Origin of the sequence: Rudaea sp. 3F27F6 (genome assembly GCF_005503555.1) — a bacterium.
In the GTDB taxonomy this organism is placed as follows: Bacteria; Pseudomonadota; Gammaproteobacteria; order Xanthomonadales; family Rhodanobacteraceae; genus Rudaea.
In genome coordinates this window covers 288,358-676,048 of sequence record NZ_SCNG01000003.1, presented here as the reverse complement: position 1 = coordinate 676,048, position 387,691 = coordinate 288,358, and the positions used below count along the sequence as shown (strand labels likewise).

Sequence of the window (387,691 nt, the reverse complement as noted above, 5' to 3'; positions counted from 1 at the left end):
GCCCAACCGCTCGTCAACGTCGGCGTCGCGCTGCTGTCGGTCACCGTGGTCGTGGTCGGCGCATTGCAGGTCGCGCCGGTGACGAGGCCGTTGCCGCAGGTGCCGGCCACCACGGTGCCCGCGCCGTTCGTGCCGGTCGAGCCCTGCATGATCTGGTTCGCCGACGAGTCGACGTTGAACGACATCACGTCGGTGCCGCTGCGTCCGCGGTGGCTGAGCTGCCAGCCGACCTTTTCACCCTGGACGACGCAGACGTTCTGGTAGAGACGTCCCGCGTACACCGCGTTGAGTTCGGCAAACTGCCTGCCTTCGCGCGCGACCACGCCCAAAAACCGCGTCGTCCACATTTCGACCAGATTGCCGGTCGTGCCCAACGGCGGCGGCGGCGTGCAGTTGCCGCTGGCGAGGCCCGTACTCGATGGCGTGGTCGCCGCCGAGGACCAACCCGGCAACTGCGAATCGTCCACTTGCATGTAACAGCCGCTCGCGGGTGTCGGCGCGGTCAGCACCGGTTGCTCGAAGCCAAGGTCGAGGAAGCTGCGCTGCACCTGTGCGAACGCGGCCGGCATCGCCAACAGCGATGCAATGACCAAGATGGCGGCTCTGTACGGCGCGGGCATGCGGACTGAGGGCGAACCTCGTTCCGGCCTGCGCAAACGGCGCGACGCAGCTTCGCTGCTCGCTTTCACTGTAGCGATCTGTGCCATGCGACAACCCCCTGAAAGCCGAAGCTAAGGCTGGATAAGTTTTTGCCCGGCGAAATTTGTCCGGGTGTGAGGACTCCGACGTCAGGCCGGCTTTCTCGACACGGATACGATAGCCGGGAAACGGCTCCGCACCTCATATCGAACAACCATTCCGTGAGTCAAAGCTCAATAATTAAGTGCTAATCAGTTCTCATTTTCTCCCGCGCAGCGGCGAAGGGTCAAGCGCGGACTGCGCGCACCTGCGCAACCGGGCGATTTGCCCGGAATCGATTCGTTCATGGTCTTGGCCGCGGCTCGCCGAAAGCAGCCGCGGAGGGCTCAGCTCAGCAAGCCGAGCGCCTTGACGCGCTGCAGCTCGTCGCGCACGCGCGCGGCTTCCTCGAACTGCAGATCCTGCGCGAGCTTATACATCTGTGCTTCGAGCTTCTTCAGCTTGGCCGCAAGCTGGTCGGGCGTCAGCACACTGTAATCGACGGATTCCTCGGCAATTGCGAGTCCGCTGGCCGTGCGCGCGCGCTTGCCGCCGGCACGTTCGCTCTCCGCATCGGCACGCGCGCCTTCCATGATGTCGGCGATCTTCTTCACCACCGACTTCGGCGTGATGCCATGCTCGATGTTGTAGTCGATCTGTTTCTGCCGGCGCCGGTCGGTTTCGTCGAGCGCGCGCTTGATCGAATCGGTGATGCGGTCGGCGTAGAGAATCGCCTTGCCGCGCAGGTTGCGCGCGGCGCGGCCGATCGTCTGGATCAGCGAGCGCGTCGAACGCAGATAACCTTCCTTGTCCGCGTCGAGGATGGCGACGAGCGACACCTCGGGCATGTCCAGACCTTCGCGCAGCAGGTTGATGCCGACCAGCACGTCGAACTTGCCGAGGCGCAGATCGCGGAGAATTTCGACGCGTTCCACCGTCTCGATGTCCGAGTGCAGATAGCGCACGCGCACGCCGTGCTCTTCGAGGTAATCGGTGAGGTTCTCGGACATGCGCTTGGTCAGCGTGGTCACGAGCACGCGGTCGCCCTGCTTGACGCGCAGGTTGATCTCGCCGAGCAGATCGTCGACCTGGGTGCGCACCGGGCGTATTTCGACCTCGGGATCGATCAGGCCGGTCGGCCGTACCACGAGCTCGACGACATTGCCCTGCGAGTGATTGACTTCGTAGTCGCCCGGCGTCGCCGAAACGTAGATCGTGCGCGGCTCGCGCTCGACGAACTCGTCGAACTTGAGCGGCCGGTTGTCGAGCGCCGACGGCAGGCGAAAACCGTACTCGACCAGATTCTCCTTGCGCGAGCGGTCGCCCTTGTACATCGCGCCGAGCTGCGGCACGGTGACGTGCGACTCGTCGATCACCAGCAACGAATCCGGCGGCAGATAGTCGAACAGCGTCGGCGGCGGCTCGCCGGCCTTGCGTCCGGTGAAGTGGCGCGAATAGTTCTCGATGCCCTGGCAGTAGCCGATCTCGGCCATCATTTCGAGGTCGAACTGAGTCCGTTGCTGCAGGCGCTGCGCCTCGACGAGCTTGTTCGCCTTGTAGAACTGCTCCAGCCGTTCCTTGAGTTCGGGCTTGATCGTCTCGATCGCGTCGAGCACGCGCTTGCGCGTGGTCACGTAATGCGTGGCCGGATAAATCACGCAGCGCTGCGTCTTGCGCAGCACAGCGCCGGTCAGCGGATCGAACACCGAGACATTCTCGACCATGCCGTCGAACAACTCGATGCGTATCGCATCGGTTTCGCTCTCGGCCGGGAACACGTCGACCACGTCGCCGCGCACGCGGAAACTGCCGCGATGCAGTTCGTAGTCGCCGCGCTCGTACTGCAGCTCGGTCAGGTGGCGGATCAGCTCGCGCTGATCGACGCGCTCGCCGCGCGCGAGGATCAGGCGCATCGACAGATAATCTTCCGGATCGCCGAGACCGTATATCGCCGAGACGGTCGCGACGATCAGCGCATCGGGACGCGACAGCAACGCCTTGGTCGCCGACAGGCGCATCTGCTCGATGTGCTCGTTGATGCTCGAATCTTTCTCGATGTAGGTGTCGCTGGCGACGACATAGGCTTCGGGCTGGTAGTAGTCGTAATAACTGACGAAGTACTCGACAGCGTTGTGCGGGAAGAACTCCTTGAACTCGCCGTAGAGCTGCGCGGCCAAGGTCTTGTTCGGCGCGAGCACGATGGTCGGCTTCTGGATCTGCTGGACGACGTTGGCAATCGTGAAAGTCTTGCCCGATCCGGTCACGCCGAGCAGGGTCTGATGCGCCAACCCGTCGTTGAACCCGGCGACGAGCTTGCGGATCGCGTCGGGCTGGTCGCCGGACGGCGCGAACGGGGAAACGAGCTGGAAACGGTCTGCGGACATGGCAAGAATGTGCGGGCGACTCGGCAATGCGCAAGTCTAATGCAGCGCACCAGTGCGGCGGCGTCTTCGGCGCAAGCCTGCTGACAACCCTCGTCAGCTGTCGATGCGCGGCGCTGTCCCTGTTCTGCAACAACGCGCGGGCGAACGCCCGGCGCGGTGGCCGCCGGCCGGGTCCCGCGCCATACTCGCCGGCGTACCTCGACTCCCGGACCGCCGCCATGAAAGCACGCACCTCCTTCGGCCAGCACACTCTCGGTCGCGAGTACTTCGTCTCCGACGAAATCTGGCGCGCCGAACACGAGAAAATTTTCTTCCGCTCGTGGATGCTCGCCGGGCACGTCTCCCAGCTCGAACAGCCGGGCAGCTATTTCCTGTTCGAGCTCGAACGCGAAAGCGTCATCGTGCTGCGCGACCACGACGGCGAACTGCGTGCCTTCCACAATCATTGCCGCCATCGCGGCAGCAAACTGTGCCGCGAAGCGCAGGGCACGCTCGGCAAGGCGATCCAGTGCCCGTACCACGCCTGGACCTTCGGCCTCGACGGCGCCCTGCGCGGCGTGCCGACGATGAGCGAAGTGCCCGGCTTCGACCCAGCGAACTACCCGCTGCACAGCGCCGCGCTGAACAACTGGGAAGGCTTTCTCTTCGTCAACCTCTCGCCCAATCCGCCGCCGTTCGCGGAAGCGCTGCCCGGCCTCGCCGGCCGCTTCGAGCAGTGGCGCTCGGCCGAACTGCGCCCGGCCGGGCGCAGGGTCTACGAGGTCGAGGCGAACTGGAAACTGATCTTCCACAACTTCAGCGAGTGCTATCACTGCCCGCTCGCGCATCCGCACCTGAACAAGCTCACGCCGTTCCGCAATTCCGAGAACGATCTCGAAGAAGGCCCCGTGCTCGGTGGCCCGATGTGGATGAGCAACCGCGACGGCAGCATGAGCATGGGCGGCGAGCGCTGCGCCCCGGCTCTGCCCGGCATCACCGAGGCGCAGCGCGGAAAAGTATACTATTACAGCCTGTTCCCGAGCGGCTTCCTCTCGTTCCATCCGGACTACGTGATGATGCATCGCGCGCAACCGCTGTCAAAAGACACGACGCGGGTGACCTGCGAATGGCTGTTCCATCCCGATGCGATCGCGGCGCCCGGCTTCGATCCGCAGCCCGCGATCGAGTTCTGGGATCTGACCAACCGCCAGGATTGGGATCTCTGCTCGAACGCGCACCGCGGTGTCACCTCGCAGGCCTGGGAGCCGGGTCCGTACTCCGAACTCGAAAGCCAGCTCGCCGCATTCGACCGCCAGTACCGGCGTTCGCTCGGCGAAGAGGTCGTCCTGGCGCGACGCGCGGTCTGACTCAGGCGCACGGACGAAACGAATGCTTTGTCCGTCATTTCCGGCTCTCGACAACCGAAGAGCCTATCGGGCGTGAATCGCGTTTCTGCTTTTGTTGCGTGACGATAAAAACGCGAACTCGAAACGGCGTTCCCCTTTCCGAGTATCGCCAGCCGCCGCTGCCGCCCTGCGCGAATTAAGATAGGCCTCTTTTCGCTTCCCTGGGGAGAGGGACCATGAAACTGCACGCCAAGCTCACTCTGCTCACTGTTTTATTCGCGGCTCCCGCCCTCTTTGCCGCCGATGCGCCCATGGCAACGTCGTCGAATGCCACGACCGACATTGCCCTCGACCGCTTCGCCTGGCTCGCCGGCCGCTGGACATTCGACGAGAACGGCGCGATCACCGAAGAGATCTGGTCGACGCCCTCGGCCAACTTGATGGTCGGCATGAGCCGCACGCTCAAGGGCGGCAAGACGGTGAGTTTCGAATTCATGCGCCTGCAGAAACGCGAGGATGGCGTCTACTTCACCGCGCAACCGGGCGGCAAGCCGCCGGTCGATTTCCGTCTCGCGAGCATCGATGCGGCCGAAGCGGTCTTCGTCAATCCCGGCCATGCCGATCATCTGCAGCGCATCGTCTATCGCCGCAACGCCGACGGCTCGCTGACCGCGCGCATCGAAGGCAACGACAACGGCAAAACGTTCTCGAAGGACTTTCCCTATCGCCGGGCGCTGGCACAGCCGTAGAATCGGCGCTGCATGTCATCGCAGCCCGATCACCCCACTCCGCCGCTGGCGTCCGCACGCAACCTGACTGCGCACGCATTCGAGCGCGCGACCGGCGCCGAATTGAGCGCGGGCAACGACGTCGAACTGCTGATCGACGCGCAGGCGAACTTCGACCACTGGCTCGCGGCGATCCGCGCCGCGCGGCAGACGATCCTGCTCGAAAACTACATCGTCGCCGACGACAGCGTCGGCCGCGAATTCCGTGCCGCACTCGCCGAGCGCGCCGCGGCCGGCGTGCGCGTCGCCGTGATCCGCGACTGGCTCGGCTGTCTCGGCAATTCCAAGGCCGCGTTCTGGCAGCCGCTGCTCGACGCCGGCGGCGAAGTGCGCGCCTATAATCCGCCGCGCTTCGACAGTCCGCTCGGCTGGCTCGGCCGCGACCATCGCAAGCTGCTCGTGGTCGACGGCGCAATCGCCTTCGTCTCCGGCATCTGCGTCGCGCAGAAATGGCTCGGCGATCCGCCGCGCGGTATCGCGCCGTGGCGCGACACCGGCGTCGCCATCCGCGGGCCGGCCTGCGCCGACGTCGCGCGCGCCTTCGTCGACAACTGGGCGCAGATCGGCGCGCCGCTCGCGCTCGATATCGTCGAGCCCGCGCGCGCCGGCGACGTCGATCTGCGCGTCATCGCGACCACGCCGAATCGCGCCAGCCTCTACCGCACCGATCTCTTCGTCGCCTCGATGGCGCGCCGCACCCTGTGGTTGACCGATGCTTACTTCGTCGGCTTCGCCCCGTACGTGCAGGCGCTTTGCGCCGCCGCGCGCGACGGCGTCGACGTGCGCCTGCTCGTGCCCGGCACGAGCAATCTGAAACTCGTCGCGCGGCTTTCGCACGCGGGCTATCGGCCGCTGCTCGAAGCCGGGGTGAAGGTTTACGAATGGAACGGCTCGATGATCCACGCCAAGACCGCGGTCGCCGACGGGCGCTGGGCGCGGGTCGGATCGAGCAATCTCAACGTCGCGAGCTGGCTGACCAACTGCGAGATCGACGTCGCTGTCGAAAACGAAGGCTTCGCGCAGAAAATGGCCGCACAGTACGAGCAAGATCTGCTCAATGCGACCGAAGTCGTGCTCGACGAGCGCGCGCGTCCCTCGCGCACACGCCCGGCCGCACGCCGCACGCGCGGCGGCAGCGGCAGTTCGAGCCGCGCCGCGGCGGGCACGCTGCGCCTGGTCAACACCGTCGGCGCCGCGATCGGCGATCGGCGCGTGCTCGGCAGCGGCGAAGCGGCGTTGCTGCCGCCGATCGCCTTTGTCCTTATCGCGCTCGCCGTGATCGCGTCGATCTGGCCGCGCCTCGTTGCCTGGCCGCTCGCCGTGATCGCGCTCTGGGTCGGCGCGAGTCTGCTGTGGCGCTGGCGCAAATTGCGACGCAAACGCAGAGAGCGCTGAAGCGCACGAACTCCTAACTTCCGAAGTACTATTCTTCTCGCACCGGGAGAAGGCGCCGGCAGGCTGATGAGGGAAAATCCTCAGACGGTTGCCGTGCGGTGTCGAGTCGCTGCGCTCTCCCCTCATCCGCCCCTTCGGGGCACCTTCTTCCGCTGGGAGAAGGGAAGCCAAAGCCATCACTGTATGCCTGAGTTCACCGCCGATACCGCCGCGGAACGCGAAATCTTCTCCCCGAGCCAGCTCGTGCGCCTCGCGCGCGATCTGCTCGAAGACACGTTCCCGTTGATCTGGATCGAAGGCGAGATTTCCAATTTCTCGCGTCCGGCCTCGGGGCATCTGTATTTCAGCCTCAAGGACGCGCAGGCGCAGATCCGCTGCGCCATGTTCAAGAACCGCGCGATGCTGCTGCGCTTCCGCCCGGCCGACGGCACGCGCGTACTGGCGCGCGTACGCGTGAGCCTGTACGAAGCGCGCGGCGAATTCCAGCTGATCGTCGAGCATCTCGAAGAGGCCGGCGAAGGCGCCCTGCTGCGCGCGTTCGAGCAGCTCAAGGCGCGGCTTGCCGCAGAAGGCCTGTTCGATGCGGCGAAGAAACGTCCGCTGCCGAAACTGCCGCGCCGCATCGGCGTCGTCACCTCGGCCACCGGCGCGGCGATACGCGATGTCTTGAGCGTCCTTGCGCGCCGCTTTCCGCTCGCCGAAGTCGACGTGATACCGGTGCCGGTGCAGGGCAAGGAAGCACCGCCGGCGATCGTCAAGGCGCTGCAGGCCGCGTCGGCTGGGCAGCGCCACGACGTGCTCCTGCTCACGCGCGGCGGCGGCTCGCTCGAAGACCTGTGGGCGTTCAATGACGAGGCGGTCGCGCGCGCGATCCGCGCCAGCGCGATCCCCGTGGTCAGCGCGATCGGCCACGAAGTCGATTTCACCATCGCCGATTTCGCCGCCGACCTGCGTGCGCCGACACCGTCCGCCGCCGCGGAAATTCTCGTGCCGGACGGCGGCGCGATCCGCCGTACCCTGCAGCGCGAGGAGGCGCGGCTCGAAGCGCTGATCCTGCGCCGCCTGCAGAATGCCGCGCAACGTATCGACCATGCCTGGGCGCGGCTGCGCGCGCAGCATCCGCGCGCGCGACTGCAGCGCGGCGGCGAGCGGCTTGCGCATCTGCATGCACGCCTGCAGGCACAACATCCGCTGATCCGGCTGGCGCAGCGCAGCGAGCGCCTCGCCGCGCTGCAGCGCCGTCTTGCCGTGGCGCTCGAACGCAGACTCGATTCGCGCAAGCAGCATCTCGCCGAACTCGCGCGCGCGCTCAACGCGGTCAGCCCGCTCGCGACCTTGCAGCGCGGCTACGCCATCCTGCTCGACCGCGACGACGGCCACGTGCTGCGCTCGGCCGCGCAAGTGCACGCGGCGCCGCATCTGATCGCGCGCCTCGCCGACGGCGACGTGCCACTACGCCGCGAAGCCGCGCCGCGCAAACGCAAAACGGATGCGAGCAGCGGCTGAGTGTGCTGACGAATATCTCACTCGTACGGTGCCGAGATACATCGCGCCCAATAGATTGAGACGATATGAGCGGGCAACGGAGATTGCCCAGCGCGGCATGCGAACACCATGTGCCGTCGCCGACATCGCGGAACTTGGCCGCTTAGTACGTCGCTGTCATCGGCCGGTTCGCCACCGCAACGCGAACGAAGCCCAACCGAGCCACACGAGAATCAGCGCGATGACAGCCTTCTGCGCCAGCCCGCGCGGCAGCGAGTGCACCAGCGAATAAATCCACAAGGCCGCGAACGCCGCGGCGGCGAGCGCGAAGGCAAACGCGAAACTGCCGCGCCAGCGCGGATCGAAGCGCAGCCAGAACGACTGCAGCAGCATCGCCACGGTCACGCAGAGAAAGGTCGTCATCGCGGAGAGGCGATGCACGACTTCCCACACGTCTGCGTCGCCGTACAGTTTTGCCGGCTCGCTCAACGCGGTCAGCGCGAGTCCGAGACCGGCGACGACGAACAGCAGCATCGGCACGATGCTGCGCGCAGGCATGGCGAGCGCAAAACGGAAACCCAGGCCGAGCGCGATCAGGCCCGCGGACAAGGCGAGATAGGCCGCGATCACCGCCGTGCCGAACGGGCCGCTCAAGTAGTAGCTCAGCGGCGCAGCGATCCAATCCAGATCGCTGCGCAGGAACTGCGCCGCGCCGCAGACGAGGACAAAAACCGCCACGCTACAGCCGGCTAACAAGGCGCAACCGCGGGCATGTCGTTCTGGGCGCGAGATATTCATCGGCGCAACGATACCCGGTGCGTCGCCGCAGGACAAAGCTCCGCGTTTATTGCACACTCGGCCGGGTCCGCATCCGTTCCCGGTGAACCTATGATCCGCCGCTGCCTGTCCGTCGTTCCGGCTCTTGCCGCCCTGTTTTTCTGCCTGTCTGCGCATGCCGATACGTGGCCTGCGCCGGTCGAAGGCGACTATGTGATCAAGGACTTTCGTTTCGCCAGCGGCGAAACCCTGCCCGAGCTGCGCCTGCACTACCGCACGCTCGGCAATATCCACAAGGACAAAAGTGGCAAAGTGGACAATGCGGTGTTGATCATGCACGGCACCGGCGGCGCCGGCACGCAGTTCGTCAACGAACGCTTCGCCGGCCAGTTGTTCGGCCCCGGCCAGCCGCTCGATGCGGCGAAATACTTCATCGTGCTGCCCGACGGCATCGGCCACGGCAAGTCGAGCAAACCGAGCGACGGCCTGCGTATGAAGTTTCCACGCTACGACTACGACGACATGGTGAAGGCTGACTATCGGCTGTTGACCGAGAAGCTCAAGGTCAATCATCTGCGCCTGGTCATGGGCACGTCGATGGGCGGCATGCACACCTGGGTTTGGGGCGAGACTTATCCCGATTTTATGGACGCGCTGATGCCGCTCGCTTCGCTGCCCGTCGAGATCGCCGGGCGCAACCGCATGTTCCGGCGCATGTTCATGGACGCGATCCGCAACGATCCGGAATGGAACAACGGCGACTACACGAAGCAGCCGCGCGGCCTGGCCGACGCGCTGCACATCCTGATGATCATGGGCTCGGTGCCGCTGCAATGGCAGAAGGAGTATCCGACTCGCGACGCGGCCGACAAATACCTCGAAGACCGCATCGCCGCCTTGATGAAGGAAGACGACGCCAACGACTGCCTCTATCAGGTGGATTCCTCGCGCAACTACAACCCGCAGCCGCGGCTGGCCGCGATCAAGGTGCCGCTGCTCGCGGTCAACTCTGCCGACGACCAGATCAATCCACCCGAACTCGGCATCCTCGAACGCGAAATCAAGAACGTGGCAAACGGCAGCGCCGTCGTCCTGCCGATTAGCGATGCCACGCGCGGGCACAGTTCGCATACCTGGGCCGTGCTGTGGAAAAACTATCTAGTCGACTTGCTGCAAAAGAGCGAAGGCGCCGCACAACGTTCGCGCTCAAATAGCAAATAGCAAAAAAGTTGCTTTCACATCACTTCCCCTCGGGTAACCATCTACCGTTCGCCCTTCGATACCTCAAGGCGAACGGTTTTTATCTTCTCGTATCGCTACAATTCTTTTGTTGCGCTTTCTTCGTTGCGCAACGCGCGGTTAGAGCAGCTTCTGCAAATCAACACCAATGCGCAGCAGCAGACTCTCTCCTGCGAGCACTGCAAGCAGACTCAAGCCGAACATCGGCAACGCCAGGCCGATCACCGCGATCACAGCGAACAATACCCACGACAGTTTCGCCGCATGCGGCAACGACTGCGGCGCACCGAGCCTGCCCGGCGGGCGGCGGCGCCACCAGAGCACCAGCGCACTCGATGAAATCAGAATCAAACCGAGCGCGGTGAACACGCCGAGCGCCTGGTTGAACCAGCCGAACAACTGGCCTTCGTGTGCGCTGATGCCGACGCCGATCACGCGGTCGAAGAGAGCGCCGTCAGCCCAGCCGCGCCGGCGCAGCACCTCGCCGCTGGCCGGGTCGAGTTCGACGCGGACGCGCTCGGTGCGGTTCTGCGATTCCGAGCGCGCGGTCCATGCCGGTGCAGAGCGCGACGGCGGCGCAATCAACACCGGCGGTGCGAGCGCCAAGGCGGCGACCGGTTCGACGAGGCGATCGAGCGCCGCATAGTCTGGTGCCGGCATCTCCTCGCTCTGCGCCATCGCTGCGTGGCCGTGATGCGCGGGTGGCGCGGCATTTTCGGCACGCCGCTGCACGAGCGCATCGCTGCTGCCGGTGGTCCAATCCTGCGGTGCGTTCAGTGCGCTGATCGCATTATGGGCGCTACGCAACAGGCTGCCCCAGGATTTCGTCCACGGCAGGCCCGAGAACAGCAGGAACAGGGCGAAGAACGAGATCCAGAAGCCTGTGACGCCGTGCAGATCGCGCCAGAACACGCGGCCACCGCGATGCAGGCGCGGGTAGAGCACGCCCGCCGCGCCCGCTGCATTGCGCGGCCACCAAAGATAGAGGCCGGTCAGCAACATCACGATCGCCCACGAGGCGGCCAGTTCGACCAGATTCGAGCCGCGGTCGCCGAGCATCAGCTCGCCATGCAGACGCGAAATGAGCGGCATCAGGCGCGCGTCCTCGTCGATCACCTGCAGCACGGCGCAGGTCTGCGGATGCACGTAGACTCGCGTCAGCACGGCGCCGCGACCGACAAGAATGCGCACCGCGGCGCCCGGCGCGGGCGGCAGTTGATAGGCGTTGAGCCGACCGCCCGGCACGGCGGCCAGCGCAGCGGTAACCTGGACTTGCGGCGCAGCGAGCGGGCCGTCGATCTGCAGATGATCGTAAAGCCGGTCCAGCCACGCCTCGACCTGCGGTTTGAACAAGTAGATCGCGCCGGTGCAAGCGAGCCAAAGCACGAACGGGATGCAGAACAGGCCCGCATAAAAATGCCAGCGCCAGACGGTGCGATAGTCGGGCCAGCCGAGCAAGAACCGACGCGCCGTCGCCGTGTTCACGATATGCCGCTCGAGATCGAGAGGGTTCGCATCCTAGAACTTCAGCTTGACGTCCGCGACGTAGGTCCGCTGCGGGAACGGATGGAACAGGAAATATTTTTCGTTGTTGAGATTGTCCACACCGAGCGCGAGGCTCAGGTGATCGTCCACGCGATAAAGCACGCGCGCGTCGAAGACGAGGAATTTGTCGAACGCGCCGTAGACGTTCGCCGTGTTGTCGGTGTTGTCGAGAGTCGAATACTGCTTGCCGCTGTAGCGCCCGGCGAGGGTGAAGTTCCAATGCGTGTCGGGACGGTAAGTGGCGACCGCGCTCGCGCGCCAGCGCGGCACGTTCGGCGCGTGCTTGCCGACCGAGGTCGTGCCGGCCGTGCTGACGAAACCGGGATTGGAGAGGATCGTCGAGTCGACGAAGGTCAGGCTGCCGGAAAGATCGAGTCCTTCGATCAGCGCGTCGCGGCGCTCGGCGACAACTTCGACGCCGCGGTTGCGTACCTTGTCGACGTTCTGTACGAAGCTGACCGGCACGGCGACGCCGGGCAGGGTCGCGGTCTGCGCGATCAGCGCGCTGTGCGCGTCTTCCTGGAACAGCGACACGCGCAGACTGCCCGTGTCGAAGACGCGTTCGGCGGCAAGCTCGCCGCTGAGCACGCGCTCGGGGCGCAGGTTCGGGTTCGGATTGACGAAGGTCGTGCCGGTCGAGACGATCTGGTACAGCTCGGCGACGGTCGGGAAACGCACTGCTTTGGCCAGCGATGCGGTCAGGCGCCAGCGCTCGGATACGCGCCAGTTCAGGCTCGCTTTCGGCGACCAGGCCGAAGCCGAACTCGTCGGCTGCTGCACGCCGACGCCGCCGCTGAAATTGAAACCGTCGCTCGCACGCCAGTGCTCATAGCGCAGGCCGAGCGTGGCCAGCCAGTCGCTTGCGAACTTCCAGTCGTCCTGCAGCCACAGCGCCTGCGTGCGCGTCTTGCCGTTGCCCGCGCTGAACAGGCTCGTCGCGCTGCCGGCGTTCTGCCACTGGCTCGTGTTCCAGGTCGGATTCTTCAGCGTGTATTCGTCGGCGTGCACGCCGAAAGCGATTTCCTGCTCGGCGCCGCGCGGCCGCCAGATCGCCTTCGCGTCAGCCGTCGCCCAGTTCGTGCCGCCGAGATCGGCAAGCCGTCCGTTCGCGCTGAACTGCGTGCCGGCGCCGACGCCGGCCGGCGAGCGCTGCCGGTCGCGCAGATAATCGTAGTAGGTGACCGCGGCGTCGAAGTCCCAAACGCCGCCGCTGTCGCTCGCGAGGGACAGCGCCTGCATCAGATGTTCTTCGGCGAGCTGATAGTTGCCGCTCGCGAAGCCCGCTGTTTTTGCATAGGTCGGGGCGCCGCTCGCGTCGCTCAGATAGCTCTGCACGCGCGAGGTCGTCGCGTTGTTGAAATAGCCGAGGAGATAAGTCGCGTGCAGATGTTCGGCAAAGTCGTAGCCGAGCTTGACGCTCGCGTTCTGCATCAAGGTGTGCAACACGCCGCTCGCGCCGAGCACGTTCGCCGGCTGGCCGAGCTTGTTGTTCGCCGGGATCGTGCCGCTGGTGCCGGTGGGCACACCGGTGGAGGTGACGAAGGAAAGCGGCTGGCTGAAACTGTTCTGCACGTTCGCGCCGACGAACCAGGAGAACGCGCCGCTACGGCCGCCGAACGTTGCGCCGGTCTGGCTGGTCGGATAATCCGCGTGAGTGCCGTAGAGGTCGAACGACTGCGAAGCGAAGGTCTGCTCGAACGTCGTCTCGGGCTTGTCCGGCGTGCGCGTGCGGATCGTCAACACGCCGCCGATCGCATTGCCGGAATACGCCGCCGAGTACGGGCCGTACAACATCGTCACGCTGCCGATCTGCTCGGGCGAGATCACGCCCCAGCGCGGCGCGCCGAGCGTGTTGTTGTTCGCGATCAGGGCCGAGATCGGAATGTCGTCGATGTAGACCAGCGAACGCGCGCTCGAACCGACGCCCCAGTTGCGCGTCGCGAGCACGGGCTGGGTGTCGCCGTAGTTGCGCTTGCGCACGAACAGACTCGGCAGATACTTGACCGCATCCTCGACGTCGACCGCGTTGATCTTCGTTTCGATGTCTTCGGCTTCGATCGTGGCCGCCGTCGCCGGAAACGCCGGCTTAGACTGTTTCTCGCTGTGCGCGCTGACGTTGACGCTCGGCAGCGTCTCCTTGACCGTATCGTCGTCCGCGTCCGCGCGCGCAGCAAAGCCCGCGGCGAAACACGCAGCACCCCACAGCGCCGCAGCGCGACTTAGGCTCATCCGAACTCCCGTACCGTATCCCGTACGGCGAGCGGCACCGTCGCGGTTTTGCGACTCGGGCCGTGGCCGTCCATCTTGATTCCGGGATTATGCGGAAAGGTTCTGCGCGGCGCGCGCGGCGAGATGTCGCGGCCGAGCCAAAATGTGCGCGAATGCGCCTTTCAGGCCTTATTCGGCATGCTTCGGCCCGGTTTGCGCGGTCATTCCGGCCGCGTTATTCGTCCACGGCCGGATCGAGACCGGGGAACAACACCTCGGTATAGCCGAACTTGGAAAAGTCGGTGATGCGCGATGGATACAGGCGCCCAATCAGGTGATCGCACTCATGCTGCACGACGCGCGCATGGAAGCCTTCCGCTTCGCGGTCGATCTTCTCACCGTTCGGGGCGAAGCCGGTATAGCGGATCAGGGAGAACCGCTCGACTGCGCCGCGCAGGCCGGGCACCGACAGGCAGCCTTCCCAACCTTCCTCTTTGTCCTGCGACAGCGGCGTGATCTCGGGATTGAGCAGGATCGTGCGCGGCACCGGTGGCGCGTCGGGATAGCGCTCGCTGCGCTCGAAACCGAAGATGACGAGTTGCAGGTCGACGCCGATCTGTGGTGCGGCGAGGCCGACGCCGCCGGCATGCGCCATCGTCTCGAACATGTCGGCGATCAGCGCGTGCAGCTCGGGCGTGTCGAACGTTTCGACCGGCTTGGCGATGCGCAGCAGGCGCGGATCGCCCATCTTGAGAATGTCGTGGATCATGGCTTCATTCCATGTTCGCGTGTCCCGCTGCCGTTTGCCGGCGGGACGGATGCTGCGATCCTAACCCCGGCCGCATTCATTTCGCGTTACAGCAGTCATGGCCGCCGCCGCATTCCATCTACAAAGCCGGCACGACGCGCCCGCCGCGTCTGCCGCCAGCGCACGATTTCGCGTACCCTGCGCGGCGATGGGGACCGAGAAGACCGACGAGGAATTGATGCTCGCCTACGCGCACGGCGACACGCCCGCGTTCGACGAACTCTATCGGCGCGCGCGCGGCATGCTCTATCGCTTTATCTTGCGCAGCGTGCCCGAGCGCGCGGTTGCCGACGAGTTGTTCCAGGAAACCTGGAGCCGCGCGATCCACGCGCGCACGCGCTACCGCATCGAAGCGAAGTTCAGCACCTGGCTGCTGCAAATCGCACACAACCTGGTCATCGACCATTTCCGCCGCACGCGCCCGCAGGCCGACGCACAGGAAACCGAGCACGTGCTCGGCCTGCTCGATGTGCCGGATCACGAGCGGCCGGAAGAAGTCCTCAGCGAATTCGAGCGGCGCCGGCGCCTGCAGCTTGCGCTCGCAGAACTGCCCGACGATCAGCGCGTCGCCTTCCTGCTGCGCATGGAATCGGGCCTCGGTCTCGAAGAAATCGCCCGCGTCACCGGCGCAGGCCACGAGACGGTCAAGTCGCGCCTGCGCTACGCCTTCGCCAAAATACGCGAGAGGTTGGCCGAATGAGCGATCCGAAAAAATCCGCGGAAGAAAATTTCGAGCGCGAGTTCGACGCATTCCTGCGCGAAGAAAACTCGCGCTTGGCCGAACTCTATCGCAAGCTGCCGCATCCCGAGCCGGACGCGGCGCTCGACACGCGCGTGCGCGACGCGGCACGGCGCGCGCTGCGCGAGGAAGAAACGGCGACACCGACACGCGTCCCTTCACGCAAGCCGCGCTGGCTGCCCGCGCTCGGCATCGCCGCCACGCTTGTCGTTGCCGCGGGCATCGGCTGGCGGCTAGCGCCGCACGACTCGCAGTCGCGCACCGCGACGACGGCGGCAGACGTCGCATCACCGGCCACAGCGCCGGAACGCAACGTCAAAACCGCAGCGAATCCGGCGTCCGCACCGGCTGCGGACTCGATCTCCGCATCGCCACCCGCACCTGAGTTTGCAAAGCAATCGGCCCCGGCGCCGGGAAGCAATAGCGCCGATGCCCTACGCCCTCAGCCCGAGCAGGCGCGCGCGGACAAACCGGCGCAGCCGGCGCCGGCAAAGGCCGAGACTCGTGTCGCCGCGAAGGCCGCTGCGCCGCAAACGCCGCCCGCACTGGCCGCACAGGCCGCAAAAGAGCCGGCCGCGTTTCCGCGCCGCGCCACCGGGCTCGAGGCGGAAAAGATGATTGCCGCCAAGCCGTCCCCGCCCGCCGTGGCTGCGTATGCGGCGCCCGCGCAGACCGAGCAAGAATCGGCGCGCACCGCGGCGAACGATATGCCATTGGCCGCTCCTGCACCGCCGCCTCCTCCACCGCCGCCGCCGGCTTCTCCGGCCGCGCCCGCAGCCGCCGTGACCGAACAGAACGCTGAGGCCAGGCAAGGATTTTCCGTTGCCGGCACAGCCCAGAGTGCGTCGTCCGCGATCAGCCCCGATCCCGCCAATCCCACGCGTTACCACTGGGATGCTACGGGCTACGTTCCGTCGTCCGCACCGGCGCGCAGCGGCGTCTACCCGCCCGATCGGCCGCCGCTGGCGACCTGGATCGAAATCGTCCGCGCGATGCTGCGCGACGGCCACCGCGACGCGGCGAAGCAGGCACTTGCCGACTTGCGCCGGCAGCACCCCGACTACCGCATTCCCGCGGACTTGCGCGGCCTCGAATGAGCGCTGCGCTCTTCGTCCTTGCCGCACCGGCGACGCTGCGGCAGGACATCCGAAAAAGTATATTTGTAGCGAATGCCGCAGAAGTCACTTCTGTCGACGCGGCCCTGGCCTTCGTCGCCTCGGTTTCCGACCGCACCGCGACGCATAACTGTTGGGCCTACCGTGTCGGCCAGCAGTATCGTTTCAGCGACGACGGCGAGCCCGGCGGCACCGCCGGCAAGCCGATCCTGCAGGCGATCGACGGGCAGCGCATGGACTGCACCGCCGTCGTCGTCACGCGCTGGTACGGCGGCATCAAGCTCGGCGCCGGCGGCCTTGCGCGCGCCTACGGCGGCTGCGCGGCGGAGTGCCTGCGCCTCGCCGCGAAGAACGAGCGGATCGCGCTGTGCGCCGTCGAATTCTTTCTGCCGTTTGCCGCCCTGCCGCTGCTGCGCGCGCGGCTTGCCGAATTTTCCGCGGCGATCGCCGACGAGCGCTTCGACGCCGACGGCGCCGCGCTACGCCTCGATCTGCCCGCCGCGCGCGTCGACGCCCTGCGCATCTGGGTCACCGATGCGACACGCGGCCGCAGCACGCTCAAACGCCTGGATTGAATTCGCGCTTCGGGGCACCATCCCAACAAGGCCCTCCCGATCCAAGGCTCCATCGCTTGCCAACCGCCGCCGAATCCGAATCCACGCCGCGCAACCGCTTTTCCGCACTGCCGCTGCTGTGGCCCTATCTCGCGCGCTATCGCGGCCTGCTGATCAGCTGGCTGGCTTTCCTTGCGCTGTCCTCGATCGCGACACTGGCGCTGCCGGTCGCGGTGCGCATCATGATCGATCACGGCTTCGCCCACGCGAACGCGGCGATGATCGATTCGAGCTTTCTCGGCCTGCTCGGTGTGGCCGTCGTGCTCGCGCTCGCCACGGCCGCGCGCTACTTCTGCATCACCCTGCTCGGCGAACGCACAGTCGCCGATCTGCGCAAGCGGCTGTATGCGCATCTGCTCACGCTCGACCAGCCGTTTTTCGAGCGCACGCGCGTCGGCGAGCTGACCTCGCGCCTGTCCGCCGATACCGAGCTCGTGCAGACCGTCGTGACCTCCTCGGTTTCGGTGGCCTTGCGCAGCATGGTCACGGCGCTCGGCGGTACGGCGATGCTGGTCGCGACGAGCCCGCGCCTCGCCGGCTATGCCGCGCTGGTCATTCCGCTCGTGATCGCACCGATCGTGCTGATGGGACGACGCCAGCAGAAACTGGCACGCGCCAATCAGGACCGCATTGCCGACGCCTCGGCAATCGCCAACGAAACGCTCAACGCGACCTACGCCGTGCAGGCTTACGCGCGCGAGCCGTACGAGATCGCGCGCTACGACGAGGCGATCGCACGCGCGATCGCGACGGCGAAGAAGCGCATCGGCCAGCGCGCGCTGCTGACCGCGCTCGTGATCCTGCTGATCTTCGGTGCGATCACCCTCGTGCTCTGGAGCGGCGCGCGCAGCGTGATGGACGGCCGTCTCGACGTCGGCGTGCTGAGCCAGTTCGTGTTCTACGCGGTGATCGCGGCCGGTTCGATCGGCGGCCTGACCGAAGTATGGAGCGAGATCGCCCGCGCTTCGGGCGCGATGGAGCGCATCGGCGAACTGCTTGCCGCCGAGCCGTCGATCCGCACAGCGGACGCGCCGACCGCACTCGCCAAACCCCTGCGTGGCGAGATCCGCTTCGAGCAGGTCGAGTTTCGCTACCCTTCGCGCCCTGAAGCGCCGACCCTGCACGACTTCACCCTCACGGTGAAACCGGGCGAGACAGTCGCCCTGGTCGGTCCGTCTGGCGCGGGTAAGAGCACGGTGTTCCATCTGCTGCTGCGCTTCTACGACGCGCAGCGCGGCACGATCCGCATCGACGGCGTCGATCTCAAGCAGCTTGCGCTGCCGGAGCTGCGCGGGGCGATCGCGCTCGTGCCGCAGGACACGGTGATCTTCGGTGCAAGCGCACGCGACAACATCCGCTTCGGTCATGTCGATGCGAGTGAGGACGCAGTGATCGCCGCAGCCAGAACGGCCGAAGCGCACGACTTCATCGCCGCGCAGCCCGAAGGCTACGACACCTACCTCGGCGAACGCGGCGTGCGTCTTTCGGGCGGCCAGCAGCAGCGCATCGCGATCGCCCGTGCGTTGCTCAAGGACGCGCCGATTCTGCTGCTCGACGAGGCCACGAGCAATCTCGATGCGCAGTCGGAGAACCAGATCCAGCAGGGCTTCGAGCGCCTTATGCACGGCCGCACGACCTTGATCATCGCGCACCGCCTCGCCACCGTGCTCAAAGCCGACCGCATCGTCGTCATGGACGCCGGCCGCATCGTTGCGCAGGGCACGCACGCGGAACTGCTGCGCGCCGGCGGCCTCTACGGCGAACTCGCGCGGCTGCAATTCGCCGCCTGATCTGCGCGCGGCTTCGGCACGATCGCCGCGCCGCGCTCTGCCTCAGCGCGCGCCGCCGTTCAACTCGGCCTGGTGTTTCTCGACCCAGCGGTCGAGCGAAGTCAGCGTCCTGCTGAGCGAACGGCCGAGCGGCGTCAGACCGTACTCGACCCACGGCGGCACGGTCTTGTGATCGATGCGCAGCACGAGGCCGGCGCGCTCCAGGTCGCGCAAGGTCTGCGTGAGCATTTTCTGCGAGACGCCGCCGATGCGACGCATCAGCTCGTTGTTGCGCATGCGCTTCTTCTCCGCGAGCGCCGGCAGGATCAGCAAGGTCCACTTGCTCGCGATCAGTTCGAGCGCAACCCGCGACGGGCAGGCGGCGACGTACACATCGGCGGAAGTTTTCATAGTTACCAAAAGGTGCGTACTTGTTGAGAGGAAAGCGTATCGCTATGTTCGTTGCAACTCAAACAAGGAGTCGCAACATGGCCTGGTTGTTATTGCTCGCCGCCGGCGCGGTCGAGATCGTGATGGCGATCGCGTTGAAGTACGCGGAAGGATGGACGCGCCCGGTGCCCAGCGTCATCGGCGTCGGCGCGGCGCTGCTCAGTATTTTCCTGCTCACCCACGCAGTGCGCTATCTGCCGGCCGGCACGGCCTACGTGATCTGGACCGGCATCGGCGCAATCGGCACGGCGCTGGCCGGCGTCGTGCTGTTCGGCGAGAGCGCATCGCCGCTACGCCTCGTCTGCATCGGCGTGATCGTCGCCGGCGTGATGGGCCTCAAGTTCGCCGACGCCTGAGGAGACCGCATCATGAGCCGCCTGCTTTACATCGAAGCCTCGCCGAACAAAGCCGCGTCGAACTCGATCGCGGTCGCCCGCGCCTTCCTCGAACGCTATCGGCAAACACATCCTCAGGACGAGATCGACACCATCGATGTCTGGAACATCGATCTGCCGCCGTTCGACGCTGACATGATCGGCGCGAAATTCGCCGTGCTGCGCACGACCGAGGCGACGGACGCGCAACGCGCGCGCTGGGCCGAGGCGACGGCGGTCGCGCGCCGCTTCAATGCCGCAGACAAATACCTGATCGCTACGCCGATGTGGAACTACAGCCTGCCGTACCGCCTGAAGCACTACATCGACGTGGCCACGCTGGCCGGAGAGAACTGGTTCTGGACGCGTGCGGAAGGCTACGTCGGCCTGCTCAAGAACAGAAAAGCGGCGCTGATCTGCACGAGCGCAAACGAACATGCCGCACCGGCGCCCGGCACCGACGGCGACGACTACCAGAAAGGCCTGCTGCGCCGCTGGCTGCGCCTGATCGGCATCGACGACGTGGCCGAGATCACGTTGGCGCCGACGCTGACCGATGCCGACAGCCTCGCCGCGTCGCGCCAGCGCGCGCAGGACCAAGCGCGCGAACTCGCTGCAATCTTTTGAATCTTTGCTTGCCCACCTGGAGAACGAACATGTCATGCCGCGCCCGTTCGATCGTGCTTTCGCTATCGCTGTGGAGTGCGCTGCTGTCGATGCCGCCGATTGCAGCGCTCGCGGCGGCACCATCATCGACGGTTTCAGCCACTGCAGCGAAGCGCAACGAGCAGATCGGCCGTCGCTATTTCGGGGAAGTATGGAATCGCGGCAACGTCGACGCGCTCGAAGAACTACTGACAGCGGATTACATCAATCACACGCCGAGCACACCGAATCCGCCGCCGGGACCGGCTGGACTCAAGCCGATTGTCATCGCGATACGCCAGGCGTTTCCCGACCTGCACTTCGTCATCGAAGATGTCGTCGCGACGAATGATGCAGTCGTCATGCGCGTGACGATGACCGGCACGCAGAAAGGCGACTTCTTCGGCATCGCGCCGACCGGCCGGCGTGTGTCGGTGAATCAGATCAATATCGAACGCATCCGCGACGGACGCATTGCCGAACACTGGCGCGTCACCGACGAGCTGGCGCTGATGCGCCAGCTCGGAGTCGTGTCGCCGTAGTTCCTCAGGCGAACGGATCGCGCAGGACGATGGTGTCCTCGCGGTCCGCGCCGGTCGCGACGAGGGCGAGATGGCAGCCCGACAATTCCTCGACCGCGCGCAGATAGGCACGCGCCGCGGCGGGCAGCTTGTTCCAATCGCGCACGCCGCTAGTCGGCTCGTCCCAGCCGGGGAATTCGAGATACACGGGCTTGCACTCGTCCCAGCCGTCGGCATCGAGCGGCGCCAGCTCGCGGCGCTTGCCGCGGTATTCGTAGGCGATGCAGACCTTGACGCTCGGCAGGCCGTCGAGCACGTCGAGCTTGGTGATCGCGAGGCCGTTGATCGCATTGATCTGGGTTGCACGCTTGAGCGCGACGAGGTCGATCCAGCCGCAGCGGCGTGGACGCCCGGTGCTCGCGCCGAACTCGTTGCCGACCTTGCGCAGACGCTCGCCCATCTCGTCGTTGAGCTCGGTCGGGAAAGGGCCGCCGCCGACGCGCGTCGCGTAGGCCTTGCAGATGCCGAGCACGTAGTCGATGTCGCACGCGCCGACGCCGGTGCCGGCGAGCGCGCCGCCGACCGTCGTATTCGACGAGGTCACGTACGGATAAGTGCCGTGATCGATGTCGAGCAGCGCACCCTGCGCGCCTTCGTACATGATGTGCTCGCCGCGGCGGCGCGCATCGTAGAGCAGGGTCGCAACGTCGTCGATCATCGGCTTGAGGTACTCGCCGAACGCCAGCGCGTCGTCAAGTACCTTCTGGTAATCGACTGCTTCGGCCTTGAGCCACTGAGTCAAAATGAAGTTGTGATATTCGACCGCGGCGCGCAGCTTTTCCGGCAGCTCCGATGGATACATCAGGTCGGCAACGCGCACGCTGCGGCGCGCGACCTTGTCCTCGTAGGCCGGGCCGATGCCGCGACCGGTCGTGCCGATCGCCGACTTGCCGGCCGCCTTCTCGCGCGCCTGATCGACGGCGATGTGGTACGGCATGATCAGCGGCGTGGCCGGGCTGATCTTCAGGCGCGAACGCACCTCGACGCCGTTCGCCTCGAGCTCGTCGATCTCGGTCTTCAGCGCCTGCGGCGACAGTACGACGCCGTTGCCGATCAGGCACAGCGTGCCTTCGCGCAGGATGCCCGACGGAATCAGGTGCAGCACCGTCTTCTTGCCCTTGATCACGAGCGTATGGCCGGCGTTATGGCCGCCCTGGAAGCGCGCGACCGCGCTGACGCGCTCGGTCAGCAGATCGACGATCTTGCCTTTGCCTTCGTCGCCCCATTGTGCGCCGAGAATTACGACAGACTTGCCCATTTGCAGTTCCTATTTGGATTTTTGATTCGTTAGAGGCGACGTCGGTGACTAGGTTCGCGATCCATCGCTCACCAAGTCACCCGGCCTACGGCATCCTGCCTCCGGCGTTCGCCGGCGCGGAATGCGCTTCAACGCATTCCGCGAAATCCCGGCTCACCCCCATTGCGCACCGAGAATTACGACTGACTTGCCCATTTGCAGTTCCTATTTGGATTTTTGATTCAACCAACGCGACATCGGTGACTAGTTCGCAATCCCACATGCTTGCCGTCGGCGGTGATGAACGGATCGGCGTCGTTGTACTGACCGGAGGCGAACGAGGCGAGCTTGGGTTCGGTCCAGTGCCCGTCGCGCCAGGTCGATACGAAGATCGTCCAGAAATCGAAGCCGGGCGCGTTCTTCACGAAATAGGCTTCTTTGCCGTCCGGCGTGAATGCGATGTGCGACTCGTGATCGCCGGCGGAGATGACGCCGGCGCCGAAGATCGTCGGCTCGCGCAGCGGACCCGGCGCGGCATAGGGCGGCGCCGGGGTTGCAGCGTACCCACCGCTCAGGCACGCGGCCAGCAGAATCGCAGCAAGCGATGGGTATGTGGTGCGCATCAAGACCCCGCGGTAAGCAGACCGGTGCTTACTTGCCCTCGCCCTTCGACTCGCCGAAGTACTTCATGAACTCGGACTTCGGATCGAGCACGATCACGTCGCCCCCGCCGAACGCACTCCGGTAGGCATCGAGCGAACGATACAGCGCATAGAAGTCGGGATTCTTACCGTAGGCGCCGGCGTAGACTTCGGTTGCCTTGGCGTCGCCTTCGCCGCGCTTGGACTGCGCGTCGCGCTCGGCTTCGGCCTTGATGATCTGCACCTGGCGGTCGGCATCGGCCTTGATCTTCGCCGCCTGCTCGTCGCCGGTAAAACGCAGATCGTTGGCCAGGCGCGTGCGCTCCGAACTCATGCGCTTGTACACCGAGGCGAGCACTTCGTCGGGGAATTCGATGCGCTTGATGCGCACGTCGACGACGTGGATGCCGAGGCCCACCGCGGCCTTGTTCGCCTGGTCGCGCACGCGTTCGGTAATGTCCGAGCGCGCGCTCGCGATCAGGTCCGACAGCGTGTGCGAGTTGAACTCGAAGCGCAGCGGGTCCTTGATGATCGGGGTCAACCGGCTGTTCGCCTGGCTCTGGTACGAGTCAGGGCCGAACGAGCGGTAGTACAGCGCCGGATTCTCGATCTCCCATTTCACGTAGAAATCCACGTTGACCGGGTTCTTGCCCGAATCGAAGTAGCGCTCGGGCTTGGCTTCGAGATTGAGCATGCGCCGGTCGAAGCGCACGACGTTCTGGATCAGCGGAATTTTGAAATGCAGGCCGGGACCGTAGTCCGGGCTGCCGGTCTTGCCGCCGTCGCCCTGGATGCGGCCGAACTGGGTGACGAGCGCGCTCTCGCCTTCCTTGACCACGAAAGCGGAACTGGTCCCGAGCGCGACGAGAATCAGGGCGAAAATCGGAGCGAAGAATTTCATTGCGCACCTCCGGTCGCGACGGCCGCAGCCGCAGCGGCATCCGCCTTCATCTTGTCGAGCGGCAGATAAAGAATGCTCTTGCCGTTGCTCGAATCGATCACTTTCTGACTACGTCCGAGCACTTGCTGCATCGTCTCCAGGTACAGGCGCTTGCGCGTCACTTCGGGCGCGGCGCGATACTGTCCCTCGATCAGGCTGAAGCGCTGTGCGTCACCCGTGGCCTTGGCGATTTGCGCGCTCTTGTAGCCTTCCGCCTCGGCGAGAATCTTGGCTGCGTCGCCGCGCGCGACCGGCACGACCTTGGCCGCGTAGGCCTGGGCGTCGTTGATCGCCTGCTTCTGGTTGTTGCTCGCGTTGTTGACGTCGTCGAACGCTTCCTTCACTTCGTGCGGAGGCAGCAAGTTCTGGAAGTTGATTTCGTTGACGTTGAGGCCGACCGCGTACGCGTCGAGCGTCGCCTGCAGCACCTTCTTCGTTTCGCCGACGATGTCGGAACCGTGGCTCGACAGGATCGTATCCATGTCACTCGAACCGATCACCTGGCGCACCGCGCTCTCCGCGGCCTGCTTGAGCGTCTCGTCGGGCGAGGTCGCGGCGAACAGGTATTTCTGCGCGTCGGTGACCTGGTACTGCACAGTGAAATTGATCTCGACGATGTTCTCGTCCTTGGTCAGCATGCGCACGGTGTCGGCGGTCTGCCGGCTTGTGGTCTCGACCTTGACGACCTGTTCGATCGGCGCCGGCCACTTGAGGTTGAGGCCGTTGCGCATGATGCGGTCGAACTTGCCGAAGCGCAGGACGACGCCGACGCGCTGCGCGTCGATCGAAATCCAGCTGTCGAAAACGGACCAGACCAGGGCCAGGGCGACGATGCCGAGCAGGATGCGGCCGATCGGCGGGGAGGACGAAGAGCCGCTGCCGCCGCCCTTGCCGCCGCCGAAGATACCGCCGAATCCATCGCGCAGCTTGCGCAGGAACGCCTCGACGTCGGGTGAATCTTTCTTGCCTTTCCAGGGGTCGCGGTTACCGCTGCCGGGTTCGTTCCAGGCCATCGTTGTCTCCATCTCTATTCGATCGGGACGCCGTGGCAAACTCGCGTCCGTCTACCGATATGCAACCGGATCGGCAGAATTCAAAGCGCGGTTGCCGCGGAATTGTACGGGAGAACGGGCTGAGGGCCTAGGGCCGAGGCCGCAGGGGGCATTGCAGCAGGCGTTTTTCCTCTGCGAAGCGAGAGCGCCAGCGCATGCGGGCCGGCGTTCCGGCGCTCAATTTTCGGCTCTCGGTCCTATGCTTTGGCGCAGCCACTCGCCTTCGCCGTCGGGCAGGCCGAACAGCGGTTCGATCAACGCACGCGGTGCGTCGATCTGCACTTCCCAGCCACGCTCGGCCGGACGCTCGGCGCTGACGAAGCCGCCGGCGATAAGGCGCGCGCGCAGGCGGCCGGCGCTGTCGGGCAGTTGCAGCCATTCGTGCACGCGGTCGCGCTGCAGCGCCGTGGTCAGCGCCTCGCGCAGCAGATCGATCCCGGCGCCGGTCACCGCCGACACCCAGACGCGGGCGGTGCGTCCGCCGTCGATGCGTTCCAGGCGCGGAGAAAATGCCGGGGCGTCGCCGGCGATGTCGGCTTTTTGATCCTCGCCGTCGCGGGCAGCGGTCAATTTGTCTATCTTGTTGTAGATGAAGATCTGCGGCACGTCCTCGGCGCCGATTTCTTCGAGTACGCGCTGCACTTCTTCGATGCGCAGAGCATGTTCAGGGTCGGCGGCATCGACAACGTGCAGCAACAGGTCCGCATCGCGCGTTTCCGACAGCGTCGATTTGAACGCGGCGACGAGGTCGTGCGGCAGATCGCGGATGAAACCCACCGTGTCGGCGAGCAGCACCGGGCCGCAGGCGAGGCCGTCGAGGCGGCGCAGAGTCGGATCGAGGGTCGCGAACAACTGGTCGGCCGCGTAGACACCCGCGCCGGTAATTTTGTTGAACAGCGTCGACTTGCCCGCGTTGGTGTAGCCGACCAGGGCCGCGACCGGCAGCGAATTCCGCTGCCGCGCGCGCCGTGCGGTATTGCGCTGGGTCTCGACTTTTTCGAGGCGCTGCTCGAGCTGCTTCACGCGCCCGGCAAGCAGGCGGCGATCGAGTTCGAGCTGGGTTTCGCCGGGACCGCGCAAGCCGATCGCACCGCCGCGCTGGCGCTCAAGGTGGGTCCAGCCGCGCACGAGGCGCGTCGACATGTGCTTCAACTGGGCCAGCTCGACCTGCAGCTTGCCTTCGTGCGAGCGGGCGCGCTGAGCGAAGATGTCGAGGATGAGTCCGGTGCGGTCGACGACGCGGCACTCGGTATATCTTTCCAGATTGCGCTCCTGCACCGGGGAGAGCGCGTGGTTGACCAGGATCAGGTCGGCATCGAGCGCGGCGCGCTGCGCCTTGAGTTCCTCGGCCTTGCCGCTGCCGACGAAGAACTTCGGGTTCGGCTTTTCGATGCGCGCATTCAGCGAACCGACCACGGTTGCCCCCGCCGAGCGCGCGAGTTCGCCGAACTCGTCGGCCTCTTCGCTGCCACGACTTTGCGCGGAATCGCCTACCCAGCGCGGCTGCAGGAGCAGCGCGCGTTCACCTTTGCGCGAACGTTCGAACAGGGGAATTTACCCTTCCGCGGTTTCCGCTTCGGCCGCGGCGCCGGCGTGGCCGCCCTCGGTGCCGATGCGCACGTTGCGGCTCGGCACGATCGTCGAGATGGCGTGTTTGTAGACCATCTGGCTCACGGTATTGCGCAGAAGCACGACAAACTGGTCGAACGATTCAACCGTTCCCTGCAGCTTGATGCCATTGACCAGATAGATCGAGACCGGAACGCGCTCACGGCGCAAGGCATTCAGAAACGGATCTTGCAACGACTGACCTTTGGACATTCTTTTTCTCCTTGCCTTCTTACCAACTTGTGCGAACCGATAAAAGGAGCGTCCAAAGAAATAGTGGTCGCGGCGCCTCGGCTCAAGATGCGCAAATTGTATCGTTTTTTAACAATTCCGGATAGGACTTTCCGTCTCTTCCGTCGCAAAAAGCGAAGAAATTTGCAAGCCGACCGGCCGCAGTTAAAAAAGCAGAAAATCTGCGGCGGCGCGCTCGGCCTGGGCAATGTAGCGCTGTTCGAACGGATCGATCGCCAGCGCGTCGCGGTCGGCGCGGAACCAGGTGATCTGCCGTTTGGCGAGCTGGCGCGTGGCATGGATCGCGCGTTCGCGGCATTCGACGAGATCGAACTCGCCGTCGAGGTGCTGCCAGACCTGGCGATAGCCGACCGCGCGCATCGAGGCCAGATCCGCATGCAGATCGCCGCGGGCGCGAAGGCCGCGCACCTCGTCGACGAAGCCCTCGGCAAACATCAGATCGAGCCGTTCCGCGATCCGCGCATGCAGCAAGGCGCGGTCTGCGGGCATCAGGGTCAGCTTGAGCACGCGCCACGGAAAACGCTCACGTGCCCCGCCCTGTTGTTCCGACAGCGGCCTGCCGGTCAACGCGATCACTTCGAGCGCGCGCTGAATGCGCTGCGTGTCACCCGTCCGGATGCGTTGCGCGGCCGCGGGATCGAGTTCGGCAAGGCGCGCATGCAGGGCCGTCCAACCGAGCGTCCGCGCTTCGGCGCTCAGGCGCTCGCGCAGTTCGGTGTTCGCCTCGGGCAGATCCGACAAACCGTACTGCAGCGAACGAAAGTACAAGCCGGTGCCGCCGACCAACAGCGGCACGTTTCCCGACGCCGAGATTGCCGCCATCTCGTGCAGCGCATCGGCACGGAATTCCGCGGCCGAGTAGGCGTCGCGCGGATCGCGGATGTCGACGAGACGGTGCGGATAACGCGCGAGCGTCGCCGTATCGGGCTTGGCCGTGCCGATATCCATGCCGCGATAGACCAGGGCCGAATCGACGCTGATCAACTCGACGCGAAACCGCTCGGCCAGACGCAGGGCCAGCGCCGTCTTGCCCGAAGCGGTCGGCCCCATCAGAAAAATCGCCAACGGGCGCTGGTCGGTCGCGGATGTCAAAGGCAGCACGAATCAGAGGGGCGGACGGAAAGCAGAAGCCGTTCACGGCTCGCGGCTATAATTGCATATCTCCACAAGGACAACCTCCATGTCGCAAGCGATGATGAAAGCGCTGGTCAAGCGCGAAGCGGGCAAAGGCATCTGGATGGAACAGGTGCCGCTGCCCGAGATCGGGCCGAACGAAGTGCTGATCAAACTGGAAAAGACTGCGATCTGCGGCACCGATCTGCACATCTACAAATGGGACGAATGGTCGCAGCGCACGATTAAGCCGGGCCTCGTCATCGGCCACGAATTCGTCGGCCGCATTGTCGACATGGGCCCCGGCGTGCGCGGCTATACGGTCGGCCAGCGCGTCTCCGCCGAAGGCCACATCGTCTGCGGCGTCTGCCGCAACTGCCGCGCGGGCAAGCAGCATCTGTGTCCGCACACGATCGGCATCGGGGTGAACCGCAACGGCGCGTTCGCCGAATACATCGCGATGCCGTCGTCGAACCTCTGGCCCGTGCCCGACCAGATTCCGTCCGAGCTCGCCGCGTTCTTCGATCCCTACGGCAACGCCGCGCATTGCGCGCTCGAATTCGACCTGATCGGCGAAGACGTGCTCATCACCGGCGCCGGGCCGATCGGCATCATCGCCGCCGGCATTGCCAAGCACATCGGCGCGCGCAACGTCGTCGTCACCGACGTCAACGACTACCGCCTCAAGCTCGCAGCCGACATGGGCGCGACGCGCGTGGTCAACGTCTCCAAGCAATCGCTCAAAGACGTCATGGCCGACCTGCACATGGAAGGCTTCGACGTCGGCATGGAAATGTCGGGCAATCCGAAGGCGTTCGGCGACATGCTCGACTGCATGTACCACGGCGGCAAGATCGCCATGCTCGGCATCATGCCGAACGGCGCCGGCATCAACTGGGACAAGGTCATCTTCAAGGGTCTGGTCCTGCACGGCATCTACGGCCGGCGCATGTACGAGACCTGGTACAAGATGACGCAGATGCTGCTGACCGGATTCCCGCTGCAGAAAGTGCTCACCCACCAGATCCACATCGACGACTTCCAGCGCGGCTTCGATCTGATGGACGCGGGCCAGTGCGGCAAGGTCGTCTGTTCGTGGAATTGAACGCGGCGCACGTGCCGCGATCTTTTCGAGCATGAGTCGACGTTCCGGCCGCGGCCGGAACGTCTGCGGGCCGGGCGCATGGCGGGAATTTATCTCGCGCCCCGCCTCATTGCCGATCTCGTGAAAATCGTTCCCTGCTTGTTCGCTGTCTTCGCGCTGCTGGCGCGTCCCGCCATTGCGCGCGACGCGCCGGCCTGCGTGCGCGAATGCGGTTATGAAGCGGAGCCCGCGCTCGACGCCGCCGCGATCGCCGAGCCCGCGCTGCTGAGCGGACCGAATTTCCGCGTCGATCCGAAAGCCCAGATCGGCGGCTATATGGCACGCTTCTCCATCACGACGCCGTACGGCCCGCTGTACGCCGACAGCGCGCAGATGCTTGCGATCCGCGTCGGCGAGATTCCGGCGATCGAAGCGCTCGAACGCGCTACGCGCAGCGGCGCGTTCGCGCACGCGCTCGCCGAACGCGGACGCAAGACCGGCGCCACCGTGCTCAAGGTCATTCGCCATCCGGTCGATTCGATCGTCGGCCTGCCGATGGGTGTCGTGCGCTACTTCAAGAAGCAGATCGATCTGTGGGCGAATCGCGCGCAGACGGTCAGCGACCGCTCGGCGCGCATCTTCGAGAACAAGGGCGATCCGTTCCGCGCTCCGGACGGTCCGATGACCGCGGGGCGCGACGTGCCAGCCGACGCCGCGGCGCGCGCAAATGCCGCCGCCACGGCGCCGGCTGACGATGCCGTCTATGTCGGCGTCGATGCGCCCGTCCTTGATGCCGACGAGAGGCAAGGCATTCCCGCCGCGCCGGAGGAACCGCCGCAAAAGGAAAGCAAGGCCTGGTATGCGCGCGCGGGACGCGACGCGGGACGAGAGGTCAAGCGCTATCTCAAATACAGCTCGGCGCGGAACGAGATCGCCAAGCATCTCGGCTTCGATCCGAACACGTCGAATCCGTACATCGTCGAGCGCCTGAACTCGCTGGCCTGGGCCGCCGTCTGGGGCAATTTTTCCGCCGGCCAGGCGCTCGGCGAAATCGACGGCACGGCCGGCGACATCATCGCCGACTCCGGCCTCATCAACGAGTTCGTGCTGAGCCATACGCCCGAACAAGTCCGCGAGCGCAACGAAAAGCAACTCGGCTCGGTGTGCAGCGACGAGTTCGGCATCCGCCAGTTTCTCAAACGCGGCGGCTTCAGCGACACCACGCGTACGCAGTTTGCCGATTCTCTCGTCGCGCTCTCGCCGACCGCCGGCTGCAACGAGCTGCTCGAACTCGGCACGGCGACACGCAGCGAGATCGAAGGACGCTATCTCGTCGACGCGCTGTCGCAAATCCGCAAGCACTGGCCGACCGCGCGCGGAGGCAAGCTGGTGATCGCGGGCGCGGCGCTCGTCTATGTCGCGCGCGACGGCAAATTGCTGCTGCCGCTGCCGGTCGACTATCTGAGTTGGACCGCCGACATCGACGAATTCTTCACGCGCCCGGAGTTCAAAGCTGCCGACAAGACCGTGCTGATCGGTGGCGAGGCCTCGCTGCTCGCGCAACGCAGGCTCAGCGAACGCGGCTGGCATCTCGTATTGCGCGCCGCGTACGAAGGTGCGCCGAAATATCCCGCGGGACAGTTCGCACAAACCGTACCGTAGCGAACGGGCTCGATTCAGCAGCGGGAGACGCTGCGCATAGTTCCGAACGAATTTCCTTGTGCGCCCGAATCGCGGACAATGGCGTTTTCCGCAGGACGCCGCCATGACCTACGCCGCGCAGAACCGCCTGAATCAAGAACTCGAATCGATCCGCGAAGCGGGTCTGTACAAAACCGAACGCGTGATCGCCACGCCGCAGTCCGCATCGATCAAAACCACCGACGGGCGCGAAGTGTTGAATTTCTGCGCGAACAACTATCTCGGCCTCGCCGACAACGCCGAGATCATCCAGGCCGCGAAGGATGCGCTCGATACGCACGGATTCGGCCTCGCGAGCGTGCGCTTCATCTGCGGCACGCAGGATCTTCACAAGCAACTCGAAGCGACGATCGCGAAGTTCTTCGGTACGGAAGACACGATTTTGTATACCTCGTGCTTCGATGCGAACGGCGGCTTGTTCGAGACGATTCTCGGCGAAGAGGACGCGGTGATTTCCGATGCGCTCAACCACGCCTCGATCATCGACGGTATCCGCCTGTGCAAGGCCGAGCGTCGCCGCTATGCGAACGGCGACATGGCCGAGCTCGAAAAGCATCTCGCCGAAACGCAAGGCAAGCGCACGCGCCTGATCGCAACCGACGGCGTGTTCTCGATGGACGGTTACATCGCCAAGCTCGACGAGATCGTGCGCCTCAAGGAGAAATACAACGCGTTGCTCATGGTCGACGATTCGCATGCGACCGGCTTCGTCGGCCCGACCGGGCGCGGCTCGGCCGAATTGCACGGCGTCATGGACAAGGTCGACGTGTTCACCTCGACGCTCGGCAAGGCGCTCGGCGGCGGCTCGGGCGGATTCACCACCGGCAGGAAGGAAATCATCGATCTGCTGCGCCAGCGCTCGCGCCCGTACTTGTTCTCGAACACGCTGCCGCCGCCGCTCGTGGCTGCATCGATCAAGGTGTTCGAAATGCTCTCGTCGAGCACCGCGCTGCGCGACAAGGTCAACGACAACGCGCTGTATTTCCGCAAGCGCATGGGCGAAGCGGGTTTCGATATTCGCCCCGGCACGCACCCGATCGCGCCGGTCATGCTCGGCGACGCCAAGCTCGCGCAGGAATTCGCGAAGCAACTGCTCGACGAAGGCATCTACGTGATCGGATTTTTCTATCCCGTGGTGCCGCAGGGCCAAGCGCGCATCCGCACCCAGATGAGCGCGGCGCATACGCACGAGCAGATCGATCGCGTGGTCGCGGCGTTCATCAAGGTCGGCAAGCAACTGGGCGTGATCTAAGGTTTCGCGAGAATCAGAAGCGTCGAACGCCGACTTACACGGATGAAGAGCCAAGAACACGGATCAAAGCGGATGGAGCAAATCGGGGATTGCTGCATCCGCTCTGGCACTACTTTAATTCGTGCAAACCCGAGTCCGGCGCTTTCGTTCTTTCAAACATTCGCGTGACTTGGGTCAGCTCGTGCTGCGTCAGCGATCGCGCTTCACCTTTGCCAAGATCACCGAGCACGATCGGGCCGATCGCGACGCGTACTAGGCGCAGTACGTCTATGTCGAATGCCGCGAGCACGCGACGAATCTGGCGATTGCGCCCTTCGTCGAGCACGATTTCGAGCCAGGAATTCTTTTCGCCGCGGCGCAGTTCGCGCACCGATTTCAACGCAAGCGTTTCGCCGGCATCGACGACGCCCTCATGCAGCCGCGCCAGCAAGACCGTGTCGGCGAGCGTGTCGATCTGCACGTGATAGGTCTTGTCGAGATGCGAGGCCGGATCGGTCAGGCGCGCGGCCCAGGCGCTGTCGTTGGTGAACAGCAGCAGGCCCTCGCTGGCCTTGTCGAGCCGGCCGACCGGCGCCAGCCACGCAGAATTCGCTCGCGGCTCGTTCTTCAATAACTCGTATACCGTCTGCCGGCCGCGCTCGTCGCTCGCCGTAGTCACATAGCCGCGCGGCTTGTTCAATGCGAGATAGATCTTCTCGCTCGCGGAGATCTCCGCTCCATCGACCGCGATGCTGTCGCCGGTAAGCCGAGCAGGCGCTTCCGGATCGCGCACGACGCGCCCGCTCACGCTCACGCGCCCTGCGCGCACGAGTGCCTCGGCTTGGCTGCGCGAGCAGAAACCGAGCTTGCTCAGAACGCGGGCAACGCCGTATCGAGGTTGCAGGGATTTCATTGATGCATGCGAATCTGGATGGCCGCCGCTGAATTTCAGGCTATGGATTGTTGCTGGGAACGCCAAAGAAAAAGCCCGGCTTGCGCCGGGCTTTCTCGTGCTGCTTGAACTAACTCAGTTACTGACTGAGTTCCACGCGACGGTTGCGCTGACGACCTTCCGCGGTGTCGTTGGTATCGATCGGACGATCCTTACCAAAGCCCTTGTAGCCATTGATCTGGCTTTCCGAGACGCCGTGCGAGATCAGGTAGTCGTACACACCCTTAGCGCGACGCTCCGACAGCTTCTGGTTGTAAGTCTCGGTACCGACGCCATCGGTGTGACCGTCAACTTCGACCCTCACTTCCGGATTGCGCTTCAGCGTGTCCACGGCTTCGTCGAGAATCTGAACCGAAGCGGCAGTCGGCGCCTTCAGCGCAGGAACGAGCTTCTCACCCGGACGCGGATGGTCGAACTTGAACTCTACACCCTTCAGGTCGATCTTCGGCGGCGGAGCAGCCGGTGGCGGCGGCGGCGGCGGCGGAGCAACCGGCGGCGGCGGCGGCGGCGGCGGAGCAGCCGGGGCGCCACCGAAGCTGTAGGTCAGGCCGACCGTGACGAGACCGTCAACGAAACCGCTCTTCTTCTTGAACGGAGTGTTGTTGTTCCAGATACCCGGGGTCTGCGCGAGCGTGTTGTTGAGCGAGTTGTTGTCGTGGTCGTAACGAGCCGCGACTTCGCCGCGGAACGCGAGGCGATCAGACAGGCTGTACTGGATACCGACGCCCAACAGAGCCATCGGATCCCAACCACCGGCGTCCGACATGCCCTGAGCCTGCAGCAGCGCGCCCGAGAAGGCTTTGTGACGCATCGCGCCAACGGCGCCGACCACGTACGGACGCCAGCCGGCACCGATGTCGCCGAAGAACCAGCGAGCGGCGACGTCAAGCTGCACGCTTTCCCACTGGTGGGTCGCGCGCGGCGAGCTGTTCTTGAAATCGGCATTGTTGATGCCGTATTCGAAATCGACCGCGAAGTTCGGATTCACCCAAACGCCGACGCCGATACCACCGAAGCCCGACACCTTCGTGGTGCGCTCGCTGTCCGGAACGACTGCGCCGAGACGCGGGGCGATGTACCAGGTACCGAAGTCCTGGGCTTGCGCCGTGCCGACTGCGCCGACACCGCCCAGGGCAAGGGCGAGTGCAGCAAACAAGGTATTACGTTTCATTCGGAGTCTCCTTTGCATGGTTTTTCTTGGGCGTCCGCCAAACCCCGTGTGCGGCACGCATGTGTAACATCACTCCACACCAAATTCTGATGCGTGCTTCGCGTTAATAAAACGTTAGTCAGCGGCAACGCGAGCGCCGGCATAGTAGCAAATTCAAGCGTCTGACTCTAGCCCAAACCTTAACCATTCAGAATCGAGTCAGACACAAGTGGGTTTTGGATCGTCTCAAGATTTGCTAACTAGCTGACCAATAAATGCTTTTCTAACAAATTTTCAATCGCAAAATTGAATCCCCGCAAGACCCGATCTCAGCAGTCCTCAGGCACCTGCGCGGACATCTGCGTAAAAACACTGCTGCAACGCAACGAAGCGGATTCACGTTGACACATTACGCCGATTTTTTCACTGTTGCGAGCGCACGCTGGTGCGATAGAGCAGCCAAGCGACGATTGCGAGCACGATCAGGCCGACGATTTGACCGAACTGCAGGCTGGCCGGCAGGGCCAGCACGTCGGCACGGCCGGAGACCACGATCGGAATCGCAATGATGATACCGGTCAACGCCTCTCCGGTGATCAGGCCGGCCGAGAACAGCGTGCCCGGGCGATGCACGCGGTCGCGCTCCTCCTCGTTGTGCGGATTCACGCCGTGCCTGCGCTCGACGAAGTGCGACAAAAGACCGCCGAGGAAAATCGGCAGCATCAATTCCAACGGTAGATAGATGCCGATCGCAGCGCCGAGACACGGCACGCGGAAATGCGAGCCGCGGTTCTTCAGCCACTGGTCGAGCACGATCGTCAGCGCGCCGACGACGGCGCCGATCGCGATGAAATTCCACGGCAGTTCGCCGCCGAACATACCTTTGGCCACCGATGCCATCAGGGTCGCCTGCGGTGCCGCGAGCGAGTTCGGATGCTCCGGCGTCGGCGCGCCGATGCCATAGGCCGCGGCGAGCAAGTTGAGCACGGGTGCCATCACGAGCGCGCAGCAGAACGCGCCGATGCCGATCATGAGCTGCTGCTTCCACGGCGTCGCGCCGACGATGTAGCCGGCCTTCAAGTCCTGCATATTGTCGCCGCCGACGGCGGCCGCGCAGCAGACCACCGCGCCGATCATGATCGCAGCGACGGCGCCGATCGGCGAATCGCGACCGAGCAGCAGGATCAGCACGAGGGAAGCGAACAGGATCGTCGATATGGTGATGCCCGACACCGGATTGTTGGACGAGCCGACGAGGCCGGCGAGATACGCCGACACCGACACGAACAGGAAGCCCGCGACGATCATGATGATCGTCATCGGCACGCTGACGAACCAGTTGCCGACGATCGCCTGATACAAGCCGGCCAGCGGCAGCACGAACAGAACCAGGGCGATGAGCATCCATTTCATCGGCAGGTCGCGATCGGTCTCGACGACCACTTCGCCGCTGCCCTTGCGCGCCGCGGCGAGGCCACTGCGGATACCCGACAGCAGCGACTTGCGCAGCGAAAACAGCGTCCACACGCCGCCGATCAGCATGGCGCCGACGCCGAGATAGCGAATCTTCGCCGACCAGATCATGAAGCCGACGTCGGCTGCACTCTGTCCGGCCACGCGCGCCGCCAATGCCGGGTCGCTGTCGATGAAAAAGGCGTTGTAGATCGGAATGGCGATATGCCAAGAAAGAATGCTGCCCGAGAGCACGACGATGCCGACGTTGAGGCCGACGATGTAGCCGACGCCGAGCAGCGCCGGCGACAGATTGGTACCAACATAAGCGAGAAATTTGCCGAAGAACCCGGCCGCCGCGGCCGAGTCGGGGATCAGGCGCAGACCGCTCGCCGCGGCGAGTTTTACGACCGCGCCGAGGACACCGGAGAACGCAAGAATCTTCACGCCGGGGCCCGGATTTTCGCCGGCCTTGAGCACTTCCGCGGCTGCTTTGCCCTCAGGGAAAACGAGCGGGTCTTCGACGATCATCGAGCGCCGCAGGGGCACCGAGAACAAGACGCCGAGCAGGCCACCGAGACCGGCGATCGCCATGACCCAGGAATATTTGAAGTCATGCCAGTAACCGAGGATCACGAGCGCTGGGATCGTGAACACGACGCCGGCCGCGATCGACGTCGCCGCCGAGGCGCCGGTCTGCACGATGTTGTTCTCGAGGATCGTGCCGCCGCCGAGCACGCGCAGGACCGCCATCGACATGACCGCGGCCGGAATCGCCGTCGCGATCGTCAGGCCCGCGAACAGACCGAGGTAGGCGTTCGCCGCCGCGAGGATCGCGGCGAGAATCACACTCAACACCACCGCGCGTACGGTCAACTGGCGCGGCGCGGCGGTGGCCGCCGGCTGCGAATTCGTCGAATCGTTGCTCATTTTGAATCTCACCTCCCGAGACGATGACCACGAATCATCTCCGGGATTGGGCTTTCGCGCCAGCCTTTACTCGCTTCCCCGATCGTGCAGAGGCGCGGCCGAAGGCCCGAATTCCCCGGTCCGTCCTGAATCGGGCCAAGGTTCGGCCAGCGAAAACCCGCCCGCGTCCGCCGGCATGTCATTGCGAGATTTTCCGTGCTGCAGCTGCGAATTCCATTGATCCGGCCGGCTTCTGCCACCATGAATGAGTCTGCGCGCAAGCCGGCGCATAATCTCCCCATGGCGCTCAAGAATTTCCATCCCGCCGTCGCCGCGTGGTTTGCCGCGGCGTTTCCCGCGCCGACGCCCGCGCAGACGCGCGCGTGGCCGGCGATCCAGTCGGGGCGGCATACCCTGATCGCAGCGCCGACCGGCTCGGGCAAGACGCTTGCCGCCTTCCTCGCCGCGATCGACGAACTCGTGCGTCTCGGCGTCGACGGCGCGCTCGCCGACGAAACGCGCATCATCTACGTATCCCCGCTCAAGGCTCTCTCGAACGACGTGCAGATCAACCTGCAGGCGCCGATCGAGGGCATCCGCGCGGAACTCGCGGCGCAGGGTTTCCCCGACGTTGAAATTCGCGCGGTCGTGCGCACCGGCGACACGCCGCAGGCGGAACGCGCAGCGATGAAGCGGCGTGCGCCGCATATCGTCGTGACCACACCCGAATCGCTCTATATCCTGCTCGGCTCCGACTCCGGCCGTGCCATGCTGGCGACCACGCACAGCGTGATCGTCGACGAAATCCATGCGCTCGCCCCGTCCAAGCGCGGCGCGCATCTGGCGCTCTCACTCGAACGTCTCGACGCGTTGTGCGGGCGCAAGCTCACGCGCATCGGCCTGTCAGCGACGCAAAAGCCGATATCCGAAGTTGCGAAATTCCTCGTCGGCTCTTCGCCTCCCTTCTCCCTCTGGGAGAAGGTGCCGAAGGCGGATAAGGGAGAAGCCTTGCAATCCGAGTATGCGGTAAAGAACGGCAACGCTCTCCCCTCACCAGAGATGTTCCGCACGTCGACCGCAGCCGGAGAAGCCGCTGAAGATATGTGCGAAATCATCGACGTCGGCTACGTGCGCGAACGCGATCTCGCCCTCGAACTGCCGCCCGCGCCGCTGAGCGCGGTGATGTCGGGCGATGTCTGGATGACGCTTTACCAGCGCCTCGCCGAGCTGATCCAGGCGCACAAGACCACGCTGATCTTCGTCAACACGCGGCGCATGGCCGAACGCCTCGCCAAACACCTGTCCGATCTGCTCGGCAAAGAAGCGGTGACTTCGCACCACGGCAGCCTCGCGCGCGAACAGCGCCTCGCTGCGGAGCAGCGGCTCAAGCGCGGCGAATTGCGCGCGCTCGTCGCCACCGCGTCGCTCGAACTCGGCATCGATATCGGCGACGTCGACCTGGTCTGCCAGATCGCTTCGCCGCGCTCGATCTCGACCTTTCTCCAGCGCGTCGGCCGCGCCAATCACTCCGTCGACGGCACGCCGAAGGCGCGCCTGTTCCCGCTGTCGCGCGACGATCTGATCGAATGCACGGCCCTGCTCGACACCGTGCGCCGCAGTGAGCTCGACACCCTGCACGTCGAGCGCGATGCGCGCGACGTGCTCGCCCAGCAGATCGTCGCCGAAGTCGCCTGCCGCGAATGGAGCGAGCAGGAACTGTTCGACACAATCCGCAACGCCTACCCGTTCGCCGATCTGACCCTCGATGCGTACCGCGACATTCTGCGCATGCTTGCCGAGGGCTACACGACGCGCCGCGGCCCGCGCTCGGCCTATCTGCATCGCGATGCGGTCAACGGCGTGCTGCGCGCACGACGCGGCGCACGGCTGACCGCGCTGACCTCGGGCGGCGCGATTCCCGACACCGCCGACTACGAAGTCGTGCTCGAACCGCAGGGCTCGCGCATCGGCACGGTGCACGAGGATTTCGCGGTCGAGAGTATGGCCGGCGACATCTTCCAGCTCGGCAACACCTCGTATCGCGTCTTGCGCGTCGAGCGCGGCCGCATGCGCGTCGAAGACGCCAAAGGCGCGCCGCCGACGCTGCCGTTCTGGCTCGGCGAAGCGCCGGGACGTAGCGACGAGCTTTCGTTTGCCGTGTCGCGGCTGCGCGAAGAAGTCTCCGCTCAGCTCGAATTCGGCGCCGACACCGCTGAGCGCTGGCTGCGCGAGCAGATCGGCCTGAACGAATCCGCCGCGCGCCAGATCGTGGACTACCTCGGCGCGACGCAAGCCGCGCTCGGCCTGCTGCCGACGCAGACCCAACTCGCCATGGAACGTTTCTTCGACGAATCCGGCGGCACCCAACTCGTGATCCACTCGCCGTTCGGCAGCCGCATGAACCGCGCTTGGGGCCTCGCCCTGCGCAAACGCTTCTGCCGCACCTTCAACTTCGAGCTGCAGGCGGCCGCGACCGAAGACGCAATCGTGTTGTCACTGTCGACCAGCCACAGTTTTCCGCTTATCGAAGTGTCGCGCTACCTGCACTCGAACACGGCTGAGCATATTTTGGTCCAGGCCCTGCTCGACGCGCCGATGTTCGGCCTGCGCTGGCGCTGGAATGCGGTCACTGCGCTCGCCCTGCCGCGCTTCGCTGGCGGCACCAAGGTCGCGCCGCAATTGCAGCGCATGAAGTCCGAAGACCTGCTCGCGACGGTGTTCCCCGATCAGGTCGCGTGCCTCGAGAACATCGTCGGCGAACGCCAGATTCCCGATCACCCGCTCGTCGCGCAGACCCTGCACGACTGCCTGCACGAAGCGATGGACGTCGATGCGCTGCTGCGTCTGCTGAAAATGCTCGAAAGCGGCGAAATCCACATCGTCGCGAGAGACCTGACCGCGCCTTCACCGCTTGCCGCGGAAATCCTCACCGCGCGGCCGTACGCTTTTCTCGACGACGCGCCGCTCGAAGAACGCCGCACCCAGGCCGTGCAGAACCGGCGCTGGGGCGATATCGAGACGACCGACGATTTCGCCCGTCTCGATGCTGCGGCGATTGCATCCGTGCGCGAGGAAGCATGGCCGGAAGCGCGCAATCCCGACGAATTGCACGAGGCCCTGATGGGACTCGGCTTTGTCACCGTCGCAGAGATGCGCAATAACGCATCATGGCGTGAAATGTTCGATCAGTTGATTGCACAACAAAGAGCAACGACCGTCGTATCAGACACTCTTGCTCATCATCCCGACGAAAGCTGGGACTCAGCACCTTTGAAGAGGAAAGAAGAGACTCTGGATTCCGGCTTTCGCCGGAATGACGAGCAAACGCAAAACATCTGCATTCCCACCGAACGCCTGCCGCAGTTCGCCGCGATTTTCCCCGAACTGCGCTGTGAGCCCGCACTCGTCGTGCCCGAAGAATATGCGGCGGTCGAGTGGGCGCGTGAAGAGGCTCTGGTTGAAATCGTGCGCTCGCGCCTGACCGGGCTCGGCCCCGTGCGCGCCGGCGACCTCGCCGGATCCCTCGGCGTGGCGCAGGCCGACATCGACCTCGCCCTGCTTACGCTCGAACGCCAGGGCTTCGTCATGCAAGGCCACTTCACTTCCGATGCCTATGTGAAAAGCCCCGCCGGCGATGGTGAGGCTGTTGCGGATGGATTGGCAACCGGTACCGAATGGTGCGAGCGCCATCTGCTCGCGCGCATTCACCGCTACACCGTCAACCGCCTGCGCCGCGAGATCGAGCCGGTCGAACCGCGCGACTACATGCGCTTCCTGTTCGAATGGCAGCGTGCGGCACCGGGCACGCAAGTGAGCGGTCCCGATGCGCTCGCCGGCATACTCGCGCAGCTCGAAGGCTTCGAGGCGCCGGCAGCGGCCTGGGAAAACGAGATTCTTCCGGCGCGCATCGGCGGCTACGAAATTTCCTGGCTCGACGATCTGTGCCTGTCCGGCCGCATCGTCTGGACGCGGCTGAGAAATAGCGGCCGAAGGCCGTCTGCCGATGCCCCTCTCCCGCCAAACGGGAGAGGGGGGGACCACTCGCGGAGCGAGTGGTGGGGTGAAGGAGACCGCCGCGCTTCGGTCACCTCCGCCGCCTCGGGAAATTCCGCGGCGGTCGCGCGCACGGACAACGGCTCTTCTTCGCGACCACGCACGGCCTCCGGTCCGGTGCGCGCAACGCCGATCGTGTTGCTGCAACGACGCAACCTAGCGCTCTGGAATGCGCTCGGCGCCTCCACACAAAGCGCGCAGCCTGGCTTGTCCTCACGTGCGCAAGCCGTGGCCGACTCGTTGCGCGAACATGGCGCTTCGTTCTTCGACGAACTCGCGACGGCGACGCGATTGCTGCACAGCGAACTCGAAGACGCACTCGCCGAACTGGTCGCCGCGGGCCTGATCAATTCCGACAGCTTCGCCGGCCTACGTGCGCTGCTCGTGCCGACATCGAAGCGGCCGTCGCCGTCGCGCCGCCGCGGACGCCGCACGGCCCTGCTCGGCATCGCCGACGCGGGACGCTGGTCGCTGCTGCGCAAAGCTGGGATTCGAGATTCGGGATTCGGGATTCGGGAAGATGTTTCCGGTGTTGGATTGGCAGCGGACGGCTCCGTCGCCAAAGCCGCGAAGCCATCCGGTGCGCAGAAGCAGGATGCGGAAAGCGTCGAACAGATCGTGCGCACTCTGCTCAAACGCTATGGCCTGATCTGCTGGCGCCTAGTCGCGCGTGAGGCGTCGTGGCTGCCGCCCTGGCGCGAGATGCTGCGCGTCTGCCATCGTCTCGAAGCGCGCGGCGAAATCCGCGGCGGCCGTTTCATCGCCGGACTGACCGGCGAACAGTTCGCCCTGCCCGAAGCGATCGCGCCGCTGCGCGCGATCCGCAATAAGCCGCGCGACGGAAGCCTTGTCAGTGTCTGTGGCGCCGACCCGCTCAACCAGGTCGGGCATTTGATCGCCGGCACGCGCGTGCCGAATCTGGCCGGCGCTCGCGTCCTCTATCGCGACGGTGCGCCGATCGCCGCGCTCGTCGCCGGCGAATTCAATGCGCTCGAAGCGATGGACGAAGCGGCACAGTGGGCGGCGAAGAAGCGGTTGCTGCAAGGCGCGCCGGAGCCGGTGCATGCGCAGTCCGCCGAAGCGGAAACGATTGCCGCACACGATGCGCTTTCCAATTCCTCGCTGCCATTTCCGTCTGCACAGAAATAAACGCGCGACGACCGCGTATCAGTTCCGCTCCGTGCGATCCGCGGTTTCGCTTTCGACCAGGCTGCGCAGCCGGACCAGAGCCTCGCTCTGAATCTGCCGCACGCGCTCGCGCGTCAAGCCGAGTTCCGCCGCGATCTCGGCCAGCGACTGGGTGGCGTGATCGTTGAGACCGTAGCGCCGCTGCAGCACGAGGCGCTGGCGCTCGGGCAACTGTTCGAGGCAATGCTCGATGCGCGAGCTGCGTTGGTCGCCAGCGGCGCGCGTCATCAGCGTGTCCGCGTCGTCGACGACGAGCTGTTCGATCAATGCGCGGTCGTCGCTCGCCGACAGCGGTGCGTCGAGCGAGGAAATACGGTCGGTCAGGGTGAACAGGCCGGCCACGTCGCCGCCCGGTTTGCCGAGACTGCGCGCGAGTTCGTCGATGCTCGGCATGCGGCCGAGTTCGTGGGTGAGCTGGCGGCGCGCGCGCAGCACCTGGGCAAATTCGCGCAACACGTGCACCGGCAGGCGCACGGTGCGGCCCTGGCTCATGAGCGCACGCTGCACGCCGTCGCGGATCCACCACGTCGCGTAGGTCGAAAAGCGCAGGCGGCGCGAAGCGTCGAACTTCTCCACCGCACGAATGAGACCGAGATTGCCTTCGGCGATCAGATCGAGCAGCGGCACGCCGCGGCCGACGTAACCGCGCGCGACCGAAACGACGAGGCGCAGATTCGCCTCGATCATGCGCCGCCGCGCATCGGCATCGCCTTCGGCCACGCGCACGGCGAGACGCTGTTCGTCGTTGGCGTCGAGCAGCGGAATCAAACCGATTTCGTTGAGATAGGCACTGGTCGAATCGCGCGCCTCGTCATCCTGCTGCGGTTCGATCGCGTGGATCAGTTCGAGCAGTTCCTCCGATTCGATATCGTCGGCACGTTGATCCGCATTCATTGGTCTAGCATAGAACCTGAAAGATAAAGAGCCAAAGATTTTTTAGACACGGATCAGCACGGATGTGCACGGACAGAGCAACAATCGACGGAGCATTTCACCTTATCGGCTCTTATCCGTGTCGATAGGTGTCAATCCGTGTCAAACACTTTGCTTTATCGTGATGGCAGATAGTCGAGCGGATTCACCGGCTTGCCGTTCTTGCGGATTTCGAAATGCAGTTCGTCGCGCGAACTCGCGCTCGAACCCATCTCGGCGATCTGCTGACCGGCGCGCACTTTGTCGCCTTCGACGACGAGGCGCTTGCGATTGTGGCCGTACGCCGAGAGAAAGTTCGTGTTGTGCTTGACGATGATCAGCTCGCCGTAGCCGAGCAGGCCGTTGCCGCTGTAGACGACTTCGCCGTCCGCCGATGCGATCACCGGATCGCCGGCCGCGCCGGCGATGTCGACGCCCTGCTTGGTCTGGTCGCCGGCCACAAACGTGCCGATCACCTTGCCGCCGTTCGGCCAGCGCCAGGTGATACCGCCGGAACTGGCCGTGGCGGAATCGCTGATCGGCTTCGTCGGCGGCGGCACCGGCTCGGGCGAAGGCTTTGCCGCTGCCGCCGGTGCAACGGCTGGCGGCACTGGCACGGCCGGGGGTGTGGATGCCGCAGGCGCTGACGGCGGTGGCGTCGCCGGCGGTGCAGCCACAGCGACCTGGGCGGAATGCGCAGCAGGCGCAGGCTCGTTCGGAACGTCCTCGAACATGCCGGTGTTCTTCGGCGCTGCCGGCGGCGGCGCGGAAGCCGGCGCCGGTGCGGATGCGGCGGCGACGGGTGCGGCGGACGCAACGACGGGACGCGCGGCCACGGCAGCGGGCTGTGCTCCGGGCGGGCTGAAGCGGATTTCCTGGCCGACGAGAATCTTGTACTCCGGCGCAGAGATGCCGTTCCATGCCGCCACGTCGCGGTAGTCGAGCCCACGCTTGAATGCGATCGAGTACAAGGTGTCGCCCTTGACCACGCGGTAGCTGCCGCCGGGCGGCAACGGCTTCGGGCGCGGCTGCGGCGGCGACTGCAGCGATGGCGATTCGCCGATCGAGCGATCCTCGACGTCGGCCGGATCGGAGGCGCAGCCCGCCAGCCACACGGCGCAGACCACCAGCGCCGCCATCGAACTCGAAGAACGGAATTTGCCGAAGATCGACTTCATCGTTTGCGTCGCGGCCGGGCGCGTGCGCTTGCGGCCATCAGTTGTGCAGAAACTTGAAATACACCACAGCAAGGACGGCCAAGGCAACCAGTCCCCAGCCGATCCATTCGATCCAGTTGTGCAATGCCTGCTCAGCCTTCTCGCCGCCGAGGCGGATCATTCCGCAAAGCAGATAGACGCGCTTGCCGCGACCGACCACCATCGCGGCGAGAAACGCCGGCAGCGGCACGCCGACGATGCCTGACGTCCAGGCGATGATCTTCATCGGTATCGGCAGGAAGCCGCCGCCGACGAGCAGCCAGAACAGCTCCCACGAGCCGAGCCCGCGCATCTTGTCCATATACGTCTGCATCGTTGGCAGCCAGCCGAGCTTGTCGAGCAGCGGGCGCGCAAGCTCGAAGCCGTAGTGCCCCATCAGATAGCCGATGATCGAACCGAGCGTGGAGAAAATCAGGCTCACGGTCGCGTAGCGCGCCCACTTCTGCGGCTGCGCCAGCGTCATCGGCGCGAGCATGATCTCGGGCATCGTCGGCACGATGAAGGCTTCGACGAAGCTCACCGCGGCCAGATAGCGCTCGGCGAGAGGATGCAGGGCCCACTTCAGGGTTTTCTCGTAGATCGGCTTGAACAGTTTCAAAGTATTTCAGGGATTCGGGATTCGAGATTCGGGACTCGGGGAAAATCCAGCCATCGGCTTTCCCGAATCACGAATCTCCAATCTCCAATCCCGGCTCTTACACCAACCCGCCGAGCAGCGGCACGAAACTGACGTCGCCGAGCGATTCGCCGACCCACATCGCGCCCTCTTCTTTCTCGACCAGGCGATAGCGCAACAATTTCTGCACGCCGGGTTTGCCGACCGGCGCGACGAGGACACCGTCGGGCGCGAGCTGGTCGAACAGTTCGGGCGGCAATGCATCGTCGGCCGCGGTCAGCATGATCGCGTCGTACGGAGCGTGCTCGGCCCAGCCGAGTTTGCCGTCGGCATGTTTCGAGCGGATGTTGTCGATGCCGAGCTTGCGGAAACGCCGGCGCGCATTGCGCAGCAGCTCGTCGATGCGTTCGACGGTATGCACTGTCTCGACCAGGGCGGCGAGCACTGCGGCCTGGTAGCCCGAGCCCGTGCCGATTTCGAGCACGCGTTTCGGCACGCCGTGCTCGATCAGCGCCGCGGTCATCCGCGCGACCACGTAAGGCTGCGAGATCGTCTGTGCCTGACCGATCGGCAGTGCGGTGTCCTCATAGGCGCGCGAGGCCAGCGCTTCCTCGATGAACAGGTGCCTGGGCAGGTTGCGCATGACGTCGAGCACGCGCCGGTCGGCGATGCCCTGGGCCTTGAGGCGCTCGATCAGGCGATCGCGGGCGCGTTGGCTGGTCATGCCCAGGCCGCGCGCCTCCGGAGGCAAACGCTGCGCCATCGTCACGCAGCGGAGTCCAGTTCCAGCGACATCGACGTCACCCAGCTGGATACCTTTTCCAGGGCCTGGAAGCGCGTCAGATCGACGTGAATCGGCGTGATCGAGATATAGCCGTCGCGCACCGCGTGGAAATCCGTACCGGGACCGTCGTCGTCGACCTCGCCCGCCGGCCCGATCCACCACAACGGACGTCCGCGCGGGTCGATCTGCTTGATGCACGGCGCCGAACGGTGGCGCTTGCCGAGCCGGGTGACGGCGAACCCGCGCAGTTCGTGCCACGGCAGGTCGGGCACGTTGACGTTGAGAATCGTGTCGGCCGGCAGCGGATCGACGACGAGACGGCGCATGATCGCGAGCGCCGCCTGCGCCGCACTCGCGAAATGGTGGCCGCTGCCCTCGCTCGTGACGAGCGAGACGGCGATCGCGGGCAAGCCGAGGAAGCGCCCCTCCATCGCCGCCGACACCGTGCCCGAATAGATCACGTCGTCGCCGAGATTGCAGGAATTGTTGATGCCCGAGACGACGATGTCCGGGTCTTTGTCGAGCATGCCGCAGAGCGCGAGATGTACGCAGTCGGTCGGCGTGCCGGCGACGCGGTAGCGGCGCTCGTCGAGCTGGGTGACGCGGATCGGCTGATCGAGCGTCAACGAATTGCTCGCGCCCGAACGGTCTCGGTCCGGTGCGACGACGATGACCTCGCCGGCCGCAGACAGGGTTTCCGCAAGCACCGCGATACCCGGTGCCTCTACGCCATCGTCATTGCTGACCAATACCCGCATGTTCTTACTCGCGTTTCGTCAAGCCGCGCCTGCGCGCGACTTTCTGCCTCTGTGGTATGGGCGCATTGTAGCGGAGGCCCGCGGGAGTTCGCACGCTTCGCGCCGGCGCACGCTACCGGAAGGCGCATTCGCGCGAAAGCAAGATCATTCTCTTCTCCACGGACTTTCTCGTCGGCAATCGATTGCGCGACCGGCATCGCTGCGACGCGGGCGGCGTGCCGCCAAGCTGCGTTTCGCGTTGCGTGATGAAGAATCCTTCACGATTCAAGACCGCGCGTGACCATTGCGCATCGCCGATGCGGGCGGCACTTCGATACTCACAGAACTTGCTTTCCGGACTGAACTCGGGCCGACCACAGTGCAAATCGCATTGAATTGCTGCCAAATCGCCGCATGTTCAGCGTATAATTCGCGGCCCGCGATCGGCTGCCTGCTTGGCCGGTGTCAAAGGGTACCGTCGCGCCCGCCCCCATAGTCGGTATGCCAGCGTGAGCGCCAATCTCCTTCAGGAATTCTCCGAGTCCTCGCAACTCTCCGGCGGCAACGCCGCCTTTATCGAGGATCTGTACGACAGTTATTTGCGCGACCCTTCCTCGGTCGCTCCCGAGTGGAAGAAATACTTCGATACGTTCAAGGGCCGCGAGGCCGGCGACCAGCCGCACGGCGACGCGGTCGTGCGCATCGAGCAGGCGCAGAAGATCAACGGCCGCGCGGTACTACTCGCCGCCGGCAACCTGACCGACGCGGTCAGCCAGAAGCAGACCGGCGTCTCGCGCCTGGTCACCGCCTACCGTTCGCGCGGCCACCTCGCCGCCAAGCTCGATCCGCTCAATATGGAAGGCACCTATCCGGTGGCCGACCTCGAAGAGATCGGTCTGCTGCCGCGCCCCGGCGCGCCCGACCTCGATCCGGCCTGGCACGGCCTGACCGCCGTGGACATGAATACCGAATTCAACACGGGCTTCCTGGGCGGCCCGCCGAAGCTCAAGCTCGGCGAACTGGTCGAGCGCCTGAAAAAGACCTACGCCGGCAGCATCGGCGCCGAATTCATGCACATCCGCGATGCCGACGAGCGCCGCTGGGTGCACCAGCAGTTCGAGAGCGCCGGCGGCGACTACTCGCTGAGCACGGACGAAAAGAAGAAACTGCTCGAACACCTCGTCCAGGCCGACGGCCTTGAGCGCTATCTGCATACTAAATATGTCGGCCAGAAGCGTTTCTCGCTCGAAGGCGGCGACAGCCTGATCCCGATGGTCGGCGAGCTGCTCAAGCGCGGCGCGGCCAGCGGCCTGAAGGATCTCGTCATCGGCATGGCCCACCGCGGCCGCCTCAACGTCCTCGTCAATATTCTCGGCAAGGCGCCGCAGAAGCTGTTCGACGAGTTCGAGCAGAAGTTCGACCACGACGACAACCCCGCGCACTCGGGCGACGTGAAGTACCACATGGGCTTCTCCGCCGACGTGAAGAGCGGCGACAAGACCATCCATGTCGTGCTCGCGTTCAACCCGTCGCACCTGGAGATCGTCAACCCGGTCGTCGCCGGCTCGGTGCGTGCGCGCCAGATCCATCGCAGCGACGCGAACCACGACCAGGTCCTGCCCGTACTGATCCACGGCGACGCCGCCTTTGCCGGCCAGGGCGTCAACATGGAACTGTTCAACATGTCGCAGACGCGCGGTTTCGGCGTCGGCGGCACGATCCACATCGTGATCAACAACCAGGTCGGTTTCACCACCTCGAATCCGCACGATTCGCGCTCGACGCTGTACTGCACCGACGTCGCCAAGATGGTCAACGCACCGGTGTTCCACGTGAACGGCGACGACCCGGAAGCGGTGTTGTTCATCACCCGCCTCGCCTACGACTACCGCGCCAAGTTCAAGCGCGACGTCGTCATCGATCTCGTCTGCTACCGCCGCCACGGCCACAACGAGGCCGATGAGCCGTCGGCCACGCAACCGCTGATGTACAAGATCATCAAGGCGCGCCCACCGGCGCGTGAGATCTATGCCAAGCAGCTCGAAGGCGCCGGCACGATCGCCGGCGGCGATGCACAGCAACTGGTCGACAACTATCGCGCCAAGCTGGAAGCCGGCCAGCCGATCGCCAGTCTCGACCCGAGCTTTAAGGACGCTTTCGCGATTGATTGGACGCGCCATCTCAACGCCCAGCTCGATCAGCAGGTCGTCACCGGCGTCGCCAAGGACAAGCTCGCCGCGCTCAACGCGAAAATCCTCGGCGTGCCGAAAGATTTCACCCTGCAGGCCCAGGTCGCCAAGGTCTACGAGGCGCGCAACAAGATGGCCGCCGGCGCGCAGCCGATGGACTGGGGCTTCGCCGAGAATCTCGCCTATGCGACCCTGATCGACGAAGGCTACGACCTGCGCCTGGTCGGCCAGGACGTCGGCCGCGGCACGTTCTCGCACCGCCACGCGGTGCTGCACGACCAGAACAGCGGACGCGATGTGACCATGCTGACCAAGGTGCGCGAAGACGCGACGGTCGCCGTGGTCGATTCGCTGCTCAGCGAAGAAGCGGTGATGGCGTTCGAGTACGGCTATTCCACCTCCGAGCCGCGCACGCTGGTGCTCTGGGAAGGCCAGTTCGGCGATTTCGCCAACGGCGCCCAGGTCGTCGTCGACCAGTTCATTTCTTCGGGCGAGGCGAAATGGTCGCGCTTCTCGGGTCTCGTTCTGCTGCTGCCGCACGGCTACGAGGGCCAGGGCCCCGAGCATTCCTCGGCGCGTCTTGAACGCTATCTGCAGTTGTGCGCACTCGAGAACATGCAGGTGTGCGTGCCGACCACGCCCGCGCAGATGTTCCATCTGCTGCGCCGGCAGATGGTCCGCGACGTGCGCAAGCCGCTCGTGGTGATGACGCCGAAGTCGTTGCTGCGCCATCCGCTCGCGACGTCGAGCCTGTCCGACCTCAGCGACGGCAGCTTCCAGTTGGTCATTCCGGATTCCACCGCCGGCGACGCGAAGAAGGTCAAGCGCGTCGTGCTGTGCTCGGGCAAGGTCTATTACGATCTCGTCCAGGAAGCGGCCAAGCGCAAGCTCACCGACGTCGCGATCGTGCGCGTCGAGCAGCTTTATCCGTTCCCGCGCCCGCAGGTCCAGGCCGAACTCGCCAAGTATCCGGGCGTGAAGGAAGTCGTCTGGTGCCAGGAAGAGCCGCAGAACCAGGGCGCGTGGTATCAGATCAAGCACCATCTGGCCGCCTGCATCGCCGACGAACACACCTTGCACTACGCCGGTCGCATGCGCTCGCCCGCTCCGGCTTGCGGACACTTGAACACGCACATCGCCGAGCAGGCCAAACTCGTCGAGGACGCGCTGGTCAAGGCGCCGGGCGACGATTACTCGGCGGATTGAAGCGGCAACGAAAGCATCTGCAGCGGATCGGCACGGACAGGAGTTGAGAACGGCGGAAGCGGCTCTTGAATTGACCGGCCCGATCCGCTCTCATCCGATCCGATCCGCTTTTATCCGTACAAAAGAATTCTTTTTTTCCAAGGACACCTCATGCCGATTGAAGTCAAAGTTCCGGTACTGCCCGAATCCGTCGCCGACGCCACGATCGCGAGCTGGCACAAGAAGCCCGGCGACGCGGTCAAGCGCGACGAGAACCTCGTCGATCTCGAAACCGACAAGGTGGTGCTCGAAGTACCGGCGCCGGCTGACGGCGTGCTCAAGGAAATCAAGTTCGACACGGGCGCGACGGTGACGAGCCAGCAAGTGCTCGCGATCCTCGAAGAAGGCGCGGCCGCAGCGGCGGCTCCGGCTGCGGCGCCTGCGCCGGCCGCGAAGTCGGCCCCGGCTCCGGCCCCCGCAGCGGCGAGCCCCGCTCCGGCGGCGGCTGGCGTCGATGCGCTCTCCCCGGCCGGCCGTCGCGTCGCGACCGAGAACCAGATCGATCCGTCGCAAGTCGCCGGCACCGGCCGCGGCGGCGCGGTGACCAAGGAAGACTTGGTCAACTACATCAACAGCGGCAGCAAGTCCGCCCCGGCACCGGCTGCACCGGCCGCCGCGGCGCGCGCGCCGGCGGGCCCGCGCGCGGAAGAGCGCGTGCCGATGACGCGCATGCGCGCAAAGATCGCCGAGCGCCTGATGCAGTCGAAGAACTCGATTGCGATGCTGACCTCGTTCAACGAGATCAACCTCGCCAAAGTCAGCGCGATGCGCAAGGAACTCGGCGAGCAGTTCGAGAAGGCCAACGGCATCAAGCTCGGCTTCATGAGCTTCTTCGTCAAGGCCGCCGCCGAGGCGCTCAAGCGCCATCCGATCGTCAACGCTTCGGTCGACGGCAACGACGTCATCTATCACGGCTACCAGGACATCTCCGTCGCCGTCTCCACCGACAAGGGCCTGGTCACGCCGGTGCTGCGCGATGCGCAAAACATGGGCTTCGCCGACGTCGAGAAGGCAATAGCCTCCTACGCGAAGAAAGCGCGCGAAGGCGGCCTCACCCTCGAAGACCTGCAGGGCGGCACGTTCACGATCACCAACGGCGGTACGTTCGGTTCGCTGTTCTCGACGCCGATCGTCAATCCGCCGCAGAGCGCGATCCTCGGCATGCACGCGATCAAGGAACGCGCGATCGTCGAAAACGGCCAGGTCGTCGCCGCGCCGATGATGTACGTTGCGATCTCCTACGATCACCGCATCATCGACGGCAAGGACGCGGTGCTGTTCCTCGTCGACATCAAGAACCAGCTCGAGAATCCGCAGCGGATGTTGCTCGGCCTGTAGGCCAAGAAACAGTGAGCGGAATAGCAGTGAGCGGTGAGCGGAAAGAGCCCCGACCCGTCGCGTCTTGCTTTTGCATTTCCCGCTCACTGTTCACCGCTCACTGCTCACAACACGACTTTGGAATTTACTCATGAGTGACACTTTCGACGTCATCGTCATCGGCGGCGGCCCCGCCGGTTATCACGCGGCGATCCGCGCCGCGCAGCTCGGCCTGAAGACGGCCTGCATAGACAACTTCAAAGGCAAGGACGGCAAGCTCGCGCTCGGCGGCACCTGCCTCAACGTCGGCTGCATTCCTTCGAAAGCGCTGCTCGATTCCTCGAAACAGTTCTGGAACCTGACCCAGCACTTCGACGTCCACGGCATTACGACCAAGGACGCGAAGATCGACGTCGGCACGATGGTCGGGCGCAAGGACAAGATCGTCAAACAGTTCACTGGCGGCGTTGCCCTGCTGTTCAAGGGCAACAAGATCGCCGCTTACGACGGCTTCGGCACGCTGCATCCGAACAAGCTGGTCAAAGTCCAGCGTTTCGACGGCACGACGACCGAGCTGACCGCCAAGCACATCGTGCTCGCGCCGGGCTCGGTGCCGATCGAACTGCCGTTCGCCAAATTCGACGGCAAGAACATCGTCGACAACGCCGGCGCGCTCGATTTCGATGCGGTGCCGAAGCGTCTCTGCGTGATCGGCGCGGGCGTCATCGGCCTCGAACTCGGCAGCGTCTGGCGCCGCCTCGGCGCCGAGGTCACCGTGCTCGAAGCGCTGCCGGACTTCCTCGCGATGGCCGACAAGGACATCGCCAAAGTCGCGCAGCGCGAGTTCGCCAAGCAGGGCCTCGACATCAAGCTCGGCGCCAAGGTCAGCAAGGCCGAGGTCAAGGGCAAGACCGTCGAGATCACCTACACCGACGCCAAGGGCGAGCAGACCCTCGTCGTCGACAAGCTGCTCGTCGCCGTCGGCCGCCGCGCCGCGACCCAGGGCGTGCTCGCCGAAGGCACCGGCGTGAAACTCGACGAACGCGGCCGCATCGCCGTCGACGAACACTGCTACACCGGCGCCGACGGCATCTGGGCGGTCGGCGATTGCGTGCGCGGGCCGATGCTTGCGCACAAGGGCTTCGAGGAAGGCATTGCCGTCGCCGAGCTGATCGCGGGCAAGCCGGGCCATGTCAATTACGACACGATCCCGTCGGTCGTCTACACCGAACCGGAAATCGCCTGGGCCGGCAAGACCGAAGAAGAACTCAAGAAGGCCGGCATCCCGTACAAGGCCGGCGCCTTCCCGTTCGCCGCGATCGGCCGCGCCGTCGCGATGAACGAAACCGCCGGTCACGTGAAGGTGCTCGCGCACGCCGAAACCGATCGCCTGCTCGGCGTGCACATGGTCGGACCGGGCGTCTCCGAGCTGATTGCCGAGGCCGTCGTCGCGATGGAATTCCACGGCTCCGCGGAAGACCTCGCGCGCATCATCCATGCGCATCCGACGCTGAGCGAAGCCGTTCACGAAGCCGCGCTCGCCGTGGACAAGCGTGCGATTCACAAGATCAATTGAGTTTGAGATGTACTCGACCCGGACGACGCAAGAATGTGCGTCGATCCGGGATCGAACTCCGCTTACTTGGTCATTCCAGCGAACGCTGGAATCCAGCTTCTGAATTCGCATGAAGAACCCATGCGTCTTCATTTTGCGAGCGGCTGGAATGCAACGTTGTATGTCGACCTCACTTCAGATTTGATCAAACGCATCTACGAACGCAAACGCGACTTGACCCAGGCGGGACTTGTATCCCATCTTCATTCAAGGCTAGAAGCTGGATTCCAGCGTGCGCTGGAATGACGAGAAGGAAGCAAAGAGCATGAGCATTCCCACAACCTTCCCCGCCTTCCGCATCCACGCCGACCGCAACAACTATCGCGCGGGCATCGAGGGACTGCGGCTAGACGATCTCACCGCCGGCGAAGTCGTGATCAAGGTCGCCTACTCGTCGGTCAACTACAAGGACGCGCTTGCCGGCACCGGCAAAGGAAAAATTCTGCGCGAATCGCCGCTCGTCGGCGGCATCGACGTCGCCGGCCATGTGGTCGAATCGCGCGACGCCAGATTCAAGGAAGGCGACGAAGTGCTCGTCACCGGCTGCGGCCTGTCGGAAACGCGCGACGGCGGCTACGCGCAGTACGCGCGGCTCGAATCGCAGTGGGTGATCGCACTGCCGAAGGGCCTCAGTCTGCGCGAATCGATGGTGCTCGGCACGGCCGGCTTCACCGCGGCGTTGTCGCTCTATCGCATGCGCCAGAACGGACAGGTGCCGTCGATGGGCCCGGTCGTCGTCACCGGCGCCACCGGCGGCGTCGGCTCGCTTGCGATCGACATTCTCACGCGCGCGGGTTTCGAGGCGCATGCGATCAGCGGCAAGCTCGAACGCTTCGACGATCTGATTGCGCTCGGCGCCAAGCAGTGCATATCGCGCAAAGACCTGTACTGGGGCCAGCGCCCGCTCGAGACCAGCCGCTGGGCCGGCGCGATCGACAACGTCGGCGGCGAAATGCTCGCCGGGCTGACCCGCGTCATCCATCCCTACGGCAATATCGCCAGCTGCGGCCTCGCCGCCGACGCCGCGCTCGCAACGACGGTGATGCCGTTCATCCTGCGCGGCGTCAGCCTGCTCGGCATCGCTTCGGCCGGCACCGCGCGCGACATCCGCGATGCCGTGTGGCAACATCTCGCCGGCGAATGGAAACCCGCACATCTGGACAAGATCGCAACGCGCGAGGTCGGCCTCGACGGTCTGCCGGAAGTGTTTGAAACGATGCTCGCCGGCGATTCTTTCGGCCGCACCGTTGTCCGGCTCTGAAGTTCGACAGGGCAAAGCGTGACCACGATCACGCCCGCAAACTCTGCACTGTCGCGTTACAAAAGTTGTGCCTACAATCGACTTTCATCACTGCACAGGGGCAGGCGTATACCATGGCACGCATATTGATCGTTGACGATTCGCCGACGCAATTGCTCGGCCTCAAGCGTATAGTCGAAAAGCTCGGTCACGTCGCGACGACGGCCGAAGACGGTGCCGCCGGGGTCGACGTGGCCAAGCGCGAAATTCCCGACCTGATCCTGATGGACGTGGTGATGCCGAATCTCAACGGCTTCCAGGCCACGCGCACGCTCGCGCGCGAGCCGACGACGAGCCATATTCCGGTCATCCTCGTCACCACCAAGGGTCAGGAGACCGACAAGGTCTGGGGCATGCGCCAAGGCGCCAAGGCCTATGTGACCAAGCCGATCGACGAGAAGGAACTCGCGCAGGCGATCAAAAACCTGCTGCCCGCCGCGGCGTAAATGGAAAAACGTCCTTCGTCACCGATTGACGCGGACGTACGCGGACAAAAGCAAATGAGCTGAAGCGGCACTGCCGCTTTTGCTCCGGTCGGTATTTTTCCGCATCAACCCGCGTGCAGACGCTTTTCTTTCGGCGTCACGCGCGCACGGCCGATTCGCCGAACTCCTGGGCCATTTGCTCGTAGAGCTTGCGCTGCGCTTCGGTTTGCGCGGGCGGCGCGTGAATCTGCAAAGTGACGAACTGGTCGCCCGGCGTGGCGCCAGGCATGCCGCGTCCGCGCAGCCGCATACGCTTGCCGGAATCCGAGCCCGCCGGGATACGCAGTTCGACGTCGCCGCCGAGCGTCGGCACGGTCACCGTCCCGCCGAGCGCGGCCTGCCACGGCGCGATCGGCAAGGTCAGCAGCACATCGCGGCCGTCGAGATGAAAACGGCCGTCATCGCGCACCGACACTTCGAGCAGCAGATCGCCCGCAGGTCCACCCTGCACGCCCGGCGAACCCTGTCCCCCGAGCCGAATCTGCTGACCCGGCAGGATGCCCGCGGGAATCTTCACTTCGAGCGTGCGTTCGCCGCCGCCGCCGTCGCGCAGGGTGATGCGCTCCTTGCTGCCGCTGAACGCGCTGGCGAGCGGAATCTCGACGCGCGCCTGCACGTCGCGCCCGCGCCGCGGACCGGGCGGCCGCCCGCGCGGGCCGCCGCGTGCGCCGCCGAACAGCGATTCGAAGAAGTCGGAAAAACCGCCTTCGCCGAGGTCGGAAAAATCGAAGCCCTGGCCGTCGCCGGCATTCGGCGGCGGGTGGTACTCCTGCCCCGGCCGGTAACCTTGCGCCTTGACCTGATCGTAAGCACGGCGCTTGGCCGGGTCTTTGAGCGCTTCGTAGGCTTCGTTGACCGCTTTGAATTTCTCCTCGGCGCCCGCTTCCTTGCTCACGTCCGGATGGTATTTGCGCGCGAGCTTGCGATAGGCGGATTTGATTTCCGCCTCGCTCGCATCGGCCTTCACGCCGAGGATGTCGTAATAGTCTTTGAATTGCATGTCGGGCTTATGAGATCAGCGACCAATGGAGTACATGCTTTTTATCTTCATTCCCACGCGGGCCGGGTTCCTCAACGACCGATCGTCCGGCTTTTTCCTTGCACGGCTTTTCGCAGCGGCAAGCGGATTTCCGCCTGAGCGGGAATGACGACAAAAACGCAAATCACCCGCGGCCAGCATAGCCGACCGCGGGTTGGTCCAAAAGGTGTTTCGAAGAGAGCTGCTTTATTGAAAAGCGCGGCCAGGAATGATCGCCTCGTGATCCTCGCGATCACGGACGATCGCGAAAATACCTCTTCAGTTCACCGCGATCTTGCGCGGCGCGGCCTGCGCCTTCTTTGGGATCGCAACCTCGAGCACGCCGTTCTTGCCGCTCGCGGTGATCGCGTCGGCATCGGCGCTGTCCGGCAGCACGAAGCTGCGCTCAAAGGCGCCGTAACGGCGTTCGACGCGGGTCAGCTTGCCGTTCTCGGACGCGCTTTCCGATTTGCGCTCGCCCTTGATCGTCAGCACGCCCTTGTCCATGCTGATCTCGATGTCCTTCGAGTCCACGCCCGGAATGTCGGCGAAGATCACGTAGCGCGCGTCTTCCTCGCGCACGTCGACGCGCGGCGTCCACGCATGCGCATCCTGGTTGTCGGAGAAGAAATGGCGGTGATGCGGGCGCAGCCAATTCTGGTACTGGGTGATAGTCATGTCTGGGTTCCTGCAAATGATTCGGGCCGATTGCCCGCTGACGGGAAAAATGCGGATGCGCGCATTCTTTTCAAGGGATGATGTCGGCGCCGTTTAAGCCGTATCATTTCTTGCCCGCGCGTTCGCCCGCGAACGCGAACGTCGAACGCGGCCACTTTCGGCCGCACCTCTCCATAGCAACATCTCAATCAGCGAAGGTCGATCCATGACGATCCAAATCGGCGACAAAATTCCCAACGCCACTCTCAACTACCTCAAGGACGGCGTGCAGGCGGTCAACACGGACGAGATCTTCAAGGGCAAGAAAGTCGTGCTCTTCTCCGTGCCCGGCGCGTTCACGCCGACCTGCTCGGCCAAGCATCTGCCGGGCTATGTGGAAAAGTTCGCAGAGTTCAAAAGTAAAAATGTGGACATTGCCTGCATCGCGGTCAACGACGCCTTCGTCATGGACGCCTGGGCGAAGAACCAACAGGTGCCCGAGGGTTTGTGGATGCTCGCCGACGGCAACGGCACCTTCACCCAGGCGCTCGGTCTGCAGATGGACGGCACCGCGTTCGGCCTCGGCATGCGCGGCAAGCGCTTCGCTCTCTACGCCGACGACGGCGTGGTCAAGGCGCTGCATCTCGAAGCGCCGGGCGAGTTCAAGGTTTCCGACGCGGCGTCGATGCTCGCGGTGATCTGAGCGCGTGCAGGCTTCAGGCTGGGGCAAGGCCCCAGCCGAGGCGGCCGACTCAACGCTTCGGCAGCCAGCGATAGTGGCCGGTGATCGGATAGGCGAACAGCACGTCTTCCATGCGCGCGCCGGCACCGATGTTGTGCACGATGAACGGCACACCCGCGCGCGTGCGGCGCTCGGCGACGATGCCGATATGCGCGAGGCCGTCGACATTCCAGGTAACGATATCGCCGGCGCGGTAGCCGTGTGGATCGTCGCCGGTCGGAAGAGTCTGGCCGTGACGCGCGAAGAATGTCGTCAGGTTCTGCACGCGCCGATGGTCGATGTTCGCATCGGGTGCCTTCAAGCCCCAGATTTTCGGATAGACCTTCCACGCCGCGAGCATGTCTTCGTGCACGCGCGCCTGTAGATCGATGCCGATGCCGCGATAAGCGCGAACCACGACGTCGGTGCACACGCCGCGGTCCAGCGGCACGTCGCCGTTCGGATAACCGATAGTTCGATAAGCGGGGTCGTAGCGCAAGGTCACGCCGACCTGCGCGCGCGCCGCGCGCACGAGGTCGGAAGCCGAATCCGCGTGCGCATCGAATGCGGCGAGCAGCAGTATCGCCAGAAGAACTGTCACGTGCCTCATCGCACCGCCTCCCCCGGCGCACCGTTGCCGGTCCGCTGATTAGGATCGGCAAGCGCGCACCGAGTTCCGCCGGCCATGCGGCCGGCGGTGCGGGTCGTCAGCGGAGCTTATTCGCTCGGCAGCGACGCTCCGGGCTCGTCGGCATCTTTTTCGTCGACGCCTTCTTCTTCGACGCCGAGCGATTCGATCGCGACCACGCCGACCAGCGATTCCTCCGCCGGCAGACGGATCAGGGTCACGCCCTGCGTATTGCGCCCGACCTTGGCGATTTCGTTCGCGCGCGTGCGCACGAGCGTGCCCTGGTTCGAGATCAGCATGACTTCGTGGGCATCGTCGAGTTCGACCGCGCCGACGAGATCGCCGTTGCGCTCGGAACACTGGATGCCGATGACGCCGCGGATGCCGCGACCCTTGCGCGGATACTTCGACAGCGGCGTGCGCTTGCCGTAGCCGCGTTCGGTCGCGGTGAGGACGTAGGTTTCCGTCGGTGATGCCGGCTCGTCGGCCAGCGCTTCGACGGCTTCGGCCGTGTCGCCCGACTCGTCTTCGTCGCCGCTCTGCTCCAAGGCATGCTCGACGACCAGCAGCGAGACGACTTCCGCACCCTCGACGAGGCGGATGCCGCGCACGCCGCCGGCGCCGCGGCCCATCGCACGCACTTCGCCTTCGGCGAAACGCACGGTGCGGCCGTTCGACGCAAACAGCATCACGTCGTGCGTGCCGTCGGTCAGCTGCACGTCGACCAACGCATCGCCTTCGTCGAGCGAGATCGCCGCCTTGCCACGCTGCAACTGGAATGCGAACTCGGTCAGCGGCGTCTTCTTTACCGTGCCGTTGCGCGTGGCGAAGAACACGAACTGATCGTCGCGATACTCGCGCACCGGCAGAATCGCCTGCACTTTCTCACCCTCTTCGAGCTGCAGCAGGTTGACGATCGGGCGGCCGCGCGAGTTCGGCCCGGCTTCGGGAATCTTGTACACCTTCAGCCAGTAGACGCGGCCGAGGCTGGTGAATGCGAGCAGAGTGTCGTGAGTGTTGACGACCCAGAGCTTCTCGACGAAATCCTCTTCCTTGATCGCAGTCGCCGAGCGGCCCTTGCCGCCGCGGCGCTGGGCGCGGTAGATCGTGGTCGGCTGGCGCTTGGCGTAGCCCGCGTGCGACAGGGTGACGACGACGTCTTCGGCCGCGATCAGGTCGAGCACGTCGAGGTCTTCCTGGCTGGCCTGGATCACGGTGCGGCGCTCGTCGCCGTACTGCGCCTTGATCGCGATCAGCTCTTCGCGAATGACCTTGAGCAGGACATCCGGGTTCTGCAGGATTTCGATCAGTCCCGCGATCGTCGCGAGCAGTTCCTTGTACTCGTCAGTGAGCTTTTCCTGCTCGAGGCCGGTCAGGCGCGCGAGGCGCATTTCGAGGATCTGCTGCGCCTGCACTTCCGACAACTGGTAGCCGGCATCGCCGAGGCCGACGTTCGGCGCCAGATCTTCCGGCTTCGACGCGTCGGCGCCCGCGGCGGCGAGCAGCGAACGCACGAGGCCCGGCTCCCAGCGCTTGGCGAGCATGCGCTCGCGCGCGACTTCGCTCGACTCGGAAGTCCTGATCAGCTCGATCATCTCGTCGATATTGGCGAGCGCGACGGTGAGACCTTCCAACACGTGCGCACGCTTGCGCGCTTCGCGCAGCTCGAAGATGGTGCGCCGGGTCACCACTTCGCGGCGGTGGCGGATGAAGGCTTCGAGAATTTCCTTGAGATTGAGCAGGCGCGGCTGGCCGTCGACGAGCGCGACCATGTTGATGCCGAACGTCACCTGCATCTGCGTCTGCTGATACAGGTTGTTGAGCAGCACTTCGCCGAGCGTGTCCTTGCGCACTTCGATGACGATGCGCATGCCGTCCTTGTCGGACTCGTCGCGCAGGCCGTCGGGAGCGATGCCCTCGAGCTTCTTTTCCTTGTGCAGCTCGGCGATCGTCTCGATCAGGCGCTTCTTGTTCACCTGGTACGGCAGCTCGGTGACGATGATCGTCTCGCGGCCGTTGTCCTCGGTCTCGATCTCGGCTTTCGCGCGCACATAGATGCGACCGCGGCCGGTCTTGTACGCCTCGATGATGCCGGCGGCGCCGTTGATGATGCCGTAGGTCGGAAAATCGGGACCCGGCACGAGACGCAGCAGGTCGTCGAATCCGAGGTCGGGATCGTCGATCACCGCGATGCAGGCATCGATGATCTCGGAGATGTTGTGCGGCGGCACGTTGGTCGCCATGCCGACGGCGATGCCGGCCGAACCGTTGACGAGCAGATTCGGCACGCGTGCAGGCAGCACGGTCGGCTCAAGATCCTTCTCGTCGTAGTTGGGCTGGAAGTCGACGGTTTCTTTGTCGAGGTCGGAGAGGATTTCCGAGGTGAGGCGATCGAGGCGGCACTCGGTGTAACGCATCGCCGCGGCGTTGTCGCCGTCGACCGAGCCGAAATTGCCCTGGCCGTCGACGAGCGGATAGCGCAGCGAGAAATCCTGGGCCATGCGTACGAGCGCGTCGTACACCGACTGGTCGCCGTGCGGATGGTACTTACCGATGACGTCACCGACCACGCGCGCGCACTTGATGTAGGAGCGGTTCCAGGTGTTGTTCAACTCCTGCATCGCGTAGAGCACGCGACGATGCACGGGCTTGAGGCCGTCGCGCACATCCGGCAGAGCGCGGCCGACGATCACGCTCATCGCGTAATCGAGGTAGCTCTGGCGCATTTCGTCTTCGATGTTGACGCGAATGATTTCTTTGGCCAAGTCAGCCATCGTATGGTTTTTCCTGTGATTTGCTGCGTGGACGCGTGGCGTCGATCGGGTTCGATTTCGCCGAAATTTCCGCTGAAATCGGACCGCAATAATTTTATCACACCCGGCACCTCCGAAGCGGTATTTTCGGAGCGATAAAACCGAATAATTTCAATAAATTAGAACATCGCTCTGAGGCCCGAAAACCAATCGGCGTCAACCCTCGGAAAAGCGCCCACGACCAAGCCCGCCGCACCCGGCATTTTGTATACTTTTTCCAAGCGAAAATCGCGCCGGCGACCGCGCCGCGGCGGCCCCGCGCCGGCTAGGAAGTCTTGCGGTAGATCCAGTGGCGCGAGGCGATGTAGTTGACGCCGAGGCCGGCCACCGAACCGGCGGCGACGGGCAACGCCAGCCAATGCGCATCGAAATCGAAGGCGAGCACGAGCGCCGAGTAGGCGGCGAAGTTGCAGGCGAAGCCGCCGCTCATCGCGAAGATGTAGCGCATCCATTCGCCCAGACGCGAGTGATTGCGCGTGCCCTTGAACGTGGTGTTGCGGTTGATCAGCCAGGTCGCCGTCGCCGCGCAGAGAAACGAGATCAGGCGTGCGCTGAAACGGTCCCAGGAGAAGCCGGTCACGAGCAGCCAGAGCACGCCCCAGTCGACGAAGAAGCCGATCACGCCGACGATGCAGAATTGAAGAAACTGCGACATCGTGTTCAGCCCCGCGCGAGCAGATCCTGCATCTGCGCCGCATTCGGCCGCTCGATCGAGCCGCGTTCGGTGACGATGACGTCGATCAATTCGGCCGGCGTCACGTCGAACACCGGATTCCACGCATCGGCGCCGTCGACCACGGTGCGCTTGCCGGAGATCGACAGCAGCTCGGCCGGATCGCGCAGTTCGATCTCGATGTCGTCGCCGTGCTTGGTCTGCATGTCAACGGTCGACCACGGCGCGACGACCATAAACTTGACCCCGTGCCGCTTCGCGCTGATCGCGAGCTGGTAGGTGCCGATCTTGTTCGCCGTGTCGCCGTTCGCAGCGATGCGGTCGGCGCCGACCACGATCCACTGCACCGCGCCCGACTTCATCAGGTGCGACGCCGCCGAATCCGCGATCAGCTTGGCCGGAATGCGGTCGCGCACAAGCTCCCACATGGTCAGGCGCGCGCCCTGCAGCCACGGCCGCGTCTCGCCCGCATACACCTGCGCGACTTTGCCGCCGGCGTAGCCCGCGCGGATCACGCCGAGCGCGGTGCCGAAGCCCGCCGTGGCGAGCGAGCCGGTATTGCAATGCGTGAGCACGCCGATGCGCTCGCCGAAGAAACCCGCGCCGAATTCGCCCATCTTGCGGTTGGCGGCGAGATCCTCGTCCTGGATCGCGCGCGCCTCGGCGGCGAGCACGGCGAGCGGATCGGACTTCGCCTGTTCGAGCGCGCGGCGCATGCGCGCGAGCGCCCAGGCGAGGTTGACCGCGGTCGGCCGCGCGGCGTTCAAGGCGTCGAATGTCGGGTCGAGTGCGGCCACGCTGATTTTCTGCCCGGCGGTGTCGAGCAGCGCGGCCTGCAGCACCACGCCCCAGGCCGCGGCGATGCCGATCGCCGGCGCACCGCGCACGACCAGATCCTTGATCGCCTTTGCGACTTCGAGCGCGTTGCGGCATTCGATCTGCGCCTCGGTGAACGGCAGCTCGCGCTGATCGAGCAGGCGCAGCGCGCCGCCGGCGTAGTTCACGGCACGGATCGTATCGTGGCGATCCAGCGAAGCAGGAGAAAGATCGGACATGGGGAATTCTGAGAAAGCGGTCAATTGTTAAGAATAACCGATGATCGTTGCAGCTGCCTTGTCGCGGCCCGATCCGCCCGGCGCGGAAACGCGGCTGCCGGCATTTTCCGTTAGCATGCGGCCATGCTGCGCATCAAACGCGATCCGGAAGCCAAACCGCCCGCACGCAAGGCGAGCAAGGAAATCGAAGCGGTACGCGTCGACGACGTCGATACCCAGTTCGTCGCCCTGTTGCGGCGCAAGTGCACGCGCGCGGCGCTGACCGGCGCGCTGACTGCGGCGATCGAGGCGATTCCCGGCCTCGGCCGCGTGCTCGGCTTCGTCTTCGGCGAAGTGCTCGACGCCAAGTTCCTCGCGCGCGTGCAGCGCGAGCTGGTCGAAGACACCTTCAAGCTATATTCGCTGCAGTTGCCTGCGGCCCTGCACACTGAGCTGATCGACCGCGTGCAAACCGTGGGCACGAGCGCCAGCATCGCCGGCGACATCCTCGTGCGCGGCGTGCTGCGCCGCCTCGGCGGGCGCATCGGCGGCGCGCTGACCAAACGCTTCGTGCCGATCGCCGCGATCGTCTCGTCCGCGGTCAGCAACGCCAGCGTCACCTACGCGATCGGCAAACGCGCGCAGGCCGTGGCGAAATGGAAAGACTCGCCGATCACCGGCATGCCCGACGTGGTGCGCGCGTTCAGCGGCGTCGACGAGCGGCGCGTGCTCGACTGGTCGCTCGACGCGGTGAAGACCTCGCTAGGCATGATCGGCGACGCGGTGCGCAAGATGGCGCGCTTCGGAAGAAAAAAGTCGGACGAAGACTCGGAACGGAAGCGTTAGGCAAGTTCCGATTTGTTCGTCATCCCGGCGGCTCTCGACAGCCGAGGAACTGGCCAAGCCGGGATTCCGCTTTGTGTCCGACCGGCCAAAAGCTGGATTCCAGCTTGCGCCGGAATGACGAGATTCGATGAAATCAGAACTGTCGGGAGGTTCCTCAATTCATCCCGGCGATTGTGCCGGGCGCGCACTCAGGACAAGCCAAGCACCCTACGGTTGAGTGCCTCGTCGGCACCCTGCCCGGCGAAGTCGTCGAAGGCGTGTTCGGTAACGCGGATAATGTGGTCGCGCACGAATGCCGCGCCTTCCTTCGCGCCGTCTTCCGGGTGCTTGATCGCGCACTCCCACTCGACCACCGCCCAGCCCGGATAATCGTACTGGGCGAATTTCGAGAAGACCGCCTTGAAATCGACTTGGCCGTCGCCGAGCGAGCGGAATCGTCCCGGGCGATCGATCCAATTCTGGTAGCCGCCGTACACGCCCGACTTGCCCGACGGGCGGAACTCCGCGTCCTTCACGTGGAAGATGCGGATGAACTCGTGGTAGTGATCGATATAGCGCAGATAGTCGAGCTGCTGCAGGACGAAATGGCTCGGGTCGTAGAGCATGCGGCAGCGTGGGTGGTCGCCGGTCGCTGCGAGGAAGCGCTCGAAGGTCACGCCGTCGTGCAGATCCTCGCCCGGATGAATTTCGTAACAGACGTCGACGCCGACGTCGTCGAACGCATTGAGAATCGGCCGCCAGCGGCGCGCGAGTTCCTTGAACCCGTCTTCGACCACGCCCGCGGGACGCTGCGGCCACGGGTAGAACGTGTGCCAGAGCAGCGCGCCTGAGAACGTGGCGTGCGCGTCGAGGCCGAGATTGCGGCTCGCGCGCGCAGCGAGGTGAAGCTGCTCGACCGCCCAGGCCGTGCGCTTGTCGCGGTTGCCGCGCACCGATTCCGGGGCGAAACCGTCGAACTGCGCATCGTAGGCCGGATGCACGGCGATGAGCTGACCCTGCAAATGGGTCGAGAGTTCGGTGATCTTGAGGCCGCAGGACTCGACGACGCCCTTGATCTCGTCGCAGTAGTCCTTGCTTTCTGCGGCGCGTTTGAGATCGATGCAGCGGCTGTCCCAGCTCGGAATCTGCACGCCGCGATAGCCGATCGACGCCATCCAGCGACAGATGCTTTCGAGTTTGTCGAACGGCGCCTTGTCGCCCATGAACTGCGCAAGAAAAATCGCCGGACCCTTGATCGTCTTCATGGCAAAGCCGTCCACTTCTTGTCGGATTGTGCGGAACGCACGACGGTATCGACGAAGCTCATGCCGTGCAGGCCATCGTCGACGTTGGGAAAATCGTAACTGCGGAAATCGATCGCGGGATCGCGCTCGTAGTCGCGCACCGCCTTGTAAAACGCGGCATAGATATTGGCGAACGCTTCGAGATAACCCTCGGGATGGCCCGGCGGCGTGCGCGCGTTCGCCGCGGCGATTGGGGCGAGATAGGCCGAGCCGGTGCGCAGCACCTGCACCGGCGCATCGATCAGGCGCAGCACCAGCGAATTCGCGTCGGCCTGCTGCCATTCGAGGCCGCCCTTCTCGCCGTAGACGCGGATGCGGATGTTGTTTTCTTCGCCCGCGGCGACCTGGGTCGCGAACAGGACGCCGCTCGCGCCGTTCTCGAAGCGTAGCAGCATCGCGCTGTCGTCGTCGAGCCGGCGCCCCGCAACGAAAGTATTGAGCGCAGCATCGACTTCGGCGATGTGCAGGCCGCTGACGTATTCGGCGAGATGCGCGGCGTGCGTGCCGATGTCGCCGATCGCGCCGCCGGCCCCGGACTTCGCCGGGTCGGTGCGCCAGCTCGCTTGCTTCTGTCCGCCCTGTTCGACGCCGGTCGCGAGCCAGCCCTGCGGATATTCGACGTAGATTTTGCGCACCGCGCCAAGTCGGCCGGCCGCGACGAGCGCGCGCGCCTGCTTCACGAGCGGATAGCCGCTGTAGGTGTAAGTGACGGCAAGCAGGCGGCGCGTGCGCGCGACGACTTCCTGCAATTGCTTCGCCTCGTCGACCGAGAAACACATCGGCTTGTCGACGACGACGTGGAATCCGCTTTCCAGGCACAGCCGCGCGGGCTCGTAGTGCACGTGGTTCGGCGTCACGATCGCAGCGAAATCCATGCGCTCGCTGGCCGGCAGCGCTTTCTCCGCCTCGATCATCTGCGCGTAGCTCGCATAGACGCGCGAGGCCGGCAGACGATAACTTTCGCCGGCTTCGCGCGAGCGCTCGGCCGAGCTGCTGAATGCGCCGCAGACGAGTTCCGCCTCGCCGTCCAGTTCCGCCGCGATGCGGTGGATGCGGCCGATAAAAGAACCCGGGCCGCCGCCGATCAGACCCATTCGCAGTTTTCGCGACATCGTTTCCTCGCTTGCCATTCGTTCAGTGCGTCGCCTGCGGCTGTGCCATGCGACGCGAATGATAGAAGTACATGCCGACGAAAACGATGGCAAGCGGAATCGACAGCGCGGCCATCGTCTGCAGCGCCGCGCCGGCGCCGTAGCGGTCGATACGCGCGCCCATGACCGGCAGCGCCGTGGCGACCGAGAGCATGCCCGCGCCGCCCATCAGGCTCATCGGCAGCGCGCCGCCGCGCGGATAGCGTTGCGAGGTGACGCCGAGCATCGTCGGCCAGAGGAACGCCTTGCCGACGCCGAACACCGTCGCCGCCGCGAACGCGACGACGGCACCGTCTCCGGGCTGCAGACTGCCGAGCCAGTACAGGCCGACGCCGGCGAGTACCGAACAGGCGAGCAAGGTCGCGATCGGCGACGCGTGCGCGATGCCGCTGCCGAACGTGCGCAGCAGAAACACGAGTCCCGCCGTGTAGACCAGATACAGCACACCCTGCAACTGCGGCGCGAGCGCCTGCATCACCGCGGGAAACCACTGGTCCGGGCCGAGTTCGATCGCCGCGGTCAGCCACATGCAGCAGAACAGCAGCACGAATCCCGGCCGCGCCGCCTCGCGCCACATCGCGGCCGTGGAGACGTTCTGCTGCACACGCTCGGTCGGCGGATAGCGCAGCGACGAGGCCATGATCAGATAGATCAGCGCCGGCACGAGAATCGTCGCAAGCTTGGCCTCCCAGCGCGCGTGGAACCACGAGGTCATCGCCACCGCGATCACGCCGCCGACGATCATGCCGCCGGGCCACCAGGCATGCAGCATGTTGAGGCGCTGGGTCTTGCGCTCGCTGTACACCGTCGCGATCAGCGGATTGATCACGCCTTCGACCAGCCCCTGCGACAGCCCCATGATCATGAAGCCCGCGTAGAGCATGACCGTGCCGGGATGATCGAAGATCGACGCGACCGGCGCGCTCGGACGCACGGCGAACACGACGAGCGCGATGCCGACGAAGTAACCGACCGCGGAGAGGATATGCAGGGTACGCATGCCGACCGCGTCGACCAGCGCGCCGCTGATGAAGATCGCAATCGTGAAGCACCAGAACGCCGGGCTGAAAATCAGGCCGAGCTGCTCGTTGCTCAGATGGAACGCGGCGGAAAGATCGTTGGCGATGTCGCCGCGGATGGCGAACACCATCGCCGTCGTCACCAGCGAGACGCAGCTGGCGACGAATAGCTTCGATTTGTTCACGGCGCGGCCCCGCTACTGATCGGACAAGGGGCGGACCCAGATATTGCGGAAGCGCACCGGCATATGGTGATCCTGCAGCTTCAGCGGCATGTTCAGATCGTGCGGCAACCACTTCGGCAACGCGTGATGCACGCTCGGGCCGAGCAGCGCGGTGTGGTTCTGCGTGAGCACGCCGTTGTAGAGCACGGTGACGAAGCCCGGACTCGTGACTTTGCCGCCGGCGAAACGCGGCGCGTTGAATACGATGTCGAAGGTCTGCCACTGGCCCGGCGGGCGCGCGGCATTGACCAGCGGCGGCGCCTGGCCGTAGATCGCCGAAGCCTCGCCGTCGGCGTAGGTGTAGTTGTCGTAACTGTCGAGCACCTGTATTTCATAGAGGCCGGCAAGGAAGACGCCGCTGTTGCCGCGGCCCTGGCTCTGACCCGACGGCGGCGACGGCTCGCTGAATTCGACATGCAGTTGGTAGTCGCCGAATTTCTGCTTGCTGACGATGTCGCCGCTGCCGCCGACGACTTCCATATAACCGTTTTCGACTTTCCAACCGGCCGCGCCGCCCTTCTCCGCCTGCCACGCATCGAGATTCTTGCCGTCGAACAGGATCGTCGCGTCGGCCGGCGGCTTGCCGGGGCGCTCGTCGCTGCCGGCCGTGCCCGGCGCGACCACGCGCGGACGCGGACGCTTGTCGTCGTGCACGCGCCACGGGCTGTTCGGCAGATACGGCGCGTCCGTGTATCCGGTCGGATATTTTTCTTCCTCGGCGTGCACGCCGGCGGCGGCGACCAGCAGTCCGAGTACGATGCCGCGCAAGGCGAAATGTATGCACGATTTCATGGCTCAGCCCTTGCCCGCTGCGGCGTCGGCCACGCAGGATTTCGTCAGCGGTTTACCCTGCAGCCGATCGTGCAGCCAGTCGAGCGCGCGACTGCCGTCGAACGTGCCGTGGCTCTTGTCGGCCTGGAAATCGGCTTCGATCTTCGTACCCATACGGCATGCGTCCTCGATCGCCTTCTTCGTCCACGCCGGATTGATGTATTCGTCCTTGCCCGCGTAGATCACCAGCATCGGCGCATCGGCCTTGCGCTTCGGCACGGCCATCGCCTGCAGCAGGCTTTGCAGTTTCAACGTCGCCTCGTGCGTCGACGGCTTGAGTTCTTCCGGCTTGATCTGCATCACCGCGCGGTTGCGTCCGTCGAGATCCTTACAGCTGCCGAGGACGTCCCAGTTCTGCTTCACCGAACCGCGCCGGTAGAGATCCATGTCGAGATCCGGATGCGCGCGGCTCTGCGAAATCAGGATGGCGGTAAAGGCGGCCGATTGGATCGGCGTCATGCCTTGGTCTTCGGCAATCTTGGCGTAGCCCGAGATGTCCGCGGCCGGCACCTCGTTGACCGCAGCGACCAGATGCAGCTCAGGCGCATACACCGGCGCCTGCTCGGCGGCGGCCCACGACGCGCCGCCGCCCTGCGAACCGCCGATCGCCACCCAGCGGTCGGAGATCAGGCCGGGCTTGGCGTTGCGCAGCGCGCGCACCGAATCGATGACGTTGTAGCCTTCGGTCTTGTTGTCGAGGTAGACATGGATGCCGCCGCCACCGAGGCCCTGATAGTCGGTGAACGCGACGGCGTAGCCGGCTTTCAGATAAGCGACGACCATGACGATCATGCCGAACAGGTTCGGCGAGCTGGACGGACCGCAGTCGTTGGTCACTCCCGTGGTGCCGTGCGCATGCGCGATCACCGGCCAGCCGCCGGCCGGCGGTTTGCCCGCGGGCACGTACAGCGCGCCCGAGACCACGCTGTGCTGGCCGTCGCTCGACGTCGAGCGATAGAGCACGCGTAACGCTTCGGCGCCGAGGCTGCGCACCGACGCGTCCACGTCGGCGATCGGCTTGATCTCGACCAGTGCGCCCGGTGCGTCAGCGGCCGCTGCGGCTTTCGCCGCGCGCGCGTCGTCCGGCACGCCGCCGGCGGCGAGCGTCAGGGCGAAGCCGAGCACGGCAAACGTCACCCGGCGCAATGTCCTCCCATGCAGATTCATGTTTTTTCTCCGGCGAACAGTTTCGTCAAAAAGCGATAGTCGACCTTGACCGCGTCCATCGGCGTCGTCGGGAACGGTTCTTCCTGTTCGACGAACATGTGCTCGATGCGGCTGCCGCGCACGAGGCCGACCAGTTCGTCCCATTTCACGATGCCGGTGCCGGCGTCGGTCGAGGCGAGTTCCATCACGCTCGTCGAAGGCCGCTTGGTGTCCTTGAGATGCAGCAGGCGCAGGCGCTTGCCGAACAGGCCGAACAGCGCGGGCAACTCCTGCTTGGCCGACACGGCCCAACCGATATCGAGCTCGAAATCGACCAGGGCCGGATCGGTGCGCTCGATCAGAGTGCGCAGGCCGTTGGTGTCGCCCGGCAGCGGCGCGAAGTCGACGCCGTGATTGTGATAGGCGAGACGGATACCGTGCTCGGCGAGCGCGGCGCCTTTCTCGTTCAACATGTCGGCCGTGCGCTTCCAGTCGTCGGCTTCGAGCGAAGCGAACAGGCGCGACACCGCGGCCGTGTCGAAGCCCGCGGGCGGATGCTGGATGACGTCGTAGATTCGATCCTGCAACAGCGGAATCGGCACGACCGCGTAGCGCGCGCCGAGCACTTTCAGACTCTCGGCGAACTTGCCGAGATCGCCGGTGAAATCCCACATGCCCGGCGCCGGCCGCGGCGCGATATGTGCTGCCGGCGCGACGAGCCGTGCCGCGTCGAGCGCACGGCGCAGATCGGCCGCGCTGCGTTCGTAGTGCCCCGGAAACTCGACCTCGCGATAGCCGATCGCGGCGAGCTGCTTGAACACCGCCGCGATATCGTCCTTCGCCTTCAGGCCCAAAGTATACAATTGCAATCCGGGCGCCCAGCGCACCGCGCCGGTGCCCGCGGCAGCGACCCAGCCCGTGCGCATTCCGGCGCAGGCGACGGCCGCGGCGGCGATCGTCTTCAGTGCGCGCCGGCGGGAAAAATTGAACTCGTCGTTCACGCGAGACCTACCTTTTTCAATACTTCGACGGGCGGGCCGTCGAATTTCGGGAGCGGCTTGTTGCCGACGTAGCGCAGATCCTCGCGACCCTGCGGCGTGGTGTAGAACCCGCCCGCGGTCAGGTCGCGATAGCGCGCGAAGAATTTCGCCGCCGCGTGCAGATCGGGTTTGGCTTTCGGCAGATAACAGATGTCGTCGCAGATCGCGTGGAGCTGTTCCGTGGCGAGCGCCGCCGGCGCCTTCGAGTAGCGCCGCTTCGCCTCGGCGTCGAACCAGGCGAAACCGTCGAGCACCAGCCGGCGGTCCGCGCGCTGCAGCGCATACGGCGCGCTGATCCATTCGTCGATGAAATCGACCACGCCGACCGCGGATGCGGCGGGCGACATCGCATCGGCCGGGATGATCGTGTCGCTGAGCAGAGCCGCGAGCTTGCGCTGCTCGGGCGTCAAGGTCAGCGGCCACAGCTCGCCCGGATGATAGGCATCGATCAGTTTCGGATCGGAGCCGTAAGGTTTCGCTTCCGTCGCACCATCCGGCGCAGCGGCGAGGCCGAGGCGGCCGAGCGGCAAGGTCGTCGCCGCGGTGAGCATCCAGCGTAGGCTTGTGCGCCGGTCCATCAGAGCTCCTTCCGCTGCATGCGGTCGAGAATGTGGTCGGCGACGCGCCACGCGTTCGCCATGATGGTCAAGGTCGGGTTCTTGTCGGCGTTCGACGGGAACGGCGCGCCGTCGGCGAGGAAAAGATTCTTCACGTCCCAGGCCTGGCACCACTTGTTCACCACCGAGCGGCGCGGATCGTCGCCCATCAGCGCGCCGCCGACTTCGTGGATGATGCTGCCGCCCGGCGCTATCGCCTTGGCGCCGTCGGTCTCGGGCGGTTTCTGCACGCGGCCGCCCATCGACTCGATCAGCTCGGCGAAAGTCTTCTGCATATGCGCGGCCTGGCGCGTCTCGTGCTCGGAGAACTGCCAGTGGAAGCGCAGCACCGGGATGCCCCACTTGTCCTTCACCTGCGGATCGATCTCGCAGTACGAATGCTCGTTCGGAATCATCTCGCCGCGCCCGGCGAAATAGATCATCGAACCGTAGTAGCGCCGCGCGTCTTCCTTGAACTTGGCGCCGTAGCTGCCGCCGGTCAGCCATTCGAGGCCGGCCGCGGTGTGGAATTGCGGCATGCGCCGGCCGCCGTTGAACTCGATGTGATAACCGCGCGCGAAGCCGAGCTTGCCGGCCTTCTGCGCCTTGTAGCCCCACCACGGCACGTACATGTGCAGACCGGAGACGCCGTCCTCGTTGTGCGGCGGCAGATTCTCGAGCAGCGGAATCTGTCCGCCGAGATCGCTGCCGACCGTGTCCATGAGGTACTTGCCGACCTTGCCGCTCGAATTCGCCAGGCCCTGCGGAAATTGCGCCGACTTCGAATTGAGCAGGATGCGCACGGTCTCGCACGCGCTCGCCGCGAGCACGACGACGCGCGCGCTGGCCTGCAGCGACTTGCCCGAGTGCCGGTCGACGAAGCGCACGCCCGAGGCGCGGCCGTCCTTCGCCAGCGTCACCTCGGCGACCATCGCATCGGTGACGATGTCGAGCTTGCCGGTTTCGAGCGCGGGCGGCAGATGCACCGTGGTCGATTGATAGTTCGCGCGGATCGAGCAGCCCTGCCCGCACGGCGTCGCCCAGAAACACGGCGAGCGCTTGCGCATGTCGCGCGCGATGATGTCCTGCGCGGCGGCGTTGCCCGGATGCAGTTTCGCCGGCGAGTTCTTCCAGTCGAGCGGCTGCGTCAGCACGGCGCGGTGGCAGGCGATCGTCGGAAAGCCGAGCTTGGCCGTGTGCTTCTGCACGAGCAGGTCGCTGACGATCGGTTTCGGCGGCGGCAGCAGACAGCCCGCGGGTGAGTCCGGCGTATTCTCCAGGCCCTCGTTCGAGCCGTAGATGCCGACCAGCATCTCGACCTTGTCATAGTACGGCGCCATGTCTTCGTACGAGATCGGCCAGTCGAAGCCGAGGCCGTCGCGCGAGTGCGGTTTGAAATCGTAGGGACCGTTGCGCAGCGAAATGCGCCCCCAGTGGTTGGTCCTGCCGCCGAGCATGCGCGCGCGCCACCAGTCGAAGCGGCCGCCCGGTTCCTTGCTGGTCTGCACGTACGGTTCGCCGGGCACCTGCCAGCCGCCGTCGACGGTGGCGTCGTAGAAACCGAACGGTTTTTCCGGCGTGCTCGTGCCGCGCAGCGGCGCCATGTCGGGCGTCTGGAACATCGCCGTCTCGGTCGCGGGATCGTAGTTCCTGCCGGCTTCGAGCATAAGCACGCGCGCGCCGCTCATGCTCAAGGTGTAGGCCATCTGTCCGCCGCCTGCGCCCGAGCCGACGACGATGACGTCGTAGTTGCGTCGGCTGATCGTCTCGGCATCGACAAAAGGCATAGTCAGGTTCTCGGGCTGGCTTTGAGGACGGGCCGCGTCTCGGGATGTACCGCGGCGGCCATCTGGGTAAGGCTGTTGAGGAAGGCGACTTCGACCTTGTCGCCGCTGAACTTCAGCGTCACCGTGTCGAAGTGCGGCGTTTCGTAATAGCGCCACTGCATCTGCAGCGTGTCCGCATCTTTCCATGCACCGGCCGCGGCGAGCTTGGCCGGCACCTTCGGAGACACGTAGCTGCCGATCAGCTCGGTGAACTCGGGCGGCGTGCCGGGCAGTTCGGTTTCGCCGTCGCGCCAGCGGCCGAGGCCGCAGGTGACGACGTGCGTGCGCGCACCGATGCCGAACTCGATGCGGCAGCTGTCGGCATCGAAGGCGAGACCGAGTCGCTCGACGCCGAGCGCATTAGTTTCGACCACGTAGTCGGCGCGCTGCATCTGCCGCGGCGAAGTGCGCGCGCCTTCGGGCAACTTCAGACTCAGCGCGGAAAGTTGCGCACCGAGCTTGTCGGCCGCGGCCGCGTCGGCGCGCAGCGCGCCGGCGTGCAGGCCCGGCAGCAGATGATCCCAGACCAGGTTGAGCAGACCCTGCATGTCGAGCGTGCGGCCGGTCAGCGCGATGACCGCATCGAGTTCGGGCAGCACGATGCAGTACTGGCCGAACGCACCGTCGCCGCGATAGGCGTTGTGCCGGCAGCGCCAAAATTGATAGCCGTAACCCTGGTGCCAGTCGCTGTCGCGCTTGAGCTGGGCGAGATCCTGGCCCGATCCGGGCGGCTGCTGGATCTTGAAGCTCGTCGCCTGTTCGATCCACGCCGCGGGCAGCAATTGCCGGCCTTTCCATTTGCCTTTCTGTAGATAGAACTGGCCGAACTTGGACAGCGTCTCGGTCGTCGCACTGAGACCCCAGCCGCCGGTGTTGATGCCGCGCGGACATTCCGCCCAGCGCATCGGCGGCAGTTCGAGCGGATCGAAGAAGCGCGGACGCAGATAGTCGACGAGCTTTTCGCCGATGGTTTTTTGCACGATCGCGGACAACATGTAGGTTGCCGCGCTGTTGTAGAGGAACACGCTGCCCGGCTGGAATTCGATCGGCAGCGCGAGGAAGCTGCGCACCCAGTCCTGCTCGCGCGTGACCGCCGGCGTCGCGTCGTTGGCCTGGCCGACCGACATCGTCAGCAGATGCTCGACGCGCAGTGCGCCGAGATGCTCGCCGATCGGCTTCGGCGCCTGCCCCGGAAAGAAATCGACGGCCTTGTCGGAGAGCTTGAGCTTGCCCGCGGCGACGGCGAAGCCGACCGCGGTCGAGGTGAAACTCTTGCTCAGCGAATACAGCAGCTGCGGCGCTTCGGCGCGGTACGGCGCCCACCAGCCGCGCGCGGCGATGCGGCCCTGGCGCGCGACGATCAGGCTGTGCACTTCATACGTGCTCGCCGCGACGGCGTCGAGGAACACGCGCACCGCCGCCGAATCGACGCCGAGCGCTTCCGGCGCCGCATCGGCGCGGGCCAGCGCCGCGCCCGGCAGCACGTAGTCGAGCCCGGCGACGAAAGCGGTCAATCCAAGCCGATTGAGGAAAACCCGCCGCTCTCGATTCACCGTCTGCATGGTTCGCTTCGACGCCCCCGACCGTCTCACAGCGTGTATTTCGCCGTCAAGTAAAACGATCGCGGCGACTGCGGACGGAACGCGTTGTTCATCACATAGCCGTTGCGGTCGGTGAGGTTGTCGATGTTGAAGCGGAAATCGAAGCGGTTCCATTGGTAACCGGCGAACGCCGACACCTGCGCGAGTCCGGGAATGCGCACGTCGTAGTGCCAGTCGCCGGCGAGCACGCCGGTCGTCGAACTTTGCAGGTGCACCCAGCCGCCGACATAGAGGCCAGCGAGCGCGCCCTCGTCGAACGTGTATTTGCCCGTCAGGTTGGCCTGCTGCCGCGGCGTCGCCGGAAAGCGCCGGCCCATTTCCTGCGGCACGCCGGGATAGTCGGTGTACTTCGCCACCGGCAGGTTGGTGAAATTGGCGGAGAGCTGCAGGTTCTTGCTCGGCGCCCAGGTGACTTCCGCCTCCATGCCCTGCGCGCGGCCGACGCCGCCGACGTTGTAGGTCACGAGCGTGTTGCCCTGGCCCTGGTGCGAATAGTCGGGCGTCGCGATATTGGACAGGTCGTCGCGGAAGAACGAAATCGTGCTGGTCAATTGCCCGTCGAGCCACGAGGTCTTCACGCCGAACTCGGTGCCTTCGCCCTTGCGCGGCGGCACCAGTTGATCCGTACCCGGCTGGAGGATGCCCGACGGCGTGAACGAGCGCGAGTAGTTCGCGAACAGCGAGGTCTGGCTGAAGAACGAGTCCTCCGCGAACGGCTTGAACAGCAGGCCGATCTGCGGCGTCGTATCGCTCGACGCGAATTCCTGGCCGGTCAGCAGTTCGTTGACCGTCTTCGTGTAGCGCACGCCGAGCAGCGCATGCAGACGGTCGTTGAACATCGACATCTGCTCGGCGATGTAATAAGCGTGGGTATTGGTGTGGCCGGTGTTCGTCGTGTTGGCGTAGTTCGGCACCGGGAAAATCTTGCGCCAGGCGTCGAACTCGTTCTGCAGCAACAGCGGGCCGTCGCGGAAGAAATCCCACGGCTGACCGGCGCCGTTGACCGGCGCGAGCGGATCGACCCAGATGCGAAAGTAGTCGGTGACCGAATACGAGGCCTGTACGCCGACCAGCAGTGAATGGCTGATCGCGCCGGTGTCGAAATACATCGCCGCTTCGAGCTTGTTCTCCCAGCCGCTGCCACCCTGGCTGCCGCCGAGAAAGCCCGAGACAAAACCGTTGGTGTTGACCTTGCCGTCGGGGCCGAGCACCTTGGCGCCGCTCTGCAGCAGGGCGAGCAGGCCCCAGGTGTAGTCGAGGTGGGCGAAGTTGTCGCGAATCTCGATATGGTCGTTGACCGTGTACGAGATTTCGCTGCTCCAGAACTTGGAACGCTCCTTGTTGTAGTTCTGCGGACCGAGCACGTTGTAGCGTTCGCCGCCCGGCAGGTACTGCGGCACGGTGATCGTTTGCGGCGGTTCGTTCGGGCCGAAGTTCTGCGCGACCCAGTCGTCGAGCACGGTGTTCTGCGGCGCGCCCGAGCCGATGTAGCCTGGATGGCTCACCGGCAAGGTCGACAGCCGCGCCTTGGTGTCGATATCGCGATAGTTGACGTTGATGCTCAGCGCGTCGGTCGGCCGATAGGTCAGGCCGAGGATTACGGTGCGCTCTTTCTGGCTGGTCCAATCGACCCAGCCGTTGGCGTCTTTGCTGTAGAGATCGACGAGATAGGCGAGCTGGTCGGTCAGCAACGGGCCGGTCGAGAAGAACTCGCCGGTGCGGTACGACCAACTGCCCATGCCGACTTCGAAATAAGTCTTCGGCGTCAACGAAGGTTTCTTGTAGACGATGTTGATCGATCCGCCCGGCGGCACGTTGCCGTTGAACACCGCCGACGGCCCCTTGAGCACTTCGATGCGGTCAACGCCCGCCGACGAACCGAGGCCTGACGCCGCGGTCAGCGAATCGAAGCCGTCGATCTGCGGCGTGACCGCATAGCCGCGCACGCTGAAATTCGTTCCGACCTCGCCGCTGTTGTTCTGTCCGGTCACGCCGCTGAGCGCGCCGATCGCGTCCATGATCTGCGACGAGCCGGTGTCCTTGAGAAACTCGCCGGTGATCGCCGAGATCGACAGCGGCGTGTTGATGATGTCGGTGACGACGCCGGTCGCACTCGTCGCCGAACGCGTCTGGTAGCCGATGACCTTGACCTCGCCCATCATTGACGGCTTGTTGCCCTCCGTCGCGTGCGTCTTGGCATTGTCGGCCTGTGCGTTCGATGCCGAGGTTTGCGCATCGGCGGCCGCGTCGTTCGTGCCATTGTTCTTGTCGGGTTCCGCCCACGCCGGGGCCGACAACACCAGCGTCGCGAGCAGGGCGCGGCGCACGGCCACCGCCAATCTGCAAGGTTTGCTCTTACCTGGGTCCCGCATCTTCATCCCCTTCGTCTTTCTAATTGGCCGCGACTTCGACGGCTCCCGCGTCGATCGCTGACGAGCGACGGCGCAGCGATTAGCGCATGCGGGCGCGAAGAGCGTCTACGCGTCAATTTGCCCCGATCGGATACGCGCTTAATCGCTCGCACCGGCCGGCATGGCCGGCGTCGGCGCGATGCCGCGACGCAGCAAGCGCGATGCCGGCAGATTTGTACCGTTCGCCAGGCAAATCTTGCGTGGTTCGTGCGCGCGCGACGGCACACGATAGACGCCGAGCCCGACGCATTCGCCCATGACCGAGAAGAAGAAAAAACTGCGCAGCGCGGACTGGTTCAACGATCCGAGCCAGCCCGTCGACACCGCGCTCTATCTCGAGCGCTACATGAACTTCGGCCTGACCCGCGAAGAGCTGCAGTCCGGCCGCCCGGTCATCGGCATCGCCCAGTCGGGCAGCGATCTTGCACCGTGCAACCGCCATCATCTCGATCTCGCCAAACGCGTGCGCGAAGGCATCCGCGCGGCCGGCGGCATCGCCCTCGAATTTCCCGTGCATCCGATCCAGGAAACCGGCCGGCGCCCGACCGCCGCGCTCGACCGCAATCTGTGCGCGCTCGGCCTGACCGAAATCCTGCACGGCTACCCGCTCGACGGCGTGGTGCTCACCACCGGCTGCGATAAAACCATGCCGGCGCAGCTGATGGCTGTGGCGACGTTAGATTTGCCAGCCATCGTATTGAGCGGCGGCCCGATGCTCAACGGCTGGCAGGGCGAACGCCGCGTCGGTTCCGGCACCATCGTCTGGGAAGCGCGCGACCGCCTCAGCGCAGGACAGATCGACCTCGAACAGTTCATGCGCGAAGTCGCCGCCTCGGCGCCGAGCATCGGCCACTGCAACACGATGGGCACGGCGCTGACCATGAACTGCCTCGCCGAAGCGCTCGGCATGTCGCTGCCCGGTTGCGCGGCGATTCCCGCGGCGTATCGCGAGCGCACGCAGATGGCCTACCGCACCGGCCTGCGCATCGTCGAGATGGTGCGCGAAGACCTGCGCCCGTCGGCGATCCTCACGCGCAACGCATTCCTCAACGCGATCAAGGTCTGCTCGGCGATCGGCGGATCGACCAACGCGCCGATCCATCTGCAGGCGATCGCGCAATGTGCCGGCGTCGAACTCTCGCTCGACGACTGGCAGCGCTTCGGCTTCGAGGTTCCGCTGCTCGTCGATTGCCAGCCCGCCGGGGAATTCCTCGGCGAAGATTTTCACCGCGCCGGCGGCGTGCCCGCGGTGATCGGCGAACTGCTGCGCGGCGGCCTCGTCGACGGCGATGCACGCTCGGTGTCGGGACGCAGCGTCGATGAAGAATATCGCGGGTGCCGTGCAGGCAATGCGCGCGTCATCCGCGCGCTGCAGGCACCGCTGCGCGAGCGTGCGGGCTTCCAGGTGCTCAGCGGCAACCTGTTTCGCTCGGCACTGATCAAGACCTCGGTGATCGGTGCGGCCTTCCGCGCGAAGTATCTGTCCGATCCGGCGCGGCCCGACGTGTTCCGCGTACGCGCCGTCGTCTTCGAAGGACCCGAGGACTATCACGCGCGCATCGACGATCCCGCGCTCGCGATCGACGAGCTGTGCATCCTGGTCATGCGCAACTGCGGCCCGATCGCCTATCCGGGCTCGGCCGAAGTGATCAATATGGCGCCGCCGCGCGAGCTGATCCGCAAGGGCGTCGCCGTGCTGCCGTGCATGGGCGACGGCCGCCAGAGCGGCACCTCGGCGAGCCCGTCGATCCTGCACGCGTCGCCCGAGGCCGCGGCCGGCGGCGGCCTCGCTTTGCTGCGCGACGGCGATCTGATCGAGATCGATCTGCGCCGCGGCAGCGTCAACGCACTCATCGACGATGCCGAAATGGAACGTCGCCGCGCCGCGCTTACGCTGCCCGTGCTGACCGATCAGACGCCGTGGCAGGAAATCTACCGCGAGCGCGTTTCCGCACTCGACGAGGGCGCGACGCTGCGCACGCGCGGCGAATACACGCGCGTCATCGAACGCTTCGGCACGCCGCGGAATTCGCACTGATGGCCGCGCTGCCCAAGACGAGTGCCGAGGTTCGCTGCGTCGCGCCGGTCGGCGCCATGCTCGGCGAAGGACCGCTCTGGTTCGCTGCGGAAAATTCGGTCTACTGGGTCGATATTCTCGGCGCCAAGGTATTCCGTCACTGTCTTGCCGACGGTAGAACCGAAGTCGGCACACTGCCGCTCGCGTTGACCTCGCTCGCGCCGATGCGCGATGGCCGTCTGCTCGGCACAGGCTGGCACGGAATCTATTCGCTCGATACGCGCTCCGGCGCACTTGCCGAAATCCTTCGCCTCGACATCGACGCGAGGACCCTGCGCATCAACGACGGCGCCTGCGATGCCGACGGCGGTTTCTGGTTCGGCACGATGGATCTCGAAGAACGGCGTCCGCTCGGCGATTTCTACCGGCTCGCTGCCGATGCGAGCTGCACGCGCATTACCACCGCGTTCGCCATCAGCAACGGCCCGGCATTCTCACCGGCCGGCGACCGCGGCTACTTCGTCGACACGCTCGGCCGGCGCATTCTGCAGGCAGAGGTCGAGAACGGTATGCCCGTGCAGCCGTTGCGGCCGTTCGTGCAGATTGCGCAGAACGAAGGCTTTCCCGACGGACTGGCGATCGATGCCGACGGCGGCGTCTGGTGCGCGCATTGGGGCGGCAGCCGCGTGACGCGCTTCGATGCCGAGGGGCGCGTCACCGATATCGTGCGCCTGCCGGTATCCAACGTCACCAAGTGCGCATTCGGCGGCGAAGATCTCGACCGTTTGTTCATCAGCACGGCGCGCAAAGACCTCGACACCGCGGCCTTGCGCGCGGAGCCGCTCGCGGGCGGGCTGTTCGAGGCCGAGGTCGGCTACCGCGGCGTGGCGCCGGCCGCATATCAAGGCGAGCCGCGCGCCGGGCCGCCGAGCGGCACTTGCTTTTTTCGGTCCGTGTAGCGGACAGTCAATCACAATACGCACAGCCGACCGGCAACGGCGAGCTGGCGAAACCGGGAGGGCAACAATGGAACCGAGATTCGAAACCGTGCAAGTCGACGCCGCGAGTTCGTTCCGCAGCATGTGGTTCACCTGTGCGAGCTTCGCCGAGGACCACACCTGGCACTATCACCCCGAGTTCGAACTGACCTGGATCCTGCGCAGCCACGGCACGCGCTTCGTCGGCGACAACATCGAGCCCTACCGCGCCGGCGATCTCGTTCTCGCCGGGCCGAATCTGCCGCACTGCTGGCACAACGAATCCGACGGCGACGAGGGCAAGCCCGAAGCCGTCGTCGTGCAGTTCCGCCCGGAGACCTTCGGCCACGACTTTCTCGACCTGCCGGAATTCGAGCCGATCAAGCGCCTGTTCCGCGCGTCGAAGTGCGGCCTGCAGATCGAAGGCGAAACCGCGGCGCGCGTGCAGACGCAGATGCGCGCGCTGTTCGAGAAGAAAGGCATCGCGCGGCTGATCGGCCTGCTCGACATCCTGCGCTCGCTCGCCGAAGCCGAGAATGATCTGCGCTACCTCGCCAGCCCCGACTATCACATCACCAACGACATCACCGAAGTGAACCGCCAGCGCATCGAGCTGATCCACAAGCACGTGCGCCGCAACCTCGCCAGCGAGATCAACCAGGCCGAGGTCGCCAAGCTCGTCGGCCTGACCCCGCCTGCGTTCAGCCGTTTCTTCCGCCGCGCCACGGGCCAGACCTTCGTCGGCTTCGTCAACATCCTGCGCATCAACGAAGTCTGCCGCACGATGACCGAAAGCAACGAGTGCATCACCAATATCGCGATGAACTGCGGCTACAACAACATCGCGAACTTCAACCGGCAGTTCCTCTCGCTCAAGGGGATGAACCCGAGCCAGTACCGCGAGCGCCATCTGCGCCTGAAACAGAACGCGATTCTGTTCTCAGGCGAAAACGTCTCGTCACGCCGGGTCGTGGAAGCTCACTAGAGCCGATCGAGCTGCGTGCGTATTAGCAGGCATCCGTTTCGGGCTCAGCGTAGAGCCGAAGATGCGGAGTCGAAGCCTATTGCAGCGGCACTTCGACTTCGCCGCTACGCGGCTACGCTCAGTGCGAACGGCTAGAACTTCAGCGTGCCGGATCAGTACGGCCAATTCGGTCGAGTGAACACACCACCATCGACGCCAAGCGTCTGCCCCGTGATAAAGCTCGCACGGTCACTGCACAGAAACAGCACCGCCGCGGCGACGTCGGCCGGAGTGCCGACGCGACGCAGCGGGGTGATGCGCGACCAGACCTCGTGATAGTCGGGCGACTCCAATCGTGTGCGCTCGACTTCGATCGCGCCCGGCGCCACGCAGTTCACCGTGATCCCATGCGGCCCGAGTTCCATCGCCGCGCTGCGCGTGAACTGGTCGATGCCGGCCTTCGACGCGGAGTAGTCGACGAGACTCGGAAACGGAATCTTGTTGCAGCCCGAGCCGATATTGACGATTGCACCGCCCTCGCCCGCAGCGATCATCATGCGCGCCGCCTTCTGCGTGTTGAGGAAGCAGCCTTTCAAATTGGTGCGGATGACGCGGTCCCAATCGGCCTCGCCGAGCTGCAGCAGCGCGCTCCAAGTCTGCACGCCGGCGTTGTTGACGAGCAGACGCGGCGCGCCGTGCAGACGCTGCTGCGCGCCGTCGAAAAATGCCTCGACCTGTTCGGCAACACCGGCATCGCACGCAGAGACATAGGCGCGGCGTCCGAGCGCCTCGATCTCCGCGGCAAGCTCGGCCGGCTTGCCGTCGTCGGCAAGATAGCTGACGGCGACGTCCCAACCGTCGCGCGCGAGCGCGAGCGCGATGCCGCGACCGATGCCCGAGGTGCCTCCGGTGACGACCGCCCAGCGAGTGTCCGTGCTCATGCGTATCCTCAAATGTGATGACGGACGACACGCTGGCGCTGCGCGCCCACTCCGTCGATCTCCAGTTCAACGACGTCGCCTTCCTGCAGCCACTGCGGCGGCTTCATCGCCATGCCGACGCCGTGCGGCGTGCCCGTGCTGATAACGTCGCCGGGCTGCAGGCTCATGAACTGGCTGACGTAGTGCACGAGGAACGGCACGTCAAAAATCATGTCTCGCGTATTGCCGGACTGAACGACGCGGCCGTTGACCCGGCACTGCAGATTCAGCGTGCGAAAATCGGCGATTTCATCGGTCGTCACCAGATACGGGCCGATCGGGCAGAACGTGTCGCAACCTTTGCCTTTGTCCCACTGGCCGCCGCGCTCGATCTGATAGCTGCGCTCGGATACATCGTTGATGACGCAATAGCCGGCGACATGTTCGAGCGCGCGATCGAGCGGCACGTAGCGCGCCTCTTTACCGATGACGACGCCGAGCTCGACTTCCCAGTCGCCTTTCTGCGCGTCGGGCGGCAGCACGATATCGTCGTTCGGTCCGACGATCGACGAGGTCGCCTTGAGGAAAAGGATCGGCTCGCGCGGCGGCGTCTGCCCGGTCTCGCGCGCGTGATCGGCGTAGTTCAAGCCGATGCAGACGATCTTGCCGATGCCGCGCAGCGGCGCGCCGATGCGTGCGCCGCCGGCAATACGCGGCAATGTTTCCGTGCGCACGGCGCGCAGCGCGGCGATCGTTGCCGCGAGATCGGCCGCGACGAAATCCGCCACGATCGACGAGGCGTCACGGATTTCTCCCGAGGTATCCATGAGCGCCGGGCGCTCGCTACCGGCCGGTCCGTAGCGCATCAATTTCATTGCTGTCCTCTTTGCTTCACAACGCGAAGCCGCCGTCGATGACGATGTCCGAGCCGGTCATGAACGCGCTCTCGTCGGATGCGAGCAGCGCGGCCACGGCCGCGATTTCCTCGGCCTTGCCGAGCCGCCCCATCGGCTGACGCGCAATCATGTCGATACGCATCTGCGTGGGATCGGCCGCGGCCGCGATGCGCTCGCCGAGCGACGGCGTATCGACCGTGCCGGGGCTGATCGAATTGCAGCGCACGCCATCGCCGATGAAATCGAGCGCGATCGCGCGCGTCATCGCGATGACCGCGCCCTTGGTCGCTGCGTAGATGAAGCGTCGCCGTGCCGCCGCGGTCGTCGACACCACCGAGGCAATATTGATGATCGAACCGCTGCGCCGCTCGCGCATGCCGGGCAGCACCGCCCTGGCCATGATGTAGACCGACTCGACATTGATGCGCAGGCTGCGCGCGAAGTCCTGCTCGTCGCATTCGAAGATATCGCCGACCGCGACGTAGCCCGCGCAGTTGACCAGCACATCGATATGCGGATGCTGCGCGGCGATCGCGTCCGCCGCCGCAGCGTCGGTCACGTCAAGTTTGACTGCGGTCGCTGCGCGCGGAAGGTCGGCGAAGTGCCGCTCGCTGATGTCGCTTGCGATCACGTTCGCGCCGTCGGCGCAGAAGCGCTCGACGATCGCGCGGCCGATGCCTTGCCCCGCACCGGTCACCAAACAGGTTTTTCCGAACAGTCTGCCCGCCATGCTTTGCTCTCCAAGGCCGCGGCAGCGATGTTAGGAACAAGCCGAATATGCCGACAGCACTCACTTGATGCGCCTGCGGTATCGGTTTGACCTCACTGCGCGCCAGACAAACCAAAATCGCCGGACGGGCAAAAATCGCGTGGCGCCGCATGGTGCCTGTGCCTAAGGTCGCAGCGCAGTGAAGCCGCAGTAAAAAGGGACCGGGATCGTGCTGACAGACCATCGATTCGAACACCGATCTCGCGCCGAGAAGAATCAACGAGCGACAAGGAGCCGGGGGATGACGGTCATGCGTAGTGCGTTCGGCCGACTCAAGGATGGCCGTGACGTGGACAGCATCCGTTTGTCCGATCCGCGCAGCGGCTTCGCAGTGGAAATACTCGACTACGGCGCGACGATACGTGCGATCCACGTTCCCGACCGCGACGGCACATCGGTCAACACCGTTCTTTCGTACCGGACGCTCGCCGAGTACGAAAGCGGAAACGCCTATCTCGGCTCGACCATCGGCCGCTGCGCCGGCCGCACTGCGGCCGATGCTCACGCTTCGCTGCACCTGAGTCGCAACGAAGCGTCGAATCATCTGCATGGCGGCCGAACCGGCTTCAGCCATTCGCTGTGGCAGGTCGTCGGCATCGACGATGGCGACATGCCGTCGCTGCGCCTGCGCCATCGCTCGCCGAACGGCGAGGACGGCTATCCGGGCGGCCTGGTGGTCGATGCCGAATTCGCCTTGATCGACGCCTTCACGCTGCGTGTGGTGATGCAGGCGACATGCGATGCCGAAACACCGCTGAACCTGACCCTGCATCCGTACTTCAATCTGAGCGGCGATCCTACGAGCGCGATCGACGACCATCGCCTGCGCATCGACGCGGCGAACATTCTGCCGCTCGCGCCGACGTGGCTGCCGACCGGCGCGACGATGCCGGTGGCGCAGACGCCGTTCGACTTTCTCGCCGCGCGCGCCATCGGCGCATCGCACTACGACGGTCACGCGCAGTTGCGCCTCACGCGCGGCTACGATCACTACTACGTGCTCAACGAAAATGCGCCGGTCGCGGCGGACATCTACTGTCCGCGCTCCGCGCTCGGCCTGCGCCTCAGCACGAACCAGAAGGGCCTGCAATTCTATTCCGGCAACCAGCTCGACCGTGCCGCGCCGGTCGCATTCCCGCTGCGCAGCGGGCTCTGTCTCGAACCGCACGCCTTTCCGAATGCGATCAACGAACCGCGCTTCCCCGACATCACTCTGCGCGCCGGCGAAATCTATCGCCACGAAACGCGCTACGAGTTCTACCGCGGCAACTGATCTCAGCGCCGGTGCGCTGCGCGGCGAGTGAGCCGCTGGCAAAGCGACCATCTGCGCTGCGTCAACTGGCGCGTGGCAGCGAGCCGAGTCCGCGTGAGTCAATCGCCGCCCACGCCGATTCGACTCAACCCGAAAGAAGGAGCAGCCATGTTTTCATCGTTCGCTTCCCGTTGTCGCGGATTCGCTGTTCGCGGCAACGTGCTTGCCGGCGCGCTTATGGCGCTATCGACCCTCTGTGCCGTCGCTCCCGCGCATGCAACGCTGGCGCAGTCACAGGTATTCCCCGGCTGGACGCCGGTCGCCGGCGGTGCCGATATCACCTTGACCGCCGATACGACGACGAAGCACGGCGGCAATCAATCGCTCAAATTCGTCAACAACACCAACGGCACTTTTTCCGGAGCCAACGGCGGCTTCGGCCAGGTCATCAACGTGCAGCCGTCCACGCTCTATCACTTGTCGGCCTGGGTGTCCGGCTCCAACGTCGCATACGGCGTCACCGACTGCTTCGGCATCGACCAGAATTTCGCCACCTTGCAATGCCTACCCGCAGGAACCTACGGCTGGCAGCAAATGACTTGGAATTTCACGACCGGCGCGGCCGACACGTTGATGTCGGTCGCGTTGTACAGCGTGAATACCGGTACGGTCTGGATCGACGACATGGCGGTCGTGCAGGACGGCGCGACCACGAACCTGCTCACCAATCCGGGCTTCGAGAATTCGGCCGATTCGATCACCGTCCTGCCGTCGGGCGACGGCGTGACTTTCGTCAACGCGTTTCCGACCGGCGGCTACTGGGAGCCGGTCACGTCGACCGCGCCATCGATCAACTGGAGCGCCGCCGATATCAACGGCATGCCGGTCGGCAGCGGCTCGGTCAGCATGGCCTGGGGACCGACTTACTTCGTACTGCCGAGCGTCGGGCCCGGCTGGTACTCGCTGCATATGACCGGATCGACGAGCGGTTCCGGCGATGCGCCGTTCACGGTCATCGCCAATACCACGGTGACCAAGCCAAATGCTTTCGGCACCAACATCCATCCGCCGATCGTCTCGGCGCCGACCTCGATGGCCGAGGTCAAAGCGATCGGCACCGCGGGCCTGTCCAACGTGCGCATGGACTTGCGCTGGGAGCTGATCGAGAAGAGCGCCGGCGTGTATACCTGGGACGCGAATGAAGACAACGTCGTCAACTTCCTCGTCGGCGGCGGGGTCAAGCCGCTGATGACCCTCGGCTATCAGAATCCGCTCTATGACGGCGGCCACGTGCCGAGCACGCCCCAGGGCATCGCCGCCTACGCTGCTTTCGCCGCCGCCGCCGCTCAGCACTTCGGCACGCGCGTCGACTACGACGTGTTCAATGAGTTCAACGTCGCGGCGACGAACAACAGCGCCTGCGGCACCACGGCCGATTGCTATTACGCCTTGATCGGCCCGGCCGCGAACGCGATCCACAACGCCGCAGCGGGCGCGCGCGTCGTCGGTCCAACCACGGGCGGACTCACCACCGATTGGCTCGGCAGCAATCCGACTTCGTACAACTGGTTCAAGCGCTTCCTCGATATCGGCGGCCTGGCTTACATGGACGTCATCGCCATTCACAACTACACGCCGCTGTCGGTCAGTCCGCAAGGCGCACTGTTGCCGGCGGCGCCGCCGGAAGGCAATAACGACGCCGTGATCAACGCCGTGCGCAGCCTGCTCGCGGACTATTCGGGCGGAACGTCGAAGCCGTTGTGGCTGACCGAGACCGGCTGGCCGACCTATCTCGGTGTCGTCACCGAACTGCAGCAGGCCCAGTACGTGGTGCGCGATGCGGCGCTGGCGCTGCGCGCGGGCATCTCGGAATACATGTACTACGATTTTATGGACGACTACAGCCTGGCGCCCGGCGACACCAACCCGGCCGACGGCGTCGGTCGCTTCGGTCTGCTGCACAACACCGGCGATGCGTCGGGCGCGCTCGCGCCGAAGCCCGGCTACACGGCCTACGCCGTGCTCGCCCACTATCTCGCCGGCTACAACTATGCGAGCAGCGACAACTGGGGCAACGGCATCTATTCGCTGGTGTTCGCTAGCGGCAGCACGAACCGCCGCGTCGCCTGGGCGCCGGCGGGCAACACCACGCTCGCCGTGCAGAGCAGCGCCGCGGTGACGGTGACGAATTGGGACGGCCGCGGCAGCACGCTGAGCCCGGTCAACGGCACGGTCACTTTCAGCGTCGGCCCCGACCCCGTCTACGTGGACGGCACCGCCATCTCGGGCGGCGGCATCGCGGCGACACCGGCATTCAGCGCCGCGCCGCCGGCGACCGTGCACCAGAATCAGACAGTGCCGCTCGCAGTGAGCGTGAACGGCGCCGCCACCGGCGCGCCGACCGGCTCGGTCACCTTCCGCACTGCCTACGGCAGCACGATCGTGACCGCCACTGCGGGCAATACAGTGAACGGAACGCTGACCTTGAATGCGTTTCCGCAAACCGGCGTCGTCACCGTGCCGATCGAGGTCGTGCAAGGCAGCACCGTCGTCGGCCGCCTCGTCGTCACGATGAACGTGACGCCGTAATCCACGTTACCGACTAAAGAAGAGAACGCCAGCGGATAACGGATGCCAGCACACACTGGGGATCAGGACGGATCGCCCGGGCCGAACGGTCCGGGCGATCGGCAAGCGAGCGAGACCATACTCGACGGCGGCGTATCGAGCGATATCCGCATCGTGCATTCCTCGCAGGGCAACTACGTCGTCAAGCATGCGCTGGAGAAGTTGAGGGTTGAAGCGGACTGGCACTCCGATCCGGCGCGCTCTTCGATCGAAGTCGATGGGCTGCGGACGATCGCAGCCTTACTCGGTCAAGCGCATGCGCCGAGAGTGCTATGGAGCGACGCCTCGGCGCATCGATTTGCGATGGAGCTGATCGATCCGCGCTACAAAAACTGGAAGCAACTGCTGCTGGGTGGCGACGTCGATCTTGCGACGGCGCGCAGTGCGGGACGTCTGCTCGGCCTGCTGCATGCGCGATCTTCGACCAGCGCCGACATCGCGAGACGATTCACAAACACGCGGACCTTCGTCGAACTGCGCATCCGGCCGTTCTTCGAGCGCGTCGCAGAACGCAATCCTGCGCTCGCGCCGGCAGTCACGCGAGTCGTCGAACGAATCCAATCCCATCGCAATGCCTGGGTCCACGGCGACTACAGTCCGAAGAATCTGCTCGTGGACGGCGCCGACGTGGTGATTCTCGACTGCGAGGTCGCACATTGGGGCGACGCGCGCTTCGACATTGCTTTCTGCGTCACTCACCTGCTGCTGAAATCTTTCCGCCGCGACGCAGACGCGCTGCCGTTGCTGTCGGCCGCGGCGGCATTCCTCACCGAGTATCGCCGCTGCGGTCTCAACGTCGTCGACGGCGATCTTCTTCAACAGATCGGATGTCTGATGCTTGCGCGCCTCGAAGGCGATTCGCCGGTCGACTATCTGCGCGATCTCGACGCATACACGGTCAAGCGCATCGCGATCGAATTCATTCTTTCTGCGTCGACGCCGGCGGAATCCAACATTATGGGAATCCTGTTCAAATGAGTCATCGCGCCGATACGAAAATCGCATCCGTGCGCGGCCGCCAGATCTTCGACTCGCGCGGCCGCCCGACGGTCGAAGCCGAAGTCAGCCTCGCCGGCGGCGCGCGCGGTCGCGCCTCGGTGCCTTCGGGCGCCTCGACCGGGCGGCACGAAGCGCACGAGCTGCGCGACGGCGATCCTGCAGTCCACGGTGGACGTGGTGTGAGCAAAGCGGTCGCCGCGGTCAACACAGAAATTGCGCAAGGCCTTGTCGGCCGCGATGCCGGTGAGCAGAGAATCGTCGATGCAACGCTGCGCGATCTCGACGGCAGCGAACATCTCAGTCGGCTCGGTGCCAACGCGGTGCTCGCCGTCTCGCTCGCGGTGTGTCGCGCCGCTGCGCGCGCGCACGCGATGCCGCTTTATCGCTATATCGCCTCGCTCGCGCAAAACACCGCGCCGTCTCTGCCGATGCCGATGGTCAATATTCTCAGCGGCGGCACGCACGCGGCGCAGAGCATGGACCTGCAGGACTTCCTCGTTATCCCGATCGGCGCGGCGAGCTTCAACGACGCATTGCGCATGGTCCTGCAAATACGCCGCAGCGCCGATGAAGTTTGCGCGCGTCGTGGCTTGCCGACGTTGCTCGCCGACGAAGGCGGACTGAGTCCGGCATGCAGACGTGTGACAGACGCGCTCGATCTCGTCGTCGAGGCGATCGAGTCGGCCGGCTTTGTGCCGGGCCGCGACGTCGCGATTGCGATCGATGTGGCGGCGAGTGGGCTGCATGCAAAAGGGAAGTACGAATTGCGCAGCGAAGGACTGCGCCTGTCGAGCGACGAAATGATCGCGGCGGCGCGCGAATGGCGCAGCCGCTATCCGCTCGTCTCGATCGAAGATCTGCTGCATGAAGACGACTGGGATGGCTGGACCCGGCTGACCTCGTCGATGCCCGATCTGCAGATACTCGGCGACGACTTGTTCGCAACGAATGTGAGCCGCATCGAACACGGCATTCGCACGCGCGCGGCCAATGCCGTGCTGATCAAGCCGAACCAGAACGGCACGCTGTCGGGAACGCTTGACGCGATCGCGCAGGCGCGCCGCGGTGGATTCGCCACGATCGTCTCGGCGCGCTCGGGCGAGACGGAAGATTCGTTCATCGCCGACCTCGCCATCGGTACCGGCGCGGGCCAGATCAAGATCGGTTCGGTACGCACCTCGGAACGCATGGCGAAGTACAACCAGCTCGTACGCATCGAAGAAGACGCGTCGCTGCCGTTTGCCGGATGGATCGGCCGCGGTTAGAGCGCGCAGCTCAGAACATGTCGAGATCTTGGGCCGAAACCACTTCGCCGGCGTAGCCGGCTTCGCGCAGCTCGCGCAACAGGTCGGCGTCGGTGCCGCCCGTGCCGTAAAGCTGGTGATAGAGCACGAGCAGCTTCGGCTTGGCCGCGTTGGCGATGCGCGCGAGATCCTTGGTTTGGGTGTGAAACGCCGCGTGATAGCGCTGCCACTCGGGCGGTCGGCCGGAGAGAGTCGACGTGCTGATGACTTCGTGGATCAGCACGTCGCAGCCGCGGCAGGCCTCGACGATCGCGTTCGTCGGCGCCGTATCGCCCGAAATCACGACGCTGCGGCCCGGCGTGTCGAAGCGATAGGCATAGGCATGTTTCCAGCCGCCGTGCTTCACCGCGAACGCGGTCACGCGGACGTTCGCGTCGCGATAAACCTCGCCTGGAGCAATTTCATGCGCTTCCACTTTGTAACCGGTCGCGTTCGACGGTTCGCCGCCGTGCAAGCGCATGTCGATGTCTTCGGCATACGCTTGCAGGATGTGCTGCGTCATCGCCTTGATCCCGGGCGGCCCGTACACGCGCAAAGGTTTCGCGCGTTCGAGCACCCACGGCGTGAGGATCAGATCGGGATAGCCGGCCGTGTGGTCGCTGTGCAGATGGGTGACGAAGGCGATGTCGAGATGGCTCGCCTTCAACGCGACGAGTCCGTACTTTTTCTGCGCCGCCGCCGCGCGGCGGACGACACCCGGACCGAAATCGACGAGATAAGCCTGATCGCCGACCACGATCGCGGTTGCGGGGCCCGAATGATCCGGATCGGCGTTCGGCGTTCCGGTACCGAGCATGACGATGCGCGCCGAAGCGAGCGATTTCGCCGTATCGGTGGCCGCTGCCACCGCGCAGATTCCGGCAAGTAAAAAGAGGAACGCGAGTTTCATATTTCGCCGCTGCGTGCAAAGAGGATGGGAAGTTTCCTCCATTTTGCGCGCCGCCAGGGAATAGGACGTCCTCGCTCAAAGCCTAAAGAGGCGTTTCCAGCAGCAACGGTTTGCGCAACTGCGCGCGGACGGTGAGTTTGATTTCATTCGCCAGCCGTTTGGTCCGACCACACGCATTCACGCAAAAACGTTTGGCCCAGGCGGCGTCGAATCATTCGGCGCGACGGCGCAAACCAATGGGCAGAAAGACAGCTTCTGCGGACTTCGGGGAACCAGCGCGAATGGGGAAATTGGTGGACGGTGTAGGGATCGAACCTACGACCCTTGCCGTGTGAAGGCAATGCTCTACCGCTGAGCTAACCGTCCGTCGAAACGCCGTTGCGGCGAAACGTGAACCGTGCGCGGAACGCGCGGGGCGCGCATTATTGCCTAGCGGCCGCTCCGGCGCAAGGCGCCGCGGCCAATCTCTTGCGCCGCGGCAGTGCGACCGCGACGTATCGGCGGCCTTCGGCAACCGATACACTTGCACGATGATCGGTCCGATGCTCGCCGTAATCCTGTTGCTCGCCGCGCTCGCGGCCTGGCAGAACGCGCTCAAGGCGCGCGATCTGGCGCGCATGCTCGGCCATGAACTCTGCACCAGGGCGGGCGTGCAACTGCTCGATCAGAGCGTCGCCCTCGCCGGAGTCGGCCTCGCGCGCAACGCCGAAGGGCATCTGCGCCTGCGCCGCAATTATCGCTTCGAAGTCAGTGTCGACGGCCATGACCGCCATCGCGGTAGCCTGACGATGCTAGACGGACGCCTGCTTGCCTGGAGCCTGCCGGTGGCCGACACCCATGCCCAACCGGCCGTGCGCACATCCAACGTGATCGAGCTGCCGCGACGGCCGAACTAACTGAGTCGGCGGTTATTTGACCACGCGCAAGTGCGGACCTTTCTTCGGCGCAGGCGGCTCGGTGGTCGGTGCAACCGGAGTCTCCGTGTCTTCGACTGCCGCCAAAGTCGGCTGCGCCGGTGCCGGCGGAGCGTTCTCCGCGGGGAACATCATGCCCTGGCCGTTTTCCTGCGCATAGATCGCAAGCACCGCGCCGATCGGCGCTTCGACGACCTGGCTGACGCCGGCGAAGCGCGCCATGAAGCGCACGCGATCGGTGCCGAGTTCAAGCTGCGCGACCGCGCGCGCGGCGACGTTGAGAACGACGCGGCCGTCCTTGATCGCGCTCTTCGGCACTTTCACGCCCGGCGCGTTCGCGTCGACGAGGATGTAAGGGGTCATACCGTTGTCGGCGATCCACTCGTACATGGCGCGCAGGAGGTACGGGCGGTTGGAAGTCATTACTGCGGAAGTCATGGTTTGGTCTTGCTTGCGGTCAGGTGCGCAGCGCCTTCTCATCTTCAGTGAGGCTGCGGGTGAAGCCGGGATTGCGAAATATACGTTCGCCATATTCGTCGATGACGCGCGCTTCGCGCGGCAGGTCGACGCCGAGGCTCGGCAGGCGCCAGATCAGCGGCGCGAGCGCGCAGTCGGCGAGACTCATTTCGGGGTTCAGGAAAAATTTCGACGCCTTGAACAGCGGCAGGCTGGCGAGCAAGGTCTCGCGCAGGCGCTTGCGCGCGGTGTCGGCGGGGCGTCCGCCGGCCTCGATCTGTTCGACGAACGGATACCAGTCGCGTTCCATGCGCACCATGGCGAGACGCAAACGCGCACGCGACAGCGGATCGATCGGCATCAGCGGCGGATGCGGATAGCGTTCGTCGAGGTATTCGCAGACGACACCGGTTTCGTAAAGCACGAGGTCGCGATCGACCAGGGTCGGCACGCTGTGGTACGGATTGAGATCGACGAGGTCTTCAGGCGGCGACGCCGGATTCACGCCGACGAAGTCGAAGACCACGCCTTTGGCCGCAAGAACGAGACGCACGCGGTGACACTGCACGTCATCGCGCGAGGAATACAGAGTCAGAACGGTACGCGACCGCGGATTCAGGACCATGCCGTATATTTCCCTATGTCTCCCAACGCCCCCCGTGGGATCGAAACGCGCCGGCCGCAAAAAACTCCGCCGCCATGCTGCTGCAACAATTTACACCCCTGGGACGGCGGCGCCTAGCCCGCAAACGAAAACCGGCGCCATGGCGCCGGTTTTGATCGAATCGACGGCCGTCAACAACGGCCGTTTCTGCTGAAGAGTGCGGTCGGAGAAGGCCGCCACTCGACTCTGCGCTCGTGGACGAGCGCAAAGATCAATGCACGTCTCTCCAGTATTCCTTGTTGAGCAGCCACGCAAGGAAGGTGAAGAAGGCGAGGTAGAGGATCACCCACACGCCGACCGCCTCACGCTGCAGCGCCGCCGGCTCGCCGACGTACTGCAGGAATGTGGTGATGTCGCGTGCCGTTTCGTCGAACTCTTCGCCCGACAGACGGCCTTTGCTCGCAAGCTCCAGCTTCTCGACGGCCGGCTCTTCGCCCGGCTTGGCCGGCGCGTAGTGCGCAACCTGCGTGCCCTGCAGTTCCCAGAGCACGTTCGGCATCGAAGCGCCCGGGAATACCGTGTTGTTCCAACCGACCGGACGCGACGGATCGAGATAGAACGACTTCAGGTAGGTGTAGATCCAGTCCGGCCCCTTCGCGCGCGCTTCGAGCGAAAGATCGGGCGGCACCTTGCCGAACCATTCACCGGCGTGATCGGCCGGCATGTTCGAGACGATCTGGTCGCCGATCTTCGCGCCGGTGAAGGCGAAATTGCTCAGTACTTCATCGGGCGACAGCTTGAGATCGGTGGCCAGGCGCGAGTAGCTCTGGTACTTGATCGAGTGGCAGCCCGCGCAGTAGTTGAAATAGAGCCGCGCGCCGCGCTGCAGCGAGGCAATGTTGCTCACCTTCGTATTCGCCGAGAGCAAGCCGCCGCCTTCCTCGGAAGCGTAGGCCGCACCGCTCGCGGCGATGGCAACGAGGGCGGCAACGGCAAACGAACGCAGTTTCTTCATCTGGATCTTGTTGAGCATGTTGAGCTTAGGCATGGGCGGTCACTCGCTCCGGAACCGGCTTGGTCTTTTCCAAGCCGAAGGCCGTGTAGACCCACAAGAAAATGAAGTAGCAGAAATACATCACCACGAGCAGCCAGCCGAAATGCATTTCGATGCTGGTCACGTCGGCTTTCGCGCCGAACAGCTTCGGAATCCATTCCGCAGTGAGGCCGGCACCGATCGAGCCGAGCAGCAGGAACGTCGCCGCGAACAAGCCGAGCGCAACCTTGTAGCCGAGTCCGCGATAGCGCACCGACTTGACCGCGCCGCGATCGACCCACGGCAGCAGGAACAGAAGCACGATCGAAGCAAACATCGCGACGATGCCGAGCTGCTTGTTCGGAATCACGCGCAGGATTCCGTAGAACGGCGTGAAGTACCACACCGGCTTGATCTCCGGCGGCGTGACGAGCGGGTTGGCCGGGATGAAGTTGTCGTGCTCGAGGAACCAGCCGCCGACGGTGGGCTGATAGAAGATGATGAACGCGCAGATCGTCAGGAAGAAACCGACGCCGACGATGTCGTGCACCGTGTAGTACGGATGGAACGGGATGCCGTCGAGCGGCTTGCCCGTGGCCGGGTCCTTCTTCTTCTTGATCTCGACGCCGTCAGGGTTGTTCGAACCGACTTCGTGCAGGGCGAAGATGTGCAGTACGACCAGCAGCAACAGAACGAGCGGCAGCGCGATCACGTGCAAGGCGAAGAAACGGTTGAGCGTCGCATCGGCCGGGTTGTAATCGCCCATGATCCACTGCACGAGCGCATCGCCGATAACCGGCACCGCGCCGAACAGCGAGATGATCACTTTCGCGCCCCAGAACGACATGTTGCCCCACGGCAGCACGTAGCCCATGAACGCCTCGGCCATCAGCGCGAGGAAGATGAACATGCCGAGCAGCCAGACCAATTCGCGCGGCTTTTTGTACGAGCCGTACATCAGGCCGCGGAACATGTGCAGGTAGATGACGATGAAGAACATCGACGCGCCGGTCGAGTGCATGTAGCGGATCAGCCAGCCCCAGTCGACATCGCGCATGATGTATTCGACCGAGTCGAACGCGGTCGCCGCACCCGGCTTGTAGAACATCGTCAGGAAGATGCCGGTCAGGATCTGGTTGACCAGCACGACGATGGCGAGCACGCCGAAGTAGTACCAGAAATTGAAGTTCTTCGGCGTGTAATACTCGGTCATGTGCTTGCGGTACACCGGCATCAAGCCCGGTGCGCGCTCGTTGACCCAGTTGCCGATGCTCGTGAATACGCTGGCCATCAGGCTTTGTCCTCCGGATTCACGCCGATCAAAATATGGGTGTCGTCGACGAACTTGTACGGCGGCACGACCATGTTCAGCGGCGCAGGCACGCCCTGGAACACACGGCCGGAGATGTCGTAGCGCGACTTGTGGCACGGGCAGAAGAAGCCGCCCTTCCACTCCGGATCGAACGGTTCGGGCTTGATCTCGGGCACGTACTCGGGCGAACAGCCCAGGTGGGTGCAGATGCCGATCATGACCAGCCATTCGGGCTTGATCGAGCGATCGATGTTCTGCGCGTACTTCGGCTGATCGCTGGCGACCGAGTCGGGATCGCGCAGGCGATCCTTGAGGCCCGGCAGGGTGTCGAGCATCGCCTTGGTGCGATTGACGATCCACACCGGAGAGCCGCGCCAGAGCACGGAAACCTTCTGCCCCGGCTCGATCTTGCTGATGTCCTGCAGGACCGGCGCGCCCGCGTTCTTCGCGCGCTCGCTGGGCTCCCACGACTTGATGAAGGGAGTTGCCGCAAACGCGACCCCGATACCGCCGACGACCGCGGTCGTCCCGGTAAGGAACCTGCGGCGTCCCTGATTCACACCCTCATTTGCCATCCGGCACTCCGAAAATGCTGAAAATCCGCTGAGCAGCCCGTACGAGCTCCCCCAAAAATCGTGCTAGTTTACCCAAAGCCCCCTGCCGCAGACAACGAAAACTAAAGCGTCTGCCGCGTCATCCTCGTACATCAATGAAAAACGTCGCCCGACTGATCCAGTTCATCGCGCAATTCATCACTCTGGGCCTGGCCCTCGCATTCGTGATTTCCCTGTTCGCTCCGCAGTGGACGGCGCGACTGCGCGGGCAGTCCGAGATGCAACCGGCTTCTTCATCCCAGACCGCAGATTCGAAGCCGCCGGCAACGAAGCCGGCTACACGCGCACCGGAACCGACCGTAGGTTTCGGTCCGGAAGGATCTGTGCAGAAGCCGGCCGTGCAGGATGCGCCTGGATCAGTCACGACTTCGTATGCGCCTGCGGTGGAAGCGGCGGCTCCCGCGGTGGTGAGCATTTTCGTTAACAAGATCGAGGAACAAAGAAGGCCCGTCCTGATCAGGCAGAGCGACCCCTCCCTGCCGCTGCTTCCGGCCCAAGTCATTACCAATGTACCGACCCAGAACCTCGGCTCGGGCGTGATCGTGAATGCCGACGGCTATGTGCTCACCAACTATCATGTGATCAAGAGCGCGACCAACATCAGCGTGATCATGCCCGACGGCCGTACCGCGGCGGCCAAGATCGTCGGCAGCGACGAAGAAACCGATCTGGCCGTGCTTCAACTTCAACAACTGGCCTTCGTGCCGACGATTCCGATAGCCGAGCGCGCAGCCGCCGTCGGCGATGTCGTCCTCGCCATCGGCAATCCGTTCGGACTCGACAAGACAGTCACCATGGGTATCGTCAGTGCAGTGGGTCGTGTAAATCCGGCAACAGGCGAAGACTTCATCCAGACCGATGCAGCCATCAACTCAGGCAATTCCGGAGGCGCTCTGGTCAACGCGCATGGCGAACTGGTCGGGATCAATTCGGGAACATACTCTCCGTCGGGCAATATCGGCATCGGCTTCGCCATCCCTGTCGCTTCGGCGATGAAAGTGCTGGATCAGATCATCCGCAACGGCCGCGTAATCCGCGCTTGGATGGGGGTTACTTATCGCGATGCGCCGCAGCAACCCAATGATCCGATGCCCGTCGTGACTCGGGGGTCCTTGATCACCGCGATCGAACCCGACAGCCCTGCTGCAAAGGCTGGGTTGAAGGTCGGCGACGTCATCGTCCGCATCGACGGCAAATGGATGCCGAATGCGACCGCATTGCGCAATCGCGAGTCCCATTTGACACCGGGCACCAAGATCAATGTAGCCGCCATGCGCAACAACGATCTGCTGCAGTTCGACCTGGACATGGCGGAACGCCCCAGCTCCGTCGCACAGCAGGGAGCGCAAGGCCCGGCACCAGAGTCGAAATAGAGACGCTCAGCGCGCCTCACCGTAACGCTTGCGCAGCGTCGCGACGCGCTCCACATAGACCCGAGTTTCGTCGAACGGCGGCACGCCGCTGTACTTCTGCACGTTCTGCGGACCCGAATTGTAGGCCGCCGCGGCGAGGCGTTCGTCGCCGTTGAACATCCTCAGCAGCATCGCCAGATAGCGCGCGCCGCCGCGGATGTTTTGCGCCGGGTCGAACGGACTCGCCACGCCCATGTCGTTCGCCGTCGCCGGCATCAATTGCATGAGTCCTTGCGCGCCCTTGACCGACATCGCGTTCGGATTGAATGCGGACTCGGCATGGATCACTGCGCGCAGCAAGGCTTGGTCGAGACCGAATTCCGTCGCCGCCGCGGTCACCTCATCGCGATACGCAACAAGATTGAGCGCAAGCGTCGCGAAGTTGACCGCCGATTTCACATCACAGGCATAGCAAGTCGCGATGTAGGTGAACAGCGTCTGGTACGCACCGCCGCTCGGCCTGACATTGGTGTATTCGACGAGACCGTTCGCACGCGCGATTTTGTAGACCGCGCCGCGGCGAATCTCGGTCGCCTTGTCGGGCTTTTCCGTCGCATTCGGCATGGTTTTAACGGGCGCCTCGCCATTGAGCCGCAGCTCGCTGACGACGTCGGCGAACTGCGACGCAGGCGCAGATTTGTATTCGATGCGCGTGCTTTTGACCGCGACGGCAGGCGCTGTCGGTTCGGCCGGCGGCACACCGGGTTTCGCCGCTTCGGCGATCGACGCAACCGGCTTCGCCGCATCGCCGGGCTTTGCCGCGGCGGCAGCGGGCGGCTCGATTTTCGCCACCGCCTTGTGCGGTTTCGCCGGTGCCGGCTCCGCGTAATCGCTGTTCGGCAACTTCGTGCAAGCGGCGTAGTCGGACGGCTTGTTCGTTATCGCAAGCTCGCCGTTCGGCCCCTTGCAGCGGTACATCGCGCCCGCACGCGCCGGCCGCGCCAACCCGGCCAAGGCCAGCGCGATACAGATCAGGCAAATCGATTGGCGCAGCGTTGGTTTCATGGATCAGCGACTTTAGCTCGCCAAGTTTCTGACAGTATTGGGGTTTTGCCAAGCGAATCAGCGCACGGATCGAACCACCGGCGTGCCCGCGCACATGGCGGACTGCGCGATCCAGCCTTAGAATACGCAGTTCGCAAAAAATTCCCCGCCCCGTCGCTTTCGCACAAAACCATGTCCGGCAAACTTTTCATCAAGACCCACGGCTGCCAGATGAACGAGTATGACTCGGCCAAGATGGTCGACGTACTCGCGGCTTCGCACGGGCTGGAATTGACCCAGAACGAGGCCGAGGCCGACGTCATCCTCGTCAACACCTGCTCGATCCGCGAAAAGGCCCAGGAAAAGGTGTTTTCGCAACTCGGTCGTTGGCGCGAGCTCAAAGCCGCCAATCCGAACCTTGTCATCGGCGTCGGCGGCTGCGTCGCCAGCCAGGAAGGCGAAGCGATCGTCAAACGCGCGCCGTTCGTCGATCTGGTCTTCGGCCCGCAGACCCTGCACCGCCTGCCGCAGATGATCGAAGCGCGCAAGAGCACGCGGCGTGCCCAGGTCGACATTTCGTTCCCCGAGATCGAGAAGTTCGACCACCTGCCGGCGCCGCGCAAAGAGGGCGTCACCGCCTTTGTCTCGATCATGGAAGGTTGCTCGAAGTATTGTTCCTACTGCGTCGTGCCGTACACGCGCGGCGAAGAAATCAGCCGACCGTTCGACGATGTCATCGCCGAAGTCGCCCAGCTCGCCGAACAGGGTGTGCGCGAAGTCAACCTGCTCGGCCAGAACGTCAACGCCTACCGCGGCGCAATGCACGACGGCGGCGTGGCCGACCTCGCTTTGCTGATTCACGCGATCGCCGAGCTCGACGGCATCGGCCGCATCCGCTTCACCACGTCGCATCCGCTGGAATTTTCCGACTCGCTGATCGAAGCCTATGCGAGCGTGCCGAAGCTCGCGAACTATCTGCACCTGCCCGTGCAGTCGGGTTCGGACCGCATACTCGGCGCGATGAAGCGCGGCTACACCGCGATCGAGTTCAAGCAGAAGATCCGCAAGCTGCGCAAAGTGCGCCCGGATATTTCCGTGTCGAGCGACTTCATCGTCGGTTTCCCCGGCGAAACCGACGCGGAGTTCGAGCAGACGATGAAACTGATCGACGACGTCGGCTTCGACCAGAGCTTCTCCTTCATCTTCTCCAAGCGCCCCGGCACGCCGGCCGCGAACCTCGCCGACGACACGGGCGACGCGGTCAAGCACACGCGCCTGGAGCGCCTGCAGGCCACGATCAATGCGAACGCCAAGGCGATTTCGCTGGCGATGGTCGGCAGCGTGCAGAACGTGCTCGTCGAGGGACCGAGCAGGAAGAACCCGAAGGAAATGACCGGCCGTACGGAGAACATGCGCTACGTGAATTTCCCCGCACCGTCGAATCTCGTCGGTCAGTTCATCGACGTGCAGATCACCGAGGCGATGAGCAACTCGCTGCGAGGCAGGATTGCAGCGAAGGCGGCGGCCTAACTGCCGCCGCCTTCGCCGCCTGCCGCACCGCTCAGCGGCGCGACAGCCCCCAAAAAGCGCTGGCCGCCAGCGTCAGCGCCAGCAGCGCGAGTGCGGCATCGGCCAATGCGGGTGCCGGTACAGGCGGAGTTGCCACCGCCGCCGGCAGATTCGTCAAATTGAAGACCTGCGGCGCAATGCCATCCACGCTCGCCGCAACCGCATAGCTTCCCGCGCTGGCATTCGCCACGGCCGTGACCGTCGCCAACCCGTCGGCGTCGCTGATCGAAACCAACGAACTGGGACCCAGTGAAACCGCCGCGACGAATCCGCGCGCGCTGGCCGGCGCGACGCCGTTCGACAGAATTGCCGCCGCGCCTGACACCGGCGATACGAAGACGACCGGCACACCGCTCAATGGCGCGCCGAGCCGATCGACCACGCGCACACGCAGTGGCTGCGCGAACGCCGTGCTCACGAGGGTCTGCTGTGCGTCGCCGCCGGAGAGAACGAGGCGCGACGGTGCGTTCTGTGCGAAGCTGGCGACCACGCTGCAATTCGCCGCAACCGGATTCGTCGTGAACTGCGTTCCGCTCAGCGTGCCGCCGCAGGTGCCGCCGACGCTGGCCGAGTAGCCAGGATCGGACGTCACCGTGAACGCCGCGGTCTGACCGATAGCGATCGTCTGCACGGCACTTGGAGAAATCGCTCCGTGCGCGCCCGCGCTCGGCGTGACGGTCGCCGTCGGCGCAGGCAAATTGGTCATATTGATCGGCAGCGGAATCTCCAGGCTCGTGACCAGCGCTTCGATCTGATAGTCACCGGCGATGGTGTTCGCGATCGCCGTGACCGAAGCGAGTCCGTCCTTATCGGTGACGACTGTCGCGGCCGACAACGACGCCGATGCGCCTTGCGTCGGCGCCGTGAATCGCACCTCGACACCAGCGAGCGGCAGTTGCTGGCGATCGACGACACGGACCTGAATCGGCCGCGCGAAGGCCGTGCTGACAACGGTCTGCTGGCCCGCGCCTGCGACCCGTTCCCGCCGGCGCTCGGCGTTACCGCGAACGTCTGCAGCGTGAAGCTCGCGACGACGGTGCAGTCGGCGACGATCTTGTTCGTCGTGTACTGCGTTCCGTTCAAAGTCCCGCCACAGGTGCCGCCGACCGAGGCCGTATAACCGGCCTCCGCGGTCACCGCGAACGTCGCCGTCTGGCCGACGACGATGGTCTGCGCGACATTCAGTGAAATCGTGCCGTGGGCACCGGCGCTCGGCGTGACCGTCGCGGTCGGCACGGGCAGGTTGGTCAGGCCGATCTGGCGCGGGATTTCGAGCCTCGTCACGAGCGCATCGACCGTGTAGCTGCCGACGATGCCGTTGGCGAGCGCAGTCACCGCTGCGCGGCCGTCCGCGTCGGTGAGAACGGTCGTAGCCGACAACGAAGCCGACGCTCCCGTGGCCGGCACGCTGAAGATCACCGGAATGCCGGCAAGCGGCGCGCCGCCCGCGTCGACGACGCGCACTTCGAGCGGATTCACGAACGCGGTGCCGACGACGGTCTGCTGCGCGTCGCCCGCCGTGACGGTGAGCTGGGCCGGCGGATTCTGATCGAAGCTCGCCGCGACGGTGCAGTCGGCGACGATCGGATGCGTCGTGTACTGCGTGCCGATCAGGGTGCCGCCGCAAGTTCCGCCCACCGTTGCGGAGTAACCCGGATTCGCGGTCACCGTAAAGATCGGCGCCGCGCTGCGGAATACCGTCTGCTGCGTGGCGGGCGAGATCGTGCCGTTCGCGCCGGCGCTCGGCGTCACTGTGTAGCTCGGCGGAACGCCGAAGTTTGCGACGACCGTGCAGTCCGCATTGACGGCGTTCGTTACATAGGTCGATCCGACGAGAGTGCCACCGCAGGTGCCACCGACGCTGAGGATGGCGTTGTTCGGTACCCCTGCGTCCGGCGTCAAAGTGAAAGTGACGCTGGCGCCGGCAACAACGGTCGTCGGACTCGTCACGCTTGTATCGGCGGCAACGCCGATCGTGCCGCTACCGCTGCCGACGCTGAAGCCGACATCGTAGGCCGCGCTGTAATGCAACTCCCAAACCTCGTTGCCGCCCTGGTTGCCGAAGTTGCCGGTGAGCACGAGACGATTGCGCGCGCTGTCGTAGGTCATTGCATGCTGCTGGCGTGCACCGGGGTCCGGCGCGGCCGCGCTCACGCGGGTCCAGTTGGTGCCGTCCCACTCCCAATGCAATTCGCCGGGGCCGATGCCGGAGCCGCCGTAGAGGACGATCTTCTGACGCTGGGCGTCGTAAGCGAGCGCGTGATCGTAGCGCGGCGCAGGCGCGAGACCGTTGACGGAAACCTTCTTCGTCCACGCCGCGCCGTCGTACTCCCAAGTGTCGTTGTACACCGACGCATAGTTGGCGGAAGCGCCGCCGAACATGACGACGACATGGCGGGCCGCATCGTAGGCCATCGCCGCGCGCCAGCGTCCCGGCGCGTAGCCGGTGCCTGCCGTGGTCGCGGTCTGCGTCCAGACGCCGCCGGCGTAGACCCAAGTGTCTGCGCACTCGGTCGCGGGCGAGAAAGAGCAGTACAAGCCGCCGGTCATCACGCTCTGTTCGCGTGTGGCGTCGTAGGCCATCGCATGGCCGTTGCGGAACATCGGCGACGACGCCGGGTTGACGCCGGTCCAGTCGCCGCTGCCGCTCCACTCCCACGTATCGTTCTTGCGCGAAGCGCCGCCGGCGCTGCCGCCGAACAATACGATGCGGCCGCTGTGCGCGTCGTAGGTAATCGGGGCAATGCGCGCGCCGACGTTGCTCAATGGATACGTAGTCCACGCGCCGCCGTCCCAGGCGCGCACGTTGCCGCTGCCGGCATCGAACAGCACGGCACGATTGCGCGCGCTGTCGAACGCCATCGACGATTCGGCCGTGTACGCGGGCGGCGACACCGGTGTGACGTTCTGCCAGACCGGCATGCTCGTGGCCGCGCCGGCGTCATGCGCGGATGTGCACAGCGCCAGTGCACCGAGTAGCACGGAGACAAAAGAGACACGACGTGCCCGCGAAAGAATGCAGTGAAAATTCATGGCAACAGTTCCCCTTTGCGACGAGCCGGGCCGCCGCAATCGATCGTAGATGCTCGGTTTCTCCCATCCGTCCGCTGCAGCGAGCGCTCGCGCGCATCGCACGATTCACTGCAGGCGAACATCCTTGCGAGCGAGCGATATGCGTGTCGTCGCGCGGCGCGTATCGCGGACAGGTTCGCGACGGCGGAAGGTTCCGTCGTTGCCGCGTCCGAACCGCGTTGATCCGGCGCGATGCGGGGCAGTATATTCAGCGCCGAAATCGCCCGGTTGCCCGACCGTCTCAAGTCGTTGACCGAGCGTCTCATGGGGAATCCGTCCGCGACGCCGCGCACATTTCGGCTGACACGCACGGCATTGACGTCTGCTGCTTCTCTCCAAAGACCACGCGCAGACGGATACGGGGACACGATGATCGAACAGCGACAAGCGGTACCGCGCGGCGATCTGCCGTTCGTGCATTTTTCGACCGCAGGTTTGTCTAGCGCCGACGCGTTCGCCGTCTGGCGCGACTCCGTGTCGGTGGTATTCGAATCGACCGTTGATGCCGAACGCGGCGAGCCGTTCCATGCCGAGATGGGCGTCTTCCATCTCGGCGACCTGCTGTTCGGACAGAACTCGTTCGGCACGCAGCGTTTCGCGCGCACACCGCGCATGATCCGCCGCGACGGCCTCGACCATTTCCTTATCCAGATCTACGCCAAGGGCGGTTACCGCGGCGACGCGAACGGCGAATCGATCGACCTGCGCAGCGGCGAAATCAGCATCCTAGATCTCGCCAAGCCGCTGACTTCGCAGGCCGATGCTTCGGACACGCTGTCGCTGATGATCCCGCGCCGCATGCTCGATCCGCTGCTCGCCACCGATACGCTGCACGGCAACGTGCTGCGCGGCACGGCGGCGGACCTGTTCTCCGCGTATGCGCGCACGCTGCAGACGCGGCTTCCGGCGCTGAGCCACGACGAAACTCCGCTCGCAGTGAACTCGCTCGTCGAGCTGTTCGCCGCGCTGGCACGGCCGCGGGCGAGCCGTACCGCCGCGGCCACGCCGAGCGTGCGCCAGGAACTCGCGCTGGCGCGGGCCAAGCGCTATATCGAAAATCATCTGCACCGGCCGCGGCTCTCGCCTGAAGAAATCCGCAGCGCCGCCGCGGTGTCGCGTGCGAGTCTCTATCGCCTGTTCGAACCTTACGGCGGCGTCTCGCACTACATTCTGACGCGCCGCCTCGCGCGCTGCTGCTCGGCACTCGAGAATCCGCGCGAGCGCCGCCTTATCGGCGAAATCGCCTATGCCCACGGCTTCGTCAACGAAGCGCATTTCAGCCGCGCGTTCGCGCGCGAATACGGCATCGCGCCGAGTGCGGCGCGCCGCCGCGAATCCACCGCCGTCATCCACGCGGCAAAGACCTCGCAGGCGCTCGCCAGCGACGCCGACTTCAGCGACTGGGTGCGCCGCTTCCAGCGCAGCGCCGCGGCCTGACGCCATGCGCCGTTGGTGGTAGGATTCGCCGACGCGACGCGACCGACACCGCGCGACTTCCGCCTCCGACGCCGGCCGCCGCCGCGCCCAGGCTCTCCATCCAACGCATACGATGCCGCAGTCACGCGGAATCGCACCCAATCCGCATGCCACAACTCATTCATCACAATCTCAAGCTCGAACCGGACGACGGCGAGCGGCTCGCCAATCTCGCCGGCCCGTTCGACCAGCATCTGCGCCAGGTCGAAATGCGCACCGGCGTCGAGATCGCCAACCGCGGCAACGTGTTCCGCATCAGCGGCGAAGCGGCGAAAGTGAAGCTCGCCGAACGCGTGCTGCACGACCTGTTCGACGCCACCGCCAGCGAAACGCTCGACGGTGCGCAGGTTGGCCTGCGCCTGTCCGAGTCCGGCCTGTCCGCGCTCGACGAGACCAGCCACGAAGCGCAGGAAGTCACGGTCAAGGTCAAGCGCGGCACCGTGCGCGGCCGCGGCGTCAACCAAGCGCGCTATCTGCACGCGATCGCCCGGCACGACATCAATTTCGGCATCGGCCCGGCCGGCACCGGCAAGACCTATCTTGCCGTCGCGATGGCCGTCGACGCGCTCAACGACTCGCGCGTGCAGCGCCTCATCCTCGTCCGCCCCGCGGTCGAGGCCGGCGAGAAGCTCGGCTTTCTGCCCGGCGACCTCACGCAAAAAGTCGATCCGTATCTGCGGCCGCTCTACGACGCGCTGTTCGAGATGCTCGGCGTCGACCGCGTGACCAAGCTGATCGAGCGCAACGTGATCGAGATCGCGCCGCTCGCCTACATGCGCGGGCGCACGCTCAACGACTCGTTCGTCATCCTCGACGAGGCGCAGAACACGACGGTGGAACAGATGAAGATGTTCCTGACCCGCATCGGCTTCGGCTCGATCGCGGTCGTCACCGGCGACCTGACCCAGATCGATCTGCCGAAGCATGTGAAGAGCGGCCTGCGCGACGCGGTCGACGTGCTCGGCAAAGTCGAAGGCATCAGCATGACGTTCTTCGAAGCCAAGGACGTCGTGCGCCACCCGCTCGTGCAGCGCATCGTGCGCGCCTACGAAGCGGCGAGTGCGAAGGCGGACGCCAAGACATGAGCGGCGCGCGCGTGCTGCTGATTCCAGGCCTGTGGAACTCGGGACCCGAGAACTGGCAGTCGTACTGGGAGCGCGAACACGGCTACGAGCGCGTGCAGCAACGCGACTGGGACCGGCCCGATCGGCGCGAGTGGGTGGAGACGCTGCAGAAAGCCATCGTCGCAGCCGCGCAGCCCGTCGTTCTCGTCGGCCATTCGCTCGGCTGCGCGCTGATCGCGCACTGGTCCGCGAAATACTCCGGCCCGATCCACCGCGCCCTGCTCGTGGCGCCGAGCGACCCGGAAGGTCCGAACTATCCCGACTGCACGACCGGCTTCGCGCCGATGGCGCGCTCGCGCCTGCCGTTCCCGAGCATCGTCGCGGCGAGCAGCGACGACATCTACGTCACGCCCGAGCGTGCGCAGACCTTCGCGCACGATTGGGGCTCGCAATTCGAACCGGTCGGCGCACTCGGCCACATCAATGCCGATTCGAAGATCGGCAACTGGCCGCAAGGACACGCCTTGCTGCAGCGACTGATCGAACGATGAGCGTGAAGACCTCGAAGCGAGCGACCCATGCGCCGCCCACCGCTGCGCCGGCCGTCGCGTTGAGCTATGCGATCCCCCGCCGCGGCCTGCCCGCGGCGACGGCATTTCGCGCCTGGGTTGCGGCAGCACTCGTCGGCGCGCGCCGACGAGTGCCGGCCGAACTGTCGATCCGGCTCGTCGGTACCGCCGAAGGCCGCGAGTTCAACCGCACCTATCGCGGACGCGACTACGCCACCAACGTGCTGTCGTTTCCGGCCGAACTGCCGCGCGGAGTGAAACTGCCGCTGCTCGGCGACCTCGTGATCTGCGCGCCCGTCGTCGCACGCGAAGCTGCGGAACAGGGCAAAGCGCCGCGCGACCACTACGCTCATCTGACCGTGCACGGCGTGCTGCATCTGCTCGGCTACGACCACGAAAACGACAGGGACGCGCAAAAAATGGAAGCCCTGGAGCGGCGCATTCTCGCCGGACTCGGTATCGCCGATCCGTATAACTGATTGAATTTCAACATTTTATAAAACCGTCACCGATTCTCCGGTATACTGCGCAGCCGCCCGCATCGGGCTTTGCACCCAGATACATGAACGACGACCCTCCGAATTCGGCCCCACCGCGAACGTGGTTGGACCGGATCAGCCAGTTGGTCTCCGGCGAGCCGCGCAACATCGACGAACTGCTCGTGGAGTTGCGCCACGCTCAAGCGAATGGCTTGCTCTCCAACGACACCTTGTCGATGGTCGAAGGCGCCATCGAAGTCGCCGATCAGCAAGTCAGTGATGTCATGGTGCCACGCGCACAGATGGTCGCGCTGCCGGTCGACGCTTCGTTCGACGAAATCCTGCGCCGAGTGATCGAGTCGGGCCATTCGCGCTTTCCCGTGCATGGCGAGGACGCCGACGAGATCGTCGGCATCCTGCTTGCCAAAGATTTGCTCAAGAGTTTCACCGGCGGCCAGGTGCCGCAGGACATCCGCGCCTTCCTGCGTCCGGCGGTGATGATCCCCGAGTCGAAGAGACTCGACATCCTGCTCAAGGAATTCCGCCTGTCGCGCAATCACATGGCGATCGTTATGGACGAGTACGGCGGCGTTGCCGGCTTGATCACGATCGAGGACGTGCTCGAAGAAATCGTCGGCGAAATCGACGACGAGCACGACGAAGAAGACCCAGCGCGCAACAAGCTGATCCAGGCCCAGCCGGACGGCCGCTTCCTGGTCAACGCGCTCACCCCGATCGCCGACTTCAACGAACGCCTCGGCAGCCGTTTTTCCGACGACGAGTTCGACACGATCGGTGGCATGGTCACGAGCGAGTTCGGCCATCTGCCCGAAAGCGGCGAAGAAGTCGCGCTCGGCGGATTCCATTTTCACGTCACCCGAGCCGACGCGCGCCGCGTGCTGCAATTTGCCGTGCGGTCGGTCGATGCTTGAGTGGACGGCGGCGCTGAAAAGCATCCGGCATGATTCCCGCGCCAGCGGGAATCCGCTGTCTTCGGTCGATACGCGAACACAAAAGAAAAATCGCTCGATCGGCGTGCTCGCAAACATGGCGACGCGGCTGCTTGCATTCTTCGCCGTTCTGCTTGTGTGCTCGCTCACAGTACAAGCACAGGAAGTCGATGCCGGCTCAGCTCCACCGCCCGGTTCCAATCTCGGCGTCGCGCTGATCACGTTCGGTCCGGGCGAAGAGCTCTGGGAACGCTTCGGCCACAATGCCATCGAGATCCACGACACGACGACGGGCGCGACGCGTCTCTACAACTACGGCATGTTCGACTTCGCGCAGGAGAATTTCTTTCTCAACTTCGCGCGCGGCCACATGATGTACCGCATCGCAGTCGGCGATCCGGCCGAGGAGTATCCGAACTACGTCGCCGAAGGCCGCTGGATCGTACGCCAGGAACTCAACCTCGCGCCCGCGCAGCGTGCCCAGCTCGCCGAACGCCTCGACTGGAACGCACGCCCGGAAAACGCGCAGTACCGCTACGACTATTTCCGCGCCAACTGCTCGACGCGCGTGCGCGACGCGATCGACGAAGTGCTCGGCGGCGCGATCAAGGCACAGCTCATTTCGCCGTCGCGCGGCTTCACCTACCGCATGGACGCCGATCGCCTGATGCGTCCCGATACGTCGCTGATGCTCGCTATCGATGCCGGCCTCGGCCCGTACGCCGACCAGCGCCTGTCGTACTGGGACGAGAGCTTTGTGCCGATGGAATTCATGCGCCACGTGCGCGAAATCACCCTGCGCGATACGGCTGGAAATGCGCTGCCTTTGGTCGCGAACGAAACCTTGTTGAACAAAGGCCATCTGCCTGAACCTCAGGAATTTCCGCCGCGCTGGACCTGGGGCGCGCTGATCCTCGGCATCGCCTCAGCCTTGATCCTGATCGGCCTCGCGCGTGCGCGCGCAAACACCGCAGCGCGCATCGTCTTCGCCGGCACAGCCAGCGTGATCGCCCTGGTCTGCGGCATCGGCGGCCTCGTCCTGGTCGGCCTGTGGACGCTGACCGACCACACCAGCGCCTGGCGCAACGAGAACCTGCTCCTGCTCAATCCGCTCTGCCTGCTCTTGCTGCCGGCATGGCTGACCGCATTCGGCAAGCGCTGGCAGCCTTCGCGGTTCGCCAAACGCATCGCAGCCGCGGTGGCGTTCTGCGCCGGCCTCGCCTGGTTCGTGAAAATCCTGCCGGGCTTCGTTCAGGACAACTGGTTCTGGATCGCGCTGCTGCTGCCGATTCAGATCGCGCTCTGCGTGGCCGTAATCTACGTCGCGCCAAATCGAAGGGCTCTTCGATAGTAGCCCGCGGTTGCCCACACCGATCTTTGCGCTTACCTTAAGCCGCCTTGCGCAATCGGCAATACCGGGCTCGCAGCGCAAAGACAGCCAATCGGGGCGCAGCAAATTTTTCGGGGAATGAAATGTTTGAACGGACGTTGCGCCGCGTGGCGCAGGGAATGCTTGCAGCCGTTTTTCTCGCGTTTGCCCGCACGACTTTGGCGCAGACTCCATCGCCTCTCGCACAGCCCGATTTGAACCTCTATACCAACGGCACCGTTTACGCCGCCGTACGCCTGCCCGACGGCAGCGTGGTCTTTGGCGGTTCCTTCTTGCAGGTCAACGGTGTCGCGCGCTCGAACATCGCACGGCTGAAAGCCGACGGGACTCTGGATTTGAACTGGAACCCCGGAGCGGATCGAACGGTCAAAGCTCTGACTATAGACACCCAAAACCGCCTGTATGTCGGCGGTTACTTCCAGACCATCGCTGGCGCTCAACACAACCAAGTCGCCCGATTCGCTACGGACGGAACCATCGACGGCAAGTGGACGGCCAATCTCTCTTGCAACAACATCTATGCGCTCGCATCGAATAGTCACGGCGACCTAATCGTCGGTGGCCAAGCCTGCTCGGTCGATGGAAGTCTGGTCGCCACCGCCAAACTTGCTGGAGATACCGGGGCGCTGATCCACTCTTGGAAACCTGGAGTCCTTGATCGGGTTACCGCCCTTGTCGTCGCCGGCAACGACGATCTCTATCTCGGCGGCAGTTTTACCCAAGTCGGCGGCTTAGCCAGAAACCATTTGGCAAAAATATCGAGCCTTGGGGCGGGAGTGGTGGATCCGAACTGGAATCCCGCTCCGACTAACACCATCGGTGACGTTCAAATCTTCAGCATCGTGCCGGATAATGGCGGGAATGTCTTGATCGGCGGGAGCTTCACATCGATCGGTGGACAGAACCGCAACAACATAGCCAGACTTTTCAGCAGTGATGCGGGCAATGCAGATGCTGGTTGGAATCCTTCCGCGAACGGTACAGTCAACGCTTTGTCCATCGACAGCAGCGGTCGTACATACGCCGCAGGAGCGTTCTCCACGATCGGTGGTCAGGCCAAGCCTGCAGTAGCCAGACTGTTGGTGACCGGATCGGGCACAGCCGATCCGACCTGGCCCGCCGTAGCTGGGAATATTGACGGCGGCGCCGTCCGCTCCCTTGTCGCAAACAACGATGGAAATGTCTATGTCGGCGGCTTCTTCTCGACGATCGCAGGTGCCGAACGCCACTCTTTCACCGCCATTGGCTCAAACGGCATTGTGCGTCCGGCGCTTGACACGGTTACGCCGGGGGGAATCGTCAAGGCCATCGTGAAACAATCCAACGGCGGCATGATCGTGGGCGGCTACTTTTCCGGCGCAGACAATTTCGCGCGCAGCAATGTCTTGCGTCTGCAATCCGACGGATCGGTCGATCCGAACTGGTTGGTATCGACCGATGCGCCCAATAGCTTGGGTGTTGAAGCGATCGCAATCGGTTCGGACAACGCCATCTATCTCGGCGGCGAATTCAGCAAGGTCAACGGACAGGCCAAGTCGGGCGTCGTGAAATTGACCCCCAGCGGCGCGCTCGATCCGAACTGGGGAGCTGCTTCCGACGTCGGCGGCATTGCTTACTACGGCGTGGAAGCCTTGGCACTGGCTGCCGATGGGAGTGTTTACGTAGGCGGAGACTTTTCAAGCGTTGGCGGCCAACCACGTTCTTCATTGGCAAAAATATCGAACCGGGGCGTGGTCGATCCGACCTGGAATCCCAACCAAGATGCGGCCGCTTATCCAACCCCGGATTTCGGAGTGACCGCTATCGCCATCGATCCGGACGGTTCCCTCTATGTTGCATCCGACTCCCTGAAACTCGCGCAATCTCCGGTAAATCGACGGTTGTTAAAGGTGTCCGGACAAGGCATTGGCCCCGTCGATCAAAACTGGAATCCGTCGCTTCCGTGGGTAAGCCTGCCGTTTTCCCTTCTGCTCGATGGCAAAGGCTATCTGTATGCAGGTGGCTCAGGGATCGCCAAGATTTCCACGAAAGACGGTGTCGCCGATCCGAATTGGCGTCCGCAGATGCTGGGGCAGTTATCATTCCAAGACAGTCGCCAAGGTCGAAGTCTTCCACAAATATATTCTCTTGCCCTCGACGGAAGCGGGAATCTCTATGCTGGCGGTATGTTCTCCATCGTCTTGCACACCGTCGAGACTCCGACGAGCTATTACATATCCGATCAGCATCCCCGTCCCTATCTGGTCAAGATGTCCACGACCGGCGCAGCGGAAATCGACCCGGCGTGGAATCCAACGCCTAACGAGGTCGTTAATGCGATAGTGACTGCGGCCGACGGGCGACTGTATGTCGGCGGCGCGTTCTCGCAGATTGGAGGACAATCTCGCCAAGGTGTCGCCTCCTTGCCGTCGATGCCGGCATCCGCTACAGGCATACCCGACCATTTGAATCAATTCGGCTGGACGGGCGCGTGGTACAACCCGGCCACGAGCGGCCAAGGCATGCTGCTGCAAATTATTCCCGGCCCAACGCCTTCCGATACCGGCACTTTCTTCGGCGCATGGTTCACCTATGATCAATTCGGCGGCGGCCAACGGTGGTACACCTTCCAAGGCCCGGTCGACAACACGAGCAAGGCCGTAGGCATGCCCGTCTATGCTGGCGCCTCTGCCGAAGGGTCGACAATAACGACGGTCAATGTCGGCGACGCGCTAGTCAGTTTCAGCGACTGCACTCATGCCAGCGTCGCCTACAGCATCTATGATCCGATGAGTACTTTTTCTTCGGGATTCGGTCGCGGCAATTATTTGGAAGGCGGTTTTTTTCCGCTCGTGCGTCTCGGCGCAAATATTTCGTGCACAGCCACGGGCGATGTTGCTGCCGACCCGGACTATCAGCTTTCCGGGATGTGGTACGACCCCAAGGTTCCACTCAGCGGACTTATGTTTTTGGTCGATCCGACCTCGAAGGTGTTTTTCGCCGGCTGGTTCAAGCAGAATTTTCCCTATGTACTTCCGCCTTTCGATGTGCTCACCTCGCGCCGCTGGTACAGCCTGCAAGGTCCTTGGACTTCCGGCGCCACGTCACTCGATAACGTGCCGATCTACTGGACCAAAGACGGCGTGCTCAATCAGCCCGTGCCGATCACGAGCATGCAGGTCGGTACGGCAAAGTTGGTCTTCGCCAATTGCAACAGCGTGACCTTGGCCTACACGTTCACGGGCGGCCCCGACGCTGGCACCAGCGGCATGCTGAACCTGAGTCGCGGCGTGGGCAAACCGGCGAACTGTAATCCCTAGCCTCCCCCGGCACTGCGATTGCAGCCGTCATCGCGCTTCCGGCATCATGCGCGCGTCGCGACGATGGCGGTAAGATCATGGACATGCAGGTCCAACCCAACAGTCAATCCACCACACCGGCGGCCATGTCGCCGATGCTGGTCAACTGCATCGCCTACGGCAAGGACGGGCGCAAGCTGCGCGATGTCGCTCTCGACGACATCAGCACGGTGCTGCAGTACGCTGACCAGTTCATCTGGGTCGGCCTGCACGAGCCCGACGAGGCCCTGCTCGGCAAGCTGCAGGAGGAATTCGGCCTGCACGATCTCGCGATCGAAGACGCGCACTGCGCGCATCAGCGGCCGAAGATCGAAATCTACGACGAGGTGCTGTTCGTCGTCCTGCACACCGCGCAGGTGGTGAACGGCAAGATCGAGTTCGGCGAAACGCACATCTTCCTCGGCAAGAATTTTCTGCTGACCGTGCGCCACGGCGCCTCGCTATCCTACGCCGCGCCGCGCAAGGCCTGCGAACAGACGCCCGAACTGATGGCGCTCGGACCGAGCTACGCGCTCTACTCCGTGCTCGACTTCATCGTCGACAACTTCCTGCCGATCGTCTCCTCGTTCAAAGAAGAGTTGCACGAACTCGAGAAGGAAATCTTCGAGGACACGTTCAAGCGCGAAGTGATTGAACGCCTGTACCTGCTCAAGCGCGAACTCGTCACGCTGCGGCTCGCGGTGTCGCCGATGCAGGACATCCTCAATCAGCTTTCGCGTTTCCACGGCAAACAGATCGACGACGAGGTGCGTCCGTATCTGCGCGACGTCTACGATCACGCCGCGCGCATCGCCGATACGACCAATACGATGGGCGAGTTGCTGACCGCGGCGATGAACGTCAACCTCGCGATGGTCAGCGTCGCGCAGAACGACGTGGTCAAGCGTCTCGCCGGCTGGGCGGGCCTGCTCGCCGCACCGACGCTGATCGCAAGCTGGTACGGCATGAACTTCCACAATATGCCGGAGCTGGACACGAAGAGCGGCTACTACGTGCTGATCGGCGTCACTCTGGGCATCTGCACCGGTCTGTATTTCGTCCTGCGCCGGGCGAAGTGGTTGTAGGCGTAACCAACTCGGTCAAGGCGAAGGTGCAAACCAGCCGATCAGATCGACCGCAACGTCGGTCGATCCTGCCGAATTGAAGATCGCGACCTTGCCGTTCGTGCCGACTTTGGCGATCACGAGGTTGGGCACGACCTGGCCCGGAGTGAAGTTGAGATTCGACGTGCGCGGCCTTGCCCCGCCGGCGGGCCATAGAGTCAGGAAGCCGGACATGCTCGGCGTTATCGCGGTCACGTTGAGGACCACCGAATCGACTCCGCTGTTCGGAACGCCGGCACGGCCGGTCACGGCAAGATCAAGTTCGGCGCCTGCGCCGATCGCCCCGGTTGCCGAATAGAGACCGTCCACCGTCGGGCTGCCGCTGCGCGTATCCAGCACGCGTACGGGCACGAGCGACGTCAGTTCCGACGCGCTTGCGAACCAGCCCATGACGTCGGCGATCAAATCGGTCGAATTCAAAGCGTTGTACAAGGCGACCTTGCCGTTGCCGCCGACTTTCGCAATGACGAGGTTCGCACTGTTTCGCCCCGGTGCGAGGTTGAGATTCGACGCAAACGGGCGCGGGCTGCCTGCAGGCCATACGCTCACGTAGCCCGGGCCGCTCGAATTCGCCGCCGTCAGATTCAGCACGACCGCATCGACACCGCTCGCCGGCACGCCGCCGCGCCCGGCGACGACGAGATCGAGTTCGACGCCCTGTCCGAGCGCGCCGCTGCCGCTGAACTGGTTGTCGACGGTCCGCTGCCCCGCACGCGTGTCGAGCAAGCGCGCCGGTTGCAGCGGCGTCAGCCCCGAAGTGGCAGGAAACCAACCGGCGACATCGGCGATCAGATCGGTGCTGCCGGCGGAATTGAACATCGCCACCTTTCCTGCGGCACCGACCTTCGCCAGGACCAGATTCGGCACGGTCTGACCCGGCACGAAATTGAGATTGGAAGCCAGCGGACGCGAACTGCCGGCGGGCCACACCGTCACGAAGCCGCGATCGGTCGGATTGGCAACGGTCACATTGAGCACAACCGCCGCGGCGCCGCTCGCCGGCACGCCGCCGCGGCCGCTCACGGCGAAATCGAGCTCGCCGCCGGCAGCCAGGGCGCCGCTGCCCGAATACTGTCCGTCGACCGTCGCGAATCCGGCACGCGTATCGAGCACGCGAGCCGGAGACAAGGACACGAAAGTCGGCGACGCAGATCCCGCTTGTGCCGTAGCACAATTCGGCGTCGCGCTTGCCGCGGCGCCGCGCGTCAGGCCGGCCGTGCCGACGCCGCTGTAAGTCGATTTGCCCATGACCCAACAGGTGCGATACGTAATCACGCCGCCTGCGGGATAGGCAACGATCGGCACCGACATGGTGTCGGTCAAATAAACCTCGGGCAGATTCGAGCCGTAAAACGGCGCCGAACCCCAAGCGAATTTCTTGCCGTAGATCGCCGCACCGGCCAGCCAGCCGCCGTCCGCCGCGCCGCCGCTGTACTGCGCCGATTGGAACGGCCATTCCCATTGCTGGATGCCGTTTGCTGCGGAATAGAAGCCGCTACCGTCGATGCCGCGGTGCGAGGAATAGCCGCTGTAGACCAGCCCCGCATCGCCGGCCAGTTTCATCTCGAACAGACCGATCTCGTAGAGCACGCCCGTGGTCGAATGCTTGGCGAGCATGCCCTGGAACGGCCGCATGCTGCCGATCGGCGCACTCCAGGTCCACGCCGATGCCTGGGTGAGGTACGCCGACGGAGCGACCTTGGAGGCGAAGAGAAACGCGGAGTCGCCCCACTGCACGTTGTTGATCGTCGCATTCGCATCACTGTCGGCGAATTCCAGCACGCCGTACGGGCCGCGCATGTCGAACGCGAGCTGGCCCTTGGTGCTCGCCGAGATATCGACCTGGGTGTCGATGCGCGGGAAGTCGGTGCCTTTCTGGAACGTCCAGGTGATCGTGACCGGCACCGCGTAGCGCATATGCTGAGCTGCGGCCGTCGGCGTGCCGTGATCCGCGCTCGGGTCGGCCATCGGCGCGAGCGTGCCCCATTTCGGATAAGTCAGGCGGAAACTATGCGACGCCACGGTCGAAGCGGCCGTGATCGTCGACGCGCTCGTGGTGACCGGGAAGGCCAATCCGAGCGGCGAATCGTCTTCGCCGTGCAGTGCTGCGATCGTGCCCGACGAGCCGTCGCTGAAACTGCGATACAACTCGTGCGCGACGAAGTAACCGAAGCCGCCGTCGCCGCCGCTCGCCATATTCGCTGTGACGGTGCGCCAGACGCCGCCTTCGAGAACGCGATAGGTCATCTGCACGGCATAGCCGCCGTTGCCGGGGTTGCCGTTGCCCTGCTGCTTGAGCGACACGCTGCGCGGCTGTCCCTGCGAATCGGTCCAGGTGTACTGGTCGACGGCGAGCCCGAGCACCGTCGTGCTCGTGCGCTGCACGCCGTCGCCGGTCGCGCCGATCGCTATCGGCGCAGCAGTGAATGCCGCGACGGCGACTACACAAGCCGCCGCCAGTTGCACGCGCCGTGTGCGCAGCGCAACCGCAAGCCACAAAAAGCCCTGCATATCCCCGTCCCTCCCGAATGCGACAGCGCAAAGCCCCGCCTTTCGCCGTACTCGCAAGTCTGCCATCTCCGCCATCCCGAGTCCGGCAACTGCGTCGCGGTATCGTCTGCTTCGTCACGCTATCTGTCGCGGCAAACGGCTACTCTCCGAGCTTCTGCTGCGGAGCGACAAATGCATATCGGCATCAAAATAGGGGCCGCCGGTCTGGCGTTGTTCGCGGCCGCGAACGCGACAGCCCAAGTGGATGTCTTCCATCCCGTCGCAGCGGTAACAGGCGCGCAAGCGCAGGCTATTTCGCCCACCCGTGTGCAAACACAGCGGCTCGTCGCGACGAACACGGCCTCGCTCCAGGCGATGCACGCCGGCGACGAGGCCGCGATCGAAACGCCCGGCGGCACCTCTTATGTTCTCACCTACGAACGCACCGAGACCGGATACGGCGGCGGCAAGGTGTGGATCGGCTATGTGCGCGGCCACGGCAAGGATTATCCGGTACTGATCTCCACCTATGCCGGTCAAGTCGACGGCAGCATCGCCACGCCGGGCGGCAAGCTGCGCCTGCGCGGCAGCGAAGACAGCGCCGTACTTACCGACATGCAGGCCGCAGGCGAGCATCCGCTTGTGCCGACGATGGACGACATTGTGCTCGCGCCGCAGGTCGACGCTTCCATGAAAGCCCGTTCCGATGCCGATACGGATGCGGCCGTGGCGAGCCCGAGCGCGGCGGGACCCGGCAATCCGGCCCAGATCGATGTGCTGATTCTGTTCTCGACGCAATTGCAGACGCAGCTCGGCGGCTACTCGGCGACCATCGCGCGACTCAATACGCTCGTCGCCACAGCAAACACCGTCTACGCCAACAGCGGCATCTACGCGTCCCTGAATATGGTCTACGCTCAACCCGTCAATTATTCCTATGCGGATAAGAGCGTCCCCGACAGTACGACCTTGAGCAGCCTGCAGGGCGATACGACGGTCGCCGCGCTACGCAACCAATACGGCGCCGACGCGGTCTTGCTCGTGCGGCCGTTCCAGGCGAACGTTTGCGGCCTGTCCTACATCACTTCCGACTTCACCTACTCGGGCTATGCGTTCTCTGTCGTCGAAGATGGAATGAACGGCAACGCCTATTGCGACATCACCACGCTGACCCACGAGGTAGGTCATCTGATGGGTGCCGCGCACGACGTAGCAACATCGGTTCAATCGGCCGGTTCCGTTTCCAATTGCACCGCCTCGAGCCATCCGTGCTATGACGGTTACCCGAGCTACAACCGCGGCTACTGCAACGGCAACGCCGGGACGATCATGGCCTATCCCATTCCCGCGAACGGCTGCAGCCCTCTCGCCCAATATTTTTCGAACCCCACTCTCAACACGTGTAACGGCGGCAGTTGCGGCGTGCCGATCGGCACTGCCTATACGGCCGGCGGCGCGACGGTCACCGGCGCCGACAGCACCACGGCGATCAATACCAATGCGCCGCAGATGGCGGTATGGCGTTCGCCGCCGAACAAGTTCACGTCCTTGGTTCCCTCGCGCGTGCTCGACACGCGCGCCGGCGCGCAGACGACCGACGGCCTCTTCTCCGGAACGGGCGCACTGCAGGCGAACAGCCAGCTCGACCTGACGATAGCCGGCCGCGGCGGAGTCCCCGCGAACGGTGCCGGTGCCGTGGTGCTGAACGTCACCGCCGCGAATCCGAGCGCTTCGGGCTACCTCACCGCGTGGCCAACGGGCAGCACGCGTCCGCTCGCATCGAACATCAACTTCGTGTCGGGCCTGACGGTTCCGAATCTGGTCGTCGCCAAGCTCAGCTCCGGCGGCCAAGTGTCCTTGTACAACGCGATCGGCAGCACCGACGTGATCGCCGACGTCGCCGGCTGGTTTCCGGCCACCTCGGCGTTCGCACCGCTCGTGCCAGCGCGCCTGCTCGACACGCGGCCCGGCACGCACACCGTCGACGGACAGTTCGCCGGCGTCGGCGCCCTCGGCAGAACCACCGAGCTCGACTTCACCGTGACCGGCCGCGGTGGCGTGCCGGCCAGCGGAGTCGGCGCCGTGGTACTCAACTTGACCGCGACGCAGCCGACGACCTCGGCCTACATCACGGCGTGGCCGGCCGGCAGCGCCGTGCCGAATGCGTCCAACCTCAACGTCGTGCCGAACCAGACCGTCGCCAACCTCGCCATCGTCAAGGTCGGCAACAACGGCCAGGTCGCGCTGTTCAACTCGAACGGCAGTACGCACATGATCGCCGACGTGGCCGGCTGGTTTCCGACGGCGTCCGAATTGACTCCGCTGGTACCCGTGCGCCTGCTCGATACGCGACCGGGCCAGTCGACCTTCGATGGGCAGTTCGCCGGCGGCGGCGCGGTCGGCCAGGGCGTCGAACTCGACTTCACCGTGACCGGGCGCGCCGACATTCCGACCTCCGGCGTCGGTGCCGTCGTACTCAACGTGACTGCGGTGACGCCGACTACGTCCGGATTCCTGACCGTGTGGCCGACGGGAAGCACGCGCCCATTCGCGTCCAACCTCAACTTCACTCAGGGATCGGTCGTGCAGAATCTGGTCATCGCCAAGGTCGGCACGAACGGTCAGGTTGCGGTATTCAATTCGGCCGGCTCGACCTACGTCGTCGCCGATGCGGTCGGCTGGTTCGCCGCGAGCCCGTGACGGTGCGATGACAAAATCGTGTCATTGTCCTTTGTCCGAAAGACCAGCTTGACGGTACTGCCGGCGCGCAAGACACTCCGCTGACAACAACGCGCGGCGGGAGTGGCTATGAGCGGCACCGTGGGCAAGCTGGTGTGGGGATTGGTCGCCGTCGGTGGCGCGATGTGTCTCGGTGTCGTCGCCCTGAACCGCGGCGAATCGGTCAATGCGATCTGGCTCGTTGCCGCGGCGCTCTCGGTGTTCGCGATCGCCTATCGCTTCTACTCGAAATTCATCGCCGACAAAGTCCTCGGCCTCGACCCGACGCGCGCGACTCCGGCGCAACTGCGCAACGACGGCCTCGACTACGTGCCGACGGACAAATGGATCGTCTACGGCCACCACTTCGCCGCGATCGCCGGCGCCGGCCCGCTCGTCGGCCCGGTACTCGCCGCACAGATGGGCTATCTGCCCGGCACGCTGTGGATCCTAGCCGGCGTCGTCCTTGCCGGCGCGGTGCAGGACTTCATGATCCTCGCTCTGTCCCTGCGCCGCGACGCACGCTCGCTCGGCCATATGCTGCGCGCCGAGATGGGCAACGTCGCCGGCGTGACCTGCATGATCGGCGTGCTCATACTGATGATGATCGTGCTCGCTGTGCTCGCCCTCGTCGTGGTCAAGGCGCTCGCGATCTCGCCGTGGGGAACGTTCACCGTCGCCTGCACCATTCCGATCGCGATCCTGATGGGCATCTATCTGCGCTTTGTCCGCCCCGGGCGCGTGCTCGAAGTGTCGATCATCGGTCTCATCCTCTTGCTTGCGTCGATCTGGTTAGGCGGCGTCGTTGCGGCGGACCCGGTGTGGTCCACCTACTTCACCTTCGACGCGAAGCAACTCGCCTGGCTCGTGATCGGCTACGGCTTCTTCGCCTCGGTGCTGCCGGTGTGGCTGCTGCTCGCGCCGCGCGACTATCTGTCGACCTTCCTCAAGATCGGCACGATCGGCCTGCTCGCGATTGCGATCCTGTTCGCCGCGCCGTATCTGCAGATGCCCGCGGTGACGAAGTTCATCGACGGCTCCGGCCCGGTTTTCCAGGGCAACCTGTTTCCGTTCCTGTTCATCACGATCGCCTGCGGCGCGGTGTCGGGCTGGCACTCGATCATCTCCTCGGGCACCACGCCGAAGCTGCTCGCCAACGAACGCGAAGCGCGCATGGTCGGCTACGGCGGCATGCTGACCGAGGCGGCAGTCGCGGTGATGGCGATCATTGCGGCGAGTGCGCTGCATCCGGGCGTCTACTTCGCGATGAACTCGCCTGCCGCGCTGATCGGCGCCGACGTGCAGAGCGCGGCGACCGCAATCAGCCAGTGGGGTTTCGTCGTCACCCCCGACCAGCTAACGCAGACCGCCAAGGACATCGGCGAATCGACCATTCTCTCGCGCGCCGGCGGCGCGCCGACCTTGGCCGTCGGCATGGCGCAGCTGCTGCACGGGATCATGCCGGGCGAAGGCATGATGGCGTTCTGGTACCACTACGCGATTCTGTTCGAGGCGCTATTCATTCTCACTACCGTCGATGCGGGCACGCGCGTCGGCCGCTTCATGATCCAGGAACTCGTCGGCCTCGCCGTGCCGGCGCTGCAGAAAACCGAATCGTGGACGGCGAACATCGTCACCACGGTGTTCTGCGTCGCCATCTGGGGTTACTTCCTCTACTCCGGTGCGGTCGATCCGCTCGGCGGCATCAATACGCTGTGGCCGCTGTTCGGCATCGCCAATCAGATGCTCGCGGCGATCGCACTGACGCTCTGCCTCGTCGTCGTCGTCAAAAAGAAGCTCGCGCGCTACGCCTGGGTGCCCGGCATTCCGGCTGCGTGGCTGGTGATCTGCACGCTGAGCGCGGGCTGGGTCAAACTGCTCGACGTGAAAATCGGCTTCCCCGCAGCCGCCGCGAAATACGCCGACGGCATCGCCCAAAACAAACTGATCGCTCCGGCAAAGACAATGGACGAAATGCATCGCATCGTCACCAACAACACGATCGACGCAGTTCTGACCGGCATATTCATGGCCCTGGTCGTGGCCACGGTCGTCTTCGCCGTGCGCGCGATCATCAAGGCGAACGCGGCGGCACGGCCGACCATCAACGAAGAGCCCTACGTGGCGCTGAGTTCACTGGCGCGCTCGTCCTGAGTACGAAGATCAAGAACCGTCGTCCATGAGCGTATTTTTCGCATCAGCATGAACGGACTTGTCGAGTCTTTGCGGCACTTCTGGCGCCGCGCCGTGCAGACGGCGCGGCTCGCGATCGGCGTGCCCGACTACGACACCTACGTGCTGCATCTGCGCCGGCATCATCCCGAGCGCACGGTGCCGAGCTACGAAGAATTCTTCCGCCAGCGCCAGGATGCACGCTACAAGAACGGCGGCACGCGCGGCTGCTGCTAAGGGCTTGTCGGTAAATAGGAAATCGTTCGTGTTGAGCGTAGCGAAGCTTTGCTTCGCGAAGTCGAAACACCCGGAATTTCACGGCTTGCAGCACGTCGACCTCGCGCCTTCGGCGCTACGCTCAGTGCGAACGGACTATTTACGGACAAACCAAGTGTCGGCGACATACCGGTCGCTGCCCCGTGCGGTCGGCCCCTAGACTTTGGCGCACGGTAAGCCAGGGCTCGATGAATCGAGCCCCTATACGGAGGTCCGCAGACCGCTGCGCAAGTTGCAATTCGCCACGTCAGCCCGCATTGTTCGGCTCCTGTCTCGCCATTCCCCGTTTCCATGAAGTGGTTTCTGCTTGCCCTGTTTCTCGTTCCCGCGATCTACGTGCATTTTCGCGGGCGCGTGCGCTACAACCCGTTCCGTCAGCTCGGCGACCATTCGACCATCTTCGCGCCGCTGAACCTGTTCATGTATGCGTTCTCCCGCGTGCACGCCAATCCGTATCTGCCCGTCGCCGCGCTGCCCGAGATGGAAAAGCTGCGCATGCACTGGCAGGAGATCCGCGACGAGGCACTGGCGCTGCGCACCGCGCACGAGATCAAGGCGTCGGATCAGTACAACGACGTCGGTTTCAACTCGTTCTTCCGTTTCGGCTGGAAGCGGTTTTATCTGAAGTGGTACGACGAGGCGCATCCGTCCGCGGCGAAGTTGTGCCCGCTGACGACGCAGTTGCTCAAGAACATTCCTTCGGTGAAGGCAGCGATGTTCGCCGAACTGCCGTCCGGCGCACGCCTGATGAAGCATCGCGATCCATACGCGGGCTCGCTGCGCTATCACCTCGGCCTAGTCACGCCGAACGACGACGGCTGCTGGATCGACGTCGACGGCCAGCGCTACAGCTGGCGCGACGGCCAGGACGTGATCTTCGACGAGACCTACATCCACCACGCGAAGAACGAGACGCAGACTGACCGCATCATTCTGTTCTGCGACGTCGAGCGGCCGATGAGGTACCGCTGGGCACAGACGGTAAACGACTGGTTCGGCCGCCACCTCGTGCGCGCGGCGAGTTCGCCGAACGAAGCCGGCGACAACACCGGCGGACTCAACCGCGTGTTCAAGTACTTCTACGCGGTGCGTCTGAAAGGCAAGGCGCTCAAGGAAAGCAACAAACGCCTTTACTACGCGATAAAGTGGTCGATCGGACTCGCCCTGCTCGCCCTGATCATTTGGCTGTAAACCTGCGGATCGATCGATGAACACTCCCGCCCTTCGTGTCGATATCTGGTCGGACTTTGTCTGCCCGTTCTGCTTTATCGGCGCACTACGCCTCGAACAACTGGCGCAGCAGCGTCCGCTCGATTTCCACTGGCACGCCTTCCAACTGCGTCCGGCCGGCTCGCCGCCGATGGACGCGGCCAAGCGCAAGATGATCGCCGAGCACACGCCCAAACTCACCGCGCAGATGCGCGAGGAGTTCGGCCTCGATATCGCACGCGGCCCGCTCGACATCGACACGCGCGCCGCCCATCGTCTGTTCGCTGCGGCACAGGCGACCGCGCAAGGGGCCGCAGTCCACGACGCGCTGTTTCGCGCCTATTGGCTGCACGGCCAGGACATTTCCGACCCGGCCGTGCTCGGTGCCGTCGCGGCGAAGCACGGATTTGACGGGACGGCCGCGATCTCCGGCAGCGACACAGCGAGCGAACAATCGGTAGCCGCCGACGTCGCGCAGGCCGCACAGTACGGCTTCCACGGCGTGCCGGCGATCGTGTTCGGGCAGAAGTATTACGTCAGCGGCGCGCAGCCGCTGGCGGTCTTCGCCCAGGCGGCGGAAAAAGCCGCGGCCGAAAGCTCGCTCTGAGCCCCCCGCGACGTCGGCTTGAGATGCACGCACGCGCCGCTGAGCTGATCGAAACGCTGGGCCTGGAACCGCATCCGGAAGGCGGCCGCTACCGCCGCGCCTACACCTCGGCCACGTCACTCGCCTACGCCGCGGCGCGGCGGCCGATCACCACGGCGATCCACTACCTGCTCTGCAGCGGTGAGATCAGCCGCTGGCATCGGATCGATGCCGATGAAATCTGGCAGCACCACGAAGGCGATGCGTTCGAACTGATGCTGTTCGATGCGGCCACGAGCAAACTCGAACGCCATCGTCTCGGCCGCAGCGACGCGGCGACGGCAACGCAGCCGCTGGTCGGCGTGCCGGCCGGCATCTGGCAGGCTGCGCGCCCGCTCGGCGACTATGCCCTGGTCGGCTGCAGCGTCGCCCCGGGCTTCGACTTCGCCGGTTTCGCCCTGCTCGACGCCGATGCCGCTGCGCTAGAGGCGCTGACCCAGGCGGCTGCCGATCTATTGACGTATCGCTGAACCGACACGCTCTCGTACCTCACCGGGCGGCACCGTTCACAGCAGCGCGCCGCGCATTGACAGCCTCGTGCGGCCGCATCGATAATGCCTTGATTTTCAAGCAGTAAGGACCCGCAGCCTTGAGCAAGCCCCGCCGGCCCGTACTTGCCGTGATTCCCGCCTACAACGAGGCGGCGACCGTCGCCGACGTCGTGCGCGGGGTCATCGAGCATGCCGGTTGCGACGTGCTCGTAGTCAGCGACGCGGGCTCCGACGACACTCCCGCACAAGCGCGCGCCGCCGGCGCGACCGTGATCGAACTGCCGTTGAACCTCGGCGCCTGGGGCGCAACGCAGACCGGCATGCGCTATGCGCAGCGCCATGGCTACGGTGCCGTGGTCACGCTCGATGCCGACGGTCAGCATCATCCGGAAACGCTGCCTGCCCTGCTCGCCGCGCTCGCGCGTGGCGACGCCGATGTGGTCATCGGCACCTTCGCTCAGCGCCTGTCGAGAGCCAAGCGTTTCGCCTGGTGGTATTTCCGCGTGCTGACCGGCCTGCCCGTGCAGGACTTCACCTCGGGCCTGCGCGCCTACGACCGCCGTGCAGTGCGCACGCTCGCCTCGCGTGAAGCGAGTCTGCTCGACTATCAGGATATGGGAGTGTTGATGCTGTTGAACCAGAAAGGATTCCGTTTGAGCGAGCTGGAAACGCCGATGTCGCCGCGCAAGACCGGCATGTCGCGCGTGTTCGCTTCGTGGTTCGTCGTCGCACGCTACATGCTGCATACGACCGTGCTGTGTTTCGCCCGCCTGGACGTGCGCGGCCGCATCGCCCAGCGCGTCGCCGCGCGCGCGCGGGCCGCGGCATGACCGTTGTTCTCGTCTCCGCCGTCATCGGCATCGCGCTCGCCGGCGCGATTCTCTACCTCGTGCGCCGCGATCATCTGCACGGCAGCTATGCGCTGTGGTGGCTGCTGGTCGCTACGGCGACGCTGATCGTCGGCGTATTCCCGCATCTGATCGACCGCCTCGGCGCGATCGTCGGCATCGCCTATCCGCCGATCCTCGCCATCATCGCCGGCATGGGCCTGATCCTGATCCGCATGCTGCTCATGGACATCGACCGCTCGCGCCAGGAGCGCGCGCTGCGCCGCCTGACCCAGCGCCTGGCGATTCTCGACCAGGAACTCGGCGAAGCGCGCGCCAAGCTCGCCGCAAATCCGAACCCGGCTCCGCCCGAGGCCACAGCGCAGCGCAAGAGCGCCCAGGTCATCGCGCTGCCGAAGTCCGGCGGCGAAGGCTGACGCCGCAGGCCGACCGACCTCGAACGTGCGCGTCCTGCATATCGGCAAATTCTTTCCTCCACATGCGGGCGGCATCGAACGCTTCAGCGCGGATCTCTGCGCGGCGCTCGCCGAGCGCGGTGCTGCGGTCGCCATGATCGCGCACGCCTCACCGGCCGACGGCAAGGCACGGCGCTTCCGCGAAGCAGGGGTCGACGTGCATCTCGCCGCCTGTCACGGGCAGTTGTTATACGCGCCGGTCAGTCCCTCGTTTCCGTTCGCGCTCACGCGCCTGATCGGCGAGTTCAAACCCGACTTGCTGCATCTTCATATGCCGAACACCTCGGCATTCTGGGCATTGCTGTCGCCCGGCGCGCGGCGTTTGCCGTGGGTCGTGCAATGGCACGCTGACGTACCCCTCGATGTACGCCGGCCCGCCGTGCGCGTGATGTACGGCGTTTATCGGCCTTTCGAGCAGGCGCTGCTGCGGCGCGCCGCCGCGATTGCGCCCACCTCGGCGGCATACCGCGACTCAAGCGGCGCACTCGCCGCGTGGCGCGACAAAATCGAGGTCATACCGCTGGGCATCGGCGAGACTGCGCCCGGTAGCGACCCGGAAACGCAAAAAGTGGAAGTTGCTGCAAAAGATACTTTTTCCGAATCCGTACTTTGGCCCGGTAACGGCGTGCGCCTGCTCGCCGTCGGTCGCCTGAGCTATTACAAAGGCTTCGACGTGCTGCTGCGCGCGCTCGCGCAGACGCCCGAAGCCAGCCTGCTCCTGGTCGGCGGCGGCGAATGCGCCGCGAGCCTGCGCGGACTCGCACGCGAGTTGCGCATCGAAGACCGCGTGCGCTTTGCCGGCCACGTTGACGACGCGCAACTCGCGCTCGCCTATGCACAGGCCGATCTATTCTGTCTGCCGTCGATCGAACGTACCGAAGCGTTCGGCGTGGTCCTGCTCGAAGCGATGCGCGCGCGCCTGCCGACGATCGCAACCTCGATCCCGGGCTCCGGCGTCGGCTACGTCGTCGCCGACGGCGTCACCGGCACGCTCGTCCCACCGGGCGATGCACAGACGCTCGCCGATGCAATTCGTCGCCTCGGCGCCGATGCGGGCCTGCGTGCGCGCTACGGTGAGGCCGGCCACGCGCGCTGGCGCGCGGAGTTCACGCTGGATCGCTGTGCGGAGCGCGTGCTGGAACTGTACCACTCGCTGGTTCCGGCCAGCGCGCATCGCGCAGCAGCATCGCCAGCACCGTGACCCACGCAGGCACGATCTGCAGAACCAGGCGGTTGATCGCCGTGTAGCTTTGCGCCCAGGCCGACGCGCCGGTAAACAGAAAAAGAATCAGCAACAGGGTCGCGCAGACGAGCAGCAGCAGCGCGGGCAGCCGCAGCCAATCGTGCACGATCAATTCACGCCAGCGCCATACCAAGATGGCCGGAGTCAGCCACCAGAGCAGATGCCAGTTTGGCTGAGCGAACAGGGTTTCGACTGCACCGCCTGCCGCACCGGACCGCCAGTGCAGATTGAGAACGAGGGCTAAGGGCCCGATCGCCGGCACCGCGATGCTGCCGTCTACATTCATCACGCCCGCGTGAATGCACAGAAAGCGAAGGCCGCCCAGCGGGAATAGGACGACGAACAACACCGCACCACCGATCGCGACCGACCAGCGCCAGCGCGAAGGCAGTGCGCCGAAACCGATCGCGCCGAGCAGGCAAGCCGCCCAGATCCAGCCTTCCATCTTGAGCCACGGCAAGATCAGCGCGCAGAGCAGCGCGAGCCAGAGCTGGCTGCGCTCGCGGCGCTGCAGCCAGCGCATCCATGCGAGCACGCCGAAGCCGAAGCCGGTCGCGACCCAAAGATCTGCATAGCCGGCCAGCGCGACATGTACCGAAAGCAATGGCAGCGAACCTAGCGCATAAACGAAGATCAGCGCGCGCACCCGATCCATGCCCAAGGCGCGCCATTGCCCGTAATGTCCGAGCAGTAGCGCGATCCACAATCCGAGCCAGGGCAGGTTGATCAGCGGCTCGATCCAACCGCCGGCCGCGCTCGCAAACCACAACTCGATCCAGGCGAGAGCGTTCGGATAGTGCCAGGCGACCTCGGTATACAAATCCCCTTGCGCGGAGCTCAACCAGTCCGGCATCGACACGAACGGAACATAGTGGTCGAGCAGGAACCATGTCTTCGGCTTCACCGCCCAGGCAGACCAGGCGTCCCAAGGATAAAGCGGGCGCAGCCAGACTTCGCGCGCGATGATCGCGCCGCGTACGGCGAGCGAGGCCAGCATTGCCGCCAGGCCTGCGCACTGCCAATTCGACAGAACTCTAGAACTCTCCGAAGGGCTGCTGGCACCCGCCCTGCGTCGCCAGGCGATTGCTGCAGCGATCACAAACACCGGCAACAAACACCAGCTTGCATTCATCCAAGCCTGCGCGACCGCGTCGCGCGCAGCGATCGAAGCAAACGCTGCCACGAGCAACATGCCGAAGAGAAATCCATAGCCGGCACAAGTAGATTTCCAGCCGCGCACGCGTTGTGGGCTGGCGGCCATATACACGACGATTCCTGTAGACAGCGGCAACAACCACGCCAAAATGTAGGCTAGGTTCATGGCTCCGCCTTCTCCGGTCGGAGCACGCGCAAATCACCGTTCTCGTAAATCAGCTTTGCTGGAACGGAGATCTTGTCGTTGCCGAGGCGCCCGGAATCCTTGTCGTATGTCCATTCACTGCTGTACACCGCAACGAGGGCATCGTCCGGCAACGTCACTCCAGGTGCTTCGCTGAGTGTCTGCTCGAGAGGCGCGGTGTTGAGCGGAAGCAAAAAGTAAATCGTGCGTAGCAGCGTATAAGGCGAATCCGAGTGCACGAGCACGCGTGCGGCATGCTGTTCGGCCGCAATCTTGGCGATCTCTCTTGCGGCCACGAGAGTCGCCTCATCCGGTTGCAAAACGGCGCGCAACGCCCAAGGCTTGCCAGCGTAAACTTCTTCGGTGACCTTATGTTTGTCGATAAGGTCATCAAGCCAACGCAGGTCAAGGATGATCCACGCACCGATCGCAACTGCACACATCGATTTCATTGCTCGCGAGCGCGGCCAACCCAATACGATCCACGCCGCAAGCCATGACGCCAACGCGCCGATCGCGAACACCGGCAGCATCCACGAGTGCCCCAACATTCCACGTCCTGACCCAATCGTATTGATCGATTGCAGCGACCAGGGGCGATAGCCGAACCAGTCGCTGGCGAGACGAGGAAATACGACGCTCCAAGACGGTGTATCGAGTTGTATCTCTTCGATGCGGAATGGCTCGAACGATACTGCTGCACTGGGCGGCACTAATTGTGCCGCAGCGTACTCGGCGAATCCGAGTTCGGTGATCTCTCCCTGCCACTGCTCGAAACGAGACAAATCGACTGCGACTTCCACATTTCCCGGCGGCGGCAGGGAAATCGTCTGCACATCATTCGGCGCGTCGCGCCGCCGAAAAATCAAGGCAAATTCCAGCGTGCTCGGAAAGTCGACCACCCGATAGCGCAACACCGGATACTTGTCGGCGCGAACGCGCGGCAACTGTATGGTCTGCAAGCCGGTACCATCGTCACCGAGCGCGCTCACCGCGAGGCCGCCCGTATTGCCCGGGCTTTGCCCGAAACGAATCTGGAATTCGCGACCGGGCAGACGCAGATGTTCACGCGCGGTCCACGGCGACCGCCACGACACTCCGGCGGCCCATGCGAATAGCACCGTCCAGATCGCAAGCAGTATGGGGATCAGGACGAGGCGGCGGATCATGCGGCGGATTGTGCCAGCAGACCGTTAATTTCCTGTTCGCTGAATCCGGCCGCACGCCGCGCCGTTTCGTTGAACGGCGGCTTCAGCGCCGCGCGCGCATGCACCGAAATCAAACGTGCGAACGTCGCCTGCGCATCGAGATGCTCGCGCGCGCAGCACCAGGCGAACCAACGCGAACCGGCGGCGACATGCGCGACCTCTTCGCGCAGGATGATTTCGAGAATATCGACCGTACGCTTGTCGCCGACGTCGTTGAGGCGCGCGATCATGCCCGGCGTCACGTCGAGTCCGCGCGCTTCGAGTACGCGCGGCACGAGCGCCATGCGCTCAAGGCAAGAGCCGGACGTCTTTACCGCCATTTCCCAAAGACCGTTGTGCGCGTCGAAGTCGCCGTAGGCATGGTCCATCTCGGCCAAGCGAGCGGAGAGCATCTGGAAATGCCGCGTCTCGTCGGCGGCTACTTGGGCCCAGTCGCGATAGTAGTCGCGCGGCATGTCGCGGAAACGGTAGACCGCGTCCCAGGCGAGATCGATCGCATTGAACTCGATATGCGCGACGGCGTGCACGAGGGCGGCGCGCCCCTCCGCACTGCCGAGTCCGCGCTGCGGCAGCGCACGCGGCGGAACCAGGCGCGGCGCCAACGGCCGACCGGGCTGGGCGATGGGTTGCACTGCGTTCGGCGTTTCGACCGCAAAATCGTCCGCGGAGATCAGCGCCGCGGCCTCGGCGCTGCGCGCGAGTTTTTCTTCGACGCTGTTCGCCGCCAGACAGGTTTCCGCGAGAGCGTAGATATCGATCATGACGCGTCCCTGGTCAAAGTGCCGCTCTAAGAAACGTGACGCCGCTGCGCCTTGGTTTCATCCGAACGCGAGAATTCCAATTCGCGCAGGTAGGTGCTGTCGACACCGGTCACGTATTCGCCCGAGAAGCACGACGTGTCGAAGTGCTTCAGGTCTTCGTTGCCGTCGGCGACCGCAGCGACCAGATCTTCGAGATCCTGATATACGAGCCAGTCGGCGCCGATGAACTGCTGCACCTCTTCTTCGGTGCGTCCGTGCGCGACCAGTTCGGCCGCGGCCGGCATATCGATGCCGTAGATGTTGGCAAAACGCACCGGCGGCGCGGCCGAGGCGAAGAACACTTGGCGCGCACCCGCATCGCGCGCCATCTGCACGATCTGCTTCGAGGTCGTGCCGCGCACGATCGAATCGTCGACGAGCAGCACGTTCTTCTTGCGGAATTCGAGGTGCACCGGATTGAGCTTGCGCCGCACCGATTTCACGCGCTCGCTCTGCCCCGGCATGATGAACGTGCGGCCGATGTAGCGGTTCTTGACGAAGCCTTCGCGCATCGGCACGCCGAGCGCCTGCGCCAGCGAACTCGCCGCGGTGCGCGAGGTGTCGGGAATCGGGATCACCGCATCGATGTGATGGTCCGGACGCAGGCGCTTGATCTTCTCGGCGAGACGCTCGCCCATGCGCAGGCGTGCCTTGTACACCGACACGTCCTCGATCATCGAATCGGGGCGCGCGAGATAAACGTATTCGAAGATGCACGGCGCGTGCAGCGCGCCTTCCGCGCATTGGCGGCTGAACAGCTTGCCGTCCGCGGTCAGCAGCACGGCCTCGCCCGGCGCAACGTCGCGCATCAGGCGGAAGCCGAGAATGTCCATCGCCACCGATTCGGACGCGACCATGTACTCGCGCCCTTCGGCCGTCTCGCGCTCGCCGAGCACGAGCGGACGAATGCCGTGCGGATCGCGGAACGCGACGACGCCGTAGCCGAGCACGAGCGCGACGGCGGCATAGCCGCCACGCACACGCGAGTGGACGCCGGCGACCGCCTTGAAGATGTGATCGGGCGACAGCGCGTGGCGCTCCTGGATCTGCAGCTCGTGCGCGAAGATGTTGAGCAGGACTTCCGAATCGGACTCGGTGTTGATGTGCCGGCGGTCTTCCTCGTACATCTGCCGGCGCAATTCGACCGTGTTGATCAGGTTGCCGTTATGCCCGAGGGCGATGCCGTACGGCGAATTGACGTAGAACGGCTGCGCCTCGGCGGTGCTCTCCGAACCCGCAGTCGGATAGCGGCAATGGCCGATGCCGATATGGCCGCGCAGCTTGAGCATGCTCTCGCGGCCGAACACGTCGTTGACCAGGCCGCCGCCCTTGTGCAGACGCAGCTTGTCGTGGTCGATCGTAGCGATGCCGGCTGCATCCTGGCCGCGGTGCTGCAGGACGGTAAGCCCGTCATAGAGCGCCGAAGCGACTTCGGATTTGCCGACGATTCCGATAATTCCGCACATGAGAGGTACTGTCCGAGAATGGGTTTGGGGGACGAACTAAGCCATTCGGCGCGGAACGTGGGGGCAATTTTATCAAAACTCCAGTGAAGTTTTGCTAGCGCCGCGCAATAAGGGGTTTCCGCGTCAGGCCTTGTGTTCGTCGGGCGCGGGCTTTTTCTCCTCCGGCGCCGGCGGCAACAGCAGTCCGCGCAGGTCGAGATACTTCGTCACATCGGCCGGCATATGCGCCGCGGCCCACTGCGCGCCCTCCTGAAAACTCGGCAGAAGGCGCGATTCGTGCCACCACGGATCGCGCGTAAACGGCGTGAAGCCGAGCAGCAGCACGGTCAGCGTCACCAGCACGATGCCCCGGGCGAGACCGAATATCGCGCCGAGCAGACGATCGGTGCCGGTCAAGCCGCTGCCTGCGACGAGTTTGCGCATAAGGAAACCGACGATCGCCCCCGCTATGAGCACGGCGACGAAGCACAGCGCATAGCCGAGCACGATGCGCGCCGAAGGCAGGGTCACCGCGGTCAACGCGCCGGCGACATGCGGCCCGAGCGTCCACGCCACCCACGCTGCGGCGATCCACACCGCCAGCGCCAGCACTTCGCCGACGAAGCCGCGCCACAGGCCCATCAGCACGGACAGGCAAAGCGCACCGAGGATGACGTAGTCGGCCCAATTCATGGGGGAGCCGGGATTGGGGATTCGGGATTGGGGATTCGGGTGAAGCTAAAGCAGAAAAGCGAGGGACTCGAGTCTTTAGGCGAGCGGCGCGCCGTGCGCCTACCGCTCTTTCGAATCCCGAATCCCCAATCCCGAATCCCCGCCCTGCTCACGGCTGCGTCTTGACGATCGCCGCGATCTGGAATTTCTGCTTGAGCGTCGTCACCGCCGCGTCGGCGCCGCCGCGATCGGCGTACGGTCCGGCGCGCACCTTCCAGAAGGTCGTGTCGCCGTCGCTCGATTTCTCGACGAACGCGGCGATGCCGCCGTTGCGCAGGCGGTCGCGCAGCTTGTTCGCCTCGTCTTCCGCCTTGAATGCGCCGGCCTGGACGACATAGGCGCCGGCACGCCCGGCCGGCAGGTTCGGCGCGGACACGGGCTTGTCGTCAGTTTTCGCCGTCGTGCTCTGCTTGGCGGTCGAAGCTGCCGGTTTCGCGTCGCTCGCCGCGGGCTTGTCGGCCGGCTTGTCCGCGTCGCCGCTCTGCACGATGCTGCTCGGCACCTTCGCATCGGCCTGCTTGATCTTGAGCCGCACGTTTTCCGCCGCGGCACGGTCACCGTAGGGCCCGACGCGCACACGCTGCGCCGCCTTGCCCTGATATTCGGTGGTTTCGGCGAATGCGGGATAGCCGAGCTTCTTGACCTTGTCGACCAATGCGCTGGCATGCCCGGCATCGGCGTAGACGCCGAGGTTGACCAGGAAGCGTCCGTCGCTCTGCGTGGCCGGTGCGGGCGGCGGCGAAGGCGCCACCGGGGCCGGAGTTGCCGGTGGCGGGCTGACCGGCGCGGAAGTAGTGGTGGTGGGCTTTGCCGCGGGTGCCGGCTTGGTTGCGCTGTCGGGCGCCTCGAAGCTGGCCGGCGCACCGGTCTCCACAGAAGCTACCTTGTTGCCGTCGGCGGGCGCGGGCGGTTTCGCCGTGGGGTTCGGCGTCGCCGGCGTGCCGGGCTTCGGCGGATCGACGCTGAGATTGCGCGTCTCAAAATTGCGCTCGGGCGCCGGCGGGATATTCAGACTCTGCGTGGTGTTCTCGGGCTTCGGGGGCGTCGAAGTCAGGAACATCGGTACGAAAATGACTGCCAGCGCGATCAGTACCGCTGCGCCGAGCAAGCGTTGTTTCAAGGCAGAATCCATAGCGTCCTCCGTAGCCTGCGCCGATTATAGCGGGCGCCCGTTAGGAACCTGCGATTCGACGTCCGCCTATTTACCTCGGGTTGCGCGATGCCGTCCCCTACCGCAGGCCCAGCCCGCCAACACCGTTGCGCGGCATCGGCAGTTGGAATGCGAGTCTCTCTGTCCACTGCGAAAACACATACCGCCGCCGCGTACGCAACGTCGAGCGTGGCCGATCTTTCGCCAATTTCTTACGCAGCGACGAAGCCGTTGCGCGCCGCCCATGCAAGCGCCGGCGCCGCGACGTGGAACGAACCGAAAGCGAGAATACGGTCGTCCGGCCTCGCCGCGGCGAGCGCCGCATCGAGCGCGCGGTCGACATCGGCAAAGCATTCGCGCGCCGTCGCCATGGCCGCATCCATGCGCGCGGCCAGATCCGATGCGGCGAGTCCGCGCGGCGTTTCCGCGTCGAGACCCGCGACATACCAGCGGTCGATCGCCGCGATGAGCGGCACGACGATGCCGGCGATGTCCTTGTCGGCCAGCGCGCCGAACACCGCAAGGGTGCGTCCGCGCGACGGCGCCAGCGCGAGCCAGCGCGCAAGCACTTCGGCAGCCTGCGGATTGTGTGCCACGTCGATAACGAGTTCGGCTGCGCCGGATTTGCCGAATCGCTGCAGCCGCGCGCTGACGCGCGCATTGCGCACACCGGCGGCGAGCGCTGCATCGTCGACGACGATCCGGTCGCGCAGGCAGTGCAAAGCTGCGATCGCCGCGGCCGCGTTTGCGCGCTGCACCGGCGCGACGAGTGCCGGGGCGGGCAAGGCGACGCGGCGTTCCTGCGCCATCCAGACCCAACCATTTTCCGCCGGTTCGAAACGGTAGTCGTGCCCGGCCTCGAAGATCGCCGCGCCGATGTCACGCGCACTTTGCGCCAACGCCTCGGGCGCCGCCGCGTCGCCGATGACCGCGGGCCGGCCGGCGCGAAAAATCCCGGCCTTCTCGCGCGCGATCTGCGCACGGTCGTTGCCGAGCCAATCCTGATGATCGAGATCGATCGTGGTCACCACGGACGCATCCGCATCGATGATATTGACCGCATCGAGGCGGCCGCCGAGGCCGACTTCGAGCACGGCGGCATCGAGTCCACTTTGCGCAAAAATCCACAATGCAGCGAGCGTGCCGAATTCGAAATAGGTCAGCGTGATCGGCTGCTCCGGCAGCGAGAGGCGCGCCGCTTCGATGTGCTCGAACGCCTCGACCAGCAGCGCATCGCTCGCATCGATGCCGGCGACGCGCACGCGCTCGTTGTAGCGCAGCAGGTGCGGCGAGGTGTAGCAACCCACGCGCTTGCCGCTTGCCGCGAGCATCGCTTCGAGAAAGGCGACGGTCGAGCCCTTGCCGTTGGTGCCGCCGACGGTGATGACCACCGGCGCCACACGCGCCACGCCCATGCGCCGCCACACCTCGCGCACGCGCGCAAGACCGAGATCGACGCCGAGCGCATGCACGCTCAGCTGGTAGTCGAGCCATTCCTCAAGGGTGCGTGATGTCATTTCCCGGTTCTTCTGTGTTGCAAATACGCACGCACTCTGGCGTGATGACGTTATGCCGCGCGCCGTTGCCGACCAATTGAATCTTGCCCTCGCCGCGCTGCCGCCCGGCGCGCTGGTTGTCGGTTACAGCGGCGGCGCGGATTCTAGCGTGTTGCTGCATGCCCTCGCGCACAATCCGATCGCACTCGCGCGCGGTCTGCGCGCCGTGCATGTCGATCATGCCCTGCATGCCGACAGCGCGGTGTGGTCGGAACATTGCCGCAAGTTCGCGACCGGTCTCGGCGTGCCGATCGAGGTCGTCCGCGTCGAGGTCGCGCGCGACCGCGGCACCGGGCTCGAAGACGCAGCGCGCACCGCACGGCGCGACGCATTCGAGCGCGTGCTCGCGCGCGGCGAAATCCTCGCCCTCGCCCACCATCGAGACGATCAAGCCGAAACCGTGCTGCTGAAACTGCTGCGCGGCGCGGGGCCAGAAGGCCTCGGCGGCATGCGTGCGCTGCGCAAATTCGGCGCCGGCCTGCTCTGGCGGCCGCTGCTCGAACTGCCGCGCGCCGCCGTGCTCGACTACGCGCGAGCACACGACATCGACGGACTCGACGATCCGAGCAACGCCGACACCGCGCTGCGGCGCAATTTTCTGCGCCGCGAAATCTTGCCGCGCCTGCGTGCGCGCTGGCCCGACGCCGACGTCGCGCTCGCGCACAGCGCGGGCTGGGCACGCAATGCGGCCGACTTCGTCGATGCCGAGGCGCGCAAGGCGCTCGCACGCCTGCAAGGCCTCGATCCGGCAACGCTCGTCTATCGCGACTGGCTGAACCTGCACGACGCGCTGCGCGACCCGGTGCTGCGCCTGTGGCTGCGCGGCCTCGGCCTCGACGAGCCCGCGCACTTCCACGTCGCCGAACTCGAACGCCAATTGCGCGATGCCGAACCGGACCGCCTGCCCTGCGTGCGTTTCAGCGCCACTGAACTGCGCCGCTATCGCGACCTGGTCTACGCGCTGCGCACACCGACGCCGCTAACCGACGCCTGGCAAGCAGATTGGGACGGACAAGCGAAACTGGCGCTGCCCGGCGGCGGCACGCTCGAACTGGCACGGCCGCGGCAGGTCTCGCCGGCGCTGACTGTGCGCTACCGCCGCGGCGGCGAACGCATCCGGCCTGCCGGCATGGCGCATACGCGCGAACTGCGCCTGCTGCTGCAGGAAGCCGGCGTGCCGCCCTGGCTGCGCGAACGCATTCCGCTGATCTGCCGCGGCGACAAGCTTATTGCGGTCGCCGATCTTTTCCGCAGCGACGCGGCCGTCGATCTCGATTTGCGCTTCTGTTTTCGCAGCGAAGACGTTACCTAGCCGCGCAACGGTTAGGCCGCGCGTTTGCGTTTGCGCTCCACGGGTTCCGCCTGTTCCGGCTCGGCCATTTCGAGCACGAGCCGAGCGAACGCGTCGGCCGCTGGCGTTGCGTCGGTCTTGCCGCGGATCAGAAGAAAATCCGCGCTCGGCAAGGCCGGCAAGCCGTAGCCGTCACCGATGACTTTCATGCCGGGCTCCAGGTTGTCGCGGGTCAACACGGCGACACCGAAGCCGCCGTGCACGGCGGCAAGCAAGTCGCGCACACTCTGCGAGGTGAACGCGATATGCCAGTCGATCGGCGTGCCGTCGAGCGCGTCGAGGCCGACCTGGCGGCAGATGCACGACGACGGCGCGAAGGCCAGCGGCAGCGAGCCGTTCGCCGGCAGCTCGAAATACTCCGCGGCGGCCCAGACGAATTGCGTACGCCGCACGACAACGCCGTCCTTGCCGGCCGGGACGCCCAGCACAATGGCGAGGTCGAGTTCACCGCCCGCGAGCATTTCGCGCAGGTCGAGCGAGATGCCAGCACAGACTTCGAGGCGTACGCCGGGAAAGGTCCGCGCAAACTGGCAGAGCAGTTTCGGAAACTGGCTGCCCATGAAATTCTCCGGCACGCCGACGCGAAGTACGCCCGCAATCGGCGAGGGGCGGAAGCGCGCGTTCAAGGTATCGAGCGACTGCAGGGCCTGCTTCGCGTAGCGCAAAAGATCCTCGCCGTCCTGGGTCAGGTTCAACTTGCGCGTCGTGCGATGCAGCAGCGGCCGGCCGACGTGTTCTTCGAGGCGGCGGATCTGATGGCTGACCGCGGACTGGGTCAGGTACAAGCGCTCGGCCGCACGCGTGAATCCACCGGCCTCTTTGACCGCAACGAAGGTACGCAGCAGAGCGGGATCGAAATCCATGATGAAAAATAATGAATCGATAGAAATTAAATCATTTCTATCATGATCGACGACTCGGCACAATGCCCGCCCCCTCCTTCCACTCTCGGCCCCCTTATGGCTGCCGCCATTCCGTCTCGCGAACGCAGCAATACGCTTGCCCTCGTCGCCGTCTGCCTCGCCACCCTGATGTTCGGCCTGGAAATCTCCAGCGTGCCGGTGATTCTGCCGACCCTGGAAAAAGTCCTGCACGCCGATTTCAAGGGCCTGCAGTGGATCATGAACGCCTACACGATCGCCTGCACCACCGTGCTTATGGCGACCGGCACGCTCGCCGACCGCTACGGCCGCAAGCGCGTATTCCTGATCTGCGTCACCGCGTTCGGCATCACCTCGCTGCTCTGCGGCCTGGCTGCGAACACCGCCGTGCTGATCGTCGGCCGCTTTCTCCAGGGCATGGCCGGCGGCGCGATGCTGATCTGCACGATCGCGGTGCTCTCGCACCAGTTCCGCGAAGGCGCCGAGCGCAGCCGCGCCTTCGTCGCCTGGGGCGTGATCAGCGGCGTCGGCCTCGGCTTCGGCCCGATCATCGGCGGCCTGATCGTCGCCGTTTCGAACTGGCAATGGGTGTTCCTGATCCAGGCGCCGATCGCCGCGCTGTCGCTCGCGCTCGCCGTGGGCAGCGTGCAGGAGTCGCGCGATCCGCAGGCTGAGCATCTCGATCTCTGGGGCATCGTCACCCTGTCGGTCGCGGTCTTCGCGCTGACCTATTTCATCACCCAGGGCTCCGACCTCGGCTTCGCCAGCGCGGCCGCGCTCGGCATCCTCGCGCTGAGCGTCGTCGGATTCGTCGCCTTCGTCGTCGTCGAGAAACGCATTGCCCATCCGATGTTCGATTTCTCGGTGTTCGGCATCCGCCAGTTCTCCGGCGCGATCATCGGCTGCATCGGCATGAACTTCAGCTACTGGCCGTTCATGATCTACCTGCCGATCTATTTCCAGGGCGTGCTCGGCTACGACAGTTCGACCGCCGGCGTCTTCCTGCTCGCCTACACCCTGCCCTTCCTCGCGATGACGCCGGTCGCCGAGCGCATCCTGCAACGCTACGGCGCGCGCGTCGCCGTGCCGCTCGGTCTGGCCACGATCGGCACGGGCTTCGTGCTGATGGCGCTCGGCAGCAGCCTCGAACATGCGAGCGGATGGACGATCCTGCCCGGCTTGCTCGTCGCCGGCATCGGCATCGGCCTGACCAATACGCCGGTGACGAATACGACGACGGCCTCGGTGTCGAGCGACCGCGCCGGCATGGCCTCGGGCATCGACGTGAGCGCGCGCCTGATCGCGCTCGCGATCAATATCGCGGTCATGGGTTTGATCCTGCAGGAAAGCATCCGCGCACAACTGCGCGGCGCGCTCGGCGCAAGCGTGGATGCCACCGCGCTGCAGGCGCAGGCCGAACGCATCGCCGCGGGCAATCTGGCCGCGTCCGACACGCTCGCACACACCGCACTGGCGCACGGCTTCGGTGCCGTGATGCTCTACGGCGGCATCGGCGTGATCGTGCTCGCGGCAATCAGCTACACGATCTTCGGGCGCGGCGCGGCATCTGCGCGGCGTTAGTCCGCAACGCGTTTGCCGCGAAAGAGATTCGACTCATCCCCGGGAAGACTCCCGGGGATTCGCGTGCAGGAAAATCAGACCAGCGCCGCGACCATGACGCGCTTGCCGTGACGCAACTGCTCATAGCCGTCGGCCGGCACCGGCAGCACGTAGGCGTCGCGGAAACCGATCGCGCGCAGCAGCCAGATCAGGCCTTCGGTACTCGGAGCGAGGCAGACGCCGGTCACGCTCGCTTCGGGCGCATGGATTTCGTCGACTTCATCGATGATGCCGAAGCAGCCCTTGAGCGGGCGCACGTATTCGTACGAACCCCAGTCGACCATACCCGACATATGCGGCACGACCTGGGTCTCGATCACGCAGGCGCGGCGCGCGAGCGTGCGCGCGACGCGCAGCGCGCCGATCGGGTTCTCGAGATGATAGAGCAGGCCGAACATCAGCACGAGGTCGTGCATGCCATCGTTCTCGGGCTTCAGCGCGAACACATCGCGCTGGCGCGTATTGATCGCGCTCAATTCATAAATCTGCGCGAGCAGCGCGGCGTCCTCGACGTGTTCGGCACGCGCATCGATCGCCTCGACGCGGCCGAAGCCGGCACGTGCGAGCTGCAGCGAGAACCAGCCCTGGTGGCAAGCCAGGTCGATCGCGCTCATGCCCGACCGGTCGCCGCCGAGCTTGTCGGCAAGAAACGCGTCGAGCATGCGCGCGCGCGTGTGATGGATCGCGTCGACGCGGCCGTCGTGTGTGCTCGTGAGCTGGCGTCCGTCCGGCAGAGTCAGCGGATAGAACCATTGTTTTTCCAGCGCGCGCGCATACAGCGCATCGCGGTCGGTCGTAGCTGTCGACATTGCTGCTCCGTGTGATGACCTCGCGCGGCGCCCGCGGCGGCGCGCGGCGGCCTGCACGGCTCGTCCGCAACGCACGCCCCGGCCGGCCGCACTCAGCAATGATACCAAGCGCGGCGCGGCCGACGCTCGCGCCGCGTATCGTCGACGCCCGTGCGGCGGTCTACGCCGCCGGCCACAACCACGCGAACGTGGCCGCGGTGACGATCGCGTAGACCAGGCCATCGATCATGTATTTGACCGACACGATCCATGGCTGCGCGCGCCAGATCGAATTCGTGCCCTCGCCGAGCGAGTAGCCGAGCAGTGCCGCGAGCCCGACCGTGTGCCAGATCGCGTGGCTGCCGGGGTGCGGCGGCAGCGCCTGCGCGGCGAGCGCGGCGCAGAGGATCGACACGACGAGGCAGAACGCGAACCACTGGCCAAGGAATGCGCCGAGATTGAACATCCCGTTGGCGCTCAAGTTGATCTTGGCGATCGGCCCGCGCTCGAACTTCGCCCGCACCGCAGGGTCCTTGAGCGTCGCCGGATCGCAGTGCGGAATCACGTACATACCGGGGACCGGCGCGGTCTTGCGAATCGCGTCGCCGATTTCGTCCTCGTTGTCAAAACGTCGATAGTCGGGCGTATGCCAGAACTTCAACGCCATATTGATCACGCTGCTCGCGATGAACACGAACACGGCGGAAAGCACTACGGGCAACCAGAAAGACAGCAGCGACATGGCACACTCCTTCTTCGTGGATGAAGACCGGTGTCCTTCTGCGCGCGGAGATCGGATGCCCCGCCGCCGAGTCGATCGCCGCGTGCAGCCAAGCTGCGCGCAGCGCCGTTTTCAGATGGCGAGCGCTTGCGCGACCTTTGCCTCGATCCAGTTCAGATCGGGAATGACCGCCTGATCGCTGCGCACGAGCACGTGCGCGCTCGTTCCGGGCGACGGCTGCTCGCCGCCGTCGGTGCGCACGAGCAGGTCGGGCGTGATCGTGGTCAGGCGCGGCAGGCCCTGGGCGATCAGGCCGATGTGCGGCAGCGCGCCGTCCTTGCCGTCGAGCGTCTTGAGCACCGCGACGCGCGCCTGCTTGGTGTCTTCGTGCGCGCTCGTGCCGGTCAGCATCGGCAGCGAAACGAGCGGAATCGCGCCGTCGCGCCAGGGCATGCGTCCGAGCAGCCACGCCGGCGCGCCGTCGATCTTTTCCAGGCCGGAGAGCGGCGCGATCTCGGCGACGATCGCATTCGGCAGCAGCACGCGGGCGCCGCCGATCGAAATGAGGACGGCGTGGATTTCGCGCGGAAGGGCTTCGCTCATGTCGGTTCCTGTGCCTTACTGCGCCGTGCCGAGCAGGTCGCGGATGTTCTTGATCAGCTCGACGTCCTGGTACGGCTTGCCGAGGTAGCCTTCGACGCCGATCTCCTGCGCGCGCGCGCGATGTTTGTCGCCGGTGCGCGAGGTGACCATGATGATCGGCACGCGCGCGGTGCGCGGATCGCCCTTCATATGCTCGGCGAACTGATAGCCGTCCATGCGCGGCATCTCGATGTCGAGCACGACCAGATCGGGGATGCGGTCGGCGAGCTTTTCGATTGCATCGATGCCGTCCTTCGCCGTGACCACGTCCATTTCCTCGCGTTCGAGCACGCGCGACGTCGCCTTGCGCATGGTGATCGAATCGTCGACGACCATGATGAGCCGGCGACGCTGCACGCGCGCTGCGGCAGCGGGAACCACGGGCGCAACGCCCTGCGCACGCAGCGCGGCGACGCGGCGCAGCAGCGGAGCGAGGTCGAGAATCATGATGACCGAGCCGTCGCCCATGATCGTTGCGCCGAGGATGCCCGGCACCGAGGTGATCTGCGGGCCGACCGACTTGACCACGATCTCGCGCGAACCGAGCACGTGGTCCACGCGCACCGCGGCGCGCTGGTCGCCGCTGCGCACGATCAGCAGCGGCACGTGCACGTCGTCGGGCACCGCGGGCGAGATTTCGCCGAGCAGCGGAGCGAGATCGAGGATCGGGTACGCTTCGCCAGCGTAGACGTATTCCGGTTCTTCCGCGGCGAGGCGCGTGTCGAGTTCGCCACGCGCGATGTGCACGGCGCCTTGTACCGCATTCATCGGGATCGCATAGTTCGCATCGCCGAGGCGCACGATGATCGCCTGGGTCACGCCGAGCGTGAACGGCAGGCGCACGGTGAATGCGGCGCCGCGGCCGGGATTCGACTCGATCGCGAGCGAGCCGCCGAGCTGCTTGATCTGGTTGGCGACCACGTCCATGCCGACGCCGCGGCCGGCGAGGTGGGTCAGGCTTTCCGCGGTCGAGAAGCCGCTGGCGAGAATGAAGGCGTCGAGCTCGCGGTCGCCGATCTTCGCATCGGGTGTGAGCAGGCCGCGTTCGATCGCGCGGCGGCGGATCGCTGCGCGGTCGAGGCCACGGCCGTCGTCGCTGATGCGCAGCACGGTTTCGGTCGCTTCACGCGCGAGCGCGATGCGCACATTGCCTTCGATCGGCTTGCCCGCGGCGAGGCGCTCGGGCACGTCTTCGATGCCATGCACGAGGGCGTTGCGCAGCATGTGTTCGAGCGGCGCCTTCATGCGTTCGAGCAGGGTGCGGTCCATTTCGCCCTGTGCGCCTTCGACGCGCAGCAGCGCCTCTTTGCTGAGCGAGACTGCGGTCTGGCGCAAGGTGCGGCGCAGCGCCGGCACGAGCGAATCGAACGGCACCATGCGCGTGCGCATGAGGCTTTCCTGCAAATCGGCGCTGACGCGCGACTGCTGCATCAGCAGCGACTCGGACTGACGCGTGAGCTGGTCGAAACCGACCTGGATCGAGACCAAGTCCGACATCGACTCGGCCAAGCTGCGCGAGAGCTGCTGCAACTGGCTGAAGCGGTCGAGTTCGAGCGGATCGAACGTCGAGGCGTCGCCTTCGCGCTGGAAACGCGAAGCCATCTGCGCCTCGGCCTCGAGTTCGAGGCGGCGCATCTGCTCGCGCAGACGCGATACGGTCGCTTCCATTTCGACGACGTTGGCGCGGTAGCTGGCGATCTGCTGTTCCAGACGCGAACGGTAGATCGCCACTTCGCTGGCGCCGTTGACCATGGTGTCGAGTTGAGCGGCACGCACACGGATGTATTCGCTGCCGGCGAATACCGGCTCGTCCTGCTGCGGCGCGGCGGCACCGGACGCGGCTTCTTCGGCGGCAGCCGTTTCGACAGGCTCGGCGGCTGCGGCGGGCGCGGGAGCGTCGTCCACGAAATAAGCAACCGGCGCGGGCGCGGGCGCCTGCGGCTCCGGCGGCGGTTCGGCAACGGCGGGTTCGATCTCGGGCTCGCTGCGCGACAGCGACTCGAGGCGCGCGATCAACGCCGACGGCATCGTCGTCGGCTGGCGCGCGGCGGTCGCCTGGACCAGCGAATGCAGGGTATCGAAGCCGCGCTCGATCGCGTGCAGCATCGCACCGTCGAGTTCGCGGCCGTTTTCCACCGCGCCTTCGAGCAGCGATTCCATCGCATGACCGAGCTCACCGATCGAGGCGAGCGCGGACATGTTTGCGCCGCCCTTGATCGTATGCAGGTCGCGGCGCAACCCGTCGAGCAGGCCGGTGTCGCCCGGTGCGCCGCGCAGGCGCAGCACGAGCGTGTCGGTGCGGTCGAGAATTTCCTGCGCTTCGAGCACGAAGATGTCGAGCAGGTCTTCGTCGATGTCGGGCACCGGAAGGACCGCATCGGCCGGCGCGGACGCGCGCACCGGCGGCTCGTACGCCGGCTCCGCGGGCGCGGGCGGCGAGAAAAATTCGGGAGCGTGAGTCGGTTCCGGCGACGGCGCATCGGCGAACGACGACGGCGCTTCCTCGGCCGCCACGGGTTCATGCGACGCCTGCGGCAACGCTTCTTCCGCCGCCTCGTGCAGACTCTGCTCGTCGGCGAAAGCAACATGCTCCGTCTCGGCATGCGCCGGTGGCGCCACTTCCTCGGCAACCGGCGGCTCGGCCGGGATCGTGCGCGAAAGCAATGTCTCGTTCGCCGCGATCGCCGCTTCGAAATCGTCGGGCGACAGCGCGGTATCGGCTTCGACCGGCGGTGTCTCGGACACGTGAGCCGGCGCATCCGCGACCGGCGCGGCATCGAGCCCCGTCAGGTCCATGAATTCGGCCATCTCGGCCGGAACCTCTGCGCTGCCGGCTTCGTGCGTCGACGTCTCGTCGGCGAATCCGGCGATCAAGGCTTCGATATCGTCGTCTTCGAGCGACACCTCCCCATGCGCCGCAGTCTCGACCGGTTCGGCCATTTCAGCGGGAGCATCGCCAGCGAAGTGCGGGGTGGCGTGTTCGAGTTCTTCGGCGAAGTCGGCAAACTCGTCCGCCACGGACGGTTCGGCATCGTCGATGATCGACTCGGCCGCGGAGACACCGTCGCGCCAGGCGACGATGCGCGCCGTAAGTTCCGCCGTGTCCGGCATGGCGGCGCCGGTACCTTCGAGCGCGGCCAACGTCTGCTTGGCCGATGCGGAAACGGATTCGAGCGCAGCGATGCCATCGGCATCGAGCGTGCGCCCGGCGTTGTGCGAACGCGCGAGCCAGCTTTCGACCGGCGCGAGCAGATGCGCCATCTGCGGCGCCTCGACCATCGCGAACGCACCGTTCAGCGTGTGCACCGCGCGCACGAGTTCGTCGCGCACCGTAAGCGGCGCTTCGCGCCCGCGCGCCACCGCCGCGTCGACGACGGCGAGATGCGCATCGGCTTCGCTGCGCAGCACTTCGAGCAGCAGTTGATCGACGTGCGGCGCGGACGCCGCAGCCGGTCCGGGCTCGGCCGGCGTTTCGGTTTCGGGCGCGGCGGCAAACAGCGGCTCAGCGGCCTCATGCGTTTCCGCCGCACGCAGGTCTTCGGCGAGATCCAACGTATCGGCGAAGTGAGCGGTTGCGGCGTGCGGTTCCTCTTCGACGGGCTCTTCGAGCTCGACCAACGGTTCCAGCTCGAACCATTCGGTTTTCGCTGCCGGCTCCTTTTCGAGTTCGTGTTCGCCCTCGGCGGCGTGCTCGGGTTCGGACGCAGCGGGCGGCTCCACCGCAGCCGGCGGTTTGATCTCGACCGGCAGCTCACCTTCGGTCATTGGCACCAACTCGAGAACCAGCGGCGCCTTGATGACCGGTTCGGCCACGGGCGGCTCGCTGGCCGCAACCGGCGCCTCCGCGACGAACGCGTGATCGATCGGCGCAGCTTCGACAGCCGGTGTCTCGGCGACAGGTGTGTCGACCTGCGCCGTCTCGGCAGCAGGCGCTTCGACCACCGCTGGCGCGGCCGGCGCGGCGAAACTGCTTTCGTCGATCGGCGAGGTATCGCCCGCGCAGAGGCGGTCGATCGCCGCAGAGAAGCCTTCCATCGCAAAGCTCGAACGCTCGTGCCGGCTCAATTCGTCGCGGAAGCGCGGCAGCGCGCCGATCGCATAGCCGACCACGTGCAGCAACGGCGGGCTCGCCGTGATGCTGCGGTCGAGCACGCGATTGAGCATGTTCTCGATCTTCCAGGCGAAGTCGCCGAGCGCGAGCGCACCGACGAGACGGCCAGAACCCTTGAGGGTGTGGAACGAGCGGCGCACGGTCTTGAGGTTTTCGGTTTCCTCTGGATCGGCGCGCCACAGCGGAAAATGCTTGCGCAGGCTGGCAATCTCGTCGTCCATCTCGTCGAGAAACACCTGCCGCAGTTCTTCGTCGATCACCGGCGGCGCCGCATCGGCAACCGGCGCGGGAGCCGTCGTCGGTGCGGAGGTAAACGCGGCGACCGGCGCGGCGGCTTCGGCGGCCGTCTGCGCCGCATCCTCCTGCGCGTGAGCCGCAGCGGCTTCCGCGGCCGACTTGATTTCGGGCCAATAACCGAGCGAGGCGAGGCTCTCGCGCATCACGTCGAGCACGCGCTCGCGATCGCCGCGCTGTTCGCGCACCGCCTCGATGTAGTACTCGATCGAGGCGACCGCGTCGGCAAGCGCATCGATCTGCCGGCGCTCGGGCACGCTGCGGTGCTGCAGCAGTTCGTTCTGCACGTACTGCACCATAGCGTTGACCGGCTTCGCCGCATCGCGCAGGGCGAGCATGTCGAGAGCGCCGGCGATTTCGGCGAGCAGGCCCGGCGCGGTTTCCAGATGCGCGTAGTCCCACGGGCCTTCGATGAAGGCGATGATGTCCTGCTTGACCTTGCCGACGTTGACCAGCGCTTCCTGCATCAGCACATAGAGCAGGCGCACGACTTCGGCACGCGGCACTTCGGTCGCGGGCGCGGTTTCGGCTGCTTCGTCTTTGGCGCCGAGGCGCGAGATGTGGTCGTCGAGCGACGCCTCGACCACGAGCAGACCGCCGGCGATGTCGAGCAGATTGTCTTCGTTCGCTTCCGCGGAGCCGTCGGCGATGCGACGGATCGCGTCGCGCTGCTCGATCACGAGCTGGCGCGGCTGGCCCATGCCGAGCATGCCGAACGTGTCGGCGAGGCCGGCAAGCGTCTCGGCCTGCATGGCGAGATCGGCGACGTTGCGGTTCGGCGAGTGCAGGTAGACGTTGAGGGTTTCCTTGACCCGCAGCAGATCTTCGCGGATGCCGCCGGCAACGGTGTCGAGCAGGGCGCGGTTGTGGCCCGAGATCGAGCCGTGCGCGTGTTCGAGTTCTTCTTGGGTCGGCAGCAGGTTGCGCAGGTTGTAGAAGGCGACCACGGCTTCGGCGCGCGTGCCATGGGTCTGCGCGTGGGCGAGGTAATAGAGCAGGTTCTTGACCAGTTCCTTGGTCTGCGACGAAGCAAGCGCGGCTTCGCCTTCGTCGATCAGGCGTTTGATCTCGCGGTCGAGTTTGCCGAACAGCAGCTTGATCGCGACGCTCGCATCGATCGAGCCGCTCTGCAGCCCTTCGACGACAGCGCCGGCGATCCACCAGAGGCGGCGCGCGACGTCCTCGCCGCAGCCGGCGTAGAGGCTGTCGAAAATTTGTGCGATGCGCGCGAGCGGCGCAGCGGCCGCAGGCTCGCGAATCCAGCGCAGCAGTGAGAGCTGGTAATCGTTGCGCAGGCTCTTTGCACTCGTGCGCAGGATTTCCGGATGCAGTGCATTCGCAGCCGGGGTCGGCAACCCCGCGTCGATGTTCGGCGCAAACAGCACCGACTCGCTGAGCAATTTTTCGCCGCGCGCCGCGCGCAGATCGTTGAGCAGCGGCAGCAGGACGATCGGGATGTCTTTGTGTCCGCTCTGCAGGCGCTCGAGATAGTCGGGCAGTTGCAGAAAACCGCGCATGAGCACGGAATACACGTCCTCGCGCGGCGCGATGCCGCCGTCGACGAGGCCGCGCGCGACGCGTTCCATTTCCTCGGTCACGAGCGCGGCGCCGTACAGCTCGACCATGTGCAGCGTGCCGTGGGTCGTGTGGAGGTCGGCGGCGCAGTCGCGCATCGCCTGCGTGTCGGCGGGGTCGGCGGCGAAGCGTTCAAGCGACTGGCGCGCCTGCTTCAGCGTCGCGTCGAGCTCGGGCTTGATCCAGCCCAGCGCCGTGAAGTCGGTTTCCTGAGTGAGATTCATCGAGGGCTGACCATCAATCAGGCAGCTTGAAGTCGGCGACCGAGCGGCGCAGGTCGGCCGAAAGCTGCGCGAGGTTGCCGATCGACTCGGCGGTGTGGCTCGCGCCGGAAGCGGTCTGCGCGGTGATGTCGGAAATGACGTTCATCGTCTGCGACACGCTGGCGACCTCGGCCGACTGGCGTTGTGCGGTAATAGCAATGTTTTTGATCTGCGCGGCGAGATTGCCCGACACGCTTTCGATTTCGCCGAGCTGCGTACCCGCCTGTTCGGCGAGCTTGGCACCGCTGACCACTTCGCTCGTGGTCTGTTCCATCGAGGCGACCGCTTCGTTGGTGTCGACCTGAATCGCGCTGACCAGGGTTTCGATACGCCGCGTCGCCGCCGACGCGCGTTCGGCAAGGCGCTGCACTTCGTCGGCGACGACCGCGAAACCGCGGCCCGCTTCGCCGGCCGAAGCCGCCTGGATCGCCGCGTTGAGGGCGAGGATGTTGGTCTGTTCGGCGAGGTCGTTGATCAGTTCGACGATCGTACCGATTTCCTGCGAGGACTCGCCGAGGCGCTTGATGCGCTTGGACGTGTCTTGAATCTGCTCGCGGATCGAGTCCATGCCGGCGATCGTCTGGCGCACGATCGACGCGCCGCGGCCGGCGATGCGCACCGAGCTTTGGGCGACGTCGGCGATGTCGGCGGAATTCTTCGACACGTCGCGTGCGGAACCGGCGATCTCGTTGACCGCGCTCGACGCGCTCGTGATCTGGCGCGCCTGATGTTCGGCCGCGTCGGACAGGTGCAGCGCGGTCGCCTGCGTTTCGTTGGCCGCGGCCGAGACCTGCACCGAGGTTTCGTTGATCGTGGTGACGAGCGAACGCAGCGCGTCGATCGCGTAGTTGACCGCGTCGGCGATGGTGCCGGTGAAGTCTTCGGTCACCGTCGCCTTGACCGTCAGGTCACCGTCGGCGAGCGAACCCATTTCGTCGAGCAGACGCTGAATCGCCGCTTCGTTGCGCTTGTTCAGTTCGGCGCTCGACGACAGGCGCGTGCGCTGGTCGCGGAACAGTTTGAGAGCGAGGAAGAGGACGAGGAAGATCGCGACCACGGCGGCCGCGAGACCGATCCACAGGTTCGGGCTCGGGAACGGGCGCGTGCGGTCGAGCGCGGCGATGTGCTCGGACAGCGGATCGGCCTTGAACAGTAGGGTCTGCGAGTCGATCGAGGCCTTGTCCGCGGCCTGCTTGACCGTCTGCAGAATCGGCGCGGCTTCGAGCAGCTTGGTCACCGAAGGCGCGAGGTCGATCCACTGCTTGTTGATGTCGTTGAGAATCTCGCGCGCGCTGGCGCCGTCGATCGCGCGGATGTTGAGATCGCCGTTGCCGTTGATCAGGCCGCCGAGGACGACGCCGTAGAACTGCGAGTCGCGCTGCAAACCGGCGGCAGCCGAAGGCGAGTCTTCGCCACCGGCGACGATCGCCTGCGCGCGGCGCTGCATGCGGTCGGCGTAGAGCATCTGGCGCGAGGCCGTCACCACCTGCGAGGCCGGCGCGCCGCGTTCGATGAGGATCTTCACCACTTCGTCCATGCGCGAGTTGAGCACGGCGGTCTTGCGGTTGAAGTCGTCGGTGCTCGCCGCGGTGCTGAGCACCTGCTCCTGGCTGTCGAGCACCTTGCCCGCGTCGCCCGAGAGCTGGGTCCAGGCCTGGTCGAGCTCGGCGAAGTCGTTCTTCAGCGTCGGCAGGTTGGCGTAGCCGGTCATGCCGGTGCGCGCGTCGCCGTTCTTCAGGCGCGTGAACAGGTCGGAGATCGTATCGCGCGTGTGCTTGAGGCTGGCGAACGCGTCGAGGTTGCCGCCGGCCGCGTCGTTACTCTGGCGCGACAACTGCTGCGACAAAACCTGGATACGCGTGACCAGGGCGCTCGCTTGCGCATCCCGGTCCGCATTGATCGACAGCAAGATGAAGTCGACCACCGCCACGATGATACTGACGACGAGCAAGGCCACGAGCAGGCCAGTGAACCCGCTCGCGCGCTCGGCGCCGCTACCTGCCCCTGTACTCATCTACCGCCACCTCGCTGTTGCGTTGCCACACACACGGCATGGGATCCTTGCCGCGAACGAAAACGCTACGCCGCCGCCTGCGCAAACTCACTTGCGCGGACCAGCGTCGTCATACTGAACCGTGCCCACTGCGCGTCGCCGAGCGCGTAGTGCTCGATGACATAGCGCGCGAAACCGTCGTCCGCCTGCTGCGCGGGCGCACCCGTGCGCTGGTCGGCGCTGAAGTTGCGCTGGCCGACGACTTCGTCGACGAGCAGGCCGACGCTGCCGCCGCTCTGGCGCACGAGCAGCACGCGCGTGGAATCGGAAACGCTGGTCGCCTCGCCGGAAAGCAGATCCTTGAGGTCGATCAGCGGAATCAGGTTGCCGCGCACGCTGGCCACGCCGAGCATCCAGCTACGCGCGCCGGGCACGCGGGTGACGTCGGGAATCGAAAGAATCTCGTTGACCTCGGTCAGGCTCGAAACGAGATTGCGCTCGCCGATGCGGAAACCGACGCCGCGCCACAGGCTCGCCGCGGCTGCGGCACGCGCGCCGGCGGCCGAACCCGAGTGGGCGAGACTGCGCCGCTCGTAGTCGGCGAGGATCTCGAAGGGGGATTTCACCGGATCGGTCATGCGCGTGTGCCTTCCTGGGAATTCTGCGCGGGCTGCCGGTTCAGCGCGTCACGTGACGACGGATCGCGCCGAGCAGTTCTTCGCGCGTGAACGGTTTGGTCAGATACTCTTCCGAGCCGACGACGCGGCCGCGCGCCTTGTCGAACAGGCCGTCCTTCGAGGACAGCATGATCACCGGCGTCGCCCGGTAGGTTGCGTTGTTCTTGATCAGCGCGCAGGTCTGATAGCCGTCGAGGCGCGGCATCATGATGTCGACGAAGATGATCTGCGGACGATGATCGGAAATCTTCGCCAGTGCTTCGAAGCCGTCGACTGCGGTGATCACTTCGCAGCCTTCTTTCTTGAGCAGCATCTCGGCGGTGCGGCGTATCGTCTTCGAATCGTCGATGACCATCACCCGCAGACCCGCCAGCTCCACCCCGCTTGCAGCTTGTTCCACGCGTTTTCCTCCAGCCTGCTTTGACCCGCCGCGGTTCCCACGCGTCGAGCGAGCGAAAAACCGTTTCGTCCGCCGGTGCGCCACGGCCAAGCCGCACGGAAAAGACAAACGATCGAGTAGGTATGCCGTTTAATCTCAAGCGCGAAGCCCTGTCAAGCAATTCGTCGACCAGGGCGCATTCGTGACGCATGTCGCCCGCCGGCATCGTCGATGCCGCACGCGACCATCATCTGCAAGTCCCCCTTGAACCTTCGGTTAGTATAGACAGGCCGCAGCGGACGCACATGTGCGCTGGATCACGCTTTCGCCGCGCCATTCAACAGAATTGAAACATATCGACGCAGTTCGCAACGGTAGCCCGATGACCACGACCCTGGCCGTGCTGATGGACCCGATCGAGGCCATCCACATCAAGAAAGATTCGACCTTCGCGATGCTGCTCGAAGCGCAGCGACGCGGTTACCGCCTGCTCTACCTGACCCAGGACAGCCTCGCCCTGCGCGGCGCCGAGCCGTGGGCGCACGCGGCGGCGCTGCAGGTGCGCGAAGACCCGCACGACTGGTTCAGCCTGGCCGAGCCGGAGTGGGTCGATCTGCGCAAGGTCGACGTGATCCTTGCGCGCAAGGACCCGCCGTTCGACTCGCAGTTCCTCTACGACACCATGGTGCTCGAACTCGCCCAGGCCGGCGGCGCGCAGGTGATCAACGATCCGCGCGGCCTGCGCGATGCGAACGAAAAACTCTTCGCCCTGCACTTTCCGCAATGTATCGCGCCGACCCTGGTCGCGCGCGATGCGCACGAGCTGAAGCGCTTCGCTCACGAGCAGGGCAAGATCGTGCTCAAGCCGCTCGACGGCATGGGCGGGCGCAGCATCTTCCTCAGTTCGGGCGACGATCCGAATCTCAACGTGATCCTCGAAACCCTGACCGACGAAGGGCGCGAATTCGCGATTGCGCAGAAATTCATCCCCGAGATCAAGGCCGGCGACAAGCGCATTCTGCTGATCGACGGCGAGCCGGTTCCGTATGCGCTCGCGCGCCTGCCGCAGGGTGATGAGTTCCGCGGCAATCTCGCACGCGGCGGCCGCGGCGAAGGCCGGCCGCTGTCCGAGCGCGACCGCTGGATCGCCGCCCAGGTCGGTCCCGAGCTGGTCAGACGCGGCATGCGCTTCGTCGGCCTCGACGTGATCGGCGACTGGCTCACCGAAATCAATGTCACCTCGCCGACCTGCATCCGCGAGCTCGACGCGCAATTCGGCCTCAACATCGCCGGGCAGTTGTTCGACGCGATCGAGCGCGGCGTGCCGCGCGCATGAAGGACAGCAAGAGCCTCTTGCGCCACGGATTGCACGGATGAACACGGATAAGATCAAAAATCTTCATTCCTCTATCCGTGCTCATCCGTGCAATCCGTGGCAAAACCGCCTTCTCCGAAATCGCCAATGAATGCCAAGGTCGGAGCGGGCGAGCGCCTCAGCGTCACCTTGCTGTTTTCGATCATCGCGCATGCGGTGATCGTGCTCGGCCTCACCTTCGAATACGTCAAGCCCGCGCCGCGCCTGCCGTCGCTCGACGTGATCCTGGTGCAGTCGGCGAGCGGCAAGAAACCCGAGAAGGCCGACTTCCTCGCCAACGCGAACAACGAAGGCGGCGGCACGAGCGAGAAAGCCGTGCGTCCGACCGATCTCGTTTCCGCACCCGTGCCGAAGGCGGACCCCGGCATCGCGCCGATGCCGATGGAAACCGGCGCGCGCGAACCGCAGCCGGCGAGCGAGCGCGAAGTGCTGACACAGAAAAAATCCACGTTCGCCGTGAACACGCAGACACAGACGGTCGAGCAGCCCGACACGGCCGACCCGAACCCGCGCGCGCAGACCGACCGCAAACTGGAAATGGCGCGCCTGGCGAACGAGCTGCAGAACCAGACCCAGGTCTACGCCAAGCGGCCGAAGAAAAAATATATCTCGGCGAACACGAAAGAAGCCGCCGACGCGGCCTATCAGGCCGGATGGGTCGCGCGCATCGAACGCATCGGCAATCTCAACTATCCCGACGAGGCGCGCCGCCAGCAGTTGCAGAACGGCAAAGTTTTGACCCTCATGCTCACCGCGGGTATCCGCCGCGACGGCAGCCTGTCCAGCGTCGACATCGTGCAGAGCAGCGGCTTCAAACTGCTCGACGAAGCGGCGATGCGCATCGTCCGCCTCGCCGCGCCATTTCCGCCGCTGCCGTCGAACATGGATTACGACGAGCTGTACATCACGCGCACCTGGGAATTCCAGCCGGGCGAAGTGCTGAAAACGCGCTGACGCTACAGCGCGGTCAGTCCGGCTCGCGCCAATGGCCGTTCGGGCCTTGCCAGCGCCATTCCAGGCCGATGTGGAAACGCTCCGGCTCGATGCGCAGCACGAGAGGCTGCACGCCGGCCGAAGAATCGATCAGCAGGCTCTGCTTTTCCGTGTCGAGCGCGTCGGCGTAATCCGAAACGAGAAAGCCGTCGAGCAGCCAGCGAAACGCCTCGGCGAAATCCATGCAGACTCGGCCCGGCTTGAGCAGCCTGTAGTCGCCGCCTTCCTGCGAAATCCATCGATAGTAAGGCTTGTCGCCGCAGGTCGAATTCGGCGGCGGCGAATAGAGCAGGCCGCCGAGGCCGTCGCCGACTTCGGTGAACAGGATCGTGCTCGCACGCAGACGCTCGCGCTGCTTCGGCGAATATTCTCTGGCCATCGCTTCGTCCGGCGTACCCCAGGACTTGCGCATCTGCGTGTCGGCGTCGGCGATGTCGGTCGCATCCATCGTGTAGTGATCGCCGACGCGCATCGCGCCGACTTTGCCGAGCAGCGACACGAAGTCGGGCGGCAACTTGAATCCGAGCCGCTTTTCCGCCGCGACGATGTCGGCTTCGCGCGCCGGCTTGACCGTCTCGATGGCGGACGCGGCGGCCTCGCCGAGATGTTTCGCCGCGAACGCCTTCGCCGCCGGGATAAATTCCGCCATGCGCGCGCCATAAGGTTTGCCGGCCTGGTTCAACAGGCCGCCGACCGGCGCGAAATCGACCAGCGACCAAGTCTGCGTGCCCTTGCGCAGGTAGCGTTTCTGCGTCTGCCAGTGCACGCCGCCGTATTCGCCGCGCACTTCGAGTGCGGCGGCGTCGGCCGGCAGCTCGAACCGGCACGCCGCGGTCTTGCCGGTATCGTCCGCGGCGCTCGCGATCTTGATCTCGCAGAGCTTGCGCGTGTTGGCGTACAAACCGAGATCGGCGCTCTCACCCCGGTTCAGCAGCGGATACACCTCGACGGTCGCCGCCTGCGTCACGGCGGCCAGTCCGAGCGCGCAGCAGGCGCCCCAGCGGGCGAGTTTTCCACTCAGCATTGCAACTCCCATTGACCCCGTTCGCCGCGCGCAGCCGATGCCGGCGCGACTGTTCCATTCTATTCACTGGTGCCCCTAGGCGCGCGGTCCGGCCCGTGTCCGCATCGACGTTGTCGTTCCGTCACCGATCCGCGACAGCGACACGCTACAATTGCGCCGTGCGCGCCCTCACTGCCCTTGCCAACCAATTTCTCATCGCGATGCCGAACATGCGCGATCCGAGCTTCGTGCGCAGCGTGGCGCTGATCTGCCAGCATTCGAGCGAGGGGGCGATGGGCGTCGTGGTCAATCGCCTGTCCGAGTACCGCCTCGGCGACGTGCTCGCGCAGATGGGCCTCAAGTCGTCCTACGCCGAAGTCGAAGATGCGCCCGTGCTGATCGGCGGCCCGGTGCAGCCCGAACGCGGCTTCGTCCTGCATTCGTCCGACGGCACCTGGGAATCTTCGTACAAGGTTTCCGACACGCTCAGCGTGACCACGTCGCGCGACGTGCTCGTGGCGATCGCCGAAGGGCGCGGACCGCGCCAGTCCGTCGTCGCCCTCGGCTACGCGGGCTGGGGCGCCGGCCAGCTCGAAGAAGAACTCAAGCAGAACGCGTGGCTGACGACGGAGCCCGACGAGCGCATCCTGTTCGACATGCCACTGGAACAGCGCTGGGACGCCGCGGCGAAACTGATCGGAGTCAGTCTGGCGAACCTGTCGAGCTTCGCCGGCAATGCGTAGCGCTCCGACCCGCAAGGGCTCAGTGGGTGCGGCCCGGTTTTTGACACAGACGAGCGATCGCATCGCCGCGACGCTATTGCAATGAGCGCCGCGACCGTCGTCCTCGGCTTCGACTACGGCGCGCGCCGCATCGGCGTCGCGGTCGGCAATCGCGTCACCGGCACCGCGCGCGCGCTCGACGTCGTCGGCAACGGCGCCAACGGACCCGACTGGACGCGCATCGCCGCGCTGCTGCGCGAATGGCGCCCCGACGCGCTGCTGGTCGGCCTGCCGCTGACCCTCGACGCCGGCGAGCAGGCGAACAGCCAGAACGCGCGCGCCTTCGCCGCCGCCCTGCACGAACGTCATGGGCTGCCGGTGGAAATGGTCGACGAACGCCTGACTTCGCGCGCCGCGTCCGAGCGCTTCGCCGAGCGCCGCGCGGGCGGCAGTGCCAAGCGCAAGCATGCCGCGGCGCTCGACGCGATCGCGGCGGAAATCATTGTCGAACAATGGCTGCGGCAGTGAAGTTTCGGGTTTGCGATTTGGTATTCGACACAGCAGAAACAGAGCCAAAGCTGAAACACGGAAAATACGGAGGAAGAAACGTCATTAGGGAGTCTTTGAACAACTCTGATTTTGAACAACTCTGATTTCGTCAAACCTCGTCATCCCGAAGATCTCGTCATTCCAGCGAAAGCTGGAATCCAGCTTTTATGCGGATTGGGTGAAGAGCTGGATCCCAGCTTGCGCTGGGATGACGAGCAAATCAGAACTCCACGAAGTACTTCGAAGTACTTCGTCGTTTGTCTCCACGTCCTGCGTGCTCTGCGTGTTTCAATCTTTCTTCTCTTCGATCTTCACCAAACATCTCGTTAGCGACCCGCCTCCCAGGTAACTTCGACAAGCCCGACACGATGAACGAACTGCAACTCGCCGCCGACGGCCGCCTGCGCCACCTGATCACTCTCGCCGGATTGCCGCGCACCGCGCTCGAGCGCCTGCTCGACCGCGCCGAGGCGATGCGCCGCGACAGCCACGGCGGCGCCCGTCCGCTCGACCTGCTCGCCGGGCGCACGCTGATCAATCTGTTCTTCGAGCCGTCGACGCGCACGCGCACTTCGTTCGACCTCGCCGCGCAGCGCCTCGGCGCGCTCGTCATCAACTTCGACATCGAACGTTCGTCGACGGTTAAGGGCGAAAGCCTGCTCGACACGATCGACACGCTCGAAGCGATGCACACCGACGCCTTCGTCGTGCGCCACAAGGAATCGGGCACGCCGGAAACGATCGCGCGCCATCTGCGCACGCGCGCGGCCGTGCTCAACGCGGGCGACGGCAATCATGCGCATCCGACCCAGGGCCTGCTCGACGCACTGACCCTGAGCCGGCACGTCGACGATTTTTCCAAGCTCAGCGTGGTCATCTGCGGCGACATCCGCCACTCGCGCGTCGCGCGTTCGGACGTGCACGTGCTGCGCACGCTCGGCGTGCGCGATCTGCGCCTGTGCGCGCCGGCCGAGCTGCTGCCCGACGCCGATTCGGCGGAGTTCGGCCAATGCACGCTTGTCGAGGATTTCGACACGGCGGTCGCCGGCTGCGACGCGGCGATCATGCTGCGCCTGCAGAAGGAGCGCATGGAAGCCGCGGCGATTCCGTCGGAGGCCGAATACTTCGCGCGCTACGGCCTCACCGCCGCGCGCCTCGCCCGCGCCAAGCCGGGCTGCCGGGTCATGCACCCGGGCCCGATCAACCGCAACGTGGAGATCGCCGACGAGGTCGCCGACGGCGCGCAGTCGCTGATTCTCGAACAGGTCGCCAACGGCGTGTTCGCGCGCATGGCCGTGCTCACCGAATTGCTCGAAAGCCGCTAAGGGAATTCCGCGCAGACCGGAAAATCGATCGGCGCCGCGCCCGGCATCGGCGAAAACGGCAAATCATCTGACTGTTTTCCGCGCCTTTGCGTGATACCTTCTTGCGCGCTTTCGCGCCGTATTTCGTGCCGAACTTCAGAATGGAGATACTCGTGAACAAGGTTTGTCGCCTCGCCCTACTCGCCCTTCCGGTCGCCATCCTCGCCGCCTGCGCCAAGCCGCCGCAGCCCGGCAATGACGCGCCGCTCGCCTACGCGCCGGCGGACACGCCCTACGCCTACGCCAATCTCGAGCCGCAGCCGAAGGCGATGGTCGACTGGTCCTCGCGCCAGATGCAGACGGTGTGGCCGCTGTTCATCGATATGTACAGCCATCTGGCCAACGACACCTCCAAGCTCGACGGGCGCTCGAAGAAGATCATCGCCGCCGTGCTCGACGAATTGCGCGGCCGCGACACCGCGGACAAGCTGCGCGAGATCGGCTACAAGTCCGACGCACGCATCGCCATCTACGGTGTCGGTCTGATCCCGGTGCTGCGCGCCGAACTGTCCGATCCGGCCGCGTTCAAGGGCATGATCGCGCGCGTCGAGAGCAAGGTCGGCGAGCAAATCGCGACCGGCAAGACCGGCGAGCAGGAATACTGGTATTTCGGCGACAAGGACGCGCAGCTTGTGATCGCCGTGCAGGGCGCGCAACTCGTTGTGACCCTCTGGGCGACCGACGCGACCGACGACGCCAAGCAGTTGCTACTCGGCATGAAGAAGCCGGAGAAGAACCTGCTCGACGCCGGCACCCTGCAGGCGATCCAGAAAAAGTATAATTTTTCGCCTTACGGCGAGGGCTACATCGATTTCGCCGCGCTGGCCAAGCGCCTGTCGAGTGCGCCGACCGGCGCCGATCTCGACATCGCCAAGGCGATGAAGCTGCCGACCACAGCGGCGATCGACAATCCGGTCTGCGCCGCGGAAACGCAGGCGCTCGTGCAGAAATTCCCGCGCGCCGTGTTCGGCGCCGAAGCGATGACGCCGCCGCAGATCAAGATCGTCGCGCAGCTCGAAACCGAATCGGCGCTCGCGCAGGCGCTGATGGCCGCGTTCACCGCCGCTCCCGGTACAGGCGCGGCGGCCGAGGGACTCGTCGACATCAGCATCGCGACGCCATTGCTCAAGCTCAAGGACTATTGGCTCAAGCAGGCCGACGCGGTCGCGGCGAAACCGTTCGCCTGCCCCGACTTCGCCGAACTGAACGAGATGTTCGCCAAGTCGAAGGCCAAGCTCAGCACGACGATCCCGCCGCCGTTCAGCGACCTCACCGGCGTGCGCCTGACCCTCGACAAGCTCGACCCGCGAAAGGACTCCAAGGTGCCCGACATGGCCGCGCGCCTGTTGGTCGGCTCGAACAATCCGCTCGCCGTGATCGGCATGGCGCAGATGGGCGTGCCGCAGTTGAAGGACTTCCAGATCAAGCCCGACGGCAAGCCGGTCGCGCTGCCCGACGGCCTCATCCCGGCGTCCGCGCAGGTACCGCCGGTGTTCGTGGCGATGACCGACAAGGCGATCGCAATCTCGTCCGGTGCCGGCGAAGACGCCAAGCTCGGCAGCTATTTCGCCGCCGCACCGAGCGCGACGCCGGTGTTCTTCCGCATGTACTTCTCCGGCGCGCTCTACGGCCTGCTCGGCAAGTACTCGGACACGCTGCTCGCCAGCATGCCGGCCGACCAAAAAGACACTTTCGGCGACCAGACTAAACTGTTCGCGATGTACGAGAAGATGATCCGCTCGGGCGAGTTCACTTTCGAGATCAACGCGAACGGCGTCGGTATGCGCGAGACGATCGAACTCGGCGACTGAACCGAAGGCGGAGCGCAGGGACGCGCTCGCCCACCGGCCGCTCAAGCGACGCGGCGCGCCTCGATCACATTGGGCACGCCGATCAGACGCCCGAGCAGCGAGGAGAGCTGCTCGAAATCGGCGACGCGCACGGAAAAGTTCATCGTCACCAGACCCGTGGTCGCGTCGACGCGCGCGTTGACCGCGATCAGACTGATGTTGGCGCCGGCGATGACGTTGGTCACGTCTTTGTGCAGACCCTTGCGGTCGTAGCCGCGCACGACCAGATCGACGTCGTAGTCGGCCTTGCGCGCGCCGCCCCATTCCACTTCGATCGCACGGCTCGGATCGCGCGCGCGCAGGCGCGCGAAGCTTGCGCAATCGGCGCGGTGGATTGAGACGCCGCGCCCTTGAGTGATGTAGCCGGCGATCGCGTCACCCGGCAGCGGCTGGCAGCAGCGCGCCATCGTGGTCAGCAGGTTGCCAACGCCTTCGATGACGATCGCGTCCTTGTCGCGCTTCGGCGCGCGCACGGGTGCGGGCGCGACGACCGGCGCCGGCGCGGGCGCCTGTGCCTCGTGCAGCATGCGCGCGACATGGCCCGCAGTGATATCGCCGAGCGCGAGCGCGATAAGGAACTCATCGAGAGTCTTGAAGTGAAAGCGCGCAGGCAGCGAGTCGAGTTCGACGTTGTGCAGAGCGAGGCGCTTGAATTCGCGTTCGAGAATTTCGCGGCCAGCGGCGAGATTGACGCCGTGGTCGATGCGCTTGAACCACGCGCGCACCTTGGCGCGTGCGCGCTGCGTGGTGAGGAATCCCGACTGCGCGTTCATCCAGTCGCGACGCGGCTCGGCGGCCTTACCGGTGAGGATCTCGACGCGGTCTCCCGACGCCGGCTGGAAGGTCAGCGGCACGATGCGCCCGTTGACCTTGGCGCCGCGCGTGCGGTGGCCGACGTCGGTATGCACGGTGTAGGCAAAGTCGAGCACGGTCGCGCCGCGCGGCAGATCGACCACTTCGCCGGCCGGCGTGAGCAGATAGGCGCGATCTTCGAGCAGGTCGGTCTTGAAACCGTCGAGCAGCGCGGCCTCGTCGCCCGGTTCGTCCTTGGCTTCGAGCAGAGACCGCATCCAGGCGACCTTGCGCTCGAAGCTCTCGTCGGCGCCACCGCCGATGGGAAATCCGGCGGCCCCGGGCCGACGACTTTCGTCCCTCGCCCGCGAAGCGGGAGAGGGGGGGACCGTCTGCGCAGCAGACGGTGGAGTGAGGGAAGAAGAAACCGCAGCGGCGGTTGCTTCCTTGTAGCGCCAGTGCGCAGCGACACCGCGCTCGGCGAAGGCGTGCATATCGTGCGTGCGGATCTGCACTTCGAGCGTCTTGCCCTGCGGGCCGACGACCGCGGTGTGCAGCGACTGGTAATTGTTGCCTTTCGGCCGCGCGATGTAGTCGTCGAACTCGCTCGGCACCGGCGGCCATAGCGTATGCACGATGCCGAGCGCGGCGTAGCACGAGGCCACGTCGTCGACGAGCAGGCGCACCGCGCGGATATCGTAGAGCGCGGAGAAATCGCCGCCCTTGCGCTGCATCTTCTTCCAGATCGAATAGATGTGCTTGGAGCGCCCGGCGATATCGGCCTTGATGCCGGCGTCCTTGAGCGCGTGGCGCAAAGTGCGGATGGTCGTCTCGATGAAACTGTCGCGCTCGCTGCGGCGCTCGTCGAGCAGGCGCACGATGCGCCGGTAGGTGTCGGGCTGCAGATAGCGGAACGCGAGGTCTTCCAGCTCCCATTTCAACTGCCAGATGCCGAGCCGGTTGGCGAGCGGCGCGTGGATGTCGGCGGTGAGCTGGGCGAGTTCGCGGCGCTGCTCGGGTTCGAGCTTGTCGGCCGCGCGCAGGCGCGCGAGCTGGCGCGCGAGCAGGATGAAGACGACGCGCAGATCCTTGATGATCGCGAGCAGGAGGCGCCGCAGTCCTTCCGCGTTGCCGCCGCCGCTGCGCGCCTTGTGCAGGGCGCCGACCTTCTCCGCGGCCTGCTGGCCTTCGAGCAGATCGCGCAGGCTTGCCGGTAGCTTGGCCAGGCGCGCGGCGTCGGCCGCCGCACCGCTCTGCTGCAAGCTGTGCAGCACGTAGGCGACAAGCGTTTCGCGATCGAGGTCGAGCGATTCGAGCAGTTGCAGCGTGACCAGCATCTCGGCTTCGGCGCCGGCGATCGCCGCCTCGGCTTCGGGCTGCGCCGCGAGCGCGGAGATCAGGCTGAGCGCCTCGTCCGTCCCGCCGTCCGCCGCCGCACGCGCCAACCATGCCGCCAGCGATCCGGATTTTTGCGTGACCGATTTCATAAACGAATTCTACCGGCAATCCGCAGCGGCGGCCGAAACGCCGGCCGCGGCGGACGCGTGCGCAGCGCCTGCGCGAGCCGCTACAATGGCGGCGTCGCCTGAACCGAGAATATCGTTATGCGTCGCATCGTCGGCCTTGCCCTGTTCCTTGTCGCCTTTGCAGCGGTCGCCGCTGAAACTCCTTCGCTCGAAGAGCGCATGTCGAAGGACGAATTCCGCGCCGCGGGCCTCGAAAAGCTCTCGCCCGCCGAACTGAAGACGCTGAACGACTGGCTCGCCGGGCATCAGCCGACCAAGATCGTGACCAAAGAAGTCACGTCCGACGGCCGGCCGGTGTTCTACCCGAGCAATGTCAAAGCGGAGCCGGTCAGCGACCGCATCAACGGCAGCTTCTCCGGCTGGTACGGCAAGACCATCTTCCGCCTCGAAAACGGCCAGGAGTGGACGCAGGCCGAATCGGGCCAGTTCTCCAACGGCAAGTACGATCATCCGAAAGTGAAGATCAAGCCGATGCTGCTCGGCAGCTGGCTTATGTATGTCGAGCCGTGCGGCTGCAGCGTGCGCGTCGAGCGCACGAAGTGATCGGATAAGGTTCGCTGCGATCCGGCCGGGAAACCGCACGCGTTTCCGCGCATCGATCGCAGCGTGCCGCCGCCGAAACGAACGAGCGCCTGCTCGAACCGATAAAGCGCCGCGGCGAATTCCTCCGCCGCGAGCGCAAGCACCGACAAAGTCTTTTCTTTGCGCGAGGCTGCCGGCACTCCCCCCGGCTACATCTTTTTTGATCAGCGCTGCGCAGCGAATCCGCCCGCGCCGGACTACAGATCCTCGACGAGCTTGTTGAGCCGCTTCGGCGACACCGTCTCGGCGGTTCTCAGTTCCTGGGCGAACAACGAGACGCGCAACTCCTCGATCAGCCAGCGCAGTTCATCGAGCTTGGCCGGATCGGCATCGCCGCTCGCCTTGCGCAGCAGGTATTCGCGCCAGTAGCCGCGCACGGTCAGCATGCGTGCTTGATCGCGCGTCGCATCCTGGCGCAGGCGTTCCGCGCGCAGGCGCATCGCCTTGAGATAGCGCGGGAAGTGCTGCAGATGGACCTTCTTCGCTCTGCGCACGAAGCCCGGATAGACCAGTTCGCCCATCTGCTCGCGCAGGTCGTCGTAGTTGGCCTTGGCGTAGCCGATCAGCGGCGGTTCGAGCCACGGCGTGAATTCGGCATAGGCGCCGAGCACTTCCTCGACCAGCTTGAGCCACTCGACCGCGGTTGCGAACAGCTTCCCACCGATCTCGGCTTCGGCATGGCGGAACGCGGTGCGCGTGCGCAGATCGAGATCGTACGCATCGAGCAGTTCGTTGAGCGCAGCCTCGACGATGTCCTCACGCAATTCGTCGACGCTGGCGATGCCGGTGTATTTGAGCGCGAGCCGGCGCTCGATCGGCAATTGCCGGCGCGCCTGTTTGATTTTCTCGTGCAGCGCGCGGCGCAACAGGCGGCGCACGCCGAGCAGGTGCGCGTCGCGCGCCTCGTCGGCGCGTTCGAATACGCGCAGGGCGACCGCGTCGCCGAGATCGACCAGCGCCGGAAACGCGACCAGATTGCCGGCGCTGACTACGCGCTCAGGGATATCGTCGAAGTCGAATTCGGCCACGTCCTCGCGCGCGAGCTCGACGTCGGCGCGGCGCGAGAACGCGGCGTTCGCGGCGCCGCCCCAGGCGGTGCGGATGATTTCGACGTCACGGTCTTCGGCGAGAGTCTTGCTGCTCTCGTCGTAGACACGGAAACGCATGAGGAAATGCGCCGGCAAGTCGAGGCCGGCGAAATCGGCGGCGGCAACCTCGATGCCGGTGACGCGCTTGAGATACGCCGCAAGCGCATCGAGCAGCGGCGCATCGCGCGGCGGTTCGGCTTCGACAAAGGCACGCGCGAAATCCGGGGCGGGCACGAAGTTGCGCCGCAGCGCTTTCGGCAGCCCGCGGATCAGCTCGGCGATTTTTTCCGGCAGCAGGCCGGGCACGAGCCATTCGCAGCGCCGCGCCGGCACTGCGTTGACGAAGGCGAGCGGCACCTGCAAGGTCACGCCGTCCGCGGGGTCGCCCGGCACGAAGCGATAGTCGAGCTTCAGCTTGTGGCCCGCGCAGTCGAGCTGGGTCGGGAAATCGGCCGCGCGCAAGCCGGGCCGGCTTTCCAATACGTCGTCGAGCGACCAGCGCAGCGCCGCCTGCTCGGCCGCCGACGCGCGCCGATACCAAGCGTCGAACGCGGCAGCGGTGCTGATCTCCGTCGGCAGCTTGCCGCGCAGAAAAGCGACGAGGTCGTCCTCGTCCTTGACCAGGCCGCTGCGCCGCTGCTTGGCTTCGATCTCGTGCGCTTCGGCGAGTACGCGCGCGTTGGCCCGCACGCAATCGGCGCGGCTGTCGATCTCACAGCGCGCGAGCGCTTCGCGCAGAAATACTTCGTGCGCCTCGGCGGGGTTCTGCGTGCCGAACTGCACGCTGCGCTTCTCGACCAGGGTCAGGCCGAACAGCGTCACCTGCTCGAACGCGAGCACGGCGCCGCGCTTGCGCGACCAGTGCGGCTCGCGCCAACTGCGCTTGACCAGATGCGCGGCCTGCTGCTCGATCCATTCGGGCGCGACGTCGGCACAGAGCATCGCGTAGACCTTCTGCAGGTCGAGAATCTGCCCGGACAGCAGCCAGCGCGGCGGTTTCTTGGCGAGCGCCGAGCCCGGGAAAATCTGATAGCGGCGCTCGCGCGTGCCGCGGTACTGGTTCTTCTCGTCCTTTAGCGCAACCTGGGTCGGCCAGCCCGAGAGCAGGCTGCGGTGCACGGCTTCGTAGGAGTCGGGATTGGGGTTGTGCGACTGTGGATTCGCCGGATCAGGTGCGGCAACCGGCTTGCCTTTGGCCAATCCCGCATCGCGGCTTTCCGATCCCGGCTCGTCCGCCAGCAGCAGTTGCCGATGCAGCTCGCGCCACTCACGCATGCGCAGGTACGAGAGGAAACGCGCGCCGCACCAGTCGCGCAGTTTCGACTGGGTGAGATCTTCGTGGGCGAGCGCGTGCGCATGCCAGAGGTTGAGCACGCTGATGAAATCGGATTTCGCATCGACGAACTGCGCATGCGCCGTATCGGCTGCCTGGCGCGCGTCGGGCGGCCGCTCGCGCGGGTCCTGGATCGACAGGAAGGCGACGAGGATCAGCAGTTCGCGCGACACACCGAGGCGCTGCGCCTCGACCAACATGCGCGCAAGCGCCACGTCGATCGGCATCTGCGCCATGCGCCGGCCGATGTCGGTGAGTACGAATTGGGCAGCACTGCCGCGCGCGGAGGTTTCCTCGTCTTCCGCGGTCGCGCGCACCGCGCCGAGTTCGACCAGTCGCCGCCAGCCGTCGCCGATCGCGCGCGGGTTCGGCGCTTCGACGAACGGAAATTTCTCCACCTCGCCGAGCTTGAGGCTGAGCATGCGCAGAATCACGCCGGCGAGCGAGGAACGCAGAATCTCGGGATCGGAATACTTCGGCCGCGCGGTGAAATCGTCCTCGGCGTACAGGCGCAGGCACACGCCCGGGCCGACGCGTCCGCAGCGGCCCTTGCGCTGCTCGGCCGCGGCCTGCGAGATCGGCTCGATGTGCAGGCGCTCGAGCTGGCTGCGCGGCAAATAACGCTTCACGCGCGCGGTGCCCGTATCGATCACGTAGCGGATGCGCGGCACGGTCAGCGAGGTTTCGGCGACGTTGGTCGCGAGCACGATGCGGCGCGCGCTGCCGGGTTTGAACACGCGGTCCTGCTCGGCCGCGGACAGGCGCGCGTACAACGCCAGCACCTCGGTCGCGCGGTAGTTGCGCCGGCTCAAGGCCAGATGCGTATCGCGAATCTCGCGTTCGCCCGAAAGGAAAATCAGCGCGTCGCCGCGCGGGTCTTCACGCGTGATTTCGTCGACGGCGGCGACGATCTGCTCGATCTGGGTCGGCGTGTTGCGTTGAGAAGCGGAAGATAAATCGTCGCGGCCTTTGGCCGCGTAGTGTGCAGGAGGACGCCAGCGCACCTCGACCGGGTAGCTGCGGCCTTCCACCTCGACCACCGGCGCATTGCCGAAATGCGCGGCGAAGCGCGCGGTGTCGATCGTCGCCGAAGTGACGATCAGCTTGAGGTCGCGCCGGCGCGCGAGCAGGCGCTTCAGATAACCGAGCAGGAAATCGATATTGAGGCTGCGCTCGTGCGCCTCGTCGATGATGATCGTGTCGTAGGCGTTGAGCCACGGATCGCCCTGCGTCTCCGCAAGCAGGATGCCGTCGGTCATGAATTTGATCAGGGTGCGCTCACTGGCCTGGTCGGTGAAGCGCACCTGGTAGCCGACGAGCGCGCCGAGTTCGGTGCCGAGTTCGCTGGCCACGCGGCGCGCGACGCTGCGCGCGGCGACGCGGCGCGGCTGCGTGCAGCCGATCAAGCCGGCGCGGCCGCGGCCGGCGGCCAGGCACAGCTTCGGCAACTGGGTACTTTTACCCGAGCCGGTTTCGCCGGCGAGGACGACGACTTGATGCTTGCGGATCAGCTCGACGATCTCGTCGGCGCGCGCGGCGATCGGCAGCGCTTCGTCGATGCGGATCTCGGGCACGCCGGCGACGCGCGCGGCATAGCGTGCGCGCGCGGCCTCGGCACGCGTGCGCCAGCGCGCGAGCGCGGATTCGTCGGCGGACGGCGCGGCGGCGAGACGATCGAGATCGCGCGCCAGCGCACGGCGGTCGCGCAACAGTGTCTCGTCGAGCTGCGCGCGCAGCGCGGCCAGTTCGGGTTTGAGCGAAGAACGGGGTTTCAAGGCAGTTCCAGATCCGTTCGCAGCGGGCGTCGCGCGGAAAGCGCGCGGTCCGGGCCCGGCGCAGGTTCCGGCCCGGATCGAATCCGTACCGGACGCTGCGCGCCAGGCGGCCACGCTCGCTTGCAAACGATTAGCTTCAATTTTTCATCCGATAGGCATTTTCTATCGGCGGCATCGCATCAATTCATTTCACACTCGTGCAAGGCGGGGATTATAGTGTGTCGCGTCCCCCACCGGAGAGCGACATGTCCAAGTACAAGACCCGCATCGACATCAAATCGAAATTGCGCGACAGCATGATCGAACTGCTCAACGCGCAGCTCGCCGACACGCTGGATTTGTATACCCAGGTCAAGCAGGCGCACTGGAACGTCAAGGGCCCGCACTTCATCGCGCTGCACGAACTCTTCGACAAACTCGCCGAGCAGCTCGAAGATCCGGTCGACGACATCGCCGAACGCATCACCTCGCTCGGCGGCGTGGCGCGCGGCACGGCACGCATGGCCGCCGCCGACTCGCGCCTGCCCGAACTGCCGCTCGCCTCGCACGACGGCCTCAAGCTGGTCAGTGCGCTCGCCGACCGTTACGCCGCGCTCGGCGCGACCACGCGCGCCGCGATCGAAACCTCGGGACGTGCCGGCGACGCCGACACCTCGGATCTGTTTACCGGCATCTCGCGCGAGCTCGACAAGGCGCTCTGGTTCCTCGAAGCGCATCTCGGCTGACATGGCGCGCGGCTTGGTCGTCGAGCACGTTCGCCGCGCTTACGCGGCGACATCGGCGACGACCTTGTTGCGCCCCGAGTGCTTGGCCGCGTAGAGCGCGCGGTCGGCGCGCTCGATCAGAGTTTCGAGCGCGTCGCCGGCACGCAGGTCGGCAACGCCGACGCTGACGCCGAGGCGTACCAACGCCACCGTGGGCAGATCGCGTTCGACGCATTCGCGTATGCGAGCCGCAATGGCTCCGGCCTCGGCCGCCGGTGTGTTGCGCAGCAGGGCGACGAATTCGTCGCCGCCCCAACGGCAGACGAGATCGCTGCTGCGCAGTGCACCGGATAGCGTCGCCGCGAAGCCGCGCAGGATTGCATCGCCGGCGGCATGGCCCTGGCTGTCGTTGAGCTGCTTGAAATGATCGAGATCGAGCACGAGCGCGGCCATCGGCTCGGCCGCGGCATGCGCCGCGGCGATTGCCGCCTCGGCCAGCGCGACGAAGCGCCCGCGTGTCGGCAGGTCGGTCAGCGCGTCGGTCTGCGCAAGCGTCTCGATGCGGCGCTGGAAGCGGCGCATGGCCCAGCCGACGATGCCGAGCACGACGACGGTGACCAGCAGCGAAATGCCGAGATTGAGCGCGAGCGCGCTGCGGATGCCGCCGAGCGAAGCATCCTCGGCCTTGTCGACGAACAAGTACCACTCGAGTTCGGGGATGTAGCGCACCTTGACGTAGTGGTGGCGGCCGTTGCCGTGATACTCGTAGGTGCCGTCGGCGAGCGTCGGCAGTTGCTCGCTCAGTTCCCTCATCTCGGCGAAATCGTCGAGCACGCTGGTGCCGGGCTGACCGCCGGGCGCCGAGCCCATCATGATCTTGCGCTGGCGGTCGGTGAAGAAAATCGTGCGCTGGTAACGCTCCTGGTATTGCGCGATCAGGCTCGCGACCGAATCGACGGTGAGGCCGAGGCCGGTGAAGCCGAGAAATTCTCCGCGTGCACTCTCGACGCGCGCGTTGATGAAGATCGTCAGCCGGTCCTTGTTCGCGGTGTCGTGGTCGATGTCGATCTTGTACGGCGCCCCCGCGTCGCGCTCCTGGTAGTACCAAGCGTCGCGGCCGTCGGGCGCGGTAATCGTGCGTATGAGGCCGTTCGCGTGGTAGTAGCCGCGCGTGCGCTCGGAGACGAAGAACGCGGTGAACACGTCGTTGCGCTTCATCATCTCGCTGAGATAACTGCTCATCAGCGGCACGTCTTTCTCGCCCTGCTCGACCCAGTGGAGCAGGAACGCGTCGTGCGCCATCATCGACGACATCAGCGTCGGCCGCACCAGGTCTTTCTGGATTTCCGAGTAGATATTGTCCGAGGTCAGCGGCAGCTCAGTGCCGGTGATCGCCTCGCGGATCGACGCGCGCGAAATGAAGTAGCCGGCAAGCGACGTGCCCATCAGCCCTGCGCAGAGCACGACGGCGAGAACGGCGAGAATGCGCGAACCCGGCGCCGCCGCGAAAGATTTCACTACCTGCACGATTTACATTCCCGTCGCATGCCGATGTTGCCCCGGCCGCGCTTGCCGCCGGCAGCGCTGTGCACGCGGCCGCGGGTCGACATGCGCAGTGAAGGTCCGTCTGCGCCGGAATTGCCCAAAACAGGGTCGGCGACCATTTTACAGGCAAGCCGCGAACGCCGACGAATGGCCCCTGTGACGGCGCGAAGGTTGGTCCCTGCAATCGCCGCGCCATCCGCGCGCGATGCGCCGGACGCTGTTTCGTTATCGCCTCACGGAATAAGCGCGCCGCTCTGAACGGCGCGGTTTTGCACCATAATGCGCCGATGCCATTGGATCGCCCTACTCTGACGCACCTGCAACGCCTCGAAGCCGAAAGCATCGACATTCTGCGCGAAGCCGCCGCCGAGTCCGAACGGCCGGTCATGCTCTACTCGATCGGCAAAGACTCCTCGGTCATGCTGCATCTGGCGCGCAAGGCGTTCTTTCCGTCGCGCGCGCCGTTTCCGCTGCTGCACGTCGACACGACCTGGAAATTCCGCGACATGTACGCGATGCGCGAACGCGCCGCGCGCGAGTCGGGCATGCAGCTCATCGTGCACAAGAACCCCGAGGCCGAGGCGCTCGGCATCAACCCGTTCGACCACGGATCGGCCAAGCACACCGACATGTGGAAGACGCAGGGGCTGAAGCAGGCGCTCGATCTGTACCGCTTTGACCTCGCCTTCGGCGGCGCGCGCCGCGACGAGGAAAAGTCGCGCGCCAAGGAGCGCGTGTTTTCGTTCCGTTCGGCGCAGCACCAGTGGGACCCGAAGAACCAGCGTCCCGAACTCTGGCGCCTGTACAACACGCGCAAGAACGCCGGAGAGTCGATCCGCGTGTTCCCGCTGTCTAACTGGACCGAACTCGACATCTGGCAGTACATCTATCTCGAAGATATTCCGATCGTACCGCTCTATCTCGCCGCCGAACGGCCCGTGGTCGAGCGCGACGGCATGCTGATCATGGTCGACGACGAACGCTTTCCGCTCGCCGCCGGCGAGAAGCTGCAGCGGCGCAGCGTGCGCTTCCGCACGCTCGGCTGCTACCCGCTTTCGGGCGCGATTGAATCGACGGCGAACACTCTGCCGCAAATCATCCGCGAGATGCTGCTCGCGACGACGACCGAACGTCAGGGCCGCCTGATCGACCACGACGCGAGCGCGTCGATGGAGAAGAAGAAGGCGGAGGGATATTTCTGATGACTGCTGCCGCATTTTCCTTGCTTGTCGTTCCCGCGCGCTTCCGGCGGGAATCCAGCGCCTTTGCGTCGCGAGTCAGAGTCACTGGATTCCCGCCAGGAGCATGCGGGAATGACGAGCAGGGGTTTCTCTCGTCATGAACGCCGCCGTGCTGCCGCCCGACCGCGCCCTGATCGAAAACGACATCGAGCAGTACCTGCGCGCGCACGAGAACAAATCGCTGCTGCGCTTCATCACCTGCGGCAGTGTCGACGACGGCAAGAGCACCCTGATCGGACGCATGCTGTTCGACGCAAAGGCGTTGCTCGACGACCAGCTTTCCGCACTCGAGGCCGATTCCAAGCGCGTCGGTACGCAGGGCGACGACCTCGATTTCGCCCTGCTCGTCGACGGCCTTTCCGCCGAGCGCGAGCAAGGCATCACGATCGACGTCGCCTACCGCTTCTTCAGCACGGAGAAGCGCAAGTTCATCGTCGCCGACACGCCGGGGCACGAGCAGTACACGCGCAATATGATCACCGGCGCGTCGACCGCCGATCTCGCCGTGATCCTCATCGATGCACGCAAAGGCGTGCTGACGCAGACGCGGCGGCACAGCTACCTCGTCTCGCTGGTCGGCATCCGCCATGTCGTGCTCGCGATCAACAAACTCGATCTCGTCGGCTATTCGCAGCAGCGCTTCGATGAGATCGACCGTGAATACCGCGCCTTCATCGAGCGCCTCAACGGCAGCATCGAACAGGTGACCAGCATTCCGCTGTCGGCGCTGCGCGGCGACAACATCTCCGAGGCGAGCGCGAACACGCCCTGGTACACGGGGCCGAGCCTGCTCGAATTCCTCGAAGACGTGCCGATTTCCGCCTCCACCGTCGTCGCGCCGCTGCGCATGCCGGTGCAATGGGTCAACCGGCCGAACCTCGATTTCCGCGGCTACTCGGGCCGCATTCTCGGCGGCGCGGTCAAGCCGGGCGATGCGGTGCGCGTGCTGCCTTCGGGCAAGACTTCGACGGTCGCGCGCATCGTCAGCCTCGACGGCGACAAGGCGCAGGCCATCGAAGGCGAATCGGTCACCCTGACTCTCGCCGACGAGATCGACATCAGCCGCGGCGACGTGATCTGCGCGGCGCAGGAGCCGGCCGGCCTCGCCGACCAGTTCGAGGCGACGATCGCCTGGATGAGCGAAGAAGCGATGCTGCCGGGCCGCTCGTACCTGGTGAAGATCGGCGCGAGCACGGTCGGCGCGTCGATCTCGAAGCCGAAATACGTGGTCGAGGTGAACACGCTCGACCGCCTTGTCGCCAAGACGCTCAACGTCAACGAAGTCGGCGTGTGCACGCTGACCCTCGACCGCGCGGTGGCGTTCGATCCCTACGCGGAAAACCGCGACATGGGCAGCTTTATCGTCATCGACCGGCTCAACAACCACACGATCGCCGCGGGCACCCTGCACTTCGCCCTGCGTCGCTCGCAGAACATCCACTGGCAGGCACTCGAAGTCGACAAATCGGCGCGCGCGCGGCTCAACGGGCACAAGCCCTGCGTGCTCTGGCTCACCGGCCTGTCCGGCAGCGGCAAGTCGACGATCGCGAACCTGGTCGAGCGCAAGCTGCACGCGCTCGGCGTGCGCACCTACCTGCTCGACGGCGACAACGTGCGCCACGGCTTGAACAAGGATCTCGGCTTCACCGCCGCCGACCGCATCGAGAACATCCGCCGCATCGGCGAAGTCGCCAAGCTCATGGTCGACGCCGGCTTGGTCGTGATCACCGCGTTCATCTCGCCGTTCCGCTCCGAGCGCAAGCTCGCGCGCGACATGGTCAACCAGGGCGAGTTCTTCGAGATCTTCGTCGATACGCCGCTCGCCGTCGTCGAGGCGCGCGACCCCAAGGGCCTGTACAAAAAAGCGCGACGCGGCGAACTGAAGAACTTCACCGGCATCGACTCGCCGTACGAAGCGCCCGAGGCGCCCGAACTGCATATCGAAACCCAGAAGCTCAGCGCCGAGGCCGCGGCCGATGCGATTTTCGTCCATCTGCGCAGGCGCGGGTGCCTCGATTCGATCAAATAGTTCGCGCCGAACCCGCGCGGATGTTGCCGCGCGATGGAGTTTTTGCGTGCGTAACCGCGACGTCATCTTGACGCATTAGCGTGGCGGCTTGGTCTGAATCCCGAGCCGCTACGCCGATGTCCAAGCCCAGCCTAATCGACAAAGTGGACCACGCGCTGTTCAACGCGATCTACTCACGCAACCTGGTTTACAACACCTGCTGGGAAGATCCCGCGATCGACCGCCAGGCGCTCGCGCTCGGGCCCGACGACACGATGCTGGTGATTTCGAGCGCCGGTTGCAACGTGCTCGACTACGCCCTGCTCGGACCCAAGCAGATTTTCGCGGTCGACGCGAATCCGCGCCAGATTGCGCTGCTCGAACTCAAGATCGCCGCCATCCGCGCGCTCGACTACGACGATTACTTCGCCATTTTCGGCGACGGCTGTCACAAGGACTTCAAGAATCTCTACCAGCAAAAGCTGCGCGCGCAGCTTTCGCCGTTCGCCCAGCAGTGGTGGGACAAACACTGGAACTGGTTCGCCGGCAAACACGGCAGTTTCTATTTCCACGGCCTGTCCGGCATGGTCGCGCGTGGCGTGCGCGCCTACTTCAAGCTGCGTCCCGGCCTGGCCAATGCGATCAACGCCCTGCTCGACGCGAAGTCGTTGACCGAGCAGCAGGCGATCTACGACGAGCGCGTCTCGCCGCTGCTGTGGAACAAGACGGTCAATTGGATCATTTCGCGCCAGTTCGTGATGAGTCTGCTCGGCGTGCCGTATCCGCAGCGCAAGCTGGTCGAGGCGCAGCACGAACTCGGCATACACGGCTTCATCCGCGGCGCGGTCGAATACGTGTTCCGCCAATTGCCGATGTCGGACAATTATTTCTACCGCGTCTACCTCACCGGCCGCTATCGCCGTGACTGCTGTCCCGAATATCTGAAGGAAGCCGGTTTCAACGCACTCAAAGCCGGCCTCGTCGACCGCATCGAGCTGCACACGACGACGGTGACGGAACTGCTGTCGAAGAATGCGACACCGATCTCGCGCTTCGTCTTGCTCGACCATATGGATTGGATGAGCTCGTACTACCCCGACGCCCTGGTCGAAGAGTGGAACGCGATCCTCAACCGCGCCACCCCGGGCGCGCGCATCCTGCTGCGCAGCGCGCAGTCGAAGCCGGCGTACCTGGAAACGATCCGCGTCGGTCCGGGCCAGAACCGCTTGCGCGAGATTTTCAAATTCTCCGACGAACTCGCCGGCTCGCTGCAAGCCGGCGACCGCGTGCATACCTACGCGGGCTTCGTGATCGCCGACGCGCCGGCGTGATCACGCGATGAATCGCATCGCCGCGCTCCGCAACGACGCCGCCGTGCTGCGCCAGATGCTGCGCGGCATGCCGAAGTCGTCCTCGCATGCCGAGAACCTGCAGAATTTCTACGGCGCACAGGCGCAGGACTACGACCGCTTTCGCGAACGCCTGCTGCGCGGGCGCGAAGAGCTGATCCGCCGTCTCGTCGCGAAATTGCCGCCGCAGGCGCGCGTGGTCGAACTCGGCGGCGGCACCGGACGCAATCTCGATTTCTTCGGCGAGCGCCTCGCCGATCTGGCGAGCTTCGACCTCGTCGATCTCTGCCCCGCCCTGCTCGACCGTGCGAGCGAGCGCATGGCGCATTATCCGCAGGTGCGCGTGGTCGAGGCCGACGCGACGACCTATCGCCCTGCCGCGCCGGTCGACTGCGTCTACTTCTCCTACTCGCTGACCATGATTCCCGACTGGCACGCGGCGCTCGCCAACGCGCTCGCCATGCTCAAGCCGGGCGGCCTCCTCGGCGTGGTGGATTTCTATACTTCCGCGCGCCGGCCCGCGCCCGGCCTGGTCCGCCACAATGCGTTCACGCGCAATTTCTGGCCGCGCTGGTTCGCCCACGACGGCGTGCGCCTCGACCCGGCCCACCTCGCTGCCTTGCGCGAACGTCTGCCGCGGCACGAACTCGCCGAGCACCGCGCCGCCGTGCCGTATCTGCCGCTGATCCGCGTGCCCTATTACGTCTTCGTCGGCCGCCGGCCCGACACGGCGTAACCGGGTTTCGCTGGCGGCGCGGCAAAAGCGCACCGCGTCGCAGCCTGCGGAGCCGCTGCGGCGGCACGTATAAGCCTGCCCGCGTCCTGCGAGCCATCACAGTTTCGCTGAGGCGAATGATCGGTGTCCGCCGTGGTCACTTCAAACCCGCCCCCGATCGGTTCATAGTGTGCGCCCCGCTCATCACGCCCCTACCGTGAACGCCACCGCCACCACCAAGCCGTTCGCGGCGCAAACGGAACTCTCGTTCTGGCCGCTGCAGATCGCCGGCTGGCTCGGCTACTTCGCGCTCAACTTCACCGCGGCGATGGGCGACGGCAAGCCCTGGCACTACGTGTTCGGCTCGCTGTCCGTGGCGACCTGCGGCTTCGTCGTCACCAGCTTGTTGCGCCTCGGCTATCGCCACCTGTGGACGCTGCCGGTGCCGCGCATGGCCGCCGGCGCGGCGGGCCTGCTCGTCCTCGCCACGCTCGTGCAGATGAAGCTCTACGTCGAGATCATGTTCCGCTGGTGCGACGACTGCGCGATCAACAGCCTATTCGGCTACGTCTGGTATTTTGCCTCGATGTTCTACCTGCTGCTGTCGTGGAGCGGCCTCTACTTCGGCGTCAAGTTCGCGCGCCAGTCGCAGCAGCAGAAAGAAGCCGCCCTGCTCGCGCAGAACGTCGCCCACGCAGCGCAATTGAAGATGCTGCGCTACCAGCTCAATCCGCATTTCCTGTTCAACACGCTCAACGCGATCTCCACCCTCGTCCTCGACGACAAGCGCGACACCGCGTATCACATGGTCGGCAGCCTGTCGGCCTTTCTGCGCCACTCGCTCGATTCCGATCCCGAACAGCGCGTCAGCCTCGCCGAAGAAGTCGACGCGCTCAATCTCTATCTCGGCATCGAGCAATTGCGCTTCGGCGAGCGCCTCAAGGTCGAGATGGACATCGATCCGGCCGCACGCGCCGCGCTCGTGCCGAGCCTGATCCTGCAGCCGCTGATCGAAAACGCGATCAAGTACGCCGTATCGCGGCGCGAGGAAGGCGCGCGCATCGAACTGAGCGCGCGCCGCGATGCCACCGCCGCCGACGGCGTCTGGCTCGACATCCATTTGCGCGACGACGGCCCCGGTTTGAACGAGGCCGACGCCGCACCGAACGGCCACGCGCGCGTCGGCTTGGCCAACACGCGCGAACGCCTGCGCGTGCTCTACGGCGAACGCCAGCAGCTCGACGTCGGCTGCCGCACGCCGCACGGCGTCGACGTGCATATCCGCCTGCCGTTCGAGACGGCCTGAACGACCATGATCCGCACCCTGATCGTCGACGACGAACCCTTGGCACGGCGCGGCCTCGAACTACGCCTTTGCCGCTACCCCGATATCGAGATCGTCGGCCAGGCCGGCAACGGCCGCCAGGCTTTTCATGCCGTTTCCACCTTGCGTCCGCAGCTCATGTTCCTCGACGTGCAAATGCCCGGCGTCGACGGCTTCGAGCTGCTGCGCGCGCTGCCGGCGACGCAGATTCCGCTGACCGTGTTCGTCACCGCCTACGACCAGTACGCGCTCGCCGCATTCGCCGCGAGCGCGCTCGACTACCTGCTCAAGCCGGTCGACGACGCGCGCCTCGAAGAATCGATCGAACGCGCCCGCGCGCGCCTCGCCGCGCGCAAGACCGAGGATCACTACGAGCGCCTGCTCAAGCTGATCGCGACCCTGCCCGAAACGGCGAAATCCAAGATTGACGCGTTTCTTGCCGAAGACGGCGATGCGCACGCCGGCAACAAGCTGACGATCAAGGACGGCAGCCGCTTGCTGCGCATCGACATCGAATCGATCCGCTGGATCGACGCCGCCGGCGACTACATGTGCATCCACGCCGGCGACGACACGCACGTACTGCGCGGCACGATGCAGCAACTCGAACGCCGCCTCGACCCACGCCGCTTCGTACGCGTGCACCGCTCGAGCATCGTCAACCTCGCGCGGGTCAAGGAGATGCGGCCACATCTCAACGGGGAGTATTTCCTCGTGCTCGATTCAGGGCATGAGTTGAAGTTGTCGCGGAGTTATCGCGATAAGGTGAAGTTGTTTACTTAGTGTCGATCGGTTTCTGGGGGGGCTGCTGCCGTTCGGCTTTGTTTATGCTCGTCATTCCTGCGAAAGCAGGAATCCAGTTCTCGCGTTTGCTCGTCATCCCCGCGTGCTCTTGGCGGGGCTCTTAACAGCCGCAGGGCTGGTCATCCAGTGACTTTACTTTTGTCTGTATTGGTTTAAGAGCAGAGCTTCCGCTCGTCCGCAGGGCGAGTGGAAGCCCTGCTCTTAACCAATCAAAAAAACAAAGTCACTGGATTCCCGCTAAAAGCACGCGGGAATGACGAGCAAAGATAGAGCGAAACGACGGTTCGTCGGCCGACGAATGCCCAGCTCCCCGATTCCACGAAGTGACAAACAGAAACAAGAACCAGACAAACCAGAACAACCCAACCCCTCCCCAAACCAATGCGACAACAAGCAACAACCCCCAAGCGCGATTCATCGCGCCCCTACGGTACAATGCCGCCATGCGCATCCTCCTGCAAACCCAGCCGTTGGCCGCCGAAGCGCCGCGCTATTATCAGATCCAGCTCCAGCAGGATCTGCTCGGCGGCTGGACGCTGACGCGCGAATGGGGACAGCAGGGCGGGCGCGCGAGTCTGAAGCGCGAGGTGTTTCTCGAACGCGACGATGCGCTTGCCGCGTTCGAACATGCGCGCGACACGCAGCTCAAGCGCGGCTTTCGCCTGATGTTCAGTCAGGGCATCGATTCGCCGTATTCCTGATTTCCTCCCGACTCCGCGCGGAGTGTAGGGAGCCGAGAGTAGAACCATGCAAAACGATCGTTTCCTGCGCGCGCTTGCGCGCCAACCCGTCGATGCCACTCCGGTCTGGATCATGCGCCAGGCCGGCCGCTATCTGCCCGAGTACCGCGCCACGCGCGCGCGCGCCGGCAGTTTCGTGACTTTGTGCAAGACGCCCGAGCTCGCCTGCGAAGTCACCCTGCAGCCGATCGCGCGCTATCCGCTCGACGCGGCGATTCTGTTCTCCGACATTCTGACCATACCCGACGCGATGGGCCTCGGCCTGTCGGTCGATGAAGGCGTTGGCCCGCGCCTCGCCAAGCCGGTGCGCAGCGGCGCCGAGATCGACCGGCTCGGCGTGCCCGACCCGGAAACCGATCTGCGCTACGTCATGGACGCCGTGCGCCTGATCCGCCGCGAACTCAACGGCAAGGTGCCGCTGATCGGTTTCGCCGGCAGCCCGTGGACGCTCGCCTGCTACATGATCGAAGGCGAAGGCTCGGCGAGCTTTGCACGGCCGAAGGCGCTCGCGCTCGACGATCCGGCGATGATGCACCGTCTGCTCGACGTTATCGCGCGCTCGGTCGCCACCTATCTCGCCGCGCAGGCCGCGGCTGGCGCGCAGGCGCTGATGGTTTTCGACACTTGGGGCGGCTTGCTCGCGCCTGAGATGTTCCGCGAGTTCAGCCTGCGCTACCTCGCGCAGATCGCGCAGCATTTGAAGAGCGACGGCGTGGCCAAGGATGTTCCGCTGATCCTGTTCTCGAAAGGCGCGAACGGCCATCTCGAAGCGCTCGCCGACACCGGCTGCAACGCGCTCGGCCTCGACTGGACGATTTCGCTCGACGCAGCGCGCCGCCGCGTCGGCGACCGCGTCGCGCTGCAGGGCAATATCGATCCGGCGGTGCTGCACGCCAGCCCCGACGCGATCCGTGCGGAAGTCGGCAAGGCGCTCGCGAGCTTCGGCGCGCATCCGGGCCATGTCTTCAACCTCGGCCACGGCATCACGCCCGACGTCGATCCGGAACGCCTCGGCGTGCTGATCGACGCCGTGCACGCGTTGAGTCAGCGCTAGGCCGAAACGCGAAACGGCAGTGGCGGCGCGCAGGGTGCGACGCCGCATGTCACCTCGTCGGATTCAGGCCCGCTTGACGACGGCGGTCACGCTCGCCTGCAAGGCTGCACCGCCGATCGGCTTGCGCAGGAACGCATCCATACCCGCTTCGAGGCAGAGCGCCTCTTCGTTGCCGACCGAGCGCGCACTGATGCCGATCAGCGGCAGGCGCGGCGCATGCGTCCGCGCTTCGCGCATGCGCAGGGTGCGTGCGAGCGCAAGGCCGTCGAGGCCCGGCAGGTCGAGATCGACCAGCGCCGCGTCGAACGGCTCGGCGTCGATTTCGGCGAGCGCGGCGAGGCCGTTCTCCACGCGCTGCGCGCGGTGGCCGTTGGTTTCGAGCAGGCCGGCGATCACCGCGGCGACGGTCGCATCGTCTTCGACGAGCAGAATGCGCAGGCCGCCGACGGACGCCCCGCTGCTTGCTGCGGTGACGGGCGTTTGTGCACCGGCGTCGCCCTGCCCCGCTTCCGCCAACGGCAGAATGACGCGGAACGTGCTGCCCTCGCCCTCCGCGCTATCGAGCACGATTTCGCCGCCCATGTGCGCCACCAGTTCGCGGCAGATCGCGAGGCCGAGCCCGCTGCCGCCATGGCGCTGCTGGGTGCCCTGCGCCTGCTCGAAACGCTGGAACAGGCGCGCGCGCGTCGATTCGGCGATGCCTGGACCGGTATCGCTTACACGGAACTCGACATGGCCATTCGCCGCGCGATCGAGTTCGATCGCCACCCTGCCGCGCTCGGTGAACTTGATCGCATTGGTGGCGAGGTTGAGAAAGACCTGCCTGATGCGCATCGCGTCGCCGAGCACGCGCCGCGGCGCACCGGGCGCAATCGTTTCGGAAAACGCCAAACCCTTCTTGTCGGCAAGCGGGCGCACGAGTGCGCCGACTTCGCCGACCAGCGCAGGCAGGTCGACGGTCGCGCTGTCGAGTTCGAGCCGGCCCGCTTCGATGCGCGCGAGATCGAGCGAGTCGTTGACCATGCGCAGCATCATCTGTCCCGAACTCTGAATCGCGTCGGCGTAGCCGCGCTGCTTCGTATCGAGCGGCGTGCGCAGCAGCAGTTCGGTCATGCCGAGCACGCCGGTCATCGGCGTGCGGATCTCGTGGCCCATCGTGGCGAGGAAATCGCTCTTCGCCGCGCTCGCCGCCTCGGCGAAACGGCGCTGCTGTTCGGCGAGCGCCAGCGCGTGGCGGCGCATCAACCGCGCGCGATAGTTGCGCAGCGCCCACCACGCCAGCAGCAGCACGGCCAGCGCATAAGCGGCGAAAGCCCAGCGCGTCGCCCACGGCGGCGCCGGCTGCTCGAACACCAGCCGCGGCAGCTCGGTCCAGACTCCGCTCGCATTGGTCGCGCGCAAGCGCAACGTGTGCCGCCCGGCCGGCAATTGCGAATACTCGCGTTCGCCGCGGTTGCCGGTATCGACCCAGTCGGCATCGACGCCACTCATCTTCCACTGATAGCGATTGGCGGCTGCATTCGCATAGGACAGCGCCGCAGCGCGGATGCGCAGGTCGCGATCGTCCCAATTGAGCGCCACCGTCGCGGCGGTTTCGTTCAACGCGATATCGCGGCCGTTGCGGCGAATGCTGAGGCTGTCGAGCGCAAGCGGCGGTGGCAGCTTGCCTTCGGCGACCTGCTCTGGCACGAAGCCGACGATGCCCGCGAGGGTACCGCCGAACACGCTGCCGTCGCGCCGTTCGAGCAGAGGCAGATGATTGAACTCGGCGCTCGCCAGGCCGTCGTGCGCGTCGAAGTGATGGACGCTGTGCGTTTGCGGATCGAAGCGCCACAAGCCGCGCGGACTGCTGACCCAGACCGCGCCGTTGCGGTCGATGTGCATGCCGCCGACGGTCAGCGCAGGCCAGCCCGCCTTGGCGTCGATGCGTTCGACCAGTTCCAGCTTGCCGGCTTGTTCGCGATAGTGTTCGAGCGCGCCGGGCAGGTGCAGCCAAAGCGTGTTGTCGGACGCATAGGCGAACTGCATCACGCGCGAATTCGGCGCGCCAGCCACCGCGGCGAAATGCTGCACGGTCGTGTCGAAGCGGTCGAGGCCGGCACCGCTCGCGATGATGAGAGCGCCGTCGCGGTCGAATCCGATTTGGTTGACCTCGGCGTTGCGCAGGCCCGAATTCTGTTCGTCGAAGCGTTCGACGACGTGCGTCGCCGGATCGATGCGGTGCATCGCGCCGCCGTTCGCACTCGCCCACACCGCGCCCGACTCGGCTTGTGCGAGCAGGTAGACCATGCCCGGCGCGAGCGCATCGCCACGCTTTCTGTCCACCGGCAGGTCGCTGAATTTTCCGCTCTGCAGGTCGTAGACGCGCAGGCCGCGCGTATGTCCGACCCAGAGCTGGCCGCCGCGGTCGGCAAGCACCGACCACAAGGCCTTGTCGGGCGGCGGCAGGCGCTTTTCCATGCGCTCGACCGCTCCGGTCTGCGCATCGAGGCGATCGATGCCACCGCTCGAATTGACCGCCCAGACCGCGCCCGAGGCGTCTTCGGCCAGTCCCTGCACGCGATTCGCCGACAGGGTTTCCGGTTTGCCCGGATCGTTGCGGAACAGGGCGAAATTGCGCCATTGCGCGGGCAGGCGGCCGATGCCGCCTTCGAAGGTCGCGAACCAGAGGCCGCCTTCGTGGTCGCGCATCGCATCGAATGCCGTCACGCCGGGAAAACTGCCCGGCACGGCGGAATTTTCCTGATAGCCGTATAGACGTCCGTTCGCATCAAGGCGGTTCAGGCCGTGACGGCTGCCCATCCACAGGTCGCCGGCGTCGTCGCGTACCACGTTGTAGAGAAAGGTATCCGCGAGGGCTTTGTCGGCGACGACGCTCGCAGCGAGATCCGGCGCGACGCGCACGAGTCCGTGCCGCGTCGCGACGAGGACGGAACCGTCGGCGTTCTCGCTCATATTCATCGCATTGAAACGCCCGTCGGCGGAGACCGAAGACAGATCGACGTGACGCACCGATTTGTCCGTGGCGAGCACGTCGATGCCGGTGTCCATGCCGATCCATAAGCGGCCGCTGCGATCGAAGAACAGCGCGAGCACGTTGCCCGACGCGAGGCCCTGCACGCCGCCGGGCTGCTGGCGCAGATGGGTGATCTTGCCGGTGTGCGGATCGAGCCTGTCGATATCGCCGCCGTAGCCGCCGACCCAGATCGTGCCGCTCGCGTCGCCGGTGATCGCCCAGACGTCGTTGGTCGACAGGCTCGCCGGCTCGTTCTTGTCGTGGCGATAGTGGGTGAAGCGGCCGCCCGCTGCCGGATCGAGCACGGAAAGGCCGTCGTCGCCGCCGATCCAGATACGGTTGTCGTGGTCGGCATACACGGCCGGCACGTCGTTGCTCGCGAGCGAATCCGCATCGTTCGGATCGTGGCGCCAGACGCGGAAGCCGGTGCCGTCATAGCGCGCGAGACCGTCGCGCGTGCCGATCCAGATATAGCCGCGGCGATCCTCGACGATCTTGTAGACATGGCTCGACGGCAACCCATCGGCCACGCTCAGATTGTAGAAGTACGGCGCGACGGGCAGCGCCGGCGCCTTTGCGTCCTGTTTCACCACGGCATCGGTGGGCGTTGCAGAAGGTGCCGCGGCGAGCAAGACGGCAAACATCCAACTGACGATCATCGCTTCCGCTCCCCCGACGGTGGATGCCGATCATGCCAGAAACGCAGGTCGGTCCAGTAGAATCGGCTCACTCGAACTCGCGCGAGCCACTATTGAGCGCCAACCGTCCGCTGCGCCTGATCCTGATCGCCGTGCTCGCGCTCGTGCTCGCCGCGCTGCTATGGACGACGATTGCCGCGCTGCGCGGCGGCATCGCGCTATGGCAGGAACTGCGCGACCTGCCGGTCTGGCTGCAGTACGCCGTATCCGGCCTGATCGCGGCCGTGGTGCTCGGCTTCGCCTGGCTCGCATGGCGCCTGCTGCGGCCGCGGCCACGCAAAATCGCCGCGGCGAAGGCGCCGGAGCGCGCCGAGGTGCAAGCGCGCCTCGACGTGCTCGCCCAACAGCGTGCGGACACGGCCGAGCTGCAGACCGAACTCGCGGAACTCGACCGGCGCGCACGCGAGGGAAAACTCTATGTGGCCGTGTTCGGCGAGATCAGCGCGGGCAAGTCGAGCCTGATCCGCGCCTTCACCAGCAGGGCCGTCGACGGCAGCGACCCGGCACCGATCGAAACCGATGTTCTCGGCGGCACCACGCGTACCGTCGCGCACTACCGCACACGGTTGACCGACGATATCGAACTCACCCTGGCCGACGTGCCGGGCACGCATGAAGTTGCCGGCGCCGCGCGCGAAGCGCTCGGGCGCGACGAAGCCCTGCGCGCGCATATCGTGCTCTATGTCGCCGCGGGCGATCTCACCCGCGATCAGGATGCCGAACTGCGCTGGCTGCGCGACTTCGGCAAACCGCTCGTGCTCGTGCTCAACAAGGCCGACCAGTTCCGCGACGACGAACGCGCCGTGCTGGCGCAGACGTTGAAGCAGAAATATGCCGCTCTGACCGATGCCCAGGTCGTCGTCAGCGTCGGCGGCACGGAATCGGTCGAACGCCGCGATGCCGGCGGCCGCAGCGAAATCGTCCGACGCGAACGCAAGGCGGACATTGGCGTGCTTGGCGCGTTGCTGCGCACCTATGCGCAACAGGGCGCTGCGGCGTTCGAGCCCGCGCGCGAAGCCGCCGTGCTGAGCCGCGTCGATGCACGCGCCGACGCCCTCGCAGCCGCGATTCGCGAACGCGATGCGGAAGCGATCGTGACCAAATACACCAAGCGCGCCGTGATCGGCGCGCTGGCCGCGGTGATGCCCGGCAGCGACCTCGTGATTCAGGCCGTGCTCGCCACGGGCCTGGTTCGTGAACTGTCCAAGCTGTTCGATGTGCCAGTGCGCGATATCGACATCGACGCCTTCGTCTCGCAGGTGAAGCTCACAGTGCGTACGAGCACCTCGCTCGTGCTCGCGATCGCCGGCAACGCGGCCAAGGCGTTTCCCGGCCTCGGCACGCTCGGAGGCGGCGTGCTGCACGCGATCGCCTACGGACTGATTTTCGACAGCCTCGGCCGCGCCGTCGCGACGACTCTGCGCGAGCGCCACGCGCTCGACCGCGACGCGGCGACGAGCGCATTGTCCAAACTGCTTGCCGACACGAGCACGGAAAGACTCAAACGCATCGCCCAGTACGCGCTGCGCGGCGAGAAAGAATTGTTGTGATTTCCGTTTCTTCTGCATAGAACGGCGGACTCATCGTTCCACCGTTGGTGCTTGTTCCCGTCATCCCGCTATCGCATAGTCTCGCCATGTTCGCTACACGCGCCATCGCTGCGGTCTTTTTCTTCGCCTCGCTCGGCGCGGTCGCGGCGCCGCGCGACTATCGATTCGACGCCGTACACACTCAGATCGCGGTCAGCGCGAGCCATCTCGGCTTTTCCCAATCGGGCGGACGCCTGCACGTGAAGAGCGGCTTTTTCCGTTTCGACGCGGACGACTGGAGCAGCGCGCAGATCGATGCCGTCATCGACACCGCCTCGATCGATTTCGGCGACGCCGCCTGGAACGAGAAGCTGCGTTCGCGCGAATTTCTCGACGTGGCGCACTACCCGACCGCGCGCTTCGTCTCGACCCAGGTCGAGAAGACCGGAGACAAGACCGCCATCGTGCGCGGCAAGCTGACTCTGCTCGGTGTTACCCGACCGCTCGATCTCACGGTCACCTTCAACCGCGCCGGCGTGCATGCCTATACACTGAAATGGACGGCCGGCTTCAGCGCCGTGACACAGTTCAAGCGTTCCGACTTCCGCATGACGAAATACTTGCCCGACGTCGGCGACGCGGTCAGCATTCGCATCGAGGCCGAGGGCGTTCGCGACAACGACGCGAAGGAACAAGCCGAACGCGCCGAGCCGTCCGTTCCAGCCACGCCAACGGAGCACTGATATGCCTTTGAAGAGCGGTGAACGACACTGGGGCAGTCTAGCGAAGACCTTTCACTGGCTGGTCGTGCTTCTGATCATCGTGCAGGGCGCGGTCGGCCTCTACATGGTCGGACTGCCGAAGAAGCCGAGCATCATTCCGTACTATAACTTCCACAAGTCGATCGGCATCCTCATCCTCACGCTTGCCGTGCTGCGTCTGGTCTGGCGCGCATTCGATGCACGTCCCGCGGAACCGCCTTCGACGCCGCCATGGCAGGCGCTCGGTGCGCGCGCAGGCCATGCGCTGCTCTACGCACTGCTGTTCGCCGTGCCGCTGTCGGGCTGGTGGTTCGACTCGGTCACGGCGCTGCGGCCGATGTACTTTTTCGGCCTGTTCGAAGTACCGCATATCGCCGCGCCCAATGTGGATTTGAAGGAACTCGCGCACGAAGCGCACGAATGGCTGTTCTGGCTGCTCGTCATCGTGGCCTGCGGCCATGCGGCGATGGCCTTTATCCACGAATTCGTCAGCCGCGACGGCACGCTGTCGCGCATGCTGCCGGGGCGTGCACCCGTGCTTGCAAGCACGCCCGTCGTCGCCACATCCGATCCCATCCCCGCCACCACGGAGAACGACCATGTTGAAAACCCGACGCCTGCTGCCGATGCTGCCGCCCGCCCTGCTGGCGATGACGCCCCTCGCGGGCCAGGCGCGTGACTGGGCGGTCGATGCCGCGCAGTCGACGCTGACCTTCAAAGGCACCTACCAAAACGAAGGCTTCAACGGCAAGTTCAAGAAATTCGACGCGGCGATCAGCTACGACGAAGCCGATCTCGCCAAGGCGAAGTTCGACGTCAAGATCGACGTCGCCAGCGTCGACACGGCGAGCAGCGAGCGCGACGATTCGCTCAAGGGCGACGAATTCTTCGATCCGAAGAAATTCCCGCAGGCGCATTTCGTCACCGACTCGTTCGCCAAGGCGGCCGACGGCGGCGTGGAAGCGAAAGGCAAGCTGACGATCCGCGACAAGACCCAGCCGGTCACGCTCAAGGTCAAGTTCGCCGCGACCGGAGACAAAGCCACGCTCGACGTCGATACGGTGCTCAAGCGCGCCGACTTCGGCCTCGGCGCGGGCAAGGACTGGAACGACATCGGCGCCGACGTGCCGGTGCACGGGCATCTGGTTCTCACCGGCAAGTAAGAGCGCTTTCGCGCGCAAGCGCCGAGGTCGCGAAGGAGAACGGCTTGCAGTTTTCAAGTCCATTTTGCGCGCGCACAGCTTCGCGTGAAGGCCGTCTCTCACCGCCATGAATATCGGCGAGTGGTGGAAGGAACTGCGCGCGCGGCTCGGCAACGAAGCGCCGCGCGCATCGACCGGCGGAGCGGCTGACGCGCACGTCGCGCAGGCCAGCGATGCGCTGCGCGCGCTGCTCGACGACAAGAGCATCCCCGGCGGCGTGCGCGGCGAATTGACCGAGGACTTCAGCCAGATCGAATCGCTGCTCGACAAGCTCGCCGCGGGCGAACTGCATATCGCCGTGTTCGGCCGCGTCAGTGTCGGCAAGTCGGCGCTCGGCAATGCCCTGCTCGGCCGCCCGGCGTTCGCGACCGGCGTGCTGCACGGTACGACGAAGGCGCGCAACGCCGAACACTGGCATGAAGTCGCCGGACAAGGTCTGCATCTGATCGACACGCCGGGCATCAACGAACTCTCTGGTGAGGAACGCGAGTGGCTCGCCTTCGACGTCGCCGCACTGAGCGATCTGGTGATTTTTGTCGTCGACGGCGATATGACCCAGAGCGAACTCGATGCGCTGCGTACACTCGGGCGCACTCAGCGTCCGCTGCTGCTCGCGCTGAACAAGGCCGACCGCTACACCGCCGACGAACGCGAGCGCCTGCTTGTCCGTCTGCGCGAGCATGCAGCCGGGCTCGTTCGCGCCGAGGATGTGATCGCCTGCGCTGCGCTGCCGGCCGACCGCATCGTCGTCCAGGTCGGCGCCGACGGCGATGAAGCCGAGGCACGCGTCGCTCAAACCCCTGACGTCGCCGCGCTCGATGCGCGTGTGCGCGAAATCGCCGAGCGCGAGGGCAAGACGCTCGCCGCGCTCAATGCGGGCTTGTTCGCGGGCGACTTGTCCGACCGGGTCGCTCTGCGCGTCGCCGCCGCGCGCCGCGACCTCGCCCAGCGCGTGATCCGCAACTACTGCCTCGCCAAAGGCGTTGCGGTTGCGCTCAATCCGGTACCGGTCGCCGACCTGCTCGCCGCCGCCTCGCTCGATGTGGCGCTTGTGCTGCATTTGGGAAAAGTATACGGAATGCCGCTTACGCGCAGCGAGGCCGGCACCCTGATCGCGACGATCTGCGCCCAGCTCGCCGCGCTGATGGGCGCAATCTGGGGCGTGCATCTGGTCGCGAGCGCGCTCAAGGGCGTCAGCGCCGGCCTGAGTACGGTCGTCACTGCCGGCGCGCAGGGCGCACTCGCCTGGTACGCGACCGAACTCGTCGGCCGCGCCGCGGAAAAATATCTGCTGCAGGGCAAGTCCTGGGGCGAAGGCGGCGCCAAACGCGCCGTCGCCGACATCGTCGCGAGCCTCGACCGCGATTCGATCCTGCGCTCCGCGCGCGCCGAAATCCTCGCCCGGCTGCGCGGCGGCAAGCCCGCGTAGGAGCGTGGGCGAAGCGGCGCGTCAGCGCTTGCGCATCCAGTAGTAACCGATCACCGCGAGCGGCACGACCATCGTCAGCCACGACAGCACGTCCCAGATATCGTCGCCGAGCAGCGCCGAGAGCAGGCCGAACGCGGTGACCAGGGCGAGCACGAGCGGCACGCGAAAAATCCGGCCGAGGCTGTTGCCGCCTCTCTGCACAGAGCTCATCGCACGGCTCCCGCGGCACCGCCGCCCAGATCGATCTCGCGGTCGAGGTCGGCCAGGCGCGCATCGATGCTCAGACGCCGCTTCTTCCACCACAGATACACGCCGCTACCGAGCACGATGATCGCGATCACGTCGAACAGCGCCCAGAGAATCTTGAACGGCATGCCGCCGTAGTCGCCGAAATGCAGCGGCTGCGAAATCAACAACGCCGTGAGATAAAGCGGCGAGTCGCGCATATCGGTAAGCTGCGCGGTCGTCGCATCGATCAGCAGCGGCTTGCCGAGTTTCTTCGTCAACGGCGTGTTGCCGGCCATGAACACCATATAGTGCTGTTTGCTCGACACGAACGTGCCCGGGTAGGCAACGATGCGCGGACGCATGTCCGGCGCCGCGGCACGCGCGGTCTGCAACGCCTTTTCCAGCGAGCCCGGCTCGGTCACCGCGGGCTTGTCGCGGTACGGCGCCGCCATCGCGCCGATCTGATCGAACTGCCAGTACTGGAAGACGAGTTCGGCGCAGCAATTGATCACGCCGGTGCCGCCGACGACGAGCAGCCAGAGCAGAGTCGCGACGCCGAGCAGGTTGTGCAGATCGAGCCAGCGGATGCGCTTGGTCTTGTTCTTGCGCACCGTGCCGAACGCCAGCTTGCGCATGAACGGCGCGTAGAGCACGGTGCCCGAGACGAGCGAGGCAAGCAGCAGCAGGCCCATGAATCCGAGGAACAACTTCCCCGGCAGGCCGACGAACAGGTCGGTGTGCAGGTTGTAGATGATCTTGATAAAGCCTTCGCTCGGATTGGTAATCGCTTGCGCCGTGCGCGCATCGAGGGTGACGTTGGTGAACACGTTCGGCGGCGAATCCACCTTCGGCGCGAGGCTGAAGAAGACCGCGTCGGGCTGCTCGTCCTGATCGAACGAGACGAAGCGGATCACCTGATCGGGATGGAGTTGCTTCGCCGTTGCGGCGAGCTTGTCGAGATCGAGATGCGGCGTACTCGCCGGCAGCGCCGACACCGACGCGTCGTCGCCGAGCGCGTGGTCGATCTCGTCGTGGAAGATCAGCGGCAGGCCGGTCACGCACAGCAGCAGCAGGAACAGCGTGCTGATCAGGCTGGTCCACTTATGCACCCAGAACCAGCGGCGTATCGATGCTTGTTTCATCATGGCGCGATCGCCTTTTCGCTGAAGGAAAGTCTTCGACGGCACGGTTGCCGCGGGAATCCGGAGCGCTGTATCAGAACCACATCTGCGCTCCGACACCGAACGTGCGCGGTGTCGCCAGATACGCCTGGGTCAAGCCGGGCGCGTTGTAGTTGAGGAACAACGGCGTCGTCGAATTGAAGAGGTTGTTGACGTAGCCGAACACGCGCCAGTGCTCGTTGAAGCGGTAGCCGGCCTGCGCGTTCGCTAGCCAGAATGCGTGCACCTGTTCCTGCGGCACGTTCTGCACCGAAGAGTAATAGCCGTCGGAATAGCGCAGGCTCGCGCTCAGTTCGAGGCCGCCTTCGCTGCGGTACTGCAGGCCGAGGTTCCCGGTCGCGTGCGGCGAGCGCGCGAGTTCGTTGCCCTGGATGCCCGAATTCGGATACTTCGTCACCTTGGTATCGAGCAGGCCGATGTCGGCGTAGGCTTCCAGCCCCGGCCGCAGCAGCCAGCGCGCGCCGATTTCGGCGCCGTCGGTCGTCGCCTTCGGCGCGTTGCGCACGACGTCGGAATATTCGCCCGGATTGATCGCGATGTTGAACGGCAGTTGCATGTCCTTGTAGTCGGAATGGAACACGTTGCCGGTCAGGCGCAGGCGGCCGCCGAGCAGGTCGGAGCGGAAGTAGGCCTCGTTGTTCCACACGTATTCGGGCCCGTAGACGTAGTTGACGATCGGCGCGGCGAAGGTGATGCCGGCACCGCCGCCGTTGTAGCCGCGGCCGGCGTCGACGCCGAAGGTCAGGTGCTCGTTCGCGTGCCAGGCGAGATCGAGCTTGGGCAGGAACACGCTGCTGGTCTCGTCGACGAAAATCGCCACGGCGGCACCGTCGCCGCCGTGGCGCTGGTGCGTTTCGCGCTCGTAGCGCGCGCCGAGGGTCAGCTCGAAACGCGACGGCAGATCGATGCTGACCTGGCCGAATACGGCATTGGTCGCGATGTGGTCGGAGAAGCGTTCATTGCCGATGAAGTCGATGCTTTCGCTCTGGTTGGCGCGATACACGTAGGCGCCGAACAGGCCGCTCCACAGCGAATCGGCGGTCTTCTTCACCACCAAATGCGGTTCCCACATCCATTCGCGCGTGTCGATCTGCGCATTGCCCTGGCCGGGCTGCGCGTAGCGATGAATGTCGAGATCGGTGCCGGAGAGCAGATTCTCGAACGCGAAGCGCTCGCCGAGACCCCACTTCGTATCGGCAATCACACTGGTCGACTGCGGCTCGAACACAGGCCATGCGGCGAAATGCGCCAGCGCGGGCACGCCGGGCGGGATGACTTGCAGCCTGTCGTAGGGGTTGTATACCGCCTCGCCCTGCAGTCCGCGGTTCTCCGCATGGTTGAAGGTGATGACTGTGGTGAAATCGTCGAGCGCGGCCGGTTTGAACAACAATTTTCCGCGCAGCGTTTCGTTGCGGAAGCGGCCCGGATCGACGACGTTCGGATAGCTCTGAAAGCCGCGCACGTAGGACTCGTGGGTTTCGTACTCCGCGGTGACGCGATAGGCGACCTGCTCGCCGGCACCGATCGGGCCGGACGCGTAGAACCCGGCCTGCTGCCGGTCGAAATTGCCGAAGATGACGCGCGCGCCGTACTCGGGCTGAAACGTCGGATCGTTGGTCTTGATCGCCATCGTGCCGGCGATCGCGTTGCGGCCTTGCAGCGTGCTCTGCGGCCCGCGCAACATTTCCACCTGCTCGACGTCCCACAGCGCGGAGCTGCCGTAGATCACTTCGTTATAGCTCGCCGGACGACCGTCGATCTGCAAACCGAGACGCTGGCGCGAACCGGCGAAGAACGCATCGCCACCGACCGCCGCGCCGGTGCCGTCGATGCCACGCACCGCTGGCGCGAGTGAGCCGTTGCCGGTGGTGACGTTGGCGATGTTGGCGAAGAGATCGCGGTTCGACTCAAGCCCGGGCTGCTGTTCGATCTGGTCGGCGGTAAAGACGGCGACGCTGGTCGCGGTGTCCTGCAGCGAACGCTGGGTCTTTTCCGCGGTGACGGTCACCGTCGCCAGCGTGTTGCGGTCTTTCTCCGCCTCGACGGAATCGCCGTCGCCGGCATGCAGGATGGGCGCCGAAGCGGCGAGTGCGAAAGTGGTGAATACGAACGAACCGCAACGAAGTGAACCTCGATTGCGGCTGCCGACTCGGGACGGTTCCCGGGTACGCATGCAAAAAACTCCTTGGACAGTGAAACGCGATGGCGCAAAAGCGCTGGCGTTGGCTGGCGCAAGGACGAAATGAGAATAATTCGCATTATCGAAAAAGCCGACAGTGAAAGCAATCTTCCACGGCGCGCTTTGCGCAGGGCCGCCGATCCGGGCGCGGCGTCGGCCCGAATCGAAGCGTGCTTTCGGGTGCTTACACGGCCAAACGGATCAGCAAAAAACCGAACTGCTGAAAGATGACAATCGCGGACGGCATGCGAAAATCGGCGTGCGAACCAACCGCTTCGAGGGGAACGAATTGAGAGGAAGTCCGTGTATCGGTGTTCTGTTTGCGTTGGTCCTCGGCGGCTGCGCCGGCCCCGACAAGAATGAAATCGCCTTGGTCAATCCGGGTTTTGAAGCGGCGACTCAGGGCAACGGCGTCATTCCTGGCTGGATGACCGCGCAGCACGCCGGCCCGATTTCGTACGAGATGACGATCGATAGGAAGGTGAAAGCCGAAGGCGCGGCGAGTTTCCGCATCACGCGCAAGCGCGAGCAGGTCTACGGCAGCGTGTCGCAACGCGTGCCTGCAGCCGATTTGGCCGGCAAGACAGTCGAACTGTCGGCGATGCTCAAGACCGAGGGCGTCGGCGAGAAAGGCTGGAGTCTGCGCCTGCGTCCGGTTGGCACGGAGGACAACACGGTGACCGCGGGTACTCTGACCGGCACCACGGAATTCACGCGCGTGGCGGCGAAACTGCAAGTCCCGCAGGGCACGCGCGAACTCGAAATTTTCGCTACGTTGAAAGATGGCGGCAGCGCTTGGCTCGACGACGTCCACCTGCGCATCGTCGAGCCCTGATTGCCGCGGCGATCGTCCTATCGGCCGCCTGCGAGAAACGACATTACCGTCGCGACATCGAACGGCCAGCCGATCTCGATGCCGGAATCGCCGTCGCTGAGCACCGGTACGCGTTCGCCGTAGCGTGCCTCTAGCGCCGCGTCGTCGTCGATGAAAACGCTCTCGAATTCCGGCGTTTTCGCCCGAGCCAGTACGTCGAGCGCCTGATCGCAGAGCGGGCAATCATCGCGTTGGTAGAGGATCAGATGCATGGGCGCGGAGAACGGCGGTCGGGCAGCGTAGAATAACCGCAAGTTTCCGGAGTGATTTATGGCTGTCAGTGTTTTCGACTTGTTCAAGATCGGCGTCGGTCCCTCGTCCTCGCACACGGTCGGGCCGATGCGCGCGGCGGCGCGCTTCTGCACGCGCTGGCTCGCCGAGCGCGGACAGCTCGAAAACGTCGCGCGCATTCGCGCCGAAGTCTTCGGTTCGCTCGCTCTGACCGGGCGCGGCCACGGCACCGACAAGGCCGTACTCTGCGGCATCGAGGGCGAATGGCCCGACCGCATCGATCCCGACACGATTCCCGAGCGCCTCAAGCGCATCCGTGAAGAGAAGAAGATCCGCGTGCTCGGCACGCACGAGATTCCGTTCAACGAGAAAACCGACCTCGTCATGAACAAGCGGCAGAAGCTGCCCTACCACACCAACGGCATGCGCTTCACCGCGTACGACCAGCTCGGCGAAGTCATCGCGACGCGCGACTACTACTCGGTCGGCGGCGGCTTCGTCGTCAATCACGACGAGGCCGCCGACGACAAGATCGTGCCCGACACCACGCCGCTGCCGTATCCCTTCTCGTCGGGTGACGAATTGCTCAAGCTCTGCGAGGAATCCGGCAAGACGATCGCGCAGGCGATGCTGGAAAACGAAAAGGTCTGGCGCAGCGAGGCCGAAGTTCGCGCGGGCCTGCTGACGATCTGGAACGCAATGTCGGACTGCGTGGCCAGGGGCATGCGCGAGAAAGGTACCCTGCCGGGCGGCCTCAAGGTACTGCGGCGAGCGCCGACTCTCGCGGCCGAGCTGCGCAACCGCCCCGAGGCGTCGCTGCGCGATCCGCTGACCATTCTCGACTGGGTGAATCTGTACGCGCTCGCCGTCAACGAAGAGAACGCCGCGGGCGGCCGCGTCGTCACCGCACCGACCAACGGCGCCGCGGGCATCATTCCGAGCGTACTGCACTACTACGCGCGCTTCGTGCCGGGCGCGAACGACGCCGGTATCGTCGATTTCCTGCTGACTGCGGGTGCGATCGGCATTCTGTACAAAGAAAACGCCTCGATCTCGGGCGCCGAAGTCGGCTGCCAGGGTGAGGTCGGCGTCGCCTGTTCGATGGCCGCGGGCGGCCTCACCGCCGCGCTCGGCGGCAGCATCTACCAGGTCGAAAACGCCGCCGAGATCGGCATGGAGCACAATCTCGGCCTCACCTGCGATCCGATCGGCGGCCTCGTGCAGATTCCGTGCATCGAGCGCAATGCGATGGGCGCGGTCAAGGCGATCAACGCGCAGCGCATGGCTCTGCGCGGCGACGGCAAGCATCGCGTCTCGCTCGACAAGGTGATCAAGACGATGCGCGACACCGGCCGCGACATGCAGGACAAATACAAGGAAACCTCGCGCGGCGGACTCGCGGTCAACGTCATCGAATGCTGAGTCCGTGAGCCGCATTCTCCTCGCCCTGCTCGCGTTCTCCGTCGCTGTGCACGCGCAGGCGCAGCCGTATCGCATCGTCGGCTATGTCGGCGGGCGCGACGCGGGCGATACCTGGGATGCCGGCAAGGTCGATACGCTGATTTTTTCGTTTGCCAAGGTGGCCGGCGGCGAAGTCGTTCTCGATGCTGAGGCGAGATCGCGCCTGCACAAAGTGCTCGCGCTCAAGGCCGGCCATCCGCAGTTGCGCGTATCGATCTCGGTCGGCGGCTGGGGCGCGGGCGGCTTCTCCGAAGCCGCGGCGAGCGCGGAAGGTCGGCGCCGGTTCGCGCGCAGCGCCGCCGCCCTGCTGCGCGCCGAACATGCCGACGGCCTCGACGTGGATTGGGAATATCCGGGGCATCACGAGAGCGGAATCGCATCGAGCGAGCACGACCGCGAGAACTTCACCGCGCTGCTCGCCGAGACGCGCGCCGCGCTGGATGACGCTTCCGCGCAAGAGCGGCGCGCCGCGGCGGATCGCTACCGATTGAGCATCGCCGTGGCCGATGCGGAATTCGTCGATCACGTCGACATCGCCGCGGTCGATGCGCAGATCGATTGGTTCAACCTGATGACCTACGATTTCGTCAACGCGATGACGCCGACGACCGGGCATCACAGCGGGCTGTACGCGTCGGCGTGGGCGACGGCGACGGCGCGTACCGGTGAACGCGCGGTCAAGCAGTTTCTCGCCGCCGGCGTCGCACCGCGCAAGCTGTTCCTCGGCGCGGCCTTTTACGGCCGCGAATTCGACGGAGTCGACCCCGCCCACGACGGCGTCTACCAGCACTTCGGCAGTTTCGTCGGCTATCGCGGCTGGAAGAAGCTCAAGCAGGACTATATCGACAAGCAGGGCTACGCCCGGCATTGGGACGCCGACGCGCACGCGCCGTTCCTGTGGAACAAAAGCACGCGCCACTTTGTCAGTTACGAAGACGCGCAGTCGCTGCGCGAGAAGATCGCCCTCGTCCGTTCCAACCGCCTCGGCGGCATCATGTACTGGGAACAGGGCGAAGACCCCGAAGGCGAGCTTCTCCAGGTGCTCGCGCGCGGGCTGAGCGCAGCGTCCGGGAATCCCTGATTCGTCCTTGCGGCGGAGCCGAAACGTGCAAGCAAAACGCCTCTCCCATCGCCTGCCTACCGTGCTCGCCATCCTGCTCGCTGGCCTTACCGCCGCGGCGCACGCGAAGCACATGTATCAGTACAAGGACGCGCAGGGCATCGTCCACTTCACCGACGTGAAGCCGCCGGACAATACGCCCGGAGTGACGTCGACCCTCGTGCGCACCGACGCGCAGCCGCTGCTGCGTTCGCGCGAGGACGGCACCGACGAGGACCGCACGATCGTCTTCGTCAACAACACCGGCGGCCCGATCACCGTCGAACTCGACGTCACCGACGCGACCAACGTGCGCACCGAGCCTGAGGTACTGCCGGCGCGCGTGGTGCTGCCCGGCCGCAGCGAGACGCGCGCACTGCGCATCGTCGCGCTCAATCCCGCCGCCGGCTTTCGCTACGGTTACCGGTACACCTATCTGCCCGGCGACTATCGCGCGGTACCCGACCAGAACGCGCGCTATGTCCTGCCGTTTCCGACGGACCGCAAATTCCGTATCAACCAGGGCTTCGACGGCAGATTCAGCCACACGGAAGCGCAGAACAAATATGCCGTCGACATCGGCATGCCCGAAGGCACGCCGGTGCTTGCTGCGCGCGACGGCACGGTGATGACGGTCGAGAACGACTACTACGGCAACGGCCTCGACATGGACAAGTACGGCGACCGCGCGAACAACGTGCGCATCGTGCACAGCGACGGCACGATGGCCGTGTATGCGCATCTGCAGCTCGAAAGTGCGCGTGTGCAGGTCGGCGACCAGGTACATGCCGGGCAAGCGCTCGGGCTGTCCGGTGATACGGGCTACACGAGCGGCCCGCATCTGCATTTCGTCGTGCAGCGCAACGCCAATATGGTGATGCTGTCGGTGCCGATCCAATTCGTCGGCGCGGACGGCAAGGCGTTTACGCCGGCGGAAGGCATGGGCGTCGGCGGCCCGTAGCGGTTCGATTCACCGCCCCTCGCCACACCAAAATCCAAGGCCGGGCGCGATAAATCGCCCCCTACGGTACAATCGGCGGTTTTCGCGTTCCCTGCAGCATCGCCATGGACCACGTCACTGAAACCCACCGCCGCCGCACGTTCGCCATCATCTCGCATCCCGACGCGGGCAAGACCACGTTGACCGAGAAGCTGCTGCTGTTCGGCGGCGCGATCCAGATGGCCGGCAGCGTCAAGTCGCGCAAAGCAGCCAAGCACGCCACCTCGGACTGGATGGCGCTGGAAAAAGAGCGCGGCATTTCGGTGACCTCGTCGGTCATGCAGTTCCCCTACGAAGACTGCGTCGTCAACCTGCTCGACACGCCGGGCCACGCCGACTTCTCCGAAGACACCTACCGCGTGCTTACCGCGGTCGATTCCGCGCTCATGGTGATCGACTGCGCCAAGGGCGTCGAAGAACGCACGATCAAACTCATGGACGTGTGCCGCCTGCGCGACACGCCGATCATGACCTTCATCAACAAGCTCGACCGCGAAGGCCGCGCGCCGATCGAACTGCTCGACGAAGTCGAGTCGGTGCTGAAAATCCAGTGCGCGCCGATCACCTGGCCGATCGGCATGGGCTCGCGCCTCAAGGGCGTGTATCACCTTTTGACCGGCGAAGTGCACGTGTTCGAGCCGGGGCGCAATTTCACCCGCCAGGACTCGACGATCTTCCCCTCGATCGATGATCCGGCATTGGCGGAGAAGATCGGTGCGGCCATGTTGCGCGAACTGCGCGACGAGCTTGAACTCGTTCAGGGCGCTTCGCATCCATTCGATATCCGGCAGTACCTCGCCGGCAAGCAGACGCCGGTGTTCTTCGGTTCGGCGGTGAACAATTTCGGCGTGCAGCTCCTGCTCGACTTCTTCGTCGAACATGCGCCCGCGCCGAAATCGCATGCGACGACGACGCGCGAGATCGAAGCGACCGAGGAAACGCTGACCGGCTTCGTGTTCAAGATCCAGGCGAACATGGACCCGCAACACCGCGACCGCGTTGCGTTCATGCGCATCTGCTCGGGCACGTTCAGCGCAGGCATGAAGGCGTTCCACGTGCGCACGGCCAAAGAGATGAAGCTCGCAAACGCGCTCACTTTCATGGCCAGTGATCGCGACATCGTCGAGAAGGCGTATCCGGGCGACGTGATCGGCATTCACAACCACGGCACGATTTCGATCGGCGACACGTTCAGCGAAGGCGAGACGCTGGCTTTCACCGGCATTCCGAACTTCGCGCCTGAGCTGTTCCGCCGTGCACGCCTGCGCGATCCGCTCAAGATCAAGCAACTGCAGAAAGGCCTTGCGCAATTGTCCGAAGAAGGCGCGACGCAGTTCTTCCGCCCGCTGATGTCGAACGATCTGATCCTCGGTGCGGTCGGCGTGCTGCAGTTCGATGTCGTCGCCTACCGGCTCAAGGACGAGTACGGCGTCGAGGCGACGTTCGAGAATGTGAATGTCGTCACCGCACGCTGGATCAAGTGCAACGATGTGAAGAAGCTCGAAGAATTCCGCGAAAAGGCGGCGTCGAATCTCGCCCTTGATGCGGCCGGCGAACTCGTCTACATCGCGCCATCGCGAGTCAACCTGCAACTGACCGAAGAGCGCTGGCCCGGCGTCACGTTCGCCGCGACGCGCGAGCATGCGAGTGCGGTAGAGGTTTGATGGTTCTCTCCTCCCGCTCGGAGGAGGGACGCGGACCTCAGCCGGAAATGTAGCGCTGCAATTGTTCGAGCTGCTCGGCCTGGTCGTCGATCACTGCCTTGACCAAGTCGCCGATCGACAACATGCCGACCACCTTGCCGTTCTCGACCACGGGCAGATGACGGATGTGTTTATCGGTCACCAAGCGCATGCAGCGGTGCACGCTGTCGCCGGGCGCCACGGTGATCACGTTCGCCGTCATGATTTCGCGCACCGGCGTCTCGGCCGAGGAGCGGCCCTTGAGAATCACTTTGCGCGCGTAGTCGCGCTCGGAGACGATGCCGAGCAATTCGTCGCCGCGCATCACGAGCAGCGCGCCGACGAATTTGTCGGCCATGAGCTGGATGGCCGCAAGCACGGGCTGGTCGGGGCCGATCGAGTAGACGTCGCGCTTGCCTTCGATCAAATGTTTGACGATACGCATCGCACTTTCTCCCGGAAGAATGAGATGGCGGGCAGCGGCAAACTGCACGTGGCCTAGTGTACGCCGGCAGCGCTCGATCGGCGCACGGAATCCTCGATCTGTGTCGCCTCGGTTTGGCTCGCGGGAATCAATTCGTCGATCAAGTACAGCGGCCGCTGTTTCGTCTCGATGTACATGCGCCCCAGGTACTCGCCGATCATGCCGAGCGCCATAAGCTGCACGCCGCCGAGGAACAGGATCACCAGCATCAGGGTCGGATATCCCTGGACGCGATCGCCGAGCAGAAGCGCCTTGCCGAAAACCCACACCGCATAGACGAAGGCGAGACCCGCCGTGCCGATGCCTACATAGGTCGCGAGCTTGAGCGGCGCGGTCGAGAACGAAGTGATTCCTTCGAGGGCGAAGTTCCACAGGCGCCAATAGTTGAACTTGCTGACGCCGGCGAAGCGCGCGTCGCGCTCGTAGACCACGGACTTCTGTTTGTAGCCAACCCAGGTGAACAAGCCCTTCATGAAGCGCTGGCGTTCGCGCAGACGCTTCAGCGCTTCAAGCGAGCGCCGGCTCATCAGGCGGAAATCGCCGGTATCGCGCGGCACCGGCGTCGAACTCATGCGCTCCATCACCCGATAGAACGCCGCCGAGGTGAATTTCTTCAGGCCCGTTTCGCCCGCACGTGTCGAGCGCGTGCCGTAGACCACGTCGTAGCCTTCGCGCCAGGTCTCGATGAATTTCGGAATCAACTCCGGCGGGTCCTGCAGATCCGCGTCGATGACAACCACCGCATCCGCATCGGCCGCGTCGAGACCGGCGGTCAGCGCCAGTTCCTTGCCGAAGTTGCGTGCGAGCTTGAGCGTCGCGATGCGCGCATCGTTCTCGCGCAGGCTGCACATCACGGCATAGGTGTCGTCGCGGCTGCCGTCGTCGACGTACAGTACCTCGCATTGCATTTGCGTCTGGGCGGCAATCTGATCGAACACCGCGGCGAGGCGCGCATGGAACTCACGCAGGCTTTCACCTTCGTTGTAGGCGGGGACGACGACACAGAGCTTGGACATGGAGCGTTCACGGCAATATCGACCGCCGAATGCTAGCCCATGCGTGCGACAACCGATACCGCGAAAGCGCGCCACTTCATGCGCCGTTCGGTCACCGAGTCAGATAGGCCGGACCACCGAGCTGGCGTACTTGACGCTCGATCCACGCCGCGCGTTTGAGCATGTAGCTCGAAGGCTGGTCGACACGCAGTTTCGCCGGGTTCGGCAGGCTCGCCGCGAGCAAAGCGGACTCGCGCGCGGTCAGCCCGCTCGCCGGTTTGCCGAAGAATGCGCGCGAGGCCGCGTCCGCGCCGTAGATGCCGTCGCCGAATTCGGCGATGTTCGCGTAGACCTCCAGAATGCGCGACTTGGGCCAAGTCAGCTCGATCAGTACGGTGAAATACGCCTCGAGTCCTTTGCGCACGAAGCTGCGCCCGTTCCACAAAAATAGGTTCTTGGCGGTCTGCTGCGAGATCGTGCTGGCGCCGCGCAGGCGCGCGCCATCGTCAGCGTCGTCCATCGCCGCCCCGATCGCGGCGAAATCGAAACCGTGATGCAGGGGGAATTTCTGGTCTTCGCCGGCGACGAGGGCGATCGGCAATTCGGGCGACATATCCGTCGACGGAACGAACCGCTGCTTCAATACAAAGCCGCTGTCGCCGCTCCGCCACGCCTCGATGTGCCGCGCGACCATAAATCCGGAGGTCGGGGGCGGCAAAAAGCGCAAAACCAGCACCGGAAGCCAGGTCAGGACGATCCCGCCAAACACTATCGCCGCGCACCTGCGCAGCCAACGTCGCCGCGCCGGGCGGGATTGAGGCTTCCCCAGGAATCCCATATCAATATCAGTTCGTCGCATTGTCCAGCCGCGGATCGGGCGGCCACTTTCGACACACGAGTTTGGCATACGAGCCGAGAAAGCAGGACTGGTCGCCGAACGCAATTCAGTTTCGGGAAAACCAGAAAATGATTGTTAGTTTTTCATAAATCATGTAGTCTCAAAGCCTATGGATCGAAGATCGGTTTGATCGAAGCACCTTTGCCGCCGGGGAACTTGAGACCTGGGTGAACACTCTGTAACCAACGGAATTTTTGCATCTACCGCATGCGTAAACTGCTCGCCATCGCCTTGATTGCCACGATGCCGCTAGTCGGCGTCGCGCAGTCTCTTGCGCCGATGCAGCAGAATCCGTTGGCTCCGCCGGCGCAACCGACTCCGCAATTGCTTGAGCAGATGCTCGGATCGAGCAGCCTGCTCGATAGCACCGACGCCAAGGCGATGCCGCTGTGGGGTACGCCGGACGGTCGCATTCTGACCTTAGTCACAGCCAGCGGAAATCAGAATCCGACGCTGCCGAAATCTCCGCTTGTCGATCCCGCAAACGAATGGCGTTTGATCGACGTCACCAACCTCGTCTCGGGCGGTTTGGTGATGCGGTTCGGCGACAGCGCGAACGCGCACGTCAGTCTCGGGCAATCCACCGTTCTAATGGCGCCGATGGCCGGATGCTTGGGTTCCAGCGTCGCGGCTTCCTGCGCCAACGTCAGCCCGCTGGCGCGCGGCGGCGAATTCCGCCTCGGCACGAACTGGCTTGCCGGCGACAAGCTCGAATTGGGCTTGAGCTACGGCCTGTCCTGGCTGCACCACAATCCCACTCCGGCCGTCACCGGCAGCTATGTCGCCTCCGGCAGCCTTGCTGCACTGGGCAGTCCGTCGCTGCCGCTCGGTTTGTCGAACTACTCTCTGCTCGATACGCAGAATTCTTCGATCAACGCACTCGGCCGCTTCCGCCTCAACGACGATCAATCGGTGAACCTTGGCGCGAGTCTCGGTCGTATCCAATTGTCGGCTCCCGGGATGGCGACGCCGCTCACGAGCCTCAATCAGGCCGCGGTGAGCTTCGGCGTCCAGTACGGCTCGTTCGGCGGCAGCGTCACCGGGCACGTGCTGAGTCCAGCCGATCCTTCGGTATTCAATAGTCCGGCCGCATCGCGCATGACCGGGCTCGATCTCGGCATTTCCTGGCGTACCCCATGGAGCGGTATGCTCCGCTTCGGTACGCAGAACCTTTGGTCCTCCGGCGCTCTGCCCTACCTCAACAACGGCCCCGTCACGCGTGAGCTCGAATCGAGCCAAGCGCGGGTGCCCTACGTGCAGTATCACCAGGATCTCTAATTTTCCGTACGCGGCACCTGCCCGCGGAGAATCGCCAGCGCGTCTATCCCCGAATTCTCATGCGGGATGCGCTATCCACGCGCCACCTGAACCGAAGCGAAACGACAGTTTTGTTTCTGGATTACTGTTCCCTTGTTAAAGATTTGTTGCTAGTATCCTAAAACATAGGTGCCCTTTCGGGCACTTTGTTTTATTTTGTTATTTATTGTTTTCCAGGATGGAAAATTTTTGTCCCGAAAGTATCCACTTAGACGTTGGAGAGCGTAATGAAAGTCATTGAAACCAATAAGCTTTCTTCGGCGGTTCGCGTTGCCCTGACCATGGGCGTTGCGACCACCGCCGGCTTTGCCGTTACCGCCCAGGCGCAGAACGCCGAAAGCGATGCCCCGAAGAACCAGAACCTCGAAACGATCGTGGTCACCGGCTCGAACATCCGCCGCGTAGACATGGAAACATCCAACCCAGTCATCACCATCGACCGCGCTGCGATCGCCAGGTCCGGCCAGGTCACTGTCGGCGACCTGATCCAGCAGTTGCCGGCCATTGCCGGTAACGCGAACACCCCGCGTACCAACAACGGCGGCGGAGACGGCGGCAGCTACATTTCGCTTCGCGGCTTGGGCACCAACCGCAGCCTGCTGCTCGTCGATGGTCACCGCGTGCTGACCTCGGACGTCAACATGATTCCGGTCAACATGATCGAGCGCGTCGAAGTGCTGCTCGAAGGCGCCTCCTCCGTCTACGGCTCCGACGCGATCGGCGGCGTGGTCAACATCATCCTGCGCAACAACTATCAGGGTGCGGAACTCTCCACCCAGTACGGCATTTCCGACCGCGACGACGGCGCCACGAAGAACTTCAGCCTGATCTTCGGCCAGAGCACCGACAAGGGCAGCCTGATGGGCGGCATCGACTACAACAAGAACGAGCAGATCCTCGGCGGAAACCGCGATTTCAGCGCCAAGTCCTACACGCGCAACGCTAAGACCGGCGCGGTCAGCTTTACCGGTTCGGTTGCGGCTCCAACCGGATTCATCACCGCCCCGCAGTTCAACAACTGCGCTTCGGGCGGCGGCACGCTGGATCCGAGCGCGCCGGGCGGTAACGGCATTCCGAAGGGTTTCCGCTGCTTCGTGAACGCGACTGCCACCAGCTTCGGTGACCAGTACAACTATGCCCCGGTCAACCCGATTTCGACCAACGGCGAGCGCACCAATGCCTTCATCAAGGGCAACTACAAGCTCACCGATTCCGTCGAAGCCTACATGAGCGTGCTGCACAACAAGACCCGCTCGAACGCCCAGCTCGCCCCGACCGCTTACGCGCTCTCGAGTTCTGGCCTGACCGTCAGCTCCGGCAACCCTTATAATCCGTTCGGCGTCGACCTGGGCGCGAGTGTCGGTGGTAATTACGACGACTCGCTGCGCGGCTCGGCGCTGGGCCCGCGTTTGATCAACTATTCGACCACCAACGACCAGGTCCTTGTTGGCCTCAAGGGCAACCTGTTCGGCACGTCGTGGCAGTGGGACGGCAACATCAACTACGGCCACTACAGCCAGTACAGCAGCCGTCAAGGTCTGATGAATTCGGACGCAATCAACCAGTCGGGCGCTCTCGGTGCCAACTGCGTGATGCCGGTGGCCGGCCAGCCGCTGACCAAGAACACCTGCCTCAACATCATGAATCAGAGCGATCCGAACACGGCTGCTCTGCTCAAGCAGTTCTACTCGATTCAGACCTACTATCATCAGTTGCAGCAGGAGCGTCAGGCCAACCTGAACGCCAACGGCGACTTGTTCGAGCTGCCGGGTGGCATGGTCAGCGCAGCGGTCGGTTTGGCCTATCGCAAAGTCTATGTCGCGAATGATTCGGACACGATCACGCATCGTGCGCCCGGTTCGACCGCGTGCGGCGTGGCCAACTCGGCTTGCGCGAACCCGTACTCCGGCGGCTACAACGTCAAGGAAGCCTACGCGGAGGTACTCGTGCCGATCGTCAAGGACGTGCCGTTCGCGAAGAGCCTGAACTTGGTTCTCGGCGACCGCTATTCCAAGTACAGCAACTTCGGCAGCACCAACAACTGGAAGGTCGGCGTCGAGTTCAAGCCGATCGACGACCTGCTGTTGCGCGGCACCGTCGCACGCGTGTTCCGTGCACCGAATATCACCGAGAGCTTCCTGCCGAGCACAACTTCGTACGACTCGTACACCGCGAAGAAGTGGACGTCGAAGAACCGCGACCAGATCATCGTGAACTATGCCGGTGCCAGCGTGGCCGGGGTGTCCTTGTCGCCCGAACATGGCAAGTCGTTTGACTTCGGCTTCGTCTACGATCCGCAGTGGCTGCCGGGCCTCTCGGTCAGCGTCGACCTCTATCGCATCATGCTCGATGGCCTGATCACGCGCCCGTCGGGACAGCTGATTGTTGACTCCTGCGCGGCGAGTTCGGCGAGCCCGTTCTGTAATTTCATCCAGTTCCAGAACGCGACGACGATCGCCCAGATTAACAACGTGGGCTACGTCAATTTGGGCCGCCTCGATACGAAGGGCGCGGATTTGAACGCCACCTACCGCCTGCCGGAAACGTCGTTCGGTAACTTCGTGGTCGGTCTGGGCGCTTCCTATATCACCCAGTACGACAACACGATCCCGAACCCCGATGGCTCGTCGACGGTGCGTCACATTGCCGGCACCTTCACCAAGCAGGACGGCAACTTCGCTCGCTGGCGCGCGAAGGGCACGCTGGGCTGGAGCCTCGGCGATTTCTCGGCGCAGTGGACCTCGCGTTATGTCGGCGGTATGGCTGTGCCGGATCTCGGTACCTACCATGTCGGCGCCTGGGTGCAGAACGACGTCACCGTCGGCTACAACCTCGAAGCGCTCAATACGCGCGTCGACGTCGGCATCAACAACCTCGGTGACAAGCAGCCGCCGTTCTTCTACCAGATGGGTCCGAACGCCAACACCGACGTGAACACCTACGACACGATCGGCCGCTACTACTGGGGTCGCGTGACGGTTAAGTTCTGATCTTGTTTTGATGTTTCATTTGAAACCGCGCAGCGCAAGCTGCGCGGTTTTTCTTTGCCCGCCTCTCTGCCATTTGCCGACCGACGCCGGCCACGGTACGGTGGCCGCTCAGTTCTCTGCCTTCACGATATGCCCCAACAGTTGCCGTCACCGACAGAGCAATGGATCGCGCGATACGAACACGCTGTTGCACTCGCCCAATCGGGCAATGCATTGCGCGCCGAGCATGAGCTGCGCAAATTATTGAGCGAACATCCCGGGCATGCCCAGGCGAGCTTTTTTCTTGCAAACGTCCTTAGTACACAGAGCCGCTTCAACGCGGCGGCGAAAGTGATCGAGACGTTTGTTGCGAATTCTTCCGACGCATCTGCGATATACGAATCGTCGCGAATGCTCGAACAGTATAGGCATGTCGATGCCGCACTTGCGGTGCTGGAGCGGGCACTCCTTATATCGCAAAGCATTCGCGCCGAAGTCTTGTCCGAGCTGCGGTTTCAAGCCGGCAGACTTGCCTTATCGCTCGGAGACTTCGGCAAAGCGCGCACCCTGTTGACTGCCGCACTAGAATTCGCGCCGCCACTGCTCGAACGCCATATTCTCCACGCCCTGTCGACCAGTCTTCGCTACACCGATCGTGCACATCCGGACATTGCGCTGTTTCGCTCGCGCGCCAACGATTCCAGTGCATCGGATGAATCAAAAGCATCAGCTCTGTTCGCACTCGCCAAGGCCTACGATGACATTGATGACACCCACGCCGCCGCCGCCGCTTGGCGTCGGGCCAACGCCCTGGTCAGCAGGCATAGTGCGTGGTCCTCGAAATCATGGCGGCGTTTCGTCAAATCGCGCCTGCAATCGGCTCCGCCCCCGGCGTTACCGACGCGATACGACTTCAGCCCGATCTTTATCGTCGGCCTGCCGCGGACGGGCACGACCCTGGTATCCGAAATATTGTCCCGCCACCCCGACGTGACGGCGCGAGGCGAGCTCACCTGGATCGAGCACTTCGCCAAACAGCTTATGCAGCATGATCAATACGGGGAATCGTCGGCATTGCGCAGCGCCGCGTCAGTGTATGCGGCGCAGCTCGTTCGCGACGATCCACTTACACGATGGTATATCGACAAGCAGCCGCTCAATTTCCGTTATTTGGACTTGGTCGCCGCGCTATTTCCCGACGCAAAAATCGTTCATTGCGTTCGCGGCGAACGCGACACCGCGTTGTCGATATGGGGCCAGTATTTCGCCGGAACCGATGGCGGCTTCGCCTACGATTTCGCCTGCATCGCCGAGGTCATGCGCGACTGCGACCGGCTCATGCTGCATTGGGCAGCGCACCTGCCGCTTGCGATCCATACCGTCCATTACGAAGACGTCGTAGAGAAGCCCGAGCAGACTGTCGCTGCACTGGAAAACTTTCTCGATCTCCCGCCGTTCGATCTGCTTGCCGCTCGCGCGAAGAACGGCGCCGCGATCCAAACCGCCAGCGTTTGGCAGGTGCGCCAGCCGATCTATCACCGATCCGTGGGGCGATGGCGCGCGTATGAGCACCTCATACCCGAGCTGACCCAATTCCGCGCCGAACGGTGAAACGAACCGCTGCAATCGATCGATCCGGGACAGACAGAAGATAAATCGCCGTCGATAAAATCATCAGAAATTGCGGATCGGGATTTGCCGTCCGCTAATTCGAATCGGCTTTATCCGTCGCGATTGGCTCGATCTAAACCCCAGCACTTCGTTAAATACGCCAGAGCACGCCGAGCGGCACTCTATTCTTCTGTAGGGCACGGCGCCCACGCAACGGTAATGTGAGCAAATAGACATACGGCACTGCGCTTCATGTTCCGCTCATCAGGCTGCGTACTTTGCTGCCCCGTGCAGTTCAGAAATGTAGTCGGGCCGGAGGCCGCTTCAGGCCTATCTATAACCAATCGCTAGCATGCCTCACGTGCGAATCTCGACATATTGAGACGCAAGAAATTTTACATAATTCAACATCAATTACAGGGCAAAAAAGTTCCAACGTTAAACTTTTGTTGCTACCATCCCCCGCTGTCGATACCCAGTCCCGTGGCAAATGGGGATCGCACTTTTCCCGGATGGAAAAGCCTTCTTTCGTCCCGAACAACAACCCTGACGTTGGAGATCACGTATGAAGCTCGACGCGAACAAACTTACCGCCTCGGTGCGTTTGGCCCTTACCGTGGGCGCATCCGCAACCGCGGGCCTGGTAGGCACCGCCGCCTACGCGCAGAACGCCGATAGCACCAAAGGCCAGAACCTCGAAACCATCGTGGTCACTGGCTCGAACATCCGCCGCGTGGACATGGAGACGGCCAACCCGATCCTGACCATCGGCCAGACGCAAATTCAACAATCCGGCAAACTGACCGTCGGCGACTTGGTGCAGCAGCTTCCGTCGATTGCGGGTGCGGCGGTGAACCCGAACGTCAACAACGGCGGCGGCGACGGCCGTTCGACGATTTCGCTGCGCGGACTCGGCTCGGGCCGCAGCCTGCTGCTGATCAACGGCCATCGCGTGTCCACGCCGCTGCAGGATCTCAACATGATGCCCGCCTCGGCAGTAGAGCGCATCGAAGTCCTCGCCGACGGCGCCTCCGCTGTCTACGGCTCCGACGCGGTCGCCGGCGTGGTCAACATCATCACGCGCACGAATTATCAAGGTCTGGAATTCGGCCTCGACTACGGCATTTCCGATCGCGATGACGGCGCGCGCAAGGGCTTCCATGCCATGTTCGGCCATGCGACCGACAAGGGCAGCATCATCGCCGGGATCAACTACAACAAGAACGATCCCGTCATGGCCTTCAATCGTGCCTACTCGAAGGACGCTCTGTACAAGTACTCCTATGGCGTCGTAAAGGGCGGTTCCAGCCGCACCCCGAACGGAAGCATCAGCCTGCCCGACAATCTGATCGGTACGAACGATTGGTTTCTCAAAGACACGTCCGGCAACTACATCCTCGACAGCTCAGGGCAAAAGCAGTCCTGCGATCGAGTCACCCGAATTAGCGGCACGAGTGGAACCTCTTTCGGCAACTTCCGCTGCTACCAAGGCACCAATCCCGATGGCTCGCTGCGTGATGCGTACAACTATCAAGCCGTCGGCAACTACGATCTGACGCGCGCGGAACGCACGGGAGTATTCCTCCTCGGCAACTACAAGATCAGCGACAAAGTCGAAGCCTATATCGAAGTCTTCCACAACAAGACAACGTCGAACCAGCAGGTCGCTCCGCTGCCGCTCGACGCGCTGAGCGACACGTTCATCTCTTCGCAAAGCTACTACAACCCGTTCGGCGTCAATTTCGGAACGGACAAGAATGGCATCGCCTACAATCAGTTCCGTACGCGTCTCGAGACCCTCGGCGACCGCATTCAGGATTTCGCCACCACCCACGACCTCGCCACTGTCGGATTCAAGGGGGCGTTCGGCGATACCAGTTGGAACTGGAACGTGGACTACAGCTTCGGCCACCTGAGCCAGAACTCACAGCAGAAGGGTTACTTGAACTACGCCTTGTTGGCCAATTCGCTCGGCCCGTCGTTCCAGGATCCCTCCTCCGGCAAGATTCTCTGCGGAACGCCGGGCAATGTGGTCGGTGGTTGTACCCCGATAAACATTTTCAACATCAACGACCCGAACACGATCGCCGGCCTACAAGCCGCTAAGTCCGACCCTTACTTGCATACGCTTTATCAAACGCGAACGGCCGAAGCTGGCGTCAACGGCGACCTTTGGGAACTGCCTGCGGGCACCATGCAGATGGCCGCCGGCGCCTCGTATCGCAAGGAATACCTGCACTCCACCGTAGACTCCACCGTCGTCGGCACGGTCAATTCACAGGGCGCTCTGACCTGCCAATTGGCCGGATCGATCTGCTCGAACAATTCGCAGGGCGGCTACAGCGTCAAGGAAGCGTACGTCGAGTTGCTGGTGCCGATCCTCAAGGATGTGCCGTTTGTCCACTCGTTGAAGCTCGACATCGGCGACCGTTATTCGAAGTACAACCTGTTCGGCAGCACCAACAACTGGAAGATCGCGCTGGAGTACAAGCCGATCGAAGATTTGCTGGTTCGCGCTACTGTGTCGAAGGTGTTCCGTGCGCCGTCGGTAACCGACCTGTATCAAGGGGCCAAGGGTGACTCGCCGACTGCCGCCGATCCTTGCGGCTCCTCGGGTAATTTGGCTTGCGGCGGCTACACCTTTACCAACACGGGTACTGGACAGGTCAACGGTGTCGTCGTGGGCAACAGCTTTGCCCATCAGAATTTCGGTCTCCCGGCCGTGCAGCCCGAATTCGGCAAATCGTACGATTATGGCTTCGTCTACGACCCGCAATGGCTGCCCGGCTTGTCGGTCAATGCGGACTTCTATCGGATCACGTTGAACAACGTCATCATTTCCGCGCAAGCCGGAACGGCGCAGTCCATCCTCACGGACTACTGTTTCGCCAGCGGAGCCCCGAATGGCGTTCCGATCACCAATCCGAGCCAGCTCTCGCCGATCTGCAACCTGATCAAGCGCTACAACACGGGCGGCAACGAAGGACAGATTGCGTCGGTGTACGAAAGTGCCTTCAACGCCGGCACTCTCACGACCAAGGGCGTCGATATCGGTGCACGTTATCGCCTGCCGGAAACGCCGTTCGGCAACTTCCGCGTTGGCTTCCAGGCGACCTACATCACCGAGTACGATATCCAGACCGGCTTCGGTTCCACCAAGCATCTGGCAGGCAAGTTCGACCGCGCATACGGCAACTTCGCACGCTGGCGTGGCCTCGGCAGCCTCGACTGGAACATGGGCTCGTTCAGCGCAAGCTGGACCGCGCGCTACATCGGCGGCGTGTCGATCGGCTATGCCAACGCCAACCTCGGCGCATCGGCGAACGCGGACAGCAATCCCTCGTCCTACGTCGGCTCGCCTTACCACTACGGCTCTTACCTGTATCACAACCTCGCGTTCGGCTATAACATCGAGCCGCTCAACACGATGGTGCAGGTCGGTATCGACAACGTGGGCGACAAGCAGCCGCCGCTGTTCTACCAGCAGAACGTGATCAACGCGAACACCGACGTGAACACTTACGACACCATCGGCCGCTACTTCTGGGGCAAGATAACCGTGAAGTTCTAAGCGGAACTGCTGTAATCTGCCAAGCCGCGCGGCTCACTCCCGCGCGGCTTTTTTATTGGCGACGACTTAGTCCATGCAAACCGCGCCCCGCCTGCCCGTCGAACAGATCATGGCCGCACTCGCGAACGGTCTGCCGCAAGACGCCGAGAGCGCATGCCGCGCGTTCCTCGTGCAAGTGCCCGGGGATGAAACTGCAGCACTGTTGCTTGGGATGTCGCTGCAGCATCAGTCCCGCTCTGCCGAAGCGGCGGAAATCCATCGCGATCTGACCCAACGTTTTCCAAACTGGCCCGGCCACTGGAACAACCTCGGCACGGCCCTGCGCGAAGCAGGCAAACTAGGCGAAGCCGAGCAAGCTTATCGGCAGGCGCTGCGCCTCGCCCCGCGCTCGTTCGATTATTTGATGAATCTCGGCTACCTGTTCCTCGAGCGCGAGATCTATCCGTCCGCACGCGACTGTTTCCTCGACGCGCATGCCATTGACCCAACCTCGCCGACGGCCCGCGTCTACGCCGCACAATTGTGCGAAACGCTCGACGATCGCAGCCTCGCCGAACGTTTGCTCGAACCGTGGCGGCAATGGCGCGACCTCGACGAAGATTTGTCGCTCGAACTCGCCATAGCCCTGGCGCAGCTCGACTGGGTGGACGACAGCCTCGGCATCTTTGAACGCCTGCTGCAAGAAAACCCGCACAACTACCGCGCGATCGCACATCAGACCCTGATGCTTGAACGCGCCAACAAGCTCGACGCCGCACGCGCGCTGCTGGCGAGGCTGCCACCGATCGATGCGTCGGTCGCACCGGCCCTGCGCGAAGAAATCACCGAAGCGCACGTCCGTCTGGCCCTGCGCGAACGCGACCCCGCGGATGCACGCGCACTGATCGAGCGTCTGCTGCAGGCCGAAGCCCCGGACTCAGGCCATCGCTCGTCCGCCGATCTGCAGCAGGGGTACAGCCTGTATTTTTCTCTCGCCCAAGTCTGCGACCGTGAGGGCGACGCGGCGGCCGCAATGGATGCCCTGCGCAACGCCCACGAGCGGCAGGTCGCCGCAATCGGGCGTTCGATGCCGGAGCTGCTCGCGCCCGATGCCGAACTGCTGACGACCGCAACGAAATGGATCTCTGCGCCGCTGCGCGCGTCATGGCCGGACTTGACTGCCCCGTCCGCCAAAGAGTCGCCAATCTTTATTGTCGGCTTTCCGCGCTCGGGCACAACGATGCTCGAGCAAATGCTCGACGCGCATGCACAAATGCGTTCGATGGACGAACGCGCCTTCCTGCAGAATCTGGTCGAGCGCCTCGGCACGTTCGGCTACACCTATCCTTTCGATTTGCACAAACTCGATGCGGCCCAGTGCGACGAGCTGCGCGAGCTGTACTGGAAATTGACCGCGCAAGTCGCCCCGCTCGGCTCGGGCCAAAGGCTGGTCGATAAAAATCCGCTCAATATGCTGCGCCTGCCGTTGATCAACCGTCTGTTCCCCGACGCGCCGATCATCATGGCGCTGCGCCATCCCTGCGACGTGGTCCTGAGCTGCTATATGCAGCACTTCCGCTCGCTGACCTTCGGTATGCTTTGTTCGACACCTGAGCGTCTCGCCCAAGGCTATGTCGATGCCATGCGTTTCTGGATCCACCATGCCGAACTGCTCAAACCGAACGTGATTAATTTGCGCTACGAGGACCTGCTCGAAGATTTCGACGGCCATGTGCAACGCATCGGCCGCTTTCTCGGCCTTGACGACTCCGCGGCGCTCGCCAATTTCCACCGGCATGCGCGCGACAAGGGCTACATCGGCACGCCGAGCTATGCGCAGGTGATCGAGCCGCCGCACAAGAAAGCGATCGGCCGCTGGCACCGCTACCGCGAGTATTTCGAACAGGCCCTGCCGATCCTGCGACCGATGCTCGACCATTGGGGCTACGATGTCTGAGTCTCCCGTCAAGCCTTCTCTCGATTTCGTCGGCAATCTGCGTAGCTACGTCTGCTGGTTCGATCAGGCTTTGTCCGCCGATTTCTGTGCGCAGTTGATCGCCTCATTCGAGCAATCGGCGCATTTGCAGACGCCGAACGGCCGCGGCCATCGCGCCGGTCTGGAAAACAGTTCCTGGATCGAAGTGAACCTCACTCCGGTCGCCGATCGCGCCTTCATCGGTTATTTCTATGCGCAGATCGACAAGTACCTCGCCGAATACAACCGGCGCCTCGGCCTGACCATACCGATCCCGTCGCGGCCGACGATCGACGATCTGCGCATGAAGCGCTACCGCGCCGGCAGCGACGACAATTTCGAGCCGCATTTCGACTCGCACGACGAAAAGAGCCGGCGCTATCTCGTGTTCTTGTGGTACCTCAACGACGTCGGTGACGGAGGCGAGACCGAATTCTGCGATCTCGGCCTGCGCGTCGACGCGCGCGCCGGCCGGCTGCTGATGTTCCCGCCGTACTGGATGTTCCAGCACGCCGGGCTGCCGCCGCGCTCGAACGACAAGTACATCCTTTCGACCTATCTGATGTTCTGAGCGCAGAGAAGCGGACACCGTGATTTCCCAGCGTCTTCCCCCCAGCTCGCGTCTGTACGGATTATCGGAATCGGCGATCCGCGGCGTGATCGCCACTGCGCAGGCTCTTGAACTCGGCCGTGCCGACGAAGCCGATCGGCACATCGTCGGCGTGCTTGCGCTGTATCCGCGCCATGCCGAAGTGCTGCGACTGCTAGCCGGCATTCAAAGTCTGCGCGGCGAAACTAGCGAGGCGATTGCGACGATGCGTCAGGCCGTCGCGCTGCGCCCAGACGACGCTCTGTATCACAACACGCTCGGCACCGCCCTGCTCGCCGACAACGACTACGACGCCGCCATCGCCAGCCTGACCCGCGCCTGCGAGCTCGACCCGAAACTCGCCCTCGCTTGGTACAACCTCGGCCTCGTGCTGATGCGCTGCGTGCGCATAGACGAAGCGGCGGCCGCATTGCGCCGTGCCGTCGCGCTGTCTCCCGAGCGGATCGGCGCACGCACCATGCTCGCCGACATGCTCAAGGCGCAGAACCGCATCGACGAGGCCAACGCCGAGTACCGTCGCGTGCTCGCCGCGCGCCCATTCGACGGTATGGCCTGGTGGGGCCTGGCGAACATGAAGACGCTGCGCTTCGCCGACAGCGAAGTCGAAGCGCTGACCCGCGCGCTGAAGCATCCGCAAGCCAGCGAGGACGATCTGATCGCGATGGGCTTCGCTCTCGCCAAGGCGCTCGACGAGCGCAACCGCTACGCCGATTCTCTGAACGAACTGGCACGTGCGAATTCGATCGCCCGGCGCCGCCAGGGCTGGAGCGCCGCGGCCTACTCGGCCCAAGTCGATGCCCTGCTCGATGCGTTCACGCCGAGCCCGCCGACGTCGTCGACGCTCGGTGCCGAAGCGATTTTCATCGTCAGTTTGCCGCGCTCGGGTTCGACCCTGATCGAGCAGATCCTCGCCTCGCATTCGCAGGTCGACGGCGGCGGCGAGCTGGCCGATCTGCCTCTGGTCCTGACCGAAGAATCCAAACGCCGCGGCCGACCGCTCGCACAGTGGGCCAAGGATGCTTCGGCCGAAGACTGGCGACGCCTCGGCCTGCGTTATCTCGAACGCACCGCGCATTGGCGCGAGAAGCGCCCGCGTTTCACCGACAAACTGCCCGGCAATTGGCTGTACGTCGGTGCCATTCGCGCGATGCTGCCCGAAGCGCGCATCGTCGTCGGCCGCCGCGACCCGCTCGAAACCTGTTTCTCCTGCTATCGCCAGCATCTCGCCAACAACGAATACACGCGCACCTTCGCCGACCTCGCCTCGGCCTGGCGCGATTTCGATCGCGCATCGAAGCACTGGCACGGCCTGCATCCGACACGCGTCTACGAGAACAGCTACGAACACCTCGTGAGCGAGCCGGAAGCGGCGATCCGCGATCTGCTCGCGTTTTGCGGCCTCGACTTCGAGCCGGCCTGCCTCGAATTTCACAAGACCGTGCGCGAGGTGCACACACCGAGCGCGGCGCAGGTGCGCGAACCGCTGCGGCGCGATACCGCGCGTTCCCCGCTCTATGGTGCCCTGCTCGATCCGTTGCGCGCCGAGCTCGGATTGCCCGCGTTTTCGACCATTGCGCCGGCAGCCTGATACGATCGCGTAATGGGGAATATCGTCTGGCTCGCTTCCTATCCGAAATCCGGCAATACCTGGCTGCGCGCGTTTCTCGCGAACCTGATCGCGAACCGCCCCGCGCCGGTGCCGCTGGCCGAACTGCCGAACTACGGCAGGCTCGAGGCCGATCCCGAATTGTATACACGCATCGCCGGGCGGCCGAGCACCGAGCTCGATTTCGCCGAACTCTGCGCGCTGCGTCCGCGGGTGCATGCGGCGATCGCCGCCGCTGCGCCGAAGACCGTCTTCGTCAAGACGCATAGCAGCGCCGGCGTGATGGACGGCGTACCGCTCCTCACGCCCGCGGTCAGCGCGGGCGCGATCTACGTCGTGCGCAATCCGCTCGACGTCGCGATCAGCATGTCGCATCACTTCGGCATCGATCTCGATGCAGCGATCGAGTATCTCAACAACGAAAACTCGGCGACCGAAAACAGCGACCTCTTCGTCACCGAATATCTCGGCTCTTGGTCGCAGCACACGAAAAATTGGGCCGATATGGAGAGCGAGCGCATCCTTATCCTGCGCTACGAGGATCTGCTCGAAAAGCCGGCGAAATGGTTCGGCAAGGTCGCGCGTCTGCTCGGCCTCGATGCCGACCGCACGCGTATCGAGCGCGCGATCCGACATTCGGACTTCCGCGCATTGGCGGAGATGGAAAAGCGCGACGGTTTCGTCGAGGTGCCGATCAAGGGCAAGCGCTTCTTCCGCGCCGGGCGCAGCAATCAATGGCGCGAGAAACTCAGCCGCGAACAGGTCGCCCGTATCGTCGAGGCGAACCGCGAACAAATGCAGCGCTTCGGCTACGTGCCCGGCGGCTTCTGAGCGCTTCGATGTCGGCGACGCCTGCGAATCGCGAAGCCGCCTGGGCCGCGGCGAATCGACTGCGCGAGGACGGACGCATCGAAGCCGCGACCGCAGCCGTCGCTTCCTTGTGCGAAAGCGCACCGCCCGACCGCACTATCGCGCTCGCCGCACTCGGATTTCTCAAGGAATGCGGCGCCTACGATCGCGCACTGCCGATCGCGCGCAGCACCCACCTGCAATGGCCCGCAGATGCGCGCTTCGCCGCCTACGCGGGCGAACTCGCGCTCGCGCTCGGCGAATTCGAAGAGGCCGCCGCCGCCTTGCGTGCAGCGATCGATCTCGATCCCGCGCAGGGGCCGTCCTGGCTGCGCCTCGCCCACTGTAAACGCTACACGCAGAGCGACGACCCCGATCTGCAACGCTTCCGGCAGGGCTGGGCGAGCGCGACTCTGGACACCCTGACGCGCACCTGTGTCGGATTCGCGCTCGGCAAGGCACTCGACGATCTCGGCGACGCCGCCCAGGCGGCACGCGTGCTTACCGAGGCGAATGCGGCGGCGCGCGAGTCGTCGACTTGGCGCATCCGCGATTGGCAGGATGCTGTCGAAGCGCGCCTGCGCACCGCACCGCTGCCGGCGCTCGAGGCCGACGACCATTTCGCGCCGATCTTCGTCGTCGGCCTGCCTCGCAGCGGCACGACCTTAGTTGCCACCGCACTCGGCCGCCATGCCGAAGTGCGCGACCGCGGCGAGCTCGACTGGATTCCGGCGCTGCACGCGCTGCTGCACGAGCAAGGCCGCCTGCACGATCGCCGCGCGCTCGTCGCGATCACGGCGGTGATCCGCGCGCAGATGCGGCGCGACGATGCTCCTGCGCGCTTCTATCTCGACAAAAACCCGCTCAACTTCCGCCATCTCGACTTCATCGCCGCGTGCTTCCCGAACGCGAAGATCGTCTATTGCCGGCGCGGCGCGCGCGATACCGCGCTGTCGATCTGGATGCAGCATTTCGCTCATGCCGACCTCGGCTTCGCCTACGATTTCCGCACGATCGCCACGGTGCAAAACGATTGCGCCGCGTTGATGACGCATTGGCGTTCGCGCCTGACGCTGGCGACGATCGAAGTCGACTACGAGGATTTCGTCGCCCATCCGGCGCGGCAGAAACAGCGGCTCGCCGCTTTCCTCGGCTTACCCGACGTTGCCGAAAGCGGAGACGCCGAGAAAAAACCGCAAGTCGTCACCACCGCGAGCGTCTGGCAGGTGCGCCAGCCGGTGTATGCGCATGCGGTGGAACGCTGGCGCCGCTATGCGCCGTATCTGCCCGAACTCACGACGCTGTTTGCGCCCTGAGATCGCGCTTACTGCTTGCGCAGTTCGACGTTGCCGCTGAAAGACTGCGCGTCGATGCGCGTGCCGTCGCCGCCGGTGTCGACGTCGAGGCTGCTGCCGGGGCCGTGTTCGGCGCGGACCACTTTGCCGAAATCGGTTTTCAGCGTGCCGCTGAAAGTCTCTGCATGAATGCGCGCGGCGAGATCCGCGCCGAGGCGCAGGCGCAAGTTGCCGCTCATCGTCTCGGCGCGCACGCGCCCGCCCTTCGCCGGCTTGGTCGTCGCTTCGATATTGCCCGACACCGACTCGGTGCTCAGTTCGGCGACCGACGGCGAGACGAAGGTCAGCGTGCCCGATACGGTCTCGAGCTTGACGCGCCCATCGGCCCCGTTCGCGCGGATGTTGCCGCTGACGGTCTGCAGATGCGTACGCTCGGACACACCGGCGCGCGTCACCTGCAGGACCACGTCGCCGCTCACGCTGTCGATCTCGATGTTGCGCGCGGCCGCTTCGACGCGCACGTTGCCGCTGACGTTGTCGACTTCGATCGACCTGCCGTCGACATTTGAAACCTTGCTGCTGGCGCTGACCACGTCGAGCTTGATCGAAATGCCGTGCGGCACGTTGAGAACGAGGTCGGTATCGCTTCTCGGTCCGTTGCCGGACCAACTGCCGGATCTTTCCGTCTCGACGCGCATTTCCAGGCGCCGTCCGCTGCCTTCGACCATGAGCTTGGAGCCCGCACCGAGGCTGCCGCTGAGCTTGACCCCGTCCTCGCTGCCGCCGGTGATCGTGACGCTGCCGCGCACATTGCTCACATCGATCGCACCGTCGGCGGCGAGCTTGTAGGTGCTGTCGAGCGCCTTGGCGCTACTGCCCGCCTCGATCGAGGTCTCGGTCCTGCTTTTCTCCGATGCCAGCGCCGGCGCCGTCGCCGCGCAAAGCGCCAGAGCGAACAGCGTGCCGATCGGAACCGCATGTGCTTTTGCCGTTTTCATCATCCCTCCTGTACACATGACCGACTGCCGACTGCTCATCCCGAGATCCCCGACTGACGCATCAGACGCATGCGCTGCGCGTTGGTGCGGTTGAGCATGCTGACCAGGAACACCGCATCCGGGCGCGCTTCGAGCGCCGCCTGCAGATCGGCGCTGGCCTTGTCGAGATCCTGCGCCGCGGCGGCGAGCTTCGGATCGGCCGGCACGGCCCAGTCGAGCGGGGTCAGGGCGGAAGTTTCGGCATCCGCGCCCGCATCATTCCCCGGCGTCGTGACAGGCTTGGTGGTGGCGACGTACTCCTGCACCGGCACCAGCGCCGGGCGGTTCAGCCGATAGGCCGTGAGTCCTGCGCCGACCGCGACGAGGAGACTCGCCGCCACGGCGAATACAGGCCGCCGCCATTCGCGTCGCCGTGGCGCAGCCACGGGTTGGGCGAGGCGCGAGGCGATGTCGGGCCACAGGTCGCGCGCGGGCTCGACGGCTTCGTTGAGCTTGCGCATCTGGTTACGCCACTGGAATTCATTGTCCATCTTTCACCTCGCTGCCCGTTTCACGGCACGGGCCCAAACTCAAGCCGCTTCAAGTGTAGTCCGCAACAAGCCTCGGGCGCGATGCAACTGCGCCTTCGACGATCCCACCGCCATGCCGAGCTCGGCGGCGATTTCCTCATGCTTCCAGCCTTCCACGTCGTGCAGCACGAGCACGGCGCGCGCACGCGGCGGCAGCTTCGACACGGCGCGCTCCAGATCGCCGCGCTCGCCGGCGCAGAACGGCACTTCGCCGCCTGCCGCCAATTCCAATGTCGCATCGTCCGCATTCACTTCGTCGCGCTTGCCGCGCAGATCCATCAACGCGGTATTCACGCCGAGGCGGTACAACCAGGTCGAAAATGCCGCGTCGAAGCGGAAACTCGACAGCTTGCGCCAGGCCTGGATAAACGCCTCCTGGGTCAACTCCTCGGCACGCGCACGGTCCATGCCGACAAGGCGCAGGATCGCCCCGTGCACACGGCCCACATGGGCACGGTACAGTCGTTCGAATGCACGCGTATCGCCGGCGAGCGAAGCGCGCACAAGTGCGTGATCGTCGCTGCGATCCGGTTGATCCTGCACACCGGATTTCAAGGGTATTACCTTCATGCTCAAGACGGCGCCGTCCATTTGTAAGATTGGATGCGCGGGGTACAAGTATGGTTTATGTCCGGACAGCAAAAAAGCTGGCCCGTCGACGGTTTCGCCTTCGCGGCAGATGGGCGGATCGAAATCCTGTCCATCGTGTCCGGCATTTGATTGCCCACAGATCGCGGCCAAGCGCAGATGGGCCGCCTTGCCGTGCGGGCAAGACGTCCGTTCCCGAGGCTTCGGATGGCTTTATGGCGTGAAGAAGAAAACATCCGCTCGCAAAAATGCGAGCGGAAAACCGGCGAATCAAGGTCCACCGCGAAACGAACGCTCGAAGCGTGTTCCCGCCTTTGTGCGGGAGCAGTCACTCGAAGCCAAACCGCGCTACGGCGTACCCACCGCCTGCGTCTCGGTCTGCGCGGCGGCAAGCACTGCACTGATGCGCCGATGCTCGCGCAGCAGCGCGGCCGGCATGCGCGCGCCAAACGAGGCGAGATATTCGCCGATGTTCTCGTATTCGGCCTGCCAACTGTCGAAATCGACGTCGAGCAGCTCGTCGAGCTTGGCGCGCGACAGATCGAGCCCGGCGAGGTTGAGGTCTTCCGCGTGCGGCAGATTGCCGATCGGCGTTTCCAGCGCGTCCTCACTGCCGGCGCAGCGGCCGAGGATCCATTCGAGTACGCGCATATTGTCGCCGAAGCCCGGCCAGAGGAACTTGCCGTCGTCGCCTTTACGGAACCAGTTGACGTGGAAAATCTTCGGTAACTTGGCGCCGGGCCGGTCGAACGAAAGCCAGTGACTGAAGTAGTCGGCGAAGTTATAGCCGCAGAACGGCTTCATCGCCATCGAGTCGCGGCGCAACACGCCGACCGCGCCGGTCGCTGCGGCCGTGGTTTCCGAGCCCATCGCCGCACCGGCGAGCACGCCGTGGGTCCAGTCACGCGCCTCGAACACGAGCGGCAGCAGATGCTCGCGGCGGCCGCCGAACACGATTGCCGAGATCGGCACGCCCTGCGCGTCTTCGGCGTGCGCCGAGTAGCTTGCGCACTGCTTCGCCGACACCGTGAAGCGCGAGTTGGGATGTGCCGCCTGGCCGCCCGCGGGCTTGCCGTTCGCAATCGTCACTTCGCGACCCTGCCAGTCTTTCGCCGGCACGCCGGGCAGGCCTTCCCACCACGGATCATTGTTCGCGTCGACGGCGACGTTGGTGAAGATCGTGTCGCGATCGAGCATCGCGAGCGCGTTCGGATTGGTCGCCGCGCTCGTGCCGGGCGCAACGCCGAAGAAGCCCGCCTCGGGATTGATCGCCCAGAGGCGGCCATCGGCGCCGGGTTTCATCCAGCAGATGTCGTCGCCGACGGTCCACACTTTCCAGCCGGCTTCGCGGTAGCTCTCGGGCGGAATCAGCATGGCCAGATTGGTCTTGCCGCAGGCCGACGGAAACGCCGCGGCGATGTAGTGTGTCTCGCCCTTCGGATTCTCCACGCCGACGATCAGCATATGTTCGGCCAGCCAGCCCTCGCTGCGCGCCTGCGCCGAGGCGATGCGCAGCGCGTGGCACTTCTTGCCGAGCAGCGCATTGCCGCCGTAACCGGAGCCGATCGACTTAATCGTCAGCTCAGCCGGGAAGTGCATGATGAAACGCTTCTCCGGATCGAGCTCGCCGGTCGAATGCAGCCCCTTCACGAACGCACCTTCCTTCTCGATGCGCGCCAAGGCCGCGGCGCCCATGCGCGTCATGATGCGCATATTGGCGACGACGTAGGGCGAATCGGTGATCTCGACGCCGCAGCGCGAAATCGGCGAATCGATCGGCCCCATGCAATACGGGATCACGTAGAGCGTGCGGCCCTTCATGCAGCCGGCGAACAGCGCATCGATTTTCGCATGCGCCTCCGCGGGTGCCATCCAGTGATTGTTCGGTCCCGCGTCGTCGCGGTTATCGGTGCAGACGAAGGTGAGGTGCTCGACGCGCGCGACGTCGGACGGATCGGAGCGGTGCAGATAACAGCCGGGATGGGTGTCCTGATTCAGCGCGATCAGATCGCCGCGCTGCTGCATCAGTTCGACCAGCGTGGCGTTTTCCGCCTCGCTGCCGTCGCACCAGTGGATTTTGTCGGGCTGCGTCAACGCCGCGACTTCCCCGACCCAGCGGTCGAGTGCTTCGAGTTTGCTCATTTGTTCTCCAACGTGGCCAGAGGCCAAAAAGTAAAAAATAGTATTTGTATATTTATTCAGCTTTTCTTCCCGCGAAGGGAAGGTCGCGCCGGGCGCCGGATTGCGCCTTCGTCATCGGCGGCCGCGCCTTGGAATCCCTGCCCCCGCCGCTCGCGCGAGGCAAGGACTGAACCATCACTCGGGAATGAGGGTCGACATCACATGTTCGACGTACTCTTCCAGTTCGGCATGATCGAGCCTCGGCAGGCCCAGTTGCAGTACCAATTGCAGGAAACCCACGTAGGCCGTGTAGGTCAGGTGGGCACGATGCAGCGCATTCGCGTGCGACATGCCGACCTGGCGATAGGCCTCGCGCAGGAAGTCGAGGCGCCGCTGCGAGACGCGTTCCATCACCGGCTGCACAATCGGATGATCGAGCGCGCGCAGCAAGGCGGAATAGACGACGTGGGTGCGCGCCTCACGGCCGGTGCGGCGGAACAGTTCGCGCAGACGCTCGCGCGGATCGGCGATCGCGGCCACTTCGTCGAAGGCGACACCGTCGTGCGCCTCCCAGTTCTGCAACGCCGCCTTGAGCAAGGCTTCGCGCGTGGCGAAATGCCAGTAGAAACTGCCCTTGGTCACGTTGAGCCGGCGCGCCAGCGGTTCCACCGCGAGGGCGGGCACACCCTGTTCGGCGATCAGATCGAGCGCGCCGGCTTCCCAATCGGCAGCGGACAGACGCGAACGTTCGACTTTCTCGGCGGCGGCTTGAAGCATGCGGGCATGGTAACGACTGCCGGCGGATCGCGTAAGAGTTTTTTTTGCTGCATTGCAGCGGTAAACGTTTACAAGCAACTGTTTTCTGGCTCTTTTTCTCACAATACGCTAGCGTATTGACAACTCCGAAACCCGACCACATACTGCTGCGTATGGTGACAACCGCCGCCACGCTGCCCACCTCGCCCGCGCCAGTCCCGCAGCGCGCGACAAAGTTGACTGCGCGCGACGGCGTCGAGCTAGCGATCGAGCATTTCGGCGACGAGCGCGATCCCGCCATCGTCTTCGCTCACGGCTTCGGCCAGACACGTCGCGCCTGGGACGGAACCGCCTCGACGCTCGCGCGCTACGGCTGGCACGGCGTAACCGCCGATGCGCGCGGCCACGGCGACAGCAGCCGGCGCACGCACGGCGACTACGATTACGAGCAGTACATCGACGACCTCGTGCGCCTCGCGCGCTATGCGGGCGAGGGCGCCACGCATGCCGCGAGCCCTGTTCTGGTCGGTGCCTCGATGGGTGGGCTGATCGGACTCGCCGCCGAAGCGCTGAACGCTCCGCTGTTCCGCGCGCTCGTGCTCGTCGACATCACGCCGCGCTGGGAGCCCGCCGGCGTCGAACGCATCCTCACTTTCATGCGTGCGCATCCCGACGGCTTCGCGTCCTACGACGAAGCCGCCGACGAAATCGCGCGCTACCTGCCGCATCGCACCGAACGCAAATCCGAAGCCAGCCTGCGCCAGTTGCTCGTCAAGGGCGAGGACGGCCGCCTGCGCTGGCACTGGGATTCGCGCATGCTCGATTTCGTCACGCGCGACACCGAGCGCTTGCAGCACGATCTGCTGATCGCGGCCAGCGGGATTCGCGTGCCGATCCTGCTGATCAGCGGCGGGCGCAGCGACATCGTCTCCGCCAAGACGATAGACGAATTCCTCAGCCACGTTCCGCATGCGCAGCACGTGCGCGTCGACCAGGCTACGCATATGGTCGCCGGCGATGCGAACGATGCGTTCGCGCAGGCGGTGCTCGATTTTCTCGACACGCTGCGCGACGAAGGCACCGCCGATGCGCGTGCATAACCTCCATGAGCGCAGTCTGCGTGCAACCCCGGCCCAAGTCTGGGACCTGATCGCTTCGCTTGCCTCGGCCAACGATCGGCTCTGGCCGGTCGAAAACTGGCCGCGCATGAAGCTCGACCGCGCGCTCGGCGTCGGCGCGAGCGGCGGTCACGGACCGATCCGCTACGTCGTCGACGCGTACTCGCGCGAATCCGGCATCGTCCTTTTCCGTTTCACCACGCCGCTCGGTTTCGATGGAGATCACCGCTTCGAGCTTCGCCGAATCAACGATCACAGCGTGTTGCTGCGCCACGTGCTCGAAATGCGCACGTCCGGCTGGGCGCGCCTCACCTGGCCGTTGATTTTCCGACCGCTGCACGACGCCCTCGTCGAAGACGGCCTCGCGCGCGCCGAGACCGAAGTCGGCATGACGCCGCGGATTCGCCCCTGGTCGCCCTGGGTGAAGCTTCTGCGCCACCTGATCGCCGGTGCCGATGCGCACCGCCAGACCTCACCTCGTCCGCTTTCACCCGCCTCGCTCGCCGTCTCGGCGAACGACACCTGATCCGTAGCAGGAGTCCCTCGTCATGAACTGGTATCCCCTCCTCGCCGCCATCGTCGCCTCGATGGCCTGCGCGTATTTCCGCAGCAATTTGCGTACCTGGACGATCGCCAGTTTCGCCGCGATCTTCGTCGTCGGCATCGTCGCCGGCAGCCACTGGTTTGCGATCGCGCTGACCGCGCTCGTCTTCGGCCTCGCCAGCGTGCCGCTCAACTTCGACGACTTCCGGCGCAAGAAGATCACTGCGCCGTTGCTCGGCATCTACCAGAAAATCACCCCGCAGATTTCCGACACCGAGCGCACCGCGCTCGAAGCGGGCACGGTCGGCTTCGAAGGCGAACTGTTCAGCGGCAAGCCCGACTGGTCGAAGCTGCTGCAACAGCCGAAGCCCGAACTGTCGATCGAAGAACAGGCCTTTCTCGACGGCCCGGTCGAAGAACTCTGCCGCATGACCGACGACTGGCAGATCACGCATGAACTTTCCGACCTGACGCCGGAGATCTGGGACTTCGTCAAGAAGAAGAAATTCTTCGGCATGATCATTCCGAAGCAGTACGGCGGCCTCGAATTCTCCGCGCTGGCGCAGTCGGCCGTGCTGCAGAAGCTCATGTCGGTATCGGGCTCGCTGTCGTCGACGGTCGGCGTGCCGAACTCGCTCGGCCCGGGCGAACTGCTGCTGCACTACGGCACGCAGGAACAGCGCGATTACTATCTGCCGCGTCTCGCCGACGGCCGCGAAGTACCGTGCTTCGCCCTGACCGGCCCGACCGCGGGCTCTGATGCGACCTCGATCCCCGACTACGGCATCGTCTGCGAAGGTGAATGGCAGGGCGCGAAGGTGCTCGGCGTACGACTGACCTTCGACAAGCGCTACATCACACTCGCGCCGATCGCGACCCTGATCGGCCTCGCCTTCCAGATGCACGACCCCGACCATCTGCTCGGCGACAAGGAACACATCGGCATCACCCTCGCGCTGATTCCGCGCGAAACCAAGGGCCTCGAAATCGGCCGCCGCCACTTCCCGCTCAACGCCGCGTTCCAGAACGGCCCGCTGCACGGCAAGGACATCTTCATCCCGATGTCGCAGTTGATCGGCGGCGCCGACATGGCCGGCCAGGGCTGGCGCATGCTGGTCGAATGCCTGTCTGTCGGCCGCGCCATCACCTTGCCGTCGAACGCATCGGGCGGCGTTAAGGCCGGCGCGATCGCGAGCGGCGCTTATTCGCGCATCCGCAAGCAGTTCGGCATGGCGATCGGCCGCTTCGAGGGCGTCGAGGAAGCGCTCGCGCGCATCGGCGGCCACACTTATGCGATCAGCGCGCTGTCGAAAGCGACGGCCGCCGCGGTCGACCGCGGCGAGAAGCCGGCGGTGCCTTCGGCGATCGCGAAATACCACGCGACCGAGCTCGGCCGCGAAGTCGCTAAGGACATCATGGACGTGCACGGCGGCAAGGGCGTGCAGCTCGGCCCGAACAACTACGCCGGCCGCGCCTGGCAGACTTCGCCGATCGCGATCACCGTCGAAGGCGCGAACATCATGACGCGCAGCCTGATGATCTTCGGCCAAGGCGCGATCCGCTGCCATCCGCACGTGCTCAAGGAAATGCAGGCCGCGCAGATTCCCGAGTACGGCACACGCCTGCGCGCGTTCGACAAGGAACTGTTCGCGCACATGGGCTTCGCCGTCTCCAACGCGGTGCGCAGCCTCGTGCTCGGCCTGACCTTCGCCAAGATCGGCAGCGTGCCGGGCGACAAGTACACCAAGCGCTATTACCGCAAGCTCAATCGCTATGCGGCCAACCTCGCCCTGCTCGCCGACACCTCGATGCTTCTGCTCGGCGGCAAGCTCAAGTTCAAGGAGAAGCTCTCCGCGCGCCTCGGCGACGTGCTCTCGAACCTCTATATCGCCAGTGCCATGCTCAAGCGCTACGAAGACCAGGGCCGTCCGGTCGCCGACCAGCCGCTGCTCGCCTGGGCATTCCACGACTGCGCCTACCGCATGCAGAACGCGCTCGACGGCGTGCTGCGCAACTTCCCGATCCGTCCGGCCGCGTGGCTGCTCTACGCACTCGTGTTCCCGTTCGGCCGCCGCGAAGTGCCGCCATCGGACCGCCTCGGCCACCGCGTCGCCGCGTTGCTGATGACGCCGAACGAAGCGCGCGACCGCCTCGCCGAGTGGACCTATCTGACGCCGAGCGCGAACAACGTCATCGGCCGCATGAACGAGCTGCTGCCCGACGTCATCGCCGCCGAGCCGGTCGAGCGCAAGTTCGCCAAGGCGCAGAAGTCAGGCGCGCTCAAGAGCCTCGATGCCGCGTCTCAGCTCGCCGAAGCCGAGCAGATCGGCGCGATCACCGCCGACGAGCGCAAGCTGCTCGAACGCGTGCGCACCGCGACGCTCGAATTCATCGGCGTCGACGACTTCGATCCGGCCGAGCTGCAGGCGGCGGTCAAGCGCAGCAAGCAGCCTGCGCTGCGCAGCGTCGCCTAAGATTCTCTCCGCCCTCGTCCCCGCGAACGCGGGGACGAGGCAAGTGCACTCAACTCGGCTCGTGACGTCATGGACTTGTTCTCCATCGGTCAGAAAGTGCTTGCGCAGCAGCCTTTCAGCAAGCTGCTCGGCACCGAACTCGTCGAGTTTTCTGCGCAAGGCGCGGTGCTGAAAATTCCTATTCGCGACGAACTCAAGCAGCAGTTCGGCTTCGTCCACGGCGGCGTGCTCGCTTATGCCGCCGACAACGCGCTCACCTATGCGGGCGCGATCGGGCTCGGCGTCGAAGTCGTCACCGCCGAGTTCAAGATCAATTATCTGAAGCCGGCGCAGGGCGATTTTCTGCTCGCGCGCGCCGTGCTCGTCAACGCGGGAAAAACCCAGGCCGTGTGCCGCTGCGATGTCTACGCGGTGCATGCCGGCGGCGAAACCCTGTGCGCCGTCGCGCAAGGCACGATCGCCAAACTCGCCCGCGCTGCCGCCGACGAGGGCACCTGACCACCATGGCCGCACAGTCGCTGCGACTTTTCCGTCTGCTCGGCCGCACCGCGGCCGGACGCTGGACTTTCACGCGCCTCATCTGCATGAAGGCGCCCTACTTCGCCTCGATCTCGCCGCTGATCGAAGACCTCGCGCCGGGCCGCTGCGTCGTCACCCTGCGCGACCGGCGCAAGGTGCGCAACCACATCGGCACGGTGCACGCGATCGCCATGTGCAACGCTGCCGAACTCGCCGGCGGACTCGCCACCGACGTGAGCATCGCGCCGAACCAGCGCTGGATTCCGAAAGGCATGAGCGTGCGCTATCTGAAGAAAGCCAAGGGCACGTTGATCGCGACGGCGCGCGTCGATGTTCCCGCCGCCGACGCGCCGGCACAGGAAGCACATGCCATCGTCGAGGTTCGCGACGGCACAGGCGACGTGGTCTTCGACGCCGACATCTCGATGTGGATTTCGCCGCGCCGCGGCGAATAGCTGCGCCGGCTTAGAACGCGCAGGCCGCGCTGAGCAGCCAATGCCGCCGCCCGTCCGACGAGGGCACGGGATAGACGGAATTGGCATGGCTCGCGGCGATCCACAGCAACTGCAGATCGAAGCGCTCGAACTTGGCGCCGGCACCGAGGCTCGCATCGAAAACGAGATCGTCGCTGCCGCCGCGCGCCGGTTCACTGTGCTGCGCACCGAGATGGCCGATCAAGCGCAGGTGTTCGCCGAGCGGATGAGTCAGATTGAATTCGAGATAAGTCGAGCGCCGCTGCCTGCCGAAATAATTCGGCGCGTAGTACAGACGCAGGTTCCAGTTTTGCGCCGAAATGCCGGCGAACGTCTCCGCGTAGTTCCAATAGGCGAAGTGGGTGAAGATCGAATACGTCGCACCGACTTCCCAACTCAAGCGCGAAGTCAGTGCATGCGCGTAGCCCGCGTCGGCAACCCAGAGCGGTTCGGACCCGTGGCCGCCGTAGAACCGCGTTTCGGCGACCTGGCCGCCGACGAACCAGCCTGCTGGGGCGTCGTAACTTGCCGATGCGGTCGGCGTCGGCCGGCCGTCGTTGAGCGACACGCCGCGGTAGATATAGTCGCTGGCAACGCCGACCTGTGCGGCGAACTGCGCGCGCGCAACGCCGGCAACGAATACGCAACAGACCGCGAGAGTTCGGCGCGCGCGGCCGGCGCCGCCGCTCAACGCGACACGCGCGCCGTCCCTGCGCGGGCCGATGCACAATTCAGTGACGGCACGGAGCGCTGCAAAGTCGCGCACGCATCGACGTAGCCGGCCGCACCGTCGGGAGAGCTTGGCGGAAATCGCACCCATGCCGCCGATTGTCGCATGGCCGGCGCAGGCGACACCTCGCGCACGAGGGCGATGACACCGGCGATCTGCGCCGCGGCGAACGACGCGCCGGTGACGAAGTTCCAACGCCCGCCCGGCGCGGGCGCCGGCACGTCGGCGCCGGGCACATAGAGAATCGAAGCCGACGCGGCGCCGGCGCGATCCGACACCGCGAGCACGCCGCGGTGCGAAGCGGGAAAGCCCCCGTTAATCGCATCCGCATCGACCGCGCCAACTACGCTTGCACCGCGCTCGATCGCCGCATCGATCAGACGCGCGAGCAGCGGGTCGTCGGGGCCAGACAGACTTAAGTTGATCACCTGCGCATCCTCGCCGATCGCAAACTGCAACGCCTGCGCAAGGGTGAAGCTGCTGCACAGCGTGGCGGCCGCTTCTTCCCAGCATGCACGCAGCGCGAGCAGCCGCGATGCCGGCGCAATGCCGACTACGCCGGCATCGGCGCCGCGCGCACCGATAATGCCGGCGACCGCAGTGCCGTGCGCTTCGGCCGTATGCTCGCGCGTATCGACGAAGTTACGCTCGACTTCGATACGTCCGATCAGATCGGGATGCTCGGCATCGGCGCCGCTGTCGATCACGGCGACACGCACGCCGCGCCCGGTGCTGACCCGATGCATCTCGTCGAGCCGCCACAGCCTTGCGCTTGGCTGCAGCGAGTACAGCGATGCCTTCGCCGCCGTGTTGCCTTCCGCGGCGCGCGCGCGGAACAGATTCATCGGCTGCGCCCATTCGGCGCGGCGGTCCTGCGAGAGACGGCGCACGACATCGTCGAGGTTCGCGCCGGGCGGCACGCGCAGGACATAGCAGTCGACCCCGATCGCCGGCATCGGCCAGCCCGACAGAACTTCCAAACCCTGCTCGCGCGCGAGGCTTTCGGCAATGCGTCGGCGCGCCGCGCTGCCGGCGCTGTCCGTATAGCTGCCGCCGTAGTTCGCGCCGGGCCGGTAGTGCGGCGGCGGCAGGCGCAGCATCACCAGGATTTCGCGCGCTGCCGTGCTGCTCGGTGGCACTTCGGCGGATGCCGCCGCGGCACCGAACAGTGCAAACAGAAACAGCACCAACGCGGCGATCGACGCTCTCACTGTGCCGCCTTCGCCTCGAGCGGCTGCACGAGCAACACCGACGACTCGCCGCGCAGCCGCTGCACGGCCGCGTCGAGCCGTTCCGGCGCGATCGCGAGAATGTAGGCGTCGGCCGCGGTCGGTCCGTCGACGATGCGCGCATCACTCGCGAGCAGGATGCGGCGCATTTCGCCGAGCGAGGTCTGCGGAGTGAAGGCGACGACGACGCGCGCGGGCTCGGCGGCAGCCGGCCGCGACAGCGCACGATAGGTATGCTCCTGCGCCGCCGCGGGCATGCGCCCCGCCCAGAGCGCGACGGCAAGCCCGACGATAGCGACAGCCTGCAGCGCGAGCATTGGCCGCATCCAGGCCGGCGACAGCAGACGCTCGCCGAGGTCGCGCAGCCGTTCGAACAGCGGCACCTCGCGCGGCTGCGCCGGCAAGCGTGCGCGCAGCGCCGCGAACGCGCGATCGACATCGCGCTCGGGCAGCGCCACGCGGTTCGCTTCGCGCAGTTGGCGTTCCCATTCGAGTTCGCCGCGGCAGGCGGCGCAGGCCTTGAGGTGTTCGTCGACGAGGCGCTGCTCGGCCTCGTCGAGCGTGCCCATGACAAACCAGGGCAACAGATCGCGCACCTCGCGATGCGCGGAATCCAGATTGACGACGCGCGCGGTCACAGAATGTCCTCCAAACGTTCGGGCAGCAGCGCCTTGAGGCGCCGCCGCGCGTGAAACATACGGGTCTTCACGGTCTCGATGGGGCAACCCATGATCTCCGCGATTTCGCGATAACCGGCTTCCTGAAAATAGGTCAGCTCGATCACCGCGCGGTGATTCGCCGAGAGCGCATCGACCGCCTCGGTCAGGATGCGGCGCAATTGCGTGCGCATCACTTCGTCCCGCGGCTCGATCGCATCGGTGTCGGGCACCGCTTCGAGCGCATCGTCGGCCTCGACCGGATCGTCCACGTCGCGCAGCGCCTTGAGCGACTTGCGATAGGCGATCGCAAAAATCCAGGTCGAGGCCTTCGAGGTGCGATTGAATTTGTGCGCGCTCGTCGACACGACGAACATCGTGTCGTTGAGAATTTCTTCGACCAGTTCGGGACGCCGCGTCGTGCGCTCGATGAAGCGCGCGAGTCGGGCGAAGTAGGCGCGATACAAGGTCTCGAACGCGCGCATGTCGCCGCGCGCGATGCGCTCGAGCATGACGGCATCGTCCGCAGCGGAAGCCACCGACCGCGGCGTTGCGGTTTCCGCCGACCTTGAAAACATGGACGCGTCTCTTGCCATTCCCGTGTATTCCAGGACCGGGCCGGGCGGTTCAATCTTGCGCGAATCTTCCCATGAAACCGCTGCGCACGGCGTCTGCGCGATGCGATGAACCTTTTCCGCGCAGGGCGGAATACATCGGAGCCGGGACTCGAAACGGCAGCCGCCAGCCGAGTCCGGACATCCCTTCTTCGATCCCCCGCCATCATGGAGCGCACCATGTTTGCCAGAAAACTTTCCTGCCTCGCCCTGTTCCTGCTGCTCTGCGCTTCGTTCGCGCAGGCCAAGGACTGGGCCGTATCGGTCGGTGGCAACGACCTCAGATTCCACCCTTCGAGCCTGACGGTCAGCCCGGGCGATACCGTCACCTTCACCAACGCCGGGGGATTCCACAACGTCGTCTCCGACACCGGCCTGTTCTCGAGCGGCAGCGCCAGCACGAACGGCTGGACCCTGCAGGTGCCGTTCAACACCGCCGGCACCTTCGGCTTCCACTGCGAGATCCACGGCGCGCCCGGATCGGGCATGGCCGGCAGCGTCACCGTGCAGGCTTCGCAGCCGGCACCCGACTTCGGCCTCAGTGCGCAGTCGAACAGTCCGACCGTCGCCCAGGGCGGCAGCGTCACCGACTCGATCACGATCACGCCGATGAGCGGTTTCTCCGACAACGTCACGTTCTCGGCGAGCGGCCTGCCCGACGGCGTCAGCGCGAGCTTCGCCGCGAACGGCGCGACCGCTTCCGTGCTGACCCTGAATGCGAGTGCGACCGCCGCCGTCGGTACGTCGACCGTCACCGTCACCGGCACCTCGGGCAGCCTGAGCCACACCCTGCCGCTGAGCCTCACCGTCAACGCCGCGCCGCCCGCGTTCTCGATCGTGCCCGGCATCACCGGCGCCTGGTATCTGCCCGCGCAGTCCGGACACGGCTTCAACGTCGAGGTGTTGCCGAACAACGTGTTCCTCGCGTTCTGGTACGTCTACGACAACAACGGCAACAACTTCTATCTGCTCGGCCAGGGCACCTACGCGGGCGACACCGCGACGATGGATGCGTACGAAGCCACCGGCGGCATGTTCCCGCCCAACTTCGACAAGAACAAGATCGTGCGGACCAAGTGGGGCACGATGACGATGCGCTTCAGCGACTGCAACAACGCCACCGTGCAGTGGGCGCCGATCGTGCCGGGCTTCACCAGCGGCTCGATGGCACTGATCCGCCTGACCGAAATCAAGGGAGTGAGCTGCCCTTGAACGGCCGGTCCAACCCGTTCCGTGCGAGGCCGGAGTTGATCCGGCCTCGCCTGCGCGTCTTCGCCGCGCTGCTCGCTTCGGTCGTCGCGATCGCCAATGCTGCTGCGGTCGAGGTCGGCGAACGCGCGCCCAACTTCCGCCTGCCGCAGCTCGGCAAGGAAGCGAAGCTCGGTCTCGCCGACGTGCGCGGCAAAGTCGTCTTCGTCGATTTCTGGGCCTCGTGGTGCAGTCCGTGCCGCGAGGCGATGCCGCAGTACGAAAAACTGCAGGCAAGCCTGCCGCATACGGATTTCGCCCTCCTCGCCGTCAACGTCGACGAAACGCGCAGCGACGCGGAGGAATTTCTCGCCGCGCATCCGGTCGGCTATGCGGTCCTGCTCGATCCGGCCGGCGACGTGCCGAAGAGCTACGGCTTGATCGGCATGCCGACCTCATACCTGATCGACCGCCGCGGCGTCGTGCGCTGGCGCGGCCAGGGATTCAAATCCGCCGACCTCGACACGCTGCGGCGCGAGATCGACCGTCTCGTCAAGGAGCCCGCCGATGCGCCTTAGTCCAGTCGCCCGCCTCGTTGGTCTCGTCGCCTTCTGCGCCGCTCTCGGTGCCTGCGCGACGACGCCCGTGCAACCGTGGGAACGCGCTCATCTCGCGCGCTGGGATATGCGCTGGGACCCGGATTCGGTGCAGACCGCAATGAAGCAGCACGCCTACTTCAGCAAGGAGGGATCGAGCGGCGCAATCGGCGCCGCCGGCGGCGGCTGCGGCTGCAATTGACGACAGGATGTCGTCATCCCGGCCAGCACATGGATGTGCGGTGAGCCGGGATCCAGCTTCTAAGAAAACATCGTCCTTCCGCCCAGCACAGCAATCCGCAACGACACGCCCTCCTACTCACCCTCAATACCCATGCCCCGCTCCTCCGCCTCACTGACCGCCCTGCTCACCGCCGCCGCCGCGCTGCTGCCCGCCGCGCCATCGCCGGCCGCCGAAAGCGACGAGTCGAACACGCGCGCGAGCTATCGTTTTTCCGAGTACGACGAAAATGCGCTCAACGGCCCGGTGATCGGCGATCCGCAGCGCTACCGCGTGCTCTCGCAACAGCTCGACGTCGATACGAAACTCGACGGCGGCGCCTGGGGACTCAAGCTCGACGCGACGCACGAGGTGATGAGCGGTTCCTCGCCGTGGTTCGTCGAGCCCGATGCGAAAGGGCGACCAGTGCAGGTACTGAGCGGCGCGACGATCCGCGACCATCGCAGTGCGCTGTCGGTCGCGCTGACCCAAGGCCCCGGCACGAGCGCGAACACGACCTATACCGCCTCCTACTCGGCCGAGCGCGACTATCGCGCCACGGCCGTCGGCGTGGAGCACAGCCAACCGCTCGACGCCGCAACCACGCTCGGCTACGGCGGCAGTTTCTCGCACGATCTACTCCGGCCGACCGACGCCGCCATCTACGGCCGCATCGAACGCGCGACCAAGAACACCGCGTCCGCCTTCGCCAGCCTGGCCTGGGTGCTCGACCGCGACTCGGTGCTGCAGGCCGGCGTGCAGCTCAACCTCGAACGCGGCTTTCTTTCCGATCCGTACAAGCTGTTCGCCTATGGCGATCAAGTGCTGCCCGAGCAGCGCCCCGGCCGCCGTACCGAAGCCGCAGGCCTGTTGCGCTACCGGCATTCGTTCGCGCGCCTCGACGCCGCCCTGCATCTCGACTACCGGTATGCGCAGGACAGTTGGGGCCTGACGTCGCATACGCTGGAAGCCTCGTGGTACCAAAGCCTCGGCAACGGCTGGCGCCTGGTGCCGTCGCTGCGCTGGTACGGGCAATCGCAGGCGCGCTTCTATGCGCCGTTCCTTATCGCCCCCGAAGGGCAGCGCTACTATTCCGGCGACTACCGCCTCGGCACATTCGGCGCATTCTCCACAAGTATCAATGTGCGCAAAGCGATCGGGCGCTGGGAGTTCAGCCTCGGTGCCGAGCACTATCACAGCGCCAAGGGCCTCGCGCTCGGCGGCGGCGGTGCAGCCGTGCCCGCGCTCGTCGACTTTACGCGTGCGTGGGCGGGGCTCGATTACGGGTTCGATTAGGATTATTGGACACGAAAGGACACGGATAGGGCAATTCAAACAGAGCCCCGCTTCTGAGATAAGGCACGGATTAACATGGAAGGATGCGAATCGACAGAGGAGCTCTGTTCCAATTCGCTCTATCCGTGTCCTTCCGTGTTACTCCGTGTCCGCCTTCTCTCCGAGCGCAAGATGCCCCTATTCCGCTACGCGTTTTCGAGCATGGGCAGCCCCTGCGAGATCCAGATCGAGGCAGACGACGAATCCATTGCGCGCGCTGCGGCTTTGAAGGCGCAGGCCGAAGTCGCGCGTCTCGACGAGAAGTACTCGCACTACCGCGACGACAACTGGCTCGCGCGACTCTGTGCGAGCGCAGGCAGCGGCCAGGCGGTCGAACTCGACGAAGAAGCGGCAAACCTGATCGACTTCGCCGCGGCGCTGCATGCGCAGAGCGATGGCCGCTTCGACATCACCGCGGGCGCGCTGACGAAACTGTGGGACTTGCAGAGCGGGCGCGTGCCGACCCGCGCCGATATCGACACAGCACGCGCGCACGTCGGCTGGCATCGCGTGACTTGGCGACGCCCGTTTCTCTCTCTGCCGGTGACAGGCATGCGCATCGACCTCGGCGGCGTGGTGAAGGAATACGCGGCCGACCGTGCCGCGGAAATCTGCCGCAATCACGGCGCGCAGCACGGCATCGTCGATCTTGGCGGCGATCTCGCCGTGATCGGTGCGCATGCCGATGGCAGTGCGTGGCTTGCCGGGATCAAATCACCACGCAATCCGCAGCGCGTGCATGCCAGCGTCGAACTCGCTCATGGCGGCCTCGCCACGAGCGGCGATTACGAGCGCGTCATGATCGTGGACGGCAAGCGTTATTCGCACATCGTCGATCCGACCAGCGGCTATCCGGTCGAAAGTTTCGCCAGCGTCAGCGTGCTCGCCGACTCGTGCCTGGTCGCCGGCGCCGCATCGACCTTGGCCATGCTGTTCGGCGTCGAGCGCGGCGGCCGCTATCTGCGCGAACTCGGCCTGCCCTATCTCACTATCGATGCCGACGGCCGTGCAGGCGGCAGCCGCGCAATCTGAGTCGTTTGCGGCTCAGACCGGATCGCGCAGTTCCGGCGTCGATCTCAGGCGCCAAGCGATGTACGCCGCGCAGATCGCGGCAAGCGCCGACAGGCTCGCGAAACCCGACGTGGTCATGCCGAAATCGCGCAACACCGTGATGATGCCGACGACCGCCACGTCGCCGAAACGCCATACGGCGGTGTCGACGAAGCCCTTGGCCTTGTAGCGGGTCTCGCGGTCGACGCGCGTGTACAAGCTGTCCGTCGCCGGCTTCTCGACACCGTAGGCACCGCCGCGCGTGACGATCATTGCCGCGGCGACGGCCGCAGGCTGGCCGAGGAAAGCCAGGGTGATCAGGGTCAGCGCCTTGACGATCTCGGTACCCGTGAGCGCCGGAACCGGCCCGAACCGTGTCAGCACGGCGCGGGTCACCACGATCTGCAGGACGGCCATCAACACGTTGACCGACAGATCGATGCTCGCGTAGAAATCGGTGCGCGCCGCGCCGTCCTTGTAGTACTGGTGGCCGATGTCGGTTTGCAGGTTATAGAGCACCGTGCCGACGCAGTCGCCGAGCAGCATCAGGATGGCGACGCGGCGCAGGAAAGGCGAGGCGAACACGAGCTTGGCGCCGGCCCAGAATCCGCCGCCGATGACGGCCTCGTTGCGCTGCGTGTCCTGCGCGACCGGATGCCGCCGCGACCAGCCGACCAGGGCGAAGATGCAGCCCACCGCGGCGAGCAGCATGCAGGCGGCAACGCCGAGCAGCGGGCCGATGCCGATCTGATGCACGAGCCACTTGGTCAGCAGCGGACCCGCGATCGCGCCGAGCGCGCCGCCGAACGCGATGATGCCGAACAACCGGTGCGACTGCTCGACGCTGAAGATGTCGGCGATGAAACTCCAGAACACCGCGACGACGAACAGATTGAACACGCTGAGCCAGACGAAGAACACTTGGCCGAGCACGCGCGGATTGAGCTGGCCCTGCGCCTCGAAGGCCGGGATGAACGCAAACAGGCAGCCGATGAAGAACAGATAGACGAAAGGCACGAAGCGCTTGCGTGGAAAGCGCGCGATCAGCCAGCCGTAGACCGGCGTCAGAATCAGGGTGACGACGAAGGTCGTCAGATAGAACTGGAACAACACCTGCGATCCGCTCGCCGCGGCGAGCTGCTCGCGCACGGGCCGCAATACGTAGTACGCGGCGAGTACGAGAAAGAAATAGACGAAGGCGATGATCAGCGCCGGCCATTCATGGCGTTTTACGCCGGTGAATGAAACATGGTCGGCAGCGACTTTGTCGGTCTGTTCGGCCAAGGACAGGTTTTCGCGTGGACGGGCGGCGAAGCGTAGCACGGCTAAATGTCACGCTTCGCGTTTCTCTTCGCCCACAGCGCCTCAAGGCGGAGGCGGGAAAGGCGCTACAATTTGCGCCGGCATTTGTGATCCGCCCTGCCCTTTCCGCCGCCGGCGCTGCGCGTCGTCTTCCTGCGTCGGGAGAAGGGAAGCCTGTGCATTTCCCCGCGTCCGCCGTTCATTGCATCGATGACATTCTCGCTCGCTTCGATTCATATCTATCCGCTCAAGTCGTGCGCGCCGCTGACGCTGCAATCCTCGACGGTGGAAACGCGCGGACTCGCGCGCGACCGCCGTTGGATGGCAGTCGACGCCGACAGCAAGATGCTGACCGGACGCGAGCATGCGCGTCTGACTCTGATCCGCGCGCTGCCGAACGCGGACGGATCGCTGCACCTCGACGCGCCCGGCACCTCCGGCCTGCGCGTGCCCGTACCGGACGCGTACGGCGAGCGCGTTGCCACCTCGGTATGGGACAGTCCCGTCTCGCCGCTGCTCGCCGACGAGACCAGCAACGCCTGGCTGACGACCTTCATCGGCGCACCGACGCGCCTGCTGCACATGGACCGCGAATGCATCCGCGCGGTGGACGCGAAGTACGCCGCGGCGGGCGACGAGGTCAGCCTCGCCGACGGCTTTCCGCTGCTGTTGATTTCGCAGGCCGCGCTTGACCTGCTCAACTCCAAGCTCGCCAAGCCGGTGCCGATACTGCGCTTCCGCCCCAACCTCGTCGTCGCCGGCACCGAACCGCACGCGGAGGACGGCTGGAAGCGCATCCGCGTCGGCGAAGTCGAGTTCGACGTGGTCAAGCCGTGCACGCGCTGCGTGTTCACTACGGTCGACTTCGAGCGCGGCGAACGCGATCCCTCGGGCGAGCCGCTGCGCACCCTGATCGGCTATCGCCGCGGCGAAAAAGGCGTGACCTTCGGGCAGAACCTGATTCCGCGCGGGCTCGGCACGGTGCGCGTCGGCGATGCGGTCGAAGTAGTGACGTGAGACAGCACGTCGTTCCGGCATGGATTGCCGGAACCCAGGCTACACGGATGTCGAATGGGAAAGGGGCATAGAAAAGCAGCCGAGCGTTTACATTCTTTCCGGCGAACGAAATGGCACGCTTTATATCGGTGTGACATCCCACCTGATCACGCGGTCTACCAGCACCGCAGTCTTGCCGTAGTCGATTGATCGTTGGCGCCCATGCAGTCTGGATTCCGGCAATCCCTGCCGGAATGACGAGCAAAAGCATGACTTTCGGCCTACAAGCCCGCTTGCCGGCCTTGTTATTCTGCCCAGCCCATCCCACGGAAGACCGCCATGCGCGTACGTCTCATCGCATGCCTTTTCACCGCGGGCGCCAGCGTCGCCGCGTTCGCCGCCGACCTCGCCATCCCGAAGATCGCCTACAAGGAGCGCACGCTCGCCAACGGCCTGCAGGTGATCGCCGTCGAGGACCACACCAGTCCGACCGTCGCCGTGCAGGTCTGGTATCACGTCGGCTCGAAGGACGATCCGCAGGGTCGCAGCGGCTTCGCCCATTTGTTCGAGCACTTGATGTTCAAGAGCACGAAGAACATGAAGGCCGAGCAGTTCGACCGCCTGACCGAAGACGTCGGCGGCCACAACAACGCCTCGACCGCGGACGACTACACCAATTATTTCGAGGCGGTGCCATCGAACCATCTGCAGCGTCTGCTCTGGGCCGAGGCCGAGCGCATGGCCAACCTCACCGTCGACGAAGCCAACTTCAAATCCGAGCGCGCCGTGGTCGAAGAAGAGCTGCGCCAGCGCGTCCTCGCCCAGCCCTACGGCCGCCTGTTCAACGCGATCGCGAAAGATTCCTACCTCGTGCATCCGTACAAGCGCCCCGGCATCGGCAGCATCGAGGATCTCGAAGCGGCGAAGCTGCAAGACGTGATCGATTTCCACAAGACCTACTATCGCCCCGACTACGCCACGCTGATCGTCGCCGGCGACTTCGATCCGGCCGAACTCGACAAGTGGGTCGATCAGTATTTCGGCGCGCTGCAGAAGCCGGCCGCGCCGATTCCGCGCGTCACCGCGGTCGAGCCGACCTGGGACAAGGATCGCCGCTACGACGAACACGGCCCCAACGTGCCTTTGCCCGCCGTCGTGCTGTCTTGGCTCGCACCGCCCGAGAAGAGCCCCGACACCGCCGCACTCGCCGTCGCCGCGTCGCTGCTCAGCAACGGCGAATCCTCGCGCCTCAATCAGGCGCTCGTGTACCGCGACCAGATCGCGCAGGAAGCCGAGTTCGGCAGCACCAGCGGCGCCGACAACAGTCTGGTCTACGCCTTCGCCGTTCTCGCCAGCGGGCACAAGCCCGAGGAAGCCGAGAAGGCCCTGCTCGCCGTGATCGGCGACACCGCGACTAAGCCGATCGCCGACGCCGAACTCGACAAGGTCAAGACCAAGCTGCTCACCCAGGCGCTGACCCGGCGCCAGACCGCCGAAGGCAAGGCTTTCGCGATCGGCGAGGCGGTGCTGCTCAAGGGCGATGCGGCCGCGGCAAACGAAGACTTGGTCCGCCTCCAGGCCGTGACCGCGGCCGACGTGCAGCGCGTGTTGAAGAAATACGTGCTCGACGCGCACCGCGTCGCCATCGTCTATACGCAGGAGGCGAAGGCGAAAGACGCCGCGCCGAAGAAGCCGGAAGCGAAGGGAGCCAAGTCATGAGCGCCGCGAACATCAAATTTTCGCATTTCTCCAGAAATATACTTTTCGCCATGCTCGCTGCGTGCAGCGTGAGCCTGCACGCGTCCGACGCGCTACCCGATCCCGGCCCCGCGCGCAAAGCGAACATCCCGCCGACGGCCGAGAAGACGCTCGCCAACGGCCTCAAGGTCGTCGTCGCCACGCGCCGCGCGACGCCGCTCGTCACGACGACGCTGTACCTGCGCTCGGGCGCCGAAGTCGATCCGCCGCAACTCGCGGGCCTCGCCGCAATGACCGCCGGCCTGCTCGACAAGGGCACGGCCACGCGCAGCGCGCCGCAGATCGCCGAGGCGGCCGACTCGCTCGGCGGCAGCATCAACACCGGCGCGGGCTGGGACTCGTCTTCGGCCGCGATCACGGTGACCACGCCCAAGCTCGGCGCCGCGCTCGATCTGCTTGCCGACGTGACCCTGCATCCGAAATTCGCCCAGGACGAAATCGACCGCCTGCGCAAACAGTCGCTCGACAATCTGCAGCTCGAACTGTCCGAGCCGCAGGGCCTCGCCGCACTCGTCGCGCGCCGCGCTGTGTACGGCGACGGCGCCTACGCGCATCCGGCCGGCGGCACGGTGTCGGCGCTGCCGCGCATCCGCCGCGACGACATCGTGCGCCTGCACGATACGTACTATCGCCCGGACAACGCCCTGCTCGTGTTCGCCGGCGACATCGATCTCGACCAGGCAGCCCGCCTCGCCGAATCGGCATTCGGCGCCTGGAAGAATCCGGCGACGCCGTTGCCGAACGCGGCGCCGGCCGGCGGCAAATCGAATCTGCCGGCTACCGTCGTCGTCGATCTGCCGGGCACCGGCCAGGCCGCGGTGACGGTCGCGCATGCGGGCATCGCGCGCGAAGCTGCCGACTACTATCCGGGCATCGTCGCCAATGCGGTGCTCGGCGGCGGCTATTCCTCGCGTCTCAATCAGGAAATCCGCATCAAGCGCGGCCTCTCCTACGGCGCCAACTCGTCGCTTGCCACACTGCGCCACGGCGGCGCTTTCGTCGCCAGCGCGCAGACGAAGAATCCGTCGGCGACCGAAGTGGCCGGCCTGATGTTCGGCGAACTCGACCGCCTCGGTGCGAGCGAAGTGCCGGCCGACGAATTCGCCGCGCGCAAGGCGACGCTGTCGGGCAACTACGCCTTCAGCCTCGAAACGACGAGCAGCCTCGCCGGCCGCGTCGCCGGCTTCGCCCTGTACGGTCTGCCGCTGAGCGAACTCGGCGCCTGGCTCGACAAGGTGCAGGCGGTGACGCCAGCGCAGGTGCAGACCTTCGCGCGCACGCACCTCGGCCGCGACGGCGCCTCGCTGATCGTCGCGGGCGACGCCAAGCAGTTCGCCGACGCGCTCGCCAAGGTTTATCCAAAGAGCGCGCGCTTCGAGGCGACGAAGATCGATTTCGACAGCGCGGACTTGAAGGCCGCCGCGACACCGAAGGCCGCATCGAAAAACTGAAGCTCCCATCACTCCGTCATTCCGGCACAAGCCGGGATTTCGCGCCTCTTTGTTTCGCTTGCATAGGCAAAAAAAGCAAAGGCGCCGGAATCCCGGCCGGCGCCGGGATGACCAACAAAAGACCTTTCGCAACACCGGGGAATCCATGAAAGCACTCGCGCTCGCCGTCGCCCTCGCTCTTTCTTCCGCCGTCCACGCGACGGCGGTTTCCAACCCGCCGATTCCCGCGCCCGCGGACGTGGCCTATCCGGGCGTGCTCAAGCTGCACGTCGATGCGACCGATCTCGATCACCGCATCTTCCACGTGCGCGAAGAAATCCCGGCCAAGCCCGGCCCGCTGACCTTGCTCTATCCGCAGTGGCTGCCGGCCGCGCACTCGCCGAGCGGACCGATCGACAAGCTCGCCGGCTTGACCATCAGCGCGAACGGCAAGCCGGTTGCGTGGCAGCGCGACGCGGTGAACATGTACGCCTTCCATCTCGACGTGCCCGAAGGCGCGAGCGCGCTGTCGGTCGAGTTCGATTTTCTTTCCGCCGTCGATACCGGCCAGGGCCGCTACGTGATGACGCCGGACATGCTCAACCTGCAGTGGTACACGGTCGCGCTGTATCCCGCCGGGCACGACGCGAGCCGCGTCGAGATCGCGCCGAGCGTGACCCTGCCGAAAGATTGGAAATTCGGTTCGGCGCTCGACGTCGACGCGGCCGCCGACGCCGACGGCCGCGTCCGTTTCAAGCAGGTCGACTTCAGCACCCTGCTCGATTCGCCGATCTACGCCGGCCGCCACTTCAAGCGCGTCGACCTCGCGCCCGGCGCGAAGGTGCCGGTGCGCCTCAACATCGTCGCCGATGCACCCGAGTATCTCGAAATCAAGCCGGACCAGCTCAAGGCGCACCAGTCGCTGGTGCAGCAGGCGCTGAAGCTGTACGGCTCGCAGCATTACGATCACTACGATTTCCTGCTGTCGCTGTCGAACAAGATGTCCGGCAACGGCACCGAACATCATCGTTCGAGCGAGAACGGCGTCAGTCCGGAATATTTCACCGAGTGGAACCGCCAGGCCGCGCACCGCGACCTGCTGCCGCACGAGTACACGCATTCGTGGAACGGCAAGTTTCGCCGCGACGCCGCGCAGACCGCGCCGAACTTCAACGTGCCGCTCGGCAACGAGCTGCTCTGGGTTTACGAAGGCCAGACGCAGTACTGGGGCTACGTGCTCGCCGCGCGCTCTGGCCTGTGGAACGCCGAACAGGCGCGCGACGCGCTCGCGATGGTCGCTGCGAATTACGCCGACAACCGTCCCGGCTTCTCCTGGCGCAACGTGCAGGACACGACCAACGATCCCGTCATCGCCCAGCGCCGCCCGCTGCCGTATCGCAGCTACCAGATGAGCGAGGACTACTACAGCGCCGGCAACCTGATCTGGCTCGCCGCCGACACCAAGCTGCGTGAATTGACGCGCGAGAAGAAATCGCTCGACGATTTCGCCCACGCCTTCTTCGGCGTCGATGACGGCAGTTGGAAGGTGAAGACCTATACCTTCGACGACATCGTCGCGGCGCTCAACGCGATCGCGCCGTACGACTGGGCCAAGTTCCTGCGCGAACGCGTCGACGCCAACGCACCGCCGCTCGACGGACTCGCCGCGGCGGGCTGGAAGCTGGTCTACACCGACAAGCCGAGCGAATACCAGAAGCACGCCGAAAGCCTCGGCAAGATGAGCAACTTCGCCGCGTCGATCGGCCTCATGATCGCCAGCGAAGGCAGCAAGATTTCCGACGTGCGCTGGAACGGCCCGGCGTTCAAGGCCGGCATTTCACCGGGGGGCACCCTCGTCGCGGTCAACGGGCGCGAGTACAAGTCCGAGCGTCTCGTCGAGGCGCTCAACGACGCCAAGACCAACCACGCGCCGATCGAACTGCTGGTGAAGAACGGCGAGCTGTACAAGACCTTCCGCGTCGACTACCGCGACGGCGCGAAGTATCCGCACCTCGAACGCATCCCGGGCACGGTCGACCGGCTCGGCGCGATCTTTGCGCCGAAGTGATGCAAACGCACGGACAGAGTCGCAAACTCTGTCCGCGCATCTGTCGAGGTGGCCTTTATGATCCAGACCAAGTCTGATCGATCCGAGCTGATCGCCGCCGCACGCGCGGTGGTCGGCGAGTTCAAGCTGCGCGAGGAGGGTCTGGCCGCGGGCGGCGTCGGCGCCGCCATTCGCACCTCGCAGGGCAATATCTATACCGGCATCTGCCTCGATCTCTCCTGCGGGCTCGGATTCTGCGCCGAGGTCGCCGCGGTCGCGAAGATGCTCGAACAGCGCGAAACACGCATCGAAGCGGTCGTCGCGGTCGGCGGCGAAACGATCATGCCGCCGTGCGGGCGCTGCCGCGAAACGATCGCCCAGGTCGATGCGCACAATCTCGATTGCAAGGTGATCCTCGCCCCGGATCGCGAGGTCACTCTGCGCGAACTGCTGCCCGAGTATTGGCTCGCGTAGGCGCTCACGCGACGGCCACTTGGGCTATGCTCGGGATGCGTCAATCTGTCTTCAATTCGGCGCTTGGGATTCGCTGCACCCGTCTCAACGTCGACTAGTCCCACGAACACGGATCATTCGCCGAGACCTCAGCATGAATATCGCAGGCAGCAGTCTTCTTCCCGCCATCGCCGTCGGACTCGGCGCAACCCTGCTCATGGACTTGTGGGCCGTGTTCCTGCGCCGCGCCTTCCATACCGCGTCGCTCAATTTCTGTCTGGTCGGACGCTGGCTGCGCTATATGCCCGAGGGCGTATTCACCCACGCCAGCATCGCCAAGACGCCGGCCAAATCGGCCGAGTGCATGATCGGCTGGATCGCGCACTATGCGCTCGGCGTCGTCTTCGCGCTCGCTCTCGTGCTCGTCGTATCGCCGGCCTGGCTGCGCGAGCCGACCCTGCTGCCCGCGCTGATTTTCGGCGTGGTCACGGTCGCGATTCCGTTCTTCATCATGCAGCCGTCGTTCGGCCTCGGCGTCGCCGCGGCGAAGACGCCCAATCCGACCGTGGCGCGACTGCGCAGCCTGATGAACCATGCCGTGTTCGGTCTCGGCCTGTATATTTCGGCCTGGGCCCTGAGTTTCCTGCTCAATACCTCCGCCTGATCCTTTGACCGAGTATTGCCATGAACGCCAAAGCTCCGCTGTCTGAATACCTCGTCATCTCGCGCGGCCACTGGGACGCCTCCGCGTCGAAGGAAGACATCCAGCGCGCGATCGACGAGTTCTACGTCTGGCACGAGCAACTCGTCGCCGAGGGCAAGATGCGCCGCGGCTCGCGGCTCATGAAGGAAGGCAAGCTCGTCTCGCGCCGCGGCGCAGTCGATGGCCCGTATTCCGAAGCGAAGGAAGTGGTCGGCGGTTACTGGTTCGTCAGCGCGCACAGCCTGGAGGAGGCGGCACAACTGCTCGCGCAGAATCCCTGCCTCGCTTACGGCCTCGCCAACGAAGTGCGCCAGCTCGATCCGGAGCAGTGCGACGCGTTCGCGATCACCGCGGAAACTCCCGCCGCCGGCTAGCCGCGATGGCGCAGATCGCCGCCCCGCAGATCGATCTTGCCGTCGCCGCGGATGCCGAGGCGATCGCCCTGCTCTCGCGCGACGAGATCGAAAACGGCCTGCGCTGGGCGTGGACGCCGGCGCGCGTGCGCCGCTGCATCGCCGACGTGTGCAGCAACGTGATCGTCGCGCGCGACAGCGGGCGCATCGTCGGTTTCGCATTGATGAGCTACGCCGACGAACACGCGCATCTGCTGCTGTTCGCGGTCGCGCCGGACCGCCGCCGCCGCGGCATCGCCACGGCGCTGTGGAATTGGCTGGAGACGACGCTGCGCACCGCCGGCATCGCCGACGCGCAGGTCGAGCTGCGTGCGTCCAACGCGGCCGCGCGCGCGTTCTACGAGCGCGTCGGTTTCGAGCAGGTCGCCGCGACGCCGCACTACTACCAGGGTGCCGAAACCGCACTGCACATGGTCAAGGAACTCGCCGCACCGGCGCCATGACCGACCCGAGCCAAGTTCTGCAACGGCTTTGGTGCAATTGTTCTAGAACCGCATCCTATGCTCGCGTAGCTTTGCCCCCGAGTCTGCAAGGAGGAAATGCGTGAGCTACGACACCATCATCGTCGGCGCCGGCTCGGCCGGCTGCGTCCTCGCCAACCGCCTGAGCGAGAACCCGAACCGCCGCATACTCCTGCTCGAAGCCGGACCGCCCGACTGGAACCCCTTCATCCACATGCCGGCCGGCATCGCCAAGCTGATCGGCCGCAAAGGCATCAACTGGAACTACACGACCGAGCCGGAACCCACACTCGGCAACCGCCGCCTGTGGTGGCCGCGCGGGCGCGTGCTCGGCGGGTCCAGTTCGATCAATGCGATGTGCTACATCCGCGGTGTCGCGAGCGACTACGACGCCTGGGCGCAAGCCGCCGGCAACGAACGCTGGGCCTGGCGCAACGCGCTGCCGGTGTTCAAGCGCTCGGAGAACAACGTGCGCGGTGCGAACGAATGGCACGGCACGGGCGGCGCGCTCAGTGTGTCGGATCTGCTCTACCACAACGAACTTTCGCAGGCCTTCATCGACGCCGCCGTCGCCGCGGGCCACGCGCGCAACGACGATTTCAACGCCGCCGAACAAGCCGGTTTCGGCTATTACCAGGTCACGCAGAAAAACGGCGTGCGCGCCTCGACCGCCGCGGCCTTTCTCAAGCCCGCGCGCGCACGCCCGAACCTGGCCGTGCTCACGCGTGCGGCAACCGAACGCGTGCTGCTCTCGGGCGCGCGCGCGGTCGGTGTCGATTACCGCCACCACGGCCGCCTGACCCGCGCCGAAGGCGGCGAAGTGATCCTCTGCGGCGGCGCGATCAATTCGCCGCAATTGCTGATGCTGTCCGGCATCGGCCCGGCTGATCATCTGCGCGATCACGGCATCGCGGTCGCGCACGACCTCGCCGGCGTCGGCGGCAACCTGCAGGATCATCTCGACGTGTGCACCCTGCAGCACAGCACGCGCCCGATCACCTACGACAAACTCAGCGACGCGGCGGTGGCCTGGCAATACCTGACCCGGCGCAAGGGCCCGGGCACCTCGAACATCGCCGAGGCCGGCGGCTTCGTGCGCACGCGCCTCGCAACCGACGCGAACTGCGACGTGCAATTCCACTTCGTGCCGGCGATGCTCGACGATCACGGCCGCAACCGTCTGCCCGGCCACGGCTATACCGTGCACGCCTGCTTCCTGCGCCCGCGCAGCCGCGGCACGATCCGCCTGCACTCGGCGAACCCGGGCGTGCCCGCGGCGATCCGGCCAAATTATCTTTCCGACGCCGACGGCTTCGACCTCGCGGTGATGATCGAAGCGGCGAAGATCTCGCGCGACATCTTCGCCGCCGCGCCGTTCGACGCCTACCGCGGCAGTGAAATCTTTCCGGGCGCCGCGGCCGTCAGCGACGCCGACCTCGAAGCCTTCGTGCGCAGCAAGGCCGAGACGATCTATCACCCGGTCGGCACCTGCCGCATGGGCAGCGGCGAGGATGCCGTGGTCGACGCCGAGTTGCGCGTGCGCGGCATCGAAGCGTTGCGCGTGGTCGACGCTTCGGTCATGCCGAACCTGATCGGCGGCAACACCAATGCACCGACGATCATGATCGCGGAACAGGCCGCGGACCTGATCAAGTCCGCGTAGCGCGCGCGCCATCGCGCCGCGTGCGCGCTTAGGTCTCGATCGTCACGTTCGGCTGCGTGTTCGGATAAATTTGTTCGATCTCCGGCGGCGGCTTGCCTGCCTGCGGACTCGGCAGACCGTAGCCGTTGACCGGCTGGCTGCGGTTGACCCAAAGCGCGTAGTACAAGTGGTCTGCACGCGGATCGGCCGTGTTCGGATGCAGCAGTATCGTCAGGCCGAGACTGTTGAGCTGCAGCCAAGGCACGACGATCGGCAGCAAGTCGTTGGCAAAGCCGAAATAGAACGACGGCGTGACGTGCGGGCCGCGCGGCTCCAGATTCCAGTCGCCGAGTTCGACGTGGAAGCGCTCGGCCGACCATTTGCGCAGCAGCGCGGCCTTCTCGTAGCTGTCCTCGTCGAAATAGATGTGCGCGTGATAGCTCTTGATGTCGGTGTAGGCGCGCGGCTTGGTCGGCAGCGTCTTCTCGCCGGGCCGCACGCTCGGCGGGCGCGGCGTCGCCTGCTTGTAGGTCTCGTAGCCCCACGGACTCTTGCCTGCCTCGTGATGCGGCGGCTTCACGGCCGCGGTCGTCGCAGCCGTAGCGGTCTGGTTCGTGCCGCGCGCCGCAGCGGACAGTCCCGCCGCGGCGAACCCCGCGGCGACCAGGCCGGTGTTGACCAGCAATTTGCGCCGCGACGGCGCGAGCAGTTCCGCCCAGTGCCGGTCGACGGCGGCGGCATCGGTATCGTCGTTTTCAGGTTTCATCGGGTACTCCGGTTGCAATCGAAAAAGCGGAGCGTCCCTGCTCCATCCACGCCCCAATCGGGGTCAGAACGAATAAGAAACGCGGCCGTAGTAGTAGCCGCCGCCGAGCCCGATCGGGCCGCTGTTGTCCCAGGCGCCGACGTATTGCGCCTTCGACGTCGCCGAGCGCGCGTAGTCGGGCACGCGCGCCGCGTCGCGGTCGAACAGATTGTTCGCGCCGAGCGCGACGCTGATACCGTTGCCGAAATCGCGCGCGAGCGAGAGATCGGCGACGAAGGCGCTCGGCTGGTAGTAATCGACGTTGCCCGCGCCGAGGCGGCGCAGGCGGCCGTACCAGGTGCCGCGCAGATCGGCGCTCCAGCCGTCGAGATCCCAGTGCACGCCGCCGATCACCTTCTGCCGCGGCGCGCGGTAGATCAGGTCATAGATCGCCGACTTGTTGAGCAGGGTGATGTTCGGCAGACCCTGCAGCGCGGCCGGAATCGGCGCGACGCTGGTCAGACTCGTCGTGTTGAAGTTCGCTGCGAGGGTCCAGCGGAAGCGGCCGATATCCTGCGTCTTCGTCGTCGCTTCGAGCGTCACGTCGACGCCGCGCGTGCGCGTGTCACCGGCGTTGACGAAGTAGTTGACGAAATACGCAGGGCCATTCGGCACCACGCCGGCCTTGGTCAGCAGCGCATTGATCGATGCAAGCTGGGCCGCGGTCAACTGCGTGCCGCTCGCATCGATCGGATACGCGCCGCGCGTGTCGAAGCCGATCGACGACGAAGCGCCGAGACGATTGTCCACGTCGATCTGATACGCATCGACCGCCGCGTGCAGCCACGGCAGCGGATCGGCGGTGAAGCCGAGCGAGTAGTTGCGCGATTTCTCCGGCTGCAGCGGCGAGGCGCCGAGCGCGCGCGCGGGCGCCGAAGTCGGCGGCGCGAAGCGGCGCGTCACGCCGAACATGTCGAGCGTATTCGAGTACGACTGGGTGGCGAGCGCCGGCGCGTGGAAACCGTTGCTGATCGTCGCGCGCACGGCGAACGCGTCGCCGAGTTCGTAGCGCGTAGTCAGTCGTCCGGTCGAGACCGAGCCGAAATCCGAGTGGTCTTCGTAGCGCGCGGCGACGTCGACGAACCAGTGCGGCAGCAGATTGGTCGAGGCGCCTGCGTAGACCGCGCGCGAATTGCGCGTGGTATCGACCGTGTCCACGGGCAGGATGCCGACGAGCGAGGACGCGCCCGTACCGATCCACGATGACACCGAGCCGGCCTTCGACTGGTAGTGCTCGTGCTGGAACTCGCCACCGACGGCGAGATCGACCGGCGCGGCGAACCAGCCGGTGTCGAATGAGCGCTTGAGATCGAGATTGGCGAGTTCCTGGCCGTAGATCAGCGCGCCGTCGTAGAAATTCAGCGGCCCGCCCGGATAGTTCAGCGAATAGTTCGCCGACTTCTGCGTGTAGATGTCGAGGCGGTCGCGGCCCGCGGTGACGCTCGCGTCCCATTGCCAGCCCGCGACTTCGCCCTTGATGCCGCCGGTCGCCGAGTAGTCTTCCTCGTTCGTCGCCTCTTCAGGCGTGAAACCGTTCGGGTAGATCGAGAGCAGGCCCGGGTTGTTGGCGAAGATCGCCGCGGGCAGGCGGAAGTTCTGCGGCGAGCGCGCATCGCGGTGCGCGTAGGTAACGAAACCGTAAGCGGACAGCGTGTCGTTGAAACCGTAGCCCGCGTTCGCCGAAAACGCCGTCGTCGTGTACGGCGGGATGCCGCTGTTGCGCCACGGATTCGGATCGCGCGTCGCCTCTTTCGGATTCGGCTGTGCCCCCGCGGGCAGCGAATTGTTCGGGCCGAGCTTGACCGGATTGCCGTTCGCGTCGATCGCCGGATAGGAAAGATAGTTCGGCTGCAGGGCGAAGTTGCGCACCGCGAGCGACTGATGGGTCTGGTCGAGCGCGAGATCGACGAAGCCCGAGGCGCCGAGCGGCACGGCGAGATGGCCGCGGAAGGTGCCGGTGCCGCCGTCGCCTTTGTACGTCTTGCCGGTTTCGGCCGAGATCTGGCCGCCCGAGTTGTCGGACTTCAGGATCACGTTGATCACGCCGGCGATCGCGTCCGAGCCGTAGATCGCCGAGGCGCCGTCGCGCAGCACTTCGACGCGGTCGATCGCGGCGACCGGAATCAGGGCGAGATCGACCCAGACCGAACCGGGGAAGCCGTCGCCGCTGACCACCGCCGTGGTGTGGCGGCGCTTGCCGTTGACGAGCACGAGAGTGTACGAGGGATCGAGGCTGCGCAGTTGCGCGCCGCGCACGATGCTGGCGAGATCGGGATTGGTCGCGCCCGGCAGGTTGAACGACGGCAACAGGGTGCGCAGCGCTTCGAGCAGGTTGGTCTTGCCGGTGTCCTTGAGATCGCCGGCGGCGAGCACGTCGATCGGCGCCGCGCTCTGGCGCACGGTGCGCCCGGCCGTGCGCGTGCCGGTCACGACAACCGTGTCGAGGGTGGATTCCGAGCGTGCCGGATCGGCGTCGACGTCGACCGGCGCATCGGCGGCCTCGGCGCGTGCGGCGAGCGCCGCGGCGGCGGCGAGAAACGGGATGGACTTTTTGAGCAGGGATTTTCGGTGGGGAACAGGTTTCGTATGAACGGGACGAGCGGCAGACATCGAGTTTTCCTGGAGAGAGATCGTCGCCGCAGAACGATGCCGCGGCGCATGAACTCATGCTGCCATCTGCCAGAATGGACGCATAGACGTCTAAATAGATTTGGTCATTTCGATTGCTTATGTCGATAGCGGGCGGCGCACTGTCTTATCACGTGCGGCTATTTGTGCCGCCGGATGCAACACGTTCGACGTGGGCTTTGAAGTGGATTCGACGCCGCTGCACGTCGTTCTCTCGCCTCAATGGGAAGGCATGGATTTATCGCACGCCTCACTGACGGTGACCTCGCATCGCGCGCCGCTCTAGCTCCCCTTCTTCCACCGGGAGAAGGTGCCCGCAGGGCGGATGAGGGCAAGGCCTCACACTCCCGGGAACGTCACGAGACTGGCAACGCTTTCCCCTCATCCGGCGCTGCCGCGCCACCTTCTCCCGACGGGAGAAGGGAAAGCACGGTCAGCCGGGACTCTGCAGTACTGCCGAAACCCCGCTAACTGTCGCTACGATCGCGCCCAGCAGCGCTTGGTCTTCGCACGCGACTCCAGCCTCCCTTCTCCCACCGGGAGAAGGTGCCCGCAGGGCGGATGAGGGCAAGGCCTCACACATTCGGAAACGCCGCGAGCGCAGCGGGGCTTTTCCCTCATCCGGCGCTGCCGCGCCACCTTCTCCCGACGGGAGAAGGGAAAGCACGGTCAGCCGGGACTCTGCTCCTGCCGAAATCCCGCTAACCGTCGCTACGATCGCGCCCAGCAGCGCTTGGTCTTCGCACGCGGCTCCAGCCTCCCTTCTCCCACCGGGAGAAGGTGCCCGCAGGGCGGATGAGGGCAAGGCCTCACACTTTCGGGAATGCCGTGAGCGCAGCGAGGCTTTTCCCTAATCCGGAGCTGCCGCACCCCCTTCTCCCGATGAGAGAAGGGAAAGCACGGTCAACCGGGACTCTGCAGTCCTGCCGAAATCCCGCCAATCGTCGCTACGATCGTGCCCAGCAGCGCTTCGTCTTCTCGCGCGCCCCTAGCCTCCCTTCTCCCACCGGGAGAAGGTGCCCGCAGGGCGGATGAGGGCAAGCCCTCGCACTTTCGGGAACGCCGCGAGCGCAGTAAGGCTTTTCCCTCATCCGGCGCTGCCGCGCCACCTTCTCCCGATGGGAGAAGGGGAAGCACGGTCAGCCGGTATTCTGCATTCCCGCCGAAATCCCATTGACCGTCGCCACGAGCGCGCTCAGCAGCGCTTCGTCTTCGCGGCCGGCCGCGCGCCAGCGCGAAACGAGATCGACCTGCATCAGGTTCATCGGGTCGAGATAGGGATTGCGCAGGCGGATCGACAAAGCCAGACGCGGGTCTTCGGCGAGCACACGGTCGGTGCCCTTGAGGCGCAGGATCCACGCCTCGGCGCGAGCGAACTCGGCTTCGATCTGGGTGAAGAATTTCTCATGCAGAGGGCCGGCGAGACGCGAGAACGCCGCGGCGATTTCGAGATCGGACTTCGCCATCACCATTTCGACGTCGTCGAGCATGGTGCGGAAGAACGGCCAGCCCTGCGCCATCTCGCGCAGCACGTCTTCGCCGACGTCGGCCGCAGCGCGTTCGAGTGCCGTGCCGACGCCGTACCAGCCGGTCAGGCCGCAGCGGTTCTGCGTCCAGGCGAACACCCACGGGATCGCACGCAGGTTGTCGATCGAGCCCGAGCCTCGGCGCGACGGCCGCGAGCCGAGGGTCATGCGCTCGATCACGTCGATCGGTGTCGCCGCGCGGAAATAATCCATGAAGCCTTCGGCGCTGATCAGCGCGCGATACGCGGCCGCGCCGTGATTCGCGGCGACGTCGACCGCCTCGCGCCACGCCGCTTCGCGCGGCTCGGGCGGACGCGGACGCAGGCTTGCCCAGAGCACGGCGCCGACGGTCTGTTCGAGATTGCGCAGCGCGAGCGCGCGGATGCCGAACTTGCGATGGATCACCTCGCCCTGCTCGGTCACGCGCAGGCGCCCGGCGATCGAGCCGCGCGGCGAGGCGATCACCGCGCGCGTGGTCTTGCCGCCGCCGCGGCTGACCGAGCCGCCGCGGCCATGGAAGAAGGCGATCTGCACACCGGCGCCGTGGGCGATTTTCAACAACTCGACCTGCGCATTCTGCAGCGCCCAGCGCGAAGCGACGATGCCGCCGTCCTTCGACGAATCCGAATAGCCGAGCATCACGGTCTGGCGGTCGTCGCGCGCAGCGAGGTGGGCGCGATAGACCGGATCGGCGAACAGCGCTGACAACGTCGCCGGCGCGTGGCGGAGATCGTCGACCGTCTCGAACAGCGGCGCGATGTCGAGCGGCACGTGGTCGTGCTCGTCGACGAACTGCGCACGCCGCGCGAGCGCGAGCACGGCGAGCACGTCGGCCGCGCTACGCGCCATGCTGATGATGTAGAGGCCGATCGCGCCGGTGCCGTAGGCGTCGCGCGCGTAGGCGAGCTGATCGAACACCGCATCGAGCATCTCGCCCTTGTCGTCGGCCGGCTCGGGCAGCTCGGCATCGCCGCGCGCATAGGCTTCGAGTTTCTCAGCCTGCGCCGCGGCGTCGCGCGTTTCCCATTCTTCATCGGCGAGCGCGACGGCGAGCGCCGCCGCATGCACACGCGAGTCCTGGCGCACGTCGAGCCGGGCGAGATGAAAACCGAACGTGCGCATGCGCCAGAGCAGGCGGCGCACGGAAAACCAGCCCGCGTTGCGGCCCTTGTTCGCGCGCAGGCTGTCGGCGATCAACTGGATGTCGGCGTGCAGTTCCGCGGCCGAGCCGTAGGTCGCCTCTTTTTCGTCGACCGTCGCCTGCAGGCGCGCGCGCACGAAGGCGAGCAGCACGCGGTACGGCATATCGGCGTAGCGTGGATTGAGCGTGGCGGCGACCTGCGGCAGCTGCGCGCGATAGTGATCATTGCGCGCGAGCACGGCTTTGTCGACCGTGGTGTGGCCCAAGGTCTGGCTCAGCTCGCGCGACAGTTCGACGATCTCGGCGTCGTAGCGACGCAGGGCCAGCGCGCGCTGCGCGCGCAAGGTCGCCGCGATCGTCTCGGCGTTGACGTTCGGGTTGCCGTCCATATCGCCGCCGACCCACGAACCGAAACGCAGCATCGTCGGCAAAGGCAGGGTTTCACCGTAAACCTCGGCGAGAGCCTGCTCGAACACTTCGTAGAACACCGGCACGATGCGGTAGATCGGCCCGCCGAGATAGAAGCCGACGTGCTCGAACTCGTCCTGCACGCGCGGTCTCGCGCGCGCCGCATCGGCGGTCTGCCAGCCCGCGGTCAGCGCGGTGCGCAGACGCGCGAGATCGACTTCGCGTTCGTGCGGCGTGCGCTGCGCGTCGAGATCGGCGATCAGACAACGGAAGATCACCTGCTCCTTTTCAAGCAGGGTGCGGCGCACCGCTTCGGTCGGATGCGCGGTGAACACCGGCTCGATATCGAGCTTGGCCAGCCACGCGGTAATTTCTTCGAGGCCGACGCCGGCCTCCTTCAGACGCTGCAGCACGTCCTTCAAACTGTCCGGCTGCGCGGTCGCGCTGGCACGTTCGTAGTCACGGCGGCGGCGGATGCGGTGCACGCGCTCGGCGATATTGACGACCTGGAAATAAGTCGCGAACGCGCGCGTCAACTGCTCGGCAAGCTGCGGCGCGAGCCCCGACACTTCCGAAGCCAGCGCCTCGGGCGAATCGCCCGCGCTGCGCAGGCGGATCGCGGTCGTGCGCAGCGCCTCGACCTTGGCGAAGAACGCATGCCCGAGCTGCTCGGCGAGCATGTCGCCGACCATCGCGCCGAGCCGGCGCACGTCTTCGCGCAAGGGGCCGTCGGTCGGCAGGAAGTCGATTTCACGGCGTTTGTTTACGGCCACCGGTAAGCATCCGTTGATGAGGAAGGCGAATCGCCACTGTGCCATCTCTTGTGCGTCGCAACAAGTTCGGCAACGACTCTATTGCCCTATGCGCTTTCGTAGCGAGTGTTGAGCGGGCGCCAAGAAAGCTGCAATGCTATGTCTGGGTCGCAAATCAAAAAGGTTTACGGAGTCATGTCGCCATTACTGCTGCGCGTTGTCGCGTTCGTCCTGACTCTTTTCCTGCCCGGCCTCGCCGCCGCCTGGGATTCGAATTTCATCGTTGCGGACACGCAACCATCGGATTTTTCTCCCGGCAGAACCAGCCAGTCCGATGCGACCGGCTTTTGGGCACTTGGCACAGCCGACCACACGCCGGCATTGGTTCGGTATGACAACGATGGAAATGCCCGAATTGTGCGCTATCCGCATCCCGAGCTGGAATACGACTACTCCGCATCCGTGCAGGCCTTCGCCCTTATCGCCTATCCCGACGGCGGCGCGGTCAGCATTGAATACGTCAGCTCGTTTTCAAGCAGCGGTTGCTACACGCGTCGCTATCTTGCCAATGGCGCGCTGCTTTGGTCGACGCAGGCCGGCGGGTCATATTTGGGGGCAGATACTCCCTGTGTAAATCGGGTTCGTATCGAAGGAGACGGCAGCCTCTCGATTTACGGTGGCGACCGCCTATCGTCCGACGGTGCGTTTCTGTCGCCGATGCCCGCAACCGGGGACAATCTGGTGACGGAAAACCGCATCGCCGAGCCAAATTCGAGCGCTACTTTCGTCATCGGCCAAGTGGGGCTCTTCGACCTGACCTACCCGCCGTTTCACTCTACGGCAACAGTCGAAAAAATCGCTTTCGACGGCAAAGTACTGTGGCGCGCGCAAGCTCCAAGCGCAGACGATCAAACCGTGCTTTACAGCGCTTGCGTCGGAACCGACGGCAATCTGTATGCCTACGGTTTACAGGGCGCGGGCGACGGAACCCATCTCAAACTGTACGGCATGAGCCTGACTCCGAACGGCAACGTGCGTTGGTCGCACAGTTTTGACGTAATCGGATCGCCGTTGTCCGACATGATCGACACCGCCGCCCTGCCCGACGGCAGTGCCGCCGTGGTCTACTACCATCAGACGGCACCGAGCGGCACTGCCCAAGATTCCTCCGCGACGCTTGCCAAAATTTCCGCAGCCGGCGTGATGCTCTGGCAAAAATCCTCAGGACTTCCGCCAACGGACAGCGATCACTATTACAACTCGACAGCACTGCGCACGAGCGCCATTGGCGACTTTCTCGTCGGTGTTCAATATATAAATCGGCACACCGGCGCCTGGGACGTGGCGCAAACGCGTTTCGACGGCAACGGCAATTCTCTCTACTCCAGCAAGACTATCGGCTCGGGAAACTCCCTGATCCCTTTCGATACGGCGATTCTCCCGGACAGCAGCAGTCTGACCACGATCCCCGGACAGTTCGCTCGCATGGACCGCAAAGGAAACTCGCTTCCCTCTCCGCAAACGACATCGATCGTTCCGACCGTGAATTATGGCTCGCAGGGATTGGTGGCAGCCGATGGGAGCATCTATCTGAGAACGACGAACCCGGTAACGAATCTGTCTTCGATTAAGGCTTACTCGAAAACGGGCGAGTTGTTGTGGTCCACGCAACCAACATCGATGCCCGACTACCCTTCAATGGATGTGGGCAAAACCAATATCTGCGTCGTCGGAATTTTGGCTACCGCTGAGACCGTGCAGTGCTACGCACGCCACACGGGAGTTGAGATTGCATCCGCAGTACTGACCGCCTCTAATCCGCAAACGAATCAGACCGGCGATGAGCAAATAAAAATATTGCAGGACGATAAATTGCTCGTGATCTATGGCGTCGAGAACGGCGTGCGCCATGCGCTGATCGACACCGCAGGCCATGTATTGCACGATGTGCCGATACTGCCGTCCAGCGAGACGTGGAGAGGCTTCTCGATCGATTCCAACGGCAATGCTCTAACGCAGGTTTCCTCGTCCGCCTTAGTCAAGTTTGCAGTCGATGGGACGCAAATCTATTCGACCACTTTGGACATAACTGCCTATTCCGCTCGGCTAATGGATGACGGCAGCGCATTGCTAATTCAACTTATTGGACCGGCTTCGGTAGCACGCCTCGACACTAGTGGCAAGTTGCAATGGAAAGCCTCCCTTCCTTTGTCTTTCAATTCGTACCCGCCGCTCTCTAGAATCTCGGCCACTCCGATCCGGACGATCGATGGATTTGTTTATTTCTATCTTTACGATATCACCGCCTATGTAGAGGGAACCAATTTAAAAAAAGGCTACATCGTGAAGCTGTCGCTAAACGACGGCAGCATGGCCTGGAATGTGTACGCACCGTATCCGCGCATATCGGATTACACCGCAACGCCGAAGCTGTTGGTCGATTCATCGACCCAACGAGCGTTGTTGCTGACCAGCTATGCAAACAAGATTGAATTGCGGCTGCTCAACACAGCGGATGGCAGCGATCTGGGATTGCGTAATGAAGGCAGCGGGGTGGACGCTTTCACGCTGATCCAAGCCTCCCTGTCCGACAGCGGTGCGCTGATGATCGCCAGCTACACGACAGACACGGCCGCGGGTACGGCCTTGCAGGTCAATACGCTCTCACACCCATTCGATATCCCACCGCCGATCCGCGTCGACCAGCCCGGCATCGCCGGCGCGTGGTACTCGCCCTATTCCACCGGCCAGGGTTTTATCGTCGACTATATCGCCGGCAACACGACCGTCTTCATGCCGTGGTTCACCTTCACTCGGACTCAGGCGAACGGTCCTTCGGGGAACGTGTGGTACACGCTGCAGGGACAGCCCGGCGCCGGCGCCAAGTCGGTCGATTTGAATATCTACGTCGCCGATTCGCCCGGCACGTTCAACTCCGGCAAGAACGGAGCGAAGCAGGTCGGAACGGCGACGCTGAACTTTGCCGACTGCGGCCACGGCAGCCTGCACTATCAATTCGACGCGGGCACCAATGGCGGCTTGGCCGGCACGATCACATTGACCCGGCTGACGCCACAGGCTTCAGCGTGCCAGCTTGCGGACGGCTCGACGCAGGCGGTGTCCGTCAATCCTCCCGCACAGGGCTTCGACGCGCGGCAAAGCGGATCGTGGTACGACACGAACACGTCCGGGCAGGGTATGGAACTGACTGTGGTTCCGGCCGGCAACGGCGCCGGCGGCCTACTGTTCGGCGCGTGGTTCACCTACGACCCTGCCGGCGCCGGCAACGATCCGTTGAACCAGCAGTGGTTCTCGCTGCAGGGCGATCTCGCGAACGCGCAAGGCGGCAAGGTCACCGTACCGATCCTGCAGGCGCTCGGCGGCACGCTCGACGGTTTGCCAACGCGCAATTCGAGCCAGGTCGGCACCGCAACGCTGACGTTCGCCGGCTGCGATCGCGTCCAGGTGGACTATCAATTCGCCGATACGAACGTCGCGCACGCCTATGCGGGCCTGAGCGGCAGCCTGCACCTGACCAAGCTCGGCGGCTGCGCGACGCTCTGATCGCGCCCGCTCAGTCCTCGCCGGGCTGCGGCTGGTCGCGCGTCAGAATTTTCGCCGCGATCGAATCGGCCGCGAGTTTGCCGGCATTGATCGAGATCGTCGTTTCCGCGGTCGGCCCATTCACAGCGCGCGACTTCAGATCGATGCTGCCCGCGGTGCCGAGTTGGACGAGGTGGATGTCGGGATACGACAACGGCTTGCCCGCGGCGAGCACCGTCGGAGATTTCTGCGGCAAGACGATCCACGCGCTGCCGGCCGAGCCCTCGGCGAGGCGACCCACGCCGTCGGCGCCGATCAGCAGTGCGGTTTTCTCGTCGACGCCGATGCCGAAGATCTTGCCCGCGTTCGCCGGCGCCTTCGCCGAGGGCGGGTTGAGCCGCGCGAGGAAGGTGATCAGGCGGCCGAGGCGATGGCGCTGCGAGAAGTGCGTATCGGTGATGACGTCGTCGAGATGGCGATAGTGGAGGAAATCGCTTTCCAAAGTCACTGCCGCGTCGAACGGATTGGCAAGCGCGACCTTCGACTCCAGGCTGCCGCCGTCGAGCGCGCCGTAGCTGTAATGGCCGAGGATGGCGAGGCCCGCGCTCGAACCGCCGATCGGGCGGTTCGCCGCGACGTGCGCGTTGAGCGCCTCCTGCACTGGCGTGCCTTTCCAGTACTTGATGTAGTTCGACTGGTCGCCGCCGGCGAGGAAGATGCCATCGGCGTTCTTGAGCGCCGCGATCACGCGCGGATCGCTCGACGCCGTGCGGTTGTGGAACACGATGGTCTCGGCCGAGACGACCGGCCCCCATTCCTTGCTGAACGACACGCCGTAATTGCCGTCGTCGGGGTCATAGCTGTCGTCGCTGACCGCGCGCAGGATGACGATGTGGCCGCCGCCCGCGTGCGTAGCGATGAAGCGATAGGCCGCATCGAGTTTGCCGCCGCCGCCCATCAGGGCGAGGCCGAACTGCGTATGCGCGGCGCGCGGCTTGGCCGGATCGCCGCTGACGAAGTAGTCGAAGTTCTTGTCGCGATAATTCTTCGCCGAGGCGGCGCCGTCGGCGGCGTGCGCGAGCGCGGCGCAAGCGATCAGGGCGAAGAAGGCGGCGGCGGTACGGATGCGCATGCGGTGGACGTCCTCGTTGGCTGCAATTCTTGCCATGACGAAGCCGGCGGCGGATTTTGAAATGTGCCGCCGCAATGCGGTCGCGTTTCAATCCGATGGCGCATAATCGTCTAGTCAACGACTAGGCACGGCAGACGGTGCGTTTTTGAGCCAGGCAGAATTCCAACGCGAACCCGCTTTCGGGCGGCCCGACGGCGACGGCGCGGCGCATGCCACGCAGGTCGCCGGGCTGTTCCGCGAGCACAACCGGGCGCTGATCGCGTTTCTGTCGAGCCGGCTCGATTCGATCGCCGAGGCGCAGGAGGTCGCGCAGGAAGCCTATGTGCGCCTGCTCCGCCTCGAACACCCGGAGCAGGTCGGCTTTCTGCGCGCCTATCTGTTCCGCATCGCCTCGAACCTCGCCGTCGATCGCCTGCGCCAGCGCAACGTGCGCGCCGAAGCGGGCGAAGAGGAATTGTTCGAGGAATGGCTCGACACGCCCGTGCCGGAACGCCGCGCACTCGCGGTCGATCAGTTGCGCCTCGTGCGCGAGGCGCTGCGCGAGCTGCCGCGCAAGACCAGCGCGGCGTTCGTGATGCACGCGATCGAAGGCCGCGAATTCGACGCGATCGCACGCACGATGAAACTGACCGAGCGCATGGTGCGCTACCACGTGGCGCGCGCGCTCGCGCACTGCCGCGCATGCCTGGATGCACAGGAGGAACGTTGACATGGACAAAGACAAACGCGAACCGGGCATCGACCCGAATCTGCAGACCGCCGCCGACTGGTGGACGCGGCTGCGTGACCGGCGCAAGGCCGCACGCGTGGAAGAGGCGTGGCTGGAATGGACCGGCGCCGATACGCGCCGCCTCGACGCCTTCGCGCGCGTGGACGAACTCGGCGCCCAGCTCGGCGCGCTCGACGCGGAAACCAAGCGCGACTTCGTGCGCGAGTTTGCACCGGCGTCGGCGCGCACCGCGCGCTGGCTGCCGTTCGCACTGGCCGCTTCGTTCGTGCTCGCCACCGTGGCCGCCGGCGTGCTGTTCTGGAATCACCAACGCGCCAGCGCCGTCGAGACCGGGAATTACGCCACCACGATTGCGGTCGACCGCAACGTCGCCCTGTCCGACGGTTCGCAGATCGCGCTCGGCGGCGCGACGCGGCTGACCACGCATTTCGCCCGCGACCGGCGCGACGTCGACCTGAGCGCGGGCGAGGCGTTCTTCCAGGTCGCTCACGACACCTCGCGCCCGTTCGTCGTCAACGCCGGCGAAGTGTCGATTCGCGCGGTCGGCACCGCGTTCAACGTGCGCCGCACGGGCGACCGCGTCGCCATCACCGTCTCCGAAGGCCGCGTGCGCATCGCCAGCAGCGAGGGCCAGGCCAACGGCAGGCAGTCGGCCGCCGAGGCGGTCGAAGCGGTCGCCGGCCAGCAGATCTCGTTCGATCCGCGCGCGTCCGGCCTCACCGTCAGCACGATTTCCGCCGGCCATGCCGTGGGCTGGCGCGAGCACCGCCTCGAATTCGTCAACGAGCCGCTCGATTCGGTCGTCGCCAACATCAATCGCTATTCGACCCGGCCGCTGACCCTGGCCGACACCAAGCTCGGCGCGCTCGCGTTCACCGGCACGGTCGATACCACGGCGCTCGACAGCTGGCTGGAAGCGCTGCCGAAGATCCTGCCGTTGCGCGTCGCCGCCGACGGCGAGCGCGTGACCCTCTCAGCCGCCAACCGCGACACGCGCTAGACCGGCGCGGCCGCAATCGCCGCCCGAAATCCGTCAAAATAGCCGTTGGGGTTCTGGCACGGCGCCTTCTGCGCCGGTTGACGAGGTTGCGCATGGTGGGTCGGAAGTTGAGATTGCAAGCACGCATTCTGCGTCTGCTCGCCATCGCTTTCGCCCTGTTCGCCGCCGCCTCTCTGTATGCGCAGGCAACGCCCAACCCGCGCGAGTTCTCCATTCCCGCGCAGCCGCTGGCGAGCGCGCTGATCGAATACTCGCGGCAATCCGGCGTGCAGGTGCTCACCTCGGGCGCGAATATCGGCGCGGCGCGATCGCCGGGCGTGAACGGCCGCCTGTCGCCCACCGCGGCGCTCGACCGGCTGCTCGACGGCACCGGCTTCGCACCGGAGTTCATCGATACAGGAACGGTCGCGGTCGCGCCGCGTGGCGCCGCCGCGGCAGTCGCGGCGCAAGCCGATACGCTGCCGACGCCGCAACCGGCACAGACGACGGCATCGGCGACCTTGCAACTGCATGCGGTCAAGGTGACCGGCTCGCGCATCCCGCGCGCGCAACTCGAAGGACCGGCGCCGATCGTCGCGATCACCGCGGACGAAATCCGCGACAACGGCTTCGGCTCGGCCTACGAAATCATGACCGCGCTGACGCAGAACCTCGGTTCGGTAGAAAACAACACGAACACGAACGGCTTCTCGCCGGGCGCGATCGGCGTCGATCTGCGCGGCCTCGGCCCGAATCACACCCTCGTGCTGATCAACGGCCGCCGCATCGCCGACTACCCTCAGTCTTATCTCGGCGACAGCAATTTCACCGACATCTCGAACATTCCGGTGTCGCTGATCGACCGCGTCGAGATTCTCTCCGGCAGCGCGTCGGCCGTGTACGGGTCGGATGCGATCTCGGGCGTGATCAATTTCATCCTCAAGCAAAAAGCCAACGGCACCACGCTGAACCTGCGCATCGGCGATACGCAGCACGGCGGCGCGGAAACCCATCGCCTGCAATTCAGCAGCGGCTGGTCGAGCGAGCGCGTCGATGCGGTGGTCGGCCTGGAGTTTTACCATCAGGCACCACTGTGGGGATTCCAGCGCGACTACACCGACTCGCGCCTCGACTCCCCGGTGCCGACCTACGCCTCGCCGGTGTTCGCGCGCATCGACGCGAACGGCAACTACATCGATCCGGGCGCGGCGACCTGCGCGGCGCTGTCATCGCTCGACCACGGCTCGGTGTTCTACGCTTACCGCCCCAACGTCGGCCACTACTGCGGCAGCAACCAGGACGTCGGCTACGGCACGCTGACCAACGGCCGCAAGATGGCCAACCTGTTCGCGTCGGTAAGCTGGCATCTGCGGCCGGATCTCGATTTCTTCGTCGATCTGCTCGCCGGCACCTCGCACCAGGAAAGCTACAACACACCGCTGCAATGGCAGAACAGCGAACCGCTCAACGGCGATTCGGCGCCGGTGCCGTTCTACAACCTTGCCACGGGCCGCATCGAGCAGTGGCAGCGACGCTATTTCACGATCGAGGAGAACGGCGGCTTCGAGGCCGGCAAGATCCGCAATATCGGCAACACGTACTCGGTCAATACGGGATTGAAGGGCACGCTGCCGGGCACGGACTGGTCGTTTGAAGCCTTGTTCGGCCACGCGCAAAACCGCCTCAAGAGCAAATGGCCCGCGCTGGTCTCGGCCGAAGCGCAGGCGTTCTACCTCGGCCCCTCGCTCGGCATCGATCCGGCCAGCGGCTATCGCATCTACGATGCACCGATCAGCCGTCTGTACACGCCGCTGACGGTCGCGCAGTTCCGCTCGATCACGCGCGATTCGATCGACCGCGATTTTTCGCGCGCGGAAAATTTCAGCGCGACGCTGACCAATCCCGAACTGCTGCAGCTTCCGTCCGGGCCGGCCGGCTTCGCCGCCGTGGCCGAATACGGCAACCAGTATTACGGACTCAAGCCCGATCCGCTCTCGCTCGACGGCAGTTACTACGGCCTGCACAACACCGGCGCGGTCGGTTCGCGCGACCACGCCGGCATCGGCGCGGAATTCAAGGTTCCGCTGCTGCGCGGCCTCGACCTGAGCAGCGCCGCGCGCTACGACCGCTACAACTATGCCGCGACCTCGTCGGGGCGCTTCACCTGGTCGCTCGGCCTCGAATATCGCCCGGTCGAATCGCTGCTGCTGCGCGGCTCGCTGAGCACCGGCTTTCGCGCGCCCGACCTGGCGTTTCTGTTCGCCGGCGCGAGCGGCTCGAGTTCGTCCGGTATCGATTACTACCTTTGCGGCAAGCTGCAGCCCACGGTCCCGCTCGGCTCGTGCAGCTACAACTATGTCTCGTTCAACGGGCGCAGCCACGGCAGCACGGACCTGCGCAACGAAACGAGCACCTCGCTGACCTGGGGTTTCGTCTACTCGCCGTGGCACGGCTTCGATCTGAGCGCCGACTACTACCGCATCCGCCTCAAGAACGAAGTGCTGTACGAATCGAGCGACATGATCCTACGCCAGGAAGCGCAGTGCCGGCTTGGCGGCCTCGATCCGAATTCCGCACTGTGTCGGCAGGTGATCTCCCAGGTCGTGCGCAATCCGGCCAGCGACCGCGCCAGCCCGGAGCAGATCACTTCGGTCCTCGTCCTGCCGATCAATGCCGCGGCCGATCGCACCTCGGGCATCGACGTGAAAGCGCATTACCGCATCGAGACCGACCGCGCGGGCCGATTCGATTTCGACCTCGCCTACACCTACGTCGCCACGCATACGCTGCAGCAGTTTCCGGGCGACGAGCCGATCGACGAACTGCACGACCTCTACGATTACGTCATCCCTCGCGACAAGGCCAGCTATTCGGCGGCGTGGGCGCGCGGCAGGTTCACCGCGACGCTGTACGGCTACCGCCTCGGCGGCCTGCCCGACTGGGCCGGCACCCGGCGCCTGAGCCCGACCTTCGTCTATAACGCCTCGCTCAACTTCCGCTACAGCCCGGCGACGACGTTCACCCTGCTCGTCGACAACCTGTTCGATTCGCCGCCGCGCCGCAGCGGCGACTGGTCGTACTACCCGTACTACCCGAACCGCTGGTTCAGCCCGCTCGGCCGGCAGATTCTGCTCGAAGTGGATCATCGTTTCGGCGGGGTTGACTGAAAGGGGGCAGTGCTGCCGCTTTTTTCTCGTCATTCCCGCATGCTCCTAGCGGGAATCCAGTGCCTTTGCACTTTGCTGTTTGCGAAATGGCAAGTCGCTGGATTCCCGCTAGGAGCATGCGGGAATGACGAGCGAAAAGAAGCGTTTTCAGGCAACGGCTGCTCTCCGATTCGCCTGCATTTCAAAAATCCTTCACTGAACCGTCATGGCTCTGACTCGGCAGTTGCGCCGTCAGCTATGGGGATGTTCATGGATCGTCGCGGGGTACTCAAACACACAGCTCTCTCGTTGCTCATCGCGGCGGCTCTGCCGCTCGCCATCGCCAATGCGCAAGCGCAGAACAGTGCGGCGGACGGGTCGCAGACCGCGCAGCTCGAGAAAGTCACCGTGACCGGCTCGATGATTCCGCGCGCCCAAGTCGAAGGACCGGCGCCGATCACCGTCATCAGCGCCAAGGACATCGTCCAGCGCGGCTTCGCTACGACCGCGGACATCATGTCCTCGCTGAGCCAGAACCTCGGCGCGCTCGACAACAACCAGAACACCGGCGGCTTCTCCAACGGCGCGCAGGCCGTCGATCTGCGCGGCCTCGGCCCCAATCACACACTGATCCTGATCAACGGCCGGCGCATCGCCGACTATCCGCAGTCGTACAACGGCGAAAGCAACTTCACCGACATCACCAACATTCCCGCGTCGATGATCGACCGCGTGGAAATCCTCACCGGCAGCGCCTCGGCGATCTACGGCTCGGACGCGATCTCGGGCGTCATCAACTTCATCATGAAGAAGAAGGCCGACGGCACCACGCTCGACTTCCGCACGGGCGACACCCAGCACGGCGGCGCGGCCTCGCAGCGCCTGACCCTGACCAGCGGCTGGTCGAACGACAAGTTCGATTCGGTGTTCGGCGTCGAGATCTACAACCAGGATCCGCTCTGGGACTATCAGCGCAGCTACACGGCTTCGCGCATCAACGATCCGCGCTACGGTACCAATCCGACGAAGGTTTCCTCACCGACGTTCGCGATCATCGATGCCGACGACAACTACATCGATCCGGGCAAGGCGACCTGCGACAAGCTCTCGTATCTCAACCAGGGCACGGTGCAGTACTTGAAGCGCAGCGGCTACGGCTATTACTGCGGCAGCCTCTCCGACGTCGGCTACGGCACGCTGCTGAACGGCCGCCGCGCAGCGAATTTCTACGCTTCGGCGACGTACCACTTCAACGACCGCATGGATTTCTTTGCCGACGTGCAGTACAGCACTTCGCATCAGGAAACCTACAACACCCAGTTGAAATGGCGTAACAGCTACCCGCTCAACGGCGGCGCGACCGATGTGCCGTTCTACAACACGGCGACCAACCAGGTCGAGCAGTGGCAGCGCCAGTATTTCACCTACGAAGAAAACGGCGGCCTCAGCCGCGCGATGATCCGCAACATCAACAACACGTTCTCGATCAACACCGGGGTCAAGGGCTCGTTCGGCGACTCGTGGCAGTACGAGGCGATGTTCAGCCACTCGCAGAACCAGCTCGAAGCGAAGTGGCCTGCGCTGATCGCGGCGAAGGCGAACGCGTTCTACCTCGGTCAGTCGCTCGGCGTCGATCCTGACTCCGGCTACCAGATGTACTATGCGCCGCATGAGCGCCTGTACACGCCGCTGACGCCCGCGCAGTTCGCCTCGATCACCCAGGACTCGATCGACCGCGACACCGCGCGCGCCGAGAACTATTCGATCAAGGTCAACAACACCGATCTGTTCCAATTGCCGGCGGGTTCGGTCGGCTTCGCCGCGACCGCGGAATTCGGCAACCAGTACTTCGGCCTCAAGCCCGATCCGATGTCGCTCGACGGCAGCTACTACGGCCTGCACAACACGGTCGCCGTCGGTTCGCGCAGCCATTCCGGCGCGGGCTTCGAGTTCAGCGTGCCGATTTTCTCTCAGCTCACCGCGACAGCCGCGGGCCGTTTCGACCGCTACGAATTCAGCGGCAATTCGGCGAGCAAGTTCACCTATGCGATCGGCCTCGAATACCGTCCGATCGACTCGCTACTGGTGCGCGGCTCGTATTCGACCGGTTTCCGCGCGCCCGACCTCGCCTATCTGTATGCGGGCCCGAGCGGATCGAGTTCGAGCGGCGTCGACTACTACCGCTGCGCCGGCGTCAGTCCGGACAATTGCGATTACGGCGACGTCAGCTTCAACGGCCGCAGCAACGGCGACATCAACCTGAAGAACGAGACGAGCAAATCGGCGACCTGGGGCTTCGTCTACTCGCCGATCAGCAACTTCGATTTCTCCGCCGACTACTACATCATCAGCCTCAAGAACGAACTCGTCTACCAGAGCAGCGACCTGATCCTGCGCTGGGAAGCACAGTGCCGCACCGGCCAGCTCGATATCAACTCGGGCCTGTGCAAGGCCGCGGTCAGCCAGGTCTCGCGCGACGGCAACGGCAATATCACCTCCGTCCTGGTGCTGCCGATCAACGCGGCCACGCACCGCACCTCGGGTGTGGATTTCAAAGTCCACTACCTGTGGCAGACCGACCGCCTCGGCAGCTTCGACTTCAACCTCGGCGGTTCCTACGTCGTCACCAACCGCATCCAGAACTACCCGGGCGACCCGTTCGTCAACGAACTGACCGACTACTACGACTACGTCATCCCGCGCAGCAAGGCCAACTACTCGGTGACGTGGACCTATAGCGACTTCACCACGACGCTCTACGGCGCGCGCCTCGGCGGCCTGCCGAACTACGACGGCACCCAGCGCATGGGCCCGACGATGCTGTACAACGCCTCGTTCGGCTATCGCTGGAACAAGAACGTCAACATCGGCGTCACCATCGACAACCTGTTCGATTCGCAGCCGCGCCGTTCCGACAGCACGTGGACCTCGTATCCGTACTATCCGACGCGCTGGTTCAACGCGCTCGGCCGCACGCTGTACGTCGATCTCAACGTCAAGTTCGGTGGCGAGAAGAACTGAAAAAGCAGCGGGACTGCCCGACTGCAGCGCGGAAGCTCAGGCCGTGCGCGGAATGCGGGCAGCGGGGAAAGGGGGACAGGGGTCGGTCGCCGCAACTCGGGACGTTCGCGGCGGCCATTTTTTTTGCGGCCGCGGCGGCGGCGCCGTGCTTTGCGCCGCCGCGGCATTTCTTGCGGGCTGTGTCGCCGCGCGCACCGATCCGGTGCGCGTGGCCGATACGGCGCCCGTCGCGGCGAAGCATGCGCACGTCGTCGCCTCGCCGCACGGCAATCGCAGCGACGACTACTACTGGCTGCGCGACGACACGCGCAGCGATCCGGCCGTGCTCGATTATCTGCGCGCCGAGAATGCGTACTACGAGCGTCGCATGCGTCCGCTGCGCACGCTCGCCGACGAGCTCTATGCCGAAACGACATCGCGCATCGCACCGAGCGACGCGACGATGCCGGTCAAGATCCGCGGCTGCTGGTATCAGACGCGCTATGCCGACGGCGCCGACTATCCGCGTTACACACGTCGCTGCGGTTCGCCCGACGCGGCCGAGCAGGTGCTGCTCGACGAAGCGCAGCTTGCGCGCGGGCACAACTACTACCATGTGCGTTCGACCGAGGTCAGTCCGAACGAACGCCTGCTCGCTTACGCCGAGGACACGACCGGCCGTTACCAGTGCACGATCCGCATCAAGGATCTCGACACCGGGCTGACCCTCGCCGACGCGATGCCGGCCACTTCCGGCTCGATGGTCTGGGCCGACGACAACAGGACGCTGTACTACGTCGAGAACGATCCGGTCACGCTGTTCAGCGTGCGCGTCCGTAGGCATACCCTCGGCACCGATGCGAAATCCGACCCGATCGTCTACGCCGAATCCGACAACCGCTTCGCCATCGACCTCGCGCGCACGCGCGACGAGCGCTACGTGCAGATCCGCCTGGAAAGCCGGCAGACCAGCGAAGTGCGTTTCGCTTCGGCCGCTGCGCCGCAGGCGGAATTCCGCGTGCTCGCGCCGCGCGAAGCCGGCGTGGAGTACTACGCGGACCATATCGGCGATCGTTGGACGATCCGCACCAACTGGAAGGCGCCGAACTTTCGCGTAGTCGAAGCGCAGGACGGCAGCTCGGCCGACAAAACATCGTGGCGCGAGATCGTTGCGGCCGACGACGCGGTGCTGATCGAACGCGCGGTTCCGTTCGACCGCTATCTCGCGCTCGGCGAGCGCAGCGACGGGCTGCGCCGAATCCGCATCGTGCGCCGCGACGGCACTTCGTTCCACGTCGCGCCGGAATGGACGGACTACGCCGCCCTGCTCGGCGAAAACCCCGCGCAGAACACGCACCTGCTGCGCTACGAATACACCTCGCTGGTCACACCGCGCACGGTCTGCGACATCGACATGGACAACGGCCGCGAGGTGCAGTGCGAACAAACGCCCGCGCCCGGCTACGATCCGGCGCGATACGCCGTCGAGCGTGCCTGGGCGACCGCGCGCGACGGCACGCGCATCCCGATCTCGCTGGCTTACCGCAAGAGCCTGCGCCGCGACGGCTCCGCGCCGCTGCTGCAGCTCGGCTACGGCGCCTACGGTGTCTCGTCCGATCCGAAATTTGATCCGGCCTATCCCTCGCTGCTCGACCGCGGTTTCGTCATCGCTATCGCCCACGTGCGCGGCGGTTCGGAGATGGGCAGCCGCTGGTACGACGACGGCAAGCTGCTGCACAAACAGAATACGTTCAACGACTTTATCGACGTCACGCGCTTTCTCGTCGCCCAGCGCTACGCGGCGAGCGGCAAAGTGTTCGCCGCCGGACGCAGCGCAGGCGGCCTGCTTATGGCGGCGATCGCCAATGCTGCGCCGAACGACTACCGCGCCCTTGCCGCCGGCGTACCGTTCGTCGATGTTCTCACCACCATGCTCGATCCCAGCGTGCCGACGACGACGAACGAGTACGAGGAATGGGGCGATCCGCGCGAGAAATCGTTTTACGACTACATCCTGTCGTACTCGCCTTATGACCATGTGCAGGCGCGCGACTATCCGGCGCTGTACGTCACCACAAGCCTCAATGATTCGCAGGTCCAATACTACGAACCGGCGAAATGGGTGGCGAAGCTGCGCGCGATGAAAACCGATACGCGTCCTCTGCTGTTCAAGATCGATATGGACGGAGGCCACAACGGCAAGAGCGGACGCTATGCCCGCTACCGCGAAACCGCCGACATGTACGCGTTCTTCCTCGACCGGCTCGCCGCGCCGCGCTAGGCATCCGACGCCGCTACCGATCCTCGTGTGATTTTTTTCGCCTCCGTGCGAATCATGTCGGCAACAGGCATGATTCCGGCATCGGGCGATGGAAGCACAAATGGCAATGGGGGCGGCTCACGACGCGGCGAGGCGCACGCAGTTCCAGCAACTGATCGATGCCCACCGCAAGATCGTGTTCAAGGTGGCGAACACCTATGCGCGTACGCCCGAGGATCGCGCCGACCTCGCCCAGGAAATCGTCGCGCAGGGCTGGCGCGCGTTCGCACGCTACGAAGATGCGCGCGCGTTCTCGACCTGGCTCTACCGCATCGCGCTCAACGTCGCGATCTCGCACCTGCGCAGCGCCGAGCTGCGCAACCGCCACGCGGTCGCGCTCGACGAGGATCTGCACGACGTCGCCGACGAGCGCAGCGGCGATGCCGAACAGGACGAGCGCATGCGCCTGCTGCGCCGCTTCATCGACGCACTCGACCCGCTCAACCGCGCCCTGCTCCTGCTCTATCTCGAAGACAAGAGCTACCGCGAAATCGCCGACGTTCTCGGCATCAGCGAAACCAACGTGGCAACCAAGATCAGCCGCCTCAAACAGCGCATCCGCACCGACATGGGCGATGGCGCGACGAACCGATAAGGAGCCCGCAATGGAACTCGACGACATGAAACTCGCCTGGCAGACGCTCGGTGCGCGCCTCGACGCGCAGAACGCACTCAACTTCCACCTGTTCAAGGAAAGCCGTCTCGACAAGATGCGCGCACGCTTGCGCCTGCTGAGCTGGGGGCAGGCCGCGGTCCTCGCCTTCGGCATCGTCTGCGTGCTCTGCGCCGGCTCGTTCTGGTTCGATCATCTCGCGACGCCGCACTTGTTCGTCGCCGGGCTCGTCATGCACCTCTACGGCATCGCCGTGATCGGCGTGGTCGCGCGCACCTTCGTGCTGATTGCGCAGATCGACTACGCCGCTCCCGTGCTGAGCATCGAACAGCAACTCACGCGTCTGCACACGCACTACATGCGCACGGGCTGGTATATCGGCCTGCCGTGGCTGCTGCTCTGGGTGCCGGCCGACATAGTTGTCTGCGCTTGGTTCGGTTTCGATCTGTACGTGAACCTGCCGAAGCTGGTCTACTACGGGCTCGCGAGCGGACTCATCGGACTGATCGTCGTCTATGCGACGGTGTACTGGATTCCTTGGCCGGCCTCGATCGCCAACGCGGTGCGCTCGCGCTCGGCGAGCCTCGACGGCGCCAAGCAGTTCCTCGACGAGATCGCGAAATTCGAGCAGCCGTAACGCCGTCCGCTTCGCCGCTGCGGTTTGTGGGAGCAGCGAAGACCCGCTAGCGCAGGGGGCCCGCAATCAATCCTTGTGCTTGCGGAACACGATGTCGAACAGCGGCTTCCAAGTCTTGCCGCCGTCGCTCGACACCGTTGCGGTCTCGCGCACGTCGTCGCCTTGCGGATACCAGACCACGCTCGAGCGCTGCTTGCCTTTCGCGGTGATCATGTCGCCTTCGAGCGTGATGCGCTCGCCCGTGCGCGTGCCCTCGAGCACGAGCAGCTCGCCGCGGTTGGTCACCCAGCTTTGATGCCAGACTTTGCGCGCGGCGTCGTAGATCGTGAAGCTCTGGCCGTGATGACCGTCGAACTGGTCGTAGTCTTCGCGGATCACGCAGTTTTCCAGGATCGCATCGACATGGTTGCGCGCGATCGATTTCGACGCGGGCGTGACCGGCACGTCGAACGTGTCCCAATCGCCGATCCAGAAATCGAACTTGCGGAATTCCGCGTCGCTGCACGATTTCGCGGTTTCGGCGGCATCGGCGCCGCCGACGAAGAATGCGCAAACGGCGATCAGCGCAAGCAAGAAGCGTGACTTCATGGCGTGTCCTCCCAGCGTGGATGCGCGAATTGTTTGCGCGTCTCGGCCGCGCCGGGAATCGCCAATCCGCGCACTCCCGACGGGGCCATTTGCGCCGCGGGCGGGCGCCCGATCCGGCTGCCTCGGTTTGCGGCCAGGCCTATTCGTCCCCCGGTCCAGTCCGGCACAGGTTCCTGGGTATAGAAAAGGACGAATTCACGCCGGGATTGGCATTCGTGGTTCGATGCCTCATCACGAACGAAGTGGCTGTACCGCGAACGGAGCGCGGTAGCGCCGAACCACAGCCCTGCCCGCCTAACGTCTATTTATCTTTTCATCGCGAATAAGCGATATAATCGCGGCCCCTCACCCGCCGAGGGGCGCTGCAGGTTCGCATCTTTGCTCCACACGTTGCGCAACCCCAGGCTCGGCGGAGTTTCGGGTTCCTGACCGAACCGCGCCCGCAATCACTGGAGCACTTCCCAATGAACGCTGTGGTAAAACCCGCCGACAAACAAGACTTCAAAGTCGCCGACCTCTCGCTCGCCGACTGGGGCCGCAAGGAAATCGACATCGCCGAGCACGAGATGCCGGGCCTGATGTCGATCCGCAAGCAGTACGCCGCGTCCAAGCCGCTCAAGGGCGTGCGCGTGACCGGCTCGCTGCACATGACGATCCAGACCGCCGTGCTGATCGAAACGCTCAAGGACGTCGGCGCCGACGTGCGCTGGGCCTCGTGCAACATCTTCTCGACCCAGGACCAGGCCGCCGCCGCGATCGCCAAGACCGGCACGCCGGTGTTCGCGTGGAAGGGCGAGACGCTCGAAGAATACTGGGACTGCACGCTCGACGCGGTGACCTTCCCGGGCAACAAGGGTCCGGAACTCGTCGTCGACGACGGCGGCGACGTGACCCTGCTGATCCACAAGGGCTATGAACTCGAACAGGGCGACAAGTGGGTCGACAGCCCGTCGTCCTCGCACGAAGAACAGGTGATCAAGAACCTGCTCAAGCGCGTCGCCAAAGAGCGCCCGGGCTTCTGGACCGGCGTGGTCAAGGACTGGAAGGGTGTGTCGGAAGAGACCACCACCGGCGTGCACCGCCTCTACCAGATCGCCGAGCAGGGCAAGCTGCTCGTGCCCGCGATCAACGTCAACGACTCGGTGACCAAGTCGAAGTTCGACAACCTCTACGGCTGCCGCGAGTCGCTCGCCGACGGTCTCAAGCGCGCGATGGACGTGATGCTCGCCGGCAAGGTTGCGGTGGTCTGCGGCTACGGCGACGTCGGCAAGGGTTCGGCGCACAGCCTGCGTGCCTACGGCGCGCGTGTGGTCGTCACCGAGATCGATCCGATCAACGCCCTGCAGGCGGCGATGGAAGGCTTCGAGGTCAACACGGTCGAATCGACGCTCGGCCAGGGCGACATCTACGTGACCACGACCGGCAACAAGGACGTGCTCACCATCGATCATCTGACCAAGATGAAAGACCAGGCCATCGTCTGCAACATCGGCCACTTCGACAACGAGATCCAGGTCGATGCGCTCAAGGCGCTGGCCGGCGTCAAGCACACCAACATCAAGCCGCAGGTCGACAAATACACCTTCGCCAACGGCAACAGCATCTTCCTGCTCGCCGAAGGCCGCTTGGTGAACCTGGGTTGCGCGACGGGTCATCCGAGCTTCGTCATGTCGAACTCGTTCTCGAACCAGACCCTCGCCCAGATCGACCTGTGGGCGAACAAGGACAAGTACGAGAAGACCGTCTACCGTCTGCCGAAGAAGCTCGACGAAGAAGTCGCGCGCCTGCATCTGGAAAAGATCGGCGTGGTGCTGACCAAGCTCACTGCCGAACAGGCCGCCTACCTCGGCGTGGACGTGAACGGTCCGTACAAGCCGGAGCATTACCGCTACTGATCGGCTTGCGCGCCGTCGCAGCGTGAAACGGAACGGGCGCCGAAAGGCGCCCGTTTTGTTTTGTCGGAGCGAAAGCGGACCGCGGTCCCAGTTGCGGGACACCTGCACGCGGCAGCATGCAGCCCGACGGCAAAGCGGGGCGGGCCTGCGGCCAACGCGAATCCGCGTGAACCGTCGAGCCGTTTCGGGCCCGACTGCCGGTTCCGCGCGCTCGAACGTCTAGGGACTGGAAGCAATTGGCTCGAGCAAGGTTTTGCGGTACGACGATGGCGAAGCAGAGAATCCATGATCCCTCGGCGGCCGGGCCCTGGACAGACGGCCCCGCGCCGGGCAATCCGCACGCGCGCACGATATCGGAGCTGTTCGAAGCGCATAACCGCGCGCTCGTGTCGTTCCTGACCAACCGTCTCGGCAACGAGGCCGAGGCGCGCGAGGTGGCGCAGGAGGCTTACGTACGGCTGCTGCAGCTGCACGAGCCGGGCACGGTGAGCTTTCTGCGCGCCTATCTTTTTCGCGTGGCGACGAATCTGTCGGTCGATCGCTTGCGCATGCGCGCGCGCAGCGAGCGCTACGACCCGATCCAGGACGCGGAAAACCTGACCGACACGGTGCAGCCCGAGCAGAAGGTCTCGGCTTCGGAAGCGCTGGATATCGTGCGCCGCGCTTTGAACGAGTTGCCGAAGCGCTATCGGCAGATTCTCTACATGGACCGGCTCGGCGACAAAACGGCGATCCAGATCGGCAAGGAACTCGGGATCGGCGAACGCCAGGTGCGCACGTATCTGCGCCGCACTCTGATGTATTGCCAGCTGCGGCTCGACGGCGTTGCGGCGGAGGAAGCGATGGACCGGATCATCACGCTATGAATACGAAAAGCGCCCCCAGGGAACTCGAAGACATCCAGCGCATGGACATGGCGGCGGAATGGGTGTTGCTGCTGCGCCAGGAGCCGGTGAAGGACGAGGACATCGTCGGCTGGCTGCAATGGCGCGAGGCGGACCCGCGCAATCAGTTCGCGTTCGAGCGCGCGCAGAAGCTGCTCGGCCTGATGCACAGCCTGTCGCCGGAGGAGATCCTGGGCGACGAACCAGGCGAGAGTCCGCGCGCCGACGCAGACTCCCATGCGCCGCGACGGCGCTCGGCACGCGCGACCGAACATCGCACGCGGCGCTGGCGCAACGGCATGATCGGATCGGCGTTCGCCGCGACGGCGCTGCTCGCCCTGGCGTGGCATTTCGCTCTGCCGCCGAGGCAAAACGCGGTGGGCGAGCAGGCGATCGTGACTGCGGCGCAGCCGCTGCAAACGACGCAGTTGCCGGACGGATCGAGCATGGAGCTCGGCGCCAAGACCGTCGTCGCAGTGAACTATACCGAACGGCAGCGCACGCTCGAGTTGAACGGCGGCGAAGCGTATTTCTCCGTCGCGCCGAACAAGGCGCGTCCGTTCGTCGTAGCCGCGGGGCCGGTGCGCGTGCGTGCGGTCGGCACGGCGTTCAACGTGCGGCGTGCGGGCGACCGCGTGGTCGTGACCGTGACCCACGGCAAGGTGGACGTGTACGAAGCCGGCGCTGCCGATGAACACGAACCCGAGCATCCGGTGCGCGTCGCCGCCGGCGGCCAGATCGCCTGGAACGGCGAGCGCAAGAAACCGGTGATCGAGACGGTCGATCCCGGCGTCGCGCTGGCCTGGCGCGAAGGCCGGCTCGAATACGCCGCGGAGCCGCTCGACGCGGTCATCGCCGATCTCAATCGCTACTCGCGGATTTCTGTGGTGATCGAGGACGAGTCGGTCAAACGCCTGCGTTTTACCGGCACGGTGCTGACCAACGCGACGGAAGAGTGGCTGCGCGCGCTGCCCGGCAATTTTCCCGTGCAACTGCGCGAGAAGGACGGCAAGCTCATCCTCGCCGCGACAGAGACGGCGCACCACGGATAGCTCGCGGCACTGCGCACGCCGTCAACACGCGGCGCTTCGCGACGGCGGGCCGCGCCGTTCCGATCTCCTCGCGTCGTGTCTGCCCTGCACCACGCGCTCGGACTCTCTGGCCGGTGCGGATCGCCCTGCGAGAATTTTTTCGCGCGTTCGACTGCCGGGTCGGCGGCCTCCGACGTCTGGGTTCCTGTTGCACGGAGGAAACCCATTTGAAACACAAACTATCCCGGGGAGTTCGATTCATGCCTGCATCTCTGTCGCGATGTCTGCGGCTTTCTCTCAGTTCCGCTCTTCTCGGCCTGCTAGTGGGCAACGCCGCCGCCGCACCCGGCGACAACGCGATGCTGGAGCGCATGGTCGAAGTCGACATCGCCGCACAGCCGTTGACGAGCGCGTTGTTCGCGCTGTCGAAGCAGGCCAGCATCCAGATCGTGACGTCGCCCGACGTCGTCGGTGGCCAGGCGAGCGGCGGCGTGCACGGGCGCATGAAGTTCCGCGACGCGCTCGAACAACTGCTGCACGGCACCCGGCTCGGCTTCCATCCGGCCGGCGCCAATACGATCGGCATCGATCCCGCGCAGGCCGGCCAGGGTGCCGCACCGAGCAGCCAGCCGACCTCGCCGCCCGGCGAGACGCAGCCAACGTCCTCGTCGCCGGCAACGCCCGACTCGAGCGCAACGCCGGCCGATCAAAGAATGCAGAGCCTGGCGACGGTGGAGGTCACCGGCACGCACATCGTGGGCGCGCCGCCCGCGTCGCCGGTCATCACGATCGGCCAGCAGCAGGCGCTCGAAGCAGGACAAACGAATCTCGGCGACGTGATCCGCAGTATTCCGCAGAATTTTTCCGGAGGCCAGAATCCCGGCGTGCATCCGGGCGGCGGCAACAGCGTCTCCAATCAAAACATCAGCGGCGGCTCGTCGCTCAATCTGCGCGGCCTTGGACAAGACGCGACATTGACCCTGTTGAACGGCCGGCGGCTTTCCTACGACGGCTTCAGCCAGGGCGTCGATATCTCGCAGATTCCGCTGTCGGCGCTCGACCGCATCGAAATCGTCGCCGACGGCGCCTCGGCGATCTACGGCTCGGATGCGGTCGGCGGCGTCGCCAACGTCATCCTCAAACCCGACTACGACGGCGTTTCCACGTCGATGCGTCTGGCACAGGCGACCAGCGGCGGCGACTTCCAGCAGCAGTACGGCGTGGTCGCCGGCAAGACCTGGGAAACCGGCGGCTTCATCGCCACGGCAGATGCGGAAAACGACACCGACATCAAGAAGCAGCAACGCAGCTACACGAATTACCTGCCCGCGCCTTACACGCTGGTGCCGAGCAACAAAGCACAGACGGCGCTCTTCAGCGGCCACCAGGCGCTCGGCGAACTGGCCGAGTTCAAGCTCGACGCCTTGTACAACCACCGCGAGTCGAACAGCTACTCGACTTCCAGCCTCGTCGGCCAAGGCCTGCTCGAGACCGAGCAGTACACGCTCTCGCCCGAACTCACGTTCCACCTGCCGGGCACGTGGAGCTTGAGCGTAGACGGACTCTATGGCCGCGACCGCAATGACGTCACCCAGCGCTACTACGCGCTGACCAACGGCGCACTGCGTTCGAGCTCGTCGAAGTGCTACTGCAACACGGTCACGGGTTGGGAAGTGAATTCGGAAGGACCGCTGCTGCGGCTGCCGGCCGGCGACGCGCGCGTCGCGCTCGGCACCGGCTATCGCGAGAACCGGTTCGAGAACCGGTCCTACCAGCCGGCGAGCCTGCAATCCGGGCAGGTACACAGCTACTACGGTTACGCGGAGTTTTACCTGCCGGTGGTGTCGCCGGACTTGAACGTGCCCCTGGTCAACCGGCTGTCGCTTAGCGCGGCGGTACGGCACGAGCGATACAGCAATTTCGGCAGCGTCACTACGCCGAAGCTCGGCCTGATCTACGCGCCGAACCGCGACGTCGACGTCAAGGCATCGTGGGGCAAGTCGTTCAAGACGCCGACGCTGGCGCAGGAATATTCGCGATATAACGCCACTCTCTGGGACCCCGTCGATCTCGGCGGCAACGGCTACCCCGGCACGGCCGCGGTGTTGATGGCTTCGGGCGGCAACGCCAATCTCAAGCCCGAACGCGCGACGAGCTGGACGGCGACGCTCGGCCTGCATCCGGAGGCGCTGCCCGCGTTCCAGGCGGAACTGAGCTACTTCCACATCGACTACAAGGACCGCGTGCTGCAGGCGATTCCCAACGTCACGGCGACGCTGACCGACCCGGCGTTCCGCCAGTTCATCAATTTCCATCCGACGCCGGCGCAGTTGCAGGACATCCTCGCGCGCGCGGGCCAGAATTTTTTCAACTACACGAACTACGACTACGACCCGAACAACGTCTTCGCGATCGTCAACGATCTGTACGTCAACGTCGCTTCGCAGCAGATCCACGGTATCGACTTGTCCGGCAGCTACCGTTTCGACTGGGGCTCGGATTCGCTCACGTTGAACGGCAGCGCGAGCCGGCTCGTCAGCCGGCAAAAGAGCAACGATCTGGCGCCGTACTTCGACCTGGCAGGCACGGTGTTCAATCCGCCGCATTGGCGCGCGCGCCTCGGCGCGACCTGGGAACGGGGGCCGCTGACGCTGTCGGGGTTCTACAACTACTTCGGCGGCGTCACCGACACGACGCTGACGCCCGCGGTCGACGGAGACTCGATGCAGACCGTCGACCTGACCGGGATCTACCATTTCCGCGACCGCGCGACGTTGTTGCGCGACGTCGACCTGTCGCTGTCGATACAGAACCTCGGCAACGAGCGGCCGCCCTACAAGACGCTCGCCAACCGCTTCAATCTGAACTACGACTCGACCAACTATTCGGCCATCGGCCGCTTCGTCAGCGTGACGGTCAGCAAGAAATGGTGATCGGCAGATGGCCGCCCGGCGGCGAAATCGCCGGCCGGCGCGCGCCGCGTTTCGACCCGGCGTGAAGCCGTGGGACCGGGACCGCGAACACGTGGACGCGCCGCGTCGCCCAGCCCGGTCCGCACGCGATGCCACCCCCTCGATCCTGCACAAATTTCCTTGAGGTCAGCCATGTCCAACCGATCCGCCTGCTGGGCCCTGGCCGGCATCCTGCTCGCGCAACCCCTCTTCGCCGGCGAGGCCGCGACGTGGCCCGTCGCCACGCTGGCCGACGCCATCGGCATGCAGCGCATCCAGTACAGCGCGGCGCAGCGCGCGTTCGGCGGTCCGGTCGCGGCGATTTCGCCGAACGGAGAGAAAGCAGCCGTGGTGATCTGGCACGGCGATCTGCAGCGCAACGTCAACGTGTACACGCTGACCTTGCTCGACATCCGCCTACCGTTGTCGGCCGCGCGCAAGCCGGTGCCGGTGCTGTCACTCGATTTCGCCGGCGATCCGGACGATCCGGTCGCCTCGCCGATGTCGCAACTGACTTTTCTCGACGACAACCGCACGATCACCTACCTCGGCCGCGACGGCGACAACGTCGCCCAGGCTTTCGCGGTCGATACGCAGACGTCGCAGGTTCGCCAGCTCACCCATCACGCGACCCGGGTGCATACGTTCGTCGCCGGCGCCGACGGCAGGCCGCTGGCCTACGCGGCGACGTCGCCGATCGGCAATGACGAGCGTGCGCAGCGCATGGCGGAAGACGGTGTGTTCGTCTGGGACAGACGCCTCTTTCCGGTGCAGATGAATTACTTCTCAGCGTTTCCGCTGCTGTGGAAGAGCAACGGCCAGACGCGCCAGTACTTCCTCGCCGACGGCGCGCGGCCGGATCCGATTTTCGACTCCGCGCAGAGCCGCCCGGCGAAAACGCCGGATATGCGCGATCACACGGCCGCGAACAATTTCGCCTTTACTCTCGCCGACGAGACCGCGCTGCGCGGTTGGGCATCGCTGACCGGCGATTCGTCGGGAAAGTATCTGCTGCTGTATCCGTACGCGCTCGCCGGACACGACATGCACACGGAACGCTACGCGTACTATTCCGCCGGTCGCGGCGCGAACGACTACAAGAAGCGCATGGCCGCGCCATACGGCCTCGTCGATGCGCACAGCGGGCGCATCGAGCGCCTGATCGACGCGCCGCATCCGCAATTCGACGGCGAGGAAAGCGGCGATCCGCTCTGGACGCCCGACGGCAAGTCGGCGATTCTCTACACCCTGCTGCCCGACGCGCCGGCCGAGGCCCCGCGCTGGGTCGAGGTCGATATCGCGACGCGGCGCATGACTTCGCTGGGCCTGCCGAAATCGTGGCGGCCGGTCGCTTGGACCGACAACGGCACCGGCCTCGTGCTGAAAGGCCCCGGCGGCCGTTTCGGCCTGCTGCATCGCGACGCCGACACGGGCTGGAATGGCTTCCGCGATCTCGGCGCGGCGCAGGGATTCAATCCGGACTGGCCGGTGGCGAGCAATGGCCGCCTCGTGATCGGCGTGAAGGACGCGAGCCTGACGCCGCCCGAACTCGCCGCCTACGATCTCGTCACCCGGCGCACGACGTTGTTGAGCGACCTCAATCCGGACCTGCACCGGCGCCGCTACGGCGCGGTCGAAACGCTGCGGTGGCGCAGCGCACAGGGGAAAGACGGCTCGGGCTTCCTGATCAAGCCGGTCGGCTACCGCCGCGGCGAACGCTATCCGCTCGTGATCCTGCTCGACGACGAAACGCTGCACCAGGACGGCAACCCGTTCTTGCTCGACGGCGTCATGCAGCTCAGCGGCCACGCCGTGCAGATGCTCGCCGCGCAAGGTTTCATGGTGCTCTACGCGCGCGAGCCGGACCTGCACGACGTACTGCTGACGCCGGAGGAAGGCGTGCGCATGCGCGAACACATCGAAGGCGCGATCGCCCGACTCGATCGCGACGGCTTGATCGACCCGCAGCGGATCGGCCTTTCCGGATGGAGCCGCGCCGGCTACTACACCGACTACGTGCTGATGCACTCGTCGATTCCGTTCGCCGCCGCGGCGACGAACGACGGCGGCGGCGTGGAATACGACGAAGGCATGCGCCCGTTCACCGACGAGGAGCTGCATCGCATCCGCACCCCGCTGCTGATCGAACCGCACAAGCTCGCCTCGCTGGTCCAGCAGACCGCGATGGCGGACCGCATGGCCGCATGGGGGCAGCCGACCGAGATCCTCTACTTCGCGAGCGGCGCGCATCTGATCTCGCGGCCGCAGCATCGCCAACGCTCGCTCGGCACGCACATCGATTGGTGGCGCTTCTGGCTGCAGGGATACGAGGACGCCGATCCGGCCAAAGCCGATCAATACCGGCACTGGGAAGACCTCTGCGCGAAGCAGAAGAAAAACCATCCCGACAATCCGACCGCGTGCACGGCAGGCAAGTCTTGAGGCGCGCGGCGCGCACCGGGCGATCTTGCCACTGCCGACTCGGCGCACGGACGTGACGCGGTGCGGTTAATCCGCGCCCGATTTCGAGGTCGCCGCGAGCGTCTTCCGACAGCCGGAATCCGGCGCGAGGCGACGCAGCACGACACGGTTGCGCCCCAACCGGCGCGCGCCGCTTTGCGCGCGCCGAGATTTTCCGGCGCCGTCGCTGTCACGCGGCGCGCGCCATCGCGGCGTCGACGCCGAACCGGAATGGCGGACCGCCAGCGGGAAGGCTAGTTGGGCAACATCCCGATCGTGCGCAGCCAGGTCTCGACGAGCCCCGGCCATTGCGTGATCGGCTGATCGGTGCGGCGCAACCCGAACGCATGGCCGCCATGCGGATACAGATGCAATTCGGTCGGCACGTCGGCTTTCATCAGCGCGAGGTAGTACGTGAGCGATTCGTGGATGTTGTCGACGGGGTCGTCCTGTGCCTGCAGGATGAACGTCGGCGGCGCATCCTTGGTGACGCGAAGGCCATTGGCGGGCTTGCGCATGCCGTCGTCCACGTAGTCCCAGATGTGGCCTGGATAAAGCACGACGGCGAAATCCGGCCGGCTGCTCTGCTTGTCGGCGGCATCGACCGGCGTGTAACGCCGCTTGGGTTCGTTGCTGACCCAGGCGACGAGATGGCCGCCGGCGGAAAATCCGAGCACGCCGATCTTGTGCGCATCGATGCCCCACTCGCCGCCGCGTTCGCGCAGCAGGCCGATCGCGCGTTGCGCATCCTGCAGCGCCATCGGCACACGCGGCATGTCCAGACCGTAGGGGCCGCCGCCGGGCACGCGATACTTCAGCACGACGCAGGTCACGCCCTTGGCCGTGATCCAGTCGCAGACTTCGGTGCCTTCGATGTCGATCCAAAGATTGTGGTAGCCGCCGCCCGGAAAAACGACGATCGCGGCCCCCGTTTTCGCGCCCTTGGCCGCAAACACCGACATCGTCGGGCGCACCACATTTTCGACGATGGTCGACGGGCGCCCTGCGACCAAGCTCTGGCTTTGCTCGGTGCTCTCTTCGCCTTTCACGTCGGGACGGACGATCTTCGCGTTCTCGGGCCACAGCGGAATCTGCTCGGCGCCGGCCGGCGGCGACCATTCCTTCGCCCAGCCCGCCTGCGCCAACAGCATCGCCAGCGCCGCGACGCGGCAGAGCAAACCGTCCATTCGTTTCATGCCGCCTTCTCCATCGGATGCGACTCGCCGCTGCGCGCCGTCGCGCAGCATTTTCTTCGGTCATTCTGCCCGAATGGAGTCCGAGCGATGGCAAACTCAGGGCTGCAGCCGGATGTCGACAAGCTCAGGTCGGGCGGCCTGACGGGCGTCAAAACAACTGCTGTGATTATGTTTGCCGAACGGCAACTGCGTCTTCGCGCAATACACTAGACGATGCGCGCCAGCGTTGCAGCCGGCGCGCATAAAGCAGCCTCAACCGCGCCGCGCCGCCTCGATCTTGGCGATATCGATCTTCGACATTTTCATCATGGCGTCGAACGCGCGCTTGGCCGCCGCGCGATCGGGATCGGTGAAGGCTTCCGTCAGAGCGCGCGGCGTGATCTGCCATGACAATCCCCATTTGTCCTTGCACCAGCCGCAGGCGCTTTCCGCGCCGCCGTTGCCGACGATCGCGTTCCACAAGCGGTCGGTTTCTTCCTGGTCGTCGGTCGCGACCTGAAACGAGAACGCCTCGCTGTGCTTGAAGGTCGGGCCGCCGTTCAAGCCGAGGCAAGGGATGCCCATGACCGTGAACTCGACGGTCAGGACATCGCCCTGTTTGCCGTCGGGATAGTCGCCCGGTGCACGATGGACCGCGCCTACCGTGCTGTCCGGAAACGTCTCGGCGTAGAACTTCGCGGCATCGAGCGCGGTGCCGTCGTACCAGAGGCAAATCGTGTTCTTGCTGATCATTTTGTTCTCCCGTTAAGAATGAAAGTGTGCAGCCGTGCGATGAGGACAAACGGACTAGCCGGCCGCTTCTTCGCTTCTGCACTTGTCGTGCATCAAATCGAAGGATTTCCAAATTCGTAGAGCGGACGGATCTCGATCTCGCTCGGCCCAGGCATCGGATTCGGGCAACGCTTTACCCACTCGGTCGCCTCGTCCATATCCTTGACTTCCCATAGCCAGAACCCGGCAACCAGCTCATTGGTCTCGCTGAAAGGACCGTCGGTGATCGTACGGCCGGGGCCGTCGAACGCGACCCGCCTGCCTTTCGAGGACGGCTGAAGACCGGCCGCACCGACAAAGATGCCGGCTTTGCTCAACTCGTCGTTGAACTTGCCCATCGCCTCCATCATCGCGGCCTCCCGCGGCAAGGAAGGATCAAAGCCTTTTTCGCTGTCTTCCGTCGCCTTCACTAGCACCATCACGCGCATCGTCTTTCTCCTGAGTTTGAGTTCTGCATTTCGGTCTTGCATTGAAACGACGAGCGGCGTTTATGCAAATCGACATTGCTGCAAAATTTTTTCGACGTTGCTGAATTCGGGACTGGGTCTGACTGCGTTTTCACGCCTTCGCCGCGAGAATTTGGCTGCGCAAGCGCTTGTCGCCTGCAGGCAATTGATCGGCATCCGATACCCACTTGATCCGATGCGCCTGTATCGCATCAATCGTTGATGCGGACGCAATGCGCCACGCGGCTCGGCGCGCTGCCGGCCCTGGAAAGAATGTACTTCCAACCGGCCAACACAAGCGTGGCTCGCATGAGCATCGCTCACGATAGTGCGCAGGCCCGCGTGCACAGAGAATCGGCGTAACGCTCGACACGAAGATTCATCACCGACGATTCCGCCCTTCACGCTCGGCGCCGTATCAATACCAACTGCATAGAGGAGGGAAATATGTTCGACTTGAATTTCATTTCCGCAAATCGCTCGCGAGTGGGTTTGTTGGCCGTGGCCCTGGCGGCGAGCTGCTGCGCAATGACCGCTGAGGCGGCCACCTATTACATCGATGCCGTGGCCGGCTCGGACAGCGCCGCCGGCACCAGCGCAACGACTGCGTGGCAAACGCTGACGAAGGCGAATGCGACGACGTTTGTCGCCGGCGATCAGATTCTGCTGCACACCGACCAACGCTGGTCGGGACAACTTCATCCGCTGGGCTCCGGCACGTCCACATCGCCGATCGTCATTTCGAGCTACGGCGGCGGCGCGAAGCCGATCATCGACGGCGGCACGCTGAGCGGCGGCGGCGCGGTCTATCTGCTCAATCAAGGCGGTTGGACCATCGACGGCCTCGAAGTTGTCAGCAATTCGGGCGTCAACAATCTCGGCACCGCTTCAGCAGGCGGCATCAACCGCAGCGGCATCTTCATCGATAACGAAGCCGGCGGCATCTTGTCCGGCATCACGGTGCAGAACAACTACGTGCACGACGTCAACGGCTGCTTCATCTGCAGCGGCGTCGACGGCCACGGCAACGGCGGAATCGTTTTTCTCGCGGACGGGTCGAACATCATCGCCGCGAACGTCCTGACGCTGGGATACGAAAGCTACGACAACGTGCACATCCTCAACAACACGGTCAGCAACGTGGGGCGCGGAGGTATCGTCTTCTGGGACAACTCGACCGGAATCAGCTATGCCCTGGTCTACGCGCCGGCGCTGAGCAACAACATCACGATTCAAGGCAACCAGGTGTACGACGTCGACGGTGACGGCATCACCATGTCGGGCGCGCAGAACAGTCTGATCGACCACAACCTCGTCGGCGGAGCGGGCTTGAAGACCGTCGATTCGACCGAGCCCTCGTCGGGCGGCATCTGGGTCATGAAGACGATCGGCGTCACCATGCAGTACAACGAGGTGTACGGCGTGCTCACTCATCAGGTCGACGGACAAGCCTTCGACAACGACTTTTTCGCGCACAACACCATCATTCAATACAACTACAGCCACGACAACCAGGGCGGCTTCCTGTTGATGATGGGCAACCCGGTATTGGCCGGGACGAATCTCACCGTGCGCTATAACCTCAGCGTCAACGACAGCTGGGGCGGCACCAAGGGCGTGTTCACCTCGGAGTACGGAATCGTCGGCACCGTCTCGATCTACAACAACACGGTATACATCGCACCGGGATTGGCCTCCAACCCGATCTTGTGCGATTCGTGTCTTCCCTATTTCGTGAATGCGAATATTTGGAATTTCAAGAACAACATCATCGCCAACTTCGGCACCGGCAACTACACCAATCCGGCGGGACCGTACGTCGCCTTCTCCAACAACTTGTTCTACGGCAACCACCCATCGGGCGAACCCGCCGATGCGCACAAGATCACGAGCGATCCCCAGTTCGTCTCGCCTTTGGCGGTCGCGCCGTACGGTCTCGGATCGGTATCGGGATATCAAGTCGGACCCGGGTCGCCGGCGATCGGTGCCGGCGCCGTCATCTCGAACAACGGCGGCAAGGATTACTTCGGCCGCAACGTGTCGACGACTGCCGCGCCGACGCTCGGTTTCTTCGAGGCGAACGCGTTCTGATCGTGCCTGCATCGCATGGCTCCGCGGCGTTCGATGGCGCGCATCGACGGAGCGATGCGGGCGGCTTCCTGTTCTGACGTGGCGACGAACGGGCCATACGAGCCGGAGCACTATCGCCACTGATCGGCCTGCAGGTCATTGTCGTTTGAAACGAAACGGGCGCCGAGAGGCGCCCGTTTTCTTTGGCCGCACCGAAAGCAGACTCCGATCGCAGTTTCAGATTTCGATCCCGGAAAGGAGACTCACACCTCGGTCTTGCCCCCGGCCTCATTCGGTATCCTCGCATCCCTTGCGGCCACGGCCGCTCAGATCAGGTGTTCGACTAATCAGAGTAAGTTCAACCAACCAAGGGGCTTCGCATGTACAACGTGTCGGTTACGAACAACTACATCTATTCCATGTTTATGGACGGCGGCAACCGGATCATCGCCGACCCACACGGGGGCAAGGCCCACCTCACCGACTGGGGCAACCACGCGCTCAACCTGTCGTGGATGGGTGACATCAACTTTATCGACTTGGGCAAGAAGAAACTCGATCCCTACACGGACCCCAAGCTCCCGTGGACCGAGGCCACGTTCGGCGGTCTGATTCGGTACCGCGGCCAGGATGCGTACTTTCGCTACGAGGGCCAAGGGCAAGTGGACCTCGTGGTGGACGACGTCGGCTCCGTCCATCTTCACTTTCCGCAAGGCGGAATGATCATCCGCTTGGATGACCTGACGGTGAGTTGAGCGGAGAGAGCTGCACGGCCCGCTCACCGATAACCGAGCTATCCAATTCGGCGTCCCTATGGAAGAGCCGCACAATCCGAAAGACGATCGTCATCGATCTGCTTGCAGATCAGCCAACTTGAAACGAAACGGGCGCCGAAAGGCGCCCGTTTTCTTTGCGTCGAACAAAACTGGAATTCGACCCTGTGTCACTCATCGCCTGCGCGACGGCTTACGCGGGGTGATAGACGGCCGCAACGACAGCGGAATCCGATCGGCATTGAGAAACGCGTGAAAATCTTTAACACACGTTTGCCGCCATGCGTAGTGACCGACGAGATATCCGCTCGAACCAGTTTGATCATAGTCCGTGCTTGAGAAATACCGTGGCCCTGCCCGAACGCAACGCGCTCAAGCGCGCGACTCCTCCACATGATGAGCATGCTGCGAACTCAGCAGAGTGAACATCACGCCGGCAGTGAGCGCGCTGAGCACCGAGAGGAAGACCAGCAACTTCTGGAACGCATCGTCGTAGGTGGCACGCAGCAAACCGTCGGGCGCGTGGATGAGCAGGCTCGCGGCATGTTGCAGATCACCCGTGGCCGTGCGGATCGAGATTTCGGTCAGGGCATCTTCTGGCATCGGCACTTGCGTTGCAGACAGCAACGCCGTGCGCACGAACGCCGCAAGGATCGCCGTGGCGACGGCATAGGCCAGTCCGTCACCGACCAGGCGCACTGCATTGAAGATGCCGGTCGCCATGCCGGCCTGTTCTTTCGGCACAACGCTTACTGCCATGCCGTCCATGAGGCCCCATGGCAGGCCGACGCCGATACCGATCAGCAGCATCGGCGCGACGGTGCCCGCATGCTCGAACGCAATCACCCGGCTGAGCCAGTACAAGCCGACCGCGGCGATCAGCAGACCGACGCCGCAGAGCAGGCCGACGGTAAACCAGCGCGCGAGCGCCGAAGCGATCATCGGCACCACGAGCAACGGCAGCGACAGCGCGATCATGCGCAGGCCCGCATCGAGCGCGCCCTGCCCCTCTACGCCGATCATGCGCGCCGGCAGCAGGAACAGCAGTACGACGTAACTGTAGGCAGGCGCGAGCGCCAGGCATTGCACGCCGACGAAGCGCGCATTGCGGAACAAGCGCAGGTCGAGCATCGGGTCGGCCGCGCGCAATTCGACGACAACGAAGATCGCCCACAGCGTGAGCGCGGCGGCGATGGAACCGACCACCCAGGGATTCAGCCAACTGCGCTCGGGCGCAAGAATGACCGCATACGTCAGCAGCGCTAGCGCGAGGGTGAAGGACACGGCACCCGGCCAGTCCAAGCCTCTCGGCGCGGGATCGCGCGTTTCGCGCGCATAGACTTTCGTCATCAGCGCGGCGAGCACGGCAAGCAGCGCCGGTATCCAGAACACCCAATGCCAGTTCAAGACCTCGACGAGGACGCCGCCGAACAGCGGACCGAACGCGCCGCCCGCGCCGAAGGTCATGCCGATCAGACTGAAAACGCGAACGCGCGCCATGCCGTGAAACACCTGGGTGAGGCTCGCCACGGCGCCGGCGAATCCCGCAGCCGCACCGAGGCCCTGGGTAAGCCGAAGGAGGTCCAGCCACGCGACCGAAGGCGACCACGGAATGAGCGCCGTCGCCAGCGCGAACAGCAGCAGTCCGACCAGCCACACGCGCTTGCGGCCGTAGATGTCGGCGAGGCTGCCGGCGACCATCGTGGTGCTGCCGTAGGTGAGCAGGTAGGCGTTGTTGATCCAGTTCAGCGCGCTGGCGCTGCCGCCGAGATCGGCGCGAATCGCAGGGACCGACATGGCCGGGCTGGCGATGCTGAGCGGAATCAGCGCGGCGGTCAGGCAGACAGTCAGCAAAAGCCGGACGTTGCCGGCAGTGGTGTCGTCCGCAGAGGACGTGGCTTGTCGAGTGTGCATGGGAAGGCCGATATGAGCGTGAGTCGCATGGGCGCCGCGCTTGCGCGGGTTTCGCCGATGACCGGCCTTTGATGATAAATTTTCGCCAATAGGCGAAAAACAACGCCGAATTCTTTACTCAAGTGACTTTAAAGTCATGAATAGACGCTCGCTGGACAGCTTGAACGGCATAGTCGTCTTCGTCCGTGTAGTCGAGGCCGGCAGCTTCGTCGATGCCGCGCGCGTGCTCGGCCTGTCTCCCTCGGCGGTCAGCAAAGGCGTGTCGCGGCTCGAAGCGCATCTCGGCGCGCGCCTGTTCCGGCGCAATACGCGTAGCGTGACCTTGACGACCGAAGGCGAACTTTTTCTCGAACGCTGCCGCCGCGTGCTCGGCGAAATCGAGGCGGCGGAGCACGAGCTCGCGGACGCCGGCCGCCTGCCTCGCGGCAAATTGAAAATCAGCCTGCCGCTGGTCAGCGGCCTGATCCTGCCGGTGCTGTCGGCGTTCATGCGCGAATATCCGCATGTTCAACTCGACCTCGATTTCAGCAACCGCCTGGTCGATGTGATCGAAGAAGGTTTCGACGCGGTCGTGCGCACCGGCGTGCCAGCCGATTCGCGCCTGCAGAGCAAGCGACTCGGCAGTCATCGCGAAATTCTCGTCGCTGCGCCGGCCTATCTCGACGCGCACGGCGTGCCGCAGACTCCCGCTGATCTTTCTGCGCATGCCTGCCTGCACCATCGCTACTCGAGTTCGGGCCAGTTGAGCCGCTGGGCGTTCCCGCAGGAAAACCTGCCGCCCGACTGGCGCCTGCCGGTGACGATGGTGAGCAACAATATGGAGACGCTGGTCTATTTCGCGACGCAAGGCCACGGCATTGCCTGCGTGCCCGACTTCACCGTGCAGCAGGCGTTGGCGAGCGGCGAGCTGCAGAGCGTGCTCGGCGACTGCATCGAAAACGCGAGCACGTTCTGGCTGCTGTGGCCCGCGGTGCGTCCGCTGCCGCCGCGGCTGCGCGTGTTCATCGATTTTATGAGCGCGAATCTCTTTCCGGGATCGCGCGAGGGCAGCCCACCGGCCGAACCGACGAAAGCCCGGCATCGAAAATCTTTAATCTCGCCGCACTAGATTTGCATCGAAGGCGTATCCGTCGAAGCCCGGCACGAGCACGCAAACGCGCTCCGGCTTCAATGCGATACTGCCGGAAAAACGCGAGCGGCATTTCCGACGAGGAAATCCGTCGTTCACGACCCGGGATCTCAATCCGTACAAACATCTTCCTACGAGCCGCACGGCCAATCTCTATGACTCAGCAGGACAAGGCTTCCAACAATCGCTACCTCACCGCGAGCATCGCTTTGCAGGAATGGGATACGCCCGGAGCGCTGCTCAAGATGCGCCTCGCGACCGCGGTCGAAGACGCGGTCACGCGCTATCCGATTCATCGCACCCTGCAGTTCGCCGCACGCCGGCCGCTCGACGAACTGTTCGACGCTCTGGCCCTCGAACTCGGCTGGCGCGCGCATCGCTTCGATACCAGTCAACTCGTGCTCGAATCCGACGGCCTGTTCGCGAGCGCGCGCGGCTATCGCAAGAACGACTACAGCTCGTCGCACATCGGCATCTGGGCGGATTCGCGCGAACGCGCGCAAGCCGCCTGCGACGCGATCCTCGCCCTGGTCGGCTCGTCGCGCATCAGCGAGCCGATGTTCACCATCGACTGGCACTTTCTGACCGGGCGCGGCGAACTCGAAAACGCCGCGATCGAGGAGCTCGCCAACGACTTGATCCTCGACGAGGCGTATCCGTACCTGCCCGGTGGCGTCAACGCCTTCATCGAACGCTATCTCGACTCTCCCGAGACTGTGCTCGTCCTGCAAGGGCCGCCGGGCACCGGCAAGACGCGCCTGATCCGCGGCATACTCGGCGCAATCGCACGCCGCGACCGCGGCCATGCGTCCGCGCTATACACAGGCGACAAAAAGACCACGGAGAGCGACCAGATTTTCGTCGCCTTCATCACCGGCTGGCACGATGCGTTCGTCGTAGAGGACGCCGACCACCTGCTGCGCCCGCGCGCCGACGGCAACGAAAACCTGCATCGATTCCTCACCATCGCCGACGGCGTCGTGCGCTCGCAGGGGCGCAAGATCATCTTCTCGACGAACCTGCCGAATGTGAAAGACCTCGACGACGCGCTGATCCGTCCGGGCCGCTGCTTTGCCCACGTGATGACGCGCGAGTTGACGATGAACGAAGCCGCGGCGCTTTACGAGAAACTTCTGACGCAGCCGGACGCAAACCAAGGCGCGCCCGAGAGGACCGCGATGAAAACGGCAAAGTCGTTGTCGCTTGCGGAGGTCTATCGGATGGCGCGGGGAGAGCCCGTACGGATCGAGTGAGATTTTTCGCTTACGTCGTACTTCGAGGCGGGAGTACGCTTCCAAGAACGACTCGGTATCGCCTGTCCCGTCCTCGATACGCAAGCTGCAAAGCGTCTACACAAGATGCTCATGAACTACGCTTGGCTCTGCTTGTCTGCAATCGGGGAACTCTTCAGGTCGCATCGAAAAGATGGTGTCTGCCCAGATTTCATACTTATTGCATCCAACTAGATGTCGGCGTACCGCCGCCAGCATTTCGTTGTTGGCCGCATGAGCATTTGGCGCCCCAAAAGCGTTGTACTCATCTCGGTAACACGCGTGTTCTTACTTGCCGCCATTATTCATTTGGGACAAATCATCTATGGTGGCTTCGTCGGAGTCGATGATGGGTCCACCTTCGTCGGCTTTCCTTTCGTCTTTGCATCCTGGTCCGGCGGCGTGTGCTTCGGCACTTGCTCCACATTTCGCGCGGCCTCTCTTCTTGGCACACTCGCTTTTTGGGCGGCCTTGGCCTCAGGCACTGCGTATTTTTTTCTCATCAGGCGATCGAGGCGCCGGCACGACGAAACCTAGGCGTTCGTTCAAACGAGCCACAGCAATGCCTTGCAGTATGCTGGCAGCTATCGCGGCCGCGGCCGCTCAGCCTAAGCCTCGGGTCTTTTCACATGATCGGTCGCGCCGCCCGAATTGGGCTTCTGCTCGCAGCAGCGCCGCTCCTGAACGGATGCGGCGCGCTTAGCTGCGCTGATAGCGACCCGATACTCGAAAGAGTGAAAAAGCTGGACCACGATTACCTCTCGCAACTATACGAGTACGCCGCGTCGGGCCAGTGCAAATTTACCTGCAGCCCACCCCTGTTGAACCGTTTATCCGGCCTCGGCAATCGCGCTCCCGTTTTTGAGGTAGTACCGCGCAGGCAGGCACAGATCAAATTGAGCGTCTGCATGGACGAAGGCGTCATCTTGATCTTCAGAGCAATCGGCACACCCGATGCGGCTATCACGGTCATATCGAGTCATGACGGTGTGACGTGGAATGAAGCGGTCCTGTGGTCGAACAGTCAGTCCAACCACGACGTCCGATAGCTTCATTCCGATTTCGGCTTCCCAAGCAGGAAAGCAATCATTTGTACTTGTGGTTCAAGTCGTTCTAACGGTATTGGCCGCTATGATCGATGTCGGACAGCAGGAGCAAGTGCTCTTGAGCTGATCAATCCAACGTGCACGGCGGTTGACCGTTCACCCCAACGAGCCACCACGACGGTGCATGCGTTAAGATCGCGAACAATGCGATCCGCGACCGCTTGGCTCATGGATCAGACCCCTCACGAATTTACACACGTCACCCAGAGGCTTTATATGAAACGAGTAACTGGCATTGGCGGCATCTTCTTCAAATCGAAAGATCCGAAGGCACTCGCCGAGTGGTACCGGGTTCACCTCGGTGTCGATGTGCAAGCATGGGGCGGTGCTGCGTTTCGATGGGTAACGCCCGAGAATCCGTCCGGCACCGGGACGACCGCGTGGAGTCCGTTCAAGGCCGACACGACCCACTTCGAGCCGAGCCAGGCGTCTTTCATGGTCAACTATCGCGTCGCCGATCTGCATGCTTTGCTCGCCGCGCTGCGCAGCGAAGGCTGCAACGTCATCGACAAGATCGACGAATCCGAGTACGGCAAGTTCGGTTGGGTCATCGATCCCGATGGCAACAAGCTGGAACTGTGGGAGCCGCCAGCCGGACAGTGACCGCGGGGCTTGATCCATCGCTGAGGCGTGGCCTGATTGCTCGTTTGAGCGGATTGCCGCGAGATGATCGCGGCGCCATGCCGAGCCAGATAACGTCCCGCGCTTTCTGTTGCAGGAACCACTGACTCACGCGCAAGCCGCATCGAGAGCCTTTATGCAGAGTCCGCTCACGTCGAATCAGTCGATGCCCGAATCCGCAGTCATTCCCGTACTGCTGTATACGAGCGTGCCCAATGCGTCGGCTTGGTTATGCCGCGCCTTCGGATTTACCGAGCGCCTGCGCATCGGCTCTCATCGCTGCCAGTTGAATTCGCCTGGCGGCTTTGGCGCGCTGGTCGTTGCGCAAGGCGGTTCGCCGGCCGTGAACGCATCGAACTCGGTGATGGTGCGCATTCGGGGGATCGACGATCACTTTCGCACAGCCTGCGCCAATGGCGCCAAAGTGATTCAAAGCCCGGAAACGCATATGTATGGCGAGCGCCAATACACCGTTGCCGACCCTTATGGTCACGTCTGGACGTTCAGCGAATCCGTCCAAGATGTCGATCCCGAATCTTGGGGCGGCGAGTATTTCGGCGCGAATGGAAACACCGCGGCCTGATCAGTCGCTCGAACCGGTTCATGTCGGCATTGAGCGCGGCGCGGGCCTTCGCGTAGACGCCGCTTAATCGCGCCATTGAATCCGCGCGATGAAGTTTGAACCGTTCGCACTGAGCGTAGCCGCGCAGCGGCAAAGTCGAAGTGCCGCTGCTACAGGCTTCGACTTCGCGCCTTCGGCGCTACGCTCAGCACGAACGGATTCCACACATATTCGTACCGCATCAATCATGTTCGCCGAAGACGTTATGGCCGCCAGTTGGCGTTGTTTTCCCAGAAGTCGACGCTGCGTCGGTACGCCTCGCGGTCGAGCGGTATGCCCGAGCCGCCTTCCTCGACACCGAGCGCGTTGCGCATCATGGTGATCGGCGCCATCGGAATTTCCGCGGGCTCGGCCGTGTAGAGGCAACCGACGACGCCCCAGTCGGCATCGACCGGCGTTCCTTCCTTCGCCATCTGCTCACGGCTGTAGAGGATGACGACGAGATAGTTCGCGACCGGCGCGTCGACGCCCTCGAACCAGCGCACGAGCACGGGCAGCTCGTCTTTCGTGCGCGCTTCGTAGGCCGAGCGCAGCAGATGCCGATTGGCCTCATTGATTGGCACGGTCAGGCAGCGCGTCGAGGTCCAGTTGCGATGCACGTGCAGCTTGCAGAACGGCGCATAGCCGTCGAGCACCGCCAGCGGCGCCTCGTCGTTGAGGCGGCGCTCGAACTGCTCGGGCGTGCAGTCTTGTATGGTGTTGCGGCGGCGCTCTTTCGGAAAAAGGCGCGCGCGGGCGAAGTCGGTGAGTACGATCAGACGGATTTCCTCTTGCATAGTACGCCCGGCGCCCGCATACACTGGCGCCCGCGGCGGCAACGTGCCGCGGCTGCATTTCACCAGATTCGACGATGCGAGTCATGACGATATCCAACGATTTCCTCCACCGTTTCCAGCTCGAACACGCCGGCGTGCGCGGTGCCATCGTGCGTCTCGACGAGACCTGGCAGCGTATCCGCGCGAACGGCGACTACGCGGGCCCGCTCGCCGACCTGCTCGGCCGCACCGTGGCGGCGAGCGCGCTGTTCACCAGTCCGATCAAGTTCGAGGGGCGCCTGTCCATCCATCTGCGTGAAAGCGGCGCGTTGCGCCTGCTCTTCGCCGACTGCACGCACGACGGGCAGTTGCGCGGCATCGTGCGCTGGGACGGCGAGCCACCGAAAACCGCGATAACGCTCGAGCCCACGGCGCGCCTGGCGATCACGATCGAAAATTCGATTACCGATTCGCGCTATCAGGGCCTCGTCCCGGTCGAGAGCGGCGATCTCTCGCGCGCATTCGAGGGCTACTTCGAGCGCTCCGAACAGTTGCCGACGCGGCTCGTACTCGCCGCAGCCGACGACCGCTGCGGCGGCCTGATGTTGCAGCAGGTCGCGACCGCGGGCGGGGCTCCGCTCGGCGACGCCGACGGCTGGAACCGCGCCGAACATCTGCTCGCGACGCTCACGCCCGACGAGTTGCTGCGCCTGCCGTCCGAGCAGGTGCTGCTGCGCCTGTTCCACGACGAAGGCGTGCGCCTGCAGCCGGCGCAGCCGCTCGCGTTCGGCTGCACCTGCTCATACCAGCGCGTCAGCGACATGCTGCGTTCGCTCGGCCGTGCCGAGAACCAGGCAGTGCTCGCCGAACAAGGCTCGATCCAGGTGACCTGCGAGTTCTGCAACCGCCAATACGTGTTCGACGAGGCCGACGTCGCCGCGGTGTTCGCCGACACCCCGGCCGAAGCGGAGCCGTCGCGGCGCCACTGACGCGGGCGCCGCAGCTCAGTCGACCGCGAGCTTCGCCGCCGCGGTCAGCAGCAGGCCGCCCGACACGCCTTCGACCCAGCGCCGGTAGCGGTCGTTGAAACGGCCGCTGCGCCCGGCCGCGGCGAGGACGCCGCTCAACGCCGCATAGAACGCCGCGCAGAGCGAGATGAAGGTCAGCGACAACACCAGTGCCTGCTGCGCCACGGAACCTCCGGCGTGCATGAACTGCGGCAGCAGGGCAAAGTAGATCAGCATGCCTTTCGGATTCAGCACCGCGGTCAGGAAGCCGCGCCGGAACGACGCCGCAGCGGCGCCCGTCGGCATCACCATATTGCCCGGCCGCAAGGCCGAACGGATCAGACGGCCGGCGAGATAAGCGAGATAGACGACGCCGACCCAGCGGATCGCCGCGAACAGGGTCGGCGAAGCAACGATCAGCGCGGCGAGCCCGAACGCGACGAGCAGCGAATGCACGCAATAGCCGGTACACACGCCGGCGGTTGCGCGCAGCCCCGCGCCCGCATTGCCGCCGATGGCTTGAGAGGCGATGAACAACATGTCCGGCCCCGGCGTGCAGATCAGCGGAAAAACGGTCAGCGAAAACAGCAGAACGGTCGAGATATCCATGCGCACAGCGTACGCGCAGCGGCACGGAATCGGGTTGCGAAAATTTCCTCGATTCGGCAAAAATTGGCAGTAGATTTCCACATTCGGGAAATTCGAGGCTGCAGATGCCAATCAAGCTCGATGAGATCGACCGGCGCATCCTGCGCGCCCTGCAGCGCGACGGACGCATGCAGAACGCCGAACTGGCGCAAGAGGTCGGCTTATCGCCGTCGCCGTGCCTGCGCCGCATGCGCCTGCTCGAAGAGGCCGGCGTGATCCAGCGCTACGTCGCCGTGCTCGACCCGGCCAAGCTCGGCATCGGCATGACCCTGTTCACGCGCGTCTGGTTGACCGCGCAGGACGCGGAGACGATCGAGCACTTCGTCGCCGCGATGAAACAACTGCCGCAGGTCGTCGAGTGCTACATCATGCTCGGGGAAAGCGACGCGCTGCTGCGCGTCGTGGTCGACGACCTCGACGGCTATCGCCGCTTCCAGACCACGCATCTGACGCGCGCGAATGGCATCCGCAACGTCAAGACCGATCTACCGAGCGAGATCGTCAAGCAGACGCACGCGCTGCCGGTGTGAGCGCGCACCGCCGTGGCGGCGCGCTCAGATCGGCGCGCCGGGCGGAATCGGCGGCAGCGGACGCAGCTTGACCGACTTCGGATCGGCGAGATATTTGCGGATCGTCTCCGCTGCCGACGCGCGGCTCGCGCCGGCCGCATCGCCCCCGCTCTGCTTCGCCAGCCACGACTGCCACTGCTGCAACGATGCGCGCACTTCGGCCTCGACCTGCGCATGCAGCTTGCCGTCGTCAAGCGCGCGCAGCAGCGCGTCGAGTACGACCCAGTTCGCTGCGTTCTGCACGGCCGCCGCGGACGTGTCGCGCGCAGTCTGCTGCCAGGTGCCGCGGAACGTCGCATCGAGCACGTCGCCGACGCCGGGCTGGCCGCCGTCGCGCGCGTGCTGCCAGGCTAGGCGGTTGAGGCGCTCGGGCGCGAACAGGAACATGGTCGTCTGCGCGGCCGCGGCTTCAGCGGCGGCAAACGGATCGAACAGCGGCCCATTCTTGGTCGCGAAGTATTCGCGGCTGCGCGCATAGTCGTTGCCGGGAGGCGTCACCAGATCGAGCACGTTCGCCGGCAGCACAAGACTGTCGGCGCCGAGCGTTTCGATCAGACGCGCGAGCGCAGTGCGCTGCGTATCGGCCGGCACCGGGCGCGAACCGGCCTGGCGATCGACCGCTTCCGAATAGGAGTAACTGGCACCGCCGAGCAGGCGCGCGACGGCCTCGGTTTGATAGCGATGCAACAGATAGAGCGGCACGAGGCGCGCTTCGATTTCGCCGGCCTGACGCTCGGGCGGCAACACGCCAATCGAGAAATTCGCCAGCGCCTTGCGCCGCACGGCCATCAGCGCCTCGAATGTTTTCAAGGTGTCCGCGCCAGAATCCCAGAGCAGACCGTCCGGCTCCGCGTCGCCGGGGCTGCGCGCATCCTGGTCGCTGACGTAGCGGAAGCCGGCCTTGGCGATATCGGCGCGCAGCTTCGCCAGCGCCGCCGTTTCATCCCCCGCGAACTGGCCGTAGGCGTGAGCGACGATGAAGTCGTCCCACGGCCCGACGCCGACGCCATAGGCGCCGTCGAGCGAGATCGCACCGTCCGCGCCGAGCTTGAGCAGCGGATGCGGATAGTCCATCACCGAACCGTTGCCGAGCCGGCTCGCGGCGAAGTTGTGGGCGAAGCCGAGTGCGTGACCGACTTCGTGCGCGGCGAGCTGGCGCAGGCGCGCGAGCGCCATGCGCTCGGCCTGACCTTTGAGTTCGGCAGCGTTGGCCTTGTCGTATGGCGCGAGCAGGCTTTCGGCGATGAGAATGTCCTGGCGCACGCGCTGCGAACCGAGAGTGACGTTGCCGCGGATGATCTCGCCAGTGCGCGGATCGACGATCGGCTGGCCGTACGACCAGCCGCGCGTGTAGCGATGCGCCCAAGTGATCAGGCTGTAGCGCGCGTCCATCGGATCGACGCCTTCGGGCAGCAGCTCGACGCGGTAGGCGTCCTTGAAACCGGCCTTCTCGAACGCGCTCTTCCACCAGTTCGCGCCTTCGAGCAGGGCCGAGCGCACCGGCTCGGGCGTGCCGCGGTCGAGATAGAACACGATCGGCTTCTTCACCGGGCTGAGCGCCGCGCCGGGCTCGGTCTTATCGAGGCGGAAGCGCGGCTGCACGCGGCGGTCGAGGCTCGATGCGAGCGGCTGGGCGAAGTCGTACCAACCGACGCTGAACGCACCCGACGCCGGATGGTAGGCGCGCGGCGCATAGCCCGCCGGCGGCAAGCGCACGAAGCTCAGATGCTGGCGCACGGTGACGCTCTGCGGGTCCATCGCCACGTCCTTGACGAAGGCGCCTTCGCCGGGCCCGCGGAAGGTCAGCATCGCTTCGAGTTCGGTGTTATCGGGAAAACTCTTCGCATCGGCGAGCGACACCGCGCTGCGGCCGGCGTCGACTTCGTACTTGCCCTGCTTGGTCTGGTTCAAGCGTTCGCCGATGCCGTGGCGATCGGAGATCAGCAGCGGGCTCGCATCGACGAGCACCTCGCCATTCGCGCCCTTGCGCTCGGCAAGGATCTCGCCGCTCCACAACACCGACTCGGCAAACGCCTGGCGCACGCTGAGCGCCTCGTCGGCATTGTTCGACACGGCGCGGAACTTGGTGTTGTCTTCGACCAGCAGCACGCGCGAGCCGACGCGGCGGAACTCGACCAGATGCGATTCGCTGCTCTGGCCGCGATCGAGGCCGACGTCGTTCGAGCCGAGCGCCCACGGCAGCGAACTCATGAGCAGGAAGGGCTGCTCGAAGGCATGCACGCCGAGCAGCACGCGGCCCTTCGCTTCGTCGCGGTAGACGTCGAAGAAACCCGCGACATGCGGCATGCCTTGCGTTGCGCCGGCGAAATCCGCGGGTGTCGCAGTTTTATTCGCCTGCGGCGCCGGCGCCGCAGCCGCGGCGGTCATCATCAGCAACCCCAGTACCGCACACGCGACTCGCCCGCTACGCACCACGGCCCACTCCCATCGAAGGATATGCGCCATTTTGCCCGGCTCGCGCCGCGTTGCAATGGGCCGAAGATCATGGATCGGTGCCGCACGCGAGAAGCGCTGCGGCACGATCATGTCTTATCGCGATTGGCGCGGCGGCTTGTCTGTCGATCGAAGCCGCCGCTCGATTGCGAAGATCAGTGCCCGCTCAAGCGTCGCCCCGGTTCCGATCTGCGCGGCGCGTACGCGCAAATGCACCGATCAAACCGATCATCGCAGCGAACAGCCATAGCGCCCAACGTCCGAGCGCAGGCGCCGGCACCGGCGCCGAAACCGGCGCATCGACGACGACCGTCACCTGCGCCTGCGCCTGGGCGAACGCGCGATCGCCGCCGTACACGGCCTTCAACGTATGCGTGCCCGCGCTCAGCGTCGACAGCGGCAGCGTCGCATTGCCGCCGGCATCGATCGCCACCGTGTTCAAAGTGGACGCGCCGTCGTAGAAGGTCACGGAACCCGTCGGCACCGAGGCGGCGGCCGGCAGCGCGGCAGCCTGCGCAGCCGATGTGGCTGCACCATGTATACCATCCGTCACCGTCGGCGCCAGGCAACCGGAGACCGTCGCCGCGAGGCTCAGGCTCTGGCCGACGGCGATATGGTCCGGCGTCGCTGTCAGCGCGACCGCAGCACACTTGAGACCGACGCTGATCGTCAACGCGGCGGAGGTTTGCGCCGCGTTGTTCGCATCGCCCGCGTACGTTGCCGTGAGCACGTGGCTGCCCGCCGTCGCGAAGCTCGTAGTGCAGCTCGCCGTCGCCGTGTTGCCTGAGGTGATCAGGTTCACCTGGCTGCACAACACCGTGCCGCCGTCGTTGATCGTGACCGTGCCCGTCGGTGCCTGTCCGCTGACCGTCACGTTGAGCGTGACGGCCGCATCGACCGCCGCCGTCGTCGTGCTCGCAGTCAGCGTGATCGCGCTCGTCGCGCTGCCGATGACGATGCTTTGCGTAACTTCATTCGCCGCGTTGTAGTGCTCGTCGCCCGCCTGGTCGGCCGCGATCGTGCAGGTGCCCGCCGTGAGCATCGTCACCGTCGTGCCGGCGACCGAGCAGACCGGCGCAGTCTTCGAGGCGTAGACAATCGGCTGGCCCGAATTCGGCGTCGTGCTCGTCGCCAGCGGCGCGATCGCGAACGTGCCGTTGGCCGTGAGTGTCCGGTTCGGCGTCGTCTGCACCGGGAAGGTCAAGGTCTGATCGGCCTTGTTGACGACCTGGCTCACGACCGCGCTCGACGACTGGTTGTTCGCATCGCCCGCATAGCGCGCCGTGATCACGTGCGTGCCGACGCTGAGCGTGGATGTCGTGCAGATCGCGGTGGCGTTGCTCGTACCGGCAACGAGGTTGACCGCGGCGCAGAGCAGGGTCTCGCCGTCGCTGAAGACCACGCTGCCGGTCGGGATCACGCCGCCCGCCGGCGGCGTCACCGTCGCCGTGAACGTGACGCTCTGGCCATAGGTGCTCGGATTGACCGAACTGACCAGGTTCATGCCCGGCGACGCCGCACCGACAATGAGACCGAGCGGCTTGGCGCTGCTGCCGGTGAAGTTGACGCTCGCCGCGGTGTCGGGGGAATACACCGCGGTGAGCGTCTTGCTGCCGGCCGAACTCGGCGTCAGCGGGCAACTCGTTGCCGGCAGGGTGATCGTGCAGTGATCGCCCGTGCCGCTATCGCCGTCGCTGATCGCGATGCTGCCGCTCAGCGTGCCCGCGCCGGGCTCGCCCACGGCAACCGTGGCGGTCACGACGACCGGATTGCCAAGCGTGATCGATGCCGGTGCGGACAGACTCGTGATCGTCGCGGCCTTGCCGACGGTCACGCCAGTCGTGGCGCTCGATCCGGCCGTGTTCGCGTCGGTAGGCGTATACGTCGCGGTGATCGTGTGCGCGCTGACCGACAGGCCAGTGCTCGTGCACTGGGCCGAGCCGCTCGCGACGGGCACTGCACCGCAGCCCGTGAGCACATTGGCGCCGTCGCGGAACGCGAGCGTGCCGTTGAGTGCGATGCCTTCGGCGGCCGATACCGTCGCCGTGAAGGTGACGCTCTGGCCGTAGACGGTCGTGGCCGAACTCGCCGTCAGCGTCGTTGTCGTTGCGGCAGCGCCGACCAGCAAGTTTGCCGTACCCGAACTCGCGGCGAAGTTGGTCGAGCCCACGTAGCTCGCCGTGATCGTCTTGCTGCCGGCCGGTGCCTGCGGCGCCAGCGTGCAGTTGCCCGCGCCGGTCGAGTCGAGAACGACGCTGCAGATCTGGCCTTGCACGTTCACTGCGACTTCGCCCGACGGAATGCCGGCACCGGGCGCATTTGCGCTGACGCTGACGCCGATCGTCACCGGATTGCCGAGTACGATCGAGGCCGGTGCGGTCACGGTCGTCGTGGTCTGTGCGACGTGGACTGTCTGCGGAATCGTTTGCTGCGTGCCATCGAGCAAGGTCGCCGTCGACGGCGTGTTGTTCGCATCGCCTTCGTACTGGAATCGCAGCGCATGATCGCCGACGCTCAGATCGGCCTGCGGCACCGTGCAGGTGGCGTTGACCGAGTTGGCCGTGCCGGTTGCGCTCAACGTAGAGTCCGCGCAGATCTCGGTTTCGCCGTCGATAAAGAACTGCACCTTGCCGGTCGGCGTGACGCCGCCTGCGACCGGCGTCACCGTGCCGGTCAGCGTGACGCCCTGGCCGAACACACTCGGGTTGACCGAGCTGATCAGGGTTGTGCCCGGTTGCGAAGCGTTGACGCCGAGCGAGGCACTCGCATTGCTGCCGGTGAAGTTCGTGCTCGATGCGGAGTCGGGGGTGTAAGTCGCTGTTACCGTCTTTGTACCGGCGCTGCTTGGTGTCAGTGTGCAGCTTGTTGCCGGCAAAGTGATCGTGCAGTGATCGCCGCTACCCGAGCCGCCGTTGCTCACGGTCACCGTGCCGGTCGGCGTGCCCGAGCCGGGTGCGGTCGCCGCGACGGTGACGTTGACCGTCGTCGATGCGCCGAGCGCGACCGCCCACGGCTGCGCGTTGGTGATCGTGGTCGTGGTCGCTGCCGCGCTGACGGTGACGTTCGTGCTGCCCGACGATCCGGTCGTGTTGTTGTCGCTCGGCGTAAATGTCGCAATCACATGATGCGCCGTCGCCGACACTGCGAGGCCCTGCGTCGTACAGGTTGCGACGCCGCCGGTCAGCGTCACCGCAGTCGCGCATCCCGACGGAAGCGGATTGCCATTTTCGCTGAACGCCACCGTCCCGGCCGGTGTGCCCGGATTGCCGCTCGGCAGCGACACCGTCGCCGTGAAGGTGACGCTCTGGCCGAATACCGCCGTCGCCGGCGCAGCCAGGGTCGTCGTCGTCGCTGCCGAACCGACTTGCAGACTCGCCGTGCCCGAACTCGCGGCAAAGTTAGTCGAGCCCGCGTAGTTCGCCGTGATCGTCTTGTTGCCCGCGGGCGCCGACGGCGTCAGCGTGCAACTGCCCGCGCCGGTCGAGTCGAGGGTCACGCTGCAGATTTGGCCTTGTACGTTCACCGTCACTTCGCCCGACGGAACGCCCGCGCCTGGCGCATTCGCGCTGACGCTGACGCCGATCGTCACCGGGTTGCCGAGTACGATCGAGGCCGGTGCGCTCACCGTCGTCGTGGTCTGTGCGACATTGACCGTCTGCGGAATCGTCTGCTGCGAGCCATTGACCAAGGTCGCCGTCGACGACGTGTTGTTCGCATCGCCTTCGTATTGGAAACGTACCGCATGATCGCCGACGCTCAAGTCGGCCTGCGGTATGACGCAGGTCGCGCTGACCGCGTTGCTCGCACCGATTGCACTGAGTGCCGCGTTCGCACAGATTTCCGTCGTGCCGTCGATAAAGAAATGCACGCTGCCGCTCGGCGTGACGCCGCCCGCGGCCGGCGTCAGCGTACCGGTCAAAGTCACGCTCTGACCGAATACGCTCGGATTTGCCGAACTCGTCAGCGCAGCGACCGGCTGAGTTGCGCTGACGCTCAGCGATGCGCTCGCATTGCTGCCGGTGAAGTTCGTGCTCGATGCAGAGTCGGGCGTGTAGGTCGCCGTCACGGTCTTTGTGCCGGCGCTGCTTGGTATCAGCGCGCAGTTCGTCGCCGGCAAGGTGATCGTGCAGTGATCGCCGCTGCCCGAACCGCCGGTGCTCACCGTCACTGTACCGGTCGGCGTGCCCGAGCCGGGTGCAGTCGCCGCCACCGTGACATTGACCGTCGTCGATGCGCCGAGCGAAACCGTCCACGGCTGCGCGTTGGTGATCGTGGTCGTCGTCGCTGCCGCGCTGACGGTGACGTTCGTGCTGCCCGACGATCCGGTCGTGTTGCTGTCGCTCGGCGTAAATGTCGCGATCACATGATGCGTGGTCGCCGACACCGCGAGGCCCTGCGTCGTGCAGGTCGCGACGCCGCCACTTACCGTCACCGCAGTCGCGCAGCCCGACGGAAGCGGATTGCCATTTTCGCTGAACGCCACCGTGCCTGCCGGCGTACCCGGATTCCCGCTCGGCAGCGACACCGTCGCCGTGAAGGTCACACTCTGGCCGTATACCGCCGTGGCCGGCGCGACCAAGGTCGTCGTCGTCGCCACGGCACTGACTTGCAGGCTCGCCGTACCCGAACTCGCCGCGAAGTTGCTCGAACCGGCGTAGCTGGCCGTGATCGTCTTGCTGCCGGCCGGCGCCGGCGGCGTCAGTACACAATTACCCGCGCCGCTCGTATCGAGTACGGCGCTGCAGGTCTGCCCGCCGAGGCTCACCGTAACCGAGCCGGGGGGAATGCCCGCACCGGGCGCATTCGCACTGACGCTGACGCCGATCGTCACCGGGTTGCCGAGCACGATCGAGGCCGGTGCGGTCACCGTCGTCGTCGTCTGCGCAACATTGACCGTCTGCGGAATAGTCTGCTGCGAGCCATTCACCAAGGTCGCGCTCGACGCAACATTGTTGGCATCACCGTCGTACTGGAAGCGCAGCGGATGATCGCCGACGCTCAAGTCGGCTTGCGGTACGGCGCAGGTCGCGCTGACCGCATTGGTCGCGCCGACTGCACTGAGCGTCGTGTTGGAACAGATTTCCGTCGTGCCGTCGATAAAGAAATGCACGCTACCGCTTGGCGTGACGCCGCCTGTGGCCGGCGTCAGCGTGCCGGTCAAGGTCACGCTCTGGCCAAACACGCTCGGATTCGCCGAACTCGTCAGCGCCACGACAGGCTGAGTTGCGCTGACGCTCAGCGACGCGCTCGCATTGCTGCCGGTGAAGTTGGTGCTCGATGCCGAGTCGGGCGTGTAAGTCGCTGTTACCGTCTTTGTACCGGCGCTGCTCGGCGTGAGCGTGCAACTCGTCGCCGGCAAGGTGATCGTGCAGTGGTCGCCACTGCCCGAGCCGCCGTTGCTCACGGTCACCGTGCCGGTCGGCGTGCCGGAGCCCGGCGCAGTCGCTGTCACCGTCACATTGACCGTCGTCGATGCACCGAGCGCGACCGTCCACGGCTGCGCGTTGGTGATCGTGGTCGTGGTCGCCGCGGCGCTCACCGTGACGTCAGTACTCGCCGCCGAGACGCCCGTATTGCCGTCGCTCGGTGTGAAGGTCGCAACGACGTGATGCGATCCGACCGACAGAGCCTGCGTCGTGCAGGTGGCGACACCGCCACTCACCGTCACCGCGGTCGCGCAGCCTGCCGGCAGCGGATTGGCGCCTTCTACAAACTCGACCTTGCCGACCGCGGTGCCGCTGTTGCCGCTTGGCAGCGAGATCGTCGCCGTGAAGGTCACGCTCTGGCCGTAGACGGCCGAGGTCGGGCTCGACGTCAGCGTGGTGGATGTCGCCGCGGCGGAAATGGTCAGCGCGGTGGCGTTGCCCGCATCCTGCGCAAAGCTGTAGTTGCCGTGATTCGCGGTCAAGCCGCTACCGTCGATCGGATAGCTACCCGGCGCGCTCGACGCGGTCGCCGTTGTCGTGAAGCTCAATGTGCCGGTCGTCGCCGTGGCCTGCGATTCACCGCTGATAAATCCGCTCAACGTGCCGCTCAGGCCGCTCGGCGTGGTGCCGTAGGCGATCGTGGCCGCTGTGGCTTTGTAGGTCAGGGTCAACGCGGTGATGTTGGCACTCAGACCGGTCGGCTGGGTCAGCGTGTAGTTGCCTGCGGCGCTGCCGCCGATCGAATCGTTCGCAGTCACCGCAATGCCGGTACCGACGTTGGCCTGGGCGAACGTGCCAGTCTGGGTCAGGCTCACGTTGCTTGCGTCGGCAGGGATTACGCCGACGAGCGTGCCGCCGCCCAAGGTCGCGGTCGCCGTGCCGTCATACGGTTTGTTCTGCGCGTTCGTGCCGGTCACCGTCAGCGGTGCGCGCGTCACGTTGATCTGCACGCTCGCCGCCGCGCTTGTGTAGTTGGTCGTGTCGATCGGGTTGAAGGTCACCGCCAAAGTCTGCGCGTTGCCCGCGGGCAGCACGCTGCCGGCGAGAGGCGTGTAGATGAAGGTGCCCGCCACCGGATTGCCGTTGTAGGTCGCGGTCGCATTCAATTGCGCCGCGCTGAGCGGCGTGCCGTAGACGATCGCACTCGGCGTGCCCCAGGTCAGCGTCGGCGTGATCGCGATAACGACTTGGCTCAGTGCGCCCGACGGCGGCTGCGCGGCGGCGGCATAGTTCGTATCGCCGGTGTACTGCGCGGTGATCGAGTGCGTGTCGGCGCTCAAGGTGCTCGTGGTGAAGGTCGCCGTGCCGGCGCCGTTGAGCGCCTGTGTGCCGAGCAGGGTGGTGCCGTCGTAGAAGCTCACATTGCCGGTCGGCGTCTGCGTGGCCGGTGCGACGGCCGCGACAGTCGCGGTGAAACTCAGCGAGGTACCGTAGTTGCTCGGGTTGGTACCGCTGCTCAGCACGAGCGTGGTCTGCGTGAGGTTCTGCGTGAAAGTTGCCGTACAGGTTCTCGCCGCGGTCATCGCCACCGTGGTCACGGGATTCGTGCCGCTGCAATCGCCGCTCCATGCCGAGAAACTCTGCTGCGCATTCGGCGTCGCGGTCAGCGTGACGGTCGACAGCGCTTCGCCGTTATAGGTCGCGCTGCAACTGGCCGTGCAGGCTGCGATGCCGCCGCTCACCGGTAGCGGCGCCGCGCTGGCCGACACGCTGCCGCCGCCGCTGACGCTCACCGTCAGCACGGACAGGCGCGACTCGACCGCGCCGATGTCGCAGCCGGCGCCCTGCGGGCGTGGCACGCCGCGAACGTCGTCCGGCAACTGGCAGGTTCCGGCATCGATCGCCGCGCTACCGCCGCCGGGCAGTACCGACAGAACGGCGCCGCCGTAATTGCCTAGCGCGCCGAGCTTCGGATCGCCTGCGACCATGTTCGTGCACGTGGCGTTTCCGCTCGGGCAACCGCCCTGCACGATGCTGTGGTCGAGCGTTACCGCACCGTTGGATGCGAAAACAATCTCGGGATCGCCTGCATTGAGGACATCGCCCCACAGGATCGAATTGCGCAACGTCGCGTTGGCCACGCCGCCGGTGCCATAGGCCTCGCTGGAGAGGGCGCCGCCGCGCCTCACGGCGCTCGTGTTGCCGGTGAAGGTAGCGTTGTCGAACGTCGGCGTGACTGTGCCGAGGTTGACGTTGAGGTCGATGGCGCCGCCCCAGTTCGACGAACTGTTGCCGCTGAAAACCACGTTGGAAAACGCCGGGCTGACACGACCGGCGGCGGGCGGTGCGGAGAGGCTGACCGCACCGCCCGAGCCGCCGAGACCGACGGCGCGATTGCCGCGGAACAGAACTTTCGACACGATCGCATTGGCGGTGCCGGCGCTGCTGGTCAGACTCAATGCGCCGCCGCCGACGGCGCGGTTGCCGCTGAAGACCAGATTGCTCAGGGTGAAGCCGCAACTCGCCTGGGCCAGCGACGCGTCGCATCTGAGGCCGCCGCCGAGGCCGGTGGTGGCGCTGGCGTCGCCCGCGGTGATGATGAAGCCGTCGATCACCGTGTCGGGGCCATAGCCGGCCGCGCCGCCGTTGTTCATCTTCACCACATTCACGCTGTTGCTGCCGGCAATCTGCGCCGCATCGAGCACGACGCCATTCGCATCGGTCGTGTCGTTGCCGTCGATGTCGCCGGACATGACCGTGGGATTCGTCGCGATCACGCTCAGCGTGCGATCGCTCAGCGCCGCTTCGACGCCGGCAAAACCGCCGTAGATCTTCTGACCGGCGCGCGGCTGGAAGCTGTCGGTCGTCGCAGTGCCGGGTTTGTACACGCCCTTCGCCGCCCAGACTTGAGCGCAGGCGGCACTACGTACGGCCGGCTGCAGATCGGTATACGCATCGGTCCAGCTCGTGCCGTCGTTCGCTCCCGTAGCCGCCTTGTTGACGTAGCAGAGCAACTGCACGTTTGCCTGGAATTGATCGGCGAGACGGAATCCGCCGGAAATGGCATTGCCGGCGGCATCGGCGATGCCCGTGCCGCTGCTGTTCAAGGTCAGGAACAAATGACCGACGCCGGCGATGTTGTTCACCACGGCGGTGTAACTGCTGCCGCTGCCGGTCACCGCACCGAGCTGGCCGGTCGCCGAGCCGTCGACGGTTTCGACTTTGAAAGCGCCCGCGGCGACGCCGGTTACCGGCTCCGAGAACGTGATCGTGTACGAGATCGTCCTGCTCGTGGCCGGCGGCGAACCGACGAGCGCGATCGACGTCACCGTCGGCGCCGTGCCGTCGAGAACGATGCCGGCGAGCGAGGGCACGTTGTTCAATGTCAGCACAGCCGCGGCGCCGTTGTTCGCATCGACCAGGCTGCCGCCGTTGAGGTCGATGCTGCTGCTGTTCAGCGTAATGCCACTGGTGTTGTTCGGCACGCCGCCGCCGAACGGATAGCGAAACAGCAGACTCTGCGTGCCGCTGCCGGACACGTAGTTCACGTAGCGCCCACCGAGGGTCGGTATGATCAGGACGAAGCGCGGCGCGCCGGCCACCGTGACCGGACTGCTGAACTGCACGGTGAAGTCGAGCGTCCTGCCGATACCGTAAAGACCGTTGGGCGGCACGTTCACGCCCGTCACCGACGGCGGGGGCGGCTGCACGTTCAGCGACAGCGTCGTGGTCGGTGCGGCGTTGTAATTGGCGTCGCCGGCCTGATTGGCAGTGAGCGAGCAGATGCCGGCGGCGACCATCGTGACCGTGGTTGCACTGACCGTGCAGACGCTGGTCGTGCTCGAAGCGAAAACGAGCGCGCCGGACGACGCGCCACGCGTGGCCGACACGCTGAACGTGCCACCCGATACGAAGACCGGCGCTGCCGGACTGGCGGCGAAGTTCGTGATCGTCTGATCGGCTTTCGCCATGGTGATGTCGTATTCCAGGGTCTGCGCGGCGTTGTAGTTCGCGTTGCCGGCTTGATCCGCGGTGAGCTTGCAGAGTCCTGCGGTCACGACGGTCAGCGCGGCAGCATTGACCGTACAGACCGACGGCGTCAGCGACGCAAACGTGACCGGAATGCCCGAGGCGCCCGGCGTCGCCGACAAGGTGTAGCTGCCGCCGTAGACGTAAACCGGCGGCGTGGCGACGAAGTTGGTGACGAACTGCGTGCCTTTGGCGATCGCCACGTCGAGATTGACCGGGCTGGCCGTGCTGTACTGGCTGTTGCCGGCCTGGTTCGCCTGGATCGTGCACGTGCCCGCGCCGAGCATGGTGATCGTCGCGCCGTTGGCGCCGCCGCTCGTGCACACGGCAGTCGTCAGGCTCGTGAACGTGACCGGATTGCCCGAGGCGCCGCCCGTGGCCGACACACTGAAGGTACCGCCAGCGGAGAACATCGGCGTCGGTGGCGACGCCGAGAGACCGGTAATCGTTTGCGCAGCCTGCACCTGCGGACGAATGAACCGGCCGACTGCGGAGAAATAACCGGCACCGCCGAGCGTGATCGTGGAAACAGTCGGCGTCGCCGTGGAGAGGTCGACGACGTTGACCGTGCCCGACGCATCGTTGTTGGTGACGTAGAGTTTTTTCCCGTCGGGCGTGATGTCGATGCCGTAGGCCGAGCCTCCGGTCGCGATCGTCGAAGTCACCGTGAGGCTCGTCGTATCGATGACTGCGACGTTCTTGCTCTGATAGCTGGTCGCATAAATCTTGCTGCCGTCGGGGCTGACGACGATGCCCGCGAGCTTGTAGCTGGTCGGTCCGGTCGCGATCGTCTTGGTCACCGTATTGGTCGCGTTGTTGATGACCGCGACCTGTGCCGACGTCCACGCCGCAACATAGGTGCGCGTGCCGTCCGGGCTCATCACCACGGCATTCGGCGTGATGCCGACGCTGACGTTCGCGATTTTGCTCATGCTCGTGGTGTCGATCACGGCGACGCCGCTGGCGCCTGCCTGGTAGGCGATGTAGAGACGCTTGCCGTCGGGCGTGATCGTGAGCGCCCACGGGTTTGCATCGATCGCCATAGTGGAGCCGACCGTGTTGGTCGCGGTGTTGATCACGCTCAAGGTGCCGGCGCCGGTTCCGCTGACGACGTAGACGAGGGAGCCGTCGGGAGAGACGACCACGCCGACCGGCGCCGCGCTGACGCTGACCGTGGTGATCAGCGTATTGCTCGCGGTGTCCACCACGGCGACATTGTTGCTGCTCTGGCAGCCGAAATAGGCGCGCGTGCCGGCCGGATTGACGGCGACGCCGAACGGCGACGAACAGAGCGGGGAGATCGTCGCCGTGACCGTGTCGGTCGCCGTATCGACGACCGACACTTTGCTATTGGACGTCATCGGGATATAGGCGAGCGCGGCGAAAGCCGGCGTCGTGCCGACGATCGACGCGAGGCTCAGAACGGCCAGCAGAAACGGGATGCAGCGATTTCGTAGCGACGCGAATCCGTGTGCGATGCGGGACAGAACCAACCCCGTTCGAGCCGCCCCGACCCGGCGCGCGGCAAACGGACTTTGCGTGATCGACATACGAACGGCTTTCCGCGCGAAGTGCGCGCGCTCCCCTGTGCGGTGATTCGCCGAGCCTAGCCGATCGGCGAACGACGACGTAGGTCTAAAACTAGGCAGGTCCGTGCGCTGCGGCGAATTCGGCGTGCGGAAAAACACCGCACGGCGAAACAGCCGATGGATGGCAGTCGGATAAGGCACGGTGTTTCCCCTGGTTTCGAGCACATTGCGGCGTCGATCGGATATTCGTAATTCGGCGCCGGCGGGGATCATCATCGCGGTCGAGTCCGCGCGGACACTTCGACGCGCAGCGCAAAACGTGAACGCGGCCGCGGTATCGCTCGAACCCGTCCCGGCGCAGCAATCTCGCGCCGAGGATTTCAGCGCGGTTCGTGCAAGGCGCGAACGCGCGCGAACAACGGCGAATTCGGCAAGAGCCTGCCTTCGATGCCGGCGAGGATGGCGTCGGCGAGTTTTGCCGCCGCGTCGTCGCGCGCGTGCGCGCCCAGCCACTCGGCGCGCGGCAGCATGGCCAGCGCGATGCGCGGATCGCCCGGCGCGAAGACCCGGGCCGCGGCGGCTTCGGCGTTCTCCACCTCGGCGAGCGCGGCCGCGTCGCCGCTGCGCTGCAGGTGCAGCAGCGCCTGCGTTTGCGCCAGTTCCCACACCGTCATCGGCTTCAGCTTCGCCGCCTGCGCCGCGACGGCATCGAGTTGCGCCTGCGCATCGTCGAAGCGCTTGCACGACGTCAGCCAGCGCGCACGCTGCACTTTGATGGAGTACAAATCGTTCTCGTCCTGCGCGGGCTTGGCGGCGTAGATCGCCAGCACCTGATCGATGGCCTCGCCACCGCCGGGATCGCAGTCGCGCCAGCTCAGGATTCGCGCACGGGTCGCCAGGACGAGCGCCGTGGCGGCATCGTTCGCGCTCCACTGGCGGCGCGCCTTCGCCAGGGCCTGCCCGTTCAGTTGTTCCGCGCGGTCCAGATCGCCCGCTTCGGCAACGGCATTGGCAAAATTGTGCGTCCATACCGGAATGGAACCGTCGTCTTCGGAAAATTTGCGCTTGGCGATCGCAAAGATTTCGTCGTAGAGCGGCAGCGCGTCCTTCGCGCGCCCGGCGTTGACGAGAAACGACGCATACTGGGCCAACGACCAGGCGCCGATCTTGCTGTCCATGCGGCCGTAGCGGCGGTGCAGTTCGAGCGCGCGCGCAAACAGCGGCCCGGCTTCATCGAAGCGGCGCGCGCGGCTCATCGTATTGCCGATGGCTTCCAGTTGCAGCGCATATTCTTCGTGCGCATCGCCGTGCAGGCGCAGTTGCAGGGCGTTGGCTTCCTGCATCAAGGCGATCGCATGGTCGTAGCTGCCGCGGCGACGCTCGTTCCAGCCATAGCTCGACAGTTCGTCGACCAGATCCGCGCTGTCCGGTTTGAGCTTTCGCATCAGAACCAGGCTCTGCTCGAACAGGGGCGCCGCCTTCGTCGGATCGGAATCGCCGAGCACGCTGGCCGCGTTGCGGATGAGTTCGAGCCGCAACAGCGAGTCGGCGCCGGTGTTGCTTTCGACCAGACGCAATGCCTCGCGCAGATCGTCGTCGGGAGCGGTGCCGCCCGCCATGTATTTCAGATAAGTCTTGGCATTGTCTATCAGCATCTCCGCCAGCACGAGCGGCCGGTTCTGCGTGCGCTCCAGTGCGATGGCTTTGGTATACAGCGCACGCCCGCGCTCTTGCTGACCGATCACGAACAGCACCTCGGCGAGCGCGGCCGACATCTGCGCTTGCGTCGCCGGCTGCTCGGCGAGATCGCGTTCGACGCGCAGCAGCGCCTGGTCGAGCAACGTGGCGATCGAGACATTGCCGCTGCCCGCGTCGGGGTTGGCTCCCTCGAACACGGAGATGAGGAAATTGGTGGTCTCGCGCGCAGCGGTTTCCGCGGCGCGCGCTTCGCTTTCGGCCTGCCGCGCGCGATCGCGTTCGGCAATCACTCTGCCGGTGAACAACGCGCACAGCAACACGATGCCCGCGGCGACCGACAACCCTATCCAGTTGCGCCGCGCGAAGCGCGAGAACCGGTACGCCGTACTTGCCGGCAGCGCGCGCACCGGCCGATGTGCGCGCAGGCGCGCGATGTCGTCGCACAGCGCCTCGACCGACGAATAACGCGCTGCCGGGTCTTCGCGCGTCGCCATCACGAGAATCGCGGATAGCTCGGCTTCGGCTTCGACGTTCGCCGCGTCGAGCATGGCGCGCAACACCATGCCGAGGCTGTAGATGTCGCTGGCGACGCCGACACGCTCGCCGCGCCGCTGCTCTGGGCTCGCATAACCCGGGGTGTAGCCGGACGAAATGCCGGTGGCGACGGTGTCTTCGGCATAGCGCTCGGCCAGCTGGGCGATGCCGAAGTCGAGCAGCACCGGCTGTCCCTGCGCATTGACCAAAATATTCGACGGCTTGAGATCGCAATGCACGACGAGTTGGCGGTGCGCGTGGCCGACCGCGGCGCAGGCCGCGACGAACAGATCGAGGGTCGCGGCGAGACCGAGCCGGCGCTCGCGGCAGTAGTCGTCGATCGGCTGCCCGGCGATGAACTCCATCACCAGGTACGGCTGCCCTTGTCCGCTCGTGCCGCCGTCGAGCAGGCGCGCGATATTCGGGTGGTTCAGGTCCGCAAGCAATTGCCTCTCGCGCGCGAAGTTCGCGATGGCCGCGCTGCTGGCGAAGCCGCGGATGAATTTCAGCGCCGCGGTCTGCACGTAGCTGCCGTCGCTGCGTTCCACGCGATAGACGCGGCCCATGCCGCCGCGGCCGATTTCTTCGGCGACGCGCCACACGCCGAACACCTCGCCGATCGCCGGTTGCGGCGCCGCCGCTTCGGCGAACACGCGGTCGCGCACGCCGGTCAGCGCGCCGGTGCGATCGCGGTCGTCAGCCGCACACAACGCAAGCACCTCGGCGGCGAGATCGCCAACAATCCCCTGGCGTGCGAGCGCCTCGGCGCGCGCGGTGGGCTCGATGTCCACGACGCTGTCGTAGAGTTCGCGCAACCTTGCGTAGAGTTCGCTGTCGGCGTTCACGGGATCAGTCGCCGATCGCCTTGAGCAGCCAGGAACGCGCAAAGCGCAGATCGCGTTTCACGGTCGGCACGGAAACGTCCATCACGAGGGCGATCTCGTCCTGCTGCAAGCCGCCGAAATAAGTCAGGTGCATGATCTGGCCGCAGCGCGGATCGAGTGTTTCCAGCCGCGTCAGTGCCTGTTCCAGAGCAAGAAGGTCGACCGCGAGGGCGCCTTCGTCACCGAAGTCGGCGCGCGACAGGCTGACCTGCACGTCGCGGCCGCCGCGTTTTTCCGCCGCGCGCGCACGCGCGCGATCGACCAGGATCGAACGCATTGCCAGCGACATGGTGGCGAAGAAATGCGCGCGGTTGGCGAAGTCCATCGGTGACTGCATCATCCCCAACGCCGTTTCGTGCACGAGTTCGGTCGGCGACAACGTGGCCGCGCCGTGGTTGCCGACGCGGCGCACGGCCATCTGCTTGAGGGCCACGTAGGCCTCGTCGATCAGGGCCGAGAACGCGTGGCCGTCTCCGCTGCGCCACGCGTGCAGCAAATGGGTCAGGTCCGGATTCGATCCGGCTGGACTGGATTTTTCGGCAGTCATGGAATTCCCCGCTTCGGCATCTGGCGGCGGTTCTTTCGGCTGTCGCCGAAATGCGAAGCAGTCCGCGGCAAAACCGGCGCGCCGGAGCGAGATCGATGAAGCGTAGTCCAAGCGTGAATGGCCGCATACGCCTAAAATTAGGCATATCGGCATCGCCCTCTCGACCGGTTCGCTGGCGCGCGCGCGTGGTCGGCGGCGGACTCTATGTCAGGTCAAAAGGCCGATCGATTCGTTTGGCGTTTCGGCACGGCGACGCCCCGCTCCGCTGCGGCCCGACACGGACGTTCCGGTTTGAAATGGAGGAATCAGCGCGTGGCGACGGCGAATGCGGCTTTGCCGCCGAGCCGCGCAAGCATGTCATCGTACAGACGGCGCGAGAGTTCAAGCGCACGCAAGGTGGCGGCGACGCGATGTTCCACGCCGAGCTTGGCGTAGATCGCGCGCAGGTGGCGGCTGACCGAATCGGCGCGGATGCCGATCAGCAGAGCCATATCGTCGTTCGATTTGCCGCGCGTGAGCCAGTACAGCACGTCGCATTCACGTGGTGTGTAGCCGGCGCGTGCGAACAGCTCGGGCACGATCGGCGCCTCTCGTGCGGCGCTCAGCGCAAGCGCAAGCCGGCGTCCGTTCGCAAGATGCGGCTGGAGGAGCTCGAGCAGCGTCTTCTCGTCTTCGTCGAACGGTCTGCCGTCGCGCAGGAAGCCGACGAACACGGTGGTCTGCGGCGCGCTCGGCACATGCACGAAGCAATGGTCGGTCAGCCGCATCGGCTTGTAGACGTCCACGTAGATATCGAGATTCTCCAGCGCCGGCTTGCTGTAGAAGTCGCGCGCGCTGAACGGCCTGCCGGCGTTGGTCGCGGGATCGAAGCGGAACGCCGGGTACTTGGCCATATGCCGGCCGAACGCGGCGAACGCGTCGGCAAGGCCCGGCGGCGCCGAGTCGAAGTTCGCGCTGAGCACGCCGCTGCGATTGTCGAGCACGCCGTGGCTGTTTAGAGAAAAGCGCAGCAGGCGCGAGGTCAACGCGAACGTGCGATCGACGAGCGTGTCTGCGTCGAGGCCGGGACGGTAGAAGTCCGCGAGAGCTGCGCTGAACTCGCGCAGCGAACGTGGGGCGGGCATAACATCGAAATCCGAAGGTGAAACCGACGCGCCATGCGATTGCGGGTGCAACGAGGCAAACCCGCTACGGTCCGTCGTGGCCTCGCCTATCGCGCCGGCTAGCGTAGGCGAGGCTGGAAACAGACTGTGATGCTATCCCGAAATTGCTACGGAGGCGATTCCGAAGGCCGCAGCAGCGGGCTCTTATCCGATGCCTCGACCGCCGCGGCGGTTTGAATATCGCTTCATCGCGACGAAGAGATATATACTGCCCGCACCGCACACTACGATCTTCCGCACGATGACGCAGATCAGCTTCGAATTCTTTCCGCCGAAGACCGACGAACAGCGCGCGACGCTCGAGGCCGCGCTGCCGAGACTCAAGGCGCTCAAGCCTGAGTACGTGAGCTGCACGTTCGGCGCGGGCGGCTCGACCTTGAACTACACGCCGGAAACCGTGCGCCATCTGCGCGAGGACCACGACCTCGACGCCGCGCCGCATCTGTCCTGTGTCGGCGGCACGCGCGCCGAGATCGGCAAGCTCATCGAGACCTATAAGGCGATGGGCTGCAAGCGCATCGTCGCACTGCGCGGCGACCTGCCGTCGGGCATGGCCAGCTACGGCGAATTCCACTACGCAAGCGACCTGGTCGAATACATCCGCAGCGAGCACAACGGCTTTTTCCACATCGAAGTCGCGGCCTATCCGGAAATGCACCCGCAGTCCGGCGATGCGCACAGCGATCTCGCCAACTTCAAGCGCAAGGTCGAGGCCGGCGCGAACGGCGCGATCACCCAGTATTTCTTCAACCCCGATGCGTATTTCCGCTTCGTCGACGACGCGCGCCGTGCCGGCATCGCGGTGCCGATCACACCGGGGATCATGCCGATCACGCAGTATTCGCAACTGAAGCGCTTCTCGGACATGTGCGGCGCCGAGATTCCGCGCTGGATCGCCAAGCGCCTCGAAGCCTATCGCGACGACGCCGATTCGATTCGCGAGTTCGGCGCCGACGTGGTCGCCCAGCTCTGCGAAAAGCTCATCGCCGGCGGCGTGCCGGGAATCCACTTCTATACTTTGAACCGCGCCAAGGCGACCCTCGCGGTCTGCACGCGCATCGGTATCGTCTGAAGCCGCACGGCGGCGGGCGCCGCGTCTCCTAGCCGGCGGCGCGGCGAAACAATGCCGCGAGCCAATCGTTGACGCGCAGATCGATGATGAGATGCACGCGGTCCGCGTCGCCGCGATTGGCGAGGCGATGGCCGAGATCGAAGTTCAGATACCAGCACTCCCCTTCGCCCAGGATTTGCGCTTCGCCGTCGAGGATGAATTCGACCGCAGTATTCGTGTGCACGGGCACATGCAAGCGCGCCACGCCTTGCTCGAAGCAAAGACCGAAGTCGCGGTGTTCGCGTATCGTCGCGCCGCGCGCGAGCTTGAGAAAGCGCACCGATTCGACCGGGCATTCGAATCCGGCGAGGAATCGCGGCACGTAGACGCAGCGCTGCATCGCCGCGGTGTCGGCGAAATCGTCGCGCGTCGGGTCGGTGTACAAGGGCACGTGTATGCCCGGATTGCCGCGCAGCGGAATTCCGCTCCAATCGCCGCTGTAGTACTGCGTGTTGAAATGCGGATGCCAGCCGTTCGGCGCGACGGCCGTCAGATCGGCGCGCAATGCGGCCAGGTCGACATCGACCGGCAGGCGCAGGCTGCGGATCATCCTGCCTCCACGCCAAGCCGAATGCGTTCCAGCGACGCGTAGTGCGGCGCAATCCATTTCGCCGCCGCGTCGCGCAAAGCGGCACCGGCGGCTTCCTGCTTCGCTGCGCGGTCGTCGGAGAATTTCTCGTAAGGACGCTTCGCGTCGAGCGCGAGGATGGACGCAAACACATTTCGATCCACGTGCTGCGGATCGAGACCGAACAGAGAGGGCACGCGCGTCTGCAACGCTTGCGGCAATTCCGAGTAATTCACGAGCGTACCGGTATGCGCGTGCGCAACGATCGACGCACAGATCGCACCGAGCGCACGCGCCGCGTAATCGATCGGCGGCAGCGGCACGCCATCGGGCCCTGCGCCGCCGAACCATGCTTCGGGCAGCATGCCCGACACGGTGTGCCGCCCTGGCTCGCGCGCATGCGAAACCAACACTTCGACCGGATCGCGATAGGCGAACAGCCATGGCACGCGCGCACGTTCGAGCAGCGGCGCGAGCGCCAGCGCGTGCCAGGCGTCGGTCTTAATCACCACGCTTTCGTCATTGCCGGCAGGCTGCGACAACGCAGACAGCACGCCGCGGAAAACTTTCCAGTCCGCATCGTAACCGCTCGCCGCCAGCATGATCGCCGTGTCGAGCACGCCCGGTTCGCTGATCACGCGCACGCCCGGCCACGCCTTGAGTCCCTGCGCGATCAAGGTCGAACCGCAGCGCGACATATGAAAGATCAGCCCGCGCAGCGGCAGCGCGTCGGCGGCAAGCGCAGCGATGAATTCCTCGCTCAACGGTGTGCGCACCGAGAACAGGCGATTGAGCGGACGCAATCGCAGACTCTGTACGGCCTGCTCGTAAAACGAATCTCCGGCTCTTGCCGCGCCGCAGGCCCAGACCAGCTCGACTCCGCCGACGCCGAACTCGACGCCGACGGGCAGCCAGCCGCGCCGCGCCGGCAGGCTCCATGCGTGCCGCAGTTCGACGCGGTCGATTCGCCGACCGGCGAGGACTTGCTCGCGATCGTCGGCGTCGAGAACGATGCCGTGCGCGCGCGCAAATTCGTCGAGCGCGGCGAGAAACTGCGTCATCGATTCGATCCGCGCGAGCGATGCCGCGGCAGGCGCCTGGTCGGCGATCAGCCGGGCGCAACGCACCAACGCATCCGAGCCGCTCTGCGCGGCGGCCGATGTCGACTGCGGCTTGGCGCCGGTCGCGATACCTGACATCATCGCGGCGATACCCGCACTCCGCTCGCTACGCCGCCATGCTCGATCAGCTTACCGCCGCCGATTTCGAAACGCTGCCGGATCACCGCATCGAAGCACAGTTCGGCGACACGACGGTGTCGCTGGAAATCATCGAAGTGCGTCTGCTCGGGCCCAATCCGGCGCGTCGCTTGCCGGCGTTCGCGCTGACTCTGCGCGACAACGGCGCCGACTACTACGCGCCGCAGGGCATCTACGTGTACCGTCATCCTGAGCACGGACCGCTTGAGTTGTTCACCGTGCCGGCCGGCCCCGACGGCACCGGCATGCGCTACGAAATCTCCTTCAACTAAGGCCTTCATTTCGTCGCCGGCGTCCAGCGCATGAAGTCGTAGACGCCGCGATTCTCGACGAGGCCGAAGCCGAAGCGTTCATACAGGCGCCGCGCGGGATTGTTCGGTTCGACATAGAGTTCGATCACGCGCGCTGCGCGCTGACCTTCGTCAACCAGTTCGGCGAGCAGGGCCGTGCCGATGCCGTGGCCGCGGTTCGCACGCGTCAGCGCGATGTCGATCAGACCGATCTCTGCATTCGCGCGGTCGATGTAGATGCGGCCGATCGGTTCCGTTCCGCGCAGGATCAGCAAGAAGTCGGCCTGTGCGTGATAGGTTTGATAATGGTGGTGCTGGAGAGCGAACTGCTCGGCGAGGAAGTGCTGCTTCGCCTCCTCCGGCCACGGCACGGGCGCGAGTTCTTCCTCGCGCGTGCTCGCATACAGCTGGCGCATGAAGTCCATGTCGGCCGGCGTGATCGGACGAAACGTGATACCTGTGCGAGCCGACGCAACGGCGCCGAAAGGCGCGTGTGCGCTGATGCCGTCCTGCATGGGTCAGACCGTTACGGCTTCAACCGCAAGGAGCAGATGCGGGAAGTCCGCCTTCGTGCCGCTCGTGCGACAGACAACGCTGCGGCTGCCGCAGTCATCGCCGCTCAGCTCGAACCGGCGCAGGTCCGGCGGCGCGGCTCCGTCCGCGGCGACCGCGAGCAGGTAAGTGCCTTCCGCCGCGGGAACCGCTAACGGCACGCTAGTGCCGGCCTGAGTCAGGGTCATCGGCAGAAGCCCGCCCTGGCGCACTTCCCAGCGCACCGGCGCCGGCAGCGACTCATGCATCTCGCCGCGCTCTTGCCAGGCGTACCAGAAGCGATGGCTCGCGTGCGGATAGACCGCATCGAGACGCATCGGCAGCGCAGTCGAGGCCTTGATCACGCGCAAGCGGAACGCGCCGAAGTCCGCTGTTGCCGCTGCGACGGGCGCGTCTACCTGCATAAGACGCGTGCGCAGGGACGGTTCGGCATCGGCGCCGACGATACGCGTCCACGCCGGCAGCGAGGCGGCACCTAAAGCTGCTGCAGTCAATCGAAAGAAGTCGCGTCGCCCCATTCCGGCCACGGCGGCCTTGGGAAATGAATTCATAGTTGTTATCGGATCAATTTGTACGGGGATCAATTTCTTGGGGGGAAGACACCGTTCAAGGCGATGATGAAGCTCAGAGCGAGGTAAGGCATCATGTTGTTGTGCGGCTGCGATCCTACGAGCTGGGTCGCCATCGTCTGATCCATTGACACGGGGGAACCCGCGGGGGCATAGAGACTGCCGCCCTGGCTGGTCGTCAGAGACCAGTTCGCTTCCGGCACCTTGGCCGGAGTGCCGCCTCTACCGGCGAAACCCTGCATCGTATGTGTGTGCTGCGGGACTTCGCTGGAGAGAAGGGTGACGTCGGTCGTACCAGCGGTTTCGCCTACGGTGTAGGGAGACAATCCCGGTCCCTGGCCCTGGCCGATAGGCACGCTGCCTTGCAGATTGGGCAGAGCGAAATTCGAGGTTCCGTTGCCCCCGTAGAAAGTGCCGATCAAGGAAAACAGCGCGGTGTTCTGCGATATCGCCATGATCTGTCCGTTGCAGAACGCCCAGCCGCGCGGGGCGAAATTTCCCGCGAATATCTTGACCTCTGCGACAAATGGTTGCGTCATGATCGATCGCCCTCAGTTGCGGGAAGGAAAAACACCGAAAAGTGCAATGATGAAACTCAAGCACACGTAAGGTTGCAGGTTGTTGTGCGGGGTGCCGCTGCCCGGAGCGGGCGATATCGCAGCGGCGGCGAGCGCGGAGTTCGGCGGGGAATTGGTGTACACCGCCATCGTCGCTCCGGCGCCGGGCATGTTGCTGCCGGGTCCGGCCAGCGTTGCGGCAGTCGTACTGACCGATACCGTATGGTTGTGCGTGGGATACGTCTGGCTGGTCACGGTAACGGTTTCCACCCCCGCGATTTGTCCCATCACGTAAGTCAAGCCGCCGCCACTCAACGTGCCTTGATGGACCGGCACTCTGCCTTGCAGATCGGGCAGACCGAACGTGGTCACGCCGTCGCCGCCGTAAGTCGTGCCGAGCAACGCGTACAACGCTTCGTACTCTGATATCGGCAACAGCTTCCCGTTGCAAAACGCGTAGTTAACCGGCGCGAAGTTGCCGGCGAACATCTTGATTTCTCCCACAAACGGTTGGGCCATGACAGGGGCTCCGATATCAATTGCGCGAAGGGAAAACGCCCAGCAGGGCGATGCAGAAATTCACCACGTTGTACGGCTGGCGGTTCTCATGCGGTTGACTGCCGCCGTAGGGAATCAGAGTCGCGGAATTCAAGGCCACCTTGCTTGCAGCCGTCGGCGCGTTGACGTAGGGATTCTGCGTCGACGCGGCAAGCACGTTGCCGAGCGGGCCGTTGGCGGACGCCGCACCCGAATTGGCGACCACGTTATGCAAATGCGTCGGAACCTGGGTGGTGTTCAGCGTCACGAATTCCGTGCCTGCATTTTGCCCGAGCGTATACGTCGCGCCGGACAGCGCCCTTCCCCAATGCAGCGGCACGCGCCCCTGCAGATTGGGCAAACCGAATGTCTGCACACCGTTGCCGCCGTAAGTCGTGCCGAGTAAAGAAAACAAGGCGGTGTTTTGCTGAATCGACAGGATCTGTCCGTTGCACATCGCCCACCCTTTCGGCGGGAAGTTGAAGCCAAACATGCGTATCTCTGCGAGATATGGGGTTGACATGAGAGTACCTGCCGTCCTCAAGGGTTATGGGGCCACGGCGCACGTCGCCGCAACGAATCCAGGGCCTGGATTGATTACCGCCACCGCCTTGTCGGCGGCCGTCGGGCCGGAAAGCGTATTGGTGCTTATGAGATACGTCTGTACGGCGTTGACATCCGTCGCCGCACCGCCATAGCCCTGGAGCTGGAACGTCGCCGAAGTCGGCGCGTTCTGCAGCACGCTGATGCCGGCCGAGTTGTAGCCCCAGCCGTTGGTCGGCGTCTGTCCCGCAGCAGCGGACGTGTTGGCGGATACATTCAGGCACAGGCGCGAATTGTTCGAGTTCGTCGCGACGGTGATCGCGTCGAGACTGCTCGCCTGAATCATCTGCACGTTGTTCGACTTCAGGGTCAGATCGAGCTTGCCCGCCGCAGTCTGCGTACCCGCACTGATGCCGTAGCTTTGCTTGATCTGATAGATCTTGTTATTGCTGACGTCCACGGTGAGCGCGCCGCTGCCGTACTGGAAAACGTCGACGCCTTCGCCGCTCGTCGAACCCGAACTGGCCACGCCAGCATTGCCGATCGTGTTCGTGTTCAGATGCCCGGTCCAGGTGCCGGCGTTGTTGGTCGCGATCTGCACGGCGCTGCCGGTGATGCCGGTAAACGTGTTGTCGTGCAGATTGAAGGCGCCGCCGTTCGTGCTCGCCGCCGTGGTGTTGCTGCCGACGAGCGCGCCGGCGATGGCGAAGTTCGAGAACGTCGAGGAAGCCATAGTCAGGCTGGCGACATCCGTAGCGACGAGTCCGCTCGCCTGGCCGCTGTTCAAACTCATATAGCCCAGGCTCGCCGCACTGACGCTGGTCAGGACCACGGCGCCGTCACCCGTTGCTGCGCTCGTGCTGTTGGCGATCGTGCCGCCGGAACCCGCTGTCGTGCCGACGCCGGTCACACTGAACGTGCCGCTGGCGAGATTGCTCACCGATATGCCGCGCGGTGCGCCGTTGGCGGACACGCTCTGCAAGGTGAAACTGCCGCTGGCATTGGCCAGATTCACCGCGACGCCGGTCGTCGTGATCACGTTGACGCCGTTCTGCACGGTGGCGCCGGTAATGGTGCCGGTGTTGGTCAGGCCCGTGGCGGTGGTGCTGACGATGTCGAGTGACGACACGGTGATGCCGTTGCCGGCGAGAGTCACCGTCGCCGCGAGTTTGGGATTGCTCGTCGCCGCGGCGTTCTGCACCGTGATGCCGCCGATCGCCGGCAAGGTGACACCCTGGCCCCACAGCGTCGCGTTCTGCTTGAGCGAAATCGCTCCCGGCGTCGCTGTTGCGGAGGCGCCGCTTTGGACGAAGATGACATCGCCCGTGCCGTGAGCCGTGCTCGCGCTCGCCAGAGTATTGAACGGCGAAGACGCAACGCCGCTGCCGTTCGTCCCTGCCGCGCCGTTGACGTACCACACCTTGTTCGGGCCGACCGTCAACGACACCGTCGCCGGCGCGCTGACCATGCCGTTGCCGTCGGTCAGCGTGTACGTGAAGCTGTCGCTGCCGGTGTAGCCCACCGCCGGCGTATAGGTCAGCGAGCCGTTAGCATTGAGCGTGATCGCGCCGTGCGCAACAGTGGCTCCGAGCGTCACGCTGAGCGCGCCGGGGCCGGAATCGTTGGCGATCGGGTTCGTCGCGCTCGCCACGTACGGCGTTGCCGGTCCCGTACCGATGACCAGCGGCGTATTGCCGAGCGTCGCATAGCTGTCCGCGCGTGCCACCGGCAGGATCGTGACGTTGTTGACCGTGGTCGAGCCGGTGCAACCGGACGAGTCCGTCGCGGTGACGACGACGTTGCTGGTGCCGGTGTTCGTCGGCGTGCCGGACACGCCGCCGGAGGCGTTGATCGTCAGTCCCGCGGGCAGCCCGGTCGCGCTCCAAGTGATCGTGCCGGTGCCGCCGGATTGAGTGAAGGTCTGCGTGCCGTAGGCGACCTGATACTGACCGTTGGCCAAGGTGCCGCTCACCGTGATCGGCGAACATGCATTGACCACGATGGTGAACGTCGTCGACGCATCTGGCGAAACGCCGTTGCTTGCACCGAGCACGATGGGGAAGGTGCCGCCGGCGGTCGGTGTGCCGGTCAGCGCGCTGCCGGTGAAAGTAATGCCCGGCGGCAACGAACCGCTCGCGCTGAACGTCATCGCGGTCGGATAGCCGGTAGCGGCGAGACTGAGCGTGAATGGCTGGTTGATCAAAATCGTCGTGCCCGCACTGGCAGGGCTGGTGAACGTCGGCGCGCGATTCACCGAGATGGTCACGGTCGCCGCGGCCGAGGTGCCGCCCGCGTTCGTCGCCGTGTACTGGAAGCTGTCCGCTCCCGAGTAGCCCGAAGTCGGCGTGTAGGTGATCGACGTGCCCGCTGCCGTCGCCGTGCCGTGCGCCGCCGCGGCGCTCACCGCGACCGAGGTCGCCGTGCCGCCGGTGATGTTCAGCGTGATCGGGTTGTTCGTGCTGTTATACAGCACGGTCGCGCTGCTCGCACCGGCCACCGGCGCCTGCGGATTGACCGTGATCGTCACCGTGGCCGGGGCCGAGGTGCCGCCCGCATTCGTCGCCGTGTATTGGAACGTGTCGCTGCCCGAGTAGCTGGAGTTCGGCGTGTACGTGATCGAGGTGCCCGTCGCCGTCGCCGTGCCGTGCGCCGCCGCCGTGCTCACCGCGACCGAGGCCGCCGTGCCGCCCGTGAGGTTCAACGTGATCGGGTTGTTCGTGCTGTTGTAAGCCACCGTCGCGCTCACCGCGCCGGCGATCGGCGCCTGCGGAGTGACCGTGATCGTTACGGTCGCCGCGGCCGAAGTGCCGCCCGCATTCGTTGCCGTGTACTGGAACGTATCGCTGCCCGAATAGCCCGAGGTCGGCGTGTAAGTGATCGAGGTGCCCGTCGCCGTCGCCGTGCCGTGCGTCGCTGCGGTGCTGACCGCGACCGAAGCCGCCGTGCCGCCCGTGATGTTCAACGTGATCGGGTTGTTCGTGCTGTTGTAGGCCACCGTCGCGCTTGCCGCGCCGGCAATCGGCGCCTGCGGATTGACCGTGATCGTCACCGTCGCTGCCGCCGAGGTGCCGCCCGCATTCGTCGCCGTGTACTGGAACGTATCGCTGCCCGAGTAACCCGAGGTCGGCGTGTAGGTGATCGAGGTGCCCGTCGCCGTCGCCGTACCGTGCGTCGCTGCCGTGCTCACCGCGACCGATGTTGCGACACCACCCGACAGGCTCAGCGTGATCGGATTATTCGTGCTGTTGTAAGCCACGGTCGCGCTGACCGGCCCTGCGCTCGGCGCCTGCGGAGTGACCGTGATCGTTACCGTCGCCGGTGTCGAGGTGCCGCCCGCGTTCGTCGCCGTGTACTGAAACGTGTCCGTCCCCGAGTAGCCCGAGGTCGGTGTATAGGTGATCGAGGTGCCCGCTGCCGTCGCCGTGCCATGCGCCGCCGCCGTGCTGACCGCGACCGAGGTTGCGGTGCCGCCCGAGAGGTTCAGCGTGATCGGATTGTTCGTGCTGTTGTAAGCCACCGTCGCGCTGACCGCTCCCACGATCGGCACCTGCGGAGTGACCGTGATCGTCACCGTCGCCGCGGCCGAGGTGCCGCCTGCGTTGGTCGCCGTATAGTCGAACGTGTCCGTGCCCGAGTAGCCCGCATTCGGCGTATAGGTGATCGACGTACCCGCCGCCGTCGCCGTGCCGTGCGCCGCTGCCGTGCTCACCGCGACCGAGGCCGCCGTGCCGCCCGTGAGACTCAGCGTGATTGCATTGTTCGTGCTGTTATAGGCCACGGTCGCGCTGACCGGCCCTGCGCTCGGCGCCTGCGGAGTGACCGTGATCGTTACCGTCGCTGCTGCCGACGTACCGCCCGCGTTCGTCGCCGTGTATTGGAATGTGTCCGTGCCCGAGTAGCCCGAGGTCGGCGTATAGGTGATCGATGTGCCCGCCGCGGTCGCGGTGCCGTGCGTCGCTGCGGTACTCACCGCGACCGAGGTCGCTGTACCGCCCGAGAGGTTCAGCGTGATCGCATTATTCGTGCTGTTGTAAGCCACCGTCGCGCTGACCGCTCCCGCGATCGGCACCTGCGGATTGACCGTGATCGTTACTGTCGCCGGGGCCGACGTACCGCCTGCATTGGTCGCCGTATAGTCGAACGTGTCCGTGCCCGAATAGCCCGCATCCGGCGTATACGTGATCGACGTGCCCGCCGCCGTCGCCGTGCCGTGCGTGGCTGCGGTGCTCACCGCGACCGAGGCCGGCGCGCCGCCCGTGATATTCAACGTGATCGCATTGTTCGTGCTGTTGTAGGCAACGGTCGCGCTCGCCGCTCCCGCGATCGGCGCCTGCGGAGTGACCGTGATCGTCACCGTGGCCGCAGCCGACGTACCGCTCACGTTCGTCGCCGTGTACTGGAACGTATCCGTGCCCGAGTAGCCCGCGGTCGGCGTATACGTGATCGAGGTGCCGGTCGCCGTCGCCGTGCCGTGGGTCGCGGCGGTGCTGACCGCAACCGACGTTGCCACACCGCCCGACAGGCTCAGCGTAATCGGATTATTCGTGCTGTTGTAGGCTACTGTCGCACTCGCCGGGCCAGCGATCGGCACCTGCGGATTGACCGTGATCGTCACCGTCGCCGGTGCCGACGTACCGCCCGCATTCGTCGCCGTATAGTCGAACGTGTCCGAGCCCGAGTAGCCCGAATCCGGCGTGTAGGTGATCGACGTACCGGTTGCCGTCGCCGTGCCGTGCGTCGGCCCCGTGCTGACCGCGACCGAGGCCGGCGCGCCGCCCGTGATGCTCAGCGTGATCGCATTGTTCGTGCTGTTGTAGGCCACCGTCGCACTGACCGGTGCCGCAATCGGTGCCTGCGGAGTGACCGTGATCGTCACGGTCGCCGGGGCCGAGGTGCCGGTCACGTTCGTCGCCGTGTACTGGAATGTGTCGGTGCCCGAGTAGCCCGCGGCCGGGGTATACGTGATCGAGGTGCCCGTCGCCGTCGCCGTACCGTGCGCCGCCGCCGTGCTGACCGCGACCGAGGCCGCGGCGCCGCCCGAGAGATTCAGTGTGATCGCATTGTTCGTGCTGTTGTAGGCGACCGTCGCACTCGCCGGCCCCGCGATCGGCGCCGGCGGATTGACCGTGATCGTCACCGTCGCCGGTGTCGAGGTGCCGCCCGCGTTGGTTGCCGTGTACTGGAACGTGTCCGTACCCGAATAGCCCGAGGTGGGCGTGTAGGTGATCGACGTGCCTGCCGCCGTCGCCGTACCGTGCGTCGCTGCCGTGCTGACCGCGACCGATGTCGGCGTGCCGCCCGTGATGCTCAGCGTGATCGCATTGTTCGTGCTGTTGTAGCCCACCGTCGCACTGACCGGCGCGGCGATCGGTGCCTGCGGATTGACCGTGATCGTCACGGTCGCCGGGGCCGAGGTGCCAGTCACGTTCGTCGCCGTGTACTGGAATGTGTCCGTGCCCGAGTAGCCCGAGGTCGGTGTGTAGGTGATCGACGTACCCGCCGCCGTCGCCGTGCCATGCGTCGCCGCGGTGCTCACCGCAACCGACGTCGCTAGGCCGCCCGTGAGGTTCAACGTGATCGCATTATTCGTGCTGTTGTAAGCCACCGTCGCGCTCGCCGGCCCTGCGATCGGCGCCTGCGGATTGACCGCGATCGTCACGGTCGCCGCGGCCGAGGTACCTCCGGCGTTCGTTGCCGTGTATTGGAACGAGTCCGCACCCGAATAGCCCGCGGTCGGCGTATACGTAATCGACGTGCCCGCCGCCGTTGCCGTGCCGTGTGTCGGCCCGGTGCTCACCGCGACCGATGTCGGCGTGCCGCCCGTGATGCTCAACGTGATCGCATTGTTCGTGCTGTTATAACCGACCGTCGCGCTGACCGGCCCCGCGACCGGTGCCTGCGGATTGACCGTGATCGTCACCGTCGCCGCAGCCGACGTGCCGCTCACGTTCGTCGCTGTGTACTGGAACGTGTCCGTGCCCGAATAGCCCGAGTTCGGCGTGTACGTGATCGAGGTGCCTATCGCGGTTGCGCTGCCGTGTCCGGGAGCCGCGCTTACCGCGACCGACGTTGCTGCGCCGCCAGTCAGGTTCAGCGTGATCGGATTGTTCGTGCTGTTGTAGGCCACGGTCGCGCTCGCCGGACCCGCGGTCGGCACCTGTGGATTGACCGCAATCGTCACCGTCGCCGCGGCTGACGTGCCGCTGACGTTCGTCGCCGTGTACTGGAACGTGTCCGTGCCCGAGTAGCCCGAGTTCGGCGTGTAGGTGATCGACGTACCTGTCGCCGTCGCGCTGCCGTGTCCCGGGGCCGCGCTCACCGCGACCGAGGTCGGCGTGCCGCCGGTGATGTTCAACGTGATCGGATTGTTCGTGCTGTTGTATCCCACCGACGTGGTCACCGCGCCCGCAATCGGCGCCTGCGGATTGACCGTGATCGTCACCGTCGCCGGTGCCGAGGAGCCGCTGACGTTTGTTGCGGTGTACTGGAACGTATCCGCGCCCGAGTAGCCCGAGTTCGGCGTGTAAGTGATCGAGGTACCGGCCGCCGTCGCGCTGCCATGTCCGGGCGGCGTGCTGACGGCCACCGAAGCGGCCGCGCCGCCGCCGATGCTCAGCGCAATCGGATTGGCCGTGCTGTTGAACGCCACGGTCGCGCTGACCGGATTGGCGACCGGCGCCTGCACCGGCGGCGCGAGATTGCCGACGACGTCGATGCGGAAGTACAGGTTCCCGTTGAGCAAGGCGGTGTAGAAGGCGCGCAGGTCGATCGCGGTCTCGCCGCTGGTCGAATCGCCGGTCGGATCGGTCGCGAGCGGATTGATGCCGGCCCAGTTGAAGATCGCCGCGCCGGCCACGCCGCTGAGCAGGACGAATCCGGCCAGCACGCGCTTCATCCAGCGCCGCCGCGCCGCACGCGATCCGAGCGCGAGCAGCGCGAGGATCAGTAGCGCGATCGCCGGAACGCCGAACAACGGCGCCGGTATGACCGGACCGGGCGGGATAGGCGTGTTGACCGCGAAAAGTATCGGCGCGCCGCCCGCTGCGCCCGTGGTGTTGAGCAGCACATCACTGCCGTTCGCGCTGCGCGCGACCACGTACAAGCGCACGGTGGTCGCGCTCGGGGCGACGAGCGACGCGGTCGCCGCGGAGATTTCGATTTCCGTCCCGCCACCAGTGCCCGCACCGACGCTGACCGCCGCAATGCCGACCGGCACCGGAGCGCCGAAGCTGCCGCCGGAACAGGTACTGCTGGTGACCGAGGCGACCTGCGGCGGCGAGCCGGCATTGATCGTTGCGGTAAGTACGGTCTCTGCGCCAGTGAGCGTGCCGCCGGGCAGACTCACACTGCAGCCTGTCGACGGGTTGTTGTCCGCGTCGATGTAGACCGAATAGGTATAGGATTGGGCAAACGCCGTCGACGCGCTAAACAGCACGACCAAGGCGAAGAGACGCCGGACGATGGATAGCACGCGATTCCCCCGAATCGTAGATGTGTCGACTGCGACAGGCAAACCAGCGGCGCGTCGACAAGGGCGAGGATACTACTCATATCGGCTCCCGAATAGTGGAACCCGATCACAGATTCTCAAATCCGGGCCGGACGACCGGCTCTTTCTGCGCAGATAGGCCCATGCCTCGATCTCCCGCTTTACGCTTTCGTCTGCTGCTCGACTCCGATCACGCACTCGGCCCGGGTAAAGCCGACCTGCTCGAAACGATCGCCGCGACAGGCTCGATCACCGCGGCGGGGCGCGGCATGCGCATGAGCTATAAGCGCGCCTGGCAGCTCGCGGACGAGCTCAATCGGAGCTTTGCCTCGCCGCTGATCGTCACCAACAAGGGCGGCAAGCGCGGCGGCGGGGCGGTGCTGACACCGACCGGCGAGCAGGTGCTGGCGGTCTACCGTGCAATCGAAGCCAAGGCGCAGAAGGCTTTCGCCGCCGAAATGCGCATCCTCGCGCGACTGCTCGCCGAGAAAGAATAGGCGGCGCGGAAAAGCTCGGACCGAAGGCACGCTGGCCGGATTCAGAAGCGCTCGGACGGACGCGCCGGAAACATCGTCAGGTATTGCACCACGCGCGGCCGGGCCGCGCGATTTGGGCTGCTGCCATGCGGCAGGGCCTGATGCCAGAGGATCAAATCGCCGGCGTTGCCGGCGATCGCCTTGGCCGGCGTACCGCGGATGTGATCGTGCGGATCCGCTCGGGGCGGCAATGACTGCAGCCAACCGTCGAGCGTTTTGTGGAATCCCGGTACGCATGAAAAGGCGCCCTGCTCCGCCGCCGTATCGCCGAGATAGAGCAGACCCTGCACGCCGAACCCGATTGGCTTGGTCATGTCGGCATCCCAGTGCAAATGCGGTCCCGGGAAGATGAAGCCCGCTTGCTCGGGAGGATTGAAGCCGCAGCGGTCGAAGGTCGGCAGCAGATCCGTCGTGCCCCAGAGCTGCGAGAACGCTTTGTGGATGCGCGCCGACCGGCGCGCCGGCTCCAGCGCCGGATGCTGGAACAACTGCACCATAATGCCCTGGGCATGGTTCCTCTGGTACCAGGTCGACGCATCGTCGGCACGCACGCCGATGAATTCGTGCACCGCATCCACCGCAGCCGCGCACTGCTGCGCTGAGATCGCATCGCGCAACACGACGATGCCGTGCTCGTCCCAGGTTTCCAGATCGCTCGCATCGAACACCGCCGGCATGGCCGCGATTTCCTCGAACCGGCGCTGAGTCTGCGCGTCGTAAGCGCCGCCGGTCAGCGCCGCGTTGAGTCGGGCGATGCACGCCGGATCGATCGAGCCGCCGTTCAATTCGAGGATCCAGGCTTCGAGCTCGTCGAATGTGCGTTCCGGCGTCAGGTAGCGCGCGATCTGTTCGAGCCCGATTCCGAGGCCGTGGATCAGCACCATCTCGTGTACCCATTCGTGCTGGCGGGCCGCGGCATCGCCACGCTCGGCCAGGACGCCGCGATGCGTCCAGCGCCACCACAGCCTTTTCAGGCGCACGACACCGAGCGAACCCGTTTCCTCGATTTGCGGCTGCTGCGACATGGACTGGCTTCAACGTGGAGGAGTCGGAATTCCGCGCGGCATGGCGTGCACTGCCGCCGCGGCATCCTATTGGAAAACCCGCGGGCATGAAACGCCCGCTCGCACCGCGGACATACGGATTTGCACAGACCGCCTCGCACCGAATCTGGCGACCGGCACTACTGCACGATATAGTCGGACGACCACACCGACACCGCAGGGAATTCCCCATGCCGGCGCAATCCGCCCACTCGTTCCGCTTCCGCTCGACGGTGGCCGCCGCGCTCTGCACCGTTGCGTTGTTCGCCTTATCGAGCCGGGCTTCGGCGAAGGACGAGTTGACCGTTTCCGCCGCAGCCAGTCTGACCAATGCGTTCAACGACATCGCGCGCGACTACGAGGCACGGCATCCGGGCACCCACGTCAATCTCAACTTCGCCGCGTCCGACGTGTTGCTGAAACAGATCGAACAGGGCGCGCCGGCCGACGTGTTCGCCAGTGCTGACGAAGCGACGATGGATCGCGCGGCGGGCGCCGGACGTATCGATGCGTCTTCGCGCAAAGATTTCGCGGCGAATACCCTGGTGCTGATCGTGCCGGACGCGAATGCTGCGGTGCCGACGAAACTCGATGATCTGAGCCAGGCGACGTACAAGCGCATCGCCATCGGCAATCCCGATTCGGTACCGGCGGGGCGCTACGCCAAGCAGGCACTCGCCGCAGCCAAGCTGTGGGAATCGCTGCAGGCCAAACTCGTGCAAGCGCAGAACGTGCGCCAGGCGCTCGACTACGTCGTCCGCGGCGAAGCCGAAGCCGGTTTCGTCTACGCGAGCGACGCGGCTTCGCAGGCAACCAAGGTCAAGGTCGCGCTGACCGTGCCGACCGCGACACCCGTGCGCTATCCGGCCGCCGCGGTCGGCAGTTGCAAGGAAAAACCTGTGGCTTGCGAGTTCGTCCAGTTCCTGCTCGATGCGCAAAGCCGCGCGACGCTGTCGCGCTACGGATTCAGCGCTCCCACGCCGTAAGCGCGCTTGGAATTTCTCTCTCCACTCTGGCTAACGCTCAAGGTTGCCGCACTCGCGACCGCACTCGCGCTGATCCTCGGCGTCGCCGCGGCGCGTGCGCTCGGACGCCGCGACGGCATCGTGCGCGACGCGGCGGAGTCGATCCTGACCCTGCCGCTTGTGCTGCCGCCGACCGTGCTCGGCTACTACCTGCTCGTCGTGCTCGGCCGCAACGGCGCGATCGGCGGATGGCTGCATGCGACTTTCGGCATCAGTTTGATTTTCACCTGGCAGGGCGCGGTGATCGCGGCGGCGATCGCGGCGTTTCCGCTGATCCTGCGCGCGGCACGCGCGGCGTTCCGTGACGTCGATCCGCAACTCGAACGCGCCGCGCGCACCCTGGGCGCGAACGCGACCGCCGTGTTCTTCCGCGTCAGCCTGCCGCTGGCCTGGCGCGGCATCGCCGCGGGCGCTCTGCTTGCCTTTGCGCGCGCAATGGGCGAGTTCGGTGCGACCCTGATGGTCGCCGGCTCCCTGCCCGGCCGCACGCAGACGCTGTCGATCGCGATCTACAACGCGGTGATGGCCGGCGACGATGCGGGCGCGCAGACGCTCGTCCTCGTCTCGCTCATCGTCGCCGTCGTCGCTCTCGTCCTCGCCGCGCAGATCCTGCAGCGCACGCACCGCGGAGGCGACGATGGCGCTTGAGGTCGACGTCGGCAAAACCTTGCGCGCGCGCGGACGCGAATTCCACCTCGAGGTGAAATTCGCGAGCGACGCAGCCGTCACCGTGCTGTTCGGCCCGTCGGGCGCGGGCAAGACGCAGACGCTCTATGCGATCGCCGGGCTTGCGCGGCCCGAACGCGGCGTCATCCGTCTCGGCGGCGACGCGCTATTCGATTCGCAACGCAAGATCGACCTACCGACGCACCGGCGCAGAATCGGCTACGTCTTCCAGGACTATGCCCTGTTTCCACATTTGAGCGTTGTGCAAAATGTTGCATTTGCGACATCGCGCAGCGCTGTGTTCAATCCGCGCACGGCGACCGGCGAAGTCTACGAATTGCTCGCGCGCTTCGCACTCGGCAAGCTCGCTTCGAGCTATCCGCATCAGTTGTCGGGCGGCCAGCGCCAGCGCGTCGCACTCGCGCGCGCGCTCGCGGCCAAGCCACGCCTGCTTCTGCTCGACGAACCGTTCGCCGCCTTGGACGCACCACTGCGCGCGCGCCTGCGCGAGGAACTGATCAAGATCCGCAAGGAATTCGACGTACCGATGGTCGTGATCACCCACGATCCGGACGATGTCGCCGCGCTCGGCGGCCGAGTCGTCTCGATTGCGGACGGACGCACCGTCGCCTAGGGGCGCGCGGCTCTTCCCCGTTTTGCGCCGAGGATATCGAGCCAAGCGGGCTCCGTAATTGTGAGATGCCGAACCGATCGCTTCCGAACATCGATCTTCACCGGCGGAAAGCCGGGTTCGACGGATCGAATCGCTGCGGTCAACGCAGACGGAAGTCGAGCGTGGCGACGGCGCCGCCCTGCGGCCGCGGCGCCAGGCCGACGTGCCAGTCGTAGAGCTGGCACAGGCGGATCACGATCGCGAGGCCGAGGCCGGCCCCCTTGGTGCCTTCCGAAGATTCGCCGCGCACGCCACGCTGGAACAGTTTCTCCGCGTCCTCGGCCTTGATACCGGGGCCCGAGTCCTCGACCGTGACGACGCCGCGCCCCGCGCCGATCGTGATGATCACGTCGCCCTTCTGCGTGTACTTGAACGCGTTGCCGATCAGGTTGCCGAGCGCGACTGCGATGACCGACGACGGCGCAACCACTTCGACCGTCTGGTCGACGACCAGATGCACGTCGATCGGCTTCCTGCCGATATGCGAGCGGTAGACGTCGATCACCTGCTCGGCGACCTTGGCGACGTCGGTTGTCTCACCGTCGTTCGGCGCGCTGCGCTCGCTGCGCGAAAGCAGCAGTAGTGCGTTGGTCAACTCGGTCGACTGCTTCGCCGCGCGCTCGATGCGCTTCAGACGCTCGCGGATCTTGTCGTCGATCTTGTCCGAGTTGAGCAGCAATTCGGTGGTGCCGGAAATCACCGCAAGCGGCGTGCGCAGTTCATGGCTGACGTCGGCGTTGAAGTCGCGATCGCGCTGGACGATCGCGGTCAGGCGCTTGGAATAGTCGTCGAGCGCCGCCGCCAGCTCGCCGACCTCGTCGTTGGCGAAGTGCGGGGCGAGCGGTTCGACTTTGCGCGTCTGGCGGAAAGTACGGATGCGCTGTACGAGTTCGGTGACCGGGCTCATCACGCGCCGCGACAACCAACTGCCGATCAGGATCGACAATCCGAGAAAGAGAACGGTGACGACGCCGAGCGCACGCAGCAGTTGCACCTCGTTCAATTTCTGCGTGCTGACGTCGTAGCGTAGAAAAGCCCAGTAGCCATCGTCCTTGTACACGGCCAGCTTGTACTGCCGCAGTTTGCCGCCGACGCCAGGCTCCTCGACTTCATACACGCCGGTTTGATCGTATTGACGCCGGTCGAACGGCACGTTGGCAAACTTCGTCGCACCGTAGATCCACGGTTCGTATCGTGGCACCGCCCAACGCGCGTCCTCTTCGGGATGCTCGCGCTTGAAGTCGACGAAATCTTTGACCAGGCGACCGAGGTCGTTGTTGACGAGTTGGTCTTCCAGGCGCGCGCGCATGTACATCGTCGCAGCGGCAAACAGCGCCGTCAGCGCAAAGCCGAACAAAGCAAACGAGATGATGATGCGGCTGCGTAGGCGCCGACGGAATTTCGTGGGTCTCATGCGCGCCGAAGGATCGGCGAAGTATCGACGCAGCGCAAGCGGATGTCGCCCTGTGGAATCAGTTCGCCGCTGCGTCCGGATCGACCATGCGATAGCCGATGCCGTGACGCGTCTGGATCAGCGCCTTGTCGAACGGCTTGTCGATCGCTGCGCGCAGGCCGTGGATATGCACACGCAGGCTGTCGCTGTCGGGCAATTCCTCGCCCCAGACGCGCGTTTCCAGCTCCTGGCGCGTGACCACCGACGGGCTCGATTCCATGAGGTTCTGCAGCAGCTTGAGGCCGATCGGATTGAGCTGGATCGTCTTGTCGCCGCGGGTGACGATGAGCGTATCGAGGTTGTAGGTCAGATCGGCGACCTGAAGCACGCGGCTCTGGATGCCCTTGCCGCGGCGCGCCAGCACCGACAGGCGCGCTTCGAGCTCCTGCAGCGCGAACGGCTTGACCATGTAGTCGTCGGCGCCCGAGTCGAAGCCGGTCAGTTTCTGGTCGAGTGCATCGCGCGCGGTCAGCATCAGCACCGGAGTCTGCCGGCGCGCCTCCTGGCGCAGCTTGCGGCACAACTCGAGACCGTCCATGCCGGGGAGCGTGAGGTCGAGCACGATCGCGTCGAAGTCATGCGAAATGGCCAGATGCAACCCGGTCACCCCGTCGCCGGCAAAGTCGACGGTGTGGCTCTTTTCCTCAAGATAATCGCCGATGTTCGCGGCGATATCGCTATTGTCTTCGATGACCAGAATTCGCATGGTGGAGAGCTTACTCGTATGTGGCCGAAAATGCTCGGCCGGTCGGAATTCGATTTTGCGGCGTTCGAGGAGTTCCCGAAACGGGACGGCCCTCATTCGCGAAGCCCGCTATCCATCGCAAGCCGCTGCCATTCGGGAGCGGGCCAAAGCGACCGTTGCCGGATTCTCGCCGCTGTCGGCGGAGGCGGAACGCAGCCAATAAAAAAGCCCAAGGAGGCGCCATTGGGGGAACGCACCTCGCTTGGGCTTAAAGCTACTGCCCCGATTACCGTAATCTGCCAGTCACCTGACCTGACCTAGGAGTGTCGAGCACAATTACAGTGGAATCGATGTTAGGCGCGCTTCAATTAAATCAGCGTTAAGGCAACCTATTGGTTTCGTTAATTTATCCGGCTTTCGTGATTTTGCCGACGACAAATATGCGAACCCGTCACCTCACGGCACGCGGCCGGTGCGGAACCCGCGGTGAAGGCGAAACTGCGCACATAACGCTCGCCGGCCGACGCAGCAGGCACTTCGAACTGCCATTGCTGCAAGGCCACGATCGCGGCGCGGTCGAAAACTCCGGCGGGCTGCGCATCGAGCACACGGATATCGCGCACATTGCCGTCGGCATCGACACGGAATTCCAGATCGACACGTCCGGTCACACCGCTGCGCAACGCGCCGCTCGGGTAGCTCGGTTGCACGATATGCACGGGGCGCGGATTTGAGATTGCGGGCGCTGCCTTTTTTAGCGAGTCGGTCGGCGCGGCCTGACTCAGCGGAGGCACCGATTGCGCTTCCGTTATCGGCTTTGCAGGGGCAGTGATCGGATATTTTTCGCGCGAAGACAACTCGGCGGCTGGCAGAGCAACCTCGGCGGCTAGTTTGAATTCGGACTTCGGCAGCGCCGGTGGCGGCGCTATCTCGCTTTCGACCGCGGATGGCGTTCGTAAGACGACCGCCGCCGGCTCGATCCGCAGCGGCAACGCCGAGGCGTCGGGATGAATGCGGAACGTCGCTGCGGCAAGCAATTCGGCGCTCGTCGCCGAGGCGCGCGCGAGCATCACCCCAACCGATTCTCCGGTCCAAGAGTTCAGGCGCAACACGACCAACAAGAAGCCGGTGCAGAGTAAGGCCAACGGCAGGAACATGCCGCCGCCGCGCGACTGCAGCGCGTACTCTGCCTCGCCCGGCTCGACGATTCTGCGCACGCGCGTGAACAGCACGCCGCCATCGGCGCCGAGCGCGGGTTGGAGTGTCCCCAATCCGCGGCCCGAACCGTCCTGCACCCATTCCTCGAGGTCGGCCAACGTGCGCGCATAGGCGACGCGCTCACCGCCGCCGACGCTCAGTACCATATCGTCGCAACATTGCTCGCGCTGCTGACGCACGTCGGAGCAGATCCAATGCACGGCCGGGTGATAGAACAGCAAGGTCTCGACGACAATCTGGACCAGGTTCGCGAGATAGTCGTAGCGGCGCACGTGAGCAAGCTCGTGGGCCAGGATCAGTTCGATCTGGGAAGGCGTGAAACCGCTCAGCAAACTCGCCGGCAGCAGAATCACCGGCTTGAGCCAACCGACCAGGGTCGGCGCGCTCACCTCGAACGAGGACAACAGGCGTATGGGGCGCGGGATGCCGAAGCGCATACTCAGGTCGATCAAGCGCAACTGCCAATCGCGCGGCATGGCGACGGCCGAACTCACGATCGCAGTCAGGCGACGCCAATGCAGAAAGGAGCGCAAGCCGATCAGGCTGACGCCGGCCAGCCAGACGCCGACGCACCAAGGCAACAGAAATTCGAAATCAACGACGGCGCCGGGCTGAACCGATACGGGCGGAGCCGCGGACGCCAGCGGCTCCACCGAAGTCACCGCAAATGCCGGGTCGCCGGGCGAAGGCCATAACAAGGCGAACGTCAGCACGGGGCAGGCAAGCATGGCCGTCAGGCAGAACATGCCGAAGCCATGCCGGCCGTGACTGGTCGAGCAGCGCCCGCGCAGCAGCGCATAAGCCAAGCCGATCAGGGCGCCCTGCCAGAGAAAATGCAGCAGGCTCCAGCCCAACGCATGGATGTACGGCGCAAAGGTCGTCAGCAGCACATTCATCATGGCTTCTCGGAATCGATGCGATCGAGCAATTCGCGAATCTGCTTCAGTTCCGCCTTCGACGCACGCGGCGCCTCGCCCAGTACGTGCAGCACGAGTTGCGAAGGCGAACCATTGAATAAACGGGCGACCATGTCGGAAAGGAAACGCTTCTGCGTGCGTTGTTTGCTCAGCGCGGCGCGATAAACGTGCGCGCGCTGCGCATCGTCACGCACGACCAGGCCCTTGCCGTGCATGATCTGCATCAGTTTGAGCACCGTCGTGTAGCCCGCTCCGCCGTCGCCGTGCAGGCGACCATGCACATCGCGCACGGTGCTCGGACCGTGCTCCCAGAGCACGCGCAGGATATCGAGTTCGCTCGCAGTCGGCCGCGGTAACGCCTTGTTGTCAGCCTGCAATTTCATGGGAGACAGGGCCTCCAGCCCCGCAGGATCGCGGGGCGCTATTCCACCTCAAATCAATTGCCTCTGCAATTTGAGCCTGCGCACTTGCTGCCGATCGTCATCGCGTCCTGCATCGCCTTCTTCGTGTCGAGGCGGTTTCTTTCGATGTCGGCGACGGTCCGGCACTTCGTCACCGGAATGCTCGAACCGGTCGGGGCGACGCGTTCGCAGACCAGGCGATAGCTGTCACTGTGAGTCAGGATGCCGTTGACGTGCTCCTGAGTATTGAAGAGCTGGACTCGTTCGTCTTTCGACATCGCGGCCACGGAACCCGACTTCTGCAGCATGGCGGCCATCGAGTTCAGATCCGTCTCGGCCTTGGCGCGTTCGTCCGGACGGATGTACTCGTAACGACCGCCGCTGCTCATTTCCTTGCGGATTTCCGCGGCTTGCGCGTCGAATTTCTCCGCCGTATCGGCGACGACGGGTTTTTCGATGACCTTGTTATCCGCGGCGATGGCGCCCAGGGCGGATGCACACAACGACACGAACAGCACGAAACGGCAAACGGACTGCTTCACGACGGCCCCCGAAGTGGTTGATGGAAGGAATTACTACGTAATCCATCGTAGTTCGGGCGCCGGGCACGTGTCAACGAAGACTTTCGTAAATCGAGCCGCGCGCCACGCGCACGGCAAAAAGCCGGCGCCGGTTCAGCGCCGGCGCGCCTGCCGGCGCACGCGCCGTTCGATGTACTCGATGATCTCGCCGGCGATGTCGATGCCGGTCGTGCCTTCGATGCCTTCCAGACCCGGCGAGGAATTCACCTCGAGCACGAGCGGCCCGCGCTTGGAGCGCAACAGGTCGACGCCGGCGATATTGAGCCCCATCGTGCGCGCCGCGCGCACGGCGGTATCGGTTTCGACGGGATCGAGGTCGGCCACGGTCGCGGTGCCCCCGCGATGCAGGTTTGAGCGGAACTCGCCGTCGCGCGCCTGGCGCTGCATCGCCGCGACGACCTTGCCGCCGACGACGAAGCAGCGGATGTCGGAGCCTTTCGACTCCTTGATGTACTCCTGCACGAGGAAGTTCGCATAGAGACCGCGGAACGCCTCGATCATGCCCTGGGAAGAACTGCGCTTCTCGGCAAGCAGCACGCCCTGCCCCTGCGCACCCTCGTTGAGCTTGATCACGTGCGGCGGGTCGCCGAGCAGGGCGAGCAAATCGGAAGTGTCGTCTGGGTTGTCGCCGAACACCGTCGCCGGCAGGCCGATATTCTCGCGCGCGAGTAGTTGCAGCGAGCGCAGCTTGTCGCGCGCGCGCAGCACCGCGTCGGACGAATTCGGCGTGTACACGCCCATCATCTCGAACTGGCGCAGCACGGCGGTGCCGTAGAACGTGATCGAGTTGCCGATGCGCGGAATCACCGCATCGACGCCATTGAGCGCGCGGCTCTTGTAGCGCATCTGGAACTTGCCGGGCTCGATGCGCATGTAGCAGCGCAGCGGGTCGAGCACGCGCACGCGGTGGCCGCGCTTGCGCGCGGCCGCGACGAGGCTGATCGTCGAATACAGTTTGGCATTGCGCGAGAGAATCGCAATTTTCATCGGGGGATTTTCGCAGTATTTTGAGGGGGTATTTTGCACACGGATCAACACGGATTCAGGCGTGTCGAGCCTTGAGTTTTTTGCCGGACCGGCTTTATCCGTGCTTATCCGTGCGGATTCGCATCAAGCGCTTTTTTTCTGAGATTCGGCCTTCCCAGACGATACGACAGGCCCGGGGCGACGGCGAAACGATCGCTCAATGCGCTGCGGCCGAGCAGCATCGGGAACAGCATATTGCGCCGGTCGGTCAGGTTGATCTCGATGTCGACGCCGGTGCCGCCGAGTTCGACGCGCGTGCGGATGAACCAGCGCAACGTCTCATGCCCGCCCGAATCCGTCACCGTGCGGCGCGCAATCGCCGGAGCGGCGCATTCGATGCGCGGCGCATGCTTGCGGCCAGTCGCCGTCACGCTGAAACGCAGCCAGGTCACGCCGTCGCGTTCCTCGACTTCGAGCGTATCGACGTGCAGCGCCGAGGTGCGCGCGCCGGTATCGATCTTCGCCTTGATCGCCGGAATGCCGAGCTCTGGCAGGACCAGCCATTCGCGCCAGCCGACAAGGAGGGACCCGGATTCGATCACGACACGTCTCGTTGAAAATACGCCGACATCATCGCAAATCCGGCGTTACGGGATTCTTGCAGTCAGTGCAGTGCGATGCCCGCATCGGCGGGAGCCGACACGAGGGCGAGAAGCTGTTGCGGCGACTCGGCGATCGCCTGCGCACCGGCGGTTTCCAATTCCGTGCGATCGCCGAAGCCCCAAGTCACGCCGACCGCGCGGACCCGGTTGGCGAGCGCGCCTTCGATATCGAAATGCCGATCGCCGACCATGGCCGTGTCGTCGGGCGCAATGCCGAACTCGCTAAGCGCGCGCGCAATCAGGCTCGCCTTCTCGCTGTGCGCGCTGCCCGCGCCGACCGCGTAGACGTGCTCGAAATGCGCGCCGAACGGCAGGCTCGCAACAATCCTGCCGGCATAGAGGTCGGGCTTCGACGTCACCACCGCCAAATGCAGGCCCTGGCGCACGAGCGCGGCAATGGCATCGGCAATGCCGGGATAAACGACGTGCTCGCGCCAGCCGATATCCTGGAATCGCTCGCGATACAGCGCGACCGCCTGCTCGACTTTTTCCGCATCGTTGCCGAGCGCAAGCGGAAACGTTGCACGCAGCGGCGGTCCGATCCACTTGCGCAATTCCTCGCGCGAGGGGATCGGCGCGTCGAGCTTTTTCAACGCGTATTCGATCGACGTGACGATGCCGATTTCCGAATCGATCAGGGTGCCGTCGAGGTCGAACAGGACGAGTTTCATCGGGGGAATGCCTGTGTATCCCTTCTCCCATCGGGAGAAGGAAAAACTACGCGCGCTGTTTCAACGCGGCCACGGCCGGCAGTTCCTTGCCCTCGAGAAATTCGAGGAAGGCGCCGCCGCCCGTGGAGATATAGGAAATGCCGTCGGCGACCGCGTATTTCTCGACTGCGGCGAGGGTGTCGCCGCCGCCCGCAATCGAGAACGCATTCGAGCGGAAGATCGCATGGGCGATCGTCTCCGTGCCTTTGCCGAACGCATCGAACTCGAACACGCCAACCGGGCCGTTCCAGACCACGCTACCGGCTTTTTCGATCAGCGCGGCATAGCGCAGCGCGGTCGCCGGACCGATGTCGAGAATCATGTCGTCGGCCGCCACCTCGCTCACCTTCTTCACCGTCGCCGGCGCATCGGCCTTGAATTCGGCGGCGACCACGACGTCTTCGGGAATCGGCACTTCGGCGCCGCGCGCCTTGGCGTCGGCGATGATCTTGGTCGCGGTGCCGATCAGGTCGGCTTCGTACAGCGACTTGCCGACCTGGAATCCCGCGGCCGCGATGAACGTGTTGGCGATGCCGCCGCCAACGATGAGCTGATCGACCTTGCCGATCAGACTCTGCAGCAACTCGAGTTTGGTCGACACCTTCGAACCGGCGACGATCGCGAGCAGCGGACGCTTCGGATGTTCGAGCGCCTTGCCGAGCGCGTCGAGTTCGGCCATCAGCAGCGGACCGCCGCAGGCGATGTGCGCGCGGCGGATCACGCCGTGGGTCGAAGCCTGCGCGCGGTGCGCGGTGCCGAACGCGTCCATGACGAAAATCTCGCAGAGCTGCGCGTAGCGCTCGGCCAGGGTGGAATCGTCTTTTTCTTCGCCGACGTTGAAACGGCAATTCTCCAGCAGCACCACCTCGCCCGGATCGACGTCGAGCGTGTCGCCGCCGAGATAGTCGCGCAGCAGCCGCACCGGCTTGCCGAGCGCGCCGCCCAGCCACGCGGCGACCGGGGCGAGCGATTCGTGCTCGCTGAAGTGGCCTTCCTTCGGCCGGCCGAGATGCGACATCACCAGCACGCGCGCGCCTGCGTCGCGCGCGAGCTTGATCGTCGGCAGCGCGGCCTCGAGACGCTGGCTCGCCGCGACCTTGCCGTCCTTGAGCGGCACGTTGAGATCCTCGCGGATCAACACGCGTTTGCCTTTGAGGTCGAGTGAGGTCATGCGGACGATGGCCATGCGCGGGTTCCCGGATTGATGAGACGAGCGCGCATTGTAAACGCTGGCTCCGCCCGGTTCACCCGCGCCTATTCGACCGACCGACCAAGCAAGATTGAAAAGCCTCGGCCGCGGGGAACACGCAGACGAAAACGATCGATACGGCGCGCGTACTCAAGCCGCGGACGGCGCAGGCAGCACCTGAAACGGCCGCATCATCTCGTTGTCCTCATGTTCGAGGATATGGCAGTGCCAGACGAAGCGGCCGGGATAGCCCTCGAAGCGCACGATGATGCGCGTGACCATGCCGGGATCGGCGCGCACCGTGTCCTTCCAACCCGCCTCGCCCGGCTCGGGCGGAATGACGCGCCCGGTGTAGCGCAGATTCTTCGTCTGGTTGTATTCATCGACGGCGAAACGGCGGCGGTCGAGGATCTGGAAGCGCACGAGATGCAGATGGATCGGATGCGAATCGTCGGTCAGGTTGATCAGATTCCAGATCTCGACCGTGTCGATTACCGGATTCTCAGTCACTGGCATGCACCAGTGCTGGCCATTGAGCATCATCGTCGTCGGTTCGCCGACGAGATTGTCGATTTCCTCCAGGGTCAGATTGCGCGTCTTGATCGCGCTCGCCTCGGACGTGCGCACGATCGGGCGCAGCACCGCGGGCACGGCCGCGGCGTCCGTGGCGGCGCGCTCGCCGACGCGGAACTGTAGGATGTCGAGCACGTCGTTCTTCAAGGTCACGTTCTTGCCGCGCGCCGCGGCGAAGTCGACGACGACGTCGGCGCGCTCGCCCGGCGCCAGACTGAGAAATTTCTGCTCGACCGGCGCCGCGAGCAGGCCCTGGTCGCTACCGATCTGGATGAAGCTCAAACCGTCCGACAGCGAGAAATGGAAAAAGCGCGCATTCGCGGCATTGACGATGCGCAGGCGGTACTTGCGCGGCTCGACCGCATGATATGGCTTGAGCTTGCCGTTGATCAGAATCGCATCGCCGAAAAATTCGGCCGTCCACGGCGATTTCGCATCGTCCGAGACGGGGTAATAAAGCGAGCCGTCCTTGCCGAACATGCGATCGAACACGACCAGCGGAATATCGTACTGGCCGCGCGGCAGATTCAACGCCTCCTCGGCCTTGTCGCGCACGATGAAGGCGCCGAGCAGCCCGGCGTAAACGTTGAGCCGATTGATGCCGAGCGTATGGTCGTGATACCAGAGCGTGGCCGCGTCCTGCTTGTTCGGATAATGGCAGATCGCGGACTGTCCCGGCGGATACCAGGCTTCGGGATAGCCGTCGCTCTCGGACGGCGCGCGCGCACCGTGCAGATGCACGACGGTGCGTACTTCGGGGTTCTCTTTTTCCGCGCCGTGGATCGTGTGATCGACCGGCAACATGTGTTTCGCCGGCAGGGCGTTGACCCATTCGACGAGCAGGCCTTCGCCGCTGCGCGTCTCGAAGGTCGGCCCTGGAACGCTGCCGCCGAAACTCCACATCGGCGTCGGCGGCAGATCGCGATGTACCTTCACCGTCGCCGGCTTCATCTCGATGCGGTAGAACGGCAGCTGCCGCGCTGGGTCGCTGGGATCCGGGCGCTTGCCGACCGCGCGCGCCAACGGCGGCAGCGGCAACGGGTCGACGTAGGCGGCAAGGCTTTGCGGATCGACCGCCAAGGGAACCGAGGCCACGCGTTCGGGCACGCGCGCCACCGCATCGTTATGAGTGCGCGCCAGCCACGCGCCAAGACCGGCGCCGCCGGCGAGCAAAAGAGAACGTCTAGTCAGGAACAAATCAAACTCCGCAAACGCAAATGGGCGGGTGGCTCTGAGTCCACCCGCCCACGTCGGTTTAGCCGCTGTTACAGGCCGAAATAGTAACCGTCGGTCGGCTCGCCGTTCTGGTCGAGGAACAGCTGCGCATTCACCGGCGAGGTGAAGTTGAACATGCCGTTGATCGAACCCGCGATCGAGTCGAACGAGCCGTTGCCGATGCGCTGCCCGCCGAGCCAGTTGTCCTCGACGAAGCGCAGGACCGAGGTCTGGTCGGTCAAGGTGTGGTCGACATAGTTGGTCTTCGCGTACGGCGAGATGACCAGCAGAGGCAGACGCGGACCGTAGCCGCAACGACCCTGGACGTGCGCGGCGGTCAAGCCTGGCAACGCGGAACTGCCGTCGCCGCAGCTCGTGCCGGTCAGCGCGTCGTCAGGCGAGCTCGACTGATTGACGATCGGCGGCATCTGGTGGTCGTACCAGCCGTCGGAATCGTCATAGGCGATGATCACCGCCGTATCTTTCCAGCTCGGCAGCGACTGCAGCTTGTTGATCACGGAGACGACGAAGGTCTGCTCGTCGAGCGGATCGGAGTAGCCTGCATGTCCGTCCTGGAAACCGCTGGCCTTGATATAACTTACTGCCGGCAGCGCGCCCTGTTCGGCAACGGCGAAGAAATCCTTGAGATCGTACTGGTGGTTCGCCCGGTCGCCCGCTTTGCCGATCGCGCCGACCCAGCTCGGCCGTGCATGCGTCGGATTCGCCGTCGACGTGTAGTACTGGAACGGCTGGTGATGCGGAATGTAATCGAGCTTCTTCACGCCGGTGACCGCCGACGTGGTCGAGCGCTTGCACGCGGTGGTGCCGTTCGAGTTGACGGTATCCAGCGCAAAGCCGCCGGAGAAGAAGCCCCAGCTCACGTTCGCCGCGTTGAGCAGATCGCCGATGTTCTTGCCACCGAGGATGACCTGATTGTTGGTCGGGCTCGAGCACACGTCACCGATCGGATCGGCATCGCTGATCAGGGTCAGGCCGCCGTTGCCGTCGTCGGTTTCGTCGCTCGTACCGTTGAGAGTGCTGACGACGCCGTTGGTCTGGCCCGAGATCAGGTTGACCGCGCCGGGCGTCGACGGGCCGAACGTGGTGTTGAACGAGTTGTCGTTCATCGAATAGTGCTGCGCGTAGTTCCAGTACGCGGTGACGGTGTTGCCGTCGTAATAGCCCATCACCAGGCCCGGGGTATTGAAGATCGCCGGCGAATTCGGCGGCAGCGGTCCGCCGAGCGCGTTGCCGCCGGAACCGGTGTATTTCGGATAGAGATCGACGAGGCCACCGTGCAGGGCCTGCTGTTCCGGCGTGTAGTCGTGGTCCTGGTCAGCCGTGGAGGCCTGTGCCGGACTCAGGCGGAACGGGTTCGTCGCGCCGGTGCCGTTGGCCTTATTCGTCGAGGTCGAGTTGCGCGTCATCAGCGCGCTGGACAGGCCGTTCACCGTCGGCGTGCCTTTGGCCGCGACGAACGGCGGTTCGCCGGGCAGGTTCAGCGCATTCGGATAGGTGCCGAAGTAATGATCGAACGAGACGTTTTCCTGGAAGATCACGACGAGATGCTTGATCGGCGTCGCGGTCTTGAAATTCTCGGCCGTGTCTTCGATGGCGAAGGCATTGCTCTGGCACACCGCAGCCAACGCTGTGGCGACGGCAACAGTTAATAACTTGCGCATGGGTTGCTCCGTGGTTCACTGGTCAGAAAGTTTTCTCCCCAGAACGCACGATCCCCATCGGCATTCGCTGGACGCAGACTAGGGAGCGAATGTGACTCGGCGATTGCCGTTTCGTGTCACACGCGGCGCCCAGGCCCACGCATCGCCGATTTCATGCTCTCGCGCATTGCCGATCGCAGCGCGATCCGCGAAGATGGAGGCCATATCGACCGCGAGGACCAATGCACACCATCGCCTTTATTCACGACCTCGCCATCATCATGCTGACCGCCGGCGTGGTGACAGTCGTGTTTCACCTGCTCCGCCAACCCGTCGTGCTCGGCTACATCGCCGCAGGCGTCCTCATCGGCCCGCATACGAACTGGTATGCCTCGCTGATCACCGACAAGGACACGATCCATACGCTGTCCGAGCTCGGCGTGATCTTCCTGCTGTTTTCACTCGGCCTCGAATTCAGCCTGCCGCGCCTGCGCCAGGTCGGCGTGACCGCGCTCGTCGCCGCGCTCGCCGAAATCGTGCTGATGGTCTGGCTCGGCTACCTGATCGGCTCGTATTTCCGCTGGGGCACGATGAACTCCGTGTTCCTCGGCGCCATGCTCGCGGTGTCGTCGACGACGATCATCGTCAAGGCGCTCGGCGAGCTGAAGCTCAAGAACGAGCGCTTTGCCCAGCTCGTGTTCGGCATCCTGATCATCGAAGACATCCTTGCGATCGGCATGATCGCCTTGCTGTCGAGTATCGCCAAGACCGGCAACGTCGAAGCCGGACAGGTCATGCACACGCTCGGCGGCCTGACCATCTTCATGGTCGTCTCGCTCGTGCTCGGCATCCTCGCAATTCCGCGCCTGCTCGACTACGTCGCCAAGGTCGGCAGCAATGAAATGCTCTTGGTGTCCATCCTCGGCCTGCTGTTCGGCTTCTGCCTGATCGTGATCAAACTCGACTACAGCGTGGCGCTCGGCGCGTTCCTGATCGGCGCGGTGATCGCCGAGTCGCGCTCGCTCAAGCGCATCGAGCATCTGATCGAACCGATCCGCGACATGTTCAGTGCGATCTTCTTCGTCGCCATCGGCTTGATGTTCGACCCGGGCGTCGTGGTCGAATACGCCTGGCCGATCGCGCTGATCACGATCGTCGTCGTGCTTGGCAAGCTCGTCTCCTGCGGCACCGGCAGCTATATCGCCGGCCAGGACGGGCGCACCTCGATGCGCGTCGGCATGAGCCTCGCCCAGATCGGCGAGTTCTCCTTCATCATCGCCTCGCTCGGCCTGACACTGAAAGTGACGAGCGGCTTTCTCTATCCCGTCGCCGTCGCGGTATCGGCGATCACCACGTTGCTGACGCCTTACCTGATTCGCGCTTCCGACCCGGTCACCGTCGCGGTGCGCCGCGCCATGCCGACGCCGCTACTGCGCCTTTTCCATCTGTATACGGACTGGCTGCAGAACCTGCATTTCGAGGGCGACAGTGCGACGATCGCGGCGATGATCCGCAAGATCCTCCTGCAGGTCTTCGTCAACGCCTGCCTCGTCGCCGCGATCTTCGGCGGCGGCGCGTATCTGGCGAACACGCACACGATCGACTTGTCGAGTTGGCTGCCGAAACCGTCGTTGCAGAACACCGTGATTTGGAGCGCCGCGCTGCTCCTGTCGATGCCGTTTCTGATCGCCGCCTACCGCAAGCTCAAAGCGCTCGCGATGCTGCTCGCCGAGATGAGTGTGCGCGGCACCGGGCGCGGCAGCGAGCGCGTGCGCCGTGTGCTCGCCGAATTGATTCCGGCTGTGTCGATCGCCGGCATGCTTTTGCTCGTCTGCGCGCTGTCGTCGTCGATTCTGCCGCCCGCGGAATTGCTGATCGCCGTGCTGTTGATGGGCGCACTCGTGTTGGCCCTGCTCTGGCGGACGCTCGTGCAGTTGCACTCGCGTCTGCAGATTGCCCTGATCGAAACGATGCGCTCGGAGAAGGACGCCGGCTGAGCGGTCGCTCAGTCTTCCGGCCGCGCGCCGGGCCGCGAGATGGTGAACTTGCCGAAAGCGAAACCGAGGTCCCAGCCCTGTCCCTTGCCGGAGATCGCGAGCGAAATCGTTCCCTTCGTCATCGCCTGCGCTTCGGCCGACTTGACCGCGCCGGCGCTCGCACTCGCGGTGACGTAAGTGCCGAGGATGTCCTGGATGTCGTACAGGTGCGAGAACTTGCCGTAGCCGTCCTTGATTTCCGACTTGCCGAAGGTGATGCCGCCGCCGCGGGTCTGAATCTCGACCTTCATCTTCGCGCCGTTGCTGCAGCTGACCATGCCCATGCCCGACGCGGTCTTGTAGAACGCCGACCATCCGGACAGCGAGAAACTCATATCGCAGGTGATCTCGCGCGCGCCCGCGGCGCCGGACCACAGCAAAGCCGCGGCGGCAAGCACGGCCATCTTCGTCACGACGATGCGCATGGGGCAAACTCCATCTTCGAGGGTGCGCCGAGACTAACAGCAGGCGAGGTCGGGATGAAGGCATCCGACCGTGTCGATTCAGTTTCGTGAATCGACATTCACGCGCGAAAACCGATGTGCGGAAATGATCGCCGCGCGACGCGATACCGACTCTTTAGCCGACCGCCCACATGTTCTGTCGCATCACTTCTTTGCCGGCAGCAGATGCGACCGTCCCCAGCTGAAATTGATCGGCACCACACCCCAGCGCAAGCCACTTGCGGCCGGGTCTTCATTAATCTCGACGCCGAGCGCGACAACCTTGAGCGACTTGCCGAGATCGACGTCAGGCAGCGCATCGATGAGCCATGCCTGGGCGGCCTCGCCTTTCGCATCGAACGCGACAAGATAGTCCGCCAGCACGTCCTTCGGTTCGCCGTGGCGCGGCGGATCGACGAATTTGTGCCGACCCGAATTGCGGTATTCCAATCTTCCGGACGAAGACCCAAATGAATTGGCCCCACCGGCCATGCCTTTGCGGATATCCGCGTCATGCTCGGCGATGACGACGTTCATGTTTTCCTGCACCGTCGGCATCTGCTTGGCGTCGAGACGGTCGGCCACACGCCGGATCAGATCGGCCAGATAAGCCGCTTCCGAACTGTCCTTGATCGTCTTCGCATCGGCGCCGTTAAGACCTGCGTAATAGCCGAACAACTGCGCCCAGATCATCGCCTCAAGGTAATGCTTGCGTGACAGCTCAAGCTCGGCCATCTTCGCCATCGCACGGAGATGACCGTGCGCCGCCGCCGTGCTCAGGTACTTGTTCGCCATATCGAGATCGCGCGGCGCGACGTTGCCCGGCAGGCGGTCGCCGATCCGATATAACGATCCGATCAAATATTGCGCAGCGGTGTTTCCAGCGAGCGCCAGCTTGTTGAAGTAGTCGAACGTTGCCTGCCGGTCGGCTGCGGGCGCCTGCGCATCGAGCAGCTTGACCATCGCATAGCGACTGTCATCCGTCGGCTCATTAGCAAAGGTCCGGTCGGCGAGAAAGCAAAGCGGCAAGAACATCCAAATCCAGAAAACACGAAACGACATCACACACTCCTTTGAACTGTCGATCGCAAACTCAGGCTGCGCGGCATTCTAACGTGCGGGCATATGCGCCGGAATCGCCCAAAGTCTCCGCCGACGGGATGAACGGTGTTCCGGCCGTGGCCATGCTTTTGAGCGCGGGCGTTTCTCGACTTGTTATCGCGGCAGGCTGAATCTTGCTTCAAAGACAAAGGGGCAGGCGTATGGGCCGAAGCACCGGCTCTTCGAGAACTTGCCCGCCCCTCTCCCGTTCTGTACCGTTTATCGGTGCCTGACGCACGATGGGGTCGTCAATTCAGGCATATGCGAGCCGGCAGGCTCGATCGGGGATTAATCAACCAACTGGGGATCAACATGAACTTGCGTTCTTTTCGCATCGCTTTGTGCGTTGCCGTTGCGGCCGGCAGCAGCAGTCTTTTCGCTTCAAACGGATCCGAAAATGGGCCGCCGGGCGGCCGCGGCGCAGCATCGGCATCCGCGAACGTCTCCACCCCTTCGTTACCCAACGCCGTACCAGCAACGCAGCTCTCCCGCGCCCAAATCAAGCTCGAGCGCGCCACGGCCCTCGCCGACAAATTGTCGGCCGGGACAAAGTCGGGCGGCGACGAAGAGAAACTCCGTCTCGAACTGATCGGAAACCTGATGCGTGGCGGCGATGCCGAATTCGACGCAGTTCGCACGGCTTCCAGCCTGAGCGAAGCGCTGTCCGTTTCGAGGGGTATCGGCGGCCCGGCGATTTTGCCCGCATCGTTGGGCGATGCAGCCTCGGATCTCGTATTCGTCCCCGTATCCCCTTGCCGCATTCTCGATACGCGCGTGGCCGGCGGAGCGATTGCAGCCCTCACGACGCGTGACGTCGACGTCACCGCCGTCAGCAACTATTCCTTCCAAGGAGGCTCTTCGACGGATTGCGGCATCGGAGGCGCAGGGTCTTTTGCCGCAGTGGCGATCAACTTCGTCGCGATCACTCCGTCGGCATCGGGATTTTTGACGGCGTATCCGTACGGAACCACGCGCCCCGTCGCCTCGACATTGAACTACACGGCTGGGGCGGTCGTCGCCAATTTGGGCATCATCAAGCTCGACCAGGGAGCCGCGGCGAACGAGCTCACGATCTATAGCTACGCGCAGACCCATGTCGTGGCGGATGTCACCGGCTACTTCGTCAACCCGCAGGCGACCGCGCTGCAGTGCAGCGATACGGCAAACACTGTGGTCACAATTGCGGCCGGAAGTACCGCCGATTCCGCAGCACCGGCATGCCCCGCCGGCTATACCCAGACGGCAACGAACTGCGAATCGAGTTCTTGGGATATGCCGCTGGTGTACAGCCACAACGGCAGTTGCTCGGCGAAAAACAATGGCGCATCCCCGGCCAGTTTGAGAGCCTCGCGGACCTGCTGCCGAGTGCCGGGCCGTTGATTTGTAGAACAGCTTGCTCAACATCGACCGGGGCGGATTCTTCCGCCCCGGATGACAGATTTCTACGCAGGATTCCTTATCGGGGATACACGCGATCGCCGAGACGGGATTGAACTCAACGAGCGTTGGCCAACGCCAGCGTCGTGTCGAGCATACGGTTGGAGAAACCCCACTCGTTGTCATACCACGACAGTACTTTGACGAGCGTGCCGTCGATGACGCGCGTCTGCGTCTCGTCGTAGATCGACGACAGCGGGTTGTGGTTGAAGTCGACCGAGACCAGCGGCTTCTTGTTGATGCCGAGGATACCCTTGAGGCGGCCTTCGCTCGCTTCCTTGATCACGGCGTTGATCTCGTCCGCGCTCGTCGCGCGCTTGGCGACGAAAACGAGGTCGACGACCGAGACGTTGATCGTCGGCACGCGCATCGCGAAACCGTCGAGTTTGCCGTTCAACTCGGGCAGCACCAGGCCGACCGCGGCGGCGGCGCCGGTCTTGGTCGGAATCTGGCTCATCGTCGCCGAACGCGCCCGGCGCAGGTCCTTGTGGAACACGTCGGTCAGCACTTGATCGTTGGTGTACGAATGGATCGTCGTCATCAAGCCATGCTGGATGCCAATCTTTTCGTTGATCGCCCAGGCCAGTGGCGCCAGGCAGTTCGTCGTGCACGAAGCGTTCGAGATGACTTCGTGCTTGGCGGTGATCTTGTCGTGATTGACGCCGTAGACGAACGTGCCGTCAACGTCCTTCTCGCCCGGCGCCGAGATGATCACTTTCTTTGCACCCGCGGCAATATGCGCCGAAGCCTTGGCCTTCGAAGTGAACAGCCCCGTGCATTCGAGCACCACGTCGACGCCGAGGTCCTTCCACGGTAGCTTGGACGGGTCGCGCTCGGCGCAGACCTTGATCTTGTCCTTGCCGATGACGAGATCGCCGCCTTCGACCCTGACTTCGTGCGAAAAGCGCCCGTGCGCCGTGTCGTATTGGGTCAGATGCGCATTCGTCTCCGCGTCGCCGAGATCGTTGACCGCGACGATCTGGATCTCATTCGTACGGCCGGACTCGTACAGCGCACGCAGCACATTGCGGCCGATGCGGCCATAGCCATTGATGGCGACTTTCACAGACATGGACGAAACTCCTCAGGAGGGCGACAAAGCGTTCAAGGAACGCTCCGCAGCCGGCCGTCCCACGCAGATGCCAAGTTTACCCTGCCTGCCGCCGCGCCGCTCATCCCGCCTCCTCGGGACTGTGCGCATGATATGGAAACGGCGATAGTGATACCGCTATCCTTTTCCGCCCCGAACAATCGTGCCTTGCATCGTGAACCGCTTCCAAGCCGCCGGCATCCATCTCGGAATCAGCCTGACCATCGCCACCCTCGTCGGCTGCCTGATCTACTTTGTCTGGTACCCACATCCGTACTTTCAGGTCGCTGGCGGCAGCACGTTGATGCTGCTGATCATGGGGGTCGATATCGTCATCGGCCCACTGCTGACTCTGGTCGTCTACCGAGCGGGTAAAAAAGGGCTTCGCTTCGATCTAGCTTGCATATCGTTGCTGCAAGCTTGCGCGTTTTTCTATGGCCTGTCGGTAATCGCAGAGGCACGGCCGGTATTCATCGTTGCGGCACTGGACCGATTCATCCCTGTCTACGCAAACGACCTCGACGATGCCGATCTTGCCCAGGCAAAGCGATCCGAATTCGCGACGAGATCGTGGACTGGCCCGCGCCTGGTTGGGGCAGTGATGCCCACCGATGCCAAGGAAAGAAACGACCTGGCCTTCTCCGGCATCGCCGGCAAAGATCTGGAAAAACTCCCCAAGTACTACGTGCCCTATGCCGACGTTGCCGACGCGATGCTGACCAAGGCTAAGCCACTCACCGAACTCGCGGCTAAATCGCAACACAACAAGGCTCTTACCGATCGCTATATCGCGGGCAGTAGCCAGCTTGCCGACCAACTCGCCTATCTTCCACTGCAAGGCCGCACCGACTCCTACACAATGATCTTGTCGCGCACGAACAAGCGCCCTCTTGATGCCATTGCCATCGATCCCTGGTAGTTGACTGCAGACACGCGGCATTGCCACCCAATGCTGGTTCGCCGATTCGCTGGTTCGCTGGTTCGCTGGTTCGTTGGTTCGTTGGTTCGTCGGTTCGTCGGTTCGTTGGTTCGTTGGTTCGCCGATTCGAGGGCATCCATGCAGCAGCAGATTGCGCCGCGGAATGTCACTTTGTGACCTTTTTCGTCATTACGTGAATCCCGACACATTTTCCGAGTTTCTGTCATCAGGTTCGCGCTTACTAAACTGGTAGAGGAAAAAAACGCTAACTGTTTGTTATTTCGCAGAGATCATCCACAGCTGGTGGCGTTTGGCATAACGTTTGCTGAACAAATCACCGCGCATTGGATCGAACTTGGCCGGACGCCAAGGAAGCATGGCCCCCGAGCCAGATCGAATGCGCGACTCCGAATCACCATAGAAAGGAACCCCCAAATGAAAGCGATGCAGAAAGGCTTTACCTTGATCGAGTTGATGATCGTCATCGCGATCATCGCCATCCTCGCAGCGATCGCGCTGCCGGCATATCAGAACTACACGATCCGCGCCAAAGTGTCCGAGGCGATGCTTGCCGCCGACGGCTGCAAGACGTCGGTCGCCGAGTTCCATCAAACGAAGGGAACGCTTCCGGGTAGTACACAGTCGGCTGGCTGCATCACGCAGCTGACCACTTATGTGTCTGCTCTTGGTGTGGGTGCCAACGGTGTGATTTCGGCTACCGTAAGAGGCACGAACTCTTTGGCTGATGGCACGGTTATTGGCTTGGTGCCCACGGCCGGTGCAACCCCCGACGTCCCCCTCACCTGGGCTTGCAACACGGCCACCACGACTGTGCCGTCCCAGTACCGCCCAGCGCTGTGCCGCTAATCATAGTTTGATCGCTTCAAACAAAACGCCGCCTTCGGGCGGCGTTTTTTTATGTCTTACAATAAATAACTTCATTTCAGAAATTTGCCGAGAATAATCACGATGGCGAGCGACCCGATCAATCCCATCCCCCACCCGGCAAGAAACTGGCGCTTGCTCGCCCTGATCGCTTTGTGCGTAGTCGCTTATCTTCCCGGCATAGCAGGCGGCTTTCTTTTCGACGACTTCTCCAACATCGTGAACAATGCGGCATTGCAGAACGCCGCGCATGGCAAGCCGGATTGGCTGGCCATCGCCTTGATCAGCGACGGTGGCCAGCGCCGTCCCCTGAGCATGTTGTCATTCGCCTTGAACGCCATTGCCTTCGGCATGAACCCGCTTTCCTTCAAGCTAGCCAATCTCGTCATTCATCTCGTCAACGGCCTGCTCGTTTTTGCCCTCAGCCGTCGCATCGCCGATAGACTGACATATCCGGATCGCACTGAGCCGCGCTTTCGTCCTGACACGCTCGCCTTGTTCAGTACCGCCTTATGGCTATTGCATCCCCTCAATGTCAGCGGCGTGTTGTACGTCGTGCAGCGGATGAATGAACTCAGTTCGATGTTCATCCTGATAGGTCTGTTCTGCTATGTTGAAGGGCGCACACGAATGCTGCGCAGAAGCGGCGGATTGTTCGAGGCGCTGACTGGATTGTGTGTTTTCGGCTTGATCGCAACAGCTTGCAAGGAAAATGGCGCGCTGATCGTGGGCTATGCGTGGATAGTCGAGATACTGTGCTTTCGCTTTGAGGCTTCACTTCGCGAACGCCGGATTTTGAAAGCAATCTTCTGGGCCGCTATCGCGGTTCCGATTTTTCTGTTCTGCCTTTACCTATGCGCGCATCCCGACATGCTCGGCTATTCACGCAATGGCTTTACGCTATATACGCGAGTGCTCTCCGAAGCGCGTGTGCTCTGCGACTACCTGCTCTGGTTCTTTGTCCCACTACCCAGCCTGATGGGCTTTCATCACGACGACATCGCCGTTTCGCAAGGACTGTTGAATCCGATCTCAACAGCCGCGAGCATCACATTCTGGATAACTCTATCCATTTCCGCATGGCTGCTTCGGCGCCGCTGCCCAGGCTTTGCTTTTGCCGTCACCTGGTTTCTGGTAGGACATTCGATCGAATCGAGCATCTTCGGCCTGGAACTCGTCTTCGAACATCGCAATTACTTACCGATGACCGGACTGCTGCTGGGTACCGTATGCGCACTGGCACAGATGGCGCCCAACATTCAATTCCCCCGCTACGGAATAACAGGCACCATGGTCGCGGTAGTAGGCCTTCTGGCCTTCGCAACCGCAGTCCGCGCCCATGATTGGCGAAGTCCGTTTGCGCTGGCCATGGCAGACGCAACTCACCACCCAATGTCGTCGCGCGCTCAGTATGAAGCCGGTCGACAAATCGTCATTGACGGCGATCGAAACAATGCGTTGAAAGAAGCTAAGGAAAAAGCGTTGCCCTACTTCGACCGCGCTGCTGAAATTGGACCATATGAGCTGTTTCCAGCCGTTGCGCGGGTGCAGATACGCTCCGAGTACGGAACTGTTCCTCCTACAGAACTTGAGGACCTGGCAAGGAGGCTCCGTTCCGCACAGTCCAGCGAGCAAGCCAATGCGTTCCTCGACATGCTCATAGCCGCGTCGCAGACGACTCTTTCATTGACGCCCAGCGACATGTCCGCGCTGATGACAGCGGCACTGGAAAACTCTCAATGGCGCGCCACGGTGCGCGCGATGATGTTGAATAACTACGGCTCGTATCTCTTCAATATTCCGCGCGACTACCAAAGCGCTATCAATATGACAATGGCGGCCGCAGCAGCAGAACCACGGAACCCATACTTTCAGATCAATCTAGCCAAGATCGCATTGGCCGTGAACGACCTCGCCGCAGCTCGGGAACACCTTGCTGCCGCCAAAGAGCTGAACAAAGCGGGAGTCTATGATCAGGAAATTGCTCGGATCGAAAGACAGGTCAATCCCACACGATCAAAATAACCCCGTTCAATTCGCCGGAGTCGCAAATCTCACAATGGTTGGCTCGGCCACTTCCGGATCGTTCGCCTTCCCTCATCGACTACGTAACAATCGCCCCTCCTTCGCATAAAAGAACGGCATGAAATTCATCCGCAACGTAGCCGATCTCGCCATTAACGGCGCGCCGCCAGCGTTTGACGAACCGTTGCATGTAGGCCGACCTAGTATCGGAAATCGCGAACTTTTTCTACACCACGTCAATCGAGTCCTCGATAACCATTGGTTGACCAACAACGGACCAATGGTGCAGGAATTCGAGGCGCGTGTCGCAGAATATCTGGGCGTCAAGCACTGCGTCGCCATGTGCAATGGCACCATCGCCCTGGAGATCGCCATACGCGCGCTCGGTCTCGAAGGCGAGGTGATCGTGCCCTCATGGACATTCGTCGCCACTGCTCACGCCCTCTATTGGCAAGGTATAACGCCAGTATTCGCGGACATCGATCCACATACGCACAATCTCGACCCGGATGCAGTCCGGCGCATGATCACACCTCGTACAACAGGCATCATAGGTGTACATCTTTGGGGACGCGCCGCGCCGATCAGCCAATTACAAGACGTCGCCAACGAGCACAATTTGAAATTGATGTTCGATGCAGCTCACGCGTTCGGCAGTACTCACAAGGGGAAAATGATAGGTTGCTTCGGGGAATGCGAAGTACTCAGCTTTCATGCCACCAAAGCATTCAACACGATGGAAGGCGGAGCGGTGGTCACCAACAACGACAGGTTGGCGGAAACCATGCGCTTGATGCGCAATTTCGGCTTCAAAGATTACGACAACGTCGTCCATCCCGGGACCAACGGAAAGATGATCGAAGTTTGCGCGGCAATGGGCCTGGCAAATCTCGACAGATTCGACGAGATCGTCGCCATCAATTCGCGCAATCATGCGGCGTACAAGCATGCATTGGCCGGGATTCCCGGCATCGACGTACTCGATTACGCCTCCACCGAGCGCAACAGCCATCACTATGTCGTAATCGAGGCGGACGAGACCTTTCCGATATCGCGCGATGCCATTGTGGCGGCGCTCCATGCTGAGAATATTCTGGCACGCAAATATTTCTGGCCGGGATGTCACGGCATGCAGCCCTACCGCAATCTGTTCCCGCATGCGCGCCTCATGTTGCCGCAAACTATCGACGTGGCCTCTCGGGTGATCGTATTGCCTAATGGCACTACCGTCGCCGAGGATGCCATCGACACGATCGCGTCGGTTTGCCATGTGCTCGCTCGCACTTGAATACGCCTCGTATACAACAGGCGTAACGATGAAGATCGCGATCATGCAGCCGTACTTCCTACCTTACGTCGGCTACTTCCAATTGATCGGAGCGGTTGACCGGTTTGTGGTCTACGACAACATCAAGTACACCAAGAAGGGCTGGATCAACCGCAACCGCTTCCTGCTCGACGCCAGCAGCGAGATGTTCTCACTGCCTTTGAAGAAAGATTCAGACGCGCTTGATGTGGGTGAACGTTGCCTCGCGCCAGAATTTGATCGCACGAAGCTTTTGAATCGGCTCACCGAGGCCTACCGGCAGGCGCCTTATTTCGAAGAGGTCATGCCACTATTACGCCGGATCGTCGAGCGTCATGAGAGCAACTTGTTCAGGTTCATCCATGCCTCGTTGATGGAAGTTTGCACATGGCTCGGCATCGGCACTCCGTTGGTGGTTTCGTCAACGCTTCCAATCGATCACGACCTGGCGGGGCAGGACCGGGTACTAGCGATCTGTGGCCAACTCGGCGCGCACACGTATATCAATGCCATCGGCGGTACCGAGCTGTACTCACGAGAAGCTTTCGCCGCGCGCGGCATTGACCTCCGCTTTCTGCGGCCGCGTCCAATCGAGTACCCTCAGCTCGGTGAGCCATTTGTACCTTGGCTGTCGATCTTGGACGTGATGATGTTCAATTCCATAGAGTCGATCACACTCGATCTGCTCCACAACTATGATCTGATTTGACCCAGAACGGTAACGAAACGAAGCATGTATCGATGGCATAAGCTTGGCCGCATATTCAACCCGCAAGACATCGCCGACCGGCCTTGGCTGAAGGAATTCGCGCAGGCTCCCGCGACGTTGGTGCTTGAGGATCGCGTACGCGTGTACTTCTCGTGCCGCCCTCTTGCTGATGCGAACGGCCAATACGCGAGCCGCTCCGCATGGGTGGACCTCGACCGCCGCGACTTGACGCGCATCATAGGCGTCGCCGAGCAACCGATCCTGCCGTTGGGAGACACCGGAACCTTCGACGAATTCGGCACCTACCCGGTATCGGTCGCATGCGATGGGAGGCGGATCATTGCCTACTATGCGGGATGGACACGCTGTCAGTCAGTCCCTTTCAACACGGCAATTGGCTTGGCCTACAGCGATGACGGAGGCCGCAGCTTCGCGAAGGCGGGCCCTGGCCCCGTGCTAAGTTACTCTCTAGACGAACCATTCGTGCTTAGCGGCCCCAAGATTCGTCGCTGGGAGAAGGGGTGGCATTTGTTTTATATAGCAGGGCGAAAGTGGATCCTCGACGGCGGCCGCCCCGAACCCATCTATCGCATTCGCTCTGCGACATCTGCTGACGGCATCACTTGGGCCAAAGCTGGACGAGACCTGATCGCAACTCGGATCGGCGACGATGAGGCGCAGGCCAGCCCGGATGTGTTCCGCGGCAGCGACTACTTCCATATGTTTTTTTGCTATCGCCACGGCACAGATTATCGCAACCAGACTCGCGGTTATCGCATTGGCTATGCATACTCGAAAGACCTGCTGCACTGGACACGCGAGGACGAGCGCGCTGGGCTCGACCTCTCCGCCGGCGGCTGGGATTCGGAAACGGTAAGCTATCCACATGTGTTCGAGCTGGATGGCTGCGTCTATATGTTCTATTTGGGCAACCAAGTCGGCCGCTGGGGCTTCGGACTGGCTCGTCTCGATGGGGCATTGGATTGATTCACCCGCTGCGTACCGCGAGAGTATTGCTTGAACTGGAAGAAACTCGGCAGGATCTTCGATCCGGCTCGGTACGTACTACCGGGGCGCTGTTCCGGCTTCGCGCAATCGCCACAGGCACTCGTGTGCAGCGACTACGTGCGCGTCTACTTCTCTTCGCGCGAACGCGAGCCCGATGGCATGTACATCAGCCACGTCGCATGGGCAGACTTTGACAAATCGTTCAGCCGCGTGATGCGGGTCGCGCCAGAGGTTGCAATGCCAAGGGGCGAGCTGGGCTGCTTTGACGAGCACGGCATCTTCCCTCTCAGTCCACTGCGGCACGCAGGCCGAATCCTCGCCTATACCACCGGCTGGAGTCGGCGCGTCTCAGTATCGGTTGAAACAGGGATCGGCTTGGCCGAGAGTCGCGACGATGGCGCGACCTTTGAACGCTGCGGGAACGGCCCGGTACTATCCACGTCATTGCATGAGCCGTGCCTCGTAGGCGACGCCTTCGTGCGTGTGCACGAGGGTCGTTTTCACATGTGGTACATTTTCGGCACAGGGTGGAAACGCTTCGCTCCAAGCACGGCACCCGATCGCACGTACAAAATTGGCCACGCCATCTCAACTGACGGCTTGTATTGGCAGAGGGAGGAGGCGAGGCAGATCGTTGCTGATCGTCTCGGTCCTGACGAGTGCCAAGCGCTGCCGAGCGTTCTGTGCATCGGTGAGCGCTGGCATATGGTCTTCTGCTACCGGCAATCATTCGACTTCCGCAGCAACAGCGCGCGGAGCTATCGACTTGGCTACGCTTGGTCGAACGATCTGTCGCATTGGGTACGTGACGATGCGGCCTTGGGCATCGATGTATCGGCCGAAGGCTGGGACTCGGAGATGATGTGTTACCCACATCTGTTCGAATGCGACGGACGCGCGCACCTGCTCTACAACGGCAACGCCTTCGGCCGAAATGGCTTCGGCCTGGCAGTCTTGGAATGACTGTAACTGGCTTGGCTTTTGAGGAGGACCGCGCACGCGAGTCGGACGTTCTCGCTCATTTAACGCGGTGCGACGCGCGCTTCGCGCCACCGCTGTCAAGTCGCGTCGACCTGCCCGCATATGCCCACCGCCTCCACCAGCGGGCGCGCCGTTTCGAGGCTTGGGCGGATGGCGCCTTAGTCGGGATGGTCGCAGCTTACTTCGATGACGAAGACGGCACCGCATTCATTAGCAACGTAAGCGTTGACAAAGGCTTTCTCGGTTGCGGCATTGCTTCCACACTGCTAACACAAGCGGTCGCGCGCGCCGATACTGCGGGCCTTACGCTGGTTCGCCTGCGGGTCGGCGCAACCAATTCAGCCGCGCGGCGGCTCTATGAAAAATGCGGCTTCCGCACTTGCCTCGATGACGGCGAGCAGGTAGTCATGCAACTCAATCTGTCGAGAGCGATTCAATGACAAAGACTACGTCGCGGGACTATAACGCCGAAACCAACGATACCGCTGGAAACAAATACGCCTACGATTTCGACTGGGTCATTCGGCGTTATCTCATGCGCGCGCTGAAACCGCATTTTCTGCCTGGGCAGGCACTTGAAATCGGCTGCTTCAAAGGCGATTCGACCTTATTACTACTGCAGCATTTCGACGATCTCACGGTAGTCGAAGCCGCTTCCGATCTAATCGCAGTTGCTCAAACCCGTGTTCCGAATACGGTCCGATTTATCCATTCCACGATCGAAACCGCGAATCTGCCGCCACATTTCGAGGCGATCTTCCTCGTGCACACACTTGAGCATTTGGACGATCCAATAGATGCGCTTACACGGATACGCGCTTGGTTGAGTCCCACCGGGAAGCTTTTCGTAGCCGTGCCGAATGCCGATGCAGCTTCACGCCAGATTGCCGTCAAGATGGGGCTTATCGAATCCAACCAAGCTGTCACTGACGCCGAACGCGCACACGGCCATCGCTGCACTTACAGTTTTGATAAGCTGGAAGCCGACGCTCGTCGCGCCGGCTTGCATGTCGACGCGCGCGGAGGCGTGTTATTCAAACCACTGTCCAATTCTCAGTTCGACGCGGCTCTCGGGCAGGGCATCATCAGCGATGCCTATGTGGAAGGTTGCTACTCCCTAGGTCAGCAATATCCACAATTGTGCGCGAGCATCTATTTGGTTTGCTCCGCCTGATCGTTCCGGCAAGCAAAGTAAGCAAACCAACACCCGGCACTCATAAGACATTCGCCGGATAGGAGAGCTGTGATCGCGCCCTCCGCCCCAAGGCAGGGCAGCAATAGCACGTTCAAAACAATAATCAGCGCCATGCCTACACTCTCGACTGTTAGGCGCAAGGCTTTTCGCCCCGAGGTGACCAAGGCAATTGAGCCGCAGACATGTAAGACAGACAAGGGCAACCAAGCCGACAAAAGGGAAGCCAAATGAGATGATGTGATGTAGCTCACGCCGAAAACGAGGGGCATCATCGGCGCCAACAGCAATACCATAGCACCCGCGACAAGGGCGTAACATAGACCCGATGCGACGACTGCTTTGAGCACTCTTCGCCCTGCTCCTGTGTGATGTTCCGCGAAAAGCCGCGGCGTGGCACTGCTTAGCAACGCACTTATCGGCAACGCGAGTACCGCTACAACTCGGAATGCGACCGTGTAGTTACCCGTAGTCTCAGCGCCAAGGGCCTGAAGCATGAATACTTTGTCGACCTCGGAATAGGAGATGCCTACCGTGTTGCCTAAGGCGTAGTAGAAGCCGTCTTTCAGCATCCGTCCGTCCGAAGGAAGCTTGCCGGAAGGCGAAGGATCATTCTCCGCTAGCGTGCCGCGCGTGAGGCGAAGCGCCCAAACAGCCACACAAGCGCTGCCTAAACAATGAACCGCAACGAGGAGCTGCACACTGGCCGCAGCATCCGCGACCATCAGAGCAAGAATCCCGGCACAGCGGACAGCAGGAACCAGACCCACAGCCGTCGCTGCTGAACCTGCCCGGCCTTTAGTTATCAAGGCTGCGCTAGCCACTGCAATGAGGGGAACAGCGATCAGTTCGGAAACCGCTATCAGCGCCATCGCAACTGGACCGAGACGCACCGGAAGGACGAGCACTGCCAAAATCACCACCACTAGAGCAATCAAAATGGTGGATAGCCAGCTCAACCGTAAGACCTGCGACCACAGCACAGATAGAGATATATTTCTACGCGCCGCATAGTCCGTGAAAACGAATCCCATACCCAAGTTCGCAAGCGGCGCGAAGAGCACAATAGCCGAAGCGGACCCACTAAAAAGTCCGTAGCCGGACGCCTCAAGCCAACGCGAGGCGAGCACCAAATACAACCCTTGCAGCAGAGCTCTCGACCAGAGTCCGACTGTCACGACAAGGGTACCGCGCCCCAAAGCACCAAATGGGAGGCGCAGCCAAGCCATTGTCAATCCCCCTTCGCCGCCAACGAACGAGGCGAGCGATGCACCGGCCAGCGCAAGCGCAGGGCACCGATCATCGCGCCAACGAACGAAATCGGACCGTAGTGCCGCGCCAAATCGACTAGTGCATCGCGCGCACCGCGCCAGTCGCGCAATCGCAGGGTGCAGGCAAGCAGCCCCAGTGCGCACTCCCAGCGATAAGACAACGGATAATCTTGGCGCGAGCGGAAGAAAGCGCGCGCGTCAGTATCGAACTCCAACGCAGACCGCAAGAACAGAGCAAAAGATGACCGCCCCGAGCGCAGAGCCGAACCTGCGCTTTCTCGGTATACAGCAGCAACCGCAGGCCAGTAAGCGACGCGCCAGCGCGAAGTGAAATAGGCTGCCGCTACGGTGTCGCCGAAACGATATCGCTTCATCGCCAGCGAACTGTGGTGAAATTCTTCGAGAGCGCTGCGCCGCTGCACAACCGTGCAATTGCGAAGTATTTTCGGAAAATAGAAAAAAGGAAAAAGGTCACCCTCGAGAAATCTTCTCGGCACATGTCTATGTGCCGGACGATTCCACTGGACGTCCCAACCCGTCGCGTCTGGCTTGGCACGCACCCAGTCTCCGTGGACAACAGCAGCTCCCGCATCGGCACGCAGAAGAGCCACCTGCCCGGACAGTCGGCAAGGATTGCACCAATAGTCGTCGCCTTCACAATGCGCGACGAATTCGCCTCGCGACAATACATAAACACGATAGTGATTGGCTGCGGCTCCGACATTGCGTCGCGAGCAAACTACACGGATACGATCCGGATAACGACGCTGAAAACCAAGCACTATTTCCCGGCTATTGTCGGAAGACACATCTTCGCCGATTACCAGTTCGTAGTCGAAATCACACTTTTGCGACATCACACTTTCAATCGCCTCTGCCAAATACGGACCATGGTTGTACACAACCATGAGTACGCTCACTAATGGCGTCGGCACGAGGCGCTCTGGATCACACACCTCAAAATAGTCGTCGGCATTTATCTGGGCAGGCATTCACATCAACTTGATGTAATCAGTGCATCTGCAATGCGTACCGATGGCCCAAGATCCACCGGTAGTTTGGCGGCACGGCGTAAAGCTTCAAAGCCTCGCCCCACAAGAAACTCAAAGATCCCGTTCGGCACGTCAGCTTCCATAACGGCATTTTCCAATAAGCCGTCAGGGCGCTCCGTGCGCTCACGCATTATCAACGTCGGGACACCCAGCACAGCCAGTTCTTCCTGGTTAGAGCCTCCATCTGTGAGCACACATTCCGCACCTGCAGCCAAGCGCAGGAAAGCGCCATAACCAAGACGCGGTGACAAATGTACTTTCGGCGCTGCTTTGAGCGGGGCATCCAAACCCACCGCCTCCAACCGTTTGCGTGTAGCGGGATGCAACACGAAATGTATGGGATAGTGCTGCGCCAATCGCTCAACCAGATCAATTAACGCCTGCAAACGCGATGTGCGAAACAAGTTCTGGAAACGATGGAGGGAAACTACGAGGTAGGGTTTCGTCGGATCTCGATATGCTGGAGAGGCTCCCGACAGCAGCACAGCATCGATGATTGTATTGCCGCCTGTATCAATTACCCGTACTTTGCTGAAATGCCGCATGTGATCGGTGGCTAAAGAATTGGGGCACATCGCTACGTCGGTTAAGCGAAATACGATGCGGCGGCAGACTTCTTCCGGAAACGGATCATGCCAACGGCCGGACGTGAGGCCACTCTCCAAATGCACAACGCGCGCACCGCCGCGTCGTCCGGCCCAGGCGCCCACAAGCGTCGAAAGCGTATCGCCATGGACCAGCACATCGATCGACCCATGCTTCTCCACCAGCGCCCTCACTCGCGCAGTCATGGCCGAAAGGGCAGTTGGAAACCAACGAAGAAGCGAGCCTACGGTGGATCGTTCCGAAATGGACATGACCGGCACTTGCGGCGACCGCAGGCCAAATTCGTCGACAATGTCCTGCATGGTTTCCTGGTGTTGACCAGTCATCAGCAAAGTAATCGGCAATCCGCGGCGCTCGCAGACCACAATTACTGGGGCCATTTTGATCAATTGCGCACGCGTGCCTACGACGAAAACCTTGTGCGAAATCTGCGCCATCTAGCTACCGCGCCGATATGTCAAGGCGGTGATCTGCTCAGAAATAAGACCAATCAGGAACACGATGACCGCAGCAGAAAACAACAACACACTCATGTTCGTAAGCCGATGCGCCGTGAAAAATGTATACATGTAATGACCGAAACCAAGCAGAAAAAAGGCAATACTGGCCGGCGCAAATAACTTGAGCGGTGAGTAAAGTGTCGCGATTTTGAAGATGATCAATAGGAAACGTATGCCATCGCGCAACGGGCGTATGTGACTCTTTCCGACACGCCGCGCCGCCTTGATCGGAACATAGGCCACCGCGTAGGCACTGCGAAAGAACGCCATCGTGCTTGTGGTGGGATACGAGAATCCGTTAGGCAACAAATGTAGGAACTCACGAAACTTGCCGGCACGAACGGCGCGAAATCCCGAGGTGAGATCGGCTATCTTGAAGCCGGTCATTTGGCTGGCCAGCCAGTTGTAGACCGTGTTGGCAACACCTCGACCGACGCCTGCCTGTCCGGACCAGCTACGCGCGCCGACGACCATGTCGTATCCTTCGTCGAGTTTGGCCAGTAGCAGCGCCACGTGCGCGGGCTCGTGTTGACCGTCGGCATCCATAAAAACCAACACATCCCCCAAGGCCTCGCGAGTGCCGCGTTTGATCGCCGCGCCATTGCCCATGGAGTACGGTTGCGTAAGAACCTTAACGCGGTTCCTTGCGCACACCTCGACCGTTTCGTCTATCGAGCCATCGTTGACAACGATGATTTCGGCTTCAGAGTGCGCCGCACGCAACAGCGGGAGCAGTTCGCGCAAAGCAGCAGACTCATTCTTCGCCGGCAAGATGATGCTGAGCAAGATGCGCCCCCGAAATTGAATCGGACCAGTTGCCGCTCGCGAGTAGCAACCGATCTCCAAATGAACACGCTTGTCGTGTCGATATTAGCGGAAAACTGCAGCACGAAGCCTGGAATTGCGAAGCGTTTCGCTACATTCCTCGGCGTCATCCGCTCTTGTGCGGACTGCACCTCCATCCGCCCCTGGCGTCGACTAGGATTGAGCGGCAAAAGCGCTATACTTTATGAACGTCTCCCGAGGCTGATATGACGACCACAATGAACGCGCCTGATACCGCTGCTACCCCGACGTTGACGGGGCTGAGCGGCGTGGTCAAGCGTCTGGTCATGCAAGGCCTTCTGTCCGAAAACGACGCCCGGCGTGTTAACGATGCCTCACTGAAGCAGAAGATACCGGTCACAAGCCTATTGCTGGAGCGCAATCTGGTCAGCAGTGCCCGACTCGCCTTGGCTAATTCCGAGGAGTTCGGGGTGCCGCTTCTCGACGCTGAGTCGATCGACTTAGCTCAGATCCCGCAGAACTTGATCAGCGAGGATCTCGCCAATAAGCATCAGGTATTACCACTTTTTCGGCGCGGCCCACGCGTCTACGTCGCCACCGCAGACCCGACCAACGCGCGTGCGCTCGATGACGTCAAGTTCCACGCCAAGACCTCAGTCGAACCGGTCCTTATCGATACTGAGGCGCTTTCGCGGCTTATCGACCAGGCTTACAGCATGGGCACGTCGAGCTTCGACGCGCTCGACGACGTTGCCGGTGGCCTGGAAAAACTCGTCGTCGGCGATTTCGAGGAAGACAGCGACTCCGGCCATGACGCCAAGGGCAATGACACGCCCGTGGTTAAATTCGTCAACAAGGTGTTGGTCGATGCGATAAAACGCGGCGCCTCGGACATTCACTTCGAGCCGTTCGAAAATCACTACCGCGTGCGCTTCCGCATGGACGGCATACTACGTGCGGTAACCGCCCCTCCGTCGAAGATGGCGGCACGCATCGCTTCGCGTCTGAAAGTCATGTCCGGTCTGGACATCTCTGAGCGCCGCATCCCACAGGACGGGCGCATCAAACTCAACTTGTCCAAGACCAAGGCCGTCGATTTCCGAGTGTCGAGCTGTCCTACCTTGTTCGGTGAGAAGCTCGTGCTGCGTATTCTTGACGCGTCAGTGGCCAGGCTCGGCATCGACAAGCTCGGCTACGACGACGACCAGAAAGAGCTTTTCGTCAACGCGATTCAGAAACCCTACGGCATGGTTGTCGTTACGGGTCCGACCGGTTCGGGCAAGACGGTATCCCTGTACACCGCGCTCAACATTCTCAATGTCGAGGGGCGAAACATCTCGACGGTGGAAGATCCCATCGAAATACGGCTGCAGGGCGTCAATCAAGTGCAGCAGAATGTGAAGCGCGGCATGACCTTTGCGGTCGCACTTCGCGCCTTCCTACGCCAGGATCCGGACGTGATCATGGTGGGTGAGATTCGTGACCTAGAAACCGCCGAGATCGCGGTCAAGGCCGCGCAGACCGGCCATATGGTGCTGTCGACCCTGCATACCAACGATGCACCGCAAACGGTATCCCGCCTGATGAACATGGGCATTGCCCCGTACAACATCACCTCGGCGCTAACCCTAGTTGTTGCGCAACGCCTCGCCCGGAGGCTGCATGAATGCAAGAAGCCACTGGCGCTGCCGCCGGAGAGCTTGCTTTCGGAGGGTTTTACCCAAGAAGACCTCAAGGATCTGCAGATTTATGACGCGATCGGCTGCTCGATGTGCAACGAGGGGTACAAAGGCCGTACCGGCATCTATCAGGTGATGCCGATCAACGAACCGATCACCAAAATCATTTTGAAGGGCGGCAACATGCTCGACATCGCTGCGGCAGCGAAAACATCTGGAGTACGGGATTTGCGCGGCTCGGCCCTGCTCAAGGTTAAGCAGCGCGTGACCAGTCTGGCAGAAATTAATCGTGTGACTAAGGACTGAGATCCTCCCTCCCCCTGCTCGGAAGGCGGCGAAAGAACCTACATCCCGCAAAATTCTCGTAATCAAGATTCCCCAGCGCATCGCGTTCGCCCCCTGCCCTTTTTGGATGGAGCGTCGCAACACCTCCTCATAGGCGACTACCTGTACTTTCGCCCTCCACGAAGAAGGAGGCAGAGAGAATAAGTAGACATTTTCTATACTTGCACACATTTTTTTGCCGCTCTTAATGTAGTCTTAGCGGTCAACCCAGCAGGCTCGAGCACCGCCCATGGCCACAGCTGCAACTACCACCCGTAGCAAGCCCAATGCCGCCGATACCGGTCGCGCGCGCGCGCAGGTGAACCAGAATTTGACTTTCGTCTGGTCCGGCACCGATGCACGAGGCAAGAAGCTTAAAGGCGAGGAAATAGCTAAATCGGCGGCTCTCCTCAAGACCGAGCTGCGTCGCCGCGGCATCAATGCGACAGCGATCAAACCCAAGGCTAAACCGCTGTTCGGCGCCGCTGGGCGTACTATCAAGCCGCGCGAGATCGCAGTGTTCAGCCGGCAGATCGCCGTGATGATGTCGGCAGGCGTACCGATGGTCCAGGGCCTGGACATCATCGGCAACGGCCAAGCCAATCCGCGCATGAAAAATATGCTGCTCGACGTAAAGACCAATATCGAGGGCGGCGCATCGTTGGCCGAATCGATGCGCAAATACCCAACACAGTTCGATGAGTTGTATACGAATCTTGTCAAAGCCGGCGAAACCGCGGGCGTGCTCGACATCGTGCTCGACACCGTCGCGACCTATAAGGAGAACATCGAGACCATCAAGGGCAAGGTGAAGAAGGCCCTCTTCTATCCTGCCGCCGTGCTCGTTGTCGCATTTATCGTCACTTTGATCCTGCTGATCTTCGTCATCCCTCAATTCGAGCAAGTATTTGGCAACTTCGGCGCCAAGCTGCCTGCATTCACCTTGATGTATGTCAATCTGTCCCGCTTCGTACGGGATCATTGGTTGATCATGATCGGGCTCATCGTAGCCGTGATCGCGGGCATCATGTTCCTCTACAAGCGCTCACCGAAATTTGCCCATTTCATCGCGCGCGCCTCGCTCAAAGTCCCCGTGGTTGGCCAAATTCTGACTCAGTCTGCGATAGCACGTTTCGCCCGTACTCTTGGCGTGACATTCAAGGCCGGCGTGCCACTGGTCGAAGCGCTTGATTCAGTATCGACCGCAACCGGCAGCCCTATCTATAACGAAGCAGTGAAGAAGATCCGCGGCGACGTGGCAGTCGGCCATCAGCTTCAGTTCGCGATGCGCCAAACCGAGCTATTTCCCAATATGGTTGTGCAGATGATCGGCATCGGCGAAGAGGCTGGCGCCCTAGATACAATGTTGTTCAAGATCGCTGAGTTCTACGAACAGGAAGTCAACAACGCGGTCGATGCGCTGTCCAGCCTGCTCGAGCCATTCATCATGGTGATCATTGGCGTCATCGTCGGCGGCATGGTCGTCGCCATGTATTTGCCGATCTTCCAGCTCGGCAACGTGGTCGGCTAACCGGTCCCTTTCGCCGCATGCTGGAATTTCTAACGATACCCGGCGTTGCCGTAGCAGTGGCAGGCCTACTAGGCCTCCTCGTCGGCAGCTTCCTCAACGTTGTGATCTTACGCCTGCCCGCGCGCATGATGCATCAATGGCGCGAGCAGAGCCGGGAGATGCTTGAACTCGGCGACGATGATGGAGAGCCGGCGCCCCCTGGTTTGGTTTGGCAAGCTTCTCACTGCCCACAGTGCAAGCACACGCTCGGCGCATTGGAAAATATTCCCGTTCTGAGCTGGCTGGTTCTGCGCGGTCGCTGCAAGCATTGCGGTACGAAGATCTCCGCGCAGTATCCGCTGGTCGAACTGCTGACCGGCATCTGTTCGCTGCTGATCGTGTGGAAGTTCGGCGTAAGCTGGCAGGCGGCCGCGGGTTTGCTGTTTACCTGGTCGTTGATCGCATTGGCCGGGATTGATGTACGGACCCAGCTTCTACCTGATCAGATCACTCTGCCACTGCTCTGGCTCGGCTTGCTTATCGCACTCGCTCCGCTGTTCGTCGATGCGCCGGATGCGATACTCGGTGCGACGATCGGTTACCTCTCGCTGTGGTCGGTGTATTGGGCATTCAAACTGCTGACCGGCAAGGAAGGCATGGGCTATGGCGATTTCAAATTGCTCGGCGCGCTTGGTGCTTGGATGGGGCCGTGGGCGCTGTTGCCGATCGTGCTCCTGTCATCACTGATCGGCGCGGTGGTCGGCAGCACCTTGCTCGCCGTGCAGGGGCGCGACCGCGCTACGCCGATTCCTTTCGGCCCGTTCCTGGCGGCGGCGGGCTGGGTGCAATTCCTGTTTGGCGCGGAGATACTCGCGCTGTATCGGTATCTGTTCGCACTTGCGTGAAGTGAGCCCTTCCGCATCCGGTTTACCCGCCACATTCGCGGTCGTCGTCACCGGCGGTATTGCCGCGGGCAAGACGACGGTGACGAACGCCTTCATCGAGCGCGGAATTCCCGTATTCGATGCCGACACGATCTCGCGTGAACTCGTTGCACCAGGACAAGCTGCGCTTACCGAAATCGTTGAATCGTTCGGCGCCGAGATGCTCACCGAAAAAGGCGAACTCGATCGGCGCCGCATGCGTGAGCGCATCTTCGGCGACGACGGCGCGCGGCGCCGGCTCGAAGCGATCCTGCATCCACGCGTACGCAGCGAATTGCAGTTGCGCGCGCGCGACTGCGTCGCCCGATATTGCCTGCTCGCGATTCCGCTGTTTGCCGAATCCGCGCACGCTTACGATTGGGTCGATCGCGTGCTCGTGGTCGACGTGCCTCGCGCGGTGCAATTGGCCAGGTTGATGCAGCGCGACGGCGCGACCGAGGATGCAGCGCTGCGCGCGCTGGCCGCGCAGGCAACACGTACCCAACGGCTCGCACTCGCCGACGACGTGATCGACAACAGCGGCGCGCTCGCCGATCTGCCGCATATCGTCGCGAGGCTGGACGATTTGTACACGACGCTTTCAGCGCGGAAAAAATCCTGAAATCCCGGCAATGCCCTGGGCGCCGTGCGATCGTGCGGTCTGATCGTCATTAGGAGTCAAGCCGCCGAGCGCATAGATCGGCAGCGGCGACTCTGCGCACAACTCGGCAAATCGCTGCCAGCCGATCGCTGGCGTGCCGGGGTGGCTGGACGTAGGTAACACGGGACCGAGCACGGCAAAGTCGACGCCGATCGCCGCGGCATGCGCCAGTTCGCGCGCGTCATGGCATGAGGCCGCAACCCAGCGATCGCGCGGCAGAGGTCGATCTTTCAAGCGCATCAAAGCGGCGGCAGATAGGTGGATGCCGTCGAAGTCGAGGTCGAGTTCGCCTGCGATGCTCACATCGGCATTGATCAGCAGCACCGCGCGCGCTTCGCGAGTTCGTGCCCGCACAGCATTCGCAATAGCACGCAAACGCTCAGGAGAAACCGTCTTGGCACGCAATTGCAGCAGACGCACGCCGCCGGCAAGCGCACGATCGATGCGTGCGAGAAAATCCGCCTCGTCGATACCCGGCTCCGGCGTGATCGCATAGTGCGATGGCAGGCGCAACGCATTCACGACAGGCAGATCTGGCGGCGGCATCGCCATGCCGGTGAGTTCGTCGATGCGTTGCCAAGTCAGCGCCTGCCCTTCGCACCCCTGCGGCACGCCGGTAAAATCGAGAACGCGGTACACGTCGAGGAAAATGGATTTCTGTCCGAAATCCCAAGGAATGCCGATCAGCGGCTCGACCGCGCCTATCTCTACACCGAGTTCTTCGTGTAGCTCGCGGCGCAATGCGACGGGAGCGATTTCGCCGGGTTCGACCTTGCCCCCCGGAAACTCCCAGAGCCCGGCGGCATGCTTGCCGGAAGGCCGTTGCGCAAGCAGGACGCGGCCTTGCGCATCGCTGAGAACGCCGGCGACGACGTGAATACGATCGCGCACCGCGCTCCGGCCCACTAGCAGGCGATGTTTACGCTAGCTTGCCGTGGCACTGCTTGTATTTCTTGCCCGATCCGCAAGGGCAAGGATCGTTGCGGCCGACCTTCGGCGCATCGCGCACGATCTGGCCCTGCTGCGCTGCCGATGCACCGTCGTCCGCCTGCACAGCAGCGTCCGGCGCAGCCAGCGATGCCGCTTCGGCATGCTGGAATTCCAGCGCCTGCCGTTCCTGTTCGCGGCGCTGCTGCTCTTCGAGTGCGGCGACTTCTTCCTCGTTGCGGATGCGCAGCATCGACATCCGCTGGATCACCTCGACCTTGACGCGTTCGAGCATGGATTGGAACAGGGCGAAGCCTTCGCTCTTGTACTCCTGCTTCGGCTGCTTCTGCGCGTAACCGCGCAGGTAGATGCCCTGGCGCAGGTAGTCCATGCTCGCGAGATGTTCCTTCCAATGCTGGTCGAGCACCTGGAGCAGGAAGAATTTCTCGGCCGCGCGCATGATCTCGGAACCGTACTGCGCTTCCTTCTCGCGGAAGTAGCGGTCGACTTCGTCAATCACGTGATCGCGAATACCGTCCGAACTGAGATCGTGCTGACTCTCGGCCCAATGCTTCACGTCGAGCTGGATGCCGAACTCCGATTGCAGCGCGCCGTCGAGGCCGGCGAGATCCCACTGTTCGTCGACGCTGTCGGCCGGTACGTGGCGACGCACGAGATCGCTTATCACGTCATAGCGGATATTGACGATGTTCTCGCTGACGTCGTTCGCATCGAGCAGCTCATTACGCTGCTGATAGACGACCTTGCGCTGATCGTTCGAGGTGTCGTCGAATTCGAGCAGATTCTTGCGGATGTCGAAGTTGTGCGCTTCGACCTTGCGCTGTGACTTCTCGATCACGCGCGTGATCATTTTGTCCTCGAGCGCCTCATGCTCCTTCATGCCGAACAGCTGCATCCAGCGCGTCACCCAGTCGGGTGCGAAGATGCGCATGAGCGAATCTTCGAGCGAAAGATAGAAACGGCTCGAACCTGGATCGCCCTGGCGACCCGAACGGCCGCGCAACTGGTTGTCGATGCGGCGCGATTCGTGGCGCTCGGTGCCGATGATGTGCAGACCGCCCGCATTGAGCACCTGTTCGTGGCGCTGTTTCCAGTCGGCACGCAGTGCTTCGCGATCGGCGTCGGTCGTTTCCTCGGGCAACGCGTGCAGCTCGGATTCGAGCGAACCGCCGAGCACGATGTCGGTACCGCGGCCGGCCATGTTCGTTGCGATCGTCACCGCGGCGGGGCGACCGGCCTGCGCAACGATCTGCGCTTCGCGCTCATGCTGTTTGGCATTGAGCACTTCGTGCGGAATCGGCGGCTTCTGCTTGTTGAGCAGGTTCGACAACAGCTCGGACGTCTCGATCGATGTCGTGCCAACCAACACGGGCTGGCCGCGCGTGTAGCAATCCTTGATGTCCTCGATCACCGCCTCGAACTTGTACGGCTGCTTGAGGAAGACGATGTCCTGGTTGTCCTTGCGCACCATCGCCTTGTGCGTCGGGATAACCACGACTTCAAGGCCGTAAATCTGCTGGAACTCGTAGGCTTCCGTATCGGCCGTACCGGTCATGCCGGACAGCTTCTTGTACATGCGGAAGTAGTTCTGGAACGTGATCGAGGCCAGCGTCTGGTTTTCGCGCTGAATCGGCACGCCTTCCTTCGCTTCGACCGCCTGGTGCAGACCGTCGGACCAGCGCCGGCCGGCGAGCGTGCGGCCGGTGAATTCGTCGACGATGATGACCTCGCCGTCGCGCACGATGTATTCCTGATCGCGGCGATACAGGGTGTTCGCGCGCAGCGCAGCGTTCAGATGGTGGACGACGGCGAGATGCTTGGAGTCGTAAAGCGACTCGTCGGTGCCGATGATGCCGTCCGCACGCAGTACTTCTTCGGCGTGACCCATGCCCTCTTCGGACAGGTGCACCTGCTTCTGTTTCTCGTCGACCCAGTAGTCGCCGGAGCCGTCTTCCGCCTCCTGGCGCACCAGCTTCGGCACGATGCGGTTGATGCGCGCATAGAGCTGCGGCGAGTCGTCCGAAGGGCCGGAGATGATGAGCGGAGTGCGCGCTTCGTCGATCAGGATCGAGTCGACTTCGTCGACGATCGCGTAATGCAGGCCACGCTGATAGCGCTGCTCTTTCGACAGCGCCATGTTGTCGCGCAGATAGTCGAAGCCGTATTCGTTATTCGTGCCGTAGGTGATGTCGGCCGCATAAGCGGCGTGCTTGTCGGCATGGTCCATGCCCGGATAGACGACACCGACGGTGAGGCCGAGGAAGGTATACACCTTGCCCATCCACGCCGCGTCGCGTCGCGCCAGGTAGTCGTTGACGGTGACGACGTGGACGCCCTTGCCTTCGAGCGCATTGAGGTACACCGGCAGGGTCGCGACGAGAGTCTTGCCTTCGCCCGTGCGCATTTCGGCGATGCGACCCGAGTTGAGCACCATGCCGCCGATCAGCTGCACGTCGTAGTGGCGCATGCCGAGCACGCGGCGCGACGCTTCGCGCACGGTGGCGAAGGCATCGGGCAGGATGTCGTTCACCGTCTCGCCGGCGGCGATTCGCGCCTTCAGCGCATCGGTGCGGGCGCGCAGATCCTCGTCGGACAGCGCCTGCAAGGACGGCTCGAGCGCGTTGATCTTGGCGACCGACTTCGACATCTGCTTGATCAGACGTTCGTTGCGGCTGCCGAAAATGCCGGTGAGGATGCGATTGAACATGTTCGATGCTTGAGGTTGGAAGTCTTGAGGATTTGTCGAGAAGTGCAGCCGGAAACGGCCGCTTTGGCTTCCGCGCTCTTCGTCGAGCGCAAAGGCAACCCTGGAAAACAAAGGCCGCCTTAAACTACGGCGGCCTGGCGCGCATTATAGGGGAATTGGGCCCCGAGCGCGCTGTTTCAAGCCGCCCGGACCGCCCAAGGAAGCGGGACGGCTACACCGGCTTGATCTTGCCCTTCACGTACGCGTAGGGATTGACCACTTTGCCGTTTAGCCAGACCTCGAAATGGCAATGCGGACCGGTCGAGCGGCCGGTCGAACCAACCTTCGCGATAACCTGACCAAACTTCACCCGCTCGCCGGGCTGAACGAGGTTCGCCGAGTTGTGTGCGTAGCGGGTCAGGTAGCCATTGCCGTGATCGATCTCGACGATGTGACCGTAGCCGGGCTTGTCGCCCACGAAAGCGACCACGCCGGAGGCGACCGCCTTGATGTCGCTGCCCATCTCGGCATCGAAATCGAGGCCCAGATGCGTCTCGATCTGCCCGTTGATCGGATCGACGCGCGAGCCGAACGGCGAACCGATGTAACTCGTCGACACCGGATAACCGCTCGGCACGAGCGCATTGCGCGACTTGCGGTCGAGCAGCAGATTTTCGAGCACGGTGAGCTGGGTTTCCTGCTGTGTGAACTGATCGCGCAGGAGGTTGATGTTACCGGCCAGATCGAAGTCGAGCGTATGCGAGGCAGCTGCCGGATCTTCCGCGCCACCGAGCGCAGGCGCTTTGGTGAAATCGAACTCGCCGTCGCCGAGCTTGCCGACTTCGGTGAGGCGTTCGCCGAGCGCGTTGAGGCGCGTGGCCTGCGCCTGTAGCGAGCCGAGCTGCAGCGCGAGTGCGTCCATATCGCGGCGCGAGGAGGTCTCCAGGCGCGCAAGCTCGTCCTGCTGCTTGCCGATCGTGTCGCGCATCGAAGCGACATCACGCAGCGCGCCGTCGCGACTGTTGGAGAAAACGCTCGCACCGACCGCACCGACACCGATGCAGAACAGCGCAACGGCCGACACGACACCGGCGATTCTTCTGCGCACCCGCCAGCACTTCAGATCGAGCGTGGTCGGCGTTGCGTTGGAGCTTGCGACGATTATGATGTTCATCGTTCCGCAATGAATTCTTGGGAAGCAAGGCCCGGCTTGCGCCGACCGTACTTCGTTTACGCCATGCAGCCATCCGATCGATCACCGGGCCGCAACAGGATCTCGCCTGTCGCGCCATCCAACCAGGCAGGAGCCATCGCGCCTGCCTTGAAGTCAGGGCTTACTGCCCTGCCTGTCGGCGAATCGCCTCCCGTCGCGGCCCTGCTTGCGCGGGCGCGCGCCTTGGATGCGCTCGATCGTCAACTGCGCCAACCGCTGCCGGATGCGCTGCGCCGCCAATGCCGTCTGGCGACCGTGCAATCCGGGCGGATCGTCTTTCTGGCGACTTCCTCGACCTGGGCGGCGAAGTTGCGTCTTCATCAGAACGCAATTCTTGCCCATGCCCGAACCACCTCGGGCCTACCCATCGAGAAATTCGCGGTGAAAGTGGCGGCTCTGCCTCCCGTTCCCCGGGAACCGGCAAAACCCAAGCCTCTTTCCAAAGCCAGCGCCGAACATCTGCGGACGGTGGCTCGGTCCCTATCCGACCCGGAACTCCGGGCGGCTTACCTCAAACTGGCATCCCTTGCCGAATAATTCGTCCCGCAAAACAAAAAGCAGTCGCTGCGAACAGCGACTGCTTGGGTGAATCAGACTGCCTGTGCCGGGTGTGCGTACGAGATCGGTGCCTTGGACTGATCCGGGAAACTGACTTCTTCCCAGGCCTTGGCGTCGGCCATCAGCGAACGCAGCAGTTTGTTATTGAGCTCGTGACCCGACTTGTGGCCGTAGAACGCGCCGATAAGGCTATGGCCGAGCAGATATAGATCGCCGATCGCATCGAGGATCTTGTGCTTGACGAATTCGTCCTCGTAACGCAGGCCGTCCTCGTTGAGGACGCGGTAGTCGTCGAGCACGATCGCATTGTCCATCGAACCGCCGAGGGCGAGATTCTTCTCGCGCAGCATTTCGATGTCGCGCATGAAGCCGAACGTGCGCGCGCGGCTGACTTCCTTCACGAACGAGGTCGTCGAAAAGTCGATCTCGGCCTTGGAAGTGCGGCGCGTGAAAATCGGATGATCGAAATCGATCGAGAAGCCGACCTTGAAGCCGTCGAACGGCTCGAAGCGGGCCCACTTGTCGCCTTCGCGGACGACGACCGGTTTCTTGATGCGGATGAAGCGCTTGGCCGCCGACTGTTCCTCGATTCCGGCCGACTGCAGCAGGAAGACGAACGGGCCCGCGCTGCCGTCCATGATCGGCACTTCGGGCGCGGACAGATCGACATAGGCATTGTCGATGCCGAGACCGGCGAAAGCGGAAAGGAGGTGTTCTACGGTGGCGATGCGGACGCCGTCTTTGACGAGCGTGGAAGAGAGTCGCGTGTCTCCGATGTTTTCGCTGCGGGAGGGAATCTCCACCGGATGCGCAAGGTCCACGCGGCGAAATACGATGCCGGTGTCGACGGCCGCAGGACGCAGCGTCATATAAACCTTTTCGCCCGTGTGGAGACCAACACCCGTCGCCCGGATGACATTTTTGAGCGTACGTTGTTTGATCATTTTTCTTATTACCCCTGGGGCAGGAGCGGACAAAAACGGCACGAATCCTAACACACGGATACTGCCGCGGAAAGTAAAACGATGTAAAAAGCCGACGCGTGTTGTAAAAATACCACACGGCGAAATCAATTTAGGGATAATACCAGCAGACGCCGGATTCAACGAGGTGAATCGTAGAACGTTAAGGATTCGTTACGCGACTGTGCCGTCGCGTAACGAAATGCACGATCTGCGGAGGTCGCCGCACCTGCGCGATGCAAGGCAGTGCATCGCGGGTACGGTTTGAAGGCAAACCGCGCGCGGCGAGAGAAGACTCGCCGCAGCCGGCTGCCGAAGTTTCCTCAGTCCGCCTGACGACGCAGGAAGGCCGGGATGTCCAGATAATCGACCTGCGCGTCGGCGACCGGAGCCGCTTCCGCTGCCGCGGCCACCGCCCGCGCGGGCGCACTGCGCACCGGCTGGATGTAGTCGTCGTGCACCGGCCAGTTGTCCGTGCCCGTGCGTTTGACCAAGGTCGGGCGCTGGACCACGACCGGCTCCTCGCGGCGCACGTGCTGACGCGCGGCGTTGCGATTGAGACCCGTGGCAACGACGGTGACGCGCACGTTGTCCTGCAACTCCTGGTCGAGCGCGGTGCCAATGACCACGGTCGCATCTTCCGAAGCGAACTGATGGACGACTTGGCCGATCTCGTCGAACTCGCGCATGGTGAGGTTCATGCCCGCGGTGACGTTGACCAGGATGCCGCAGGCGCCGGACAGGTTGACGTCTTCAAGCAGCGGATTGTTGATCGCCGCTTCGGCCGCCGCGACCGCGCGATCGTCGCCGCGCGCGATGCCCGTGCCCATCATTGCCATGCCCATTTCGGACATGACCGTGCGCACGTCGGCGAAGTCGACGTTGATCAGGCCCGGACGGGTGATCAGATCGGCGATGCCCTGCACCGCGCCGAGCAACACGTCGTTGGCCGACTTGAATGCCGACAGCAGGGTCACTTCGTGGCCGAGCACGGAAAGCAGCTTCTCGTTCGGCACGGTGATCAGTGAGTCGACGTACTGCGACAGGTCCTCGATGCCCTTCATCGCCACCTGCATGCGGCGACGGCCCTCGAACGGGAACGGCTTGGTCACGACCGCGACCGTGAGGATGCCGAGTTCCTTGGCGAGCTGCGCCACGACTGGCGCTGCGCCGGTGCCCGTGCCGCCGCCCATGCCGCCGGTGATGAACACCATATCGGCGCCCTGGAGAATTTCGACGATGCGTTCGCGATCTTCGAGCGCGGCCTGGCGGCCGACTTCCGGATTCGCGCCCGCGCCGAGGCCCTTGGTCACGTTGCCGCCGAGCTGCAGCGTGATCTTCGCGCCCGAGTTCTTCAGCGCCTGGGCATCGGTATTCGCGCAGACGAAGTCCACGCCTTCGATATTGGATTGCACCATGTGCGCGACCGCGTTGCCGCCGCCGCCGCCCACGCCGATGACTTTGATGACCGCATTCGGTGCGAGTTTTTCCACGAGTTCAAACATTTCCCTTACCTCCGCTAGTTGTTTTGTCGCTTGATGTAGTTATCGATCACCGGAACCGCTTCCTGCGGCACTCCGGCTTTGCAGCGGACAGGCACATGTCCGGCGCAACGGTTGGATCCGTTTCGGATCCGCGGCGCGTTTCCATGCGCACCGCTTTTTGCTTCTCCCTTCTCCCCTCGGGAGAAGGTGCCCGAAGGGCGGATGAGGGAAAGACCTTTCGACTATCGCGACCTTCAATCACCGCAATGCCTTTCCCTCATCCGGCGCTGCGCGCCACCTTCTCCCGACGGAAGAAGGCACGCTAAAACTCTCCTTTGACCCACTGCTTCATGCGGCCCCAGAAATTGCCGACGTTGCCGACCACGGAACTCCCCGACGTACGCGCCGCGCCGTCCTGCCGACTGCCGTAGAGCAGCAGGCCGACGCCGGTCGCGTGGATCGGATTGCTGACTACGTCGGCCAAGCCGGTCACGTGCTGCGGCAAGCCCACGCGCACGGGCAGATGGAACACTTCCTCGGCGAGTTCGATCACGCCTTCCATCTTGGCGCCGCCGCCGGTCAGCACGATGCCGGCGGCAACGAGCGACTCGTAGCCCGAACGGCGCAACTCGGCCTGAACCATGCCGAACAATTCTTCGTAGCGCGGCTGCACCCACTCGGCGAGCGTCTGCCGGGCGAGCCGGCGCGGCGGCCGGTCGCCGACCGAGGGCACCTGGATCGTTTCCTCGGCATGCGCGAGCTGGGCGAGCGCACAGGCGTACTTGACCTTGATTTCTTCGGCGTGCGCGGTCGGCGTGCGGAAACCCTGGGCGATGTCATTGGTCACCTGGTCGCCGCCGATAGGCAGGCTCGCGGTGTGGCGGATCGCGCCCTGGGTGAAGATCGAGATGTCGGTCGTGCCCGCACCGATGTCGACCAGGCAGACGCCGAGCTCGCGCTCGTCCTGCACGAGAATCGCCTTCGACGAGGCGATCGCACCCGGGATCAGATCGTCGACCTGCAGGCCGCAGCGGTTGACGCACTTGGTGATGTTCTGCGCCGCGCTGACCGCGCCGGTGACGATGTGCACGTTCGCTTCGAGGCGCACGCCGCTCATGCCGATCGGGTGACGGATGTCCTCCTGACCGTCGATCACGAATTCCTGCGGCTCCTTATAAAGAACGCGCTGGTCGGCCGGGATCGCCACGGCGCAGGCCGCGTCGAGCACATGGTCGATATCGCCCTGGGTCACTTCGCGCTCGCGGATCGGTGCTGTGCCGTGCGAGTTGCGGCCGAGGATGTGACTGCCGGAAATGCCCGCGTAGACCGAACGGATTTCGCAGCCGGCCATCAGCTCGGCCTCCTCGACCGCGCGCTGGATCGACTGTACGGTAGATTCGATGTCGACAACCACGCCGCGCTTCAGCCCGTGCGAAGTGTGCGAGCCGATGCCGATCACTTCGACCGGCTCGCCCGGCGCGTACTCGCCGACGATCGCCACGACCTTCGAAGTGCCGACGTCGAGTCCGACGATCAGGGATTTTTCCGCTTTGTGCTTCATGTCGATCTCTGCTGCGTCGCCGGCGGCTTGCCCGGGGCGGGTTTGTCGGTGGGTGACGCGGCGCCCGGCGCGGGCGTCGGTGCGGCGGCTAGCCAGCGGATGGCAAAGCCGTTGGCGTAGCGCAGGTCGGCGCGCGCGAACGAATTCGTGCCGCGGCCGGCGGCGAGACGCGGAAACACGTCGAGGAAACGCTTCAGGTGCTCGTCGATGTCGCGCTGGCCGAGCAGAATTTCCGAACCGTCTACGAGGCTGATCGTCCAGCTCCCGCGCGTCGACAGGCTGACGCCGGCCAGCGCGAGGCCGCTGCCGCTGAACGTGTTCAGCGTCTTCTGATAAAAATCGATCACGTCGGCGAGCGCGGCATCGGGACCGGAAAGCTGCGGCAGACCCTGGATCGACTCGGTGCCGGGCGCATCGAACAACTGCCCGCTGCGGCCGACCAGGCGCTTGTCGCCCCAGCGCGCGAACGGCTGCTGTTCGAGCACGCGCATTTCGATCGTGTCGGGCCAGCGCTTGCGCACTTCGACGCGCTCGACCCACGGCAGCGAGGCCACCGCCGTGCGCACGTCTTCGAGCTTGATCGCGAAGAAGCCGGTGCCGAGATAGTTCTTCGTCGCCGCGCGAATCTGTTCGGCGCCGACGTGATTGAACTCGGCCTCCACCTGCAGGTTGCGGATCGGCCAGCGATCCTGCGCGAACCAGCCGTTGAGCACGCCGACGATCGGCAAGCCGATGAGGCTCAGCGCAATCGCCCAGGCGAAGAGCTTGAGCACGGTGCGGTTCACGGCGTGCGCCCCTGCGCAGCGCGGGATTCGGGATTCGAGATTGGGGATTCGGCAGAGCGGGCTTTCTCCAATCCCGAATCTCCCATTCCCAATCCCTGATTCTCGAAACTCGTTTCGAGAATGCGCCAGCACAGCTCCTCGAAATCAACGCCGACCGCGCGCGCCGCCTTCGGCACGAGCGAATGGCTGGTCATGCCCGGCGAGGTGTTCACTTCGAGCAGATAGAGCTTGCCGGCGCGGTCGCGCATGACGTCGACGCGGCCCCAGCCCGAGCAGCCGGCGGCGTTGAAGGCACGCAGGGCGAGGTCGCGGATTTCGGCCTCGTCGGCGCCATCGAGGCCAGGACAGATGTACTGCGTGTCTTCGGCCACGTACTTGGCGTGATAGTCGTAGAACTCGCCCTTCGGCACGATGCGGATCGATGGCAAAGCCTCGCCTTGCAGCACAGCGACCGTGAGTTCGTCCCCGTCGATCAGTTCCTCGACGACGAGTTCGCCGTCGTAGCGCGCGGCGAGTTCGATTGCGGCGGCCAGATCGGCCTGCTTGCGCACGCGCGTGATGCCGACACTCGAACCTTCGTGCGACGGCTTGACCACGACGGGCAGGCCGAGCTGTGCGATCGCCGCGTCGATGTCGCCGCCTTTGGCGAAGCGCACGTAGCGCGGCGTCGGCAAGCCGACCGCCTGCCAGACCTGCTTGGTGCGGATCTTGTCGAGAGTCAGCGCCGAGCCGAGCACGCCCGACCCGGTCACCGGCACGCGCAGCGATTTCAGCGCGCCCTGGAGCACGCCGTCCTCGCCGTCGCCGCCATGCAGAATGTTGAACACGCGCGCGAAATGCCCCGCACGCAGCGCGTCGAGCAGGGCCGGAATGCCATCGATCGCATGCGCATCGACGCCGCGCGCCTTGAGCGCGTCGAGCACGTTGCGTCCCGAGTTCAGCGAGACTTCGCGCTCGGCACTGACGCCGCCCATGACGACGGCGACCCGACCGAATTGTTTGGCATCTTTAATACGCATTATTTTGCTTTCCCACTTTTCGGTCTTTTCGCCGCGGCCGGCGCCGCGAGCTCGGCCACCGCGGCGCCGATGTCGCCGGCACCCATGACGAGGACGAGATCGCCGTCGCGCAGCAGGCTCGGCAACACGGTTTTAAGTTCGCGCGGATGCTCGACGAATACGGGGACGGCCTTGTTTCTCGCACGCACTGCACGCGCGAGTGCGCGACCGTCGGCACTCGCGATCGGCGCTTCACCGGCCGGATACACCTCGGTCAGCACGAGCACGTCGGCCTCGCTGAGTACATTGGCGAAGTCGTCGAGCAGGTCGCGCGTGCGCGTGTAGCGATGCGGCTGGAACGCGACGACGAGGCGGCGCTCGGGCCAGCCGCCGCGCGCCGCGGCGAACACCGCGGCGAGTTCGCGCGGATGATGGCCGTAATCGTCGACGAGCAGCGCCTTGCCGGAATTCTTGCCGCTGCCGAGCGCGATCTCGCCGCGCATCTGGAAACGCCGGCCGACGCCTTGGAAATTCTCGAGCGCCGTCGCGATCGACTTGGCATCGACGCCGAGCTGCCAGCCGACCGCCGCCGCCGCAAGCGCGTTGCTGACGTTGTGCAGGCCGGGCAGGTTGAGCGTGACCCCGACCGGCTTCTTCTGCTCGGGCAGATGCAGATCGAAGCGCATGCGCGGACCGTCCTGGACGATCCGGCTGGCGCGCACGTCGGCCGATTTGTGCGTGCCGTAGGTGAGCATGCGCCGCGTCGTTGTCGCGGCGAGTTCGGCCACTTCGGCATCGTCGATGCAGAGCACGGCGACGCCGTAGAACGGCAAACGATGAAGGAAGTCGTCGAACGCCTTGCGCACCTGGGCGAAATCGCCGCCGTAATTTTCCAGATGATCCGCGTCGATATTGGTGACGATCGCGATCACCGGGTTGAGCATCAGGAACGAACCGTCGCTCTCGTCCGCCTCGGCGACGAGATAGTCGCCCGTGCCGAGCCGCGCGTGTGTGGCCGCGGCGAGCAGTTGCCCGCCGATGACGAAGGTCGGATCGAGGCCGCCTTCCGCGAGCACGCTGGCGACAAGACTCGTCGTCGTCGTCTTGCCGTGAGTGCCGGCCACGGCGATGCCGCGGCGGAAGCGCATCAACTCGCCGAGCATCTCGGCGCGCGGCATCACGGGCACGCGGCGTTCGCGCGCGGCGACCACCTCGGGATTGTCGGCCTTGATCGCGCTGGACACGACGACCGCATCGACCTTGTCGACGTTGGCCGCCTTGTGCGTCTTGTGAATCTTGATGCCGAGCGCGGACAGATGGCGCGTCACCGCCGAATCCGCCTTGTCCGAGCCCGTGACTTTGTAGCCGAGGTTGTGCAGCACCTCGGCGATACCGCTCATGCCGGCGCCACCGATACCGACGAAATGCACCCGCCGCGAGCTGTCGCGAATCCAGTCGGACGTGGCGTGGACGATCTGCGGCGTCATGCGGCCACCTGCAGACAGAGATCGGCGATCCGCGCCGTCGCTTGCGGCTTGGCCAGCGTGCGCGCGGACTGCGCCATGTCGGAGAGGCGCGCGCGATCGGCCAGCAGCCGATCGAGTTCGGCGCGAATACGCTCGGCGCTCGCCTCGGATTCCGGCAGCAGCACCGCCGCGCCGGCCGCGACCATGTTGCGAGCATTGTGCGTCTGATGGTCGTCGACCGCGTACGGAAACGGCACGAGCACGCTGCCGACGCCGACGGCCGCGAGTTCCGCCACGGTCAGCGCGCCGGAACGGCAGACGACGAGGTCGGCCCAGGCGTAGGCCGCGGCCATGTCGTCGATAAACGGTTCGACGCTCGCTTCGACCCCGGCCTGCGTGTAGGCGGCGCGCGCCGCGTCGGCAAGTTTGGCACCACACTGATGGCGCACCTGCGGGCGGCTGTCCGCTGCCATCATTGCCAGCGCCTGCGGCACGCGCGCATTGAGAGCCTGCGCGCCCTGGCTGCCGCCGAGCACGAGCAAACGTGCCGGTGCTTGGCGGCCGGCGAAACGTTGCGCCGGTGCGGGCAGCGCGGCGATATCGGCGCGCACCGGATTGCCGACCCATTCGCTCTGCTTGAGCGCGCCGTCGAATCCGCACAGACGGCGCTTGGCGAACAGGGCGAGCACACGATTGGTCACCCCGGCGATACTGTTTTGCTCATGCACGACGAGAGGCACGCCGCGCAGCCATGCAGCGATGCCGCCGGGTCCGGCCACGTAACCGCCCATCGACAGCACGCTGCGCGGGCGCAGCTCGCCGAGCAGCTTCCACGCCGCGACGACGGCGCTCAGTATCTTGAACGGCGCCGCGAGCAGCGCGCCGAAGCCCTTGCCGCGCACGCCCGAGATCGCGACCGTCTTCAACCCGATGCCGGCCTGCGCCACGAGCTTCGTTTCGAGGCCGCCTTCGCTGCCGAGCCAGAGCACCGGCACGGTGCGCATCATCAGTTCCTTCGCCACGGCGATGCCGGGAAAGATGTGCCCGCCGGTGCCGCCGGCCATGATCAGCACGGGCGCGTTCGCCGTAGTCATGCCGTGGCTCCGATCAGGTCGCGCGGCTCGATCAGGTTCGCTTCGCGAACACGCTCGGCGCGGCTGACCTCGTAACTGACGCGCAGGAGGAAGCCGACCATGACGCAGGTCATCATCACGCTCGAACCGCCCGAAGAAATCAGCGGCAAGGTGAGACCCTTGGTCGGCAGCACGCCCATGTTCACGCCGATCGACACGAGCGCCTGCAAACCGATGCAGAGCGAGATGCCGAACGCGCAATAGCCGGCAAACCGCTGGCGCAGTTCGATCGCCTTCATGCCGAGCATGAGGCCGCGGCCGACGAGCAGCGCGAACGTGGTCAGCACGAGCAGAATGCCGACGAAGCCGAACTCTTCGCCGATCACCGCGAGGATAAAGTCGGTGTGTGCCTCGGGCAGGTAGTAGAGCTTCTGCACCGAACCGCCGAGGCCGACGCCGAGCCATTCGCCGCGCCCGATCGCGATCAGCGCCTGGGTCAACTGGAATCCGTCTTTGAACGGATCGGCCCAGGGATTGAGAAACGAAGTCAGGCGCTTGACCCGGTAGTCCGAGGTCATCGCCGCCCAGGCGATCACCGGCAGCAGCGGAATCGACAGATAGACGAGATTGCGCATGCGCGCGCCGCCGAGCCAGATCATGCCCACCGTGACCGCAATGATCAGCGCCGACGAGCCGAAGTCCGGTTGCGCCAGCAGCAGCACCACGAGCACGCCGGCGACGCCTAGTGGTTTGATCACGCCGAACAGTTTGGTCTGCACGGCCTCTTGGTGACGTACCAGATAGCTCGACAGGTAAATGATGAAGAACAGCTTCACCGCTTCGACCGACTGGAAGTTCGAAATGCCGAGTCGGATCCAGCGGCGCGCACCGTTGATGCGTACACCGAGCCCCGGCACGAACACGAGCAGCAGCAGGAACACGGCGAAGAGCAGCAGCAGGAACGCGTTGCGCTCGAACCACTCCAGTTCGGTACGCATGACGACGATCGCGACGGCGATGCCGAGCGCGAGGAAAAGCATGTGCCGGATCGCGAAATAGAACGGTCCGCCTGGACTGATCGCGATCGAACTCGAAGCGACCATGGTCAGGCCGAACGCGGCTAGCGCGCCCGCGAGCACGATCAGGCCAACGTCGTATTTGCCCTGGGTTTCGTCGATGCGTTTGGCTTGGGACATGATCAGCGTACCTTCAATGTCGCCAAGCCGATCAGCACAAGCACGACGCTGATGATCCAGAAGCGGACGATCACGCGCGACTCGGGCCAGCCCTTGAGCTCGAAATGATGATGGATCGGCGCCATGCGGAAGATGCGCTTGCCGGTCAGCTTGAAGCTCGCGACCTGGAGCATCACCGAAGCGGTTTCCATGACGAACACACCGCCCATGACGAGCAGCACGATCTCCTGGCGCACGATCACGGCGAGCGTGCCGAGCGCGGCGCCGATCGCGAGCGCGCCGACGTCGCCCATGAACACCTGCGCCGGATAGGCGTTGAACCAGAGGAAGCCGAGACCCGCGCCGGCCAGCGCACCACAGAAAATCACCAGTTCGCCCGCACCCGGAATCGACGGAATGCCGAGGTACTCGGAGAACAGCTTGTTGCCGGCCAGATAGGCGAACGCGCCGAGCGCGGTGACGACGAGCACGCTCGGCATGATCGCAAGGCCGTCGAGGCCATCGGTCAGGTTCACCGCATTGGAGAAGCCGGCGATCATGAAGTAGGCGATCGCGACGAAGAACACGCCGAGCGGAATCACAACCTGCTTGAATAGCGGCACGTAGAGCGAGGTCTCAGCCGGCGTCTGCGCAGTCTGGTACAGCGCGATCGCGACGAGCAGGGCGAACACCGACTGCCAGAAATACTTCCAGCGCGCGGCGAGGCCGGCGCTGTTCTTCAGCACGATCTTCTTGTAGTCGTCGTAGAAACCGATCGCACCGAACGCCAGGGTCACGGCGAGTACGATCCAGACATAGCGGTTGCTCAGGTCCATCCACAGCACGGTCGACAGTGCGACCGCGAGCAGGATCAGTGCGCCGCCCATGGTCGGCGTGCCGGCCTTGGCCAGATGCGTCTGCGGACCGTCGCTGCGCACGACCTGCCCCGCCTTGATTTCGGCGAGTTTGCGGATCACCGCCGGACCGGCCAGCAGCGAAAACGCGAGCGCGGTCAGCGTCGCCATGATCGCGCGGAAGGTCAGGTACTGGAACAGATGCAGCGCGTTGAGATTGCCGCGCAGAAGATCGGCGAGTTCAAGCAGCATGACGCGTCCCCCCGTTGCCGCCCTTGTCGTCGAGCAGAGCCTTGACGACTTTGTCCATCGCCGAGCCGCGCGATCCCTTGACCAGCACGTTCACCCCCGCGCGTACATCCGCGGCGAGTGCGCGCGTCAGCGATTCCTGGTCGGCGAAATGCTGCGCGCCTTCGCCGAACGCCGCGGCGGCGGCGCGCGACAGTTCGCCGACCGTGTACAACCATGCGATGCCGCTTTTCTTCGCCAGCGCGCCGGTCTGCGCGTGCAGTTCGCGCGCCTGCGGACCGAGTTCGCGCATATCGCCGAGCACGAGCCAGGCTTCCTCCGGCGCCTCGACGAGCGTGGCGATCGCGGCCGCAGTCGAAGCGGGATTCGCGTTATAGCTGTCGTCGATCAGAGTCCAGCCGCCGGGCATGGCGTGGCGCACGAGACGACCCTTAACCGCCGGCGCACTCTCGAGGCCGCGCTCGATCGTCGCCAGTGGCACGTCGAGAGCCAGCGCAATTGCCGCCGCGGCCAGCGCATTGGCGACGTTGTGCCGGCCGGCGAGCGGCAGCGCGATCTCGACGCTGCCGTTCGGCGTGCGTAGAGCGAAGCGCGATTCGGCGCCGAGCTTGCGGATTTCCGCGCTGACGTCGGCGGGCTTGTCGAGGCCGAAACGGATCACGCGCTCGGCGCGGTTGAGACTGGTGAACAAATTCGCGAACGCTTCGTCGGCGTTGATCACGGCGACGCCGTGCGCAGGTAGCGCCGCATAAAGCGCACCCTTGGTTTCGGCGATGCCTTCGAGCGAGCCCATACGCTCAAGATGCGCGGGACCGATGTTGTTGACGAGGCCGATTTCGGGACGCGCGATGGACGCGAGATAGTCGATGTCGCCCGGCTTGCCCGCACCCATTTCGAAGACGGCGTACTGCGTATCCTCGGGCATCGCGAGCAGCGACAACGGCAGACCGATTTCGTTGTTGTAGTTGCCCGCGTTGACGTGGGTTTTGCCGTGCAGCGAGAGGATCGCGGCGACGAGGCTCTTCACCGTCGTCTTGCCGTTGGAGCCGGTGATGCCGACGACGCGCGCACGATGCTGCGCGCGCGCATGGCTGGCAAGATCGCCGAGTGCAAGCAAGGTATCGGCGACGATCACCTGCGGCAGGTCGCTCGCAAGCGGACGCTCCACGAGCGCGGCGATGGCGCCGGCCTCCTTGGCCTTGCCGATGAAATCGTGGCCGTCGAAATTCTCGCCCTTGAGCGCGACGAACAGCGCGCCCGGCATGGCCTCGCGCGTGTCCGTGGCGACGCCGCGCACCATCAGGTCCTTGCCCTGCATGCCGCCGCGCGTCCACAGGGCGATTTCGGAGAGGCGCAGGATCATGCGCGTGCCTTCAATGTGCGGCGGGCGACGGCGAGGTCGTCGAAGGGGTGCTTGATCCCGCCGATCTCTTGGTACGGCTCGTGACCCTTGCCGGCGATCAGCACGACGTCGCCGGCGCGCGCCTCGCGCAGCGCAAATGCGATCGCGGCGGCACGGTCGCGCTGCACGATGACTGCATCGCGATGGGAAAAGCCCGCAACGATCTGAGCGACGATCGCATCGCCGTCTTCGTTGCGTGGATTGTCGTCGGTGACGATGACGCGATCGGCAAGACGTTCGGCGATCGCGGCCATCTGCGGCCGCTTGCCCTGATCGCGCTCGCCGCCGGCACCGAATACACAGATCAGATTGCCGGCGCAGTGAGCACGCAAATTGGTCAGTGCCTGTTCGAGCGCGTCCGGCGTATGCGCATAGTCGACGACGACGAGAGGCTGATTCGCTCCGCCGAGACGGTTCATGCGCCCGACCACCGGCTGCGCATGCGTCAGCGCTTCGCGGATCTCGGCAAAGTTGTGTCCGAGCGCACCGAGGCAGCCCGCGACCGCAAGCAGATTCGCGACATTGAAGCGGCCGAGCAGGCTCGTCGCGATCTCGCCTTCGCCCCAGGGCGTGCGCAGATAAAAGTGCAGACCTTCGCCGCTCGTGCGTACGTCCGTCGCAACGATGTCCGCACCGGTGTTGTCGACCGCGTAGCGCAGGCCCTGTACGCCGGCCGGCAGGTCGGCGACGAGCCGACGGCCGAATGCATCGTCGATATTGATCACCGCGGCGCGCAGGCCCGGCCATGCGAACAGCCTGGCTTTCGCCGCGCCGTAGGCTTCCATCGTGCCGTGGTAATCGAGATGGTCGCGAGTCAGATTGGTGAACGCGGCGACGTCGAATGTCACCGCGTTCACCCGGCCCTGTGCGACCGCATGCGAAGAAACTTCCATCGCGACGTGGCTGGCGCCGGCGTCGCGGAATTCGGCAAGCAGCGCCTGCACGCTGATCGCGTCGGGCGTGGTGCGTTCGCCTTCGCGGATCGCACCCGGAAAGCCCGCGCCGAGCGTACCGATCGTCGCCGCACGTGCGCCGAGGCCCTGCAGCGCGGCAGCAAGCAGTTGCACGATCGAGGTCTTGCCGTTGGTGCCGGTGACGCCGATAACGCGCAGCGACGCGGACGGACGGTCGAAGAAACGCGCGGCGATTTCGCCGACCTGCTCGTGCAGACCGTCGACCCAGATTTCCGGGATTCGCGACTCGTGCTTCGCGATTGGCGATTCAGCGGCCGGAATTTCCGCCACGACCGCGGCCGCGCCGCGTTCGATCGCGACCGGCGCGAATTCGATGCCGTGTTTCACGCCGCCCTGCAGAGCGAAGAAAACATCGCCCTCGCGCACGCGGCGAGAGTCGAGCGTCAAGCCGCGCACGACGATATCCCGCGCAGCATCGAGCGCCGCGCCGTCGGCAAGTCCAGCGAGCAGGCCGGCAAGACGCTTCTGCGGCGCCCCACCGATTCCCGAATCGCCAATCCCGATTCCCGACTTTCCGGTCACGGATCCACCTCTTCCACCATGTCCGCCGGCACCGTCGGATCGGGCGGCAGGATGTCTTTCGGCGCGACGAGCGGATTCGGGCCGGGGCCGCCGGCGTACCAGTTCTTGACGTCGTCGGGCGCTATGTCGAGTGTGCGCAGCGCGCCTTCCATGACCTTGCCGAACGACGGCGCGGCGACCATGCCGCCCGAGTACGAGGCCAGGGTCGCGCCGCTCGATCCGCTGATCACGATGGCGCAGACCAGACGCGGGTTGGACGCCGGCACGAAGCCGACGAACAACGAGTTGTAGATGCTGTTGTAGCCGCCGCGCGAAGCAATGCGCGAGGTACCGGTCTTGCCGCCGGCGAAATAGTTCGACACCTGCGCCTTGCGCCCGGTGCCTTCGGCGACCACGGAACGCAGCATCGGGATGATCTCGTCGGCGATCTTTTGATCGATCACGCGCTTGCCCGCGTCGCCGCCGCCTTTGACGAAGGTGGGCTCATGCAGGATGCCGCCGTTGGCGATCGTGGCGTAGCCGCGCGCGAGCTGCAGCGGAGTCACCGAGAGACCGTAACCGTAGGAGATCGTCGCCTTCTCGACCGGCCCCCAACGCTTCGGCGTCGGTAGATTGCCCGGCGATTCGCCGGTGAAGCCCGAGCCCGTGGTTTCGCCGAAGCCGAAACGGTGGAACACGTCGTACATCATTTCGCGCGGCAAGGTCTCGGCGATCTTCGCGGCGCCGATGTTGCTCGATTCCTTGATCACGCCGGCGACAGTGAGCACGCCGTGATTGGCCGTGTCGTGGATCGTGTGGCCGTAGAACTGGTAAGTGCCGGGCGACGTATCCACCTTGGAATCCGGCTTCCACTTGCCGCTCTCGAACGCCGCGGCGACGGTGAACGCCTTCATCGTCGAACCGGGCTCGATCACGTCGGTGACCGCACGGTTGCGCATATGGCTCAGCAGATCGGCCGGCGGGATGTTGCCGCCGTTCTGCGAATTCGGGTTGAACGAAGGCTGGTTGACCATGGCGACGACCTCGCCGTTGGTCACGTCGAGCACGACGATCGAGCCGTAGGCGGAATGATGGTCCTTGATCGCCTGCATCAGCTCGCGATAGGCGAGGTACTGGATGTTCTTGTCGATCGACAGGGTCAGATCGCGGCCCGGCTTCGGCGCCACGTCGAGATCGACGTCGTAACTCTCGACCGCGCGGTTGTGCAGGTCGCGGATCACGCTCTTACTGCCAGGCTTGCCGGCCAGATATTCGTTGAACGCGAGTTCGAGGCCTTCCGAACCGACGTCGTCGACGTTGGTCTTGCCGAGGATATGCGCGGTCACTTCGCCGTTCGGATAGAAGCGGCGGAACTCGGCCTGCTTGTCCACGCCCGGGATGCCGAGCTTGACGATCGCTTCGGCGGCGTCGGGATTGAGATGACGCACGAGATAGACGAACTGCTTGTCCGCCTTCTGCGTGATCTTCTGCGCGAGCGCGTTGGCGTCGAGATTGAGCGCCTTGGCCAGCTCCGGGATCCGGTCCATGTGATCCTTGAGTGTCGACGGATCGGCCCAGATCGAGGCGACCGGCGTCGACACGGCGAGCGGATTGCCGTTGCGGTCGAAGATCGTGCCGCGCGGCGCGTCGATCTTGATGTCGCGCGCGTAGCGCTGGTCGCCCTGGTCGAGATAGAAATCCTTGCTCACCCATTGCAGGTCGACCGCGCGCACGATCAGCGCAGTGCCGGCGAGGGCAAGGATCATCAACACCGAATAGAGGCGGCGCTTGAGATTGACCGTGGTCTGGCGCGGCTTGACCTTCGGCGTATCGCCGACGAAGTCGAACCAGCGCTTGGCGCCGCGTGCCGGCGCGCTCTTCGGGGTGGCCGCCGGCTGCGCTTCGCGTTGGGCGCGCAGCATCGGCAGATCGAATTGGAACAGTTCGCGCTTGGTCATCGTTTGATCACCACGGTATTGGCCGCGCTCGGCGACACCATGCCGATGTCGGTCCGCGCGGTCTTCTCGATTCCGTTGATTTCCGCCTTCGTCGCGCGCTCGAGTTCGAGGCGGCCGAATTCGTAATTGAGGCGGTCGCGTTCTTTGGTCAGCTCGTTGTACTCGCTGAACAGGCGGCGGCTTTCCTGGCGCGTGTAGATGACGCCGAAGGCGCAGCCGATCACGCCGGCGAGCAGCACGAGGATGATGAAGTAGCCGACCATGCGCACGGCGCTCATGAACCCCTTCATGGCAGTTTCTCCGCCACGCGCAGGACCGCACTGCGTGCGCGCGGATTCGCCGCGACTTCTTCCGCGGACGGCAGTTGCGCGCCGCCGATCGTCTTCAGCCGCAGCATCGTCGAGGGCGGCGGCGGCAGGCCGCGACGGGTCGGCGGCGGCTGCGATTCGTCGCGCAGGAAATTCTTCACTGCGCGGTCTTCGAGCGAATGGAAACTGATCACTGCCAAGCGGCCGCCCGGCTTGAGGCGATCCACCGCACCGCGCAGGCCGCGATCGACCGCGTCGAGTTCGCCGTTCACGTGAATGCGCAAGGCCTGGAAACTGCGCGTGGCCGGATGCTTGCCGGCCTCGCGCCGGCCGATCGTGCGTTCGATCAGTTCGGCGAGTTCGAGCGTGCGCGCAATCGGCGCGTCCGCACGGCGCGCGACGATCGCGCGCGCGATGCGCCGACTCATGCGTTCTTCGCCGTACTGCCACAACACGTCTGCAATCTCCCTCTCGTCCGCGGTCGCGAGAAAGTCGGCCGCGCTGATACCCGAACTCGTGTCCATGCGCATGTCGAGCGGCGCATCGGCACGGAAGCTGAAGCCGCGTTCGGCCTCGTCGAGCTGCGGCGAGGACACGCCGAGATCGAGCAGCACACCGTCGAGTCCCTGCGCGGTCGCGTCCCATCCGGCGAGATCGGCGAAGTTGCCATGGCGGATCGCCACGCGCGCGTCACCGCCGAATTCGCCACGCGCATGCGCCACCGCAGCCGGATCGCGATCCATCAACAGCAGCTTGCCCGCGGGGCCGAGCTGCGCCAGCACAGCGCGCGCGTGCCCACCGCGGCCGAAGGTTCCATCGAGGTACGTTCCGTCTTCGCGCACACGCAATCCCTGCACCGCTTCGTTCAACATCACCGGCAGATGGGCCGACTCCACCGCTGCGCCTTCGTTATCTTTCATCGTCGGGGCGCATGCGGTCGTTACACTCACAGTTTCAAATCCAGCATTTCGTCGCTGAGGTCGCCCTCGCCGATCGTCTGGCGAATCTTGTTCAGATGCGCCTGCTCACTCCACAGCTCGAACTTCGTGTTCATGCCGAGCAGGATCGCGCGCTTCTCGATCCCGGCCGCCGTACGCTGACTGGCCGGAACGAGCACGCGCGCCGATCCGTCCGGCTCGACCTGCGCCGCGGCGCCGACCAGTTTCAACTGCAGATCGCGATGTACGCGCTTGACGCTCGACAACGCATTGACCTGATCGCGCACCTTTTCCCACTCGCTTTGCGGAAACAGCCAGAGGCAGCCGTGCTCGAACGGGTTGTAGGTGAAGACGAGGCGATTCGCGCACGCAGACGCGACGAGGTCGCGATAGGCGGTAGGTAGCGCCAATCGACCTTTGTCGTCCAACGTGATGGCGGTCTCGCCTTGAAACATGATCCGCGAAATCCCACAAAAAACCACGAAATCCCACTGACCGCCACAATATCGATGGCCTATTGGGCTGTCAAGGAAAAATTGCTTTGCAGATCAAGGAGAAGCGCAGGGAATTGTGTCTAATTCGTGCGTTTTCTGAGGAAGCGACAAAAGGTGATTGAATTCACGCAAGTTTTCGCGAGAACGCCGTCGCGATATCCTGCCGCGTCCGGCGCCCGAAAAGAGGCGCGGACAATCCCCTTCCGCGCCGGTTTGCGCGGAATATAGAAATGGAAAAGGATAGAAATATACGGCGCGCCGGCAAACTCGCGCCGCGCGGCGGCCGCAGCGCTCAGTCGGCGACGCTCACCGTCGCCTTGTTGTAGAGCGCATGATCCAGGCCGACGGCGAAGCGGTCGCCCGGGCGTGCGCCCGAACGGATTTCGACGTATTTGCCGGACATCGCGCCGAACTGCACACGATGGCGGTGCAGTTCGTTGCCGTCGAGCACGTAGAGTTCGTGCTCCTTGAACGGCGATATGTCGTCGGAACGCTCGACGTAGACCGCCTCGCTCGTCGGCGCGCCGGCGATTTCGCCGGTCAGCGATTCCGCCGCGCGCACGCCGAACGGCAGCGGTTCGGCCGGGGCCACGTCGACCTGGACCGAATCGTCGCGCACCTTCGGATCGATGCGCACGACCGTGCCATGCACCGTCTTGCCGTGCACGTAGAGTGTCGCCGGATTGCCGTGCGCGATCGACGGCGCCTTTGCCTGCGGAATCTTCAGCGCCGCGATGAGATCGCCGCTGCTCGACACCAGAGCGAGCTTCTCGCCCGGCGCGACCGACTGACCGAGTTCGACGAACACGTCCTGCACGGGACCGTCGACCGAACTGCGGATCTTGAGTTCGTCGAGTTTCTGCTGCGCGAGCGTGAGCCCGTCCTTCGCCTGCTTCAACGCCTCTTCCTTGATCGCGACGCGCGAGGCGCCGAGGTCGTGGGCGAGCGCAACGCGGTCGGCCTGCTCGTCGATCTGCGAACGCAGGCCGGCGACCTTGGCGTCGGCGCGCGCCATTTCGAGCTTGGAAACGATGCCGCGCTCGGTCAGTGGACGCAATGCATCGCGCTCGCGCAATTCGATTGCGAGCTGGCGTTCGAGTTCTTTCTGCCTGCTCGACTGCGCCATCGCTTCGATCTTCTCGCTGAGCACGGCTTCCTTGAGATCGAGGCTGGCCTTCTCGAGCGCGACGCGCGCGGCCGACGTTTGCTCCGCGAGGCGGCTGTTGGTCAGGCGGAACACGACGTCGCCCTTCTTCACCATCGTGCCGGGCGCGACGAAGATGTCCTCGACCGTGCCCGACGCCGGCGAAGCGAGCAGCTTCTTTTCTTTCTCGACGAAAATCCCCGACGCGGGCACCGGCACGATCAGGTCGCCCTGCTGGACGAGCACCGTTTCAAGATTGCGGCGCAGGACGAACGCCGTCTTCGGCACGCCTTTCCACATGAACGGCGCCGCGACTGCGGCCGCAAGCGCGCAAACGCCGAGGCCGAGAGCAACGCGCGAGCGGCGCGATGCGAAACGAAGCTGCTTTTCCATATCCTGCCCTCTGGCCGCCTGCGCTCGGACCGGCCTCGTTCGAGCCCCAGTGAACGGACAAAGCGGCGGTGTGCGTTGAACCCGAATAGCGGACGATTCGCCGCACGCGCTCCACGCATGCACAACGACCCGCGGAAGAATCGACCGCTGGAATTGGATGGCCTCGGCGAAGAATAGTTCCCGGTCGCGCGCCGCGGCCGTTCTGATGCTTCCTCGGACGCTACCGCCCTTTGTTATCGGAGGAAGGTGGCGCATCTACTCGGCAACGGCAGTCGCCCCACAAGCGGTCTTCCATCTTGGACCGATTGTTTTCCTTGCACGCCCCGTACAGGCACCTTCTCCCGATGGAAGCGAGAAGATCTCGCTTTCGCACGATCGAGGCCGTGACGCTCGGGCAAAAAAAAGCAGCCATAAGCGGCTGCTTTTTTCGGCCTTCGCACTCGAAAACGAATATCGAAGTTCCATTGACGAATACGACGGCGGTTCGCCGTTTCGTGATTCGCCCAGTCACGATGACTGCAGATTAAGGGAGTCGGCCTGTAAGCCGGGTTTTGTCTTGAACAGTCATTCCTCTAGGCTCACCGTCGCCGATGAGCTCAAGCAACCTACCCGGGAGCGACGCGGGCCGCGCCATGCTCCCCTATTCGGTCTTGCTCCGGGTGGAGTTTACCGTGCCACGCGACGTTGACCCCGCGCGCGGTGCGCTCTTACCGCACCGTTTCACCCTTACCTGATCCCTTGCGGGCCATCGGCGGTCTATTCTCTGTTGCACTGGTCGTCGGCTCACGCCGCCCAGGTGTTACCTGGCACCCTGCCCTGTGGAGCCCGGACTTTCCTCGAAACGCTTGCGCGTCGCGCGACTGTCCGGCCGACTCCGGCGCGCATTTTACCCGAATACTTCCGGGCTCGCGGCGCTATCTCTCGGTGATCTTGCGATAACCGTTGTCTTCCTTGATCAAACCGTAGGTTTCCCGATCCACTTCACCGGTAAGCCAGTAACGCTGAAATCCGCGGTCGATGCGGCGCGAGACGATCACGCTGTCGCCGACGACGACGAGCAGGTCGCCGCGCTCGGGCTGTGCAGGAGTCAACTGTGCGCCGATAGTCCGTCCGCCATTGATCCGCCGCTCCAGATCGATGCGCCGCTCGGAACCTTCGACCGGCACGACCGAGGTGAGCACGCGATCCTAGCGCTTCAGCGTGGACGGCTCCTGCACGCTCGGCCCTCCCGGCGAAGGCTGAGCCTCCGCTAGTCCGATTGCTGCCACGGCGACTGACAAGACAACGGCAGCATGAATCCCTCGACGCTTGCTCCGTATGGTTCCAATCCTCATGCCGCCTCCTTCAACGCCGCCTGCCAGTGCGCGCGCAATTCGCGGTTGAAGTCCTGCCAGCGCTCCTCCGGGAAGAAAATGCGTGCGCCTTCGAATTCCACGCGCTTGCGCGTTCCCGGAATCGTTTCGGCGAGCCAGTGCGACCAACGCACGTCGAAGTAGACGTCGTCCGTGCCCCAGACGATCAGCGTCGGCGCGGTCAGCGCGCGCAGCCGGTCCTCGATCGCACGCGTGTGCTTGTTGTCGAACGCGGCGAGGAAACGCTCGAAATTGCGCAGGCGTTGCGGACTGCGCAGAAACGGCCGCAGATAAATCTCGATGTCCGCGTCACTAAGCCGCCCGGGATGTTCGTAGGCTGGCCCGAGTGCTTCCGCCGCACGATAGACGCTCTTGTCGGCCAACATCGCTTCGAGAACGCCTCGCAGTCCGCCTTCGGCAGCCAAGGCAAGAAACGGCTTGAACGCTTCGGGCGGCCAATTGTCGTGCGTATCGCAGTCGGTCAAGGTGAGGCTGCGCACGCGCTGCGGATGCAGCGCGGCGAAAATTTGCGCGATGCCGCCGCCGCTGTCGTTGCCGACGAGATCGACCTGGGCGATGCCGAGCGCATCGAGAAACTGCGCGAGCATGTTCGCGTTCGCGGTGACCGACACGTCCTGCTCGGGCAGAGTTTCGGTGTCGCCGTGCGCGAGCAGGTCGGGCGCGATGCAGCGGCGCACGTCGGACAGCCCGGCGAGCTGATGCCGCCACAGATGACCGTTGAGCAGGACGCCGTGCACGAACAGAGCCACCGGGCCGCTGCCCTGCTCGACGTAGCTGATCGTGCCGGATGCGGTGCGCACGCTGCGCCGGATTGGGGAGCTTGCCTGTGCGCTCATGGCTCAGCCCTGCTCCTGCGCCGAAGCGTGCGCTTCCTTGAGTTTCTGTGCGCATTCCTCGCAGCACACTTCGACGGTCTTGCCGCCGATCTTGACCTTGATCGGATTGGCATCGAGTTCGCAGTCGCAAGCCGCACAAGTTTGGGTAGTCATAACACTCTCTCGGTTGACGCCCGACGTCCGGGCAGGGGCATTAAGCCACCGGGCGAGAGAGAGGCGCTGTCAGAATCTTTAGCGATCCGACTCAGGCGGATTTGCGCAATGCCGCCTGGCGGAATTCCGTCGGCGAGCGGCCATAGGTCTGCTGGAACGCCGCGCTGAAATGGCTGTGGCTGGAAAAGCCGAGTTCCAGGCTCAACGCGGTCAGGTCTTCGCAGTGCGCGATCAGATCGAGCGAACGCGCCAGCCGCAGGCGCAACTGATAGCGGTACAGCGGCATGCCCTCGACCTGTTGAAAGCTCTGGGTCAGATACACGGGCGAGACGCCGACTTCGGCGGCGATCTCGGCGAGCGTCCAGCGCCGGGCGAGATCGCCGGTCAGCACGAGTTTGGCGCGATCGACGAGGCGCTGGCGGCCGGCGCTCGACGCCGCCGCGTGCGTGGTGCGCGGCCCGAGCGCACGTTGCGCCAGCGTCAAGGCGAGGCCTTCGGCTTCGAGCGGTTCGGCGATGCCTTCACGCAAGCTGTGCCTCAGCAGAGCCACGAGCGCCTGTGCGCGCGCATCGATGCGCAGGCGTTGCTTGCGGAATCGCAACGGCAGGCCTTCGTGCAGCAGATCGACCGGTGCCAGCTCGCGCAGCATGTGTTCGTCCACGGCGACGACGAGGCTCGCATCGCCGCCGTCGATCGGATGGCTGACGCTGTAGCCTTCGTGCGCATTGAACAGCAATACTTGGCTCGCGTCGGCTACGGCTTCGTCGCGGCCGACGTGACGCACGTAGACGCCGCGGTACGGAAAGACGAGATGCGTGGCGTTCGCGCATTCTTCGGCGCTTTTGTGCCGGCAGCGGCCGCTGCAATACACGTCGCGCACCGTGACGAGCGGCGTTTTCAGCAAAGAGTGGACGGTGAAGTCGGACATGCCGGTTTCGTTCGCTGTGTGTCGCCTGCGCGGCTCGGCGGAACGAAGGATGCGTCTCCGCGTAGCTCTGGCAGATGATACAGCGCCGTGCGCGAAACGTCGGCGCGCGGGATCCCGCAGCCGCAGCGCCGACAGCCGTGTTCCCCAATCGCTGCATTTCGCCGACCCAAGTCCGCAACGTACGCGACGCGACGAGCCAAAACGTCAATCGATCGCTCTTGCTTGTAAATGCGAATCATTATTATTTAAGATAACCTTAAATGAGACCCCACGCAGCGCGCAGGGTCCGATGCATTCGCTTTCTCTCCACATAAGGTTGCTC

General features: G+C 64.5%; 304 protein-coding genes, 1 tRNA gene, 1 other RNA gene, 1 pseudogene and 1 riboswitch. Of the genes and pseudogenes, 150 read left to right on the top strand and 157 right to left on the bottom strand.

Going from position 1 to position 387,691, the window contains the following annotated elements; genetic code table 11:
* Both FFS30_RS15420 and uvrB read right to left on the bottom strand, forming a co-directional pair.
* A partial coding sequence (locus FFS30_RS15420) for a hypothetical protein (RefSeq protein ID WP_212742486.1) occupies positions 1-593 on the bottom strand: 593 nt, incomplete at its 3' end.
* 432 nt (positions 594-1,025) lie between these two features.
* Positions 1,026-3,062, bottom strand: a complete 2,037-nt coding sequence (uvrB, locus tag FFS30_RS15415) for an excinuclease ABC subunit UvrB (protein WP_137914038.1) — start codon at positions 3,060-3,062, stop codon at positions 1,026-1,028.
* A gap of 218 nt (positions 3,063-3,280) precedes the next feature.
* Here uvrB and FFS30_RS15410 point away from each other — a divergent pair, with 218 nt between their 5' ends.
* The 4 genes from FFS30_RS15410 to xseA all read left to right on the top strand — a co-directional run bounded on the left by FFS30_RS15410 (position 3,281) and on the right by xseA (position 8,076).
* Positions 3,281-4,408, top strand: coding sequence for an aromatic ring-hydroxylating dioxygenase subunit alpha (locus tag FFS30_RS15410; protein WP_171014649.1), 1,128 nt, complete (start codon positions 3,281-3,283; stop codon positions 4,406-4,408).
* Between the two features lie 215 nt (positions 4,409-4,623).
* A complete protein-coding gene (locus FFS30_RS15405) occupies positions 4,624-5,136 on the top strand; it encodes a DUF6265 family protein (protein ID WP_137914036.1) in 513 nt (170 codons plus the stop codon).
* Positions 5,137-5,148: 12 nt separating this feature from the next.
* Positions 5,149-6,570 carry a phospholipase D-like domain-containing protein gene (locus FFS30_RS15400; protein WP_137914035.1) on the top strand — a complete coding sequence of 474 codons (1,422 nt, stop codon included), beginning with the start codon at positions 5,149-5,151 and terminating at the stop codon, positions 6,568-6,570.
* Between the two features lie 183 nt (positions 6,571-6,753).
* Positions 6,754-8,076: an exodeoxyribonuclease VII large subunit gene (gene xseA / locus FFS30_RS15395; protein WP_137914034.1), complete on the top strand. Its 1,323-nt coding sequence runs from the start codon at positions 6,754-6,756 to the stop codon at positions 8,074-8,076.
* A 156-nt stretch (positions 8,077-8,232) separates the two neighbouring features.
* Here the strand turns inward: xseA and FFS30_RS15390 are convergent, their stop codons facing one another.
* Positions 8,233-8,793: a DUF998 domain-containing protein gene (locus FFS30_RS15390; RefSeq protein ID WP_171014648.1), complete on the bottom strand. Its 561-nt coding sequence runs from the start codon at positions 8,791-8,793 to the stop codon at positions 8,233-8,235.
* 150 nt (positions 8,794-8,943) lie between these two features.
* Here FFS30_RS15390 and FFS30_RS15385 point away from each other — a divergent pair, with 150 nt between their 5' ends.
* A complete protein-coding gene (locus FFS30_RS15385) occupies positions 8,944-10,053 on the top strand; it encodes an alpha/beta fold hydrolase (protein ID WP_137914032.1) in 1,110 nt (369 codons plus the stop codon).
* A 138-nt stretch (positions 10,054-10,191) separates the two neighbouring features.
* Here FFS30_RS15385 and FFS30_RS15380 read toward each other — a convergent pair whose 3' ends face one another.
* From FFS30_RS15380 to def, 3 genes are all read right to left on the bottom strand, one after another.
* The gene (locus FFS30_RS15380) at positions 10,192-11,556 is read right to left on the bottom strand and encodes a PepSY domain-containing protein (RefSeq protein WP_212742485.1); all 1,365 of its coding nucleotides are present in this window, start codon (positions 11,554-11,556) and stop codon (positions 10,192-10,194) included.
* 33 nt (positions 11,557-11,589) lie between these two features.
* On the bottom strand, positions 11,590-13,845 hold the full coding sequence (locus FFS30_RS15375; protein ID WP_137914031.1) for a TonB-dependent receptor: 2,256 nt from the start codon (positions 13,843-13,845) through the stop codon (positions 11,590-11,592).
* Positions 13,846-14,059: 214 nt separating this feature from the next.
* Positions 14,060-14,593: a peptide deformylase gene (gene def / locus FFS30_RS15370; protein WP_137914030.1), complete on the bottom strand. Its 534-nt coding sequence runs from the start codon at positions 14,591-14,593 to the stop codon at positions 14,060-14,062.
* Positions 14,594-14,780: 187 nt separating this feature from the next.
* Between def and FFS30_RS15365 the strand changes: the two genes are divergently transcribed.
* The 4 genes from FFS30_RS15365 to FFS30_RS15350 are packed head-to-tail and all read left to right on the top strand — an operon-like array spanning position 14,781 to position 18,890.
* Positions 14,781-15,332 (top strand): RNA polymerase sigma factor, encoded by a 552-nt coding sequence (locus FFS30_RS15365; protein ID WP_249352500.1) that lies wholly within the window; start codon positions 14,781-14,783, stop codon positions 15,330-15,332.
* Positions 15,329-16,468 (top strand): hypothetical protein, encoded by a 1,140-nt coding sequence (locus FFS30_RS15360; protein ID WP_137914028.1) that lies wholly within the window; start codon positions 15,329-15,331, stop codon positions 16,466-16,468. The genes FFS30_RS15365 and FFS30_RS15360 overlap by 4 nt, the downstream gene beginning before the upstream one ends.
* Positions 16,465-17,061, top strand: a complete 597-nt coding sequence (locus FFS30_RS15355; protein WP_137914027.1) for a YigZ family protein — start codon at positions 16,465-16,467, stop codon at positions 17,059-17,061. The genes FFS30_RS15360 and FFS30_RS15355 overlap by 4 nt, the downstream gene beginning before the upstream one ends.
* Positions 17,062-17,117: 56 nt before the next feature.
* Positions 17,118-18,890 (top strand): ABC transporter transmembrane domain-containing protein, encoded by a 1,773-nt coding sequence (locus tag FFS30_RS15350; protein ID WP_137914026.1) that lies wholly within the window; start codon positions 17,118-17,120, stop codon positions 18,888-18,890.
* Positions 18,891-18,932: 42 nt separating this feature from the next.
* On the opposite strand, the gene FFS30_RS15345 is transcribed toward FFS30_RS15350, so the two are convergent.
* Positions 18,933-19,280, bottom strand: coding sequence for a helix-turn-helix domain-containing protein (locus tag FFS30_RS15345; RefSeq protein WP_137914025.1), 348 nt, complete (start codon positions 19,278-19,280; stop codon positions 18,933-18,935).
* A gap of 77 nt (positions 19,281-19,357) precedes the next feature.
* Between FFS30_RS15345 and FFS30_RS15340 the strand changes: the two genes are divergently transcribed.
* From FFS30_RS15340 to FFS30_RS15330, 3 genes are read left to right on the top strand one after another with little or no spacing between them, the layout of a single operon-like run.
* Positions 19,358-19,675, top strand: a complete 318-nt coding sequence (locus tag FFS30_RS15340; protein ID WP_137914024.1) for an SMR family transporter — start codon at positions 19,358-19,360, stop codon at positions 19,673-19,675.
* A gap of 12 nt (positions 19,676-19,687) precedes the next feature.
* Positions 19,688-20,320, top strand: a complete 633-nt coding sequence (locus tag FFS30_RS15335) for an NAD(P)H-dependent oxidoreductase (RefSeq protein WP_137914023.1) — start codon at positions 19,688-19,690, stop codon at positions 20,318-20,320.
* A 29-nt stretch (positions 20,321-20,349) separates the two neighbouring features.
* Positions 20,350-20,880, top strand: coding sequence for an ester cyclase (locus FFS30_RS15330; RefSeq protein WP_137914022.1), 531 nt, complete (start codon positions 20,350-20,352; stop codon positions 20,878-20,880).
* A gap of 4 nt (positions 20,881-20,884) precedes the next feature.
* Here FFS30_RS15330 and FFS30_RS15325 read toward each other — a convergent pair whose 3' ends face one another.
* The 7 genes from FFS30_RS15325 to miaA form a co-directional block, all read right to left on the bottom strand.
* Positions 20,885-22,177: an adenylosuccinate synthase gene (locus FFS30_RS15325; protein ID WP_137914021.1), complete on the bottom strand. Its 1,293-nt coding sequence runs from the start codon at positions 22,175-22,177 to the stop codon at positions 20,885-20,887.
* Positions 22,178-22,398: 221 nt separating this feature from the next.
* Positions 22,399-22,779, bottom strand: a complete 381-nt coding sequence (locus tag FFS30_RS15320; RefSeq protein ID WP_137914020.1) for a PD40 domain-containing protein — start codon at positions 22,777-22,779, stop codon at positions 22,399-22,401.
* Positions 22,780-22,807: 28 nt separating this feature from the next.
* Positions 22,808-23,698 (bottom strand): protease modulator HflC, encoded by an 891-nt coding sequence (gene hflC / locus FFS30_RS15315; protein ID WP_137914019.1) that lies wholly within the window; start codon positions 23,696-23,698, stop codon positions 22,808-22,810.
* Positions 23,695-24,750, bottom strand: a complete 1,056-nt coding sequence (hflK, locus tag FFS30_RS15310) for an FtsH protease activity modulator HflK (protein ID WP_249352498.1) — start codon at positions 24,748-24,750, stop codon at positions 23,695-23,697. Before hflK ends, hflC begins: the two co-directional genes overlap by 4 nt.
* Positions 24,751-24,966: 216 nt before the next feature.
* Positions 24,967-26,337 carry a ribosome rescue GTPase HflX gene (gene hflX / locus FFS30_RS15305; RefSeq protein ID WP_137914017.1) on the bottom strand — a complete coding sequence of 457 codons (1,371 nt, stop codon included), beginning with the start codon at positions 26,335-26,337 and terminating at the stop codon, positions 24,967-24,969.
* 6 nt (positions 26,338-26,343) lie between these two features.
* Entirely contained in the window at positions 26,344-26,610 is a 267-nt protein-coding gene (gene hfq / locus FFS30_RS15300; protein WP_137914016.1) for an RNA chaperone Hfq, read from the bottom strand.
* 183 nt (positions 26,611-26,793) lie between these two features.
* Positions 26,794-27,699, bottom strand: a complete 906-nt coding sequence (gene miaA / locus FFS30_RS15295; protein ID WP_137914080.1) for a tRNA (adenosine(37)-N6)-dimethylallyltransferase MiaA — start codon at positions 27,697-27,699, stop codon at positions 26,794-26,796.
* A gap of 145 nt (positions 27,700-27,844) precedes the next feature.
* Here miaA and tdh point away from each other — a divergent pair, with 145 nt between their 5' ends.
* The 3 genes from tdh (at position 27,845) to kbl (ending at position 31,799) form a co-directional block, all read left to right on the top strand.
* Positions 27,845-28,867 carry an L-threonine 3-dehydrogenase gene (tdh, locus tag FFS30_RS15290; RefSeq protein ID WP_137914079.1) on the top strand — a complete coding sequence of 341 codons (1,023 nt, stop codon included), beginning with the start codon at positions 27,845-27,847 and terminating at the stop codon, positions 28,865-28,867.
* A gap of 120 nt (positions 28,868-28,987) precedes the next feature.
* Complete coding sequence (locus tag FFS30_RS15285) at positions 28,988-30,508, top strand: hypothetical protein (RefSeq protein WP_137914015.1); 1,521 nt, start codon at positions 28,988-28,990, stop codon at positions 30,506-30,508.
* Positions 30,509-30,611: 103 nt separating this feature from the next.
* Positions 30,612-31,799 (top strand): glycine C-acetyltransferase, encoded by a 1,188-nt coding sequence (kbl, locus tag FFS30_RS15280; protein WP_137914014.1) that lies wholly within the window; start codon positions 30,612-30,614, stop codon positions 31,797-31,799.
* A gap of 109 nt (positions 31,800-31,908) precedes the next feature.
* Here kbl and FFS30_RS15275 read toward each other — a convergent pair whose 3' ends face one another.
* From FFS30_RS15275 to FFS30_RS15265, 3 genes are all read right to left on the bottom strand, one after another.
* On the bottom strand, positions 31,909-32,691 hold the full coding sequence (locus FFS30_RS15275; RefSeq protein ID WP_137914013.1) for a pseudouridine synthase: 783 nt from the start codon (positions 32,689-32,691) through the stop codon (positions 31,909-31,911).
* A gap of 118 nt (positions 32,692-32,809) precedes the next feature.
* Positions 32,810-33,901 carry an OmpA family protein gene (locus tag FFS30_RS15270; protein WP_171014647.1) on the bottom strand — a complete coding sequence of 364 codons (1,092 nt, stop codon included), beginning with the start codon at positions 33,899-33,901 and terminating at the stop codon, positions 32,810-32,812.
* Positions 33,902-34,303: 402 nt separating this feature from the next.
* Positions 34,304-36,262 carry an oligopeptide transporter, OPT family gene (locus tag FFS30_RS15265; protein WP_137914011.1) on the bottom strand — a complete coding sequence of 653 codons (1,959 nt, stop codon included), beginning with the start codon at positions 36,260-36,262 and terminating at the stop codon, positions 34,304-34,306.
* Positions 36,263-36,502: 240 nt separating this feature from the next.
* Between FFS30_RS15265 and FFS30_RS24270 the strand changes: the two genes are divergently transcribed.
* The gene (locus FFS30_RS24270; protein WP_343182331.1) at positions 36,503-41,443 is read left to right on the top strand and encodes a DEAD/DEAH box helicase; all 4,941 of its coding nucleotides are present in this window, start codon (positions 36,503-36,505) and stop codon (positions 41,441-41,443) included.
* 18 nt (positions 41,444-41,461) lie between these two features.
* Here the strand turns inward: FFS30_RS24270 and FFS30_RS15250 are convergent, their stop codons facing one another.
* The 5 genes from FFS30_RS15250 to surE form a co-directional block, all read right to left on the bottom strand.
* Positions 41,462-42,376: a sigma-70 family RNA polymerase sigma factor gene (locus FFS30_RS15250; RefSeq protein WP_137914010.1), complete on the bottom strand. Its 915-nt coding sequence runs from the start codon at positions 42,374-42,376 to the stop codon at positions 41,462-41,464.
* A 155-nt stretch (positions 42,377-42,531) separates the two neighbouring features.
* Positions 42,532-43,572 (bottom strand): peptidoglycan DD-metalloendopeptidase family protein, encoded by a 1,041-nt coding sequence (locus tag FFS30_RS24440; RefSeq protein ID WP_283235218.1) that lies wholly within the window; start codon positions 43,570-43,572, stop codon positions 42,532-42,534.
* Positions 43,573-43,609: 37 nt separating this feature from the next.
* A complete protein-coding gene (locus FFS30_RS15240) occupies positions 43,610-44,209 on the bottom strand; it encodes a YqaA family protein (protein ID WP_137914009.1) in 600 nt (199 codons plus the stop codon).
* A 97-nt stretch (positions 44,210-44,306) separates the two neighbouring features.
* Positions 44,307-44,951, bottom strand: coding sequence for a protein-L-isoaspartate(D-aspartate) O-methyltransferase (locus tag FFS30_RS15235; protein WP_249352492.1), 645 nt, complete (start codon positions 44,949-44,951; stop codon positions 44,307-44,309).
* Between the two features lie 41 nt (positions 44,952-44,992).
* Positions 44,993-45,769, bottom strand: coding sequence for a 5'/3'-nucleotidase SurE (gene surE, locus FFS30_RS15230; protein ID WP_137914007.1), 777 nt, complete (start codon positions 45,767-45,769; stop codon positions 44,993-44,995).
* Positions 45,770-46,257: 488 nt separating this feature from the next.
* Here surE and FFS30_RS15225 point away from each other — a divergent pair, with 488 nt between their 5' ends.
* The 6 genes from FFS30_RS15225 (at position 46,258) to pilH (ending at position 53,860) form a co-directional block, all read left to right on the top strand.
* The gene (locus FFS30_RS15225) at positions 46,258-49,143 is read left to right on the top strand and encodes a 2-oxoglutarate dehydrogenase E1 component (RefSeq protein ID WP_137914006.1); all 2,886 of its coding nucleotides are present in this window, start codon (positions 46,258-46,260) and stop codon (positions 49,141-49,143) included.
* 150 nt (positions 49,144-49,293) lie between these two features.
* Positions 49,294-50,520, top strand: a complete 1,227-nt coding sequence (gene odhB, locus FFS30_RS15220) for a 2-oxoglutarate dehydrogenase complex dihydrolipoyllysine-residue succinyltransferase (protein WP_137914005.1) — start codon at positions 49,294-49,296, stop codon at positions 50,518-50,520.
* A gap of 130 nt (positions 50,521-50,650) precedes the next feature.
* Positions 50,651-52,075, top strand: a complete 1,425-nt coding sequence (gene lpdA, locus FFS30_RS15215; RefSeq protein ID WP_137914004.1) for a dihydrolipoyl dehydrogenase — start codon at positions 50,651-50,653, stop codon at positions 52,073-52,075.
* Between the two features lie 33 nt (positions 52,076-52,108).
* Positions 52,109-52,360: a hypothetical protein gene (locus FFS30_RS15210; RefSeq protein WP_137914003.1), complete on the top strand. Its 252-nt coding sequence runs from the start codon at positions 52,109-52,111 to the stop codon at positions 52,358-52,360.
* 19 nt (positions 52,361-52,379) lie between these two features.
* Positions 52,380-53,375: an acryloyl-CoA reductase gene (locus tag FFS30_RS15205; protein WP_137914002.1), complete on the top strand. Its 996-nt coding sequence runs from the start codon at positions 52,380-52,382 to the stop codon at positions 53,373-53,375.
* Positions 53,376-53,488: 113 nt separating this feature from the next.
* Positions 53,489-53,860, top strand: coding sequence for a twitching motility response regulator PilH (gene pilH / locus FFS30_RS15200; protein ID WP_137914001.1), 372 nt, complete (start codon positions 53,489-53,491; stop codon positions 53,858-53,860).
* Positions 53,861-53,996: 136 nt separating this feature from the next.
* On the opposite strand, the gene FFS30_RS15195 is transcribed toward pilH, so the two are convergent.
* On the bottom strand, positions 53,997-54,899 hold the full coding sequence (locus FFS30_RS15195) for a DnaJ C-terminal domain-containing protein (protein WP_137914000.1): 903 nt from the start codon (positions 54,897-54,899) through the stop codon (positions 53,997-53,999).
* Positions 54,900-55,196: 297 nt separating this feature from the next.
* Complete coding sequence (locus FFS30_RS15190) at positions 55,197-55,595, bottom strand: Hsp20/alpha crystallin family protein (protein WP_137913999.1); 399 nt, start codon at positions 55,593-55,595, stop codon at positions 55,197-55,199.
* 205 nt (positions 55,596-55,800) lie between these two features.
* Between FFS30_RS15190 and FFS30_RS15185 the strand changes: the two genes are divergently transcribed.
* A complete protein-coding gene (locus FFS30_RS15185; protein WP_137913998.1) occupies positions 55,801-56,277 on the top strand; it encodes a peroxiredoxin in 477 nt (158 codons plus the stop codon).
* 49 nt (positions 56,278-56,326) lie between these two features.
* Here FFS30_RS15185 and FFS30_RS15180 read toward each other — a convergent pair whose 3' ends face one another.
* The 4 genes from FFS30_RS15180 to mtnA form a co-directional block, all read right to left on the bottom strand.
* Positions 56,327-56,896, bottom strand: a complete 570-nt coding sequence (locus tag FFS30_RS15180; RefSeq protein ID WP_249352490.1) for a DUF1287 domain-containing protein — start codon at positions 56,894-56,896, stop codon at positions 56,327-56,329.
* A 116-nt stretch (positions 56,897-57,012) separates the two neighbouring features.
* Positions 57,013-59,697, bottom strand: a complete 2,685-nt coding sequence (gyrA, locus tag FFS30_RS15175) for a DNA gyrase subunit A (RefSeq protein WP_137913996.1) — start codon at positions 59,695-59,697, stop codon at positions 57,013-57,015.
* Positions 59,698-60,001: 304 nt separating this feature from the next.
* Positions 60,002-60,391, bottom strand: a complete 390-nt coding sequence (locus FFS30_RS15170; protein ID WP_137913995.1) for a GtrA family protein — start codon at positions 60,389-60,391, stop codon at positions 60,002-60,004.
* Positions 60,392-60,396: 5 nt separating this feature from the next.
* Entirely contained in the window at positions 60,397-61,464 is a 1,068-nt protein-coding gene (gene mtnA / locus FFS30_RS15165) for an S-methyl-5-thioribose-1-phosphate isomerase (RefSeq protein WP_137913994.1), read from the bottom strand.
* Positions 61,465-61,587: 123 nt separating this feature from the next.
* Here mtnA and FFS30_RS15160 point away from each other — a divergent pair, with 123 nt between their 5' ends.
* Entirely contained in the window at positions 61,588-62,289 is a 702-nt protein-coding gene (locus FFS30_RS15160) for a hypothetical protein (RefSeq protein WP_137913993.1), read from the top strand.
* 188 nt (positions 62,290-62,477) lie between these two features.
* Here the strand turns inward: FFS30_RS15160 and FFS30_RS15155 are convergent, their stop codons facing one another.
* From FFS30_RS15155 to FFS30_RS23895, 11 genes are all read right to left on the bottom strand, one after another.
* A complete protein-coding gene (locus FFS30_RS15155) occupies positions 62,478-63,533 on the bottom strand; it encodes a sugar phosphate isomerase/epimerase (protein ID WP_137913992.1) in 1,056 nt (351 codons plus the stop codon).
* Positions 63,530-64,684 (bottom strand): Gfo/Idh/MocA family oxidoreductase, encoded by a 1,155-nt coding sequence (locus FFS30_RS15150; protein WP_171014645.1) that lies wholly within the window; start codon positions 64,682-64,684, stop codon positions 63,530-63,532. Before FFS30_RS15150 ends, FFS30_RS15155 begins: the two co-directional genes overlap by 4 nt.
* A 22-nt stretch (positions 64,685-64,706) precedes the next feature.
* Positions 64,707-65,927 (bottom strand): MFS transporter, encoded by a 1,221-nt coding sequence (locus FFS30_RS15145; protein WP_137913991.1) that lies wholly within the window; start codon positions 65,925-65,927, stop codon positions 64,707-64,709.
* Between the two features lie 12 nt (positions 65,928-65,939).
* Positions 65,940-66,758: a DUF1080 domain-containing protein gene (locus tag FFS30_RS15140; RefSeq protein WP_137913990.1), complete on the bottom strand. Its 819-nt coding sequence runs from the start codon at positions 66,756-66,758 to the stop codon at positions 65,940-65,942.
* A 3-nt stretch (positions 66,759-66,761) separates the two neighbouring features.
* Entirely contained in the window at positions 66,762-67,964 is a 1,203-nt protein-coding gene (locus FFS30_RS15135) for a lipase family protein (protein ID WP_171014644.1), read from the bottom strand.
* Positions 67,961-68,944, bottom strand: coding sequence for a sugar phosphate isomerase/epimerase (locus FFS30_RS15130; protein WP_137913988.1), 984 nt, complete (start codon positions 68,942-68,944; stop codon positions 67,961-67,963). Before FFS30_RS15130 ends, FFS30_RS15135 begins: the two co-directional genes overlap by 4 nt.
* Entirely contained in the window at positions 68,941-69,561 is a 621-nt protein-coding gene (locus FFS30_RS15125) for a gluconate 2-dehydrogenase subunit 3 family protein (RefSeq protein ID WP_249352488.1), read from the bottom strand. Before FFS30_RS15125 ends, FFS30_RS15130 begins: the two co-directional genes overlap by 4 nt.
* Positions 69,561-71,366: a GMC family oxidoreductase gene (locus FFS30_RS15120; RefSeq protein ID WP_137913987.1), complete on the bottom strand. Its 1,806-nt coding sequence runs from the start codon at positions 71,364-71,366 to the stop codon at positions 69,561-69,563. The genes FFS30_RS15125 and FFS30_RS15120 overlap by 1 nt, the downstream gene beginning before the upstream one ends.
* 2 nt (positions 71,367-71,368) lie before the next feature.
* Positions 71,369-72,967 (bottom strand): serine hydrolase, encoded by a 1,599-nt coding sequence (locus tag FFS30_RS15115; protein ID WP_137913986.1) that lies wholly within the window; start codon positions 72,965-72,967, stop codon positions 71,369-71,371.
* A gap of 26 nt (positions 72,968-72,993) precedes the next feature.
* Positions 72,994-75,339: a TonB-dependent receptor gene (locus tag FFS30_RS15110; protein ID WP_171014643.1), complete on the bottom strand. Its 2,346-nt coding sequence runs from the start codon at positions 75,337-75,339 to the stop codon at positions 72,994-72,996.
* Positions 75,340-75,516: 177 nt separating this feature from the next.
* Entirely contained in the window at positions 75,517-75,675 is a 159-nt protein-coding gene (locus tag FFS30_RS23895) for a hypothetical protein (RefSeq protein WP_171014642.1), read from the bottom strand.
* Here FFS30_RS23895 and FFS30_RS15105 point away from each other — a divergent pair.
* The 3 genes from FFS30_RS15105 to FFS30_RS15095 all read left to right on the top strand — a co-directional run bounded on the left by FFS30_RS15105 (position 75,674) and on the right by FFS30_RS15095 (position 79,396).
* A complete protein-coding gene (locus FFS30_RS15105; RefSeq protein ID WP_137913984.1) occupies positions 75,674-77,455 on the top strand; it encodes an IlvD/Edd family dehydratase in 1,782 nt (593 codons plus the stop codon). The genes FFS30_RS23895 and FFS30_RS15105 overlap by 2 nt on opposite strands.
* Entirely contained in the window at positions 77,455-78,393 is a 939-nt protein-coding gene (locus tag FFS30_RS15100; protein WP_137913983.1) for an SMP-30/gluconolactonase/LRE family protein, read from the top strand. Before FFS30_RS15105 ends, FFS30_RS15100 begins: the two co-directional genes overlap by 1 nt.
* A gap of 67 nt (positions 78,394-78,460) precedes the next feature.
* The gene (locus FFS30_RS15095) at positions 78,461-79,396 is read left to right on the top strand and encodes an AraC family transcriptional regulator (RefSeq protein ID WP_171014641.1); all 936 of its coding nucleotides are present in this window, start codon (positions 78,461-78,463) and stop codon (positions 79,394-79,396) included.
* 152 nt (positions 79,397-79,548) lie between these two features.
* Here FFS30_RS15095 and FFS30_RS15090 read toward each other — a convergent pair whose 3' ends face one another.
* The 3 genes from FFS30_RS15090 to FFS30_RS15080 are packed head-to-tail and all read right to left on the bottom strand — an operon-like array spanning position 79,549 to position 81,921.
* Positions 79,549-80,316 (bottom strand): SDR family NAD(P)-dependent oxidoreductase, encoded by a 768-nt coding sequence (locus tag FFS30_RS15090; protein WP_137913981.1) that lies wholly within the window; start codon positions 80,314-80,316, stop codon positions 79,549-79,551.
* 8 nt (positions 80,317-80,324) lie between these two features.
* The gene (locus FFS30_RS15085; protein ID WP_137913980.1) at positions 80,325-81,170 is read right to left on the bottom strand and encodes a fumarylacetoacetate hydrolase family protein; all 846 of its coding nucleotides are present in this window, start codon (positions 81,168-81,170) and stop codon (positions 80,325-80,327) included.
* A gap of 16 nt (positions 81,171-81,186) precedes the next feature.
* Positions 81,187-81,921 (bottom strand): SDR family oxidoreductase, encoded by a 735-nt coding sequence (locus FFS30_RS15080; RefSeq protein ID WP_137913979.1) that lies wholly within the window; start codon positions 81,919-81,921, stop codon positions 81,187-81,189.
* Positions 81,922-82,201: 280 nt separating this feature from the next.
* Between FFS30_RS15080 and FFS30_RS15075 the strand changes: the two genes are divergently transcribed.
* The 4 genes from FFS30_RS15075 (at position 82,202) to eno (ending at position 88,104) form a co-directional block, all read left to right on the top strand.
* A complete protein-coding gene (locus FFS30_RS15075) occupies positions 82,202-83,233 on the top strand; it encodes an aldose epimerase family protein (protein WP_137913978.1) in 1,032 nt (343 codons plus the stop codon).
* A 147-nt stretch (positions 83,234-83,380) separates the two neighbouring features.
* Positions 83,381-85,801 carry a glycosyl hydrolase gene (locus FFS30_RS15070; protein WP_137913977.1) on the top strand — a complete coding sequence of 807 codons (2,421 nt, stop codon included), beginning with the start codon at positions 83,381-83,383 and terminating at the stop codon, positions 85,799-85,801.
* A gap of 42 nt (positions 85,802-85,843) precedes the next feature.
* Complete coding sequence (locus FFS30_RS15065) at positions 85,844-86,818, top strand: aminoglycoside phosphotransferase family protein (protein WP_137913976.1); 975 nt, start codon at positions 85,844-85,846, stop codon at positions 86,816-86,818.
* Positions 86,815-88,104, top strand: coding sequence for a phosphopyruvate hydratase (gene eno / locus FFS30_RS15060; protein ID WP_137913975.1), 1,290 nt, complete (start codon positions 86,815-86,817; stop codon positions 88,102-88,104). The genes FFS30_RS15065 and eno overlap by 4 nt, the downstream gene beginning before the upstream one ends.
* Before the next feature lie 10 nt (positions 88,105-88,114).
* Here eno and FFS30_RS15055 read toward each other — a convergent pair whose 3' ends face one another.
* On the bottom strand, positions 88,115-88,990 hold the full coding sequence (locus FFS30_RS15055; protein WP_212742484.1) for an MBL fold metallo-hydrolase: 876 nt from the start codon (positions 88,988-88,990) through the stop codon (positions 88,115-88,117).
* A gap of 333 nt (positions 88,991-89,323) precedes the next feature.
* Positions 89,324-89,398, bottom strand: a tRNA-Val gene (locus FFS30_RS15050).
* Positions 89,399-89,562: 164 nt separating this feature from the next.
* Between FFS30_RS15050 and FFS30_RS15045 the strand changes: the two genes are divergently transcribed.
* Positions 89,563-89,928, top strand: a complete 366-nt coding sequence (locus FFS30_RS15045) for a DUF3301 domain-containing protein (protein ID WP_137913974.1) — start codon at positions 89,563-89,565, stop codon at positions 89,926-89,928.
* A gap of 12 nt (positions 89,929-89,940) precedes the next feature.
* Here the strand turns inward: FFS30_RS15045 and FFS30_RS15040 are convergent, their stop codons facing one another.
* The 5 genes from FFS30_RS15040 to petA all read right to left on the bottom strand — a co-directional run bounded on the left by FFS30_RS15040 (position 89,941) and on the right by petA (position 93,926).
* A complete protein-coding gene (locus tag FFS30_RS15040; RefSeq protein WP_137913973.1) occupies positions 89,941-90,384 on the bottom strand; it encodes a ClpXP protease specificity-enhancing factor in 444 nt (147 codons plus the stop codon).
* Between the two features lie 19 nt (positions 90,385-90,403).
* On the bottom strand, positions 90,404-91,027 hold the full coding sequence (locus FFS30_RS15035) for a glutathione S-transferase N-terminal domain-containing protein (RefSeq protein ID WP_137913972.1): 624 nt from the start codon (positions 91,025-91,027) through the stop codon (positions 90,404-90,406).
* 250 nt (positions 91,028-91,277) lie between these two features.
* On the bottom strand, positions 91,278-92,021 hold the full coding sequence (locus FFS30_RS15030; protein ID WP_137914074.1) for a cytochrome c1: 744 nt from the start codon (positions 92,019-92,021) through the stop codon (positions 91,278-91,280).
* Between the two features lie 25 nt (positions 92,022-92,046).
* On the bottom strand, positions 92,047-93,330 hold the full coding sequence (locus FFS30_RS15025) for a cytochrome b N-terminal domain-containing protein (RefSeq protein WP_137913971.1): 1,284 nt from the start codon (positions 93,328-93,330) through the stop codon (positions 92,047-92,049).
* Entirely contained in the window at positions 93,330-93,926 is a 597-nt protein-coding gene (gene petA / locus FFS30_RS15020) for a ubiquinol-cytochrome c reductase iron-sulfur subunit (protein ID WP_137913970.1), read from the bottom strand. Before petA ends, FFS30_RS15025 begins: the two co-directional genes overlap by 1 nt.
* A 134-nt stretch (positions 93,927-94,060) precedes the next feature.
* Between petA and FFS30_RS15015 the strand changes: the two genes are divergently transcribed.
* On the top strand, positions 94,061-95,338 hold the full coding sequence (locus tag FFS30_RS15015) for a trypsin-like peptidase domain-containing protein (RefSeq protein ID WP_137913969.1): 1,278 nt from the start codon (positions 94,061-94,063) through the stop codon (positions 95,336-95,338).
* A 6-nt stretch (positions 95,339-95,344) separates the two neighbouring features.
* Here FFS30_RS15015 and FFS30_RS15010 read toward each other — a convergent pair whose 3' ends face one another.
* Positions 95,345-96,382 carry a lytic transglycosylase domain-containing protein gene (locus tag FFS30_RS15010; RefSeq protein ID WP_249352486.1) on the bottom strand — a complete coding sequence of 346 codons (1,038 nt, stop codon included), beginning with the start codon at positions 96,380-96,382 and terminating at the stop codon, positions 95,345-95,347.
* Positions 96,383-96,553: 171 nt separating this feature from the next.
* Here FFS30_RS15010 and miaB point away from each other — a divergent pair, with 171 nt between their 5' ends.
* Positions 96,554-97,891: a tRNA (N6-isopentenyl adenosine(37)-C2)-methylthiotransferase MiaB gene (miaB, locus tag FFS30_RS15005; RefSeq protein WP_137913968.1), complete on the top strand. Its 1,338-nt coding sequence runs from the start codon at positions 96,554-96,556 to the stop codon at positions 97,889-97,891.
* 31 nt (positions 97,892-97,922) lie between these two features.
* On the opposite strand, the gene FFS30_RS24255 is transcribed toward miaB, so the two are convergent.
* The gene (locus FFS30_RS24255; protein ID WP_249352484.1) at positions 97,923-98,804 is read right to left on the bottom strand and encodes a hypothetical protein; all 882 of its coding nucleotides are present in this window, start codon (positions 98,802-98,804) and stop codon (positions 97,923-97,925) included.
* Positions 98,805-99,229: 425 nt separating this feature from the next.
* Positions 99,230-100,039 (bottom strand): annotated as a pseudogene (locus tag FFS30_RS24250) (Ig-like domain-containing protein); the annotation flags it as partial.
* Between the two features lie 1,332 nt (positions 100,040-101,371).
* Between FFS30_RS24250 and FFS30_RS14990 the strand changes: the two are divergent.
* The 8 genes from FFS30_RS14990 (at position 101,372) to corA (ending at position 111,332) form a co-directional block, all read left to right on the top strand.
* Entirely contained in the window at positions 101,372-102,439 is a 1,068-nt protein-coding gene (locus FFS30_RS14990; protein ID WP_171014639.1) for a helix-turn-helix domain-containing protein, read from the top strand.
* 146 nt (positions 102,440-102,585) lie between these two features.
* Complete coding sequence (locus FFS30_RS14985; RefSeq protein ID WP_137913965.1) at positions 102,586-103,563, top strand: PhoH family protein; 978 nt, start codon at positions 102,586-102,588, stop codon at positions 103,561-103,563.
* Positions 103,560-104,093 (top strand): alpha/beta fold hydrolase, encoded by a 534-nt coding sequence (locus tag FFS30_RS14980; protein ID WP_137913964.1) that lies wholly within the window; start codon positions 103,560-103,562, stop codon positions 104,091-104,093. Before FFS30_RS14985 ends, FFS30_RS14980 begins: the two co-directional genes overlap by 4 nt.
* Positions 104,090-104,590 carry an rRNA maturation RNase YbeY gene (gene ybeY, locus FFS30_RS14975; protein ID WP_137913963.1) on the top strand — a complete coding sequence of 167 codons (501 nt, stop codon included), beginning with the start codon at positions 104,090-104,092 and terminating at the stop codon, positions 104,588-104,590. The genes FFS30_RS14980 and ybeY overlap by 4 nt, the downstream gene beginning before the upstream one ends.
* A gap of 83 nt (positions 104,591-104,673) precedes the next feature.
* Positions 104,674-105,522 carry a transporter associated domain-containing protein gene (locus tag FFS30_RS14970; RefSeq protein WP_137913962.1) on the top strand — a complete coding sequence of 283 codons (849 nt, stop codon included), beginning with the start codon at positions 104,674-104,676 and terminating at the stop codon, positions 105,520-105,522.
* Positions 105,515-106,891 (top strand): DUF4105 domain-containing protein, encoded by a 1,377-nt coding sequence (locus FFS30_RS14965; RefSeq protein ID WP_137913961.1) that lies wholly within the window; start codon positions 105,515-105,517, stop codon positions 106,889-106,891. Before FFS30_RS14970 ends, FFS30_RS14965 begins: the two co-directional genes overlap by 8 nt.
* Positions 106,892-107,013: 122 nt before the next feature.
* Positions 107,014-110,229, top strand: a complete 3,216-nt coding sequence (locus FFS30_RS14960; protein WP_137913960.1) for a hypothetical protein — start codon at positions 107,014-107,016, stop codon at positions 110,227-110,229.
* Positions 110,230-110,306: 77 nt separating this feature from the next.
* On the top strand, positions 110,307-111,332 hold the full coding sequence (corA, locus tag FFS30_RS14955; RefSeq protein ID WP_249352482.1) for a magnesium/cobalt transporter CorA: 1,026 nt from the start codon (positions 110,307-110,309) through the stop codon (positions 111,330-111,332).
* A gap of 15 nt (positions 111,333-111,347) precedes the next feature.
* Here the strand turns inward: corA and FFS30_RS14950 are convergent, their stop codons facing one another.
* Entirely contained in the window at positions 111,348-113,882 is a 2,535-nt protein-coding gene (locus FFS30_RS14950; RefSeq protein WP_137913959.1) for a hypothetical protein, read from the bottom strand.
* A gap of 171 nt (positions 113,883-114,053) precedes the next feature.
* On the opposite strand from FFS30_RS14950, the gene FFS30_RS14945 reads away from it, so the two are divergent.
* The 9 genes from FFS30_RS14945 (at position 114,054) to FFS30_RS14905 (ending at position 123,877) form a co-directional block, all read left to right on the top strand.
* Entirely contained in the window at positions 114,054-116,561 is a 2,508-nt protein-coding gene (locus tag FFS30_RS14945) for a M12 family metallo-peptidase (protein ID WP_137913958.1), read from the top strand.
* A 108-nt stretch (positions 116,562-116,669) separates the two neighbouring features.
* On the top strand, positions 116,670-118,733 hold the full coding sequence (locus tag FFS30_RS14940; protein ID WP_137913957.1) for a carbon starvation CstA family protein: 2,064 nt from the start codon (positions 116,670-116,672) through the stop codon (positions 118,731-118,733).
* A 48-nt stretch (positions 118,734-118,781) separates the two neighbouring features.
* A complete protein-coding gene (locus FFS30_RS14935) occupies positions 118,782-118,988 on the top strand; it encodes a YbdD/YjiX family protein (protein WP_137913956.1) in 207 nt (68 codons plus the stop codon).
* Between the two features lie 330 nt (positions 118,989-119,318).
* Positions 119,319-120,218: a lipid A hydroxylase LpxO gene (gene lpxO / locus FFS30_RS14930; protein WP_137913955.1), complete on the top strand. Its 900-nt coding sequence runs from the start codon at positions 119,319-119,321 to the stop codon at positions 120,216-120,218.
* 16 nt (positions 120,219-120,234) lie between these two features.
* Entirely contained in the window at positions 120,235-120,843 is a 609-nt protein-coding gene (locus FFS30_RS14925; protein ID WP_137913954.1) for a DsbA family protein, read from the top strand.
* 23 nt (positions 120,844-120,866) lie between these two features.
* Positions 120,867-121,352, top strand: a complete 486-nt coding sequence (locus tag FFS30_RS14920) for a cupin domain-containing protein (protein ID WP_137913953.1) — start codon at positions 120,867-120,869, stop codon at positions 121,350-121,352.
* A 119-nt stretch (positions 121,353-121,471) separates the two neighbouring features.
* Positions 121,472-122,203 (top strand): glycosyltransferase family 2 protein, encoded by a 732-nt coding sequence (locus FFS30_RS14915; protein ID WP_137913952.1) that lies wholly within the window; start codon positions 121,472-121,474, stop codon positions 122,201-122,203.
* Positions 122,200-122,637: a DUF2304 domain-containing protein gene (locus FFS30_RS14910; protein ID WP_137913951.1), complete on the top strand. Its 438-nt coding sequence runs from the start codon at positions 122,200-122,202 to the stop codon at positions 122,635-122,637. The genes FFS30_RS14915 and FFS30_RS14910 overlap by 4 nt, the downstream gene beginning before the upstream one ends.
* A 25-nt stretch (positions 122,638-122,662) precedes the next feature.
* On the top strand, positions 122,663-123,877 hold the full coding sequence (locus tag FFS30_RS14905) for a glycosyltransferase (RefSeq protein WP_137913950.1): 1,215 nt from the start codon (positions 122,663-122,665) through the stop codon (positions 123,875-123,877).
* On the opposite strand, the gene FFS30_RS14900 is transcribed toward FFS30_RS14905, so the two are convergent.
* From FFS30_RS14900 to folC, 7 genes are all read right to left on the bottom strand, one after another.
* Positions 123,783-125,240 carry a hypothetical protein gene (locus FFS30_RS14900; protein WP_137913949.1) on the bottom strand — a complete coding sequence of 486 codons (1,458 nt, stop codon included), beginning with the start codon at positions 125,238-125,240 and terminating at the stop codon, positions 123,783-123,785. The genes FFS30_RS14905 and FFS30_RS14900 overlap by 95 nt on opposite strands.
* Positions 125,237-126,427: a hypothetical protein gene (locus FFS30_RS14895; RefSeq protein WP_137913948.1), complete on the bottom strand. Its 1,191-nt coding sequence runs from the start codon at positions 126,425-126,427 to the stop codon at positions 125,237-125,239. Before FFS30_RS14895 ends, FFS30_RS14900 begins: the two co-directional genes overlap by 4 nt.
* Positions 126,424-127,227: a ferritin-like domain-containing protein gene (locus FFS30_RS14890; protein WP_137913947.1), complete on the bottom strand. Its 804-nt coding sequence runs from the start codon at positions 127,225-127,227 to the stop codon at positions 126,424-126,426. The genes FFS30_RS14895 and FFS30_RS14890 overlap by 4 nt, the downstream gene beginning before the upstream one ends.
* A gap of 26 nt (positions 127,228-127,253) precedes the next feature.
* The gene (gene purF, locus FFS30_RS14885; RefSeq protein WP_137913946.1) at positions 127,254-128,732 is read right to left on the bottom strand and encodes an amidophosphoribosyltransferase; all 1,479 of its coding nucleotides are present in this window, start codon (positions 128,730-128,732) and stop codon (positions 127,254-127,256) included.
* A 123-nt stretch (positions 128,733-128,855) separates the two neighbouring features.
* Positions 128,856-129,404 (bottom strand): CvpA family protein, encoded by a 549-nt coding sequence (locus FFS30_RS14880; RefSeq protein WP_137913945.1) that lies wholly within the window; start codon positions 129,402-129,404, stop codon positions 128,856-128,858.
* 148 nt (positions 129,405-129,552) lie between these two features.
* Positions 129,553-130,563 carry an SPOR domain-containing protein gene (locus tag FFS30_RS14875; protein WP_171014638.1) on the bottom strand — a complete coding sequence of 337 codons (1,011 nt, stop codon included), beginning with the start codon at positions 130,561-130,563 and terminating at the stop codon, positions 129,553-129,555.
* 242 nt (positions 130,564-130,805) lie between these two features.
* Positions 130,806-132,110: a bifunctional tetrahydrofolate synthase/dihydrofolate synthase gene (gene folC / locus FFS30_RS14870; protein WP_137913943.1), complete on the bottom strand. Its 1,305-nt coding sequence runs from the start codon at positions 132,108-132,110 to the stop codon at positions 130,806-130,808.
* 52 nt (positions 132,111-132,162) lie between these two features.
* Between folC and tilS the strand changes: the two genes are divergently transcribed.
* Positions 132,163-133,461, top strand: coding sequence for a tRNA lysidine(34) synthetase TilS (gene tilS, locus FFS30_RS14865; RefSeq protein WP_137913942.1), 1,299 nt, complete (start codon positions 132,163-132,165; stop codon positions 133,459-133,461).
* 11 nt (positions 133,462-133,472) lie between these two features.
* On the opposite strand, the gene FFS30_RS14860 is transcribed toward tilS, so the two are convergent.
* The gene (locus tag FFS30_RS14860; protein WP_137913941.1) at positions 133,473-134,363 is read right to left on the bottom strand and encodes a LysR family transcriptional regulator; all 891 of its coding nucleotides are present in this window, start codon (positions 134,361-134,363) and stop codon (positions 133,473-133,475) included.
* A 96-nt stretch (positions 134,364-134,459) separates the two neighbouring features.
* Here FFS30_RS14860 and FFS30_RS14855 point away from each other — a divergent pair, with 96 nt between their 5' ends.
* Complete coding sequence (locus tag FFS30_RS14855) at positions 134,460-135,962, top strand: MFS transporter (RefSeq protein WP_137913940.1); 1,503 nt, start codon at positions 134,460-134,462, stop codon at positions 135,960-135,962.
* A gap of 74 nt (positions 135,963-136,036) precedes the next feature.
* On the opposite strand, the gene FFS30_RS14850 is transcribed toward FFS30_RS14855, so the two are convergent.
* From FFS30_RS14850 to FFS30_RS14820, 7 genes are all read right to left on the bottom strand, one after another.
* A complete protein-coding gene (locus FFS30_RS14850) occupies positions 136,037-136,810 on the bottom strand; it encodes a class I SAM-dependent methyltransferase (RefSeq protein WP_171014637.1) in 774 nt (257 codons plus the stop codon).
* Between the two features lie 160 nt (positions 136,811-136,970).
* Positions 136,971-137,531, bottom strand: coding sequence for a hypothetical protein (locus tag FFS30_RS14845; RefSeq protein ID WP_137913938.1), 561 nt, complete (start codon positions 137,529-137,531; stop codon positions 136,971-136,973).
* Positions 137,532-137,642: 111 nt separating this feature from the next.
* Positions 137,643-138,113, bottom strand: coding sequence for a chemotaxis protein CheW (locus tag FFS30_RS14840; protein ID WP_137913937.1), 471 nt, complete (start codon positions 138,111-138,113; stop codon positions 137,643-137,645).
* Positions 138,114-138,128: 15 nt separating this feature from the next.
* A complete protein-coding gene (locus FFS30_RS14835; RefSeq protein WP_137913936.1) occupies positions 138,129-144,356 on the bottom strand; it encodes an Hpt domain-containing protein in 6,228 nt (2,075 codons plus the stop codon).
* A 13-nt stretch (positions 144,357-144,369) separates the two neighbouring features.
* Entirely contained in the window at positions 144,370-146,409 is a 2,040-nt protein-coding gene (locus FFS30_RS14830; protein ID WP_137913935.1) for a methyl-accepting chemotaxis protein, read from the bottom strand.
* Between the two features lie 65 nt (positions 146,410-146,474).
* On the bottom strand, positions 146,475-147,026 hold the full coding sequence (locus tag FFS30_RS14825; protein WP_137913934.1) for a chemotaxis protein CheW: 552 nt from the start codon (positions 147,024-147,026) through the stop codon (positions 146,475-146,477).
* Between the two features lie 40 nt (positions 147,027-147,066).
* Positions 147,067-147,420, bottom strand: a complete 354-nt coding sequence (locus FFS30_RS14820) for a response regulator (RefSeq protein ID WP_137914070.1) — start codon at positions 147,418-147,420, stop codon at positions 147,067-147,069.
* 406 nt (positions 147,421-147,826) lie between these two features.
* Between FFS30_RS14820 and gshB the strand changes: the two genes are divergently transcribed.
* Both gshB and FFS30_RS14810 read left to right on the top strand, forming a co-directional pair.
* Positions 147,827-148,780 (top strand): glutathione synthase, encoded by a 954-nt coding sequence (gene gshB / locus FFS30_RS14815; RefSeq protein ID WP_137913933.1) that lies wholly within the window; start codon positions 147,827-147,829, stop codon positions 148,778-148,780.
* Positions 148,781-148,906: 126 nt separating this feature from the next.
* Positions 148,907-149,773, top strand: coding sequence for an energy transducer TonB (locus tag FFS30_RS14810; protein WP_137913932.1), 867 nt, complete (start codon positions 148,907-148,909; stop codon positions 149,771-149,773).
* A gap of 13 nt (positions 149,774-149,786) precedes the next feature.
* Here FFS30_RS14810 and FFS30_RS14805 read toward each other — a convergent pair whose 3' ends face one another.
* Complete coding sequence (locus FFS30_RS14805) at positions 149,787-150,836, bottom strand: SMI1/KNR4 family protein (RefSeq protein WP_171014636.1); 1,050 nt, start codon at positions 150,834-150,836, stop codon at positions 149,787-149,789.
* Between the two features lie 158 nt (positions 150,837-150,994).
* Between FFS30_RS14805 and FFS30_RS14800 the strand changes: the two genes are divergently transcribed.
* From FFS30_RS14800 to FFS30_RS14785, 4 genes are all read left to right on the top strand, one after another.
* Positions 150,995-151,558: a YqgE/AlgH family protein gene (locus FFS30_RS14800; protein ID WP_283235215.1), complete on the top strand. Its 564-nt coding sequence runs from the start codon at positions 150,995-150,997 to the stop codon at positions 151,556-151,558.
* A gap of 81 nt (positions 151,559-151,639) precedes the next feature.
* On the top strand, positions 151,640-152,065 hold the full coding sequence (ruvX, locus tag FFS30_RS14795; protein WP_137913930.1) for a Holliday junction resolvase RuvX: 426 nt from the start codon (positions 151,640-151,642) through the stop codon (positions 152,063-152,065).
* A 389-nt stretch (positions 152,066-152,454) separates the two neighbouring features.
* The gene (locus tag FFS30_RS14790; RefSeq protein WP_137913929.1) at positions 152,455-153,411 is read left to right on the top strand and encodes an aspartate carbamoyltransferase catalytic subunit; all 957 of its coding nucleotides are present in this window, start codon (positions 152,455-152,457) and stop codon (positions 153,409-153,411) included.
* A gap of 152 nt (positions 153,412-153,563) precedes the next feature.
* Complete coding sequence (locus FFS30_RS14785) at positions 153,564-155,261, top strand: hypothetical protein (RefSeq protein ID WP_137913928.1); 1,698 nt, start codon at positions 153,564-153,566, stop codon at positions 155,259-155,261.
* Between the two features lie 41 nt (positions 155,262-155,302).
* On the opposite strand, the gene FFS30_RS24245 is transcribed toward FFS30_RS14785, so the two are convergent.
* On the bottom strand, positions 155,303-157,579 hold the full coding sequence (locus FFS30_RS24245; RefSeq protein WP_249352480.1) for a bifunctional (p)ppGpp synthetase/guanosine-3',5'-bis(diphosphate) 3'-pyrophosphohydrolase: 2,277 nt from the start codon (positions 157,577-157,579) through the stop codon (positions 155,303-155,305).
* A 117-nt stretch (positions 157,580-157,696) separates the two neighbouring features.
* On the opposite strand from FFS30_RS24245, the gene FFS30_RS14770 reads away from it, so the two are divergent.
* Entirely contained in the window at positions 157,697-158,161 is a 465-nt protein-coding gene (locus tag FFS30_RS14770; protein ID WP_137913927.1) for a hypothetical protein, read from the top strand.
* Positions 158,162-158,397: 236 nt separating this feature from the next.
* Here the strand turns inward: FFS30_RS14770 and hrpA are convergent, their stop codons facing one another.
* On the bottom strand, positions 158,398-162,396 hold the full coding sequence (gene hrpA / locus FFS30_RS14765; protein WP_137913926.1) for an ATP-dependent RNA helicase HrpA: 3,999 nt from the start codon (positions 162,394-162,396) through the stop codon (positions 158,398-158,400).
* 245 nt (positions 162,397-162,641) lie between these two features.
* Here hrpA and dps point away from each other — a divergent pair, with 245 nt between their 5' ends.
* The gene (dps, locus tag FFS30_RS14760; protein ID WP_137913925.1) at positions 162,642-163,121 is read left to right on the top strand and encodes a DNA starvation/stationary phase protection protein Dps; all 480 of its coding nucleotides are present in this window, start codon (positions 162,642-162,644) and stop codon (positions 163,119-163,121) included.
* 39 nt (positions 163,122-163,160) lie between these two features.
* On the opposite strand, the gene FFS30_RS14755 is transcribed toward dps, so the two are convergent.
* Positions 163,161-164,618 carry a sensor domain-containing diguanylate cyclase gene (locus FFS30_RS14755; RefSeq protein ID WP_212742483.1) on the bottom strand — a complete coding sequence of 486 codons (1,458 nt, stop codon included), beginning with the start codon at positions 164,616-164,618 and terminating at the stop codon, positions 163,161-163,163.
* 314 nt (positions 164,619-164,932) lie between these two features.
* Between FFS30_RS14755 and cysD the strand changes: the two genes are divergently transcribed.
* The 8 genes from cysD to hemE all read left to right on the top strand — a co-directional run bounded on the left by cysD (position 164,933) and on the right by hemE (position 173,880).
* A complete protein-coding gene (cysD, locus tag FFS30_RS14750; RefSeq protein ID WP_137913924.1) occupies positions 164,933-165,847 on the top strand; it encodes a sulfate adenylyltransferase subunit CysD in 915 nt (304 codons plus the stop codon).
* A 136-nt stretch (positions 165,848-165,983) separates the two neighbouring features.
* Positions 165,984-167,915, top strand: a complete 1,932-nt coding sequence (cysN, locus tag FFS30_RS14745) for a sulfate adenylyltransferase subunit CysN (protein WP_137913923.1) — start codon at positions 165,984-165,986, stop codon at positions 167,913-167,915.
* A gap of 116 nt (positions 167,916-168,031) precedes the next feature.
* Positions 168,032-169,225 (top strand): BtaA family protein, encoded by a 1,194-nt coding sequence (locus FFS30_RS14740; protein WP_137913922.1) that lies wholly within the window; start codon positions 168,032-168,034, stop codon positions 169,223-169,225.
* A gap of 7 nt (positions 169,226-169,232) precedes the next feature.
* A complete protein-coding gene (locus FFS30_RS14735) occupies positions 169,233-169,979 on the top strand; it encodes a methyltransferase domain-containing protein (protein WP_137913921.1) in 747 nt (248 codons plus the stop codon).
* A gap of 196 nt (positions 169,980-170,175) precedes the next feature.
* The gene (locus FFS30_RS14730; RefSeq protein WP_137913920.1) at positions 170,176-171,264 is read left to right on the top strand and encodes a histidine kinase; all 1,089 of its coding nucleotides are present in this window, start codon (positions 170,176-170,178) and stop codon (positions 171,262-171,264) included.
* Between the two features lie 6 nt (positions 171,265-171,270).
* Positions 171,271-172,065 (top strand): LytTR family DNA-binding domain-containing protein, encoded by a 795-nt coding sequence (locus tag FFS30_RS14725; protein ID WP_137913919.1) that lies wholly within the window; start codon positions 171,271-171,273, stop codon positions 172,063-172,065.
* Between the two features lie 464 nt (positions 172,066-172,529).
* Positions 172,530-172,787 carry a WGR domain-containing protein gene (locus tag FFS30_RS14720; RefSeq protein WP_137913918.1) on the top strand — a complete coding sequence of 86 codons (258 nt, stop codon included), beginning with the start codon at positions 172,530-172,532 and terminating at the stop codon, positions 172,785-172,787.
* 46 nt (positions 172,788-172,833) lie between these two features.
* Entirely contained in the window at positions 172,834-173,880 is a 1,047-nt protein-coding gene (gene hemE, locus FFS30_RS14715) for a uroporphyrinogen decarboxylase (RefSeq protein WP_137913917.1), read from the top strand.
* A gap of 63 nt (positions 173,881-173,943) precedes the next feature.
* Here the strand turns inward: hemE and FFS30_RS14710 are convergent, their stop codons facing one another.
* On the bottom strand, positions 173,944-177,555 hold the full coding sequence (locus FFS30_RS14710) for a hybrid sensor histidine kinase/response regulator (RefSeq protein ID WP_137913916.1): 3,612 nt from the start codon (positions 177,553-177,555) through the stop codon (positions 173,944-173,946).
* Positions 177,556-177,647: 92 nt separating this feature from the next.
* On the opposite strand from FFS30_RS14710, the gene FFS30_RS14705 reads away from it, so the two are divergent.
* The 5 genes from FFS30_RS14705 to FFS30_RS14685 all read left to right on the top strand — a co-directional run bounded on the left by FFS30_RS14705 (position 177,648) and on the right by FFS30_RS14685 (position 182,515).
* Entirely contained in the window at positions 177,648-179,144 is a 1,497-nt protein-coding gene (locus tag FFS30_RS14705; protein ID WP_249352478.1) for a GTPase, read from the top strand.
* Positions 179,145-179,230: 86 nt separating this feature from the next.
* Positions 179,231-179,866 (top strand): YceI family protein, encoded by a 636-nt coding sequence (locus FFS30_RS14700; RefSeq protein WP_137913914.1) that lies wholly within the window; start codon positions 179,231-179,233, stop codon positions 179,864-179,866.
* 1 nt (position 179,867) lies between these two features.
* Complete coding sequence (locus FFS30_RS14695; RefSeq protein ID WP_137913913.1) at positions 179,868-180,563, top strand: cytochrome b; 696 nt, start codon at positions 179,868-179,870, stop codon at positions 180,561-180,563.
* Positions 180,484-181,047 carry a YceI family protein gene (locus FFS30_RS14690; protein WP_249352474.1) on the top strand — a complete coding sequence of 188 codons (564 nt, stop codon included), beginning with the start codon at positions 180,484-180,486 and terminating at the stop codon, positions 181,045-181,047. The genes FFS30_RS14695 and FFS30_RS14690 overlap by 80 nt, the downstream gene beginning before the upstream one ends.
* A 106-nt stretch (positions 181,048-181,153) precedes the next feature.
* Positions 181,154-182,515 (top strand): GTP-binding protein, encoded by a 1,362-nt coding sequence (locus FFS30_RS14685; RefSeq protein ID WP_137913912.1) that lies wholly within the window; start codon positions 181,154-181,156, stop codon positions 182,513-182,515.
* A 21-nt stretch (positions 182,516-182,536) separates the two neighbouring features.
* Here the strand turns inward: FFS30_RS14685 and FFS30_RS14680 are convergent, their stop codons facing one another.
* The 3 genes from FFS30_RS14680 to FFS30_RS14670 form a co-directional block, all read right to left on the bottom strand.
* Positions 182,537-182,725 carry a hypothetical protein gene (locus tag FFS30_RS14680; protein ID WP_212742482.1) on the bottom strand — a complete coding sequence of 63 codons (189 nt, stop codon included), beginning with the start codon at positions 182,723-182,725 and terminating at the stop codon, positions 182,537-182,539.
* Positions 182,722-183,888 carry a PepSY domain-containing protein gene (locus FFS30_RS14675; protein ID WP_249352472.1) on the bottom strand — a complete coding sequence of 389 codons (1,167 nt, stop codon included), beginning with the start codon at positions 183,886-183,888 and terminating at the stop codon, positions 182,722-182,724. Before FFS30_RS14675 ends, FFS30_RS14680 begins: the two co-directional genes overlap by 4 nt.
* A gap of 70 nt (positions 183,889-183,958) precedes the next feature.
* Positions 183,959-186,097, bottom strand: coding sequence for a TonB-dependent receptor (locus FFS30_RS14670; protein ID WP_137913911.1), 2,139 nt, complete (start codon positions 186,095-186,097; stop codon positions 183,959-183,961).
* A 295-nt stretch (positions 186,098-186,392) separates the two neighbouring features.
* Between FFS30_RS14670 and FFS30_RS14665 the strand changes: the two genes are divergently transcribed.
* Positions 186,393-186,938, top strand: a complete 546-nt coding sequence (locus tag FFS30_RS14665) for a hypothetical protein (protein ID WP_137913910.1) — start codon at positions 186,393-186,395, stop codon at positions 186,936-186,938.
* Between the two features lie 17 nt (positions 186,939-186,955).
* On the opposite strand, the gene FFS30_RS14660 is transcribed toward FFS30_RS14665, so the two are convergent.
* The gene (locus FFS30_RS14660; protein ID WP_137914064.1) at positions 186,956-187,189 is read right to left on the bottom strand and encodes a glutaredoxin family protein; all 234 of its coding nucleotides are present in this window, start codon (positions 187,187-187,189) and stop codon (positions 186,956-186,958) included.
* Between the two features lie 58 nt (positions 187,190-187,247).
* Between FFS30_RS14660 and FFS30_RS14655 the strand changes: the two genes are divergently transcribed.
* From FFS30_RS14655 to FFS30_RS14640, 4 genes are all read left to right on the top strand, one after another.
* Positions 187,248-188,630 (top strand): L-serine ammonia-lyase, encoded by a 1,383-nt coding sequence (locus FFS30_RS14655; RefSeq protein ID WP_137913909.1) that lies wholly within the window; start codon positions 187,248-187,250, stop codon positions 188,628-188,630.
* A 4-nt stretch (positions 188,631-188,634) separates the two neighbouring features.
* On the top strand, positions 188,635-189,750 hold the full coding sequence (locus tag FFS30_RS14650) for a glycosyl hydrolase family 18 protein (RefSeq protein ID WP_137913908.1): 1,116 nt from the start codon (positions 188,635-188,637) through the stop codon (positions 189,748-189,750).
* A 25-nt stretch (positions 189,751-189,775) separates the two neighbouring features.
* Entirely contained in the window at positions 189,776-190,729 is a 954-nt protein-coding gene (locus FFS30_RS14645; protein ID WP_137913907.1) for a M23 family metallopeptidase, read from the top strand.
* Between the two features lie 104 nt (positions 190,730-190,833).
* A complete protein-coding gene (locus tag FFS30_RS14640) occupies positions 190,834-192,432 on the top strand; it encodes a peptide chain release factor 3 (RefSeq protein ID WP_137913906.1) in 1,599 nt (532 codons plus the stop codon).
* Between the two features lie 37 nt (positions 192,433-192,469).
* On the opposite strand, the gene FFS30_RS14635 is transcribed toward FFS30_RS14640, so the two are convergent.
* The 3 genes from FFS30_RS14635 to mtgA all read right to left on the bottom strand — a co-directional run bounded on the left by FFS30_RS14635 (position 192,470) and on the right by mtgA (position 194,767).
* On the bottom strand, positions 192,470-192,895 hold the full coding sequence (locus FFS30_RS14635) for a CBS domain-containing protein (protein ID WP_137913905.1): 426 nt from the start codon (positions 192,893-192,895) through the stop codon (positions 192,470-192,472).
* A gap of 53 nt (positions 192,896-192,948) precedes the next feature.
* Complete coding sequence (locus FFS30_RS14630) at positions 192,949-193,950, bottom strand: glycosyltransferase family 2 protein (RefSeq protein ID WP_137913904.1); 1,002 nt, start codon at positions 193,948-193,950, stop codon at positions 192,949-192,951.
* 91 nt (positions 193,951-194,041) lie between these two features.
* Entirely contained in the window at positions 194,042-194,767 is a 726-nt protein-coding gene (mtgA, locus tag FFS30_RS14625) for a monofunctional biosynthetic peptidoglycan transglycosylase (RefSeq protein WP_137913903.1), read from the bottom strand.
* A gap of 267 nt (positions 194,768-195,034) precedes the next feature.
* On the opposite strand from mtgA, the gene FFS30_RS14620 reads away from it, so the two are divergent.
* The 9 genes from FFS30_RS14620 to FFS30_RS14580 all read left to right on the top strand — a co-directional run bounded on the left by FFS30_RS14620 (position 195,035) and on the right by FFS30_RS14580 (position 210,630).
* The gene (locus FFS30_RS14620) at positions 195,035-196,105 is read left to right on the top strand and encodes a hypothetical protein (protein WP_137913902.1); all 1,071 of its coding nucleotides are present in this window, start codon (positions 195,035-195,037) and stop codon (positions 196,103-196,105) included.
* Between the two features lie 266 nt (positions 196,106-196,371).
* The gene (locus FFS30_RS14615; RefSeq protein WP_137913901.1) at positions 196,372-199,134 is read left to right on the top strand and encodes a TonB-dependent receptor; all 2,763 of its coding nucleotides are present in this window, start codon (positions 196,372-196,374) and stop codon (positions 199,132-199,134) included.
* Positions 199,135-199,263: 129 nt separating this feature from the next.
* Positions 199,264-200,724 (top strand): sulfotransferase, encoded by a 1,461-nt coding sequence (locus FFS30_RS14610; protein WP_137913900.1) that lies wholly within the window; start codon positions 199,264-199,266, stop codon positions 200,722-200,724.
* Between the two features lie 565 nt (positions 200,725-201,289).
* Positions 201,290-204,295 (top strand): TonB-dependent receptor, encoded by a 3,006-nt coding sequence (locus tag FFS30_RS14605; protein WP_137913899.1) that lies wholly within the window; start codon positions 201,290-201,292, stop codon positions 204,293-204,295.
* Between the two features lie 73 nt (positions 204,296-204,368).
* Positions 204,369-206,231 carry a sulfotransferase family protein gene (locus FFS30_RS14600; RefSeq protein WP_137913898.1) on the top strand — a complete coding sequence of 621 codons (1,863 nt, stop codon included), beginning with the start codon at positions 204,369-204,371 and terminating at the stop codon, positions 206,229-206,231.
* A complete protein-coding gene (locus tag FFS30_RS14595; protein ID WP_137913897.1) occupies positions 206,224-206,820 on the top strand; it encodes a 2OG-Fe(II) oxygenase in 597 nt (198 codons plus the stop codon). Before FFS30_RS14600 ends, FFS30_RS14595 begins: the two co-directional genes overlap by 8 nt.
* Positions 206,821-206,905: 85 nt before the next feature.
* Entirely contained in the window at positions 206,906-208,447 is a 1,542-nt protein-coding gene (locus FFS30_RS14590) for a sulfotransferase (RefSeq protein ID WP_249352470.1), read from the top strand.
* A gap of 12 nt (positions 208,448-208,459) precedes the next feature.
* Positions 208,460-209,296 carry a sulfotransferase domain-containing protein gene (locus FFS30_RS14585; protein ID WP_137913896.1) on the top strand — a complete coding sequence of 279 codons (837 nt, stop codon included), beginning with the start codon at positions 208,460-208,462 and terminating at the stop codon, positions 209,294-209,296.
* An 8-nt stretch (positions 209,297-209,304) separates the two neighbouring features.
* Complete coding sequence (locus FFS30_RS14580; RefSeq protein WP_171014635.1) at positions 209,305-210,630, top strand: sulfotransferase; 1,326 nt, start codon at positions 209,305-209,307, stop codon at positions 210,628-210,630.
* Between the two features lie 8 nt (positions 210,631-210,638).
* Here FFS30_RS14580 and FFS30_RS14575 read toward each other — a convergent pair whose 3' ends face one another.
* From FFS30_RS14575 to FFS30_RS14555, 5 genes are all read right to left on the bottom strand, one after another.
* Positions 210,639-211,607 (bottom strand): DUF4097 family beta strand repeat-containing protein, encoded by a 969-nt coding sequence (locus FFS30_RS14575; RefSeq protein WP_171014634.1) that lies wholly within the window; start codon positions 211,605-211,607, stop codon positions 210,639-210,641.
* A 35-nt stretch (positions 211,608-211,642) separates the two neighbouring features.
* Positions 211,643-212,137, bottom strand: a complete 495-nt coding sequence (locus FFS30_RS14570) for a hypothetical protein (RefSeq protein WP_137913893.1) — start codon at positions 212,135-212,137, stop codon at positions 211,643-211,645.
* 39 nt (positions 212,138-212,176) lie between these two features.
* Positions 212,177-212,746, bottom strand: coding sequence for a sigma-70 family RNA polymerase sigma factor (locus FFS30_RS14565; protein ID WP_249352468.1), 570 nt, complete (start codon positions 212,744-212,746; stop codon positions 212,177-212,179).
* A 366-nt stretch (positions 212,747-213,112) separates the two neighbouring features.
* Entirely contained in the window at positions 213,113-214,906 is a 1,794-nt protein-coding gene (locus FFS30_RS14560; RefSeq protein ID WP_137913891.1) for a phosphoenolpyruvate carboxykinase (GTP), read from the bottom strand.
* Between the two features lie 174 nt (positions 214,907-215,080).
* The gene (locus tag FFS30_RS14555; protein ID WP_137913890.1) at positions 215,081-215,662 is read right to left on the bottom strand and encodes a TetR/AcrR family transcriptional regulator; all 582 of its coding nucleotides are present in this window, start codon (positions 215,660-215,662) and stop codon (positions 215,081-215,083) included.
* A 152-nt stretch (positions 215,663-215,814) separates the two neighbouring features.
* Between FFS30_RS14555 and FFS30_RS14550 the strand changes: the two genes are divergently transcribed.
* From FFS30_RS14550 to FFS30_RS14530, 5 genes are all read left to right on the top strand, one after another.
* Entirely contained in the window at positions 215,815-216,741 is a 927-nt protein-coding gene (locus tag FFS30_RS14550; protein ID WP_137913889.1) for an alpha/beta hydrolase, read from the top strand.
* The gene (locus tag FFS30_RS14545; protein WP_212742481.1) at positions 216,728-217,285 is read left to right on the top strand and encodes an SRPBCC family protein; all 558 of its coding nucleotides are present in this window, start codon (positions 216,728-216,730) and stop codon (positions 217,283-217,285) included. The genes FFS30_RS14550 and FFS30_RS14545 overlap by 14 nt, the downstream gene beginning before the upstream one ends.
* Before the next feature lie 22 nt (positions 217,286-217,307).
* Complete coding sequence (locus FFS30_RS14540) at positions 217,308-219,776, top strand: acyl-CoA dehydrogenase (RefSeq protein ID WP_137913888.1); 2,469 nt, start codon at positions 217,308-217,310, stop codon at positions 219,774-219,776.
* 69 nt (positions 219,777-219,845) lie between these two features.
* Complete coding sequence (locus tag FFS30_RS14535) at positions 219,846-220,274, top strand: PaaI family thioesterase (protein WP_137913887.1); 429 nt, start codon at positions 219,846-219,848, stop codon at positions 220,272-220,274.
* A gap of 5 nt (positions 220,275-220,279) precedes the next feature.
* The gene (locus FFS30_RS14530) at positions 220,280-220,750 is read left to right on the top strand and encodes a hotdog fold domain-containing protein (RefSeq protein WP_137913886.1); all 471 of its coding nucleotides are present in this window, start codon (positions 220,280-220,282) and stop codon (positions 220,748-220,750) included.
* A gap of 10 nt (positions 220,751-220,760) precedes the next feature.
* On the opposite strand, the gene FFS30_RS14525 is transcribed toward FFS30_RS14530, so the two are convergent.
* From FFS30_RS14525 to FFS30_RS14510, 4 genes are read right to left on the bottom strand one after another with little or no spacing between them, the layout of a single operon-like run.
* A complete protein-coding gene (locus FFS30_RS14525; protein WP_171014633.1) occupies positions 220,761-221,459 on the bottom strand; it encodes a TorF family putative porin in 699 nt (232 codons plus the stop codon).
* Positions 221,456-222,709 (bottom strand): S8 family serine peptidase, encoded by a 1,254-nt coding sequence (locus FFS30_RS14520; protein ID WP_137913884.1) that lies wholly within the window; start codon positions 222,707-222,709, stop codon positions 221,456-221,458. The genes FFS30_RS14525 and FFS30_RS14520 overlap by 4 nt, the downstream gene beginning before the upstream one ends.
* Entirely contained in the window at positions 222,706-223,365 is a 660-nt protein-coding gene (locus FFS30_RS14515; protein WP_137913883.1) for a zf-HC2 domain-containing protein, read from the bottom strand. The genes FFS30_RS14520 and FFS30_RS14515 overlap by 4 nt, the downstream gene beginning before the upstream one ends.
* Positions 223,362-223,961 (bottom strand): sigma-70 family RNA polymerase sigma factor, encoded by a 600-nt coding sequence (locus FFS30_RS14510; RefSeq protein ID WP_137913882.1) that lies wholly within the window; start codon positions 223,959-223,961, stop codon positions 223,362-223,364. Before FFS30_RS14510 ends, FFS30_RS14515 begins: the two co-directional genes overlap by 4 nt.
* A gap of 216 nt (positions 223,962-224,177) precedes the next feature.
* Here FFS30_RS14510 and FFS30_RS14505 point away from each other — a divergent pair, with 216 nt between their 5' ends.
* The 5 genes from FFS30_RS14505 (at position 224,178) to FFS30_RS14485 (ending at position 228,368) form a co-directional block, all read left to right on the top strand.
* Positions 224,178-225,209 carry a plastocyanin/azurin family copper-binding protein gene (locus FFS30_RS14505; protein ID WP_171014632.1) on the top strand — a complete coding sequence of 344 codons (1,032 nt, stop codon included), beginning with the start codon at positions 224,178-224,180 and terminating at the stop codon, positions 225,207-225,209.
* The gene (locus FFS30_RS23885; RefSeq protein ID WP_171014631.1) at positions 225,206-225,763 is read left to right on the top strand and encodes a TlpA disulfide reductase family protein; all 558 of its coding nucleotides are present in this window, start codon (positions 225,206-225,208) and stop codon (positions 225,761-225,763) included. Before FFS30_RS14505 ends, FFS30_RS23885 begins: the two co-directional genes overlap by 4 nt.
* Positions 225,753-225,983 carry a DUF4266 domain-containing protein gene (locus FFS30_RS14495; RefSeq protein ID WP_137913880.1) on the top strand — a complete coding sequence of 77 codons (231 nt, stop codon included), beginning with the start codon at positions 225,753-225,755 and terminating at the stop codon, positions 225,981-225,983. Before FFS30_RS23885 ends, FFS30_RS14495 begins: the two co-directional genes overlap by 11 nt.
* Before the next feature lie 132 nt (positions 225,984-226,115).
* Positions 226,116-227,297: a DUF3570 domain-containing protein gene (locus tag FFS30_RS14490; protein WP_137913879.1), complete on the top strand. Its 1,182-nt coding sequence runs from the start codon at positions 226,116-226,118 to the stop codon at positions 227,295-227,297.
* A gap of 171 nt (positions 227,298-227,468) precedes the next feature.
* Positions 227,469-228,368, top strand: a complete 900-nt coding sequence (locus tag FFS30_RS14485; RefSeq protein ID WP_137913878.1) for an FAD:protein FMN transferase — start codon at positions 227,469-227,471, stop codon at positions 228,366-228,368.
* Between the two features lie 12 nt (positions 228,369-228,380).
* Here the strand turns inward: FFS30_RS14485 and FFS30_RS14480 are convergent, their stop codons facing one another.
* The gene (locus tag FFS30_RS14480) at positions 228,381-229,670 is read right to left on the bottom strand and encodes an MFS transporter (protein WP_249352466.1); all 1,290 of its coding nucleotides are present in this window, start codon (positions 229,668-229,670) and stop codon (positions 228,381-228,383) included.
* A gap of 228 nt (positions 229,671-229,898) precedes the next feature.
* Here FFS30_RS14480 and FFS30_RS14475 point away from each other — a divergent pair, with 228 nt between their 5' ends.
* The 9 genes from FFS30_RS14475 (at position 229,899) to FFS30_RS14430 (ending at position 239,612) form a co-directional block, all read left to right on the top strand.
* The gene (locus FFS30_RS14475) at positions 229,899-230,705 is read left to right on the top strand and encodes an MOSC N-terminal beta barrel domain-containing protein (RefSeq protein WP_137913876.1); all 807 of its coding nucleotides are present in this window, start codon (positions 229,899-229,901) and stop codon (positions 230,703-230,705) included.
* Positions 230,706-231,023: 318 nt separating this feature from the next.
* Complete coding sequence (locus tag FFS30_RS14465) at positions 231,024-232,403, top strand: pitrilysin family protein (protein WP_137913875.1); 1,380 nt, start codon at positions 231,024-231,026, stop codon at positions 232,401-232,403.
* On the top strand, positions 232,400-233,893 hold the full coding sequence (locus FFS30_RS14460; protein ID WP_137913874.1) for a pitrilysin family protein: 1,494 nt from the start codon (positions 232,400-232,402) through the stop codon (positions 233,891-233,893). Before FFS30_RS14465 ends, FFS30_RS14460 begins: the two co-directional genes overlap by 4 nt.
* Positions 233,894-234,038: 145 nt before the next feature.
* Positions 234,039-235,940 carry a M61 family metallopeptidase gene (locus FFS30_RS14455; protein ID WP_137913873.1) on the top strand — a complete coding sequence of 634 codons (1,902 nt, stop codon included), beginning with the start codon at positions 234,039-234,041 and terminating at the stop codon, positions 235,938-235,940.
* A gap of 57 nt (positions 235,941-235,997) precedes the next feature.
* A complete protein-coding gene (locus FFS30_RS14450; protein ID WP_137913872.1) occupies positions 235,998-236,393 on the top strand; it encodes a cytidine deaminase in 396 nt (131 codons plus the stop codon).
* Positions 236,394-236,526: 133 nt separating this feature from the next.
* Positions 236,527-237,036, top strand: a complete 510-nt coding sequence (locus FFS30_RS14445; protein ID WP_137913871.1) for a DUF2938 domain-containing protein — start codon at positions 236,527-236,529, stop codon at positions 237,034-237,036.
* 20 nt (positions 237,037-237,056) lie between these two features.
* On the top strand, positions 237,057-237,449 hold the full coding sequence (locus FFS30_RS14440; RefSeq protein ID WP_137913870.1) for a YciI family protein: 393 nt from the start codon (positions 237,057-237,059) through the stop codon (positions 237,447-237,449).
* A gap of 5 nt (positions 237,450-237,454) precedes the next feature.
* Positions 237,455-237,931, top strand: coding sequence for a GNAT family N-acetyltransferase (locus FFS30_RS14435; protein WP_137913869.1), 477 nt, complete (start codon positions 237,455-237,457; stop codon positions 237,929-237,931).
* A 100-nt stretch (positions 237,932-238,031) separates the two neighbouring features.
* Complete coding sequence (locus tag FFS30_RS14430; RefSeq protein ID WP_137913868.1) at positions 238,032-239,612, top strand: choline dehydrogenase; 1,581 nt, start codon at positions 238,032-238,034, stop codon at positions 239,610-239,612.
* A gap of 28 nt (positions 239,613-239,640) precedes the next feature.
* Here the strand turns inward: FFS30_RS14430 and FFS30_RS14425 are convergent, their stop codons facing one another.
* The 3 genes from FFS30_RS14425 to ppc form a co-directional block, all read right to left on the bottom strand.
* A complete protein-coding gene (locus FFS30_RS14425) occupies positions 239,641-240,357 on the bottom strand; it encodes a DOPA 4,5-dioxygenase family protein (RefSeq protein WP_137913867.1) in 717 nt (238 codons plus the stop codon).
* 63 nt (positions 240,358-240,420) lie between these two features.
* Positions 240,421-243,006: a TonB-dependent receptor gene (locus tag FFS30_RS14420; RefSeq protein ID WP_171014630.1), complete on the bottom strand. Its 2,586-nt coding sequence runs from the start codon at positions 243,004-243,006 to the stop codon at positions 240,421-240,423.
* A gap of 1,157 nt (positions 243,007-244,163) precedes the next feature.
* Positions 244,164-246,917: a phosphoenolpyruvate carboxylase gene (gene ppc / locus FFS30_RS14415; RefSeq protein WP_283235213.1), complete on the bottom strand. Its 2,754-nt coding sequence runs from the start codon at positions 246,915-246,917 to the stop codon at positions 244,164-244,166.
* Positions 246,918-247,046: 129 nt separating this feature from the next.
* On the opposite strand from ppc, the gene FFS30_RS14410 reads away from it, so the two are divergent.
* A complete protein-coding gene (locus FFS30_RS14410; RefSeq protein ID WP_137913866.1) occupies positions 247,047-250,415 on the top strand; it encodes a hypothetical protein in 3,369 nt (1,122 codons plus the stop codon).
* A 10-nt stretch (positions 250,416-250,425) separates the two neighbouring features.
* On the opposite strand, the gene FFS30_RS14405 is transcribed toward FFS30_RS14410, so the two are convergent.
* Positions 250,426-251,526 (bottom strand): cyanophycinase, encoded by a 1,101-nt coding sequence (locus FFS30_RS14405; RefSeq protein WP_171014629.1) that lies wholly within the window; start codon positions 251,524-251,526, stop codon positions 250,426-250,428.
* Positions 251,527-251,671: 145 nt separating this feature from the next.
* On the opposite strand from FFS30_RS14405, the gene FFS30_RS14400 reads away from it, so the two are divergent.
* The 7 genes from FFS30_RS14400 (at position 251,672) to FFS30_RS14370 (ending at position 262,951) form a co-directional block, all read left to right on the top strand.
* Positions 251,672-252,235, top strand: coding sequence for an RNA polymerase sigma factor (locus FFS30_RS14400; RefSeq protein ID WP_137913864.1), 564 nt, complete (start codon positions 251,672-251,674; stop codon positions 252,233-252,235).
* A 1-nt stretch (position 252,236) separates the two neighbouring features.
* On the top strand, positions 252,237-253,256 hold the full coding sequence (locus FFS30_RS14395; protein WP_137913863.1) for a FecR domain-containing protein: 1,020 nt from the start codon (positions 252,237-252,239) through the stop codon (positions 253,254-253,256).
* A gap of 113 nt (positions 253,257-253,369) precedes the next feature.
* Positions 253,370-256,402: a TonB-dependent receptor gene (locus tag FFS30_RS14390; protein WP_171014628.1), complete on the top strand. Its 3,033-nt coding sequence runs from the start codon at positions 253,370-253,372 to the stop codon at positions 256,400-256,402.
* A gap of 249 nt (positions 256,403-256,651) precedes the next feature.
* The gene (locus FFS30_RS14385) at positions 256,652-259,402 is read left to right on the top strand and encodes a TonB-dependent receptor (protein WP_171014627.1); all 2,751 of its coding nucleotides are present in this window, start codon (positions 256,652-256,654) and stop codon (positions 259,400-259,402) included.
* Positions 259,403-259,547: 145 nt separating this feature from the next.
* Complete coding sequence (locus FFS30_RS14380) at positions 259,548-261,662, top strand: S9 family peptidase (protein ID WP_249352464.1); 2,115 nt, start codon at positions 259,548-259,550, stop codon at positions 261,660-261,662.
* A gap of 100 nt (positions 261,663-261,762) precedes the next feature.
* Positions 261,763-262,296 (top strand): sigma-70 family RNA polymerase sigma factor, encoded by a 534-nt coding sequence (locus FFS30_RS14375; RefSeq protein WP_249352462.1) that lies wholly within the window; start codon positions 261,763-261,765, stop codon positions 262,294-262,296.
* A 10-nt stretch (positions 262,297-262,306) separates the two neighbouring features.
* The gene (locus FFS30_RS14370) at positions 262,307-262,951 is read left to right on the top strand and encodes a hypothetical protein (protein WP_137913859.1); all 645 of its coding nucleotides are present in this window, start codon (positions 262,307-262,309) and stop codon (positions 262,949-262,951) included.
* A gap of 66 nt (positions 262,952-263,017) precedes the next feature.
* Here the strand turns inward: FFS30_RS14370 and FFS30_RS14365 are convergent, their stop codons facing one another.
* The gene (locus FFS30_RS14365) at positions 263,018-263,539 is read right to left on the bottom strand and encodes a hypothetical protein (protein WP_137913858.1); all 522 of its coding nucleotides are present in this window, start codon (positions 263,537-263,539) and stop codon (positions 263,018-263,020) included.
* Between the two features lie 348 nt (positions 263,540-263,887).
* A riboswitch (S-adenosyl-L-homocysteine riboswitch) is annotated at positions 263,888-263,988 on the top strand.
* A gap of 15 nt (positions 263,989-264,003) precedes the next feature.
* Here FFS30_RS14365 and ahcY point away from each other — a divergent pair.
* The 5 genes from ahcY to FFS30_RS14340 all read left to right on the top strand — a co-directional run bounded on the left by ahcY (position 264,004) and on the right by FFS30_RS14340 (position 272,742).
* Entirely contained in the window at positions 264,004-265,434 is a 1,431-nt protein-coding gene (gene ahcY, locus FFS30_RS14360) for an adenosylhomocysteinase (protein WP_137913857.1), read from the top strand.
* A gap of 266 nt (positions 265,435-265,700) precedes the next feature.
* Entirely contained in the window at positions 265,701-266,300 is a 600-nt protein-coding gene (locus tag FFS30_RS14355; protein WP_137913856.1) for a sigma-70 family RNA polymerase sigma factor, read from the top strand.
* The gene (locus tag FFS30_RS14350; RefSeq protein ID WP_137913855.1) at positions 266,297-267,370 is read left to right on the top strand and encodes a FecR domain-containing protein; all 1,074 of its coding nucleotides are present in this window, start codon (positions 266,297-266,299) and stop codon (positions 267,368-267,370) included. Before FFS30_RS14355 ends, FFS30_RS14350 begins: the two co-directional genes overlap by 4 nt.
* Before the next feature lie 239 nt (positions 267,371-267,609).
* A complete protein-coding gene (locus FFS30_RS14345; protein ID WP_137913854.1) occupies positions 267,610-270,282 on the top strand; it encodes a TonB-dependent receptor in 2,673 nt (890 codons plus the stop codon).
* A gap of 171 nt (positions 270,283-270,453) precedes the next feature.
* Positions 270,454-272,742, top strand: a complete 2,289-nt coding sequence (locus FFS30_RS14340; protein ID WP_212742480.1) for a hypothetical protein — start codon at positions 270,454-270,456, stop codon at positions 272,740-272,742.
* A 272-nt stretch (positions 272,743-273,014) separates the two neighbouring features.
* Here the strand turns inward: FFS30_RS14340 and FFS30_RS14335 are convergent, their stop codons facing one another.
* From FFS30_RS14335 to FFS30_RS14325, 3 genes are all read right to left on the bottom strand, one after another.
* Positions 273,015-273,947 carry an alpha/beta hydrolase gene (locus FFS30_RS14335; RefSeq protein WP_171014653.1) on the bottom strand — a complete coding sequence of 311 codons (933 nt, stop codon included), beginning with the start codon at positions 273,945-273,947 and terminating at the stop codon, positions 273,015-273,017.
* A 261-nt stretch (positions 273,948-274,208) separates the two neighbouring features.
* Positions 274,209-274,688: a VOC family protein gene (locus FFS30_RS14330; protein ID WP_137913853.1), complete on the bottom strand. Its 480-nt coding sequence runs from the start codon at positions 274,686-274,688 to the stop codon at positions 274,209-274,211.
* Between the two features lie 92 nt (positions 274,689-274,780).
* Complete coding sequence (locus tag FFS30_RS14325) at positions 274,781-275,155, bottom strand: YciI family protein (protein ID WP_137913852.1); 375 nt, start codon at positions 275,153-275,155, stop codon at positions 274,781-274,783.
* A gap of 546 nt (positions 275,156-275,701) precedes the next feature.
* Between FFS30_RS14325 and FFS30_RS14320 the strand changes: the two genes are divergently transcribed.
* A complete protein-coding gene (locus tag FFS30_RS14320) occupies positions 275,702-277,264 on the top strand; it encodes a right-handed parallel beta-helix repeat-containing protein (protein ID WP_171014625.1) in 1,563 nt (520 codons plus the stop codon).
* Between the two features lie 359 nt (positions 277,265-277,623).
* Entirely contained in the window at positions 277,624-277,998 is a 375-nt protein-coding gene (locus FFS30_RS14315; RefSeq protein WP_137913850.1) for a hypothetical protein, read from the top strand.
* Positions 277,999-278,388: 390 nt separating this feature from the next.
* Here the strand turns inward: FFS30_RS14315 and FFS30_RS14310 are convergent, their stop codons facing one another.
* On the bottom strand, positions 278,389-279,930 hold the full coding sequence (locus FFS30_RS14310; protein WP_212742479.1) for an MFS transporter: 1,542 nt from the start codon (positions 279,928-279,930) through the stop codon (positions 278,389-278,391).
* A gap of 136 nt (positions 279,931-280,066) precedes the next feature.
* Here FFS30_RS14310 and FFS30_RS14305 point away from each other — a divergent pair, with 136 nt between their 5' ends.
* The 4 genes from FFS30_RS14305 to FFS30_RS14280 all read left to right on the top strand — a co-directional run bounded on the left by FFS30_RS14305 (position 280,067) and on the right by FFS30_RS14280 (position 284,640).
* A complete protein-coding gene (locus FFS30_RS14305) occupies positions 280,067-281,038 on the top strand; it encodes a LysR family transcriptional regulator (RefSeq protein WP_212742478.1) in 972 nt (323 codons plus the stop codon).
* Between the two features lie 176 nt (positions 281,039-281,214).
* A complete protein-coding gene (locus FFS30_RS14300) occupies positions 281,215-282,312 on the top strand; it encodes an AAA family ATPase (protein ID WP_171014624.1) in 1,098 nt (365 codons plus the stop codon).
* A 1,340-nt stretch (positions 282,313-283,652) separates the two neighbouring features.
* Positions 283,653-284,039: a VOC family protein gene (locus FFS30_RS14285; protein ID WP_137913846.1), complete on the top strand. Its 387-nt coding sequence runs from the start codon at positions 283,653-283,655 to the stop codon at positions 284,037-284,039.
* A gap of 226 nt (positions 284,040-284,265) precedes the next feature.
* Complete coding sequence (locus tag FFS30_RS14280; RefSeq protein WP_212742477.1) at positions 284,266-284,640, top strand: VOC family protein; 375 nt, start codon at positions 284,266-284,268, stop codon at positions 284,638-284,640.
* A 242-nt stretch (positions 284,641-284,882) separates the two neighbouring features.
* Here the strand turns inward: FFS30_RS14280 and FFS30_RS14275 are convergent, their stop codons facing one another.
* Positions 284,883-285,455 carry a DUF3228 family protein gene (locus FFS30_RS14275; RefSeq protein ID WP_137913844.1) on the bottom strand — a complete coding sequence of 191 codons (573 nt, stop codon included), beginning with the start codon at positions 285,453-285,455 and terminating at the stop codon, positions 284,883-284,885.
* 83 nt (positions 285,456-285,538) lie between these two features.
* On the opposite strand from FFS30_RS14275, the gene FFS30_RS14270 reads away from it, so the two are divergent.
* Positions 285,539-286,423, top strand: a complete 885-nt coding sequence (locus FFS30_RS14270) for an Hsp33 family molecular chaperone HslO (protein ID WP_137913843.1) — start codon at positions 285,539-285,541, stop codon at positions 286,421-286,423.
* A 15-nt stretch (positions 286,424-286,438) separates the two neighbouring features.
* On the opposite strand, the gene FFS30_RS14265 is transcribed toward FFS30_RS14270, so the two are convergent.
* Positions 286,439-287,050 carry a LysE family translocator gene (locus FFS30_RS14265; protein ID WP_137913842.1) on the bottom strand — a complete coding sequence of 204 codons (612 nt, stop codon included), beginning with the start codon at positions 287,048-287,050 and terminating at the stop codon, positions 286,439-286,441.
* A gap of 104 nt (positions 287,051-287,154) precedes the next feature.
* Here FFS30_RS14265 and FFS30_RS14260 point away from each other — a divergent pair, with 104 nt between their 5' ends.
* The gene (locus FFS30_RS14260) at positions 287,155-287,619 is read left to right on the top strand and encodes an Lrp/AsnC family transcriptional regulator (RefSeq protein WP_171014623.1); all 465 of its coding nucleotides are present in this window, start codon (positions 287,155-287,157) and stop codon (positions 287,617-287,619) included.
* A gap of 24 nt (positions 287,620-287,643) precedes the next feature.
* On the opposite strand, the gene FFS30_RS14255 is transcribed toward FFS30_RS14260, so the two are convergent.
* The 5 genes from FFS30_RS14255 to FFS30_RS14235 form a co-directional block, all read right to left on the bottom strand.
* On the bottom strand, positions 287,644-290,049 hold the full coding sequence (locus tag FFS30_RS14255; protein WP_249352457.1) for a zinc-dependent metalloprotease: 2,406 nt from the start codon (positions 290,047-290,049) through the stop codon (positions 287,644-287,646).
* Between the two features lie 229 nt (positions 290,050-290,278).
* Entirely contained in the window at positions 290,279-300,868 is a 10,590-nt protein-coding gene (locus FFS30_RS14250) for an Ig-like domain repeat protein (RefSeq protein WP_171014622.1), read from the bottom strand.
* Positions 300,869-301,416: 548 nt separating this feature from the next.
* Entirely contained in the window at positions 301,417-304,113 is a 2,697-nt protein-coding gene (locus FFS30_RS14245; RefSeq protein WP_137913839.1) for a serine/threonine-protein kinase, read from the bottom strand.
* 4 nt (positions 304,114-304,117) lie between these two features.
* Positions 304,118-304,699 (bottom strand): ECF-type sigma factor, encoded by a 582-nt coding sequence (locus FFS30_RS14240; RefSeq protein WP_171014621.1) that lies wholly within the window; start codon positions 304,697-304,699, stop codon positions 304,118-304,120.
* Between the two features lie 305 nt (positions 304,700-305,004).
* Positions 305,005-305,823 carry a helix-turn-helix domain-containing protein gene (locus FFS30_RS14235; protein ID WP_137913837.1) on the bottom strand — a complete coding sequence of 273 codons (819 nt, stop codon included), beginning with the start codon at positions 305,821-305,823 and terminating at the stop codon, positions 305,005-305,007.
* 280 nt (positions 305,824-306,103) lie between these two features.
* Here FFS30_RS14235 and metF point away from each other — a divergent pair, with 280 nt between their 5' ends.
* Positions 306,104-306,934, top strand: a complete 831-nt coding sequence (gene metF, locus FFS30_RS14230; RefSeq protein ID WP_137913836.1) for a methylenetetrahydrofolate reductase [NAD(P)H] — start codon at positions 306,104-306,106, stop codon at positions 306,932-306,934.
* A 28-nt stretch (positions 306,935-306,962) separates the two neighbouring features.
* Here the strand turns inward: metF and FFS30_RS23880 are convergent, their stop codons facing one another.
* Both FFS30_RS23880 and FFS30_RS23875 read right to left on the bottom strand, forming a co-directional pair.
* On the bottom strand, positions 306,963-307,523 hold the full coding sequence (locus FFS30_RS23880) for an aspartyl/asparaginyl beta-hydroxylase domain-containing protein (RefSeq protein WP_171014620.1): 561 nt from the start codon (positions 307,521-307,523) through the stop codon (positions 306,963-306,965).
* Positions 307,520-308,743 (bottom strand): hypothetical protein, encoded by a 1,224-nt coding sequence (locus FFS30_RS23875; RefSeq protein ID WP_171014619.1) that lies wholly within the window; start codon positions 308,741-308,743, stop codon positions 307,520-307,522. The genes FFS30_RS23880 and FFS30_RS23875 overlap by 4 nt, the downstream gene beginning before the upstream one ends.
* Positions 308,744-308,778: 35 nt before the next feature.
* Between FFS30_RS23875 and FFS30_RS14220 the strand changes: the two genes are divergently transcribed.
* Positions 308,779-309,072 (top strand): hypothetical protein, encoded by a 294-nt coding sequence (locus tag FFS30_RS14220; protein WP_137913835.1) that lies wholly within the window; start codon positions 308,779-308,781, stop codon positions 309,070-309,072.
* A 5-nt stretch (positions 309,073-309,077) separates the two neighbouring features.
* Here the strand turns inward: FFS30_RS14220 and FFS30_RS14215 are convergent, their stop codons facing one another.
* Genes FFS30_RS14215 through FFS30_RS14190 form a run of 6 tightly spaced genes read right to left on the bottom strand, consistent with a single transcriptional unit; the run spans position 309,078 to position 319,319 of the window.
* Positions 309,078-309,605, bottom strand: coding sequence for a GNAT family N-acetyltransferase (locus FFS30_RS14215; RefSeq protein WP_137913834.1), 528 nt, complete (start codon positions 309,603-309,605; stop codon positions 309,078-309,080).
* Positions 309,606-309,608: 3 nt separating this feature from the next.
* Positions 309,609-310,193 (bottom strand): hypothetical protein, encoded by a 585-nt coding sequence (locus FFS30_RS14210; RefSeq protein ID WP_137913833.1) that lies wholly within the window; start codon positions 310,191-310,193, stop codon positions 309,609-309,611.
* Positions 310,194-310,222: 29 nt separating this feature from the next.
* Positions 310,223-310,750 carry a tail fiber protein gene (locus tag FFS30_RS14205; protein ID WP_137913832.1) on the bottom strand — a complete coding sequence of 176 codons (528 nt, stop codon included), beginning with the start codon at positions 310,748-310,750 and terminating at the stop codon, positions 310,223-310,225.
* A gap of 12 nt (positions 310,751-310,762) precedes the next feature.
* Entirely contained in the window at positions 310,763-311,287 is a 525-nt protein-coding gene (locus FFS30_RS14200) for a tail fiber protein (RefSeq protein WP_137913831.1), read from the bottom strand.
* A 16-nt stretch (positions 311,288-311,303) separates the two neighbouring features.
* Positions 311,304-311,828, bottom strand: a complete 525-nt coding sequence (locus FFS30_RS14195) for a tail fiber protein (protein WP_137913830.1) — start codon at positions 311,826-311,828, stop codon at positions 311,304-311,306.
* Positions 311,829-311,852: 24 nt separating this feature from the next.
* A complete protein-coding gene (locus tag FFS30_RS14190; protein WP_137913829.1) occupies positions 311,853-319,319 on the bottom strand; it encodes an Ig-like domain-containing protein in 7,467 nt (2,488 codons plus the stop codon).
* 161 nt (positions 319,320-319,480) lie between these two features.
* Here FFS30_RS14190 and FFS30_RS14185 point away from each other — a divergent pair, with 161 nt between their 5' ends.
* Positions 319,481-319,834 (top strand): LysR family transcriptional regulator, encoded by a 354-nt coding sequence (locus tag FFS30_RS14185; RefSeq protein ID WP_137913828.1) that lies wholly within the window; start codon positions 319,481-319,483, stop codon positions 319,832-319,834.
* 41 nt (positions 319,835-319,875) lie between these two features.
* Here FFS30_RS14185 and FFS30_RS14180 read toward each other — a convergent pair whose 3' ends face one another.
* A complete protein-coding gene (locus FFS30_RS14180; RefSeq protein WP_137913827.1) occupies positions 319,876-320,898 on the bottom strand; it encodes a phytanoyl-CoA dioxygenase family protein in 1,023 nt (340 codons plus the stop codon).
* Between the two features lie 209 nt (positions 320,899-321,107).
* On the opposite strand from FFS30_RS14180, the gene modA reads away from it, so the two are divergent.
* Genes modA through FFS30_RS14165 form a run of 3 tightly spaced genes read left to right on the top strand, consistent with a single transcriptional unit; the run spans position 321,108 to position 323,241 of the window.
* Positions 321,108-321,902, top strand: coding sequence for a molybdate ABC transporter substrate-binding protein (gene modA / locus FFS30_RS14175; RefSeq protein WP_137913826.1), 795 nt, complete (start codon positions 321,108-321,110; stop codon positions 321,900-321,902).
* 6 nt (positions 321,903-321,908) lie between these two features.
* Positions 321,909-322,589: a molybdate ABC transporter permease subunit gene (gene modB, locus FFS30_RS14170; RefSeq protein ID WP_137913825.1), complete on the top strand. Its 681-nt coding sequence runs from the start codon at positions 321,909-321,911 to the stop codon at positions 322,587-322,589.
* Positions 322,579-323,241, top strand: a complete 663-nt coding sequence (locus FFS30_RS14165; RefSeq protein ID WP_137913824.1) for an ATP-binding cassette domain-containing protein — start codon at positions 322,579-322,581, stop codon at positions 323,239-323,241. Before modB ends, FFS30_RS14165 begins: the two co-directional genes overlap by 11 nt.
* A gap of 139 nt (positions 323,242-323,380) precedes the next feature.
* Here the strand turns inward: FFS30_RS14165 and FFS30_RS14160 are convergent, their stop codons facing one another.
* The 11 genes from FFS30_RS14160 to FFS30_RS14110 form a co-directional block, all read right to left on the bottom strand.
* The gene (locus FFS30_RS14160; RefSeq protein ID WP_137913823.1) at positions 323,381-324,694 is read right to left on the bottom strand and encodes a HAMP domain-containing sensor histidine kinase; all 1,314 of its coding nucleotides are present in this window, start codon (positions 324,692-324,694) and stop codon (positions 323,381-323,383) included.
* A 58-nt stretch (positions 324,695-324,752) separates the two neighbouring features.
* The gene (locus FFS30_RS14155) at positions 324,753-325,439 is read right to left on the bottom strand and encodes a response regulator transcription factor (RefSeq protein ID WP_137913822.1); all 687 of its coding nucleotides are present in this window, start codon (positions 325,437-325,439) and stop codon (positions 324,753-324,755) included.
* 380 nt (positions 325,440-325,819) lie between these two features.
* The gene (locus tag FFS30_RS14150; RefSeq protein WP_137913821.1) at positions 325,820-327,535 is read right to left on the bottom strand and encodes a M56 family metallopeptidase; all 1,716 of its coding nucleotides are present in this window, start codon (positions 327,533-327,535) and stop codon (positions 325,820-325,822) included.
* Positions 327,532-327,936 (bottom strand): BlaI/MecI/CopY family transcriptional regulator, encoded by a 405-nt coding sequence (locus FFS30_RS14145; RefSeq protein WP_137913820.1) that lies wholly within the window; start codon positions 327,934-327,936, stop codon positions 327,532-327,534. Before FFS30_RS14145 ends, FFS30_RS14150 begins: the two co-directional genes overlap by 4 nt.
* A 53-nt stretch (positions 327,937-327,989) precedes the next feature.
* Positions 327,990-328,496 (bottom strand): hypothetical protein, encoded by a 507-nt coding sequence (locus FFS30_RS14140; protein ID WP_137913819.1) that lies wholly within the window; start codon positions 328,494-328,496, stop codon positions 327,990-327,992.
* A 132-nt stretch (positions 328,497-328,628) separates the two neighbouring features.
* A complete protein-coding gene (rimK, locus tag FFS30_RS14135; protein WP_137913818.1) occupies positions 328,629-329,522 on the bottom strand; it encodes a 30S ribosomal protein S6--L-glutamate ligase in 894 nt (297 codons plus the stop codon).
* A 104-nt stretch (positions 329,523-329,626) separates the two neighbouring features.
* A complete protein-coding gene (locus FFS30_RS14130; RefSeq protein WP_137913817.1) occupies positions 329,627-330,103 on the bottom strand; it encodes a RimK/LysX family protein in 477 nt (158 codons plus the stop codon).
* A 62-nt stretch (positions 330,104-330,165) separates the two neighbouring features.
* A complete protein-coding gene (locus FFS30_RS14125) occupies positions 330,166-330,834 on the bottom strand; it encodes an HAD hydrolase-like protein (RefSeq protein WP_137913816.1) in 669 nt (222 codons plus the stop codon).
* A gap of 46 nt (positions 330,835-330,880) precedes the next feature.
* On the bottom strand, positions 330,881-332,059 hold the full coding sequence (locus tag FFS30_RS14120) for a phosphoglycerate kinase (protein ID WP_137913815.1): 1,179 nt from the start codon (positions 332,057-332,059) through the stop codon (positions 330,881-330,883).
* Positions 332,060-332,212: 153 nt separating this feature from the next.
* Positions 332,213-333,832 (bottom strand): multicopper oxidase, encoded by a 1,620-nt coding sequence (locus FFS30_RS14115; protein ID WP_137913814.1) that lies wholly within the window; start codon positions 333,830-333,832, stop codon positions 332,213-332,215.
* A gap of 68 nt (positions 333,833-333,900) precedes the next feature.
* The gene (locus tag FFS30_RS14110; RefSeq protein ID WP_137913813.1) at positions 333,901-335,532 is read right to left on the bottom strand and encodes an alkaline phosphatase family protein; all 1,632 of its coding nucleotides are present in this window, start codon (positions 335,530-335,532) and stop codon (positions 333,901-333,903) included.
* 221 nt (positions 335,533-335,753) lie between these two features.
* Here FFS30_RS14110 and FFS30_RS14105 point away from each other — a divergent pair, with 221 nt between their 5' ends.
* Positions 335,754-337,508, top strand: coding sequence for a cation:proton antiporter (locus FFS30_RS14105; protein WP_137913812.1), 1,755 nt, complete (start codon positions 335,754-335,756; stop codon positions 337,506-337,508).
* Positions 337,509-337,516: 8 nt separating this feature from the next.
* Here FFS30_RS14105 and FFS30_RS14100 read toward each other — a convergent pair whose 3' ends face one another.
* Complete coding sequence (locus tag FFS30_RS14100) at positions 337,517-337,972, bottom strand: hypothetical protein (RefSeq protein ID WP_137913811.1); 456 nt, start codon at positions 337,970-337,972, stop codon at positions 337,517-337,519.
* A gap of 183 nt (positions 337,973-338,155) precedes the next feature.
* On the bottom strand, positions 338,156-339,052 hold the full coding sequence (locus FFS30_RS14095) for a sel1 repeat family protein (RefSeq protein WP_137913810.1): 897 nt from the start codon (positions 339,050-339,052) through the stop codon (positions 338,156-338,158).
* A gap of 264 nt (positions 339,053-339,316) precedes the next feature.
* Between FFS30_RS14095 and FFS30_RS14090 the strand changes: the two genes are divergently transcribed.
* A complete protein-coding gene (locus FFS30_RS14090) occupies positions 339,317-340,471 on the top strand; it encodes a hypothetical protein (protein WP_137913809.1) in 1,155 nt (384 codons plus the stop codon).
* Between the two features lie 115 nt (positions 340,472-340,586).
* Here FFS30_RS14090 and gap read toward each other — a convergent pair whose 3' ends face one another.
* A complete protein-coding gene (gene gap, locus FFS30_RS14085; RefSeq protein WP_137913808.1) occupies positions 340,587-341,600 on the bottom strand; it encodes a type I glyceraldehyde-3-phosphate dehydrogenase in 1,014 nt (337 codons plus the stop codon).
* A gap of 193 nt (positions 341,601-341,793) precedes the next feature.
* Here gap and tfpZ point away from each other — a divergent pair, with 193 nt between their 5' ends.
* The 9 genes from tfpZ to FFS30_RS14040 all read left to right on the top strand — a co-directional run bounded on the left by tfpZ (position 341,794) and on the right by FFS30_RS14040 (position 350,625).
* Positions 341,794-342,537, top strand: a complete 744-nt coding sequence (gene tfpZ, locus FFS30_RS23870; protein WP_171014618.1) for a TfpX/TfpZ family type IV pilin accessory protein — start codon at positions 341,794-341,796, stop codon at positions 342,535-342,537.
* A gap of 435 nt (positions 342,538-342,972) precedes the next feature.
* Positions 342,973-343,404 carry a pilin gene (locus FFS30_RS14075; protein WP_137913806.1) on the top strand — a complete coding sequence of 144 codons (432 nt, stop codon included), beginning with the start codon at positions 342,973-342,975 and terminating at the stop codon, positions 343,402-343,404.
* Between the two features lie 102 nt (positions 343,405-343,506).
* The gene (locus FFS30_RS14070; protein WP_137913805.1) at positions 343,507-345,447 is read left to right on the top strand and encodes a hypothetical protein; all 1,941 of its coding nucleotides are present in this window, start codon (positions 343,507-343,509) and stop codon (positions 345,445-345,447) included.
* A gap of 118 nt (positions 345,448-345,565) precedes the next feature.
* The gene (locus FFS30_RS14065) at positions 345,566-346,735 is read left to right on the top strand and encodes a DegT/DnrJ/EryC1/StrS family aminotransferase (protein WP_137913804.1); all 1,170 of its coding nucleotides are present in this window, start codon (positions 345,566-345,568) and stop codon (positions 346,733-346,735) included.
* A gap of 28 nt (positions 346,736-346,763) precedes the next feature.
* The gene (locus FFS30_RS14060; RefSeq protein ID WP_137913803.1) at positions 346,764-347,462 is read left to right on the top strand and encodes a WbqC family protein; all 699 of its coding nucleotides are present in this window, start codon (positions 346,764-346,766) and stop codon (positions 347,460-347,462) included.
* A gap of 24 nt (positions 347,463-347,486) precedes the next feature.
* Positions 347,487-348,449 carry a glycosylase gene (locus FFS30_RS14055; RefSeq protein WP_137913802.1) on the top strand — a complete coding sequence of 321 codons (963 nt, stop codon included), beginning with the start codon at positions 347,487-347,489 and terminating at the stop codon, positions 348,447-348,449.
* Between the two features lie 30 nt (positions 348,450-348,479).
* Positions 348,480-349,433, top strand: a complete 954-nt coding sequence (locus FFS30_RS14050; RefSeq protein ID WP_137913801.1) for a hypothetical protein — start codon at positions 348,480-348,482, stop codon at positions 349,431-349,433.
* Positions 349,430-349,891 (top strand): GNAT family N-acetyltransferase, encoded by a 462-nt coding sequence (locus FFS30_RS14045; RefSeq protein WP_171014617.1) that lies wholly within the window; start codon positions 349,430-349,432, stop codon positions 349,889-349,891. The genes FFS30_RS14050 and FFS30_RS14045 overlap by 4 nt, the downstream gene beginning before the upstream one ends.
* Entirely contained in the window at positions 349,888-350,625 is a 738-nt protein-coding gene (locus FFS30_RS14040; protein ID WP_137913799.1) for a class I SAM-dependent methyltransferase, read from the top strand. The genes FFS30_RS14045 and FFS30_RS14040 overlap by 4 nt, the downstream gene beginning before the upstream one ends.
* Here the strand turns inward: FFS30_RS14040 and FFS30_RS14035 are convergent.
* Genes FFS30_RS14035 through FFS30_RS14020 form a run of 4 tightly spaced genes read right to left on the bottom strand, consistent with a single transcriptional unit; the run spans position 350,604 to position 354,858 of the window.
* Complete coding sequence (locus tag FFS30_RS14035) at positions 350,604-351,872, bottom strand: lipopolysaccharide biosynthesis protein (RefSeq protein WP_137913798.1); 1,269 nt, start codon at positions 351,870-351,872, stop codon at positions 350,604-350,606. The genes FFS30_RS14040 and FFS30_RS14035 overlap by 22 nt on opposite strands.
* Before the next feature lie 2 nt (positions 351,873-351,874).
* Positions 351,875-352,906 (bottom strand): glycosyltransferase, encoded by a 1,032-nt coding sequence (locus tag FFS30_RS14030; RefSeq protein WP_137913797.1) that lies wholly within the window; start codon positions 352,904-352,906, stop codon positions 351,875-351,877.
* Between the two features lie 5 nt (positions 352,907-352,911).
* Positions 352,912-354,009 (bottom strand): UDP-N-acetylglucosamine 2-epimerase, encoded by a 1,098-nt coding sequence (locus FFS30_RS14025; protein WP_137913796.1) that lies wholly within the window; start codon positions 354,007-354,009, stop codon positions 352,912-352,914.
* Positions 354,010-354,858, bottom strand: a complete 849-nt coding sequence (locus FFS30_RS14020) for a glycosyltransferase family 2 protein (protein WP_137913795.1) — start codon at positions 354,856-354,858, stop codon at positions 354,010-354,012.
* A gap of 257 nt (positions 354,859-355,115) precedes the next feature.
* On the opposite strand from FFS30_RS14020, the gene pilB reads away from it, so the two are divergent.
* The 4 genes from pilB to coaE all read left to right on the top strand — a co-directional run bounded on the left by pilB (position 355,116) and on the right by coaE (position 359,916).
* On the top strand, positions 355,116-356,843 hold the full coding sequence (pilB, locus tag FFS30_RS14015; RefSeq protein ID WP_137914053.1) for a type IV-A pilus assembly ATPase PilB: 1,728 nt from the start codon (positions 355,116-355,118) through the stop codon (positions 356,841-356,843).
* 268 nt (positions 356,844-357,111) lie between these two features.
* On the top strand, positions 357,112-358,392 hold the full coding sequence (locus FFS30_RS14010) for a type II secretion system F family protein (RefSeq protein ID WP_137913794.1): 1,281 nt from the start codon (positions 357,112-357,114) through the stop codon (positions 358,390-358,392).
* Positions 358,393-358,409: 17 nt separating this feature from the next.
* Positions 358,410-359,276, top strand: coding sequence for an A24 family peptidase (locus FFS30_RS14005; protein WP_137913793.1), 867 nt, complete (start codon positions 358,410-358,412; stop codon positions 359,274-359,276).
* Between the two features lies 1 nt (position 359,277).
* Positions 359,278-359,916 carry a dephospho-CoA kinase gene (gene coaE / locus FFS30_RS14000; RefSeq protein WP_137913792.1) on the top strand — a complete coding sequence of 213 codons (639 nt, stop codon included), beginning with the start codon at positions 359,278-359,280 and terminating at the stop codon, positions 359,914-359,916.
* Here the strand turns inward: coaE and FFS30_RS13995 are convergent.
* From FFS30_RS13995 to FFS30_RS13985, 3 genes are all read right to left on the bottom strand, one after another.
* Positions 359,896-360,846, bottom strand: coding sequence for a Nudix family hydrolase (locus tag FFS30_RS13995; RefSeq protein ID WP_137913791.1), 951 nt, complete (start codon positions 360,844-360,846; stop codon positions 359,896-359,898). The two genes, coaE and FFS30_RS13995, sit on opposite strands and share 21 nt — an antisense overlap.
* Positions 360,847-360,874: 28 nt before the next feature.
* Positions 360,875-363,610: a preprotein translocase subunit SecA gene (secA, locus tag FFS30_RS13990; RefSeq protein WP_137913790.1), complete on the bottom strand. Its 2,736-nt coding sequence runs from the start codon at positions 363,608-363,610 to the stop codon at positions 360,875-360,877.
* Positions 363,611-363,821: 211 nt separating this feature from the next.
* Positions 363,822-364,763: a M23 family metallopeptidase gene (locus FFS30_RS13985; RefSeq protein WP_137913789.1), complete on the bottom strand. Its 942-nt coding sequence runs from the start codon at positions 364,761-364,763 to the stop codon at positions 363,822-363,824.
* A gap of 63 nt (positions 364,764-364,826) precedes the next feature.
* Between FFS30_RS13985 and FFS30_RS13980 the strand changes: the two genes are divergently transcribed.
* Positions 364,827-365,339, top strand: a complete 513-nt coding sequence (locus FFS30_RS13980) for a DciA family protein (protein WP_137913788.1) — start codon at positions 364,827-364,829, stop codon at positions 365,337-365,339.
* A gap of 53 nt (positions 365,340-365,392) precedes the next feature.
* On the opposite strand, the gene lpxC is transcribed toward FFS30_RS13980, so the two are convergent.
* The 21 genes from lpxC to FFS30_RS13885 all read right to left on the bottom strand — a co-directional run bounded on the left by lpxC (position 365,393) and on the right by FFS30_RS13885 (position 387,369).
* A complete protein-coding gene (gene lpxC, locus FFS30_RS13975; RefSeq protein WP_137913787.1) occupies positions 365,393-366,304 on the bottom strand; it encodes a UDP-3-O-acyl-N-acetylglucosamine deacetylase in 912 nt (303 codons plus the stop codon).
* A 341-nt stretch (positions 366,305-366,645) separates the two neighbouring features.
* Positions 366,646-367,827: a cell division protein FtsZ gene (ftsZ, locus tag FFS30_RS13970; protein ID WP_137913786.1), complete on the bottom strand. Its 1,182-nt coding sequence runs from the start codon at positions 367,825-367,827 to the stop codon at positions 366,646-366,648.
* A gap of 301 nt (positions 367,828-368,128) precedes the next feature.
* On the bottom strand, positions 368,129-369,367 hold the full coding sequence (gene ftsA, locus FFS30_RS13965; protein ID WP_137913785.1) for a cell division protein FtsA: 1,239 nt from the start codon (positions 369,365-369,367) through the stop codon (positions 368,129-368,131).
* The gene (locus FFS30_RS13960; protein ID WP_137913784.1) at positions 369,364-370,152 is read right to left on the bottom strand and encodes a cell division protein FtsQ/DivIB; all 789 of its coding nucleotides are present in this window, start codon (positions 370,150-370,152) and stop codon (positions 369,364-369,366) included. The genes ftsA and FFS30_RS13960 overlap by 4 nt, the downstream gene beginning before the upstream one ends.
* Complete coding sequence (locus tag FFS30_RS13955; RefSeq protein ID WP_137913783.1) at positions 370,149-371,171, bottom strand: D-alanine--D-alanine ligase; 1,023 nt, start codon at positions 371,169-371,171, stop codon at positions 370,149-370,151. Before FFS30_RS13955 ends, FFS30_RS13960 begins: the two co-directional genes overlap by 4 nt.
* Complete coding sequence (gene murC / locus FFS30_RS13950) at positions 371,171-372,637, bottom strand: UDP-N-acetylmuramate--L-alanine ligase (RefSeq protein WP_137913782.1); 1,467 nt, start codon at positions 372,635-372,637, stop codon at positions 371,171-371,173. The genes FFS30_RS13955 and murC overlap by 1 nt, the downstream gene beginning before the upstream one ends.
* Positions 372,634-373,710: an undecaprenyldiphospho-muramoylpentapeptide beta-N-acetylglucosaminyltransferase gene (gene murG / locus FFS30_RS13945; RefSeq protein ID WP_171014616.1), complete on the bottom strand. Its 1,077-nt coding sequence runs from the start codon at positions 373,708-373,710 to the stop codon at positions 372,634-372,636. The genes murC and murG overlap by 4 nt, the downstream gene beginning before the upstream one ends.
* Positions 373,707-374,885: a putative lipid II flippase FtsW gene (gene ftsW, locus FFS30_RS23865; protein ID WP_171014615.1), complete on the bottom strand. Its 1,179-nt coding sequence runs from the start codon at positions 374,883-374,885 to the stop codon at positions 373,707-373,709. Before ftsW ends, murG begins: the two co-directional genes overlap by 4 nt.
* A 2-nt stretch (positions 374,886-374,887) precedes the next feature.
* Positions 374,888-375,970 carry a phospho-N-acetylmuramoyl-pentapeptide-transferase gene (gene mraY / locus FFS30_RS13940; protein ID WP_137913780.1) on the bottom strand — a complete coding sequence of 361 codons (1,083 nt, stop codon included), beginning with the start codon at positions 375,968-375,970 and terminating at the stop codon, positions 374,888-374,890.
* Positions 375,960-377,327, bottom strand: coding sequence for a UDP-N-acetylmuramoyl-tripeptide--D-alanyl-D-alanine ligase (gene murF / locus FFS30_RS13935; protein ID WP_137914052.1), 1,368 nt, complete (start codon positions 377,325-377,327; stop codon positions 375,960-375,962). The genes mraY and murF overlap by 11 nt, the downstream gene beginning before the upstream one ends.
* The gene (locus FFS30_RS13930; protein WP_137914051.1) at positions 377,327-378,793 is read right to left on the bottom strand and encodes a UDP-N-acetylmuramoyl-L-alanyl-D-glutamate--2,6-diaminopimelate ligase; all 1,467 of its coding nucleotides are present in this window, start codon (positions 378,791-378,793) and stop codon (positions 377,327-377,329) included. Before FFS30_RS13930 ends, murF begins: the two co-directional genes overlap by 1 nt.
* Before the next feature lie 68 nt (positions 378,794-378,861).
* Positions 378,862-380,802 (bottom strand): penicillin-binding protein 2, encoded by a 1,941-nt coding sequence (locus FFS30_RS13925; protein WP_137913779.1) that lies wholly within the window; start codon positions 380,800-380,802, stop codon positions 378,862-378,864.
* The gene (ftsL, locus tag FFS30_RS13920; RefSeq protein WP_249352455.1) at positions 380,799-381,092 is read right to left on the bottom strand and encodes a cell division protein FtsL; all 294 of its coding nucleotides are present in this window, start codon (positions 381,090-381,092) and stop codon (positions 380,799-380,801) included. The genes FFS30_RS13925 and ftsL overlap by 4 nt, the downstream gene beginning before the upstream one ends.
* The gene (gene rsmH, locus FFS30_RS13915) at positions 381,089-382,030 is read right to left on the bottom strand and encodes a 16S rRNA (cytosine(1402)-N(4))-methyltransferase RsmH (protein WP_137913778.1); all 942 of its coding nucleotides are present in this window, start codon (positions 382,028-382,030) and stop codon (positions 381,089-381,091) included. The genes ftsL and rsmH overlap by 4 nt, the downstream gene beginning before the upstream one ends.
* A gap of 26 nt (positions 382,031-382,056) precedes the next feature.
* Positions 382,057-382,503 (bottom strand): division/cell wall cluster transcriptional repressor MraZ, encoded by a 447-nt coding sequence (gene mraZ, locus FFS30_RS13910; RefSeq protein ID WP_137913777.1) that lies wholly within the window; start codon positions 382,501-382,503, stop codon positions 382,057-382,059.
* A 331-nt stretch (positions 382,504-382,834) separates the two neighbouring features.
* On the bottom strand, positions 382,835-384,079 hold the full coding sequence (locus tag FFS30_RS13905) for an HlyD family efflux transporter periplasmic adaptor subunit (protein WP_171014614.1): 1,245 nt from the start codon (positions 384,077-384,079) through the stop codon (positions 382,835-382,837).
* Positions 384,080-384,603: 524 nt separating this feature from the next.
* Positions 384,604-384,955: RNase P RNA component class A (gene rnpB, locus FFS30_RS13900), an RNA gene on the bottom strand.
* Positions 384,956-384,993: 38 nt separating this feature from the next.
* The gene (locus FFS30_RS13895; RefSeq protein WP_137913775.1) at positions 384,994-385,260 is read right to left on the bottom strand and encodes a hypothetical protein; all 267 of its coding nucleotides are present in this window, start codon (positions 385,258-385,260) and stop codon (positions 384,994-384,996) included.
* 149 nt (positions 385,261-385,409) lie between these two features.
* Positions 385,410-386,288 carry an alpha/beta hydrolase gene (locus FFS30_RS13890; RefSeq protein ID WP_137913774.1) on the bottom strand — a complete coding sequence of 293 codons (879 nt, stop codon included), beginning with the start codon at positions 386,286-386,288 and terminating at the stop codon, positions 385,410-385,412.
* 3 nt (positions 386,289-386,291) lie between these two features.
* Positions 386,292-386,441, bottom strand: a complete 150-nt coding sequence (locus FFS30_RS23860) for a hypothetical protein (RefSeq protein ID WP_171014613.1) — start codon at positions 386,439-386,441, stop codon at positions 386,292-386,294.
* A 91-nt stretch (positions 386,442-386,532) separates the two neighbouring features.
* Positions 386,533-387,369 (bottom strand): AraC family transcriptional regulator, encoded by an 837-nt coding sequence (locus tag FFS30_RS13885; protein ID WP_137913773.1) that lies wholly within the window; start codon positions 387,367-387,369, stop codon positions 386,533-386,535.
* Positions 387,370-387,691 lie beyond the last annotated feature (322 nt).

Coding starts and splice junctions, on each gene's coding strand:
- uvrB (WP_137914038.1), bottom strand. CDS start 3,062: ATGTCCGCAGACCGTTTCCAGCTCGTTTCCCCGTTCGCGCCGTCCGGC.
- FFS30_RS15410 (WP_171014649.1), top strand. CDS start 3,281: ATGAAAGCACGCACCTCCTTCGGCCAGCACACTCTCGGTCGCGAGTAC.
- FFS30_RS15405 (WP_137914036.1), top strand. CDS start 4,624: ATGAAACTGCACGCCAAGCTCACTCTGCTCACTGTTTTATTCGCGGCT.
- FFS30_RS15400 (WP_137914035.1), top strand. CDS start 5,149: ATGTCATCGCAGCCCGATCACCCCACTCCGCCGCTGGCGTCCGCACGC.
- xseA (WP_137914034.1), top strand. CDS start 6,754: ATGCCTGAGTTCACCGCCGATACCGCCGCGGAACGCGAAATCTTCTCC.
- FFS30_RS15385 (WP_137914032.1), top strand. CDS start 8,944: ATGATCCGCCGCTGCCTGTCCGTCGTTCCGGCTCTTGCCGCCCTGTTT.
- FFS30_RS15375 (WP_137914031.1), bottom strand. CDS start 13,845: ATGAGCCTAAGTCGCGCTGCGGCGCTGTGGGGTGCTGCGTGTTTCGCC.
- def (WP_137914030.1), bottom strand. CDS start 14,593: ATGATCCACGACATTCTCAAGATGGGCGATCCGCGCCTGCTGCGCATC.
- FFS30_RS15365 (WP_249352500.1), top strand. CDS start 14,781: ATGGGGACCGAGAAGACCGACGAGGAATTGATGCTCGCCTACGCGCAC.
- FFS30_RS15360 (WP_137914028.1), top strand. CDS start 15,329: ATGAGCGATCCGAAAAAATCCGCGGAAGAAAATTTCGAGCGCGAGTTC.
- FFS30_RS15355 (WP_137914027.1), top strand. CDS start 16,465: ATGAGCGCTGCGCTCTTCGTCCTTGCCGCACCGGCGACGCTGCGGCAG.
- FFS30_RS15345 (WP_137914025.1), bottom strand. CDS start 19,280: ATGAAAACTTCCGCCGATGTGTACGTCGCCGCCTGCCCGTCGCGGGTT.
- FFS30_RS15340 (WP_137914024.1), top strand. CDS start 19,358: ATGGCCTGGTTGTTATTGCTCGCCGCCGGCGCGGTCGAGATCGTGATG.
- FFS30_RS15335 (WP_137914023.1), top strand. CDS start 19,688: ATGAGCCGCCTGCTTTACATCGAAGCCTCGCCGAACAAAGCCGCGTCG.
- FFS30_RS15330 (WP_137914022.1), top strand. CDS start 20,350: ATGTCATGCCGCGCCCGTTCGATCGTGCTTTCGCTATCGCTGTGGAGT.
- FFS30_RS15325 (WP_137914021.1), bottom strand. CDS start 22,177: ATGGGCAAGTCTGTCGTAATTCTCGGCGCACAATGGGGCGACGAAGGC.
- FFS30_RS15320 (WP_137914020.1), bottom strand. CDS start 22,779: ATGCGCACCACATACCCATCGCTTGCTGCGATTCTGCTGGCCGCGTGC.
- hflC (WP_137914019.1), bottom strand. CDS start 23,698: ATGAAATTCTTCGCTCCGATTTTCGCCCTGATTCTCGTCGCGCTCGGG.
- hflK (WP_249352498.1), bottom strand. CDS start 24,750: ATGGCCTGGAACGAACCCGGCAGCGGTAACCGCGACCCCTGGAAAGGC.
- hfq (WP_137914016.1), bottom strand. CDS start 26,610: ATGTCCAAAGGTCAGTCGTTGCAAGATCCGTTTCTGAATGCCTTGCGC.
- miaA (WP_137914080.1), bottom strand. CDS start 27,699: ATGGGGCCGACCGCTTCGGGCAAGACGGCGCTGGCCCTGCGTCTGGCC.
- tdh (WP_137914079.1), top strand. CDS start 27,845: ATGAAAGCGCTGGTCAAGCGCGAAGCGGGCAAAGGCATCTGGATGGAA.
- kbl (WP_137914014.1), top strand. CDS start 30,612: ATGACCTACGCCGCGCAGAACCGCCTGAATCAAGAACTCGAATCGATC.
- FFS30_RS15275 (WP_137914013.1), bottom strand. CDS start 32,691: ATGAAATCCCTGCAACCTCGATACGGCGTTGCCCGCGTTCTGAGCAAG.
- FFS30_RS15270 (WP_171014647.1), bottom strand. CDS start 33,901: ATGAAACGTAATACCTTGTTTGCTGCACTCGCCCTTGCCCTGGGCGGT.
- FFS30_RS15265 (WP_137914011.1), bottom strand. CDS start 36,262: ATGAGCAACGATTCGACGAATTCGCAGCCGGCGGCCACCGCCGCGCCG.
- FFS30_RS24270 (WP_343182331.1), top strand. CDS start 36,503: ATGAATGAGTCTGCGCGCAAGCCGGCGCATAATCTCCCCATGGCGCTC.
- FFS30_RS15250 (WP_137914010.1), bottom strand. CDS start 42,376: ATGAATGCGGATCAACGTGCCGACGATATCGAATCGGAGGAACTGCTC.
- FFS30_RS24440 (WP_283235218.1), bottom strand. CDS start 43,572: ATGAAGTCGATCTTCGGCAAATTCCGTTCTTCGAGTTCGATGGCGGCG.
- FFS30_RS15235 (WP_249352492.1), bottom strand. CDS start 44,951: ATGACCAGCCAACGCGCCCGCGATCGCCTGATCGAGCGCCTCAAGGCC.
- surE (WP_137914007.1), bottom strand. CDS start 45,769: ATGCGGGTATTGGTCAGCAATGACGATGGCGTAGAGGCACCGGGTATC.
- odhB (WP_137914005.1), top strand. CDS start 49,294: ATGCCGATTGAAGTCAAAGTTCCGGTACTGCCCGAATCCGTCGCCGAC.
- lpdA (WP_137914004.1), top strand. CDS start 50,651: ATGAGTGACACTTTCGACGTCATCGTCATCGGCGGCGGCCCCGCCGGT.
- FFS30_RS15210 (WP_137914003.1), top strand. CDS start 52,109: ATGTGCGTCGATCCGGGATCGAACTCCGCTTACTTGGTCATTCCAGCG.
- FFS30_RS15205 (WP_137914002.1), top strand. CDS start 52,380: ATGAGCATTCCCACAACCTTCCCCGCCTTCCGCATCCACGCCGACCGC.
- pilH (WP_137914001.1), top strand. CDS start 53,489: ATGGCACGCATATTGATCGTTGACGATTCGCCGACGCAATTGCTCGGC.
- FFS30_RS15195 (WP_137914000.1), bottom strand. CDS start 54,899: ATGCAATTCAAAGACTATTACGACATCCTCGGCGTGAAGGCCGATGCG.
- FFS30_RS15190 (WP_137913999.1), bottom strand. CDS start 55,595: ATGACTATCACCCAGTACCAGAATTGGCTGCGCCCGCATCACCGCCAT.
- FFS30_RS15185 (WP_137913998.1), top strand. CDS start 55,801: ATGACGATCCAAATCGGCGACAAAATTCCCAACGCCACTCTCAACTAC.
- gyrA (WP_137913996.1), bottom strand. CDS start 59,697: ATGGCTGACTTGGCCAAAGAAATCATTCGCGTCAACATCGAAGACGAA.
- FFS30_RS15170 (WP_137913995.1), bottom strand. CDS start 60,391: ATGTCGCAGTTTCTTCAATTCTGCATCGTCGGCGTGATCGGCTTCTTC.
- mtnA (WP_137913994.1), bottom strand. CDS start 61,464: ATGTCCGATCTTTCTCCTGCTTCGCTGGATCGCCACGATACGATCCGT.
- FFS30_RS15160 (WP_137913993.1), top strand. CDS start 61,588: ATGCTGCGCATCAAACGCGATCCGGAAGCCAAACCGCCCGCACGCAAG.
- FFS30_RS15155 (WP_137913992.1), bottom strand. CDS start 63,533: ATGAAGACGATCAAGGGTCCGGCGATTTTTCTTGCGCAGTTCATGGGC.
- FFS30_RS15150 (WP_171014645.1), bottom strand. CDS start 64,684: ATGTCGCGAAAACTGCGAATGGGTCTGATCGGCGGCGGCCCGGGTTCT.
- FFS30_RS15140 (WP_137913990.1), bottom strand. CDS start 66,758: ATGAAATCGTGCATACATTTCGCCTTGCGCGGCATCGTACTCGGACTG.
- FFS30_RS15135 (WP_171014644.1), bottom strand. CDS start 67,964: ATGAATCTGCATGGGAGGACATTGCGCCGGGTGACGTTTGCCGTGCTC.
- FFS30_RS15125 (WP_249352488.1), bottom strand. CDS start 69,561: ATGGACCGGCGCACAAGCCTACGCTGGATGCTCACCGCGGCGACGACC.
- FFS30_RS15120 (WP_137913987.1), bottom strand. CDS start 71,366: ATGCCTTTTGTCGATGCCGAGACGATCAGCCGACGCAACTACGACGTC.
- FFS30_RS15115 (WP_137913986.1), bottom strand. CDS start 72,967: ATGCAGACGGTGAATCGAGAGCGGCGGGTTTTCCTCAATCGGCTTGGA.
- FFS30_RS15105 (WP_137913984.1), top strand. CDS start 75,674: ATGACCGAGAAGAAGAAAAAACTGCGCAGCGCGGACTGGTTCAACGAT.
- FFS30_RS23895 (WP_171014642.1), bottom strand. CDS start 75,675: ATGGGCGAATGCGTCGGGCTCGGCGTCTATCGTGTGCCGTCGCGCGCG.
- FFS30_RS15100 (WP_137913983.1), top strand. CDS start 77,455: ATGGCCGCGCTGCCCAAGACGAGTGCCGAGGTTCGCTGCGTCGCGCCG.
- FFS30_RS15095 (WP_171014641.1), top strand. CDS start 78,461: ATGGAACCGAGATTCGAAACCGTGCAAGTCGACGCCGCGAGTTCGTTC.
- FFS30_RS15090 (WP_137913981.1), bottom strand. CDS start 80,316: ATGAGCACGGACACTCGCTGGGCGGTCGTCACCGGAGGCACCTCGGGC.
- FFS30_RS15085 (WP_137913980.1), bottom strand. CDS start 81,170: ATGAAATTGATGCGCTACGGACCGGCCGGTAGCGAGCGCCCGGCGCTC.
- FFS30_RS15080 (WP_137913979.1), bottom strand. CDS start 81,921: ATGGCGGGCAGACTGTTCGGAAAAACCTGTTTGGTGACCGGTGCGGGG.
- FFS30_RS15075 (WP_137913978.1), top strand. CDS start 82,202: ATGACGGTCATGCGTAGTGCGTTCGGCCGACTCAAGGATGGCCGTGAC.
- FFS30_RS15070 (WP_137913977.1), top strand. CDS start 83,381: ATGTTTTCATCGTTCGCTTCCCGTTGTCGCGGATTCGCTGTTCGCGGC.
- FFS30_RS15065 (WP_137913976.1), top strand. CDS start 85,844: ATGCCAGCACACACTGGGGATCAGGACGGATCGCCCGGGCCGAACGGT.
- eno (WP_137913975.1), top strand. CDS start 86,815: ATGAGTCATCGCGCCGATACGAAAATCGCATCCGTGCGCGGCCGCCAG.
- FFS30_RS15045 (WP_137913974.1), top strand. CDS start 89,563: ATGATCGGTCCGATGCTCGCCGTAATCCTGTTGCTCGCCGCGCTCGCG.
- FFS30_RS15040 (WP_137913973.1), bottom strand. CDS start 90,384: ATGACTTCCGCAGTAATGACTTCCAACCGCCCGTACCTCCTGCGCGCC.
- FFS30_RS15035 (WP_137913972.1), bottom strand. CDS start 91,027: ATGGTCCTGAATCCGCGGTCGCGTACCGTTCTGACTCTGTATTCCTCG.
- FFS30_RS15030 (WP_137914074.1), bottom strand. CDS start 92,021: ATGAAGAAACTGCGTTCGTTTGCCGTTGCCGCCCTCGTTGCCATCGCC.
- FFS30_RS15025 (WP_137913971.1), bottom strand. CDS start 93,330: ATGGCCAGCGTATTCACGAGCATCGGCAACTGGGTCAACGAGCGCGCA.
- petA (WP_137913970.1), bottom strand. CDS start 93,926: ATGGCAAATGAGGGTGTGAATCAGGGACGCCGCAGGTTCCTTACCGGG.
- FFS30_RS15015 (WP_137913969.1), top strand. CDS start 94,061: ATGAAAAACGTCGCCCGACTGATCCAGTTCATCGCGCAATTCATCACT.
- FFS30_RS15010 (WP_249352486.1), bottom strand. CDS start 96,382: ATGAAACCAACGCTGCGCCAATCGATTTGCCTGATCTGTATCGCGCTG.
- miaB (WP_137913968.1), top strand. CDS start 96,554: ATGTCCGGCAAACTTTTCATCAAGACCCACGGCTGCCAGATGAACGAG.
- FFS30_RS14990 (WP_171014639.1), top strand. CDS start 101,372: ATGATCGAACAGCGACAAGCGGTACCGCGCGGCGATCTGCCGTTCGTG.
- FFS30_RS14985 (WP_137913965.1), top strand. CDS start 102,586: ATGCCACAACTCATTCATCACAATCTCAAGCTCGAACCGGACGACGGC.
- FFS30_RS14980 (WP_137913964.1), top strand. CDS start 103,560: ATGAGCGGCGCGCGCGTGCTGCTGATTCCAGGCCTGTGGAACTCGGGA.
- ybeY (WP_137913963.1), top strand. CDS start 104,090: ATGAGCGTGAAGACCTCGAAGCGAGCGACCCATGCGCCGCCCACCGCT.
- FFS30_RS14970 (WP_137913962.1), top strand. CDS start 104,674: ATGAACGACGACCCTCCGAATTCGGCCCCACCGCGAACGTGGTTGGAC.
- FFS30_RS14965 (WP_137913961.1), top strand. CDS start 105,515: ATGCTTGAGTGGACGGCGGCGCTGAAAAGCATCCGGCATGATTCCCGC.
- FFS30_RS14960 (WP_137913960.1), top strand. CDS start 107,014: ATGTTTGAACGGACGTTGCGCCGCGTGGCGCAGGGAATGCTTGCAGCC.
- corA (WP_249352482.1), top strand. CDS start 110,307: ATGGACATGCAGGTCCAACCCAACAGTCAATCCACCACACCGGCGGCC.
- FFS30_RS14950 (WP_137913959.1), bottom strand. CDS start 113,882: ATGCAGGGCTTTTTGTGGCTTGCGGTTGCGCTGCGCACACGGCGCGTG.
- FFS30_RS14945 (WP_137913958.1), top strand. CDS start 114,054: ATGCATATCGGCATCAAAATAGGGGCCGCCGGTCTGGCGTTGTTCGCG.
- FFS30_RS14940 (WP_137913957.1), top strand. CDS start 116,670: ATGAGCGGCACCGTGGGCAAGCTGGTGTGGGGATTGGTCGCCGTCGGT.
- FFS30_RS14935 (WP_137913956.1), top strand. CDS start 118,782: ATGAACGGACTTGTCGAGTCTTTGCGGCACTTCTGGCGCCGCGCCGTG.
- lpxO (WP_137913955.1), top strand. CDS start 119,319: ATGAAGTGGTTTCTGCTTGCCCTGTTTCTCGTTCCCGCGATCTACGTG.
- FFS30_RS14925 (WP_137913954.1), top strand. CDS start 120,235: ATGAACACTCCCGCCCTTCGTGTCGATATCTGGTCGGACTTTGTCTGC.
- FFS30_RS14920 (WP_137913953.1), top strand. CDS start 120,867: ATGCACGCACGCGCCGCTGAGCTGATCGAAACGCTGGGCCTGGAACCG.
- FFS30_RS14910 (WP_137913951.1), top strand. CDS start 122,200: ATGACCGTTGTTCTCGTCTCCGCCGTCATCGGCATCGCGCTCGCCGGC.
- FFS30_RS14900 (WP_137913949.1), bottom strand. CDS start 125,240: ATGAACCTAGCCTACATTTTGGCGTGGTTGTTGCCGCTGTCTACAGGA.
- FFS30_RS14895 (WP_137913948.1), bottom strand. CDS start 126,427: ATGATCCGCCGCCTCGTCCTGATCCCCATACTGCTTGCGATCTGGACG.
- FFS30_RS14890 (WP_137913947.1), bottom strand. CDS start 127,227: ATGATCGATATCTACGCTCTCGCGGAAACCTGTCTGGCGGCGAACAGC.
- purF (WP_137913946.1), bottom strand. CDS start 128,732: ATGTGCGGAATTATCGGAATCGTCGGCAAATCCGAAGTCGCTTCGGCG.
- FFS30_RS14880 (WP_137913945.1), bottom strand. CDS start 129,404: ATGAATTGGGCCGACTACGTCATCCTCGGTGCGCTTTGCCTGTCCGTG.
- folC (WP_137913943.1), bottom strand. CDS start 132,110: ATGACATCACGCACCCTTGAGGAATGGCTCGACTACCAGCTGAGCGTG.
- tilS (WP_137913942.1), top strand. CDS start 132,163: ATGCCGCGCGCCGTTGCCGACCAATTGAATCTTGCCCTCGCCGCGCTG.
- FFS30_RS14860 (WP_137913941.1), bottom strand. CDS start 134,363: ATGGATTTCGATCCCGCTCTGCTGCGTACCTTCGTTGCGGTCAAAGAG.
- FFS30_RS14855 (WP_137913940.1), top strand. CDS start 134,460: ATGGCTGCCGCCATTCCGTCTCGCGAACGCAGCAATACGCTTGCCCTC.
- FFS30_RS14850 (WP_171014637.1), bottom strand. CDS start 136,810: ATGTCGACAGCTACGACCGACCGCGATGCGCTGTATGCGCGCGCGCTG.
- FFS30_RS14845 (WP_137913938.1), bottom strand. CDS start 137,531: ATGTCGCTGCTGTCTTTCTGGTTGCCCGTAGTGCTTTCCGCCGTGTTC.
- FFS30_RS14840 (WP_137913937.1), bottom strand. CDS start 138,113: ATGAGCGAAGCCCTTCCGCGCGAAATCCACGCCGTCCTCATTTCGATC.
- FFS30_RS14835 (WP_137913936.1), bottom strand. CDS start 144,356: ATGAATCTCACTCAGGAAACCGACTTCACGGCGCTGGGCTGGATCAAG.
- FFS30_RS14830 (WP_137913935.1), bottom strand. CDS start 146,409: ATGAGTACAGGGGCAGGTAGCGGCGCCGAGCGCGCGAGCGGGTTCACT.
- FFS30_RS14825 (WP_137913934.1), bottom strand. CDS start 147,026: ATGACCGATCCGGTGAAATCCCCCTTCGAGATCCTCGCCGACTACGAG.
- FFS30_RS14820 (WP_137914070.1), bottom strand. CDS start 147,420: ATGGTCATCGACGATTCGAAGACGATACGCCGCACCGCCGAGATGCTG.
- gshB (WP_137913933.1), top strand. CDS start 147,827: ATGACCACGACCCTGGCCGTGCTGATGGACCCGATCGAGGCCATCCAC.
- FFS30_RS14810 (WP_137913932.1), top strand. CDS start 148,907: ATGAATGCCAAGGTCGGAGCGGGCGAGCGCCTCAGCGTCACCTTGCTG.
- FFS30_RS14805 (WP_171014636.1), bottom strand. CDS start 150,836: ATGCTGAGTGGAAAACTCGCCCGCTGGGGCGCCTGCTGCGCGCTCGGA.
- ruvX (WP_137913930.1), top strand. CDS start 151,640: ATGAGCGCCGCGACCGTCGTCCTCGGCTTCGACTACGGCGCGCGCCGC.
- FFS30_RS14790 (WP_137913929.1), top strand. CDS start 152,455: ATGAACGAACTGCAACTCGCCGCCGACGGCCGCCTGCGCCACCTGATC.
- FFS30_RS24245 (WP_249352480.1), bottom strand. CDS start 157,579: ATGAAATCGGTCACGCAAAAATCCGGATCGCTGGCGGCATGGTTGGCG.
- FFS30_RS14770 (WP_137913927.1), top strand. CDS start 157,697: ATGCGTCGCATCGTCGGCCTTGCCCTGTTCCTTGTCGCCTTTGCAGCG.
- dps (WP_137913925.1), top strand. CDS start 162,642: ATGTCCAAGTACAAGACCCGCATCGACATCAAATCGAAATTGCGCGAC.
- cysD (WP_137913924.1), top strand. CDS start 164,933: ATGCCATTGGATCGCCCTACTCTGACGCACCTGCAACGCCTCGAAGCC.
- cysN (WP_137913923.1), top strand. CDS start 165,984: ATGAACGCCGCCGTGCTGCCGCCCGACCGCGCCCTGATCGAAAACGAC.
- FFS30_RS14740 (WP_137913922.1), top strand. CDS start 168,032: ATGTCCAAGCCCAGCCTAATCGACAAAGTGGACCACGCGCTGTTCAAC.
- FFS30_RS14735 (WP_137913921.1), top strand. CDS start 169,233: ATGAATCGCATCGCCGCGCTCCGCAACGACGCCGCCGTGCTGCGCCAG.
- FFS30_RS14725 (WP_137913919.1), top strand. CDS start 171,271: ATGATCCGCACCCTGATCGTCGACGACGAACCCTTGGCACGGCGCGGC.
- FFS30_RS14720 (WP_137913918.1), top strand. CDS start 172,530: ATGCGCATCCTCCTGCAAACCCAGCCGTTGGCCGCCGAAGCGCCGCGC.
- hemE (WP_137913917.1), top strand. CDS start 172,834: ATGCAAAACGATCGTTTCCTGCGCGCGCTTGCGCGCCAACCCGTCGAT.
- FFS30_RS14710 (WP_137913916.1), bottom strand. CDS start 177,555: ATGATCGTCAGTTGGATGTTTGCCGTCTTGCTCGCCGCGGCACCTTCT.
- FFS30_RS14700 (WP_137913914.1), top strand. CDS start 179,231: ATGTTCGCTACACGCGCCATCGCTGCGGTCTTTTTCTTCGCCTCGCTC.
- FFS30_RS14695 (WP_137913913.1), top strand. CDS start 179,868: ATGCCTTTGAAGAGCGGTGAACGACACTGGGGCAGTCTAGCGAAGACC.
- FFS30_RS14690 (WP_249352474.1), top strand. CDS start 180,484: ATGTTGAAAACCCGACGCCTGCTGCCGATGCTGCCGCCCGCCCTGCTG.
- FFS30_RS14685 (WP_137913912.1), top strand. CDS start 181,154: ATGAATATCGGCGAGTGGTGGAAGGAACTGCGCGCGCGGCTCGGCAAC.
- FFS30_RS14680 (WP_212742482.1), bottom strand. CDS start 182,725: ATGAGCTCTGTGCAGAGAGGCGGCAACAGCCTCGGCCGGATTTTTCGC.
- FFS30_RS14675 (WP_249352472.1), bottom strand. CDS start 183,888: ATGATGAAACAAGCATCGATACGCCGCTGGTTCTGGGTGCATAAGTGG.
- FFS30_RS14670 (WP_137913911.1), bottom strand. CDS start 186,097: ATGCGTACCCGGGAACCGTCCCGAGTCGGCAGCCGCAATCGAGGTTCA.
- FFS30_RS14660 (WP_137914064.1), bottom strand. CDS start 187,189: ATGCATCTGATCCTCTACCAACGCGATGATTGCCCGCTCTGCGATCAG.
- FFS30_RS14655 (WP_137913909.1), top strand. CDS start 187,248: ATGGCTGTCAGTGTTTTCGACTTGTTCAAGATCGGCGTCGGTCCCTCG.
- FFS30_RS14640 (WP_137913906.1), top strand. CDS start 190,834: ATGGACCACGTCACTGAAACCCACCGCCGCCGCACGTTCGCCATCATC.
- FFS30_RS14635 (WP_137913905.1), bottom strand. CDS start 192,895: ATGCGTATCGTCAAACATTTGATCGAAGGCAAGCGCGACGTCTACTCG.
- FFS30_RS14630 (WP_137913904.1), bottom strand. CDS start 193,950: ATGTCCAAGCTCTGTGTCGTCGTCCCCGCCTACAACGAAGGTGAAAGC.
- mtgA (WP_137913903.1), bottom strand. CDS start 194,767: ATGGGATTCCTGGGGAAGCCTCAATCCCGCCCGGCGCGGCGACGTTGG.
- FFS30_RS14620 (WP_137913902.1), top strand. CDS start 195,035: ATGCGTAAACTGCTCGCCATCGCCTTGATTGCCACGATGCCGCTAGTC.
- FFS30_RS14615 (WP_137913901.1), top strand. CDS start 196,372: ATGAAAGTCATTGAAACCAATAAGCTTTCTTCGGCGGTTCGCGTTGCC.
- FFS30_RS14610 (WP_137913900.1), top strand. CDS start 199,264: ATGCCCCAACAGTTGCCGTCACCGACAGAGCAATGGATCGCGCGATAC.
- FFS30_RS14605 (WP_137913899.1), top strand. CDS start 201,290: ATGAAGCTCGACGCGAACAAACTTACCGCCTCGGTGCGTTTGGCCCTT.
- FFS30_RS14600 (WP_137913898.1), top strand. CDS start 204,369: ATGCAAACCGCGCCCCGCCTGCCCGTCGAACAGATCATGGCCGCACTC.
- FFS30_RS14595 (WP_137913897.1), top strand. CDS start 206,224: ATGTCTGAGTCTCCCGTCAAGCCTTCTCTCGATTTCGTCGGCAATCTG.
- FFS30_RS14585 (WP_137913896.1), top strand. CDS start 208,460: ATGGGGAATATCGTCTGGCTCGCTTCCTATCCGAAATCCGGCAATACC.
- FFS30_RS14580 (WP_171014635.1), top strand. CDS start 209,305: ATGTCGGCGACGCCTGCGAATCGCGAAGCCGCCTGGGCCGCGGCGAAT.
- FFS30_RS14575 (WP_171014634.1), bottom strand. CDS start 211,607: ATGAAAACGGCAAAAGCACATGCGGTTCCGATCGGCACGCTGTTCGCT.
- FFS30_RS14570 (WP_137913893.1), bottom strand. CDS start 212,137: ATGGACAATGAATTCCAGTGGCGTAACCAGATGCGCAAGCTCAACGAA.
- FFS30_RS14565 (WP_249352468.1), bottom strand. CDS start 212,746: ATGAAGGTAATACCCTTGAAATCCGGTGTGCAGGATCAACCGGATCGC.
- FFS30_RS14560 (WP_137913891.1), bottom strand. CDS start 214,906: ATGAGCAAACTCGAAGCACTCGACCGCTGGGTCGGGGAAGTCGCGGCG.
- FFS30_RS14555 (WP_137913890.1), bottom strand. CDS start 215,662: ATGCTTCAAGCCGCCGCCGAGAAAGTCGAACGTTCGCGTCTGTCCGCT.
- FFS30_RS14550 (WP_137913889.1), top strand. CDS start 215,815: ATGGTGACAACCGCCGCCACGCTGCCCACCTCGCCCGCGCCAGTCCCG.
- FFS30_RS14545 (WP_212742481.1), top strand. CDS start 216,728: ATGCGCGTGCATAACCTCCATGAGCGCAGTCTGCGTGCAACCCCGGCC.
- FFS30_RS14540 (WP_137913888.1), top strand. CDS start 217,308: ATGAACTGGTATCCCCTCCTCGCCGCCATCGTCGCCTCGATGGCCTGC.
- FFS30_RS14535 (WP_137913887.1), top strand. CDS start 219,846: ATGGACTTGTTCTCCATCGGTCAGAAAGTGCTTGCGCAGCAGCCTTTC.
- FFS30_RS14530 (WP_137913886.1), top strand. CDS start 220,280: ATGGCCGCACAGTCGCTGCGACTTTTCCGTCTGCTCGGCCGCACCGCG.
- FFS30_RS14510 (WP_137913882.1), bottom strand. CDS start 223,961: ATGTTTTCAAGGTCGGCGGAAACCGCAACGCCGCGGTCGGTGGCTTCC.
- FFS30_RS14505 (WP_171014632.1), top strand. CDS start 224,178: ATGTTTGCCAGAAAACTTTCCTGCCTCGCCCTGTTCCTGCTGCTCTGC.
- FFS30_RS14495 (WP_137913880.1), top strand. CDS start 225,753: ATGCGCCTTAGTCCAGTCGCCCGCCTCGTTGGTCTCGTCGCCTTCTGC.
- FFS30_RS14490 (WP_137913879.1), top strand. CDS start 226,116: ATGCCCCGCTCCTCCGCCTCACTGACCGCCCTGCTCACCGCCGCCGCC.
- FFS30_RS14485 (WP_137913878.1), top strand. CDS start 227,469: ATGCCCCTATTCCGCTACGCGTTTTCGAGCATGGGCAGCCCCTGCGAG.
- FFS30_RS14475 (WP_137913876.1), top strand. CDS start 229,899: ATGACATTCTCGCTCGCTTCGATTCATATCTATCCGCTCAAGTCGTGC.
- FFS30_RS14465 (WP_137913875.1), top strand. CDS start 231,024: ATGCGCGTACGTCTCATCGCATGCCTTTTCACCGCGGGCGCCAGCGTC.
- FFS30_RS14460 (WP_137913874.1), top strand. CDS start 232,400: ATGAGCGCCGCGAACATCAAATTTTCGCATTTCTCCAGAAATATACTT.
- FFS30_RS14455 (WP_137913873.1), top strand. CDS start 234,039: ATGAAAGCACTCGCGCTCGCCGTCGCCCTCGCTCTTTCTTCCGCCGTC.
- FFS30_RS14450 (WP_137913872.1), top strand. CDS start 235,998: ATGATCCAGACCAAGTCTGATCGATCCGAGCTGATCGCCGCCGCACGC.
- FFS30_RS14445 (WP_137913871.1), top strand. CDS start 236,527: ATGAATATCGCAGGCAGCAGTCTTCTTCCCGCCATCGCCGTCGGACTC.
- FFS30_RS14440 (WP_137913870.1), top strand. CDS start 237,057: ATGAACGCCAAAGCTCCGCTGTCTGAATACCTCGTCATCTCGCGCGGC.
- FFS30_RS14435 (WP_137913869.1), top strand. CDS start 237,455: ATGGCGCAGATCGCCGCCCCGCAGATCGATCTTGCCGTCGCCGCGGAT.
- FFS30_RS14425 (WP_137913867.1), bottom strand. CDS start 240,357: ATGAAACCTGAAAACGACGATACCGATGCCGCCGCCGTCGACCGGCAC.
- FFS30_RS14420 (WP_171014630.1), bottom strand. CDS start 243,006: ATGTCTGCCGCTCGTCCCGTTCATACGAAACCTGTTCCCCACCGAAAA.
- ppc (WP_283235213.1), bottom strand. CDS start 246,917: ATGGCACAGTGGCGATTCGCCTTCCTCATCAACGGATGCTTACCGGTG.
- FFS30_RS14410 (WP_137913866.1), top strand. CDS start 247,047: ATGTCGCCATTACTGCTGCGCGTTGTCGCGTTCGTCCTGACTCTTTTC.
- FFS30_RS14405 (WP_171014629.1), bottom strand. CDS start 251,526: ATGCGCATCCGTACCGCCGCCGCCTTCTTCGCCCTGATCGCTTGCGCC.
- FFS30_RS14395 (WP_137913863.1), top strand. CDS start 252,237: ATGGACAAAGACAAACGCGAACCGGGCATCGACCCGAATCTGCAGACC.
- FFS30_RS14385 (WP_171014627.1), top strand. CDS start 256,652: ATGGATCGTCGCGGGGTACTCAAACACACAGCTCTCTCGTTGCTCATC.
- FFS30_RS14375 (WP_249352462.1), top strand. CDS start 261,763: ATGGCAATGGGGGCGGCTCACGACGCGGCGAGGCGCACGCAGTTCCAG.
- FFS30_RS14370 (WP_137913859.1), top strand. CDS start 262,307: ATGGAACTCGACGACATGAAACTCGCCTGGCAGACGCTCGGTGCGCGC.
- FFS30_RS14365 (WP_137913858.1), bottom strand. CDS start 263,539: ATGAAGTCACGCTTCTTGCTTGCGCTGATCGCCGTTTGCGCATTCTTC.
- ahcY (WP_137913857.1), top strand. CDS start 264,004: ATGAACGCTGTGGTAAAACCCGCCGACAAACAAGACTTCAAAGTCGCC.
- FFS30_RS14355 (WP_137913856.1), top strand. CDS start 265,701: ATGGCGAAGCAGAGAATCCATGATCCCTCGGCGGCCGGGCCCTGGACA.
- FFS30_RS14350 (WP_137913855.1), top strand. CDS start 266,297: ATGAATACGAAAAGCGCCCCCAGGGAACTCGAAGACATCCAGCGCATG.
- FFS30_RS14345 (WP_137913854.1), top strand. CDS start 267,610: ATGCCTGCATCTCTGTCGCGATGTCTGCGGCTTTCTCTCAGTTCCGCT.
- FFS30_RS14340 (WP_212742480.1), top strand. CDS start 270,454: ATGTCCAACCGATCCGCCTGCTGGGCCCTGGCCGGCATCCTGCTCGCG.
- FFS30_RS14335 (WP_171014653.1), bottom strand. CDS start 273,947: ATGGACGGTTTGCTCTGCCGCGTCGCGGCGCTGGCGATGCTGTTGGCG.
- FFS30_RS14330 (WP_137913853.1), bottom strand. CDS start 274,688: ATGATCAGCAAGAACACGATTTGCCTCTGGTACGACGGCACCGCGCTC.
- FFS30_RS14325 (WP_137913852.1), bottom strand. CDS start 275,155: ATGCGCGTGATGGTGCTAGTGAAGGCGACGGAAGACAGCGAAAAAGGC.
- FFS30_RS14320 (WP_171014625.1), top strand. CDS start 275,702: ATGACCGCTGAGGCGGCCACCTATTACATCGATGCCGTGGCCGGCTCG.
- FFS30_RS14315 (WP_137913850.1), top strand. CDS start 277,624: ATGTACAACGTGTCGGTTACGAACAACTACATCTATTCCATGTTTATG.
- FFS30_RS14310 (WP_212742479.1), bottom strand. CDS start 279,930: ATGCACACTCGACAAGCCACGTCCTCTGCGGACGACACCACTGCCGGC.
- FFS30_RS14305 (WP_212742478.1), top strand. CDS start 280,067: ATGAATAGACGCTCGCTGGACAGCTTGAACGGCATAGTCGTCTTCGTC.
- FFS30_RS14300 (WP_171014624.1), top strand. CDS start 281,215: ATGACTCAGCAGGACAAGGCTTCCAACAATCGCTACCTCACCGCGAGC.
- FFS30_RS14285 (WP_137913846.1), top strand. CDS start 283,653: ATGAAACGAGTAACTGGCATTGGCGGCATCTTCTTCAAATCGAAAGAT.
- FFS30_RS14275 (WP_137913844.1), bottom strand. CDS start 285,455: ATGCAAGAGGAAATCCGTCTGATCGTACTCACCGACTTCGCCCGCGCG.
- FFS30_RS14270 (WP_137913843.1), top strand. CDS start 285,539: ATGACGATATCCAACGATTTCCTCCACCGTTTCCAGCTCGAACACGCC.
- FFS30_RS14265 (WP_137913842.1), bottom strand. CDS start 287,050: ATGGATATCTCGACCGTTCTGCTGTTTTCGCTGACCGTTTTTCCGCTG.
- FFS30_RS14260 (WP_171014623.1), top strand. CDS start 287,155: ATGCCAATCAAGCTCGATGAGATCGACCGGCGCATCCTGCGCGCCCTG.
- FFS30_RS14255 (WP_249352457.1), bottom strand. CDS start 290,049: ATGATGACCGCCGCGGCTGCGGCGCCGGCGCCGCAGGCGAATAAAACT.
- FFS30_RS14250 (WP_171014622.1), bottom strand. CDS start 300,868: ATGACGTCCAATAGCAAAGTGTCGGTCGTCGATACGGCGACCGACACG.
- FFS30_RS14240 (WP_171014621.1), bottom strand. CDS start 304,699: ATGACTGCCGAAAAATCCAGTCCAGCCGGATCGAATCCGGACCTGACC.
- FFS30_RS14235 (WP_137913837.1), bottom strand. CDS start 305,823: ATGCCCGCCCCACGTTCGCTGCGCGAGTTCAGCGCAGCTCTCGCGGAC.
- metF (WP_137913836.1), top strand. CDS start 306,104: ATGACGCAGATCAGCTTCGAATTCTTTCCGCCGAAGACCGACGAACAG.
- FFS30_RS23880 (WP_171014620.1), bottom strand. CDS start 307,523: ATGATCCGCAGCCTGCGCCTGCCGGTCGATGTCGACCTGGCCGCATTG.
- FFS30_RS23875 (WP_171014619.1), bottom strand. CDS start 308,743: ATGATGTCAGGTATCGCGACCGGCGCCAAGCCGCAGTCGACATCGGCC.
- FFS30_RS14220 (WP_137913835.1), top strand. CDS start 308,779: ATGCTCGATCAGCTTACCGCCGCCGATTTCGAAACGCTGCCGGATCAC.
- FFS30_RS14215 (WP_137913834.1), bottom strand. CDS start 309,605: ATGCAGGACGGCATCAGCGCACACGCGCCTTTCGGCGCCGTTGCGTCG.
- FFS30_RS14210 (WP_137913833.1), bottom strand. CDS start 310,193: ATGAATTCATTTCCCAAGGCCGCCGTGGCCGGAATGGGGCGACGCGAC.
- FFS30_RS14205 (WP_137913832.1), bottom strand. CDS start 310,750: ATGACGCAACCATTTGTCGCAGAGGTCAAGATATTCGCGGGAAATTTC.
- FFS30_RS14200 (WP_137913831.1), bottom strand. CDS start 311,287: ATGGCCCAACCGTTTGTGGGAGAAATCAAGATGTTCGCCGGCAACTTC.
- FFS30_RS14195 (WP_137913830.1), bottom strand. CDS start 311,828: ATGTCAACCCCATATCTCGCAGAGATACGCATGTTTGGCTTCAACTTC.
- FFS30_RS14185 (WP_137913828.1), top strand. CDS start 319,481: ATGCCTCGATCTCCCGCTTTACGCTTTCGTCTGCTGCTCGACTCCGAT.
- FFS30_RS14180 (WP_137913827.1), bottom strand. CDS start 320,898: ATGTCGCAGCAGCCGCAAATCGAGGAAACGGGTTCGCTCGGTGTCGTG.
- modA (WP_137913826.1), top strand. CDS start 321,108: ATGCCGGCGCAATCCGCCCACTCGTTCCGCTTCCGCTCGACGGTGGCC.
- FFS30_RS14165 (WP_137913824.1), top strand. CDS start 322,579: ATGGCGCTTGAGGTCGACGTCGGCAAAACCTTGCGCGCGCGCGGACGC.
- FFS30_RS14160 (WP_137913823.1), bottom strand. CDS start 324,694: ATGAGACCCACGAAATTCCGTCGGCGCCTACGCAGCCGCATCATCATC.
- FFS30_RS14155 (WP_137913822.1), bottom strand. CDS start 325,439: ATGCGAATTCTGGTCATCGAAGACAATAGCGATATCGCCGCGAACATC.
- FFS30_RS14150 (WP_137913821.1), bottom strand. CDS start 327,535: ATGATGAATGTGCTGCTGACGACCTTTGCGCCGTACATCCATGCGTTG.
- FFS30_RS14145 (WP_137913820.1), bottom strand. CDS start 327,936: ATGAAATTGCAGGCTGACAACAAGGCGTTACCGCGGCCGACTGCGAGC.
- rimK (WP_137913818.1), bottom strand. CDS start 329,522: ATGAAAATTGCGATTCTCTCGCGCAATGCCAAACTGTATTCGACGATC.
- FFS30_RS14125 (WP_137913816.1), bottom strand. CDS start 330,834: ATGAAACTCGTCCTGTTCGACCTCGACGGCACCCTGATCGATTCGGAA.
- FFS30_RS14120 (WP_137913815.1), bottom strand. CDS start 332,059: ATGGCCATCGTCCGCATGACCTCACTCGACCTCAAAGGCAAACGCGTG.
- FFS30_RS14110 (WP_137913813.1), bottom strand. CDS start 335,532: ATGCGCAAGTTATTAACTGTTGCCGTCGCCACAGCGTTGGCTGCGGTG.
- FFS30_RS14105 (WP_137913812.1), top strand. CDS start 335,754: ATGCACACCATCGCCTTTATTCACGACCTCGCCATCATCATGCTGACC.
- FFS30_RS14100 (WP_137913811.1), bottom strand. CDS start 337,972: ATGCGCATCGTCGTGACGAAGATGGCCGTGCTTGCCGCCGCGGCTTTG.
- FFS30_RS14095 (WP_137913810.1), bottom strand. CDS start 339,052: ATGTCGTTTCGTGTTTTCTGGATTTGGATGTTCTTGCCGCTTTGCTTT.
- gap (WP_137913808.1), bottom strand. CDS start 341,600: ATGTCTGTGAAAGTCGCCATCAATGGCTATGGCCGCATCGGCCGCAAT.
- FFS30_RS14075 (WP_137913806.1), top strand. CDS start 342,973: ATGAAAGCGATGCAGAAAGGCTTTACCTTGATCGAGTTGATGATCGTC.
- FFS30_RS14070 (WP_137913805.1), top strand. CDS start 343,507: ATGGCGAGCGACCCGATCAATCCCATCCCCCACCCGGCAAGAAACTGG.
- FFS30_RS14065 (WP_137913804.1), top strand. CDS start 345,566: ATGAAATTCATCCGCAACGTAGCCGATCTCGCCATTAACGGCGCGCCG.
- FFS30_RS14060 (WP_137913803.1), top strand. CDS start 346,764: ATGAAGATCGCGATCATGCAGCCGTACTTCCTACCTTACGTCGGCTAC.
- FFS30_RS14055 (WP_137913802.1), top strand. CDS start 347,487: ATGTATCGATGGCATAAGCTTGGCCGCATATTCAACCCGCAAGACATC.
- FFS30_RS14045 (WP_171014617.1), top strand. CDS start 349,430: ATGACTGTAACTGGCTTGGCTTTTGAGGAGGACCGCGCACGCGAGTCG.
- FFS30_RS14040 (WP_137913799.1), top strand. CDS start 349,888: ATGACAAAGACTACGTCGCGGGACTATAACGCCGAAACCAACGATACC.
- FFS30_RS14035 (WP_137913798.1), bottom strand. CDS start 351,872: ATGGCTTGGCTGCGCCTCCCATTTGGTGCTTTGGGGCGCGGTACCCTT.
- FFS30_RS14030 (WP_137913797.1), bottom strand. CDS start 352,906: ATGCCTGCCCAGATAAATGCCGACGACTATTTTGAGGTGTGTGATCCA.
- FFS30_RS14025 (WP_137913796.1), bottom strand. CDS start 354,009: ATGGCGCAGATTTCGCACAAGGTTTTCGTCGTAGGCACGCGTGCGCAA.
- pilB (WP_137914053.1), top strand. CDS start 355,116: ATGAACGCGCCTGATACCGCTGCTACCCCGACGTTGACGGGGCTGAGC.
- FFS30_RS14010 (WP_137913794.1), top strand. CDS start 357,112: ATGGCCACAGCTGCAACTACCACCCGTAGCAAGCCCAATGCCGCCGAT.
- FFS30_RS14005 (WP_137913793.1), top strand. CDS start 358,410: ATGCTGGAATTTCTAACGATACCCGGCGTTGCCGTAGCAGTGGCAGGC.
- secA (WP_137913790.1), bottom strand. CDS start 363,610: ATGTTCAATCGCATCCTCACCGGCATTTTCGGCAGCCGCAACGAACGT.
- FFS30_RS13985 (WP_137913789.1), bottom strand. CDS start 364,763: ATGAACATCATAATCGTCGCAAGCTCCAACGCAACGCCGACCACGCTC.
- FFS30_RS13980 (WP_137913788.1), top strand. CDS start 364,827: ATGCAGCCATCCGATCGATCACCGGGCCGCAACAGGATCTCGCCTGTC.
- lpxC (WP_137913787.1), bottom strand. CDS start 366,304: ATGATCAAACAACGTACGCTCAAAAATGTCATCCGGGCGACGGGTGTT.
- ftsZ (WP_137913786.1), bottom strand. CDS start 367,827: ATGTTTGAACTCGTGGAAAAACTCGCACCGAATGCGGTCATCAAAGTC.
- ftsA (WP_137913785.1), bottom strand. CDS start 369,367: ATGAAGCACAAAGCGGAAAAATCCCTGATCGTCGGACTCGACGTCGGC.
- FFS30_RS13955 (WP_137913783.1), bottom strand. CDS start 371,171: ATGCGTATTAAAGATGCCAAACAATTCGGTCGGGTCGCCGTCGTCATG.
- murC (WP_137913782.1), bottom strand. CDS start 372,637: ATGACGCCGCAGATCGTCCACGCCACGTCCGACTGGATTCGCGACAGC.
- murG (WP_171014616.1), bottom strand. CDS start 373,710: ATGACTACGGCGAACGCGCCCGTGCTGATCATGGCCGGCGGCACCGGC.
- ftsW (WP_171014615.1), bottom strand. CDS start 374,885: ATGTCCCAAGCCAAACGCATCGACGAAACCCAGGGCAAATACGACGTT.
- mraY (WP_137913780.1), bottom strand. CDS start 375,970: ATGCTGCTTGAACTCGCCGATCTTCTGCGCGGCAATCTCAACGCGCTG.
- FFS30_RS13925 (WP_137913779.1), bottom strand. CDS start 380,802: ATGACCAAGCGCGAACTGTTCCAATTCGATCTGCCGATGCTGCGCGCC.
- ftsL (WP_249352455.1), bottom strand. CDS start 381,092: ATGAAGGGGTTCATGAGCGCCGTGCGCATGGTCGGCTACTTCATCATC.
- rsmH (WP_137913778.1), bottom strand. CDS start 382,030: ATGAAAGATAACGAAGGCGCAGCGGTGGAGTCGGCCCATCTGCCGGTG.
- mraZ (WP_137913777.1), bottom strand. CDS start 382,503: ATGTTTCAAGGCGAGACCGCCATCACGTTGGACGACAAAGGTCGATTG.
- FFS30_RS13905 (WP_171014614.1), bottom strand. CDS start 384,079: ATGGAAAAGCAGCTTCGTTTCGCATCGCGCCGCTCGCGCGTTGCTCTC.
- FFS30_RS13890 (WP_137913774.1), bottom strand. CDS start 386,288: ATGAGCGCACAGGCAAGCTCCCCAATCCGGCGCAGCGTGCGCACCGCA.
- FFS30_RS23860 (WP_171014613.1), bottom strand. CDS start 386,441: ATGACTACCCAAACTTGTGCGGCTTGCGACTGCGAACTCGATGCCAAT.
- FFS30_RS13885 (WP_137913773.1), bottom strand. CDS start 387,369: ATGTCCGACTTCACCGTCCACTCTTTGCTGAAAACGCCGCTCGTCACG.